This window comes from Mesorhizobium sp. (genome assembly GCF_965229135.1).
Taxonomy (GTDB): Bacteria; Pseudomonadota; Alphaproteobacteria; order Rhizobiales; family Rhizobiaceae; genus Mesorhizobium.
Genome location: NZ_OZ245860.1, coordinates 1,687,609 through 2,148,981, shown reverse-complemented (window position 1 = coordinate 2,148,981; position 461,373 = coordinate 1,687,609). Strand labels below are relative to the sequence as shown.

Annotated in this window: 420 protein-coding genes, 2 tRNA genes, 3 pseudogenes and 1 riboswitch (1 of these 426 only partly in view); of the genes and pseudogenes, 226 read left to right on the top strand and 199 right to left on the bottom strand. The window is 62.0% G+C overall.

The annotated features are described in order from the left end of the window. Positions 1–158: 158 nt before the first annotated feature. Complete coding sequence (locus tag ACO07C_RS10430; RefSeq protein ID WP_421914090.1) at positions 159–1,310, bottom strand: C45 family autoproteolytic acyltransferase/hydolase; 1,152 nt, start codon at positions 1,308–1,310, stop codon at positions 159–161. Positions 1,311–1,442: 132 nt separating this feature from the next. Here ACO07C_RS10430 and ACO07C_RS10425 point away from each other — a divergent pair, with 132 nt between their 5' ends. Together ACO07C_RS10425 and ftsZ are read left to right on the top strand one after the other, a co-directional pair. Continuing rightward, positions 1,443–2,375 carry an FCD domain-containing protein gene (locus ACO07C_RS10425; protein WP_421914089.1) on the top strand — a complete coding sequence of 311 codons (933 nt, stop codon included), beginning with the start codon at positions 1,443–1,445 and terminating at the stop codon, positions 2,373–2,375. A 231-nt stretch (positions 2,376–2,606) separates the two neighbouring features. Beyond that, positions 2,607–3,566 (top strand): annotated as a pseudogene (ftsZ, locus tag ACO07C_RS10420) (cell division protein FtsZ); the annotation flags it as partial. A 153-nt stretch (positions 3,567–3,719) separates the two neighbouring features. On the opposite strand, the gene fba reads toward ftsZ, so the two are convergent. Both fba and ACO07C_RS10410 read right to left on the bottom strand, forming a co-directional pair. Continuing rightward, complete coding sequence (gene fba / locus ACO07C_RS10415) at positions 3,720–4,784, bottom strand: class II fructose-bisphosphate aldolase (protein WP_421914088.1); 1,065 nt, start codon at positions 4,782–4,784, stop codon at positions 3,720–3,722. Between the two features lie 216 nt (positions 4,785–5,000). Further along, the gene (locus ACO07C_RS10410; protein ID WP_421914087.1) at positions 5,001–5,720 is read right to left on the bottom strand and encodes a FadR/GntR family transcriptional regulator; all 720 of its coding nucleotides are present in this window, start codon (positions 5,718–5,720) and stop codon (positions 5,001–5,003) included. Between the two features lie 258 nt (positions 5,721–5,978). On the opposite strand from ACO07C_RS10410, the gene ACO07C_RS10405 reads away from it, so the two are divergent. Beyond that, a complete protein-coding gene (locus ACO07C_RS10405; protein ID WP_421914086.1) occupies positions 5,979–7,898 on the top strand; it encodes an autotransporter outer membrane beta-barrel domain-containing protein in 1,920 nt (639 codons plus the stop codon). 45 nt (positions 7,899–7,943) lie between these two features. Here the strand turns inward: ACO07C_RS10405 and ACO07C_RS10400 are convergent, their stop codons facing one another. The 3 genes from ACO07C_RS10400 to mtnK form a co-directional block, all read right to left on the bottom strand. Beyond that, the gene (locus tag ACO07C_RS10400; protein WP_421914085.1) at positions 7,944–8,417 is read right to left on the bottom strand and encodes a 6,7-dimethyl-8-ribityllumazine synthase; all 474 of its coding nucleotides are present in this window, start codon (positions 8,415–8,417) and stop codon (positions 7,944–7,946) included. 76 nt (positions 8,418–8,493) lie between these two features. After that, a riboswitch (FMN riboswitch) is annotated at positions 8,494–8,639 on the bottom strand. A 211-nt stretch (positions 8,640–8,850) separates the two neighbouring features. Further along, a complete protein-coding gene (mtnA, locus tag ACO07C_RS10395; protein ID WP_421914084.1) occupies positions 8,851–9,945 on the bottom strand; it encodes an S-methyl-5-thioribose-1-phosphate isomerase in 1,095 nt (364 codons plus the stop codon). Continuing rightward, on the bottom strand, positions 9,942–11,213 hold the full coding sequence (gene mtnK, locus ACO07C_RS10390; RefSeq protein ID WP_421914083.1) for an S-methyl-5-thioribose kinase: 1,272 nt from the start codon (positions 11,211–11,213) through the stop codon (positions 9,942–9,944). The genes mtnA and mtnK overlap by 4 nt, the downstream gene beginning before the upstream one ends. Before the next feature lie 137 nt (positions 11,214–11,350). On the opposite strand from mtnK, the gene ACO07C_RS10385 reads away from it, so the two are divergent. The 3 genes from ACO07C_RS10385 (at position 11,351) to ACO07C_RS10375 (ending at position 15,039) form a co-directional block, all read left to right on the top strand. Beyond that, positions 11,351–12,862 carry a sugar ABC transporter ATP-binding protein gene (locus ACO07C_RS10385; RefSeq protein ID WP_421917489.1) on the top strand — a complete coding sequence of 504 codons (1,512 nt, stop codon included), beginning with the start codon at positions 11,351–11,353 and terminating at the stop codon, positions 12,860–12,862. An 80-nt stretch (positions 12,863–12,942) separates the two neighbouring features. Continuing rightward, the gene (locus ACO07C_RS10380; RefSeq protein WP_421914082.1) at positions 12,943–13,938 is read left to right on the top strand and encodes an ABC transporter permease; all 996 of its coding nucleotides are present in this window, start codon (positions 12,943–12,945) and stop codon (positions 13,936–13,938) included. 48 nt (positions 13,939–13,986) lie between these two features. Further along, the gene (locus ACO07C_RS10375; RefSeq protein ID WP_421914081.1) at positions 13,987–15,039 is read left to right on the top strand and encodes a substrate-binding domain-containing protein; all 1,053 of its coding nucleotides are present in this window, start codon (positions 13,987–13,989) and stop codon (positions 15,037–15,039) included. Between the two features lie 64 nt (positions 15,040–15,103). Here ACO07C_RS10375 and ACO07C_RS10370 read toward each other — a convergent pair whose 3' ends face one another. The 3 genes from ACO07C_RS10370 to ACO07C_RS10360 all read right to left on the bottom strand — a co-directional run bounded on the left by ACO07C_RS10370 (position 15,104) and on the right by ACO07C_RS10360 (position 18,695). Beyond that, positions 15,104–15,595, bottom strand: coding sequence for a GNAT family N-acetyltransferase (locus ACO07C_RS10370; RefSeq protein ID WP_421914080.1), 492 nt, complete (start codon positions 15,593–15,595; stop codon positions 15,104–15,106). Between the two features lie 2 nt (positions 15,596–15,597). Further along, a complete protein-coding gene (locus tag ACO07C_RS10365) occupies positions 15,598–17,652 on the bottom strand; it encodes a bifunctional aldolase/short-chain dehydrogenase (RefSeq protein ID WP_421917488.1) in 2,055 nt (684 codons plus the stop codon). A gap of 86 nt (positions 17,653–17,738) precedes the next feature. Then, positions 17,739–18,695 carry a sugar-binding transcriptional regulator gene (locus tag ACO07C_RS10360; protein ID WP_421914079.1) on the bottom strand — a complete coding sequence of 319 codons (957 nt, stop codon included), beginning with the start codon at positions 18,693–18,695 and terminating at the stop codon, positions 17,739–17,741. Between the two features lie 191 nt (positions 18,696–18,886). Between ACO07C_RS10360 and ACO07C_RS10355 the strand changes: the two genes are divergently transcribed. The 12 genes from ACO07C_RS10355 (at position 18,887) to ACO07C_RS10300 (ending at position 35,101) form a co-directional block, all read left to right on the top strand. After that, a complete protein-coding gene (locus ACO07C_RS10355) occupies positions 18,887–20,527 on the top strand; it encodes an acyl-CoA synthetase (RefSeq protein WP_421914078.1) in 1,641 nt (546 codons plus the stop codon). A gap of 187 nt (positions 20,528–20,714) precedes the next feature. After that, a complete protein-coding gene (locus ACO07C_RS10350; protein ID WP_421914077.1) occupies positions 20,715–21,320 on the top strand; it encodes a TetR family transcriptional regulator in 606 nt (201 codons plus the stop codon). 56 nt (positions 21,321–21,376) lie between these two features. Beyond that, positions 21,377–22,531, top strand: coding sequence for an efflux RND transporter periplasmic adaptor subunit (locus ACO07C_RS10345; RefSeq protein ID WP_421914076.1), 1,155 nt, complete (start codon positions 21,377–21,379; stop codon positions 22,529–22,531). A gap of 227 nt (positions 22,532–22,758) precedes the next feature. Next, positions 22,759–25,902, top strand: a complete 3,144-nt coding sequence (locus ACO07C_RS10340; RefSeq protein ID WP_421914075.1) for an efflux RND transporter permease subunit — start codon at positions 22,759–22,761, stop codon at positions 25,900–25,902. Between the two features lie 246 nt (positions 25,903–26,148). Next, complete coding sequence (gene msuE, locus ACO07C_RS10335; RefSeq protein ID WP_421914074.1) at positions 26,149–26,709, top strand: FMN reductase; 561 nt, start codon at positions 26,149–26,151, stop codon at positions 26,707–26,709. A 170-nt stretch (positions 26,710–26,879) separates the two neighbouring features. Further along, on the top strand, positions 26,880–28,889 hold the full coding sequence (locus tag ACO07C_RS10330) for a CocE/NonD family hydrolase (protein WP_421914073.1): 2,010 nt from the start codon (positions 26,880–26,882) through the stop codon (positions 28,887–28,889). 15 nt (positions 28,890–28,904) lie between these two features. Further along, positions 28,905–29,855 carry an ABC transporter permease gene (locus ACO07C_RS10325; protein WP_421914072.1) on the top strand — a complete coding sequence of 317 codons (951 nt, stop codon included), beginning with the start codon at positions 28,905–28,907 and terminating at the stop codon, positions 29,853–29,855. Continuing rightward, on the top strand, positions 29,839–30,726 hold the full coding sequence (locus ACO07C_RS10320) for an ABC transporter permease (protein ID WP_421914071.1): 888 nt from the start codon (positions 29,839–29,841) through the stop codon (positions 30,724–30,726). Before ACO07C_RS10325 ends, ACO07C_RS10320 begins: the two co-directional genes overlap by 17 nt. After that, positions 30,723–31,688, top strand: a complete 966-nt coding sequence (locus ACO07C_RS10315; RefSeq protein ID WP_421914070.1) for an ABC transporter ATP-binding protein — start codon at positions 30,723–30,725, stop codon at positions 31,686–31,688. Before ACO07C_RS10320 ends, ACO07C_RS10315 begins: the two co-directional genes overlap by 4 nt. Next, the gene (locus tag ACO07C_RS10310; RefSeq protein WP_421914069.1) at positions 31,685–32,713 is read left to right on the top strand and encodes an oligopeptide/dipeptide ABC transporter ATP-binding protein; all 1,029 of its coding nucleotides are present in this window, start codon (positions 31,685–31,687) and stop codon (positions 32,711–32,713) included. Before ACO07C_RS10315 ends, ACO07C_RS10310 begins: the two co-directional genes overlap by 4 nt. Position 32,714: 1 nt before the next feature. Next, complete coding sequence (locus ACO07C_RS10305) at positions 32,715–34,277, top strand: ABC transporter substrate-binding protein (protein ID WP_421914068.1); 1,563 nt, start codon at positions 32,715–32,717, stop codon at positions 34,275–34,277. Positions 34,278–34,420: 143 nt separating this feature from the next. Further along, complete coding sequence (locus ACO07C_RS10300) at positions 34,421–35,101, top strand: TetR/AcrR family transcriptional regulator (RefSeq protein ID WP_421914067.1); 681 nt, start codon at positions 34,421–34,423, stop codon at positions 35,099–35,101. Between the two features lie 40 nt (positions 35,102–35,141). Here the strand turns inward: ACO07C_RS10300 and ACO07C_RS10295 are convergent, their stop codons facing one another. The 18 genes from ACO07C_RS10295 to ACO07C_RS10210 form a co-directional block, all read right to left on the bottom strand. After that, positions 35,142–36,680, bottom strand: coding sequence for a trimethylamine methyltransferase family protein (locus ACO07C_RS10295; protein WP_421914066.1), 1,539 nt, complete (start codon positions 36,678–36,680; stop codon positions 35,142–35,144). 8 nt (positions 36,681–36,688) lie between these two features. Further along, positions 36,689–38,791 (bottom strand): FAD-dependent oxidoreductase, encoded by a 2,103-nt coding sequence (locus ACO07C_RS10290; RefSeq protein WP_421914065.1) that lies wholly within the window; start codon positions 38,789–38,791, stop codon positions 36,689–36,691. Between the two features lie 213 nt (positions 38,792–39,004). Then, a complete protein-coding gene (locus tag ACO07C_RS10285; protein ID WP_421914064.1) occupies positions 39,005–40,714 on the bottom strand; it encodes an APC family permease in 1,710 nt (569 codons plus the stop codon). Between the two features lie 254 nt (positions 40,715–40,968). Then, positions 40,969–43,338: a DUF1989 domain-containing protein gene (locus ACO07C_RS10280; protein WP_421914063.1), complete on the bottom strand. Its 2,370-nt coding sequence runs from the start codon at positions 43,336–43,338 to the stop codon at positions 40,969–40,971. Between the two features lie 354 nt (positions 43,339–43,692). Then, positions 43,693–44,316 carry a sarcosine oxidase subunit gamma gene (locus ACO07C_RS10275; protein WP_421914062.1) on the bottom strand — a complete coding sequence of 208 codons (624 nt, stop codon included), beginning with the start codon at positions 44,314–44,316 and terminating at the stop codon, positions 43,693–43,695. Then, positions 44,309–47,290 (bottom strand): sarcosine oxidase subunit alpha, encoded by a 2,982-nt coding sequence (locus ACO07C_RS10270; protein WP_421914061.1) that lies wholly within the window; start codon positions 47,288–47,290, stop codon positions 44,309–44,311. The genes ACO07C_RS10275 and ACO07C_RS10270 overlap by 8 nt, the downstream gene beginning before the upstream one ends. After that, a complete protein-coding gene (locus ACO07C_RS10265; protein ID WP_421914060.1) occupies positions 47,290–47,565 on the bottom strand; it encodes a sarcosine oxidase subunit delta in 276 nt (91 codons plus the stop codon). Before ACO07C_RS10265 ends, ACO07C_RS10270 begins: the two co-directional genes overlap by 1 nt. A gap of 15 nt (positions 47,566–47,580) precedes the next feature. Continuing rightward, positions 47,581–48,834 (bottom strand): sarcosine oxidase subunit beta family protein, encoded by a 1,254-nt coding sequence (locus ACO07C_RS10260; protein ID WP_421914059.1) that lies wholly within the window; start codon positions 48,832–48,834, stop codon positions 47,581–47,583. Positions 48,835–48,870: 36 nt separating this feature from the next. Next, positions 48,871–50,178 (bottom strand): type III glutamate--ammonia ligase, encoded by a 1,308-nt coding sequence (gene glnT / locus ACO07C_RS10255; RefSeq protein ID WP_421914058.1) that lies wholly within the window; start codon positions 50,176–50,178, stop codon positions 48,871–48,873. 40 nt (positions 50,179–50,218) lie between these two features. Further along, entirely contained in the window at positions 50,219–51,547 is a 1,329-nt protein-coding gene (locus tag ACO07C_RS10250; protein ID WP_027034102.1) for an FMN-binding glutamate synthase family protein, read from the bottom strand. Between the two features lie 6 nt (positions 51,548–51,553). Further along, positions 51,554–52,288, bottom strand: coding sequence for a protein GlxC (locus tag ACO07C_RS10245; protein ID WP_421914057.1), 735 nt, complete (start codon positions 52,286–52,288; stop codon positions 51,554–51,556). Between the two features lie 4 nt (positions 52,289–52,292). Continuing rightward, complete coding sequence (locus tag ACO07C_RS10240; RefSeq protein ID WP_421914056.1) at positions 52,293–53,189, bottom strand: class II glutamine amidotransferase; 897 nt, start codon at positions 53,187–53,189, stop codon at positions 52,293–52,295. An 82-nt stretch (positions 53,190–53,271) separates the two neighbouring features. Beyond that, positions 53,272–53,601, bottom strand: coding sequence for a hypothetical protein (locus ACO07C_RS10235; RefSeq protein ID WP_421914055.1), 330 nt, complete (start codon positions 53,599–53,601; stop codon positions 53,272–53,274). Further along, positions 53,598–54,287 (bottom strand): hypothetical protein, encoded by a 690-nt coding sequence (locus ACO07C_RS10230; protein WP_421914054.1) that lies wholly within the window; start codon positions 54,285–54,287, stop codon positions 53,598–53,600. Before ACO07C_RS10230 ends, ACO07C_RS10235 begins: the two co-directional genes overlap by 4 nt. Positions 54,288–54,332: 45 nt before the next feature. After that, positions 54,333–55,727: an APC family permease gene (locus tag ACO07C_RS10225; RefSeq protein WP_421914053.1), complete on the bottom strand. Its 1,395-nt coding sequence runs from the start codon at positions 55,725–55,727 to the stop codon at positions 54,333–54,335. Positions 55,728–55,741: 14 nt separating this feature from the next. After that, positions 55,742–55,903: a hypothetical protein gene (locus tag ACO07C_RS10220; RefSeq protein ID WP_421914052.1), complete on the bottom strand. Its 162-nt coding sequence runs from the start codon at positions 55,901–55,903 to the stop codon at positions 55,742–55,744. Positions 55,904–55,917: 14 nt separating this feature from the next. Next, on the bottom strand, positions 55,918–56,295 hold the full coding sequence (locus tag ACO07C_RS10215; protein WP_421914051.1) for a hypothetical protein: 378 nt from the start codon (positions 56,293–56,295) through the stop codon (positions 55,918–55,920). A gap of 12 nt (positions 56,296–56,307) precedes the next feature. Further along, complete coding sequence (locus tag ACO07C_RS10210) at positions 56,308–56,595, bottom strand: hypothetical protein (protein WP_421914050.1); 288 nt, start codon at positions 56,593–56,595, stop codon at positions 56,308–56,310. Between the two features lie 285 nt (positions 56,596–56,880). On the opposite strand from ACO07C_RS10210, the gene ACO07C_RS10205 reads away from it, so the two are divergent. From ACO07C_RS10205 to ACO07C_RS10190, 4 genes are read left to right on the top strand one after another with little or no spacing between them, the layout of a single operon-like run. Beyond that, positions 56,881–58,014, top strand: a complete 1,134-nt coding sequence (locus ACO07C_RS10205) for an aminomethyltransferase family protein (RefSeq protein ID WP_421914049.1) — start codon at positions 56,881–56,883, stop codon at positions 58,012–58,014. 41 nt (positions 58,015–58,055) lie between these two features. Then, positions 58,056–58,652 (top strand): dimethylamine monooxygenase subunit DmmA family protein, encoded by a 597-nt coding sequence (locus ACO07C_RS10200; protein WP_421914048.1) that lies wholly within the window; start codon positions 58,056–58,058, stop codon positions 58,650–58,652. Continuing rightward, on the top strand, positions 58,649–59,614 hold the full coding sequence (locus tag ACO07C_RS10195) for a PDR/VanB family oxidoreductase (protein WP_421914047.1): 966 nt from the start codon (positions 58,649–58,651) through the stop codon (positions 59,612–59,614). The genes ACO07C_RS10200 and ACO07C_RS10195 overlap by 4 nt, the downstream gene beginning before the upstream one ends. 9 nt (positions 59,615–59,623) lie before the next feature. Continuing rightward, entirely contained in the window at positions 59,624–60,664 is a 1,041-nt protein-coding gene (locus ACO07C_RS10190; RefSeq protein ID WP_421914046.1) for a heme-dependent oxidative N-demethylase family protein, read from the top strand. 54 nt (positions 60,665–60,718) lie between these two features. On the opposite strand, the gene ACO07C_RS10185 is transcribed toward ACO07C_RS10190, so the two are convergent. After that, a complete protein-coding gene (locus ACO07C_RS10185; RefSeq protein WP_421914045.1) occupies positions 60,719–61,444 on the bottom strand; it encodes a helix-turn-helix domain-containing protein in 726 nt (241 codons plus the stop codon). A gap of 263 nt (positions 61,445–61,707) precedes the next feature. On the opposite strand from ACO07C_RS10185, the gene ACO07C_RS10180 reads away from it, so the two are divergent. Next, positions 61,708–63,066, top strand: a complete 1,359-nt coding sequence (locus ACO07C_RS10180; RefSeq protein ID WP_421914044.1) for an NAD(P)-binding domain-containing protein — start codon at positions 61,708–61,710, stop codon at positions 63,064–63,066. Here ACO07C_RS10180 and ACO07C_RS10175 read toward each other — a convergent pair. Continuing rightward, positions 63,044–63,973 (bottom strand): LysR substrate-binding domain-containing protein, encoded by a 930-nt coding sequence (locus ACO07C_RS10175; protein WP_421914043.1) that lies wholly within the window; start codon positions 63,971–63,973, stop codon positions 63,044–63,046. The two genes, ACO07C_RS10180 and ACO07C_RS10175, sit on opposite strands and share 23 nt — an antisense overlap. A gap of 106 nt (positions 63,974–64,079) precedes the next feature. Between ACO07C_RS10175 and ACO07C_RS10170 the strand changes: the two genes are divergently transcribed. Further along, positions 64,080–64,760 (top strand): peroxiredoxin-like family protein, encoded by a 681-nt coding sequence (locus ACO07C_RS10170; RefSeq protein WP_421914042.1) that lies wholly within the window; start codon positions 64,080–64,082, stop codon positions 64,758–64,760. Positions 64,761–64,896: 136 nt separating this feature from the next. On the opposite strand, the pseudogene ACO07C_RS10165 reads toward ACO07C_RS10170, so the two are convergent. From ACO07C_RS10165 to ACO07C_RS10125, 9 genes and pseudogenes are all read right to left on the bottom strand, one after another. Beyond that, a pseudogene (locus tag ACO07C_RS10165) lies at positions 64,897–65,274 on the bottom strand (DUF427 domain-containing protein); the annotation flags it as partial. Between the two features lie 123 nt (positions 65,275–65,397). Beyond that, positions 65,398–67,440: a dipeptide ABC transporter ATP-binding protein gene (locus tag ACO07C_RS10160; RefSeq protein ID WP_421914041.1), complete on the bottom strand. Its 2,043-nt coding sequence runs from the start codon at positions 67,438–67,440 to the stop codon at positions 65,398–65,400. After that, positions 67,433–68,311, bottom strand: coding sequence for an ABC transporter permease (locus ACO07C_RS10155; RefSeq protein WP_421914040.1), 879 nt, complete (start codon positions 68,309–68,311; stop codon positions 67,433–67,435). The genes ACO07C_RS10160 and ACO07C_RS10155 overlap by 8 nt, the downstream gene beginning before the upstream one ends. Continuing rightward, the gene (locus ACO07C_RS10150; RefSeq protein ID WP_421917487.1) at positions 68,308–69,261 is read right to left on the bottom strand and encodes an ABC transporter permease; all 954 of its coding nucleotides are present in this window, start codon (positions 69,259–69,261) and stop codon (positions 68,308–68,310) included. Before ACO07C_RS10150 ends, ACO07C_RS10155 begins: the two co-directional genes overlap by 4 nt. Positions 69,262–69,333: 72 nt before the next feature. Continuing rightward, positions 69,334–70,998, bottom strand: a complete 1,665-nt coding sequence (locus ACO07C_RS10145) for an ABC transporter substrate-binding protein (RefSeq protein WP_421914039.1) — start codon at positions 70,996–70,998, stop codon at positions 69,334–69,336. A gap of 236 nt (positions 70,999–71,234) precedes the next feature. Beyond that, positions 71,235–72,419, bottom strand: a complete 1,185-nt coding sequence (locus tag ACO07C_RS10140) for a mandelate racemase/muconate lactonizing enzyme family protein (RefSeq protein ID WP_421914038.1) — start codon at positions 72,417–72,419, stop codon at positions 71,235–71,237. 1 nt (position 72,420) lies between these two features. Beyond that, the gene (locus ACO07C_RS10135; RefSeq protein WP_421914037.1) at positions 72,421–73,527 is read right to left on the bottom strand and encodes a mandelate racemase/muconate lactonizing enzyme family protein; all 1,107 of its coding nucleotides are present in this window, start codon (positions 73,525–73,527) and stop codon (positions 72,421–72,423) included. Positions 73,528–73,586: 59 nt separating this feature from the next. Continuing rightward, entirely contained in the window at positions 73,587–74,324 is a 738-nt protein-coding gene (locus ACO07C_RS10130; protein WP_421914036.1) for a GntR family transcriptional regulator, read from the bottom strand. 130 nt (positions 74,325–74,454) lie between these two features. After that, positions 74,455–75,243, bottom strand: a complete 789-nt coding sequence (locus tag ACO07C_RS10125; RefSeq protein WP_421914035.1) for a HalD/BesD family halogenase — start codon at positions 75,241–75,243, stop codon at positions 74,455–74,457. A 106-nt stretch (positions 75,244–75,349) separates the two neighbouring features. On the opposite strand from ACO07C_RS10125, the gene ACO07C_RS10120 reads away from it, so the two are divergent. Further along, complete coding sequence (locus ACO07C_RS10120) at positions 75,350–76,258, top strand: LysR substrate-binding domain-containing protein (RefSeq protein ID WP_421914034.1); 909 nt, start codon at positions 75,350–75,352, stop codon at positions 76,256–76,258. 43 nt (positions 76,259–76,301) lie between these two features. Here ACO07C_RS10120 and ACO07C_RS10115 read toward each other — a convergent pair whose 3' ends face one another. Genes ACO07C_RS10115 through ACO07C_RS10105 form a run of 3 tightly spaced genes read right to left on the bottom strand, consistent with a single transcriptional unit; the run spans position 76,302 to position 81,049 of the window. Next, the gene (locus tag ACO07C_RS10115; RefSeq protein WP_421914033.1) at positions 76,302–77,453 is read right to left on the bottom strand and encodes an efflux RND transporter periplasmic adaptor subunit; all 1,152 of its coding nucleotides are present in this window, start codon (positions 77,451–77,453) and stop codon (positions 76,302–76,304) included. A 15-nt stretch (positions 77,454–77,468) separates the two neighbouring features. After that, positions 77,469–80,654, bottom strand: a complete 3,186-nt coding sequence (locus ACO07C_RS10110; protein ID WP_421914032.1) for an efflux RND transporter permease subunit — start codon at positions 80,652–80,654, stop codon at positions 77,469–77,471. Next, complete coding sequence (locus ACO07C_RS10105; protein ID WP_421914031.1) at positions 80,639–81,049, bottom strand: hypothetical protein; 411 nt, start codon at positions 81,047–81,049, stop codon at positions 80,639–80,641. Before ACO07C_RS10105 ends, ACO07C_RS10110 begins: the two co-directional genes overlap by 16 nt. Positions 81,050–81,146: 97 nt before the next feature. Here ACO07C_RS10105 and ACO07C_RS10100 point away from each other — a divergent pair, with 97 nt between their 5' ends. Further along, positions 81,147–81,737 (top strand): TetR/AcrR family transcriptional regulator, encoded by a 591-nt coding sequence (locus ACO07C_RS10100; protein WP_421914030.1) that lies wholly within the window; start codon positions 81,147–81,149, stop codon positions 81,735–81,737. 355 nt (positions 81,738–82,092) lie between these two features. Here the strand turns inward: ACO07C_RS10100 and ACO07C_RS10095 are convergent, their stop codons facing one another. The 4 genes from ACO07C_RS10095 to ACO07C_RS10080 form a co-directional block, all read right to left on the bottom strand. After that, positions 82,093–83,115 (bottom strand): LacI family DNA-binding transcriptional regulator, encoded by a 1,023-nt coding sequence (locus tag ACO07C_RS10095; RefSeq protein WP_421914029.1) that lies wholly within the window; start codon positions 83,113–83,115, stop codon positions 82,093–82,095. Between the two features lie 4 nt (positions 83,116–83,119). After that, a complete protein-coding gene (locus ACO07C_RS10090) occupies positions 83,120–83,914 on the bottom strand; it encodes an ATP-binding cassette domain-containing protein (RefSeq protein WP_421914028.1) in 795 nt (264 codons plus the stop codon). Between the two features lie 3 nt (positions 83,915–83,917). Next, complete coding sequence (locus tag ACO07C_RS10085) at positions 83,918–84,904, bottom strand: ABC transporter permease (RefSeq protein ID WP_421914027.1); 987 nt, start codon at positions 84,902–84,904, stop codon at positions 83,918–83,920. Between the two features lie 116 nt (positions 84,905–85,020). Further along, entirely contained in the window at positions 85,021–85,953 is a 933-nt protein-coding gene (locus tag ACO07C_RS10080; RefSeq protein ID WP_421914026.1) for a substrate-binding domain-containing protein, read from the bottom strand. Positions 85,954–86,229: 276 nt separating this feature from the next. Here ACO07C_RS10080 and ACO07C_RS10075 point away from each other — a divergent pair, with 276 nt between their 5' ends. Then, a complete protein-coding gene (locus ACO07C_RS10075) occupies positions 86,230–87,312 on the top strand; it encodes a Gfo/Idh/MocA family protein (RefSeq protein WP_421914025.1) in 1,083 nt (360 codons plus the stop codon). After that, the gene (locus ACO07C_RS10070) at positions 87,309–88,415 is read left to right on the top strand and encodes a Gfo/Idh/MocA family protein (protein ID WP_421914024.1); all 1,107 of its coding nucleotides are present in this window, start codon (positions 87,309–87,311) and stop codon (positions 88,413–88,415) included. Before ACO07C_RS10075 ends, ACO07C_RS10070 begins: the two co-directional genes overlap by 4 nt. 26 nt (positions 88,416–88,441) lie before the next feature. Here ACO07C_RS10070 and ACO07C_RS10065 read toward each other — a convergent pair whose 3' ends face one another. From ACO07C_RS10065 to ACO07C_RS10025, 9 genes are all read right to left on the bottom strand, one after another. Continuing rightward, on the bottom strand, positions 88,442–89,428 hold the full coding sequence (locus ACO07C_RS10065) for an ABC transporter permease (protein ID WP_421914023.1): 987 nt from the start codon (positions 89,426–89,428) through the stop codon (positions 88,442–88,444). Then, entirely contained in the window at positions 89,425–90,399 is a 975-nt protein-coding gene (locus tag ACO07C_RS10060) for an ABC transporter permease (protein WP_421914022.1), read from the bottom strand. Before ACO07C_RS10060 ends, ACO07C_RS10065 begins: the two co-directional genes overlap by 4 nt. Next, complete coding sequence (locus tag ACO07C_RS10055; protein ID WP_421914021.1) at positions 90,396–91,928, bottom strand: sugar ABC transporter ATP-binding protein; 1,533 nt, start codon at positions 91,926–91,928, stop codon at positions 90,396–90,398. The genes ACO07C_RS10060 and ACO07C_RS10055 overlap by 4 nt, the downstream gene beginning before the upstream one ends. Before the next feature lie 76 nt (positions 91,929–92,004). Beyond that, complete coding sequence (locus ACO07C_RS10050) at positions 92,005–93,036, bottom strand: ABC transporter substrate-binding protein (RefSeq protein WP_421914020.1); 1,032 nt, start codon at positions 93,034–93,036, stop codon at positions 92,005–92,007. A gap of 67 nt (positions 93,037–93,103) precedes the next feature. Beyond that, the gene (locus ACO07C_RS10045) at positions 93,104–94,285 is read right to left on the bottom strand and encodes a Gfo/Idh/MocA family protein (RefSeq protein WP_421914019.1); all 1,182 of its coding nucleotides are present in this window, start codon (positions 94,283–94,285) and stop codon (positions 93,104–93,106) included. Between the two features lie 134 nt (positions 94,286–94,419). Beyond that, a complete protein-coding gene (locus ACO07C_RS10040; protein WP_421914018.1) occupies positions 94,420–95,949 on the bottom strand; it encodes a mannitol dehydrogenase family protein in 1,530 nt (509 codons plus the stop codon). After that, positions 95,949–96,743 (bottom strand): SDR family oxidoreductase, encoded by a 795-nt coding sequence (locus ACO07C_RS10035; RefSeq protein ID WP_421914017.1) that lies wholly within the window; start codon positions 96,741–96,743, stop codon positions 95,949–95,951. The genes ACO07C_RS10040 and ACO07C_RS10035 overlap by 1 nt, the downstream gene beginning before the upstream one ends. A 105-nt stretch (positions 96,744–96,848) precedes the next feature. Then, positions 96,849–97,700, bottom strand: coding sequence for a MurR/RpiR family transcriptional regulator (locus ACO07C_RS10030; protein WP_421914016.1), 852 nt, complete (start codon positions 97,698–97,700; stop codon positions 96,849–96,851). A gap of 91 nt (positions 97,701–97,791) precedes the next feature. Next, the gene (locus tag ACO07C_RS10025) at positions 97,792–98,265 is read right to left on the bottom strand and encodes an Lrp/AsnC family transcriptional regulator (protein ID WP_421914015.1); all 474 of its coding nucleotides are present in this window, start codon (positions 98,263–98,265) and stop codon (positions 97,792–97,794) included. A 194-nt stretch (positions 98,266–98,459) separates the two neighbouring features. Here ACO07C_RS10025 and ACO07C_RS10020 point away from each other — a divergent pair, with 194 nt between their 5' ends. Next, on the top strand, positions 98,460–100,784 hold the full coding sequence (locus tag ACO07C_RS10020; protein ID WP_421917486.1) for a transketolase-like TK C-terminal-containing protein: 2,325 nt from the start codon (positions 98,460–98,462) through the stop codon (positions 100,782–100,784). Positions 100,785–101,053: 269 nt separating this feature from the next. Here the strand turns inward: ACO07C_RS10020 and ACO07C_RS10015 are convergent, their stop codons facing one another. Then, positions 101,054–102,211, bottom strand: coding sequence for a fumarylacetoacetate hydrolase family protein (locus ACO07C_RS10015; protein WP_421914014.1), 1,158 nt, complete (start codon positions 102,209–102,211; stop codon positions 101,054–101,056). Between the two features lie 240 nt (positions 102,212–102,451). Here ACO07C_RS10015 and ACO07C_RS10010 point away from each other — a divergent pair, with 240 nt between their 5' ends. The 3 genes from ACO07C_RS10010 to ACO07C_RS10000 all read left to right on the top strand — a co-directional run bounded on the left by ACO07C_RS10010 (position 102,452) and on the right by ACO07C_RS10000 (position 106,145). After that, on the top strand, positions 102,452–103,735 hold the full coding sequence (locus ACO07C_RS10010; RefSeq protein ID WP_421914013.1) for an NAD(P)/FAD-dependent oxidoreductase: 1,284 nt from the start codon (positions 102,452–102,454) through the stop codon (positions 103,733–103,735). Between the two features lie 116 nt (positions 103,736–103,851). Continuing rightward, positions 103,852–104,460 (top strand): cupin domain-containing protein, encoded by a 609-nt coding sequence (locus ACO07C_RS10005; RefSeq protein ID WP_421914012.1) that lies wholly within the window; start codon positions 103,852–103,854, stop codon positions 104,458–104,460. A 257-nt stretch (positions 104,461–104,717) separates the two neighbouring features. Beyond that, entirely contained in the window at positions 104,718–106,145 is a 1,428-nt protein-coding gene (locus ACO07C_RS10000; RefSeq protein WP_421914011.1) for an aldehyde dehydrogenase family protein, read from the top strand. Between the two features lie 115 nt (positions 106,146–106,260). Here ACO07C_RS10000 and ACO07C_RS09995 read toward each other — a convergent pair whose 3' ends face one another. Both ACO07C_RS09995 and ACO07C_RS09990 read right to left on the bottom strand, forming a co-directional pair. Beyond that, a complete protein-coding gene (locus ACO07C_RS09995; protein WP_421914010.1) occupies positions 106,261–106,437 on the bottom strand; it encodes a hypothetical protein in 177 nt (58 codons plus the stop codon). 170 nt (positions 106,438–106,607) lie between these two features. Then, on the bottom strand, positions 106,608–107,312 hold the full coding sequence (locus ACO07C_RS09990) for an SOS response-associated peptidase (RefSeq protein WP_421917485.1): 705 nt from the start codon (positions 107,310–107,312) through the stop codon (positions 106,608–106,610). Between the two features lie 182 nt (positions 107,313–107,494). Between ACO07C_RS09990 and ACO07C_RS09985 the strand changes: the two genes are divergently transcribed. Both ACO07C_RS09985 and ACO07C_RS09980 read left to right on the top strand, forming a co-directional pair. Beyond that, positions 107,495–107,848 (top strand): SnoaL-like domain-containing protein, encoded by a 354-nt coding sequence (locus ACO07C_RS09985; RefSeq protein WP_421914009.1) that lies wholly within the window; start codon positions 107,495–107,497, stop codon positions 107,846–107,848. Between the two features lie 187 nt (positions 107,849–108,035). Continuing rightward, positions 108,036–108,386, top strand: coding sequence for an ArsC family reductase (locus ACO07C_RS09980; RefSeq protein ID WP_421914008.1), 351 nt, complete (start codon positions 108,036–108,038; stop codon positions 108,384–108,386). 26 nt (positions 108,387–108,412) lie between these two features. On the opposite strand, the pseudogene ACO07C_RS09975 reads toward ACO07C_RS09980, so the two are convergent. The 3 genes and pseudogenes from ACO07C_RS09975 to ACO07C_RS09965 form a co-directional block, all read right to left on the bottom strand. Next, positions 108,413–108,786: pseudogene (locus tag ACO07C_RS09975) on the bottom strand (DUF488 domain-containing protein). 27 nt (positions 108,787–108,813) lie between these two features. Continuing rightward, positions 108,814–110,070 carry an aminopeptidase gene (locus tag ACO07C_RS09970; protein ID WP_421914007.1) on the bottom strand — a complete coding sequence of 419 codons (1,257 nt, stop codon included), beginning with the start codon at positions 110,068–110,070 and terminating at the stop codon, positions 108,814–108,816. Positions 110,071–110,151: 81 nt separating this feature from the next. Then, positions 110,152–111,066 carry a LysR substrate-binding domain-containing protein gene (locus tag ACO07C_RS09965; RefSeq protein ID WP_421914006.1) on the bottom strand — a complete coding sequence of 305 codons (915 nt, stop codon included), beginning with the start codon at positions 111,064–111,066 and terminating at the stop codon, positions 110,152–110,154. 86 nt (positions 111,067–111,152) lie between these two features. On the opposite strand from ACO07C_RS09965, the gene ACO07C_RS09960 reads away from it, so the two are divergent. From ACO07C_RS09960 to sbmA, 3 genes are all read left to right on the top strand, one after another. Beyond that, entirely contained in the window at positions 111,153–111,362 is a 210-nt protein-coding gene (locus tag ACO07C_RS09960) for a hypothetical protein (RefSeq protein ID WP_421914005.1), read from the top strand. A gap of 121 nt (positions 111,363–111,483) precedes the next feature. After that, positions 111,484–112,644: a YbfB/YjiJ family MFS transporter gene (locus tag ACO07C_RS09955; protein ID WP_421914004.1), complete on the top strand. Its 1,161-nt coding sequence runs from the start codon at positions 111,484–111,486 to the stop codon at positions 112,642–112,644. A gap of 114 nt (positions 112,645–112,758) precedes the next feature. Continuing rightward, a complete protein-coding gene (gene sbmA / locus ACO07C_RS09950) occupies positions 112,759–114,018 on the top strand; it encodes a peptide antibiotic transporter SbmA (RefSeq protein ID WP_421914003.1) in 1,260 nt (419 codons plus the stop codon). Positions 114,019–114,041: 23 nt separating this feature from the next. On the opposite strand, the gene ACO07C_RS09945 is transcribed toward sbmA, so the two are convergent. Continuing rightward, positions 114,042–115,043, bottom strand: coding sequence for a polysaccharide deacetylase family protein (locus ACO07C_RS09945; protein WP_421914002.1), 1,002 nt, complete (start codon positions 115,041–115,043; stop codon positions 114,042–114,044). 189 nt (positions 115,044–115,232) lie between these two features. On the opposite strand from ACO07C_RS09945, the gene ACO07C_RS09940 reads away from it, so the two are divergent. Together ACO07C_RS09940 and der are read left to right on the top strand one after the other, a co-directional pair. After that, complete coding sequence (locus ACO07C_RS09940) at positions 115,233–115,898, top strand: tetratricopeptide repeat protein (protein ID WP_421914001.1); 666 nt, start codon at positions 115,233–115,235, stop codon at positions 115,896–115,898. Further along, positions 115,895–117,334, top strand: coding sequence for a ribosome biogenesis GTPase Der (der, locus tag ACO07C_RS09935; RefSeq protein ID WP_421914000.1), 1,440 nt, complete (start codon positions 115,895–115,897; stop codon positions 117,332–117,334). Before ACO07C_RS09940 ends, der begins: the two co-directional genes overlap by 4 nt. A gap of 26 nt (positions 117,335–117,360) precedes the next feature. On the opposite strand, the gene ACO07C_RS09930 is transcribed toward der, so the two are convergent. After that, positions 117,361–118,290 (bottom strand): LysR substrate-binding domain-containing protein, encoded by a 930-nt coding sequence (locus ACO07C_RS09930; protein ID WP_421913999.1) that lies wholly within the window; start codon positions 118,288–118,290, stop codon positions 117,361–117,363. Positions 118,291–118,414: 124 nt separating this feature from the next. On the opposite strand from ACO07C_RS09930, the gene ACO07C_RS09925 reads away from it, so the two are divergent. The 7 genes from ACO07C_RS09925 (at position 118,415) to ACO07C_RS09895 (ending at position 123,961) form a co-directional block, all read left to right on the top strand. Continuing rightward, on the top strand, positions 118,415–119,740 hold the full coding sequence (locus tag ACO07C_RS09925) for an MFS transporter (protein WP_421913998.1): 1,326 nt from the start codon (positions 118,415–118,417) through the stop codon (positions 119,738–119,740). A 116-nt stretch (positions 119,741–119,856) separates the two neighbouring features. Next, positions 119,857–121,041, top strand: a complete 1,185-nt coding sequence (locus ACO07C_RS09920) for a cell wall hydrolase (RefSeq protein ID WP_421913997.1) — start codon at positions 119,857–119,859, stop codon at positions 121,039–121,041. Between the two features lie 255 nt (positions 121,042–121,296). Next, positions 121,297–121,716, top strand: a complete 420-nt coding sequence (locus ACO07C_RS09915) for an AtpZ/AtpI family protein (protein WP_421913996.1) — start codon at positions 121,297–121,299, stop codon at positions 121,714–121,716. Positions 121,717–121,762: 46 nt separating this feature from the next. Then, a complete protein-coding gene (locus tag ACO07C_RS09910) occupies positions 121,763–122,521 on the top strand; it encodes a F0F1 ATP synthase subunit A (RefSeq protein ID WP_354459941.1) in 759 nt (252 codons plus the stop codon). Between the two features lie 66 nt (positions 122,522–122,587). Further along, a complete protein-coding gene (locus ACO07C_RS09905; RefSeq protein ID WP_227348563.1) occupies positions 122,588–122,812 on the top strand; it encodes a F0F1 ATP synthase subunit C in 225 nt (74 codons plus the stop codon). A gap of 62 nt (positions 122,813–122,874) precedes the next feature. Beyond that, positions 122,875–123,459, top strand: coding sequence for a F0F1 ATP synthase subunit B (locus tag ACO07C_RS09900; RefSeq protein WP_421913994.1), 585 nt, complete (start codon positions 122,875–122,877; stop codon positions 123,457–123,459). Between the two features lie 10 nt (positions 123,460–123,469). After that, positions 123,470–123,961: a F0F1 ATP synthase subunit B gene (locus ACO07C_RS09895; RefSeq protein ID WP_421913993.1), complete on the top strand. Its 492-nt coding sequence runs from the start codon at positions 123,470–123,472 to the stop codon at positions 123,959–123,961. A 211-nt stretch (positions 123,962–124,172) separates the two neighbouring features. On the opposite strand, the gene ACO07C_RS09890 is transcribed toward ACO07C_RS09895, so the two are convergent. Both ACO07C_RS09890 and ACO07C_RS09885 read right to left on the bottom strand, forming a co-directional pair. After that, the gene (locus ACO07C_RS09890; protein ID WP_421913992.1) at positions 124,173–124,868 is read right to left on the bottom strand and encodes a ribonuclease HII; all 696 of its coding nucleotides are present in this window, start codon (positions 124,866–124,868) and stop codon (positions 124,173–124,175) included. A gap of 153 nt (positions 124,869–125,021) precedes the next feature. After that, positions 125,022–126,176 carry a PA0069 family radical SAM protein gene (locus ACO07C_RS09885; RefSeq protein ID WP_421917484.1) on the bottom strand — a complete coding sequence of 385 codons (1,155 nt, stop codon included), beginning with the start codon at positions 126,174–126,176 and terminating at the stop codon, positions 125,022–125,024. Between the two features lie 150 nt (positions 126,177–126,326). Between ACO07C_RS09885 and ACO07C_RS09880 the strand changes: the two genes are divergently transcribed. Beyond that, positions 126,327–126,842: a glycosyltransferase gene (locus ACO07C_RS09880; RefSeq protein WP_421913991.1), complete on the top strand. Its 516-nt coding sequence runs from the start codon at positions 126,327–126,329 to the stop codon at positions 126,840–126,842. Between the two features lie 201 nt (positions 126,843–127,043). Next, positions 127,044–128,018, top strand: a complete 975-nt coding sequence (locus ACO07C_RS09875; RefSeq protein ID WP_421913990.1) for a hypothetical protein — start codon at positions 127,044–127,046, stop codon at positions 128,016–128,018. A 22-nt stretch (positions 128,019–128,040) separates the two neighbouring features. Here the strand turns inward: ACO07C_RS09875 and moaB are convergent, their stop codons facing one another. The 7 genes from moaB to ACO07C_RS09840 all read right to left on the bottom strand — a co-directional run bounded on the left by moaB (position 128,041) and on the right by ACO07C_RS09840 (position 133,481). Next, the gene (gene moaB, locus ACO07C_RS09870; protein ID WP_421913989.1) at positions 128,041–128,595 is read right to left on the bottom strand and encodes a molybdenum cofactor biosynthesis protein B; all 555 of its coding nucleotides are present in this window, start codon (positions 128,593–128,595) and stop codon (positions 128,041–128,043) included. Then, complete coding sequence (locus tag ACO07C_RS09865; RefSeq protein ID WP_421913987.1) at positions 128,582–129,478, bottom strand: 4-(cytidine 5'-diphospho)-2-C-methyl-D-erythritol kinase; 897 nt, start codon at positions 129,476–129,478, stop codon at positions 128,582–128,584. Before ACO07C_RS09865 ends, moaB begins: the two co-directional genes overlap by 14 nt. Before the next feature lie 26 nt (positions 129,479–129,504). Then, positions 129,505–129,690: a hypothetical protein gene (locus ACO07C_RS09860; protein ID WP_421913986.1), complete on the bottom strand. Its 186-nt coding sequence runs from the start codon at positions 129,688–129,690 to the stop codon at positions 129,505–129,507. An 84-nt stretch (positions 129,691–129,774) separates the two neighbouring features. Then, a complete protein-coding gene (locus ACO07C_RS09855; protein WP_421913985.1) occupies positions 129,775–130,635 on the bottom strand; it encodes a S49 family peptidase in 861 nt (286 codons plus the stop codon). Between the two features lie 105 nt (positions 130,636–130,740). After that, positions 130,741–131,541 (bottom strand): tRNA1(Val) (adenine(37)-N6)-methyltransferase, encoded by an 801-nt coding sequence (locus tag ACO07C_RS09850; RefSeq protein ID WP_421913984.1) that lies wholly within the window; start codon positions 131,539–131,541, stop codon positions 130,741–130,743. After that, entirely contained in the window at positions 131,541–131,765 is a 225-nt protein-coding gene (locus ACO07C_RS09845; protein WP_227348552.1) for a DUF2007 domain-containing protein, read from the bottom strand. Before ACO07C_RS09845 ends, ACO07C_RS09850 begins: the two co-directional genes overlap by 1 nt. 69 nt (positions 131,766–131,834) lie before the next feature. Continuing rightward, positions 131,835–133,481, bottom strand: a complete 1,647-nt coding sequence (locus ACO07C_RS09840; RefSeq protein WP_421913983.1) for an alpha/beta hydrolase — start codon at positions 133,479–133,481, stop codon at positions 131,835–131,837. 154 nt (positions 133,482–133,635) lie between these two features. Here ACO07C_RS09840 and ACO07C_RS09835 point away from each other — a divergent pair, with 154 nt between their 5' ends. From ACO07C_RS09835 to ACO07C_RS09815, 5 genes are all read left to right on the top strand, one after another. Beyond that, on the top strand, positions 133,636–134,652 hold the full coding sequence (locus ACO07C_RS09835) for a polyprenyl synthetase family protein (protein ID WP_421913982.1): 1,017 nt from the start codon (positions 133,636–133,638) through the stop codon (positions 134,650–134,652). A 130-nt stretch (positions 134,653–134,782) separates the two neighbouring features. After that, positions 134,783–135,451 (top strand): GntR family transcriptional regulator, encoded by a 669-nt coding sequence (locus tag ACO07C_RS09830; RefSeq protein ID WP_421913981.1) that lies wholly within the window; start codon positions 134,783–134,785, stop codon positions 135,449–135,451. 184 nt (positions 135,452–135,635) lie between these two features. Continuing rightward, the gene (locus ACO07C_RS09825; protein ID WP_421913979.1) at positions 135,636–136,229 is read left to right on the top strand and encodes a biotin transporter BioY; all 594 of its coding nucleotides are present in this window, start codon (positions 135,636–135,638) and stop codon (positions 136,227–136,229) included. 9 nt (positions 136,230–136,238) lie between these two features. Then, entirely contained in the window at positions 136,239–136,679 is a 441-nt protein-coding gene (locus ACO07C_RS09820; protein ID WP_421913978.1) for a DUF1284 domain-containing protein, read from the top strand. 221 nt (positions 136,680–136,900) lie between these two features. Further along, positions 136,901–138,676 carry a tetratricopeptide repeat protein gene (locus ACO07C_RS09815; protein WP_421913977.1) on the top strand — a complete coding sequence of 592 codons (1,776 nt, stop codon included), beginning with the start codon at positions 136,901–136,903 and terminating at the stop codon, positions 138,674–138,676. 53 nt (positions 138,677–138,729) lie between these two features. On the opposite strand, the gene ACO07C_RS09810 is transcribed toward ACO07C_RS09815, so the two are convergent. Further along, the gene (locus ACO07C_RS09810) at positions 138,730–139,191 is read right to left on the bottom strand and encodes a GNAT family N-acetyltransferase (protein ID WP_421913976.1); all 462 of its coding nucleotides are present in this window, start codon (positions 139,189–139,191) and stop codon (positions 138,730–138,732) included. 240 nt (positions 139,192–139,431) lie between these two features. On the opposite strand from ACO07C_RS09810, the gene ACO07C_RS09805 reads away from it, so the two are divergent. Then, positions 139,432–140,376: a glycine--tRNA ligase subunit alpha gene (locus ACO07C_RS09805; RefSeq protein WP_421913975.1), complete on the top strand. Its 945-nt coding sequence runs from the start codon at positions 139,432–139,434 to the stop codon at positions 140,374–140,376. On the opposite strand, the gene ACO07C_RS09800 is transcribed toward ACO07C_RS09805, so the two are convergent. Then, positions 140,373–140,516: a hypothetical protein gene (locus ACO07C_RS09800; protein ID WP_421913974.1), complete on the bottom strand. Its 144-nt coding sequence runs from the start codon at positions 140,514–140,516 to the stop codon at positions 140,373–140,375. The two genes, ACO07C_RS09805 and ACO07C_RS09800, sit on opposite strands and share 4 nt — an antisense overlap. Positions 140,517–140,739: 223 nt before the next feature. On the opposite strand from ACO07C_RS09800, the gene glyS reads away from it, so the two are divergent. Together glyS and ACO07C_RS09790 are read left to right on the top strand one after the other, a co-directional pair. Continuing rightward, a complete protein-coding gene (gene glyS / locus ACO07C_RS09795) occupies positions 140,740–142,896 on the top strand; it encodes a glycine--tRNA ligase subunit beta (protein WP_421913973.1) in 2,157 nt (718 codons plus the stop codon). A 182-nt stretch (positions 142,897–143,078) separates the two neighbouring features. After that, complete coding sequence (locus ACO07C_RS09790; protein WP_421913972.1) at positions 143,079–143,441, top strand: hypothetical protein; 363 nt, start codon at positions 143,079–143,081, stop codon at positions 143,439–143,441. 104 nt (positions 143,442–143,545) lie between these two features. On the opposite strand, the gene ACO07C_RS09785 is transcribed toward ACO07C_RS09790, so the two are convergent. Further along, the gene (locus ACO07C_RS09785) at positions 143,546–144,025 is read right to left on the bottom strand and encodes a hypothetical protein (RefSeq protein WP_421913971.1); all 480 of its coding nucleotides are present in this window, start codon (positions 144,023–144,025) and stop codon (positions 143,546–143,548) included. 162 nt (positions 144,026–144,187) lie between these two features. On the opposite strand from ACO07C_RS09785, the gene ACO07C_RS09780 reads away from it, so the two are divergent. The 3 genes from ACO07C_RS09780 (at position 144,188) to ACO07C_RS09770 (ending at position 147,356) form a co-directional block, all read left to right on the top strand. After that, complete coding sequence (locus tag ACO07C_RS09780) at positions 144,188–145,162, top strand: L-threonylcarbamoyladenylate synthase (RefSeq protein WP_421913970.1); 975 nt, start codon at positions 144,188–144,190, stop codon at positions 145,160–145,162. A gap of 9 nt (positions 145,163–145,171) precedes the next feature. Next, entirely contained in the window at positions 145,172–146,602 is a 1,431-nt protein-coding gene (locus tag ACO07C_RS09775) for an FAD-binding oxidoreductase (RefSeq protein ID WP_421913969.1), read from the top strand. A 184-nt stretch (positions 146,603–146,786) separates the two neighbouring features. Further along, a complete protein-coding gene (locus tag ACO07C_RS09770) occupies positions 146,787–147,356 on the top strand; it encodes a DUF6101 family protein (protein ID WP_421913968.1) in 570 nt (189 codons plus the stop codon). Positions 147,357–147,362: 6 nt separating this feature from the next. Here ACO07C_RS09770 and ubiA read toward each other — a convergent pair whose 3' ends face one another. Further along, a complete protein-coding gene (ubiA, locus tag ACO07C_RS09765) occupies positions 147,363–148,346 on the bottom strand; it encodes a 4-hydroxybenzoate octaprenyltransferase (protein WP_421913967.1) in 984 nt (327 codons plus the stop codon). 163 nt (positions 148,347–148,509) lie between these two features. Continuing rightward, positions 148,510–149,421, bottom strand: a complete 912-nt coding sequence (locus tag ACO07C_RS09760) for a LysR family transcriptional regulator (protein ID WP_421913966.1) — start codon at positions 149,419–149,421, stop codon at positions 148,510–148,512. A gap of 89 nt (positions 149,422–149,510) precedes the next feature. Here ACO07C_RS09760 and ACO07C_RS09755 point away from each other — a divergent pair, with 89 nt between their 5' ends. Further along, positions 149,511–150,305, top strand: coding sequence for a phytanoyl-CoA dioxygenase family protein (locus tag ACO07C_RS09755; RefSeq protein ID WP_421913965.1), 795 nt, complete (start codon positions 149,511–149,513; stop codon positions 150,303–150,305). 155 nt (positions 150,306–150,460) lie between these two features. Beyond that, entirely contained in the window at positions 150,461–151,738 is a 1,278-nt protein-coding gene (purD, locus tag ACO07C_RS09750) for a phosphoribosylamine--glycine ligase (protein ID WP_421913964.1), read from the top strand. A 36-nt stretch (positions 151,739–151,774) separates the two neighbouring features. On the opposite strand, the gene ACO07C_RS09745 is transcribed toward purD, so the two are convergent. Beyond that, positions 151,775–152,935 (bottom strand): glycoside hydrolase family 25 protein, encoded by a 1,161-nt coding sequence (locus tag ACO07C_RS09745; protein WP_421913963.1) that lies wholly within the window; start codon positions 152,933–152,935, stop codon positions 151,775–151,777. A 242-nt stretch (positions 152,936–153,177) separates the two neighbouring features. Here ACO07C_RS09745 and ACO07C_RS09740 point away from each other — a divergent pair, with 242 nt between their 5' ends. Next, positions 153,178–154,947, top strand: a complete 1,770-nt coding sequence (locus ACO07C_RS09740) for an acyl-CoA dehydrogenase (protein ID WP_421913962.1) — start codon at positions 153,178–153,180, stop codon at positions 154,945–154,947. A 22-nt stretch (positions 154,948–154,969) separates the two neighbouring features. Then, positions 154,970–155,722 carry a crotonase/enoyl-CoA hydratase family protein gene (locus tag ACO07C_RS09735; protein WP_421913961.1) on the top strand — a complete coding sequence of 251 codons (753 nt, stop codon included), beginning with the start codon at positions 154,970–154,972 and terminating at the stop codon, positions 155,720–155,722. A gap of 9 nt (positions 155,723–155,731) precedes the next feature. Here the strand turns inward: ACO07C_RS09735 and pdxH are convergent, their stop codons facing one another. After that, entirely contained in the window at positions 155,732–156,349 is a 618-nt protein-coding gene (gene pdxH / locus ACO07C_RS09730; RefSeq protein ID WP_421913960.1) for a pyridoxamine 5'-phosphate oxidase, read from the bottom strand. Positions 156,350–156,393: 44 nt separating this feature from the next. On the opposite strand from pdxH, the gene ACO07C_RS09725 reads away from it, so the two are divergent. The 4 genes from ACO07C_RS09725 (at position 156,394) to ACO07C_RS09710 (ending at position 159,438) form a co-directional block, all read left to right on the top strand. Then, on the top strand, positions 156,394–156,855 hold the full coding sequence (locus ACO07C_RS09725; protein ID WP_421913959.1) for an RT0821/Lpp0805 family surface protein: 462 nt from the start codon (positions 156,394–156,396) through the stop codon (positions 156,853–156,855). A 98-nt stretch (positions 156,856–156,953) separates the two neighbouring features. Next, positions 156,954–157,883 carry a DnaJ C-terminal domain-containing protein gene (locus ACO07C_RS09720; RefSeq protein ID WP_421913958.1) on the top strand — a complete coding sequence of 310 codons (930 nt, stop codon included), beginning with the start codon at positions 156,954–156,956 and terminating at the stop codon, positions 157,881–157,883. Positions 157,884–158,001: 118 nt separating this feature from the next. Further along, positions 158,002–158,820, top strand: a complete 819-nt coding sequence (gene fabI / locus ACO07C_RS09715) for an enoyl-ACP reductase FabI (RefSeq protein ID WP_421913957.1) — start codon at positions 158,002–158,004, stop codon at positions 158,818–158,820. Between the two features lie 30 nt (positions 158,821–158,850). Then, positions 158,851–159,438 carry a histidine phosphatase family protein gene (locus tag ACO07C_RS09710; protein ID WP_421913956.1) on the top strand — a complete coding sequence of 196 codons (588 nt, stop codon included), beginning with the start codon at positions 158,851–158,853 and terminating at the stop codon, positions 159,436–159,438. 78 nt (positions 159,439–159,516) lie between these two features. Here the strand turns inward: ACO07C_RS09710 and ACO07C_RS09705 are convergent, their stop codons facing one another. Next, positions 159,517–159,777: a DUF1344 domain-containing protein gene (locus ACO07C_RS09705; protein WP_227348523.1), complete on the bottom strand. Its 261-nt coding sequence runs from the start codon at positions 159,775–159,777 to the stop codon at positions 159,517–159,519. Between the two features lie 183 nt (positions 159,778–159,960). Between ACO07C_RS09705 and aroC the strand changes: the two genes are divergently transcribed. From aroC to ACO07C_RS09690, 3 genes are all read left to right on the top strand, one after another. Then, positions 159,961–161,061, top strand: coding sequence for a chorismate synthase (gene aroC / locus ACO07C_RS09700; RefSeq protein ID WP_421913955.1), 1,101 nt, complete (start codon positions 159,961–159,963; stop codon positions 161,059–161,061). 116 nt (positions 161,062–161,177) lie between these two features. Continuing rightward, a complete protein-coding gene (gene ribB, locus ACO07C_RS09695) occupies positions 161,178–162,278 on the top strand; it encodes a 3,4-dihydroxy-2-butanone-4-phosphate synthase (protein ID WP_421913954.1) in 1,101 nt (366 codons plus the stop codon). 32 nt (positions 162,279–162,310) lie between these two features. Beyond that, on the top strand, positions 162,311–162,844 hold the full coding sequence (locus tag ACO07C_RS09690; protein ID WP_421913953.1) for a GNAT family N-acetyltransferase: 534 nt from the start codon (positions 162,311–162,313) through the stop codon (positions 162,842–162,844). A 54-nt stretch (positions 162,845–162,898) separates the two neighbouring features. Here the strand turns inward: ACO07C_RS09690 and ACO07C_RS09685 are convergent, their stop codons facing one another. Further along, positions 162,899–164,122, bottom strand: a complete 1,224-nt coding sequence (locus ACO07C_RS09685) for an MFS transporter (protein ID WP_421913952.1) — start codon at positions 164,120–164,122, stop codon at positions 162,899–162,901. A 121-nt stretch (positions 164,123–164,243) separates the two neighbouring features. Here ACO07C_RS09685 and ACO07C_RS09680 point away from each other — a divergent pair, with 121 nt between their 5' ends. The 8 genes from ACO07C_RS09680 (at position 164,244) to ACO07C_RS09645 (ending at position 170,984) form a co-directional block, all read left to right on the top strand. Continuing rightward, entirely contained in the window at positions 164,244–164,843 is a 600-nt protein-coding gene (locus ACO07C_RS09680) for a TetR/AcrR family transcriptional regulator (protein ID WP_421913951.1), read from the top strand. A gap of 91 nt (positions 164,844–164,934) precedes the next feature. Beyond that, positions 164,935–165,918: a hypothetical protein gene (locus ACO07C_RS09675; protein WP_421913950.1), complete on the top strand. Its 984-nt coding sequence runs from the start codon at positions 164,935–164,937 to the stop codon at positions 165,916–165,918. Between the two features lie 110 nt (positions 165,919–166,028). After that, positions 166,029–166,955, top strand: a complete 927-nt coding sequence (locus tag ACO07C_RS09670) for a histone deacetylase family protein (protein ID WP_421913949.1) — start codon at positions 166,029–166,031, stop codon at positions 166,953–166,955. A gap of 4 nt (positions 166,956–166,959) precedes the next feature. After that, positions 166,960–167,211 carry an exodeoxyribonuclease VII small subunit gene (locus tag ACO07C_RS09665; RefSeq protein ID WP_354459897.1) on the top strand — a complete coding sequence of 84 codons (252 nt, stop codon included), beginning with the start codon at positions 166,960–166,962 and terminating at the stop codon, positions 167,209–167,211. A gap of 98 nt (positions 167,212–167,309) precedes the next feature. Then, entirely contained in the window at positions 167,310–167,576 is a 267-nt protein-coding gene (locus ACO07C_RS09660; protein ID WP_421913948.1) for a DUF2277 domain-containing protein, read from the top strand. 39 nt (positions 167,577–167,615) lie between these two features. Next, entirely contained in the window at positions 167,616–168,536 is a 921-nt protein-coding gene (locus ACO07C_RS09655) for a pirin family protein (protein ID WP_421913947.1), read from the top strand. An 88-nt stretch (positions 168,537–168,624) separates the two neighbouring features. Then, on the top strand, positions 168,625–170,538 hold the full coding sequence (gene dxs, locus ACO07C_RS09650; RefSeq protein ID WP_421913946.1) for a 1-deoxy-D-xylulose-5-phosphate synthase: 1,914 nt from the start codon (positions 168,625–168,627) through the stop codon (positions 170,536–170,538). A 149-nt stretch (positions 170,539–170,687) separates the two neighbouring features. Continuing rightward, positions 170,688–170,984, top strand: coding sequence for a hypothetical protein (locus tag ACO07C_RS09645; protein ID WP_421913945.1), 297 nt, complete (start codon positions 170,688–170,690; stop codon positions 170,982–170,984). Positions 170,985–171,077: 93 nt separating this feature from the next. Here the strand turns inward: ACO07C_RS09645 and ACO07C_RS09640 are convergent, their stop codons facing one another. Then, complete coding sequence (locus ACO07C_RS09640) at positions 171,078–171,479, bottom strand: GFA family protein (protein WP_421913944.1); 402 nt, start codon at positions 171,477–171,479, stop codon at positions 171,078–171,080. 171 nt (positions 171,480–171,650) lie between these two features. On the opposite strand from ACO07C_RS09640, the gene ACO07C_RS09635 reads away from it, so the two are divergent. Next, complete coding sequence (locus tag ACO07C_RS09635) at positions 171,651–172,415, top strand: TlyA family RNA methyltransferase (protein ID WP_421913943.1); 765 nt, start codon at positions 171,651–171,653, stop codon at positions 172,413–172,415. Next, positions 172,412–173,647, top strand: coding sequence for a class I SAM-dependent RNA methyltransferase (locus tag ACO07C_RS09630; protein ID WP_421913942.1), 1,236 nt, complete (start codon positions 172,412–172,414; stop codon positions 173,645–173,647). Before ACO07C_RS09635 ends, ACO07C_RS09630 begins: the two co-directional genes overlap by 4 nt. A 43-nt stretch (positions 173,648–173,690) precedes the next feature. On the opposite strand, the gene ACO07C_RS09625 is transcribed toward ACO07C_RS09630, so the two are convergent. From ACO07C_RS09625 to ACO07C_RS09610, 4 genes are all read right to left on the bottom strand, one after another. Continuing rightward, complete coding sequence (locus ACO07C_RS09625) at positions 173,691–174,080, bottom strand: type II toxin-antitoxin system VapC family toxin (RefSeq protein ID WP_421913941.1); 390 nt, start codon at positions 174,078–174,080, stop codon at positions 173,691–173,693. Then, positions 174,067–174,342, bottom strand: a complete 276-nt coding sequence (locus tag ACO07C_RS09620; RefSeq protein ID WP_421913940.1) for an AbrB/MazE/SpoVT family DNA-binding domain-containing protein — start codon at positions 174,340–174,342, stop codon at positions 174,067–174,069. The genes ACO07C_RS09625 and ACO07C_RS09620 overlap by 14 nt, the downstream gene beginning before the upstream one ends. Before the next feature lie 245 nt (positions 174,343–174,587). Further along, positions 174,588–176,000, bottom strand: coding sequence for a metalloprotease TldD (tldD, locus tag ACO07C_RS09615; RefSeq protein WP_421913939.1), 1,413 nt, complete (start codon positions 175,998–176,000; stop codon positions 174,588–174,590). A gap of 163 nt (positions 176,001–176,163) precedes the next feature. Then, positions 176,164–176,694 (bottom strand): invasion associated locus B family protein, encoded by a 531-nt coding sequence (locus ACO07C_RS09610; protein WP_421913938.1) that lies wholly within the window; start codon positions 176,692–176,694, stop codon positions 176,164–176,166. A 384-nt stretch (positions 176,695–177,078) separates the two neighbouring features. Here ACO07C_RS09610 and coxB point away from each other — a divergent pair, with 384 nt between their 5' ends. The 12 genes from coxB to rnhA all read left to right on the top strand — a co-directional run bounded on the left by coxB (position 177,079) and on the right by rnhA (position 186,674). Then, positions 177,079–177,963: a cytochrome c oxidase subunit II gene (gene coxB, locus ACO07C_RS09605; protein WP_421913937.1), complete on the top strand. Its 885-nt coding sequence runs from the start codon at positions 177,079–177,081 to the stop codon at positions 177,961–177,963. 37 nt (positions 177,964–178,000) lie between these two features. Next, positions 178,001–179,653, top strand: a complete 1,653-nt coding sequence (gene ctaD / locus ACO07C_RS09600; RefSeq protein ID WP_421913936.1) for a cytochrome c oxidase subunit I — start codon at positions 178,001–178,003, stop codon at positions 179,651–179,653. 75 nt (positions 179,654–179,728) lie between these two features. Further along, positions 179,729–180,673 (top strand): heme o synthase, encoded by a 945-nt coding sequence (locus tag ACO07C_RS09595; RefSeq protein WP_421913935.1) that lies wholly within the window; start codon positions 179,729–179,731, stop codon positions 180,671–180,673. A gap of 2 nt (positions 180,674–180,675) precedes the next feature. Next, on the top strand, positions 180,676–180,837 hold the full coding sequence (locus ACO07C_RS09590) for a hypothetical protein (RefSeq protein ID WP_421917621.1): 162 nt from the start codon (positions 180,676–180,678) through the stop codon (positions 180,835–180,837). Next, complete coding sequence (locus tag ACO07C_RS09585) at positions 180,837–181,469, top strand: cytochrome c oxidase assembly protein (protein ID WP_421913934.1); 633 nt, start codon at positions 180,837–180,839, stop codon at positions 181,467–181,469. Before ACO07C_RS09590 ends, ACO07C_RS09585 begins: the two co-directional genes overlap by 1 nt. A 1-nt stretch (position 181,470) precedes the next feature. Beyond that, entirely contained in the window at positions 181,471–182,349 is an 879-nt protein-coding gene (locus ACO07C_RS09580) for a cytochrome c oxidase subunit 3 (RefSeq protein WP_421913933.1), read from the top strand. An 85-nt stretch (positions 182,350–182,434) separates the two neighbouring features. After that, entirely contained in the window at positions 182,435–182,926 is a 492-nt protein-coding gene (locus ACO07C_RS09575) for a L,D-transpeptidase family protein (RefSeq protein WP_421917483.1), read from the top strand. 3 nt (positions 182,927–182,929) lie between these two features. Further along, positions 182,930–183,316, top strand: coding sequence for a DUF983 domain-containing protein (locus ACO07C_RS09570; RefSeq protein ID WP_421913932.1), 387 nt, complete (start codon positions 182,930–182,932; stop codon positions 183,314–183,316). After that, complete coding sequence (locus tag ACO07C_RS09565) at positions 183,313–184,068, top strand: SURF1 family protein (RefSeq protein ID WP_421913931.1); 756 nt, start codon at positions 183,313–183,315, stop codon at positions 184,066–184,068. Before ACO07C_RS09570 ends, ACO07C_RS09565 begins: the two co-directional genes overlap by 4 nt. Positions 184,069–184,150: 82 nt before the next feature. Beyond that, positions 184,151–185,161 (top strand): 4-hydroxy-3-methylbut-2-enyl diphosphate reductase, encoded by a 1,011-nt coding sequence (gene ispH / locus ACO07C_RS09560; protein WP_421913930.1) that lies wholly within the window; start codon positions 184,151–184,153, stop codon positions 185,159–185,161. 5 nt (positions 185,162–185,166) lie between these two features. Continuing rightward, complete coding sequence (locus ACO07C_RS09555; RefSeq protein ID WP_421913929.1) at positions 185,167–186,129, top strand: homoserine kinase; 963 nt, start codon at positions 185,167–185,169, stop codon at positions 186,127–186,129. Positions 186,130–186,134: 5 nt separating this feature from the next. Continuing rightward, on the top strand, positions 186,135–186,674 hold the full coding sequence (rnhA, locus tag ACO07C_RS09550; RefSeq protein ID WP_421913928.1) for a ribonuclease HI: 540 nt from the start codon (positions 186,135–186,137) through the stop codon (positions 186,672–186,674). A 12-nt stretch (positions 186,675–186,686) separates the two neighbouring features. Here the strand turns inward: rnhA and ACO07C_RS09545 are convergent, their stop codons facing one another. The 3 genes from ACO07C_RS09545 to ACO07C_RS09535 all read right to left on the bottom strand — a co-directional run bounded on the left by ACO07C_RS09545 (position 186,687) and on the right by ACO07C_RS09535 (position 188,564). Continuing rightward, the gene (locus tag ACO07C_RS09545) at positions 186,687–187,166 is read right to left on the bottom strand and encodes a DUF2938 domain-containing protein (protein ID WP_421913927.1); all 480 of its coding nucleotides are present in this window, start codon (positions 187,164–187,166) and stop codon (positions 186,687–186,689) included. A gap of 5 nt (positions 187,167–187,171) precedes the next feature. Continuing rightward, on the bottom strand, positions 187,172–187,657 hold the full coding sequence (locus tag ACO07C_RS09540; RefSeq protein WP_421913926.1) for a peroxiredoxin: 486 nt from the start codon (positions 187,655–187,657) through the stop codon (positions 187,172–187,174). Positions 187,658–187,754: 97 nt separating this feature from the next. Continuing rightward, a complete protein-coding gene (locus ACO07C_RS09535; RefSeq protein WP_421913925.1) occupies positions 187,755–188,564 on the bottom strand; it encodes a protein-disulfide reductase DsbD domain-containing protein in 810 nt (269 codons plus the stop codon). Positions 188,565–188,775: 211 nt separating this feature from the next. Between ACO07C_RS09535 and ACO07C_RS09530 the strand changes: the two genes are divergently transcribed. Continuing rightward, entirely contained in the window at positions 188,776–189,384 is a 609-nt protein-coding gene (locus tag ACO07C_RS09530; RefSeq protein ID WP_421917482.1) for a YqgE/AlgH family protein, read from the top strand. 34 nt (positions 189,385–189,418) lie between these two features. Here the strand turns inward: ACO07C_RS09530 and ACO07C_RS09525 are convergent, their stop codons facing one another. Genes ACO07C_RS09525 through thrC form a run of 4 tightly spaced genes read right to left on the bottom strand, consistent with a single transcriptional unit; the run spans position 189,419 to position 195,627 of the window. After that, entirely contained in the window at positions 189,419–192,307 is a 2,889-nt protein-coding gene (locus tag ACO07C_RS09525) for an EAL domain-containing protein (RefSeq protein WP_421913924.1), read from the bottom strand. Between the two features lie 3 nt (positions 192,308–192,310). Further along, a complete protein-coding gene (locus ACO07C_RS09520) occupies positions 192,311–192,907 on the bottom strand; it encodes a GNAT family N-acetyltransferase (protein WP_421913923.1) in 597 nt (198 codons plus the stop codon). A gap of 15 nt (positions 192,908–192,922) precedes the next feature. Continuing rightward, complete coding sequence (locus ACO07C_RS09515; RefSeq protein WP_421913922.1) at positions 192,923–194,215, bottom strand: M16 family metallopeptidase; 1,293 nt, start codon at positions 194,213–194,215, stop codon at positions 192,923–192,925. A gap of 14 nt (positions 194,216–194,229) precedes the next feature. Further along, on the bottom strand, positions 194,230–195,627 hold the full coding sequence (thrC, locus tag ACO07C_RS09510) for a threonine synthase (protein ID WP_421917481.1): 1,398 nt from the start codon (positions 195,625–195,627) through the stop codon (positions 194,230–194,232). 127 nt (positions 195,628–195,754) lie between these two features. Between thrC and ACO07C_RS09505 the strand changes: the two genes are divergently transcribed. Further along, a complete protein-coding gene (locus tag ACO07C_RS09505) occupies positions 195,755–196,465 on the top strand; it encodes a hypothetical protein (protein WP_421913921.1) in 711 nt (236 codons plus the stop codon). Positions 196,466–196,507: 42 nt separating this feature from the next. Here the strand turns inward: ACO07C_RS09505 and ACO07C_RS09500 are convergent, their stop codons facing one another. Further along, positions 196,508–197,197, bottom strand: a complete 690-nt coding sequence (locus ACO07C_RS09500; RefSeq protein WP_421913920.1) for an HAD family hydrolase — start codon at positions 197,195–197,197, stop codon at positions 196,508–196,510. A 176-nt stretch (positions 197,198–197,373) separates the two neighbouring features. On the opposite strand from ACO07C_RS09500, the gene ACO07C_RS09495 reads away from it, so the two are divergent. Beyond that, positions 197,374–198,507, top strand: coding sequence for a site-specific DNA-methyltransferase (locus tag ACO07C_RS09495; protein WP_421913919.1), 1,134 nt, complete (start codon positions 197,374–197,376; stop codon positions 198,505–198,507). Between the two features lie 67 nt (positions 198,508–198,574). Here ACO07C_RS09495 and ACO07C_RS09490 read toward each other — a convergent pair whose 3' ends face one another. Next, positions 198,575–199,186 carry an HAD family hydrolase gene (locus ACO07C_RS09490; RefSeq protein WP_421913918.1) on the bottom strand — a complete coding sequence of 204 codons (612 nt, stop codon included), beginning with the start codon at positions 199,184–199,186 and terminating at the stop codon, positions 198,575–198,577. A gap of 11 nt (positions 199,187–199,197) precedes the next feature. Next, entirely contained in the window at positions 199,198–200,310 is a 1,113-nt protein-coding gene (gene mutY / locus ACO07C_RS09485) for an A/G-specific adenine glycosylase (RefSeq protein ID WP_421913917.1), read from the bottom strand. A 59-nt stretch (positions 200,311–200,369) separates the two neighbouring features. On the opposite strand from mutY, the gene ACO07C_RS09480 reads away from it, so the two are divergent. From ACO07C_RS09480 to ACO07C_RS09465, 4 genes are all read left to right on the top strand, one after another. Beyond that, positions 200,370–200,870 carry a DUF721 domain-containing protein gene (locus tag ACO07C_RS09480; RefSeq protein WP_421913916.1) on the top strand — a complete coding sequence of 167 codons (501 nt, stop codon included), beginning with the start codon at positions 200,370–200,372 and terminating at the stop codon, positions 200,868–200,870. A 142-nt stretch (positions 200,871–201,012) separates the two neighbouring features. Next, on the top strand, positions 201,013–201,741 hold the full coding sequence (locus ACO07C_RS09475; RefSeq protein ID WP_421913915.1) for a DsbA family protein: 729 nt from the start codon (positions 201,013–201,015) through the stop codon (positions 201,739–201,741). Positions 201,742–201,858: 117 nt separating this feature from the next. Then, positions 201,859–205,317: a chromosome segregation protein SMC gene (smc, locus tag ACO07C_RS09470; protein ID WP_421913914.1), complete on the top strand. Its 3,459-nt coding sequence runs from the start codon at positions 201,859–201,861 to the stop codon at positions 205,315–205,317. 127 nt (positions 205,318–205,444) lie between these two features. After that, positions 205,445–206,428, top strand: a complete 984-nt coding sequence (locus ACO07C_RS09465; protein ID WP_421913913.1) for an NAD-dependent epimerase/dehydratase family protein — start codon at positions 205,445–205,447, stop codon at positions 206,426–206,428. Between the two features lie 513 nt (positions 206,429–206,941). Here the strand turns inward: ACO07C_RS09465 and ACO07C_RS09460 are convergent. Further along, a complete protein-coding gene (locus ACO07C_RS09460) occupies positions 206,942–208,579 on the bottom strand; it encodes an ABC transporter substrate-binding protein (protein WP_421913912.1) in 1,638 nt (545 codons plus the stop codon). Positions 208,580–208,707: 128 nt separating this feature from the next. On the opposite strand from ACO07C_RS09460, the gene ACO07C_RS09455 reads away from it, so the two are divergent. Continuing rightward, the gene (locus ACO07C_RS09455; RefSeq protein WP_421913910.1) at positions 208,708–209,610 is read left to right on the top strand and encodes a LysR family transcriptional regulator; all 903 of its coding nucleotides are present in this window, start codon (positions 208,708–208,710) and stop codon (positions 209,608–209,610) included. An 89-nt stretch (positions 209,611–209,699) separates the two neighbouring features. Here the strand turns inward: ACO07C_RS09455 and ACO07C_RS09450 are convergent, their stop codons facing one another. The 4 genes from ACO07C_RS09450 to ACO07C_RS09435 all read right to left on the bottom strand — a co-directional run bounded on the left by ACO07C_RS09450 (position 209,700) and on the right by ACO07C_RS09435 (position 213,645). Next, on the bottom strand, positions 209,700–210,572 hold the full coding sequence (locus ACO07C_RS09450; protein WP_421913909.1) for a phytanoyl-CoA dioxygenase family protein: 873 nt from the start codon (positions 210,570–210,572) through the stop codon (positions 209,700–209,702). A gap of 311 nt (positions 210,573–210,883) precedes the next feature. Further along, complete coding sequence (locus tag ACO07C_RS09445) at positions 210,884–212,974, bottom strand: glycosyltransferase family 25 protein (RefSeq protein WP_421913908.1); 2,091 nt, start codon at positions 212,972–212,974, stop codon at positions 210,884–210,886. A gap of 112 nt (positions 212,975–213,086) precedes the next feature. Continuing rightward, positions 213,087–213,161 (bottom strand) — tRNA-Gln (locus ACO07C_RS09440). A 139-nt stretch (positions 213,162–213,300) separates the two neighbouring features. Then, positions 213,301–213,645: a VOC family protein gene (locus ACO07C_RS09435; RefSeq protein WP_421913907.1), complete on the bottom strand. Its 345-nt coding sequence runs from the start codon at positions 213,643–213,645 to the stop codon at positions 213,301–213,303. A gap of 211 nt (positions 213,646–213,856) precedes the next feature. Here ACO07C_RS09435 and ppdK point away from each other — a divergent pair, with 211 nt between their 5' ends. After that, entirely contained in the window at positions 213,857–216,535 is a 2,679-nt protein-coding gene (gene ppdK / locus ACO07C_RS09430; RefSeq protein ID WP_421913905.1) for a pyruvate, phosphate dikinase, read from the top strand. Between the two features lie 159 nt (positions 216,536–216,694). After that, the gene (locus tag ACO07C_RS09425) at positions 216,695–217,435 is read left to right on the top strand and encodes a polysaccharide deacetylase family protein (RefSeq protein WP_421913904.1); all 741 of its coding nucleotides are present in this window, start codon (positions 216,695–216,697) and stop codon (positions 217,433–217,435) included. A gap of 29 nt (positions 217,436–217,464) precedes the next feature. Here the strand turns inward: ACO07C_RS09425 and ACO07C_RS09420 are convergent, their stop codons facing one another. Together ACO07C_RS09420 and ACO07C_RS09415 are read right to left on the bottom strand one after the other, a co-directional pair. Beyond that, positions 217,465–217,851: a DUF427 domain-containing protein gene (locus ACO07C_RS09420; RefSeq protein WP_421913903.1), complete on the bottom strand. Its 387-nt coding sequence runs from the start codon at positions 217,849–217,851 to the stop codon at positions 217,465–217,467. Positions 217,852–217,972: 121 nt separating this feature from the next. Continuing rightward, complete coding sequence (locus tag ACO07C_RS09415) at positions 217,973–218,329, bottom strand: hypothetical protein (protein WP_421913902.1); 357 nt, start codon at positions 218,327–218,329, stop codon at positions 217,973–217,975. Between the two features lie 189 nt (positions 218,330–218,518). On the opposite strand from ACO07C_RS09415, the gene ACO07C_RS09410 reads away from it, so the two are divergent. Continuing rightward, the gene (locus ACO07C_RS09410) at positions 218,519–220,147 is read left to right on the top strand and encodes a fatty-acid--CoA ligase (RefSeq protein ID WP_421913901.1); all 1,629 of its coding nucleotides are present in this window, start codon (positions 218,519–218,521) and stop codon (positions 220,145–220,147) included. Between the two features lie 120 nt (positions 220,148–220,267). Next, a complete protein-coding gene (locus ACO07C_RS09405) occupies positions 220,268–221,053 on the top strand; it encodes a DUF1499 domain-containing protein (RefSeq protein WP_421913900.1) in 786 nt (261 codons plus the stop codon). A gap of 2 nt (positions 221,054–221,055) precedes the next feature. Here ACO07C_RS09405 and ACO07C_RS09400 read toward each other — a convergent pair whose 3' ends face one another. Then, positions 221,056–221,964 carry an MBL fold metallo-hydrolase gene (locus ACO07C_RS09400; protein ID WP_421913899.1) on the bottom strand — a complete coding sequence of 303 codons (909 nt, stop codon included), beginning with the start codon at positions 221,962–221,964 and terminating at the stop codon, positions 221,056–221,058. A 115-nt stretch (positions 221,965–222,079) separates the two neighbouring features. Between ACO07C_RS09400 and ACO07C_RS09395 the strand changes: the two genes are divergently transcribed. The 8 genes from ACO07C_RS09395 (at position 222,080) to ACO07C_RS09360 (ending at position 230,017) form a co-directional block, all read left to right on the top strand. Further along, positions 222,080–222,673: a biotin transporter BioY gene (locus ACO07C_RS09395; RefSeq protein WP_421913898.1), complete on the top strand. Its 594-nt coding sequence runs from the start codon at positions 222,080–222,082 to the stop codon at positions 222,671–222,673. Positions 222,674–223,245: 572 nt separating this feature from the next. Next, positions 223,246–224,127 (top strand): glucose-1-phosphate thymidylyltransferase RfbA, encoded by an 882-nt coding sequence (gene rfbA, locus ACO07C_RS09390; protein ID WP_421913896.1) that lies wholly within the window; start codon positions 223,246–223,248, stop codon positions 224,125–224,127. Further along, a complete protein-coding gene (gene rfbC, locus ACO07C_RS09385; protein ID WP_421913895.1) occupies positions 224,128–224,682 on the top strand; it encodes a dTDP-4-dehydrorhamnose 3,5-epimerase in 555 nt (184 codons plus the stop codon). Between the two features lie 10 nt (positions 224,683–224,692). After that, positions 224,693–225,763 carry a dTDP-glucose 4,6-dehydratase gene (rfbB, locus tag ACO07C_RS09380; RefSeq protein ID WP_421913894.1) on the top strand — a complete coding sequence of 357 codons (1,071 nt, stop codon included), beginning with the start codon at positions 224,693–224,695 and terminating at the stop codon, positions 225,761–225,763. Continuing rightward, a complete protein-coding gene (gene rfbD, locus ACO07C_RS09375) occupies positions 225,760–226,641 on the top strand; it encodes a dTDP-4-dehydrorhamnose reductase (protein ID WP_421913893.1) in 882 nt (293 codons plus the stop codon). Before rfbB ends, rfbD begins: the two co-directional genes overlap by 4 nt. 365 nt (positions 226,642–227,006) lie before the next feature. Then, entirely contained in the window at positions 227,007–227,798 is a 792-nt protein-coding gene (locus ACO07C_RS09370; protein ID WP_421913892.1) for a class I SAM-dependent methyltransferase, read from the top strand. Between the two features lie 101 nt (positions 227,799–227,899). After that, positions 227,900–228,769, top strand: coding sequence for a class I SAM-dependent methyltransferase (locus tag ACO07C_RS09365; RefSeq protein ID WP_421913891.1), 870 nt, complete (start codon positions 227,900–227,902; stop codon positions 228,767–228,769). After that, positions 228,770–230,017 carry a glycoside hydrolase family 99-like domain-containing protein gene (locus tag ACO07C_RS09360; protein WP_421913890.1) on the top strand — a complete coding sequence of 416 codons (1,248 nt, stop codon included), beginning with the start codon at positions 228,770–228,772 and terminating at the stop codon, positions 230,015–230,017. A gap of 26 nt (positions 230,018–230,043) precedes the next feature. On the opposite strand, the gene ACO07C_RS09355 is transcribed toward ACO07C_RS09360, so the two are convergent. From ACO07C_RS09355 to ACO07C_RS09345, 3 genes are all read right to left on the bottom strand, one after another. Then, the gene (locus tag ACO07C_RS09355; protein ID WP_421913889.1) at positions 230,044–230,769 is read right to left on the bottom strand and encodes a sulfotransferase family 2 domain-containing protein; all 726 of its coding nucleotides are present in this window, start codon (positions 230,767–230,769) and stop codon (positions 230,044–230,046) included. A gap of 130 nt (positions 230,770–230,899) precedes the next feature. Continuing rightward, positions 230,900–231,706, bottom strand: coding sequence for an ABC transporter ATP-binding protein (locus ACO07C_RS09350; RefSeq protein ID WP_421913888.1), 807 nt, complete (start codon positions 231,704–231,706; stop codon positions 230,900–230,902). Next, positions 231,646–232,437: an ABC transporter permease gene (locus ACO07C_RS09345; RefSeq protein ID WP_421913887.1), complete on the bottom strand. Its 792-nt coding sequence runs from the start codon at positions 232,435–232,437 to the stop codon at positions 231,646–231,648. Before ACO07C_RS09345 ends, ACO07C_RS09350 begins: the two co-directional genes overlap by 61 nt. 424 nt (positions 232,438–232,861) lie before the next feature. Here ACO07C_RS09345 and ACO07C_RS09340 point away from each other — a divergent pair, with 424 nt between their 5' ends. From ACO07C_RS09340 to ACO07C_RS09330, 3 genes are all read left to right on the top strand, one after another. Beyond that, the gene (locus tag ACO07C_RS09340; RefSeq protein WP_421913886.1) at positions 232,862–234,808 is read left to right on the top strand and encodes an SDR family NAD(P)-dependent oxidoreductase; all 1,947 of its coding nucleotides are present in this window, start codon (positions 232,862–232,864) and stop codon (positions 234,806–234,808) included. Between the two features lie 212 nt (positions 234,809–235,020). Next, positions 235,021–235,953: a glycosyltransferase family 2 protein gene (locus ACO07C_RS09335; RefSeq protein ID WP_421913885.1), complete on the top strand. Its 933-nt coding sequence runs from the start codon at positions 235,021–235,023 to the stop codon at positions 235,951–235,953. Between the two features lie 3 nt (positions 235,954–235,956). Further along, positions 235,957–236,517 carry a sugar transferase gene (locus tag ACO07C_RS09330; RefSeq protein ID WP_421913884.1) on the top strand — a complete coding sequence of 187 codons (561 nt, stop codon included), beginning with the start codon at positions 235,957–235,959 and terminating at the stop codon, positions 236,515–236,517. Here the strand turns inward: ACO07C_RS09330 and ACO07C_RS09325 are convergent. Then, positions 236,505–237,458, bottom strand: a complete 954-nt coding sequence (locus ACO07C_RS09325; protein ID WP_421913883.1) for an NAD-dependent epimerase/dehydratase family protein — start codon at positions 237,456–237,458, stop codon at positions 236,505–236,507. The two genes, ACO07C_RS09330 and ACO07C_RS09325, sit on opposite strands and share 13 nt — an antisense overlap. 16 nt (positions 237,459–237,474) lie before the next feature. Beyond that, positions 237,475–238,851: an O-antigen ligase family protein gene (locus ACO07C_RS09320; RefSeq protein ID WP_421913882.1), complete on the bottom strand. Its 1,377-nt coding sequence runs from the start codon at positions 238,849–238,851 to the stop codon at positions 237,475–237,477. A gap of 402 nt (positions 238,852–239,253) precedes the next feature. On the opposite strand from ACO07C_RS09320, the gene cysD reads away from it, so the two are divergent. From cysD to cysQ, 3 genes are read left to right on the top strand one after another with little or no spacing between them, the layout of a single operon-like run. Continuing rightward, positions 239,254–240,159: a sulfate adenylyltransferase subunit CysD gene (gene cysD / locus ACO07C_RS09315; RefSeq protein ID WP_421913881.1), complete on the top strand. Its 906-nt coding sequence runs from the start codon at positions 239,254–239,256 to the stop codon at positions 240,157–240,159. A gap of 2 nt (positions 240,160–240,161) precedes the next feature. Beyond that, positions 240,162–242,099, top strand: coding sequence for a sulfate adenylyltransferase subunit CysN (gene cysN, locus ACO07C_RS09310; RefSeq protein WP_421913880.1), 1,938 nt, complete (start codon positions 240,162–240,164; stop codon positions 242,097–242,099). A 10-nt stretch (positions 242,100–242,109) separates the two neighbouring features. After that, on the top strand, positions 242,110–242,898 hold the full coding sequence (cysQ, locus tag ACO07C_RS09305) for a 3'(2'),5'-bisphosphate nucleotidase CysQ (protein ID WP_421917480.1): 789 nt from the start codon (positions 242,110–242,112) through the stop codon (positions 242,896–242,898). Between the two features lie 85 nt (positions 242,899–242,983). On the opposite strand, the gene ACO07C_RS09300 is transcribed toward cysQ, so the two are convergent. From ACO07C_RS09300 to ACO07C_RS09285, 4 genes are all read right to left on the bottom strand, one after another. Continuing rightward, positions 242,984–244,126, bottom strand: a complete 1,143-nt coding sequence (locus ACO07C_RS09300; protein ID WP_421913879.1) for a DegT/DnrJ/EryC1/StrS family aminotransferase — start codon at positions 244,124–244,126, stop codon at positions 242,984–242,986. A gap of 255 nt (positions 244,127–244,381) precedes the next feature. Beyond that, positions 244,382–245,305 (bottom strand): carbohydrate kinase family protein, encoded by a 924-nt coding sequence (locus ACO07C_RS09295; protein WP_421913878.1) that lies wholly within the window; start codon positions 245,303–245,305, stop codon positions 244,382–244,384. 2 nt (positions 245,306–245,307) lie between these two features. Next, on the bottom strand, positions 245,308–245,748 hold the full coding sequence (locus ACO07C_RS09290; protein ID WP_421913877.1) for an RbsD/FucU family protein: 441 nt from the start codon (positions 245,746–245,748) through the stop codon (positions 245,308–245,310). Then, entirely contained in the window at positions 245,749–246,975 is a 1,227-nt protein-coding gene (locus ACO07C_RS09285) for an ROK family transcriptional regulator (protein ID WP_421913876.1), read from the bottom strand. Positions 246,976–247,207: 232 nt separating this feature from the next. Between ACO07C_RS09285 and ACO07C_RS09280 the strand changes: the two genes are divergently transcribed. The 10 genes from ACO07C_RS09280 (at position 247,208) to ACO07C_RS09235 (ending at position 263,310) form a co-directional block, all read left to right on the top strand. Beyond that, entirely contained in the window at positions 247,208–248,224 is a 1,017-nt protein-coding gene (locus tag ACO07C_RS09280) for a sugar ABC transporter substrate-binding protein (RefSeq protein WP_421917479.1), read from the top strand. A 91-nt stretch (positions 248,225–248,315) separates the two neighbouring features. Then, positions 248,316–249,398, top strand: a complete 1,083-nt coding sequence (locus ACO07C_RS09275; RefSeq protein ID WP_421913875.1) for an ABC transporter permease — start codon at positions 248,316–248,318, stop codon at positions 249,396–249,398. Continuing rightward, entirely contained in the window at positions 249,395–250,177 is a 783-nt protein-coding gene (locus ACO07C_RS09270) for an ATP-binding cassette domain-containing protein (protein ID WP_421913874.1), read from the top strand. The genes ACO07C_RS09275 and ACO07C_RS09270 overlap by 4 nt, the downstream gene beginning before the upstream one ends. A 144-nt stretch (positions 250,178–250,321) precedes the next feature. Next, on the top strand, positions 250,322–252,790 hold the full coding sequence (locus ACO07C_RS09265; RefSeq protein WP_421913873.1) for a glycogen/starch/alpha-glucan phosphorylase: 2,469 nt from the start codon (positions 250,322–250,324) through the stop codon (positions 252,788–252,790). Positions 252,791–252,894: 104 nt separating this feature from the next. Continuing rightward, a complete protein-coding gene (glgB, locus tag ACO07C_RS09260; RefSeq protein ID WP_421913872.1) occupies positions 252,895–255,108 on the top strand; it encodes a 1,4-alpha-glucan branching protein GlgB in 2,214 nt (737 codons plus the stop codon). Between the two features lie 52 nt (positions 255,109–255,160). Next, positions 255,161–256,426 (top strand): glucose-1-phosphate adenylyltransferase, encoded by a 1,266-nt coding sequence (gene glgC, locus ACO07C_RS09255; protein WP_421913871.1) that lies wholly within the window; start codon positions 255,161–255,163, stop codon positions 256,424–256,426. A 3-nt stretch (positions 256,427–256,429) separates the two neighbouring features. Beyond that, a complete protein-coding gene (gene glgA / locus ACO07C_RS09250) occupies positions 256,430–257,875 on the top strand; it encodes a glycogen synthase GlgA (RefSeq protein ID WP_421913870.1) in 1,446 nt (481 codons plus the stop codon). Positions 257,876–257,878: 3 nt separating this feature from the next. Beyond that, the gene (locus ACO07C_RS09245; RefSeq protein ID WP_421913869.1) at positions 257,879–259,507 is read left to right on the top strand and encodes an alpha-D-glucose phosphate-specific phosphoglucomutase; all 1,629 of its coding nucleotides are present in this window, start codon (positions 257,879–257,881) and stop codon (positions 259,505–259,507) included. Positions 259,508–259,685: 178 nt separating this feature from the next. Next, positions 259,686–261,692, top strand: coding sequence for a glycogen debranching protein GlgX (gene glgX, locus ACO07C_RS09240; protein ID WP_421913868.1), 2,007 nt, complete (start codon positions 259,686–259,688; stop codon positions 261,690–261,692). Then, entirely contained in the window at positions 261,685–263,310 is a 1,626-nt protein-coding gene (locus tag ACO07C_RS09235) for an alpha-glucosidase family protein (RefSeq protein WP_421913867.1), read from the top strand. The genes glgX and ACO07C_RS09235 overlap by 8 nt, the downstream gene beginning before the upstream one ends. Positions 263,311–263,325: 15 nt before the next feature. Here the strand turns inward: ACO07C_RS09235 and ACO07C_RS09230 are convergent, their stop codons facing one another. Both ACO07C_RS09230 and ACO07C_RS09225 read right to left on the bottom strand, forming a co-directional pair. Further along, positions 263,326–265,098 (bottom strand): pilus assembly protein TadG-related protein, encoded by a 1,773-nt coding sequence (locus ACO07C_RS09230; RefSeq protein WP_421913866.1) that lies wholly within the window; start codon positions 265,096–265,098, stop codon positions 263,326–263,328. Further along, entirely contained in the window at positions 265,099–265,545 is a 447-nt protein-coding gene (locus ACO07C_RS09225) for a TadE/TadG family type IV pilus assembly protein (protein WP_421913865.1), read from the bottom strand. Between the two features lie 287 nt (positions 265,546–265,832). Here ACO07C_RS09225 and ACO07C_RS09220 point away from each other — a divergent pair, with 287 nt between their 5' ends. From ACO07C_RS09220 to ACO07C_RS09205, 4 genes are all read left to right on the top strand, one after another. After that, positions 265,833–267,425 carry a peptide ABC transporter substrate-binding protein gene (locus ACO07C_RS09220; protein ID WP_421913864.1) on the top strand — a complete coding sequence of 531 codons (1,593 nt, stop codon included), beginning with the start codon at positions 265,833–265,835 and terminating at the stop codon, positions 267,423–267,425. 203 nt (positions 267,426–267,628) lie between these two features. Then, entirely contained in the window at positions 267,629–268,552 is a 924-nt protein-coding gene (locus ACO07C_RS09215; protein WP_421913863.1) for an ABC transporter permease subunit, read from the top strand. Continuing rightward, positions 268,545–269,666: an ABC transporter permease gene (locus ACO07C_RS09210; RefSeq protein WP_421913862.1), complete on the top strand. Its 1,122-nt coding sequence runs from the start codon at positions 268,545–268,547 to the stop codon at positions 269,664–269,666. Before ACO07C_RS09215 ends, ACO07C_RS09210 begins: the two co-directional genes overlap by 8 nt. Before the next feature lie 17 nt (positions 269,667–269,683). After that, the gene (locus tag ACO07C_RS09205; RefSeq protein ID WP_421913861.1) at positions 269,684–271,303 is read left to right on the top strand and encodes an ABC transporter ATP-binding protein; all 1,620 of its coding nucleotides are present in this window, start codon (positions 269,684–269,686) and stop codon (positions 271,301–271,303) included. Between the two features lie 44 nt (positions 271,304–271,347). Here the strand turns inward: ACO07C_RS09205 and ACO07C_RS09200 are convergent, their stop codons facing one another. After that, a complete protein-coding gene (locus tag ACO07C_RS09200; RefSeq protein WP_421917478.1) occupies positions 271,348–271,692 on the bottom strand; it encodes a hypothetical protein in 345 nt (114 codons plus the stop codon). A gap of 237 nt (positions 271,693–271,929) precedes the next feature. Next, positions 271,930–272,006: transfer RNA gene (locus tag ACO07C_RS09195), tRNA-Pro, on the bottom strand. A gap of 210 nt (positions 272,007–272,216) precedes the next feature. On the opposite strand from ACO07C_RS09195, the gene ACO07C_RS09190 reads away from it, so the two are divergent. After that, positions 272,217–273,737, top strand: a complete 1,521-nt coding sequence (locus ACO07C_RS09190) for a phosphomannomutase/phosphoglucomutase (protein WP_421913860.1) — start codon at positions 272,217–272,219, stop codon at positions 273,735–273,737. An 11-nt stretch (positions 273,738–273,748) separates the two neighbouring features. Continuing rightward, positions 273,749–275,989, top strand: coding sequence for a mannose-1-phosphate guanylyltransferase/mannose-6-phosphate isomerase (locus ACO07C_RS09185; protein WP_421913859.1), 2,241 nt, complete (start codon positions 273,749–273,751; stop codon positions 275,987–275,989). Positions 275,990–275,996: 7 nt separating this feature from the next. Here the strand turns inward: ACO07C_RS09185 and betB are convergent, their stop codons facing one another. From betB to betI, 5 genes are read right to left on the bottom strand one after another with little or no spacing between them, the layout of a single operon-like run. Next, positions 275,997–277,460 (bottom strand): betaine-aldehyde dehydrogenase, encoded by a 1,464-nt coding sequence (gene betB, locus ACO07C_RS09180; protein ID WP_421913858.1) that lies wholly within the window; start codon positions 277,458–277,460, stop codon positions 275,997–275,999. A gap of 60 nt (positions 277,461–277,520) precedes the next feature. After that, the gene (betA, locus tag ACO07C_RS09175) at positions 277,521–279,173 is read right to left on the bottom strand and encodes a choline dehydrogenase (protein WP_421913857.1); all 1,653 of its coding nucleotides are present in this window, start codon (positions 279,171–279,173) and stop codon (positions 277,521–277,523) included. Beyond that, positions 279,166–280,167: a threonine/serine dehydratase gene (locus tag ACO07C_RS09170; protein WP_421913856.1), complete on the bottom strand. Its 1,002-nt coding sequence runs from the start codon at positions 280,165–280,167 to the stop codon at positions 279,166–279,168. The genes betA and ACO07C_RS09170 overlap by 8 nt, the downstream gene beginning before the upstream one ends. Further along, on the bottom strand, positions 280,168–281,697 hold the full coding sequence (betC, locus tag ACO07C_RS09165; protein ID WP_421913855.1) for a choline-sulfatase: 1,530 nt from the start codon (positions 281,695–281,697) through the stop codon (positions 280,168–280,170). Then, positions 281,694–282,284, bottom strand: a complete 591-nt coding sequence (betI, locus tag ACO07C_RS09160; protein WP_421913854.1) for a choline-responsive transcriptional repressor BetI — start codon at positions 282,282–282,284, stop codon at positions 281,694–281,696. The genes betC and betI overlap by 4 nt, the downstream gene beginning before the upstream one ends. Positions 282,285–282,482: 198 nt before the next feature. Between betI and ACO07C_RS09155 the strand changes: the two genes are divergently transcribed. Further along, positions 282,483–283,649, top strand: a complete 1,167-nt coding sequence (locus ACO07C_RS09155) for an acetyl-CoA acetyltransferase (protein ID WP_421913853.1) — start codon at positions 282,483–282,485, stop codon at positions 283,647–283,649. Positions 283,650–283,675: 26 nt separating this feature from the next. Next, entirely contained in the window at positions 283,676–284,680 is a 1,005-nt protein-coding gene (locus tag ACO07C_RS09150) for an asparaginase (protein WP_421913852.1), read from the top strand. Here the strand turns inward: ACO07C_RS09150 and ACO07C_RS09145 are convergent. Beyond that, complete coding sequence (locus ACO07C_RS09145) at positions 284,673–286,049, bottom strand: TIGR03808 family TAT-translocated repetitive protein (RefSeq protein ID WP_421913851.1); 1,377 nt, start codon at positions 286,047–286,049, stop codon at positions 284,673–284,675. The two genes, ACO07C_RS09150 and ACO07C_RS09145, sit on opposite strands and share 8 nt — an antisense overlap. Positions 286,050–286,169: 120 nt before the next feature. On the opposite strand from ACO07C_RS09145, the gene greA reads away from it, so the two are divergent. Next, positions 286,170–286,643, top strand: a complete 474-nt coding sequence (gene greA, locus ACO07C_RS09140; protein ID WP_421913850.1) for a transcription elongation factor GreA — start codon at positions 286,170–286,172, stop codon at positions 286,641–286,643. A 27-nt stretch (positions 286,644–286,670) separates the two neighbouring features. Here the strand turns inward: greA and scpA are convergent, their stop codons facing one another. After that, positions 286,671–288,794, bottom strand: coding sequence for a methylmalonyl-CoA mutase (gene scpA / locus ACO07C_RS09135; RefSeq protein ID WP_421913849.1), 2,124 nt, complete (start codon positions 288,792–288,794; stop codon positions 286,671–286,673). Further along, on the bottom strand, positions 288,791–290,233 hold the full coding sequence (locus tag ACO07C_RS09130; protein ID WP_421913848.1) for a methylmalonyl-CoA mutase subunit beta: 1,443 nt from the start codon (positions 290,231–290,233) through the stop codon (positions 288,791–288,793). The genes scpA and ACO07C_RS09130 overlap by 4 nt, the downstream gene beginning before the upstream one ends. Positions 290,234–290,491: 258 nt before the next feature. On the opposite strand from ACO07C_RS09130, the gene ACO07C_RS09125 reads away from it, so the two are divergent. Beyond that, positions 290,492–292,039, top strand: a complete 1,548-nt coding sequence (locus ACO07C_RS09125) for a helicase HerA-like C-terminal domain-containing protein (RefSeq protein WP_421913847.1) — start codon at positions 290,492–290,494, stop codon at positions 292,037–292,039. Positions 292,040–292,137: 98 nt separating this feature from the next. On the opposite strand, the gene ACO07C_RS09120 is transcribed toward ACO07C_RS09125, so the two are convergent. Both ACO07C_RS09120 and ACO07C_RS09115 read right to left on the bottom strand, forming a co-directional pair. Further along, positions 292,138–292,914, bottom strand: coding sequence for a L,D-transpeptidase (locus tag ACO07C_RS09120; protein ID WP_421913846.1), 777 nt, complete (start codon positions 292,912–292,914; stop codon positions 292,138–292,140). A gap of 175 nt (positions 292,915–293,089) precedes the next feature. Further along, on the bottom strand, positions 293,090–293,752 hold the full coding sequence (locus ACO07C_RS09115) for a haloacid dehalogenase type II (RefSeq protein WP_421913845.1): 663 nt from the start codon (positions 293,750–293,752) through the stop codon (positions 293,090–293,092). A gap of 179 nt (positions 293,753–293,931) precedes the next feature. Between ACO07C_RS09115 and ACO07C_RS09110 the strand changes: the two genes are divergently transcribed. The 4 genes from ACO07C_RS09110 (at position 293,932) to ACO07C_RS09095 (ending at position 297,145) form a co-directional block, all read left to right on the top strand. Continuing rightward, positions 293,932–294,810, top strand: coding sequence for a branched-chain amino acid aminotransferase (locus ACO07C_RS09110; protein ID WP_421913844.1), 879 nt, complete (start codon positions 293,932–293,934; stop codon positions 294,808–294,810). 175 nt (positions 294,811–294,985) lie between these two features. Then, on the top strand, positions 294,986–295,588 hold the full coding sequence (locus ACO07C_RS09105) for a superoxide dismutase (protein WP_227348373.1): 603 nt from the start codon (positions 294,986–294,988) through the stop codon (positions 295,586–295,588). A 163-nt stretch (positions 295,589–295,751) separates the two neighbouring features. Beyond that, entirely contained in the window at positions 295,752–296,189 is a 438-nt protein-coding gene (locus ACO07C_RS09100; RefSeq protein ID WP_421913843.1) for a c-type cytochrome, read from the top strand. An 8-nt stretch (positions 296,190–296,197) separates the two neighbouring features. Continuing rightward, positions 296,198–297,145, top strand: a complete 948-nt coding sequence (locus ACO07C_RS09095) for a c-type cytochrome (RefSeq protein WP_421913842.1) — start codon at positions 296,198–296,200, stop codon at positions 297,143–297,145. Positions 297,146–297,339: 194 nt separating this feature from the next. On the opposite strand, the gene ACO07C_RS09090 is transcribed toward ACO07C_RS09095, so the two are convergent. The 3 genes from ACO07C_RS09090 to ACO07C_RS09080 all read right to left on the bottom strand — a co-directional run bounded on the left by ACO07C_RS09090 (position 297,340) and on the right by ACO07C_RS09080 (position 300,627). Beyond that, positions 297,340–297,729, bottom strand: coding sequence for an SET domain-containing protein (locus tag ACO07C_RS09090; RefSeq protein WP_421913841.1), 390 nt, complete (start codon positions 297,727–297,729; stop codon positions 297,340–297,342). 154 nt (positions 297,730–297,883) lie between these two features. Continuing rightward, entirely contained in the window at positions 297,884–298,510 is a 627-nt protein-coding gene (locus ACO07C_RS09085; RefSeq protein ID WP_421913840.1) for a LysE family translocator, read from the bottom strand. Next, positions 298,507–300,627, bottom strand: a complete 2,121-nt coding sequence (locus tag ACO07C_RS09080) for a S9 family peptidase (protein ID WP_421913839.1) — start codon at positions 300,625–300,627, stop codon at positions 298,507–298,509. Before ACO07C_RS09080 ends, ACO07C_RS09085 begins: the two co-directional genes overlap by 4 nt. Before the next feature lie 588 nt (positions 300,628–301,215). Here ACO07C_RS09080 and ACO07C_RS09075 point away from each other — a divergent pair. Next, complete coding sequence (locus tag ACO07C_RS09075; protein ID WP_354459737.1) at positions 301,216–301,641, top strand: MucR family transcriptional regulator; 426 nt, start codon at positions 301,216–301,218, stop codon at positions 301,639–301,641. 91 nt (positions 301,642–301,732) lie between these two features. On the opposite strand, the gene ACO07C_RS09070 is transcribed toward ACO07C_RS09075, so the two are convergent. Continuing rightward, a complete protein-coding gene (locus ACO07C_RS09070; RefSeq protein WP_421913838.1) occupies positions 301,733–302,161 on the bottom strand; it encodes a SufE family protein in 429 nt (142 codons plus the stop codon). A 205-nt stretch (positions 302,162–302,366) separates the two neighbouring features. Continuing rightward, a complete protein-coding gene (locus ACO07C_RS09065; protein WP_421913837.1) occupies positions 302,367–302,735 on the bottom strand; it encodes a DUF5330 domain-containing protein in 369 nt (122 codons plus the stop codon). 533 nt (positions 302,736–303,268) lie between these two features. On the opposite strand from ACO07C_RS09065, the gene ACO07C_RS09060 reads away from it, so the two are divergent. From ACO07C_RS09060 to ACO07C_RS09050, 3 genes are all read left to right on the top strand, one after another. Next, positions 303,269–305,002 (top strand): PAS domain-containing sensor histidine kinase, encoded by a 1,734-nt coding sequence (locus ACO07C_RS09060; protein ID WP_421917477.1) that lies wholly within the window; start codon positions 303,269–303,271, stop codon positions 305,000–305,002. Further along, complete coding sequence (locus ACO07C_RS09055; protein WP_421913836.1) at positions 304,977–305,744, top strand: peptidoglycan-binding protein; 768 nt, start codon at positions 304,977–304,979, stop codon at positions 305,742–305,744. The genes ACO07C_RS09060 and ACO07C_RS09055 overlap by 26 nt, the downstream gene beginning before the upstream one ends. 69 nt (positions 305,745–305,813) lie before the next feature. After that, positions 305,814–306,158, top strand: a complete 345-nt coding sequence (locus ACO07C_RS09050; protein WP_421913835.1) for a DUF1491 family protein — start codon at positions 305,814–305,816, stop codon at positions 306,156–306,158. Here ACO07C_RS09050 and ACO07C_RS09045 read toward each other — a convergent pair. The 4 genes from ACO07C_RS09045 to ACO07C_RS09030 form a co-directional block, all read right to left on the bottom strand. After that, the gene (locus tag ACO07C_RS09045; protein WP_421913834.1) at positions 306,148–307,167 is read right to left on the bottom strand and encodes a hypothetical protein; all 1,020 of its coding nucleotides are present in this window, start codon (positions 307,165–307,167) and stop codon (positions 306,148–306,150) included. The two genes, ACO07C_RS09050 and ACO07C_RS09045, sit on opposite strands and share 11 nt — an antisense overlap. Positions 307,168–307,589: 422 nt before the next feature. Then, positions 307,590–308,138, bottom strand: a complete 549-nt coding sequence (locus ACO07C_RS09040; protein ID WP_421913833.1) for a DUF1254 domain-containing protein — start codon at positions 308,136–308,138, stop codon at positions 307,590–307,592. Continuing rightward, entirely contained in the window at positions 308,131–308,715 is a 585-nt protein-coding gene (locus ACO07C_RS09035; protein WP_421913832.1) for a DUF1214 domain-containing protein, read from the bottom strand. Before ACO07C_RS09035 ends, ACO07C_RS09040 begins: the two co-directional genes overlap by 8 nt. Before the next feature lie 100 nt (positions 308,716–308,815). After that, the gene (locus ACO07C_RS09030) at positions 308,816–310,972 is read right to left on the bottom strand and encodes a transglycosylase domain-containing protein (RefSeq protein WP_421913831.1); all 2,157 of its coding nucleotides are present in this window, start codon (positions 310,970–310,972) and stop codon (positions 308,816–308,818) included. 212 nt (positions 310,973–311,184) lie between these two features. Here ACO07C_RS09030 and ACO07C_RS09025 point away from each other — a divergent pair, with 212 nt between their 5' ends. From ACO07C_RS09025 to ACO07C_RS08960, 14 genes are all read left to right on the top strand, one after another. Then, positions 311,185–311,592, top strand: coding sequence for a DUF3168 domain-containing protein (locus ACO07C_RS09025; RefSeq protein WP_421913830.1), 408 nt, complete (start codon positions 311,185–311,187; stop codon positions 311,590–311,592). A gap of 170 nt (positions 311,593–311,762) precedes the next feature. Further along, on the top strand, positions 311,763–312,062 hold the full coding sequence (locus tag ACO07C_RS09020; RefSeq protein WP_421913829.1) for a hypothetical protein: 300 nt from the start codon (positions 311,763–311,765) through the stop codon (positions 312,060–312,062). Between the two features lie 94 nt (positions 312,063–312,156). Beyond that, positions 312,157–312,822: a response regulator transcription factor gene (locus ACO07C_RS09015; protein WP_214473276.1), complete on the top strand. Its 666-nt coding sequence runs from the start codon at positions 312,157–312,159 to the stop codon at positions 312,820–312,822. Further along, positions 312,806–314,245, top strand: a complete 1,440-nt coding sequence (locus tag ACO07C_RS09010; protein ID WP_421913828.1) for an ATP-binding protein — start codon at positions 312,806–312,808, stop codon at positions 314,243–314,245. The genes ACO07C_RS09015 and ACO07C_RS09010 overlap by 17 nt, the downstream gene beginning before the upstream one ends. A gap of 113 nt (positions 314,246–314,358) precedes the next feature. Continuing rightward, positions 314,359–314,808, top strand: a complete 450-nt coding sequence (locus ACO07C_RS09005) for a hypothetical protein (protein WP_421913827.1) — start codon at positions 314,359–314,361, stop codon at positions 314,806–314,808. A 129-nt stretch (positions 314,809–314,937) separates the two neighbouring features. Continuing rightward, the gene (gene ccmI / locus ACO07C_RS09000) at positions 314,938–316,077 is read left to right on the top strand and encodes a c-type cytochrome biogenesis protein CcmI (protein WP_421913826.1); all 1,140 of its coding nucleotides are present in this window, start codon (positions 314,938–314,940) and stop codon (positions 316,075–316,077) included. A 3-nt stretch (positions 316,078–316,080) separates the two neighbouring features. Beyond that, positions 316,081–316,524, top strand: a complete 444-nt coding sequence (gene ccmE / locus ACO07C_RS08995) for a cytochrome c maturation protein CcmE (RefSeq protein WP_421913825.1) — start codon at positions 316,081–316,083, stop codon at positions 316,522–316,524. 65 nt (positions 316,525–316,589) lie between these two features. Next, a complete protein-coding gene (locus ACO07C_RS08990; protein ID WP_421913824.1) occupies positions 316,590–318,578 on the top strand; it encodes a heme lyase CcmF/NrfE family subunit in 1,989 nt (662 codons plus the stop codon). Next, positions 318,575–319,054, top strand: coding sequence for a cytochrome c-type biogenesis protein (locus ACO07C_RS08985; RefSeq protein ID WP_421913823.1), 480 nt, complete (start codon positions 318,575–318,577; stop codon positions 319,052–319,054). Before ACO07C_RS08990 ends, ACO07C_RS08985 begins: the two co-directional genes overlap by 4 nt. A gap of 124 nt (positions 319,055–319,178) precedes the next feature. Next, on the top strand, positions 319,179–320,729 hold the full coding sequence (locus tag ACO07C_RS08980) for a Do family serine endopeptidase (protein WP_421913822.1): 1,551 nt from the start codon (positions 319,179–319,181) through the stop codon (positions 320,727–320,729). 357 nt (positions 320,730–321,086) lie between these two features. Further along, entirely contained in the window at positions 321,087–321,761 is a 675-nt protein-coding gene (locus ACO07C_RS08975) for a response regulator transcription factor (RefSeq protein WP_421913821.1), read from the top strand. 1 nt (position 321,762) lies between these two features. Then, the gene (locus ACO07C_RS08970; protein ID WP_421913820.1) at positions 321,763–323,238 is read left to right on the top strand and encodes an ATP-binding protein; all 1,476 of its coding nucleotides are present in this window, start codon (positions 321,763–321,765) and stop codon (positions 323,236–323,238) included. Then, positions 323,238–326,204, top strand: a complete 2,967-nt coding sequence (locus tag ACO07C_RS08965) for a bifunctional [glutamine synthetase] adenylyltransferase/[glutamine synthetase]-adenylyl-L-tyrosine phosphorylase (protein WP_421913819.1) — start codon at positions 323,238–323,240, stop codon at positions 326,202–326,204. Before ACO07C_RS08970 ends, ACO07C_RS08965 begins: the two co-directional genes overlap by 1 nt. A gap of 53 nt (positions 326,205–326,257) precedes the next feature. Next, a complete protein-coding gene (locus ACO07C_RS08960) occupies positions 326,258–326,737 on the top strand; it encodes a hypothetical protein (RefSeq protein WP_421913818.1) in 480 nt (159 codons plus the stop codon). Positions 326,738–326,796: 59 nt separating this feature from the next. Here the strand turns inward: ACO07C_RS08960 and ACO07C_RS08955 are convergent, their stop codons facing one another. Next, positions 326,797–329,118 carry a PAS domain-containing sensor histidine kinase gene (locus tag ACO07C_RS08955; RefSeq protein WP_421913817.1) on the bottom strand — a complete coding sequence of 774 codons (2,322 nt, stop codon included), beginning with the start codon at positions 329,116–329,118 and terminating at the stop codon, positions 326,797–326,799. 195 nt (positions 329,119–329,313) lie between these two features. Then, the gene (gene pepN, locus ACO07C_RS08950) at positions 329,314–331,959 is read right to left on the bottom strand and encodes an aminopeptidase N (RefSeq protein ID WP_421913816.1); all 2,646 of its coding nucleotides are present in this window, start codon (positions 331,957–331,959) and stop codon (positions 329,314–329,316) included. A 154-nt stretch (positions 331,960–332,113) separates the two neighbouring features. On the opposite strand from pepN, the gene ACO07C_RS08945 reads away from it, so the two are divergent. Together ACO07C_RS08945 and ACO07C_RS08940 are read left to right on the top strand one after the other, a co-directional pair. After that, on the top strand, positions 332,114–334,435 hold the full coding sequence (locus ACO07C_RS08945; protein WP_421913815.1) for a xanthine dehydrogenase family protein molybdopterin-binding subunit: 2,322 nt from the start codon (positions 332,114–332,116) through the stop codon (positions 334,433–334,435). Continuing rightward, complete coding sequence (locus ACO07C_RS08940; RefSeq protein ID WP_421913814.1) at positions 334,387–335,415, top strand: DMT family transporter; 1,029 nt, start codon at positions 334,387–334,389, stop codon at positions 335,413–335,415. Before ACO07C_RS08945 ends, ACO07C_RS08940 begins: the two co-directional genes overlap by 49 nt. Here ACO07C_RS08940 and ACO07C_RS08935 read toward each other — a convergent pair whose 3' ends face one another. From ACO07C_RS08935 to ACO07C_RS08925, 3 genes are all read right to left on the bottom strand, one after another. Beyond that, positions 335,416–336,228, bottom strand: coding sequence for a helix-turn-helix domain-containing protein (locus ACO07C_RS08935; RefSeq protein ID WP_421913813.1), 813 nt, complete (start codon positions 336,226–336,228; stop codon positions 335,416–335,418). 110 nt (positions 336,229–336,338) lie between these two features. Beyond that, positions 336,339–337,229 (bottom strand): uracil-DNA glycosylase, encoded by an 891-nt coding sequence (locus ACO07C_RS08930; RefSeq protein ID WP_421913812.1) that lies wholly within the window; start codon positions 337,227–337,229, stop codon positions 336,339–336,341. A 115-nt stretch (positions 337,230–337,344) separates the two neighbouring features. Beyond that, a complete protein-coding gene (locus tag ACO07C_RS08925) occupies positions 337,345–337,989 on the bottom strand; it encodes a hypothetical protein (protein ID WP_421913811.1) in 645 nt (214 codons plus the stop codon). A 197-nt stretch (positions 337,990–338,186) separates the two neighbouring features. On the opposite strand from ACO07C_RS08925, the gene ACO07C_RS08920 reads away from it, so the two are divergent. Further along, entirely contained in the window at positions 338,187–339,866 is a 1,680-nt protein-coding gene (locus ACO07C_RS08920) for an electron transfer flavoprotein-ubiquinone oxidoreductase (RefSeq protein ID WP_421913810.1), read from the top strand. Positions 339,867–339,971: 105 nt separating this feature from the next. Beyond that, the gene (locus ACO07C_RS08915; protein WP_421913809.1) at positions 339,972–340,571 is read left to right on the top strand and encodes a DUF922 domain-containing protein; all 600 of its coding nucleotides are present in this window, start codon (positions 339,972–339,974) and stop codon (positions 340,569–340,571) included. 7 nt (positions 340,572–340,578) lie between these two features. Here ACO07C_RS08915 and ACO07C_RS08910 read toward each other — a convergent pair whose 3' ends face one another. The 5 genes from ACO07C_RS08910 to ACO07C_RS08890 all read right to left on the bottom strand — a co-directional run bounded on the left by ACO07C_RS08910 (position 340,579) and on the right by ACO07C_RS08890 (position 344,224). After that, positions 340,579–341,592: an endonuclease/exonuclease/phosphatase family protein gene (locus ACO07C_RS08910; protein ID WP_421913808.1), complete on the bottom strand. Its 1,014-nt coding sequence runs from the start codon at positions 341,590–341,592 to the stop codon at positions 340,579–340,581. A 56-nt stretch (positions 341,593–341,648) separates the two neighbouring features. After that, the gene (locus tag ACO07C_RS08905) at positions 341,649–343,109 is read right to left on the bottom strand and encodes an AMP nucleosidase (RefSeq protein WP_421913807.1); all 1,461 of its coding nucleotides are present in this window, start codon (positions 343,107–343,109) and stop codon (positions 341,649–341,651) included. Between the two features lie 169 nt (positions 343,110–343,278). After that, the gene (locus ACO07C_RS08900; protein WP_421913806.1) at positions 343,279–343,473 is read right to left on the bottom strand and encodes a hypothetical protein; all 195 of its coding nucleotides are present in this window, start codon (positions 343,471–343,473) and stop codon (positions 343,279–343,281) included. Positions 343,474–343,509: 36 nt separating this feature from the next. Next, positions 343,510–343,668 (bottom strand): hypothetical protein, encoded by a 159-nt coding sequence (locus tag ACO07C_RS08895; protein ID WP_421913805.1) that lies wholly within the window; start codon positions 343,666–343,668, stop codon positions 343,510–343,512. Between the two features lie 214 nt (positions 343,669–343,882). Then, complete coding sequence (locus ACO07C_RS08890; RefSeq protein WP_421913804.1) at positions 343,883–344,224, bottom strand: DUF2147 domain-containing protein; 342 nt, start codon at positions 344,222–344,224, stop codon at positions 343,883–343,885. 447 nt (positions 344,225–344,671) lie between these two features. Between ACO07C_RS08890 and ACO07C_RS08885 the strand changes: the two genes are divergently transcribed. Both ACO07C_RS08885 and ACO07C_RS08880 read left to right on the top strand, forming a co-directional pair. Beyond that, positions 344,672–344,938 carry a sel1 repeat family protein gene (locus ACO07C_RS08885; protein ID WP_354459703.1) on the top strand — a complete coding sequence of 89 codons (267 nt, stop codon included), beginning with the start codon at positions 344,672–344,674 and terminating at the stop codon, positions 344,936–344,938. 392 nt (positions 344,939–345,330) lie between these two features. Further along, on the top strand, positions 345,331–346,452 hold the full coding sequence (locus tag ACO07C_RS08880) for a branched-chain amino acid ABC transporter substrate-binding protein (protein WP_421913803.1): 1,122 nt from the start codon (positions 345,331–345,333) through the stop codon (positions 346,450–346,452). Positions 346,453–346,552: 100 nt separating this feature from the next. Here ACO07C_RS08880 and ACO07C_RS08875 read toward each other — a convergent pair whose 3' ends face one another. The 8 genes from ACO07C_RS08875 to ACO07C_RS08840 form a co-directional block, all read right to left on the bottom strand. Beyond that, complete coding sequence (locus tag ACO07C_RS08875; protein ID WP_421913802.1) at positions 346,553–348,517, bottom strand: acetyl/propionyl/methylcrotonyl-CoA carboxylase subunit alpha; 1,965 nt, start codon at positions 348,515–348,517, stop codon at positions 346,553–346,555. 232 nt (positions 348,518–348,749) lie between these two features. Further along, entirely contained in the window at positions 348,750–349,124 is a 375-nt protein-coding gene (locus tag ACO07C_RS08870; RefSeq protein WP_421913801.1) for a hypothetical protein, read from the bottom strand. Between the two features lie 45 nt (positions 349,125–349,169). After that, positions 349,170–349,547 carry a hypothetical protein gene (locus tag ACO07C_RS08865; RefSeq protein ID WP_421913800.1) on the bottom strand — a complete coding sequence of 126 codons (378 nt, stop codon included), beginning with the start codon at positions 349,545–349,547 and terminating at the stop codon, positions 349,170–349,172. A 119-nt stretch (positions 349,548–349,666) separates the two neighbouring features. Further along, positions 349,667–350,194 carry an O-acetyl-ADP-ribose deacetylase gene (locus tag ACO07C_RS08860; RefSeq protein ID WP_421913799.1) on the bottom strand — a complete coding sequence of 176 codons (528 nt, stop codon included), beginning with the start codon at positions 350,192–350,194 and terminating at the stop codon, positions 349,667–349,669. 1 nt (position 350,195) lies between these two features. After that, a complete protein-coding gene (locus ACO07C_RS08855; RefSeq protein ID WP_421913798.1) occupies positions 350,196–351,803 on the bottom strand; it encodes a carboxyl transferase domain-containing protein in 1,608 nt (535 codons plus the stop codon). Between the two features lies 1 nt (position 351,804). Then, on the bottom strand, positions 351,805–352,968 hold the full coding sequence (locus ACO07C_RS08850; RefSeq protein ID WP_421913797.1) for an isovaleryl-CoA dehydrogenase: 1,164 nt from the start codon (positions 352,966–352,968) through the stop codon (positions 351,805–351,807). Positions 352,969–352,995: 27 nt separating this feature from the next. After that, positions 352,996–353,646, bottom strand: coding sequence for a TetR/AcrR family transcriptional regulator (locus tag ACO07C_RS08845; protein ID WP_421913796.1), 651 nt, complete (start codon positions 353,644–353,646; stop codon positions 352,996–352,998). Between the two features lie 64 nt (positions 353,647–353,710). Next, positions 353,711–353,995 carry an acylphosphatase gene (locus ACO07C_RS08840; RefSeq protein WP_421913795.1) on the bottom strand — a complete coding sequence of 95 codons (285 nt, stop codon included), beginning with the start codon at positions 353,993–353,995 and terminating at the stop codon, positions 353,711–353,713. A 161-nt stretch (positions 353,996–354,156) separates the two neighbouring features. On the opposite strand from ACO07C_RS08840, the gene ACO07C_RS08835 reads away from it, so the two are divergent. Next, the gene (locus ACO07C_RS08835) at positions 354,157–355,161 is read left to right on the top strand and encodes a bifunctional helix-turn-helix transcriptional regulator/GNAT family N-acetyltransferase (protein WP_421913794.1); all 1,005 of its coding nucleotides are present in this window, start codon (positions 354,157–354,159) and stop codon (positions 355,159–355,161) included. 28 nt (positions 355,162–355,189) lie between these two features. On the opposite strand, the gene ACO07C_RS08830 is transcribed toward ACO07C_RS08835, so the two are convergent. Beyond that, positions 355,190–356,302, bottom strand: coding sequence for a pyridoxal phosphate-dependent aminotransferase (locus ACO07C_RS08830; RefSeq protein WP_421913793.1), 1,113 nt, complete (start codon positions 356,300–356,302; stop codon positions 355,190–355,192). A 118-nt stretch (positions 356,303–356,420) separates the two neighbouring features. Here ACO07C_RS08830 and ACO07C_RS08825 point away from each other — a divergent pair, with 118 nt between their 5' ends. Continuing rightward, on the top strand, positions 356,421–358,085 hold the full coding sequence (locus ACO07C_RS08825) for a tetratricopeptide repeat-containing sulfotransferase family protein (RefSeq protein ID WP_421913792.1): 1,665 nt from the start codon (positions 356,421–356,423) through the stop codon (positions 358,083–358,085). A gap of 437 nt (positions 358,086–358,522) precedes the next feature. On the opposite strand, the gene ACO07C_RS08820 is transcribed toward ACO07C_RS08825, so the two are convergent. After that, positions 358,523–359,737: a porin gene (locus ACO07C_RS08820; protein ID WP_421917476.1), complete on the bottom strand. Its 1,215-nt coding sequence runs from the start codon at positions 359,735–359,737 to the stop codon at positions 358,523–358,525. On the opposite strand from ACO07C_RS08820, the gene ACO07C_RS08815 reads away from it, so the two are divergent. Together ACO07C_RS08815 and ACO07C_RS08810 are read left to right on the top strand one after the other, a co-directional pair. Continuing rightward, complete coding sequence (locus ACO07C_RS08815) at positions 359,666–360,670, top strand: porin (RefSeq protein ID WP_421917475.1); 1,005 nt, start codon at positions 359,666–359,668, stop codon at positions 360,668–360,670. The two genes, ACO07C_RS08820 and ACO07C_RS08815, sit on opposite strands and share 72 nt — an antisense overlap. Before the next feature lie 242 nt (positions 360,671–360,912). Continuing rightward, a complete protein-coding gene (locus tag ACO07C_RS08810) occupies positions 360,913–361,992 on the top strand; it encodes a tyrosine-type recombinase/integrase (protein WP_421913791.1) in 1,080 nt (359 codons plus the stop codon). Positions 361,993–362,022: 30 nt separating this feature from the next. Here the strand turns inward: ACO07C_RS08810 and ACO07C_RS08805 are convergent, their stop codons facing one another. Both ACO07C_RS08805 and ACO07C_RS08800 read right to left on the bottom strand, forming a co-directional pair. Then, positions 362,023–362,943, bottom strand: coding sequence for an alpha/beta fold hydrolase (locus ACO07C_RS08805; protein WP_421913790.1), 921 nt, complete (start codon positions 362,941–362,943; stop codon positions 362,023–362,025). 239 nt (positions 362,944–363,182) lie between these two features. Next, entirely contained in the window at positions 363,183–365,225 is a 2,043-nt protein-coding gene (locus tag ACO07C_RS08800; protein ID WP_421913789.1) for a lytic transglycosylase domain-containing protein, read from the bottom strand. Between the two features lie 277 nt (positions 365,226–365,502). Here ACO07C_RS08800 and dapA point away from each other — a divergent pair, with 277 nt between their 5' ends. Beyond that, the gene (gene dapA / locus ACO07C_RS08795; protein ID WP_421913788.1) at positions 365,503–366,384 is read left to right on the top strand and encodes a 4-hydroxy-tetrahydrodipicolinate synthase; all 882 of its coding nucleotides are present in this window, start codon (positions 365,503–365,505) and stop codon (positions 366,382–366,384) included. A 25-nt stretch (positions 366,385–366,409) separates the two neighbouring features. After that, entirely contained in the window at positions 366,410–366,889 is a 480-nt protein-coding gene (smpB, locus tag ACO07C_RS08790; protein WP_421913787.1) for an SsrA-binding protein SmpB, read from the top strand. Between the two features lie 125 nt (positions 366,890–367,014). Here smpB and ACO07C_RS08785 read toward each other — a convergent pair whose 3' ends face one another. Beyond that, positions 367,015–367,677, bottom strand: coding sequence for a uracil-DNA glycosylase (locus ACO07C_RS08785; RefSeq protein WP_421913786.1), 663 nt, complete (start codon positions 367,675–367,677; stop codon positions 367,015–367,017). A 10-nt stretch (positions 367,678–367,687) separates the two neighbouring features. Further along, on the bottom strand, positions 367,688–368,269 hold the full coding sequence (locus ACO07C_RS08780) for an NYN domain-containing protein (RefSeq protein WP_421913785.1): 582 nt from the start codon (positions 368,267–368,269) through the stop codon (positions 367,688–367,690). Between the two features lie 292 nt (positions 368,270–368,561). Here ACO07C_RS08780 and rpoZ point away from each other — a divergent pair, with 292 nt between their 5' ends. From rpoZ to era, 9 genes are all read left to right on the top strand, one after another. Further along, positions 368,562–368,963 (top strand): DNA-directed RNA polymerase subunit omega, encoded by a 402-nt coding sequence (rpoZ, locus tag ACO07C_RS08775; RefSeq protein WP_421913784.1) that lies wholly within the window; start codon positions 368,562–368,564, stop codon positions 368,961–368,963. 111 nt (positions 368,964–369,074) lie between these two features. Continuing rightward, a complete protein-coding gene (locus ACO07C_RS08770) occupies positions 369,075–371,303 on the top strand; it encodes a RelA/SpoT family protein (protein ID WP_421913783.1) in 2,229 nt (742 codons plus the stop codon). 12 nt (positions 371,304–371,315) lie between these two features. Next, positions 371,316–371,894 carry an orotate phosphoribosyltransferase gene (pyrE, locus tag ACO07C_RS08765; RefSeq protein ID WP_421913782.1) on the top strand — a complete coding sequence of 193 codons (579 nt, stop codon included), beginning with the start codon at positions 371,316–371,318 and terminating at the stop codon, positions 371,892–371,894. Then, positions 371,894–372,286 (top strand): VOC family protein, encoded by a 393-nt coding sequence (locus tag ACO07C_RS08760; protein ID WP_421913781.1) that lies wholly within the window; start codon positions 371,894–371,896, stop codon positions 372,284–372,286. Before pyrE ends, ACO07C_RS08760 begins: the two co-directional genes overlap by 1 nt. A 257-nt stretch (positions 372,287–372,543) precedes the next feature. Next, positions 372,544–373,143 (top strand): DUF2062 domain-containing protein, encoded by a 600-nt coding sequence (locus tag ACO07C_RS08755; protein WP_421913780.1) that lies wholly within the window; start codon positions 372,544–372,546, stop codon positions 373,141–373,143. Further along, a complete protein-coding gene (gene acpS / locus ACO07C_RS08750; protein ID WP_421913779.1) occupies positions 373,140–373,553 on the top strand; it encodes a holo-ACP synthase in 414 nt (137 codons plus the stop codon). The genes ACO07C_RS08755 and acpS overlap by 4 nt, the downstream gene beginning before the upstream one ends. A 78-nt stretch (positions 373,554–373,631) precedes the next feature. Next, a complete protein-coding gene (lepB, locus tag ACO07C_RS08745; protein ID WP_421913778.1) occupies positions 373,632–374,381 on the top strand; it encodes a signal peptidase I in 750 nt (249 codons plus the stop codon). Positions 374,382–374,383: 2 nt separating this feature from the next. Beyond that, positions 374,384–375,106 carry a ribonuclease III gene (rnc, locus tag ACO07C_RS08740; protein WP_421913777.1) on the top strand — a complete coding sequence of 241 codons (723 nt, stop codon included), beginning with the start codon at positions 374,384–374,386 and terminating at the stop codon, positions 375,104–375,106. Then, entirely contained in the window at positions 375,103–376,035 is a 933-nt protein-coding gene (gene era, locus ACO07C_RS08735) for a GTPase Era (RefSeq protein ID WP_421913776.1), read from the top strand. Before rnc ends, era begins: the two co-directional genes overlap by 4 nt. Before the next feature lie 21 nt (positions 376,036–376,056). Here the strand turns inward: era and ACO07C_RS08730 are convergent, their stop codons facing one another. Further along, positions 376,057–376,437 carry a DUF2147 domain-containing protein gene (locus tag ACO07C_RS08730; RefSeq protein WP_421913775.1) on the bottom strand — a complete coding sequence of 127 codons (381 nt, stop codon included), beginning with the start codon at positions 376,435–376,437 and terminating at the stop codon, positions 376,057–376,059. A gap of 186 nt (positions 376,438–376,623) precedes the next feature. Between ACO07C_RS08730 and ACO07C_RS08725 the strand changes: the two genes are divergently transcribed. Next, positions 376,624–377,034 (top strand): DUF2177 family protein, encoded by a 411-nt coding sequence (locus ACO07C_RS08725; protein ID WP_421917474.1) that lies wholly within the window; start codon positions 376,624–376,626, stop codon positions 377,032–377,034. 1 nt (position 377,035) lies between these two features. Here ACO07C_RS08725 and ACO07C_RS08720 read toward each other — a convergent pair whose 3' ends face one another. Genes ACO07C_RS08720 through ACO07C_RS08710 form a run of 3 tightly spaced genes read right to left on the bottom strand, consistent with a single transcriptional unit; the run spans position 377,036 to position 379,472 of the window. Continuing rightward, a complete protein-coding gene (locus ACO07C_RS08720; protein ID WP_421913774.1) occupies positions 377,036–377,599 on the bottom strand; it encodes a hypothetical protein in 564 nt (187 codons plus the stop codon). A gap of 5 nt (positions 377,600–377,604) precedes the next feature. Continuing rightward, a complete protein-coding gene (locus ACO07C_RS08715; protein ID WP_421913773.1) occupies positions 377,605–378,636 on the bottom strand; it encodes an SAM-dependent methyltransferase in 1,032 nt (343 codons plus the stop codon). Next, positions 378,633–379,472 (bottom strand): DUF1295 domain-containing protein, encoded by an 840-nt coding sequence (locus ACO07C_RS08710; RefSeq protein WP_421913772.1) that lies wholly within the window; start codon positions 379,470–379,472, stop codon positions 378,633–378,635. Before ACO07C_RS08710 ends, ACO07C_RS08715 begins: the two co-directional genes overlap by 4 nt. 602 nt (positions 379,473–380,074) lie before the next feature. Between ACO07C_RS08710 and ACO07C_RS08705 the strand changes: the two genes are divergently transcribed. The 9 genes from ACO07C_RS08705 to ACO07C_RS08665 all read left to right on the top strand — a co-directional run bounded on the left by ACO07C_RS08705 (position 380,075) and on the right by ACO07C_RS08665 (position 389,900). Beyond that, positions 380,075–381,226 carry a porin gene (locus tag ACO07C_RS08705; RefSeq protein WP_421913771.1) on the top strand — a complete coding sequence of 384 codons (1,152 nt, stop codon included), beginning with the start codon at positions 380,075–380,077 and terminating at the stop codon, positions 381,224–381,226. 126 nt (positions 381,227–381,352) lie between these two features. After that, a complete protein-coding gene (gene recO, locus ACO07C_RS08700; RefSeq protein WP_421913770.1) occupies positions 381,353–382,129 on the top strand; it encodes a DNA repair protein RecO in 777 nt (258 codons plus the stop codon). Further along, on the top strand, positions 382,126–382,545 hold the full coding sequence (locus tag ACO07C_RS08695) for a PaaI family thioesterase (RefSeq protein ID WP_421913769.1): 420 nt from the start codon (positions 382,126–382,128) through the stop codon (positions 382,543–382,545). Before recO ends, ACO07C_RS08695 begins: the two co-directional genes overlap by 4 nt. A gap of 38 nt (positions 382,546–382,583) precedes the next feature. Continuing rightward, complete coding sequence (locus tag ACO07C_RS08690; protein ID WP_421913768.1) at positions 382,584–385,325, top strand: DUF2339 domain-containing protein; 2,742 nt, start codon at positions 382,584–382,586, stop codon at positions 385,323–385,325. A 172-nt stretch (positions 385,326–385,497) separates the two neighbouring features. Then, positions 385,498–386,016: a sigma-70 family RNA polymerase sigma factor gene (locus ACO07C_RS08685; protein WP_421913767.1), complete on the top strand. Its 519-nt coding sequence runs from the start codon at positions 385,498–385,500 to the stop codon at positions 386,014–386,016. Then, entirely contained in the window at positions 386,013–386,804 is a 792-nt protein-coding gene (locus tag ACO07C_RS08680; RefSeq protein WP_421913766.1) for an anti-sigma factor family protein, read from the top strand. Before ACO07C_RS08685 ends, ACO07C_RS08680 begins: the two co-directional genes overlap by 4 nt. 239 nt (positions 386,805–387,043) lie before the next feature. Beyond that, positions 387,044–388,141, top strand: a complete 1,098-nt coding sequence (locus ACO07C_RS08675) for a peptidase C39 family protein (RefSeq protein ID WP_421913765.1) — start codon at positions 387,044–387,046, stop codon at positions 388,139–388,141. A gap of 5 nt (positions 388,142–388,146) precedes the next feature. Next, the gene (locus ACO07C_RS08670; protein WP_421913764.1) at positions 388,147–389,610 is read left to right on the top strand and encodes a RimK family protein; all 1,464 of its coding nucleotides are present in this window, start codon (positions 388,147–388,149) and stop codon (positions 389,608–389,610) included. 17 nt (positions 389,611–389,627) lie between these two features. Next, entirely contained in the window at positions 389,628–389,900 is a 273-nt protein-coding gene (locus tag ACO07C_RS08665; protein WP_421913763.1) for a DUF3303 domain-containing protein, read from the top strand. Positions 389,901–389,928: 28 nt separating this feature from the next. Here the strand turns inward: ACO07C_RS08665 and ACO07C_RS08660 are convergent, their stop codons facing one another. Then, a complete protein-coding gene (locus ACO07C_RS08660; protein ID WP_421913762.1) occupies positions 389,929–390,840 on the bottom strand; it encodes a LysR substrate-binding domain-containing protein in 912 nt (303 codons plus the stop codon). Between the two features lie 112 nt (positions 390,841–390,952). On the opposite strand from ACO07C_RS08660, the gene ACO07C_RS08655 reads away from it, so the two are divergent. Beyond that, a complete protein-coding gene (locus ACO07C_RS08655) occupies positions 390,953–391,843 on the top strand; it encodes a fatty acid desaturase family protein (RefSeq protein ID WP_421913761.1) in 891 nt (296 codons plus the stop codon). A 65-nt stretch (positions 391,844–391,908) separates the two neighbouring features. Here the strand turns inward: ACO07C_RS08655 and ACO07C_RS08650 are convergent, their stop codons facing one another. The 3 genes from ACO07C_RS08650 to ACO07C_RS08640 all read right to left on the bottom strand — a co-directional run bounded on the left by ACO07C_RS08650 (position 391,909) and on the right by ACO07C_RS08640 (position 395,612). Next, positions 391,909–394,050 carry a putative bifunctional diguanylate cyclase/phosphodiesterase gene (locus ACO07C_RS08650; RefSeq protein WP_421913760.1) on the bottom strand — a complete coding sequence of 714 codons (2,142 nt, stop codon included), beginning with the start codon at positions 394,048–394,050 and terminating at the stop codon, positions 391,909–391,911. A 63-nt stretch (positions 394,051–394,113) separates the two neighbouring features. Then, entirely contained in the window at positions 394,114–394,752 is a 639-nt protein-coding gene (locus ACO07C_RS08645; RefSeq protein ID WP_421913758.1) for a hydrolase, read from the bottom strand. Continuing rightward, positions 394,752–395,612 carry a YgfZ/GcvT domain-containing protein gene (locus tag ACO07C_RS08640; protein ID WP_421913757.1) on the bottom strand — a complete coding sequence of 287 codons (861 nt, stop codon included), beginning with the start codon at positions 395,610–395,612 and terminating at the stop codon, positions 394,752–394,754. The genes ACO07C_RS08645 and ACO07C_RS08640 overlap by 1 nt, the downstream gene beginning before the upstream one ends. A gap of 82 nt (positions 395,613–395,694) precedes the next feature. On the opposite strand from ACO07C_RS08640, the gene ACO07C_RS08635 reads away from it, so the two are divergent. Beyond that, the gene (locus ACO07C_RS08635; RefSeq protein ID WP_421913756.1) at positions 395,695–397,029 is read left to right on the top strand and encodes a dihydroorotase; all 1,335 of its coding nucleotides are present in this window, start codon (positions 395,695–395,697) and stop codon (positions 397,027–397,029) included. Between the two features lie 70 nt (positions 397,030–397,099). On the opposite strand, the gene ACO07C_RS08630 is transcribed toward ACO07C_RS08635, so the two are convergent. The 4 genes from ACO07C_RS08630 to ACO07C_RS08615 form a co-directional block, all read right to left on the bottom strand. Then, on the bottom strand, positions 397,100–397,879 hold the full coding sequence (locus ACO07C_RS08630) for a hypothetical protein (RefSeq protein WP_421913755.1): 780 nt from the start codon (positions 397,877–397,879) through the stop codon (positions 397,100–397,102). 78 nt (positions 397,880–397,957) lie between these two features. Continuing rightward, on the bottom strand, positions 397,958–398,215 hold the full coding sequence (locus tag ACO07C_RS08625; RefSeq protein ID WP_227349533.1) for a hypothetical protein: 258 nt from the start codon (positions 398,213–398,215) through the stop codon (positions 397,958–397,960). A gap of 339 nt (positions 398,216–398,554) precedes the next feature. Next, positions 398,555–398,932 (bottom strand): TIGR02301 family protein, encoded by a 378-nt coding sequence (locus ACO07C_RS08620; RefSeq protein ID WP_421913754.1) that lies wholly within the window; start codon positions 398,930–398,932, stop codon positions 398,555–398,557. After that, positions 398,929–399,384: an NUDIX hydrolase gene (locus ACO07C_RS08615; RefSeq protein WP_421913753.1), complete on the bottom strand. Its 456-nt coding sequence runs from the start codon at positions 399,382–399,384 to the stop codon at positions 398,929–398,931. Before ACO07C_RS08615 ends, ACO07C_RS08620 begins: the two co-directional genes overlap by 4 nt. A gap of 123 nt (positions 399,385–399,507) precedes the next feature. Here ACO07C_RS08615 and ACO07C_RS08610 point away from each other — a divergent pair, with 123 nt between their 5' ends. The 9 genes from ACO07C_RS08610 to ACO07C_RS08570 all read left to right on the top strand — a co-directional run bounded on the left by ACO07C_RS08610 (position 399,508) and on the right by ACO07C_RS08570 (position 407,995). Continuing rightward, positions 399,508–400,269: an SOS response-associated peptidase gene (locus ACO07C_RS08610; protein WP_421913752.1), complete on the top strand. Its 762-nt coding sequence runs from the start codon at positions 399,508–399,510 to the stop codon at positions 400,267–400,269. A gap of 658 nt (positions 400,270–400,927) precedes the next feature. Continuing rightward, complete coding sequence (gene cysS, locus ACO07C_RS08605) at positions 400,928–402,364, top strand: cysteine--tRNA ligase (RefSeq protein WP_421913751.1); 1,437 nt, start codon at positions 400,928–400,930, stop codon at positions 402,362–402,364. Then, complete coding sequence (locus ACO07C_RS08600) at positions 402,361–402,747, top strand: VOC family protein (protein WP_421913750.1); 387 nt, start codon at positions 402,361–402,363, stop codon at positions 402,745–402,747. The genes cysS and ACO07C_RS08600 overlap by 4 nt, the downstream gene beginning before the upstream one ends. 6 nt (positions 402,748–402,753) lie before the next feature. Further along, positions 402,754–403,245 (top strand): GFA family protein, encoded by a 492-nt coding sequence (locus ACO07C_RS08595; RefSeq protein WP_421913749.1) that lies wholly within the window; start codon positions 402,754–402,756, stop codon positions 403,243–403,245. Beyond that, positions 403,242–403,718, top strand: a complete 477-nt coding sequence (locus ACO07C_RS08590) for a GFA family protein (protein WP_421913748.1) — start codon at positions 403,242–403,244, stop codon at positions 403,716–403,718. The genes ACO07C_RS08595 and ACO07C_RS08590 overlap by 4 nt, the downstream gene beginning before the upstream one ends. Then, positions 403,715–404,671, top strand: a complete 957-nt coding sequence (pip, locus tag ACO07C_RS08585) for a prolyl aminopeptidase (protein ID WP_421913747.1) — start codon at positions 403,715–403,717, stop codon at positions 404,669–404,671. Before ACO07C_RS08590 ends, pip begins: the two co-directional genes overlap by 4 nt. Continuing rightward, complete coding sequence (gene cimA, locus ACO07C_RS08580) at positions 404,668–406,290, top strand: citramalate synthase (RefSeq protein WP_421913746.1); 1,623 nt, start codon at positions 404,668–404,670, stop codon at positions 406,288–406,290. The genes pip and cimA overlap by 4 nt, the downstream gene beginning before the upstream one ends. Positions 406,291–406,373: 83 nt before the next feature. Further along, positions 406,374–407,303, top strand: a complete 930-nt coding sequence (rarD, locus tag ACO07C_RS08575) for an EamA family transporter RarD (protein ID WP_421913745.1) — start codon at positions 406,374–406,376, stop codon at positions 407,301–407,303. A gap of 8 nt (positions 407,304–407,311) precedes the next feature. After that, complete coding sequence (locus ACO07C_RS08570; protein WP_421913744.1) at positions 407,312–407,995, top strand: glutathione S-transferase; 684 nt, start codon at positions 407,312–407,314, stop codon at positions 407,993–407,995. A 5-nt stretch (positions 407,996–408,000) separates the two neighbouring features. On the opposite strand, the gene ACO07C_RS08565 is transcribed toward ACO07C_RS08570, so the two are convergent. Continuing rightward, complete coding sequence (locus ACO07C_RS08565; protein ID WP_421913743.1) at positions 408,001–408,996, bottom strand: transporter; 996 nt, start codon at positions 408,994–408,996, stop codon at positions 408,001–408,003. A 163-nt stretch (positions 408,997–409,159) separates the two neighbouring features. Further along, on the bottom strand, positions 409,160–409,450 hold the full coding sequence (locus ACO07C_RS08560) for a muconolactone Delta-isomerase family protein (RefSeq protein WP_421913742.1): 291 nt from the start codon (positions 409,448–409,450) through the stop codon (positions 409,160–409,162). A gap of 109 nt (positions 409,451–409,559) precedes the next feature. On the opposite strand from ACO07C_RS08560, the gene ACO07C_RS08555 reads away from it, so the two are divergent. Continuing rightward, complete coding sequence (locus ACO07C_RS08555) at positions 409,560–410,456, top strand: LysR family transcriptional regulator (RefSeq protein WP_421913741.1); 897 nt, start codon at positions 409,560–409,562, stop codon at positions 410,454–410,456. Between the two features lie 124 nt (positions 410,457–410,580). On the opposite strand, the gene ACO07C_RS08550 is transcribed toward ACO07C_RS08555, so the two are convergent. Further along, positions 410,581–411,192, bottom strand: coding sequence for a TIGR00730 family Rossman fold protein (locus ACO07C_RS08550; protein ID WP_421913740.1), 612 nt, complete (start codon positions 411,190–411,192; stop codon positions 410,581–410,583). 114 nt (positions 411,193–411,306) lie between these two features. Here ACO07C_RS08550 and ACO07C_RS08545 point away from each other — a divergent pair, with 114 nt between their 5' ends. From ACO07C_RS08545 to pssA, 6 genes are all read left to right on the top strand, one after another. After that, entirely contained in the window at positions 411,307–412,947 is a 1,641-nt protein-coding gene (locus ACO07C_RS08545; protein WP_421913739.1) for a LysM peptidoglycan-binding domain-containing protein, read from the top strand. A gap of 61 nt (positions 412,948–413,008) precedes the next feature. After that, on the top strand, positions 413,009–413,347 hold the full coding sequence (locus tag ACO07C_RS08540) for an ArsR/SmtB family transcription factor (RefSeq protein ID WP_421913738.1): 339 nt from the start codon (positions 413,009–413,011) through the stop codon (positions 413,345–413,347). 5 nt (positions 413,348–413,352) lie between these two features. After that, entirely contained in the window at positions 413,353–415,239 is a 1,887-nt protein-coding gene (locus ACO07C_RS08535) for an ABCB family ABC transporter ATP-binding protein/permease (RefSeq protein ID WP_421913737.1), read from the top strand. A gap of 106 nt (positions 415,240–415,345) precedes the next feature. Then, positions 415,346–415,693 (top strand): antibiotic biosynthesis monooxygenase, encoded by a 348-nt coding sequence (locus tag ACO07C_RS08530; RefSeq protein ID WP_421913736.1) that lies wholly within the window; start codon positions 415,346–415,348, stop codon positions 415,691–415,693. 148 nt (positions 415,694–415,841) lie between these two features. After that, positions 415,842–416,540, top strand: a complete 699-nt coding sequence (locus ACO07C_RS08525) for a phosphatidylserine decarboxylase (protein ID WP_421913735.1) — start codon at positions 415,842–415,844, stop codon at positions 416,538–416,540. Positions 416,541–416,542: 2 nt separating this feature from the next. Beyond that, complete coding sequence (gene pssA / locus ACO07C_RS08520) at positions 416,543–417,358, top strand: CDP-diacylglycerol--serine O-phosphatidyltransferase (RefSeq protein WP_421913734.1); 816 nt, start codon at positions 416,543–416,545, stop codon at positions 417,356–417,358. A gap of 3 nt (positions 417,359–417,361) precedes the next feature. Here the strand turns inward: pssA and ACO07C_RS08515 are convergent, their stop codons facing one another. After that, entirely contained in the window at positions 417,362–419,578 is a 2,217-nt protein-coding gene (locus tag ACO07C_RS08515; protein ID WP_421913733.1) for an AMP-binding protein, read from the bottom strand. Between the two features lie 127 nt (positions 419,579–419,705). Then, on the bottom strand, positions 419,706–420,113 hold the full coding sequence (locus ACO07C_RS08510; protein WP_421913732.1) for a tautomerase family protein: 408 nt from the start codon (positions 420,111–420,113) through the stop codon (positions 419,706–419,708). Positions 420,114–420,225: 112 nt separating this feature from the next. Between ACO07C_RS08510 and ACO07C_RS08505 the strand changes: the two genes are divergently transcribed. After that, the gene (locus tag ACO07C_RS08505; protein ID WP_421913731.1) at positions 420,226–421,089 is read left to right on the top strand and encodes a LysR substrate-binding domain-containing protein; all 864 of its coding nucleotides are present in this window, start codon (positions 420,226–420,228) and stop codon (positions 421,087–421,089) included. A 127-nt stretch (positions 421,090–421,216) separates the two neighbouring features. On the opposite strand, the gene ACO07C_RS08500 is transcribed toward ACO07C_RS08505, so the two are convergent. Beyond that, entirely contained in the window at positions 421,217–422,110 is an 894-nt protein-coding gene (locus tag ACO07C_RS08500; protein WP_421913729.1) for a DMT family transporter, read from the bottom strand. Positions 422,111–422,205: 95 nt separating this feature from the next. Next, positions 422,206–423,093, bottom strand: a complete 888-nt coding sequence (locus tag ACO07C_RS08495; RefSeq protein ID WP_421913728.1) for a DMT family transporter — start codon at positions 423,091–423,093, stop codon at positions 422,206–422,208. A gap of 237 nt (positions 423,094–423,330) precedes the next feature. Here ACO07C_RS08495 and ACO07C_RS08490 point away from each other — a divergent pair, with 237 nt between their 5' ends. After that, positions 423,331–423,837, top strand: coding sequence for an OsmC family protein (locus ACO07C_RS08490; RefSeq protein ID WP_421913727.1), 507 nt, complete (start codon positions 423,331–423,333; stop codon positions 423,835–423,837). A gap of 82 nt (positions 423,838–423,919) precedes the next feature. Here the strand turns inward: ACO07C_RS08490 and ACO07C_RS08485 are convergent, their stop codons facing one another. The 12 genes from ACO07C_RS08485 to rpsF all read right to left on the bottom strand — a co-directional run bounded on the left by ACO07C_RS08485 (position 423,920) and on the right by rpsF (position 435,119). Next, positions 423,920–424,141, bottom strand: a complete 222-nt coding sequence (locus ACO07C_RS08485; protein WP_227348258.1) for a hypothetical protein — start codon at positions 424,139–424,141, stop codon at positions 423,920–423,922. A gap of 166 nt (positions 424,142–424,307) precedes the next feature. Then, the gene (locus tag ACO07C_RS08480; RefSeq protein ID WP_421913726.1) at positions 424,308–425,048 is read right to left on the bottom strand and encodes an SDR family NAD(P)-dependent oxidoreductase; all 741 of its coding nucleotides are present in this window, start codon (positions 425,046–425,048) and stop codon (positions 424,308–424,310) included. Positions 425,049–425,139: 91 nt separating this feature from the next. Then, entirely contained in the window at positions 425,140–426,609 is a 1,470-nt protein-coding gene (gene purF / locus ACO07C_RS08475) for an amidophosphoribosyltransferase (protein ID WP_421913725.1), read from the bottom strand. A 93-nt stretch (positions 426,610–426,702) separates the two neighbouring features. Then, positions 426,703–427,362, bottom strand: a complete 660-nt coding sequence (locus ACO07C_RS08470) for a CvpA family protein (RefSeq protein ID WP_421913724.1) — start codon at positions 427,360–427,362, stop codon at positions 426,703–426,705. A gap of 27 nt (positions 427,363–427,389) precedes the next feature. Further along, positions 427,390–428,793, bottom strand: coding sequence for a DNA repair protein RadA (radA, locus tag ACO07C_RS08465; RefSeq protein ID WP_421913723.1), 1,404 nt, complete (start codon positions 428,791–428,793; stop codon positions 427,390–427,392). An 83-nt stretch (positions 428,794–428,876) separates the two neighbouring features. Beyond that, a complete protein-coding gene (locus ACO07C_RS08460; protein ID WP_421913722.1) occupies positions 428,877–430,367 on the bottom strand; it encodes a replicative DNA helicase in 1,491 nt (496 codons plus the stop codon). Positions 430,368–430,672: 305 nt separating this feature from the next. After that, positions 430,673–431,641 carry a small ribosomal subunit Rsm22 family protein gene (locus ACO07C_RS08455; protein WP_421913721.1) on the bottom strand — a complete coding sequence of 323 codons (969 nt, stop codon included), beginning with the start codon at positions 431,639–431,641 and terminating at the stop codon, positions 430,673–430,675. Positions 431,642–431,644: 3 nt separating this feature from the next. Then, on the bottom strand, positions 431,645–431,968 hold the full coding sequence (locus ACO07C_RS08450) for a YnfA family protein (protein WP_421913720.1): 324 nt from the start codon (positions 431,966–431,968) through the stop codon (positions 431,645–431,647). A gap of 84 nt (positions 431,969–432,052) precedes the next feature. Further along, positions 432,053–433,342 (bottom strand): class I SAM-dependent methyltransferase, encoded by a 1,290-nt coding sequence (locus ACO07C_RS08445; RefSeq protein ID WP_421913719.1) that lies wholly within the window; start codon positions 433,340–433,342, stop codon positions 432,053–432,055. Between the two features lie 190 nt (positions 433,343–433,532). Next, complete coding sequence (gene rplI, locus ACO07C_RS08440; RefSeq protein WP_421913718.1) at positions 433,533–434,117, bottom strand: 50S ribosomal protein L9; 585 nt, start codon at positions 434,115–434,117, stop codon at positions 433,533–433,535. 253 nt (positions 434,118–434,370) lie between these two features. Further along, entirely contained in the window at positions 434,371–434,619 is a 249-nt protein-coding gene (rpsR, locus tag ACO07C_RS08435) for a 30S ribosomal protein S18 (protein WP_006203718.1), read from the bottom strand. Next, positions 434,619–435,119: a 30S ribosomal protein S6 gene (gene rpsF / locus ACO07C_RS08430; protein WP_192181295.1), complete on the bottom strand. Its 501-nt coding sequence runs from the start codon at positions 435,117–435,119 to the stop codon at positions 434,619–434,621. Before rpsF ends, rpsR begins: the two co-directional genes overlap by 1 nt. Positions 435,120–435,573: 454 nt before the next feature. On the opposite strand from rpsF, the gene ACO07C_RS08425 reads away from it, so the two are divergent. Then, positions 435,574–437,226 (top strand): pilus assembly protein TadG-related protein, encoded by a 1,653-nt coding sequence (locus tag ACO07C_RS08425; protein ID WP_421913717.1) that lies wholly within the window; start codon positions 435,574–435,576, stop codon positions 437,224–437,226. A gap of 40 nt (positions 437,227–437,266) precedes the next feature. Here ACO07C_RS08425 and ACO07C_RS08420 read toward each other — a convergent pair whose 3' ends face one another. Beyond that, positions 437,267–439,183 carry an LTA synthase family protein gene (locus ACO07C_RS08420; RefSeq protein WP_421913716.1) on the bottom strand — a complete coding sequence of 639 codons (1,917 nt, stop codon included), beginning with the start codon at positions 439,181–439,183 and terminating at the stop codon, positions 437,267–437,269. Positions 439,184–439,461: 278 nt separating this feature from the next. Between ACO07C_RS08420 and fabD the strand changes: the two genes are divergently transcribed. The 7 genes from fabD (at position 439,462) to gmk (ending at position 446,038) form a co-directional block, all read left to right on the top strand. After that, complete coding sequence (gene fabD, locus ACO07C_RS08415; RefSeq protein WP_421913715.1) at positions 439,462–440,403, top strand: ACP S-malonyltransferase; 942 nt, start codon at positions 439,462–439,464, stop codon at positions 440,401–440,403. A 56-nt stretch (positions 440,404–440,459) separates the two neighbouring features. After that, positions 440,460–441,197, top strand: coding sequence for a 3-oxoacyl-[acyl-carrier-protein] reductase (fabG, locus tag ACO07C_RS08410; protein WP_421913714.1), 738 nt, complete (start codon positions 440,460–440,462; stop codon positions 441,195–441,197). A 200-nt stretch (positions 441,198–441,397) separates the two neighbouring features. Continuing rightward, a complete protein-coding gene (locus ACO07C_RS08405) occupies positions 441,398–441,634 on the top strand; it encodes an acyl carrier protein (RefSeq protein WP_006203723.1) in 237 nt (78 codons plus the stop codon). A gap of 34 nt (positions 441,635–441,668) precedes the next feature. Beyond that, entirely contained in the window at positions 441,669–442,931 is a 1,263-nt protein-coding gene (gene fabF / locus ACO07C_RS08400; RefSeq protein ID WP_421913711.1) for a beta-ketoacyl-ACP synthase II, read from the top strand. 102 nt (positions 442,932–443,033) lie between these two features. After that, complete coding sequence (gene mltG, locus ACO07C_RS08395) at positions 443,034–444,296, top strand: endolytic transglycosylase MltG (RefSeq protein ID WP_421913710.1); 1,263 nt, start codon at positions 443,034–443,036, stop codon at positions 444,294–444,296. Positions 444,297–444,468: 172 nt separating this feature from the next. Continuing rightward, a complete protein-coding gene (locus ACO07C_RS08390; protein WP_421913709.1) occupies positions 444,469–445,359 on the top strand; it encodes a YicC/YloC family endoribonuclease in 891 nt (296 codons plus the stop codon). Between the two features lie 4 nt (positions 445,360–445,363). Next, a complete protein-coding gene (gene gmk / locus ACO07C_RS08385) occupies positions 445,364–446,038 on the top strand; it encodes a guanylate kinase (protein ID WP_421913708.1) in 675 nt (224 codons plus the stop codon). Positions 446,039–446,073: 35 nt separating this feature from the next. On the opposite strand, the gene rsmA is transcribed toward gmk, so the two are convergent. The 6 genes from rsmA to lptF form a co-directional block, all read right to left on the bottom strand. Beyond that, positions 446,074–446,898, bottom strand: coding sequence for a 16S rRNA (adenine(1518)-N(6)/adenine(1519)-N(6))-dimethyltransferase RsmA (gene rsmA / locus ACO07C_RS08380; RefSeq protein ID WP_421913707.1), 825 nt, complete (start codon positions 446,896–446,898; stop codon positions 446,074–446,076). Between the two features lie 25 nt (positions 446,899–446,923). After that, positions 446,924–447,958 carry a 4-hydroxythreonine-4-phosphate dehydrogenase PdxA gene (pdxA, locus tag ACO07C_RS08375; protein ID WP_421913706.1) on the bottom strand — a complete coding sequence of 345 codons (1,035 nt, stop codon included), beginning with the start codon at positions 447,956–447,958 and terminating at the stop codon, positions 446,924–446,926. 8 nt (positions 447,959–447,966) lie between these two features. Continuing rightward, positions 447,967–448,899, bottom strand: a complete 933-nt coding sequence (locus tag ACO07C_RS08370; protein WP_421913705.1) for a SurA N-terminal domain-containing protein — start codon at positions 448,897–448,899, stop codon at positions 447,967–447,969. A gap of 120 nt (positions 448,900–449,019) precedes the next feature. Continuing rightward, the gene (locus ACO07C_RS08365; RefSeq protein ID WP_421913704.1) at positions 449,020–451,458 is read right to left on the bottom strand and encodes an LPS-assembly protein LptD; all 2,439 of its coding nucleotides are present in this window, start codon (positions 451,456–451,458) and stop codon (positions 449,020–449,022) included. Beyond that, complete coding sequence (lptG, locus tag ACO07C_RS08360) at positions 451,458–452,543, bottom strand: LPS export ABC transporter permease LptG (protein WP_421917473.1); 1,086 nt, start codon at positions 452,541–452,543, stop codon at positions 451,458–451,460. Before lptG ends, ACO07C_RS08365 begins: the two co-directional genes overlap by 1 nt. Further along, positions 452,540–453,742 carry an LPS export ABC transporter permease LptF gene (lptF, locus tag ACO07C_RS08355; RefSeq protein ID WP_421913703.1) on the bottom strand — a complete coding sequence of 401 codons (1,203 nt, stop codon included), beginning with the start codon at positions 453,740–453,742 and terminating at the stop codon, positions 452,540–452,542. The genes lptG and lptF overlap by 4 nt, the downstream gene beginning before the upstream one ends. 343 nt (positions 453,743–454,085) lie before the next feature. On the opposite strand from lptF, the gene ACO07C_RS08350 reads away from it, so the two are divergent. Genes ACO07C_RS08350 through ACO07C_RS08330 form a run of 5 tightly spaced genes read left to right on the top strand, consistent with a single transcriptional unit; the run spans position 454,086 to position 458,082 of the window. Continuing rightward, positions 454,086–455,582 (top strand): leucyl aminopeptidase, encoded by a 1,497-nt coding sequence (locus ACO07C_RS08350; RefSeq protein ID WP_421917472.1) that lies wholly within the window; start codon positions 454,086–454,088, stop codon positions 455,580–455,582. A 40-nt stretch (positions 455,583–455,622) separates the two neighbouring features. Further along, positions 455,623–456,072 (top strand): DNA polymerase III subunit chi, encoded by a 450-nt coding sequence (locus ACO07C_RS08345; protein WP_421913702.1) that lies wholly within the window; start codon positions 455,623–455,625, stop codon positions 456,070–456,072. A 40-nt stretch (positions 456,073–456,112) separates the two neighbouring features. Continuing rightward, positions 456,113–456,724 (top strand): hypothetical protein, encoded by a 612-nt coding sequence (locus tag ACO07C_RS08340; RefSeq protein ID WP_421913701.1) that lies wholly within the window; start codon positions 456,113–456,115, stop codon positions 456,722–456,724. After that, a complete protein-coding gene (locus ACO07C_RS08335; RefSeq protein WP_421913700.1) occupies positions 456,721–457,575 on the top strand; it encodes a 23S rRNA (adenine(2030)-N(6))-methyltransferase RlmJ in 855 nt (284 codons plus the stop codon). The genes ACO07C_RS08340 and ACO07C_RS08335 overlap by 4 nt, the downstream gene beginning before the upstream one ends. 51 nt (positions 457,576–457,626) lie before the next feature. Continuing rightward, a complete protein-coding gene (locus ACO07C_RS08330; RefSeq protein ID WP_421913699.1) occupies positions 457,627–458,082 on the top strand; it encodes a hypothetical protein in 456 nt (151 codons plus the stop codon). Positions 458,083–458,253: 171 nt separating this feature from the next. Here the strand turns inward: ACO07C_RS08330 and ACO07C_RS08325 are convergent, their stop codons facing one another. Further along, positions 458,254–458,754 (bottom strand): hypothetical protein, encoded by a 501-nt coding sequence (locus ACO07C_RS08325; RefSeq protein ID WP_421913697.1) that lies wholly within the window; start codon positions 458,752–458,754, stop codon positions 458,254–458,256. 333 nt (positions 458,755–459,087) lie between these two features. Between ACO07C_RS08325 and ACO07C_RS08320 the strand changes: the two genes are divergently transcribed. Then, positions 459,088–459,684 (top strand): glutathione S-transferase family protein, encoded by a 597-nt coding sequence (locus ACO07C_RS08320; protein ID WP_421913696.1) that lies wholly within the window; start codon positions 459,088–459,090, stop codon positions 459,682–459,684. A gap of 64 nt (positions 459,685–459,748) precedes the next feature. Here the strand turns inward: ACO07C_RS08320 and ACO07C_RS08315 are convergent, their stop codons facing one another. Continuing rightward, positions 459,749–460,402, bottom strand: a complete 654-nt coding sequence (locus ACO07C_RS08315) for an outer membrane protein (protein WP_421913695.1) — start codon at positions 460,400–460,402, stop codon at positions 459,749–459,751. A 410-nt stretch (positions 460,403–460,812) separates the two neighbouring features. On the opposite strand from ACO07C_RS08315, the gene ACO07C_RS08310 reads away from it, so the two are divergent. Beyond that, positions 460,813–461,373 carry the 5' portion of an SDR family oxidoreductase gene (locus tag ACO07C_RS08310; RefSeq protein WP_421913694.1) on the top strand. It continues 204 nt past the right edge of the window, so only the first 561 of its 765 coding nucleotides appear in the window; its start codon is at positions 460,813–460,815; its stop codon lies off the right edge, out of view.

Genomic DNA, 461,373 nt, shown 5'->3' with positions numbered 1-461,373 from the left:
ACATCCGCCGCTAGTACATTGTATGATGGCTGAACGCGGTGTGAGCCGTTGTCAGCTATTTTCCATGCGACATGATAGACGCATCGATCGCGGCGCCGCAAGCCGGTGTCGGCAATGCGCCCAACCCGCGATTTCCTTGTCGCAATGATGAGGGGTCTCTAGCGCGCGGGCAGGGCCCTCCCAGCCTTCTCGACGACCGTCTCGTCCATCGTCAGTTCGTAGCGCGTGAAATCGCGGTTCTCGGCCGGCAGCGGTGCGATTTCCATGAACCCGCTGGCAGGCTCGAAGATGATCATCGCCACCGTCGCCGAGAGGTTGCCGCCTTCCTTGCGGTTCGCGGGACGGCAGACGCTGAGCGGTGCGGCGAAGTCGTCGAACAGGGCCTCCTTGAGGTCATCGACGGTGATCTCGCCGTGCCGCGCGTCGAGATGGCGGCGAACGCGATAGTCGCGGTAGAGGCTGTCCGGCACATCGCCGAGGCCGGTTTCGCGCAATTTGGACAGGGCGACCGGGCTTTGCCAGTGATTGGCATGCACGATCATCTCCTTGTCCGGATAGATCGGGAAGGCTTCGTCGGGCGCGCATTCGAAGTCTACCGCGAAACCCTCCGCCGTGCTCAGGATCATGTTGTTCGAGCAGGATTTCGGCGTCGTTGCCACCACCTTGATGGCATGGGCGAAATGCCGGGCTTCCAGCGCACGGCGGCGGATGAAGGGCAGGGGGATGCCGATGTCGCGGTAGTCGCGATCCGATTCCAGATAGTTGGCCGTGATGCCGATGCCCGTCGCGTTGAAGCCGCTGCGCGCCAGCCCGCCGGCCTCGGTGAAGGTGAGGAGGTCGGGGCCATCGGTGCGCCCAACGCGCAGGACAATCGAGGTCTCCGCGCATTCGGCGCGCCAGTCCCAGTTCTGGCCGTGGATCAACCGTCCGGCCTTCGTCGCCTCCGGCAGGATCACCGCGCCCGTGCAGCCGTCGGGCTCGTCGTCGGAAATGCCTTTCTCGCGCTTGGCCAGTTGCAGGATCTCGGTGCGGGCATTGACCAGCAGGATCGCGGCCAGGCCGACATTTGCGCCGAAGGCGATCCCTTCCATCTCCTCGACGAGATCGGGCGCCCATTGCCGAAGGCGGGGAAGGAACATGCCGCCAAAGCGCTCGACATCATCCTGCCCGAAGCCGAACCGGGCAAGCTGTGAGGCATACAAGGCCACTGATGCATGGATGCGGTCTCGCGCTTGCTCGCCATAGGCCTTGCCGCGCTCTGTCGGGGTGCCGCTGACATCGACAAGCGGAAATGGCGCGATTGCGTTCATGGAAATTTGCCTCGAATGGTTGTCGGAAAGGACAATATTGCATTATAATTAAATGAAAAGCATCAAAGTTAGAGAAATATCGCAGGAAGTTGCCGGGAGGATATCTATAATGCCGAATCCGACGGAGTACGCATGAGCGTGGATACCATCGCCCAGCCAATATCGGCGGGAGCCGCGAGCCCGCTGCAGATCGATCTGGCGCGCAGGATCCTCGAACGCATGCGCGATGCCGGCTGGACGGTCGGCACCCGCGTTTCCGTGCCGGATCTTGCCCGCGCATTCGGAGTCTCGCGCACCCCGATAAGCGCCGCGCTTGAGTTGCTCGTCGCGCAGGGCATCGTGGAGGGACGCGAGACGAGGGGCCTGCGGTTGGCGCTGGACGTTGCCGCGCTCGACCCGGAGGCAATCCTGCCGAATTCGCCCCTGGAGGATCTCTACCGGCGGATGATGAGGGACCGTGCTCTCGGAGAACTGCCTCAGGAGGTCTCGGAAGCCGAACTCATGCCGCGCTATCAGGTGCCGCGCGGCGTGGTCAGAAAGCTGTTGCTGCGCTTTGCCGCCGAGGGGCTGGCGCAGCGTCTGCCCGGGCATGGCTGGCGCTTTGCTGAATCGCTGGTCGGCGACGATGCTCAACGGGAAAGCTACGAATTCCGCATCGCCATCGAATGCGCGGCTATGCGCTCGCCGATGTTCCGTGCTGACGGGAAGCTGTTGGAACAGATCCGGCGTGCCCACGAGCGCATTCTGTCCACCATCCCGAATGGAAAGACACTGGCCGGTGGCGACGAGTGGTTCCGGGTCAACGCGTCGTTCCACGAGGGACTGGCGGCGTGCTCGGGCAATCGTTTCCTGGCGGACGCCGTGCGCCAGCAGAACAATCTGCGCCGGTTGCAGGAGTCAGCGGGATTCGCGCAATTGCCCACGGAGCGGCTCGAACGGTCCTGCCGCGAACATCTTGCCATTCTCGACGCGGTCGAAGCGGGAGAGATCGAGTGGGCCGAGGCACTGCTTCGCCAGCATCTCCGCCAGGCGTCGGAGTTCGCATCACCGCCGCTTTCATCGTGAAAAGGCGGGATTTTCCGGCTTGGCGATGGCGCGAGCCGGTGAGGGGCTGACCGATGCACTATCCGATTACAAATGTTGAATCGCCCGTACTTGCGCGGGCGGCCGCTCTCTGGCTTTTTGAGGCACCCATCCGGGCGGCCTGATTCGGGTCGCGCTGCTTTCCGTTCGGTTGCAGTTTCCGGACAGAATTTTGTGAGCGAGCCGCAGGCGATCGGCGAAGGAGAAGCAGGCATGGCCGAGTTCAAGAAGCCCGAAATCTCCGAGATGAGACCAAAGATCACCGTCATCGGGGTTGGCGGCGGGGGCGGCAATGCGGTCAACAATATGATCACGGAGCAGCTTCAGGGCACCGAGTTCATCGCCGCCAACACGGACGCCCAGGCGCTGGCGATGTCGAAGGCGACGAGGCTGATCCAGCTTGGCGCCCATATCACCGAAGGCTTGGGCGCCGGATCGCTGCCCGAGATCGGCCGCGCCGCCGCCGAGGAATCGCTGGACGAGATCATGGACCATCTCCAGGGCACGCATATGTGCTTCGTCACAGCCGGTATGGGTGGCGGCACCGGAACGGGTGCGGCTCCAATCATCGCGCATGCCGCGCGCAAGGCCGGCATCCTCACCGTGGGCGTCGTCACCAAGCCGTTCGCCTTCGAAGGCAAGCGCCGCATGCAGATGGCGGAGGAGGGCATAGCCCGGCTGCGCGAGAGCGCCGACACGGTGATCGTCATCCCCAACCAGAACCTGTTCAGGATCGCCGATGCCAAGACCACCTTCGCCGATGCCTTCGTCATCGCCGACCGGGTGCTCTATTCCGGCGTCGGCTGCATCACCGACCTGATCGTCAAGGAAGGCCTGATCAACCTCGACTTCGCCGACGTGAAATCGATCATGCGCGGCATGGGCCGCGCGATGATGGGGACGGGCGAGGCGTCCGGTGAAAGCCGCGCCATCAAGGCGGCGGAAGCGGCCATCGCCAACCCGCTTCTGGATGAAGCCTCGATGAAGGGCGCCAAGGGCGTGCTGGTCTCGATATCGGGCGGCCGCGACATGACGCTGTTCGAGGTCGACGAGGCCGCCACCCGAATCCGCGAGGAAGTCTACGAAGACGCCGACATCATCGTCGGCGCAATCTTCGACAAGAATCTGGAAGGCAAGTTCAGGGTATCCGTCGTGGCGACTGGTCTCGACACCCCGTTCGCCGAGGACGCCGACATACTGGCCGCGAATGCCGGCCAGCCGCGCCAGCGGATTCTCCAATAGTTCCAGGCAATGTGTGGAACGGTTTTTCGTCCAGCGTGAAGAAGGAGCCGCTCGGGCTCCTTCTTCAGTTGAAACGGCAAGGGTTCAGCCGAACTTCGGGTCGAGGCTGCCGGACTTGTAGCGCTTGGCCATTTCGGCGACAGGCAGCGGCTTAATCTTCTGCGCGTTGCCGGCCGTGCCGAACTGCTCGAAGCGTTCCTTGCAGAGCTTGCGCATGGCGGCCATGGCCGGCGTCAGGTACTTGCGCGGATCGAACTCGCTCGGGTTCTCGGCCAGCACCTTGCGGATCGCGCCGGTCAGCGCCATGCGGTTGTCGGTGTCGATGTTGATCTTGCGCACGCCGTGCTTGATGCCGCGCTGGATCTCTTCCACCGGAACGCCCCAGGTCGGCTTCATCTGGCCGCCATACTTGTTGATGATTTCCTGCAGGTCTTCCGGCACGGAGGACGAGCCGTGCATCACCAGATGCATGTTGGGCAGGCGGCGGTGGATTTCCTCGATGACGTTCATCGCCAGCACGGCGCCGTCCGGCTTGCGCGAGAACTTGTAGGCGCCATGGCTGGTGCCCATGGCCACCGCCAGGGCGTCGACATGGGTGTCCTTCACGAATTCCACCGCTTGCACCGGATCGGTGAGCAACTGGTCGTGGCTGATCTCGCCCTCGACGCCGTGTCCGTCTTCCTGCTCGCCGCCGCCGCTCTCCAGCGATCCCAGCACGCCGATCTCGCCTTCAACCGACACGCCGCCCCAGTGCGCCATGTCGACGACGCGCCGCGTGATGCCGGAATTGTAGGCGTAGTCGGCCGGCGTCTTGCCGTCTTCCTTGAGCGATCCGTCCATCATCACCGAAGTGAAGCCGTACTGGATCGCGGTGACGCAGGTGGCTTCGTTGTTGCCATGGTCGAGATGCATGCAGACCGGGATGTCGGGGTGGATTTCGACCAGCGCGTCGATCAGCTTGGCCAGCACCACGTCATTGGCGTAGGCGCGTGCGCCACGGCTTGCCTGCAGGATGACCGGCGACTTGGTCTCCTCCGCGGCCTCCATGATGGCGAGGCCTTGTTCCATATTGTTCATGTTGAAAGCGGGGACGCCATAGCCGTATTCGGCGGCGTGATCGAGCAATTGTCTCAGTGTTATGCGAGCCACCCAATAGTCTCCCGTATCTGGTTTCAGCGCAATGTCGCGGACTGCCGGTTGCCGGTCAGCCCATCGATGCTTCTGGCCGGATTTCGGTGCAACCGCAACAGCCCGGCACCCTGCCCGGAGCAATTCTTGTTACACAACGGCGGCTGATGGTAATGTGACATCAAAACGGCCGCCGGCGCGTTGGGGGTATTCTGTGAGCGCGCGGGGAAGGCGCCCTTATTTCTGCCGGCCAATCCTCGCCGCCAGGGAAAGCCGGACATCCTCTTCCGCTCCGTCCAGCAGGGCGACCAGCGCCTTGCTGGTGGCCGTTGGATTGCGCTTTTCGATGCTCTCGACAATCCGCTGGTGCAGTTTGAGCGAATGGCGCTGTCCGGCGGGACTGTCATCCGAAAGCCGGAAGCTGATCACCAGCGCGGTCTCGATCAGGGCGGCGAGCGACCCGATCAGTTCGTTTCCCGACATATGCAGGATGGCCTGGTGAAAGTGCAGGTCCGGTATGGCGAAGCGCTCGCCATCGTCGCCGGCCTGTTCCATTTCTTCGAGTATGGCGCGCAATTCAGCAATCTGTTCCGGCGTGGCGCGCTCCGCCGCCAGTGCGCCGGCCGTCGGCTCGATGGCGCGGCGCAACTCGAACAGGGAGCGCGCGTCCTCGGCGGTCGTCCTCGCGCCGAAGCGCCACATCAGCACGTCGGGGTCGAGGAAGTTCCAGTCCTTGCGCGGGCGCACCCGCGTGCCCGTCCGGGGACGCATCTCCACCATGCCCTTGCCCGCCAGCACCTTGACGACCTCGCGCAGGCCCGTGCGGCTCGCGCCAAGGGAAGCGCTCCAGTCATCGCCGTTCGGCAATTGGTCACCAGGAACGAATTCTCCGCGCACGATGCCTTGGCCGATTTCGTTGAGCAGTCTGGCATGAAGGCCGGAGGACGATCCCGTCATGCGCGATGTCATCCGGGGCACCCTCGGGCGGGCGGCTGAATTTTTCATATTGTTCCCATTATTCATATGATTGTCACGCGCTCCCCCTAGTGAGCACATCGTTGAACCAGCGGCCAGAGCGGCCAACCAATTACAGCGTAAATAACACCCGAAGAACCAAAAATCTCGGACCTGCCATCGCCGACGGCGCCGCCGTCGTTGGTCGATGTCGTGCGCGCCGAACAATCGATCACAGCCTGCCAACAGGAACACAACAGAATGTCTTCAATCATTGACCGCGCCAGCAAAGCCGCCCTGAAGGGCACGGCCATGGCTGGCCTTCCAAAAACCATAACGGCCTGCATCCTCGTGTCTGGCACCCTCGCCATGACCTCGATTCCGGCGCTTGCCGTCGAGCCCTGGATCATGGTCGAAAAGACGACCTTTACCGGCGACGCGATAACCTCCAAGCAGCAGGGCGTGACGACGGACGGAACGAACTGGTACTTTTCCGGCACCAATATCCTCGAGCGCACCGACAAGAACTACAACCCGTCATTGACCGTCTCGCCGGCCATCCCGCTCGCTCTCCAGCTTCCGTCTGAATTCTCCAGCCTGGGGCTGAACCATATCGGCGACATCGACTATGCCGATGGGCTTCTCTACATTTCGCTGGACACAAGCAAGCGCGACCCCGTCACCGGGGGCAAGTACGACCACCCGGTTTTCGCGGTCTATCGCGCCAGCGATATGAGCTTCACCGGACAGGCTTTTTCGCTCAATCCGCCCAATGGCACCCATGACATCGCCAGTTGGGTTGCCGTCGACGCAAAGAACGGCCTCGGCTACGGCATGGCCTATGAGAACGCGACCGAGATCGCCGTCTACAACCTGTCGGACTGGAGCTTCAAGGAATACATACCCCTGACGCAGACCATCGACCAGGCGCAGGGCGGCAAGCTTCTTGATGGCTGGATGTATTTCTCGACCGACAACGATGAGAAGACGATTTACCGGGCGAACCTCAAGACCGGCGAAGTCGAGATTCTCGGCAATCTGAAGATCAACGGCGAGCAGGAGGTCGAAGGGCTTTCCTTCAACCAGACCAAGGATGGCTGGTCGATGTACATCCTCAACCGCGAGGCGCTCGAGAGTGATCCCAACGTCGAGGCCGTCGGCTTCTACCGCTATCTGCGACCGTACGGAAACGCGCTTTCCGGCGAAGTCCATGCCGATGTCGTCGGCGCGCTCGTCGACGATAGCCGTTTCGCCCGGGATTCGGCAAACCGCCGGCTCCGCTCGGCTTTCGACGCCGCCGACGTCTCCCTGACCACCGCCGCCATCGATGCCACCGGCGTGCACGCCGCGCCAGCCAACGCCGGCGGAATCGTGATCTGGAGCGAGGCGCTGGCCATGACTGGAGACATCAAGGGCTCGGGCTACGCGGCCGATTTCAACCGCACGAGCGCGGGCTTCGTCGGAGGCGCGGACATTCCGGTCGGCGATTGGCGGGTCGGCGTGCTCGGCGGCTACAGCCGCACTAATTTCGACGTTTCCGACCGTGCTTCGTCAGGCACCAGCGACAATTACGATCTCGGTGTCTATGCCGGCACGCAAATAGGCGCGCTCGGCTTCAGGGCCGGCGCCATCTATGGCTGGCACGATATCGGCACCAAGCGCAACGTCGTGTTTCCTGCCTTCAGCGAACAGCTGTCTGCCGGCTACAGGGCCGACACGGCGCAGGCTTTCAGTGAACTGGCGTACCAGTTCGACACGAGCATTGGCGCCTTCGAGCCCTTTGCCAACCTTGCCTATGTGCATGCCAGCGCCGATGGCTTCGCCGAAACCGGCGGCACCAACTCGGCCCTGACCAGCCAGGGGGCGTTGAGCGAAAACACGTTCTCGACCCTGGGCCTGCGCGCATCCACCCGGTTGGGAACCGGCATGACCGCTGTGCATGGCATGCTGGGCTGGCAGCACGCCTATGGCGATGTTCAGCCGGCCACCACGCTTGCCTTCGGCAGCGGAGCCTCCTTCGCCAGCGCCGGGGTACCGATTGCCCGCGACGCGCTGGCGCTGGAAGCCGGTTTCGATGTCTCCCTGTCGCCTAGCGCAACCCTCGGCGCGGCCTATTCCGGCCAGATCGCCAGGGATACCCAGGCGCATGCCTTCAAGATCAATTTCGACTTGAAGCTGTAGGTGGAACGAAGCGCCGAGCGGGTTTGCCTGCCCGGCGCTTCCGGCTCAGGCCGCGATCATCTCACGCGCGGCGAGGATCTGGACGCAGGCATTGGCCGCTTCCTTGCCCTTGACGGCGAAGTGCTCGAAGAAGAAGCGGTGATGGTCGGCGCTGTCGTGATAGTTGAGTGGCGTAAGCACCGCCGACAGAACCGGCACGCCCGTCGACAACTGCACATTCATCATGCCGTCAATCACCGCGCTCGCCACGAATTCGTGCCGATAGATGCCGCCATTGACGACAAACGCCGTGCCGAGGATCGCCGCGTAGCGGCCGGTCTCCGCGAGGGTCTTGGCGTGCAGGGGAATCTCATAGGCGCCGGGCACGTCGAAGACGTCGACGGCAAAGCGGTTGTCCCCAAGCGCGGCCATTTCCGCTTCGAAGGATTTGACACACTGGTCGACGATATCGGCGTGCCACCGCGCGCGAATGACGGCAATGCGGGTCGTCTCGTAGTCTTTCTGGGAATACTGATTCATGGGTCCATCCTTCCGTTTCGAACCAGAATCAGGACGCACGATACGAAATGCGGCCCGCCGGGGCGGTCCGTCTTCCGTTCGTTCTCTTTCATCCGGACTCTAACCGTCGGCTCCGGAATCACACCGGATCTGCTGACCTTTCCGACGACCGGAAAGCGCTCGCGGGCTTGGGTCCAGACCCTTACCGCCGGTGGGGACTTTCACCCCGCCCTGAGAACATTAACGCGGTTTTTATGGAAGGGCAGGGCGGGGCTGTCAACTGCCGCCGGCGGCGGAGCGCCAATCTCCCCCTCGAGGGGGAGATGGCCGGCAGGCCAGAAGGGGCCGCCGCGCGTGAAGCGCTGGCCCGTGCGCAACGCGAGACGACGCCAGCGATCTATGCGCGCCGACCCCCTCTGTCGCCTTCGGCGACATCCCCCCTCGAGGGGGGAGATCACCCGCGCTCGGGGAACATCGCTTTCAACCCCTCGCGTGAGGCCTTCGCCACGCCGCGCTCGGTGATCAGACCGGTCACCAGCCGTGCCGGCGTGACGTCGAAGGCCGGATTCGCGGCGGGCGTCGCCTCGGGCGAAACACGCACCTGCGCGATCTTGCCATCGGCGGTCTTGCCCCAGACGAGCGAAACCTCATCGCCGGAGCGCTCCTCGATCGGGATTTCCGTCAACCCATCATGCACCGTCCAGTCGATGGTCGGGGACGGCAACGCCACATAGAACGGCACGTCATTGTCGGCGGCGGCCAGCGCCTTCAGGTAAGTACCGATCTTGTTGCAGACATCGCCATCGGCGGTGGTGCGGTCGGTGCCGACGATGACCATGTCGATCGCGCCGCGCTGCATCAGGTGTCCGCCGGCATTGTCGACGATCAGCGTGTGCGGCACGCCGTGGCCGGCCATCTCCCAGGCGGTCAACTGGGCGCCCTGGTTGCGCGGGCGGGTTTCGTCGACATAGACGTGCACGGGAATGCCGGCTTCGACAGCGAGGTAGATTGGCGACGTGGCCGTGCCGTAGTCGACCGTTGCCAGCCAGCCGGCATTGCAGTGGGTGAGGATGTTGACCGTCTCGCCCGGCTGCTTGCGCGCGGCGATGGCCTTGATGATGGCGAGACCATTCGCGCCGATGGCACGGTTGAGGCCGACGTCCTCATCGGCGATCTCGGCCGCACGCCGATAGGCGGCCTCGGCGCGTTTTTCGGCTGGCAGCGGCCGCAGGAAGCGCCGCATTTCGTCAAGCGCCCAGCGCAAATTGATCGCCGTCGGGCGCGTCTCGTGCAGTGTTTCCCACACGGCATCGAGTGCTTCGTCGGACGGATCGTCTGCCATCCGCATGGCGACGCCATAGGCGGCTGTGACGCCGATCAGCGGCGCGCCGCGCACCCACATGTCGCGGATGGCGGTGGCTATGCCGGCAACCGTGCCGATCGTCTCGATGCGGAAATCATGCGGCAGCCAGCGCTGGTCGATGATCTCGATCGAACGCCCGTCGTGGCTCAGCCAGATGGTACGATAATGGCGGTCGCCAACGTTCAAAGGGAGTTCTCCTGCTCGATCAGCGCCGCCAGGGCGTTGACCTCTTCAATGCTGTGAATCTGCCGCCGGTTGACGGCGATGTGACGGCCGAATTTGAGCGCTTTCGCCTCGCATGAGGCACGCAGGTCCTCGTCGGCGATGGTCTCGAAATCGGCATTGTGGGCGAGCCCCAGGATGCGCCTGTGGACCTCGATGCCGGCAAAGCCGAGCAGGTCGGTCCAGATCTGGTGCAGCACATGATCGAGCGCCTGCTCGGCGCCAAGCCTGTCGCCCTGGTCCTCGAACAGGCTCTTCTGGTAGAGCATGCCGGTGCGCTCGCTGCGCCACAACAGCGAGAACTCGGCGCGGAAAACCGCCCATGTCTCAGCGGTGACGCCGAGCAGATAGGCCCGCATGGCATCCCGCGCTCCGGTCTGCTCATGCCCGCTCTGCGAAAAGAACGACATCCAGAAATTGGCCAGCAGCATGCCGACGTCGAATGCCATCGGGCCATAGAAGGCGAACTCCGGATCGATCATCCGGGTTTCCTGGTCCGTGACCATGATGGAGCCGGAATGGAGGTCGCCATGCAGCAGCGTCTCGGCATTGGCGGCGAAGATGTGCTTCAGCCGCTGCGCCTCCACCTTGAGGTCGCGGTCGGCACGCAGTTCGGCGACCAGGCCATCGAGCTGCGGGCTCGTGTGCCGATTCAACTTGGCGTCGAAATAAGGGTCGGAGAACACCAGGTTCTCGGTGATGTCGCAGAGTTCGACATTGTCGGCGAACAGGGCCAGGTCGGCCTTTCGGTCCCTGGCCGCCATATGCAGGTCGGACCCGCGAAACAGCGTGCGGGCCATGAACAGGCCGATATCCCTTGCGATATTCGGAAGCTGCCGGCCCTCGATCAGCGCGCGCCGCAAAATCATGTGCGGCGACAGGTATTCCATGATGATCAGCGCCTGACCTTCGTCGAAATAGTAGATCGCCGGCACCGAACCCGGAGCGCGTGCTTCCTGGCGGGTCAGTGCGTGATATTCGAAGAAGGAGCGCTTCAACGGCAGGGGCCAGCTGTCGCCGACCAGCCGGACATAGGGCAGGGCCTGCTTGACCACGACGGCACCTTCTGTGCCCTCGACGATGAAGACCAGGTTCAAATTGCCATCGCCGACCTCGCGAACCTTCCACGCGCTGGTGTCCTGGCCAATTTTCGCGCACAGCGCCTCGTTCGTGCCGAGACGCGTTGAAAGCGTCTCCACCGACAGTGCTTCGAATGGCAATTTCCCGGTCATTCTGCTCCCTCCCGCCCATGCGCTCCGATCATAGGGGAGGCTTGGCGGCGAGGCCAAGCTAGGAAGCTGTCTGGCAATTGTCAATCGTGTTGACAATTGCCGACATTGACCATAGCGTCGTCGTCAGGGAGGAACGCATGGTCGGCAATGCCGTGTTCCGCGTAGAGGGACTGAGGAAATCCTTTGGCCGCAACGAGGTGCTTGGTGGCGTCTCGCTGAACCTCCATGCCGGTGAGGTGACCGTGCTGATGGGCGCCAACGGCGCCGGGAAATCCACCCTCGTCAAGATCATCTCCGGCGTCTACGAACGCGCCGGCGGCACAATGACCCTCGCCGGGCAGGATTTCACGCCGAACACGCCGGCGGAAGCGATCCGCGCTGGCGTGGTCACCGTGCATCAGAACATCAATGACGGCGTCGTCGCCGACCTCGACGTGGCGACAAACCTGACGCTGGACAGACTCAGCGGCAGCGGCGCACCGTTCCTGTTCAATCCGGCCCGTGTGCGCCGGGAGGCCAGGGCGGTTGCGGACCGCATGGGGTTGGCCATCGACCTGAAGGCCCGCGTCAGCGACCTTTCGCTGGCCGATCGCCAGATGGTGGCGATCGCCCGCGCTTTGGCGCATCAGCCGAAAGTGCTGATCCTCGACGAACCGACTTCGTCGCTCTCCAGTGCTGAAGCCGATCGACTGTTTGCGTTGGTCGACAGGCTGCGCGAGCAAGGCGTGGCGATCCTCTATATCTCGCACCGCATGTCGGATATCAGGCGGCTCGCCGACCGCATCGTCTCGATGCGCGACGGCGTCATCTCCGGCGTCTTCGACGCCAAGCCGCTGGATTATGAAGGCGCGGTCAACGCCATGCTCGGCCGCAAGATCCATCTCGACCGGATCGTCGTCAGGGATTCGGCCAGGGCGGTCCTGAAAATCGAGGGCCTTCGCATCGCACATGGTGCCCGGCCCATTTCCCTGACGCTCGGCGACGGAGAGGTCGTTGCCATCACCGGGCTCGTCGGTGTCGGCAAGACGGCGCTCGCCGAGACGCTGTTTGGCGTGCGCAGGCCACTCGCCGGCACCATGACGATGAATGGCAAGCCCTATGCGCCGCGATCGGCGGGCGATGCGATCGGCGCCGGCGTGTTCCTCGTCGCCAAGGATCGCGCCACCAGCGGCATCGTCGGCGGCTTCAACATCGAGCGCAATGTCAGCCTGCCGTTCCTCAGACGCATGTCGAATCTGACTGTTCTCAAGCGTCGGCTTGAACGCGCCACCGCACGCCGGCAGATCGAGGAACTCGGCATCGTCTGCCGCTCGGAGAAGGACGAACTGTCGGCGCTTTCCGGCGGCAACCAGCAGAAGGTGATGGTCGCCCGCTGGATGGCGCAGAATGCCGCGCTGTTCATTCTCGACGAGCCGTTTCAGGGCGTGGACATCTCGGCCCGGCGCGATATCGCCGCCAAGCTGCGGGCAAGCGCCAATGGCCGCGCGACGCTGCTGTTCGTCACCGAACTCGACGAGGCGCTGGAGACGGCCGACCGCATCCTGGTGATGTCGGAGCAGACGATCGTCGGCGAGCACCGCAATGCCGATGTCGATCTCGATCGCCTGCTGGCCGAGGTCGCCGGTGGGCCTCTGCATACCGCCGCCTGAGCGTGGCGCTCGATAGAATGGAATGGAGAGAGCATGGGTTCGAGTTGGATGAAGACGGCAGCAGTGCGCGGGAGCACTGAATGACGCTGCGCGACTACGCTATCCGCTACGGATTCCTCGTCCTTCTGTTCGGGCTCGTCGCCTATTTCGCGATCGCCGCCGACGGTTTCGTTTCGCCGCAAAGTGCCGTCTTCATCTTCCAGTCGGTCGCTATCACGGGCGTGCTCGCGCTCGGCGTCACCGCCACGCTTGTCGTTGGCGGCTTCGACCTGTCGATAGGCTCGGTCGCCACATCGGCCATGATGGCGGCGGCCTATGTCATGGTGGTGCTGGAGCAGAACGCTGTCGTCGCGCTGGTCGTTTGCCTCGTGATCGGCGCCATCGTCGGCCTGATCAACGGATGGCTGATCGTCTATATGCGCGTTCCCGATCTCCTGGCCACGCTCGGCATGATGTTCCTGCTGGTCGGCCTGCAACGCATCCCGACCGAGGGACGCTCGATCGCCACCGGCATGACCATGCCCGATGGTTCGGTCGCGAACGGTAAATTCTCCGACGCCTTCCTGGCACTTGGCCGCCACCGCTTCGACTTCTTCATCCCGAACCTCATTCCGGTATCGGTCGTCGTGTTGCTGGTGCTGGCCCTGCTGATCTGGTTCTTCCTCGAATACACCCGCTTCGGCCGGATGATGTACGCTGTCGGCAGCAACGAGCGCGCGGCCGAACTCGCTGGCGCGCCTGTCAAGGCATACAAGATCTGGGCTTACATTATTTCAGGTGTTTTTGCCTCGATCGGCGGCGTTTTGCTCGCCGCCCGACTTGGACGCGGCGACATCGCCTCGGGTAATAATCTGCTGCTCGACGCGGTTGCCGCGGCGCTTATCGGCTATGCGGTGCTCGGCGCCGCCAAGCCGAACGCCTTCGGCACAGCCGTTGGCGCGCTGTTCGTTGGCATCTTGCTGCAAGGCCTGACCATGATGAACGCGCCCTACTACACGCAGGATTTCGTCAAGGGTGTGGTTCTGGTCGTCGCCCTTGTCTTCACCTTCGCCCTTTCCGGCAGGGGCAAGAGATAGATTGCTGCCGATTTGATTTTTGAGTTCAACAGGAGTGGAGGAAACACAGTGAACATCACAAGAAGAGTTTTGGGGAAGGTCGCGCTCGGGCTGGCCGGCGCAACGATGCTGATGCAGTTCCCGGCGCTGGCGGCGGATCGTCCGGCACCATTCGACAAGCCCGGCGTCAAGATCGCGCTGGTGCGCTATCTGTCGACCGGCGACTTCTTCCAGGCGTATCTCTCGGGCGTCGAAGCACAGGCCAAGGCGCTCGGCGTTGACCTGCGCGTGCTCGACAGCCGCCAGGACGCCGCCCTTCAGTCCGACATGGTCGACCAGGCCATCGCGCTCGGCGTTCAGGGCATCATCATCCAGCACGGCCTGACGGAATCGATGAAGGACGCCGCGCAGCGAGCGGTCGACGCCGGCATCAAGGTGGTGGCTTTCGACGTCAATGTCGAAAACCCCAAGATCCCGCAGATCGAACAGTCCGACAAGGACCTTGCGCGTCTGGCGCTCGAGCAGGCGGTCAAGGACAATGGGGAGAGCTGGAATGCCGGCTATGTCTATGTCGCCGGCATTGCACCGCTCGACCGCCGCAATGAGACCTGGGTTGATGTGAAGAAGAAGTACTCGGGCATCAAGGAGGTGGCGATGTTCGGCACGCTGGACAACCCGATCGCCAATTCCGTCGCCAACCAGGCGCGTTCGGTGCTGTCGGCCCACCCCGACATCAAGGTGATGTTCGCCCCTTATGACGAGTTCGCCAAGGGCGTGAAGATCGCTGTCGACGAAGCAGGCCTGAACAAGGGCATCAAGATCTATTCGGCCGACATTTCGACCTCGGATATCGCCGCGATGCGCGAGCCCGACAGCGCCTGGGCCGCGACCGCGGCGACAAACCCGGCGGTCGTCGGCCAGGTCTCGGTGCGTGCGCTGGCGCAGTTGCTGGCCGGTGAGGATCCCGGCCACAACGTCGTCGTGCCGCCGACGCTGATCACCCAGAAGGAACTGATCGACAAGGACATCAAGAACATGGAGGAGCTCTCGGCGAAGCTGCCGCAGTTCGCCCATGCCGATGTCGCAATGCCGGCCTGGATGCCGAATCCGAACGCGAAGTAAGGCGCGCTGTTAGAGACAAAGGGCCTCGCCGTTGCGAGGCCCTTTTTGCGGGCTGGTGGCGATATCAGCCTTTGACGGGCAGCCGTCTGACCTGGAAGCCGGTCTTGTTCTGCTCGAAGCCGGCGCCTCTGTAAAAGGCAAGCGTTGCCGGTTCGGTCGAGCCGGTCAGCAGCATGGCCTTGTAGCAGTCGTGCTCCCAGGCAATCGACACCGCTCGTTCAAGCAGTAAGCGGCCGAAGCCGCGTTTGCGGTGGGTGGCGGCCGTCACCACATTCTCGATCAACGCATAGGGCATGCCGCCCCTGGTCAGGTTGGGAATGACGACAAGGGTGCATGACGACACGAGTTCCATATCATCCCAGCCGCCAAGCACGACGCTGCCGGGATAGGCCGCAAACCGCTCCAGTATCGCTTCCGCTTCGTCCTGCTGGACCATGGCGTCGCCGGGATTGAGATGGCGGTAGAGCGCGGCGAGCGCCGGCAGATCGGCCGCCTGAACAGCCCTGATTTCAAGGCTGTCCGACGCCTTCTCGTCGGGAACTCCCGTGCTCGTCACGACTAGCGCAGCGCCGCCGCGATGTTGCCGCCGTCGACCGTCGTCACGTCGGCGGTGGTGCGTTCGGCCAGCGCATGATGCAGGAAGGCCTGCGCCACGTCCTGCGCCGTCACTTCCTGGCCGAGCAGGTTGCCGGACATGTATTCCTTTTCCGTCACGCCGCGCGCGCCCGAGCGGCTGGCGATCATGGCGTCGGTCAAAAGACCCGAGCGGATGCGATCGGCATTGACCGCGTTCGAACGGATGCCGTGGGCGCCGTAGTCGAGCGCATACTGCCTGGAAAGGAACAGCGTCGCCGCTTTCGGCACGCCATAGGCGCCGAACTTCGGACCCGGATTGATCGCCTGCTTGGAGGTGTTGAACAAAAGCACGCCGCCCGTGCCCTGTTCGAGCATGATGCGCACGGCATTCTGCGCCACCGACTGGTGGGCGAAGAAATTGAGCTCGAAGCTCTTGCGCAGAAGCGCGTCGTCGAGTTCGCCGATCCGGCCTTCCCAGGCCGCCCCTGCGTTGGAAACCAGGATGTCGACGCCGCCGAACACCGCAACCGCCTTGTCGAAAGCGGCGCCAACTTGGGCCGGATCGGTAATATCGGCAGCGACGCCGATCGAGTTGTTGCCAGCCTTCTTGGCGGCATCGGCGGCCTTGTCGCCATCGAGATCGACGACGACCGCATGCGCGCCATTGTCGGCGAACAGCTTGGCGGTCGCGGCACCGATCGCGCCGGCGCCGCCGGTGATCAGCACGACCTGGCCGGTCAGCGGCTTGGGTTTGTTGGAGGCGAGCTTGGCCTGCTCCAGCGACCAGTATTCGAGCGGGAACAGGTCGGCCTTGGAGAGCGGGTGGAAACGGCCGACCGCTTCAGCACCGCGTACCGCTTCGATCCACATCTCGCCGACATCGGAAGCAATCCTGGCGTCCTTCAGCGTGCGGCCATGGCCGAACATGCCGAGCCCTGGCACCAGCGTCAGGCGCGGCATCGGGTCGAGCATGGTGCGCTTGACGTCGTCGAGCGCGTCATTGGTCTCGAAATAGGCGCGATAGTCGTTGGCGAAGGCGTCGACGTGGCTCTTGATCACGGCCTTGTAGTCGCCGGCCTTGTCCGCGTCGGGCGCCGGCACTGCCATCGGACCGGTCTTGATGCGGATCGACAGATCGGGTGTCGAGACCCCGCGTGCGGCAAAGTCGGCGATGTCAGCCGAGTTGATGAAATCGACGATCGCGTCGGAGGTGCGGAAGTCGCTGATCATGCGGTCGAAGCGCCCTTCGCCTCGCGCCACCGCGACGGCGCCGCGCAGCATCGGCGCGATGGACGCAGGTGTCGCGAGCCTTGCCGGCAACGCCGCCTTCGCCGCCTTCGACTTGCCGCTCGCGGCAATGAACGCCTCGGCGACATTCACATAGTGGATCATGCGGTCATAGGCCTGCCTGGCATCGTCGCCGAAGGTGAAGATGCCGTGCTTGTCGAGGATCAGGCCCTCGACAGACGGATCTGCGTCAAAAATGTCGGCGGCTGCCTTCGCCAGGTCGAAGCCGGGCATGATGTAGGGCACATAGCCCATCTTCTCGCCGAACACCGTCTTCACCAGCGCCTTGCTGTCTTCCTGGTCGACGATGGCGAGAATGGCCGTCGAGTGCGTGTGGTCGACGAATTTGTGCGGCAGGAACGCATGCAGCAGTGTCTCGACCGAGGGATTGGGCGAGGACGGATCGATGAGGTTGGCCCGCTGCAGGGCGACCATGTCCTCGTCGGCGAGCTTGTTCAGCGAACGGGCTTTCAGCAGCGCGCCGAGCTTGACCGCCGGCAGGCCTTGCGGCTCGATGACGCCCATGTCCCAGCCGCTGCCCTTGACGCAGAGCACGTCCCACTGGTCGCCGACGAGGTCGGTCGCCGTGGTCTTGCAGGAGGTATTGCCGCCGCCGTGCAGGACCAGCCGTGGTTCGCCGCCCAGCAGCCGGGTCGTGTAGACGCGCAGCGCCAGGTCTCGGCTGATGCCCTTCTTCGCATAGTCGGCAACCATCGTCTCCGCGTCGCCGTCATTCCACAGGTTCTTCATAGTCACTTGTCCAATTTCCGATTGTGATGGTGAAACAGCATTGCCGCGACGCCTTGATGACAGGGCGATGGCAGCGGGAATTGTGCCTATCCGGGTGTCTTTTCCGCCGAGCCGGCATGGTCCAGCAATCGTTGCGCCATGCGCCCTCCGATCACCAGATGCGTGCAGAGGCCGCCGGCGATCGCCGCCAGAAGCGGCTCGAACTTGTTGTCTTCCTGCACCACCATCAGCCGCTTGGCGATCGCCCGCAGTGAGGCGAGCTCGGCGGAGATGACCCGGCGGTTGTAGCTGCAGTCGAGCACATCGCCTTTGGCGTCGATGATCTGACCTGCAATGACGCCGGCCGCACCGATCTCGCGCAGTGCCGTCATCTCGTCAGCCGTCAGCGCACCGCATTTGACGACGTGGCTGTCGGCGTCGATGGTGCCGACCGAGTACAGCGCCAGGTCGCATTCGCTCACTCCCGCCAGTTGCTCGCGGATCACCGGTTCGGCACGCAGCGCACGCGCGAGCTCTTCCGTCGTGAGCACCAGCGGCGCATAGAAATTCAGCCCTTTGGCGTTGAGCCGGCGCGCGATTTCCATCGTGCACTGGTCGGGACGGTAGGAGTAGGGCGCTCCGAGATTGCCGCAGAGCTGCACCACCGTGACATCCTGGAGATCGGCATAGGACATGATATCGGCGATCGTATAGACGGTGCGACCCCAGGCGACGCCGATGCGGTCGCCCTTCTTGACCAGTTCGAGGAAGACGCTCGCCGCCAGCACGGCGATTTCCGTCGAAGGGTCGGCATTTTCCGGGGCGATCCAGACGGCATCGAGCCCAAGCGCGTCTTCCAGCTTGCGTGCCAGGACATCGTCCGTGAAGAGCTGGGTCGAGGTCGAGATGTTAACGATCCCGGTCTCGCGCGCCTTGCGCAGATACATGGCGACCGAGGCGCGGGAAATGTTAAGCTGGCTTGCCACCTGGTCCTGGCGCAGACCATGCGCATAGTAGAGCCAAGCGGCCTTGTGGATGAGTTGTTCTGCCGGTCGGATTGCCATGCCATCTCCTCGGCTGACATTATTCACGGCACTCGACAAAAGTCAAACCGTGTGGAGGGCACCACTTGGTTTGATCCAGATCATCACCGCGACTGGCGCGAACCATCATAGCATCGTCAAGCGCTTATGGATGGTGACGCGGTCGCTTGGCTGTGATTAGAAGTCGACAAGACTTCTTTGGGGAGGACGGGATGGGCAATCCTTACGAACAGGATCTCGACAAGAACGCGGCCAACCATCAGCCGCTGACGCCGCTCACCTATCTGGAGCGCGCGGCAAAAACGTACCCCGACCAGATCGCCATCATCCATGGCCGCCAGAGCATTGACTATCGCACGTTCTGGCAGCGGTCGCTGAAGCTCGCCTCGGCGCTGCGCAAGCGCGGCATCGGCAAGGGCGATACGGTCACCGTCATGCTGTCCAACACGCCGCCGATGCTGGAGGCGCATTTCGGCGTGCCGATGACCAAGGCGGTGCTGCATTCGCTCAACACAAGGCTCGATGCCGCTGTGATCGCGTTCCAGCTCGACCATGCCGAGACCAAGGTGCTCATCATCGACCGCGAATTCGCGGGCGTCGTCAAGCAGGCGCTGGCGCTTGCCAAGGTCAAGCCACTGGTCGTCGACTATGACGATCCAGAATACCCCGCCGACGCGCCCTATCCGAAGGGTGAGCGCATTGGCACCCTGGACTATGAGGACTTCGTCGCAAGTGGCGATGCGGATTTCGCCTGGTCGATGCCCGACGACGAGTGGGACGCCATCTCGCTCAACTATACATCCGGCACGACCGGCAACCCGAAGGGCGTCGTCTACCATCATCGCGGCGCCGCGCTGATGGCCTACACCAACACCATCCATGCCGGCATGGCCAAGCACGCTGTCTATCTCTGGACGCTGCCGATGTTCCATTGCAATGGCTGGTGCTTCCCCTGGACGCTGGCGGTCCAGGCCGGCACCCATGTCTGCCTGCGCTGGGTGCGGCCAAAGCCGATCTACGACGCCATCGCCGATCATGGCGTCACGCATCTTTGCGGCGCACCGGTAGTCATGTCGGTGCTGATCAACGCCAGGGATGAGGACAAGCGCACGTTTCCGCAGACCGTCACCTTCAACACCGCCGCCGCCCCGCCACCGGAAGCGGTGCTGTCCGGCATGGCCGATGCCGGCTTCGCCGTCACCCATCTCTACGGCCTGACCGAAACCTATGGCCCGGCGGTCGTCAATGAATGGCACGGCGCATGGGACGATCTCGAAAAGGGCGAGCGCAGCGCCAAGAAGGCAAGGCAGGGCGTGCGCTACGCAGCACTCGAAGGCCTGACCGTCATGGATCCCGAGACGATGCGCACGACGCCCGCCGATGGCGAGACCATCGGCGAGGTCATGTTCCGCGGCAACATCGTCATGAAGGGCTACCTGAAGAACCGCAAGGCCAGCGACGAAGCCTTTGCCGGCGGCTGGTTCCATTCCGGCGATCTCGGCGTCATGCATCCCGACGGCTACATCCAGCTCAAGGACCGCTCCAAGGACATCATCATCTCCGGCGGCGAGAACATCTCGTCGATCGAGGTCGAGGACGCGCTTTACAAGCATCCGTCCGTTGCCTCTTGTGGTGTTGTCGCACGGCCCGATGACAAATGGGGCGAGGTGCCCGTCGCCTATGTAGAACTGAAGCCCGGCAAGGCGGCGACCGAGGCCGAGATCATCGAACACTGCCGCGCGCTGCTTGCCCGCTTCAAGGTGCCGAAAGCGGTCATCTTCGCCGAAATCCCGAAGACCTCGACCGGTAAGATCCAGAAGTTCCGGCTGCGGGAAATGGCCAAGGTCGCCTGACGGCCTGCGACAACCTCCGTCAAAATATTTCAAGCGGCCCGCATCTCGGGCTGCTTTGCGACGTCTGTCAGATGTCACCATCTGTCACCAACTATACGCGTACGTCGAATTCGCATTGACACCTGGACCATTTCGATTTACGAGTGATGAAAATCGAAATTCGTCACTCGTAAGATGACAGAGGATCATGTCCGAAGCCGCCAACATAGTCGTCGACGCCGCCCGGCAGGAAAATGTGACGCGCATCCTCGACTGCGCCGAGCGCCTGTTCCGGCACTATGGCTACGGCAAGACCAATGTCGCCGACATCGCGCGCGAACTCGGCATGTCGCCGGCCAACATCTACCGCTTCTTCGCCTCGAAGGTGGAAATCCACCAGGCGGTCTGTGGCCGGATGCTCGGCGCAAGCTACAAGATGGCCTACGAGATCTCCCGGCTTCCCGTCAGCGCGGAAGAGCGGCTTCGGCGCTACGTGCAAGCCCAATACAAGATGACTCTGGAGGTCATGCTCGACGACCAGAAGGTCCATGAGATGGTCATCGTCGCGCTCGAACGCGACTGGGCCGTGATCGACAAGCACATCGACAGCATCCACGATCTGTTTGCCGAGGTGATCCGCGATGGGATCGAGGCCGGCGAGTTCCGGGAGCAGGATCCGGTTACGGCATCGCGATGCTTCGGCGCCGCGACGGTCATCCTGTGCCACCCGCAGATGGTGGCGCAGTGCCTCGCCAAGACCAACCGTGCGATGCCCGACGATCTTATCGACTACGCAATCAGAGCCTTGAAATAGCCGTCGCCCGCCGGGCGCCGGTATCGGCAGTTCATCTCCATTTCGGGAGTACGCGCGTGTCTTCGTTCAGTGAGATCATCAGCAGGTTTCCGGCGGTTGGTCCGCTGCTGCTTGTCGCCGGTAGCCTGGGGCTCGCCGGCTGCTCGCAGGAAAAAGCCGAAGTCAAGGACATCATCCGTCCGGTCAAGGTCGTCGAGATAGCCCAGGCCCACGACACCCGCACACTCTCCTATTCCGGCTCGGTGCGGGCCCGCACCGAAAGCGCCCTGGCGTTCCGGGTCAGCGGCAAGATCACCGAGCGTCTGGTCGACATCGGTCAGCATGTGGCGCCCGGCGACGTGCTTGCCCGCGTCGATCCCGCCGACTACGACCTGTCGGTCAAGAGTGCTCAGGCCGCGCTCGATGCCGCCCAACGGCAGGTCGAGACTGTCGAACTCGCCCGCAAGCGCGCCGAGCAGCTTTTTGCCAAGAACTTCGCGCCGAAGTCGCAGCTCGAACAGGCGACGCTGACCTACGACCAGGCGGTCGCAACCCGCGACTCCGCCCGCTCGTCGCTTGACCAGGCCAGGAACCAGGTAGGCTACACCGACCTCAAGGCCGACAGGGACGGGATCGTTACCGCGGTCAACGCCGATGTCGGTCAGGTTGTCGGCTCGGGCACGCCGGTGGTCACCGTCGCGGTCGACGGTGAAAAGGAAGTGCTGATCGCGGTTCCGGAAATGGAGATCGCCGAGTTCAAGCCGGGCAAGGCCGTCAAGGCGGCATTCTGGTCCGATAGCAAGCTGGCGCTTGACGGCAAGGTTCGCGAGGTCGCCGGCAGCGCCGATCAGCAGTCGCGCACCTTTTCGGTCCGCGTCAGCCTGCCCAACGATCCGCGCGTGCTGCTCGGCATGACCGCCAACATCGAGGCCTCGGCCGCCAATGAACGGCAGCTTGTCTCGATCCCGCTGAGCGCGCTGGCGCAGAAAGACAGCCAGCCGATCGTCTGGACCGTGGATCGTGGCGCCGACACGGTTCATGCCCGCCCGGTCAAGGTCGCGGAGTTCGCCGCCGATGGCGTGCGCGTTGCCGAAGGACTGAAACCCGGCGATGTCGTGGTTGCCGCCGGCACGCAATTCATGACCGAGAATCTGAAAGTGAAACTTGCCGGCGACACGCTGCTGCAATCCGCGTCGGCGGACGATGGCGGCAACGCCAAGCAGTTACGCTGAGGACAGGCAACCGGCCGCGCGTTCCCGCGGCCGCTGGTTTCCGGGCGGCAAACGCTCGAACCGAGGCGCTCGACTGATGTGATCCCCCCGCGCATCAGTTCCCGCGTCCCATCGCGATGAGTGCATCTCCGCTCGAGAGCCTTGCCGCCCGGAAGCCACTACTAACCTGAATTTCGCTTCGCGCCCGCGTAGGCGCGCCGACGATCCAAAGAAGTGGACAAGCGCCGATGACCAATTCCACTGACGAGAAGCGGCCCTTCAACCTGTCACGCTGGGCGATTGGCCATCCCTCGATCGCACGGTTCCTGTTCGGCTTGATCATCATCGCCGGCGCGCTCGGCCTGATGCGCATGGGCCAGAAGGAAGACCCCGACTTCACCTTCCGGGTGATGGTCGTCCAGGCGATCTGGCCGGGCTCCTCGATCCAGGAGATGGAGGACCAGGTCGTCAACAAGATCGAGCGCAAGCTGCAGGAGACGCCGCATCTCGATTTCGTACGCTCCTTCACTCGCGCCGGCAGCGCCATCATCACCGTTCAGATAAAGGGCGACACCAACGCCGCTGAAGTGGCCGACGCTTTTTATCAGGTGCGCAAGAAGGTCGGCGATATCGCCGGTGATCTGCCGCAAGGCCTGCTTGGCCCTTATTTCAACGATGAGTTCGGCGACACCTTCATCACGCTCCATTCGATCAGCGGCGACGGCTTCACCTATCCGGAGCTGAAGAAGTTCGCCATCCAGGCCCGCGACATGCTTTTGACGACGCCCGGCGTCGAAAAGGCCGTCATCATCGGCGACCAGCCGGAAAAGCTCTACATCGACGTCTCGTCCAAGGTGCTCGCCGAGCGCGGCCTGACGCTCACCGACCTGCAGAACGCCATCAAGGGCCAGAACAATGTCGACCCGGCTGGTTCGGTCGACACCGGCACCAACTCGGTGCGCATTTCCGTCGAAGGCGATGTCAGCAAGGTCGAGGACATCCGGAATCTGCGCCTGCGCGCCGGCGGTCAGGTGACGCGGCTCGGCGACATCGCCACGGTGACTTCCGGGCTGGAGGATCCCTACCAGCGCAAATACCGCTTCAACGGTCATGAAAGCGTGCAGATCGGCGTCGTCATGGCCAAGGGTTTCAAGGTCACCGATGTCGGCCGGGATGTCGAGGCGACCTACAAGCACTTCGAGGAGGCGTTGCCCTATGGCGTCGCCGTCGACCAGATTTCCGACCAGCCGGGCGTCGTCACGGACGCGGTGGCCGAATTCATGCATGCGCTGGGCGAAGCGCTGCTGATCGTGCTCGTCGTCTCGTTCCTGTCGATCGGCTGGCGTTCGGGCCTGGTGATCGCGATCGCCATCCCGCTGGTCCTGGCCGCCACTTTCGCCATCATGTACGAACTCGGCATCGACCTGCAGCGCATTTCGCTCGGCGCGTTGATCATCGCGCTCGGCCTGCTCGTCGACGACGCCATGATCGTCGTCGAGATGATGGAGCGAAAGCTCGAGGAAGGGTTGGTCAAGGTCGACGCGGCGAGCTTCGCCTACACTTCGACCGCCTTCCCGATGCTGACCGGCACACTGATCACCATAGCAGGTTTCATCCCCGTCGGCTTTGCCGCCTCGACGGCGGGCGAGTATGTGCGCACCCTCTTCTATGTCGTCGGCATCGCGCTGGTCGTGTCCTGGTTCGTGGCTGTCTATTTCACGCCTTGGCTTGGCAACATGATCCTGAAGCAACGCCAGCATGCCGGCAGCCATCACGACGTATTCGACACGCGCTTCTACCGCAGGCTTCGCTCGACGGTCGGCTGGGCCGTGCGCCATCGGATCATCGTCCTGGTGATGACGCTGGTGACCTTTGGCACCAGCCTGTGGGCCTTCCAGTTCATCCCGCAGAATTTCTTCCCGCAATCGTCACGCCCGGAAATCCTGGTCGACCTCTGGCTGCCCGAGGGCACCAGCATCAAGGAGGTCGAGACGCAGGCCAAGGCGCTTGAAGCCAGGATGATGGACGACAAGGACAAGCGCTTCATCGCCACCTATATCGGCGAGGGCGCGCCGCGCTTCTTCCTGCCGCTCGACCAGCAGCTCAGCAATCCCAACTTCGCCCAGCTTCTTGTGATGGCCAATGACGAGCCGGCGCGCGAACGGCTGATCGTCAAGCTGCGCACCGTCCTGGCCGAGGATTTCCCGTCGATCCGCGCCAAGGTCGATCGCCTGTTCCTGGGTCCGCCAACCGGCTGGCCCGTGCAGATGCGGGTCATGGGCCCGGATCGCCGGGAGGTGCGCCGCATCGCCGACGAGGTTAAGGCGAGGTTCCAGGCCAACCCGCAGCTCGGCGCCGTTCATGACGACTGGCTCGAACCTGTGCCGGCAATGAAGCTGGTGATCGACCAGGATCGCGCCCGGGCGCTGGGCGTCACCTCGCAGCGCATCCGCCAGATGCTCCAGGCGACGATGTCCGGCGCGCCGCTCGACAATTTCCGCGACGGCGAGGAGACGGTTTCCATCGTGGCCCGCGAACCCGAGGCAAGCCGCCGCCTGCTGTCGTCGGTCGACTCGGTCTACATCCCGACCGACTTCGGCGGTTTCGTGCCGCTCTCACAGGTGGCCAAGGTGGTGCCGGTGCTGGAGCAGGGTATCGAATGGCGCCGCAACCGGCTGCCGACCATCAGCGTCCGCGCAACACTGCCCGATGGCGTGCAGTCGAATGATGTCGTCACCAAGATGTACAACGACATGAAGGACCTGCGCGACGGCCTGGCGCCCGGCTACAGCATCGCAATCCAGGGGGGGGCGGAGGATTCCGCCGAAAGCCAGGCATCGATCGCCGCCAAGGCGCCGATCATGCTGGCCATCATCGTCGTGCTCCTGATGATCCAGCTGCAGAATTTCGGCAAGGCGATGCTGGTTCTGGCCACCGGGCCGCTCGGCATCATCGGTGCTGCGGCGGCATTGCTGATCAGTGGCGCGCCGTTCGGTTTCGTCGCCATCCTCGGCGTCATCGCGCTGCTCGGCATCATCATGCGCAACTCGATCATCCTGGTCGACCAGATCGACCAGGATATCGCTGCCGGCATGGACCGTTCCGAAGCGATCATCGGCTCGGCGGTTCGCCGCTTCCGGCCGATCACGCTGACGGCGCTAACGGCGGTGCTGGCGCTGATCCCGATCTCGCGCGCCGTCTTCTGGGGTCCGCTGGCCTACGCCATGATGGGTGGCATTCTCGTTGCCACGGTGCTGACCATTCTTGTTCTGCCGGCAGGTTATGCGCTCTTCTTTGGCCGTGAGCCTAAGAAGAGCAAGGTCACGGAGAAAGATGGAGCGAAACCGGTCGAAAAAGATCCCGTGCCTCAGCTGGCGCTGGCGGCCGAATAGGGCGTACTGGCGAATGTTGCTTGCAGGCTGGTGGATGACCAGCCAGCCTGCAAGGCTGTACATGTGAAACGCCTGGCGCAACGCCAAAGGCGGCGCCGCGTTTTCTCGACAGCCGGGCAAACGGAAAAATCATCCACGAATTCCCTTGGACATGAGCATCCATTCCTTTCGCCCGACGATAATGTCTATAAAAATTATGGACATTGAATCCAGGCCGTTGGTCTGAAACAGCGCGAGGCTTCCATCATGACCAATCCGGCCGTCGTCGGCTTTTCCGGCAATTTCACCCGGCCGTCCAAGACCCGTGGTTTCGTCGACCATATCGTGACCGAGGTTGCCGGACGGTACGGCCTCGCAGCCAGCACCTACGACGTCGTTGATCTCGGCCCCAGCCTTGGCAATGCGAAATGGGCGCGGGAACTGGACAGTCAGGCTCAAGGCATTCTTGAGAAGATCGTCGGCGCCGATGTGCTGGTCGTCGGTTCGCCGACCTACAAGGGCAGCTATACCGGTCTGTTCAAGCATTTCTTCGATCTCATCGATCCGGCGGCGCTGAGGGGCAAGCCGGTCTTGCTGGCCGCGACCGGTGGCGGCGAACGCCACGCGCTGATCGTCGAGCACCAGCTGCGGCCGCTGTTCGGCTTCTTCGAAGCCTTTGCGTTGCCGACGGCCGTCTACGCCTCGGAAAAGGATTTCGTCGATGGAGCACTCGCCTCCGAGGTGATCCGCGCCCGCGTTGGCCTTGCGGTGACCGATGTCGGCTCCGCGCTTTTCGGCCGGCAACGCCCCAGCATCGCCGCCGAATAGAGGCGATCACTCTCTTTTGATATCCGCGGACATCCGCGCTGCGGCGGCTTCGACGAGGAGGTGCCGCGGCGCCGCGACTCGTATTATCCGTCAAAATGCGAGAAGCGGGATTGCGCCGTAAATGCTCTTGTTATACGAACGTTCAACAAGAGCATTTACGGGTACCTGCCGTGGTACGAAGCGAATTTCCCTTTGCCGTTGAAACCGTCGATCCGCTCTGGATCACGCTGGCCGACGGCACCCGCATTGCCTCCACGCTGTGGCGTCCTCGAACCGAGGGCAGGGTGCCCGTGGTCGTCGAGATGGTGCCCTATCGCCGCCGTGACGGGACCGTGGCGCGTGACATCGATATCCACCCCTGGCTCGCCGGGCATGGCATTGCCTGCGCCCGCATAGATATTCGCGGCAGCGGCGATTCCGACGGCGACCTGGCCGATGAATATCTGCCGCGCGAACAGCTCGATGCCTGCGAGATCATCGCCCATCTCGCGGCACAGCCCTGGTGCAACGGCAATGTCGGCATGACCGGCATCTCCTGGGGCGGCTTCAACGCGCTGCAGGTCGCGGCACGCCGGCCGCCCGCCTTGAAGGCCATCATCGCCAACTGCGCCACCGACGACCGCTATGCCGACGACATTCACTATATGGGCGGCGCGCTGCTGACCGAGCAGGAGATGTGGTCGAACTTCATGCTGGTGAAGAAGGCGATGGCGCCCGATCCGCAGATCGTCGGCGACGCCTGGCGCGATATGTGGACGAGCCGCCTTGCGGCGACAAGCTCGCTGTCGGAGGTGTGGCTCGCCCATCAGCGTAGAGACGACTATTGGCGTCAGGGTTCGGTTTGCGAAGACCACTCCGCGATCGAATGCGCGGTCATGGCGGTCTGCGGCTGGGAGGACAGCTATTCGAATTTCGTGCCGCGCCTGCTCGAACATCTGTCCGGACCGAAGCTTGGCATCGTCGGTCCCTGGTCGCATGCCTATCCCTGCCGTGGCGCGCCGGGGCCACTGATCGGCTATCTGCAGGAGGCGCTGCGCTGGTGGCGTCATTGGCTCCGCGGCGAAGACACCGGCATAATGGACGAGCCCCTCTACCGCGTCTGGGTCACCGGCGAGGAGCGACCGCAATCTTTTTACCTGCCCGACCATGCCGGCTCATGGGCCGCCGAGGACCAATGGCCGTCGCCGCGCATCGAGCGTCGCGTGCTGCATCTGAATGCCGCCGGGTTGGGCAGCGAGCCCACGATTGGTTTGGTGCTTTCCGTCCGCTCCCCGGCCACCGCCGGGCGCGATTGCGGCCGCTGGGGAGGCTATGGCGGCTCCTGTCCCGACATGCCCATCGACCAGCGTCGCGAGGACGGCATGGCGCTGTGCTTCGACACGCCAGTACTCGACGACGACCTTACCTTGCTTGGCGCGGTCGAACTCGATCTTCTCGTCACGGTGGATCAGCCGCACGTCAATCTCGCTGCCCGGCTCTGCGATGTCTATCCCGACGGCACCTCGGCTTTGATGACCTATGGCGTTCTCAATCTCAGCCACCGCGACAGCCACGAGCATCCGACACCGTGTCCTGTTGGAACACCGTTCCGGGTAACGCTGAAGCTCAACGATTTCGCCCGCATCGTGCCCAAGGGCCATCGCATCCGGCTCGCGCTCGCCAACCAGCACTGGCCAATCCTCTGGCCGCAGCCGCGGCTATCGACGCTGTCGGTCCTGAGTCGCGACAGCACAGTGATGCTGCCGGTGCGCCCGCCGTCGGCGCGCGACCGCGACATCCGCTTCGCGCCAGCCGAAACGGCGCCGCCAGTTCCGACCACCACGCTGGACGAGGGCTTCGACCGTCGCATCGTCACCGAAGACGTCGGCAGCGGCATCCAAACCATTGCGCTGAGTTCGGACCATGGGCGCAGGCGCTATGATGACCGCGCCATCACCGTCTCGTCGGCCAACAGCGACACGATGAGCATCCATGCCGACGATCCGCTGTCGGCCAAACTCGTCACCGAATATCGCTGGGCCATTGCCAGCGGCAATGCCGACACCGAGGCGACGGCGATCACCGAACTGACGGCCGATGAAACGCATTTCAACCTGAGTTGGCGTCTCGAGGCGCGAGAACGGGGCAGGCTGGTTCACAGCGCCTCGGCAACCCGGCGCATCAGGCGCGATTTCGCCTGAGGAGACCTGAGAACGATGCTCACCTACGCGATCAAGCGCATCGGTCTCGGCCTTCTGATCCTCGTGCTCGTCATGGTCGCCATGTATGCGGCCGTCTTCCTGGTTCCTGGCGATCCAGCAACCGTGGCGCTTGGTCCGCGCGCCACGCCGGAACTCAAGAGGCTGCTGATCGAACGCATGGGCCTCGACCAGCCGGTCTGGTGGCAGATCGTCGAATTCTTCCGCAATGCGCTGACCGGCAACCTTGGCTTCGACGTCTGGTCGAACCGGCCGGTCTCCACTTTGGTCATGGAAGCGTTGCCGAACACGCTGATCCTCGGCCTGACCGCGCTGGCCGTCGCTCTTCTCATAGGTGTTCCGCTCGGCTGCCTGTCGGTGATGCGGCGCGGCACCTTGGCCGATGCGGTCATCGGCGTGCTCTCGGTCGGCGTCATCGCCGTGCCGTCCTTCGTCGTCGCCATCTATTCGCTGCTGCTCTTTGCCGTGACGCTGCGCTGGCTGCCGGCCATCGGCGCGGGTGAGGCCGGCGACATCGTCAGCCAGGCCAAGGCGCTGGTGATGCCGGCCGCGGCCATCGCGCTCGGCTGGATCGGCTACATCGCGCGCATGGTGCGCGCCTCCATGATGGAGGTAATGGGCGAACCACACATCCGCACCGCGCGCGCATTCGGCCTGCCGGAATGGAAGATCGTCTCCAAATACGCGCTGCGCATCGCCATAATCCCGACCATTTCGCTGGTCGCCGTCGGCCTCGGCAGCATCCTTTCCAGCGCCGTCTTCGTCGAGGCGGTTTTTGCGCGGCCCGGCATCGGCAAGCTGATCACCGACGCCGTCAACACCCGCAACTACCCCGTCGTCATGGGCACGGTGCTCATCATGACCGCCATCTATGTCTCCATCACCATCGCCGCCGATCTCCTGATCGCGCGGCTCGATCCGAGGGTTCGTGATGTCTTCCGTGGCTGATGCGTCGCTGTCCCTCCCAGGCCGACAACGTTTTCCGTTGCTGCGTGCGCTGCTCGCCGACCCGTTCACCTGTGTCGCCCTGCTCCTCGTCACCAGCTTCATCATCACGGCAGTCTTCGCGCCTTGGCTGGCGCCCTATTCGCCGGTCAAGATCGATGTGCTGCACAAGCTGCGGCCGCCATCAGCCGAACACTGGTTCGGCACAGATCATCTCGGGCGTGACCTGCTGTCCCGCATCATCTATGGCGCGCGCACCGCGCTGACGATCGCCATGGTGTCCGTGGCCATCGCCGGTGCGATCGGCCTGACCCTGGGCCTGATCGCCGGCTACGGGCCGCGCTGGCTCGACGCCATCCTGGTGCTGATGTTCGACAGCCTGAATTCGCTGCCGATGATCATGTTCGCGCTTGCTATCATCACCGTGCTGGGCGCTGGAACCGGAACGCTGATCGTCGTCATCGCCGCGACCTCGTTCCCGAGCTATGCGCGGCTGATCCGGGCGCAGACGCTGGCGTTGAAGAACAGCGACTACATCCTCGCCGAGCGCCTGCTCGACGCCAGTGCCGCGCGTATCATCTTCATCCACCTACTGCCCAACGTCGTCGGCCCGCTGATCATCCTCTTGTCGATGGACATCCCGGTCGTCATCATGGTCGAGGCAGGCCTGAGCTTCCTTGGCCTAGGCGTCCGCCCGCCGACCCCGTCCTGGGGCTCGATCCTTTATGACGGCTACACCTCGATCCGCTCCGCACCCTTCATGGTGATCTTCGGTGGGTTGCCGCTGGTGCTGGCGACGCTTGGCTTCACTTTCCTCGGCGAAGGCCTGCGCGACTATCTCGATCCGCGCCTGCAATTGCGGAGGCCGGCATGACCGGCTCGCTCTCCGCCAGTGATCTCAGCGTCCGCTACGAGACGCCGCATGGCAGTGTGCACGCACTGCGCCATGTCGACATCGAAGCGCGCCCGGGCGAAGTGATCGGCATCGTCGGCGAGAGCGGCTGCGGCAAGTCCACGCTGGTCACCGCGCTGGCGAACCTCTTGCCGGCCAATGCCCGCGTCGACGGGTCGATCCGCTACAACGGCGTCGACCTGGCAAAGCTCGACGCCCACCGCCAGCGCCTGCTGCGCGGCGACGAAATCGCCCTGGTCGGCCAGGATCCGATGACCGCCTTCAACCCGGTGTTGACCATCGGCGATCAACTCGTCGACTTCCAGCACCACCGCAAGGATCTCGGCCGAGCGCATAAGCGCGCGCGGATCGCGGCGATGCTCGGCCGCGTCGGCATAGCGGACGCCGAACGGCGCATGAACTGCTACCCGCACGAACTGTCCGGCGGTATGCGCCAGCGCGTCGCAATCGCCGCCGCCTTGCTGACCGATCCCGGCCTGCTGATCGCCGACGAACCGACGACGGCGCTCGATGTCACCATGGAGGCGCAGATCATCCATCTGCTGCGCGAACTCAGGCGCGAATATAACGGCATCATCATCGTCGTGTCGCACCATCTCGGCGTCATCGCCGAGCTCTGCGACAGGGTCTACGTCATGTATGCCGGCGAGGTGGTCGAGGGCGGCGAGGTCGACGCGATATTCCACGATGCAAGGCATCCCTACACGCAGGCGCTCCTCGCCTGCGATCCGGCGCGCTTCCACGAAAGGCTGGCAAGACTGCCGACCATTCCCGGCACGCTGCCCAGCCTGACCCGGCCACCGTCAGGATGCGTCTACGCACCGCGCTGTGATCGGGCCTTCGCGCCATGCGGCTCTGTCCAGCCTCCATTGGTCAAGCTGTCCACCTCGCATGTCGCGCGTTGCCATGCGGTGGCGCCATGAACCCGCTGCTCGCTGTTGACGATCTGTCGGTGTCCTTTGCCCGCAATGGCCTGCTCAGCCGCCTGATCAACCCGTTTCCGCTGCCGAGCTTCAACGTCATCGACGGCGTCACCCTGTCGCTGATGCCGGGCGAGACCCTGGGTCTGGTCGGAGAGTCCGGTTCGGGCAAGACCACGCTTGCCCGCACCATCCTTGGCCTTGTACGTGCCGCTGCCGGGCGGATCACCTTCGAGGGCAGGGACGTCGCGACGCCGGCCGATTTCCGCGCCATGCGCCGGCACTCGGCGATGATGTTCCAGGATCCGGTTGCCTCGCTCAGCCCGCGCCTGCGCATCGGCACGCTGCTGACCGAACCGCGGATCATTCAAGGGCTGCCGACACCGGATCGCCGCGCCGCGGCCAAGGCGCTGCTGGCGCTGGTCGGTCTGCCGGCATCGTTTGTCGACCGCTTCCCGCATGAGCTCTCCGGCGGGCAGGCGCGCCGCGTCGGCGTTGCCCGGGCGCTGGCGATGCGGCCGCATCTGCTGCTTGCCGACGAGCCGACCGCCGGCCTCGACGTGTCGGTGCAGGGCGACGTGCTCAACCTCATCAGCGAGCTGAAGCGCGAACTCGGCTTCGCCGCGATGATCGTCACCCATAACCTCGCCATGATCCGCCATGTCAGCGACCGGCTGGCCATCATGTATCTCGGCCGGCTGGTCGAGACCGGACCGACGCAGGATGTGTTTTCCGCTCCGATGCATCCCTACACCGCGACGCTGATCCGCTCCGAGCCGGTGCCGGATCCGCGCCGGCGCAGTCAAAATCCGGGCGTCACCGGCGAGATTCCCAGCGTGTTCCGGCGGCCCTCGGGCTGCGAGTTCCACACGCGCTGCCCGATCGCTCAGGCACGCTGCAAGGCCGAGGCACCGGCCTATCGAGAGCTTGGCGCAGGCCGGATGGTGCGCTGCCATTTCCCGCTGGAGACCGGCGGGCAAGAACGGGAAGCCTTCTCACGCGCTTCCGCAAACCAAAGGGGAAACTGACATGACACAATGGAACATGGACAGACGTGCATTCCTGAAAGCGGCCGGCGCGCTCGGCGCCGGCTTGACGATGAAGCCCGGCTTCGCCTGGTCGGCTGTTGGCGACACGTTGCGCATCCGCATGGAAGGCGATCTGCAGACGCTCGATCCGGCCTTCATGAATGGCGGCATCGAGGATGTCATCATGCGCGGCATCTACGTCACGCTGAACCATTTCGGCGATATCCAGAAAGGCTCGCCCTGGTCGCCCTGGGGCGCTGAGAAGCTCGAGCAGAAAGATCCGAAGACCATCGCCTTCACCTTGATCGAAGGGCTGAAGTGGTCGAACGGATTCGGTGCCGTCACAGCCGATGACGTGAAATTCTCGTTCGAGCGTATCGCCGACAAGACCCTGTCATCGCCCTGGGCCTACCAGTTCGAAAAGCTCGACCGCGTCGAAGTCGTCGATGCGAGATCGGGCATCATCCACCTGAAGGAACCATACCAGCCGATCTTCGTCACCAGCCTGCCTTACTATGGCGGGCACATCATCAGCCGCGCCGGCACGGAGAAGGCCGGAGGCAAATTCACCACCCAGCCACCAGCCAGCTGTGGTCCCTATGTCTTCAGTGACTGGCAGCAGAAGCAGAAGGTGACTCTATCAGCCAACCCGGACTGGCCGGGCCCGAAGCCGGATTTCGGCAAGGTCGAGATCTACGTCGTCGCCGACGACCAGGCAGCACAACTGGCCTACGAGGCCGAGGCCTTCGACTACACCAAGATCGCCATTTCGGCGACCAAGGCGGTCAAGGCGAGCCCGCCCGCCGACACCACCCTGATCGAGGCTCAGTCGACCCGCTACGTCTGGCTGACCATCAACATGCTGAGCCCGCGCCTCAAGGATCTCAAGGTCCGGCAGGCCGTGCAGTATGGCGTCGATGTCGGGCAGGTCCTGACCGGCGTCTATGACGATCTCACCAAGCGCTCGACCGGCGTCGTCCAGCCCGGTACGAAATTCGCGCGCGCCAGCAACCTGATTGCAGCACCTGACTATGAGAAGTCGGCCGCGCTGTTGGCGGAGGCCGGCGTCAGCGGCCTGTCGCTGACCTTGACCGTGATGAACGATTCCATCCGCACCGCCACCGCCCAGATCATCCAGGCCAGCCTGGAACAGGCCGGTATCAAGGTGGATATCCAGCCATATGACGAGGCGGCGTTCTGGGGCGTCGGCGACAAGACGCTGGGCGACGGCTACAAGAACATCGATCTCGCGTTGATGGATTTCGCCGGCGGTGTCGACCCTTCCGAAAATCTGGTCTGGTTCCGCCCCGACCAGATCGGCGCCTACAACTGGTCCGGCTTCGACAGTCCCGAGTTCGAGACGAGTTACCAGCAGTTGGTGGCGGAAAGCGACGAAGCCAAGCGCATCGCGCTATCCAACCGCATGGAGGACCTGATGGAGCAGTCCGGCGGCTTCGTCTTCATCTGCCACCAGCCGCTGGTCGTCATCCACAAGACGGATTTCGAGTCAGTCATCTATCCCGACGGCCACCCCAATCCGGTGCTGTTCAAGAAGAAGGCGTGAGCAGAACCATGATCCCGAAAAATGGGTGCCGATTTTCTCGGAAAACGGTTTCCGTTTGTCCGAGCTCATGTTCCATCCGGGTGTCATCGGGATGGAACGGGCTACATGTGGACACAGCGGGTGCAATCGATTAGCTGAGGTTTATGACAGAAGCGGGATCAGCCCCTGAAAAGCGTAAGCGCGGTGCCAGGAAATCGCCGCCGCGCTTCAGCCGCGAACAGGCGGATGTGCGCCGCGCCATGCTGATCGAGGCGGCCACGCGATGCCTCTCCGTCGGCGGTATCGGCGCCTTCACCGTCGACCGAATCTGCAAGGAAGCTGGTGTGTCCCGCGGCCTGATCAATCATCATTTCGAGGGTCGCGACGGGCTTCTGGTGGAAGTGTACAAATCGTCGCTCTATGCCAGCGTCAACAACCAGATCGCCGAAGCCAAGCGCCGCCGCGGCGAGGCTTACGATTGGCCGCCGGAGGCGTCGCTCGCAGCCCTTGTGCGGTCCAATTTCTCACCCGAATATTTTAGCCGCGATAACCTGCTGATCTGGTTGTCGCTGTGGGGCGAGATAGCGGTCAATCCGCGTCTCAAGACGGCGCATCGCGAACTCTATGACGCCTACCGGGCGGAACTGGCCGAGGATATCGCGGCCGTCGCGGTGCCGCGCGGAAGGGATGTCGATGCCCCGGCTCTTGCCCGCAATTTCATCGCCCTGGTCGACGGGCTCTGGCTCGAATGGTGCCTCGACGAAAGCGTGGTGACGCCGCAGGCCGCCGAAGCCGCCGGCTTCGAGATGCTGGAGGCGCAACTGGGCCCGCTGCGGGGCGGATAATTCAGGCCGGCCCTATTTGCCCTCAAACGAGCTCGCGCCCTCAATTCAACGGGCAGCCGCCCTCGCGCTTGCGACGTTCCATATAGTCGCGCAGCGCTTCGTCGATGCCGGGATCGATCGGCGGCTGCTCATATTCGGCGACCATGCGCTTCCAGATGACGTTGGCGCGCTCGCGCGCCGTCACCTGGCCGCGTTCCATCCAGGTGTCGTAATTGTCCCAGTTGGAAACAAGCGGCGAGTAGAAGGCGCGCTCGTAGCGCTGCATCGTGTGCGCCGCGCCGAAGAAGTGTCCGGCCGGGCCGACCTCGCGCACCGCCTCAAGCGCCAGCGTATCGATGTCGACCACCGGCGGGTCGAAATAGGCTGACATCATCTGCAGCATCTCGGCGTCGATGACCAGTTTCTCGAACGATGCGGTCAGCCCGCCGCCGAGCCAGCCGGCGGCATGCAGCACCAGGTTGGCGCCGCCCATCAGGCAGCCCCATAGCGACATGGCGCTCTCATAGGCGGCCTGCGCGTCGACGGAATTCGCGGCGGTGACGTTGCTGGAGCGGAATGGCACGCCGATCAGCCGACAGAGCTGCCCGGTGATCTGGGCTGCCTGTGTGTATTCGGGCGTGCCGAAGGCCGGCGCGCCGGTCCTCATGTCGACATTGGAGGTGAAGCCGCCATACATGACCGGCACGCCGGGGCGCACGATCTGGGTGAGCACGATGCCGGCCAGCGCTTCGGCATGCTGTTGCGACAGCGCGCCGGCCAGCGTCACCGGGCTCATCGCCCCTGCCAGCGTGAACGGCGTGATGACGTTGACCTGGCCGTGCTCGGCCAGCGCGATCAACCCCTCGGCCATCGGCTCGTCGAGCTGCAGAGGCGAATTGGTGTTGATGATGCCGGTAAAGACAGGCATTTCGTTGGCCAGGTTTTCGCGTGTCGTGCCCAGCGAAATCGCCACCATTTCCAGCGCATCGACGGCCCGTCCCCGGCCAAGCGCCTGCGGCTGCCAGTTCTTGTCGAGCAACTTGATCTCGGCATAGTAGAGGTCGAGATGGCGCGTGTTCTGATGCAGGTCGAGGGGCTCGAACGGGCCGCCGCCCTCCTGATGCAGCACGTTGAACGACTGAATGAGTTTGAGGTAGTCGCACATCTCGGCATAGGTGCCGGGCCGGCGGCCGCGATCATTGTCCATGACATAGGCGGGACCGCCGACCGATGACAGGATGCAGTGCCGCCCGCCGACCTTGACGTTCTTGGCCGGATTGCGAGCGCGCAATTCGAACGAGGACGGTGCCATGGCCACCCGCTCCATTACCATGGCCCGGTCGAAGCGCACGCGCATCTGCCCTTCGTCGACGTCGCAACCGGCCGACCGAAAGAATTGTCGCGCCCGCGGCTGCAGCACGCGCATGCCGATCTCCTCGAGGATGGTCAGGCCCATCTCGTGGATCGTTTGCACTTGATCGGCCGACAGGATTTCGATCGGTGCATAGGGCCGCGTCAACTGCTTCCAGGGCCGCTGCTCTATCCCGCCGATCTCGCGCTGCGGGCGGCCTGGCCTGCGGCGTGCCGTGATGCGTTCCATACGTCCTCCTATTCGGCTGCGGTGCGCATTTCGAAGTCTTCGACCGCATCGACGATGGGGGTGTCGCGTCGGTATGGCTGCCGATGCACAGTCGCGCCGATCTCCTGGGCCAGCTTGTGTCCGCTATGAACGGCATGGGCGATAGCGCCCGGGGCGAGTGTGTCGCCTATACGCTCGACGCCGCGAATGCCGGCTGCGGCAACGTTTTCGGCGCGCCCCGTCAGGGCGTCGAAGAGCTCGCCGCGCGGCATTCTCAGACCGACGATCAGCACCGAGCGGCATGCCACACGGGTCTCCTCGCCGCTGAACAGATGCGCCAGCGTCGCCGTCTCCCCGTCGAAGGACTTGAGCAGGTGCAATGTCGTCACCGCCACCTTGCGCCGCGCCAAGGCGCGGTGCACCAGCGGCAGCTCATTGGTCATGATCGTCCATGCCGACGCCTGGCCGGCAGGCGTCACATAGCTGACCGGGATGCCTTGCGCGGCCAGATGCTCGGTCAGGACGCCGCCCATGGTGTAGTTGTCGAAATCGAAGACGAGTGTCGGCCCTTCGGGAAGCCGGCCGGCGGCGATGTCATCGGGGGTAAACACATTCGGATGGTCGAGCCGGCCGACCGGAATCTCCTGCGAGGAATAGAGCATGTTTGTCCAGCGTGCGCCGGTCGCCAGAACAACGCGGTCCGGCGCCAGGTCGAGGATCTCATCCACGCCCAGCGAACTCTCGGGGTAGAGCGAGACATTGCTCATCTCGCCGAGGCGACCGAGGCGGTAGTCGACCACGCGGTTCCAGGCTGAAAGGCCTGGCAGCGTCTTCTCGAAGGTCAGCCGTCCGCCCAAGGTGCGGCTGCTGTCGGCGAGCATCACCTCATGGCCGCGACGGCCAAGGGTTACGGCGCATTCCAGCCCGGCCGGTCCGCCGCCGACAATCAGTATACGCTCCGGCTTGTCGGTGCGCTCGACACGCTCGGGATGCCAGCCGCGCCGCCATTCCTCGCCGGCGGTCGGGTTTTGCGTGCAGCGCACCGGCACGCCGTCATGCCAGCTCGAAATGCAGATGTTGCAGCCGATACATTCGCGGATCTCGGCCTCGCGGCCTTCGCGGATCTTGGCCGGCAGGAACGGGTCGGCGATCGAAGGGCGCGCGCCGCCGATGAAATCCAGCACGCCGCGCTTTATCTGCGAAACCATGGTGTCGGGCGAGGTGAAGCGCCCGACGCCGACCACCGGCTTCCTGGTCAGCGACTTGACGAAGTCGATCACCGGCTCATGGCTGCCTTCGCCGGTGAAGCGGGACGCCGAACAGTCGGTGGGGCTGGAATCCATCTTGACGTCGAACAGGTCGGGCAGGTCGGCCAGGAGCTCGATCAGTTCGTGCGCCTCGGAGGGGTGGTTGCGGCCCGGCCTGCCGCGCAGTTCCTCAAGGCTGACCCGCAGGGCAACGCCGCAATCCTTGCCGACCGCGTCCTTGGTGACCTCGATCATCTCGCGCACGAAGCGCACGCGGTTTTCGATCGATCCGCCATATTCGTCGACGCGATGGTTATATTCGGGCAGCAGGAATTCGTAGCCGAGATAGCCCATGCCCGCATAGACGTAGACGATGTCGAAGCCGGCCGTGCGCGCCTTGCGCGCCGCCTCGGCCTGGCATCGCAAGACCTCGCGTATGTCGGCCTTGTCCATCGTCTTCGGACGCAGATTACCCATGAAGCCGACATGCGTGGCCATCCATGGAATCCCCGAAGGTGAGAGCGGCGGCAGGCGGCTTGTCCTGTTCATTACCGACGCGCCGCCATGCCACAGTTCCACCCCCGCAAGCGATCCATGGCGGTGCACCGCTTCCGTCATCAGAGCATGCGCACGGATGTCGTTGTCGTCCCACATCGTGGCGAAAGGCAGCGGCGTATCGTCCGACGTGGGGTCGATCGAACAGGCACCGGTGCAGATCACCCCCCATCCGCCCTCGGCCTTGGCTTCGCGGAAGGCGGCGCGGACCCGTGGCAACGCATTTGTCATGCCGCTTGCATGGGGCACTTGATAGAAACGGTTCGGCGCCGTGACGGGCCCGATCCGCATCGGTTCGAACAGGATTTCGTAACGAGGATTGCAGGTCATCGGGGCTTCGCAAATGTTCTTGTTGAACGATCGTACAACAAGCATATTCAAGCCCGCGGCGGAACGCAATGGCCCATGCGTTGGTGCCGCCGATTGGCCCGAAAAAAGAGAACCCACCCTGATGATCATATCGGGGTGGGTTCAATTTCCCGGGAGGATTATGTGGTTCTAAGTCGGGCGAACCGAGGCGCGCTCGACCTTCTCGCTCTGGGTTCAGATGACAAACAGCCAGTTGGCGATCAGCATCACCGCGACGCCGGCGATCAGCGTCAGGTAGGGCAGGATGCCCGCCTTCTTCACCGCCAGATCCGACGAGGTCATGCCGAGGTCCGCCAGCATATGGGGCGGGAATCTGCCGCCATCCTGGACATAGTGCCGATAGCAGAACACCGGGATGATCAATGCGGCCGTGATCAGTCCGGCCCACAGCGCCATCGGGTTCCACACCTTGGCGCCCGCGCCCATGAAGATCGCATTGACATAGGCGAAGATCGCTCCGATCCCCAGCAGCCAGCTCGGCGCCTTCCACGGCCGCGCGATGTGGCCATTGTCGATGCGATGGATCCAGCCGGCATTGAGGTTGAGGAAGTTGAAGATGATGTAGCCGCAGTTCGACACGGCGAGGATGAAGAAGAAGCTCGTCGCGTCGGCCGAGGCGATGGCCAGCACGATCAGGTTGAAGCAGAGGTCGGTCCACATCGCGCGTGTCGGCGCGCCATGCTCGTTGACATGGCTGAGATAGCGCGGCAGCCAGCCGTCGACCGAACCCTGGTAGAGCGTGCGCGACGAGCCGGCCATCGCCGTCATGATGCATAGCACCAGCGCCAGGATCATCAGCATCACCAGCAGGCTGTGGATGAGATGTCCGCCGCCCACCATGCCGGCCAGCGCATCGGCGACGCCGGAGCCGTCGACGATCGGGGTGGCCAGCATGCCGTTCAGGCCGAGCACGCCCTGGAAGGTGAAAGGCACCAGAATGAACAGCAGCATGCACAGCAGGCCCGAATAGAAGATCGCCTTGAATGTGTCGGTGCCGGGGTTCTTGAATTCGGAGGTGTAGCAGACGGCGGTCTCGAAGCCGTAGGTCGACCATGCAGCGATGAACATGCCGCCCAGCACCAGCGTCCAGCCGGCGATATTCCACGAGCCGGCGTCGGGCGCATAAGCTGCTGCCAGAGGCACCAGCGGCGAGAAATTCGCCCAGTTGATCTGGCCGCTGAAGATCGGCACGACGCCGACGATCAGCATCGGGATGATGACAAGCAGGCCGATATATTTCTGCACATTGGCTGTGCCCAGGATGCCGCGATGCTGGATGGAAAAGATGATCAGCATCAGCACCGCGCCGATGAAGAAGGTGGCATTGAGCGTGAAGGAGACCGGACCCAGCGTGTGGCTGAACAGTGTCCAGTTGCGGATCGCCGGCGTGGCGGCCGCGGTTACCGCCGTGACAGCGTCGGCGGCGCTCGTTCCGGCGTGAGCCGCGATATAGGCAACCACGTCCGGCGAGGCGTCGGTGAAGAGTGGCACAGGCGCCAATGCGTTGAGAATATAGGCGGCGGCGATCGAGCAGCCGAGCGAGAGCACCGGCGACCAGGCGAACCAGTTGCACCATACCGACAGCGGCGCGATGAACTTCGAATAGCGCAGCCACGCAGTGGCGCCGTAGATCGAGGCGCCTCCGGACTTGTTGGGAAACAGGCCGGCGATTTCGGCGTAGGTGAAGGATTGCAGGAAGCCCATGATCATGGATGCCGTCCAGATCAGGAAAGCTAGGGTTCCCGTCGTGCCGGCAATGCCGCCGATCGAGAACAGGACCAGCGCTGGGACGCCGCTTGCCACCCAGAAGGCGCCGCGCCAGTCGATATTGCGATGCAGCTTGCTTTCCGCGGGCTGCTCCAAGGCAGTGCTTATCGAGCTCATGTGTCTGTGTTCCCCTTTTTGATGTTCCCCGCCGGCGACGCCTCGACTGCGCGAAGCTTGCTCCCCGGCCTATTTCCGTACGATTACGGTGTTTCCACTCAGTCGTATTTTTTTCTTAAGAGTGAAGATTGATCCGGCGCGCTTTCAGGTCAAGCGATTTTGTGGCCGTGCACATCACGCTTGTGAAACACATGGGCAAACAAGCCTGATTGCCGTCGGCAAGGTGCCCTTATCAGCCGTTTTGACCGGAGCCGTCAGGAGCGCGGTCGGGTCTTTTGCGGGTCGTAGTGGGCGAAAGCCACGACACGCGCCGGCAACCGTTTGGCATGGCCGTCCAGCTTGCCGATCTCGACCTCGGTACCGACAGCGGCATGGGTGACGTCGAGCCGCGCCAGCGCGATGTTCTTGTTCAGCACCGGCGAACGCATGGCCGAGGTGACGACGCCGATCTGGGCGCGGCCGACATGCACGCAGTCGCCGTGCCCGACCGCGACATTGGCGTCGACGTCGAGCCCGACCAGTTTGTTCCGCGGGTTCTCCTTGCGCCGGATAAGCGCTTCGCGGCCGATGAAATCGTCGGTCTTGGTCTTCAGCGGCACGGTGAAGCCTATGCCGGCCTCGAACGGATCGGTCTGGTCGGAAAATTCGTAGCCGGCAAAGATCAGCCCCGCCTCGATGCGCACCATGTCCAGCGCCTGCAGGCCCATCGGCTTCAGCCCATGCGGCTGACCGGCCTCCCAGATGGCGTCGAATACCTTTTCGGCGTCGCGCGGATGACACCAGATTTCGTAGCCGAGTTCTCCGGTATAGCCGGTTCGCGACACGACGATGGGAATGCCGTTGCCGCCACCGATGCGCGCGACCGCGAAGCGGAACCATTCAAGCTCGCCGATCGACGGCTGCAGCGGCGAGGTCCAGATGACGTCTCTGAGGATGTCACGGCTCTTCGGGCCCTGCACGGCGACATTGTGCATCTGGTCGGTTGACGAGCGCACCAGCACGTTGAGGCTGAGCCTGGTCGCCGTCTGGCGCAGCCATTCGCCTGAAAAATCGTCGCCGCCGACCCAGCGGAAATTGTCCTTGCCGAGCCGCAGCAGCGTGCCGTCGTCGATCATGCCGCCATGCTCGTAGCACATGGCCGAATAGACGACCTGGCCGACGCCGAGCTTCTTGACGTCGCGCGTCAGCGTGTATTGCAGCAGCGCTTCCGAATCCGGGCCGGTGACCTCGAATTTACGCAGCGGCGACAGATCCATGATCACCGCGTCCTGCCGGCATGCCCAGTATTCGTCGATGGCCCCTTCCTTGGCGAAGGAATTGGCCAGCCAGTAGCCCTTGTACTCGACGAAGTTGCGGGTGTGCTTGGCAAAGCTCGAATGAAAGGCGGTCTCGCGGGTCATCTTGGGTTCCGAATCGGGCGTCATGCGTCTGGCGATCGCTCGCGAGAATTTGTGCTGGCCGGAATAGGTCCGCACATGGATGTCGGTCGGGTTCCAGCCATTGGCCGGTGTCGTATCGTCGGGGCAGGCGGAGGACACACAGACGATGTCGGTCAGTGCGCGCAGCAGCACATAGTCGCCTGGGCGGGACCATGGCTCGTCGGATACCATGACGCCATGTGCGTCGATCGCGGTATTGAAGAAGAAGTTGATCGCCATCCAGCCGGCGCGCGGATTGACGCCCTTGTCGGCCAGTGCGCCGTTGAAGTTCTCCGAGCAATTGGTGTGGCCGGGATAGCCGATGTCGTCGTAGTATTTCGCCGCGCAGGCGAGCGCGAACGCATCGTGCCGGCCGCATGTGTCCTGGATCACCTCGACCAGCGGCTCCATGTCCTGGTCATAATATTTCGAATGCAGGCCGGGCATCGGGTAGCTTGAGCCCATCAGCGTGCGCGTGGTCGTCACGTCGAGCGGATGGTCGAGGCCCTTGTCCAGCTTTCGCGCCGAAAAGCACTGGAAGTCGGTGCACTGGCGCCCGTCGACATCGATGATCTGCAGATAGTCGCCGGCCTTGACGAAGTAGGCCTCCGCCGTCGCCGAGTGGACGCGCAGGTCGAGCACGGGATCGGCCAGCGGATCGCCTAATCGCGATTTCACCGCGGGACGGATCGTGGCGCGTCGGGCGAAGACGGTCAGCGGCGTCGCCGTGTCGTTGCCATCGACAAGCATCGGCCCACCGGGAGCCGCGATGACCATCGAGCCGTCGCGCACGATGGTGAAAGCCTGTTCAGTGCCGACCGGCGTGGCGGTGCCGAACACACGCACGGCCTTGGCATGATCGAGTTGCACCCGCCTGCGCTCAAGGCCGCGCCGCAAGGCAGTGAGACTGTCGTCACCCTCGACGAGCAGCGCCTTGATGCCGGCGGCATTGCTGTTTGATGTCTCGCCGAAAATGCCGGGATCGGTCACGCCTGTCTCGCCCCATGCCAGCAACTCGCACGCCTGGCCGCCCTCGACATTGCGCACAGTGACCGTATCGCCAGCCTCGACCTCGATCAGTACCGCGCCGTTGCCTTGGATTGTATAGCGCTCCACGCCCGGGGGCAGCACGATCTGGCCAGGCCTCAGGACAAGGCTCGGGCGAGGCGGACCGGCCGCGACGGCAGGGTAGGGCGACAGGTTCATCTCAGCCTTGCGGTTCGAGAAACAGGTTTGCCTGTGCGTGAAATTATTTTAGCAGGGAGAATAGCAGTGCGGGTGAGTTTGGCAAGGCGGGGATGGCATTCTCGACGCGGCTGTTTCAGGCTCGGGTTCGTTGCTCGAACGCATTCTCCGGCCGCCTGCGCTGACCCTCACCTGCCTGCAGGCATCCTCTCCCTGTCAACGGGGCGAGGGACGCTGTCGTCGCCGATTTCTCCAATCACCGGCTTTCCAAAGAAATGCGCCGACGTCGCGGCCAGCCTCTTTCCCCCGTCACTATACGGGGAGAAATGCCCGGCAGGGCAATGAGGGGCGGCGCCATCATCTGCAATTATCGAGCTAAAGTTCCTCGGAATACCCGATGTTTACGCCATACTCTGCGGCCGAATCCAGCATCGTGTGCCACAGGCTTTCGGCAAACGTCGCGAACACCAGAACATTGAACACCGCCAACCCATCTCGATCATTGCCGCGCCAGAGCGTGACGCTGGTGTGATCCATCGAGGTCGCGGCGGCTGCTCCGACCGGGAACACCCCTGGATGCAGATCGATCGACGACAGCTTGGCCAGCATCGTCCGCGCCTTGGCGCCCGAAATGCTGATCAGCACCCGCGCATGCGACTGATCCGACAGCGACGCCGAGGCCACGAAAGCTGGAACAAGCGCTTCCATCCCATGCTTGCCGCCTTTCGACAGCGCAAAAAACTGATCGGGTCCAGACCAGATCAGCGTGGCATCAGCCGCGCCGACCGACTTGGGCGTTTCGGGAGCCGCAACACCGAACCGCACTTTCGCGGCCTTGGCCATATCGGCCGCCTTGCCGCGTCGCGCCATCACCTGGACGAGGTCGAAATTGCGGATCTCGGTGAGCGCGACACCGGCGTCGATGCCGCGCGCGCCATGCGAACCCTGCACGAGTGCCTTATCGAGCGGACTGCGGGAAACCCAGGAAAACTCAACCACGCTGGCGCCCTCCATCCGGATCGTAGAAGACGGGATTGCACAGTTCGACATCATAGTCCTCGCCGCGCAACGGGTCATGCGCATGGACGATCTCGCCGATGCGCTCGCGTCCGCGCTCGACAAGCGCGAGCCCAATCCATTGGTCGAGTGTCGGCGAGAAACACACTGAGGTGACGTAGCCCTGGTCGTTGTCGGGTCCCGGCGTCTGTCCTTTCGGAATGATGTGTGCGCCGGAGCGCAGCCGCCGAGCCTTGTCGACTGGCTTGATGCCGACAACGACCTGACGGTCGCCAGCGACGAGCGCTTCGCGTCCGGCCATGACGCGGCCGATGAAATCCTTCTTGGTCGACATCATCTTGCCGAGGCCGAGATCGCCCGCCGTCGTCGTGCCGCTCAGTTCCGGTCCCGCGACATGGCCCTTCTCGATACGCATGACGCCAAGCGCCTCGGTGCCGTAAGGCGTCACGCCGAATTGCTCTCCGGCCAGCATCAGATTGCGAACCAGTGCGTCGCCGAAGCGGGCAGGCACCGAAATCTCGAATGCCATCTCGCCGGAGAAGGAGATGCGGAACAGCCGTGCCCTGATGCCGCCACGCAGCGCCACCTCGCGCGCCCCCATGAACGGAAAGCCCTCGTTGGAAAGGTCCTCGGCCGGGTCGACGATTTCCTGCAACAGGTCGCGCGTCTTCGGGCCCGCGATCGAGAACTGCGCCCATTGGTCGGAGACCGATGTCAACTGCACGTCCAGTTCGGGAAACAGCACCTGCCGGCAGAACTCGAGATGCTGCATCACCAGCCCGGCCTTGGCCGTGGTCGTGGTCAGGAAATAATGGTCTTCAGCCAGCCGCGATGTGGTGCCGTCATCATAGACGAAGCCGTCCTCGCGCAGCATCAGCCCGTAGCGCGCCTTGCCGACGGCGAGGTTGGAGAAGGTGTTGATGTAGACGCGGTCGAGGAAGGCGCCGGCATCCGGCCCATGTACGTCGATCTTGCCGAGCGTCGAGACATCGCAGAAGCCAACGCCGCCACGCACCGCCTTGACCTCGCGGGTCACCGATTCCAGCCAGTCTTTTTCGCCGGCGCGCGGATACCACTGCGCACGCTTCCACAGGCCGGTGTCGACGAAGATGGCGCCTTGTTCCGCCGCCCAGTGATGCGACGGCGTCAGCCTTGTGGCATGGAAAGTCTCGTCACGGTGATGACCGGCGAAAGCGCCGATGGCGACGGGCACATAGGGCGGACGATAGATTGTCGTGCCTGTCTCGGGAATGGACCGGCCGCTCACCGCCGCCATGATGGCGAGGCCTGTCACATTCGAGGTCTTGCCCTGGTCGGTGGCCATGCCGAGCGTGGTGTAGCGCTTCAGATGCTCGACCGATTCAAAGCCTTCGCGCTGCGCGAGTTCGATGTCTGAAGCGGTGACGTCGTGCTGCTGGTCGACAAAGGCCTTGCCCTTGCCGGCAACGTGCCAGAGCGGCGTCAGCGAGAACGCCTCATCGTCGGCGACAGGCGCCACGCCGGCCTTGCCGTTGTGTCCTGTGTCGACTGCCGCCGCCGCACCGGTGGCAAAGCCCTCACGCAGGCACGCGCCAAGTCCGAAGGCGCCGGTGGCGGCCCCAGCGGCGACCATGCCGGGAGGCGCCCCGTCGGGCACGAAGGCGGCGATATCATCGCGCCATTTCGGCCGGCCGCGATGGTAGGAAGTCAGCCCGACCGCCGGGTTCCAGCCGCCGGAGACGGCAAGCCCGTCGGCTTCGACTTCGGCGCGCGCGCCGCCAGTCAGTGTCACCGCGATCTTCCGTACACCGTCCTTGCCGCCATCGACGCCGCTGACGGAGCCGTGCAGCACCGGGAAGCCACCCTTGGAGGCGAGCGAGCGATGGGCGGCCGACACATCCGCGCGCGCGTCGATGACCGCCGCGATCTGCAAGCCGGCACCGAGCGCGGTCTCGACCGTGCGCCAGCCATCCTCATTGTTGGTGAACAGCGCGATGCGTTTTGCAGGCGCCGCCGCGTAGCGGGCGATGTAGGTCCGCATCGCCGAGGCCATCATCACGCCCGGCGTGTCGTTGCCGGCAAAGACGATGGGACGTTCGAGCGCGCCCGCCGCGACGATCGAGCGCTTTGCCACGATCCGCCACAGGCGCTGGCGCACCTGGTGTTCGGGCGGCGAGGGCAGGTGGTCGTTGACCCTCTCCAGCGCGCCATAGGTGCCGCCATCATAGACGCCGAACAGTGTCGTACGGTTCATGATGCGGACGTCGGGCATCGCCGCCAGTTCGGCCAAAGTCCGTGAGAGCCATTCGGCCGCCGGCAGTCCGTCAATCTCGCCGCCATCCGACAGCAGGCGGCCACCGAACGTAAAATCCTCCTCGCACAGGATGACGCGGGCGCCCGTGCGGCCGGCGGCAAGGGCCGCAGCCAGGCCTGCCGGGCCGGAGCCCGCAATCAGCACGTCGCAATAGGCCCAGGCCTTGTCATAATGATCGGGGTCGGCAATTCCGGCCCCCCTGCCAAGGCCCGCGGCGCGGCGGATCGCCGGCTCGTAGATGGCTTCCCAGAACTTGGCCGGCCACATGAAGGTCTTGTAGTAGAAACCGGCGACGAAGATCGGCGCGAAAAGCTGGTTCACCGACATCAAATCGTGGCGCAGCGACGGCCACCGATTCTGGCTGGCGGCCACCAACCCTTCATAAAGCTCTGCCGTCGTCGCCTTGGTGTTCGGCTCGCGCCTGGCGCCGGTGCGCAACTCGACCAGCGCATTGGGCTCTTCCGAACCGGCGGTCAGGATGCCGCGCGGGCGATGATATTTGAACGAGCGGCCGACCAGCTTCACGCCATTGGCGATCAGCCCTGAAGCCAGCGTGTCGCCCTGGAAGCCGGCAAAGCTCTTGCCGTCGAAACGGAAGTTCAGTGGCGCCGAGCGGTCGATGAGGCCGCCATTGTCCAGACGGTTTTTCTGCGCGCCGGCCATCACGCACCAACCTTCGCCGCACCGGCGCCTGCCGCTGGTTCGATATGCGAAATCTCATGCGTCATCGTGTTGCGGGTGATCTTCAGCCAGGCCCGGCAGCCACCGCCGTGATACCAGTTCTCGCTCATCACGCCAGCTATGTTGTCGCGCAGATAGACGTAGTCGAAGACCGCGTCCTCGGAGGCTCCGGCGGCCGGCCGCACCGGCTTGGCATCGCCGAGATAAGTGAATTCGCCGAGTTCGCGTTCACCGCAGAAGGGACAGACAATACGCATGGTTCCTGACCGTCCTCAGTGAAGGTTCGGTTGGGCGCCCTGGCCCTTTTCGTCGATCACGGCCCCAGTCCTGAACCGGTCGAGGCGGAACCGTGCCGCCTCCTTGTGTGACTCGTCGCGGGCTAGGAGATGAGCAAAGACAAAGCCGGAGCCCGGCGTTGCCTTGAAGCCGCCATAGCACCAGCCGGCATTGAGATAGAGGCCGTCCACCGGCGTCTTGTCGATGATCGGCGAGCCGTCCATCGACATGTCCATGACGCCGCCCCACTGGCGCAGCAGGCGCACGCGGCCGATCATCGGCATCAGCGCCATGCCGCCCTCGCAGACGTCTTCCATCACAGGCATGTTGCCGCGCTGGGCATAGGAATTGTAGCCGTCGATGTCGCCGCCGAAGACGAGCCCACCCTTGTCCGACTGGCTGACATAGAAATGGCCGGCGCCGAAGGTGATGACGTTGGGGATCAGAGGCTTGATCGCTTCCGAAACGAACGCCTGCAGCACATGGCTTTCGATGGGCAGCCGCAAGCCTGCCATCGAGGCAACCCGCGAAGTACTGCCGGCAACGGCCATGCCGACCTTGCCGGCGCCGATCCTGCCGCGCGAGGTTTCCACGCCGGTCACCTTGCCGTTGGCGTCGCGCGTAAAGCCGGTGACCTCGCAGTTCTGAATGATGTCGACGCCGAGCCCGCTCGCCGCGTGGGCATAGCCCCAGACGACGGCGTCGTGCCGCGCCGTGCCGCCTCGGCGTTGCAGGAGCCCGCCTTGCACCGGAAAGCGTGCGTTGTCGAAATTCAGGAACGGCATCATCTTCTTGACCGCCGCCAGGTCCAGCAGTTCGGAATCGATGCCGTTGATGCGCATGGTGTTGCCGCGCCTTGCATAGGCGTCGCGCTGGCCATCGGAATGGTAAAGGTTGATGACGCCGCGCTGGCTGACCATGGCGTTGTAGTTGAGGTCCTGCTCCATCCGCTCCCACAGCTTCATCGACAATTCGTAGAAGCCGGTGTTGCCGGGCAGCCCGTAATTGGAGCGGATGATGGTGGTGTTGCGGCCGGCATTGCCCGAGCCGATCCAGCCTTTTTCGAGCACGGCGACATTCTTGATGCCGTATTCGCTGGCGAGGAACCACGCGGTCGCCAGGCCATGGCCGCCACCACCGACGATCACCACGTCGTAGCGATCCTTCGGGGTGGCGTCGCGCCAGGTGCGCTGCCAGTTCTTGTGGCCGGAAAGGGCGGCACGGGCGAGCGAGAAGATCGAATATTTCATCAGTTCATTCCGAGGTCGCTCTCCTCACTCCGGACATCAGATGTCCAGCGTGTGGTCGCGCTCCCATTGCGTGAAGTGCGAAGCATAGGAATTCCATTCCTGGTGCTTCAGCTTTAGATAGGCCGACGAGAATTCCTCACCCAGCGCCGCCTTGAGAGATTTATCCTTGTCGAACTCCCTCAGCGCGTCGAGAAGGTTGAGCGGCAGCTTCGGCGCGCCCTTCACGGTATGGCCTTGCTGGTACATGTCGATGTCGTAGCGCTTGCCGGGATCCGCCTTGGAGCGGATGCCGTCGAGGCCGGCGGCGATGATGACGGCCTGCAGGAGATAAGGGTTTGCGGCGCCGTCGGGCAGGCGCAATTCGAAGCGGCCGGGGCCAGGCACGCGCACCATGTGGGTGCGGTTGTTGCCGGTCCAGGTCACCGTGTTAGGCGCCCATGTGGCGCCCGAGATCGTGCGCGGCGCGTTGATGCGCTTGTAGGAATTGACCGTCGGGTTGGTGATCGCGGCCAGCGCGGAGGCATGCTTCATGATGCCGCCGAGGAAATTCTTGCCCTTGGCCGACAGGCCGAGTTCCATCGAATTGTCGGCGAAGACATTGGTCTTGCCGGACTTGTCCCAGACCGAGATATGGGCATGGCAGCCATTGCCGGTCAGGCCCTGGAACGGCTTTGGCATGAAGGTCGCGCGCAGCCCATGCTTCTCGGCGATCGACTTGACCATGAACTTGAAGAAGGAGTGCTTGTCGGCGGTCGCCAGCACGTCGTCGAAGGCCCAGTTCATCTCGAACTGGCCGTTGGCGTCCTCATGGTCGTTCTGGTAGGCGCCCCAGCCGAGCGCCAGCATGTGGTCGCAGATCTCGGCGATGACATCGTAGCGGCGCATCACCGCTTGCTGGTCGTAGCAGGGCTTTGAGGCCGTGTCGTATTCGTCCGAGATTGTCTTGCCGTCAGGCGAGATCAGGAAGAATTCCGCCTCGACGCCGGTCTTGACGTGCATGCCGTCGCTGGCCGCCTCGGCGATCAGTCGTTTCAGCGTGTTGCGTGGCGCCTGCTCGACATCCTTGTCGTCCATGACGCAGTTGGCGGCGACCCATGCGACTTCCGGTTTCCAAGGCAGCTGGATCACCGAATCCGGATCGGGCACCGCCAGCATATCGGGATGAGCAGGCGTCAGGTCCAGCCATGTGGCGAAACCGGCAAAGCCGGCGCCGTCCTTTTGCATGTCGGCGATCGCCTGCGCCGGAACCAGCTTGGCACGCTGGCCACTGAACAGGTCAGTGTAGGAAATCATGAAATATTTGACGCCGTTCTTTTTGGCGAATGCGGCGAGATCGTTCCCCATTATAGTTCCTCGCTTATGATATTTTTGGTGTTCCGATGTCCTAGAAGCCGTTCTTCCCCGGTATCCAGTTGGTGCCGGCCAGCGGTACGCCGGCCATGGCGGCGGCCTCGATCGTCAGTGCGACGAGGTCCTCGGGTTCGAGATTGTGCAGGCTGTTCTTGCCGCAGGCCCGCGCGATCGTCTGGGCTTCCAGCGTCATCACCTTCAAATAGTTGGCCAGCCTGCGTCCGGCGGCCACCGGGTCGACCCGCTTCATCAATTCCGGGTCCTGGGTGGTGATGCCGGCAGGGTCGCGTCCCTCGTGCCAGTCGTCGTAAGCGCCGGCGGTGGTGCCGAGCTCGTTATACTCCGCCTCCCAGCGGGGATCGTTGTCGCCCAGCGCGACCAGGGCCGCCGTGCCGATCGACACCGCGTCGACGCCTAGCGCCAGCGCCTTGGCGACATCGGCGCCGTTGCGGATACCGCCGGAGATGATCAACTGCACCTTGCGGTGCATGCCCAGATCCTGCAGCGCCTGCACCGCCGGCCTGATGCAGGCGAGCGTCGGCTGGCCGACATTTTCGATGAACACTTCCTGTGTGGCGGCCGTGCCGCCCTGCATGCCGTCGACCACGACGACATCGGCGCCGGCCTTCACGGCAAGCGCGGTGTCGTAGTAGGGCCGGGCGCCGCCGACCTTGACGTAGATCGGCTTTTCCCAGTCGGTGATTTCGCGCAGTTCGAGGATCTTGATCTCGAGATCGTCCGGCCCGGTCCAGTCGGGATGGCGCGAGGCCGAGCGCTGGTCGATGCCCTTTGGCAGCGTTCGCATCTCGGCGACACGATCGGAAATCTTCTGCCCGAGCAGCATGCCGCCGCCGCCAGGCTTGGCGCCCTGGCCGACAACGACTTCGATGGCATCGGCGCGGCGAAGGTCGCGCAGGTTCATGCCATAGCGCGACGGCAGGTATTGGTAGACCAGCTGCTTGGAATGACCGCGCTCTTCCTCGGTCATGCCGCCATCGCCGGTCGTGGTCGAGGTGCCCGACAGCGTTGCTCCACGCCCCAGCGCTTCCTTGGCCGGACCGGACAGCGAGCCGAAGCTCATGCCGGCGATGGTGATCGGGATCTTCAGTTCGATAGGCTTCTTGGCATGGCGCGAGCCAAGAACCACTGATGTGTCGCAGCGCTCGCGATAGCCCTCGAGGGGATAGCGCGAGATCGAGGCGCCGAGGAACAGCAGGTCATCGAAATGCGGCAGCTTGCGTTTGGCGCCGGCACCGCGGATGTCGTAGATGCCGGTCGCCGCGGCACGGCGGATTTCTGAAAGCGTGTAGTCGTCGAAAGTCGCGGATTTTCGCGGCGTCGTCGGCGGGTTCCTGTAGGTCATGCTGCCTCAATACGCGTCGGCGTTGTCGATATTGAAATTGTAGAGGGTGCGCGCCGAGCCGTAGCGCTTGAACTCCGACGGCTTGACGTCGGTCACACCGGCACGGTCGAGCAGGCCTTGCAACAGTTCCAGATGTTCGGCCCGCATTTCCTTAGCGATGCAGTCGGCGCCGAGACTGTCCACCTTGCCGCGTACGAAAAGCCGCGCCTCGTAGATGGAATCGCCCAGCGCGTCGCCGGCATCGCCCAGAACCACCAGATTGCCGGACTGCGCCATGAAGGCCGACATGTGGCCGATATTGCCGCGCACGACGATGTCGATGCCCTTCATCGAAATACCGCACCGCGACGATGCATTGCCTTCGATGACCAGCAGACCGCCTTTGCCCGTGGCGCCGGCATATTGGCTGGCATCACCTTTGACGACGATCGAACCCGACATCATGTTCTCGCCGACGCCGGGTCCCGCGGAGCCATGCACGGTGATGGCGCTGCCCGAATTCATGCCGCCGCAGTAATAGCCGACACTGCCGCGCACATCGATGCTGACCGGCTGATCGACGCCGACGGCCACCGAATGGCTGCCCTTGGGGTTCAGCACTTCCCATGCTGTCTCGTTCGAGCCAGGCGTCAGATTGTGCAGCGCCTGGTTCAGTTCGCGCAGGGACAGCTGGTCGAGATCGAAGACTCTCGACGCCTGGTCGCCCGCCATTGTCGTCGTGGAAAGTTTGGTTGCCGGCATGAACTCAATGCTCCCAGAAATAGACTGTCGCGGGCTCGGGTTCCCAGACCCTGGCGCCATCTATGCCGGGAAGCTTGGTGAGCGCGCGATATTCCGAGCCGAAGGCGACGTACTGATCCGTTTCGGCCATCACGGCGGGCTTGCAGGCAATGGGATCACGCACCACGCCAAAGCCGTTCTTGGTGCCGACGACGAAGGTGAAGAAGCCGTCGAGATCGCTGAGCGTGCCCTCGAGCGCTTCGCCGAGATTCTTGCCATGCGCCATCTGCGACGACAGATAGGCGGCGGCGACCTCCGTGTCGTTCTCGGTCTCGAATTTCATGCCTTCGCGGATCAATTCGCGGCGGACATTGTTGTGGTTGGACAGCGAGCCATTGTGCACCAGGCACTGGTCGGCGCCGGTCGAGAACGGATGCGCGCCCATCGTCGTCACCGCCGATTCCGTCGCCATGCGGGTATGGCCGATTCCATGGGAGCCGGTCATCGAGCGCACGTCGAAACGATCGACCACTTCCTCGGGCAGGCCGACCTCCTTGTAGATCTCAACCACGTCGCCGGCGCCCATGATGCGGATGTCCGGCCGCAGCGTCTGGATGGCTTCGCGGGCCTCGTCGATCTTGCCGGGAGTGGTCCTGACGACCGCATGGGTCGATTTCACCGCGATCTTCACCGGCGTTCCGATGGTCTTGGCTAGTTCGGCTTCGAGGCCAGGGAAATCACGGGAAGGTTTTGCCGACTGGATGGTGATCTTGGCCTCATTGCCGGACGGTGCGCCGTAGATGGCGATGCCGGCGCTGTCCGGGCCGCGATCGCTGAGCGAGATCAGCATCTCCGACAGCATCGAGCCAAGCTTCGGCTCAAGCGATTTGTCTTTCAGAAATAGCCCGACGATTCCACACATGTCAGCCTCCGACCTTTGTTCTCTGGAGATGTATCGAATGCGCCCCAGGAATTCAATTGGTATGAAAAAAATTTTCCTCTAGTTATATATCTGCCTGTGCGCCGCTGGCGGCTGTATCGCGTCCGAGGCGTGCACTGTGAACCCATTTGGCCGTGCGCACACGCGCCATCTTGTAGGCGTCGAGGATCGACAGCGCGTAGATCAGGAAGCCGCCGGCATGACGGCCGACGAAGCTGGCGTCCGGCGGAGCGATCTTGGCGGTGACCCATGCCAGGATCACCATGAAGAAAAGAAATTGCAGGCCGCGCACCGGCACGCCGAGGATGACGTGTCCGCTAGCCGGCAGGACGATTGCCGCGCCGAGAACCAGATAGGGGTTCGGCGGCGCGGACGCGTTGGTTGAGCTCGTCATGCGGCCTGCCTTTCAGCGCGGTTTATGGCATCGCGAAGCGTCGATGCGGATGTCAGCAACGTTTCGATCAGCGCCGGATCGAGCGTCGCGCCGGCGAATTCGGCTTGTCGGAACACCCCGTAGCGGGCTCGTTCGGCCTCGGCCAGGAGCCAGACGATCCGAACACCCTTGGGCGTGATCAGCAACTCCTTGGCGCGGCCTTCGGAAAAGAGTTCGAGGTGGCCGACGATCAGGCCCTGCGGAAGGCGTGCGCCCCTTACGTCTGTCCGCAGCACGGCCTCGGCCGGAAATCCCGGAGCCTTGGGCAGCGTATGTTGCAGGTGGTCGAAATTGGAGAAGGTCGTTGGCGATCCCGGCCGCATCATCATGTCGAAGGTGGCGGGAATGGCGACGTTTTCGATGATCGAAACGCTAAGCCAGCGCACCGGGAGTTTTCGCGTCGCCAGCGTATCGACAATAGTCCGCACCTGGGCGCGCCGGCCGTTCCATGAGCCTTCCCAGGTGACGATGCCGGCGGTGCCGTCCGAGACATCGACTGCATCGGAAATGACAGTACGAATATTGGCCTCTTCGATGGCGAGTGCAGCCGACGCCCTGCCGCGGCTGGCGCGCGCAAGCCACGCCAGGTGGAGGACAAGAGCCAGGGCAATTGCCCCGGCGATCAGTACTGACGTCACTTCGGACACCTTGTCATTCCAGGTCCGTCCGGGATCCGGACGGACCTTCTTCCATCAATATCCCCGCGGTTTCGGCCACGGCATTGAGAACTGGTCGCCGCGCCGCACGAATTTGTAGCGGTAGAAATGGAACCACAGTGAAATCAGGAAGTAGAACGCGATCATGGCGATCAGCTGGGAACCGAAGCCGAGGAAGATGGCGAAGTAGGTGACCACGCACAGGCAGAACAGGACGATCGCCGGGATCGGGTGGAAGGGGTGCGTATAGCCACGGCGGATCGTGCCGAGCGGCCACTTCCTGCGGAACATCATGATGTTGATGCTCATGAACGTGTATTGCAGCACGCCTGACAGGATCGAGAAGGTGATCGCCTGGTTGAGGTCGGCGATGAAGGCGAAGGCCAGCGCGATCGGCAGCAGGAACAGGATCGACCGGTAGGGCGTACGATATCTCGGATGAACGGCCGAGAACCAGCTTGGCAGGTAACGGTCGCGGCCAAGCGAGAACCAGGCGCGTGCCGCGTCGTTGATGCAGCCATTGGCGGAGGCGATGGCGGCAAGCAGCGTCGCGATGAACAGCAGGTTTTCAAGCAGCGGGCTGCCGGTCAGCTTGCCGGCGTCCCAAAGCGGATAGGGCGTGATGCCAAGATATTCCCAAGGCATCAAGGACGCGCAGACATACCAGGTCATGGCGGCGGCGATCAGCAGCGTGATCATGCCGGCCATGGTGCCGTATGGCAGCGAGCGGGCGGGCGAACGAACTTCCTCGGCGGCCTGCGTGGTTCCCTCGATACCGAGATAGTACCAGATGCCGAACTGGAACGCGGCGATGACACCGATCCAGCCATAGGGCAGCGCGTTGCCAGGTGTCACCAGCTCGTTGAGCTTCAGCACGGCGCCCTGGGTCCATGGGCTGACCGAGAAGAACAGGATGACGATCGAGACATAGGCGATCGCGGTGATCACAAAGTTGACGTTGAGCGTCATCAGCACGCCGCGATAGTTGAGCCATGCCAGCACCACGATCGTGGCGGCGATGAAGGCATTGTGAGTGAGCCCATCGATCCCCGCCTTGGCGACGATCGTGTCGCCAAGCAGGATGGCGTCCGACACTTCGAGCATCGTGTAGGCAAAGACCAGGAACAGCGCGACGTTGAAGGCCATCAACGGTCCGACGATGTGCTTGGCCTGGGCGTATTGGCCGCCCGCGGCGGCAACCGTCGAAGTGACCTCGGAATCGATCATGGCGACGGATGTGTAGAGCAGACCCACCACCCAGCACACGATCAGGGCCGCCAGCGAACCGCCCTTGTCGGCGGAGAAATTCCAGCCGGTGAACTCACCGACCAGAACGATGCCGACGCCGAGCGCCCAGACATGGGCGGGGCCAAGCACCCTGAGCAGCGAAACCCTGTCACCGTGCACTGTCGGTTCAAGCGCGGTCGTCATTTTTCAATCCTCACTCAAATCCGGTGTTCTTCGGAAGCAGCTTCAAGTTCGCCTTCGCGCGAGGAGGTCAGAACCTGTTCGGAATAGGTCGTATCGACTTTGAACCAGTCGTAGAGCATCCACAGCGCGAGAATGATGGAGATGCCCCAGCAGGCGTAAGAGAGTGCTATCCACATGATGCGTCCCCGGATTATTTCTCGTCGAACTTCTCGTTGATGACGTCGCGATATTCACGGTCCGACGCGCGGAACAGGAACACGAAATAACCGATCAGCACGACTGCCATGACGATCAGCGTTGGCCAGTCGATCACGTAGTGGAAGTGGTTCTGGATGACGTCATGGGCTGTTTCGGGCGTGTAGCCGAGCTTCTCCCAGATAGAAGCCATGGTGGGATTCTGTCCCAGCGCTTCCCATGTCTTGGCGTCGAGGGCGTCGATGGATTTTGCAGCACCCGCAAGCCCCAGTTTCAGCGGCAGCCAAAGCGCCACGAAGATCGTGACCACGACAAAGACGATATCGAAAATCTGCCCGGCCTTGCTCTGTTCCGGCGGTGTATAGCGGGACATGCGTTGTACCCCTCAGGACTTGCGGTTGCGGAATGCGTCGGCGTTCTTGATGTCGAGCCCGTAGATGAAGTCCTTGTCTTCCTTGTAGTGCTTGACCATCGCCAGTATGGCGGCCGTGTTGAAGACCAGCACTGCGGTGGCCGCCGCCGCCACGACGGCCCTGATTCCCATGTTCGGGATGTACGGCCAGGTCATTACCAGCACGAAGAGGATCGTCGCCCAAAGGCAGACGATCAGGAGCAGACAGCCGCGCAAGTCGGAACGATACAGCGCTTCTATGCGCTGCTGCATGTCGGACATTGGTTTTCCCCATTCAAAGGCCGGTCTCAAGTCGATCGGCCGCTTCGCTCTTTCAAGAGAGTGAAATTTTTTTCATAAGTTCAGACCGAATTCCGGAATTGTCAAGCCGATTTTGCGTCAGGTAAACCATTTGTTCCGCGGGACCGATTTTGCCTGACAATGAAATTAATTGCTTATGGGTATTGCGGCGTCCCAACGTTTGCGTTCAATATTCGCCCAACGCTCCCGCCTCTGAGCAGGGAGCAGGGAACAGCAAAAAGATTTTCGAAAACGGAGGACGATTGGATGACGGCATCCTGGAGATTTTCGACCTTGGCGGACCGCCATCGCGCGCTTGGTTCGAAACTCGAAGACTGGAGCGGCATGGGCACCGCCTGGACCTACGACAAGGACGCCGATGAGGAATATACGGCCATCCGCACCAAGGCCGGGCTGATGGATGTGTCGGGCCTGAAGAAGGTCCACATCACCGGGCCGCACGCTTCGCATCTCATCGACCTCGCCACCACGCGCGATGTCGAGAAGATCTATCCCGGCAAGTCGGCTTATGCCTGCATGTTGAACGAGGCGGGAAAATTCACCGACGACTGTATCCTCTATCGTACCGGCCCGAATGCCTGGATGGTCGTGCACGGCTCAGGCACCGGCCATGAGGAATTGCAGCGCGCTTCCGTTGGCCGTGACGTCTCGTTGCGCTTCGACGACAATCTGCATGACCTTTCGCTGCAGGGGCCAACCGCCGTCGACTATCTGGCCAAGCACGTGCCGGGTATTCGCGACCTCAACTATTTCCACCATATGCAGACGCAGCTTTTCGGCTTCCCGGTGATGATCTCGCGCACCGGCTACACCGGCGAGCGCGGCTATGAGATCTTCTGCCGTGGCCAGGATGCAGGCGCGATCTGGGACAGGATACTCGAGGAGGGCAAGAGCGTCGGCATCATTCCATGCCGCTTCACCACGCTCGATATGCTGCGCGTCGAAAGCTACCTGCTGTTCTATCCTTACGATAATTCGCAGAAATACCCGTTTGAGAATGAAGGCCCTGGCGACACGCTGTGGGAACTTGGTCTCGACTTCACCGTCAGCCCGGGCAAAACCGGTTTTCGCGGTGCCGAGGAACACTACCGCCTCAAGGGCAAGGAGCGCTTCAAGATCTATGGCGTGCTGCTCGACGGCAAGGAGCCGGCGGACGAGGGCGCGCCGGTCTATCGGGACGGCAAGAAGGTGGGTGTGGTGACCTGTGCCATGTATTCGCCGCTGGTCAAGAAATCGATGGGCATTGCCCGGCTCGACGTCGATTGCGCCGTCAAGGACACCAAGCTCGAGATCCGCAACAAGAGCGGTGCCATCAATGCGACGGCGCAGCCGCTTCCCTTCGATGATCCCAAGAAGGCCAAGCGCACGGCGAAAGGTTGAGGCATAGTCGACAGCGAGGGGTTCGAGGCACGAAGACTTAAATGGCAGCCAAAAGCATCATCAGCCGGCCCGTTTACGGAACCTTGTCTCCGCAGCCCGGCAAGCACCATCTTTTCGTGGCCGATGCGGAGGGGGCACTGGCGATTTCGGACATGGCCGCCGGGACGCCCGCAGGCTTCTTCGGTGATGCGCATATCATCTTCATCCCCGGCCATGACGGCAGGCATGTCGCGACACTCCAAGCGCTCAAGCCGGCTCAGTTCTATCAAGGTCACACATTCGCGAGCGCCTTGCCGCGCCTGAAGCAGACGCTGGCCAACGCGCATATGGGTCTGCGCGTCTATCTCGCCGGCACCGAAGGGCTGATAGGCCAGGCCATGCAGGCGGCACTCGAAGCCGGCATTGACCACACCTCGATCCAGACCGAGCATCGCGGCTCGCTGGCGCGGCGCATGCAATGCGTGCACTGCAAGGGCATCACCGAAAACGTGACGACCCAGCCGGCCACCTGCGCGCATTGTGGTCTACTGCTTTTGGTGCGCGATCATTACTCCAGGCGCATTGCCGCGTTCCAGGGCGTCTGCGTCAATGCCGAGGATCGCTCGGAGATTCCTCTGATCGAGGAGGTCTTCCCATGAGCACCGGCACCACCAAGCTCGACGTCGTGGTCAGCGATGTCGTGCCGGTCAACGACCTCGTCACCCGCTTCCATTTCCGCCGGCGCGACGGCGGGCTGCTGCCGACCTTTTCCGGCGGCGCCCATGTCGTGGTCGAGATGCGCGATGGCGAACGCACCAGGCTCAATCCCTATTCGCTCATGGGCTCGCCTCTCGACACCAGCGAATACACGATCTCGGTGCGCCGCGACGATGTCGGGCGCGGCGGCTCGCTGTTCATGCACCGGAATGTCAGGCCCGGGCTGGAGATGGTGATCAGCTATCCGGTCAATCTGTTCTCGCTCGACTTGCGCGCAAGAAAGCACTTGATGCTGGCGGGCGGCATCGGCATCACCCCGTTCATGGCGCAGACCGCGCAACTGGCGGCCGAAGGCGGCAATTTCGAACTGCACTACACCTGCCGCACCGCCTCGCTCGGCACCTATGCCGATGTGCTGCGGGAACGCTATGACCGTCGTGTCCGTCTCTATCATGACGACCGGGAAGAGCGCATCGATCTCGACCGTTTGCTGTCGACGCAACCGCTCGGCACGCACCTCTATGTCTGCGGCCCGGCAGGCATGATCAATTGGGTGCGCGACCGCGCCGCCAGCCTTGGCTGGCCGGCGGAGACCGTGCATTTCGAGCATTTCGCGGCGCCCCAGCCAGGGCTGCCCTTCGATGTGACGCTTGCCGTCAGCGGCAAGACGATCCGCGTCGGCGAGCAGCAGAGCCTGCTCGAGGCGATCGAGGCGGCCGGCGTCGATCCACCCTATCTCTGCCGTGGCGGCGTCTGCGGCCAGTGCGAAACCAATGTCATCTCTAGCGACGGCAAGTTCATCCACAACGACCATTGGCTGAGCGAGGAAGAGCACCGTTCGGGCAGGAAGATCATGCCCTGCGTCTCGCGGTTCGAGGGCCCGTTACTGGTGCTGGAGCGGTAGGAGGAAATCATGGGCATCACCTTTCGCAAGGAAACGTTCCGCGACGACTTCACCTTCAGGAACAGCCCGGAGCACATCAGGCGGTTTCCGTTTCCGTTCCACGAAGACGCCTACATGTACGCGGTCAACATCGAGCCGCATGTCGTCGGGCCGAAGGGCAGCGTGCTGGAAAACCTGATCGACGTCGACGAGCACTATGTCGCCGAGATGCAGGACCGTGCGCTGGTGCTGGCCGAGGATCCGTTGCGCTGCCAGTCGCTGCCGCACATGACCCTGGCCGGCTGGGACCTGCTGGAACTCCTGATGGAGCAGCAGGCGCTCGGCTATCCCGAGCATTTCACCCTGACGCGCGAGGGCGACCGCTGGCGCTGGATCAACCGGCCGCTCGGCATCGACGACACCTTCACCTTCGGCGACACCTCGACGCTGCCTTACGGGCCGATGGAGTACATAACACGCCAGAGCCAGGGTGATTTCTGCATCCTTGACCAGCGCGACGGCAACCTTTGGATGGATGCCGGCATGGTTACCACGCAGGCCGACTGGTCGCTCGATTTCGACATCGGCATGAACTTCTTCGAGTGGCACGCCCCGGTGCCGCTGGCGCATGAGAAGGGCATTTTCACCCGCGCCCTGAAGTTCCTCACAAACATCCAGCAGGGCAAGCCGGCAAGGCGCCTGAACTGGACGATGACCATCAATCCGCGCCTCGACACCAGCCCGGAAAATTATCACAAATGGGGACCGGACCGGACGACGGTGACTCCCGAGAATGTCGGCGAAAAGGTTCATCTTCGCGTCGAACTGCAGAGCTTCTGGCGGCTGCCGCGATCCAACGGCATCGTCTTTCCGATCCGCTGCTACCTCATCAAGATGGAAGAACTGGTCACGCAGCCCAAATGGGCGCGGCGCCTGCATCGCGTCATCCGCGACCTGCCCGACGAACTCGCCAATTACAAGGGCCTGACGCGCTACCGGCCGACGCTGGTCGAGTGGCTGTCGAAGCTCGATGACGGCAGCCCGACGAGCCCGGGTTTTGGGCCGGATTGAAGCAACCGCCGGTAAAGCCGCCGACCTCCCGCATGACGGGTGAGATCGCCAAGCTCAGCCCGCGCTGTTTTGCGGATAGCAGATGATCGAGAGATAGCGCATCGGCAGTCGCGTCAGCACTTCCGGTCCGTGCGGTGCATCGGCGTCGAAGAACAGGCTGTCGCCGGGCTTCATCGGGTAGAGGTTGTTGCCGTGCCGGTAAACCACCTCGCCTTCAAGCATGTAGAGGAACTCCATCCCCTCATGCTGGAAGGTCGGGAACACATCCGAGTCTTCGGTCAGCGTGATCAGGTAGGGTTCGACGACGACCCCGCTGGTGTTGGAGCCGATATGGCCGAGCAGATTGTACTGGTGGCCGGCGCGCGTGCCGCGGCGCTCGACGTCCAGGCCTTCGCCGGCCTTGACGAAGACAGCACTTCGCTCCTCCTCGAAACGGCGGAAGAAGGCGGTCACCGGAACCCCGAGCGCGCGCGACAGCGCCTGCAAGGTGGTGAGCGACGGCGAGGTGATGCCGTTCTCGATCTTCGACAGCATGCCCAGAGAAATGTCGGTGGCGACCGCCAGATCGGCGACGGTAATGCCGAGCTTCTTGCGGAACGCCCGCACCTCGCGGCCGATCGCCACCTCCAGCACCTTTTCGCGGGTGTCGCGAATGGCGTGCGGGTTCTGCGTCAGCGGCGCGCGAATGGTTTTCCCGTCCGCGGAAACCTTGGGCAGGGGCTTTGCCTTTGCGCTCGCGGGTCGGGGAGCAGCCTTGGAGACTGTGCTTTTCTTTGCCATGTCGCCCCCTGAACCCCAAGGATTTATTTCACCCAAGGTGAACATATTCGGTGCCGATACAGCAGTGCAACCGTCACGGCAAGCCATCTTATGTCGCAGATGTGGGTCCCGCGATTGCAGCCATTGCAGGTTTTTCGCCGGAAATCCGCTGCGCGCAAAAGCCGTTCCCGCGTTTGTCTGTTGACAGCACCGAAGGGCCAATTAGTGTCACTGCCAGTGAAATTTGTTTCGCTGGGGAAATCAAAAAAAACAGGAGGTCCGGAATGAAAACTCGCGTTGCCGTCATCGGAGCTGGACCGTCCGGTCTGGCACAGCTCAGGGCCTTCAAATCGGCTGAAGACAAGGGCGCCGAGATTCCCGAAATCGTCTGTTTCGAAAAGCAGTCCGACTGGGGTGGCCTGTGGAATTACACCTGGCGCACCGGCCTCGACGAGCACGGAGATCCGGTACACGGCTCGATGTACCGCTATCTCTGGTCGAACGGACCCAAGGAATGCCTTGAATTCGCCGACTATACTTTCGAGGAGCATTTCGGCCGACCGATCGGCTCCTATCCGCCGCGCGCCGTGCTATGGGACTACATCAAGGGCCGCGTCGAAAAATCAGGCCTGCGCAAATGGGTGCGCTTCAACAGCCCGGTGCGCATGGTCACCTTCTCCGACGAGACGAAGAAGTTCACCGTCACCGCGCATGACCGCACCAACGACGTCACCTATTCGGAAGAGTTCGACAATGTCGTTGTCGCCTCCGGACATTTCTCGGTGCCCAACGTGCCCTATTTCGAAGGCTTTTCGACCTTCAATGGCCGCATCCTGCACAGCCATGATTTCCGCGATGCGATGGAGTTCAAGGGCAAGGATATCCTGATCATCGGCCGCTCCTATTCGGCCGAGGACATCGGATCGCAATGCTACAAATACGGCGCCAGATCCATCACCTCCAGCTACCGTTCCAAGCCGATGGGCTTCAAATGGCCTGATAATTGGAAGGAAGTGCCGCTGCTCCAGAAGGTTGTCGGCAAGACCGCGCATTTCAAGGACGGCACCACCAAGGATGTCGATGCCATCATCCTGTGCACCGGCTATCTGCATTCCTTCCCGTTCCTCACCGACGATCTGAAGCTCAAGACCGCCAACCGCATGTGGCCGCTGGACCTCTATGAAGGCGTCGTCTGGGAGAAGAACCCGCGGTTGTCCTATATCGGCATGCAGGACCAGTTCTACACCTTCAACATGTTCGACGCGCAGGCCTGGTTCGCCCGCGACGTCATCATGGGGCGCATCAAGCTTCCGTCGGCCGAGGCGATGGCCGAACATGGCGCAAAATGGCGCGCGCGTGAGGAGACGCTCGAGGATGCCGAGCAGATGATCTGGTTTCAGGGCGATTACACCAAGGAACTCATGGACCAGACCGATTATCCCGGTTTCGACGTCGAGGCGGTCAACCAGACTTTCATGGAGTGGGAGCACCACAAGGTGGAAGACATCATGAGCTTCCGCGACCACGCCTACCGCTCGCTGATGACCGGCACGATGGCCCCGCTGCATCATACGCCCTGGCTCCAGGCGCTCGACGATTCGATGGAGAGCTATCTGGAGGTCAAAGGCGTGGCGGCGGAATAGCCGAAGGGCTGCCAGCCCGGCCTTCCGATGCCAGGGCGACAGCCAGGTGGTCGACCAGGGCGCGCACTTTGGCGGAAGGGTGAGGCCCTCCCGGATAGACGGCGTTGACGATCGCCGGCGTCAGTTTGAAATCGTGCAGGACTTGAACGACCGACCCTGATGCCAGATCGTTTCCGCACATCCACTCCGAGGCGACGGCAATGCCGAGACCTGCCGTCACGCAGGCCATCATTCCTTCTCCCGATGTCGTGTTGATACGGCCCTCGATTTCGACGGACATGGCCGCTCCATCAAGCAGGAAACTCCAGCTCTGGCGAGCGGTGATCCCCGGTCCGAACACGCAGTCATGCGCGGCGAGGTCGGCAGGGGTTCGGGGAATGCCACGCAATGCGAGATAGGCTGGAGAGGCGATGACCAGCCGTGGTGACGTGGCCAGCCGCCGCGCGCCAAAACCGGACGAAGTCAGTTCGCCGAGCCTGATCGCCAGGTCCACGCCCTCGGCGACCAGGTCTTGCCGGTCGTCCGACATGATCAGGTCAAGCCGCAACAAGGGATGCGCGGCCAGAAAGGGCTGAAGCAGAGGGATCACCTTGCGTGTCCCGAACGTGACGGGCAGGGCGATGCGGATAAGGCCCCTCAGGCTGTCAATTCCGCGGGCGCTATCTTCCGCCTCTTCCAGGTTGTGAAGCAACTGCCTGGCACGCTCCAGGAAGGCAGCTCCTGCCTCGGTCACGGTCACCTTCCGGGTGGTCCTGAGAAGCAGCTTGACCCCAAGCCGCGCCTCCAGGTCGTTGACGATCCGCGATACCGAGGGCTGCGACAGGCCAAGTTCGCCGGCGGCACGCGAAAAACCGCCGCGTTCGGCGATGCGGACGAAAACAGCCAGTTCCTGCAGCCGGTCACTCATTCGCCAGATGTATAAATGTTGTTCGATATAGATGCATTATCAAAGCGGAGAAGATGGATCATTTTCAAGGCATCGGCTTTGGCCGCCCATTGAAGGAGATCATGCGATGCCGCTTCAAGACAAACTCGACGCATTCAAAGCCAATTTCGAAGCTGGTGGACCGCCATACAATGCTCCGGCCTGGATACACGAGCCGATGCATCGCGCCACGGACGAACTGATTGCCTCCGGTGCGGCGGAACGGGCGCTGAAAGCGGGCGACAGGGCGCCCGCCTTCACATTGCAGGATTCGGAAGGAGCGACCGTTTCCTCGAAGGACCTGCTGGCGCACGGACCATTGATCGTCACCTTCTATCGTGGGGTGTGGTGCCCCTACTGCAACATGGATCTGCAGGCGATCCAGGCGGCGCTGCCCGAGTTCGACAGCCGCTCCGTCAGGCTCGTCGCCATCTCGCCGCAGACGCAGGCCAACAGCCGCCGGTCGACACGCGACAACAAGTTGACCTTCCCGATCCTTTCGGACCCGGGCAATGAAGTCGCCGCCGCGTTCGGCCTGCGTTTCAAGCTGCCCGACTATCTGATCGACCTCTACAAGAATACGCTCAAGAACGACCTAGCCGTGGTCAATGGCGATCCAAGCTGGACGTTGCCGATGCCTGCGCGTTTTGTCATCGGTACCGACGGCGTCATCCTCCACGCGGAGGTCAATCCCGATTACACCCGCCGGCCAGATCCCGCCGAGTTGTTGCCGGTGCTCGAAAAGCTGCGCGCCGAAACCATGGTTTAGTCGGGGATGGCCGGACCGCTGGCCATTCCGCAAATGCCGCCGCGCCAATCGAAACGGTGCGGCGGCACTATCGCGAGTGCGGTGTGTCGTCGTTACGTTCTTGGTGGGGGGAAGCGCCTGACCGCGCTGGATATGCTCAGAAATAGCCGTCCGATGCGGCCGTGGCTTCCTTCGGTATCTCGACCCCATCGACGATGATCTTGTCGACCAGCTCGTGGTGGAAGCACACCAATCCCTTGATGCGCTCGGCTTCATGGACCGGCTCTGGGTAATACCAGACCAGGTTCTCGTGGCGCTTGGTGGCGGTCGTCATATGATAGTAGTTGGAGATGCCCTTGTAGGGGCAGCGCGAGATGTAGCGGCTGGGCGCGAACATATCGAGCCGCGTATCCGAGATCGGCAGGTAGTGGCGTACCGGATGGCCGGTTTCGAAGAGGAACACGCCGCGCCGTGAATCCGCCACCTGTTCACCATCGAGAATGACCTGCACGCGGCGCGAGGATGGCAGGCAGTCGAAGCTGGCGCGCGATGGGCGAAAGGTCAGGGCTTTTCGGAGGGCGACCGCCGCTCACTCAGCATGGCCTGCAGGCTGTAACCGGCCGGCCTATGCGATCCATCCCTGACAGTCCGCCTTTCGCTAGGCCGGTTCGCTCACGGCCGCCTTCTGCAGCGTTGCCAGTTCGGAGTAGGGGATATGGCAGCGGATGGAATGTCCTGGCTGTGCCTCGGCCAATGGAGGTTCCTGCTGTTCGCAGATAGGACCGATCTTGCGCGGGCAGCGTGTGTGGAACACGCAGCCTGACGGCGGGTTGGTGGCGCTGGGGATTTCGCCGTCAAGACGAATGCGCGCCGTCTCGGTCTGATCGAGCTTGGGCACGGCCGACAGCAGCGCCTCGGTATAGGGGTGATGCGGCCCGGAGAAGACGGATTCGGATGGCCCAAGCTCCATGATGCGGCCGAGATAGAGCACCGCGATCTTGTCGGACAGGTAACGCACCACGCCAAGGTCGTGCGAGATGAAGATGTAACTGACGTCCTCCTTCTGCTGCAGGTCGGCGAGCAGGTTGAGGATCGCCGCTTGAACGGAAACGTCGAGTGCCGAGGTCGGCTCGTCGCAGACGACGATGCGCGGATCGCCGGCGAAGGCGCGCGCGATGGCGACACGCTGCTTCAGCCCGCCGGAGAGCTGGCGTGGCTTCACGGCCAGATGCCTTTCCGTGAGGCGCACCGAGCGAACGAGGTCGTCGAGGCGCGCCTCCAGTGCCTTGCCGGAGAGACCGGCCAGCCGCCGCAATGCGCGGCCCAGGATATGGCGGATCGAATGCGAGCGGTTGAGCGCGGAGTCCGGGTTCTGGAAGACGATCTGCATCGCCTTGACCTGGTCGTCGCCACGGTTCTCCAGCCTCGGCGCCAGCGCCTTGCCCTCGAGCTCGATGATGCCGCCGTCATCGGGTGGCACCAGGCCAAGCAACAGCCGGGCGAATGTGGTCTTGCCGCTGCCGGACTCGCCGACAAGCCCCAGCGTTTCGCCGGGCCGCAGATCAACCGAGACATCCTTGACGGCGCGCAAGGGATGGCCATGGCTGGCATAGGTCTTGTTCAGCCCGGCAACACGCAGCACAGGCGCGGCTGTCGGCTTGGGTGCTGGCGCCACGTCGCTGGGCGTGGCGCGCGGCAGGGCCTGCGCCTTGTCGTGATAGTGGCAGCGCGACAAGCGTTTCCCGCGCTCGTCGCTCAGATCATAGAGCGGTGGCAATTCTGTACGGCAGCGGTCATCAGCGAGTGCGCAGCGGTCGGCGAAGGCGCAGCCCTTGATAGCCACGCCGATGCCCGGCAAGAACCCCGGAATGGTGTCGAGGCGGCCCTGGTCCTTGCGCTGGCCGCCGCGTGGCAGGCAGCGCAGCAGCGCCACGGTGTAGGGATGGCGGGGGTCGTTGAACACGACATCCGTCGGCCCTTCCTCCACCATCATGCCGGCATAGAGCACCCCGACGCGGTCGCACATGTTGGAGACGACGGCGAGGTTGTGGCTTATGAACAGGATCGACGCAGACAGTTCCTGCCGCAGTTGCGCGATGAGGTCGAGCACTTCGGCTTCCACCGTCGCATCGAGTCCCGTGGTTGGCTCGTCGAGGATCAGCATCGACGGATCATTAGCCAGCGCCATGGCGATCGCCACCCGCTGCTGCATGCCGCCGGACAGCTGGTGCGGATAGCGCTGCATGACGCTTGGCGGATCGGAGATGCGCACGCGGTTGAGCATGGCGATCGCCCGCGCCTCGGCAGCCTGTCCCGTTATGCCGGCAAGCTCGAAGATCTCGGTCAACTGGCGTCCGATACGGATCGACGGGTTCAGCGCCTTGCCCGGGTCCTGATAGACCATCGAGACGCTTTCGGCCCGCGCCCGCCTCAGCGCTTCGCCGTCCAGTTTCATGACATCCTGGCCGTCGAGCGAGATGTCGCCGCCGGTGATCGAGCCGTTTCTCGGCAGATAGCGCACGACGGTGAGCGCCACCGTGGACTTGCCGCAGCCGGATTCGCCGACCAGCCCATAGGCTTCGCCCTGGCCGATATTGAGGCTGAGGTTGCGCAGCACCGCCCTGTTGCGGCCGGCGACACGGTAGGCGACCGACAGATCGTGCAGTTCGAGCGCGTTTTGCGCCTTTGCGGGCTTAGTCATTGAGCGCTCCATGAACGCCGTCGGCAGCCAGATTGACGCCGATCACCAGCGAGGCGATGGCGAGCGCATCGAACAGCACCGTCCACCAGAAACCGCCACCGATCATGCCGTAATTGTTGGAGATCGAGAGCCCCCAGTCAGGCGAAGGCGGCTGGATGCCGAAACCCATGAAGGAGAGGGTGGCGACCGCGAAAATCGCATAGCCGAGCCGCACGGTGGTCTCGACCAGGATTGGCGGGATGACGTTTGGCAGGATTTCCACGAACATCGTGTGAAAGGCGCTCTCGTGCCGGAGCTGGGCTGCCGCGACATAGTCAAGTTCGCGCTCGGCCAGCACCGCCGAGCGCACGGTCCGCGCGATGATCGGCGCGAAGCTCAACCCTATGACGATGATGACGGTTGTCTTGGAGGTGCCGAGCGCCACGATGGCCAGCAACGCCACGATGACCACGGGAATGGCCATGAAGGCTTCAAGGATGCGGCTGACGACGTCGTCGACGATGCCGCGGAAGTAACCGGTAAGCAGGCCGAGCGCCGTGCCAGCGACCGTCGCCAGCAAGGTCGCCAGAGGAGCCACGGTCAGGATATCGCGCGAGCCGACAATGACGCGCGAGAAGACGTCGCGGCCGATCTGGTCGGTGCCGAACCAGTGTTCCGCCGAAGGCGGCGACAGCGCGTTGATGATGTCGTCGGCAAGCGGATCATAGGGCGCGAAGTGTTCGCCAAACAGCGCGCAGGCAACCCAGAACAGCACGATGGCGAAACCGACGAGGAAGGTGCCGGAGCGCATGAGAGAAAACAGCACTTCGGCCAGCGGCCCGCGCCGGCGCGTATCGTCTTGTGGCGCAGAGGTGGTTGGGACGGCGCTCATTGTTCTGCTCCCAGCCGGATGCGTGGATTGAGCACGGAATAGAGGAAGTCAGCGATCAGCGTTGCCACCGCATAGACGATGCCGATGGTCAGGATGCCGGACTCCAGCATCGGGAAATCCTTGCCGCGCGCGGCGGTGAAGATCAGCGAGCCGATGCCCTGGTAGCGAAACAGCGTCTCGATCACGACCAGGCCGCCGATGAGATAGCCGGTCTGCGTGGCAATGACGGTGATGGTGGGCAGCAGCGCATTGCGCAGCACGTGGCGCCAGATAACCGTGCGCCAGGGCAGGCCCTTCAGCACGGCTGTTCGCGTGTAATCGGAATCGAGCGCCTCAATCATGCCGGAGCGCGCCATGCGGGCGATGTAACCGAACAGAACCAGGAACAACGGCAGTGCAGGCAGGATCAGGTAATAGAGCTGGGTGAAGAAGCCGGCATCCTTGGGCCATGCGGCGGATATCGGCAGCCACCGCAGCCAGACGCCGAAGATCAGGATCAGGATGATGCCGGTGACGAATTCCGGAAGCACTGTTACCGACAGGCCGCCAAGGCTGATGATGCGGTCGAGCGGGCGGTTGAGATTGAGCGCGGCAATGACGCCGCCGAGAATGCCGATCGGCACCACCAGCACGAACGCTACAGCCGCCAGCTTCATCGAATTGCCGAGCGCATCGAGGACGAACGGCGCCACCGGCGAGCGGAAAATGTAGGACGTGCCCATGTCGCCCTGCACAAAATTGGAGATCCAGCCCCAGTATTGGGCAATCAGCGGACGATCGACGCCAAGCGTGTGATTGAGCGCGTCGACCGCGCGCTGATCGGCAAACGGTCCAAGGATTGCGCGCCCGACATTGCCGGGCAGCACCTGACCGCCCAGAAACACCATGATGCTGAGCAGGAACAACGTAACCAGCGACAGCGAGACGCGCCGTGCAAAGAAGGAGAGAATGGCTAAGACTCCTTGTGGAGCCAGCCCCCGTGAGGGAGCTGGCTGTTAGAGGATTGGCTTTCCCTTTTTTGTCTAGACCTTCGATGCCTTGTCGAGGAACAGCTGCGACATCGCGGTCGGCTGGATACCTGCGACACCTTTCGCCGCCGCCGTGAGGTAGTCGTAGAAATAACCGAAGATCACCGGTGTTTCCTCGAGCAGCAGGTTCTGGATCTTGCCCGCCGTCGCCTTCTGAGCCTCGAGATCGAGCGCGGCGATGTAGCTGGTCGCCAGCGTGTCGTAGTCCTTGTTCTTGAAATGCGCCGCGTTCCAGGTGCCATCGCTCTTCAGCGGCGCCGCCAGGTAGACGTTCGGCACGCCGCGATGACCGTAGTCGGTGATGCCCATCACCGAATCCAGCCAGTTCGATTTGCCGAACACAGCGTCGCCATAATAGGCGCTCTGGTCGAGGATGTTGAGATCGAGTTCGATGCCGATATCCTTGACCCAGTTCTGGATCAGCTGGGCATATTCGGGGATTTCCAGGTAGCGCTCGGTGGTCAGCGTCATCTTGAATCCCTTGCCCGCGCCGGCGGCCTCCATGAGCTGCTTGGCCTGTGCGACATCCCGCTTGCGCTGCGGCACACTCGTATCGGTGGAGGGATAGACCGCCGCGAACGGGCTGTCATTGCCCGGAGAGGCACGCCCCTTCATCAGGCCGGCGACCAGCTTGTCGCGGTCGAGGCTGAGCGCTATGGCGCGGCGTACGCGCGCATCCTTCAGCGGGCCGTCATCGCAGCGCAGATGCAGTTGCTGATGCGCCGAAGACTTCAGGCTGATGATGTTGACGTTCGGATCGTTGAGCAACGCCACGCCGGCAAGGACCGGCATCTGGTTGATGATGTCGACCTGGCCACCCTGCAGTGCCAGGATCTGCGGCTGCATGTCGGCGAAGAATGTGAATTCGGTACGCTCGGGCAGCGCCTTCGGTCCCCAATAGTCTTCGTTGCGCACGAAGGAGGCGCCAACCTTCGCCGTGTACTTCTCGATCTTGAACGGTCCGGTGCCGTCGAAGCTCTTCTCGTAGTCACCCTTGTAGCTCGCCGGGATGATGACGGCGTTGTAGTTGTCGGACGACAGCATGTAGGGGAAGTTGCCGTTCGGCGCGTCGAGGTGGAATTCCACCGTATAGTCGTCGACCTTCTTGCTGGCGCCCTTCGACAGGATTCCGGTGAACACCGACAGCGCATTGGACGAGTTCGCCGGGTCGGCGAGGCGGTCGATGCTGGCCACCACGTCATCGGCCTTCATTTCGCCGCCGCTGTGGAATTTCACGCCCTTGCGCAGCTTGAAGGTCCACACTGTGCCGTTGTCGTTCGGCTTCCAGCTCTCGGCCAGCGCCGGCTTGAGCACGAGGTCGGGGCCATCGACGCAGAGAAACTCGGCTACCTGCTGCATGACCACGAGGCCGCCGGCATCGGCGATGGTCACAGGGTCGATGGTGGCTGCTGGAACGCTGCTGGCAACCCGGATCGTGGCGCCAGGCGCGCCCTGGGCGCGCGCCAGCGAGGGCATGCCGCCGAAGCCCGCGGCCGTGGTGATGCCGCCCAGCAGCGGCAGGGAAAGGCCAAGCAGGCTGCCGTGGCGGATGAAGTCGCGGCGGCTGACACGGCCATCGACAAGGCCATCGATCAGGTGGTTTTCGTGCGGCGTGCGGCCGCGTCGGATGAAGTCGAGAATGCGGTAGTCTTTGCTCATGGGTCTAACCCTTTCCCCTGTGTTTTTGTGGTTGACGATTGCCGTGGATGTTCTCCGTATCCCGGTCGCCAATTCGGTTTGTCGACCGGACTGTAGCATGCAGTTTTGTCCGGTCCACCAGTCCTTGGCCTGGATATGTCGGATTCTTGGCTGCGCTGCCTTCACCTGTCAGCGTCCGACCTTCCCGACAGAAGTCGTGGTGGTCGGCTTCTCGTCTTTTGGCCGCCCTACATCATCTAGTTCAGCGGCAAACGGCGGTAAGTCCCGGGTTTCGCGGGGTCATGATACTTGTTGCAGGGTCCTTTCTCGGTAAAGTCTCTGTGACACGCCGCGAGATTTTCCCGCGACAACGTGACGCCGAGACCGGGGCCCTCCGGCACGCGCACTACATTGTTCTTTGGCGAGAACGGCCCTTCCTCGGTAACGTCCATCGGCAGCATGCGAAACAGCGACTGGTTCGGCTCCCTGATCCAGCCAAGCGCCGCGCACAGATGCAGGTAGGCGGCGCTGCCGATGCCGCTGTCGCCGCTGTAGCACCAGTAATCGATGCCGGCGTGTTCGCAGGCGCCGACGAAGCGCGACATCCGGCCGATGCCGCCATGCGCGGTCGGATTGCCGACGAACGCGTCTGGCACCCTGGTTTCCATGGCGCGGGCGATATCGATGTTGTGGGTCGAGAACGGGATCGAGCAATGGCGGCGCAATTCGCGCATCTCCTCGATCGTCGCCACCGGGTCTTCCCAGTTGCGCACGCCAAGCTCTTCCAGCGGCCGCGCCAACCGCCGCGCCGTCGCCAGCGAATAGGCCTGGTTGGAGTCGATGCGGATCATCGCATCGTCGCCAAGCTTCCCGCGTATCAGCTCGACCATTTTCAGCGACACCTTCGGATCCTGGGTCGAAAACTTGCCTTCGAAGAAGGTCGTTCCATGGGTCTCGCGCAACTCGACGCAATAGTCGGCGACTTCCTCCGGCGTCGTCTCGCCCCTTACGTTTGGGCCGTCACCGCGCAGCGAAAAATAATCGGTGAACGGGATGTCCTTGCGCACGGCGCCGCCGAGCAACTGGTAGAGCGGCTGGTTCCACGCCTTGCCGCGCAGGTCCCACAACGCCATCTCGATGGCGCCGAAGGCCATGATGCGGGTGCGGTCGTTGATCGACTGCACGCCGGTCCAGTAGGGCAGGCAGACATGCTCGGCGCCGGCAATGTCGAAGGCATCGCGGCCGATCAGGCGCTGGGCGAGGACATCGTTGATGATCGCGGCCGCCGCCGGGGTCGGCGCCTCGCCGAGCCCGATAAGCCCGTCCTCTGTCTCGACCTCGACGATGGTTGGAGAAAACCCGTCCAGTTCGCCAAACACCCAGGCATAGGGCGCTTCGAGGCGCAGGTTGATCGGCGTGGCCTTGATGCTGCGAATTTTCATGTTATCGGCCGATCTCGAAGAAGGGGGCGCCAAGCAGAGCGGGATCGACGTCGATGCCGAGGCCCGGACCGTCCGGAATGCCCATGCGGCTGCCGATCACTGGCGGCATGTTCGATGCGGTTCGCACGGTCACCCATTCATAGAAGGCAATGGCGTGCAGGCGACGCTCCTCCGGCGTCGACAGCGACAGATGCGCCATGGCGGCGGTATCGATTTCGGCGCCGCCTGTGTCCTCGACGGTGATCATGAAGCCGAGATCGACGGCGACGTCGCGGATCAGCCGCGTCTTCGTCACGCCGCCAAGCCGCGAGATCTTCAGCGTCAGCCCGTCGGCCGCGCCCTTGCGGTGGATCTCCAGCATATCGTCAAGCGACTGCACGGATTCGTCGAGCACCATCGGCTTGTCAAGCGAACGGCGCACCGACATGTTTTCGTCGATCGTCGTGCAGGGCTGCTCGAACGTGTAGTCGATGGCGCGGGTCGCATCGGCGAACTGGCGCGCCTGATAAGGCGTCCAGCCGGCATTGGCATCGCAGAAGATGACGGTGCCCTTCGGCACCGATGCGGCGACCGCAGTCACGCGTTCGATATCGTCGTGGACATTGCCGCCGACCTTGACCTGGAGCCGATGGAAGCCGTCCTTGACGATCCGCTTGGCCAACGCCGCCATGGCGTCGACGCTGCCATGCGTGACGACCTTGTAGAGCTCCGCCGTATCGCTCTCCTTGCCGCCAAGCATCGTCACCAGCGGCACATTGGCGGCGCGCGCCGAGAGATCCCAGCAGGCCATGTCGAGCGCCGACTTGATGTAGGGGTGGCCCTTGAACACCGTGTCCATAAGCCGGCCGATGCCGGCCAGCCCGCGTGGGTCTTGGCCGATGAGATGCGGTGCGATCTCCACCACGCCTGCGCGGACGCCCGCGGGAAAAGCCGCCGAGTAGAAATTGCCGAGCGGCGCCATTTCGCCCCAGCCGGTCACGCCGCTGTCCGAGGTCACGGCGACGATCACGGCGTCGAAACAGTCGGCGACTCGCCCCTTTGACATGCGGTAAGGGCCGTCCACGAAAGGCTGCACGACATGGTAGGCTTTTATGGTCTCGATCTGCACTTGGGTCTTCCGCTGTCTGGATTGGTTCGAAATTCAGGAGATGCCGCAGGCGCGGGAACTCAACTGTCCCTGGTCCCTTTGCGCATGGGTGCCGTGCGATCGGCCTTGCCGCCCTCGGTCGCCCGCTGCTCGAGGCCGCGCACGTAGGCGAGCAGTTCTTCGTAATCGAGTTCGATGTGAGCGCGTGCGTGACGCTGGGCGGCGCGCATGTCGTCGCCTTTCAACAGCCGCGCATACTCCTCGTGCACGTCTTCGGCCGGAACCGGTTCGTTGCGCGCCCTTTGATGCAGCGCGAAATACATCTGCAACCGGCTGGTCAGGCGCTGCCATGTCTCCAGCAGCACCGCATTGTCGGCCCATTCGTAGATCAGGCCGTGCAACTGCAGTGCCATTTCGATCTGACGGGTGGTGTCCACGTCGCGCGTCGCCTGCTTCACGGCTTCATGCCGCCGGTCGACCTCGTCGAGGAAACGCTGGTCGCGAAGCGGCCAAGTCAATTCGATCGCGAACTCGTCGAGCACCTGGTTGAGGGAATAGGCATCGGCGATATCCTTCGCCGTCACGCCGATGACGAATGTCCCCGCATAGGGGATGCTGGTCAGGATGCCTTCCTGCACCAGCTCGCGCATCGCCTCGCGCAGCGGGGCGCGGCTGACCCGCATCTGTTCCGAAATCCTGAGCTCGTTGAGCTTCTGGCCTGGCTCCAACTGCCCGGTCAGGATCGCGCGCCGCAGCAGGGCGACGATCTCGGCGCGCCGCGTCGTGTCGGCAATGGGACTGAAATCCGCCTTCGCCATCGGGTCACTCCAAAAGGATCCGAAGGAAGACAATCAGATTGTCGACAATCTAACAAGAGGTTTTTTCTGAAATTTCCTGCCTGTCGGCCCACCGACGCGTCGGTGGGCCGCGCGGCAATCATGCCAAGCCTCAGGCCGCCCGGCCGTAGAAACCGACCCTCTCCTCGGGGCTGAACATCACTCCGGGCCTCTCATAGTATGAGAACACCGCGATCATCCGTTCGCGATCGCCCTCGACCGTGGTGACGCGGTGCGCGGTGTTCTTGCCGCGGAAGACGTTCAGAGTGCCGGGTTTCATGCGCAGGATCTTGGCCTCGGGGTCGCGGCCTTCCAGCAACTTTGCAACGCCGTCATAGTTGGGATTGTCGTCCGACCTGAGATCGGTCCTGTACTCGAGATCGCCACCGCGCTCCGACTGTTGCAGCAGCAGGGTCGTGGTGAACTCCGAGCGGTCGAAATGCCAGTTCAGCGCCTCGCCGGCGCGGTAGGCCATGACGTTGGTGCGCGCGAGCGGGTCCTGCATGACATGCAGTCTGGTCTTGCCCATCGCCGCCGCCAGGAAGCGCAGCAACGGCTCGTATTCGTAGATGGCGAGAACGACACTGCCGGGAATCTGGTCGGCGCAAACCGTATGGCTGATGGTCTCTACCTTGCGCAGTGCCGGATGATCGGGCGCTAGCTCCGGAATATCCGGCTTGAAGTAGATATTGTGCATGCGCTTGTGCACATGCGACCGCGTGGCCATGACCGGCTGGATTTCCCGCACCGCCTTTTCCGCGATGCCGGGCCGCAGGAAACCCTCGAGATTGAACATGCCGTCGGCTTCAAGCGCGGCAACCGAGCGCTCGAGGAGGCTTTTCCATTCGGCGCTGCCCTCACGATCGAGCGGGTAGCGGTCTAGGTCGAGAATGTCTTTCATCGTCGTTTGCTCCAAGGTTGTGGACAGAGAAGACGACAAATTAATCTTTCCCTCAACGCTGAAAATTATTAGGATTGCGAAAGAAATTATTGCGGAGCCTTGTTCGATGGAGCGCCTGCCACCCTTGAACGCGATCAAGGCCTTCGAGGTGGCGGCCCGCGCCGGCAGCTTCACGCTCGCGGCCACCGAGCTTGGGGTTTCCTCGGCCGCGGTCAGCCAGCAGATACGCAACCTGGAGACCTGGTTCGACAAGCAGCTCTTCGTACGCAACGGCAATCGCATCACGCTGACGGATGCCGGCCACGCGATCTATCCGCAGGCCGCTCGGGCGCTGGGCGACATCGCGGCGATCGCGACGCGCATGCTGGAGGGCGGCCTCAGGACGCGTCTTGTCGTCAGCGTGCCGTTCTCGCTGGCTGAATTGTGGCTTGCGCCCAGGCTGGCGATTCTCATCGACACCTTCCCGCGCATGGCGATCGATGTCCGAGTCGAGGATGATCCTGTCGATCTGGCGCGTCAGGGCATCGACCTTCGCATCAGCTATGGCGACTACCACTATTCCGGCCTGCGGATGGTTCGGCTCGTCCACGATGATGTCTTGCCGGTCTGCGCGCCGGAATTCTGGCACAGGCACGGCAACGGTGCCTCGAGCCTTGCCGATGTGCACGAGAGCATGTTCATCCACACCAACTGGGGTCCGAACTATGCCTCGCATCCAACATGGGCGGACTGGTTCTCGGCATCGGGCGGCAGCCGCTCGCCTGATCCGTCGCATGGCAGGCGCGTGGGGCTGTCCAGCCTGGCTATCGCCTCGGCGCGGCTTGGTCTGGGCATCGCGCTCGGCCAGAGGGTCATGGCGCGCGCCGATCTTGAAGCAGGCCGCCTGATCGCGCTTTCATCGGTATCGGTGCGTCTCGGGCATCCCTATTGCGCCTTCATTCCCCCGGCCAAGGCTGATCGCGCCGATGTCGCGGGTCTGGTTGAACTGCTCGCGAAAACGGCGCCCCCGACCTGACCGGCCAGGGGCGCCGCCTCTCAAGCCAGCCCTGCGGCGGAGGTCAGGAGGCCGGCTTTTGGGGGAGTGGCGAGACCGGCATTCCGGGCCCGATCTTCTGCAGATTGCCTGTGATCACCTGGTCGCCTTCGGATACGCCGCTCAGGATGGCCACTTGATCGCCATTGGTCGGCCCGAGCGAAACGATGCGCTGGTCGACCGTGTTGCCCTTGCCAAGGACATAAAGATATTTGCCGAGCTGACTGGAGCCCAGCGCCGTCTGCGGCACCATCAAAGCATCAGGCTGCTGACGGATATGCAGGCGCACGCGCACATATTGTCCAGGCAGCAGCGTGAACTTCGCATTGCCGATCGTCGCCCGCGCCGTGATCGTGCCGGTCGAGTGGTCGACCGTATTGTCGATGAAGGTGAGCTGACCCTTCTGGGTCGGTTCCGTGTCACCGGGAAGAAGGACATCGACATCGACGGGCCCAGCCGCCTTGGCTTGTTCTATCTGCGCCAGATCCGTCTCGCTCGGATTGAAGGTGACGTAGATGGGATCAAGTTGCACCAGCGTATTGAGGACGGTGCCGGCGACACTGACCAGCGTTCCCACCGAGGCCTGGTTGCGGCCGATGCGCCCGGTGAAGGGCGCACGGATTTCGGCATAGCTCAAATTGAGCTCCGCGGTCTGCACGGCGGCCTGGTTGACCGCCAGCGACGCCTCGGCCTCGCGCAAGGTGCTGGTGCGTTGGTCGAACACATCCTTGGCGATGTACCCGCTCTTGGCCAGTTCGGTGCCGCGGCCAAGATTGGAGCGGGCATAGTCAAGCGTCGCCGTGTCGCGCTGGACCTGTGCCTTCGCCTGGTCGAGGGCGGCCTGATAGTCCTGCGGAGCGATCCTGTAGAGAAGGTCGCCCTGGCGGACATCGCTGCCGTCGTCGGCACTCTGCTCCTGCAGGTAGCCCGGCACACGCGCCTGCAGCGTGATGCTGCGGATCGGCTCGGTGCGCGCGGCATAGTCGAGATAGATCGGGATCGTCTTCTTGACGACATTCACCACCGGCACCGGCATGACGAAGGCCGCCGGAGCGGGTGCGGCACCTGCCGTGCCGGCATTGAGGCTTAGACTGCCCATGTCGAGCAGGTGGACGCTGGCCACCGAGATCGCACCCAGCGCGACAGCCGTTCCCAACGCGATTTTCCATTTACGCATGATTAGTCTCCAATCTTATTCAGCCGCTTCCGCCAGGGGAGGGAAGGCGGGTTCGGCAGTTGGTTCGGGGTGCCGCGAGGCGGGCTCTTCGCCGCCGCGGCGTTCACGCAGCTGTTCGATCACCGCGTAGAAGACGGGCACGAACACCAGCGACAGGATCGTCGCGGCGACCATGCCGCCAAACACCGTCGTGCCGATCGATTGCCGGCTTGCGGCACCGGCGCCGGTCGCGAACATCAGCGGCAGCACGCCGAGGATGAAGGCAAAGGCGGTCATCAGGATTGGCCGCAGCCGCAGTCGTGCCGCTTCCATCGCCGCATCGATGATGCTGAGGCCTTCCTCGCGTCGCCTTCTTGCGAACTCGACGATCAGGATGGCGTTCTTCGCCGCCAGGCCAATCAGCATGACAAAGCCGATCTGCGAATAGACGTCGATCTGCATGCCGCGCAGCCACAGCACCGCGAACGCGCCGAACAGGGCGAGCGGCACCGCCAGCAGCACCATGAACGGCATCGCCCAGCTTTCATACTGCGCCGCCAGGATCAGGAAGACGAAGACGATTGCGAGGCCGAAGACGACGGACGCGATCGATCCCGCCTTGAGCTCCTGATAGGTGATGCCGGTCCATTCGAAACCGAAATCCCTGGGCAGTGCCGTGGCCGCGGCCCGTTCCATGGCGGCAACCGCCTGGCCCGAGGAGAAGCCGGGTGCGGCGCCGCCATTGATCGTGGCCGAGGCGTTGTTGTTGTAGTGCGGCACGGTTTCCGGCCCGACGAAAGGCACGAGCTTGCCCAGTGTGCTGAGCGGCACCATGCCGCCCGAGGCGTTGCGTACGTAGAGCCGCGAAATGTCGGTAGCGCCCGCGCGTGCATCCTTGTCGGCCTGGATGGTCACCCGGAAGGTGCGGCCGAACAGGTTGAAGTCGTTCACATAGAGCGAGCCGAGATAGATCTGCAGCGTGTTGAATACGTCCGGCAGGTTCAGGCCGAGCAGTTTGGCCTTGCTGCGGTCAAGGTCGTAGTTGAACTGCGGCGTCGAGGTCGAAAATGGCGAGAACAGCTGCTGCGGATTGATCTCGGGTTGCTTGCGCGCCTCGGCGATCACGGCTTGCGTCGCGTCGTTGAGGGCTGAACTGCCCCGCCCCGTGAGATCCTCGACCACGAATTCGAAGCCGCCCGTGGTGCCGATACCCGGGATCGACGGCGGATCGAAGCTCAGCGCGAAGGCTTCCGGAATCTGCATCAGCTTGCCGCGGACGTCGGCGACGAGTTTCGATGCGCTCTGGTCGGGGCCGCGTTGTTCCCATGGCTTCAGGATGGCGAACTCGACCGCCGAGTTCGACTGCGCCGCGCTGGTCAGGAAGTTCAGGCCGCTGATCGAGCCGACAATGTCGACGCCGGGCGTCGCCTGCAGGATGTCGCGCGCCTTCTTCGCAACCGCGTCGGTGCGCTCCAGCGAAGCGCCGTCGGGCAACTGGATGACGACGAAGAAGTAGCCCTGGTCCTCGACCGGAAGGAAGGTCGAAGGCAGGCGCTGCCACACGAAGAAGGTGGCGACGAGACCGGCCGCGAACAGGCCGAGCATGATCCATCGCAAACGGATTAGGATGCGCACGCCATGGGCGTAGGCATGCGACATCCGGTCAAAGCCGGTGTTGAACCAGCGGAACAATACGAACTGCGTTGGCTGGCGGTGCCGCAGGAAGGCGGCGCTCAGCGCCGGGCTCAGCGTGAGCGAGTTGAAGGCGGAGATGCCGACGGAGATAGCGACCGTCAGCGCGAACTGGTTGTAGAGGCGCCCGGAAACACCGGGAATGAAGGCAACCGGTATGAACACCGCCATCAGCACGGCGGTCGTGGCGATGATCGGACCGGTGACCTCGGCCATGGCCGCCTTTGTCGCGGCCAATGGTTTGAGCCCGGCTTCCAATTGTCGCTCGACATTCTCGACCACGACGATGGCATCGTCGACGACGAGGCCGATCGCCAGCACCATGCCGAGCAGGGAGAGCATGTTCAGCGAGAAGCCGAGCATCTCCATGACGACAAGCGTCGCCACCAGCGACACCGGAATGGCGATGGTGGGGATGATCGTCGTGCGCCAGCTCTGCAGGAAGATGAAGACGACTGCGACGACCAGAACCAGGGCTTCGCCCAGCGTGATGAGCACATCATGCATCGACGCGGAGACGAAGCGCGTCGTGTCATAGTGCATCGCGTATGAAACACCCTTGGGGAACCGGCCCGACAGTTCCTGCATCTTGTCCTTGACGCGCTGCTGCAGATCGAGCGCGTTGGAACCTGGCATCTGGTAGACGGCGAGCACCACGGTTGGATCCTTGCCGAAGAAAGCGGATGAAGAATATTGCAGGGCGCCAAGCTCGATGCGGGCTACGTCGCGCAGCCGCACCAGCGAGCCAGATGAGGAGTTGGCGCGCAGGACGATGTCGCCGAATTCCTTGGGATCGCTCAGGCGGCCGACGGCATTGACCTGCATCTCGAAGGCGGTGCCGGCCGGCGCCGGCGACTGGCCGATCTTGCCGGCGGCCACCTGCACGTTCTGTTCGGCGATCGCGTTCTGGACGTCGACGGCGGTGATGCCAAGATTGGCGAGCTTGTCGGGGTCGAGCCAGACGCGCATCGAATAGCGCCGCTCGCCGAAGATCTGCACGTCGCCGACGCCGGGCAGGCGCTTTAGCGGATCGACGACCTGCAGATAGGCGAGGTTTGATAGCGCGACGGGGTCGACCGAGCCATCGGGCGATGTCAGGTTAACGATCAGGACGAAGTTCGGATTCTGTTTTTTGATCGTCACGCCGCCCTGGTTGACGATCGCGGGAAGCGAGGACGCTGCCTGCGAGACGCGGTTCTGTACGTCGACGGCGGCGGTGCTCAGCGGATAGCCGACATCGAAGGTGATGGTGATCGTCGAGGAGCCGTCATTGGAACTCGTCGACGACATGTAGGTCATGCCCTGGACGCCGTTGATCTGCTGTTCGAGCGGCGTCGTGACGGTGTCGGCCACCACTTGCGCGCTGGCGCCAGGATACTGGGCACTGACCACGACCTGGGGTGGGGTGATGTCCGGAAACTGCGAGACGGGCAGTAGGAAGTAACAAATCGTCCCGGCGAGCACCATGATGATGGCGATCGCCGAGGCGAAGATCGGACGGTGGATGAAGAAGTTTACCACGACACGCATGCCTCGCCGGCTGCCCTGGCCTTCCCGAATGCACTGGCAACCCAGGAGAGGCGTTGGCCCCTACCTTCATCGGCATTGCCTGGCGCACGGAACAGCGAAGCATCACTACTCGCGTCTTGCGCATCGGCAAGCGAACGCAACATCCTTTCGAGGGCGCGCGGGTCGACGCCATCGGCTTTCATGACCAGCCGGATCATTGGATCCCGGACGGCTTCATCTATGGTAAGATCGCGGCGCTGTGGCATCGGCCGGCTCCTTGTGTGTCGATTCGCAGCCCATGCTCGCGAACCGTTTTTCATCTCTTCACCGGCACGAGGCCGCATGATCTGCAATCTTTCGCCCAACTCTGTCTGGCAGGACCAGTTCACGGCCTTGTTATTGACGATGGACGACATAGGTGTTACCAGTAAGTAACATTCGTGACGTTACAGACCGGTAACACCCTAGTCAAGAGGCGTACCGAGGGATTTTTGGAAAGCCAAGGAGGTTTTGATGGAAGACGGCACTGTGGAACGCGCTCGGCCCCGGGACAGGATCCTGGAGACGGCGCAGGACATGTTTCACAAGCATGGCATCAAGGGCGTCGGCATCGACGCGATCACTGAGGCCGCCGGCACCAACAAGATGACGCTCTATCGTCATTTCGAATCCAAGGACGACCTCATCATCCAATGCCTGCGCGCCACGGCCTGCAAGGCTGGTGCGATGTGGGAAAAATTCGAAACCGAGCACCCTGGCGACAAGTTGGCTCAGCTGCATGCCTGGGTTCGTATCGCGGCCGATATGCTCAGGGCGGACGGCCGCGGCTGTGATATGGCCAATGCCGCCGTCGAACTCAGCGAGACCGATCATCCGGCCAGGCGTGTGATCAAGGAACTCAAGGAAGCCCAGCGCGATCGCCTCGTGACGCTGTGCAGGGATGCCGGCATCGGCCAGGCCGAACTGCTTGCCGATACGCTGTCGCTTCTGCTTGAAGGCGCCCGTGTCAGTGTCCAGAGCGTCGGCACGGAAGGCCCCAGCGCGCAGTTTGTCCGCATGGCGGAAGGCCTGATCGCTTCGTTCAGGGGCGCCGCGGCAAGTTAGCTCTCGGCATCAAGGTGCTGTTGGCGTGGCTCGCGGCCGCGCTTTGCCGCAGCCGGCATTCCAACATTTGCGATTTGTGGAATGAAAAAAGCCCGCTGCCGGGAGGAGGTGGCAGCGGGCTCGATTTCGAATGTGGCGCGGGAGGAGGTGCACCCCATTCAGCGCTGGCATCGCATCTGGGAGGAGTAGATGGCCAACACGGTCAAACTACCCATTGCCCAATGATTCGGCAACTACGGATGTTGCATAGCTGCTGTGCATATTTGCCGGATCACCTTTGGGAGCGCCATCGGCCAAAATTGAAAGCGTGTGCCCGTCCGGCTCGAAAATCGATCGTTGGTTGCGAGCCTCGATATCATTGCACCGGGACATTTTCCCTCAAGATCAGGCGTGGCTCAATGAACTTCCGCGTCAGGTACGGGGCCGAGGATGCGATCGATCCCAGCAGACGAATGACCGATTGCTCGGCGATCAGCCGCGCATTCTGGTCGATGACGACGTCGAGCAGGTCGTCGACCAGGTAGCCGCGCGTTTCCCTGGTCAGATCGTGACAGATGAAAATCGGCTTCCTTTGCGGCCTCGCTTCGCGAAGTGCTTTCGCCACGCCTGAGCGTCCCGCGCCGACGCAGTAGATGCCAAGCAGTTCGGGTTCGTTGTGCAGCGCCTTCATTGTCGCCGTGTAGCTGACTTCCGGCTCGTCGTTGATCTCGACGGCGCTGGTCACCGTCAGTTGCGGGAACTCCTCGGTGAGCACGGAGCGGAAACCCATTTCACGCTCCTCGTGGCCGCGATAGGAGCGTGAGCCGACGACCATCGCCAGATGGCCTGGACGACCACCAAGGAAACGTCCCATCAGCAGTGCCGCCGTGCGGCCCGCGACGCGATTGTCGATGCCGACATAGGCCGAGCGGGGCGCGGCCGGCACATCCGATATCATCGTCACCAGGCGGATGCCGGCTTCGACGATCTCGCGTAGGATGTTGCGGGTTCGGGGATGATCGATCGCGATGACGCCGACACCATTGGCTTTGAGCGACAGGTTCTCGACGGCGGCCTGCAGCGCGCTCGGCGAAATGCCCCCAAGATTGTGGATGCGGCAAGAGGCGACAAGTGGCAGGCGTGCCGCATAATCCTCGATATGGCCAGCCAGATCCATCATGAAGGCATTGCTGCCGATGGGCAGGAAGAATTCGAGGTGGGCGGGCCTCGATGGCAGCGTCACCTGATCGGCGACCGGAAGGTAACCGAGCTGCTTGGCCGCTTCCATCACGCGCTGCCGGTTGGCGGCGCTGGCGCCTGGCCGGTTGTTGAGCACACGGTCGACGGTGGCGGTCGAGAGACCGCAGGTCCTTGCTATGTCCGAGACGGTGGCTTTCATGGCGTCAGCCTGATGGCTGAGCGCCGTCGCCGACCGCGTCGTGGATTTCCTTGTCGGACATGCCGGTGATGATCCGTTCCACCTCGGCGACACTGGTCTTCTTCGGATCGATGTCGTCCGCTACCACCTTGCCCCGGCGCATGACGACGATGCGGTCGACCACCTGGAAAACATGGTGGATGTTGTGCGCGATGAAGATACAGGAATGGCCGGAATCGCGGGCATTGCGCACGAAGCTCAGCACCCCTTGCGTCTCGGCGACGCCGAGATTGTTGGTCGGCTCGTCGAGGATGATCAGGTCGCTGTCGAAATGCATGGCGCGCGCGATCGCCACGGCTTGGCGTTCGCCGCCCGAGAGCGAGCCTATCGGCGTCGTCGGCGGTATGTTCTTGGAGATGCCCACCTGCTTGAGCAGGTCGCGGGCGACCATGTTCATCGTCTCCTGGTCCATGCGGTTCAGGAAGCGCGGCGGTTTGATCGGTTCGCGCCCGAGGAACAGATTGCGGGCTATCGACAGTTGCGTAACCAGCGCCGAGTCTTGGTAGATCGTTTCGATGCCATGGGCGATGGCGTCGCTGGTGCTGCGCAAAGTCACTTTCTTGCCGCGAATGAAGATGTCGCCGCTGGTCAGCGGCACCGCACCCGACAAGACCTTGATCAGCGTCGACTTGCCGGCGCCGTTGTCGCCGAGAAGCCCGACGATCTCGCGTTCATTGACATGGAAATTGGCATCCACCAGCGCCTGCACGCGCCCGTAGGACTTGCGGATATTCGTCATGCGGATGAGCGGTTCAGCCATGGTTCAAGTCCCTGCCTGATGCCGGCGTTCCAGCCAAGAGTGAAGCGCCATCATGCCAAGGATGATGGCGCCGATGAAGATATTGTAGGCAAGGCCGGGCACGCCGATCAGCACGATGCCGTTGCGCATCAAGCGCAGGATCAGGATGCCGAGCACCGTGCCGATGATCGTGCCGCGTCCGCCGGTCAGCGCGGTGCCGCCGATCACCACCATGGCGATGACCTCGAGCTCATAACCGGTGCCGCTATTGGGGTTGGCCGCCGAGGTGCGCAGCGAGGAGATGACGCCGGCGAGCGAAGCCATGACCGACGACAGGATAAACAGCCCGATCTTGACGCCGTTAACGTTGACGCCCCGCGCTCGCGCCGCGTTGGGGTTGCCGCCGGCGGCCTGGATCCAGTTGCCTATGCGGCTCTGCGTCAGCACGTAGCCGAGCGCGATGGCCGCGGCGATGAACCAGAACAGCGACATGTAGATGCGGAAGGGCCCGACGTGGAAATCGCCGACCAGCATCGAGGCGAGCCAGGTGCCGTCGGCACTCCAGGTGCGCTGCGGAAAACCGTCGGTCACGAACAAGGCGGTGCCACGAACGACCAGCAGCATGCCGAGCGTCACTAGGAAGGACGGGATCTTCAACTGCGTCACGAACCAGCCATTGACCAGGCCGATGAAGGCGGCGACCAGCAGGGCGACGATGAAGCCGACCTCAAGCGAGGTGAGGCCGCTGTTGAACAATGTCCACATCAGCACCGGCGAGAAACCGAACAGGGAGCCGACCGACAGGTCGAATTCGCCCGACGTCATCAGCAGCGTCATGGCCAGCGCGATCAGGCCGAGCTCGACGGTGAAGGCCAGCGTGTTGGAGATGTTCTGTGGCGATAGGAAATCATGGTTGAACCCCCAGAAAATGGAGATTTCGACGACAAGCAGCACGAAGGGCCCGAATTCAGGCCGCGCGATCAGGCGTTGGACAAGCGAATGATTTTCCACGTGGACCCGCGACATGACTGGGATTGGCCGGGACCTCGAGACGCTAGGCGGCCGGAGGCGGCGAAAGGGCAATGTCCGCCGCGCGCCGACGAGACGCGCGGCGATTGTTTCACGGATTATTTCCCGGACAGGATCTTGTCGTAGATCCCGGCGGTGTCCTTTTCATAGAGCGCGCCGGTGATGACGTTGAAGCCCGGAGGAATGCCTGACGCGGCCATGTTGGCCAGCGACAGCGCCACATAGCTGGTCGCCTGCGGGTCCTGCCACTGGCCGGCGTTGACGTAGCCGTTCAGCACTTCCTGCGTGGTGTCGAGCGAGTTGCCCCAGCCGACGACGGGAATTTCGCCCGGCTTCACGCCGACCTGGTCGAACACCCGCTTGATCGAGCCGGTGACCAGATCGCCCAGACCGATGATCGCCTTGACCTTGCCCTTGTGGGCGGTGAGGTAGTCGACCATGCGGTTGATGACTTCCGCCTGATCGAGCGTCGCCTCGGTGACTTCATAGGTGATGCCGAGCGGGCCGAAGACGCTCTTGATGCCTTCCTCTTCCTGGACGCCATAGGTGGCGCCGGGAATCTCGACCGGCATCCAGACGAAATCGCCCTTCTTCACCAGGCCCTTGTCGACCAGATACTGCGCCCAGTGCTTGCCGAAGGTGACGTTGTCGCCGCCGACATAAGCGTTGAAGTTCGCCTTCGGATCGGGCGTGTTGAAGTTGATGATCGGAATGTTGGCGGCGCGGGCTTCCTTGACGATCTCGACCAGGCTGCCCGGATCAGGGCTGGTGGTGACGATGCCGTCGGCCTTGGCGGAGAGGGCGGCGCGAACCGCTTCCTGCTGCGAGGCCACGTCGCCATTGTGGAACGAGGTATTGACGGTGTTGCCGGTATCCTTCGCCCATTGCTTGGCGCCGGCCAGGAAGTAGGTCCACACCGGATCGGCCGGGCCGCCATGTGAAATCCAGTAGAAGGTCTTGGCTTGTGCCGCCGCCGGAATGGCCAGCGCCACAATCAGACCGATCGCAAGTAATCGTAGCCTCGTCAGCATTTGGTTTCCTCCCATTTTGAAAATGACTACCAAGTCCAACCTCTGTTCCGGCAAAGAAACCGGACCGCGTCTTTTTGCCAGCGCCAGTCAGATACGTCAGAGCATCCCCTTTTGCGGCGGATGGCAAGCCTCCATTTTCAAGTGGTAGACGGGGGCTGGTGAGGCGCCATCAGCATCTCAATCAGATTACATCAGTTTGGATGAGATTTTCCCGGCAGGCGACCCTTCCTCGGCAGGCAAATTTCCATACAGTGCGCCCGGCACAGGGAGGAAGCCATGACTGGAAAACGATGGCGCGTCGTCGGCGTGAACTTTGATCACATGCACATGGGTGACCTGCTGCGTGAAGTTCACGAGCATCCCGACGCCGAGATCGTCGGTATCTGCGATGCGAGCCCCGCGCGCATGAACGGCGCGGTTTCGGCTCTCGACATACCGGCGGACAGGATTTTCACCGACGTGCGGCAATGCCTTTCCGCCGCGCGGCCCGATCTGATCATCCTTTGCCCGGCGACCGCCGACCATGCATCAGCGGTCGAGCAGGTCGCCGGCTTCGGCGCCGACATACTCGTCGAGAAACCCTTTGCCGCCTCGCTCGCCGATGCCGACCGGATGATCGCGGCAACGCGGAAGTCGGGCGTTCGGCTCGCCATCAACTGGCCTTTGGCCTGGTATCCGCCGCACGTCACGACCAAGCGGCTGATCGACGAAGGTGTGATTGGCGAGGTCATCGAAGTCCATTTCTACGATGGCAATCGCGGTCCCCTCTACCACCTGGCGGACAAGGTCGAGGTTTCCGACGAGGAGGTGCGGCGGGGCAAGCCGACGTCATGGTGGTACAAGGCCGCGTCGGGCGGCGGCAGCCTGCTCGACTATATGGGCTACGGCGCCACGCTCGGCACCTGGTTCATGGGCGGCCGCGCGCCGCTGACGGTGACATCGGTGGTCGACCGTCCCGAAGGTCTCGAAGTCGACGAGCATTCCATCACCGTCTGCCGCTACGCCACCGGCCTGTCGAAATTCGAGACGCGTTGGGGCACGTTCACCGATCCGTGGACGTTGCAGCCGCAGCCCAAATGCGGTTTCGTCGTGGTTGGAACCGACGGCACCATTTCCAGCTACGACTATGAGGAGCATATCGGCGTGCAGACCCGGGCGCATCCTCAGGTGCGCAACATTCCCGTGGACGTGCTCAAGGCGCCATTCCGGCGGCCGGTGGAATATGTCCTCTACTGCCGGCAGGAACGCAAGCCGGTTGAAGGGCCACTCAATCCCGACCTGTGCAGGACCGCGCAGCGCATCATCGACACGGCGGTATTGTCGGCTCGCGAGGGACGGACGCTGGAGCTCCTGCCTTGACCCCCGGCAGCGATGCCGATCTCCCCGCGCCGGACTCCTACGCGCTCGTTGCCGCCGACGCCAAGCCTGTTGCCGCTCCGGTTGTCGACTACGCGCCGCCGATGCCAAGGGACAGATCGACGCCGATCGGTTTGATCGGCGCCGGCGGCATCAGCTTTGCCCATCTCGATGCCTACAGGAAATCCGGGCTGAACGTCGTGGCCATCGCGGACCGGCATCTCGACCGCGCGCAAGGCCGGCGCGACCGGTTTTTTCCGGACGCAATCGCCACCGACCTGGTTGAGGACCTGATCGGCAATCCCGGCATCAAGGTTCTGGACATCACCCTGCACCCGGCTGGCCGGGCGCCGCTGATGCGGCGGGCGCTGGAGGCCGGCCAGCACGTACTCTCGCAGAAGCCGTTCGTGCGCGATCTGGCACTGGGCCGCGAACTTGTGGACCTTGCCGAGGCCAAAGGACTCCAGCTTGCCGTCAACCAGAATGGCCGCTGGGCGCCGCATCTGTCCTATATCCGCGAAGCCGTGTCCGCGGGGCTGATCGGGGAGGTCACCGGCGTCCACGTCTCCATCCAGTGGGATCATTCCTGGATCGCTGGCACGCCCTTCGAAAAGATCGACCAGATCGTGCTCGACGACTTCGCCATCCACTGGTTCGATTTTCTGGCCAGCGTCATCGGCGACACCGCGCGGACCGTCTATGCGACGGGCACGCGGGCAGGGGATCAGCAAGTGGCCTCGCAGCTTTTGGCGCAGGCCATGGTTGCCTATCCGGGAGGGCAGGCTTCGCTTGTCTTCGACGGCCACACCCGCTTTGGCGCTCAGGATTCGACCGTCGTTATCGGCACCAGGGGAACGTTGCGCAGCACGGGCCCCGACCTTGGACGGCAAGCGGTCAGTCTTACCACCGCCGAAGGCGTGGCGCGGCCGGACCTCATGGGCCAATGGTTCAATGACGGCTTTGCCGGCGCCATGGGCGCATTGCTCGTCGCCATCGAAACCGGCAAGCCGCCGATCAATGCCGCGCGCGACAACCTCGTCTCATTGCGCCTTGTCGAGGCGGCGATGACCAGCGCGAAAACCGGGGCGCCGGTTACGCTGCGATAGGATCGCCGCGTCGGGCGAGGGCCCTTCTACCGGTCCTCGGTGATCCTGAGATAGGCGGCGGTGACCAGCAGGACGATCGCGCCAAACAGGATGCGGCGCGCGCCTTCCGGCATCTGCAGCACGCTGAGCAGCGTCGTCAGCACCGTCAGGATGAGCGCGCCGATGATCGTGCCGGTGTAGCCGCCGCGCCCGCCGAAGATCGACGTGCCACCGATGACCGCCGCCGCGACCGAGGGCAGCACCAGCGGTTCGACCAGCGACAGCGACGGCGCCTTGATGAGGCCGACATAGAGCAGACCCATGACACCCGCGAGCAGGCTCGAAATGATATAGAGAGCGACGATCACCTGCCAGTAGACGACGCCCGACAGGCGCGTCGCCCTCTCATTGTCGCCGACCGCGTAGAGCAGCCGGCCGAAGCCGGTGCGCCGCAGCGTGAAGATGATTGCCGCGGCCACCGGAATGAACAGCAGCAGCGCATTGGGAATGCCGTAGCTCAGGCCGGTGCCGAGCCAGGCCAGGAAGTCGGGAACCTTGGTGCCGGTGGCGATCACGGTGCGCTGGTAGACTTGCAGGCAGCCAATGCCGATCAGGCTGGTGCCAAGCGTCATGATCAGCGGATGCACTCTAAAAACGCCAACGCCTATGCCGTTCGCCAGGCCGATCAGCGCAGCCGGCATCATGGCGATCAGGATCGCGATCGAGGGGTCGAAATGGGTTGCCTGCGTGGCCATGATGAAGGCGGCCATGGTCGCGACCGTTCCCACGGAAAGGTCGATGCCGCCGGTCAGCATCGTCATGGTCTGGCAGCCGGCCAGCATCGCCAGCGGAATCGCGAACTTGACCGTGTTGGCGATCCAGCGCTCGTTGACGATGCCTGGCCGCAGGATCTGCAGGACAACGACCAGAAGGATCAGCAGGATGACCAGCGGCACCAGCGGCTGATCGCTCATGAACCGCTTGAGACGACGGCCGAAGGGAACAGGCTGGGTTGACGTCACACTCGCGCTCATGGTGTGCGGCCTCTCATCGCCAGATATGCGCCAAGCATCACGACGACCACCATGATCGTGCCTTCGACGATCGCGGTGACGTTTGGATCGATGGCCAGAAGCGTCAGGTCGGTTCGCACCAGGCGCAGCACGAAGACGGCGACGATCGGGCCGACCAGTCCGCCACGGCCACCGCCGAGCACCACACCGCCAAGGACCACGGCCGCGACGCTGGCCAGCAGGTAGGGTCCCGGAATGGGAGCGCCGATGCCGGTGCTCATCGTCAAGGTCAGCCCGCCCATGGCGCCGAACAGGCCTGAAAAGGCATAGGCGATGATCTTGGTGCGCGCGACCGGCACGCCGCTGCGGAAGGCGGCGAGCGGGTTGCTGCCGATCGCGTAGATGGAAAGGCCAAGCCAGGAACGCCTGAGCGGAATCCAGACGATGCCCAGACAGATGAGCAGCAGCAGAAGTCCCTTGGGAAGCCACGCATTGATCGCGTCGGGAATGCCTGGAATCTGGATCGTGCCGACGATCAGTTCCTTCAGCCATTCGGCGGCGCCACCGCCCGGTGAGTCAAGCACCAGCAGCGCCGCACCCTGCAGCACGAACAGCATCGACAGCGTCACCACGATGTCTGGGACGCGCGTGACGACGATCAGGACGCCGTTGAGCGCTCCAAGCCCGGCGCCCATCAGCAGCACCATCGGCACCACCAGCAGCGCGAACTCCTCGCTGGCGCCATTCATCATGTAGGCCGCCGTGACGCTGGTCAGCGCCATCATCGAAGCAACCGACAGGTCGATGCCTCCGGCGATGACGACGATCGTCTGCGCCGCGACGGCGAAAGCGAAAGGCAGGACGGCGCGCACCAGCGATCCGAAATCGCCAGCGCCGTAGCCGGGCTGGATGATCTTGGTGATGACGAAAAGCAGCGCCAACAGCACGAACAGGCCAGTGACCCAGCCATTTTTACGGAGGAAGCGGATCATTGTGCGCCTGCCGGAGTGTTCGAGGCGCCAGCCAGGATGCCGATATCCTCCTGCGCGTGGCGGGGAAGGCCATAGGAGGCGCGGGTGAGGGCGGCTTCGTCGGCAATGTCCGTCGGCAGCACGTCGACGACGCGCCCGCCGAAGATGACGATGGCGCGGTCGCAGACCCGCTGCACCTCTTCCAGTTCTGACGTATAGTAGAGCACCGATTTGCCCTGGGCGGCGAGTTCGCGCAGCAGCCTGTAGATCTCCTGCTTGGTGCGCACGTCGATGCCGCGCGTTGGGTCGAAGCAGAGGATGGTGCGGGCGTCCGCGGCGATCCAGCGGGCAATGGTGACCTTCTGCTGGTTGCCTCCGGACAGCCGCTGGACCTCGCGTTGCGCCCGGGTGTCGATCTGCAGCCGCTCGATGGCACCGGTGACGCTGGCACGCTCCCGCCGCATGTTGATCGGACCCCAGTTACGCATCCGGGCGCTGAAGGGCAGGGCGATGTTTTCGCGCACCGATTGCTGCATCAGCAGCACCTCGGTGCGGTCGCCGGGGACGTAGGCGATGCCGAGGTCGATCGCGTCAGTTGGGTGGCTGAATTGAACAGCCTTGCCGTCAACCTCTATCGTTCCCGCCGATGGGCGAATGGCGCCCGAAAGCGCGCCGAACAGCTCATCCTGTCCCTGGCCTTCCAGGGCGACCACGCCGGCGACTTCGCCATCCCTGAGGTCGAACGAAACGTCCTGGAGCTTGGTGCCGACGCGTAGACCGCGCACGCCGAGCCGTGGGCGGCTCGAACTTTCGGCCGCAGCGGCGCTTCTGCTCTTGGTGTAGGTCTTCTCGACGCGCGCGCCGAGCATCAGTTCGACGATCTTCTCCTCGATGCCGGGCACGATGTCGACGACGCCCACGGTCTCGCCGTCGCGCAGCACGGTGGCGCGGTCGCACATGGCTGATATCTCGATAAAGCGGTGCGAAATGAAGATGACGGAACGTCCGCTCTTGCTCTGCTTCCTGACGACGTCGATCACCCGTTCGGCAAGGTTTGCCGGCAGGGCCGCTGTCATTTCGTCGAGCAGGATCACATCGGGCTCGACGGCCAAGGCGCGGGCTAGGTCAAGCACCCTCAGGATCGCCAGCGGCACATCCCGTGCCATGTCGTTGACGTCGAGGTCGGGGGCGCCGAGTTCGCGCACCCAGGCGCGGAATGGCTCCAGGGGCGTGCCGGTCAGCCGGAGGTTGGAGACGATGTCGAGATCCGGGATCAGCGACGGTTCCTGGTAGACGGGAACCAGGCCGGCCCGGCGGGCATCCGCCGGCGAACGCACGTCGTGCGCCTGGCCTCTGATCTTGATGTCGCCCTTGTCGGCGCGGATGGCTCCGGTCAGGATCTTGACGAGAGTGGATTTGCCGGCTCCGTTCGCGCCCATGAGCGCATGCACTTCGCCCGGCAGGACCGAAAGCGACGCGTTGCGCAGCGCCGCCACGGCGCCATAGCTTTTCGCCACACCGGTGGCGTCGAGGATAGGATTCGTCGTCAAGGGTGCGATCCAGGTTTAAATGGCAGGGACGGCAGGCACCTTGCTTGCCGCCCCTGCTGTCGTTCGGCTTGGTCGATTATTCGCCCGGGCCCTTGCAGGCCACGATCTGGTCCTTGGTGTAGGTTGTCCAGTTCGGGATCGAGATCGAAACCGGCCATTCGGGCGAAAGCGACGGGTCGGCCGCCGACTTCAACTGAGCCTTGCCGGCGTCGGTGACATTCTCCCACAGCGACGGCTCGACCAGCACGGTCTGCTGAGCCGGCTTCTTGCCGTCCAGGATTTGCAGGGCAAGCGTGACGCCCGCGCCGCCGATCGAACCGGGGTTGGTGACCGCGGCGCCCTTGAGACCCTCGACCTTGTTGAGCTGACCGACGAAGCCCGCATTGTCGGCGCCGACGATCGGCACCAGAGCCGTCTGCGACTCCGTCAGCGCGTCGACGATCACATTGTCGATGCCCGACGTCCAGATGCCGTTGAACGGCGTTCCGGTGGCGATGAAGTCGAGGATCTGCTGCTTGGCCTGGTCCTGCTGCCAGCCGGTGAAGACCTCATGCACGACCTTCACATCCGGGAATTCCTTGAGCGCTTCCTTGAAGCCTTTGTCGCGGTCGCTGTCGGCCGAGGCGCCGGCGGCGCCGCGCATGTAGACGACGCCACCCTTGCCGCCCATCTGCTGGAACAGCCACTTGGCGCCGAGATAGGCGTATTTTTCCTGGTTGTTGGAGATGATGTAGGCCGAAGGTTCGGTGACCGCCTGGTCGACGGCGACGACGACGATGCCGGCCTTGGCGGCTTCGGCAAGTGCCGCCTTGATGCCCGCCGGATCGGCCGGGTTGACGACGATGGCGTCGACCTTGGCGCTGATCAGGTTGCGCAGATCTTCCAGCTGGCCAGCCGCGTCTGTGTTGCGGTGGGCGATGTTGAGCTTGGCGACCTCACCGGAAGCGAGTGCCTGCGCCTTGATCGCGCAGATCATCTCTTCACGCCAGCCATTGCCCTGCACGGTGTTGGAAACACCGATCGTGTAGGTCTTTCCCGCCGCCATCGCGGCGCTCGAGCACAGACCAGCCGCGAGCGCGGCAAGCCCGATCTTAACAAGCATTTTCATGTGTAACTCCTCCACTGTTCAGTTCTGTATTGCCGTACGGAAAACCTCTCCGTAGCGGATTGGGTGATCACGTAGCGATCGTGGTCCATGCGCCTCCATTCTCATGGGAATCCACGGCCGCCTCGATGAAACGCATGCCGGCGAGGCCATCATGAATGTTGGGCACGGCGGCGACAAGGGCTGGGTCGGGCGCCCTGCCGGCGCGGCGGGCCGCAATCAGCGCCGCCGCATCGCGATAGAGATTGGCAAAGCCCTCGACATAGCCTTCCGGGTGCTCGGCCGGCATGCGCGATACCGAGCCGGCTGCCTGGCCGACGCCGGGGCCGCCGCGTGTCAAAATACGTGCCGGCTCGCCAAAGGCCGCGAAATGCAGCACTTCGGGTTCATGCGCGAACCATTCCAGGCCTGCCTTATCGCCATACACTTTCAGCGAGAGGCGGTTGTAATTCCCAGGCGACACCTGGCTGGCGATGAGCACGCCGCGCGCGCCGCTGCCGTATCGCATCAGCACATGGGCGTTGTCGTCCAGCCGGCGGCCGGGAACGAACGTCGTCAGGTCGGCGGCAATGGCGTCCGGCATCTGGCCGGTGACGAACTGGGCGAGGCTGTAGGCGTGCACGCCGATGTCGGCGAGGCAGGCCGAGCGGCCGGCGCGTGCCGGGTCGGTGCGCCATTCCGCCTGCTTCTGGCCGTCGGCATCGATCGGCAGGGTCAGCCAGTCCTGGATGTATTCCGCGCGCACGATGCGGATCTTGCCGAGCGCGCCGGAGGTGACGATGGCGCGCGCCTCGCGCACCATGGCGTAGCCGGTGTTGTTCAGGGTGACGGCGAACACCAGTCCGCTTTTCGCGGCGCGGCGCGCCAGATCCTCCGCCTGCTCCAATGTCGCCGACAGCGGCTTGTCGCAGATGACATCGATGCCGGCATCGAGGAAGGCCGCGGCGACCGGCGCGTGCATATGGTTCGGAGTGACGATGACCACCGCCTCGATGCCATCTTCGCGCGCCGCTTCGGCCATCGCCATCTCCTGATAGCTGTAATAGGCGCGATCGGCGTCTATGCCGATATCTGCTGCGGACAAGCGGGCCCGCTCGGGGTCGGAGGACAGGGCTCCGGCGACGAGCTGTATGCGATCATCGAGCCGCATCGCCAGGCGATGCACGGCGCCGATGAAGGCGTCGCGTCCGCCGCCCACCATGCCGACCCTTAGCCTGCGTGTCTCGATCGCGTCATTGGTGGCATGAACCATGGTTCAGCCCCTCAAGCCGGGAAGCCGGCCAGCTTGCATCGTCTTCCTCCCAAGCCATGCGTTCTTTTTTCGATAAAGTACTGCATGTGAATTTCCAAAAGTCAAATTATGAAATTCCTGATTCCTGGCCATTTTCAGCCCCTTTCCGAGGCGAGAAAATCACGGATGACAAGAAGCGCCGGCTCCTTCTGCAACTTGGCCACATTGTCGGCGAGACGAGCCCTTATTGCAGCGTCGGCGCGCAGGTCGAAACCGAAGATCCCATCAATTTCCAGCATGCCGTCAACCAAAGTTGCTGCATCGCCGCCGCTGGCCGTGCCGATAGCTCGCGTGCGCTCGGCAAACGGGTCGTTGACCTCGATCCTTTGGCCGCCGCTATCGCGACCGCTTGCATATTGCATCCAGCCGGCAATGCCGAGCAGTAGGCCATCGCAAGGCGTTCCCGCACGAAGCCCGGCGCGCAGCGGCTCGAGCAGGCGTTGCTTGATCTTCTGCGAGCCATCCGTCGATATCTGCTGGGTCCGATGTTTGAGGGCCGGGTTCCTCAGTCGCCTGATCGTTTCCGCGACATAGGCGGCCACGTCGACACCTGCGACAGGCGGCAGGTTGGGCACCACCTCGCGCGTGATGGTCCGCTCGGCGAATTCGGCGAAACCCTCTTCGGCCATCACGTCCGACATGAATTCGAGGCCGGAGAGAACGCCGAGTTGGCAGAGGTTGGACTGGATGCCGTTGACCACCCGCATCTTCAGGATCTCGTAAGGTGCCACATCCCTGACGAAGAGCGCGCCGGCGCGATCCCAGGCCGGCAGCGGCCGGTCGAAACGGTCTTCCAACACCCACATGCGGAATGGCTCGCCGACGACGAGTCCCAGATCCTCGACGCCGGTCTGCGACGCGAAGGCGGCGATGTCCTCGGCGCGCGTTGCCGGCACGATGCGGTCGACCATCGTGTTCACGAAATGCGCCTCCCCGGCGACGCGGTCGTGCAGGGCGAGATCGATCCGTGCTGCGAGTCCTAGCACCGAGCGCCGCAAGGTCGAGCCGTTGTCGGGAACGTTGTCGCAGCTGATCAGGGCGGGCAGCGGTGTGCCGGCGTCAAGTCGAAGCGCCAGTAAGCGCAGGACGAAGCCCGGCACCGACACCGGCGCTTGCGGATTGGCGATGTCGTGCCGGATGTCGGGGTGATCGAGATCGAGTTCACCCGTCGCCGGGATATGGCAATAGCCCTTTTCCGTCACGGTCAGGGTCACCACGCCAATGGCGGCACTGCCTGCCGTGTCCAGCGCGCGTTTCAGCGTCGCATCATGCAAGGCCTGATCCCTGCCGGGCACCGAGATCGTGTCCACCATGGCGCCGATCAACCGACGGTCCGTCTGGCCGCGGTCACGCAGTTCGCGGCAATAGAGGCCGCCTTGCGCGCCGAGCGTAGGGTCGAGATCGGGCGCGCGCAGGTTGACGCCGACAATGCCCCATGGCCCGAAGGCGGCTTCCAGCGCGTCGTCGGTATATTCGGCCTGATGGCAGCGATGAAAGGCGCCGACCCCAAGATGGAGAATGCCCGGTTTGAGGCGTGTCCGGTCATAGTTGGGACGGCGGACCGAAGCGGGTAGGAGGTCCAGGCTCGACGGGCCAAGACGGACAGGTCGGGTGTCTGAACCCATCACGCAATTCCGCGTGGCGGTGCGCCAAGCACTGCCTGTTCCATGTCGATCAGCGTGCCGGTCATCAATCCAGACATGTCACTGAGCAGGAACAGAGCCAGTTGCGCGACTTCGTCCATGGTCAGCAGGCGGCCAAGCGGCATTCCGGCCGCCGCCGTCTTGACCCAGTCTTCGCCCTTGCCCAGCTTGCGTGCCTGCATCTCCTGTTCGGCGGGCGTCGCCACCCAGCCCATATTGATGCCGTTGACGCGGATGCGATCGGCAAGATGCGCGTTGGCGATGTTTCTCGTCAGCGTCGACAGCGCGCCCTTGGTGGCCGAATAGATGGCGAGATCGGCAGCGCCGCAATGGGCATTCACCGACAGGATGTTGACGATCGAACCGGGCGCCCGCCGCGCCTTCATGTCGGCCACGGCCGCCTGCATCAGGAAGAATGGCGCGCGTGCATTGACTGAAAACAGTCGCTCCCAGTCATCCATGGTGCCGGTTTCCAGTGAAGCGCGATCGGTGAGCGCGGCGGCGTTCACAAGGCAGTCGACGCGGCCAAGCTTCTGGATCGCTTCCGCCATGACGGCGGCCGGCGCGGATGGTTCCGCGAGATCCGCCTGGATGAAGACGACGGGCTGGTCGGGCCTTGTCAGTTCGCTGGCGACGCGCGCGCCGCGCTCAGCGTTGCGGCCGACAATGGCGATGGCCTCGACGCCTCCGGCCGAGGCCAGCCGTGCGATGTTCTCGCCAAGCCCTTGCGTCCCTCCGGTGACGACAAGCGTCTTGCTCTCAAGCGCTACGATCAACGGACCCTCCCGAATGCCGATGAGTAGAGAATTTCCAATTTTGTAATTCTAGAAATATGTTTCTGCGGATCGCGAGTCAAGCGCGGCGTAAGACGCGATCAGCCGTTAACGATCGATCAGGCTGCCCAGGCTGACGATGATCGATTGGCAGAGCACCATTGCCGGCACCTGCGAGCGGAAATGCCCAAGGCGGGCCTCTTTCACATAAAGCGTATGCGTGCCGAGTTTCGCCACCGGGCTCAGCTCATTGTCGGTGATGACAAGCAGCTTGCGGCCCTTCCTGTGGGCGGCCTTCGCCAGTTCGACCGTCTCCGGCGTGTAGTCGTCGAAGGTCAGCACGAAGAGCGCGTCGTCGGGCGCCATCGCCGCCAGCTGCTGCTCGCGCATGGCGCCCATATTGTCGATCAGATGCGCCCGTTTGCCGACCCGCGAAAAACCGTAATAGGAATAAGTGCCGACACCGAAGGCGCCTCGCGCCGCCGCGATGTGCACCGCGCCGCACTGCCGGAGCACTTCGACGAAGCCGCGCAGGGTTGCTGCGTCGATGTCCTCGCGCACCCTGAGCAACGCGTCCATCGCCGCCAGCACGAACGTGTCGAACACGACATGCGGATCGTCCAGTTCGAGATCCGCCGACAGCGGCTTGCCGGGACCTTCGGAAAGCGCCTTCATGCGGTCGGAATAGGTCATCTTCGGTCCGACAAGGCGCTGGCGAAACACGTTCTGCAGGCCGCTGAAACCGTCGAAGCCCATTTCCTTGGCAAAGCGCGAAATCGTCGAGGGATGCGTGCCGGCCTGCCTGGCGATCTCGACGATCGTGTAGATCGCCACGTCTTCGGGATTGTTGAGGAAGAACTGGGCGACCTGCTGCAGCCGCTTGCTCAGCTTTGACTTGCCTTCCGACAACGCCGCTACAAGGCTGCCGTAGTCGTCCGCGGCGCGTTGTTCGGACGCCATTGGCTCATCCTCCATCTGCCGGCGCGTTTTCGCGTCGAATTCCAGAAAGATAATTCCATATTCCTCATTGTGGAAAATTCAATGGTTGAAATCAAACCTCGAGCGGCAGCCGGTTCGACCGCTTGATCTGCGTCAGGGCAAAGCTCGATTCGATCGAGGCGACGCCTTCGAGCCGCGTCAGCTTTTCCTTCAGGAAGCGCTCATAGGCATGCAGGTCCCGCACGACGATGCGAAGCAGGTAATCGCGTTGGCCCGTCATCAGGTAGCAATCGACGACCTCCGGCCAGCGCGTGATCGCCGCGCTGAATCGTTCAAGCTCGTTCTCGCGCTGACGCTCCAGCTTGATCGATGCGAACACGGAAATCGGCAGGTCGACGAGATCCTGATCGATGACGGCTGTGTAGCCGGTGATCACGCCCATGTCTTCCATCAGCCGGACCCGGCGGGCGCAGGGTGAAGCCGAAAGACCGACCTTGTCGGCAAGCTGCTGCGCGGTCATCCGCCCGTCGACTTGCAGCGCATCGATGATCCTGCGGTCGATATCATCAAGGCGAGTTTTTGGCATGAAACACCATTCTTGATGCTAGAATTGAGGAGAAGCCCTAAACTAATGCCATGGAAGGCGCAAGTTTGGCGAAAACCGTCTGTTGGCCTGGCATATGCTGAACAGGTTCAAAAGCGGGAGGCAGGTGCTTGGACAAAGGGAAACTGAATGCGCTGTCGGAGCTGGAGAAAAAAGTCCTCTGGCTCGCGGCGTGGATGATCCACAACGCCAACCATCTGCGCGAAAACACCGATGGCCTGAAGGTTGGCGGCCATCAGGCGTCATCGGCGTCGATGGCCACGATCATGACCGCGCTCTATTTCTCCGCGCTCAGGCCGGAAGACCGCGTCGCGGTCAAGCCGCATGCGTCCCCAATATTCCACGCCATCCAGTATCTGCTGGGCAATCAGACACGCGAAAAGCTTGAGCAGTTCCGCGCCTTCGGCGGCGCGCAAAGCTACCCGTCGCGAACAAAGGATATCGACGACGTCGATTTCTCCACCGGCTCGGTCGGGCTCGGCGTTGCCCAGACGCTGTTCGCCTCGCTGGTCCAGGACTATCTGCGCGCCCGCGACGAGAATTTTGCCGAAGGCCGCATGGTGGCGCTGATCGGCGACGCCGAGATGGATGAGGGCAACATCTTCGAGGCGTTGCTGGAAGGCTGGAAGCACGGCCTGCGCAACTGCTGGTGGATCGTCGACTATAACCGCCAGAGCCTCGATGCCGTGGTGCGCGAGGGCCTGTGGGAGCGCTTCGAGAGCATCTTCCGCAATTTCGGCTGGGACGTCGTCATCCTGAAATACGGTTCGCTCCAGCAAACCGCCTTCGCCGAACCGGGCGGCGAGGCGTTGCGCGCCTGGATCGACGCCTGTCCCAACCAGCTCTATTCGGCGCTGACCTTCCAGGGCGGTGCTGCCTGGCGCAAGCGCCTGCTGGCCGATATTGGCGAGGAGCCAGGCATCGCGTCGCTACTGGAGCGTCGTTCGGATGCCGATCTGGCTGGAATGATGACCAATCTCGGCGGTCACGATCTGCCCTCCTTGCTCGATGCATTCGAGACGGCGCGCGGCAACGACCGGCCGACCTGCTTCATCGCCTACACCATCAAGGGTTTCGGCCTGCCGCTCGCCGGCCACAAGGACAACCATTCCGGCCTGATGACCAAGGACCAGATGGGGACGTTTCGCACGTCGATGTCGGTCGGCGAGGGGCGCGAGTGGGATCGCTTCGAGGGATTGGATGTCGGCGATCTGGAGTTGCAGCGGTTTCTTGACGCGGTTCCATTCGCGGCCAAGGGCCAGCGGCGCCGTCACGCGCAACGCATCATCGTGCCCGACCGTCTTGTCTCGGAAGCCAAGGGCAGCGTGTCCACGCAGGTCGGCTTCGGCCGAATCCTGGACGAGATCGCGCGCGCCGGCGGACCGCTCGCCGATGCCATCGTCACCACATCGCCGGATGTCACGGTTTCAACCAATCTCGGCCCATGGGTGAACCGGCGCGGGCTGTTCGCCAAGGAATCACTGGCGGATACGTTCCGTAATGAACGCATCGCCTCGGCGCAGAAATGGGAGTTCGGCACGTCCGGCCAGCATATCGAGCTTGGCATCGCCGAGAACAATCTGTTCATTCTGCTGTCGGCGCTCGGGCTGTCGCATTCGATCTTCGGCAAGCGGCTGCTGCCAATCGGCACGCTCTACGATCCGTTCATCCAGCGCGGCCTCGATGCGCTGAACTACGCCTGCTATCAGGATGCCCGCTTCCTGCTCGTCGCCACGCCGTCGGGCGTTACGCTGGCGCCCGAAGGCGGCGCGCACCAGTCGATCGCCACCCAACTGATCGGCATGGCGCAGGACGGTCTCGCCGCCTACGAGCCGGCCTTCGTCGACGAGCTGAGCGTCATCATGCGCTTTGCGCTGGATTACATGCAGCGCGACGGCGACGCCGTGCAATCCGAGCGCACATGGCTGCGCGACGAGACCGGCGGTTCGGTCTATCTGCGCCTGTCGACACGGCCGGTCGAGCAGATTGGCCGTACCATGACGCCGGAACTTGAACAGGACATTGTCGACGGTGGCTACTGGCTGCGCCGTCCAGGGCCGAATGCCGAACTGGTCGTCGCCTATACCGGCGCCGTCGCGCCCGAGGCCATCGAGGCCGTCGGCATGATGGCGGAAGATCGCCGCGATGTGGGTCTTTTGGCGGTGACTTCGGCCGATCGGCTGAACGCCGGCTGGACGGCGGCGAGCCGCGCGCGCGAACGCGGCCTCGTCCATGCCAGGAGCCATGTCGAAAGGCTGTTTGCCGATCTCCCGCCGCATTGCGCGATCGTCACGGTGACCGATGGCCACCCGGCGTCGCTCGGCTGGCTGGGTTCGGTTCACGGCCATCGCACGCGCAGTCTCGGCGTCGAGCATTTCGGCCAGTCGGGAACCATCGACGACCTCTACCGCCACTTCGGCATCGACGCGAATTCGATCGTCGCGGCCGGCAATGGCATCGCGGCTGGACGGCCTATGCGCTATCTGCGCGCGTTGGATTGACGCCTCTCGGCATGCAACCGCGCCGCCTGCCGGCACGATCTCATGCCATCGCATTAGACAAAAATAACATCGTTTCCAATATTGGTGTCAAGGCGACCGTCTGGGGTCGAGGTGGAAAGCCAGTGATCACATAATGATCTGAATATAATGGATTTATTGCACAAAATAGAAGGCGGACGGATTTATATCGTTTCCACGATAGTTTGAAATTCAGCCACAGGGGTTACGGTCGCCGCAGGCGGCGATCGCATGGGATCAAGGCGTTGCGACTAGATAAGGTCGGCCTTGGCCAGATCGCGCATGAGATGGCTGGCGCCGTAGGTCCAGTGCGGACAATCGGGCGAAAGCCGCACGCGGTTGACCAGCGCGCCGAATTTCTCCGACGATATGGTGACGATGTCGCCGACTTTGTGGGTGAAGCCCTTGCCTTTCTCACCACGATCCTTGGATGGCACGAACATGGTGCCGAGATAGAGCGCCAGCCCGTCCGGGTATTGGTGATGCGGGCCCATGGCGGCGGCAACCAGTTCTTCCGGCGAACGGCTGATCTCGGCCATCGAGCTCGCGCCCTCCAGCGAGAAACCGTCCTCGCCCTCGACCTTCAGGCGCACGACGGCGTTCTTCACGTCCTCGATGGAGAATGTGTCGTCGAACAGTCGGATGAATGGGCCAAGCGATGCCGAGGCATTGTTGTCCTTGGCCTTGCCGAGCAGCAGCGCCGAGCGTCCTTCGACGTCGCGCAGATTGACATCGTTGCCGATCGTGGCGCCGACGATCCTGCCGCTGCTGGCGGCGATCATGGCGATCTCCGGCTCCGGATTGTTCCATGTCGACACCGGGTGCAGGCCGACATCCGCGCCGAAGCCCACCGAAGCCATCGGCTGGCATTTTGTGAAGATCTCGGCGTCAGGCCCGATGCCAACTTCCAGATATTGCGACCAGGCGCCGCGTGCGATGAGCTTGGCCTTGATCTCCATAGCTTCCGGCGAGCCGGGCTTGAGCTTCGACAGATCATGGCCGATCAGTCCGGCAATGTCGGCGCGGATTGCGTCCGCCTTTTCCGCCGAACCGCGCGCCTGTTCCTCGATCACGCGCTCGAGCAGGCTGACGACGAAGGTGACGCCTGATGCCTTGACTGCCTGCAGGTCGACCGGGGACAGCAGGTAGGGTTTTTTCGGGTCGCGCTTGGCCTCAAAACTGTTGGACGCGATTTCATCGAGCGAGCCGATTGGTTTGCCCTTGGCTGAGCGGACATGGTCGGCAGGGTCCGGCATTTCGCAGATATCGCGAACGGTTGGCGCCGTGGCCGAGGTGATGTCGAATACAGCGCCTGCGCGCACCGTGACCACAAGGGGGTGCGATGCATCGCCCGTCCTGGCCCGGCCGACAAAGAGGCCGTCATCGGGCAAGTGCGTCACGTTCGTCATGGCTTGCGGTCCTCCCTGTCTTTGCCCCTGGTATTCCAGCCTGGCCGGCGGCGCGGCACTTTCAACAAAATCCGGCCAAAGGTCTACCCATCCTCGTGGCTGGGCAGTCGATGTTTCAAGCGCTGACCCTCGCAACGCCGCCGAACCATTGGGCCAGTTCTCGATACGGGGACGAACCGCCTTTCAAAATAGTGAAATGGCCAATAGGAGTTTCACTTTCTGGATATGCCGGAGGAAGTCATGTCCGCCCCGTTTTCCGATCCTATCTGGCAGAGGCCGAATGCCGCAATCGGTCTCAAGCCGCTGGCCGCGGCCGAGAAACATGTCGACGTTGTCGTCGTCGGAGCTGGCATCATGGGCCTTTCAACGGCTCTGCATGCCGCCAGGCTGGGACTCGCCGTGCAGGTGCTCGATGCGGGAGATATCGGACAGGGCGCATCAGGCTTGAACGGCGGGCAGGTCATACCCGGTCTGAAATATGATCCCGAATGGCTGCTGGAGCATTTTGGTGCCGAACGCGGCGAAACTCTGATCAATTTTGCCGCCTCGACAGCCGATAGCGTCTTCGATCTGATCCGCGACGATCAGCTGGCGGTGCCCTTTGTTCGCAATGGCTGGATCCAGGCGGCGCATACCGAGATGGCGCTGAAGGCGGCTGCGAACAGGGACCGGCAATGGCGGGCGCGCGGCGCCGATGTCAAGCTTCTGAGCAGGGCGGAAGTCGCCGCCATGACTGGCGCGCGAGGCTATCTCGGCGGTTGGCTAGACCGTCGTGCCGGCGTGATCGATCCGCTGGCCTATACGTCCGAATTGGCGCGGGTTGCGCTTGCGGCGGATGTTGAAATCGCTGCCCGCCAGAAAGTGGTGCGTCTTTCCAGGAATGCTGCAAATTGGCGGGTTGAGACGGAAAGCGGCGCGACGGTGCAGGCGAAATCCGTTGTGGTTGCGACGAACGCCTACACGGACGGTCTCATTCCAGGACTCGCCGAAACGATCGTTCCGCTGCATTCCTTTCAGGTCGCGACGGCACCGCTTTCGTCCAATCTCGCCGGCGCCATACTGCCGGAAGGGCAGGCTGTCTCGGACTCACGCCGCATCCTCGTCTATTACCGCAAAAGTGCGGATGGACGGCTGGTTCTAGGCGGCCGTGGGCGCATGGCCTTGCCGAAAACCGCCGCCGACTGGGCGCATCTCGAGCGGGCGTTGCTTCGCCTCTATCCGGCGCTGTCCGGCGTGGCCATCGAGGGGCGATGGTTCGGGCGGGTGGCGATGACGCCTGACCACCTGCCGCATATCCATGTGCCCGAGCCCGGCCTGCTGGCCGCGGTCGGCTGCCAGGGGCGCGGCGTCGGCTTGATGACCGCGCTTGGCAAGCGCATCGCGGGCTATCTGTCGAGCGGCGATGTCCAGCAATTGCCGTTCCCGGTCTCGCCGATCCGGCCGATCCCTTTTCACGCCTTCCGTCAGATTGGCGTCGCCGCCACGATCGCCTGGTACCGGACGCTGGATGCGCTTGAGCGCTGAGGGGGGCACGCATATGGTTCTGATGCAGCTTGACAGTTTCACAAATGTGAAAATGCCAATTCTGTTTTCAACCTCCCGCCCACGCCGATGTACGTAGTGAACGAGTTCGCGACTTGATGGGCATTCTTGAAGAGGCATCTGAACGGCCAAGGGACGACGCCGATGTGCGGGTCGGCCGGCGCGTCCGGGCGCTGAGGCTGGAGCGCAAGCTGTCGTTGGCCGACCTGGCCGCCAGGGCCGGCGTCTCGATCGGCGCGCTCAGCCAGATCGAGCGCGGCATGTCCTCCTTGCGTGTCAGGGTCATCTGGCCGCTCGCGGCGGCCCTCGGCATCGAGCCGTCGGCCTTGATCGCCTACGGCAACGATGCCGCCAACGATCTCTATTGCGTTCGCGCCAACAGCCGTCGCCCGATCCCGGTGACGTCGGAAGGCATTGCCAAGGCGCTGCTTTCGCCGCCAGGCGCCACGCTGACCGGCATACTGGTGACAGTGGAGGCCGGCGGCGGCACCGCCGAAGCCTATGCCCATGCCGGTCATGAATTCGGCTTCGTCCTTTCGGGCGAGGTCGAATTGGTGGTGGATTCCACAAAATACGTGCTGAAGACCGGCGACAGTTTTGCTTTCAGGAGCACCTTGCCGCACGCCTTCCGCAATCCGGGAGCGGAGCGCTGCCAGATTCTCTGGGTCAACACGACCAAGCCCTCCGAGGTTCGCGATGGCGCCTGATCCTTTCGTCCGACTGGGCGCGGTTTCGAGAGTTTTCCAGGCGAGCGTCAACCGCATCGTCTTTCGCGGCCTCGCATTGCCGTCTTCACGCCGAACCTGGGCAGCCCCCCTGTGGCCATCGACGCACCGCGCCAGGCGGAGGGTTTCAATTCAGCGCCGGCGAAGTGGCGCATATCAGCCCGCGCGGTCGCGCTTACTGCCCTATGCTCTACGCATGAACTGACCACCCATTTCCCGAAAAACCGGAGTGTTACCCTGTGAGCAATCATCTCAACTTCTTCATCGACGGCAAATGGGTGGCACCCGTGGCGCCGGCGACGCTCGACGTCATCGATCCGTCCACCGAAGAGGCCTACACCAAGATTTCCGTGGGCTCGAAGGCCGACGTCGACAAGGCTGTGGCGGCCGCCAAGGCTGCCTTCCCGTTCTTCTCGCAGACCAGCAAGGCCGAACGCCTGAAGCTGCTGAAGCGCATCCTCGAAGTCTACAACGAACGCTTCGAGGACATCGCCCAGGCTGTAAGTCAGGAGAATGGTTCACCCATCACCTGGGCGCGCGAGGCGCAGGCCTGGGCGGGCAGGGCGCATATGGAAGCCACCATCAAGGCGCTGGAGGATTATGAATTCCACGAGAAGCGTGGCGGCACGATGGTGGTCAAGGAGGCGATCGGCGTCTGCGCGCTGATCACGCCGTGGAACTGGCCGCTCAACCAGATCGTCTGCAAGGTGGCGCCGGCGATCGCCGCCGGCTGTACCGTGGTGCTCAAGCCATCCGAAATCGCGCCGATCAGCGGCATCGTCTTCTCCGAAGTGATGGAAGCCGCCGGCACACCGAAGGGAGTCTACAACATGATCAACGGCACCGGCCCGGATGTCGGCCAGATCATGGCCGGCCATCCCGATGTCGACATGGTCTCCTTCACCGGCTCGACCCGTGCTGGCATCATCGTCGCCAAGACTGCGGCCGAAACGGTCAAGCGCGTGGCGCAGGAACTCGGCGGCAAGTCGGCCAACATCGTGCTTGAAGACGCCGACTTCGAAACGGCTGTGAGGAAAGGCGTCGAAGGCTGCTTCGGCAACAGCGGCCAGTCCTGCGACGCGCCGACCCGCATGCTGGTGCCGGCCGCCCGCCACGACGAGGCACTCGCCATCGCCAAGAAGGCGGCCGAAGCACACAATGTCGGCGATCCGCGCAATGAACAGACCAAGCTTGGCCCGGTCGTCAGCGAGCTCCAGTTCAACAAGATCCAGCGTCTGATCGAGGCCGGCATCAAGGAAGGCGCCACGCTGGTCACAGGCGGCCCCGGCCGGCCGGAACACCTCAACCGCGGCTACTATGTGCGCCCGACCGTGTTCGGCCACGTCACGCCCGGCATGACCATCGAGAAGGAAGAAATCTTCGGGCCGGTGCTGTCGGTCATCTCCTACAATGACGATGATGACGCGGTGAAGATTGCCAACGACACCGTCTATGGCCTTGCCGCCTATGTGCAGTCGCAGGATATCGAACACGCCCGCAAGGTGGCCGGACAACTGCGCGCCGGACAGGTGTCGATCAATTATCCGGAATGGGACACGTTCGCGCCGTTCGGTGGCTACAAGCAGTCGGGCAACGGCCGCGAATACGCCGACTGGGCGATCCACGACTTCCTCGAGGTCAAGGGCATCATCGGCTACGGGGCGTAGCAGGTCTTCAGGCCGGCCGGCTGGTCCGCCTATGCGGACCTTCCGGCCGGTTGTGCACAAAGGACCGCGGAATTAAGTAGCAATTGACTCGGCAAGGAATGTATTCCTAGTCTGGTCAATGCCGGAACCCAGCAGCCGACCGCGCCGAAATGTGCAGACCTTGTGCCTTGCGCACGAAGTCGGGCAGCTCATTCGTGTCCGATGCCGGCACTGCAATATCACCCGTCATTATCTGCCCGGCGATCTCGCAAAGCTTGTGGGTGACATTCCCTTTTGGGACGTCGAGCGGCATATGCGCTGCGAGCGCTGCAAGCTTCGCGAGCTTGATGCCAGCATAATTTTGCCGAGCGCCGCGGAGCGCTTGAAAATTCGTGTCAGGCGCCTTGTCGAAATCCGCATGGTTCGTCGGGTGATCTGGCGAGACGACGACTGGGGAAGCGGTTGATATGGCGATCCTGCAGCCTAGAAAAGCGACCCTTGAGTTGGCACCTGCCGCGGAAGCTTGATCTGTGTGGCTGGCTTCTCGACAATCACCAACGCATCGTCCGGCGCGGTCCGCTGCAAATGCCGTGCTTCTGCCCACGGTGCTGTCAGCCAGGCCTCGGCCTCTTCCGACGTGGTCAGGATGACGGGCATGGCCTTCTCATGGATCGGCGCTATGACGGCGTTGGGTTTGGTCGTCATGAAGGCAAACAACTCGAAGTCGCCAGGACCATCCTTGACCTTTCGCAAGCCCTGCCAACGGGTCCAGAAGCCAGCGAAGAAGAACAGCGGCCGGCTCTCGTCACGCGCGAACCAGTAATTGCGCTGGATGCCTGTGTCCGGGTCCTTGTCGTTCGGTGTTGGGCTGGGTTCGGCAAAACTGGTAACCGGCACCACGCACCTATGCTCTACCCCGACAAACTGTTGCCAGTGCGAATATTGCGGGTTGCGAACGTTGGTCGTGCCGTAGTCGGCCTTGCCCTTCATGCGCTCAGGCGGTGTAGGCAAGCCCCAAAGCAGTTTCGCCAGCTCGCGCTCCCCGTCGGCCGCATTGCGAACGACCGGACCGGCCTGATTGGGATAGATGTCGACCGAAGGCTCAAGGTTGCCGCTGATATCGCGCAGTGCGCGCGTCCATTGTCGGACCGCCTCTTGCGTCGTCGTGATGTTGTAGAGATTGCACATGCACCCAGCATTGCGGAATTGACGTGTGACCGCAACCGAAGTCGCCGCTGCCATTCCTGCAAGTCGCCGTGGCGCGCTCCATCCATCGTCCTGACACACGTTGTCAGCTACCGCACGGCTCGACGATGGCGGGTCAGCAAGCTGTCCCCTATTTGCGGTGTGTCTGAACAGGAGGAACACACATGACCATCACGGAAATTGCCAGGGATTTCACCGAACTCCTCAAGCAGGGCGATCATCACGGTGCCGCTGAAAAGTACAATGCCGATGATATCGCGAGTTACGAAGCAATGGAGGGGCCGATGGCTGTCAGCCACGGCAAGGAAGCCCTCAGGCAGAAGGGCCAATGGTGGCGTGACAACAACGAATTTCATGGCGGCTCGGTCGAAGGCCCATACGTCAATGGCGACCAGTTCGCGGTATTTTTCCGGCTCGACGTGACCCCCAAGGCGAGTGGAAAACGTGTCACCATGGATGAGGTTGGCCTCTACACGGTCAAGAACGGCAAGATCACCGAAGAGCGGTTCTATTATTGAGGACGGAAAACGAACCGGCCCTTCCGAGTCTGTTCCTGCCGCTGAATGGTTTGAAAGTCAGAGCATGGCAGCCGGGATGGTTCCCGGGCCCCACGGGCCCGGGAACGAAGCTTGAGCGCTGGCAAAGCGGGAAGCGTGGTTTTAGGGTGTGGGGCGGATTTGACTTTCAGCCGGAAGGAAGCACGTTTTGACGAACACGATGTACGGCATCACCACCTGCGACACGATCAAGAAGGCACGCGTCTGGCTCGAGGGCCATGACGTCGCCTACCGGTTTCACGACTACCGGGCAGAGGGTTTGGACGCGAAGCGGATGGATGGCTGGATCGGCAAGGTCGGCTGGGAAAAGCTGCTCAACAAGGCGAGCACGACGTTTCGCGAGTTGCCGGACGAAGACAAGCAATCGCTTGATGAAAAGAAGGCAAAGGCGTTGATGCTGGCCAAGCCGACAATGATCAAGCGTCCGGTGTTGGAATTGGGGGACAGGATTCTGGTTGGCTTCAAGCCCGATGTCTATGAGCAGGCGGTGGGCAAGTAGGGCAGGGGGGCACTATCCCACTGTCCTCAAAATCTCCAGCCGCGTGAGTCCGTCCCGCGTAAATACCCCGCCAGCGCCACGGCATTGTTGTGCGCCTCGTCATGGGCACCGTAAACCAGCGTCATCCGCCCCTTGCCGAACAGACCGCGCAGCGGTGCCACGGCCTCCTCATTTCCATCCAACTCGGCCCAAAACCGCTTCTGAAACTCCGCCAGCGCTCGGGCTCATGCCCGAACCACTTTCGCAACGCGTCGCTCGGCGCGATCTTCTTCAGCCACAGCGTCAACGCAGCGTGCTCCTTGCCGACGCCGCGTGGCCAGATCCGGTCGACCAGAACCCGCTGACCGTCATCGGGCCCTGGTGGCTCGTGGATCCGCTTGACCGCCAGGTCGAAGGCCATCGGACTCTCCGCTAGTGGCGCGGACTGTCAGGCCCACTCACCCCTGCGCATGACCGGCACGCGCGTACCGTCCTTGCTGACGCCATCGATGTCGATCTTGTCCGAGCCGATCATCCAGTCGATATGGATGAAACTCTTGTTGCCGCCGCGCGCGGCGATCTCGTCCTGGCTGAGCGAGGCGCCGTCGACGAAGCATTTTGAATAACACTGTCCGAGTGCGATATGGCAGGCGGCGTTTTCATCGAACAGCGTGTTGAAGAACAAAAGGCCGCTCGCCGAGATCGGTGAGGAGTGCGGCACCAGCGCGACCTCCCCAAGGCGGCGCGAGCCCTCGTCGGTGTCGAGCACTTTCTTCAGCACATCCTCGCCCTTCGAAGCCTTCGCCTCGACGATACGGCCTTCCTCGAAGCGCACCCAGATGTCGTCGATCAGCGTGCCTTGGTAGGACAGCGGCTTGGTCGAGGAGACATGGCCTTCGACGCGCCTAGCATGGGGCGTGGTGAAGACCTCTTCGGTCGGGATGTTGGGGTTGCAGGTGATGCCGTTCTTGGCGGTCGAGGCGCCACCCATCCATTCATGGCCATCGGCCAGTCCAACGGTCAGGTCGGTTCCGGGGCCGGTGAAATGCAGCGCGTGGAAATTATGGCCGTTCAGCCATTCGGTCCGGCTGCGAAGTGCTGCGTTGTGCGCCGTCCAGTTGCCGATCGGGTCTTCGACATCCACCCGCGAGGCGGCAAAGATCGCATCGGCCAGTTTCACCACGGCGACATCCTCGGCGTCATCCGGGAATACCTGCTTGGCCCATGCCTTGTCGGGATAGGCGACGATGTTCCAGTTGATGTCGAAGCCAGTGATCTTCTCCAGGGCTGGCTGATAGGCGATCGAATTGGCCTTGTTGGCGCGCGCCACCTTCGCCGGATCCTGCGCCGACAGCAGCGACGGATCCTCGCCGCGCACGGCAAGCCGCGCAGCATTGTTGGCGAAGGCTTTCGCCATGCCCTCATATAGCCAGCCGGCGGCGTGGTCGAAGCCGGCATCGGCGCCAAAGCGATAGCGCGCCAGCGTCATCTCATCGTCGTTGAAGATCGGCGTCACCAGGCCGGCGCCGGCCTTGTAGGCGTGCTCGACGATCCGCCGCGTCAGCGGCAGTGCAGCGATGGACGATGTCACGACAAGGTCCTGCCCGGGCTGCAATTGCAGCCCGACCTTGATCGCGACCTCGGCCAATCTGTCGAGCTTTACCGGGTCGATCGTTGCGGAAACGCCGCGCGAATGTGTGGTCATGATCCCTGCCTGCCGTGATGTTGATCGATCATACATAGACCGGCAAAGGCGACCTTTCCACCGCGATCGCCGCCGGTATGTTCAACCCGCGGGCTCGGGCGAGCCGAACCGAGCCATGGTCGCCTCGATTTCTTCCCGGACCCAGGCCTTGAAGTCACGGACCTTGCGGCTTTCTGTTCTGGCCGGCGAGGTCACCAGCCAGTAGCCAAGGCCGCTCTGGGCGCGGATGCCGAAGGGCGCGACGAGGCGGCCATCCGCCAGGGCATCGGCGGTCAGCAATTGCCAGCCGAGCATGACGCCGTGGCCGGCAATCGCCGATTCAAGGCAAAGCATCGGATCGGTGAAGCGCGCGCCCTTCTGGAAGGTGACCGGTTCGACCCCGGCGGCCTCAAACCAGCTTTCCCAGTTGATCATCGAGCGTTCGTCGGTGATGGCGCAGGTCTGGGCGAGATCTTCGATCGATTTCAGCTTCCGGGCGATGACCGGCGCGCAGACGGGAAATACTTCCAGCGCCACGAGAAGTTCAGCACGGGCATTCGGCCATTTGCCGTCGCCGAGACGAATGGCGATGTCTATATCGGAACGGTCGAGATCGGCCACCCGAACCGAGGCGTCGAAGCGCAGCAACACATCGGGGTGCCGGTCGAAGTGACGTGAGAGGCGCGGCAGCAGCCATTTCGATGCGAAGGCCGGCGCAACCGAGACCACCAGCGTACATTGGGTCGCCTCGTCGGCGAGAGCCATCGCCTCGGCGAGTTCTCGGAAACCGACGCCGAGCCTGGCCGTGAAGACCGTGCCGAATTCGGTGGGGACGAGGCCACTTGCTGTCCGCTCGAACAGGGCTCGGCCGAGCTGCTTTTCCGTCCGGTTGATCTGCTGGCTGACCGCGCTGACGGAAACGTTGAGTTCGCCCGCCGCCGCCGAAAGCGAGCCGAGGCGGGCAACGGTTTCCACGGCGCGCAAGCCGTTGAGGTGGACGCGGTTCAGCATAGCCATACAGTTTTTCTAAACTGCTCGGTTTGAAATCTCAATTGAAAGAGTTGTTGAAACGGCGGACCTTACCGGAAACAGACGGACCGGGGATGCTGAAGATTTTATCATCGCTGAACATCTTCTTCGCCGGAAGCCAACGGCTGGCGCATGAGAGCGAAACCACCAGATGGGTGATCGATCCGCTGTCTCACCCGGCGCTTGACGCCATGTCGGAGCGCGAACTTGGCGACGTGCCATTCAGGCTGACAGCGCGGCGGACGGTTTACGAGACCACGACCTTGCGGGCCTGTGGCTGTTAACCGCCGGGCAGGCTGAAGCCCGACGGGAATAGTTCCAGTTGTCCGCGGCGGCCACGATCCCGCTGGCCTAACAAAAGGCGGATTGTTTCAAGGGCCGGCGCGCTCCTATTGTGCACTGCAAATGAACACGGTTCCCTCATCGCCGCTGCGCTTTGCCTTCGCCGGAATGATAGCCATGGCCGTCGCCATGGGCATCGGCCGTTTCGTCTATACCCCGATCCTGCCCGGCATGATGGAGGAACTGCATCTGTCGCCGGCCAATGCCGGCTGGATCGCCTCGGCCAACTATCTCGGTTATCTCATCGGCGCGCTGGCGGCCGCGGGCGGTTGGGCGCACGGGCGCGAGCGCCTTATGATGTTGGTGGCGCTCGGCGCCAGCACCGTCCTCACGGCCCTGATGGGGCTGTCGGACACGATGGTCGCCTTTCTCTTCATCCGCTTCCTGGCTGGCCTCGCCAGCGCCTTCGTCATGGTCTTCATGGCCAGCATCGTTTTCAGCCATATAAATGCCGCGGGCCGCGGCGACCTGCAGGCTTGGCATTTCGGCGGCGTTGGCCTTGGCATCGCGATTTCGGCGGCGATGATGGCGGTGCTGGTCACCGAACATGCCGGCTGGGCGGCGGGCTGGCTGTGGTCATCAGCGATTTCAGCTTGCGGCTTCCTGGTCGTGGCGCTGTTGGTGAACGAAGGCCCGCTCAGCAACGGAGAAGCGACCCGTGAGCCGGCCTTGCCGAAAGACTGGTCGCTGATGAAGATCATCATCGCCTACGGTTTGTTTGGTTTTGGCTATGTGGTGACGGCGACATTCCTGGTCGCCATCGTCCGGCAAGGCGGTGGCAGCCGCGTCTTCGAGGCCATGGTGTGGCTGGTCGCGGGCCTTGCCGCATTTCCCTCGACATGGGCGTGGCAGAAGATCGCCGCACGGATCGGGCTCCATGCCGCCTATGCGCTGGCATGCCTCGTCGAAGTCGTCGGCGTCACCGCCAGCGTCGCCCTCGGCGGTTATATGGGGCCGCTGCTCGGCGGTCTGCTGCTTGGCGGCACGTTCATGGCCATCACGGCACTTGGCCTGCAGGCCGCGCGGCGGCAGGCGCCAAAATCGGCACGGCGCATCTTCGGCCTTATGACCGCGTCATTCGGTCTTGGCCAGATCATCGGCCCGATCGTCGCCGGGCTTTTGGCTCAGGCGTCAGGCGATTTCTTCCTCGCCTCGATCGTCGCAGCGGCCATACTGGTCGCTTCCGGCGCCATCACGTGGACGGCTGCGCCAAAATCGCCATGATTGGCGGTCTTGCTCAGCGCCGGGCATCGGGCAGGCATTTTCTTTCCCACTAATGTGTGACTTTATGCCCGCTAAACTCCGCTGATTTGCGCATCGAGCAAGGAATTCGCCACAGTGTTCGTATCCTTTTTCCCGCAGCCGAAGCTGTTTTTCTCTTCGGCCGCCATCTGGAGCCTTGCAGCAATCCTGTTCTGGTTTTTCGGGGGTGAGCAACTGGGAGCGGTTTTTGGACTGCCTCCCGCCGCTGACGGTGCGCCGCCCATCATTGGTATCGCCGTTCTCGTCTCGAAGCCGTTCCTCTGGTTCTATCTCTATTTCGTGTTTTGCGTGGCCGTCTTCTATGCCTTCTGGAGCTGGTATTCTCCGCATCCGTGGCAGCGCTGGTCGATCCTGATGACGGCGGTCATCTTGTTCTTCATCTATTTCAATGTGCAGGTCAGCGTCGCCGTCAACGCCTGGTACGGCCCTTTCTTTGACTATGTGCAGGGGTTGATGTCGGGAACTGGAAAGTCGACCAACGGAGAATTTTATACCGGATTGGCTGACTTTTCGTGGCTCGCACTGGTCGGCATGAACGTGCAGGTGGTCAATGCCTTCATCGTCAGCCACTGGATTTTCCGCTGGCGCACGGCGATGAACAATTATTTCATCGAGAATTGGGCCAGGCTACGCCATATCGAGGGAGCCTCGCAGCGTATTCAGGAAGACACGATGCGGTTCTCGCAGATCATGGAGGATCTCGGCTCCAGCTTCGTGCAATCGATCATGACGCTGATCGCATTCCTGCCGGTGATGATCCAACTGCAGGCCCATATCAGCGAATTGCCGATCGTCGGCGCTATCCCCCAGCCTTTGGTCGTCGCAGCGCTAGCCTGGTGTCTGTTCGGAACAATCTCGGTCATGATTGCCGGCCTCAAACTTCCAGGGCTCCAGTTCCGCAACCAGCGCGTCGAGGCCGCCTACCGCAAGGAACTCGTCTATGGTGAGGATCATGCGGACAGGGCCCAGCCGGCCACCACTGCCGAGTTGTTCGCCAATGTCCGCCACAACTATTTCAGACTCTATTTTCACTACATTTATTTCAACGTGGTCCGTTACACGTACCTTCAGGCTGACAACATCTTCTCGCTGTTGATCCTGGGTCCTTCGCTTGTAGCGCACAAGATAACGTTCGGCGCGTTGAACCAGATTTCCAACGCTTTTGGTAAGGTAACAGGATCGCTGCAATTCCTGCTTACCTCTTGGTCGACCATCGTCGAGCTTCAGTCGGTTCACAAACGCCTGCGCGCTTTCGAGGCCACCCTGCAGGGCCAGCCGTTGCCGGACATCGATCAGCGCTATCTTGCGAGGCAGAGCACCGAGGATCCCGCCTGACGCTTTGGAAAGGCGTGGGCGGCTCAGCCGCCCACGTTCTTGCCGTTGGCTCCCAGCCGCGAAACATAGTCGCGAAAGCTGATGCACTCGACATCGGGCTTGACACAGACCTCGCCGGCAAAGCGCTCCAGCGCGTTCCAGTAGGCGCCGTTGTTCATCAGCGTGAAATGGAACCCGAGTTCCAGTGGCAACCGCTTGCCGTTGTATTGATTGTTGAACGCGGCGCGGAAAGCGTCGTAGGTCCGGTTCTCGAACTCGTTCGCCGCGCTCGGCCGCTCGAAGCCACCGGAATGTCTGACATAGAGATTGTAGTCCATGGCGATCACCGGCCGGGATTTGGGACCCTCCGGAATCTGCGGCAGCGAGAATCGCGTGATGCCGTCAAGGGTTGGCGGCTCAACCGGGCCGCGTGACACACCGCTCGCGTCGAACAGGTAGCCAGCTACGGGCAGCGCCTCGTAGAGTGCCTTGTTTGCCGACAGATACGGCGCCCTGAACCCGACCACCGCATGAGCAGCGAAATCGCGCCAGCCCTTGGGTTCGGGCGTGATGCCGTTGATCGCATAGGCGTTTTCGAAAATGCGCTCGAACGACCTGAACTCGCTCAGCCAGTCCGCCTTGCTCCAGTCCTTGCCGTCGAAATGACCGCAGGCATGGCTGCCGATGTCGTGGCCCTCGGATGCTGCCAGCCTGATCTGCTCAAGCCGGTCGGCAACCTCCTGTTTTGAAGCCGCAAAACCGATATTCGATTTGCCGGCGCTCTTGCCCGGCGCCGTATATTGCGTGCGCGTCTCCGGCGTCAGCAGGAAGACGCAGGACAGAAAATAGGTGAAGTGCGCGCCGGTGCGGGCGGCCAGCGCACGGCTACGCTTCCACTGTGAAATGTCGCGGGCGCTGTCGAACGAGATGATGACGGCCTGTTTCGGCCTTGCCCGCACCTGCGCCTTGGGCGGATCGGCAAGAGCAGCACTCGATGCTGCGAGCGAAACCAAGGAAAACGCAAGAACGCGGAATGGAAGACGCATCGACAATCTGATCTGGAGAGAAAGGGTTAGGGAGCCGGCTATCGGACAAATGTGGCGTCGGTACGATCAGCCGTCGCGGTTCCTCCGTGCGGCCAATAGCCGATTTTCCTGCCGAACCCCTTCCATGCCGACAAAATTCCGCTAAAACGCGGGCTCAAGAAGGGCCCTGCCGGGCAGGAATGGTTATATATGTCGGACGACACTTTTATCCGCGAAGTCAACGAGCAGATCCGCCACGAACAGGCGCAGGCGCTGTGGGATCGGTTTGGGCCCGCCCTGATCGGCCTGGCCGTTCTGATCGTGCTCGGCACCGCCGCCGTCGTCGGCTATCGCTACTGGGATGAAACCCGCGCCAACCGTTCGGGCGATGCCTTTTCGCAGGCGCTGAAACTCGCCAATGACGGCAAGAACGATGACGCGCTTGCCGCGTTGGGCGCCCTGGAGAAAGACGGCTATGGAGCCTATCCGTTGCTTGCCCGCATGCGGGCGGCGACCGTCAAGGCCGACAAGGGCGATGTCGCCGCGGCGGTCAAGGATTTCGACGACGTTGCCGCCGACACCGCCATTCCCGCCGGCATTCGCGACATGGCGCGCCTCAGGGCGGCACTGCTTCTGGTCGACCACGGCTCCTTCGCCGATGTTTCCAGCCGCGTCGAAGCGCTGACCTCCGACACCAATACGCTGCGCCACACCGCGCGTGAGGCGCTTGGCCTTGCCGCCTGGAAGGAGGGCAAGACCGCGGATGCCCTGAAACTGTTCGACCAGATCGCTTCGGATGACGGCGCTCCGCGCAACACGCGCGAGCGGGCAACGCTGATGTCCGAACTGATCCGCGGGTCAGGCAATGCATCGTGACGTTCAAGGTAGCCATAATCGGTCGGCCTAACGTCGGCAAATCAACGCTTTTCAATCGGCTGGTGGGAAAAAAGCTGGCGCTTGTCGACGATACGCCAGGCGTAACCCGAGATCGCCGCGTCCACGCGGCAAAGCTCTACGATCTGCATTTCGATGTTATCGACACCGCGGGCTTCGAGGACGCCGGCGCGAGCACCCTGCCGGGACGCATGCGCGCGCAGACCGAAATCGCCATCCACGAAGCCGACCTGATCTTCTTCACCGTCGATGCCAAGTCCGGCCTGATGCCGGATGACAAGACCTTTGCCGAGATTGTGCGGAAGTCCGGAAAGCCCGTTGTCCTGGTTGCCAACAAGGCAGAGGCGAAGGGCGCCCAGGGTGGCATGCTGGAGGCCTGGGAGCTTGGCCTTGGGGAACCAATCCCGGTTTCGGCCGAACACGGTCAAGGCATGCCCGATCTGCGCGACGCGGTGATCGAGGCGCTTGGCGAAGCGCGCGCCTTCGGCGAAGAAGAAGAGGACGGCGACGAGGAGATCGCGGCCAGTGAGGTTCTGATCGGCGAGGACATCACCGATCCGGACGCCGAAGACGTACATACCTATGACGACACCAAGCCGATGCGCATCGCCGTCGTCGGTCGGCCGAACGCCGGCAAGTCGACGCTGATCAACGCGCTGATCGGCGAGGAGCGTCTGTTGACCGGACCGGAAGCCGGCATCACACGGGATTCGATTTCCGTCGATTGGGACTGGCGCGGCCGCCGGATCAAATTGTTCGACACCGCCGGCATGCGTCGCAAGGCCCGGATTCATGAAAAGCTGGAAGTCATGTCTGTCCAGGATGGACTGCGCGCCATCCGCTTTGCCGAGATCGTCATCATCGTGCTTGACGCGACCATCCCCTTCGAGAAGCAGGATCTGCAGATTGCCGACCTGATCATCCGCGAGGGACGTGCGCCGGTGATCGCCTTCAACAAATGGGACCTGATCGACAACCCGCAGGAACTGCTGGCGGAACTGCGCGAGAAGACCGAGCGGCTTCTTCCCCAGGCGCGCGGCATGCAGGCGGTGACGGTGTCGGCCGAAACCGGCCGCGGCCTCGACAAGCTGATGGAAGCCGTCATCCGTACGCACAAGGTATGGAACAGCCGTGTTTCGACCGGAAAGCTCAACCGCTGGCTGGAAGGCATCCTGGCGCATCATCCGCCGCCCGCCGTCGCCGGCCGCCGGTTGAAGATCAAGTATGTCACGCAGGCCAAGACACGCCCGCCGGGCTTTGTCGTCCAATGCTCGCGGCCGGACGCGATGCCGCAGTCCTATGTCCGCTATCTGACCAACAGCCTGCGCGAGGCCTTCGACATGCCGGGCGTTCCGATCCGCATGGCATTGCGTACATCGGACAATCCGTTCGCCGGCAGGGCCAAGAAACGTCACTGAACGCCAGCGCCTTTGCGGCGGCGGTATCAGGCCACGCTTCGTAGGCCATCATGCGCGGATCGCGCCCGCGCACTTTCGGGCAGTGATTCCAGGGTCGCCTGCAGCAGGATGTCGGCAAGCCTCTGCGCCACCGGATCCAGTTCGGCGTCCTTGCGATGCAGGAACAGAGCCATGCCGGGCAATGCGGGCAATCCGGTGATTTCCGGCGTCATCGCCCGTACATTGGCCGGCAGGCCGACCTCGGTGCGGATTGTAACTCCCAACCCAGCGGCGACGGCGGCCCAGATGCCGCCAAGGCTCGGACTAGAGAAAGCCATCCGCCAGGGCAGGCCAGCCCGGTCGAGCGAATCCGTCGCCACGGTGCGCAGTAGGCATGGCGCCTCAAGCGCAACCAGCGGCAGTGCCTCGCCCTCGCGCAGGGCTGTTTCCACAAGTGCCGCCGGACCGATCCAGCGCATCTGAACATCAGCCACATGCTGGCTGTAGGGCAATTTTTCCTCATTGTGCCATGCCAGCGCAATGTCGAGGCTGCCCGACACGACCCGTTCGGCAAGCTCGTAACTGCGCCCGATCCTGGCCTCGATCTTGAGCTTGGGATGCGCGCGCGCGAACCGCCCGAGCACCTCCGGCAGAACCGCTTCGCCGAAATCTTCCTGGAGCCCAAGCCTTACCCAGCCCTCCAGTTCGACGTCATGGATGGCGGACACGGCCTCGTCATTGAGTTCGAGGAGCCTGCGCGCATAGCCGAGCATGGTTTCGCCGGCTTCCGTCAGTGCGAGGCCACGTCCCGACTTGCGGAAGATGGGGGTGGCTGCCTGATCCTCCAGTTTCTTTAGTTGCGCGCTGACCGCCGAGGTGGAGCGACCAAGCCGGTTGGCCGCCTTGGCAAAGCTGCCCAACTCCATTCCGGTGACGAAGCTCCTGAGAACGTCGAGGTCGAGCGTTATCCGTCGCATAAAATCATCCTGATTGGTGGGACTATAAGTTTAAAAATTCCCGATATTCAGGATGAAGCTACGGCGGTAGGACATGCCCGTCAAGGTCTGACAGTCGTTGTCGGATCGTCGAAGGAGCCGGCCGATGTCAGTCACCACCGCAAGCCGCAGCGAGGACACGCCTCGGCTGAGCGGCAGCATTGCCCCTCTGGCTCAGGCGCAGTTTGGTCCGAACCATCGTTGGAAGGTTCTTGGCATTGGCGTCGTCGCCAATGCCTGTTTTTCCGCCACCTTCTCGGGTGTTCCGAGCACGGCGGTTTTCCTGAGGTCGGGCTACCACCTGGGCAATGGCCAGCTTGGTCTGGTTCTGGGGCTTCTGGGATTGGGTGTCGCGCTCAGCGAATTGCCCTGGGGGCTGCTCACCGACCGGTGGGGCGACCGCCATGTGCTCCTGACCGGACTTGCCGCCACCACGGCATGGCTTGGCCTCATGGCATCGCTCGTGGTGCCATCGTCCACACATGTTCCCGGCGTTGCAGTCCTGGCCGTCGCCTTTCTGGTCACCGGCCTGCTGGGCGGCAGCGTCAACGGCTCCAGCGGCCGTGCCATCATGGCGTGGTTCCACGAAGGCGAACGCGGCTTCGCCATGAGTATCCGGCAGACGGCGGTGCCTCTCGGCGGCGGCTTTGGCGCGCTCGTTCTCCCGTCGCTCGCTTCGGCCCATGGTTTTGCCGCCGTCTTTGGACTTCTGGCCGTGGCCTCGGCGGTCTCAGCCTTCTTCACATGGCTCTGGCTGCATCAGCCGCCGGCACAAGACGATCCCAGTTCCTCAAGCGCCAACACGATCTCGTCAGCCGGCCCCGTGCCGCTACGCAATCTCGACATCTGGCGCATCGCAACGGCGATTGGCCTGCTCTGCTTTCCGCAGGTGGCGGTGCTCACCTTCGCCTCGGTCTTCCTGCATGACTTCGGCGGGATGGGTACGGCGGTGATCAGCGCGAGCTTGGCGGCTGTGCAGATCGGCGCCATGGTCATGCGGGTCTGGAGCGGCCGCTTCACCGATCGTCATCGCAATCGCCGGTCATTCCTGCGCCTCTGCAGCGCCCTGAGCGCCATTGCCTTCGCTGTCCTCGGCCTGCTCGTCATGCCTTCGGCCGGGATACCCGCGCCGGTGCTTGCGCCGGCATTGGTCGCCACGCTGGTTGTCGCCGGCATCTGCGTTTCGTCATGGCATGGCGTCGCCTATACCGAGCTTGCCACGCTTGCAGGCGCCAGCCATGCGGGAACCGCTCTTGGCCTCGCCAACAGCTTCGTCTTCGTAGCGTTCTTCCTGGTGCCAACAGCCATTCCGGGCCTGCTGATCCTCGTATCATGGCCGGGTGTATGGCTGGCCGCTGCCGCCTGTGCGCTTGTCGCCTGGCCGATCTTTCTTCGGCCGGCGTCGTTGGCTTCGGCTCGCCCAAGGCCGTAAAACCAAGGCGTTGCGGTCCAACGTGGAAAACTCGATCGACCCTGTTAACGTCCCATCAAGGTTAATGCACCATTGTTTCTCTCCAGTGGGGTTCAGTAGCGTTCCTGGAGAGTTCCGTGCATCGACGTGTTTTGAAGCGGCTTGTCGCCGCCGCCGGTGAGAGAAAACATTGCTTCCTCGCTCCATTTGTTATCGGTCTTGGCATCTGGATCGGCTTTCCGACCGTTGTCGCCTATCAGGACATGACGAGCCTCATTTCCGGCCTTGAGGCGCCGAACGCGCGCTGGAACGCCTATGTCGAGAGGTCCGTCGCGGGCTCGGTTCATGCGGCCGAAATGCCCTTCGTCGATTCCGACACCACCGGCTCGCTCTCCGGATCCGGCGTCAAGCTCGCCGGCATCGGCACGGTGTCTTTTCGCGGCAAGGGCGGGCGGGTCAGTGGATCGCCCGACGAGGAGCGCATTATGCGAGCGGACAAGAAGGGCCGTATCATCCAGGTCTCTCCTGTAGCGCCGCCGAAAAACTTCAACGCCGGCTCGATCTTCGAGCGCACGTCATCGCTGCTGCGCCCGAGCATGGACAGCGATCTGAAGATGGCCTTCGCCAAACCGCGGATCAAAGGCAAGGAAGTCCAGATCGCCGCCGCATTCCATGCCCGCGAGGACAAGAAGCCGGATCCCGGCGTCCCGACCATGCTTGCCGCACTGGTCAACAATGACAAGGCCGATGTGCTGGCGACCGCCTACGCATCCTCCGCGCCCGACTATGCGAAGGCGTCGCCGTTCGAGGTGCTGCTGCAGGACGAGAAGCCGGACAATGGCCGCTTCATTCCACCGATGGCCAAGGGCGACCACGCATGGATCCAGAACCCGCTTCCAGCGAGCGTCTTCAGCAAGCCCGAGCAGGCGTGCCTTGCCAACGGCATCTATTTCGAAGCCAGGAGCGAATCCGTACGTGGACAGGCAGCCGTCGCCCAGGTCATCCTCAACCGGGTCCGCAATCCAGCCTATCCGAACTCGATCTGCGGTGTCGTCTACCAGAACGACAACTGGTTCAACCGTTGCCAGTTCTCGTTCGCCTGCGATGGCCGAAAGAAGCGGATCGACAGCCCCGTCGCCTACAAGACCGCTCAGGACATCGCCATGGCTGTCACGGCTGGCAAGATATTCATTCCGGAAGTCGGATCGTCGACCCACTACTATGCCCAATATGTCCATCCGGGCTGGGCGCGCACGATGCAGAAGATGACCAAGATCGGCCTGCATATCTTCTACCGCACCTATGGCGGCGGCTGGAGTTGATTGCTCAATAATTGCCAGCGCCTTTCCTTCTGGCGGCGCCGATCGCGGACCTGCCGGAAGGGGGATTCGGGCCGCGCCTGCCCGCTGTCGCGCCGGGCACGATGTCGCACCTTTTTAAGTTATTGATTTTAATGAAGAAAATACATCACATTGAAGTTCCGCCCGTGGCTTGACGGGCGCAAACCCTCTAACTATGTTGCCGGCGACTTTAGAAGCGGACGGACGGTGACGGTCTGACCGGGCAGGGGGGTTGCGATGGCCGACAGGAATGGGCCAGACGGAACCGGAAAAACCGGCCCCGGCAAACAGCATGAAACCGAAATCCGCGACGACGATCTTGAGCGCCGTCGGCGTGAACTTGAAGCATCGCTTGCAACAAGGCTGCCGGAACGGCTCGAGGGGAAAGACGACGCGAAAGCGGGCAGTGCCGCCGGATATGGCCAGGCGCTCAAACTATCCAGCGAGTTCATCGCTGGAGTGGTTGTGGGCGCGGGCCTCGGCTGGATCATCGACCGTCAGGCGGGGACATCGCCATGGGGTCTGATCGTGTTTCTGTTGCTGGGTTTTGGCGCCGGCGTGCTCAATGTCCTGCGTTCAGCAGGGGCTGTGGCAGAATTCGGACAGGGCGCCAAACCGCGCCGTGACCGGGACGATGGAAATGGCCGCTCGTCATGAGCGGTAGTTGTAATAAGGCCGTGCGCGGCATTGATGGGGTTTGAACGTGGCAGCTGACAAGGTCGATCCGATCCACCAGTTCCATATCATCAAGCTGATTCCGATCAACATCGGCGGCTATGACCTGTCTTTCACCAACTCGGCGCTGTTCATGGTCGCGACCGTGGTTGTCGCCGCCGCCTTCCTCTACCTCACCACGTCGAGCCGCAGCCTCGTTCCCGGTCGGCTTCAGTCTGTTTCCGAGATGGCCTACGAATTCGTCGGAAACATGTTGAGGGACGCTGCCGGAACACAAGGGATGAAGTTTTTCCCACTCGTGTTCTCGCTCTTCATGTTCGTGCTCGTCGCTAACCTGCTTGGGCTTGTTCCTTACTTCTTCACCATCACCAGCCACATCATCGTCACCTTCGGTCTCGCCATCCTGGTGATCGGAACGGTGATCGTTTACGGCTTCATGAAGCACGGTCTGGGCTTTCTCAAGCTGTTCGTGCCGCATGGCGTGCCGATCTACCTGATGCCGCTCGTGGTCGCGATCGAGGTGATTTCCTTCGTTTCGCGCCCGGTCAGCCTCTCGGTTCGTTTATTCGCCAACATGCTGGCTGGCCACATTACGCTGAAAGTTTTCTCGGGATTTGTCGTGAGCCTCAGTGCGTTGGGCGCTGTCGGTATCGCGGGTTCGGTGTTGCCGCTGGCCATGGCAGTGGCGCTGACGGCGCTTGAATTGCTCGTCGCCTTCCTGCAGGCATACGTCTTTGCCGTCTTGACCTGCATGTATCTCAACGACGCTCTGCACCCCAGTCACTAATAAAGTTTCACCGGCGCATGACGCCAACTACAAACTGCAACGACAACGGAACGACAGGAGTTTAACATGGACGTATCTGCAGCAGCTGCGATTGGCGCGGGCATCGCTTGCGTGGGCATGGGCGGCGCGGGCATTGGCCTCGGCAACATCTTCGGCAGCTATCTCTCGGGCGCGCTGCGCAACCCGTCGGCTGCCGACGGCCAGTTCGGCCGCCTGATTTTCGGCTTCGCCGTGACCGAAGCTCTGGGCATCTTCTCGCTCCTGATCGCTCTCCTCCTGGTGTTCAAGTAAGAACAACGGGCTGACGAAGTGAGGCGCATGGTGCGGCCTTACCGTATGGACAGGGAAATGAGATGTTCGTGACATCTGCCTTTGCGGAAGAGACCGCGCCGGCTGCCGGCGCGGGAGGCGATACGCATTCGGGCACGGCTGTGCCCGCCGAGGCGCATGGCGCGTTCCCGCCGTTTGATCCTTCGACGTTTCCGTCGCAGCTTCTTTGGCTGGCGATTACCTTCGGGCTGTTCTACCTCTTCTTGAAGAAGGTGGCGATGCCGCGCGTTGGTGGCATCATTGATGTGCGCAACGCCCGGATCACGCAGGATCTCGACCAGGCCGCCAAGCTGAAGGGCGAAGCCGACGCCGCTGTTGCTGCCTATGAGCAGGAACTGGCCGAAGCCAAGACCAAGGCCAATACGATTGGCCAGCAGGCAAGCGATGCAGCCAAGGCGGAAGTCGAGGCGGCACGCAAGAAGGTCGAGGCTGAGCTTGACGAGAAGCTCGGTGCTGCCGAGGCGCGCATCGCTTCCATCAAGGCCAATGCCATGAAGGAAGTCGGTGGTATCGCCGAGGATACCGCTTCGGAAATCGTCGAGGCGCTTGTCGGTGACAAGGCCAGCAAGGCCGAGGTCGCGGCCGCCGTCAAATCCGTGGCCCGGTGAGGAGCGCATCATGGACGCTACAGCTCTAGCAACGCTCTGGGCCACGATTGCCCTGGTCATTTTCCTGGCTATCGCCATCTACATCAAGGTGCCCGGAATGGTGGCCAAGGCGCTAGACGCCCGCGCGGCCAAGATCAGCGGCGAGCTTGATGAAGCCCGGCGGCTGCGCGAGGAGGCCCAGCAACTGCTCGGCCAGTACCAGCGCAAGCGCAAGGAAGCCGAGCAGGAGGCCGCCGACATTGTCGCTGCCGCCAAGCGCGAGGCCGATATGCTTGCCGCCGACGCGCACAAGAAGACCGAGGACTATGTTGCCCGGCGCACGGCCCTTGCCGAGCAGAAGATCGGTCAGGCCGAGCGCGACGCGGTCGCCGAAGTGCGCGCGAGCGCCGTCGATATCGCCGTCGAAGCAGCGCGCGCGCTGCTTGCCGGCAAGGTCGATGCAAAAGCCGGCGCGGACCTGTTCAAGGCATCGCTTGCGGATGTGAAGGCGAAGCTCAACTGAGCCTAATCTCCTTAGACTTTAAAAGAGCCGCCTGGGAAACCTGGCGGCTTTTTTGTTGTGTGGGAGGTCTGCGAAGCGGCGCAGGGGATAGCCGCGCGTGAAGCGCAGACCCCATCTTTCTTCGCCAAAAGGAAGCGTCGGGCAAGTTGAGAGGACCCCCTCTGTCGCCTTTGGCGACATCTCCTGCTCGACGGGGGAGGGTATCCTCAACTCAATCGAGGCCTGCGAAACTCTTTTCTTCCGCCATTTCAGCTCCGCCAAGCCTGAACGGTGCGAACGACACGCGGTGCAGTCGGGCCACCGGCCCGTGCGCCTCGATCGCCGTGCGATGGCGGGCCGTGGCATAGCCCATATGGACCTCGAACCCGTAGCGGCCGTGGTGGCTGCCGCAGCCGCACATCATGCGGTCGCGCATGACCTTTGCGACGATCGAGGCGGCGGCGATCGATTGCGAGCGCTGGTCGCCCTTGATCAGCGCGCGTCCAGCGCAAGGCAGGCCCGGCGGGACGTCACGCCCGTCAGCGAGAGCGAGCTTCGGCTGCACCGGCAGGCCAACCAGGGCGCGGCGCATGGCCTCGAGGCTGGCCTTGAGGATGTTGCTGCCGTCGATGCCTTCGGCGCTGATGGAGGCCATCGATACGCCCAGCGCAGAGCCAAGAATGCGCAGGAACAAGGCCTCACGCTGCAAATGGCTGAGGCGTTTGGAATCATCCAGGCCCTCGGGGATATTTGCGGGATCGAGCACCACCGCGGCGGCGACAACCGGCCCGGCGAGCGGACCCCGCCCGGCCTCATCCATGCCGGCTACCGGCCACAGGCCTTCAGCCATCGCCTTCGTCTCGAAGGAGAAGTCGGGTCTCTCGATGATCTCGAAGAGAGGCGGAGAATCGGAACGCGCGCGAGCCATGTTGCGGCGAGGTTCGCATCGGCTCCGATTCTCCGCAAGTCCCTCCGGGTCGGGTGGGGCGCCGGACCGGGAGGGCACCGTCTGCAGGCCGGGGCGGGCCGGACGGGATTCTTGATGCCGCGACAGATCAAACCATCGCAGCGGACTGCGCTTTCAAAGCAGTGTCAGCTGCACCTGGTCTTTTCCAGCGGCGACAAACTGGTCGGTCCGAAGCGTACGCCGTTCGACATTGAGGCCCAACCGCTTGGCGGTAATCTCGAAGCGCCGGCCGATCTGCCAGGCGTAGGGACCCGCGCCTTTCATGCGTTTGCCCCATTCCGAATCGTAGTCCTTGCCGTCGCGCATCGAACGGATCAGCGACATGACATGGCGATAGCGGTCCGGATAGTGACGCAGCAGCCAATCCTTGAAGATCGGGCTGACCTCCAGCGGCAGGCGCAGGACGACATAACCAGCCTCGCGCGCACCCGCGGCATATGCCGAATCGAGAATCCGTTCCATTTCTTGGTCGGTTAGTCCTGGTATGATCGGCGCAACCATGACCGAGGCCGGAATGCCGGCATCCGAAAGCTGCCTGATCGCTTCGAGCCGCTTGGTCGGGGTCGACGCGCGCGGCTCCATCGTGCGTGCCAGCATGCGGTCCATCGTCGTGACCGACAGCGCCACCTTGGCGAGGCCGCGCTCGGCCATGCGCGACAGGATGTCGATGTCGCGCGTCACCAGGGCGGATTTGGTGACAATGCCGACCGGGTGGCCGCGTGCCTCCAGCACTTCGAGGATCTCGCGCATGATCCGGTACTGCTTCTCGATCGGCTGGTAGGGATCGGTGTTGGTGCCGATGGCGATCGTGCGCGGCTGGTAGCCGTCCTTCGACAACTCCTTGTCCAGCAGCCTGGCGGCATCCGGCTTGGCGAATAGCTTCGATTCGAAATCCAGACCCGGCGAAAGGCCCATGAAACTGTGTGTCGGCCGGGCAAAGCAGTAGACGCAGCCATGCTCGCAACCACGGTAAGGGTTGATCGAACGATCGAAGGAGATGTCCGGCGATTCATTGCGGGTGATGATGGTGCGCGGCTTCTCCACCTGCACTTCGGTCTTGAACGGCGGCAGTTCCTCCAGCGAGTTCCAGCCATCGTCGAAAACATGCCGGCTGACCGGCTCGAACCGGCCGGACGGATTGATGCCCGCCGACCGTCCACGGTTGCGGTCCGGACGAACACGTACACCGCTCTGCTCGATCATCGCATTTGCCATCTCGGCTCTTCCAGCCCCAAAGGCTGCAATGTCCGCGCGCACGATCTGTTCCATCTTTGCCCTCTCCCAGGGACTGTCAGCAATCTGTCGAATCGCTCTGTTCATGAAACTATTCCTATTTCCCGAATGAGAACAAATCAAGAACTTTTTATTGTGCGCCGCAAAAACTGGCGCAGTGCCCGGGTTTCCGCTATTCGGCTAAGCATGCTCAGTGTTCTCATCGAAACCCTGAATGACGAGGAGGGCCTCGCCCGCACGCTTGCGTCCCTGGTCGGCGGGGCTGTCGAGGGCGTGGTGCGCGAAGTCATCGTTTGCGATACCGGTTCGACCGACCAGACGCACCGGGTCGCCGAGCACGCTGGCTGTCTCTATGTGGCCGGCACAACGGCGTTAGGCATCGGACAGGCCAAGGGCGACTGGCTGCTGTTGCTCGAGCCTGGCGCGCGACTGGTGGAGGGATGGACCGACGAGGTCGTCGCCCACACAGCCAGGCAAACCATGGCGGCACGGTTTTCCCCGGCGCGGGGCAGCCGCACGTTCCTGTCACGGGTTTTCGCGGGAAACCGTGCTCTGGCGGAGGGCATGTTGATCAACAGGCGTCAGGCCAGCACGCTTTCGAAGAACGCCGGCAGCGGGGAGGCGATTGCGCGAGGCCTGGCGACGAGGAGGCTCGACGCCGAGATATGGGTCGCGCCGCCCAAGCCCAGGAAATCGCGCTGACTGAATGGCCGGCTGAACAGTCCAACCTCAAGCCAGCTTTGATCGGCGGATGAGTTTTGCACCGCACATTGCCAATTGTGCATTGCACAAGGCATGACGCGGGGGTACCCTGCCTTCAGGTGGGTTAATCGGGTTTGGGTTATGCCGGAGCGGTGAGCGGCCGATGCTTTGTCGGTGCCGCCCTCATATCCGAGGATCCCGATGAGCCTTTCAACTCCCGACAAGTCCGGCGCGGCAAGCCTCGAGGCCGTGGCCCGAAACGGCAGCCTGCTCCAGCGTATCGCCGCGCGCATACCAACCTACCTGTCCGACTTGCGTGAAAATCCGGCATGGCTGCCGATGTTCATGCTGGCGCGCACGATGCCGGGGCGGCGGCTGCATTGGCTTGCCGCAAAACCAGCACTGCCGGCACGGACCGTCCATGAGACGATGTTCGCGGGCGTGAACCGCGAGGCCGCCGTTGATGCGCTGAGGTCGGATGGTTTGTTTTCCGGGCTTGTGCTGCCGCCATCGATCCATGAAGAAATCGCGCGCTTTGCCGGGCGCACGCCGTGCTTCGGCAATTTCGATCGCCGGCTCGAATTCATGCCGGGCGAACATGCAGACGCCGAAAGACGTTTCGGCCGTCCGCTGCTCAGCGGGCACTATTTCGAGCGCATCCTCGACTGCGAAGCCGCGCTTGCCATACAGCGCGATCCGCTGCTTCTCGACATCGCCGCGCACTATCTCGGCGGTCAGGCCAAGCTCATCACGACGCGGGTCTGGTGGAGCTTCCCGACCGGCGCGGCCACCGACGCCGACAAGAACCTGGCTTCGCTTGGCAAGTACCATTTCGACCTCGATGACTGGCGCATGCTGAAGTTCTTCTTCTACCTGGTGCCGGTCGACGCGGACACCGGCCCGCACGTCTATGTGCGGGGCAGCCACAACCGCCGCATTCTCAAGCACCAGATGACGCTTCTCGTCGGGCATCCGGCCGAAGAGGTGCTCGGCGTGTACGGCGATCAAAGCCCGATCACGCTGACCGGGCAGGCAGGTCTAGGCTTTGTCGAAGATCCGTTCGGGTTTCACATGGGGACGGTGCCGGCGCGCACGCCGAGGCTGATGATGGAAGTCGGCTTCGGCGTGTCTGCGCCTTCGCGACGGCGATTCCACGGCGAGCCCGTCATCCGCTGAAGGGGGGAGGGCAAAGACGTGATTATGCGGTCCTGGTGCCGCGCTTGAGATGTTCATCCAGGCGCGGCATGATCTCGACGAAGTTGCAGGGCATGTGCCGATAGTCGAGTTGCGGCTTCAATATACCGTCCCAGGCGTCCTTGCAGGCGCCAGGTGAGCCCGGCAGCACGAAGACGAAGGTGGCATTGACGACGCCGCCGGTGGCGCGGCTCTGGATCGTCGAGGTGCCGATCTTGTCATAGGAAATGCGGTGGAACACTTCGGAAAAGCCGTCCATGCGCTTTTCGAAGATAGGCTCCAGCGCCTCCGGCGTCACGTCGCGGCCCGTGAAGCCGGTGCCGCCGGTGGTGATGACAACGTCGATCGCCGCATCCTTCGACCAGCCCAGCACCTTATCGCGGATCTTTTCTCGGTCGTCGGTGACGATATCGCGGGCGGCCAGTGTATGGCCGGCCTCTGCGATGCGGTCGGCCAGCGTCTGGCCGGATTTGTCATCGGCAAGGCCGCGCGTGTCCGAAACGGTTAGCACGGCGATGCGGACCGGAATGAAGGGGCGGCTCTCGTCAGTCCTGGCCAAGGGAATCAGCCTCCGATGTCAGGCTTCGCGTTGCCGCGACGAACCAGTCGGGTTGGCGGCCGCGAATCTCGGCCGCCGCGCGCTTCGCCACATTGCCGGTCTCAAACAGCCCGAAACATGTCGCGCCTGAGCCGGACATCCGCGCAAACCCCGCCCCCGCCCTGTTCAACTGAGACAGCGCCCTCCCGATGGCGGGCTGCATGGCGAGTGCCGCGGGCTCAAGATCGTTGCGCGTGATCTCCAGCCAGTTGCGCACGCCGTGGAAGTCGAGAACGCGCGGAAGCGGTGGCAGCCCCTCATGGTCGCGACGGGTCAGCGCCTTGAACACGTCGGCCGTGGCAACGGCGGTACCTGGATTGACCAGCACCAGTCCAAGCGACGAAAAATCGGGCGCCATCGACAATTCCTCGCCGATACCACGGGCGATCAGCGGCTTTGCGGCGAGGCACATCGGCACATCGGCCCCGAGCGCAAGACCGATCCGCGCGAGAGCGGCTTTGTCGATGTCGAGATTCCAAATCTGCACGAGACCACGCAGGACCGCTGCCGCATCGCTGGAGCCGCCGCCAATGCCGGCCGCGACCGGCAGGTTCTTCTCCAGCCTGATGGCGACAGGCGGGGTCTTTTGGAGACCGGCTTCTTTTCGCAGCGCGTCGCGCGCCTGCAGCACCAGATTGGCGCCATCTAGCGGCACCTCGGAAGCGTATCGGCCAGACACCGAAAACGTGTCGCCGTCCGCCAACTCCGTTTCGATCCTGTCGCCAAATCTGGTGAATACGGCCAGGCTTTCGATCCGATGATAGCCATCGTCACGCCTGCCGGTGACGTGCAGCGCGAGGTTGACCTTGGCATGCGCTGCCCACGTCCGAGCGCCGGAATTCACTGTCTCAGCCGCTATAGGGATGATGTTCAGTCCTTGGCCAGCCGGTATTCACCGGTCTTTGGATCCTTGACCAGCGTTCCCATCGTTCCGTTGGCGGCTTGCTTCTCGGCACGCCGCACCTTTGCCGTCACACGATCGGCTTCCTTTACGAAGGACCGGTACCCGAAATAGGCGGCCACGCCGACGACAGCTAGGAAAATGATCTGGGGCATGTCAAAAACTCCTCCCTCGCAAGGCCGGCGAAGGCGGCCGGTCGGGTGGGTCAAGTCTCTATGCTAGACGTGTTTGTGGCTTTTTCAAAGCCCGAAGCGAGCCCACAAAGCGCGCTCTTCCGCCGCATCGACCACACCGCTGGCGGCAGCGGCGGCGATGTCGGGCGCCGAAAAGCCCTTGGCGGAGCCGAACAGGCCGAACCGGCTGAGGAATCCGCGCGGCGGCGTCACTAGCCGGAGCTGGGTTTTGGGCCCGAAGCGGGTTTTCAACACGGAGCGCATGTCGCCCAGCGCATCGACAAGGCCGAGTTCCAGTCCCTTCTTGCCGGTCCAGAACAGGCCGGTGAACAGGTCCGGATCGTCCTTGAGTTTCCTGCCACGCCGGTCCTTCACCAAGTCGATGAACGTGTCGTGCACTTCAAGCTGCAGCGCCTTCAGCCGCTCGACGTCTTCCTTCTTCTCCGGCTTGAACGGGTCTAGAACCGCCTTGTTCTGGCCGGCGGTGTGGACGCGGCGCTCAACGCCGATCTTTTTCATCAGCTCGGGAAAGCCGAACGAAGCCGACACGACGCCGATCGACCCGACGATGGAGGACGGATCGGCAAAGATCTCGTCGCCGGCTACCGCGATCATATACCCGCCCGATGCCGCCACATCCTCGACGAAGACCAGCACCTTCTTGTTCTTCTCTGTCGCCAGGTCGCGTATGCGCTTGAAGATCAACCGTGACTGAACCGGCGAGCCGCCGGGCGAATTGATCGATATGGCGACTGCCGGCGCGTCGAAGGAGAATGCCTTTTCGATGAGCCCCGCGGTAGAGGCTAGCGACAGGTTCTGCCGAAACTGCCCCCCTGACATGATGGTGCCATGCAACCGGACGACCGGAACGGTGACCACGGTGGAGCGCCAGGATTTCGGCAGCAGGCGGTTGAAAAGGCGTTTCACGAGGTTGCTGTCTCCGGTCAATCGATTGAAGACATGTAGGAAGTCCCCCGCCAACGGCAATGCCTCCAGGGCGTGCAGCGGTTCTTGGGCACGCGGTCTCGGAAGTCAGTCACCGAACAGCGACGCAAGCCCGTTGTTGATCATCTCCGTCCGCTCCGCGGGGCCGTTGCCCGATTCCGCATGAAGCATCAATGGCGGCCGGATCGACAGTTTGCCGCGCGCGCCGAGTGCGGCCCTGACGACGATGCGGATGGCCGCTGCCTCCGGACGTGGATGGACCGACAGCATTTCTGTGTCGCCAAAGCGACCGGCCATCGCATCGAGGATGGCGCCAAGCTGCTCGGGCCGCGCAATGACCGAAAGGCCGCCACGCGGCTTCACCACGGCCGCGGCGCTACGGATCCAGCTCTCGAACAGCCCGTCCTCCATCACATGCGCTTCTCTTCTGAGCGCGTCGGGCGTGGCACGGTCCTGGGCCGCGTTGAACGGCGGGTTCATGATGACGAAGTCGAACGTGTTGTCTCTCAGGCCGGCAGCAGTGCGGGCTCGGCCCGACAGCGCGACATCGGCCGTCAGCACCGAGGCCCGGTCGCTGAGATGGGCATTGCCCGGATGGGCAAGCGTCGTCGCGGCAAAGGCTGCCATTTCCGGTGAGCGTTCGACGAGCACCGCTTCGGCCGAGGGGCAGCGCGACAGCACCGCCAGGGCCGCCGCGCCGGCGCCGGCGCCGAAATCGGCAAGACGCCCGGCAAAGGATGAGGGTACCGAGGCCGCCAGCATCATGGCGTCCATTCCGGCGCGGTGCCCGCCTTGCTTCGGCTGTACGAGCCAGAAGCGCCCGCGATGGAATGCGTCGACCGTATGGGCCGGCATATCCGGGGCGAGGGCGGCGGGTGCGGCGGGCATTATTTCTGGCGGATCTCGTTGGCTATGCCGGCGTCCGTCAGGATACGCCGCGCCGCATCGGCCTGGTCGGCGTCGACCATGACGCGTCGCGGCAGGATGCCGATCGATCCATCGAGCACGCTCATGTTCTGGTCGGCGACGAAGCAGCCAATGCCGGCGTCGCGCATCAGCGATTCGACAAAGGAAATGATGACGGCGTCGTTGGTGCGGATCAGTTCTATCATCCAACGAAACTCGCAGCTTGGCCGTCCGATGTAAACGGGCACGGGGATTCAAACACTTCCGGGACCTCGTCACTGCGTCGCGAAATGACGCTTCAACCGCGCGACATCATCCGCCGACCAGCCCTGTACGTCCGTTACGGCCATCCACGCGTCGATGTAGTGCGCCGGCGCGTAGACGTGGCCATGCCCCATCGGCATCGTTGCGGCTCCCGCCATGTCCACGGCGAGTTGGAGGAACGTCACGATCGGATACCACCGCAATTCGGGGGAAACGTCGGGCCCGCGCGGGCGGTTCATCCACGCTGGTGCCCGGTAGAATGATCGCGGTTCGAAGAACGTCACCGCGTCGCTGGCGTATTGCAGATAGACGACGCGCATCGGCCCCCAATGCGCGCCAGGGATATCGAGCGCGTTCGTCTGGTTGGTGAACCTCACATAGGAACCGTCGCGAAAGCGTGGCAACCATGCGGGTGAATCCGGATTGCGGTTGCTGGTGATCGAGCGCCATATGCGGCTCGAATAGGGCGGTCCGCTCCACAGCGCGCCTTGGTAAGGATCGCCGAGCACCTCGAACATTTCGTTGGATTGTTCGGAGTTCATGGCGCCGAGGCTGAGCCCGTGCAGATAGAGCCTTGGACGGTGGTCTTTCGGCAGCTTGGTCCAGTAGCCATAAACCTCTTTGAAAAGAGCCCGCGCGGCTTCGCCGCCGTAACCGGGCTCCACCATCAGCGACAACCAACTCGGCAGATAGGAATACTGGATGGCGACGCTGGCGACGTCGCCGCGCTGCAGATATTCGAGCGTGTTCATCGCGGCGGGATCGACCCAGCCCGTTCCGGTTGGGGTGATGATGACAAGAACGGAGCGGTCGAATGCGCCGACTCGCTCAAGCTCCGCCAGCGCCAGGCTGGCTCTCGCTTCCGGCGTGTCGGCGGAGCGCAATCCGGCATAGACGCGGATCGGCTCCAGCGCGGCGCTGCCCAGGAAGGACCGCAGGTCCTGTTTGCTCGGACCGGTCGATACGAATTCCCGTCCCGTCCGCCCAAGGTGTTCCCAGTCGAGCAGCGAGGCGGCACTGCCGGTCTTTTGAGGATCGGCCGGCTGCTTGATGTCGTCTTCCAGAAGCGCGTCGAGCTGCCTGTAAGAACTGTCGGCGACGTGTAGCGCATAGCGCAGGAGAACGCCATTGATGACACTTCCGAACAGCACGACCGCGACCGAAATCCCGATCATCATGGCGACGCGCCGTGGAATGAAGCCACGAAGCCTGCCGGCGATGAACCGGAAGGTGAGTTGGAACAGCCTCGCCAGCATCACGAGCACGACGAAAGCAATCAGCGCGATCAGGCCGACCTGGAATGGCCGGGCGCTGTCCACGGGCGGCAAGTCCATCAGGCTTCGTATCGAATTCTGCCAGTCCGAGGCGCGCCACAGAAAGACCAGGGCAATCCCGGCGCAAACAGCGGCCGAAAGCAGCTTGATGAACCGTGCCCGGTGTGCACCGGGCCTGGGAAGCTCCAGATATGTCCACAGCCAAAGGCTGAAAACGCCGACGCCATAGCCCGCGGCGAGGCAGAATCCGGAAAGAACGCCTTGCACCAGAAAGGTGCGGGGATTGAGCGATGGTGTGAGCGACGCCGCGAAGAAGAGCGTGCCGACAAGCAGGCCCACTGTCGAGAAGGAGTGCCACAGTCTGATGACGCAACCCTTTATCATTGGCCGACCGTAACGCACCGTGGTAGCGGGTCAACAAGCTGTTACGCTCACCGCGCCAATTCGCCACTTGCCGTGCCGGTGTCTGCCGCCATAGAGTCCAGATCGGGACTAAGGGTGCCGTCGCACGCGTTTATCCAGGACGGGAGTATCTGTGGTGGGTGTCGTTCTCAACATCGAAAACGGGAAGCGGGAACCCGCCTCCATCAAGGATCTGATCGACCTGACCGCCGCCGACATGGGGCGCGTCAACGAGTTGATTCTGTCCAAGGCCGGCTCGGACGTGGAGATGATCCCCGAAGTGGCCAACCATCTGATCTCGTCGGGTGGCAAGCGGCTGCGGCCGATGCTGACGCTCGCCGCCGCCCAGATGTTCGGCTATGCCGGCGAAGGCCACGTCAAGCTCGCCACATCGGTCGAGTTCATGCACACCGCAACCCTTCTTCACGATGATGTCGTCGACGAAAGCGGCATGCGGCGCGGCAAGAAGACCGCGCGCATGATCTGGGGCAACCAGGCGAGCGTGCTGGTCGGCGATTTCCTGCTCGGGCAGGCCTTTCGCATGATGGTGGATGTCGGATCGCTGGAGGCGCTCGACATCCTGTCCAGCGCGGCCTCGATCATCGCCGAGGGCGAGGTTATGCAGCTTGCCGCAGCCAAGAACCTCGAAACCACCGAGGATGAACATTTCGCGGTCATCAAGGCCAAGACGGCGGCGCTGTTTTCCGCCGCCGCGGAAGTTGGTCCCGTGATCGCCCAGGCGACCCGCAACGATCGGGCGGCACTTCGCTCCTATGGCATGAACCTCGGGCTTGCCTTCCAACTGATCGACGATGCACTGGACTATGGTGGTACCAGCAAGGACCTCGGCAAGAATGTCGGCGATGATTTCCGCGAGGGCAAGGTGACCCTGCCTGTGATTCTCGCCTATCGCCGCGGCACCAAGGCCGAGCGCACGTTCTGGAAACGCGCCATCGAGGAGAATGTCACCGATGACGCCGGCCTGGAAAGGGCGATCGGCCTGATGACCCGCCACGGCGCCATCGCCGACACGATCGTGCGCGCCCGCCACTTCGGCGAGATCGCCCGCGACGCGCTGGCGCCGCTGGAAGCGACGCCTCAGAAGTCGGCGCTGATCGACGTCATCGATTTCTGCATCAGCCGGGTGAACTGATCGGCTCCGCTCGCGGCTGCCAGAACGGCCGTGTCGAAAGTCTCAAGGATGCAAGTGCTCTGAACGTGATGGCGGCAAATTCCGGTTTGCCTGTCTCGACAATCTGTCGCGTAGCAAATTATCTATAAAAATGGCAAAGAGCACAGACGAGACCATCGCTGTCCGGATCAGCAAGGCGCTGGCGGACCGGATCATATCGGGGGCCATCGAACCTGGTGCCCGCCTGCGGCAGGATCACATCGCCGAGGAATTCGACACCAGCCATGTTCCGGTACGCGAGGCTTTCCGGCGCCTGGAGGCGCAGGGGCTGGCGATCAGCGAGCCACGTCGCGGGGTGCGTGTCGCGGCGTTTGACCTGGGCGAGGTCAAGGAAGTCGCTGAAATGCGGGCCTCACTCGAGGTGTTGGCGTTGCGCCACGCTGCTCCGCACCTGACATCAGCCATTCTCGACCTGGCGGAAGAGGCGACCAAGGCCGGCGATAAATCTCGCGATGTCCGGTCGTGGGAGGAGGCAAACCGCGCCTTTCATCGGCTGATTCTTGCACCTTGCAGTATGCCGCGCCTCCTCGCCACCATTGATGACCTGCACGCCGCAAGCGCACGCTTCCTGTTCGCCGCATGGCGCTCGGAGTGGGAGACCCGCACCGACCAGGACCATCGGGCCATCCTGACCGCGCTTCGGCAGGGCAACACCGAATCGGCGGCGGCAACGCTCGGACGGCATGTGCAGTGGATCGGCCGCAAGCCGGTCAGGACGGCGTCGGGGTCAACGCGTGAGGCCTTCGCCATCGTCGGCTAGGGTCTGTTGGCGCAAGCCTTCAGTCGTTGGATTTCCAAGCCTCCTTGCCTCGGACAAGCCCGGGATACGGCCTGGCTGAGTGCTTTTCTTGCACGAGGGGTTGCCTTCCATTTCGATTTGTGGATTCGATAATAGATCAAAGTATGAAATTATCTATAATTCTGATCGGCCACAAGGAAGCATCATGACCGACATCGCACTCGCCGTCCGCGGCCCCTCTTTCAGTCCGCTCCGGCTTCAGGATCGATCCCTTGGCTGGCAGGCCGGCGCCGTTGTTCTCGGGACACTGTTTCTGGCGCTGTCGTCCTACATAGAAGTACCGATGGTTCCGGTTCCCGTGACCATGCAGACCTTCGCCGTGACCCTTGTTGGAGCGCTCTATGGCTGGCGGCTTGGCGCACTCACGATCACGGCATGGCTGGTCGAAGGCGCGGCTGGCTTTCCGGTTCTGGCCGGCGGGGCGGCCGGTGTGCAGCACTTCGTCGGACCAACAGGTGGCTATCTCTTCGCCTTTCCAATCACTGGCGCGCTTGTCGGCTGCTTGGCCGAGCGTGGCTGGAACGGCAGCCGTGTCGTGCTTGCCTTTGTCGCCATGCTGCTTGGCAACCTTGCCTGTCTTGCTCTGGGTACAGCATGGCTCGCCGCGATGATCGGTGTGGAAAAGGCCGTCACGTTCGGCTTCTTGCCGTTCATCGTCGGTGGGCTGCTCAAGTCGGGGTTGGCCGCCGCGACGCTCAAGCTGTTTTCCTCCAACAGGGCGAAGCCAGCCAATCCCTGATTGCAAGAGATGACCATAAGGCTGCGTCCTCACCACTTGCTGTGCCTGTTGACTTACGTCGGCAAAGGATACGGCCCCGCGTTCACCGCCAACTACGATGGGATCGCGGAGCGCCTTTGTCTGGGCGAGGACATCCTTGTCGTTTCCGGTCCCGACGATATCTGCGCTCCGTTGCTTAGCGAGCCGGAGCCGCATTGCTGGGCCGAGAGCGTTGTCGAGCGGGATCGGCTTGCGGCCCGGGATGTCGCGGATCTGCTGGCTCGGCCCATAGGCTCCGGCATCCGCCTTGACCTCGACGCATCGACATTGGCGCGGATGCGGGAGGCCTTTTCCGCCGGCCTCACGCGCAATGCTTGCCTGGGCTGCGAATGGGCCGGACTGTGCAGTCAGGTTGCAGCCGGTGGGTATCCGGATACGCGCGTGCAAAGAATCAACGGCTCGAATCCCTGATGTCCGCCGCTGTTGAAAATGAATTTTTATGGCGCTCAGCCCCTATTTAAGGCTAGGTTGCCGCCCGACTCCATGTGGCCATGCTTTATTAATTGCATGACCCGATTGTGAATTCGGGCCGGATTGAAGCGTGACCCCAAAAAGGCCATGCTTTGCCCGGAAAGATCGAGTCTAAGGCGATCCCGCTGGTGCGGAGATGGCGCCCGGCTGAAAGGGATACGATGCGGCAAGGACGTGCGCGCTGGCTGACAGGGCTGGCAATTGTGACGGGCATGGCGATTTCGGGTCTGCCAGCCTATGCCAAGCAAACCACCGAACCGGTCAAGATCACGTCTTTCTCGGGAGCCTATCTCGCAGCTCGGATTGCCGAGGGCGATAATGATCTCGACAATGCCATTGCCTACTACAAGCAGGCGCTGGCCTTCAATCCAAGCGACACCGGCCTGCAGCAAAGCCTGATGCTGTCGCTGATCGCGCAAGGGCGCTTCGACGAATCCCTCGTCTATGCCGACAAGCTCAAGGACGTTCCCGATGTCGAACGGTTCTCGCGCCTGGCGCTGGCGGTCGACTCCTTCCACAAGAAGGATTTTTCCAAAGCCGAATTCTGGCTGAAGCTGTCGCTTGAATCCGATCTCGACCGGCTCATCGCCGGCGTCATGACCGGCTGGGCCAAGCAGGGCGCCGGCGACACCACGGATGCCATGGCCTCCATCGACAAGCTCCAGGGCCCGGACTGGTTCGGTCTCTTCAAATCCTTTCATCGCGCGCTGATCGCCGATGCGGCAGGTTTGCCCGACAGGGCCGAAGCACTCTACACCGCGACAATGCAGGACACCGCGGCCGGCAGCGCGGCGCCGGAAACATGGATGCGCAGCGCGCAGGCCTATGCTTCCTTCTTTGCCCGCAAGGGCGACAAGGCCAAGGCGCTTGCGGTGCTCGACCAGGCCGAGGCATTCTCGCCTGGCAAGCTCGAGATCGCTGCCCTCCGCGACAAGATCAACAAGGGTGAGAAGGTCCCGCCCTTTGTTGCCACTCCGTCGGAAGGTGCCTCGGAAATCCTGCTCGATCTTGCCACCGCGCTCAATCGCGGCGGCGGCGAGCCGTTCGTTCGTCTCTATCTGCAATATGCGCTGGCGCTGCGGCCAGACAGCGATGCGGCACTTGTCCAGCTCGCCGCCGTTTCCGAGCAGTTGAAGGACGGCGAGGGCGCCATTGCCCTTTACCGGCGGATCCCCGACTCTTCCCCGCTGAAGGAACTTTCGGACCTGCAGCTCGGGCTCAACCTGGCCGACCTCGGCCGCAATGACGAGGCGATCAGCCATCTGAAAAGTTTCGTCGACGCTCATCCCGATGACATGCGCGCCTATCTGGCGCTGGGCGGGGTCTATTCCTCGAAGGAAGACTTCCGGTCGGCGGCTGAGCTCTATGACAAGGCTGTCGCTACGATCAAGGCGCCCGTCGCCGCCAACTGGACCATCTTCTACCAGCGCGGCATCGCCTACGAGCGGCTGAAGGAATGGCCGAAGGCCGAGCCGAACTTTCGCAAGGCGCTGGAACTGTTCCCCGACCAGCCGCAGGTTCTGAACTATCTCGGCTATTCCTGGGTCGACATGAACATCAATCTCAAGGAAGGCCTTGCGATGATCCAGAAGGCCGTCGACCTGCGGCCGAGCGACGGCTATATCGTCGATTCGCTGGGTTGGGCCTATTTCCGCCTTGGCAGGTTTGATGACGCCGTTCGCGAAATGGAACGCGCCGTGTCGCTGAAGCCTGAGGATCCGGTTCTGAACGACCACCTGGGCGATGCCTATTGGCGCGTCGGCCGCAAGCTTGAAGCCACCTACCAGTGGAACCAGGCTCGCGATCTCAAGCCGGATCCCGACGTGCTCGCCGCCTTGCAGCAAAAGCTGTTGAAGGGCCTTCCGCCGATCGAATCCAACACGGCGCAGGAAACGCAGAAGGCGAAGCCTGAGCCGACGCCCGCGCCGAAGGGATAAGGATCGGCGATCTTGATTTGCAAACGGGGCTCCTTTGGGAGCCCCGTTTCGTTTCAGAACAGCTTTCGGTAGACCACAAACCCGGACCCTTCCCCGATCTTGTCGTAGAGCCTCATCGCCGTGTGGTTGGTTTCATGCGTAAGCCAATACACCCGGCCGGAGCCGGCGGCCCGCGCCCGCTCGTAGACGCCGTTGATGAGCGCCCCGCCGATGCCCTGGCCCCGCGACGCCACATTGGTGAACAGGTCCTGCAGATAACAGTTCGGCGCGATCGCCGTGGTGCTGCGGTGGAACAGGTAGTGCACCATGCCGAGAAGCCGCCCTTCGCTCTCGGCAACCAGCGCATGAACCGGCTCATAGGCATCGAAAAAGCGCGACCATGTCATCTGCGTGATCTCGTCGGGCAGGGCTGTCTCGCCAGAGCGCCCGTAAAACGCGTTGTAGCCATCCCAAAGCGGCAGCCATTGGTCGAAATCGCCTCGCGTGACAGGACGAATGGTGATCGGGTCGGGCATGGCTGGTTTGCTCTCGCTGGCCGTATGGAGCGCCGAAGAGACTGCGTCCGCTTGTCATCGGCAATGGGCCAGCGCGCGGCAAAGCATTCGACATTTCTTTGCTCGTCGGCAGCCGGGCTCGCGAGCCTTGCCTTGACGCCTGTGGGGCGGACATCTAGAGCGTGGTCCGAGAAGAGGCGGACGTTCCGGCCGCAATGGCTACCCGGAAAGTTTCGCATCCCACCGCTCCGCGAGGCCGCAGTGACAACCAACATCCCCGCCCACATGCATCCCAGCCGCTCCTTCCAGGGGCTGATCCTGACCTTGCACAACTACTGGGCCGAGTATGGTTGCGTCATCCTGCAGCCCTACGACATGGAAGTCGGCGCCGGCACGTTTCACCCGGCCACGACGTTGCGCGCGCTTGGGCCCAGGGGCTGGAACGCGGCCTATGTGCAGCCTTCGCGCCGGCCGAAGGACGGCCGCTACGGCGAGAACCCCAACCGGCTGCAGCATTATTATCAGTACCAGGTGATCCTGAAGCCGAACCCGCCCAATCTGCAGGAGCTCTATCTCGGTTCGCTCGCCGCGATTGGCGTCGATCCGCTGCTGCATGATATCCGCTTCGTCGAGGATGATTGGGAAAGCCCGACACTGGGGGCCTGGGGCCTTGGCTGGGAATGCTGGTGCGATGGCATGGAAGTGTCGCAGTTCACCTATTTCCAGCAGGTCTGCGGCATCGAATGCGCGCCGGTGGCCGGCGAACTGACCTACGGTCTGGAACGGTTGGCCATGTATGTGCAGGGCGTCGACAATATCTATGACCTCAATTTCAACGGCCGCGAGGGCGCTGAAAAGGTCACCTACGGCGACGTCTTCCTGCAGGCCGAGCAGGAATATTCGCGCCACAATTTCGAATACGCCAATACGGCGATGCTGCTGCGCCATTTCGAGGACGCCGAAGCTGAATGCAAGGCTTTGCTGGCTGCTGGCGCGCCCGCGTCGAACGACAACCTTCCGATGCACAAGATGGTGTTCCCGGCCTATGACCAGTGCATCAAGGCCAGCCATGTCTTCAATCTTCTCGACGCGCGCGGTGTGATTTCGGTCACCGAGCGGCAGAGCTACATCCTGCGTGTACGCAATCTGGCGAAGGCCTGCGGCGAGGCGTTTCTGCTGACGCAGGCGGGCGGGGTCGCGGCTTAGCTCTTCATCGACAGGACGGTGAAAGCTTCCATCGTCTGCAAGGCACGGCGGACGCCCGGCATTGCGAATGTGCCATGAACCTGTGCCGCGAAGCAGGCGCTGAGCGCCAGGATGTGCAGGAGTCTCGATGCCGTTTTCATGGTCGTTCAGCCAATGGTTCTCTGCCTGAGCGTGGGTCGCTTCAGCGCTGCTTTCGGTTCATGGAAATCGTTGACCGAGCGACGAGGAGGCTGGCGTCACCCCGACAGCGGTTCGAGAGCACCCCGAAAGCGGTCGAAGTCAGCGATCAGCGCGCGGAAAGGGTGACAGCGGCCAGCCGAGTTGCTATGCCCCGCGCGGAACATAGCTGCGTGAGCCTCATCCATGCCTGATCTGCTTCTAGAACTTCGCTCCGAGGAAATTCCCGCGCGCATGCAGCGCAAGGCGGCGGGCGACCTGAAGAAGATGCTGACCGATGGTCTGGTAGAGGCCGGCCTGACCTATGAGGCGGCGCGCGAGTACTGGACGCCGCGGCGCCTCACGCTCGATATCAGGGGCCTGAACGCGCGCTCCAAGGATATCCGCGAGGAAATCAAGGGGCCGTCGACGACGGCACCAGAACAGGCCGTCCAGGGCTTCCTGCGCAAGGCGGGCCTGTCCTCGATCGCAGAAGCGCATGTCCATTCCGACCCGAAGAAGGGTGATTTCTACGTCGCCCACATCTCGAAGCCAGGCAGGGCGGCTGAAGACATCATCGCCGAACTGGTGCCGGGCATCATCCGCGCTTTCCCCTGGCCGAAATCGATGCGCTGGGGGCCAGCCTCCGCGAAGCCGGGTTCGCTGCGCTGGGTACGGCCGCTGCAGACCATCTTGTGCACCTTCGGTCCGGAGACCGAGGAGCCGGTGATCGTCGACTTCGAGATCGACGGCATCCGATCCAGCAATGTCACCTACGGCCACCGCTTCCATGCGCCGGGCGCAATCACCGTGCGCCGCTTCGACGACTATGTCTCCAAGCTCGAGGCTGCCAAGGTCGTGCTCGATGCCGACCGCCGCAAGGAGATCATCCTTGCCGACGCCAGGAATCTGGCTTTCGCCAACGGGCTCGACCTGGTCGAGGATGAAGGCCTGCTGGAGGAAGTGTCCGGGCTCGTCGAATGGCCGGTGGTGCTGATGGGTGAATTCGAGCAGGATTTTCTGGCCATTCCGGCCGAGGTGATCCGCCTTACCATCCGCGCCAACCAGAAATGCTTCGTCACGCGACCGCAAGGCGCGGACGAGGGTCTTTCCAATCGCTTCATCCTGACCGCCAACATCGAAGCCAGCGACGGCGGCAATGAGATCGCGCGCGGCAACGGCAAGGTCGTGCGCGCCCGCCTGTCCGATGCGCTGTATTTCTGGAAGACCGACCAGGGTGATCTTCCTGATCTCGACCAGTTGCAGGTTTCGGCGGAAAAGTTCGGGCTCGACCTGACCAAGCCGCTGGACCAGCGCATGGCTCGGCTCGATCATCTTGGCGTGACCTTCCACGCCAAGCTTGGCACGCAAGGCGAGCGGGTGGGGCGCATCAAACGGCTGGCGGAGGAACTGGCGCCGACGGTGGGTGCCGATGCCGCGCTTGCGCGCCGCGCTGCTGTGCTGGCCAAGGCCGATCTCACCACCGAAGTGGTTGGCGAATTTCCCGAACTGCAGGGCGCCATGGGCCGCAAGTACGCGTTGCTGCAGGGCGAACATCCATCCGTGGCGGCGGCCATCGAGGAACACTACAAGCCGCAAGGCCCCTCCGATTATGTGCCGAGCGACCCGGTGTCGGTCGCCGTGGCGCTCGCCGACAAGCTCGATACGCTGGTCGGCTTCTGGGCCATCGATGAAAAACCGACGGGTTCGAAGGACCCCTATGCGCTGCGCCGTGCAGCGTTGGGCGTGGTGAGGATTCTGGTCGAAAACCGTATCCAGCTCAAACTGGCTTCCGTCTTCGCCTGCGCTGCCGCGCCCTACGCAGGGGATAGTGCGGACCAAGTCCGCGATCTCTTGGCCTTCTTCCACGACCGCCTGAAGGTCTACCTCCGCGACCAGGGAGCCCGCCACGATCTGATCGACGCTGTGATCACGCCGCGGTCCGACGACCTCTTGCAGATCGTGCGCCGCGTCGAAGCGCTCGGCAAATTCCTCGAGACCGAGGATGGCAGGAACCTGCTCGCCGGCACCAAGCGCGCGGCCAATATCCTGGCCGCCGAGGAGAAGAAGAAAACGCTGGTCGCCGAACATGTCGAGCCGGCGCTTCTTCGCGAAGATGCTGAGAAAACGCTGTTCGCGGCGGTGAATCAGGCTGAGAAGCAAGCCGGCGAAGCGATTCAAAACGAAGATTTTTCCGCCGCCATGCTGGCGCTTAGCGTTTTGCGTGAACCGGTTGATTCATTCTTCGAACGGGTTCTCGTGAATGATGAGGACCAGGCGGTGCGCGCCAATCGCCTGGCACTGCTCACCCGCATCCGCACGGCAACCGACCAGGTCGCGGATTTCTCCAAGATCGCCGGTTGAGAGTTCGAACCGAAGGTTCGCGTTAGCGAAACGTGGATTGCGTTTTGCTTCGCGGACCTGTGGTTCGTGCGGGATCATGCTCAGAAAAATCGGGCCCTGAGTCCGAGAAAATATTTGTTCCGGCCGGCTGTTCGAGCCGGCTTACAGTCATATGACGATGATCTCCCCGTGGCAAAAGGGACATGTTCCCCAACCCAACGGAGGCTTCCATGAATTCCGCTCACGAAATCGAAGTGACTGAAGAAACCTCGGGCTCCACCGAGGCGCTTGAATCCGCTTCCGAAACCACCGTCGAACATGCCGCCGCCGCGGTCGAAGCCGACGACCAGTCGCATGACCACGAGGTAGGCGACGACCACGAGGAGAGCGAAGGCGAAGAAGCCGCTACACTCTCGGGCGACGACGAGGACGAAGACGATGAAGACGGCGAACACGATGATGAAGACGATGAAGCCGAAGAGGGCGTGACGTCTGAAGGCAATCACGCCGACGACGAGGAAGAGGACGAAGAGTCCGACGACGCCGACGAACACGTCGCGGCCTGACATCTTCCAATTGCGATTTTCTGTCGACAGGACAGGGCGGCGTGCGAACGTCGCCCTGTTTTGTTGACGCCTCGGCTTCCGTCAGACTTCGAAAGTGCCGACGGTTACTTGAGCTTTCCGATACCGGGAATGGGGGTCGGCTGTGGCGTCGCGGCAGGCGTGCCCGCAGACGAAGCGACCTTCTTGTTAGCAGCCACGCCGTTCGGGGGCATTGCGCCAGCGGTTCCCGATGCTGGCATCGGTTTGGTTGCCGCCGGCGTCGGGGCGACGGCAGTGGCCGCTGGGGCGCTCGCAGCCGGTTGATCGAAGGCACCGCCAACGACGCCGCCACGAATGATCATCGGCGCTTGCATCGGCCCATTGCTGGCCGTTGGCTGGTCGGGAAGCGCGGCCACCTTCTCATAGGTGACATCCGGCCTCGGCTCGCCAAGCGCGACGACCGACGGCTTGGCGTCTGGCGCGGCGAGCCTGATCACGGATGGCGTCGAGCCTGGCAACCCAAGCAAGATCAGAGAGGAGGCTTGTGCCGTGCCGGCGATTGCCGCCAGCGACAGGACAACAGAACCGACGATGGGAATACGCACGATGATGAACCCCTTGCCCAGCTAGCCGGCACCATACCGTGCGGGGGATTGATGTCGGCTTGCGTGGAAACATACCATTTTAGGCATTTAGAATTTGCCAATGCCTGGACTTGCCCCGCCGGCACCGCCGTATTACGCACCAGCCTCCATGAGGTGATGAGAGTGGCTGAGATAATTTTCGTCGCGGAGGCGATGGAGCGGGCGCTGGCGCTGCTCGAAGGGGGCGATGTCGTCGCCATACCCACCGAAACCGTCTACGGGCTGGCAGGGGACGCGACCAACGGCATTGGGGTCGCGCGCATTTTCGAGGCCAAGGGCCGCCCGCGCTTCAATCCGCTGATCGCTCATGTCGCCGACATGGCGATGGCCGAGCGTATCGCGTTGTTTGATCCGCTGTCCAGAAAGCTGGCCGAGACATTCTGGCCGGGACCACTGACCTTGGTGCTGCCGCAGCGGCCGGGCAATGGCATTCATCCGCTGGTCACCGCCGGGCTGGATACGATCGCGCTGCGCATGCCCAGAGGCTTTGGCGGCGACCTGATCGCGAGGCTCGGCCGCCCGCTTGCCGCGCCAAGCGCCAATTCATCGGGCAGGATCAGCGCGACGACGGCGCAGGCCGTGTTCGGCGATCTCGGCGGCAGGATCAGGCTGGTGGTCGATGGCGGCGCGACGCCGGTGGGTCTGGAATCGACGATCGTCAAGATCGAAGGCTCGCGGGTTCGTCTGCTGAGACCCGGCGGCATCGCGGTCGGAGAGATCGAACTGGCCCTGGGCAAGACACTGCTGCGCGGCGCGGCCGCGGGGATCGAAGCGCCAGGCATGCTCGCCTCGCACTATGCGCCGGGTGCGGCGGTGCGGCTCAACGCCCATGCGGTGGACCTAGGTGAAGCCTTGCTGGCCTTTGGCAGCCGGCGCGCCGCCGGATGGGAACATGCCGTAGCCCTGTCCAATCTGTCCGAGAGCGGTGACCTGCGCGAGGCGGCGAGCAATCTCTTTGCCTATATGCAGGATCTTGACCGCAGCGGTGCGAGCACGATCGCCGTGGAGCCGATCCCGTTCGAAGGATTGGGCGAAGCGATCAATGACAGGCTTTCGCGCGCCGCCGCCCCCCGTGACAACATCGTTTCAGAGACATAGCTTGCTCTCATGGCCGACAATTCCAGAAACCTCGACCCAACCCTGATTGAACGCTTCGCGACAATCGTCGGTGAAAAATATGCGCTGCGCGACCAGCAGGACATCGCGCCCTACATCACCGAGCGGCGCGGCCTGTGGCATGGCAGCACCTCGCTGGTACTCAGGCCAGGCAGTGTCGAAGAGGTCAGCCAGATCATGCGCCTGGCAACCGAAACGGGAACGCCGGTCGTGCCGCAAAGCGGCAACACCGGCCTGGTCGGCGCCCAGGTGCCGGATGCATCCGGCCGCGAGATCGTGCTGTCGCTGTCGCGATTGAACCGCATCCGTGAAATCGATGTTCTGTCCAACACGGTCACGGTCGAGGCCGGCGTCATCCTGCAGACGGTCCAGGAAGCGGCAGATGCCGCCGACCGGCTGTTTCCATTATCGCTCGCGGCACAAGGGTCCTGCCAGATAGGCGGCAATCTTTCCTCGAATGCCGGCGGCACCGGCGTACTTGCCTATGGCAATGCGCGCGAACTGTGCCTGGGTGTCGAAGTCGTGTTGCCGACCGGAGAAGTGTTCGACGATTTGCGCAAGCTGAAAAAGGACAATACCGGCTACGATCTGAAGAATCTTTTCGTCGGCGCGGAAGGCACGCTCGGTGTCATCACTGCCGCCGTGCTCAAGCTTTTTCCAAGGCCGAAGGGTCGCGAAGTGGCCTTTGTCGGCCTCTCGTCGCCTGAAGCCGCACTGTCCTTGTTCGGTCTGGCAATGGACCGTGCCGGTGCCGCGCTCACCGCTTTCGAACTGATCGGCAAGCGGCCATATGATTTCACGCTTTCGCACGCCCAGGGCGTTGTGCCGCCTCTGGCCGAGGATTGGCCATGGTACGTACTGATGCAGATTTCTTCTGGCCGCTCGGCGGAGGACGCAAGGGGGTTGATCGAGGAGGTGCTGTCGGTTGGCCTCGAGCAGGAGATTGTCGGCGACGCCGTCATCGCCGCAAGCCTAGCCCAGGCCGAAGCCTTCTGGAATTTCCGCGAGGTATTGCCGGAAGCCCAAAAGCCCGAAGGCGCATCGATCAAGCACGACATTTCGGTTCCCATCGCGTCGATACCGCGGTTCATCGAGAAGGCGGCGGAGGCCGTGGCTTCGGTAAGCCCGGGCGCGCGCGTGGTCTGCTTTGGCCACATGGGTGACGGCAACCTCCACTACAACATCTCCCGGCCTGTCGACGGCAATGACGAGGCGTTCCTCGATCTCTACCACGCGATGAACAAGGCGGTGCATGATGTGGTGCGTAGCTTCCAAGGTTCTATCTCGGCCGAGCATGGCATCGGTCAGTTGAAGCGGGATGAACTGATCGCCACGGCGCCGCCGATGGCGATCGACCTGATGCGCAAGGTGAAAGCGGCGTTCGATCCGGCCGGGATCATGAATCCTGGTAAGGTTATCTGATCCTTTCAAGATGTTGTGTCTGGTTGCATTCCGATAACCATCCCTGAGATCAGCAAAATTTAACCGACTTTCTTAAGCGGGGCGGTAAGGACCCGGCGCTACTGTCTCCTCACAAACGAGGTCGGAAAAACCGGCCCGGAGAGAACCGGACACCGGCTCTCAGGAGAGAGACAGGAAGGCACTTATGAACACCGGACTGAAGCCAGTCTGGGCGGGACGCAACATGCGCCTCGACCCATTTCGCCTGCCGCAAGTGGTGAGCTATGCCACGCGCGACGACTACGGCGATGTTACTTTCACCATCGACCAGCGTGGCGCTGTCATTCGCCGCATGCTGGAGATGAGCGGCGTGCCGGCGATCATTGCTTTGCCCGCCAACGCGTTCCGCGGCGTCGCCGCCCGCGCGATGGAAGATCCCGACGGCAATGTCACGGTGACACTGGAACTGCTGCACAATGATCCGATGCTGTCGGTGCCGCTGCTCGTGGCCGACGATCTCGACGATGTCGCCGCCGACTGGCGCGCCTGGGCCGATGCCTACCGCCTGCCCATGCTGCTGATCGAATCCGACGGCGTTGCCCGCACTCTGGAAGAATCGCTTGGCGCCGCCATCAAGACGCTGCCGGCGCAGGATCGCCGCAAGGGCCGCATCTCCAACATGCGCCGCCCGCGCTTCCTCGCTCGCCGCAGGTCGGGCGACCTTGGCCTCAGGCTGGTTATCGGCGGCCAGGAGATCATTTCTCGCGAGGAATAGGGCGCACTACACCAGCGGCTTCAGCGCCACCCACAAGGCGCCGCCGATCAAGCCCAGGAAGATCAGCCATCCGACCTGGTTGTTCGACTTGAACAGCCGCAGGCACTGGTCGGCATCGTCGATGTCCAGCACGGAAATCTGCCTGATCATATGGGCGCCGGCGGCGATCAGTCCGGCAAGCGCCGGCACGGGCGCCTGCGCCGAAGCGAAGGCGATGGCGAAGCACACCAGCGCCCCGCCATAAAGACCGACAAGCCATGTCTTGGTGTCGTCACCGAACAGCCGTGCGGTCGAGCGCACGCCGACGATGGCGTCGTCCTCCTTGTCCTGATGCGCGTAGATCGTGTCATAACCGATCACCCACAGGATCGAGCCGATGTAGAGCATGATGGCCGGGCCATCGATGTCGCCGAACTCCACCGCCCATCCCATGAGCGCACCCCAGGAAAACGCAAGTCCGAGAACGAATTGCGGCCAGTTGGTGAATCGCTTCATGAACGGATAGACGGCGACGATGACGAGCGAACAGATGCCGAGCAGAATGGCGAAGCTGTTGAATTGCAGCAGAACCGCGAGGCCGAGCAGTGCCTGAATGACAAGGAACAGCCATGCCTTTCGGCGTGTGACCTTGCCGGCGGGCAGCGGCCGCGAACGCGTGCGCTCGACCTGATTGTCGATGTCTTCGTCGACGAGGTCATTGTAGGTGCAGCCGGCGCCGCGCATTGCGATGGCTCCAATCAGGAACAGCGCGAGATACCACGGCGCCGGCAGCAGGGAGAGCAGCGGGTCGCCGGGGCGCGGATAGGCACTTGCCGCAAGCGCTGCCGACCACCAGCAAGGCCACAAAAGCAGCTGCCAGCCGATTGGTCTGTCCCATCGCGCAAGCTGCGCGTAGGGCCAAAGCCAACGCGGGAGGATCCGGTAGACCCAATGGCCACTCGGCGCGTCGGCAACGCGACCCTGGGCTGCTTTCGACTGGACAGGTTCCATTGTGCTGGAGTGGCAGCGAAGGCAGAAGCCGTCAAGCGCCAAGCTGCGGCCAGACGCATGCCGCCCAAAAGTGGCTCCGGTTTGGGCGAACGACATGCATGGATGCAAAGACCGCAAGCGAATTGCATGAATCCGTTCAGACCCGATGCGCTATAGGCCAGTTTCAGCCGGTGAAGACATCGTGCGTGGAGAACCAACCCTTAGCCACTTCGATAAACGCCAGCGCGGCGTTCGACAGCCGCTGGCGCGTGTCATGCGTGAGGATGATCCTCTGCATGGGTAGCGGGTCCGACAGCGGTTTGCAGATCAGCGGCAGGCCGTCATAGCTGCGATCGCCATGCGGCCTCGTGTAGCTCACCGCGACGCCGAAGCCATTGGCGACCATGCTGCGCTGGAGCTCGAACGAACTTGTCATGATATCGGCCACGGGAGAGAGGCCACGGCTCAGGAACAGGTCGAGCATATGCTGCCAGCTCTGGGGCTGGTCCGTGGTGATCAACGGATAGGCAGCCAGGTCCGCAAGGCTCACCGCGGGGCGATCCGCCAGCGGGTGTCCGGCTGGCAAGAGCGCATGCGGCCGAAGCTCATGCAGCAGGATTCGGGCGAAGTGCGAGGGCAGGCCGAGATCGTAGGTAAGGCCCATATCCACGGCCGAATCGCGGATGCGTCGGCCCAGCGTCTCGAAGGTCTCGTCGCGTACGACGATCTCGACAGCCGGGCAGCGCTGCGAGAAGGACCGGATGAGCGCCGGTGCAAAATAGGGCGCTAGGTCCTCGAAACATCCCAGAACGAGCTCCCCGGCGATTGCGGCTTCGCGTGATCCAAGACCGCTCAACTCGTCGGCCTCGGCCAGGACCTGCTTCGCCTTGGCCACAGCGGCGCGACCGAACGAGGTCAGCGAAATGCCGCTTCCCCGTTGGCGGACGAAGAGTTTCTGGCCGAAAGCCTGCTCGACATTGTCGATCGCGACGGAAATCGATGGCTGCGAGACATTCAGCGTCCTTGCCGCGGCGGTAACGCTGCCATGGCGGGCGACAGCGACCAGATAACGCAATTGCACCAAGGTTAGATTCATAGGCTGTCACTATGTGATGTATGAGAAGTTATTATTTTACCCGATATGAAAGCGCTGCGATAGTCGGCCATCCAATGCAGGAGAAACCAATGGCTGCCCGACATATCGACACTCAGACAATTGCCGACTACCAGCGCGACGGTGCTGTCTGCATACGCGGCGCCTTCAAGGGCTGGGTCGACACGATCGCGGCCGGCATCGAGCGCAATATGCAGAACAGAAGTGCCACCGCGTCCGACATCGCCAATGGCAAAGGCAGTTTCTTCGACGATTACTGCAACTGGGAGCGCATCCCCGAATTCGTGAAAGTTGTCAGGGAATCGCCGGCAGCCGAACTGGCGGCCGCGGTGATGCAGTCACGTACGGCTCAATTCTTCCACGATCATGTACTGGTCAAGGAGCCGGGCACGCAGAAGCCGACGCCTTGGCATCAGGACATTCCCTATTACTTTGTCGATGGACAACAGACGGTCAGCTTCTGGATTCCCATCGACCCGGTGAAGGAGGCGACACTGCGGCTGATTGCCGGCTCGCACAAATGGGACAAGATGATCCTCCCGGTGCGTTGGCTCGACGACAGCAATTTCTATGCCGGCGACAGTGACTATCTGCCGGTGCCAGATCCCGACAACGATCCGACCCTGAAGGTCCTCGAATGGGAAATGGAACCTGGCGACGCGATCCTTTTTGACTTCAGGACCGCGCACGGCGCGCGCGGCAACATGACGGCGGCACGGCGCAGGGCGCTATCGCTACGGTGGGTCGGCGACGATGCGCGCTATATCGAGCGGCCCGGCCGTACGTCACCTCCCTATCCCGGCCACGGCATGAAGCCGGGCCAGAAACTGCGCGAAGACTGGTTCCCTGTCGTCTTCCAAGGCTGATGCGGATCGCCGATGATACCCTTCGGAGTCGCCCGCGGGCGACCCCGGCGCTGTCAATCTCGTGCGCAATCGCGGCTAATGTCGCCAAATGTCTTGACCCGTCGGCGAACGGGCAATAGCGCAGTCTCGTTGTCGAACGGCAAAGGGATATAGGCATGCGCGTTTTGTTGATCGGCTCCGGTGGCCGCGAACATGCCCTGGCCTGGAAGATCGCGGCGTCGCCGCTGCTGACCAAGCTTTACGCATCGCCGGGCAATCCGGGCATTGGCCGCGAAGCCGAACTGGTCAAGCTCGATATCGCCGATCATGCGGCGGTCGTGGCCTTTTGCAAGGATAAGGCGATCGATCTCGTCGTCGTCGGGCCGGAAGGTCCGCTGGTCGCCGGCATTGCCGATGACTTGCGCGCCCAGAATATTCGCGTTTTCGGCCCCTCCAAGGCCGCGGCCCGGCTGGAAGGCTCGAAGGGGTTCACCAAGGATCTCTGCGCCAGATACAACATTCCGACAGCCGCCTATGGACGTTTCGGCGATCTGGCCTCGGCCCAAGCCTATGTCGAGAAGATGGGCGCGCCGATCGTCATCAAGGCCGATGGCCTCGCCGCCGGCAAGGGCGTCACCGTGGCCATGACGATCGACGAAGCGCAGGAGGCACTCGCGGCCTGTTTCGACGGCTCCTTCGGGACCGCCGGCGCTGAAGTGGTGGTGGAGGAGTTCATGACCGGCGAGGAGGCGAGTTTCTTCTGCCTGTGCGACGGCACGACGGCACTGCCTTTCGGCACCGCGCAGGACCACAAGCGCGTTGCCGACGGCGACACGGGGCCGAACACCGGCGGCATGGGCGCCTATTCGCCGGCTCCGGTGATGACACCGGACATGATCGACCGCACCATGCGGGAAATCATCGAGCCGACCATGCGTGGCATGGCCGAGCTTGGAGCGCCGTTTTCCGGCGTACTCTTTGCCGGGCTGATGATCACCGCGAATGGACCGAAGCTGATCGAATACAACACCCGTTTCGGCGATCCCGAATGCCAGGTGCTGATGATGCGCCTGAAGGACGACATGCTGGTTCTGCTGAACGCTTCCGTGGACGGTCAGCTCGCGCATATGTCGTTGCGCTGGCGCGACGAAGCGGCGCTTACGGTCGTGCTGGCCGCAAGAGGCTACCCCGCCGCGCCCGAAAAAGGATCGGTCATCCGCGGTGTCGAGGCAGCGACCAGCGACGGCGTCCAGATCTTTCATGCCGGAACGGCGATCAACAGCGGAGCGCTTGTCGCCAATGGCGGTCGCGTGCTCAACGTCACGGCAACTGGCAAGACTGTCGGCGAAGCGCAGAAAAAGGCCTATGCCGCAATCGACAGGATCGACTGGCCACAGGGGTTTTGCCGCCGCGACATAGGCTGGCAGGCCGTGGCGCGGGAGAAGGCTGGCTGAGGCCGCCGCGATCGGTCTGGTTCGATTGTCTTGTTGCTAGCGCAGGCCGTGGTCGAACTGGATAGAGCCGGTGGCGACAGGGTCTATATCAGGCTTGGCCGCGACCTGTTCGTTGGAAACGAAGCGTTTTTCATTCCGCATCCATGCGACATAGTCGGCGATGCCCCCTTGTGGGCGCGGCATGGTCTTAACCACAGGCATATGGAACCCGTCCCGGAACGAGATCCAGCGAGTGCCGAGCGCGGCGACGAGTTCACTCAGGGTTGGGGGTGCCGCCACATTGGCATAGGTGATCGCGACATTTCCCGCGAGGCCTGCCTCGCGCGGAATAGGCAAGGGTATGCTGGCCAGGTAATCCATCGGAACGTCGATCAAGCCGCCGAACGGCCATAGTTCGCGCAGTTTTGGGGCATCCATCGCCGCGACATTGACGTCGATGTCATTGGGCGTGCCCGCCACCCTGTAGGGGCATTGACGCTTGCCGCAATTGGCCTGAGCCGAGAATTGCCACAATGCGTAGCGGTTCCAGTTGCCCATCGGAAATTGCGCGTCGATTGCCGGCTTGTAGCGGGCGTACCAGAGCGGCAGCCGCGACAGTAGCTGGTATCTGTAGCTGTTATCCGCGATATGCTGGGCGGTCCTGCCATTGACGTAGAGGATGGGAAAGCGGCCAAGCCGCCGATGCACTTGGCGGACGAACTCCTCGGCGTCTTCCAGCGACATCCATTGCGTGGGATCATTGTCCTCGATGTCGAGGGCCAGCAGATCGTCCGGCCCCGGTTCGGCGAAGTCGATGAAATTGTTGGCCTGCTCGACCGGATTGCCGGGTCGGGCAAGGTGATAGGCGCCCCATTTCAACCCGAGCGCCTTGGCCACGACCTTGCGCGTCTGGAACAGTTCGCGCGTGACCGCATAGCGCCGCCACAGCGCCTTGCAGAGCTGCACTTCGGTGTCCTTGCCGAAGCAGAAATAGGGCGGCGGCATGCCGTCGGACGCCTTGTTGATGAAGCCGACGATCCGCTTGTCGGTGGCAAGTTGCGCCCAGTCGATGGAATTGTATTCGTAGGCGTCGATGACCAGCGCGCGGTCGGCATCCTTCCATGGCTCGGAGAAATCCGAGGCCCTTGCCGTTGGCGTGAGTGCCATCGCGGCGGCGATGGCCAGGAGCGCCAGGCGATGAAGAGCGTGCGCCGGCATTTGGGAAAGACCGTCCTCGTTGGTCGAGGGTCAATCCTGAACCGTCATGGTTAACGAAATGCTTGCGACGCCGGTCGCTGTAACTGGCAGGCCGCAAGGCATGATGGGAGGCACGCAAAATCCGCGTGACAAAATTTGACGTTTACGTAAAAAGAAGGCGAAGAGGCAACCCAACGGGCGGATGGTCTTGTGCTGGCGCAGGCCCTAGGGTTGGCGGGCGATACCGAGGAGGAGCGAGCGGCATGTATAGGGCACCCATCGACGAGATCGCCTTCACGCTGAAGCATGTGGCTGGCCTTAAGACGGCGCTTGAAACCAGCGCTTTCGGCGATCTTGGCGAGGATCTGGTCGATGCGATTCTTGCCGAGGCCGGCCGTTTCGCGACTGACGAGGTGGCTCCGCTTTACAAGATAGGCGACAAACAGGGGGCGGTGCTGAACGGCGCCGCCGTTGCCACGCCGCCCGGCTGGAAAGAGCTTTATCGACGCTGGGTCGACGGTGGCTGGAACGCGCTGTCGGGACCCGAGGAGTTTGGCGGGCAGGCGCTGCCGACGATGCTGAGTGTCGCCGCACTCGAGATGTGGAACTCGGCCGCCATGGCCTTCGGCATTGGCCCGACGCTGACGATGGGCGCGGTCGAAGCGCTCGACAAGCATGCGTCCGATGCATTGAAGGCGAAGTATCTGGCCAAGCTGGTGTCCGGCGAGTGGATGGGCACGATGAACCTGACCGAGCCCCAGGCAGGCTCGGACCTCAACGCGCTGCGGGCTCGCGCCGAGCCCGCCGGTGATGGCAGCTATCGCATCTTCGGCCAGAAGATATTCATCACCTATGGCGAACACGACTTCACCGACAACATCATCCATCTGGTTCTGGCGCGGCTGCCCGATGCGCCGGCCGGTACGCGCGGCATCTCGCTGTTCCTGGTGCCGAAATTCCTGGTCGGCGACGATGGCTCGATCGGAGCACGCAACGACGTCTTTTGCTCCGGCCTCGAGCACAAACTGGGCATCCATGCCTCGCCGACCTGCACCATGATCTATGGCGATGGCTTCGAAGGCACCAATCCCGGTGCGATCGGTTGGCTGATCGGGGAGGAGAACAAGGGCCTCGCCTGCATGTTCACGATGATGAACAATGCGCGGCTCGCCGTCGGCATGCAGGGCGTGGCGGTGGCCGAGACTGCAACCCAGAAGGCGCTCGCCTACGCCAATGATCGCCGGCAGGGCAAGGCCGCGGGCTACGAGGGTACCGGCATGGCGCCCATCATCCATCACCCGGACGTGCAGCGCACGATCCTGACGATGAAGACGCTGACCCAGACGGCGCGCGCCATCAGCTATTCCTGCGCGCATGCCATCGATCGGGCGCGCGTGTCCACCGGTGACAATGCTGCCCATTGGCGCGATCGCGCCAATCTGCTGACGCCATTGGCCAAGGCCTTCTCCACGGATGTCGGCGTCGATGTCGCCTCGCTTGGCGTGCAGGTCCACGGTGGAATGGGCTTCATCGAGGAAACCGGGGCCGCGGCCCTCTACCGCGACGCGCGAATTGCCCCGATCTACGAAGGCACCAACGGTATCCAGGCGATCGATCTGGTAACCCGCAAGCTGCCGCTAGGCGGCGGCGAACACGTGCATGGCTATATCGCCGAGCTGGCGGAAATCGCCCGCGCGGTGCGGGCGTCGAACGTCGATGGCTTCGGGCGCACAGCCGATTGCCTCGATGAGGCGCTCGACGACCTGACGCAATCGACGCGCTTCCTGCAAGGCTTGGCCAAGGATGGCCGGCTGGATGAGGCGTTGGCCGGTGCCACTCCCTACCTGCGGCAGATCTCGCTTGCCGCCGGCAGCGCCTATCTGGCGCGCGGCGCGCTTGTCGACCAAGAACGCACGGCGCTTTGCCGCTTTTTCGCCGAGAACCTGCTGGGCGAGGCGCGTGCCCTGAAGGCACGTGTTATCGGCGGCGGCGAAAGCCTTGCCGCTGCCGGCAAGGCGCTGATTTTCGCCTGACGTTTTCACAAAGGATCGACCCGTGACTGATCATATCCTCGTCGAGCGCCAGGGCGCGATTCAGGTAATCCGGCTGAATCGCCCGGACAAGAAGAACGCGTTGACGCGCGCCATGTATGCAAAAATGTCCGCGGCCCTTGCTGAAGGCGATGCCGATCCAACTGTCCGTGTCCATGTCTTCCTTGGCGTGCCCGGCGCCTTCTCTTCCGGCAACGACCTCGCCGACTTCATGGTCGTGGCCACCGGCGGCGATGGCGGCACGGAGGTCTGGGATTTCCTTATAACGTTGGCCATGGTCGAAAAACCGATCGTCTCCGGTGTCGACGGCATCGCGGTCGGCATCGGCACAACCATCAATCTCCATTGCGACCTTACCTTCGCCACGCCGCGCACCGTGTTCAGGACGCCTTTCGTCGATCTCGGCCTGGTGCCCGAGGCGGGGTCGAGCCTGCTGGCGCCGCGCATTCTGGGGCAACAGGGCGCTTTCGCGCTGCTCGGCCTTGGCGAGGGATTTCCGGCCGAGCGCGCGAAGGCCGCGGGCCTGATCTACGAAGTGGTCGAGGAAGGAGCGTTGGAGGCCTCTGTCCTTGCGGCGGCCGGCCAGATCGCCGCCAAGCCCCCCGAGGCTCTGAAGATCGCGCGAGACCTGATGCGCGGCTCGCGCGACGATCTGGTCGCGCGCATCGGCGAGGAAAGCGAACATTTTCGTGAGCGGCTCAAGTCCAACGAGGCCCGCGCCGCACTCACGGCATTCATGACCAGAAAGAAAGCCTGAGCTTCGTTTCTACGGATAGAGCCTGGTCTTGTCCCAGCCACCCTTGCCGTCGCTGGAAAAGACCATGCGGTCATGCAGGCGGAAGGGGCGATCGTGCCAGAACTCGATCGTCTTCGGCACGATGCGAAAGCCCGACCAGTGTTTTGGCCGTGGAATCTCGCCGATGGCGTGGCGCGCGGTGTATTCGGCAACGGCTTTTTCCAGCGCGAAACGGCTTTCCAGCGGACGTGACTGTTTCGAGGCCCAGGCGCCGATGCGGCTGCCGCGTGGGCGTGTCGCGTAATAGGCGTCGGCCTCCGCGTCGCTGACGATCTCCACCGGCCCACGAATGCGCACCTGCCGCCGCAGCGACTTCCAGTGAAAACACATGGCCGCCTTCATGCTGCCAAGAATCTCCTGGCCCTTGGCGCTCTCGAAATTCGTGTAGAAGACAAATCCGCTTTCATCGAACCCCTTGAGCAGGACCATCCGCACATCCGGCATGCCATCGGCGTCGACGGTCGCCAGCGCCACACCATTGGCGTCGTTGATTTCGCTCTTCGTGGCATCGTCCAGCCATGCGGCAAAGAGGCGAAACGGCTCCGCAGCCTCGGTAAAGTCACCGCTTGTTAACTCTGCATCACTCATAGTTTTTCTCAAATTGTCACGAAGCCGGATTAGGAGGTTGCCGATTGTCGCGTATCGCGCAAGCTTTTGACAGCAGGCAATGGAGCGTAATTGCTTCGGCCAGCGCCAAAGTCGCGATCGTGATGGTTGCCATGCCGCTTGCCGGCTGTGGCGCGGGTGGCTTCAGCCTGCAGAAAGCCGAAGTCGACCGCTCGCTCGTCACCAGCAGCACATCGACCTCCGCCAAACCGATCGATTCCGACCGCGCTTCCGACCAGACCACAATCCGAAACGCGGTATCGTCGGCCGACATCCAGGAACTCGGCGGGCAGGCCGTGCCATGGGCGAATTCGGGCACGGGCTCACGCGGGTCCATCACGGAGCTGGCTGAATTCAAGGACAGAGGCCTGCTCTGCCGCCGCTTCACCGCGTCACGCGAGAGCTTTGACGGCGTCGCTCTGTTCAAGGGGGAAGCGTGCCTGGGCAGCGCCGGAGTCTGGCTCATGCAGGACTTCAAGGCGCTCTGATTTTCCCCTCCTCAATATGGTGCCGGCACTGGAATTTCTTCCTATGCGAGCGCATATAGGGGGCAACACCAGACTCACTCTTCTTGCAGGCAGGAATCATGCGCGACCCCTATGAGGTGCTGGGCGTTGCCAAGAACGCATCGGCCAAGGACATTAAATCGGCTTATCGCAAGCTCGCCAAGAAACATCATCCGGACCAGAATCCGAATGATCCCAAGGCGAAAGACCGCTTTGCCGCCGCCAACCAGGCCTATGAGATCGTTGGCGACGAGAAGAATCGGGCGGCTTTCGACCGTGGCGAGATCGACGCCGACGGCAAGCCGCGGTTCCAGGGCTTTGAAAATGCCGCGGGCGGTGGCGATCCTTTCGCAGGCTTTCGCAGGCAACAGGGAGCCGGGGGCTCGCGGTTCGAGTTTCGGTCCGGGCGCCCAGGCGGTGATCCGTTCGACGGCAACAGCGATATCTTCAGCCAAATTTTCGGTGACGCCTTTTCGGGCGCACGCGGTGCCGGCACGGGAGACCGGCGCCAGCAGGCCACCGCTGCCGATCTGAACGTCACGCTCGACGTGACGATCGAAGAGGCGGCGACCGCCGAGAAGGTGACGGCGATATTTCCGGATGGCCGGAAGATCGCGGTCAAGCTTCCGGCCTATGTGGAGGACGGGCAGACCATCCGTCTCAAGGGCCAGGGCGAGCAGGGCCCAGGTCAGCCCGGGGACGCGCTGGTCAAGATTCATTTCCGCCGCCATCCACGCTACCGCGTCGAGGGCCGCGACCTGCATGCGGATTTGCCAGTGACACTCGCCGACGCGGTGCTTGGCGCCAAGGTGGCGGTCGACACACCGACAGGCAGGCTCGCGGTCAACGTCCCCGCCTGGTCGAGCTCCGACAAGGTCCTGCGGCTGAAGGGCAGGGGCCTGCCGGAAAAAGCCGGTGGCCACGGCGATCTTTACGCACATGTGCGTTTGATGCTGCCGGAAGGTGGAGACGATGCGCTCGAAGCGCTGATGCGCGGCAGAAAAGGCTGACCAAAGCCTCTTCGGGCGCCTTTGTCCCCTGAACTGTCCGCGTTGAGCGCTTGAAGGGGCTGTGTGCCTGTGCGATAGGGCAGTCCACAAAGCAGAAAATCTTGCGGAGAGCGCTCACATGGCGGGTGGACAGGGCCTTATGGCCGGCAAGCGCGGCCTTATCCTCGGTGTCGCCAACAATCGATCGATCGCCTATGGCATTGCCAAGGCTTGCGTCGATCACGGCGCCGAGATCGCGCTGACCTATCAGGGCGAAGCCTTCAAGAAGCGCGTCGAACCCCTGGCGGCGGAACTGGGCGCCTTTGTCGCCGGCCATTGCGACGTCACTGATCCGGCGAGCCTTGACGACGTTTTCGCCAATGTCGCCAAGCATTGGGGCAAGCTCGATTTCCTCGTCCATGCCATCGCTTTCTCCGACAAGGATGAACTGACCGGCCGCTATGTCGAAACGACCCGCGACAATTTCCTCCGGACAATGGATATCTCGGTCTATTCCTTCACCACCATCGCCAAGCGCGCGGAGGCGCTGATGACCGACGGTGGCTCGCTGCTGACGCTGACCTACTATGGCGCGGAAAAAGTGATGCCGCACTATAACGTCATGGGTGTCGCCAAGGCGGCGCTCGAGGCCAGCGTGCGCTACCTGGCGGTTGACCTCGGTGCCAAGAAGATCCGCGTCAACGCGATCTCCGCCGGGCCGATCAAGACGCTGGCCGCATCCGGCATCGGTGACTTCCGCTACATCCTGAAGTGGAATGAATACAATTCGCCGCTGAAGCAGACGGTGACGCAGGAGGAGGTCGGTGATTCCGGCGTCTATTTCCTCTCCGATCTTTCCCGCGGCGTCACCGGCGAGATCCATCATGTCGATTCGGGCTATCATGTCGTCGGCATGAAGGCCGTCGACGCGCCGGACATTTCGACGGTGAAGGACTAGCCCCGCCTATCGTTCGTTCTGGAAGGCCTTATGTACCCGCTGGTTTATATCGCGCGCCACGGCCAGACCGCGTGGAACGCCGAATACCGGCTACAGGGGCAAGCCGACACCGATCTCAACGCGCGCGGCCGCCAGCAGGCGACCCGAAACGGTCTTCACCTGGCCGAGCTTGTTGGAGATCCCCGGGATTTCGACTTTGTCGCCAGCCCGATGAAACGGACGCGCGAGACCATGGAGCGCATGCGCGCTGCGATGGGGCTCGATCCCAGGGCTTATCGCACCGATCCGAGCCTCGTCGAAGTCAATTTCGGCGACTGGCAGGGTTTCACCTTTCCCGAGCTCGAGACGCGGTACCCTGGGGCGAGCGGGACACGGGCCTTGGACAAATGGAATTTCCAGCCGCCCGGCCAGGACGCCGAGAGCTACCAGATGCTGCTCGAGCGGGTGAAACCCTGGTTCGATTCGCTAACCCGCCAGACCGTTTGCGTCACGCATGGTGGTGTAATCCGGACCCTGTTCCGCTTTGTGGAAGGCGTGCCGGAGCAAGATGCGGCGAACCTCGAAGTGCCGCAGGATCGGATACTCCGCCTGCAAGGCAGGCATCTGGAGTGGTTATAGGGCCACTATGGATTTCGGCCCGAAAACTGGAGTGGCTTTCGGGCCGTTGCCATGTGCGCCTGGAGTGCCGACGACGCCCTAGTTGGCTGAGCTGTCCGGCAATTCCATGTCGGTGACGACGTTCTCGCCATTCGTCACGTCGTAGGCGATGACGATATCCATGCCCGGTTTCAAAGCATCGAGATCGGTTTCGGCATTCAGCTTGTAGGATTTGCCGTCGTCGAGCGTCAGCGTCAGCGCATCCTTGTCGACCTTCTTGATGAGGCCCTCGGTCTGGCCGGCGAACGCGGCGGTGGAGAGCAGCAGGGTGGCGGCAACAGCGCCAATCAGGGTACGCATATTCGTCCTCTTTGGTCATTGCGCCGGCACCGTGGCGGCGGATCCTTAACGGCGGATGGAAGAAAGCAGAAACCAGCCGAATGTGTCAAAACTTAAACGGCTGGGATGACAGTTTGACCACCGCAAAAAACGCCAATAGAAGGCACGCTTCACCCGGCTCCGCTGCCGGCAAGGCTGGTTTGCATGTCTCACAATACGTTCGGCCATCTTTTCAGAGTTACCACCTGGGGCGAAAGCCATGGCGCGGCATTGGGCTGCGTCGTCGATGGATGTCCGCCTGGCATCCGTTTCACGCGCCAGGAGATCCAGGCCGACCTCGACAAGCGCCGTCCCGGCCAGTCGCGTTTCGTCACCCAGCGCCGTGAGCCCGATGAAGTGAAGGTGCTGTCGGGCTTCGTGTTCGACGATGATGGCGAGACCATGATCACCACCGGCACGCCGGTATCGATGATGATCGAGAACGTCGACCAGCGCTCGAAGGACTATGGCGAGATCGCCCGCCAGTACCGCCCTGGTCACGCCGATTACGCCTATGACGTCAAATACGGCATACGCGACTATCGTGGCGGTGGGCGCTCCTCGGCGCGCGAGACCGCTGCACGCGTTGCCGCTGGAGCCTTGGCTCGCAAGGTTGTGCCGGGGATGGTCGTGCGCGGCGCACTGGTCTCGATGGGTGAAAAGTCCATCGATCGCGCCAACTGGAACTGGAATTTCGTCGATGACGCCGAAAATCCGTTCTTCACCCCTGACCCGGCTTCCGTTCCGGTCTTCACCAAATATCTCGACGGCATCCGCAAGGCAGGCTCGTCCGTCGGTGCGGTCATCGAGATCGTCGCCGACGGCGTTCCACCAGGTCTTGGCGCGCCGATCTATGCCAAGCTAGACCAGGACATTGCCTCCGGCCTGATGTCGATCAACGCCGTCAAGGGCGTCGAGATCGGCAACGGCTTCGAGGCAGCGCGTATAACCGGCGAACAGAATGCCGACGAGATGCGCATGGGAAATGACGGCAAACCTGTGTTCCTGTCCAACAACGCTGGGGGCATCCTTGGCGGCATTTCGACGGGCCAGGCCATCGTCGCGCGTTTTGCCGTCAAGCCGACCTCGTCGATTCTCACACCGCGAAAGTCCATAGACAAGGACGGACACGACGTCGACATCATGACCAAGGGCCGCCACGACCCCTGCGTCGGCATCCGCGCCGTACCGATCGGCGAGGCCATGGTCGCCTGCGCCATCGCCGATCACTATCTGCGTCATCGCGGCCAGACGGGGAGGGATTAGGGCAACAAGGCAATAGGGCAGTATGTTACGCTGCCCGCGGACGGCCTTTTTCCTTTTCCCGACTCCCGTACTGCCCTATTCCCTTACTGCCCTAATCCGTGAGCGAAGCGAGCGTCATGCCTTACGATCAGAAGAAAATCGTCGAAGCCCTGCGTGCCTTTGAACGCGGCGAAATCGTTGTTGTGATGGACGATGACGGGCGTGAGAACGAAGGTGACCTGATCGTTGCTGCGGTCCACTGCACGCCGGAAAAGATGGCATTCATCATCCGTCATACCTCCGGCATCGTCTGTACGCCGATGCCGCGCGAGGAGGCCAAGCGCCTCAACCTGTCGCCGATGGTCGCCGACAATGATTCGGCCCACACCACGGCCTTCACCGTCAGCGTCGATTTCAAGCACGGCACCACCACCGGCATTTCGGCGGAGGATCGCACGCTGACCGTCCGCAATCTCGCCAACGGCAATGTCGGCGGTTCGGATTTCGTCCGTCCCGGCCACATCTTTCCGCTGATCGCGCGTGAGGGCGGCGTGCTGATGCGCTCGGGCCATACCGAAGCGGCAGTCGATCTGTGCAAGCTCGCCGGCCTGCCGCCGGTCGGTGTCATTTCCGAACTGGTCAACGATGACGGCACCGTCAAGCGCGGACCTCAGGTCGCGGCCTTCGCCGAGGAACATGGTCTCAAGCAGGTTTCCGTCGCGGACCTCATCGCCTACCGCCAGCGCAAGGAAACGCTGGTCGAGCGCGTGGCTTGCTCGGAAATCGAGACGCTTGGCGGCAAGGCGCAGGTCTTCACCTACACGCTGCCCTGGGATTCGATGCATCATGTCGCCATCGTTTTCGGCGACATCCGCGATGGCGAGGATGTGCCGGTGCGCCTGCATTCCGAGGATGTCGTGACCGATGTCTTCGGTACCAGCCACCGACTGGATGGCATCATGAAATCCATGGGCGAGCGCAAGCGTGGCGTTATCGTCTATCTGCGGGAAGGTTCTGTTGGCGTCGCGCACCAGGAGCGCAAGCGCCCGCTTTCCGGCGACCGGGAAGATCACGAGGAAGCCCGTCGCCGCGAGAACGAATGGCGCGAGATCGGGCTCGGCGCCCAGATCCTTAAGGACCTCGGCATTTCATCAATCAATCTCATCGCATCGCGCGAGCGCCACTATATCGGTCTTGAAGGCTTTGGCATCCACATCGCCAAGACCGAGATTCTCTGAGCAGCCGTCGAGCCATTCATCGGAGGTGATGGATGAAAGTCTCATTGCCTGCCAAGCAGCGCACCGGCCGCCTTTTGCTACGCCGGCCGGCGGAGGCCGATCTTGATTTCCTGATCGATCTCTTCTCGCGCCAGGAACTTGTCGCCCATCGCCCCGATCCTGTTCCGGATACGCCCCAGCAAAGTGCCGAGAGGCTGGCTCGCGATATCGGCCATTGGGACAAGCATGGCTTTGGCCGCTGGGCGGTCGAGGCGGGCGGGGAACTGATCGGCTTCGGCGGCGTCACGCTATCGCGGGATTACGGCGGCCTGAATCTTTCCTACCATCTTCATCCTCGCGGTTGGGGGCATGGCTACGCAACGGAACTGGTCGCGGAAGCTCTGCGCACCGCCTTCGGTCCCTTGCGTGCCGAGCGGGTGGTTGGTCTTGTCCGCCCAGCCAATCCGGCATCGAGGCGCGTGCTGGAGAAATGTGGCTTCACCCTCGAAAAAGAGGTCATGTTGCATGGCGCGCCGACGATGCTTTTTGCCTTGGCGCGAGCGGCGAATTTCCAGGCCCGGTCTTGAAGAACGGCTAGAGCGGCGCGCCCTGTGTCCAACGGAGGCCGAACGCGCCTGATATCATTCCGCGGGAACCACGCGCGGCTCGGGCGTATCGCTACCCCGCTGCCGGGTGGCAAGGCTGCGATGGCCCAGCAGCACGGTAACCAGTGCGGTAGCTCCGGCCGCCACCGAGACCCAGAACCCGTTGCGCGCGCCGAACGCGTCAACCACCGCGCCGGCGGCGAAAGAGCCCAGCGCCATGCCGATCCCAATCCCGGTTGTCACCCAGGTGATGCCCTCCGTCAGCATCGCTTCCGGCACATGCCGCTCGATCAGGCCAAAGGCCGTGATGAAAGTCGGCGATATCGCGACGCCGCTGATGAAAACGGTCAACGCCAGCAGCGCGACGGTGCCGGCGGTCAGTGGCAACAGTGATGTGAGCGCAATGATGGAGACCGAGATGGCGAGTTGGCGTTGCAGCGGCGCCTTCAGGTTGAGCACGCCGACGATGATGCCGAGGACGAATGATCCCAGCGCATAGACAGCGATGACGAGGCTTGCGGCACCGGGTTGGCCAAGCTCCTTGGTGAGTGCCACGGTGCTCACTTCCGTCGTCGCGAAGGTCGCGCCGATGGAGATCAGGGCGAAGGTGATGATCTGCACCGGCCGCAGACGGATTGCAGAACCGCGCGAACGATGTTCCGCCGTCCGCACCCGCGGTTCGGTCGAGCGCTGCAGGATGAAGGCCGTCGAACCCAAGGCGAGGAACACCGTACTCGCCAGCATTCCTGCTTCAGGGAACAGCGCGGCGCTCATTCCCACCGACAGCGATGCCCCGGCGATGTAGACGAGTTCGTCCGCCGCCGACTCAAAGGCGAACGCGGTGTTCATCGCGGGCCGACCCCGGAAAATTTCGGTCCAGCGCGCGCGCACCATTGCGGGCATGCTGGGCATGGTCGCCGCCAGCAGCGCCGACACGAACAGCGTCCACACCGGCCACTTCTGATTGGCCGCCGCGATCAGAACCGCGAAAGCCAGCACGGAGACGATGGTCGTGGGTACGACAATCCGCGTCTGCCCAACACGATCCACCAGCCTTGATATCTGCGGCGCCGCGAAAGCGTTGGCCAGCGCGAATGTCGCGGAGACGGCGCCGGCCAACCAGTACTCGCCACGCGTTTGCGACAGCATCGCCACGATCCCGATAGGCGCCATGGCGATCGGCAAACGCGCGGTGAAGCCGGCAACGGCAAAGCCCTTGGCGCCGGGGGCGCGGAAGATTTCCGAGTAGGGATTTTGCATGGCCAGGTTCCTCGACAAAGGAAGGTTCGACAATTACATACGAAGCGTATGATAGTCAGATAATTCATACGCTACGTATGTCAATTGGCATACGCAGCGTATGTAAATAGGGCCAGACCCGATGCACAAGCCCCGCAAGGAGATGATCGCCGAGACGCGGGCCAAGCTGATAGCGGCAGCGCGCCATGCCTTCGGCACGATCGGCTATGCCGAGGCCTCCATGGATGATTTCACCGCGTCGGCCGGCCTGACGCGCGGCGCGCTGTATCATCATTTTGGCGACAAGAAGGGACTGCTGCAGGCGGTGATCGCCGAGATCGACGGCGAAATGGCGGTTCGGGTCAATGAGGTGGCGTCGAAAGCGCCGACCCGTTGGCAGCGTTTCGTCGACGAATGCACCACTTACATCGAGATGGCGCTGGAACCGGAAATCCAGCGCATCATGTTCCGGGATGGCCCGGCCGTGCTGGGGGATCCGGCACAGTGGTCGAATGCCAATGCATGCGTCGCTTCAATCGCCGATCATCTGGCCGCGCTGCAAGAAGAGGGAGTGGTCGTCGCCGGCGTCGACCCGGAGACGGCCGCACGGCTGATCAACGCGGCGAGCAGTCAGGCTTCGCAGCGGATCGCCAACGCGAAGGCCCCCGAAGCGACGTCGAAGAAGGTGGTGGCCGCGTTTAAGCAACTGCTCGAAGGCTTGCTCGATAAGCAGCCAGACTGACGCTCCCGCGCGGTCCGGTGCCCCTGGCCAGATTGACAATCGCCGGGTTGAGAGCATCCTCCTCAGCCATCTCTGAGGGGAGATTCGGGGCATGTGGGATTTCGAGATCGGCAGGTCTGTTTCCATCATGGTGCGGACATGGCCCTTCATCGTGTTTCGCATGATCGTCTATTTCGGCATAACCCTGGCCTACATCATGGCGACCGGCACCGGGGCCAGCGTGGGCTATGGCGTAGGCCATATCTCCACCGACCCCGACGGCCCGTTGTCGTTTGCCATGTGGGGCGGTGTCATCGGTTTCGGCCTCGTCTCCATCGCCGTCTACTGGATCCGCGAATACATCCTCTACATCGTCAAGGCCGGGCACATCGCTGTCATGGTGCATCTCATCGATGGACAGGATGTTCCCGATGGACAGGACCAGATTGCCTATGCCAGGGAGGTCGTCAGTCAGCGCTTTGCGGAAGCCAACGTCCTTTTCGTCGTCGATCAACTGGTCAAGGGCGCCATCCGTGCCATTACGGGCCTGATCGGCGGCATTGCCGCCTTTCTGCCCATTCCCGGCTTGAGTGGTGTTGTCAGCTTCATCAACACGGTGATCCGCCTGTCGCTGACCTATGTCGATGAAATCATCCTCGGCTATAACATCCGCATCAACTCTTCCTCGCCCTTCGAGACTGCGCGGCAGGGCGTCGTGCTTTATGCGCAGAACGGAACGACCATGGTCAAGAACGCGGTCTGGCTGTCCGTCATCATGTGGGGTGTGTCCTTCGTCGTCTTCCTGTTGATGCTGGCGCCGGCCGGCGCAATTTTGTTCCTCATGCCTGGGCAACTGGCCGGCTGGGCGTTTGTGCTCGCGATTGTCTTCGCCTGGGCCTTGAAGGCGGCCTTCATCGAGCCCTTTGCCATAGCCTGCCTGATGCAGGTCTATTTCCGGGCTATCGAAGGCCAGGCGCCCAATCCGGACTGGGACCGGAAACTTGCCGAGGTATCATCGAAATTCAGGGACCTCAAGGACAAGGCGCGGGCTTCCTTTGGCGGTTCGCGCTGGACCGAGCCGACGCCAAGCACATAGATCCGGCGCAGGCGGCCAAACGTCTTTGCCAATAGCTAAACCTTGTTGAAGGTCGCCGTTTCGATCGGCGAAAACATGGTCAAAGCGGCCGTGCGCGCCTATATCGGGACATGGTCACAAGGCTCTATACACACCCGATCTTCCTTGAGCATTTAACGCCCCCCGGCCACCCCGAGCGGCCCGACCGCCTGCGCGTCATCGAACGCGTGCTTGATGACGAGGCTTTTGCCTCGCTCGATCGGGCCAAGGCGCCGGAAGGCGACGAAGCCACCATTCTCTATGCGCACCCGGCGGATTTCGTCGCTCGCGTGCGCGCAGCCATACCTGACGAAGGGATCGCCCGCATCGATGCCGACACCACGGCCAGCCCCAAAAGCTGGCAGGCGGCGATAACGGCGATCGGTGCAGCCAACGCCGCTGTCGATGATGTCTTCGAAGGCCGTGCCGACAATGTCTTCGTCGCAGCGCGGCCACCCGGCCACCATGCCGAGAAGACGACGGCCATGGGCTTCTGTCTCTTCAACACGGCGGCGATCGCGGCGCGCTATGCGCAGAAGAGGCATGGCGTGGAACGGGTCGCCGTCGTTGATTGGGATGTGCACCACGGCAATGGCACGCAGGACATTTTCTGGGATGATCCCTCGGTGCTCTACTGTTCCACGCACCAGATGCCGCTTTATCCCGGCACCGGGGCGAAGAGCGAAACCGGCGCCGGCAACATCGTCAACGCGCCCCTGGCGCCGCGCACCGGCAGCGAGGTTTTTCGCGATGCCTTTCAGTCGCGCGTGCTGCCGGCACTCGACAGTTTCGCGCCGGACCTGATCATCATCTCCGCCGGCTTTGACGCGCACCATCGCGACCCCCTGGCCGAGATCAACCTGACCGAGGACGACTTCGATTGGGCGACCGGCCAGTTGCTCGAGCGCGCTGGGCGTCACAGCGGCAACCGGCTCGTCAGCCTGCTCGAGGGCGGCTACGATCTGCAGGGATTGGCATTTTCGGTCGCCGCCCATGTCGGGCGACTGATGAAAGGATAGAACTATGGCTGGTGAGACCAACGAAGACGTCAAGGCGATGAGCTTCGAGCAGGCGCTCGACGCTCTGGAGAAGATCGTGGATGATCTGGAGCGTGGCGACGTGCCGCTCGATCAGTCGATCAGGATTTACGAGCGCGGCGAGGCCCTGAAGCTGCATTGCGACCGCTTGCTGAAAGCAGCCGAGGACAAGGTCGAGAAGATCAGGCTTTCGCGAGACGGCAAGCCTGTTGGTGTTGAACCGCTCGATGCGGATTGAGGCGCCGGGGTCGTTACCGGTTTTTGGACATGATCATGATCGAGGATGGAACTCGACCCGATTGAAACGGCTCCGGGACAAGAGGAGATACGGAAGCGATGTGCAGAAACATCAAGACCCTGTTCAATTTTGATCCGCCGGCAACCAACGACGAAGTGCGCGACGCAGCGCTTCAATTTGTCCGCAAGCTGAGCGGAACGACGAGACCTTCGAAACAGAACCGGCACGCGTTTGACCACGCCGTAGAAGCCATTGCGGCCTCGGCGCGCGAACTTCTCGATTCGCTCGAAACCAATCAGCATCCGCGTAATCGCGAAGAAGTGGCGGCCAAACTTCGGGCGAAGGCGGCGATCCGTTTTGCCTGATATGCCAAGCCAGCCCCTGACCGCTGACAAGGAGAATTCATGAGCTTCTTCCCCGGGAAAGACCCTGAGGCGGGCGATGCCTTTGCCAGTGACCAGATCGAGCTGATGGTCATCCCGAACGCCAAGGATATTGGCGGCTTCCAGGTGCGCCGCGCCTTGCCGACGGCAAAAAGGCGTCTGGTCGGGCCCTTCATCTTCTTTGATCGCATGGGGCCGGCGATCCTGCGGGCCGGCAACGCGCTCGACGTGCGCCCCCATCCGCATATTGGCCTGTCGACGGTCACCTATCTGTTCGACGGCAAGATCAGGCATCGCGATTCGCTGGGCACGGAAATGGTCATCAAACCCGGCGACGTGAACCTGATGACCGCCGGGCGCGGCATTGTCCATTCCGAACGCACGCCGGAGGAACTGCGCGGCGCGCCGATGTCGATCTCAGGGCTGCAGACATGGCTGGCGCTGCCGGACGACAAGGAAGAAGTGGCGCCGGTTTTTGAGAATACTGCTGCAGCGCGACTTCCCGAAATCGGCGCGGAAGGCGTAGGCGGGCGCGTCGTCATTGGCGAGTTCGCCGGCCTGCGGTCGCCTGTCAAGACGGCCTCCGACACACTCTATGCAGACCTGCGGCTGGCGCCCGGGGCCAAGGTGCAAATCCCGGCCGATGCCGAGGAGCGGGCCATCTACACGCTGGAAGGCGATGTCTCGATTTCCGGCGACGTCTTTCCGGCTGAACGCCTGCTGGTGTTCCGGCCGGGGGACGAGATCATTGTTTCGTCCGGAAGCGGGGCGCATTTCATGCTGTTCGGCGGCGCTTCACTTGATTCGAAACGCTATATCTGGTGGAATTTTGTCTCGTCCTCGAAGGAGCGCATCGAGCAGGCCAAGGAAGAATGGAAGACGGGCCGCTTCGATATCGTTCCTGGAGACGAGAAGGAATTCATCCCGCTGCCGGAAGGCTAGGGTTGCAGCCTGATCCGCGTCACCGACACGCATTTACTTTCGCCAGCCGGCAGCCTATCCCGCCGACGAACAGAAAGCCGGAAGACACGTGAACGCAACGCCGCATACGCCGCTTCTCGACAAGGTCCGCATCCCCGCGGACTTGCGCACGCTTGCCGAGAGCGATCTGCCGCAACTGGCATCCGAGCTTCGCGCCGAACTGATCGACGCGGTTTCTCTTACCGGCGGGCACCTTGGCGCGGGGCTTGGCGTCGTCGAGCTGACGGTCGCGCTGCATTACGTCTTCAACACGCCGGACGACCGGCTGATCTGGGATGTCGGCCACCAGGCCTATCCGCACAAGATCCTGACCGGCCGCCGCGACCGCATCCGCACGCTGCGGCAGGAGGGGGGCCTGTCGGGCTTCACCCGGCGCGTCGAAAGCGAGTACGACCCATTCGGCGCCGCGCATTCTTCAACCTCGATCTCCGCCGGCCTGGGCATGGCCGTGGCGCGCGATCTCTCGGGCGGGCGCAACAATGTCATCGCGATCATCGGCGACGGCTCGATGTCGGCGGGTATGGCGTATGAGGCGTTGAACAATGCCGGCGCGCTCGATGCCCGGCTGATCGTGATCCTCAACGACAATGACATGTCGATCGCGCCGCCGACCGGAGCCATGAGCGCGTATCTGGCGCGCCTGGCATCGGGCAAGGCCTATGTCGGGCTGCGCGATTTCGGCAAGAAACTGACCTCCTATCTCGGCAAGCGCGCGGATCGTGCGATCACGCGCGCTGTCGAGCACGCGCGCGGCTACGTCACGGGCGGCACGCTCTTCGAGGAATTGGGTTTTTACCACATCGGGCCAATCGACGGTCACAATCTGGAGCACCTTATCCCGGTGCTGAAGAACGTCCGTGACAATGGCAAGGGTCCGGTGCTGATCCATGTTGTCACCCAGAAGGGCAAGGGTTACGCGCCGGCGGAAGCCGCCGCCGACAAGTATCACGGCGTCAACAAGTTCGACGTCATCACCGGCGCGCAGGCCAAGGCGCCCGCCAACGCGCCAGCCTACACAAAGGTCTTCGCCGAAAGCCTCATACAGGAGGCCCGCGAGGACGATCGCATCGTCGCCGTCACTGCCGCCATGCCAAGTGGCACTGGACTCGACCTGTTCGGTGAAGCGTTCCCGTCAAGAACCTTCGACGTCGGCATCGCGGAGCAGCATGCGGTGACATTCGCCGCGGGTCTCGCCACTGAAGGCTACAAGCCTTTCGCCGCGATCTATTCGACCTTCCTGCAGCGCGCCTACGACCAGGTCGTCCACGATGTTGCGATCCAGAAACTGCCGGTGCGGTTTCCCATCGATCGTGCTGGTTTCGTTGGCGCCGACGGTGCGACCCACTGCGGCGCCTTCGACACGACCTTCCTAGCGACTTTGCCTGGTTTTGTCGTCATGGCGGCCGCCGACGAGGCTGAGCTACGCCACATGGTGTGCACGGCGGCAAGTTACGATGAAGGCCCGATCGCCTTCCGCTATCCGCGTGGCGATGGCGTCGGCGTCGACATGCCGGAACGCGGCTCGGTTCTAGAGATTGGCAAGGGCCGCATTGTCAGGGAGGGCACCAAGGTTGCCCTGCTGTCCTTCGGCACGAGGCTGCAGGATTGCCTGATGGCTGCCGAAGAGCTTGGTGCTGCTGGGCTTTCGACCACGGTTGCCGACGCACGCTTCGCCAAGCCACTTGATGAGGATCTGATCCGCCGGCTGGCTCGCTCGCACGAGGTTCTGGTCACCGTCGAAGAGGGCGCGGTCGGCGGCTTCGCCAGCCACGTACTGCAGTTCCTCGCCCATGATGGACTGCTGGAAAGCGGCTTGAAGGTCCGTCCTCTGGTGCTGCCCGACGTTTTCACCGACCACGCCAAGCCCGAAAAGATGTATGCCGACGCCGGGCTGGACGCTGCCGGCATCGTGCGCACCGTGTTCACCGCGCTCGGGCACGCGGTGCGCGCGCAGCGCGCCTGATTCAAAACCTCAACGGCTTGAATCATTTTGGCTGCTTGGTTTGTTAACACGTTGTTAACGCTGCCCTTTGGCGCTTTGGTTACCCTGTCTCTTGGCCGTTTTTCAACGGCGCCTTGCTAGAAGCCTGCCCAGGCAGGGAGACAGCGAAAATGAAGACGTTTCTGGGCGCGATGGCTGTCTTGCTGGCCATTGGCGCGTCGGCGGGGGCCGAAACGCGATACGACCGCAACCTTGAAAAGGCGGTGAAGGATATCGTCGCCGGTAAGATTGGCGGCATCCGTGGCGGCTTCTCCTACAAGCAGGTTCCGCAACTGGTCGTTCTGCCGGATGCCGCGCCAGCACCGGTCGTGCCAATCGCGACCGAGCCGCACGAGGAAGCTTCCGGCAACGACAATGACGGTCTGATGCCAGCCGTCGAACGTCAGGTCTCGCGGACGATCTTCTAGGGCAATTCCAGGAAAAGCGTGAAGAGGCTTTCCGTCCGGAATTGCAAAAAAAGGGTAGAGCGGTTCGGCGTTTCCGTGAAACGATGCACCGTTCTAGAACCACATATCACGTACACAACGGCCGTCACCCGGCAGGTCCTCGAATGTCTCGAGGCCATCAAAATGGTCGATTGCGAGGTCGGCGACGGCCTCGGGCGGTGCAAGCCTGACATTGACCGCGATCCGGGTCCGGCCTGTGGTGCTTGAGCGCAGGCCACGCCAGGCCAGCACGCAGCCGCATGTCGGACAGAACAGGATCTCGAGCGAAGGAGCATCCTTTCCGGCGCGCCTGTAAGCGCGCATCGGTCCCGAAACGCGGATGCGTTCATCGACATAGTCGTAAGCCCAGAGCGCGCCATAGCGGCTGCAAAGCGTGCAATTGCAGGCAGTGATCGACCCGGGATCACCCTCCAGGGTCCAGTGAGCAGCACCACAGTGGCAACGTCCGGTCAGCATCCCGCTTCCTCACCAATAGCAAATGGCACCTCGTCGCTGGCATTGTGCCCGATCCTCCGAGCGATATTCAACACACTCGGCAGTGGCGTTTGCATTCGCTTGTCTTGCGTCGATATCCTCGTCACGCCTCAATGCGCTTGCCTTCGAGGCTCGCTTTCGCCAATGAAGGTCATGAACTCCCAGCAGCCAGCCAGCTCACGCCAGCGGCTCGACGAACTCCTCGTCGAGCGCGGCCTGTTTGTCAGCCGATCGCGCGCCCGTGACGCGGTCGAGCGCGGCACGGTGACGGTTGATGGCGTTGTTGCCCGCAAGCCCGGCCAAACCGTCCACGGGCAATGCACCATTGCCGTCGATGACCCAGCCCAGGGCTACGTCTCGCGCGCGGCGCTCAAGCTGATCGCCGGGCTCGACCATTTCGAGCTCGACCCTGCCGGGCGCGAAGCGCTCGACATCGGTGCCTCGACCGGAGGGTTCACCCAGGTCCTGCTCGAACGCGGCGCTTCCCATGTCACTGCTCTTGATGTTGGCCATGGGCAGATGCACCCCGATATCGGCTGCGATCCGCGCGTCACGGTGATCGAGGGGCTGAACGCCCGCGATCTCGTAGCCGCCGATCTTGGCGATCGCGTTCCGGATTTCATCGTGTCCGATGTCAGCTTCATCTCGCTGAAGCTGGCGCTGCCGCCGGCGCTCGGCATCGCCAGGCCCGGTGCGGGTGCCGTGTTCCTGGTCAAGCCGCAGTTCGAGGCTGGAAGGGAGGCGATCGGCAAGGGCGGCCTGTTGAAGGATCCCTACGATGCCGCCCGTGTCGCCGGCCTGCTGCAGGATTGGCTGGACGCTGTTCCCGGCTGGCGTTCGCTCGGCCTGCACCTGTCGCCCATCGAAGGCGGCGACGGCAATCGCGAATTCCTGCTGGGTGGGATCAAGGACCGATGAGCGCACGCTTCACCATCAGGAAACTCGGCGCCCAGGGCGACGGCATAGCCGAGACCGAAAGCGGTGATCTGTTCATCCCGTTCACGCTGCCCGGCGAGGTCGTCAACGCCGCGCGCGAACGGGACCGCGCCACGCTGATGGCTGTGCTTGAGGCCTCGCCGCTGCGTATCGATCCCGCCTGCCGCCATTTCACCGAATGCGGCGGTTGCGCTCTCCAGCATCTCGAGGCTGACGCCTATCGACAGTGGAAACGCGACAAGGTGGTGCACGCCCTGAAGGGTATCGATTGCGAAGTCGGCGATCTGGTCGCTTGCGCGCCGCACACACGCCGCCGTGTCGTGCTTGCCGCCAGACGTACCGAAACAGGCATGGCGCTCGGCTTCAATCGCCACCTGTCGCCACAGATCATCTCCATATCGGAATGCCCGATCTCACTGCCCGAGATCGTCGGCGCGCTGGGTCAGCTGAAAGCGCTCGCCGAGCTGGTATGCGCAACCACCAAATCGTTCCGGCTGGCCGTCACGGTGACCGGCTCGGGCCTTGATATCGCTGTGCATGAATCCGGCAAGCTTGGCGAGCACCAGCGGCGTATCGCGGCGAATTTCGTCATCGCGCAGGGCTTCGCCAGGTTGTCCATCGATGACGAGATCATCATCGAGCCAAGGAAGCCGGTGGTCATGTTCGGCAGTGTCGCAGTCGCGCTGCCGCCAGGCGCCTTCCTGCAGGCCACCGAGGCAGCCGAGCAGACCATGGCCGACATCGTCGGTGGGCACCTGAAGCGTGCCAAGAAGATCACCGACCTTTTCTCCGGTTGCGGAAGCTTTGCCCTCCGGCTTGCGGCGAAATCGGAAGTCCATGCCGTCGAAGGCGACGCGGCTGCGCTCTCGGCGCTTGATAGAGGATCACGCTTCGCGACCGGACTGAAGCGGGTGACGGGCGAGCGCCGCGACCTGTTCCGCCGGCCACTCACCTTCAAGGAGTTGAACGCCTTTGATGGTCTTGTCTTCGACCCGCCGCGTGCGGGCGCCGAGGACCAGTCGAAGCAGATCGCCCGCTCGGATGTTCCGCTGGTCGCGGCGGTGTCCTGCAATCCGGTAACGCTCGCCCGCGATCTGCGCATCCTGCTCGACGGCGGCTACACCATTAAAAGCGTGACGCCGATTGACCAGTTCCTGTGGTCGCCGCACATCGAAGCGGTGGCGCTGCTGGAGAAGCCGAGACGACGGCGCTGAGTGATCCCAATGTGTGTTGGGCCTAAAATGCGTACGATCGGCGCTATGCTTCTTGCACGCTCTCATATCCAGCCGCCTTCGCGGCCTTGACCAACTTGCGGTCAAAAGTGGCGAAGCTCGCGCAATGGACGGATTTTCCCAGATGCAGTGCATCAGCGAAGTCCATTCCCTTCTCCGCAAGGTCGAGTGCCGACGACACTATCGCAGGGTCCTCTATCTGCACCGTGCGGAGCCCACCGAATGCTCGTAGCGCGCGGATGATATCAGGCGGCGCATAACCATATGCGCTGCGCAAGACCCATTCGACCTCAAGGATTACCGTGACGGCAACGAAGACTACTTGACCGTCTATCAGTTGCCGAGCTCGGGGAGACTGTTCGGGATGGTCGCCTGTCAGATAACGAACGATCAGGTTGGTATCAATCGCGAGCATGGCGTCGCCGTGCCTCGGCCAGGACACCGGCATCCATTTCTTCGAGCGTCTTCGGCTTGCCAACATGGGGGAGGGAGGCAAAAACATCCTTTGGCCGCGTTTCGACGAAGGCCGGTGTCGCCTTCAGCAGCACGCCGTCCGGAGTATCCTCGACCAGAAGGCGCGTGCCGGCACCCCATTCCCTGCGCTTCCTGATCGAACTGGGCAGGATGACTTGTCCCTTGGTCGAGACAGTGGTTGTGAGCTTTTCTTGGGCAGTCATGATGTCGTCCCATGAATGTAAGACGATCGTAAGATAGACAGGAATCGCGCCGGCTTCAAGGCCGAGATGTGATGTCGGCCAATACCCGCAAGAATGCGCTCCACGAAAGCCGGCACAACTGCGGTGGCCGGCCCCTCAACCTGCTCTTCGAAGCGGAACCCCAGCCTACGCTGGAACCCGGCATGAGCGCGGTAGCGGCACTCAAATGATCGACGGGAAACGACAATGCCGGTTCGGCCCCTTGATCAAACCCGCGTGCCGCCCACCGTCATCTGGTTCATGCGCAAATGCGGCTGGCCGACACCAACCGGCACGCCCTGTCCGGCCTTGCCGCACATGCCGATGCCGTTGTCGAGCTTCATGTCGTTGCCGATCATCGAAACGCGGTGCATGGCATCGGGCCCGTTGCCGATCAGCATGGCGCCCTTGATCGGCTGCGTCACCTTGCCGTTCTCGATCATGTAGGCCTCGGTGCAGCCGAACACGAATTTACCCGAGGTGATGTCGACCTGGCCGCCGCCGAAGGAGACGGCATAGATGCCGTTCTTGACCGAGGCGATGATCTCGTCCGGCTCCATGTCGCCCGCTGTCATGTAGGTATTGGTCATGCGTGGCATCGGCTGGTGCGCATAGCCTTCGCGCCGGCCGTTGCCGGTTGCCTTCATGCCCATCAGCCGGGCGTTCTGGCGGTCCTGCATGTAGCCGACCAGCTTCCCGTCCTCGATCAACACGTTGCGGGCCGAAGGCGTGCCTTCGTCATCGACGGTCAGCGAGCCGCGCCGCTCTGGCATGGTGCCGTCATCGACGACTGTGACGCCTTTTGCGGCGACCTGCTGGCCGAGCAAGCCGGCGAAGGCCGAGGTCTTCTTGCGGTTGAAGTCGCCTTCCAGGCCATGGCCGACGGCCTCGTGCAGCATGACGCCCGGCCAACCGCTCGACAACACGATGTCGAAGGTGCCTGCGGGGGCGGGAATGGCCTCCAGGTTGACCAGCGCTTGCCGCAGCGCCTCCTTGGCGGCGTGCTTCCAACTGTCCTCGACCAGGAATTCGCCAAACGCCTTGCGCCCGCCCATGCCGTAGGAGCCGCTCTCCTGGCGGTCGCCGTCGCCGACGACGACCGAAACGCTGACCCTGACCAGCGGGCGTATATCGCGGACCACCTGGCCGTCGGCGCGCACGATCTCGACATGCTGCCAGGATGACGTCAGCGATGCCGAAACCTGGCGCACGCGCGGATCCTCGGCGCGCAGCCAGCCGTCGATTTCCTGCAGCAGCTTTGCCTTGGCTTCGAAGGAAGGCGAAGGGATCGGGTTCTCATCGCCGTAGAGATGGCGATTGGTGCGCGCGGGTGCCGCCGCAAGCGTGCCGGAATAGCCGCCCTTGACGGTTGAAACGGCGTCGGCCGCACGCAACAGAGAGGCTTCGGACAGGTCGCTGGAATGGGCGTAGCCGCTGGCTTCGCCGGCAACGGCACGCAGGCCGAAACCCTGGTCGGTGTTGAAGTTGGCGGTCTTCAACTTGCCATTGTCGAACATCAGCGCTTCGCTCTCGCTGTATTCGAGAAACAGCTCGCCGTCGTCGGCGCCGTTGATGGTCTCGGTGACGATCTGCTTGATGCGATCGTCTGAAATGTCGAATTGGCCGATCAGGCTGTTCATGGCAGGTCCGTCCGCACGAGGAATGGTTCTTTGCCACGATGTAGGCGCGAAGGCGCTCCGAGACAATCGTTCCGCCATATCTTCAAGACAAATGGGTGCGCCGACGGATGGTCGGCATCACGCCGGGTTCTATGAATCCTTGGCCTGCCGCGAGGCTCGGTTGTCAGGGCAGGGCGGCAAAGCCGTCGGCGAAGCCCTTGAGGTCGACAGGGATGCCGATGCCTTCTTCAGGCGTCTGAAACACGATGAAGGTGGCTGATGTGCCGGACTTCAGGGTATCGAGCAAAGGCTTCTCGAGAATGACCTCGGCATAGCAGCCGTCCTGGAAACAGCGCACGAAATAGGCGCGGCCGATGTCCTTGCCATCAACATTGAGGCCGAGGCCATTGGGTAGAAGCACGCCGAGTGGCGCCAACACGCGCAGGATCTCTGCCTTGTTGTCGGCGGTGCGCAGCACGACAACGGAAAGCCCCATCTCCGGTCTGTCTTCGGCAACGACATTCTGCATCATCACGCACTGTTCAGACGTGGCGCCGGCGGGCGTGTCACAGATGATGGACCAGGCGCCATGGGTTGAGCGAACCGTGCCGCTCGGCTGCACCGCGTTGGCCTGGCCAATGCCAGCCAGGCTGACGACGGACAGGGCGGCAAGAAAGATGACCTTCGCCAAGGTTCTCGAAAGCCAAGGGTTCATGACGGCTCCATTACGAATCACGGCACTTTAAGCCGCGCCAAAGCCAAGTAAAGGATGAGACCGCAAGCGGTCTGCCCCGAAAACGCCGATACAGCGCTTTTCCGTGCCAATTTTGCCCGAATTGCGACGGTTCGGCACCTCCGGCGCCGCGGCTGGTGAGAATATGCCTGCCGCTCGTCTACGCGATTCGCCAGCCTTACTGTTGCGTCTGAACCGTCATTCGCGCTTGCGCGCAAAAATGCCGCACGGTTTCGCCCGCTCCTTTCTTGCGGAGGGAAAAAGAGTATGGTTTGAACCAGCTTGAGACTGTCCGGGATTCCCGTCCCGGCATTGTTCGTTATTCTCGCGGGCGCAACCGCGAGGAACTGGGAGACGATGAGGGCGATGAGAACATTCCTAGCAAGCGCCAGGTATCTAGCAAGCGCTGGGGCCGCTGCCACGCTTTTCGCCGGCACATCCGCCCGTGCCGACCAGCCGGTGAATTGGGAGACCACCTTCCAGGCTCCGGCGACCGACATGATGCGGCAGATCGAGTGGTTCGGAAATTACACGATGTGGTTCATCGTGCCGATAACCATCCTTGTCATGGTGCTTCTCGCCTACTGCATGGTGAGGTTCCGCGCGAGTGCTAACCCGATCCCGTCGAAGACCAGCCACAACACGCTGATCGAGGTGATATGGACCGTCGGTCCGGTCGTCGTGCTGCTTTGCCTTGCCATTCCCTCGTTCCAGTTGCTGACAGCGCAGTATACGCCGCCGGAAGAAGCTAAGCTGACCGTGAAGGCGACGGGCAATCAGTGGAACTGGGATTACGAATATCAGGTGGCGAATACGCTCACCTTCAACTCCGCCATCCTTCAGGACGCAGACCGTGCGGCCGCTGGCAAGGAAGATCGCAAGGTCTATCCACGTCTGCTCGCCGTGGACAACGAACTGGTGGTGCCGGTCAACACGATGACCCGCGTCCTCGTCACGGCGACCGATGTCATCCACTCCTTCGCCATGCCGTCTTTCGGCATCAAGGTCGATGCCATACCGGGGCGTACCAACGAGACCTGGTTCAAGGCGGAAAAGGAAGGCCTCTATTACGGTCAGTGCTCGCAGCTCTGCGGCAAGGACCATGCTTTCATGCCGATCGCCATTCGCGTGGTCTCCGAGGCACAATTCAACAGCTGGCTGACGGCAGCCAAAGCCAATCTGCCCAGTGCCAACAAGGCGCTGATGGCTGAGGTTGACAGCCAGAACAAGGTAGCGGTCGCCGGCAACTGACGCCGCGGCCAGGAAAGATCAGGGAACGGAGCGGAACATGGCAGACGCTGCAGCTCACGACGGGCACGACCACAAGCCGTATCACGGCTGGGTCCGCTGGGTTTATTCGACCAACCACAAGGATATCGGCACGCTGTATCTGATCTTCGCGATCTTCGCGGGTATCGTCGGCGGCGCGCTGTCCGTGGCTATCCGCATGGAGCTGCAGGAGCCGGGCATCCAGATCTTCAGCGGTCTGGCGCAGATGGTCTACGGCATGAACGGTGATGCCGCGATCGACGGCGGCAAGAGCATGTACAATGCCTTCGCCACCGCGCACGCCCTGATCATGATCTTCTTCATGGTCATGCCGGCCCTGATCGGCGGTTTTGCCAACTGGATGGTGCCGATCATGATCGGCGCACCGGACATGGCTTTCCCGCGCATGAACAACATTTCATTCTGGTTGCTGCCGCCGGCCTTTATCCTGCTGCTCACCTCGATGTTCATGCCGAGCGCCCCGGGCGCCTATGGCGTCGGTGGCGGCTGGACGCTCTACCCGCCGCTATCGACCGCCGGCCAGCCCGGGCCGGCGATGGATTTGGCGATCCTGTCGATTCACATCGCCGGTGCCTCGTCGATCCTGGGCGCCATCAATTTCATCACAACCATCTTCAACATGCGCGCTCCCGGCATGACGCTGCACAAGATGCCGCTGTTTGCATGGTCGGTGCTTGTCACGGCCTTCCTGCTGCTGCTCTCGCTCCCGGTGCTCGCCGGCGCCATCACAATGCTGCTGACCGATCGCAATTTCGGCACGGCGTTCTTCGCGCCGGACAATGGCGGCGATCCGCTGCTCTTCCAGCACCTGTTCTGGTTCTTCGGTCACCCGGAAGTGTACATCCTGATCCTGCCGGGCTTCGGCATCATCAGCCACATCGTCTCGACCTTCTCGAAGAAGCCGGTGTTCGGCTATCTCGGCATGGCCTACGCCATGGTGGCGATCGGCGCGGTGGGCTTCATCGTCTGGGCGCACCACATGTATACGACGGGCCTGTCGCTCGACACGCAGCGCTACTTCGTCTTCGCCACGATGGTCATCGCGGTGCCGACAGGCGTGAAGATCTTCTCCTGGATCGCGACGATGTGGGGCGGGTCGATTTCGTTCAAGACGCCGATGCTCTGGGCGCTGGGCTTCATCTTCCTGTTCACGATCGGTGGCGTCACCGGCGTCCAGCTGGCCAATGCCGGCCTCGACCGCTCGCTGCATGACACCTATTTCGTCATAGCGCACTTCCACTACGTGCTCTCGCTGGGTGCGGTGTTCGCCATCTTCGCTGGCTGGTACTACTGGTTCCCGAAGATGACCGGCTACATGTATTCGCCGGTGATCGCCAACACCCACTTCTGGGTCACGTTCGTCGGCGTCAACCTGATCTTCTTCCCGCAGCACTTCCTCGGCCTCGCCGGTATGCCGCGCCGCACGATCGACTATCCCGATGCGTTCGCCGGCTGGAACTATGTGTCGTCGATCGGCTCCTATATCTCCGCCGTCGGCGTCCTGATCTTCCTCTACTGTGTCTTCGAAGCCTTCCAGAAGAAGCGGGTCGCGGGTGCCAATCCATGGGGTGAAGGCGCAACGACGCTCGAATGGCAGCTGCCTTCGCCGCCGCCGTTCCACCAGTGGGAACAGCTGCCGAAGATCAAGTAAGGCAGTGTCCTGCTCGAACACGAAACCGCCGGCGCGCCGGCGGTTTTGGCCAACGGAATGATGGACTGAGTACGCATGGCCCTTGTCGACGAAACCAGTATTGACGAAGCGGCCTTCCGCATGTCGGAAGCGACGGCGGGCGATTTCTTCGCCCTCCTGAAGCCGCGCGTCATGTCGCTCGTGGTATTCACGGCATTCGTGGGCATGGTTGCCGCACCCGTGGCCATCAATCCGCTGATGGCTGTCATCGCAATCCTGTCGATTGCCATCGGCGCCGGAGCGTCGGGCGCGCTCAACATGTGGTATGACGCCGACATCGATGCGGTGATGACGCGCACCGCCGGCCGTCCCGTGCCCGCTGGCCGCATCCGGCCCGGCGAGGCATTGGCCTTCGGGCTGGTGTTGTCCGTGTTGTCGGTTATGACGCTTGGCGTGCTCGGCAACTGGCTGGCGGCAACGTTGCTTGCCTTCACCATATTCTTCTACGCTGTCGTCTATACGATGTGGCTGAAGCGCTGGACGCCGCAGAACATCGTTATCGGCGGCGCTGCCGGGGCTTTTCCGCCCGTCATCGGCTGGGCCGCGGTGACCGGCTCGGTCAGTCTGGAAAGCGTCATCCTGTTCCTGATCATCTTCTTGTGGACGCCGCCGCATTTCTGGGCGCTGGCGCTGTTCAAGTCGGATGACTATGGGCGCGCCGGCATTCCGATGATGCCGAACGTTGCCGGCCAGGCTTCGACGCGCCGTCAGATCTTTGCCTATGCGCTCGTGCTGGCCCCGGTCGGCGTGGCGCCCTGGCTGCTTGGCTATACAACGCCAGTCTATGGCGTGGCCGCCGCGCTGCTTGGGGTCGGCTTTGTCTGGTATGCGTGGAAAGTGCTGGCAATGGCTGACGACGACCGCGTCATGAAACCGGCCAAGGCGCTGTTTGCGTATTCCTTGCTCTATCTCTTCGCGATTTTCGCGGCCTATCTGGCCGACAGCGTTGTCGAACGCGCGCTTGCAATGGGTGGAGCATGACCATGATCGAGGAAAAACTCGAGACGGTCACCTTGACCGAACGTCAGAAGAAGGCCCAGCGCAGCCGTTCCGTCGCCATCGGTCTGGCGCTGGCCGTGCTGGTTATCATCTTCTACATCGCGACGATCGTGAAGTTCGGCCACAACCTCTCGGGCAAGATGTAATGAGCACCGAGTCGGTCAGGAATCAGGCCAAGAAGAACAGCAACCGCGTTGTGGCGGCGGTCTGTCTTGCCTTTTTCACTGGCATGATCGGAATGGCCTATGCCGCGGTGCCGCTCTACAAGATGTTTTGCCAGGCGACTGGGTATGGCGGAACCACGCAACGTGCCGAGAAGCAGTATGCCGGCCGCGTGCTCGACCGTGAGATCACCGTTCGCTTCGACGCCAACACCGCCGGCGTGCCCTGGGAATTTCAGCCAGTCCAACGCTCGATCACGATGAAGATCGGCGAGACGGTGCAGGCGCACTACCAGGCGACCAACAAGTTCGATCGGCCCGTTACCGGCCGTGCCACCTTCAACGTGCAGCCGGAACTGGCGGGCCCCTACTTCAACAAGGTCGAGTGCTTCTGCTTCACCGACACGACGCTGAAGCCGGGCGAGACGCTGGACATGCCGGTGCTGTTCTATGTCGACCCGGACATCGTGAACGTGCCCGAACTGAAGGACGTGAAGACCATCACCCTGTCCTACACGATGTTCCCGATCGAGAAGACCAAGCCGGTCGCATCGTCGGAGCCGGTCAAGGGCAACAGCAAGACAATTTCCAATACCGAAGCAAATCTCGGGGGCTGATATGGCAGACGCGCACGCACAACATCACGACTATCATCTCGTTGACCCGAGCCCGTGGCCTTTCCTGGGGTCGGTAGGGGCACTTGTCACTGCCTTCGGCGGGGTCGCACTGATGGAGCACCTGAAGGGCGGCAACTTCCCGATCTTTGGCTACAACGTCGCCAACCCGTGGCTGTTCTTCATCGGCATGGCCATCATCCTCTACACCATGTTCGCCTGGTGGTCGGACACGATCAAGGAAGCGCATGAGGGCCATCATACGCGGGTCGTGTCGCTTCACCTGCGCTACGGCATGATCATGTTCATCGCCTCGGAGGTGATGTTCTTCGTTGCATGGTTCTGGGCCTTCTTCGACGCCAGCCTGTTCCCGAGCGAGGCTCAGCAATATGCCCGTACGGCGTTCACCGGCGGCGTCTGGCCGCCGAAGGGCATGGAGGTTCTCGATCCCTTCCACCTGCCGCTCTACAACACCATCATCCTGCTTCTGTCGGGAACCACTGTCACCTGGGCGCACCACGCGCTCCTTCATGGCGACCGCAAGGGCCTGATCAACGGCCTCGTGCTCACCGTCGGCCTGGGCATGCTGTTCACGATGGTGCAGGCCTACGAGTACATGCACGCCCCATTCGCGTTCAAGGACTCCATCTACGGCGCCACTTTCTTCATGGCTACCGGTTTCCATGGCTTCCATGTGATCATCGGCACGATCTTCCTGCTGGTCTGCCTGGTTCGCGCCATGAAGGGCGACTTCACGCCCAAGCAGCATTTCGGCTTCGAGGCGGCTGCCTGGTACTGGCATTTCGTCGACGTGGTCTGGCTGTTCCTGTTCGCATCGATCTACGTCTGGGCCTCGGCCGGCGCGGTCATCGAAGGCCACTGAAACCCTATTGAGTGAATTGAGAAGGCGGCTACGGGGACGTGGCCGCCTTCTTCTTTTCGGCGCAATGATCGCTGATCAGTGGCCGATGCGGACGACAATCTCCCTTGCCGTATGCGCGTGGATGATCGCGATACTTCCGGCCGTTGCCGAAGAGAACGTCGATCTGGTGCGCCTGGACAAATCCGATCGCAAACTTGATCTCATCGGGAACGGCAGGGTGCTCCGAAGCTATGCCGTCGCCCTTGGCGGCGATCCCATTGGGCACAAGCGTCAGGAGGGAGACGAACGCACGCCTGAGGGACGCTACGTCCTTGATTGGCGCAATGCGAAGAGTGCTGCCTACAAGTCGATCCACATCTCGTATCCCGATACCGATGATGTGGCGTCGGCCAGGGCGCACGCAGTTGATCCGGGAGGCATGATCATGATCCACGGCCAGCCAAATGGCTTTGGCTGGTTGGGATGGCTGCTTCAATTGGTCGACTGGACCGACGGCTGCATTGCGGTTACGGACTCCGATATGGACGAGATCTGGACAATGGTGCCAGATGGGACGCCGATCGAGATCGAGCGGTAGAGCATGAGCGACGACAAGGCGATCTGGCCTCCGATAGAGCCGATCTCGGCAGGGCTGCACGGCCGCTGCCCGCGCTGTGGAGAGGGCCATCTCTTCTCCGGCTTCCTGACTGTAGGCAAGCGCTGCTCGAATTGCGGACTCGACTATTCCTTTGCCGACGCAGGCGATGGACCGGCGGTGTTCGTCATCCTGATCATCGGCTTCATCATTGTCGGCCTCGCGCTTTGGGTCGAAGTGACGCTGAGCCCGCCGCTCTGGCTACATCTGCTGATCTGGATCCCGTTGGCCTTGGTGCTATGCCTGACGGCACTTCGACTGATCAAGGGCGTGCTGCTCACCTTGCAGTACGCCAATAAGGCAGCCGAGGGCCGATTGGATCGCAGCGAATGAGCGGGGCGTCGGCGACCATCAGGGGCGGTTCTCGCCCGAAGCAGGTCCTGGCGATCGGCCTTGGCCTCATCGTGTTTTTCATGCTGCTGGCGCTCGGCACCTGGCAGGTCCAGCGTCTGTACTGGAAGGAAGGACTTATCCAGACCATTGAACAACGGACGCACTCTGAGCCCGTGTCGCTGGCCGATGTCGAAAGAGAGTTCGCCTCCACCGGCGATGTCGACTACACGCCGGTAACCGTGACCGGCACTTTCCTGCATTCCGGCGAACGGCATTTCTACGCGACATGGGAGGAAGATGCCGGCTTCAACGTCTACACGCCCTTGGCGCTCGACGATGGGCGGTTCGTCCTGATAAATCGCGGCTTCGTGCCCTATGACCTCAAGAATGCGGCCAGGCGCCCTCAGGGGCAAGTGACCGGCAAGGTGACGATCACGGGGCTCGCCCGCAATCCGCTGCCGGGCAAGCCGTCGATGATGCTTCCCGACAATGACGTGGCGAAGAACATCTTTTTCTGGAAAGACCGAGACGTGATGGCGGCGAGCGCCGGGCTGCCGGCCGGCGCCAAGCTGGTGCCCTTCTTCATCGACGCGGACAAGACGCCAAATCCTGGCGGTTTGCCGGTCGGGGGCGTCACCATCATTGACCTGCCGAACAGCCATCTGCAGTATGCGGTGACCTGGTACGGGCTTGCTGCCGCGCTCGCAGGCGTGCTCATTCTGCGGCTTCGCCGCTCCGCCAAAGAGGAATGAAGACGGCCGACGCCCTTGACAGGGCAGGGGTAGGCACCTCATTTCGGCTCGAGTTCACGATCTGACCAACCGATATGGAATCATGCCTCAGCCGATCACAAAGCCACCTCTGACGATCCGGCTCTGCCAGCCGCGCGGCTTCTGTGCCGGTGTCGATCGCGCTATCCAGATCGTTGTTCTGGCGTTGAAGAAATACGGCGCGCCGGTCTATGTCCGCCACGAGATCGTGCACAACCGCTATGTCGTCGAGGGCCTGCAGAGCCTTGGCGCGGTGTTCATCGAGGAGTTGTCCGAGATACCCGCCGAGCATCGCCAGAGCCCGGTCGTCTTCTCCGCTCATGGCGTGCCGAAGTCGGTTCCGGCCGATGCGCAGGCGCGCAACCTCTTCTATCTCGACGCAACCTGTCCGCTGGTCTCGAAGGTTCACAAGCAGGCGATGCGCCACCAGCGCCTTGGCCGCCACGTGCTTCTGATCGGCCATGCCGGGCACCCGGAAGTGATCGGCACCATGGGGCAGCTGCCGGAGGGAACGGTCACGCTCGTCGAGACCGAAGCCGATGCCGCCCGGCTCACTCCCGCCGACCCTCACGCGCTGGGCTTCGTGACCCAGACGACGCTCTCGGTCGAAGATACTGCTGGCATCATACGCGCGTTGAAAGACCGCTTCCCGGACTTGCAGGCGGCTGCGGCCGAATCGATCTGCTACGCCACCACCAATCGGCAGGAAGCCGTCAAGGAGACGGCCCCGGGGGCCGACCTCTTCCTGATCGTCGGGGCGCCCAATTCCTCCAATTCCCGTCGTCTTGTCGAAGTGGCGGAGCGCGCCGGCGCTGCGATGTCGCTTCTCGTACAGCGCGCCTCCGAGATTCCGTGGAATGACATCGCCGGCATTTCGACGCTCGGCCTGTCGGCCGGCGCGTCGGCGCCCGAAATCATCGTTGATGAGATCATCGATGCCTTCAGGCAGCGCTTCGATGTGACCATCGACCTGGCGATTACCGCGACGGAGACGGAGGATTTTCCGGTGATGAGAGTACTGCGCGATGTCGAGCTGACGACGGCCGACATGGCCTTCGTCAATGGAGCCGCGTGACGCGCATGGCTGTCTATACCGACGTCACGGAAGGCGAGCTTGGCGTATTCCTGAAGAACTATCCGGTCGGCGATCTCCTGTCCTACAAGGGCATAGCCGAAGGCACCGAGAATTCAAATTTCCTGCTGCACACGACCAGCGGCTCCTACATCCTGACGCTTTATGAAAAGCGCGTCGAGAAGGCGGATCTGCCGTTCTTCCTCGGCCTGATGGGTCATCTCGCCAGGAAGGGGATTTCGTGCCCGCTTCCAGTGACCGCACATGATGGCGAGGTGATCGGGACGCTTGCCGGCCGCCCGGCCGTTATCATCACCTTCCTGGAAGGTCTCTCGCTGCGCCGGCCGACATCGGCGCATTGCGCGGAGGTCGGTAGGGCGCTGGCCGAACTGCATGTGGCTGGCGCGGACTTCTCTATGCGCCGGCCGAACGCGCTGGCCATCGACGGATGGCGCAAGCTGTGGGACGCGTCTCGCGATCGCGCCGACGAAGTCGAGCCTGGACTGGCGGCTGAGGTCGATGCGGATTTCGGCGATTTCGAACGGGATTGGCCCAAGGATCTTCCCGCCGGCATCATCCACGCCGATCTTTTCCCGGACAATGTCTTCTTCCTTGGCGAAAAGCTCTCCGGCCTGATCGATTTCTATTTCGCCTGCGACGATCTCTATGCGTATGACGTCGCCACCTGTCTCAACGCCTGGTGTTTCGAGAAGGATTTTTCCTTCAATCTGACCAAGGGTACGGCGCTTCTTGCCAGCTATCAGAGCGTGCGTCCCCTGAGCGGGGCGGAGAGGGCGGCGCTGCCGATGCTGGCTCGAGGCTCTGCTGTACGCTTCATGCTGACCCGGCTCTATGACTGGCTGACTGTTCCCGATGGCGGTCTGGTCATGAAACGCGACCCGACCGAGTATATCCGCAGGATGCGGTTCCACCGAGCCATCAAATCCCCATCCGAGTACGGACTGACATGACCGAGATGAACAAGCGCGTTGAGATCTTCACCGACGGTGCCTGTTCAGGCAACCCCGGCCCAGGTGGCTGGGGCGCGATCCTGCGTTTCAACGGCACCACCAAGGAGCTTTCCGGCGGCGAGGCGGAGACAACCAACAACCGCATGGAACTGCTGGCCGCCATTTCGGCATTGAACGCGCTGAAGGAGCCTTGCGCGGTCGACCTTCACACCGACAGCAAATACGTCATGGACGGCATTTCCAAATGGATCCACGGCTGGAAGAAAAACGGCTGGAAGACCGCCGACAAGAAGCCGGTCAAGAATGGTGAGCTCTGGCAGGCGCTGGACGAGGCAAACAGGCGTCACAAGGTGACCTGGAACTGGGTCAAGGGTCATGCCGGCCATACCGAGAACGAACGCGCCGACGAACTTGCTCGGGAGGGCATGGCGCCGTTCAAGAAGAAATCGCCGGGTTCCGCACCCTCGGTCGCACCGCTGAAGGACGCAACGCAGGTCAGGAAGCCGGCAACCAGGCCGGTGCGCCGCTCGACCCAAAGCTACTGAGCTATTGGCTCCTCAACGGATCAGCAACGCGGTTCCGTAAAGCCCAAGCGCGAACACGGTATGCGACACCAGATTGAGGGCCCGGATTTGCATGGGGTTCGGACGCTTTGACGCCGCCCAGCCGGCGCCCATGCCGGGAGCCAGCAGGAACCAACCGGCCCCGACGGTGACGATGCCGAGGACAAGGGCCGGCAGGAATGTCGGCGCGGCCAGCCAGCCCGATCCCGCCAGCACGACCAGGATGATGCCGTAGACGATGCCTACGAGATAATGAAAGGCCCACCCCAGGGCCAGTTCATGCCGACAGGGCGCGGCCTGGCCGATATCGTCGTGAAAGACTTTTCCTTCACGCAGATGCCAGACCCAGCGGCCTACCGGTGCCCAGTTGGGCCTGGCCTGTCCGAACGCCTTGTTCAGCAAGATGGCCCAGAGGTCCATGAGCACCGTAGCGCCGATGCCGATCGCCACGGCACGCCAGACGACATCAAGCATGATCTTCAGAGCTGTTCGAGGATTTTCGCGGCACCCGATTCCACCGCCTGGCCAGGGCTGCCCTCGACGTTCAGCGTCGTCACGTTGCCGTTGTCGACGATCATCGAAAACCGTTTCGAACGCAGCCCCAGGCTGCCTGCCGACAGGTCCATGTCGAGGCCGATCGCTTTGGCGAACTCGCCATTGCCGTCGGCGAGGAACAGGATCTTGCCTTCGCCGCCGGTGAAGCGCGCCCAGGCGCCCATGACATGAACGTCATTGACCGCGACGACGGCGATGGTGTCGACACCACGGGCCAGGATGGCGTCGTGGTTTTCAAGATAGCCGGGCAGGTGGTTGTTGCTGCAGGTCGGCGTGAAGGCGCCAGGGACAGCGAACAGCACGACCTTCTTTCCCGGAAAGATTTCCGCCGTCGTGATGGCCTTCGCACCATCGGCGGTCATCGTCTTGAAGGTCGCCTCAGGCAGTTTGTCGCCAACGGAAATGGTCATCGGAACCTCATCTGAGTGATTGGAAAACCCACCTCTGCGATAGCGGACTAACGCCCGCGCCGCAACCATTGAGAGAGCCAACGAGGCTGGTCTCAGATCAGGGAAAAGGCAGCAACCCTTCAACGGCGCCGGCAGCGCTCGTCAGCGTATAATGAAGTCCTCCACCCGTGGGCGTCGTCGACGGCCTGTCAAGGATCGGTACTGTGAAAATCAGCTTACCGTCCTTCTCACTGCGCGTCGGGGCGCCGAACATGTAATCCTGCTCACCGGCTATGAAGAAATCGGCGGCTTCCGGACTGCCCGGAAAACTTGCCTCGACATTCAGGGTCTCGTGGTCGCCCGGAAGTACATCTATGCCGAAACCAGGGCTTGCTGGCGCGGGAAGTGCCGTAACTGCCGCCTTCACCAGGGCCGCATCGTCGACATTGTCTGGATCAGCAGCGGGATCGACGGTCAGCCTTGTCTGTACAGGAATGCAGATCGTCTCGCAGATGCCGAGAAAGATATCCGCGTCGATCACGGCGGCATCCTTTGGCGCCGACAGCCTGAACGTCACCGGCAGGGAAACCGGATAGTCGTAGCCTGCCCATTTGCCGTAGCCGTCATCGTGCCGCTGCGGGGCGGGAAAGGAAAGCTGGGCTTCCGCAATGTTGGTGCTGGCGGAGATGTCGATCTGGGGTGGCACCCCGGCATCGCCGGGGTCGCGCCAGTAGGTCTTCCATCCGGGCTTGAGCGAAATGTCGAGGACACCCTGGATGCGGCCGGCCTCATCCGGTTTGCCGGTCGTGACGAGACGGACCTTGCCGCCCTCGCTGATGTACCAACTTGATGATGAAGCGATCGCGGGCAGGGCGCTCACTGCCCCAAGGACGGTGCTGAGCAGCAGGATCTTCAGGCTTTTTTGCATGGCGGTGATTTGATCGTGCGTTCATGTCGGCGCAATGGTTTCACTGGCATTGCTGTATCATATTTGCGTGACCTCGCACCCTGGACGCCAGGCCCACCCGTTCCGCCGAAGAGAATTGCAGGCCGAGTACCTTCATTCTGGACTACTGCCTTGGTCGAATCGGATGAAACGCATCTTTCCGGCGCTTTGGAAACGCGTTACCTTCCTTACCATGGAGTTGTTGCGCAACAAGAAGACGGCCGCATCGCGCGGCTTTCTCGATGATCAGTTCCTGATTGCCATGCCTGGCATGAAGGACGACCGGTTCACGCGCTCCGTCATCTACATTTGCGCCCACAGTGATGAAGGCGCCATGGGCCTGATCATCAATCAGACGCAGCAGATGCTTTTTCCCGATCTGCTTGTGCAACTCGGCATCATGAACGAGCAGGAAGCGATCCGCCTTCCTGCACAGGCGCGCGACTTCGTGGTGCGCAATGGCGGTCCAGTGGACCGAAGCCGTGGTTTCGTCCTGCATTCGGGCGACTACAGGGTGGAATCGTCGCTCACCGTCTCCGACGACATTTGCCTGACCGCCACCGTCGATATCCTGCGGGCCATATCGTCGGGCAGGGGACCCAGGCGTGCGTTGATGGCGCTCGGCTATTCAGGCTGGGGCGCCGGCCAACTGGAAAGCGAGATTGCCGAGAATGGCTGGCTGACCTGCCCCGCCAGCCCCGAGCTTCTTTTCGACGCTGACATCGAGCGCAAATACGACCGCATCCTCGCCTCGATAGGCATTGATCTGGCGCATCTCAGCCTGGCAGCCGGTCACGCCTAGGCTCGATCAGGTTCCAGCAAGATCGTGATGCTGATCACGCCTGCGTAAGCGGATACTGCTCTTTCAGCGTCTTGAGCACCTGATCGCTGGGCATCGGCGCGCCAAACATGAAACTCTGGACATATTCACAGCCCATCTGCCGCAATTCCAGGGCATCGCTTTCGTCCGAAATGCCTTCAGCCACGACGGAAAGCCCAAGCTCATGCGCCATGTTGACCATGGATTTGAGCAGCACCGCGCGTTTCGGTGTGTTGTCGTCGACAAAGCTCTTGTCGATCTTGATCGTGTCGAACGGGAAGCGGGTCAGATATGCGAGTGACGAATAGCCGGTGCCGAAATCGTCCAGCGACAGGCCGATGCCCAACTGCTTGAGCTTGGTCAGCACATGGGCGGTCTGCTCGGGATTGTCCATCACCAGCGATTCGGTGAGCTCGAGCCGGAAGCAACGCGGCTTCAGATTGGCCCGCGCGATCACTGAACGCACGTCGCTGACCAGGTCGCGGCGGATGAGCTGGCGGCTGGATAGGTTGACCGAGACCGACAATGGGGCATCGCCGATCTGCTTTTGCCATCCCGCCAGGTCCTCGGCGGCCTGCTGCATGGCGAACAGGCCAAGCTGGACAATCAGGCCGCAGCTTTCCGCTACCGGGATGAAATCCGCCGGCGGGATCATGCCGCGGCGCGGATGGTCCCAGCGCAGCAGCGCCTCGAAACCGGCAACACTGCCGTCCTCCAGCCGCACGATCGGCTGGTAGGCGAGCGTGAATTCGCGCCGCTCGATGGCGCGGCGCAGATCGGATTCGAACTGCAGCCGGTCGGTGCCGACGGTACGGAAGGCGGGCCGGAACGGCTCGATCCTGTCGCCGCCGAAACGCTTGGCCTGATGCATGGCAAGCTCCGCGTCCTTGACCATGTCCTCGGCGGACGTCTGCGCCGAGGTCCAGGTGATCAATCCGATCGACGCGGTGAGCACGATTTCGCGTTTGGCGAAGGTGATGGGGTTGTTGATCGCATGCTTGATCGCGTCCGCCATGCCAGCGATGCGGGCCGGATCCTGTTCGGAAAGCAGCATCAGCGCGAACTGGTCGCCAGCAAAGCGGGACAGGGAATCCTTCGGCTTGAGCAGGCGATGCAGGCGGCGCGCGATAGTCAAAAGGATCGTGTCGCCGGCGGAGATGCCCAGCCCGTCGTTGACCTGCTTGAACCGGTCGATGTCGATCACGAAGACCGTGGGCCGAACCTTTTCTTCCGTCCGCGCGATCGAAATAATGGCTTCCAACCGGTTCATGTACAATTCGCGATTGGGCAGGCCGGTCAGATTGTCATGCACGGCGTCGTGCAGCAGCCGTTCCTCGGACTTTTTCTGCTCGGTGACGTCGACCATGGTGCCGACGCAGCGGATGACCTCGCCGTCCGATCCTATCACCGGGCGGGCGCGCAGCGAAAACCAGTGATAGTGTCCATCCGCACCGCGCAGGCGGAAATTCTGCGACACCCGGCCGCGCCGGTGTTCCAGCACCACGTCGAGCGTCGTGCGGAAGGTGTCGCGGTCGTCGGCATGCAGCACCGGCAGCCAGTTGCGGGCAGCGCCGCCAAGGCTGTTGGGCGCAAGCCCCAACTGTATGCTGACGTCCGGCTTTGTGACGACGCGGTCGCGCAGTACATCCCAGTCCCACACCGTGTCGCCTGATCCGGCCACGGCCAGCGCCTGGCGTTCGAGGTCGGAGAACAGGCCCTGATGCAGGGCGCCGCCGGCAAAGGCGTGCTGCATGACCGTGAAGCCGATGAGCAGGATGATCAGGATCAGGCCGCCACCGAGCGCCGGCTGCGCGATGTCGTTGTCGAGCATGCCGGTGATCGCCATCCACGACCCGCACAGCCACAACAGCACCATCACCCAACTCGGCACCAGCATGATGGCGCGGTCGTAGCCGCGCAGGCCGAGAAAGATAATCAGCCCCAGCCCGGTCAGCGCCGTGGCGGCAAAGGACAATCTTGCGATGCCGGCCGCGACCGCCGGATCGACGATGGCGACGCCGGCGATCAGCACAAGCCCGAGGATCCAGACCAGCGCGCCGTAGCTGAAATGGCCATGCCATCGGTTGAGGTTGAGATAGGTGAACAGAAAGACGACGAAGGTCGCCGCAAGCGCCACCTCCGTTCCCGCTCGCCATATTTGTTCGTTTCCGGGCGATATCTCGATGATCTTGTTGAGGAAGCCGAAATCGACGCAGATATAGGCCAGAACCGCCCAGGAGAGTGCCGCCGTCGCCGGGAACATCGATGTACCCTTGACGACGAAAAGAATGGTCAGGAACAATGCCAGCAGGCCGGCGATACCGATGACGATGCCGCGAAACAACGTGTAGGAATTGACCGAGTCCTTGTAGGATTCAGGATCCCACAGATAGACCTGCGGCAGTTTGGGCGAGGCGAGTTCCGCGATGAAGGTGATGACCGTGCCGGGGTTCAGCGTGACGCGGAACACGTCGGCATCCGGACTGGTCTGACGGTCGAGCGCGAAGCCTTCGCTGGGCGTGATCGCCGCCAGTCGCGTCGATCCGAGGTCGGGCCAGAAGATGCCGGAATTCACCAGGCGAAAATGCGGCGCGACGATCAACCTGTCGAGTTGCTGGTCGGTGGTGTTGGCGAGCGCGAACACCGCCCAGTCGCCGGTCGAGCGCGCGTCCTTGGCCTCGACTTCGATGCGCCGCACGATGCCATCGGGGCCGGGCGCGGTCGAAACCTGGAAGTTGTCGCCCTGGTTTCGGTAGATTTCGACGGCGCCCGAAAGGTCGAGCGCCACGTCGTCGCGGGCAATCTTGATCGGTTCGACGGCGAAGGCCGAGGACGCCGCGCAGAGCGTGACGATTGCCGCCAGGATAAGGGCGAAGAGCGGCCCATTTCGCAGGAAATTCGTCAAAAATCAGCCCTTCGTTCCAGCGCCCGGCGGATCGTCGGCGATCCGGGCGTAGAGGTAGTGATCCTGCCAGATGCCGTTGATCCTGAGATAGGATCGCAGAAGTCCTTCGCGCCGGAATCCGGCTTTTTCAAGCACGCGGATCGATCGGGCGTTGTCGGGAATACAGGCAGCTTCGATCCGGTGCAACCTCAGCGTATCGAAGGCGAATCGCGACACGACCTTGACCGCGTCGGTCATCAGGCCACGGCCGCCGAAACGCTCGCCGATCCAGTAGCCGACATGGCCGCTCTGCGATACGCCATGACGGATGTTGCCCAGCGTGATGCCGCCCGCAAGTTTGCCGCTGCCGCGTTCGAAGATGAAGAAGGCTATCGCCGTTCCCTGTGCATAATCTTCGCGGTAGCGGCTGATGCGATGCCGCCAGGCCGCGCGGTCGAGCTCGTCCGGCGTCCATCGCGGTTCCCAAGGTTCAAGGAAGGCGCGGCTTTCGCCGCGCAGCGTCGACCATTCCCGGTAGTCGTTGGTGAACGGCACGCGCAGCGTGACGCGGTCGCCTTTCAGTGCCGGCAGGTCACGGCGAAAGAAAGGGAGCGCGAACACGACGCTTTGATGGTCTTAGACGGCGAGCTTGCGGGCCGTCGCGTGCGTGCCCGGAAGCGAATCGAGGATGGCTTCATAGGGTGCCAGCGTGCCTACCGGGCCAACAGCAGTGAGCGTCGGCTTGGTTGAGAACAGCCGCGATGAAAGGTCGGTCAGGCGCTCGACGGTAAGGGCCGAAAGCCGCTCCATCAGCTCTTCCTTGGCGATCGGCCGGCCGAACAAGAGCATCTGCCGCGCGATCTGCGAGGCGCGGCTTGCCGGGCTTTCAGCGGACATGATGAGCCCGGCGCGGTATTGCGCGCGCGCCCGGTCGAGTTCCTGCTGGAGTATGCTCTCGCCGGCTTTCTGCAATTCGTCGATGATCACCGGAACGAGCTCGGCGATATCGCTCTGGCCGGTCGCGGCGTGCACGCCGAATATGCCGGTGTCGGAAAAGCCCCAGTGGAAAGCATAGACGGAATAGCACAGCCCGCGTTTTTCGCGGACTTCCTGGAAGAGGCGGGACGACATGCCGCCGCCGAGGATCATCGACAGAACCTGGGAAGCATAGAAGTCGCGCACATGGTAGGCGCGGCCTTCAAAACCCAGCACGATCTGCGCGTCCATCAAGTCGCGGTCCTCACGGAAGTCACCGCCTACATACTGTGCGTATTGCGGGATTGTGCTGTCGGCCTTGGTGCGGAAGCCGCCGAGCTGCTTCTCGACCTCGCGCACGAAATTGTCGTGCTTGATGTCGCCTGCGGCGACAATCACCATGCGCTCGGCGCCATATTGGCGCTCGATGAAATCGTGCAGCTGTTTCGAGGTGAAGGATTTGACAGTTTCCGGCGTGCCGAGAATCGAGCGGCCGATGGTCTGGTGGCGGAACGCCGTTTCGGTGAACCGATCGAAGACGATATCGTCGGGCGTGTCGTGCGCGGCGCCGATTTCCTGCAGGATCACATGCTGCTCGCGTTCGAGCTCCTGCGGGTCGAACTCCGACTCCTGCAGGATGTCGGCGAGAATATCCACCGCCAGCGGCACGTCATCGCTGAGCACCCTGGCATAGTAGGATGTGGTCTCGACGCTGGTCGCCGCATTGATCTCGCCGCCGACATCCTCGATTTCCGAGGCGATCTCGAAGGCGGTACGCCGCTTGGTTCCCTTGAACGCCATGTGTTCAAGCAGGTGGGCCATTCCATGCTCTTCATCACGTTCGTTGCGGGCGCCTGACTTGACCCAGGCACCAAGTGCAACGGATTCGATGCTTGGAAGGGTTTCGGTGGCGACTGTCAGGCCGTTCGACAGACGGCTTACCTCAACACCCATATGGCAAGTACTCCCTAACGCGCCGCTCGCGCGCGGCGGCTGACATAATCTTCCACCATTTTCAGGTCAGATGGAAGTACCGAGTATTTTTCCTCCGCGGTCATCAATCCACCTAGCCATGCGGGCAGTGCGGGGGAGACGCCGCTTGCGGCCTCGACGGCTGCCGGGAACTTGGCCGGATGGGCCGTGCCCAGAACCACCATGGGAACGGGGCCGGCGGTCTTGCCCGCCGCCACATGCACTGCCGCGGCGGTGTGCGGGTCGAGCAGGTAGTTGCTACGGGCAAGCGTCGATCGGATCGTCGCCGCCACCTCGTCGACGGTCGCGCGGCCGGCGTCGAACTCGGAGCGGATGCTGGCGATTTCCGCTGCTTCGATGGTGAAGGCACCGGACTGCTTGAGACCGTTCATGTAGCGACGCACGGTCGCGGCGTTTCGGCCGGACGCTTCGAACAGCAATCGTTCGAAGTTCGACGAGACCTGGATATCCATCGATGGTGATGTGGTCGGGAATACGCCTTTGGTCCGGTATTCTCCTGTCGAGAGTGCGCGCGCCAGGATGTCGTTGTCATTGGTCGCGATGACCAACCGCTCGATCGGCAGGCCCATCTTCTTGGCGGCGTAGCCGGCGAATATGTCGCCGAAGTTGCCGGTGGGAACCGTGAACGACACCGGCCGGTCGGGCGCGCCCAGCGACAGCGCCGACGAGAAATAATAGACGATCTGGGCCATGATGCGGGCCCAGTTGATCGAATTGACACCCGACAGCGATACCCGGTCACGAAAGCCGTGGTCGTTGAACATGTCCTTCACGAGGCCCTGGCAATCGTCGAAATTACCTTCGACAGCCAGCGCGTGGACGTTGCCAGCCGTAGACGTCGTCATCTGCCGCTGTTGCACGGGCGAGACGCGGCCATGCGGGAACAGGATGAAGATGTCGGTCCGGTCGCGACCGGCAAAAGCGTCGATGGCAGCACCGCCGGTGTCGCCGGATGTCGCGCCGACGATCGTGGCATGCTGGCCGCGTTCCGCCAGCACGTGGTCCATCAAGCGGGCGAGAAGCTGCATCGCCACGTCCTTGAAGGCCAGCGTCGGACCGTGGAAGAGTTCCAGGACGAAGCTGTTGGCGCCGGTTTGCACCAGCGGGCAGACGGCATCGTGGCGGAAGGTTGCATAGGCTTCCCGCACCAAGCGCTCGAAAACCGGCGGCGCAATCTCGCCGCCCAGAAACGGTGAGAGCACGCGAATGGCGAGGTCAGGATAGGCAAGCCCGCGCATGGCGCGGATTTCGGAAGCTGAAAACCGCGGCCATTCGCGCGGCACATAAAGGCCGCCGTCCCGCGCCAGGCCTGCCATCACCGCGTCGGAAAATCCAAGCACGGGCGCTTCCCCGCGAGTACTCACATATTGCATCATCACAGGTCCATTGCTGCCGGGCTTTTCATCCGCGGCGAAGTGGTGAATTTCTGCGTTGGCTCAGTCGCATTTTTGCCGCGCGGTTGATATACGTCACCAGCTTTGCGAGAGGGAAGTGCAGTTTATGGGGTTTCGTTCATTCAACCGTCGCTTTGTCGCGGGTCTTGCGCTTACCGGCTTTATGCTTGCCGCCGCCGGCTGCCAATCAAGCGACAATGGCGTTCTCGGCCTTGGCTTTGGGAAGAAGGATCCGACGCCGCCGCCTCCGGCGGATCCCAAGGTGCTGGCCAGTCAATTGCAGGCCTACTGCCCGAAAGTGACGGTGCGGGACGGGACCGCCTTCTTCAACACCTATGCCAAGGCGGCGCCGGCACCCAAGAAGAAGAAGGGCCCCACTGCCTCGGATGCGCAGCCGGCACCTGATACGGCCGCCGCACCGGCGGACGACTCGCTCAACATCATCTACCAGGCATCGGTCACCGATGTGACGCGCGATTGCAGCCGCGCGAATGGCTCGTTGAGCATGAAGATCGCCGTTGCCGGCAAGATCGTCCCCGGACCGAAGTTCAGCCCGGGCACAATCACCATGCCTATCCGCATCGCGGTGATGCACGGCGCGGATGTCCTGTACTCGCAGCTTCATCAGTACCAGGTCCAGGTGACCGACCCTTCGGTTGCCACGCAGTTTGTCTTCACCGATTCGAATGTAGTGGTGCCCGAGCCCTCGGCCCAGGACTACCAGGCCTATGCCGGCTATGACGAAACGACGCCGAAAGCGGCGACGGACAAGTCGAAGAAGAAGACCCACAGGAAGAAAGTCACCGCGACGAATTGAGCGGCACGTTGCCGATGTGCGTCCGTCGGACGCACATCTTTCTCAGGCATCCGCCGACCATTCCGACAAGGCGGCGATCACGCTTTTCAGTTCCGCCCAGCGCCGGATGACCGTTTCCGCGCCTGCCTCGGTCAGCGCATCGGCATGACCTGGATAGCTGTGGCTGGCTCCTGTGAAGCCGATGACGCGCATGCCAGCCGCCCTGGCGCCGGAAACGCCGTGCACGGAATCCTCGATGACGAAGGTGTTGGCCGGGTCTGCGCCGAGCTTTTCGGCGGCAAAAAGGAAGACATCGGGAGCTGGCTTGGTTTTTCCGGTCGGAATTTCAAGCGCCGAAAATATCCGGCCGCCAAAGAAAGGCAGCAGGTTGACCTTTTCGAGCATGAACTCGATCCGCTCCGAGCGCGAATTCGAGCAGATGCAGCGCGGGGCGGTCACCCCGGCAACCGCCTCACGCACGCCGTCGATAGCGCGCACGTCGCTGCGCAATTTGCGATCGACGAGTTCTTCGGCCTTGTCGATCAGCGAGGCCTGGAACGGGATCAGGGATTTTTCCTCGACCCGCATCATGATGTCCTTGAAGGTCAACCCGGCATAGGTCTCGGCGAGTTCCTCGGCCGAGATCTCGTAACCGGCCATCGTCAGGAGTTCCGCTTCCACACGCGCGGCGATGATTTCGGAATCGACGAGCACGCCGTCGCAATCGAAGATGACAAGGTCTGGCTGGGGCATGGCGATCCGGAATGCGTGAGGAAGGGATAAGGCCGAGACGGCTCAGGCGGCGCGGCATACACCAACAGGCCAGCCTTCGCAAATTGCCGGCCCGGACTCTGTACCTTCACTGAATATTTACGCTGATCGGTAACCATAACGGCGAGTAAACAGTAACGCGTGCCCTGGGTGTAACAATGTCTGCCGTGCGTCTTCTTGCCGAGCTTTCCCATGCTCCTCAGCAGTCCGAGTGGCTGGATACGATCCTCAAGGGCGACTGCGTCGCCGCGCTCGACCGGCTGCCCGAAAAATCCATCGACGTGATTTTCGCCGACCCACCCTACAATCTGCAGCTCGACGGCGACCTGCATCGTCCGGACCAGTCCAAGGTCGACGCGGTTGACGACGACTGGGACCATTTCGAGAGTTTTGAGGCCTATGACGCCTTCACCCGAGCCTGGCTGCTGGCGGCGCGACGGGTGCTGAAGCCCAATGGTACGATCTGGGTCATCGGCTCCTACCACAATATCTTCCGGGTTGGCGCCAAGATGCAGGATCTGGGGTTCTGGATCCTCAACGATGTCGTCTGGCGCAAGACCAACCCGATGCCGAATTTCCGCGGACGCCGCTTCCAGAACGCCCATGAGACGATGATCTGGGCTTCGCGCGATCAGAAGAGCAAGGGCTACACCTTCAATTACGAAGCCATGAAGGCATCCAACGACGACATCCAGATGCGCTCCGACTGGCTGTTTCCCATCTGCACCGGCGGCGAGCGCCTCAAGAACGACAATGGCGACAAGTTGCATCCGACGCAGAAGCCGGAGGCGCTGCTCGCCCGCATCATGATGGCTTCGACGAAGCCTGGCGATATCGTGCTTGATCCGTTCTTCGGCTCGGGCACCACGGGCGCGGTGGCAAAGCGCCTCGGCCGCCACTTCGTCGGTATCGAGCGCGAGCAGGTCTATATCGACGCCGCCAATGAGCGCATCGACGCCGTGCGACCGCTCGAAGGCGCGGACCTGACCGTCCTGACCGGCAAGCGCGCCGAGCCGCGCGTTGCCTTCGTCAGCCTCATCGACACCGGGTTGGTGGTGCCCGGTGCCACGCTTTACGACGCCAAGAAGCGCTGGGCGGCCAAGGTGCGCGCCGACGGCACGGTGGCGATCGGCGACAGCGCGGGCTCGATCCACAAGATCGGCGCGGAAGTGCAGGGATTGGACGCCTGCAACGGCTGGACGTTCTGGCATTATGAACGCAGCGGCGGCCTGACCCCGATCGACGAGCTTCGCCGCATTGCGCGTCTCGGCATGGAACGGGCTGGGGCCTGAGCTCCAGCCCAGCTTCGGGATGTGTCGTTGATTCAAATCCTCAACGGAACAGCGGAAGCGATTCGGATCACACCTTGATTCCGAGGCGTTCAAGATCTGCTTGAAGTGTCCTGGCGTCGGTGAACAGCACCGCTTGCCAGCCGGCCTCCTTCGCGCCATCGACATTCTTCTGGCTGTCGTCGATGAACAGGGAAGCGGCCGGATCGAGGCCGAAAGAGGCGACGTGATGGTCGTAGATCCTGCGATCGGGCTTGATCAGGCCGATCTCGGCGGACACGGTTATGCCACGCGGGCGATTCAGGAACGGAAAGCGGCCTCGGGCCTCGACGAAGGTGTCGGCTGCCCAGTTGGTCAGCAGCGTTACGTCGTGGCCGGTCTCGATCAGTCTCTCCATGATGGCGACGCTGTCGTCATAGGCGTGTGGAGCCATTTCATGCCAATGGCGACGAAAATTGCGGATGTTTTCGGCGTGGACGGGATGGTCGGCGATGGCCAGCGCCTCGGCTTCTTCCCAGGTCCGGCCACGATCCTGCTCGATGTTCCAGTCATGCGTGCAGACATTGTCGAAGAACCACTTCCGCTCGTTCTCATCGGGGATCAGCCGGCTGAACGGAATGTTGGGGTCGTAGTGAACCAGCACTTTGCCGATGTCGAAAACGATGTGGCGGATTTCGGTCATGCTTGTCCTCTTCACTCCGGCCGCTGCCTCTTGGTCGCGCCCGGTATCGCTGCCTCGATTACCTTTTTCATGACAGTGGGTAGAGCTTCCCCTGAAATTTCAGCAGGCATCGACCAGAAATATCCAGCAGGCGTCGCGCCGCCCACATCAGCATGGAAGACGTCGAGCTCCAGCGCAAAATGGGTGAACACATGCGTGACGCTGCCGGCACGCCGCCATTTGCCGGGGAAGGGTGCCGCGTCAGCCGTGGTCGCGCCGTCGATCCGGGCCGTCCAGCCGGTTGTCGGCACTTCGGACATGCCGCCCAGAAGTCCCTTTTCCACACGCTTGCGCAAAAGGATGGCGCCGTCGCTCCTGACGGCGACGAACGCTGCTCCCCGCCGCGATGGTTTCTCGCTCTTCGGCAGGCGAACCGGAAAGCGTTCGGGATCGCCCGAAACGGTGGCGCTGCAATCCTCGCGTAGCGGGCAAAGCATGCAACGCGGCCGACGCGGCGTGCAGATCGTGGCGCCCAGATCCATCATCGCCTGGGCGAAGTCACCCGGTCTTGTGGACGGAACCATACGCTCGACATGGGCACGTATCTCGCTCTTGGCTTCGCTCAGGGGCGTGACGATCGAAAACAGCCGGGAGATGACCCGCTCGACATTACCGTCGACGACCGCGGCGGGACGGTCGAATGCGATGGCGGCAATCGCCGCCGCCGTATAGGCGCCGATGCCTGGCAGGTCCCTGAGGCCCGTCTCTGTGTCGGGGAACCCGTCGCCTCGCCGGGCAACGATATCAGCGCATGCCTTCAGATTGCGCGCGCGGGAGTAGTAGCCAAGCCCGGCCCAGGCCTTCATGACATCGTCGGCTTGCGCGGCAGCCAGGGCATCGATCGTCGGCCATTTTTCCAGGAACGCCCTGAAATAGGATTTTACCGCTTCGACCGTGGTTTGCTGCAACATGACTTCGGAAAGCCACACACGGTAGGGGTCGGGCCGCGTACCGCGCGCGAGCTCGCGCGGCGGAGTACGCCATGGCAAGTCACGGTGATGCTTGTCATACCAGCCGAGCAACCGGGATGCTATGTCGTCGCTATCTTGATGGACGGCCTTGCGGGTCTGGTCGTGCGGTGCCATTGATCGAGGAACTGGCCCTAGCCTGTGCGTCATGGTGAAGGTCTTGCTGGAGAATGTACATGGCAGGGAGACAGCCCTTCGGCAATCCCGTCCCGGTTGGCGATCTTTCAATGCTGATCCTGGATCCGGTGCTTCGCAAACGGGCCGGTATCTCGATCGGCCTTGTCCAGTCGTGGGAAGAGATAGCCGGGCCTCGGCTCGCCAGCCGCTCGCGCCCCGAGAAAATCCAGTGGCCGCGCCGCATGCACGAGGACGATCCGTTCGAGCCGGCGGTGCTGGTCATTGCCTGCGAAGGCATGGCGGCACTCCACCTGCAACACGAAACCGGCGAGATCATCAACCGGGTTAACGCTTTCCTTGGCTTCAACGCCATTGGCCGCATCAAGATCGTGCAGAAGCCGGTGACGGCGGACAAGGGCCGGCACAAGCCGACGCTCAGGCCATTGACCGCCGCCGAAAAGACAAAACTGTCCGCCACGGTTGAAAAGGTCGAGGATGATGCGTTGCGCGCCTCGCTGGAAAGGCTTGGCGCCACCCTTATCGGCGAAAGGAAGCAGTAGCCTTGGCCAACCTGTCGCGTATTCGTGATCAGCAGGGTAGAGCCTGTCGATTGGATTGGGGACAGCGATGCCTTAATTCGCGCCAAGTCTCGCCTTTTCTAGCCTTTGCATTGCAAAATCCAACCATTCTCAGGTGATTCGAATGACCCGTTCCTTGTCTCGCAGAAACGTCCTGTCCTCGCTGGCCGCCATCCCGGCGGTGGCTCTGCTCGCAGCATGCAGCGACTCCGCCGATGAGGCCAAGGCAGCGGAGGTCAAGCCGGACGCGCCGGCAGCTCCGGCCAAGCTTGCCACGCCGGCCGCCGCCGAGGCGCCCGAGGCCCAGGGCACGGTGGACATGGCTGAATTGCTGAAGCCAGGCGCGCTGCCCGACAAGCAGCTCGGAAAGGACGATGCGAAGGTCACGATTGTCGAATACGCCTCGATGACCTGCCCGCATTGCGCGCATTTCGCCGAGACGACGTTCCCGGCGCTCAAGACGAAATACATCGACACCGGCAAGGCACGCTACATTCTGCGCGAGTTCCCGTTCGACCCGAGCGCGGAAGCCGGTTTCATGCTGGCGCGCTGCTCCAAGGATAACTATTTCCCGATGGTCGATGTCCTGTTCAAGCAGCAGGCCAACTGGGTCGGTGTGTCAAACACCAAGGATGCCTTGCTGCAAATCTCGAAGCTTGCCGGTTTTACACAGGAGTCGTTCGAAGCCTGCTTGACGGACCAGAAACTTCTGGACGATGTGAGATCGGTTCAGAAGCGTGGCGCCAATGAATTCAAGGTCGACTCGACACCGACCTTCTTTATCAACGGAAAGACCTACAAAGGTGCGATGTCGATTGAGGAAATGTCGGCCATCATCGACCCTCTGCTCTGACGTTTCGTCAGCGCCGGCGCGGCGACGCTTCGGCGCGCGCGGCTTTCCGTTATCTCGCGGCATGTTGCCGCAAAACCGTGGGATATTGTCGCGGAACCCAGCCGAGGGACGGCGCGAATGAAATTTTCGCGCCTTCGCCTCCTCGGTTTCAAGTCCTTCGTCGAACCCGGCGAATTTGTCATCGAGCGTGGCCTGACGGGCATCGTCGGGCCCAATGGTTGTGGCAAGTCGAACCTGGTCGAGGCGCTGCGCTGGGTGATGGGCGAAAGCTCATACAAGAACATGCGTGCGTCGGGCATGGACGACGTGATCTTCTCCGGATCAGGGACACGCCCGGCCCGCAATACCGCCGAAGTCACACTTTTCCTCGACAACGCCGACCGTACCGCGCCCGCCGCCTTCAACGATGCGGATGAGCTGCAGGTGTCGCGCCGTATCGAGCGCGAGGCGGGATCGGTCTATCGCATCAACGGCAAGGAGGCACGCGCCAAGGATGTCCAGCTGCTGTTCGCCGATCAGTCGACGGGCGCGCGGTCGCCTTCGATGGTCGGACAGGGCCGCATCGGCGAACTCATCCAGGCAAAACCGCAGGCGCGCCGGGCACTGCTGGAAGAGGCAGCCGGCATTTCCGGCCTGCACACACGCCGCCACGAGGCCGAACTGCGGCTGAAGGCAGCCGAGCAGAACCTTGAACGGCTGGACGATGTGGTTGGCGAGCTGGAAAGCCAGATCGAAAGCCTGAAGCGCCAGGCGCGTCAGGCCTCGCGCTTCAAGAACTTGTCCGCCGATATCCGCAAGGCCGAGGCGACGCTGCTGCATCTGCGCTGGACACTGGCCAAGACGCAGGAAGGCGAGGCGCGTTCGGCGCTGGCGATCGCGACCGCGCTGGTCGGCGATAGGGCCGCGTCGCAGATGAATGCGGCGAGGGAGCAGGGCATCGGCGCGCACCGGCTGCCGGATCTGCGCGACGCGGAAGCCGCCGCCGCCGCCGCCTTCCAGCGCCTCTCGATCGCGAAGTCGCAAATCGAGGAGGAAGCGGGCCGCATCCGCGCCCGCCAGGCGGAAATCGACCGCCGGCTCCAGCAATTGGATGGCGATATCGCCCGTGAGGAGCGCATGGTCCGCGACAATGCGGACATTCTGGAACGGCTTCGTGCCGAGGAGGCTTCGCTCAATTCCGAAAACGCCGGCGCTGCCGAACGCGAGGCCACCACCAGGGCTGCCTTCGAACAGGCGGGTGCGACGCTTGCCGCGAGCGAAACAAAACTCTCGGCATTGACGGCGGAACGCGCGGAGGCGGCCGCATCGCGCAACCAGATCGAGCGTTCGTTGCGCGAAACCGCCGAGCGCCGCGACCGCTTCGCGCGTCAGCTTGCTGAACTGGATCGGGAACTGTCCGACATCGTTTCCAGGGTCGCGGGCCTGCCTGATCCCGCCGAGAAGCGGGTGCTGGTCGAACAGGCATTGGCCTTGCTCGAAGAATCCGAGGCAGCAGTCCTCGAGACCGAAGAGGCCGTGATCGAGGCACGCGCGGCGGAAGGTGCGGCGCGCCCGCCGGTGCAGGACGCCAAGGCGGAGCTGGCACGGATCGAAACCGAGGCGCGCACACTGGCCAAGATCCTGAATGCCGCCAGCGGGGAACTCTTTCCCTCTGTTCTGGAGCAGATCAGCGTCGAACGCGGCTTTGAGACGGCACTGGGTGCTGCCCTTGGCGAAGACCTTGACGTGCCGCTTGATCGCAGCGCGCCGGTGCATTGGGGGCAAAGCGAGATCCAGCCGGGTGACCCAGCCTTGCCCGAGGGCATCAAGAGCCTTGCGAGCGTGGTTCGAGCCCCGGCGCAGCTGGCTCGCAGATTGGCACAGATCGGCATCGTCGAAGCTGAGGATGGGCGCAGGCTTCAGTCACAGCTTTCTCCGGGGCAGCGGCTGGTCACCCTTGAGGGAGCACTCTGGCGTTGGGATGGATTCACCGCCAGCGCCGACGCGCCGACCGCTGCCGCGCAGCGGTTGGCACAGAAGAACCGGTTGGCCGAACTTGATGCCGAAGCGGTTCAGGCCACGCTTGTCCTGCGCGACGCCGAGGAAGCGCTTGCGCGGGCGGAACTAGCGCTTCGCCATGTCAGTGAAGCCGAACGCAACGCCCGGCAGGCCGCGCGCGACGCCCAGCATGGCCTGGATGCTGCCCGCACCGTGCTGGCTCAGGCCGAAAAAGCCGGCGGTGAATTGTCGAGCCGGCGTGCGGCGCTTGAAGAAGCGCGCGCGCGCATCGTCGATAGCCACGAAGAGACGTCGGCGGCTTTTGCCGAGGCGGAGATGCTGTTGCAAAGCGCCCCTGACCTCGGCGATCTGCAATTGCAGCTCGAACAGTCCGCCGCCCGTGTCTCCGGTGATCGCGCCGCGCTCGCCGATGCACGCGCCGTTCACGAAGGGCTGCGACGTGAGGCCGAGGCGCGCATGCGCCGGCTCGATGCCATTGGCGTGGAACGCCGCAACTGGCTGGAGCGCGCCGAAAACGCGTCGACGCAGATAGAGGCGCTGGGAGAGCGCAGGGCCGAGGCCGAGGCCGAACGCGAGCGGCTTGCCGACGCGCCCGATGAAATCGACGCCAAGCGGCGTGCGCTGCTGTCGCAACTCACCGAGGCCGAGTCGCTGCGCAAGGCGGCGGGAGATCGACTGCAAGAGGCGGAGAACAAGCAGTCCGAACTCGACAAGGCAGCGACCTCGGCGATCCAGTCGCTGGCCGAGGCGCGCGAGACCCGTGTCCGCGCCGAAGAGCGCCTGACCGCCGCCGACGAAAGGCGGCTGGAAGTCGAGGCGCGCATTCAGGAAACACTGAACACCCCGCCGCACCTCGTCATTCGCCATACTGGTCTCGAAGCCGACAGCCCGATGCCCGAAATGGGCGAGATCGAACGCCAGCTGGACCGGTTGAAGATCGAGCGCGAACGGCTGGGCGCCGTCAATCTGCGCGCCGAGGAGGAACAGAAGGAGCTTTCAGACCGGCTGGAGGCCATCGTCTCCGAGCGTGAGGATATCATCGAGGCCATCCGCAAGTTGCGGCAGGCGATCCAAAGCCTTAACCGCGAAGGGCGCGAAAGGCTGCTTGCTGCTTTCGACGTGGTCAACAGCCATTTCCAGCGGCTGTTCTCGCATCTGTTCGGCGGTGGCACGGCCGAACTTCAGCTCATCGAATCCGACGATCCGCTCGAAGCCGGCCTGGAAATCCTTGCCCGGCCGCCTGGCAAGAAGCCGCAGACGATGACGCTGCTGTCAGGCGGCGAGCAGGCGCTGACGGCGATGTCGCTGATCTTCGCCGTCTTCCTCACCAACCCCGCGCCAATCTGCGTGCTCGACGAAGTCGATGCGCCGCTCGACGATCACAATGTCGAGCGGTTCTGCAATCTCATGGACGAAATGGCCAGGACCACCGAGACGCGCTTCGTCATCATCACGCACAATCCGATCACAATGGCACGGATGAACCGGCTTTTCGGCGTGACCATGGCCGAGCAGGGCGTTAGCCAGCTTGTATCGGTCGATCTGCAGGCGGCCGAGGCCATGCGCGAGGCAAGCTGAGGCCGCCCTGCCGAACCTGGCAGCCAGCGCTCGCAGGGCCGATAGCCTCTCTTTCCGGATTCGATTATAGCGAGGACCGAAAGGGTCCGCTCCGCCGGCTGACCCCTGACATGTTTTGGAGAGCCCCTTGCCTGTACTGGTCACTGGAGCCGCGGGATTTATCGGAAGCCATGTCTGCCTGTATCTCCTGAACAGGGGGGAGGCGGTGGTTGGCGTCGACAATATGAACGACTACTACGACCCGGCGCTGAAGAACGGGCGCCTTGCCCGCCTTCGAGCTTACGAGGATTTTTCATTCCACCAGATCGATATCGCCGAACAGGGCGCGCTGAGCGCTACCCTCGCGGGGCTCGACATCAGAAGGATCGTTCATCTCGCCGCGCAGGCAGGTGTGCGTTATTCGCTCGACAATCCGCGGGCCTATGTCCGGTCCAATGTCGTCGGTCATCTTGAAGTGCTGGAGTTCTGCCGGGCGCAGCCTGCATGCGAGCATCTGGTCTATGCCTCGTCCAGTTCGGTCTATGGCGGCAACAGCAAAGTGCCGTTCAGCGAGACGGACCAGGTCGACAGACCAGTGTCGCTCTACGCCGCCACCAAGAAAGCCGATGAGTTGATGAGCCATACCTATGCCCACCTCTTTGGCCTGCCGCAGACCGGCTTGCGGTTCTTCACGGTCTATGGGCCCTGGGGCCGGCCCGACATGGCCTATTGGATGTTCACCAAGGCCATGCTCGACGGCAAGCCGATCCGGGTTTTCAACAATGGCGACATGTGGAGGGATTTCACCTATGTTGACGATGTTGTGGAGGCGGTCGTGGCGGTGCTCGACAGGCCGCCTCTGGGCGAAATTCCGCCGAGCCGGCTCTATAATGTCGGTAACAATCGACCGGCTCGGCTCGGTGATTTTATCGACATCCTGGAAGGGCTCCTCGGCGTGAAGGCCATCCGCGGTTTCGAGCCGATGCAGTCGAGCGATGTCGAAACGACCTTCGCCGATATGACCGCGCTGGAACGGGATTTCGGCTTCAGGCCGCGGACCTCCCTGGAAGCCGGTCTGGGCAAGTTCGTGGATTGGTATCGTTCGGAGTGGATGGGATCGAAGACACGGTGACGGAGCCTTGAGCGGCAATCCGCTTTGTCCGCGGTCTCGCATGAGCAAGCCGTTCCAACGCGTTCATGCTGCTAGCCGCATCCTTCAGCTTCGCGCTTCTGTTCCCGGCGCCGCCGTTCATGGCTCATCTTGAACTTCAAGGTGCCGCCTGATGAGGATGCAGGCTCAATTTCCCTTTTTTCGGGAAGGTCGTTCCCGCTCAAACCGGGTTCCGCGATGCATTGGCGCGAATAGGCTTCAGGTCGAACCTGGAGCTTGTGACAAATGACGGAAGCGCAGAGTGAGACACGACAGATCAGGGGCTTACCGCAAGCACCGATCTTGCGGCTTGCTGACGGCATGGACAGCTTGCGGCCGGGCGAGTGCGGGCGTCCGTGTTCGCTGTGCCCATTGCGGACGGCGGGCTGTTCAAACGGTCCTGTCGAGTGGCCGGCCCTTGCACAACCTTCGCGGTGAACCGCAGTCAAGGCGGCGCCTCCAGGCGCGCCGCCTTGACTGCGACTGCCCTGTGGGTCAGCCGGCGAGCCAGGCCTTGGTGAAATCCTGTTCATAGGCCTGATGCATCTGGTAACCCATCAGGCCGGGCTTCATATGGCAGAACAGCTTTCGCCAGTAGGGCTGGATGATGATGCCGGAGTCCTGCAGCATCGCCTGCAGTTCCTTCATCAGTATGCGGCGCTGACCGGCGTCAGCAATCGCATTGGCTTTCTGCACCTTCGCATCGAACTCCGGATCGGCGAACCCAGTCTCATTCCAGGCCGATCCGCTCTGATAGGCGAGGGCATAGGTCTGGATGCCGAGTGGGCGTGCGTTCCAGTTGGTCGTCGCGAAAGGGTATTTCGTCCAGTCGTTCCAGAAAGCGGACTCCGGAATGACGGTGCGCTTCACCTTGAAGCCGGCATCGCGCATCTGCTGGGCCACGACATCCGAGCTTTCCTTGCGATAGTCGGCTTCCACCGAAATCAAGTCGAACTCGAAGTCGAGATGCCCGGCTTCCTGGAGCAGCGCCCTGGCTTTGGCTGGGTCGCGTTTGATCGGCGGCAAGTCGGCATGCTCCGGGTGCATTGGCCCGACATGGTCATTCTGCGCGACAATGCCCATGCCGTTGGCGCCAAGCTGCAGGACCGCCTCATTATCCACCGCCAGCTGGATGGCATTGCGCACGCGCTTGTCGTCATAGGGCTTGGCGTTGACATTGCAGCGCGAAACGACGGTGGCGGCGGTGACGATCTCCGACTTCTTCAGCCCCATTTTGTCGAGCATGCCAACATCGTAGGATTGCGTCTGGCCGTTCAGGTCGATCTCGCCGGATTCGAAGGCGGAGACGGTGGCGGCCGAGTCAGTGCCGTAGTCGACCCAGTCGATACCGTCGAGGAACACGTTGCCGCCCCACCAGGAACCGTCGGGCCGTTTGCGCACCGAAGCCGCGACGCCGACATCGAGCTTCTTGAGTTCGAACGGACCGGTGCTGATGGGCTTGGCCGACAGGGTGGCTTCCTGCGGATTGAAAGAGCGGTGAACGATCAGTGCCGGATAGTCCGTCATCGCAGGGATGATGGTGATGTCCGGCCGCGACAGTTTCAGGACTATAGTGTGGTCGTCATTGATCTGAATGGCGCCAGCGCGCGCCATCTTCGTGTCTGGGTCGATCAGCGACGTCATGCGTCCGGCCATCGAATTGCCGGGTGTCTCCTTTTCACACCAGCGGGTGATGTTGAACGCCACGTCCTCTGCCGTGAGCTCGTCACCGTTCGACCATTTCACGCCCGCCCGCACCTTGAGCACGTATTCGGTGGCATCGGCATTGATCTTCCAGCTTTCGAGCAGCATCGGCTGGAAAGTGAAATCAGGTTTCCAGCGCACCAGCGGTTCAAGGAACTGCATGGCGATGTTGCCCATTTGCGAGACCTTGAAGGTGCGCGGGTCCTCAAGCTCCATGACCTGCATGGCAACCCGCACGACGCCACCTTTCCTGGGCTGGGCAGCCTCTTCGGCATGCGCCGGTACCGGCTGGCCGATCAGTCCGTAGGCGACGGCCGTGCTGGCGCCGAAGGCACTGGCAAGCGCCAGGAATTCGCGCCGGTCGACTGCGCCATTCTTGGCGCTGCGCACCAAAGCGCCGATCGCCGGATGAAGAGGCCTGGATGTCATATCGTTTCTCCCATTGTTGATTTTACGCCCATATTCGGTGGAATGCCCTTGCCGCGTGTTCGCTCGGCACGGTTTTCTGTCAGACGCTGCGGACGGTGGGGCAGGTGTGACGGCGAGGGGGTGCAAGGATGAATCTTCTGACCGCGATGCGGGTATTCGACCGGGTCTGCCTGCTGGGCAGCCTGTCCGCCGCGGCACGCGACCTCAACATGTCGACGACGGCAGTCAGCCGGATGGTCAAGGAACTGGAGGACGATCTCGGCGTCCGGTTGATCAACCGCACCACCCGCCGCCTCAGCCTCACCGAAGCAGGGCGCGACTATGCCCCTCGGGCGCGCGGTGTGCTGGACGATATTTCGGAACTTCAGGATTCGACGCGCGGCCTTCACAAGGAGACGCGCGGCCTGATCCGGGTTTCCTGTTCCAACGTGCTCGGCCACACGCGCATCACCAAGCTCGTGCCGAGGTTCCTTGACGAGAACCCGCTGACGACCATCGAATTCGATCTCACGGCGCGCTATGTCGTGGGCATCGTCGAGGAGGGTTATGACGTTGCCATCCGCTTTGGCGGTCAGGCGGATTCCGCGCTGATCGCGCGGCGGCTCGGCGAAGTCCGCAACTATGTCTGCGCCACGCCCGAATACTGGGACCGCCATGGCAGGCCCAACCATCCCGATGATCTGGCTGGTCATTCCTGCGTGCTCAGCAACTTCGCCAAGCGTCTCGGCACCTGGCCGTTCGTCGGTCCGGACGGAGCCGCGTTCGATGCCGCCGTGGGCGGGCGCATCTCGACCAACAGTGTCGAGGCCGCCTACCAGATGACGATCGCGGGCTTTGGCATCGGCAATCTGCCGAGCCTGCTGGTTGACACCGCTATCGGCGATGGCCGGCTGGAAGTGCAACTCGACGAGTTTCGCCCGGATTCCAGCCCGATCTACGCGCTCTATCCGCATCGAACCTATATCGCCGCCAAGGTGCGCGCTTTCGTCGATTTCCTGGTCCGCGAATTGTCCGCGGACTTCACCGCCTGACAGGCCGCACGGACGCGTCTGGCCAATGCCGGAAGGGGCCCGGCGCGAAAGCCAGGCCCCTCTTGCCCCCAAAGGCAATTCCGACGACGTCATTTCCACCAGGCGGTGGTGTCGTACATCGGTCCCGGCTCCTCGAAGAGCTTCTCGTATTTGCAAAGCGTCGGCGTCTCTCCGAGCGGCACGGAGAAGCCGTTGCGGAACGCCCATTCGCCGCGCTGCGTCGAGTCGGCCCGCACATAGCTGGACAGGGCGAAGGCGCGGTCGTGCCGCGACTTGTTGGGGGAAGAGCCGTGCACGGTAAGCAGTCCCCACATGGCGAGGTCACCGGGCTCCAGCACGAGAGGAACGATGGTCGCCGGGTCGATGCCCACCTTGCGCAGCTCTTCCTCGGCCGTCAGCCCCTTCATCAGCTCGCCGGTTCCTTCGTCGGAAAGACCGAGATAACCGAGTTTGTGGCTGCCGGGCACGACCTGAAGGCAACCATTGTCGAGCGTTGCCCTGTCGACCGCGAGGCCCGTGGTCACGGTCGCGTCGGCGACGTTGTCGAAGGCAGCTTGATTGCGGAAGCGGAGGTCCTGATGGAAACGATAGCCCGTGACATTGGCGCCCGGTGGCTTCCAGTGGAGCTGCTGCGCGATCTGCCGGATGTCGCGGCCGATCAGTCCTTCAAGCAGTTTCAGGTAATCCGCATTGCGCCGGAATTCTTCAAAATAGCTGTTGATCCATGAAAACCAGTAGGCCTGCAGCACATAGCGCTGACCAAAATCCGATTCAGGCAGAATCTGGAAGCTGAGATTGCCGTGACGGTAGGTGGCGTGATGCTTCAGACCCTCGGCATAGACGGCATCGGTTTCCTTCCTGAGCCGGGTCATCTCGTCGCCGTCGACGAACTGTCGAACGACCGCGTATCCCTCCTCGCGATACTGCTCCACCGCATCGCGCGCCTGTTTGTCCGTCAGCATCTTCAACCCCTGTCGTGTGATCCGACGTGACCGTAACAAAGGGTTCGCTGTCGATAAGTCGCGAATTCCGGCATCGACTTTCCCGATTATCGGGAAAGTGACGCAAGGATGATAATCGAGACACGTAGACGCTGGCGCTTGCCGCCAGGATTCGAAGCCGGGAGAAGATGCGAGCGGCGAATTGAGCGCCGGCCTTTCCGGGTTTCGGCCGGGGCTGACCGATCGAGCCCGATCGAATCATTCTCGAAAGCGCCGGGCCCTGTTGCCTGGACCTGTCATGGGCGTCCGCGATTGCGCGATATGGCGACCGTCTAGAAATAGGTTCTCGGCTCTACAAGATTCGTCTGTTGACGCAGATAGAAACAATAGAAGCCGAATGCGGCGGCGAACCACAAGAAGGCCTCTCCCATGGCCAGCCGGTTGTTCGAATTGCTGAGAATGGTTACGGCGAAGAAGACCAGCGTTGAAATGTAGCAGGGCCATGCGGCCGAAGCGATCAGCCTGGCCCGCGCGGCCAGCAGGACTTGCCTGGATGACCAGGCATAGAGAAATACAAAGAACGCGAGCCCAACCACGCCATACCGTACCGCTACTTCCAGATAGCCGTTGTGGAAGACGTTGTAGATGTCGGGGTGATATGTCCTGTTGTCCCATTCGGTGAGCCAACTGGAACTGGCTCCGAAGATCGGATGGCGTTTCCAGACCTCGATCGCATTCGCCCACAGCATCAGCCGCTCCTTGGCCTGGATCGGAACGGTATCGCTGGCGATGGCGTGGTCGAAGGCCGCCAGGACGCCGTGGCTCAAAACATCCGACACCAGCGCCTTGACGAACATTATGGTGTCGCCCGCGGTTGACCAGAAGATGTCGAATGTGGCGGCAATGCAGGCTGCCACGACCGCCAGCACGCCGCCCGCGACCATCAATTCCCGGCGATGGCCCCTCGCCAGGGTCATGACCGCGAGCAGGAGCAGCACGAGTGCAAGCGCAAGCCAGACGCCTTTTGACCGCAGCACAATGATGTTGGTGAGGGCGAACAGGAGGACGGCTGCCGCCAGCGCCCAGTGCAGGCTTCTGGTTGTGTTGTTCAGGTCCGTTCGTTGGGCCGTGTACGCCATGAACTGCAGCGCGCAAAGGAAGATGAAACCAGCCGCCACCGACGCATGGATGGGATTGTTGAAAAGCCATGGATCCGGCCTGATGCCATGAAGTATGTCAAAGTAACTGGTGTCCGTCGCCAGGAAGACCAAACTGAGGATCATGAACCAGAGCACGAGTTGCGCGGGCCGCCTGACAAACAGCAAAAGCGCGAAGCCGGTCGTCGCGTAAAACAGTGGAAACAGGTAGATGCCCTCGGCGCTGCCCAACTGGCCGGTGCTGAAATAGACGATCGCCAGCCGGATGAAGGCATAGAGCGACCACCCCAGGCACAGATAGCCGGCCCATCCGATCAGCGGCTTGCTGTAGGTCCACAGATCCAGCCTGAACCACCGGATCAGTGCGACCGTGGTCAGCGTCATCCCCGCGTAGCGATAAGTATGAGCCTCGTGCCACACCGCCGAAACCAAAGCGAGAATGGCGAAGGCGGCAACCATTAGAAGCGGCGTGTTGCGCGGCGCTTCATCTCTGGCGTAGTCAGGGATTTCACGCGGCAAGGGCGGTCGTAGCAGGACGTGGTGCAGGCGGCGCAGATGGTCTGCGGCCTGCAACGCCCCGGCGCTCCACCGGCTTGGCCAGGAAAGTCGCGCGGATTTATAGCTGCCCGAGGGGCCGGCTATACCCGAGGTTTCGCTGCAGGCAGAGAAGACGAGCACGTTCTTGCGGGCCGAATAGACCTTCAGACCGGTATCCCAAAATCGTTCGAGTGCCACGTCCCAGGGCATTTTCATAACCGCCAGTGCCGATATCAGCCCTTGCGCCCCTTCTCGCGTCACCAGATAGGCCGCGGCCGAGCCTTGCGGGCCATGCAGCGCGCGCCCGATCTCGTCGCCTTCGATCGTCTCGACGGCGCGCATGAACAGGCTCGTGCGATGGTTGGTCAGCTTGATGACGTCGAAATTGGGAACGGCGGCGATGATGGCCTCTATGCGCCGTGTCGTGTCTTCGCTGAAGACAACGTCATCCTCGATAATCAGGCCATGGGCGCTGCCCTCAGCCAGAAACGTTTCCAGTGCGTGAATATGGCTTTGGTAACAGGCATATTCGCCGGGCAGGATGTCACGCCCGTTCAGCTGGCGCGCGGCCGCAAGATCGATCTTTGTCCAGCTGCTTTTGTCGAGTGCCCGGCCGTCGATGGCGGCAATACGCTGCACGATCAGGCCGTTTGCCTGGGCGCTGGCGTGCAATGTGTCCCAGCGATCGGTTTCGCGATCAAGGTTGATGGCAAAGATAGGAAGGTTCATTAAAATCCCGTCTTGGACCGCCACCCCGCAGCACGATTATTAGCCAATCGCACCCAAGGGAAGCCCAAAGATGGTCCTGGGCCTCTGCGTGTCGGGAATGGACCTGTGGATATGGCTGGGGCGCCAGGATTCGAACCTGGGAATGTCGGTACCAAAAACCGATGCCTTACCGCTTGGCGACGCCCCAATAGCCGTCAGACTCGCTTGCGCGGCGCGTTATTAGCAGAGCAGCCGAAAAGCACAATCCTAAAGCACAGTGCGTATGAGCGAAGCTGGGAACGTCAATTGGCTACCCGACCGAGCACCGCCATATCATGCGCAAGGGGCTATTCGCCCCAGACGGCCAGTTCATTTCCTGCAGGGTCGACGAAATGGAATCGCCTGCCGCCGGGAAATGAAAAGATCGGTCTGATGATCGTGCCGCCGGCATTTTCGACAGCGCCCAGTGTGTCTTCAAGATCGTCGGAATAAAGGACTGGCAGCGGCTTGCCGGGCGCTTCGCCACTGTCAGCCTGGAACCCGCCGTCAAGACCTTCCGAGAAGGCGGAATAGGTCGGTCCGTAATCCGTGAACGACCACGAGAAGGCCGCGCTATAGAAAGCCTTCAGCCTGTCCAGTTTGCCGCCCGTCGCCGGCATTTCCAGATAATCGAGTTTTCCTGTGAGTTTCATGAGGCACCTCCTGTTCTTGTTTTGTTCTATTGCGGGTGCGGATTGTCCGCAAGTCATTTTGCCTTCGGTTTCTCTTAATCGATTGTAGAAGCCTGCCGACCTTTGCGACGCTTGCCTTTCGCAGTGCAGCATCATATCGCTCCGAAGTCGGACCCGGCGGAACCATTCGTTTCGTCAATCTTTCCAATCTCCTGCAACCGGAGAGCAAAGCATGACCAAGTGGGTTTACACCTTCGGCGATGGCGCGGCGGAAGGCCGTGCCGGCGACAAGAATCTGCTGGGAGGCAAAGGCGCCAACCTCGCTGAAATGTGCAGCCTGGGCCTGCCAGTGCCGCCGGGCTTCACAATCACGACCGAGGTCTGCAATGCCTACTACGCCAATGCCAGGACGTATCCCGCATCGCTGGAGTCGGATGTCACGATCGCGCTTGACCACATCGGCCGGCTGACCGGCCGACGTTTTGGCGATCCGTCGAAACTGCTTCTCGTTTCGGTCCGTTCAGGCGCCCGCGCATCGATGCCCGGCATGATGGATACCGTGCTCAATCTCGGTCTCAACGACGAGACGGTAGAGGCCCTGGCCGCGGATTCCGGCGATGCGCGCTTCGCCTATGACAGCTACCGCCGCTTCATCCAGATGTATTCCGATGTCGTCATGGGCCTTGATCACGAGGTCTTCGAGGAAATCCTGGAGGATCAGAAGGGTGGGCTCGGTCACGAACTCGACACCGAACTGACGGCCGCCGAATGGCAGGGCGTCATCGCGCTCTACAAGGCCAAGGTCGAGGAGGAACTCGGAAAACCCTTCCCGCAGGATCCGCATGAGCAGCTCTGGGGTGCGATATCGGCGGTGTTTTCGAGCTGGATGAACAACCGCGCCATCACCTATCGCCGACTTCACGACATTCCCGAAAGCTGGGGCACGGCGGTCAACGTCCAGGCCATGGTGTTCGGAAATATGGGCGATACCTCGGCGACAGGCGTTGCCTTCACCCGCAACCCGTCGACCGGCGAAAAGATGCTGTATGGCGAGTTCCTGGTGAATGCGCAGGGCGAGGATGTCGTCGCCGGCATCCGTACGCCGCAGAACATCACCGAGGCCGCGCGAATCGCCGCCGGTTCCGACAAGCCGTCGCTTGAGAAGCTGATGCCGGATGCCTTCCAGTCTTTCGTGACCATTTCCGATCGGCTGGAGCAGCACTATCGTGACATGCAGGACCTCGAATTCACCATCGAGCGCGGCAAATTGTGGATGCTGCAGACGCGCTCGGGCAAGCGCACGGCCAAGGCCGCGCTGAAAATCGCTGTCGAAATGGCCAGGGACAAGCTGATCACGAAAGAGGAAGCCGTTGCCCGCATCGACCCGGCTTCGCTTGATCAGTTGCTGCATCCGACAATCGATCCGAAGGCCGCGCGCGATGTGATTGCCATCGGCCTGCCGGCTTCGCCAGGTGCCGCCACCGGCGAAATCGTTTTTTCCTCCAGCGACGCGGAAGACCTGAAGACACAGGGACGCAAGGCTATCCTGGTGCGCATCGAAACCAGTCCCGAGGACATCCACGGCATGCACGCCTCGGAAGGCATCCTGACCACGCGCGGCGGCATGACCAGCCACGCCGCGGTGGTGGCGCGCGGCATGGGCAAGCCTTGCGTGTCGGGCGCCGGCTCGCTGCGCGTCGACTACAAGTCGGGCACGCTGGTGGCGATGGGGTCAACTTTCCGCAAGGGCGACATCATCACCATTGATGGCAGCAACGGCCAGGTGTTGAAAGGCGCCGTGTCGATGCTGCAGCCGGAGCTTTCCGGCGATTTCGCCGCCATCATGGAGTGGGCGGACGCGGTGCGCCGCATGAAAGTGCGCACCAACGCCGAAACGCCCCTCGATGCGCGCATGGCGCGTTCCTTCGGCGCCGAAGGCATCGGGCTATGCCGTACCGAGCATATGTTCTTCGATGGCGACCGTATCATTGCCATGCGCGAGATGATCCTGGCCGATACGGAGAAGGACCGGCGCACGGCGCTTGCCAAGCTGTTGCCCATGCAGCGCTCGGATTTCCTTGAACTGTTCGAGATCATGGCCGGCCTGCCGGTGACGATCCGTCTGCTCGATCCGCCGCTGCACGAGTTCCTGCCCAAGACCGAGGCGGAAGTCGCCGAGGTCGCTGCCGCGATGAACGTGTCGCCCGACAAACTCAGGCAACGCACCGAAGCGCTGCACGAATTCAACCCGATGCTTGGCCATCGTGGCTGCCGGTTGGCCGTCTCCTATCCGGAGATCGCTGAAATGCAGGCGCGCGCCATCTTCGAAGCCGCGGTCGAAGCCGGCAAGAAGGCCGGCGCATTGGTCGTTCCTGAGATCATGGTGCCGCTGGTCGGCCTTGTGAAGGAACTCGACTACGTAAAAGCGCGCATCGATGCGGTTGCCAAGAGCGTGATGGAGGAGACCGGCGTCAAGATCGACTATCTGACCGGCACGATGATCGAACTGCCGCGCGCGGCGATCCGCGCCCATGTCATTGCCGAGTCCGCCGAATTCTTCTCGTTCGGCACCAATGATCTCACCCAGACCACATTCGGCATCTCGCGCGACGACGCGGCCTCATTCCTCGAAACCTACCGCCAGAAGGGCATCATCGAGCAGGATCCCTTCGTCTCGCTCGATATCGAGGGTGTAGGCGAACTGGTACGCATGGCGGCGCAAAAGGGCAGGGCGACGCGGCCCGACATCAAGCTCGGCATTTGCGGCGAACATGGTGGCGATCCGGCCTCGATCCATTTCTGCGAGGAGGTTGGTCTCGACTACGTGTCTTGCTCGCCATACCGTGTGCCGATTGCCAGGTTGGCCGCGGCACAGGCCGCCGTGCGGGCCGCGAAGGAGGGCCGCGGGTAGGGGCGGGGACCGGGTAATGCTGCCCTCGACTCCTAGGGAGAAATCTGCTGCGCTGCCGCGGTCAAATTGTCGCGACGTCGGCAGTTGTATATGCATCGTCCTGATTTCCGCCTTGATGCGGGCAGTGGGTGAGTTGTATATCCGTCTGGAAACCAAAGCATGCGCCTGTTCCCAAAACATCTCTGCGCAATCGCGATCGCGATGTCGGCAGTCTCCGCGAGCCATGCCGCGCCACTGGTCGAGCCGACATTGCATCTCAAATCGCAAGCGGGTGGCGCGGGCCGCGTCGCGCTGACACTCGACGCGTGCGGCGGACAGACCGACAACCGGATCCTGTCGGCGCTTGTCGAAAACAAGATTCCAGCCACCATTTTCGTCACCGGAATCTGGCTGAAGCGCAATGCCGCCGCGGTCGAGATCATGCGGTCGCATCCGGACCTGTTCGAATTGGAGAATCACGGCGGCCATCATGTCCCGGCGGTCGACACGCCGCAGAAGATCTACGGCATTCGCAGCGCCGGCAGTCCGGAGGCGGTTCTGGCCGAGGTCGAGTCGGGTGCTGCCGCATTGGCCAAGACCGGCGAGCCGGCCCCAAAATGGTTTCGTGGCGCAACCGCCGAGTACAGCCCGTCGGCCATCGCCATGATCCGCAAGCTGGGCTTCAAGATTGCGGGCTTCTCGATCAACGGCGACGGTGGTTCCTTGCTGGGCGCAAAGGAGACCGCCCGACGCATCGCCGCTGCCAAGGATGGCGACGTCATCATCTCGCACATCAACCAGCCGACCCACGCGGCGGGCGAAGGCGTGGTTGAAGGCCTCCTGGCCCTGAAGGCCAAGGGGCTGACTTTCGTGCGGCTGGATGATGCCGATGGTATCGGCAGCCACGGCACCACCGACTGACCGTCACCGCAGGCGGCTTCCGCGCCTGTTCAAGCCTTGGTGGCTTCGATTGTGACCTTGTTTGGGTAGAACGCGCCGTGGTCGCGGATGCCCGCCATCTCATCGAAAGGCTGTTCGTAAGCCCACATCGCATCCTTGCCATCACTGGCCGGCAAGACGCTCCAGTAGCTGGCGTCACCCTTGTAGGGGCAGTGGGTCGAGAGTTCGGTCTTGCGCAACTTTTCGAAGTCGATGTCACCGAAAGGAATGTAGAAGGCCGCGGCATAGGGAGGCTCGGTGAGCACCTTGGCATTCCTGGATGATGCAACGATCGTGCCGCCGGCACGCACGGTGACGGTTCCGTGGTAGGGTTCGACGGTAATTACCTTGCCAGGATTGCGTTGAAATCCCGGGGAGGGGTTTGCGAGCTTGTCCATACGGGTTCTCCTTTGCCTCGGTCGAAGGGGCGAACCTAAAGTGTGTCGCGCAAACCTGTTCCGCAAGACTGGCGTCTGCCTTTGCTTGTTGAGCCAGCTCTTGACGTCGAAGCGGCAGGGATCAGGCAGCGGCCCGGAATGCGTCCATCAGTCCCGCATAGGCCGCGGCGATCCCGGCAACCGGATTCGTGCTTTTTGACGCGGTTTCGACCTTGAGAGCGCCACCGCCGGTCGGCAGCGTCAGGAGCAAGAACTGGCGATTGCCGCCGTCGCCGACTGAGGCCGCGGCCACATGCTGGCCCTCGCCGTCGTTTTGAACACACATCTTGAACAGCAATGTGCCGCCGACAGCCTCAAGCGCGCCACCGACGACCTCAACGAATTCGTCTTCGGAAACAGTCTTGGGGTCCGGCACCATATCGGCCAGACTTTCGGCAAGCGAATTTTCGAGAATCTCGTCGTCGAGTTGCGCGTCCATGCGAACCTCTTTCAGTCGCCAATCGCACCCCGCCCCGTTAACGAACCTTAACGCCGACGATGGCCGGATTATGGCGGTTTTCCGCGTCATTTCAGTCAAAGCACCGCTTCAGCCTGGCGGTGACTGGACAATCCGTCGGTTCGATCCACAATGGCGAAAAGCATGGCGCCTGGCGCGGGGAGGAACGGAATGCTCGGACTGATGCAGGAATGGCCGCTGCTTTGCCACAAGCTGATCGACAATGCGGGCCGACAACACGGCGAACGCGAAATCGTTTCGCGTTCGATCGAGGGCCCGGTTGTCCGCACCAGTTACGCCAAAATCCACGGCCGCGCTCTGAAGGTCGCCCAGCGGCTCGAGCGCGATGGCTATGGCGCCGGAGACCGCATCGCGACATTGGCCTGGAATACGGCGCGCCACATCGAAGCCTGGTACGGCATCATGGGCATCGGCGCGATCTACCATACGCTCAATCCGCGTCTCTTTCCCGAACAGATCACCTGGATCATGAACGACGCGCAGGACAAGGCTGTCTTCGTCGACCTGACATTCATGCCGCTTCTGGAGAAGATCGCCCGCGCCGTCCCGTCGTTGAAGCAGGTGATCGTGCTGACCGACAAGGCACATATGCCGCAAACGGCTCTGCCGAATGTCGTTGCCTACGAGGAATGGCTGGCTGAGGCCGATGGTGACTTCGCCTGGAAGATTTTCGATGAAAACACCGCCGCCGGCATGTGTTACACGTCAGGCACGACCGGAGACCCCAAGGGCGTTCTCTACAGCCACCGGTCCAACGTGCTTCACGCCATGATCGCCGCGATGCCCGACGCGATGGGCATCTCGTCGCGCGACACCATCCTGGCGGTAGTCCCCATGTTCCACGCCAATGCCTGGGGCCTTGGCCAGAGCGCTCCGATGATCGGCGCCAAGCTGGTCATGCCAGGCTGCAAGATGGATGGGGCTTCGATCTATGAACTGCTCGATACCGAGAAGGTGACATTCAGTGCCGCCGTCCCGACCGTATGGATGATGCTGCTTCAATATCTGGAGGAGACCGGCAAGAAGCTTCCCCATTTGAACAAGGTGGTCATTGGCGGCTCGTCCTGCCCGCGTGCGATCATGCAGAAATTCCAGGACAATTACGATGTCCAGGTCGTCCATGCGTGGGGCATGACCGAAATGTCTCCGCTCGGCACGCTCTGCACGTTGAAGCCGGAATATGCGGGCCTCCAGGGCGAGGCCCGGCTCGATGTCCAGCAGAAACAAGGTTATGCGCCTTTCGGCGTCGAGATGAAGGTGACCGATGACGCCAACAATGGATTGCCCTGGGACGGCAAGACGTTCGGACGCCTCAAGGTGCGCGGACCGGCTGTCGCCCGCGCCTATTATAATGGCGCCGGTTCCGAACAGTTCGACAAGGAGGGCTGGTTCGACACCGGCGATGTCGCGCATATCGACGCTGGCGGCTATATGCAGATCACCGATCGCGCCAAGGACGTCATCAAATCCGGCGGCGAATGGATCTCGACCATCGACCTGGAGAATCTGGCAGTCGGCCATCCGGATGTGGCCGAAGCGGCGGCCATCGGCGTCGCCCATTCGAAATGGGGCGAGCGGCCCTTGCTGGTCATCGTCCGCAAGCCGGGCAAGGACCCGACCAAGACGGATATTCTCGAATTCATGGAAGGCAAGGTGGCCAGATGGTGGATGCCCGATGATGTCGCCTTTGTCGGCGAAATCCCCCATACCGCCGCTGGGAAGATCCAGAAGACGACGTTGCGCCAGCAATTCAGGGATTACCGCCTGCCGACGGATTGAATTCGATGTTGCGCCTTCACCTCAAGCCGGGGCGAAAAGGCACGAGGCGTGGCGCAACGGCTTCAACCCGCGCGCTCTTTGCTCTAAGCCTCCGTTCGGGTTGGGACAGTGCAGAGAATAATGGCTACTATTCGTGAACGGCAGACGTCGAAGGCCGCCGGCTGGTCGCGGCGGACCGGGGCTTTTTCGGCGGTCCTGCTGCTGACCGCCTTCATAGGCCATCGATACGACTTCGTCGAAACGCCGGCTTTCCTGTGGGTACTCGGCATTGTAGCCCTGCTGGCGGCGCTTGCGCTTCTGTTTGCCGGATTGGCCTTTTCGAGGCTTTGGCATTTCGGCGACCGTGGCGGCCGCGACCTCACCGTCGGTGCATTGCTGGCGGTCCTGGTGCTGGTTCCCTTTGGCGTTGCCGCCTATTGGGCGGCAACCTATCCGCCGCTCCGGGACATCTCCACCGATGTCGATGATCCTCCCGTGCTCGATGTGTCCACGCGGACCAAGGACATGAACGAACTCGCGCCGGCAACGCCTGGCGAGCAGCGGCTTCAAACCGAAAGCTACCCGCTTGTCACCGGGCGCAGCTACAATCTGCCGTTCGACCGTATCGTTGATGCTGTCGAGACAGTGGTCGACAGGCATGATTGGCAACTCGCGGCGCCTTATCCCGACGCAGCCGGGCAAAGCCAGGTGACGATCAACGCGCTGGCAAAGAGTTTCGTGATCGATCTTCCTGTCGACGTGGCCATCCGTATAACCGACGATGGCGATACGGTTACCGTCGATATGCGTTCGGCCTCACGCTATGGCCGATATGACCTGGGCGACAATGCCACCCGGATCATGGATTTCCTGGCGGAGTTGGACCAGGAAGTCGCGGGTCAGGTGGGAGCAGCCCAGGCCGAATAGATCTATGCGGCAGGCGTGAAGGTGCCGTCGATTGCCGGGGCACCTTCCGTGTCGACCAGCCCGCGGGCCACCAGATCCTCGAGATGGGCGAGCACTGACAGCCCGGCCGCGCCATGCAGGCGCGGATCGGTATCACGGTAGATCGCCTTGACCATGTCCTTGATCGTCCGGTCGCCGCCCCTGATCCGCTCCAGGATTGCCCGTTCGCGCATCTTTCGATGGGTCTTCAATCCTCGCATGAAACTGCGCGGCGCCGTCACCGGTCCGCCATGGCCAGGCAGCAGCAGTCGGTCGTCGCGTTCGATCAGTCGATCCAGCGAGGCCATGTAGTCGGCCATGGCGCCATCCGGAGGCGCCACGATGCTGGTTGCCCACGCCATGACGTGGTCGGCCGAAAACAGGATGCCGGTTCCCTCCAGCGCAAACGCCGCGTGATTGGCTGTGTGGCCTGGGGTCAGCACCGTCCGCAGCGACCAACCGTCTCCATCGACAAGCGTTCCGTCAGGGAGCGCGATGTCGGGAACAAAATCGGTGTCGGCGCTGGCGTCGAGCGGATTGATCTCGCCGATTCGCAAGGGTCGTGCCGGACGATGTGAACCCTCGGCCAGGACCAGGGCGCCCGTATGCTCTTTCAAGCGGGCTGCCAGCGGAGAATGGTCGCGATGCGTGTGGCTGACCAAGATGTGGCTGACCGGCCTGCCGCCGATGGCGTCGAGCAATGTCCTAAAATGCGCGTCATCGTCCGGCCCCGGATCGATTACCGCCAGCGTGTCTTGGCCGACAATGTAGCTGTTGGTGCCGTGAAAGGTGAAGGGACTGGGATTGGGCGCGGTAATGCGAAGCACGCCGGGAGCAACGACTACACCGGCCCCGTAGGATGGATCGAAACGGGCATCGAACTCAAGGGCCATGGCATCGTGCTCTGTTGGCGGGGCGGCAAAAGCGATTGCCGCATAACACGGAAGCCAATATAGGAAAACGCGAGGCCGCGATCATCAGGAAGCGGCAACCGGAATGGGGAAGACCATGGCAATTGCAACAACGATGCGTCCGCTTGTTTCTCTGGCTCTGCCCGAAAAAGGTGTTAGCCGGCTGGCGACTCAGCTTTTCCTGGCCATCGCCGGAACGCTGCTGTTGACCGTGTCGGCCAAGACGAAGGTGGTGCTCGGCCCTGTCGACATCTCTATGCAGACGCTGGCGGTCTTCCTGATCGCCGCTGGATTCGGCCTGCGCCTGGGCGTCGCCACCCTGCTTCTCTACATGGCCGAGGGCGCCATGGGCTTCCCGGTGTTTCAAGGCACGCCGGAAAAGGGCCTTGGCATTGCCTACATGCTCGGCTCGACCGGCGGTTATCTCGCCGGCTTCGTGGTCATGGCAGCGATCGTCGGCTGGGCCGCGGATCGCGGCTGGGACCGCAACCCGGTCAAGCTGCTTGGCGCGATGCTGGTCGCCGAAGCGCTCATGATGGCGATGGGCTTTGCATGGCTGGCGCAGCTGATCGGCCCCGAGAAGTCGTGGCAGTTTGGCGTGATGCCCTTTATTGTCGGCGACCTGATCAAGGTTGCCCTGGCCGCATGCCTTGTGCCCGCCGCCTGGTCACTGCTGCCGAAGCGCGGCTGAAAACTGGAAACGTCGTCTTATGCCGCCAGGCGATCGCTGCCTGGCGGCATTTTTATTTTCAGAGACGCTTCGCTTGGCGGCTTCCCAGGCAATTCTCCACACCAGTCCCCAACGCATTGATGCCGGTTGGTGGGCAACCCCGGCGCCTGAATGCATCCGAGCCCAAGCACGTCGGCTAGAGGGCGCGCTGAGTACCGCATCGCCGAACCCCGCGAGCGCTTCCTGGGCCCGACAGGCGCCGTCCGAACATTGCGCCAATCGATGGGAAGTTGAAAGTCCTGCCGCATAGTCCTTCTGCAATCGATAATGTCATTATATTAGACTGTACTTTTTTATCACATTGAAGAATGGCGCCAGCGATCTCAATTCGACATTGAAAAGCTGGCGTTTTGCGTACATCCGCACCGTCGCGGCGCGGATTCTGATCGTGTTCGCCGTGAGAACGGTTGGCATGCTTGTCAACGTATTCCCGGTGTTTGTTCAGGGCCAAGATTGACAAGCCGTTGCGCGAAACCTAAGCAACGGGCGACTTGTGTCAGGGCTGGGGGGCTCGGCAGTCCAAGGAGAGCTTGTTGAAAGGGATTATCCTTGCCGGCGGCAGCGGGACCCGGCTCTATCCGTTAACATTAGCGATATCTAAGCAAATCCTCCCGATATACGACAAGCCGATGATCTACTATCCGCTGAGCGTATTGATGCTGGCGGGAATCCGCGAGATTCTGGTCATCTCGACGCCACGCGACCTGCCGGTTTTTCGCGACCTGCTTGGTGATGGTTCGGAGTTCGGGCTTGAGCTGTCCTACGCGGAGCAGCCCCATCCGAACGGCCTGGCCGAAGCCTTCATCATCGGGCGCGAATTCATCGGCAAGGACAGCGTATCGATGATCCTTGGCGACAATATCTATTTCGGCGAGGGCCTGTCGCGGCTCTGCCGCACCGCGGCATCGCGCGAAAGCGGCGCTTCCGTGTTCGCCTACCATGTCGACGATCCGCATCGGTATGGCGTGGTCTCGTTCGACAAGGCCACGGGCGCCGCATTGACGATCGAGGAAAAGCCGGAAAAACCAAAATCCAACTGGGCCATCACCGGCCTCTATTTCTACGACAATGATGTTGTAAACATTGCCCCCACGATCCGGCCGTCGGAACGTGGCGAGCTCGAGATCACCGCGATCAACAACGTCTACCTGGAGCGCGGGCAGTTGCAGGTTCACCAGCTGGGTCGTGGCTATGCCTGGCTCGATACCGGCACGCAAGACAGCCTTCATGAGGCCTCATCCTTCGTGAGAACGATCGAGCATCGTCAGGGTATCAAGGTTGCGTGCCCGGAAGAAATTGCCTTTGAACAGGGTTGGCTGACCGCGGACAAGGTTCTGCAACGCGCCGACCGCCTGGGAAAGAACGACTATGCCGCCTATCTGCGCCGGCGTGTCGTGGATCTGTCGGAGGGATAGATGCTGGAGGTCAGGTCCCTCGGTCTCGAAGGCGTGCTGGAGATCATCCCGAAGCGATTCGGCGATGCGCGCGGTTTCTTTGTCGAAACCTACAATGCCCAGCGGTTTTCGGAGGCAGGCATCGCCCTGCCTTTCGTCCAGGACAACCAGTCCTATTCCGCTGCCGCGGGCGTGCTGAGGGGGCTGCACTATCAACTTCCGCCGCGCGCGCAGGACAAGCTTCTCCGGGTCATCCGGGGCAGGATTCTCGATGTGGCGGTCGATATCCGCAAGGGCTCCGGCACCTTTGGAAAATGGGTCGCGCTTGAGGTCTCCGCCGAGAAAGGCAACCAGATCCTGGTGCCCAAGGGCTTCGCGCACGGTTTCGTGACGCTCGTCCCGGACACGGAGGTCCTGTATAAGGTCAGCGATACCTATTCGCCGCAGCATGACCGGTCGATCCGCTTCGACGACCCCACCATCGGCATCGACTGGCCTTCGGTGGCCGGAGGGTTTCAGCTTTCGGACAAGGACCTCAAGGCGCCAACGCTCGCCGCCGCCGAGGTGTTCGCATGAGGAGGGCGCCATGAATTTCCTCGTCACCGGAGGCGCCGGCTTCATCGGTTCGGCCGTGTGCAGGCATTTGTGCGCCAATCCGGCCTATCACGTCACCAATCTCGACAAGCTCACCTATGCGGGAAATCTCGCCTCGCTGCGGCCAATCGAGAACGCGCACAATTACCGTTTCGAGCATGCGGATATCTGCGACGACAGGACCGTCCTCGACATATTGCATCGCCACGAGATCGACATCGTGATGCATCTCGCGGCCGAGAGCCATGTCGATCGGTCCATCGATGGGCCGGGTGCGTTCATCGAAACCAACATCGTCGGGACATACCGGCTGCTCGATTCGGCGCTGCACTATTGGCGCGGACTGTCCGACGAGAAAAAAAGCCGCTTTCGCTTCCATCACGTCTCGACCGACGAGGTGTTTGGCGACCTGCCTTTCGACAGCGGCGTCTTCACCGAGGACACGCCCTATGCACCGTCCTCGCCCTATTCGGCGTCGAAGGCGGCGTCCGACCACCTGGTCCGCGCCTGGCACGACACCTACGGCCTGCCGGTCGTCCTGTCGAACTGCTCGAACAATTACGGCCCGTTCCATTTCCCTGAAAAACTGATCCCGCTGGTCATCCTGAACGCGCTCGATGAAAAGCCGCTGCCGGTCTACGGCGCCGGCGCCAATGTGCGCGACTGGCTTTACGTCGAGGACCATGCGCGCGCCCTGGCAATGGTCGCCACGCGCGGCGCGGTCGGAGAAAGCTACAATGTCGGCGGCGGCTCGGAGCGCACCAACCTGGCGGTGGTGGAGACCATCTGCGATCTTCTTGACCGCAAGCGCCCACGCCCGAGCGGCCGGCGCTACCGTGAGCTCATCTCCTTCGTGACCGACCGCCCTGGCCATGACCGCCGCTATGCGATCGATGCATCCAAGATCGGCCGGGATCTCGGCTGGGCGCCGCGGGAGACGTTCGACAGCGGCCTCGCCAGGACCGTCGACTGGTATCTCCAGAACGAATGGTGGTGGGGGCCGATACGGCGCGAGCGCTACGCCGGCGAGCGGCTGGGCGAAGCGCGAAAGGGCGCGGCGTGAGGATTGTCGTCACCGGACGCGAGGGACAGGTCGCCAGAAGCCTGCTGGAAGTCGCGCAGGGTCGCCCGGGCATGGAGGTCATCGCCATTGGCAGGCCGGAGCTCGACCTGCTGAGGCCCGACACCGTGGCCGAAGCGCTGGAGGCGTCACGGCCCGATCTTGTCGTTTCGGCTGCCGCCTACACCGCCGTGGACCAGGCCGAGGACGAGCCCGAGACCGCCTTTGCCGTCAATGCGGTCGGCGCCGGCAAGATAGCCGAGGCAACGGCGCGGCTTGGCATTCCCATCATTCACGTGTCGACCGACTATGTCTTCGACGGCAAGGCCGAGCGACCCTATGTGGAAACCGACCCTACCGCACCCTGCAGCGTCTATGGCGCTTCCAAGCTGGCGGGCGAACAGGCAGTGATAGCGGCCAACCCGCGCCATCTGATCTTGCGCACCGCATGGGTCTACAGCCCGTTCGGCAAGAATTTCGTGAAAACCATGCTGCGGCTGGCTGGCGACCGCGACGAGATAGCGGTCGTGGCCGACCAGTGGGGCAACCCGACCTCGGCGCTGGACATCGCCGACGCGATCTTGCGTGTGGCGTCAGTACTGGAGGGCAACAAGGACTTTGCTTCCTTCGGCGCTTACCATCTGGCCGGCACGGGCGAGACCAGCTGGAGTGGCTTCGCCCGTCATATCCTGGACACAAGCCGCGTGTCTGGTGGTCCTTGGGCGCGGGTACGAGACATTGCTACGATGGACTACCCGACCAAGGCGCGACGCCCCGCCAGTTCCCGGCTTTCAACCGCGAAATTCGCGGGGGTGTTCGGTGCGGCTGCGCCGGGCTGGCGGGATTCTATGGAGAGAGTAGTTCGATATATATTGTCGTAAATTTATGGCGCTTGGGTGAGTGCGGCACTGTGAACCGAGCTATTAGTCGTCTTATCATTTCTACCCATCTTTCAATTGGAGCTGCAAATCGAAATCGGGGCGTGCCTGCCAGGAAGGTAGGTTAGAGAGCCGCTCCAACTTCACCATTAACTATCACCTCGAGGAGCGCCGTCATCGAGATCGGGGCAAGCGGACTTTGGATGAGCCCGATACCGCGACTAGCACGCGGCGCTTGAATTCTGAGCCTTAGTTACTTCGGGCCGTGCGTTGGTTGTTGGGCATTGAAGCAGCACCCTCTTGGCGGGCGGACGGGAACGCTCCCGAAGAGCATTGATGGGTATTTCTAGATCGGGAAAAATCATCTCATGCATTGGAAATTTTGGAAAAAGAACCTCGCGCGACGGCTGGAACGGCGGTCGCTTGCAGAAGGTTCGTTTCAAACAAAAAACTTTACGTTTGCTTCATCGACAAGTGTTTTTACCCTTGAAACAAATGACGAAAGCATCGCATTGCTGAAGGATTCAGCAATGCTGGATCTGTATGAAGAGCACTTGCCTCCGAACGTCAAAAGAATATTCGAGATTGGCTTCTTCGAAGGAGGGATGCCGCTGCTGCTTGCCGACACCCTTTCGCCGGAGAAGATCGTCGCCATCGACTACAAGCTGCCATCTGCCGCGTTAATGCGTCACATCGAACGTGCTGGTTTTGAGAATCGAATTAGGCTTTTTGGTCGAACCATGCAGGATGATGGGGTAGCTTTACGAAAGATTCTGGACGATGAGTTTGGTGATTCGCCGCTGGACGTCATCACCGATGACTGCTCTCATGAATATGGGTATACCAAAGCGAGTTTCGAGGCATCTTTTGGCTACCTTCGTCCCGGAGGGAAGTTTTTCCTGGAGGATTGGGGCTGGGCCCATTGGCCAGATGACAAATGGCAAAGCGATGAATCTTACTTCCATGGACGGCCAGCGCTGACGAACCTCCTGTTTGAACTTCTCATGGTCCATGCATCCGACCCAAGCATAGTTGCCAAAATCGAAGCAGTATCGCCTGCGTTCGCCGTTATTACACGAGGCGACGGATTGAGGCATAAAGAGAAGCTGTCTTTGCCGGCGATCTACAAGACGTCGGGCAGAAGTTTTTCTACGCTCTAAGACCACAGGGCAAAGGTTTAGAGAAGTGTACAAATCTGAGCTCGAATCTGGCTCGCAGTTCAAGCGGATCTGGAACGCACGACCAATAAAAGAAGGCGGATATGATTGACTTGAAAAAGACTGCTGCTGATATCTATGTCTTTGATGTGGATACGGAATCTGACACTGCTGCGGCAAATGTCCTTAGATTGGTCGGCACGGATAAGGACGTTCTTGAAATCGGCGCCGGGCCAGGTTCAATCGCCCGACCTCTCGTGGAAAAAAATGGGTGCCGTGTGACGGCTCTCGAAGTCGATCCAAATTGCATACCGCTATTGAAGTCGTTCTGCACAGATGTGATACAGGGAGACCTAAATAGTGCGGATTGGGATAAAGCTCTTGGTGGTCGAACATTTGAGGTAATTGTAATCGCGGATGTGCTCGAGCATTTGATCGATCCGTGGCTGACCTTACGACTTGCAAAAAAGCTTCTCCGTCCAGGAGGTTGTGTCGTCTCGTCGATCCCAAATGCATCTCACGCCGCCATGATCGCTTCTATACTGGACGACGATGTCGATTATCGTGACTGGGGTTTGCTCGACCGCACACATATTCGATTCTTTGGGGCGAAAAATATTCAGGATCTTTTCCGCCAAGCTGATCTCAAGATCGTTGACGCGCGTTACGTTTTACGGACACCTGAGATGACGGAGTTCGTCGACACTTGGCGCCGCACTTCGCTCAAGCTACGGGAAGCTCTCGATTTTCCTGCTTTTTCACAGGTTTATCAGACAGTGGTCTTAGCCGTCGGAGCAGCGGCGGCTCTGCCCGAGTTCGAGCTGGTCCGCAATCCTCCACCTAAAATCGAGTCTTCCCTTTCCGTAAAAATAGTAGGAAATGTACCCGGTGGCGTGAAAATAAGAAAAGCAATAGGCCGCCTTTTAGGAAAGACTGGGCGAAAAATAGTAAAGAAATCGCTCGGAATACGTTAGATGTCAGTTAGATTTATCGCTTTCTATCTCCCGCAATTCTATCCATTTGCTGAGAATGATCGATGGTGGGGCAAAGGATTTACAGAATGGACGAATGTGACCAAGGCCAGGCCGCTGTTTGACGGCCATTACCAACCACATTTGCCGGCGGATCTTGGATTCTACGATCTGCGGCTCCGCGAGACACAGCACGAACAAATTGCGCTGGCCAAACAATACGGGATCGACGGATTTTGTTTCCACTACTATTGGTTTGATGGAAAGCGTCTTCTCGACAAGCCGGTCGATGCATTTTTAAGTGACCAAGAGGCAGATTTGCCATTTTGCCTTTGTTGGGCCAACGAGAATTGGACCCGCCGATGGGATGCTGCGGAGCAAGAAGTCTTAATTGCGCAGCGGTACCCGTCCGGGTGGGAGGAGCGATTCATAGACAGCGTCGTGCCTTTCTTCAGTGATAAGCGATATATTAGGACCGAGGGCAGACCGGTTCTGATAGTTTATCGTCCGCAGCATATTCCTGATGCACGAAAGGCAGGCGAACGATGGCGGGAACGTTGCCGCGAAGTTGGAATCGGGGAGATACATATCGTCTCCGCGCTCACACATGGGAATGATAGCTATGAGCAGTATGGATTCGACGCGGGGGTAGAGTTCCCTCCGCATAATATGCGGGTCACATCTGTGAATGATGTAATTCCATCCTATAGGCCATATAGCGGACATGCGGTGGAATATGCCGATGTGGCCAGGGAGTATCTTCAAAGAGATCACGGGGTTCGGAGGATTTATCGGACTGTCTTTCCAAGTTGGGACAACACGGCTCGCGTACAGGATCGCGCGCTAATCGTTTTAGGTGCTACAATCGACAACTACGAGCGCTGGTTGAAAGGTGCGACCGACCGAACCAAAAACGAGCGGCATGGCACTCAACAACTGGTATTTGTCAACGCTTGGAATGAATGGGCAGAAGGTTGTCATCTAGAACCGGATAGAGAGTTCGGTCGTGGATTCTTGGAGGCAACTTTGCGCGTCAAGCGAGGTGAATCAACTGTGGATGAGATCTACGATACCCATCCTTTGCTTAGGTCGTCGACTAAGAATCTTAAGCCTGCCGCGCTCTCTCTTAAATGGAAGGTTGCCGCTTACCTTCATAATCGCCCCTTGGCACTAAAGATTGCACGGCTGACCTATAGAGCATTCCGGAGAGTTAAGCGCCGCAGTTCGCGCTCAGGTCGCCCGACCACCTAACTAGGTCTTCGATTTCCTAGGCTAAGCTAGCGGCGAGCTTTGCTTTGCCAAAATGCCGTCATGCGACGCGGCCAGCGGTCAGCCTTGGCGTAGTGGTACAATTCCTGATCGAGTTCAGTCATCTCGCGAAGGAGGGCGAGGGTAGACCTAGGAAGATCGCCTGCTCTGGGGCGCTCGCCAGTCACGTTGGTTTCGGTTCGCGTAATCTTTGGGGATCCGCCCAATGCCCGGAAAATTCTGAGAGCGTCTGAATTCAACGTCTCGGTAAAGCCGACAAAATTTAGGTTGCCTAGATTTCGTTTCGCCCTAGCGAGAAGTATTTTCGGCTCGTGAGCATCGACATCAACATCAGACCCATAGCCATGAGCTAATTGATAGGTCTGGTTGTTCCAGATTTGTGGGCGTAGCGGGTGTGACGTTGCTCCCCGGCGGTCGCGCCCGAGCAGTAAGAACTCTTCGAAAGAAAGTTCCTTGGCGGTGCTGTAGAGGATGTTGTCGTCTGTTGCGGCACGGCTAAACCAGTAGAGGGAAATCAGCCTTTCGATAGGATCGCGCAGGATCGTGAATGCATATCTCCCCTCTAGTAATTGCTCGGCAAAATCGTACCCAAAGTGGCCAGAGATGAAGGGGTACGAATCACATCCTTCCCTGCCTAAGTGCATGAAATCGGCATGGCTGATCACGCCCCCCGTTCCATAGCGCTCGCGCGCCATCATCATTATCGAAGTTCCGGCAGTTTTCTGAATATGCAAAAAAACTGCCCGTTTCGGTCCTCGCAAAATGCTCCCCCATTACCCGTACCTCTAGTAGAGGAACAATTCCATAAATCAAACTCTAAGCCGCTCAACAAGCCCAGCGGCGGTTATCTCCTATCAGATTGAACTAATCGATTGAGATTTGGACGCGCTTCGCTGGCTCAGTCGTAATCGATTCTATCCGACCACTCTTCAGCGTCATTTTCTTCGTACATACGCTCTCGATAAGACTTTCATTGTGGCTCGCCAGAACGATTATGCCTGCCTTTTCCGCCAGTTCGTCCATGCGCCTTTTGGCCTTGTCCTGAAAGGAGGCGTCGCCGGCGCCAATCCACTCGTCCATCAACAGAATCTCGGGGTCAAGCGCGGTTGCCGCCGAGAAGGCCAATCTCGCGGCCATCCCTTGGCTGTAGGCCTTGAACGGCAGGTCGATGAAGTCTCCGAGCTCGCTGAAGGCAATGATGTCCTCCATTTTTTCTTCGATCTCGGCTTCGGTCCATCCGCTGATCAAACCGCGTAGAACGATGTTCCTGCGGCCGGTGGCCTCACGACGAAAGCCTATATTGATGTTGAACAGCGCATCGACCTTGCCATTGATCGCCACGGTCCCACCGGATGGCTCGTAAATTCCGTAGAGAACCTTCAGAAGGGTGGTCTTGCCTGCTCCGTTCGGGCCGACAAGGCCGAGACGGTCGCCGGCTTTCAATTCGAAGCTGATGCCGTCCAGCGCCTGAACGAACTGCTTGCCACGCGAGCTTTCGATCCTGCCGCCTGGTCCCGAGACGCGGCGATCCGGCGCGGATAGCGTCAGCTTCTCGTGCAGCCTGTAAACAAGGCTGACATTGTCCAGCTTAATAGAAACCATCGGAGAACTCAGATCAGGAAGACGACTTGCTTGCGGTACCGCCCAAGCAGCAGCAATGCAATCATCCATGTAAGCAGGGAGACCAGTGCCGTCACGGTGAAAGCGTATAGGGGCATTTCCCCGCTCATGATCGGCACGCGCACGATTTCCAGGAAATAAGTGAAAGGGTTCCAATGATAGGCGTATTTCTGGATACCATCTTGACCATTGTACACCCAAAAAACGGGCGTGAAAAACATGCCCACCCGCAACAGATTTCCAACTATGAACTGGCTGTCGGGGAAGAAGGCTCCCAGGAATGCGAAGACGGTTATCAGCGCAGGGGTCGCCAGCAAAATTAGCAGTAATCCCACCAGCGACCAGAGCCAGGGCGATGTCACCAACGAACCGCTCACGATCAGAATGGCAACACAACCCGCGATCGCATAACCGGCGCGAATCACTGACTGCAGCGCAAGCCGCATCACATAGACAAATAGCGGCAGCGTGGTGCCTTCTATGAAGCTCTCTTCTCGCTGGAACAGAGACACACTCATAGACATGACTTCCATCAGGTAGAACCACACCAGGAGCCCGATGGAGACATAGGCAGCGTAGCCGGCGGCATTCTTGCCGGCTGGCTGGAACACGAAAACGAACGTGCCCACGAACGCCACATAGTTGACCAGCAGCCAAAGCGGACCTAGCGTTGTGCGTCTATGTTGGTCGCCGATATCTTCGTGAGCCAGCGCAACCCAGACCCTGTACAGCCTCATCGCCTTGCCGATATCGTCGATGGCGCCTTTCAATGCAGCAATCATAGTTCCTGGTGTGCCAATCTGTTGTTACCAATATTGGGTGCACCAACTCCAATGGAGACACCAGTGCACTATCACGACCGCCAAACCCGACGCTTCATAACCATTGCGTCGACCATCTGGCAACAGACTGCGTCATGAAGGTGCGGAGAGAGTTGATATCATCACGTGTGCAAAGCCTATCGAGGCAATCTTTAGACAGGCAGCCAGGTGCCTCAACCGATTCCCGTTGGAAAAAAATATCTGGCGATGACCGCGTCTCCGCAGTATGCGATACAGACGGTGGGGGCCGGGGTATTGGTACGATAGATTGGCGTGGTCGAACGGGTTCGACTGCGAGCACACTAGCGGCCATATTCTCGAGCCTGGAGTCTAGTGCCGCCCAATGGATTCACACCTGAAAGTCATATTCGGACTTCGACCGGATATGCGGCGTTCCTTCATCATGGTTCAGGACGTCGCCATGGTCCTGGTCGCGGTGGCGCTCAGCCTTGTGCTGTCGAGATCGAACCTGTCGTTCGATATTTTGTCCTATGCCGGCCTGGTATGCTGGGCGAGCATCGCAATCATCAGCCATCTGCTCTTCAGATACTGCGGTCTCTACAACACCGTGTGGCGCTTTGCTTCGACGCCGGACTTCTTCAACATCCTGAAGAGCTGCGGCATTCTCACGCTTGTCCTTTATGTCGTCTCGCTGGTGGTGCGCTATTTCCATCCCGTCGCCGGCCTCAACGAGCGTCAGTTCATCGTCTTCTTTCTCGTCTCGTTCACCATCATCTCCGGCCCCCGTCTCTTCTACCGGTTCCTTCGCGACGGAGCGAGCTGGCGGGCGATGCGTCGCAGGGGCGACGAGACCCCGGCCAAGCAGGCGCTGTTCGTCGGCCGGCTTGGCGAGGCCGACCTGATCATCCGTTTCACGCGAACGGCGGAGCCCGGCGAGTATTCCATCGCCGGCATCATGGCGATCGATGAAGGGGCGCCCTTGGGCCACAGGATCCAGGGTGTTCCGGTCGTGGCGGCGCGGCCGCGCCTTATGGAAGTCCTGGAAGATTACGCCAGCGGCACCAAGAGCCTCGATATGCTGATTTTCGGCAATGGGGCGGAGCGCGAGATCGAGGAGTATTCGGAACTGGTGCGCGTGGCCCGCCACAGCGGCATAGCGGTCGTGCAGTTTGCCGGCTTTTCCGAGCTGGGGCAGGGCGGGAATCTGGTTCTTGACGCTGTCGAGATGGAAACCATCCTGCGCCGCCCGACGGTGCCGTCCGACATAGAGCGCATCGGCGCCTTTGTCGCGGGCAAGCGCGTGCTGGTGACCGGTGGCGCGGGATCCATCGGGCGCACGCTGGTCAAACGGTCGCTTGAACTGGGAGCCGAGGCCGTGCTGGTCGCCGACAATTCCGAATTCGGCATCTTCCAGTTGAGCCAGTATATCGACGAGAAGGACCATGCGCGCCTCAAGGTCCGCATTGTCGACGTGGCGAACCGGCAGCAGATGACACGCGTCATCGGCGAGTTCAAACCATGCATCGTCTTCCATGCCGCGGCGCTCAAGCACGTTCCCCTGCTCGAGGAAAACTGGGAATCGGCGATCGAGACAAATGTCTTCGGAACCCTGGTCTGCGCCGAGGTTGCCGCCAAATTCGGTGTTCCGCAGTTCGTGCTGATTTCAAGCGACAAGGCGGTGGACCCTTCCTCCGTGCTGGGCATGACCAAACGGGCCGCCGAACAGATCGTCAGTTCCCTGCATGAAACGAACGCCATCGGCGCAAACGGTCAGCGCTGCGGCACAAGGTTCTTTGCCGTGCGGTTCGGCAATGTCTTTGGCAGCAATGGCTCGGTCGCCACCATCTTCCAGTCGCAGATCGAGGCTGGCGGCCCCGTCACAATAACGGACCGGCGCATGACGCGTTATTTCATGACGCTGGTGGAAGCCGTCGATCTCGTCATCATGTCGGCGGCCGACGCGGCCTCGCGCGAGGGCAGGGAGGATTATGCCATCTATATGCTCGACATGGGCAAGCCGGTGCCGATCCTCGAAGTCGCCGAAACGATGATCCGCATGGCGGGCAAAAGCCCTTACACCGACATTCCGATCCGGTTCACCGGCATCCGGCCGGGTGAGAAACTTCACGAGACGCTTCAGGGCGAGAACGAGGAACTGGTCGAGCTCGAAATATCGAAGATTTTCGGCTTGAGAATGGATGTCGCCGAATGGCCAAGAGTGCAGTCCGCGCTCACCGCGCTGCAGACCGCCATGAAAACCCAGGACAAGGCCTTGTCGCTCGCTGTCATGGCGGGTCTTCATCGGCCGGCGCCATCTCTCGACGGCACGGTTCTGGGCTCATCCCCCAAAACAGTCGGACAGGCGGGCTAGAGCATGATCCCGAAGGGTGCAATCCGGCCTTCTCGGACAAACGGTTCTCGTTTGTCCAGAGGTCATGCTCAAGCAAACAGATAGAGCCCCATCCCGATTCCATCGGGATGGAACAGGCTCGAGACCGGTGCCTCAAAGGCTTGACCACCGCTCCTAGGCGATTCCAAATCATCCATGGTTGCTCTCAGGTATTTGAAGGATATTCGTAGCTCGTGAGCAAACAGGATCAGCGCATCGCCATTTTGATGGCCACGAAGGACGGCGCGGCTTTCATCGATGAGCAGTTCGCGTCCCTGCTTGCGCAGTCGCAGCCTTCCATCGATCTGTGGATTTCCGACGACGGCTCGACTGACGCCACGACCGCCATCGTCGAGGCATGGCGGCCGCGCTGGCCGAAGGGGCTGCTGACCCTTGTGGACGGCCCGCGGCAGGGTTTTGCCGCCAATTTCCGGTCGATGATCATCGATCCGCGAATCGAGGCCGACTACTATGCCTTTTGCGATCAGGACGACATCTGGGAGCCGGACAGGCTTGAAGCCGCCTTGCGTTGGATGCGGATGCAGGACGTCGACATACCGCTCATGTTCTGTTCGCGGACCGCGACCATGTCCAAGTCGGGAAGCCTCCTGGGATGTTCGCCGCTGTTCCAGCGCCCCCCTTCATTTCGCAATGCGCTGGTGCAGAGCATCGCCGGCGGCAACACCGTCATGCTCAACCGCACGGCGCGCCAATTGCTGGCCATGGCGTCGGTGCGAACGCAATTTGTCAGTCATGATTGGTGGGCCTATCTCATCGTGACGGCGGCCGGCGGCGTCGTTCACTACGATCCACGCCCCCTAGTGCGTTACCGGCAGCATGAGGCGAACCTGGTCGGGGCCAACGTTTCGTGGAAGGCACGCTTCTCCAGGCTCGGACGCCTGCTGAAGGGTCAGTTTGCCGACTGGACCGACAAGAATCTCAGCGGTCTTGCCGTCAACCGCGACCTTCTTGCCGCGGATTCGGCCGCGTGCCTCGATCTGTTCATCGAATCGCGAAGTGGTGGTGTTTTCCGCCGACTGAGCTATCTGCGCCGAAGCGGCGTTTATAGACAGACACTCTTTGGAACGCTTGGGCTCTACTTCGCAACCATCTGCGGGCGGGTCTAGATCATGCCGACGATGCCTCCCGCCTATGGTGGACCGAAGCGCGCATTCGATCTGGTCGCGGCGGCGTTCTTGTTGTTGGTGACGTCGCCTGTCCTGGTGATTGCCTTCATCCTGGTGCGGGCTTCCTCGCCGGGCCCGGCGCTCCTTTCGCAAATCCGGATCGGGCGCAACGGGGCGCTGTTTCGCTGCCACAAGCTCAGGACCATGTATATCGGCACACCGTCCCTGCCGACGCATGAGGCGCCGGCGAATTCGGTCACTGCGGTCGGAAGGGTCCTGCGAACCTACAAGCTCGATGAATTGCCACAGCTCTGGAACGTCTTGAAAGGCGAGATGAGCCTGGTCGGTCCTCGCCCATGTCTGCCCACGCAGACGGAGTTGATCGAACGTCGCGAGCGGCTGGGCGTCCTGTCGGCGCTTCCAGGCATGACCGGCCTGGCGCAGGTCCGGGGCATCGACATGTCGGACCCCAGGCTGCTCGCCAAAACCGATGCCGAATATCTGACGACCGCTTCTTTCGGGTCTGATCTGAGGATTCTGCTTCGCACGATCTACAAGGGCTGAGCGGGCCCGAATTTGGCCTGCCGCGCCATTTCTCTCAGCCGCCGGGCGGTATCGATCTCCGGCGTCCAGCCCTCCGATATCAGCAACGATGGATCGCATATCTGCGTCGCCGTCATCCTGTCCCACGCCTTGCCTTTGCCCAACAGGGATGCAACTGGCCGCATCAATGCGGATGGGATGGGAATAAGCCGCGCTTGGCGCCCGAAACCCTGCCGGAAGGCCTCGACCACGGCCGCCACGGGGAGGGCAGGCACATCGCTGGCGAAATAGACCGGGCGAAGCGGGGGCGGGCTGGTCAACAAGTGCAGCACCGCCCTGGCCACGGCCTCGCGCGCGATCAGCGAGCGGACGCCTGAAAAGGCGGCGGTCGGCAGGGGCAGGGCGGTATCGGCCAGGCGCATCAGCGCGGCTAGGTTCCCCTTCATGCCCGCTCCATGGACCGGCGGCAGGCGCAGCGCCGTGGCATCGGCGCGACCTGATGACGTGTAGGCCTCCAACACCCTGATCTCGCCGTCCCGCTTTGAACGGCCGTAGGCGCATCGCGGGGCAGGAACCGTGCGCTCGTCGATCGTTCCACTGAAATCGGCACCGATCACGGCCCGGATCGAGGACAGGTAGATGAAGCGCCCGCTCACCCGGGCGGCGGCGGCGCGCGCCAGCCGTTCGGTCAATTCCACATTGGCGGTCCGAAAATCGGCTTCGGTCGCATTGCCCTGGTCATTGTTCAGGCCGGCGCAATGAACGACCTCGGTCACATCCTGCATAAGCGCGACAAAGGTCTCGACCGGGGCGCCGGGCTCCGGCAACCGCACGGCATCGCTTCCGACACCCAGCCGTTCAGGGTGACGGGAAGCCGTGCGCACTTCGATCCCGGCTGCACGCAGTTGCCGAACCACAAGGCTGCCGATGAAGCCGGTTGCGCCTGTCACAAGAACTTTCATCGTCCGGCCCGGTACGCTAACGGGCCGCTGACGCGGTCGGATGGATGTGCGTTTCCGGCAGTGCCATTGTGCGCCCGGATGCGAGATACGTTCCCGTCACCAGGAAGATCATCAGCACGGAATCCAGAATGTCGTGGCCAACCAGAATGCCGGTCATTCCAGCGATGAGATAGGTGATCACCACAATGACGATCATGGTGGCGCCAAACCGCTCGGCTGGATCAATGCTGGTGCTCAGCACTTTGGCTGCATTCCGCGCGGCAACGACGAAGACCGCCGCCAGCGTCACCGCGCCGAGGACACCTGCCCCGACCAGCGCGGTCAGGAAGCCATTGTGGAAGTGGCTGAATCCCGCTGTCATCCCGTATTGCTCCTGGAAGCCCTTCATCATCAGCGGAGAGACCGCCCCCATCCCATGCCCGAACAGCGGCGCCTCGCGGAACGCCTTCAAGCCGATATCCCATAGCGCGACACGCAGCCCCAAGGCTGTGCCGTAGTCGCCATGGTTCGTGAGCGAATTCCAGTCGGCAAGGAGAAAATCCGCACGGTCGGCGATGACTCGGAACCCGAGGACCGCGCTGACGACACCTGTCGTTACCAGCAAAAGCAGCAGGCGAATGGCGTTCGTTCCCTTGAGCCCCCGCAGGTTGATCACAAGGACGGCAATGCCGGCAACCAACAACGCAAGCCAGAGGATGCGCGATCCAGAATAGATGATGGCGACCGTGCCGGCGAGCACCGCGGCGTCGGCAACGCCACCCTTGGCCTTCTCAATGCCTGATATAATGGCCGTCAGGCAGATCATGACGCTGAGGCAGGCGACTTCAGCGAACACGATTGCATTTCCCGCCCCGCCCTTGGCCCGTATTCCCAGCCAGTATTGCTGGATGATCGCCAGCAGCAATGCGCCAAGGCAAGCACAGATGCTGCTTGCGATGATGACACGGACAAGCGTGGTTTTCCGCGAAATGCTCCAGGTCGAATAGGATAAGGGAAAAATCAGAAAGGTAACGAGGGAAAGAAGATGCGAAGCGTCCCTGACGATCGAATTGTTGATGATGGACGCCAGGAGATTGGCTCCGCAATAGGCGTATATAGCGGCGGTCATGGCGAGCATGGGGCGATCGCTATTGAAGCGCCTTCTCTTCAGCGCGATCAGCACCAGCGACCACAGACCGCCGCCGTTGAAGACAAAGCTGACGGCTGACCCGACGACCGGAGAGAGAAAGCAAGCAATGGAGAAGTAGATATTCGCCAGTGGCGGTGTGAATTTTCTTTTATGGAGGAAAGCCGGCTCAATGATCCAGTTCACAATTTCGGAGATTTCCGCGGTTGCGCTTGCATTAGTTGAAGAGAATATGAGGCCCGTCGATTTTTGCGCATATAGCTTCATGCAGTCTGCCCATTTTCCGGTATAGCGGCTGGGCAAGGGTTTCGATAGTGCGGCAAGCCGGAGCGCCATCAAAAATCGGCATCAATGTCCACCCGATCGTGATCACGGGAGATAGTGCGTTCAACGCCCGTCCGCGCTACCTATCCAGGCAATATTTTTCCTGTCTTTTCCTGACCTTTGAGCTCCTGAGTAGAAATTTTCGAGTTCTGGGTCCGGAATGGAAAATTCATTCCCGAGTTGCGTGTCGGCGTGCGCGTCTTGCATTGTTCTGGATGGCTGCGATCTGCTAGAACGCCGGCACGGAAATACATGTCCAGACGTGAAGCTTGACCGGGCGAAACACAACTCGACGATTGAAGCGAGGTCCTTCCGCTGGATGGCACGAGAGAACGCTAACAGTCCATGACAGCAGCGCTTACGCATCTTCAGCGGCTTGAAGCTGAATCCATCCACATTTTCCGCGAGGTTGCCGCGGCCTTTTCCAAACCGGTGATGCTCTATTCGGTCGGCAAGGATTCCTCGGTGCTGATGCACCTGGCAATGAAGGCGTTTTACCCCGCAAAGCCACCTTTTCCCTTTCTCCATGTCGACACCACATGGAAATTCCGGGAGATGATCGCCTTTCGCGACCAGATGGCGCAGAAGCTCGGCTTCGATCTTCTGGTCCACGTCAACGAGGATGGCGTCCGCGACAACATCAATCCGTTCGACCATGGTTCGAACACCCACACCCATGTGATGAAGACCGTAGCGCTGCGGCAGGCACTCGACAAATACGGCTTTGACGCTGCGTTCGGTGGCGCCCGTCGCGATGAGGAAAAGTCACGCGCCAAGGAGCGCATCTTTTCCTTCCGCAACGCCCAGCATGTCTGGGACCCGAAAAACCAGCGTCCGGAGATGTGGAAGATATTCAACACGCGGATCGCGGCCGGTGAATCGATCCGCGTGTTTCCGTTGTCGAACTGGACCGAACTCGACATCTGGCAGTACATCCTGCAGGAGAACATCCCGATCGTGCCGCTCTATTTTGCCAAGGAGCGGCCTGTCGTGGAGCGTGACGGCATGCTTATCCTCAAGGACGACGATCGCATGCAGTTGCGTCCAGGCGAGGCGGTCGAGAACCGGCTGGTGCGGTTCCGCACTCTCGGCTGCTATCCTCTGACCGGCGCGATCGAGTCCGATGCCGATACGCTCGAAGCCATCGTCGGCGAGATGCTCACCGCGCGCACCTCGGAGCGGCAGGGTCGCCTGATCGACCGCGATGAAGCAGGCTCGATGGAAAAGAAGAAGCGCGAGGGATACTTCTGAGCATGCGCCACACCATGGCCAAGAGCCTCGCCCCAACCGACGGCGTCCGCGATTACCTGGCGGCGCAGGAAAAGAAATCGTTGCTGCGCTTCCTGACTTGCGGTTCCGTCGACGACGGCAAGTCTACATTGATCGGGCGCCTGCTGTCGGACACCAAGCAGATATTCGAGGATCAACTCGCCGCGCTCGAGCGCGATTCGCGCAAGCACGGCACCACCGGCGACGACATCGATTTCGCGCTTCTGGTCGACGGCCTGGAGGCCGAGCGCGAGCAAGGCATCACAATCGACGTGGCCTACCGCTTCTTTGCCACGCCAAAGCGCAAGTTCATCGTTGCCGATACGCCCGGTCACGAACAGTATACGCGCAACATGGCTACCGGCGCCTCGACGGCGGATCTTGCCATAGTGCTGATCGACGCCCGCCAGGGTGTGCTGCGCCAGACCCGGCGCCATTCGATCATAGCCTCGCTGCTCGGCATCCGGCACATCGTACTGGCAGTCAACAAGTTCGATCTCGTGGGTTTCGACAAGGCTGTCTTCGAACGGATCGTCGAGGACTACAGGCAGTTCTCGCATGAGCTCGGCTTCCAGACGATCATGCCGATACCGATGTCCGCCCGTTTCGGCGACAATGTTACCATCCGTTCCGCCCAGACGCAGTGGTATTCCGGCCCAACGCTGATCGAGCATCTCGAAACCGTCTCGGTGGATCAGGCCATGGTCGATCTGCCGTTCCGCTTTCCAGTCCAGTATGTGAACCGGCCCAATCTCGACTTTCGCGGCTTTGCTGGAACAATCGCCTCCGGTGCGATTTCGCAGGGCGACGAAATCGTCGTCGCCAAATCGGGAAAATCCTCCCGCGTCAAGCGCATCGTTTCTTATGGTGGAGATTTGAAGCAAGCGGTTGCCGGCCAGGCCATCACCCTGGTCCTGGACGACGAGGTCGAGGTGTCGCGGGGCAACATGCTGGTTTCACCGGCAGCCCGACCGCAGGTCGCCGACCAGTTCGCCGCCAACGTCGTCTGGTTTGACGAACATGCGCTGCTGCCGGGTCGATCCTATATTCTGCGGACCGAAACCGACCAGACCAGCGCTACCGTCACCGACTTGAAGTATCGGGTCAATGTCAACGATTTTGGCCATGAGGCGGTCAAGTCGCTTGAAATGAACGAAGTCGGCATCTGCAATATCTCGACGCGGGCGCCGATCGCGTTTGACAATTTTGCCGAGAATCGCACGACCGGTGCCTTCATCCTGATCGATCGCATCACCAACGCGACGGTCGGTGCCGGCATGATCCTGCACTCGCTGCGACGCGCAGAGAACATCCACTGGCAATCGCTCGATGTCGGCAAGCGCGTCCGAGCCGACATGAAGAACCAGCGGCCCGCGGTGTTCTGGTTCACCGGGCTTTCCGGATCCGGCAAGTCCACCATTGCCAACCTGTTGGAAAAGAAGCTCTTCGCCACCGGGCGCCATACCTACATTCTGGATGGCGACAATGTGCGTCACGGCCTTAACCGTGATCTCGGATTCACCGACGCCGATCGCGTCGAAAACATTCGCCGCGTCGCCGAGGTTGCGCGGCTGATGGCGGACGCCGGCTTGATCGTCATCGTTTCCTTCATTTCACCATTCAGCGCCGAGCGGCGCATGGCTCGGGAATTGATGGCCGAGGGCGAGTTCGTCGAGGTGTTCGTCGATACGCCGTTTGAAGAGTGTGCCAGACGCGATCCAAAGGGGCTCTACGCCCGCGCGCTGAATGGCGAGATCAAGAATTTCACCGGTGTGGATTCACCGTACGAGGCTCCGGAAAAACCCGAAATCCATCTGAAAACCCTCGGCAAGTCGGCCGAAGAGATGGTAGAGGCCTTGGAACTCTGGCTGAACGAGCGTGACATTGCCGAAGACCAATACGACAGCGGCGGCGGAATCTGACGACAGGCTGATGCTCGAAATCTTCGAAGGTCTGGCCCTGGCGGCCGGACGCGAGGTGATGCGCGTCTTCCATGCGGGCTGTGCGGTCGATCAGAAGACCGACAGTTCGCCGGTGACCGAGGCGGACCGCGAGAGTGAGAGGATCATCCTCGCCGGATTGCGCGCGGCCTATCCCGGGATTCCTTGCGTGGCCGAGGAGGAAGCGTCCGCCGGCATCGTGCCGCCCGACCTGGATGGGGCTTTCTTTCTGGTCGACCCGCTCGACGGCACCAAGGAATTCGTCAACCGCCGGACCGATTTTACCGTCAACATCGCCCTTGTCCGCCATGGCGTCCCGGAAGTCGGCGTCGTCTTTGCGCCGTGTACAGGCCGTTTCTTTTCCGGTCGGCCGGGCAAGGCGGAATCACTCGAAATCGATGGCGATTATCACATTGTCGAGCGTCGGCCGATTTCAGTACGGCAGGCCGTGACGCCGCTGGCCGTCGTTGCGAGCCGGTCGCACAACACTCCCGAGACGGATGCTTATATTCGTGGTCTCGGCGCAGCCGAGATCGTCTCTGTCGGCTCGTCGCTGAAATTCTGTCTCGTCGCCGGCGCCGAGGCAGACGTCTATCCACGCTTTGGCCGCACCATGGAATGGGACACCGCTGCCGGAGATGCCGTGCTTCGCGCCGCAGGTGGCATGACGCGCACTTTGGACGGCAAAGCTCTGCTCTATGGCAAGCGCAACCAGAACGATGACGCGGATTTTGCCAATCCGCACTTCATTGCCAGCGGCAATCTCACGCAGTCCGCGTGAGAGACACGACATCGCCTTTTGTCATCTCGAGCCTGATCCAGGAATCCAAGCCGCTTATCGATAGGGGAGCGCGGTGCAGTCGGTCCTATTCGGCCGCGGCCTGCGCCGAATTCGATCCGATATAGTTCCGGATCGTCTCGATGATCCGATCCTGATCGGCTTCGCTGAGATAGGGGTGCATGGGCAGGCACAGGATGCGCTTGGGCAGGTCTTCTGAAACGGCGAGGCCAGTCGGCGTCCGCAGATAGTCGCGGTAGGCGATCTGCTCATGCAACGGTTTCACATAGTAGATGACCGACGGGATGCCCTTTTCCTGAAGATGCGCCTTCAGCCCGTCGCGCTTCGGCGTCTCGATGGCGTATTGTGCCCAGGCCGAGCGGCCGCCGTCAAGGTTGCGGGCCGCCGTGACGATATCGCCGAGACCTTCAGCGTAACGGTTTGCGACGACCTGGCGGGCGCCCATCTCGTCCTCAAGGATAGCCAGCTTCTCGATCAGGATCGCGGCCTGCAGCGTGTCGAGCCGCGAATTGATGCCGACGCGGACATTGTCATATTGCGTTTCGCCCTTGCCGTGAAATGCGAATGACCGAAGCTGTTCCGCCAGCGCGTCGTCATTGGTGAACATCGCGCCGCCATCGCCATAGCAACCCAGCGGCTTTGCCGGGTAGAAGCTGGTCGAGCCGACCGCGCCGAACGACCCGCACATCCTGCCGTCTGCCGAACCGCCCATGGACTGGGCCGCGTCCTCGATGACCATCAGATTCTCGCGATTGGCGATCGCCATGATGGCATCGTAATCGGCTGCGAGGCCGAACAGGTCCACCGGGATGATCGCCCTCGGCCTCAGCCGGCCTTCCTTCTTTATCATGGCGATGGCCGCCTCAAGGCTGGCGATGTCGATGTTGTAGGTAACGGGATCGACATCGACGAAAACCGGCTCTGCCTTGGCCAGCGCCACCACTTCGGCGGTGGCGGCGAAGGTGAAGCTCGGTACGAATACCGCGTCGCCCGGGCCGATGCCGGCCGCGAACAGCGGCAAGAGCAACGCGTCGGTGCCGTTGGCGCAAGCGACGACATGCTTGGTGCCGATATAGGCAGCGAGCTTGTTTTCGAATTCAGTGACCTGGGGACCCAGGATGTAGCGGCCTTCGTCGACGACGCGGTCGATTGCGGCTTTCAGCCGGTCGCGGATTCGTTCGCGCTGTGCGCCAAGATCGATGAACTGCATGTCGGCCTCAAACGGGTTAGCCAGATAACCGGCCGCTGGTACCAGAGTTGCGGCGGTCGAGAAAGCCAAACGGGCAAACCGTGAATTGCTCAAGTGTCGCAGTCTGTTACCAGCATTCTCCGGTGTGCCTTCGCAAGATGCCGGAAATCCGGCTTCGTCGGGCTTGCCATCCAGGTCTTATAATCCGGGCGAACGGCACTTCGAAACATAAAGTGATCTACAAACTCAACTTATCTTGAGCACGTGATGGCTCCGTCAGCCGATCTCATGACGCCAGGGCGGGTTGGCGCCGGCCCGTGATACGGTCACTGCCGCGGCCTTTGCCCCAAGCGCCAGCGCCTTTTCGATCGCGTCTTTCGACAGGGTGGAAACTGCTGTCTTGGTGAGCAAGCCCTGCTCGTGAAGTGAGGCGAGGATGCCGGCATTGAAGGTGTCGCCGGCGCCGACCGTGTCGACCACGGTGACTTTCTCTGGCATGACCGTGACCTTGTGATCCCTGCTGTAGCCGACGGCGCCCTCGCTGCCGTGCGTGACGACAATCAGCTTCGGGCCGCGATCCAGCCAGTTGCGAATGACATCCTCATGCGAGCCGGCTTCAACGAACCAGAGCAGGTCTTCGTCGGACAGTTTCACGATGTCGGCCATCGCCATCATGCCGCGGATGCGCCGCAAGTGCTTGGCCTTGTCCGGGATGAAGTTCGGCCGGATGTTGGGGTCAAGCATCATGACGCGCTGGGCGTGCTGGCGCCTCATGAATTCCTCATAGGCGGCCCCCGCCGGATCGGAGATCAGGCTGATGGCGCCAAAAAGCATGGCCTCGATCTCGCCGCCAAGCTCGGGCAGGTCGTCGGTCGTCAGCATGCGCCCGGCCGTGTTCTCATCGTAGAAAGTATAGGTCGCCTGGCCGTTGTCGAGCCGTACAAAGGCAAGCGTGGTCGGGCGCGGCGAGGTATGCGCGTAGGTGGAACTGACTTTGCTCGCTCCCAGCGCGTCCCTGAACTGGCCGCCGAACAGGTCGGACGACAGGCCGGAGAAGAATCCAGCCGGAGCGCCCAGGCGGCCTAGCGCGATTGCCGTATTGAAAACCGCTCCGCCGACATAGGGTGCAAAGGCCGGCTCGCCCAGCGTGGTGGTGCGCGGCAACATGTCGATGAGGGCTTCGCCGCAGCAAAGGATCATGGCTAGTCGGTCTCCGGCGGATAGATCACGCCCTTGCGGATGATGATGTTGGCATAAAGCCGGGGTTCACTCGTGGCGACGATCGCGTGCGCGGCCTTGACTCGTGCATAAAAGTCGGCGCCGGCCAGTGCAACCACCTTGCGGCCCGGCGCGTGTTTTGCACAGATCGCCTCCATCTCGTGATGAACGGGATCGGCGAGCCTGGGGTCGCCCTTGACCGACGCGCGAAACAGCGCCTCCGGCACGGCGTCGTCCACGGGCAACACGCTCAAGATGGCATCGAGCACGGGCGCAAGATGGTGGCCGTCGGCGCGGATGAGCCGGTGTGCCTGCTCCTCGGCCGGATAGTTTCCATCGACGAGAGCGATTTCATCGCCATGGCCCATGGCGCGCAGGGTTGCCAGAAGCTCCGGACCAAGCAGCGCTGGGATTCCGATCAGCATTCAGGCGCTCCTGGAGATCGTGGTCGATCCGATGAGGAAGCGTTCGGAAAGCGGCAGACTGGCGCCACCCAACGCACGCGCATGAATGCCGACGGTCCCCTCGCGAACGGTGGGAAGCTTCAGACCTTCGCCGTCGATCTTGCCGATGGCTTCGATGACGGCATCGACCAGCCGTCGGCGCACGCTGAGCGGCATCCAGCCGTCGATGATCGCCGCCTCGAAATCGATGACCGAGGATGCGGCCACGATGGCATAGGCGAGAGCCTGCGCGGCGTCGGCGATCCAGTCGTCAAGCTCAACGCCGATTTCGCCCCAGTCCTCGGGCGATGTCCACAGATGCGAGGCTTCGACACCACGCGCGTTCAGGGCTTTTTCCAGCATGGCGATCGACGCCACGTCGATCAGCTGGGTGGGCTTTCCATCGGGCCCGGGTACCGGCATGGATCCCAGCGCACCGGCATTGCCGGTAGGACCTCCGTAGAGGCGCCCATTCAGCACAATCCCACCTCCGGCGAAGGCGCCGATGTAGAAATAAACGAAGTCGCGGGCGGCTCCGGCATGGCCGAAAACAAGCTCGGCGCCACACGCCGACGTGGCATCGTTCTGAAGATAGACCGGAAATTCGCACTGCAACTGGATATCGGCGCGAATGTCGCGATGGCGCCATTCATCCATCACGTCGCGAGGCGCGCCCGCGGTATCGGCCCAGTTCCACAACTCGAACGGCATGGCGATGCCGAGCCCGGCAATGCGCTTGTTTTGCGCGGGGGTGAGTTCTGCGCGCATCTTCGCCATTCCGGAGGTGACGAATTCGACTGTTTCTCGGGGCGCCGGGTAGCGGTAAGAGTGTTGCAGCATCGACCGGACATTGCCGAGGAAGTCGATCAGCACCAGTTCGGCGCTGCGGCGGCCAATCTTCAAGCCTATGAAATACGCACCCTCGGGATTCAGCGCCATCGGAATGGAGGGTTGGCCGATCTTGCCGCGCAACGGCGCCTGACGCACGAGCAGATTGTCGTCTTCGAGCTCACGCATGATGACGGATACGGTTTGGGCGGACAGTCCGGTCATGCGGGCGATGTCGGATTTGGCCAGGCTGCCATGCTGGCGAACCAGCGAAAGCACGAGCCGCTCATTGTGGTCCCGCATTCCGCTCTGGTTGGTGCCGCGGTGAAGCCGGCTATCGGCCGCCTCGGGCGAACCGTGCCTCGCAATGCCGGTTTCCACCCTGTTCCTCCCGTTGTTTCCCCTTGATGCTTTTGGGCCAGAATGAGCGGTGAAGGCAAGAGTGTCAATAATAAATAAGAGTGATTTAATTATTGACAGTACCATCGGTCTGGTGTCTTTTGGCGAAGGGCGTCCATGCTGGGAGATTTCGTTTGGGCGCTTGTGCGGCTGCCGGTTGGCCGGCGGCCGAAATGGTTCCACTGGGAGGATAAACGTGACCAAGACATCGCTATTGAAGTCCACCGTCTTTGCTGCGGCTGGACTGGGCCTGATGGCCTTTACGTCGGCGGCATCTGCCGCCAATGTCAGCGCCTGCCTCATCACCAAGACCGACACCAATCCCTTCTTCGTCAAGATGAAGGAAGGCGCCACGGCGAAGGCGAAGGAAATCGGCGTTGATCTCAAAGCCTACGCCGGCAAGGCGGAAGGCGACAATGAAGGCCAGGTCGCGGCGATTGAATCCTGCATCGCCGATGGCGCCAAGGGCATCCTCATCACCGCCACCGATACGGCGGCGATCGTGCCGGCAGTAAAGAAGGCGCGCGACGCCGGACTTCTGGTGATCGCCCTGGATACGCAGCTAGAGCCTGCCGATGCCGCGGATGCGACATTTGCGACCGACAATTTCAAGGCCGGCGAGCTTATCGGCTCCTGGGCCAAGGCAACCCTGGGCGACAAGGCCAAGGACGCACACATCGCTTACATGGATCTGATCGCCAGCCAGCCTTCGGTCGACGTGCAGCGCGACCAGGGCTTCATGAAGGGTTTCGGAATCGACCTCGGTGATCCCAAGAAGATCGGCGATGAGAAGGATCCGCGCAATGTTTGCCACGATCTCTCGGGTGGCAATGAAGATGGCGGCCACACCGCCATGGAGAATTGCCTGCAGAAGGATCCCAACATCAACGTCGTCTACACCATCAACGAGCCGGCTGCCGCTGGCGCCTATCAGGCGCTGAAAGCCGTCGGCAAGGAGAAGGACGTGTTGATCGTTTCCATCGACGGCGGCTGCCCAGGTGTCAAGAACGTTGCCGAAGGCATCATCGGCGCCACCGCGCAGCAATATCCGCTGCTGATGGCCTCGCTCGGCATCGAGGCGATCAAGGCCTTCGCGGATACCGGCAAGAAGCCGGAACCGTCGCCTGGCCTGAACTTCTACAACACCGGTGTCACGCTCATTACCGACAAGCCGGCTGCCGGTATCGACTCCATCGATACCAAGGCAGGCCTCGCCAAGTGCTGGGGTTGATTTGACCCCGCGATCGGCTCAATCTTGAGACAACGATAATAATAATGTGGAGCGGCCTCGACCGCTCCACATATAAGGCGGGGAGGCCGAGTTGAGCGTTGAAACAACCAAAGTCAGCGGACCGCAGGAATTCGAAAAGACATTGAACGCAAGCGACAAGAGTGTCGCGTCGTTCGATACCCATTCCCGTACAGCGTTGGAGAGCATCCAGCACCGGCTGCACAAAAGCCCTGCAATGGTGCCGCTGATCATCCTGCTGCTGTCGGTGATCCTCTTTGCCATCGTCGTCGGCGGGCGCTTCTTTTCGCCCTTCACCTTGACGCTGATCCTGCAGCAGGTGGCGATAACCGGCATGGTCGGCATCGCGCAGACGTTGGTGGTGCTGACCGCCGGCATCGACCTTTCCGTCGGCGCAATCATGGTGCTGAGTTCGGTCGTGATGGGCCAGTTCGCCATGCACTACGGCGTTCCTGCTCCGGTGGCGGTCGCGGTCGGCCTGCTCGTCGGCGCGATCTGTGGCCTGATAAACGGCTTTCTGATCGCCCGCGTAAAGTTGCCGCCTTTCATCGTGACGCTGGGCACATGGTCGATCTATGCGGCCATCAACTTCATCTATTCGGGCAACGAGACCATTCGAAGCCAGGATCTTGAGACGACTGCGCCCCTGCTGCAGTTCTTTGGTGGCTCGTTCAAGGTGGGCGGCGCCGTCTTCACCTATGGCGTGCTTCTCATGCTGGTCATGGCCGCCATCGCCTGGTACGTGCTCAACCACACCGCCTGGGGACGGCACGTCTATGCTGTGGGTGACGACCCGGAAGCGGCCGAACTCTCCGGTGTTCGCGTCGACCGGATGCTGCTCGCGGTCTATACGCTGACCGGCCTCATCTGCGCCATTGCAGGCTGGGCCCTGATCGGGCGCATCGGGTCGGTATCGCCGCAAGCCGGCCAATTCGAGAACATCAATTCCATCACTGCCGTCGTGATCGGCGGCACCTCGCTGTTTGGCGGGCGCGGCTCCATCCTCGGCACCATCTTCGGTGCACTTATCGTTGGCGTGTTCGCGTTGGGACTGCGCCTGTGGGGGACTGACCCGCAATGGACGCAGTTGTCCGTCGGCGCCCTTATCATCGTCGCGGTCGGCATCGACCAGTGGATCAGAAAGATTTCAGGATGACCCAGCAGCCCATCCTTACCGCGCGTGGCCTTGTCAAGCGCTATGGTCGCGTCACCGCCCTAGACAACGCCGACTTCGATCTCTATCCGGGCGAAATTCTCGCTGTCATCGGCGACAACGGCGCCGGCAAGTCATCCCTGATCAAGGCGATTTCCGGCGCGGTCACCCCCGACGAGGGGGAGATCCGGCTTGAAGGCAAGCCCATCGCTTTCAAATCGCCAATGGAGGCTCGCGAGGCTGGCATCGAAACCGTCTACCAGAACCTGGCACTGTCGCCTGCCTTGTCGATCGCCGACAACATGTTTCTTGGTCGCGAACTCCGCAAGCCGGGCTTCGTCGGACAATGGCTTCGCATGCTCGACCGTCCGGAGATGGAAAAGCGCGCTCGCGAAAAGCTCACCGAACTTGGCCTGATGACCATCCAGAACATCAGCCAGGCGGTGGAAACGCTATCGGGCGGCCAGCGCCAGGGCGTTGCGGTGGCGCGCGCCGCTGCATTCGGCTCCAAGATGGTGATCATGGATGAGCCAACCGCGGCGCTTGGCGTCAAGGAGAGCCGACGTGTGCTCGAACTGATCCTAGACGTGAAGAAACGCGGCCTGCCGATCGTGCTGATCTCGCACAACATGCCACATGTCTTCGAGGTTGCCGACCGCATCCACATTCATCGGTTGGGCCGTCGTCTGGCCGTCATCGATCCCAAGCAGTATTCGATGTCGGATGCCGTAGCCTTCATGACCGGAGCGAAAGTTCCGCCGGAAGCAGCGCTGGCGGCGTAGACCAGGGTGCCCATTTGCCAAATTGCCGCAGGGGAAGTTGGTCAAGCTTCTCTAAATCGATTGAATATATGAAGGGATGCATTAGCATGGGCTGGGAGGAACGGCGAAAGCCGGTATGATCGTGGCAACCGCACGAGAGGCAGCATGACGCGCGCGATGACATCCGAAGCCCCCCAGCCCGCACTCGAAAATCCCGATCCCAAGACGCTCGCCGAAGAAGTCTTGATGTCCCTCAAATACCGCGTCGGCAAGGACACGACTGTCGCCACGCAGTACGACTGGCTGACCGCCTCGATCAAGGTCGTGCGCGATCGCATCGTCGACCACTGGATGCAGGCGACGAAGGAAGCTTACGACCAGCAGGAAAAGCGGGTGTATTACCTGTCGCTGGAGTTCCTCATTGGCCGACTGATGCGGGATGCCTTTTCCAATCTCGGCTTGATGGAGAACATGCGTCAGGCGCTGTCGTCTCTTGGCGTCGATCTCGATGTCATCGCCGCGCTCGAACCCGATGCGGCCCTTGGCAATGGCGGTCTTGGCAGGCTCGCGGCATGCTTCATGGAAAGCATGGCGACGGTCGACATTCCCGCGCATGGCTATGGCATCCGCTATGCCAACGGCATGTTCAGGCAGGAAATCCATGACGGCTGGCAGGTGGAGTTGCCGGAGACCTGGCTCGATCATGGTAATCCCTGGGAATTCGAGCGGCGCGAACGCTCCTTCGATGTTGGTTTTGGCGGCTCGGTGGAGTCGATCACGTCGAGGGACGGCAGGCTGGAGCGTCACGTCTGGAAGCCGACCGAACATGTCCTGGCCGTCGCGTATGACACGCCGGTGGTCGGCTGGCGGGCTAATCGCGTCAATACGCTGCGCCTTTGGTCCGGCATGCCGGTGGATCCGATCCTGCTCGACAAGTTCAACGCCGGCGACCACATCGGCGCGCTTGCCGAAAGCAACAAGGCCGATGCCCTGTCACGCGTTCTCTATCCCGCGGATTCCCACAAGGCCGGCCAGGAACTGCGGCTGCGCCAGGAGTATTTCTTCTCCACCGCGTCGCTGCAGGATATCGTCCAGCGTCATCTCAGCCAGTATGGCGACCTGAAGTCGCTGCCCGACAAGGCAGCGATCCATCTCAACGACACCCACCCGGCGATCGCCGTGCCGGAACTGATGCGTCTGCTGATGGATGTCCACGGCATGGACTTCGATCTTGCCTGGAACATCACCATCCGCACCTTCGGCTATACCAACCACACGCTTTTGCCGGAGGCGCTGGAGAGCTGGCCGGTGCCGCTGTTCGAGCGGCTTTTGCCGCGCCACATGCAGATCGTCTATGCCATCAACGCGCAGGTGCTGCTGGAGGCACGTGCCACCAACCAGTTCTCGGATGAGCAGATCAGCCGCATCTCGCTCATACAGGAAAACGGTGACCGACGGGTGCGCATGGGCAATCTGGCTTTTGTCGGCTCGCATTCGATCAACGGCGTCTCAGCCTTGCACACCGACCTGATGAAGGAGACGGTGTTTGCCGATCTCCACAAGCTCTATCCCGAGCGCATCAACAACAAGACCAACGGTATCACGCCACGGCGCTGGCTGATCCAGTGCAACCCCGGTCTGACGTCGCTTGCCCGAGAGACGATCGGCGATCGCTTTCTCGATGACATCGAGGAGATCAAGGGGCTCGATGCCTTCGCTGGCGATCCCGCCTTCCGCGACAAGTTCGCCGCCGTCAAGCGGGCCAACAAGGCACGTCTGGCCAATCTCGTTGCCGACCGGCTCGGCATCAAGGTCGATCCCTCGGCGCTGTTCGACATCCAGATCAAGCGCATCCACGAATACAAGCGCCAGCTTCTGAACATCCTCGAGGCGATCGCGCTTTATGACCAGATACGCTCGCATCCCGAACGCGACTGGATGCCTCGCGTAAAATTCTTCGGCGGCAAGGCGGCCCCCAGCTACCACAATGCCAAGCTGATCATCAAACTCGCCAATGATGTCGCCAAGGTCATCAACCGCGATCCGGCCGTGCGCGGCCTTTTGAAGCTTGTGTTCGTGCCGAACTACAATGTCAGCCTAGCCGAGATCATGATGCCGGCCGCCGACCTCTCCGAACAGATCTCGACTGCCGGCATGGAAGCCTCGGGCACCGGGAACATGAAGTTCGCGCTGAACGGCGCGCTCACCATCGGCACGCTCGATGGCGCCAATGTCGAGATCAAGGAATGCGTTGGCGACGACAACATCTTCATCTTCGGCCTGACAACCGCCGAGGTCGCCGAGCGGCGCAACAATGGCTACAATCCGCGGTCGGTGATCGAGGGCTCACCTGAACTGGCGCAGGCAGTGGCCGCGGTCTCGTCGGGCGTTTTCTCGCCCGACGATCCTGAGCGTTATCGCGACCTTATCAATGGCCTGTATCAGAGCGACTGGTTCATGGTCGCCGCCGATTTCGACGCCTATGCGGCCGCACAGCGCGATGTCGATGCCGTCTGGCGCAACAGTCCGGACTGGTATGCCAAGGCGATCCACAATGTCGCGCGTGTCGGCTGGTTCTCTTCGGATCGCACGATCCGTCAATACGCGAAAGAAATCTGGAACGTACCTGTCTGATGTGATTGCATGAGGCCACGAACAATGTGGTCCCAGGTGTGGATTTGAATGTCGAATTCATACCCTAGAACAAACGCTGGGTGCCCGGGGAGGGTCACTGCCTGATGAGGAAACCGCGCGCGACCGCTGCGACAAGCGGGCCGGATGGACTGGCGTCAGCCGGTGATGTCGCGGCAATTGTCGCCGGCACGCACGGAGATCCTTTTGCCGTCCTGGGAGTCCAGGACGCGGGCAAGGGGCTTGTCGCGCGCTGCTTCGTGCCGCATGCCGAGTTCGTCACCGCCTATACGCTGACGGGCAAGAAGGCGGGTGAACTTTCCAGGCGTGACGATGGCGGCTTTTTCGAGGGCAAGCTGTCGATCAAGAAGCGTCAGCCGCTACGCTATCACGCGCGGAACGCTTCCGGCGACTGGTGGCTGACCGATCCCTATTCATTCGGCCCGGTGCTAGGCCCTATGGACGACTACTACATCGCCGAGGGATCGCATCTGCGACTGTTCGACAAGCTCGGCGCGCATGTCATCGAGCATGAGGGCGCGTCCGGCGTTCACTTCGCCGTCTGGGCGCCCAATGCAAGGCGCGTCTCGGTGGTCGGCGACTTCAACGATTGGGACGGCCGCAGGCATTCGATGCGCGACCGTCGCGACACCGGTATCTGGGAGGTGTTCATTCCCGACATCGGCGCCGGCCACCCCTATAAATACGAGATCATCGGACCGGACGGCGTCAGGCTGCCGCTGAAAGCCGATCCGTTCGCCTTCAAGTCCGAACTGCGCCCCGCCACCGCCTCGGTGGTCGCGGTGCCGCCGGCACATCCATGGGGCGATGAAGCGCATCGCAATTTCTGGCGCAATGCCGATCCACGACGCGAGGCCATATCGATCTACGAAGTCCACGCCGGCTCCTGGCAGCTTCGCGACGACGGCACCTTCCTGTCATGGGACGAACTCGCCGACCGGCTGATCCCCTATGTGGTCGAGACCGGATTTACTCACATCGAATTCATGCCGATTTCCGAGCATCCCTATGATCCGTCCTGGGGTTACCAGACGACCGGCCTCTACGCCCCAACGGCCCGCTTCGGCGATCCCGACGGTTTTGCCCGCTTCGTCGACGGCGCCCACCGCGCCGGCGTTGGCGTCATCCTGGATTGGGTTCCCGCGCACTTCCCGGTCGACGAGCACGGGCTGGCTCATTTCGATGGCACCGCGCTCTATGAGCATGCCGATCCGCGCAAGGGCTTTCATCCCGACTGGAACACCGCGATCTACAATTTCGGCCGGCGCGAGGTCGTGTCCTTCCTCGTCAACAACGCTTTGTTCTGGGCGGAGAAATACCATGTCGACGGTTTGCGCGTCGATGCGGTGGCCTCGATGCTGTACCTCGATTATTCGCGCAAAGCCGGTGAATGGATCCCCAACGAGAAGGGTGGTCGCGAAAACCTGGAGGCGGTCAGCTTTCTGCAGAAGATGAACAAGGAGGTTTACGGCCACCATCCCGGCGTCATGACGATTGCCGAGGAATCGACCTCATGGCCCAAGGTCTCGGCGCCAGTGCATGAAGGTGGTCTGGGCTTTGGCTTCAAGTGGAACATGGGCTTCATGCACGACACATTGGAGTATTTCTCCAAGGAGCCGATCTTCCGCAAGCACCACCACAACGACCTGACCTTTGGCCTGGTCTACGCTTTCTCGGAGAATTTCGTCCTGCCGCTCTCCCACGACGAGGTCGTGCACGGCAAGGGTACCCTGCTCAGCAAGATGGCAGGCGACGACTGGCAGAAATTCGCGACGCTGCGCGCCTATTACGGCTTCATGTGGGGTTACCCCGGCAAGAAACTGCTGTTCATGGGCCAGGAATTCGCCCAGCGCCGCGAATGGAGCGAGGCGCGCGCTCTGGACTGGAACCTGCTCGACTTCCGGCCGCATCGCGGTGTCCGCCAGGTGGTGCGCGATCTCAACTATCTTTACCGTTCACGCCCTGCGCTGCATGCGCGCGATTGCGAGCCGGAGGGCTTTTCCTGGCTGATCGTCGATGACAGCGCGAACTCGGTCTTCGCCTGGCTGCGTAGCGCGCCCGGCGGCAATCCAGTCGCGGTCATTTCCAATTTCACGCCGGTGCCGCGCGAGGATTACCGCGTGCCTTTGCCGAAGGCTGGAAAATGGCGCGAGATCATCAACACGGATGCCTCGGAATACGGCGGTTCCGGCAAGGGCAATGGCGGTGCCGTCGAGGCTCGGGCGGAAGGAGGAGGCACGTCGGCGACGATGCTGCTGCCGCCGCTGTCCACCATCATGCTCGAATACGTTCCGGATTGAGTGAATTGCAGGCTTGGTGTCGTTCCAGACTGAATAATCGGGGAGGCTGAAAATGGCAGAAACAAAACGAACCCAGCCGCTGGCGCGCGATGCCATGGCCTATGTGCTGGCCGGCGGACGCGGCAGTCGGCTGAGGGAGTTGACGGACCGCCGGGCCAAGCCCGCCGTCTATTTCGGCGGCAAGACGCGCATCATCGATTTCGCGCTCTCCAACGCGCTCAATTCCGGCATTCGTCGCCTCGGGGTCGCGACCCAATATAAGGCGCATTCTCTGATCCGCCATTTGCAGCGCGGCTGGAATTTCTTGCGGCCCGAGCGAAACGAGAGCTTCGACATCCTGCCGGCCAGCCAGCGCGTGTCGGAAACGCAGTGGTACGAAGGCACGGCCGACGCGGTCTACCAGAACATCGACATCATCGAGGCCTATGGGCCCGAATACATGGTCATCCTTGCCGGCGATCACATCTACAAGATGGACTACGAGATGATGCTCCGCCAGCATGTCGATGCGAATGCCGACGTCACCGTCGGCTGCCTTGAAGTGCCGCGCATGGAGGCCACCGGATTCGGCGTGATGCATGTCGATGCCAAGGACAACATCATCGCTTTCGTTGAAAAGCCGGCCGACCCGCCCGGCATTCCCGACAGGCCGGAATTTGCCTTGGCCTCGATGGGCATCTATGTCTTCAAGACCAAGTTCCTGATGGAGCAGTTGCGCCGCGATGCCGCAGAACCGGGCTCAAGCCGCGACTTCGGCAAGGACATCATCCCCTATATCGTCGAGCACGGTAAGGCGATCGCCCATCGTTTCGCCAAGTCCTGCGTGCGCTCGACCGCCGAGAACGAAGCTTACTGGCGCGACGTCGGCACGGTCGACGCTTATTGGGAAGCCAATATCGACCTGACCGACATCACGCCGGAGCTCGACCTTTACGACCGCGACTGGCCGATATGGACCTACGCCGAGCTGAAGCCGCCGGCAAAATTCGTGCATGACGAGGATGGCCGCCGTGGCTCGGCCGTGTCCTCGCTTGTCTCTGGTGACTGTATCGTCTCGGGGGCGTCCCTGAAGCGGAGCCTGATCTTCACCGGGGCGCGCATCAATTCCTATTCGACGCTGGAAGAAGTCGTCATGCTGCCCGATGTTCATGTCGGCCGGAACGCAAAGTTGAAGCGCGTGGTGATTGACCACGGCGTCAGGATACCGGAAGGGCTTGTGGTCGGAGAGGACCCTGTTCTCGACGCCAAGCGCTTCCGCGTTTCGGAAAAAGGCATCTGCCTTGTCACGCAGGATATGATCGACAAGCTGGGGCTCTAACGCATGCAGGTACTGTCGGTCACGCCCGAGATATTCCCACTGATCAAGACCGGCGGGCTCGCCGATGTGACCGGCGCACTGCCGATTGCTCTGGCCGACAAGGGCGTGACCATGCGCACGCTCATCCCAGGCTTTCCCTCTGTGATGACCGCTTTCAAGAAAAAGAAGGCCGTGCATCAATATGCCTTGCTGCAGGGCGGCAAGGCTTCCGTCCATGCCGTTCAGCTTGCCGGGCTCGATCTTTTGGTGCTCGACGCGCCGCATCTGTTCGATCGCCCCGGTGGTCCCTACGGCAATGCGGCGGGTGTCGATTGGCCTGACAATTGGCGGCGTTTCGCGGCGCTGAGCCAGGTCGGTGGCGACATCGCCGGTGGTGTCATTTCCGGCTACCAGCCCGACATCGTCCATGCCCATGACTGGCAGTCGGCGATGACGCTGGCCTATATGCGTTACGGCAAGGCGGTCGGCACGCCGTCGATGATGACCGTTCACAACCTCGCTTTCCAGGGCCAGTTCGGCGCCGGTATTTTTGGCGAGCTTGGCCTGCCGGCAGCGGCCATGGCGCTCGATGGCGTCGAATATTATGGCGGTGTCGGTTTCCTCAAGGCCGGTCTGCAAGCGGCATGGGCGATCACCACGGTCAGTCCGACCTATGCGCAGGAAATCCGCTCGGCGGAATTTGGCATGGGTCTTGATGGCCTCATCAACATGCGCGCCGTCGATCTCCATGGTATCGTCAACGGCATCGACACAGACATCTGGAATCCAGCCACCGACAAGCATCTGGTCTCGAGCTACTCCGCCAAGACGCTGAAGGCACGGGCCCCGAACAGGGCAGCCGTCGAGGAGCGTTTCAGCCTCGACCGCGACGACAGTCCGATCGTCTGCGTCATCAGCCGGCTGACCTGGCAGAAGGGAATGGACATACTGGCGGCGGTCGTCGACGGTATCATCGCGACAGGCGCGCGGCTGGCCATCCTCGGGTCAGGCGACGCCGGCCTTGAGGGTGCGCTGCTTGCCGCGGCGGCCCGCCATCGCGGCCGCATCGGCGTCGTGGTCGGCTATGACGAGGGCCTTTCCCACACCATGCAGGGCGGCTGTGACGCGATCGTCATCCCGTCACGCTTCGAGCCTTGCGGCCTGACGCAGCTCTACGGTTTGCGCTATGGCTGCGTGCCGGTCGTTGCCCGCACCGGCGGTCTGGCCGATACGGTCATCGATGCCAATGAGGCGGCCCTTTCCGCGGGCGTGGCGACCGGCTTTCAATTCGCGCCCGCCAATGCCGGCGCTCTCCTGCACGCCATCCGCCGCGTCGTCGACGCCCATGCCAATCCCACCGTCTGGGCATCGATGCAGCGGCAGGGCATGAAGGCCGACGTGTCGTGGGACAAGTCAGCCGAAAAATACATTGAGCTCTATCGCCTGCTGCTTTCAAAAAGGGCTGCCTGAAGCATGATACGCACCGTCGCCACCAAACCCTATCCCGACCAGAAGCCGGGCACCTCCGGCCTGCGCAAGAAGGTTCCGGTGTTCCAGCAGGAGCACTATGCCGAGAATTTTATCCAGTCGATCTTCGATGCGCTGGACGGGTTCAAGGGCAAGACCCTGGTGATCGGGGGCGATGGCCGCTTCTACAACCGCGAGGTCATCCAGAAGGCCATTGCCATGGCCGCCGCGAACGGTTTCGGCAAGGTGATGGTCGGCCAGGGAGGCATATTGTCGACGCCTGCCGCCTCGCATGTCATCCGCAAATACCAGACCTTCGGCGGCATCATCCTGTCGGCCAGCCACAATCCCGGCGGTCCACACGAGGATTTCGGCATCAAGTACAATGCCGGCAATGGCGGGCCGGCGCCGGAGAAGCTGACGGATGCCATCTTCGAAAAGACCAAGGTGATCTCAAGCTTCAAGATCGCCGACATCGACAAGATCGACATTGACACGATCGGCACGGTCAAGGCCGCCGGCATGACGGTCGAGATCATCGATCCGGTCGCCGATTATGCAGAGCTCATGGAAAGCCTGTTCGACTTCGATGTCCTGCGCAAACTGTTCAAATCAGGCTTCCGCATGCGCTTCGACGCCATGCACGCGGTGACTGGTCCCTACGCCAAGGAGATCCTGGAACACCGGCTTGGCGCGCCCAATGGCACCTGCCGCAACTTCAAGCCTTTGCCGGATTTCGGCGGCCACCACCCGGACCCGAATCTCGTCCACGCCAAGCATCTCTATGACGAGATGATGGGACCAGATGCACCGGATTTCGGCGCGGCTTCGGACGGCGACGGCGACCGCAACCTGATTATCGGAAAGGGCATCTTCGTCACCCCGTCGGACTCGGTCGCCATGCTTTCCGCCAATGCCAATCTGGCGCCTGGCTACAAGGATGGCCTCAAGGGCATCGCCCGCTCGATGCCGACCAGCGGTGCTGCTGACCGTGTCGCCCACAAGCTCGGCATCGGCATCTATGAAACCCCGACCGGCTGGAAATTCTTCGGCAACCTCCTCGATGCCGGCTTGGCGACGATCTGCGGCGAGGAGAGCGCCGGCACCGGTTCCAACCACGTCCGTGAAAAGGACGGCCTGTGGGCGGTGCTGCTGTGGCTCAACATCCTCGCGGTGCGCGGCGAGAGCTGCAAGCAGGTGGTCACCGAGCACTGGGCGACCTACGGACGCAACTACTATTCGCGCCACGACTATGAGGAAGTCGAGAGCGAGCGCGCCAACGCGCTGGTCGACGAATTGCGCGCCAAGCTCGGTTCGCTGCCCGGCACCAGCGTGCGCGGCATGAAGATCGCCAGCGCCGATGACTTCGCCTATCACGATCCGGTCGACGGCTCGACCAGCGAGCATCAAGGCATCAGGGTGCTGTTCGAAGGCGGATCACGCGTCGTCTTCCGCCTATCGGGCACCGGCACCACCGGGGCGACGCTGCGCGTCTACATCGAGCGCTATGAGCCCGACAAGTCCAGGCATGATCTCGACACGCAGGTCGCGCTTGCCGATCTGATTGCGGCAGCCGATGATATCGCAGGCATCATGAGCCATACCGGTCGCAACAAGCCGAGCGTGATTACTTGAGGGTGGCAGATTGCCGGCCGCGTGACTTCGGACTGCGTCGCAAGGCGCTTCCTTCTCCCCATGTGGGAGACGGTGGCCGAGCGAAGCTCGGTCGGATAAGGGGTCTTCCAGCTTCGCGCAGACTTGCGTTTAGCCGTCCGCGACCCTCCCCAAATGGGATAAGACGGAAATCGATCGTATGAGTTCGCTCGGCGCTACCATCACAAGCGAAGGGATCCGCTTCGCCGCCTGGTCGTCGACGGCCCGACGCCTGTGGGTCTCGATCTTCGACGACGCCGGCACGCGCGAGGTCGAACGGCTTGAGCTTCAGCCGCAAGGCGAGGGCGTGCACGCCTTGTTCGTTGCGGGCCCGGGCCCTGGCACCCGCTATGGCTTCCGCGCCGATGGCGACTACGCACCGGAGCGCGGGCTCTGGTTCGATCCCGACAAGCTGCTGACTGACCCCTATGCCGTCGAGATCGACCGGCCCTACGTCTATGACTGGCGGTTGACGCAGCGTCGGGGCGAGGGGGCCGACACCGCTCGTCTGGTGCCGAAGTCGCTTGCCCGCACTTTGCCGAAACCGTTGCCGACCTTTTCGCCGCTGTTCCGGCCAGGCGCCTTGGTCTACGAGGTGCCGGTGCGGGCCTTCACCATGCGCCATCCGGAAATCCCGGAGCAGCAACGCGGCACCATAGCGGCTCTTGCCCACCCGGCAATCATTGAGCATCTCAAGAAGCTCGGCGTGGGTGCCGTCGAATTGATGCCGGTGACGGCCTCGATCGACGAGCGGCATCTGCCGCCCCTGGGACTGCGCAACGCCTGGGGTTACAATCCTGTGACGTTCATGGCGCTCGATCCGCGCCTGGCGCCGGGCGGCCTTGCCGAATTGCGCGAAACAGTCGCCGCGCTGCGCCAGGCGGGCATTGGCGTCATCCTCGATCTCGTCTTCAATCATACAGGTGAAAGCGACAGGCTAGGCCCGACCCTGTCGCTGCGCGGGCTCGACAACCAGGCCTACTATCGGCACACGCCGGACGGCAGGCTGGCCAATGAAACGGGAACCGGCAACACCATCGCCTGCGACCACCCGGTCGTCGAGGAGATGGTCCTCGACACGCTTCGCCACTTTGTCGTTCATGCTTGCGTTGATGGTTTTCGCTTTGACCTTGCCCCCATTCTAGGCCGGGTCGAAGGCGTCTTCGATGCCAACGCGTCTCTGCTGCGGGCAATGCTCGAAGATCCGCTGCTGGCCGACCGCGTCATGATTGCCGAGCCATGGGACATAGGCCCGGGCGGCTATCAACTGGGCAATTTTCCGCCGCCCTTCCTCGAATGGAACGACAGATATCGCGACGACATGAGGCGTTTCTGGCGTGGCGACCGCGGCATGGTCGGTGCGCTTGCCACTCGGCTTGCCGGATCGTCAGATGTCTTCGCCAGGGCAGGGCAGCAAGCGAGCCGAAGCGTCAATTTCATCGCCGCGCATGACGGCATGACACTGGCCGATGTCGTCGCCTATGAGCGCAAGCACAACGAGGCCAATGGCGAGCAGAACCGTGACGGTCATGATGAGAACCTGTCGTGGAACAATGGCGTCGAGGGTGACACAGGCGACGACGGCGTCGCGATGGCCCGTTTGACCGATCGGCGCGCGCTGCTGGCCACCCTCTTCGCCTCGCGCGGTACCATCATGCTGACTGCTGGCGACGAGTTCGGCCGCACCCAGAAGGGCAACAACAATGCCTATGCGCAGGACAACGGGACCACATGGCTCGATTGGAAAACGCGCGATCAGTCGCTGGAGCGCTATGCGGCTCTGCTCTCGGCCATGCGTCGTGCAGTGCCGTCGCTTTGCGAAACACGCTTTCTGACCGGCCAGCCGTCCGGTCGCGCGGACGTGCCCGATGTTGCCTGGCTGGCCGAAACCGGCACACCGCTCGATGAGGCGGGTTGGAATGACCCGGAGCGGCATCGCCTTGTCATGATCCTGGGTGGCGAGCGCCCGGAAGACGGCCGTCTCGGCGTGATCTTTAATGGCGATCGCCGGGCATGCGTTTTCACGCTGCCATCGCGTGAGGGTTTTATCTGGGTGCCCACTGAGGCGAACGACACCACCGACATATCGAGACAAGTACCGGGACGGACGGTCATCTTCATGATCGAGCGCAAGGTCGCGGACGCAGGAGGATCTCCAAATGGCTGATCACGCCGAATGGTGGCGGGGCTGCGTCATCTACCAGATCTATCCGCGCTCCTTCCAGGACACGACCGGCGACGGCAGCGGCGACCTGCGCGGCATTACGGACCGTCTCGCCCACGTCGCCTCGCTTGGCGTCGACGCCGTATGGCTGTCGCCCTTCTTCAAGTCGCCCATGGCCGACATGGGTTACGACGTATCCGATTATTGCGCGGTAGATCCGACATTCGGCACCATCGAGGATTTCGATGCGGTTGTCGCGGAGGCGCATAGGCTCGGCATGAAGGTGATCATCGATCAGGTTTTGTCGCATTCCTCCGATCGCCATCCATGGTTTGTAGAAAGTCGCGAAAACCGCGACAATCCGAAGGCCGACTGGTACGTCTGGGCCGATGCGAAACCCGACGGCACGGCGCCCTCGAATTGGCTGTCCGTTTTCGGCGGACCTGCATGGGAATGGGATTCGACCCGCAGGCAGTACTACATGCACAATTTCCTCGCCTCGCAACCGGATCTGAACTTCCACAATCCGGAGGTGCAGGACGCGCTTCTGGAGACGGTCCGATTCTGGCTGGAGCGCGGCGTCGACGGTTTTCGGCTGGATACGGTCAACTACTATGTCCATGACCGCTGGCTGCGCGGCAATCCGCCCCTGGCGTCAAGCGTCGCCGGCACGAACACCGAGACCAATCCCTACCTTTATCAGGAGCATCTGTTCGACAAGACACAGCCGGAGAACCTGGCTTTCCTCCGGCGTTTTCGGGCGCTGCTCGATCAATATGACAACCGTGCCGTCGTGGGGGAGGTTGGCGATGAGGGCCGCTCGTTGCAGACGCTCGCCGCCTACACGTCCGGCGGTGACAAGCTCAACATGTGCTACACGTTCGACCTGCTTGGCCCGCGGTTCTCGGCGGCCCATGTGCGCGGCTGTGTCGAAGCATTCGAGTCTGCGGTTTCCGACGGCTGGGTCTGCTGGGCGTTTTCCAATCATGATGTCGTACGCCATGTGACGCGCTGGACGAGGCCGGGCGGCGATCCTGACGCCGTGGCGAGGTTCTCGATCGCGCTTTTGTCCTGCCTGCGCGGCTCGATCTGCCTCTACCAGGGCGAAGAGCTAGGATTGCAGGAAGCGGAACTCGCTTTCGAGGACCTGCGCGACCCCTACGGCATCCGCTTCTGGCCGGGGTTCAAGGGCAGGGACGGCTGCCGCACGCCAATGGTCTGGGAAGCCGCCATCGACAATGCAGGGTTTTCAACCGGCAAGCCGTGGCTCCCGGTTCCGGAAAGCCACCGCGCCCGCGCCGCCGATGTCCAGAACGGGGAAGCCTCGTCCATACTCGCCGCCTACAGGGCAATGTTGGCGGTGCGCAAGCAGCATCCGGCACTGGCGGGGGGGGCGATCCGCTTTCTCGATGCCGAAGGCGACGTCCTTGCCTTTCTTCGCGAAGGCTATGGCGAGAGATTGCTGTGCGTTTTCAATTTTGCCGACGAGCCGGCCATCTGGTCCGCGCCGCGGCATATCGGAGCTATCCAGCCGATCGAAGGCGGTGGCGCCGGACCGACCATGCACGAAGGTGGCCTGTCGCTGCCGCCGCTCGGTTGGCTGCTCTGCCGGGTCGGCTGACCCGGGACCTGCAGCCTACTGAACCAGAACCGAGCGTCCGCAGGTCGCGCCGGTAACCCGGACATCGGCCGAGCCGACGCTGACGCCGAGCGTCGAAAGCAAGTTGTAAAGCAGGTTGTCGACTGGCGCTGTAACGCCATTCAGCACCGCGACAACCGCTGGTGTCACCGTTCCGAGCAAACCGGTCAGGTCGATCCCGAGACCGAGCGCATTGACCGAAAGCGAGAGGTTGCTGATCAACGATGAGGTGAGGGACTGCGTTATGTTGCGCGTCGAGACGGTCTTTGTCGTCTTGTTGGCGATCTCAGTGGCGTTGAAGGTCAATGTCTGCGGACTGTTGTTGGTGATCGCGGTTGCCGCGGAGCCCATGATCTGCAGCAGCGGAAGGTTGATCAGCAGCAACTGAAGGCTCACATCCGCGATCTCGGCATTGCTGAAGGTCTGTGGCTGGCTGAAATTGGCGAAGTTGGTGCCGGTGGCGCTGGTATTGGCCAGGTGTAATGCGGCAATGCCTGGCTGCGCGGCGATCGAGACCTGGATGCTGGAAGGACCGTTCGGACATGTGATGCCGGTCAAGGTGGCCTGGGCATAGGCCACTTCCACATTGAGCGGCAGGTTGACGGCCAGCAGGCTGATGCCGCCACCCAGGCCAGAAGTGCCGACCGTGACGGATGACGTGAGTTTGATTCGCGTCTGGGCGGTTCGCACCGTGGTGCCGACCTGGTCGATCGCCAGCCAGGGCGAGGATTGCATGGGTTGGCCGATGGCGATGGTCAGCGTCGTGGCGGTAAGGCCGGGTATGGTCGCGCCGAGATTGAGCGAGACCTGGTTGGTGCCATTCGCCAGCACGGCGCCTGCCGTCAGCATTCCGATGGCGTTTGCGCTTACCCCAAGGCCAGGCGGTCTCTGCCCAATTGCCAGGCTGCCGACGCCGCCGAGATCGACGAGGGTGGCGAGCGGAATCTTGACCGTGCTGGTGGCCTTGGCGACGATCGCCTGCAGGGCGAGGGCACTGGTGCCGTCCAGTCCGGGAACACTTGCCATGGCGGAGGCGATCTGGCCGATGGTAGCCTTCGACGCCAGCACGTCCGAATACGTGCCCGCGGTCAGATTCAACTGCGTCGCCAGGGCACCCATGAAGGAAAGCACGTCGATGTCGGCCGAGGCCAACGCGTTGTAATCCATGACGCTGAGCGAGATGTTGCCGCCAATCAAGCCGCTGAGCAGCGAATTCAGGATGCCGCCGTTGAGGCTGAGTAGCCGGGAGCCTACCGAAAACGTCGCCATCGGCGTCATGCTGGCGATGGCTTGCGTGCTGATGACCGGGCTGGGGATCAACGCACTTGCGAAGAAGCGCGCGGGGATTTTCTTCAAGGTCACCTTGACGGCGTTGTAGGGTGTCACTCCTGCCTGGAAGCGTTGGCCGACGCCGACCCCCGATGCCGCCGAATATTGGCCGGGGGAGATTGATACAACGGTCTGGCCGGCGGCCGGTACGATGTTCTGGCCCGCACTCTGAACGATGATCCCGGGCATTCCATTGTCGTTGAGGGTCGTCACCACTGCATTTTGAATGTCTGTGATGTTCGATGCGCCGGTGATCGCGGCCAGATCGGTCATCGCCTGGGCGGTGCGGCGCTCCGTGTAGATCGAGCCTTCGTCGATGGCGAACGCAGCCAGCGCCAGTGCAACGGGCGCACTCAGCGCCGCCATCACGGTAAAGTTCGCTCTCCTGTCACGCAGCAACCGGGCGACCCGGCGAACCCCTTCCTGCAGCAGTCGCAGCATTCAGATGCCTCCGACCCTTATCGTTGACTGACGCGAGATGGTGGTTCCGGGCATCGTCAGTTTGGGGAACAGGTTCCAGATCGGCAGGTTGCGGGCGTCATACTGGACCGAAACCACGAACTCGCTTCCGTCGGCGACACTGTCATTGGCCGTGTAGCTTAGCTTGGTGACATCGACGAACGGATAGCCGCTGGCATTGTTGCTGAGAAAACTTGCCACCAGGGTCTGCCGTTCCGTCTGGTTCAATCCGGCAAGGGCCGTGCGCGCGGCGTCCGCCGCGATTTGCTGGATCGAGTTGCTGGCACCGAAATAGATGCCGTATGCAACCATTCCGAGCAGGAGGAGTATGAAAATCGGCGAAAGCAGTGCAAACTCAACCGCCGACGTTCCCGAAACATTTGTTCGGAAAGGGTGCCTTGAAAATCTGAGATCGTGCCTCTGGAACATGTACAGAGAATGCCAAACCCGCACTGCAGAAACAGAAAACACAAGGCGCAACCTGCGGGTGCGTCAAGTTGAATAGCTATTATAATTTTAGTTTACTCTGCTTTAGCATCAGGCCGCTGACTTAGCGTCAATCAAGACTCGGTTGAAATGGGATTACCTCCTGTCTAGTCTCCTGCCACCAGCTGCCTGAACGGGAAATGGGCGGCGCGTCAGGAGTGCCAAAATCGGCTCCCGGCGGAAACACTCAAGCGGTGTGGCTGAGGGGCCGCGCCGACAGGGAGAAATACATGCTCAAAAACATGCTCAAGGCGACGGTGTTCGCCTCCACCATGACGCTGGCCGTCGGCACATTCCATGCGCCGGCCTTTGCCGAGACCGTATACAACCGCGGCACCGCGGCTGAATCGGAATCGGTCGATCCGCACAAGACCTCGACGGTCTATGAAGCCAATGTCTTGCGCGACCTGTTCCAGGGCTTGGTCATGCAGGACCAGAAGGCCAACCTCATTCCTGGTGCCGCCGAAAGCTGGACCGTGTCCGATGACGGCACCGTCTATACATTCAAGCTTCGCAAGGACGGCCAGTGGTCGGACGGCAGCCCGGTGACGGCCGAGGACTTTGTCTATGCTTTCCACCGGTTGGAGGATCCGGCTACCGGCGCCGAATACGCGTCCATGCTCTACCCCATAAAAAACGCCGAGGAAGTCAACACCAAGAAAGGCAAGCCGGAGGATATGGGCGTCAAGGCGATTGACGCAAATACGCTGGAGGTGACGCTGAAGGCGCCGACGCCCTACTTCCTGGAGATGCTGACCCACCAGGCGACCTATCCGGTCAGCAAGGCATCCATCGAAAAGCTTGGCGCCGACTGGATCAAACCGGGTAAGCTCGTTTCGAACGGCGCCTATACGCTGGCCGAGTGGGTCCCCAACGACCATATGAAGCTGGTCAAGAATCCGAAATTCTGGGACGCCGCAAGCGTCAAGTTCGATGTGGTCAACTACATTCCGACCGAAGATCGTTCGTCGGCAATGAAGCGCTTCGAGGCCGGCGAACTCGACAGCTATGACGATCTCCCGACCGAACAGCTCGCCGATCTCAAGACCAAGTTCGGCGATCAGATCCATGTGGGTCCGTATCTCGGCACCTACTACTACGCGATCAAGACCGACAAGGCGCCGTGGAACAATCCTGAACTGCGCAATGCCATTTCGATGGCGATCGACCGCGATTTCATCGCCGAGAAAGTCTGGCAGAATTCGATGCTGCCTGGCTATTCGATGGTCCCTCCCGGCATCGAGGGCTACACCCCGGCAATGGCAAAATACGCCGACATGCCGCAGATCGACCGCGAAGACGCGGCCAAGAAGATCCTTGAGAAGCTAGGCTATACGCCCGAGCATCCGCTGAAGATGGAAATCCGCTACAACACTTCGGAAAACCACAAGAACACCGCGGTCGCCATCCAGGAACAGCTGAAGCCGCTCGGCGTCGACGTGACGCTGCTCAACACCGACACCAAGACCCACTACTCCTTCCTCGAGCAGAAGGGCGACTATGACGTGGCGCGCGCCGCCTGGATCGCCGACTACAAGGATCCCGAAACCTTCCTCGGCATCTCGCGCAAGGCAAGCGGCAACAACTATTCGAACTACAACAGCCCGCAATACGAAGCGGCCATGGACAAGGCTGCCGCCGCCGGCGGCAAGCCCGAAGAGCGCATGAAGGAACTCGCTGAAGCCGAGCGCGTGCTCGTCGACGACGTCGGCCAGATCCCGCTTCTCTACTACAGCTATCACGATATCGTGTCGTCGAAGCTTCATGGCTTCGTCGACAACGTGATGGACGTGCATCCGTCTCGCTTCATCAGCAAGGACTGATTTCCTTGGCCGGGCCGCTGCCCGTCCGCCGCGTCGCATATCCCGCGGGATTCGCGACGCTGTAGAAGGGCGGCGGTTCTGGTTGCCGTCGCATCGGCCCGAGAATCGGAATCGATTTTTGGAAAGCACGGTGTGAAGATTTGAAGCGCTGGAGTGCCATCGCCCAAGCGGACGGGCGTTGCTCCAGGTCAAGCGGGGCACCGATGCTGCGTTATGTATTTCGGCGGCTTCTGACCGCCATCCCGACGCTATTCGTCATCGTGACCATGGCGTTCTTCCTGATGCGTGTAGCGCCAGGCGGTCCATTCAACCAGGAGCGGGGGCTGAGCCCGGAGATCAAGGCCAATCTTGAAGCCCAGTTCGGTCTCAACGACCCGCTTTGGCTGCAGTATGTCCACTATCTCGGCAATCTGCTGCGCGGCAATTTCGGCCCTAGCTACAACATGCCGGATTTCACCGTTACCGAACTTTTTGCCAAGGGCCTGCCCATCTCGATCCAACTCGGCGCTTCGGCGCTGATCCTGGCGCTTCTGCTTGGGTCGCTGCTCGGCACCATCGCCGCGCTCAACCAGAACAGGCTTGGCGATTATGCGGTGATTGCACTGGCAACCGCCGGCAGCACCATTCCCACCTTCGTCATCGCGCCGGTGATCCAGCTTGTATTCGGATTGACCTGGAAGCTGTTGCCGATCGGTGGCTGGGGCGATGGTGCTTTCATCAACAAGGTCGGCCCGGTGCTGACGCTGGCATTGCCGCAGATCGCCATCGTCGCCCGCCTGATGCGCGGCTCGATGATCGAGTCACTGCGGTCCCACCACATCCGCACGGCGCGTGCGCTCGGCCTCTCCGATTGGTCGGTGGTGGTCAAGCACGCGCTGCGCGGCGCCATCCTCCCGATCGTCTCGTTCACGGGTCCCGCGGCGGCGGCATTGTTGACCGGCTCGGTCATCGTCGAGACGATCTTCTCCATTCCAGGCGTCGGCCGCTATTTCGTCGATGCCGCGCTCAACCGCGACTACACGCTGGTGATGGGAACCGTGGTGGTGATCGCCATCTTCACCATTGTCTTCAACCTGATCGTCGACGTCATGTACGCTGTCATCGATCCGAGGGTGCGCTATGACTGATATCGCAGCCACTGCTCCCGTCGTCGTTGGCCGCTCGCTCTGGGGTGATGCCTGGGCGCGCCTGAAGGCCAACCGCGCCGCCATGTTCAGCCTGTACTATCTCGTCCTGATCGGGGTCGTCAGCATATTCGGACCCTGGTTCGTGCCCCACCAGTACACGACCATCTACGCCGATTATGTTCGCACGCCGCCAAGCCTTACGGCCTATCCGAAGCCCGACATGATCGAATCCGCGCTCAACGATGCGATCAAGCGCATGCGCGTCGATATCAAGGAGTGGAGGCAGGACGGCGATCGCGTCACGGTCACCGTCACCTCGACCAAGCCGATCGACGACCGCAACATCCGCTACCTCGATCGCTCCGACGCTTTCGATGACACGAAGATCGACAGCAAGTCACCCGACGGGCTTGAGGTTAAGATGAGCACATCGGTCAAGCAGCAGTACTTCCTGTTCGGTACCGACAACACCGGCCGCGATCTCCTGTCGCGCACATTGATGGCGGGGCGCATATCATTGGCCATCGGCCTGCTCGCCGGCGTCGTGGCGGTGGTGATCGGCGTCGTCTATGGCGCCGCGGCAGGCTTCTCGGGTGGCAAGGTCGACGAGGTGATGATGCGCATCGTCGACGTGCTTTATTCGCTGCCGTTCATCTTTTTCGTCATCATGCTTGTGGTGTTCTTCGGCCGCAACTTCGTGCTGATGTTCCTGGCCGTCGGTGCGGTGCTGTGGCTGGACATGGCCCGCATCGTGCGCGGGCAGGCGCTGTCGATCCGGCGGCAGGAATATGTTCAGGCGGCGGAAGCCATGGGCGTCGGCAGGCGCGGCATTCTCTTGCGCCATGTCATCCCCAACCTGCTTGGCCCCGTGGTGATCTACATGACCCTGCTGGTGCCGCAGGTCATCATCCTGGAGAGCTTCCTGTCGTTTCTTGGGCTCGGGATTCAGGAGCCGATGACCAGCTGGGGGGTGCTGATCTCCGTCGGCGCCAAGAACATCGGCACCGCAAACTGGCTGTTGCTGTTCCCGGCATTCTTCCTCGTCTCGACACTGTTCGCCCTGAATTTCGTTGGCGATGGGCTGCGCGACGCACTCGACCCAAGAGACCGATAAAGATGGGGATCGTTAAGATGGCTGCTCCCGAAACGATCCTCAGCGTCAAGGACCTGCGCGTCCGCTTCCGCACCCTCGATGGCGCGGTCGATGCCGTGAAGGGCATCAACATCCACGTCAATGCCGGGGAGACGGTCGCCGTGGTTGGCGAATCCGGCTCCGGCAAGAGCCAGACCATGATGGCGGCGATGAGCTTGTTGGCGTCCAACGGCGAGGCGACCGGCAGTGTCGACTATCGCGGCCGCAACCTCCTGAAGCTGAGCAAATCCGAGCTGAACAAGGTCCGTGGCGCCAAGATCAGCATGATCTTCCAGGAGCCGATGACCTCGCTTGATCCGCTCTATTCGATCGGCAACCAACTGATCGAGCCGATCCGCCGGCACCGCGGCCTTGGCGCGGCGCAGGCGAGGGAGGAGGCGCTCAAGCTGTTGCGGCTGGTGCACATTCCCGATCCCGAGCGCAGGATGAAGTCCTACCCGCACGAAATGTCGGGCGGCCAGCGCCAGCGCGTGATGATCGCCATGGCCTTGGCCAACGATCCCGACATCCTGATCGCCGACGAGCCGACGACGGCGCTCGACGTAACCATCCAGGCGCAGATCCTGATGCTTCTGGCCGAACTGCAGCGCAAGCTCGGCATGGCAATTGTCTTCATCACCCACGACCTCGGCATTGTCCGCCGCTTCGCCGACCGGGTCTACGTCATGCGCCAGGGCGAGGTCGTCGAGGAGGGCGAGGCGGAAGCCATCTTCGTCAACCCGCAGCATGCCTACACGAAAATGCTGCTGGCCGCCGAGCCCACGGGCACCAAGGCGCCGCCGCCCGCCAATGCCCCGGTGCTGCTCGAAGCCAGGAATGTCGAAGTGACGTTCAGGATCGGCGGCGGATTTCTCGCCGGCGAGCCGCTGATGCTGCGTGCCGTCGATCACATCTCTATCCGGCTGCAACGCAACCAGACCATCGGTATTGTCGGCGAGTCGGGTTCAGGCAAGTCGACGCTCGGCCGCGCCTTGCTGCGGCTGTTGCCGAGCGACGGCCTAATCCGTTTCGGCGATCGCGACATCTCCCAGGCCGACCGCCAGGCGATGCGGCCGCTGCGGCGCCAGATGCAACTCGTCTTCCAGGATCCGTTCGGCTCGCTCTCGCCGCGCATGACCGTCGGACAGGTCGTCACCGAGGGGCTGCTGGTGCATGAGCCGAATCTTTCGGGCAAGCAGCGTGATCAGCGCGCCGTCGAGGCGTTGCGTGAAGTCGGTCTCGATCCCAATGCGCGCAACCGCTATCCGCACGAATTCTCCGGCGGTCAACGGCAGCGCATCGCCATCGCGCGCGCCATGATCCTGAAGCCCAAGCTGGTGGTGCTGGACGAGCCGACCTCTGCGCTCGACCGCTCGGTGCAAAAGCAGATCGTCGAACTGCTGCGCAAGCTGCAGGCCGACCATGAACTGTCCTACCTGTTCATCAGTCACGATCTCTCTGTCGTGCGTGCCATGGCCGACTACATCATCGTCATGAAACAGGGCAAGATCGTCGAGGAGGGGCCGACCGAGGCTATCTTCAGCAATCCGCAGGATCTCTATACGCAAACGCTGATGAATGCGGCCATCGATGTCACGCGGTTTCGCCTGAGCGCGTGAGACAGGCGCCCTCGGGTCAAAGGCGCCAAAACGCTACTGTTCGCTCAGTTGGCGGACCTCGGGCAATTGCGCGCCCTTGCCGCGACAATGGCATCTTGCTGCTGCTTCAGCCGCTCGATTCGGGCAGTCTCGCGATTGGCGACGGCAGCCGTGACGCGCGAGCCTCCCAGCAGCCATCGTGGAACGTTGGTCTTGGCGACCTTGCCTCGGGTGATTGCGGTCCGAGAGATTTCGCTGGCGGTTATTCCCAGCGCATTGTTCAGCTCTACGCACGTCATCCGATCGTATTTCGCGGGATTGACTGATCCTCCGATCGATGAACAGCCCGCGACAAGACACAGGGCAAGCACAGGTACGAATGCAGGGCGTGCCATCGAAATCAACTCCATGTCCGCAACCTCGCTCAGTGCTCTCATTTCGGCGGTGATCATACCGCCGAACCATAGCTTGCCGCCATCTCGTCAAAGGTTATGCCTCCGCCCAGCGCAATCGGCATGCGGATGGCAGCAAAAGCGTGGGGTCAAACAAGATGCCAGCGCACCCTCGGCAGGTTTTCTGGGAATGCTGTATCTAGATGGGGTTTCTGTCGGCGGCAGTTTTCGGGAACCGCTAAGTCTTTGTTTTTCTGGTCGGAGTGGCAGGATTTGAACCTGCGACCCCCTCGTCCCGAACGAGGTGCGCTACCAGGCTGCGCTACACTCCGTGACCAGACCGCGGGCTTATAGCTGCCGTCCTTCGTTCCTGCAAGCGGCAATGGCAGCACTTCTGTCGCATTTCCGGTGCTTTCGTCACGCATTGCCCACGGGGCGCGGGTTTCCCACAGGATAAACACGGCTTAAAGGCTTGTGTGGTAAGCAGTCGACCGTCGCTGCCTCGAAACACTTTGATTCCAGCCGCTTGGAGTTTTGCTGTCTTGCCCTTGACGATCGTTGGCGATGCCCGGCCCAACACCTTTGAATTCGAGACATCCGCGCTGGTCAAGCCGTCGGGATTTCGCGAATATGACGCGCGCTGGTGGTTCGGCCATCCCAACTCCGGGGTCCCGCCGGAACTTAACCTGATCGGCGTCCAGGCACTGGGCATGGGCCTCGGCACGCTTATCCGGCGCCTAGGCGCCGGGCCGGATATCGTCACGGGACATGATTTCCGCTCCTATTCGCTTTCCATCAAGCTGGCGCTGGTGTCCGGGCTGATGGCCGCCGGCGCGCGGGTCAAGGATATTGGCCTTGCCCTGTCGCCCATGGCCTATTTCGCACAGTTCGCGCTCGATACGCCATCGGTCGCCATGGTCACCGCCTCGCACAACGAGAACGGCTGGACCGGCGTCAAGATGGGAGCGGCGCGCCCGTTGACGTTTGGGCCGGAGGAAATGAGCGCGCTGAAGGAGATCGTCCTGTCCGGCGCCTTCGATCTCACCGGCGGCGGCTCTTACGATTTCGTCTCCGGTTTCCGCGAGACCTATCTGGACGACTTGGTTGGGGACAAGCGCATCGCGCGAAAGCTCAGGGTGGTCGCCGCGTGCGGCAACGGCACCGCCGGCGCCTTTGCTCCGGAAGCGCTGGAGCGGATCGGCTGTGAAGTGATTCCGCTGGATGTCGAGCTGGATCACACCTTCCCGCGCTACAATCCCAATCCCGAGGACATGCGGATGCTGCATGCGATCCGCGACAAGGTGCTGGAAACCGGCGCCGATGTCGGGCTTGGCTTTGACGGCGATGGCGACCGTTGCGGTGTCGTCGACAATGAAGGCAACGAGATCTTCGCCGACAAGGTCGGCGTCATGCTGGCGCGCGACATCTCGAGCCAGCATCCCGGCTCGACCTTCGTCGTCGACGTCAAATCGACCGGTCTCTTCAAGACCGATGCCGTATTGCAGGCCAATGGCGCGGCCACCGACTATTGGAAGACCGGGCATTCCTACATAAAACGTCGCGTGGCCGAGCTCGGCGCGGCCGCCGGCTTCGAGAAATCCGGCCACTTCTTCTTCAATCCGCCGATCGGGCGCGGCTACGATGATGGTCTGGTCACCGCCATCGCCATCTGCCAGATGCTGGACCGCAACCCGGGGCGGTCGATGGCCGATCTTTATCGCGCGCTGCCGCTGACCTTCGGCACGCCGACCATGTCGCCGCACTGCGACGATGCGCTGAAATATGGCGTTGTCGAGCGCGTTGTCTCCGACTTCCAGGCAATACAACAAGCCGGCGAGATCTTTGCTGGCCAGAAGATTGTCGAACTGGTCACCGTCAATGGCGTGCGTGTCGTTGCGGAGGACGGTACCTGGGGCCTGGTCCGCGCATCGTCGAACAAGCCGGAGCTTGTCGTCGTGGTGGAGAGCCCGGTATCGTCTGAACGTCGCCGCCAGATGTTCGACGGCGTCGATGCCCTGTTGCGCCGCAGCCCTGAAGTCGGCGCTTACAACCAGACATTTTGAACGGGAAGCTTATGACCGAACGTATCGTCAGTTTTGTCATGAGCGGTGGCGTCGGCTCGCGGCTATGGCCGCTGTCGCGTGAGGACAATCCCAAGCAGTTCCATGACCTGTCGGGTGACGGTTCGATGCTGGCCAAGACGCTGCGCCGGCTGAAGGCGCGGCCAAGCGGCGAAACGCCGATTTTCCTGATTGCCTCTGAGCGCCACGCGGATCGCGTTCATGCCGATCTTGCCGGGCTCGACCTCGCCGGCGGCGGGCCGCTGTTCGAGCCGACCGGCCGCAATACCGCGGCGGCCGTGGCGTTGGCGACGCTGCGCACCTTGTCGCAATACGGTGACAGCCTGGTTCTGGTCGTGCCGTCGGACCATGAGATCGCGACCGCGCAGCACTTCTGGCACAGCATCGAGGCAGGCTGTACGGCGGCGCGCGCGGGCAGGCTGGTGGTGTTCGGCATCAAGCCTAGCCAGCCCGAGACGGGTTACGGCTATATTGAAGTCGCCGCCGAAAAGGACGGCATCTGTGACGTGTCGCGTTTCGTGGAAAAGCCCGACCTTGCCACCGCGCAGAGCTATCTGGCGGCCGGAAACTTCTTCTGGAATACCGGCATCTTCCTGTTTCGCGCCAGCGCCATGCGCGACGCCTTCCTGGCGTTCCAGCCGGAAATATGGGATGCCACCGAGGCGGCCTATCGGGCTGCGACGACGGATCTTTCCGGCCTCTACATGCCGCTGGAACTCTATGCCGCCATTCCGTCGACCTCGATCGACTATGCGATCATGGAACACGCAAGGCACATTGCCATGGTGCCGGCCTCCTTCCGCTGGAACGATCTTGGCTCCTGGCAGTCGCTGCTCGATGTCGGCCCGTCCGACAACCAGGGCAATGTTATCGTCGGGGACGTCGTCGCCATCGATTGCGAGAACTCCTACATCCGCAGTGACGGCCGCCTGTTGTCAGCAATCGGACTGAAGGACGTTGCCATCGTTTCGACCGTCGACGCGACCTTCGTTGCTCCTGTCAGCCATAGCCAGCACGTCAAGAAGATCGTCGAGCAACTCGAAAAGAGTGGCCGGCTGGAAACAAGGTTCACGCCTGCCCACGATCGCGTCATCGAAAGTGGGGCGTGGCGCCGGCGCGTGCATCACTGGCTGTTCCAGGAGACATTGCCGCTCTGGTCCACGATCGGCGTCGACGAGCGTCACGGCGGTTTCCACGATACGCTGGGTTTTGACGGCCGGCCGCTGATGAAGCCGAAGCGCATGCGCACGCAGGCCAGGCAGGTCTACGCTTTCGCGGTCGCCAAGGCGCGCGGGTGGGACGGCCCGGCCGACCGGGTGATCAGCCATGGAATTCAGTTCATGGCCGGAAATGGTCGCACCGAAAAGGGCGGCTGGGTGCGCACGCTGAATGTTGACGGCTCGGTCGCCGACGCCGCCGAGGATGCCTACGATCATTCCTGTGTGCTTCTGGCGCTGGCGCATGCGCATATGTGCGGCAACCCAGATGCTCTGCGGCTGGGTGAAGAAACCTTCGTCTTCCTCGACGCCCATCTCGAGGATAGCCGCATGACCGGTTTTCTCGAGACATCGAGCGGGGAGGGCGAGCGGCGCTCCAATCCGCATATGCATATGCTCGAAGCGTTCCTGGCCTGGCACCAGGCGACCGGTGACCGCGCCTATCTGCGTCGCGCCGCGCGGATCATCGACCTGTTTCGCAGCCATTTCTTCGACAGCGAAAGCTGGACGCTCGGCGAGTACTTCAATGCCGAGTGGAAATCATCCGCTGGCGAGAAAGGGACCTGGACCGAGCCCGGCCACCACTTCGAATGGGCCTCGCTGCTGGTCGATTTCGCGGAACGCAGCGGCCAGACGGAACTGACGGGCTTTGCCAGAAAGCTCTACGCCTCGGCGATCGCCAACGGTCTCAACCGCGCCACCGGCCTGGCCTATGGCGCCGTCTCACGGCAGGGGCTGCCGCTCGATCTGATATCGAGAAGCTGGCCGCAGGCGGAAGCGATCAAGGCCGCTATAGCCTTGGACGGTTCAGGCGGTCCCGACCTGAAACCGGAGATCGAGGCTCGTGTCGGCCGGCTGTTCCGCTGGCATATCGATCCCGCGCCGCTCGGTCTGTGGATAGACCGGATCGATGAACGCGGGCGCTCGCTCGCAGCCGACGTCCCGGCCAGCATCTTCTATCATCTGGTCTGCGCGCTGACGCAGTATCTCGACAGCACGATGGACAAGTCGGCGTAGGCTGGGATCAATAGGGGCTGGCGACATCCCCGGTCTCGACATAGATCGATTTCAGCTGCGAATAGAGCGCAAGTGCCGCCAGCGAATTCTCGCGGCCTATGCCGGACTGCTTGAACCCGCCGAAGGGAAGCTCGACCGGAGTGAGGTTGTAGGCGTTGATCCAGCAGGTGCCGGCCTGAAGCTCGGCGATGACGCGGTGCGCGCGCGGCAGGTCGCGGGTGAACACGCCAGCGGCCAGGCCGAACTCGGTGTCATTTGCGCGGTCGATCACCTCGTCCTCGCCGTCGAACTTCAGCACGCTCATCACCGGTCCGAAAATCTCCTCGCGCGCGATTCGCATGGTGTCGGTAACGCCCGTAAAGACAGTCGGTTCGACGAAGAAACCTCGGTCAAACCCTTGCAGCGATGGCACATTGCCGCCACAGGCGAGCGTCGCGCCGTCCTGCTTGCCGATCTCTATATAGCCGATGACCTTTTCATGCTGCGCCTTGGAGACGAGCGGGCCCATCTGCGTCTCGGGGTCGAGCGGATCGCCAATGCGGATATTCTTCGTCCGCTCGATCAGGCGGCCGACGAAGCGGTCATGGATGCCGCTTTGAACGAAGACGCGCGTGCCGTTCGAGCAGATCTGGCCGGTCGAATAGAAATTGCCGAGCATGGCGCCGCCGATGGCGTTCTCGATGTCGGCATCGTCGAAGACGATCAGCGGCGACTTGCCGCCGAGTTCCATGGTGGCGTGCTTCATCTTGGAACCGGCAAGCGACAGAACCTTGCGGCCGGTTGGCACCGAGCCGGTCACCGAAACCTTGGCGACGACATCATGACCGACAAGGCCGGCGCCGACATCGCCATAGCCTTGCACGACGTTGAACAGGCCGTCGGGCAGGCCGGCCTCCGTGTAGATCTCGGCGAGTGCCAATGCCGACAGTGGCGTGTTTTCAGACGGCTTGAACACCATCGCGTTGCCCATGGCGAGTGCGGGCGCGGATTTCCAGCCAGCGATCTGGATCGGATAATTCCAGGCGCCGATGCCGACGCAGACGCCGAGTGCCTCGCGCCGCGTATAGGCGAAGGGTCCGCCAAGATCGACCGACTCGCCGTTATAGGCGGCGATCACACCGCCAAAGTATTCCAGGCAGTCGGCGGCCGAAGGTGCGTCCGCCACCAGCGTTTCCTGGATCGCCTTGCCGGTGTCGAGTGTTTCGATGCGGGCAAGGTCGGCATTGCGCGCCCGCAAGATGTCGGCTGCGCGGCGCAGGATGCGCCCGCGCTCGACCGGCTTCAACCGTGCCCAGGCGGGCTGTGCCGCACGCGCGGCCTCGACGGCCAGTTCCAGTACATTCGGTGTCGCCGAACGCAGCATCGCGATGGTCTCGCCCGTCGCCGGATAGATGACCGGCAGCGGCGCACCTTGCTCGTCGTCGATGTAGCGTCCATTGACATAGTGCGATGCCGTGGGCTGGGCGCGCATGCTTTCTCCAAATCGTCTATCGCCAGGCGGGGCGGCTCAATCTATCGGGTGGATCATGCTCTATCTGTCCGACGCCTGCCAGCGCGGATTGATCCATGGTTCCTGGTTGGAAGGCGCCAGCGGCGTGCGGCCCAGGATGTGGTCGGATGCCTTCTCGCCGGTCATGATCGACGGCGCATTGAGGTTGCCATTGGTGACGCGCGGGAAGATCGAGGAATCGGCGACTCTCAACCCTTCGACCCCGATGACCCGGCATTCCGGATCGACGACGCTCGTGACATCGTCGGCGCGGCCCATCTTGCAGGTGCCGCAAGGATGGTAGGCACTCTCGGCGTGGTCGCGGATGAAGGCATCGAGATCCTCGTCCGACTGGACGTGTGAGCCGGGCGATATCTCCTGGCCGCGATAGGCGTCGAATGCCGACTGGCCAAAGATGTCGCGCGTCAGCCGGATGCAGTGACGGAACTCTGTCCAGTCATCCGGATGCGACATGTAGTTGAATCGGATGACCGGCTTCGATTCCGGGTCCGGCGAGCGTAGCGTAACCGATCCCCGAGACTTGGATCGCATCGGCCCGACATGGGCCTGGAAGCCGTGCGACTTCGCTGCCGCCTTGCCGTCATAACGCACAGCCGCCGGTATGAAGTGGTACTGGATATCGGGGTAATCGACGCCGGCACGCGAGCGCACGAAGGCCGCCGCCTCGAAATGATTGGTCGCGCCGAGTCCCGATTTGAAGAACAGCCACTGCGCCCCGATCAATGCCTTGGAGAATGGGTTCAGCACCGAGTTGAGCGTGATCGGCTGGGTGGATTCCTGCTGGATGTAGAGTTCCAGATGGTCCTGCAGGTTGCGGCCGACGCCGGGCCTGTCGGCGACGACGGCTATGCCGTTTTCCCTGAGATGCTCGGCCGGGCCGATGCCGGAAAGCATGAGGATCTTGGGCGAATTGATCGACGAGGCGGCGACGATCACTTCGCGCCTCGCCTTGATGACCTGGATTTGTTTATGGGCCTCGATTTCGACGCCGACGGCGCGTTGATTCTCGACGATCACCCGCCGGGCGAAACCCTTGACCAGGCTCACATTCTTTCGCTTCAACGCCGGCTTGAGATAGGCCGATGCCGCCGACCAGCGGCGGCCACCGCGGATGGTCTGCTCCATCGGCCCAAAACCCTCCTGCTTGGAGCCGTTGTAGTCGTCGGTCAGCTCGAAGCCGGCCTGGCGGCCCGCCTCGACGAAGGCGCCGTAGAGCGGATTGCGTCGCGACCCGCGTTGCACATGCAGCGGGCCGCCGTGGCCGCGCCAGCCATCCTCGCCGCCATCCGAATCTTCCATGCGCTTGAAATAGGGGAGCACGTCGGCAAAGCCCCAGCCCGACGCACCGTCTTCGGCCCAATGATCGAAGTCGCGGGCATGGCCGCGCACATAGACCATGCCGTTGATCGAGGATGAGCCGCCTATGACCTTGCCGCGCGGCGTCGCCAGCACACGGCCGCCAAGATGCGGCTCCGGCTCGCTGGCAAAGCCCCAGTCGTAGAGGCTCATGTTGAGCGGGATCGACAGCGCCGACGGCATCTGGATCAGCGGCCCGATATCGGTGCCGCCGAATTCGATGACGATGACCGAATGCTTGCCGTCTTCCGACAGGCGATAGGCCATGGCCGAACCGGCCGAGCCGGAGCCGATGATGACGAAATCCGCTTCAAGCATGGTTCATATGCGCCATAAAATCGGCGAGCGAGACGTTGCCGCCAGTTGCCACCACGAGCACGGTCTTGCCCGTTACATCCACCTTGCCGCCGAGCAGCGCCGCCAGCGACGCCGCGCCCGAAGGCTCAAGCACCAGCTTCATCCGCTCGAAGGCAATGCGCATGGCGCGACGCACCGAAGCGTCATCGACGGTGATGCCGCTAACGCCGGCGGCCTTCACCGCCGCGAACGGCGCGTCGCCCGGCTTGCGCGCCATCAGGCCGTCACAGATCGACTGCGGCCCGATCGGCATGGTTTCGATGGCGCCATGCGCCAGCGAGGAGCCCATTCCGTTGAAGCCCTCCGGCTCGACGCCGATGATCTGTGTGCGAGGCGACAGATAGTGGAAGGCAAGCGAAACGCCGCCGATCAAGCCGCCGCCGCCGACCGAGCAGAACAGCAGGTCGGCGCTTGCGCCCTTGGCCTCAAGCTGGTCGAGAGCCTCAAGTCCGGCGCCGGCCTGGCCGGCAACGATTTCCGGGTCGTCGAATGGATGCAGCAGCGCCAGGCCTTCAGTTTCGGAAATTTCGCGTGCCTTCGCTGCCGCGACTTCCTCGCGTGCGCGGTCACCATGATCCGTCAGGACCACGCGTGCGCCGTAGCCGGCCGTGGCATCGCGCTTGGCGGCCGGAGCGTCGATCGGCATGACGATGGTTACGGGGATGCCGAGCGCCTGGCCGGCGGCGGCCAGCCCTTGCGCGAAATTGCCCGACGAATAGGCGACCACACCCTTCTTCGCTTCGCCAGCCGAAAGCCGCTTCAAACGCCAATAGGCGCCGCGTATCTTGAACGATCCCGCCCATTGCAGAGATTCCGGTTTGATGAAGACGCGGGCCGCGCCCGTCTCTCTGGCCAGGGCTGCTGATTCCAGCAGTGGCGTGATCTGCGTCGCTCGGGAGGTGACGGCGTAGGCCTGCTTGAGATGATCGAGGGAGGGGACAAGAACTTCGGCCATTTATTCGCCTCGCGGAAAACGCTTTTGCTCTTCGAGCACGTTGAGATCCATGTGGTTGCGCATGTAGCGTTCGGATGCTTTCTGCAGCGGCTGGAACTCCCAGGGATAGTGGGTGCCGTTGCGCAGCGCCGGATAGACAACCCATCGGCGGGCCTGGCTCGCGCGTACGGCGGCATCGAAAGCGGCCATGTCCCAGCGGGTCCGAACTTTGTCGATAAACGCCGCGACCAGCGCGGCATGCGCAGGGTCCTCGGCAAGATTGATGAGTTCCTTGGGATCGGATTCAAGATCAAACAGTTGCGGCGGGTCGATCTCGCAATGGATGAATTTGTAGCGGCCGTCGCGGATGGCCACCAGCGGGGCGTTGGACCCTTCGGCCGCGTACTCCATAAGCACTGGCGCGGTGCGTTTCTGGCCGTGCAGTCGCGGCAGCAGTGACTGGCCATCGGTCCATGGCATGATCGCGCTCATGTCGATGCCGGCCAGATCGCAAAGCGTCGGCGTCACGTCGAGATTTGACACCGGCGTATCGATCAGGCCGGCTGGAATGCCTTTCCCGGCGATCATCAGAGGAACGCGCGCCGAGCCCTCGAAGAAGCACATCTTGAACCATAGTCCGCGCTCGCCGAGCATGTCGCCATGGTCCGAGCAGAACAGGATGATGGTGTCGTCGAGCATCCGGGTGCGCTCCAGCACCGACACCAGTTCGCCGACCTTGTCGTCTACATAGGAGATGTTGGCGAAATAGCCGCGCCGCGAGCGGCGGACCTGCTCCGGCGTGATGTTGAAGCTGTCATAGTCGCTGGCGCGGTAGAGCCGCTGGGAATGCGGGTCTTGGCTGTCATAGGGGATGAAGCCGACTTCCGGATCGAGGGCCGGGCAGTCTTCGTACAAATCCCAGTATTGCCGGCGCGCGACATAGGGGTCGTGCGGATGGGTGAAGGAAACCGTCAGGCACCAGGGACGATGCGAGGCGTCGTCGGAGACGCGGGCGAAATCGTAGAGTTTCTGCACCGCATGGAAGGCGACCTCGTCGTCATATTCCATCTGGTTGGAAATCTCGGCAACACCGGCGCCGGTCACCGAACCCAGATTGTGATACCACCAATCGATGCGCTCGCCGGGCTTGCGATAGTCCGGTGTCCAGCCGAAATCGGCCGGGTAGATGTCGGTGGTCAACCGTTCCTCGAAGCCATGCAACTGGTCCGGCCCGACAAAATGCATCTTGCCAGACAGCACGGTGTGATATCCGTCCGAGCGTAGATGGTGGGCATAGGTCGGGATCGACGAGGCGAACTCGGCGGCATTGTCATAGACCTCGGTGCGCGAGGGCAACTGGCCACTCATGAACGAGGCGCGGCCGGGCGCGCAGAGCGGCGAAGCCGTGTAGTTGTTTGCAAAGCGCGCGGAGCGTGCGGCAAGCGCCCTTAGATGCGGTGCGTGCAGGAAGTCAGCCGGCCCGTCCGGAAACAACGTGCCGTTGAGCTGATCGACCATGATGATCAGGATGTTGGGTCGTTTGGTCGTCACTGTGCCTGCCGCCGGTTGAGTTTCGTTTCGAGATAGTCCTCGACCAGTGCGATCGCGGTCGCGGCATCGGGCACGCCGTCCTTCAGCGCGCGCCTGATATAGAGCCCGTCGATCAGGGCGGCTGTCGCCTCAGCGACGCGGTCGGCTTCGCTTCTGGGCAGGATGCCGGTCAGCCCGCTCATCAGGTTGGAATGCAGGCGCCGCGCATAGACCCTCAGCAGCCGGCGCAACGCAGACGATTTCTGCGCCTCGACATAGAAGGCGAGCCATGCGGCAATTGTTTCCGGCTGGAACTGGAGATCGGAGAAGTTCACCGCCACGACCGCCGAAACGCGCTCGCGCGGCGTACTGGCGCAACCAAGGGCGCGCAGCGTGTCGGCCGTCAGCTCGGCCAGGATGTGCCGCATCGTCGCCAGCAACAGTTCATCCTTGGCGCCGAAATAATGATGGGCCAGCGCCGAGGACACACCGGCACGTCCGGCGATTTCGGACATGGTCACGTCGAGCGAACCGCGCTCGCCGATCGCCGAGATCGTCGCATCGATCAGCGCCTTGCGGCGCAGTGGCTCCATTCCGACTTTCGGCATTGTTGTTCCCGCTCTAGCCGCAAGATTATTTTTTATTGACGGATCAATCAACAAAAATCCAGTCCGATTTTCCGCCGAGGCTCAACCGATTGTGTGCGGCTGCACCTTCACAAGCCTTGCAAATGGTTCAGTGTTGAACAACATTAACGGAGTGTACGCCGCAGCGTCTGCTAGGCTGTCGCGAGTATGGAGGTTGCCATGACTGCATGCATCGTCGGCTGGGCGCATTCGCGCTTCGGCAAGCTCGAAGGCGAGACGCTGGAGAGCCTGATCACCAAGGTTGCAATCGAGGCGCTCGACCATGCCGGCATAGGCCCGGACGATGTCGACGAGATCGTGCTTGGCCATTTCAACGCCGGCTTTTCCGCACAGGATTTTACCGCCAGCCTCGTCCTCCAGGCAGACGACCGCCTGCGCTTCAAGCCGGCCACACGCGTGGAGAATGCCTGCGCCACAGGATCGGCGGCGGTCAGGCAAGGCATCCGTGCCATCGATGCAAACGCGGCCCGTATCGTGCTGGTGGTCGGGGCGGAGCAGATGACGACGACGCCCGGGCCTGAGATCGGCAAGAACCTGCTGAAGGCGTCCTATCTGCCCGAGGATGGCGACACGCCGGCGGGCTTCGCTGGCGTCTTCGGCAAGATCGCGCAAGCGTATTTCCAGCGATATGGCGACCAGTCGGACGCACTGGCGATGATCGCCGCCAAGAACCACAAGAACGGTGTCGACAATCCCTATGCGCAGATGCGCAAGGATTTCGGCTATGAGTTCTGCCGCCAGGAGAGCGAGAAGAACCCATTCGTGGCCGGTCCCTTGAAGCGCACCGACTGCTCGCTGGTGTCGGACGGCGCCGCCGCACTCGTGCTTACCGACACCTCCACCGCGCTAAAGATGCGCCGTGCGGTGACTTTCCGCGCCAACGAACATGTGCAGGATTTCCTGCCGATGTCGAAGCGCGACATCCTGGCCTTCGAAGGTTGCGAGCAGGCCTGGAGCCGGGCGCTGAAGAATGCTGGCGTGACGCTTGATGATCTCTCCTTCGTCGAGACGCATGACTGCTTCACCATTGCCGAACTGATCGAATATGAGGCGATGGGTCTGGCCAGGCCTGGCGAGGGTGCAAAGCTGGCCATGAGCGGCGAGACGGCGAAGGACGGCCGGCTGCCGGTCAATCCGTCGGGCGGCCTGAAGTCAAAGGGCCACCCGATCGGCGCCACCGGTGTTTCGATGCATGTGCTGACCGCCATGCAGCTCGTCGGCGAGGCCGGCGGCATCCAGGTGCCTGGTGCCAAACTCGGCGGCATCTTCAACATGGGGGGCGCCGCGGTCGCCAATTACGTTTCAATCCTCGACCGGATCAGATAAAAGCGGCCCGCATTCGCGGGGTACTCATGACAAATCCGGTTCTGGTTGAAGTTCTGCGCGGCACGATCGTCGAGAGCGCGCATCGCGGTGCCATCGCGGTTTTCGATGCCGACGGCAAGCCCGTCTGGGAAATCGGTGACACCGCTCGGCCGGTGTTTCCACGCTCGGCCGTCAAGGCGATCCAGGCATTGCCGCTGGTCGAAAGCGGTGCGGCCGATGCCTATGGCTTCGGTAACCGCGAACTGGCGCTCGCCTGCGCCTCGCATTCAGGCGAGCCAGAGCATGTCGAACTGGCGCGGTCGATGCTCACACGGGCTGGGCTCGATGAAACCGCCCTGGAATGTGGCCTGCATTGGCCGTCCAGCCATGACGCGACGATCGCACTCGCGCGCGCTGGTGGCTCGCCGAACGCCCTTCACAACAACTGTTCCGGCAAACACTCAGGCTTTCTCTGCACCTGCGTCCACATGGGCGTCGCGCATAACGGCTACGTCAAGGCCGGCCATGCCGAGCAGGAGATGGTGCGGGACGCCATGCAGGCGGTGACCGGCGCGGCCCATGGTGCCGACGAGCGTGCGACCGACGGCTGTTCGATCCCAACCTACGCAGTGCCGCTGCGCAGTTTCGCGCTCGGCTTTGCCCGGATGACCACCGGGGCAGGTTTGGGTGCGCTGCGTGCCAAGGCCGCAAAGCGCCTGCTTTCCGCGTGCATGGCCGAGCCGTTCCTGGTCTCGGGTAGCGGCAGAGCCGATGTTGCACTGATGGGCGCGGCGCCGGGGCGGATTTTCGTCAAGACCGGAGCCGAGGGCGTCTACTGCGCGGCACTCCCCGAACTTGGTCTCGGCATTGCGCTCAAATGCGACGATGGCGCGGGCCGTGCGGCCGAAACCATGGTGGCCTCGGTCATTGCCAGGCTGCTGCGTTCGGACGAGGTGCTGGCGGCAAAGCTGGTCAAGCTGGCAAGCGCACCCATCGAAAGCCGCGTCGGTGCCAAGGTCGGCTCGCTTCGGCCAACCGCTGCCTTCAACTGACGCGATTGCGCTCGACCGTCAGATGCGCATAGCCGGCATTGCCTGACGCGGCGAGGTCGGCGGTTACGGCTTGTGCCCAGCGCTGGCCGATGACCGCGCCGTTCCGCGCGCTGTCGATGACGTTGTCGGAGATGACGGCCGTGCCCGCGCCTTCAACAACGGTCACGACGATGCCGGTGCCGACCTTGCGGATGATGTTTCCGGTCGCCACCACATTGCGCATGTAGGGGCCCCAGCCGATCTGCATGCCGTAGAGCGGTGCATTCTCGATGACATTGCCGGAAACCGAGGCGTCGGCCTCCACACTGATGCCGACGCCAAAACCAGGTGGATCAGCAGGGTAGGGGCCACTGCTTGAGAGGTTGCGCACGATGTTGCCGGCGCACACGCCCATGCGGCCGCCTTCGTTGAAATTGACAATGGAGATCCCGTTGGCTGCGCCATCGACGATGTTGTTGCCGATGATGGCGCCTTCGAACGCGAATTCGGAATAGACAGCCGTCTCGCCCGACCGAGAGCAGGTGTTGCCGGTAATCTGCAGGTTGCTGGAACTGTTGGCCCGGATCGCCGAAAAGGCGCAGTCAGAAACGACGTTGCCGGCGATGACGACGTTGCCGGCGCGAAAGGCATTGATGCCGTTGCCATTCTGGCCGGTTCCGCCACTGCGTGCCTGGATGCGCTCAACGCGGTTCCCCGTCACCATGGTGCCGTCTTCCGCCGCTTGCCAGCGATGCACGAGGATGCCGCCATTGGCACAGTCGGACACGTGATTGCCAGTGATCGTCAGCCCGCCGGCTTCGACCGAATAGATGCCGGCATCAGCGGCGCCGGAAATCTCGGAACGTTCGACGCGTCCCGAAGCGCGTTCGAGCGCAAGCCCGTTCTTGCTGCTGCCGGTGAGTTGGCAGTTGTCGATCACAAGGTGCCCGACCCGACGCAGATCGAGCAGGCCCTGCGCATAATCACCCATCCAGCGGTTTGTGCCGTCGAACACCAGTCCTGTGAGTTCGACATGGTCGGCCTGTTCGGCCATGAACAGGTGGCCATTGCCGCCATAGACGATGCGCGTTGCGCCCGGCACACCGGAAAGACGTACGCGGCTGGGCAACGACAGGTTGGACACGACATAGGTGCCGGGCGGCAGGAACACCGGCATGTCGCGATCACTTGCGTTTTGGAGCAACTTGGCGAAAGCCTTGCTCTGGTCGTCAAGAGCGCCAGGTTGAACTCCGAGATCGGTCGCGTTGATCGATCCGCGCATCGATGCTTTCTCGATGCCGGGCAGGCCGGCGGCCATTGCCTTGCCAAGCGATAGCCCGATGACGGCAAAGCCGGCGGTTCCCGCGAAAAATGTTCGTCTGTTCAACATCGGCACAGTTCCCTGGCTCCAGCCCGCCACGCCGCAGGATTCGTGCCAGGCGCGCCGCCTTGGGGACCGACATGTCGGCGATGGCTTGTCGACCAGCCTTTCCGCGCCTAAGTTCAGTGAATGAGCAGAGCTTTCACACGCGAAGAAGACAGCGAAAACGCCATTGCCGGCATCGGTGAGCGTCCGATCAGCCCGCACCGCAATCTCGTGACGGAGCGCGGCCTGGCGATGATCGAGGAGAATCTCGCCGACTTGCGCGACATCTTGGCGAAAGCGGAGAGGAAGGCGGATCGCGAACGCATCGCGGTTGTGTCGCGCGATCTGCGCTACTGGACCGCCCGCCGTGAGAACGCTGAACTGTCCGTGCCTGAGCCCGGCAGCGACCAGGTGCGCTTCGGCATGGGCGTTACCCTGCAGGGCGATGACGACAGGAAGGTGCACTGGAAGATCGTCGGCGAGGACGAGGCCGATCCGGCCAAGGGCACGATTTCGCATGTGTCGCCGATGGCGGTCGCCCTTTTCGGCAAGAAGGTCGGTGATGTCGCCGTGGTCAACGACAAGGAATGGGAAATCGTCAAGCTCTCCGAGAGCTAGTCCGTTCTCTTCAGTTACCCAGCATATTCACTCGGTCGACAGCAGCCGGTCCAGCAAACGATCCGCAGCCTCTGGAATGACCGTGCCGGGCGGGAAGATTTCCGCCGCACCCGCTTCCATCACCGCGTCATAGTCCTGCGGCGGGATGACGCCGCCGGCGACGATCACCACGTCGCTGCGTCCCAGCCTTTTCAGCGCATCGCGCAGTTCGGGAATGAGAGTCAGGTGGCCTGCCGCCAGCGACGAGGCGCCGACGACATGGACGTCGTGTTCGACCGCGAGCTTCGCGATCTCCTCCGGCGTCTGGAACATGGCGCCCACGGTGACGTCGAAGCCGAGATCGGCAAAGGCCGTGGCGATCACCTTCTGGCCACGGTCGTGCCCATCCTGTCCCATTTTGGCGACCAGGATGCGCGGCTTGCCGCCAAACTTCTTCTCGAAGGCTTCGAGCTTGGCCTGCAGCCCGTCTACCACGGCGTTGTCGCCAAGCGCCTTGCGATAGACGCCGGAAATGGTCTGGACGGTAGCGACGTGGCGGCCAAAGGTTCTTTCCAGCGCGAACGAGATTTCGCCCACGGTGGCATTGGCGCGCGCGGCGCGGATGGCGAACTCCAGCAGGTTTTCGTTGCCCTCCGCCGCGCGGGTGAGATCATCGAGCGCGCTCTCGACGGCGCCCACGTCACGCGTGCCCTTTAGTCGCTGCAGCTTGGACAATTGCCGGGCACGGACCTCGGCATTGTCGATCTTCAGCACATCGACCTCGATGTCCGTCTCCGGCCGGTGCGCGTTGACCCCGACCAGCATCTGCTCGCCGGAATCGATGCGCGCCTGGGTGCGCGCTGCCGCTTCCTCGATCCGCAGCTTCGGGATGCCCTTTTCCGTTGCCGCCGCCATGCCGCCGAGGGTTTCGACCTCTTCGATATGGCCAAGTGCGCGCGCCGCGAGGTCATGCGTCAGCCGTTCCAGATAGGCGGAGCCGCCCCACGGATCGATAATACGCGTGGTGCCGGATTCCTTCTGCAGGATGAGCTGCGTGTTGCGGGCGATGCGGGCGGAATGGTCGGTCGGCAAGGCCATGGCCTCGTCGAAGGAGTTGGTATGCAGCGACTGGGTATGGCCCTGCGTCGCCGCCATCGCCTCGATCATGGTGCGGATGATGTTGTTGTAGGGATCCTGCGCCGTCAGCGACCAGCCCGAGGTCTGGCTATGCGTGCGCAACGACAGCGAACGCTCGTCCTTGGGCGAAAAATTCTTCGTCATCAGGGTCGCCCACAACAGGCGCGCGGCCCTGAGCTTGGCGACTTCCATGAAGAAGTTCATGCCAACCGCCCAGAAAAAGGACAGGCGCGGCGCGAAGCGGTCGATATCGAGGCCGGCCGCGACGCCGGCGCGGGCGTATTCGATGCCGTCGGCGATCGTATAGGCAAGTTCCAGATCGGCCGTGGCACCGGCCTCCTGCATATGATAGCCGGAGATCGAAATCGAATTGAACTTCGGCATGTTCTTCGATGTGTAGGAGAAGATGTCCGACACAATCCGCATCGAGGGCTTGGGCGGATAGATGTATGTGTTGCGGACCATGAACTCCTTCAGAATGTCGTTCTGGATGGTACCCGCGAGGTCCTTTTGCGCAACGCCCTGTTCTTCTGCCGCTACGATGTAGAGCGCCATGATGGGCAGCACCGCGCCGTTCATGGTCATCGATACCGTCATTTCGTCGAGCGGAATGCCGTCGAAGAGTTGCCGCATGTCGAGTATGGAATCGATGGCGACGCCGGCCATGCCGACATCGCCGGCAACGCGTGGATGATCGCTGTCATAGCCGCGATGCGTGGCAAGATCGAAGGCGACTGACAGGCCTTTCTGGCCGGCGGCGAGATTGCGCCGGTAGAAGGCATTGGATTCTTCGGCGGTCGAAAAACCTGCATATTGCCGGATCGTCCATGGCTGCTGGACATACATGGTCGGATAAGGACCGCGCACGAATGGCGGCACGCCCGGATAGGTATCGAGATGCGGCACGCCCTTGAGGTCGGCCTGATTGTACAGATGCTTGACCACAAGGCCTTCCGGCGTCAACCGCTGGCCCTTGATCTCGACCGGCACGCGTCGCGGCGGCACCCATCCGATCTGGCTGAAATCCGGTATCAAGACGCGCCTCCGATCGATTGATCGATACGGGCCGCAAACAGGGGCTCGCAGACCGCCACGCCTTCGATGAATGGGGGGCGGCGCTCCGCTGCCAGCGTCTCGACCGGCCGCTCGTTTTTCAACGGGTAAAGTGTCGTGCCGACGATTGCCCGTTCGCCGGCTTGGTAGGCTGCATTGCGTCGCGCGGCCGCGGCGTGAACGCGTTTCTGGATATGTCCTTCCTGAAGGCTGGCAAGCACGCCGCCTTCCGCTTCGATCCGCTGCAATTCTGTCCACGCCGCCTGGCAGAGTTCCGCGGTTAGCGCTTCGACGGCACCGGAACCATAAGCCGGGTCGGCGACATGACCGATATGGCTTTCATTGGCCATGATCAGTTGGGCGTTGCGGGCGACGCGCCGGGCAAACCCCGCCGGAAGGCCGTGCACGATCGTGTGCGGCAGGATGGAGATTGAATCCGCGCCGCCGGCCGCGGCGGCAAAGCCGGCAATCGTAGTGCGCAGGATGTTCGTCTCCGGGTCTGCCGCCGTCATCATGCGAAACGACGTTTCGGCGTGGATACTGGCGGTGGAATGGGGGATCGAGCAGGCCTCCTGCGCGCGTGCCCAGAGCCGGCGCAAGGCACGGACCTTGGACATCGACAGGAACTGGTCCTGGTCGACGCTGAGCGCGAAGCCGATATGGGGTGCCGCATAGACAAGTGGCTGCCGCGCCTTCTCGAACATTCTGAGATAGGATACGGCCGAAGCCAACATGATGCCGAGCTCTTGCGCCTCCGTAGCGCCCGCATTGTGGAAGACGCGCCCGTCGGCTTCGAGCAGCACACCGGGGACGCCCATCGAGAAGAAATGCGCCAGCGATTGCGGCATCGATTCCTGCAGCGCTTCGATCGACATGCGGAGCCGCCCGGTCCCTGCGAGGATCGCCGCGGGATCAATGCCGAAGGACAGGTTGAGCTTTGCCGGATCAGACCGACGCTTGCTCAGGAACGCCACCAGCCAGTCGGCCATCGGACGGCTCCAGGGATGGGTGTCGATGCGGACCTGCACGCGATTGAGGGGTACGCCCTCGAGCACGGTCTCCAGTGCCTTTGCCGTTCTCGGCAGGCCGTAGCCGAACGCGTTGGGAGCGCCTTCGAAGACAAGCGACAATCCGGTGGCGCCCTGCGCCACGTCTTCCAGCGCCTGAGCCTTGGCGCGGCCGACGTCCGGATCGTCGATGCGCTGGCTGACGATCCAGGGCGATCTCGGGTTTGCACGCACGATCGGCTCGCCCGCGGTCGAACGGTCGTAGAGCGGCTCGATCCGGACGTTGTCGTCCGTATGAGAGACGAGCTTCTCCTCGAAGGATGCGCCGGCGAGCGCCTTTTCCGCGAGAGCCAGCCATCGCTGCCTGTCTGCGTTCGCAATCGCGTCATCGTGGATCAAGGCACCAGCGCCCATCCGCTTTCCTCGTTTTTTCGGCCGCACCAGCCTGGAGATGTCAGTCTACGGTTCCCAGCCCGATATCACAATGCAACATGGCGCGGCGATGTTCCACACCGCCCATGATCTGCATTGCAAACCGTCAACCGATTGCCAAACGTTGGGAAAATCCGCAAGCTCCAAAAGGCCATTTTCGAGTGTAGCCATTGTCGCTTCCGGACGGCGTCACTATACCTTCGGCGGTGACCAAATCAGGTTTTGCGGAGACGGGACAAAATGGCTGACGACACGAGTATTTTCATCGGCGCCAGCCGCAAGCCGGACGACAGCTACCAGCGCGCGGAACAATTGTTGCTGCAATATGGCAACCGCCATGGCCTCGTGACTGGCGCCACTGGCACGGGCAAGACCGTGACCTTGCAGATTCTGGCGGAAGGCTTTTCGAATGCCGGAGTGCCGGTCTTCTGCGCCGACATCAAGGGCGACCTGTCGGGAATCGCAATGATGGGCACCGCTCAGGATTTCCTGGTCAAGCGAGCCAAGCAGGTGAAACTCGAACCCTATGATTTCCAGGAGTTTCCGGTGATCTTCTGGGATCTCTTCGGCGAGCAGGGGCATCCGATCCGCGCCACCGTTTCGGAGATGGGGCCGCTGCTTCTGTCGCGCCTGATGAACCTGACGGATGCGCAGGAGGGCATCATGAATATCGCCTTCCGTATCGCCGACGAAGAAGGCCTGTTGCTGCTGGATATGAAGGATCTGCAGGCGCTTCTTGCCAACATCGCCGAGCGTTCAGATGAAATCAGCACCCGCTACGGCAATGTCACGAAGCCGTCGGTCGGGGCCATCCAGCGCACGTTGCTGGTTCTCGAGCAGCAGGGTGCGGTGCATTTCTTCGGCGAGCCGGCGCTGAGGATATCGGACATCATGCGGACAACCCGTGACGGGCGCGGCGCCATCAGCGTGCTCGCCGCCGACAAGCTGATGATGAACCCGCGGCTCTACGCCACCTTCCTGCTGTGGCTGATGTCGGAACTGTTCGAGGTGCTTCCGGAAGTCGGCGATCCCGACAGGCCGAAACTCGTCTTCTTCTTCGACGAGGCGCATCTGCTGTTCGATGAAGCGCCCAAGGTACTGGTCGATCGGGTTGAACAGGTGGTCCGCCTGATCCGCTCGAAGGGCGTCGGCGTCTATTTTGTCACCCAGAACCCCCTGGATATCCCTGAGAAAGTCCTGGCCCAGCTTGGCAATCGCGTACAGCACGCGTTGCGCGCCTATACGCCGCGTGAGCAGCAGGCGGTGAGGACGGCGGCTGAAACCTTCAGGCCAAACCCCGACTTCGACTGTGCCACGGCGATTACTCAACTCGCTACCGGTGAGGCGCTTGTCTCGACACTGGAGGCCAAGGGCATTCCGTCCATGGTTCAGCGAACGCTGATCCGGCCGCCGTCTTCGCGGATGGGACCGATCACGCCGGACGAGCGCCGCAAGCTGATTCAGGAAAGCCCGGTCGCGGGCCAATACGACGAGGTAATCGATCGAGAATCGGCCTTCGAGATGCTGCAAAAAAAGGCGCAAGATGCTCAGGACGCCGAAGAGCAGGCGCAGCAGCAAGGCAGTGGAGGCTCACGCTGGACCATTCCAGGTTTCGGCAATGACGATCCGGCTCCGCGGTCCACCGGGCGGCGGGCGCCAGCACCTCGCCCGTCCAATCGCCAGACGGTGACGGAGGCCGCGATCAAATCTGTGGTGCGTTCGGTCGGCTCGTCGGTTGGAAGGGCGATCGTTCGGGGCATCCTCGGCAGCCTCTCGCGAGGCCGCTAGATCGCAGCAAAAAGGCCTGTCCGGTTTCAGCCGGACAGGCCTCCTATTGTTACCGCTCATCGGATCAAAGGACTGATTTTACGGCGCAAAGGCAGCGCTCAGCCGGTCGGCACGCCACTATCGATCGCAATGCCCTTGTGGTTGGTCCCCGCCGTGGGGTCACTGACGTCGGCCGTGACGATGACCGGAGTCTTGCTCGGCACGCGGTCGTAGAGATCGATGATGTCCTGGTTCATCAGGCGCACGCAGCCGGACGAGACCGACTTGCCGATGGAGCGCCATTCCGGCGAGCCGTGCAAGCGGTAGAGCGTGTCCTGGTTGCCTTGGAAAAGGTAGAGCGCGCGCGCGCCAAGCGGGTTCTTCAGGCCACCGGGCATGCCGCCATTGCTGGCGCTGTATGGCTTCAGTTCCGGCTGACGGGCGATCATCTCGTCCGGCGGAGTCCATTTCGGCCATTTCTGCTTCCATTGCACGACGGCGTCGCCCGACCACGCGAAGCCGGCGCGGCCAAGGCCGACGCCATAGCGGATCGCTTCGCCGCCCGGGCGCACCAGATAGAGGAAGTGATTGGTCGTATCGACGACGATTGTTCCCGGCTTCTGACCGGTCGGATCCTGAACGATCTGACGCAGAAAGCGCGGGTCGATCTTGTCGACAGGGATGGCTGGGAGGTCGAAGCCGCCATCGCTGACAGCGGCATACATGGTCACATAGTCGGCCAGCGGAGGTTCGACATAGGCTGGCTGCGGAGGATTGACAGCCACCGGACTGGTGGTGGTGCAAGCGGAAACGGCGACCGAGGCGGCACCAAGGGCCGCGACATTGAGAAAGCCGCGGCGGCTGAGGCGAAAGGGGGGCGATTCAGGTATGGACATGGTTGCCTTTTTAAAGTCTCAAATCGCAACAAAGCGTGAATACGCCGTTGCGCGTGTAGTGCTCGACCTAACACTTGGCGCGATAGGCGGTTCCAAATCTGGCCTCAGGGTGGACAAAGAAAGGCAAAGCTGTGACCGCGCTACCACTGTTGCGTGATCGCAACATGTCGGGCGTTCAGCCGCTAGCCACCAGCGCTTCCAGCGACGGCAGGATCAGGGCAGGTGGGAAATCCCGATATTCCTCAGGCTGGTTGCTGCGATTGATCCAGACGGTCCGGAAGCCGAATTTTGTCGCGCCGGCTATATCCCAGCGATTGGACGACTGAAAGGATACCGCGCCAGGGTAGAGCCGCCAGCCGGTCGCAACCATGTCGTATACCGACGGATCGGTCTTGAACCGCCTGACGGTGTCGACGGAATAGATGTCGTCCAGCACCTGGTCGAGCGCGGCGGACTTGACGGCCGCTTCCAGCATTTCAGGCGAGCCGTTGGACAGGATTGCCAGTCTCGCCCCCGATGCCTTGAGTGCCTTGAGGACGGCCGGCACCTCGGGATAGCAGTCGAGCCGCCAGTAGGCGTCCAGCAGCTTGGCCTTGAGACCCGTATCGGCGGACGGAACCTTGCGCAACGCAAAATCAAGCGCCTGTTCGGTAAGTTGCCAGAAATCGGCATAGGCGCCCATAAGCGTCCGCACCCAGGAATACTCCAGCTGCTTGGCACGCCAGATTTCCGACAGTAACTGGCCATCGGGTCCGATCTGGTCGGCGTGACGACGGACGGCGGCATGGACGTCGAACAACGTGCCATAGGCGTCGAAAACATAGGCCGCGTAATGCATGAAGCCAGTTTTGGAACCGCTCGGCACCGCGTGCAAGCCCTGATTGGGCCTGGCACGGCGGATTTTGACGCCACGCGGCGTGGCGCTGGCCCCAACAAATCTCGGCCATGCCGGTTGACGGCACCCGCCAAAGCATCTTCCAATGGTTGCACAAGACAGTATCGCAACGGAACGAAGCAATGACATTGGCAGAAGCGGCGCAATCCGCGACATGGACTTTCGTGGATGGTGACTGGTACGAAGGCAACGTCGCCATCCTGGGGCCGCGCAGCCATGCCATGTGGCTTGGCACCAGCGTGTTCGACGGCGCTCGCTGGTTCGAGGGTGTGGCCCCGGATCTCGAACTCCATGCCGCCAGGGTCAATTCTTCCGCGATAGCGCTGGGCCTCAAGCCGTCAATGCGCGCGGAACAGATCGTCGGTCTGACTTGGGACGGGCTGAAGAAATTCGACGGCAAGACGGCGGTTTACATCAGGCCGATGTACTGGGCCGAGCACGGCGGTTACATGGGTGTTCCGGCAGACCCGGCATCGACGCGCTTTTGCCTTTGCCTCTATGAATCGCCGATGATTGCGCCGACCGGTTTCTCGGTGACGGTGTCGCCGTTCCGCCGGCCGACCATCGAGACAATGCCGACCAATGCCAAGGCGGGCTGCCTTTATCCCAACAACGGCCGCGCCATTCTCGAAGCCAAGATGCGCGGTTTCGACAATGCCCTGGTACTCGACATGCTGGGCAACGTCGCAGAGACCGGAAGCTCGAACATTTTCCTGGTCAAGGACGGCCATGTGCTGACGCCAGCGCCGAACGGCACATTCCTGTCAGGCATCACGCGCTCGCGCACCATGACGCTGCTTGGAGATTATGGGTTCAAGACCACCGAAAAGACGCTGTCGGTGCGGGATTTCCTCGAAGCGGACGAGATTTTCTCGACCGGCAACCACTCGAAGGTGGTTCCCGTCACCCGCATCGAGGATCGCAATCTGCAGCCCGGACCAGTGGCCAAGAAAGCGCGCGAGCTTTATTGGGATTGGGCACATTCGACGCCGGCTCGATGATGGGGTTCAAGCCCTCGTGTTTTGACGCAGGTTTCCATCGCAAAACCGTGTGACAGTTTTCCCGAACCTGCTTAGAAAGGGAACCGGCACTTCATTCTGGAGTTGTCCCAACTCAATCCAGACCTATCTTACTCCGGTATCCATACCGGATTTTTTCCACGAGGGAGTACTGTTCATGGCTTTCGAATTGCCCGCTCTGCCCTATGACTATGAGGCCCTGCAGCCTTACATGTCCAAGGAGACGCTGGAGTATCACCACGACAAGCACCACAAGGCCTATGTCGACAACGGCAACAAGCTCGCCGCCGAGGCAGGCTTGGGCGATCTGTCGGTCGAAGAGGTGGTCAAGCAGTCATTCGGCAAGAATGCCGGCCTCTTCAACAATGCGGCCCAGCACTACAATCACATCCATTTCTGGAAGTGGATGAAGAAGGGCGGCGGCGGCAACAAGCTGCCGGGTGCACTGCAGAAGGCGGTGGACAGCGATCTCGGCGGCTACGACAAGTTCAAGGCCGATTTCATCGCCGCCGGCACGACGCAGTTCGGCTCGGGCTGGGCCTGGGTTTCGGTCAAGGACGGCAAGCTGGCGATCTCGAAGACCCCGAACGGCGAGAACCCGCTCGTTCACGGCGCGTCGCCGATCCTCGGCGTCGACGTTTGGGAACACTCCTACTACATCGACTACCGCAACGCCCGGCCGAAATATCTCGAGGCCTTCGTGGACAGCCTGATCAATTGGGATCATGTCCTGGAACTCTACGAAAAGGCCAAGGCCTGATCGATATCGAAAGCCCCGGCACGCCGGGGCTTTTCTTTTTCAATGCCTGGCCCTCGTCGCAATCGCAAGGGATGGCCAAAATCGCCTGAGCAGAAGGGAATATTCCAGCCTGCGTATCCGTTAACGTCCTGTCCGAGATACCTTCATCCATGGAGCCAATTGAATGAGAAAGCTTGTCCTCGCCATCTCTATGCTCGCTCTCGCCGGATCGGCGGCCTTCGCGGACCCGATCCAGGATCGGCAGGCTCTGATGAAGGAGCGCGGAAAGATCGTCGGCGGCCTGTCGAAAGTGGCCAAGGGTGATCAGGCGTTTGATGCCGCGGCCGTGCTGACGCAGTTGCAGGCTCTGCAGGCGAATGCCGAGAAGCTCGATGTCGACGCGTTGTTCCCGAAAGGCAGCGACGCCGGTAACACGACGGCAAGCCCGAAGATCTGGGAAGACATGGCTGGCTTCAAGGCCGCCGAGGACAAATATCTCGCCGACGTCAAGGCGGCGGTCGCCGCGGCCCCCGCCGATGTCGACGCGCTGAAGGCGCAAGTCGGCACCATCGGGTCGGATTGCGGGACCTGCCATCAGGCCTACAGGGTCAAGAAAGGCTGATTTCAGCCATGGCATGGCTGAAGAAGCTCGTCGGCGCGGTCCTCGTTCTTGGTGGCGCCGGCGCTGCTGCCGGCTGGATCCTGTCGGCTCCAGTCAGGCTTGACACGACGACCCTGGCGCAACTCGGGCCGGGAGACCCAGCCAGGGGCAAGCGCATTTTCTACGCCGGCGGCTGCACGTCCTGCCACGCCAAGCCAGGTTCGCAGGGCGATGCGCGGCTTCAACTCGTGGGTGGCCTCGAACTCAAGACGCCGTTTGGAACCTTCGTTCCGCCCAACATTTCGCAAGATCCCAAGGATGGCATCGGTGCATGGTCGGTCGAGGATCTCGCCAATGCGATGCTGAAGGGCGTATCGCCTTCCGGCGAGCATTTTTACCCGGCGTTCCCCTATACCTCCTACGCGCGCATGAAGCCGGCGGATATTGCCGACCTCTATGCCTTCCTGAAGACACTGCCGGCGGTCGCCGGCAAGGCGCCCGCCAATTCACTGGCATTCCCGTTCAACATCCGTCGTGGCATTGGCTTGTGGAAGCTGCTCTATTTGAGCACCAAACCTGTCATTTCCTTCCCAAATAGTACCCCTGACCCTGTGATGGCCGGCCGCTACCTGGTCGAGGGACCGGGTCATTGCGGCGAGTGCCACACGCCGCGCGACCTGGCAGGGGGCACGAAAGAGAATGAGTGGCTGGCAGGTGCGGTGGCCGCTGAAGGCAACGGCATCGTGCCGAACATCACGAGCGAGGGGGGCGTCGGCAAATGGACGGAGGCCGACATCGCCAACTACCTCGAAACCGGCTTCACGCCCGATTTCGATTCTGTCGGCGGCGCAATGGTCGATGTGCAACGGAACATGGCACAATTGACCACACAGGATCGTGCGGCCATCGCGGCCTATCTCAAGGCGATACCGCCGCATCCAAATGGCTATCCGGCGCGCAAGCCTGTCACGAATTGATTCCGGGCTTACTCAGGACTTGGCACTCGACCATTGCAAAGCTCAGATCATCTTGGCCAGTGCATCGGACAACGCCAGATTGAATACCTGGCGTTGGAGACCACAGCGTTGGCTTGTGACTAGAATTTGGCGATGACCATCTCGTCCCGCGGATTGACATACAGCCATTGGCCGCGAATGCCGCCGTTTGCGGACTAAAGGTGGCGGTCGCCCAGGAAATCGAAGCCCGTCTCGAAGAAAAGATTGTAGTTGCAGGTCATCTCCTCTCCCGGTGCGATGTCGCGCAAGGCGTAGGTTTCCTCGGGCGAGGAGACATCGCAATTCGGCTGGTCGTCATGGTTCATGTAGCGGGCGTCGTCCGCTTCGAAGACGATGTAGGCGGGATCGCGCCGATCGGGGTAGGAATAGCGGTCGAGATAGTTCTTCACCGGCCCGGTCTCACCCTCATAGGTCTCGACATCGATGATCCGGTCGAACCGGGGATCGAGCTTCCACACCAGCGTCCCCTTGGGAATGTGGTTCTTGGCAAAGACGCCGATGCCCTGGATGGGCGATTTGTCGAGATAAACGTCGACGAGCAGCATGATGGACCCTTGCACGGTTGTGGATTGTCTGGCCTGTGACAAGCCGCGCTTTGGGTAGCGCGCGACCGCCGCGATTGCGAGTAAAAATGAGCGAGGCGGAATTCAAAAAATCATGACTGCCTGATCGGTCACTGGTCCGAGCCGCCGCCCGGCATCAGCGTTGTTGTAGGGCAAGACGAACACCCAAGGCGCAATAGATGCCGCCAACGAACTTGCCCTGCCATTTCACCACCGATGGATTGCGGCGCAGAAATTTGCCGACGCCGCCGGCACTAACCGCAAAGATGACTGTGCTGAAAAGGCCCAGCACAACAAAGATCACCCCGAGTATCATCAACTGGAGCATCACCGATCCATTTTCCGGATGTACGAACTGCGGAAGGAAGGCGAGAAAGAAAAGCGCGGTTTTGGGGTTGAGCACTTCGGTCAGGACTGCTTGTCGAAACGCCTTTCCGGCGGAGATTGCAAGCGTCCCGGCAGCCAGATTGGCCGGCGTTTTCTCGATGATCGCGCGGATGCCGAGATAAACGAGGTAGGCCGCGCCGACGTATTTCACGATGCTGAACAACGCCGCCGACGTGGCGACGATCGCCGAAATGCCGACCACGGCCATGAAGGTGTGAACGATATCGCCCGCCGCGATTCCGGCGCTGGTCGCGATGCCCGCCCTGGTTCCCGAGCTTGTCGCCCGTGTGATGGTAAAGAGCGTGGCTGGGCCGGGAATAAAGGCGAAGCCAAGCACAACCAGGACGTAGGTTACCAGTGTGGAGAGGCTGATCATTGCGTTCCTTCCGCGGGTTGCGCCGTGCCTGCAACCTTCAGCGCGAAAGAATAGGTGTAGGCAATCTCTTCCAGTCGTGAAAACCGGCCCGACGCGCCCGCATGCCCGGAATCCATGTTGATCTTGAACAGCACCGGATTGTCGCCGCTCTTTCGGTCGCGCAGTCGGGCCACCCATTTGGCCGGTTCCCAATATGTGACGCGCGGATCGGTGAGACCGGCCAGCGCCAGGATCGGTGGATAGTCTAGCGCGCCGACATTGTCGTAGGGCGAGTATGCGGCGATGATCCTGTAGTCGTCGGCGGACGCGATCGGATTGCCCCATTCCGGCCACTCCGGCGGCGTCAGCGGCAGGCTGGCGTCGAGCATGGTGGTCAGCACATCGACGAAGGGCACCTCGGCGACGATGCCGCCAAAGCAATCCGGCGCCATGTTGGCCACCGCGCCCATCAGCATGCCGCCGGCCGACCCACCCTGCGCGACGATACGTTCATGCGCGGTGTACCGCTCCGCGACCAGGTGGCGTGCGACCGCGATGAAATCCGTGAAGGTGTTCATCTTGTGCTCTCGCTTGCCGTCATCGTACCAGCCATAGCCCTTGTCCTTGCCGCCGCGGACATGAGCGATAGCGAAGACAAAGCCGCGGTCGACCAATGAAAACCAGTTGGTATTGAAGGCGGCGGGCACGGTGATTCCGTAGGAACCGTAGCCGTAGAGCAGGCAAGGCGCGGACCCATCCAGCGGTGTATCGCGGTGATGCAAAAGCGAGATCGGAACCAGTTCGCCGTCGGCGGCGGGCGCCATTAGCCGTCTGGTGACGTAATGGTCCGGTTGATGGCCGGATGGCACTTCCTGGGTCTTGAGCAGCGTTCGCTCGCGGGTGCGCATATTGTAGTCGAATACCTGCGCCGGCGTCGTCATTGACGAGTAGGAAAAGCGCATGATCTCGGTGTCGTACTCGTAGGAACCTGAGAGGCCGAGCGAGAAAGCCTCCTCGTCGAACGAAATCAGGTGCTCCTCGCCATTGGCGCGGTCGTGCACCACAATGCGGGGCAGCCCATCCTTGCGTTCAAGCCGCACCATGTGGCTCTTGAAGCCGATCATCGACAAGATCAGCCGGCCCGCCTCGTGCGGGACCAGTTCCTGCCAGTTGGCGCGCACCGGATCGCTGGCCGGCGCCGTCATGATCTTGAAATCCTTGGCGCCGTCGGCGTTGGTCAGGATGAAGAAGATGTCGCCACCTTCCTCCAGTTCATACTGCAATCCGATCTCGCGCGGCGAGACCAGTTTCGGCTCGGCGAATGGATCGCTGGCGCTCAACAGGCGGTATTCGGAGGTCTCATGGTCGTTGATACCGATCATGATCCATTCATTACTGCGTGTGCCGTCAACATCCATGAAGAAGCCGGGATCGGTTTCCTCATAGATCAGCCGGTCGCTTCCATGGCTTTGTCCAAGCGCGTGGAACAGCACTTTGGACGGCCGGTGGTTGGGGTCGAGGCGTGTGTAGAAAAAACCATCATTGCCGGCATTCCAGACGCCTGAACCGCCGGTGTCGGGAATCTGGTCCGCGAGTTCATTCCCATCGGCAAGGTCGCGCACCCGAAGGGTGTAGAATTCGGAGCCCTTGTCGTCGAACGCCCACAGCAGCTTGCGATGGTCGGCGGAGTGATCGACGCCGCCTAGGCGGAAATAGGCCTTGCCCGTGGCCTCCGTGTCGCCATCGAGCAGGATCTGCTCGGCGCCGCCATCGCGTGGCATGCGGAAGTAGCGCGGCTGCTCGCCGCCAAGCTTGTAGGATGAACCGTAGGCGTAGGGTCCATCCTTCATCGGGACGGAAGAATCATCTTCCTTGATGCGCCCTTTCATCTCGTTGAAAAGCCGCTTCTGCAGGTCGACCGTATCCGCCATCAGCTTTGACTGGTAGGCGTTCTCGGCCTCGAGCTCGGCGCGGATTCCCACGTCGAGCAATGACGGGTCCCTGAACATCTCCTGCCAGTTGTCGGCCCGCAGCCAGGCGTAGTCATCGGTTCGCGTTGTGCCATGATGCGTGTCGGAAATCGGCCGTTTTTCCGGCTTCGGCGGGCTGATGAACGGAAATGCTGTCGTTTTGGTCATTGCGTCTCGCTTTGGGATCATCCGAACCAGCGGCTGCCGATGTTTCAACGGCTCAGCCTTCAGTAACCAGTCTCATGCGATCCCCTTCATGGCTTGGCAAGTGGCCAATCTGTCTTCGGCGATACGTCTGGCACCGGCAAGACATTCTTCTGACACGATCCGGCTTTCTTTGGCGGACTGATGGTTGCACGCCGCCGCCAGCAATGGATGCCGCGATCCATGGTCCGGGCGAAAACCGATTGCGGCCAGATAAGCCGCGTGATGGTCAAGCAAGACCAAGCATTGAAATCTTTCCGCGATTTGCGGTTGATGTAAATGCCATCTGACCCGGCTTTAGCTGCCACTGGTTCGACCAGAAAAGCTGCCATGTGGTACATGGACACGCTAGATTGAAGCTGATCAACGAATATTTGATCAGTATCGTTGAATATAGCGTAAGAAATTAATTGACTTACTTGGTCTGTTGGCTCATGGGATATGCCGTGACGCGAATCGCGGAGTCCCTTTCCTGCACGAAATTCGCGCGATGCCCGCTTCGTAAAAACAGGGCGCAGATAGAAACAACTCTTGTTGGGGCCTGAAGAAACCATGGATATTGTTGAGACACCTTCCAGAAACAGCGATGCACTGATCGAGTTGACCGCCGATGTGGTGGCTGCCTATGTCAGCAACAATCCGGTCCCGGTCGGCGAATTGCCCAACCTGATCGCCGATGTCCATGCAGCGCTCGGGCGCGTGGGCGGAGTGAGCGAACAGCCTCCCGCGGACAAGCAGAAGCCGGCCGTGAACCCGAAGCGCTCGGTTCATGACGACTATATCGTCTGCCTTGAGGACGGCAAGAAGTTCAAGTCGCTCAAGCGCCACCTGATGACCCACTATGACCTGACCCCTGATCAGTATCGTGAAAAGTGGAACCTGGACCCGAGCTATCCTATGGTTGCTCCAAACTACGCTGCTGCGCGGTCCCAGTTGGCCAAGAAGATGGGCCTCGGCCGCAAGCGCAAGGCGCGGTAATCGCCGCGCGCCACCATTAAATCGACATCGACGGCGCCGTTTGGCGCCGTTTGATTTTGATGGGTTAAGTCGACCGGCTGCGCCGGTCTTATCAGGCGGTCTGTTTCAGCGCCGCCTCGGCATCGCGTTTGATGCGTTTGACCATGGAGCGCAGGCCATTGGCGCGCTGCGGCGATAGATGCTCGTCAAGCCCGAGTGCCTTCAGCGTCACTTCCGCGTCCGTCTCCAGAATCTGGCTGGCGGTCTGTCCTGAAAACAGCGCCAGCATGATCGCGACAAGGCCACGCACGATATGGGCGTCGGAATCTCCGGTGAAGGTGATGACGGGGTTGGCGCCGGTTCCGCGCTCGGTGGTCAGCCAGACCTGGCTGACACAGCCCGGCACCTTGTTGGCTGCGTTGCGTTGCTCGTCCGGAAACGGCGGCAGCGCCTCGCCAAGCTCGATCACGTAACGGTAGCGGTCCTCCCACTCGTCAAGAAGCGAAAAGTCGTCGCGGATCGTCTGGATCGTGGTCGTCATCATCATGCCGGATATAATCACGTGCCGCGGCCGCGTCACGGAAAAAGAAAGTACACCGCGGGCTGAGGCCGAGCCCGCGGTGTGCCGTCAGCACTGGGTCCTGAGATGGGAACCGGCTACGGAAAGAGTAAATGTCTTGACGAAAATCGTGGACGCTTGCTTCGCACGTTCAATCGGGACGCACGATACAGCAACTAAATCCGTCTCAGTTTCTCACCGGCAGATTTACTGTCGCGGGCAGCACGATGTCTTCGCTCACGCTGCCGGTCGTGGTCGAGGTGTCGGGCGCGGCCGCCGGCTTGTCGTCGGATGTCTTGTCGTCAAGCATCGCAGCCGCGATCTTGGCTGTCTCCTTGGCGCGGGCGGTAATGGTGTGCATCGCCGACTTGCCGGTCTCGCAGACATCAGGCTTACGCTCGCAAATGCCGGCGATGTCGCCAACCGCGTCCCGCGCCGCAAACAGCGCCTGGAGCGGGCCGACGCTCTCATGGCCGGTCTCATCGGGGCCGACGCTCAGCGGCAGTGCCAGAAGCACCAGCGAAAACCAGAAAGCCATCCTCATCAGAAAGAACATACTTTGCCTCTCGTCGTCACCGGATCATGCATCCATATGGCATGACCTCTTTTGTAGGCAGCATGTTGGCACACAGGCACAAAGGACGGCTTGCGGGGACAGCGAGAATTTTCCTCAAATTTTAGGCAGATTCGAAACGAACCGTTTTGCTGTCGATTTACCGCAAATCCGGTTGATTTCGTTCAATTCCTGGTAACCATCCAATTGGCTGTTTTTATTGGATTTTCTGCACGAGACGGCTCGGTAGCGGCGGTGGGTGTGATCCGGCTTTCGGGGCTGCCCGGCTAACGCTCCGTTTACTATGGCTGCATTTGCCCCCGCATTCGGCCGCCAGGATCCCAATATTTGCCGCAGCCCGGACGTTGGCAGGGCCTGCCTTATCCATTCCTTAAACGCTGGATGCGACTTTCAGAGCCAACCAGAACAATCTGCAGGGCAGAGTTGTCCACGACCAGTACGGGTGCGTAGAGTTGAGTTCGATCAAGGCCAGATACGTCGAATTGCCTGGCGCGATGGCTGCCGGCTGCGAACGTATGGTCCATCCGTCCGTAGTGGAGCGGAGCGACCACGAGCGCCACCGCCGATTCATTGGCCTCATGTTGGCCGCGCCATTCTTCGCTGCCGGCGCCGCGGTAACGATGGTTACGTCGGGCATGGGTGCGGCCGTGACCGTGGGCGCGATTTTCGCGGCTTTCGGCCTCTGCTGGTTCATCGCCTTGTTGGTTGCGGCGACGGGCAAGATGGCGTTGGCCGGCAAGGTTGCCTTGGCCATTGCGGGCATTGCTCTTGCCGCCTTGATCGCCGCTGCGGGAGGATTGAGCTCTCCAGTCGCGATGCTCGTCGTGGCCCTGCCATTCGAAGCCTGGTGGATTGGCGCCTCGCGGCGGGCCGCGGTGTGGGGCGCCGTGTCGGCCCTTGCCGCGATCCTTGCCCAGCCGCTGGTTGCTTCCGTTCTGCCGCTCGCGGCGGTGCATGTTCCTGCCTGGCACTGGCTGGTGCCGCTGGCCTGGGCGCTTACCCTCATTCCCCGCACCTCGGCATTTCACAATCCCGTGGGGGCGTCTCCAGACAAGGACACTGCCGACCGGCTTGAAGACATCATCGATGCGGTTGTCCTGCGCGCCGCCAGGCATGGCGAGGTGCTGGAGGCGTCGGCGAAGGCACGCACGATGCTGAAGCTGCCGCCCGAATTGCTTTTCGGCACTGGCTTCTTTGACCGCATCCATCTGTCCGACCGCGTCTGCTATCTCAGTGCGATGGCCGACATGCGCGACGGAGCCCTGTCGCGCCGGCTCGACATCCGTGTCCGGCTGCCGCAGAACGGCAGCGGCAGGACGGTGGACAATTACAGGCCGTTTTCTCTCGAACTGCTTCGCGCGCCCGAACAGAGCGAGATCTTCACCCTTGTTGTTCGCGAAAACGACGAAGTTTCAGCGCTGCGCGAAGAACTGGCCGCGGCGAACGAAGCCGCTGCTTGCGCCGAAGTCGCGAAAGGGCGGTTCCTCGCCGTTGTCAGCCACGAGCTTCGCACGCCGCTGAATGCCATCATCGGCTTCTCCGACATGTTGCTGCACGAAATGTTCGGCACATTCAAGGATCCTCGCCAGAAGGAATATGTCGGCCTTGTAAGGGATTCGGGCCAGCATCTGCTGGCGGTGGTGACATCGATACTCGATGTTTCAAAAATCGAATCGGGTGCCTACGCGACCGAGCCGGAGCCTTTCCGTTTTTCTGAAGCGGTCGACATGTGCCAGTCCATGATGCGACTGCAGGCACAGGCAAAGAGCATCGACCTGCAGGCGCAGATCGCGCCGGATGCCGGCGAGATCAATGCCGACCGTCGTGCGGTGCAACAGATACTCATCAACCTCGTATCCAATGCCATCAAGTTCACGCCCGACGGCGGCGACGTCGTTGTCGGCGCCAAGCGGATCGGCTCGCGGTTGCATTTCTGGGTCAGAGATACAGGCATAGGCATCGCGGAGGAGGATTTTGCCAATCTCGGCAAGCCGTTCATGCAGATCCAGAATGATTATACGCGCCGCTTCGAGGGAACGGGTCTTGGACTTTCGCTGGTGAAGGGGCTGGTGGAACTGCACGACGGCACGATGTCGATCGAGAGCATGCCGGGTGAGGGCACCACGGTGACGATCAGCCTTCCCGTGCGTGGCCCCAAGCGACGTTCCGCCGACAAGGCCGCCGTGCTGCCGATGCCCGTTGCCAAGGCGAAAGGAGACAGAAATGGCTCGCTCCGCAAGACAGGCTAAGGCGGTCAAGCGCCGCAACACCCCCTTTCAGGACGGTGCGGCGGCCGTTGGAAGCCTGATTTCGCAAAATCCCGTTCTCGTGGGCGGGTCGACAGCCTTTCTGGTGACGTTGTTCTACGTTTCGGCGAATGCCTTGTGGTACCAGCCTTTTCCGCATTCGGGCGCATTCTTCGCCACTCGAAGCATGGCGAGCTTTCCGCGCGCTGGCGTGGCGGAGCCGGAGACGACAATCAATATCGTGAGGCCGGCCACCGCGACGGCGCCGGTCAAGAGCGACCCGCGGGTGCAGCAGGTCCAGGGCATATTGAAGGACCTGAATTTCTATTCCGGGACCGTTGACGGCATTACCGGTCCGGCCACGCGCAAGGCCATCCAGGCTTATCAGCAGAAGGTCGGGCTCAACGCGTCCGGCGAAATCGATGCTGTCCTCCTGGATCAACTGGGGGCGACCCCCACGACAGCGTCCGTTCCGCATCCGCAGCCTCGCCCGGCTGAGACGGGTGTCGTTCCGGTCTCGCTGCAGACAAGCGCCGCCCCCTCGCAAGCGCCCGACGCCCGCATCGTCAAGATTCAGGCCGGGCTTAAGGCGTTCGGCAACGATGACATGCAACTGGATGGCGTGGTGGGCGCACGCACCAAGGCTGCGATCAAGGAATTCCAGTCGCTCTTCGGCCTGCCGCAAACTGGCGAGCCCGACGAGGTTGTCTACGTCAAGATGCGTGAGATCGGCCTGACCAACTGACGGGCGAAACGACCGCTCGCAAGCCAGCAAGAACCCCGCTAAACAGCGTCCTATGTCCGGATGCTTTTCATGCGCGTAACCAGCGACCTTTGGGTGTCGGCGCTTTTGCGCCGTGTTTTCGGCGCCGGTGGCTTCGCTGCGGTGGTCAAGCGCGGCGCGACCGAAGCCGGAGCGGTTTTCATCCTGGCGCGGGGGAGGATGGGCGAGGTCGCCCTGCTTGGGCCGGCGCCCCAGACAAGCTACGATTCGGCCAAGCCGGATGATCGCTTCTTCAGTTTGCTCGGTGCGGGCGACGATCCCGCCGTGCTGGATGCACGGCTGGAAAGGGAGAAGAAATTCGATCCGGATATTTGGGTGGTCGAGATCGAGGCTGGCGCCGTTCCGGTCGAGGAGCTGATTTCAATCAAGCCCTGAGGCTTGCGGGTAGCGGAGCCTCGTCGCTGTTCGAAGCTTTGCGCGTGTCCCCGTTTGCAGCGGCGTGCCCCGTGTTGCGGATAGCCTTGGATAGTGTTTCGGCCTTCCACCCCCGCACCTTGTCCAGGGCAACGTCGCGGTGAAGCAGGCGATACCGGTCGAGGAACAGGCGGATGGCCTGAGGATGCGGGAACTGGGTCGGATAGACAGCGACGGTTATCAGGAACGCCCTGTCCTCACTGAGGTCCAGCGAACGCAGCGCCGCAAGCAGCGATGAATAGTTCTGGTTCGCGGTGAGGGAGCGGGCCGTTTGAAAATCGATTTCGAGCGCATCGGCGAGCGCGGTCTGGAAAAACGCCGCATTACCTGTCAGCGCTGTCTCGCGCAGCTTGGCGTAGGTTTCCGAGCCGACGAAGGGGGTGACGGAGGTTCCCAGACTGTCTCCGACGGGGCGCATCATCGAGCGCAGCCGTCGACGCGCATTTTCGGCGGCAATCCCGGGGTCTGGTTGCGGGGTGGGAGCGACCTCGACGATTTCGGCGCTTTCCGCCGCCACTTTCGCGATCGGTTCCGGTTTGCGCTGTCGCACCAGTGTCGGCTTTTCGATCGCCCTGATCAGGTCGGCTATGGTCGGGTTCAAATCCTTGCGGCGCGCGATCGCGCGAGCATGAGGCAGGCCATGGCGCCCGATCAGCGCGATGAGATCGATATCGCTGACCGCGGGCGAACGGATGAGCAGGGGCGCGGCGATGTCGACCGGTTCTTCGCATAGCCGCCGAACCAGTCCAGCGGGCGCGTATTCGCATTCGGAAAGCGCGGCCGCAACATAACGGCGTGATTCGGTCGAGACATTGTCGAAGAGCGGAAGCGTAAGGTCCTCAAGCTGGGCGATCTCCCGGCGCGAGGGGCGGGTGAGCGAACAGAACGCCGAGACCGCTGCTCGGAAAAGCCTTTCAGCCTTGCCTGGTTCGGTTCGAACAGCGATTTGCCTGAAATCCGAAGATGACACGGAGGATACGCCTGACACTTTGACACAACCCGGACCGCGCGCGACCGACTGTGTCGGTTTCGCATTCGCCGGGAACAAAGATCAAGTTAGCGGTGATCCGTTAGCGCTCCGTTAACCCTCTACCGTCCTTAATCACATTTGGAGGCGTTGCGTTGTGCTCCGGGGAAACCGAGAGGAATGCGCGAACCATGGGTATGGTACTGTCTTTCGTGCCGCGGACGGCGGCAACCAGCAGGGCAAGTCAGAACACCGGCGCGCCGGCGGCGGTGATCATCTTTCCGGGCGTTCGCTACGAGCAGCGGCCGCTCATCGGCGAGGCAAGGCCAGCGGGGCCCGACAAGCCAGGATTAACCCGTCCGCCCACACCGCATCATTAGACGACATCGAGCGGGCGCCTGATTTACCGGTGACCGGTTGCGGCTCTAGAAGTCCTGCAATTCGCAGGAACTCTGATCGAGAAACCGCGATACGATCGGCTTCCAGCTGTCGTCAGGAACGAAGCTGCGGATAACGAACATGCCTTCGTCTATCGGCGCCTCGACAAATACGGCTCCCTGAAGCCCCTCGGGCAGGTCCTTGCGGACCTCGATCATCTGCGCCGGCGTCAGGACCACCGCATCCAGCGCCCCGCCATTGGCGGTATGGTCGTTGAAGGAATAGATGTTGTGCCCGTTGCGGTCGTAGACCGAGACGGACCAGAACGGGACGTTTCCCGGCGCCTTGACCCGTACCATCCCGTCGACCAGGTCGAACCGGCAGGCCGCCGCATAAAACATCGGGTCGACGGATTTGACCACCGGCGCGCCGCCGGCTTCCGCGTCGAGCCTTGTTATCTTGTACAGATCGGAAGCCATCGCCAGCCGGGACCAGGCATCACGTTCGGAAAACTCCGGAACCAGGAGCAGCACGGCGATATGGATGATGCCGGCGCCGACCAGACCAAGCAGGATGAGGTGCAGGAGCCTACGCATTGCAGCCGACCTTCAGGATCTGCGGCAATGTCACGTCCGACAGGCCCGTGCTGCTGGCGATCGGCGTGTCATAGAATGTAAGGACGAAGTACATCGTGCCGGAGCCGTTGGAGAGTAGCCAATTGCCCGGGGCGGGGCGGTCGCCGACGGAAATGACCACCGAATTGTCTGGCTCGCGCAGCACTTGATAGGATTGAAGGGCGGCGGGCCGCGACTTGCCGGTCTCGACCACGCCAAGCGAGCGGTCCGCCGCATAGAGGGTCCAGAAACGGGCTGTCGGATATGTGCCTTCGATCTTGTACGCGCATTCCCGCCTGAGCGGCTCGCCTCCTGAATCATGCTCCGCGACAAAGGACAATCCTTCGGCCTGACCCAGCGCAAGGACACCTTCCCGCGCCACGCGGGCCTTGGAGTACGGGTCGGCCGCCGGCGTTCCGATATAGGGGAAAGCGGTCCATTGGCCGATTCGGATCGCGCCAACGCCATCCTGCACCTTCAGCGCATACCAGACGCTGCCGCCGCCACCGCCGATGGCGATGACAAGTGCGACAAATGTCAGGAATGCGTTCTTGAGCATGAAGAACCGCGAGAGAGAGGATTATCGTTCCGGATATCGCGACGCAGGGCCCGATGGCAAGCGGGCCGCGGAATTTGCCTTCCGACCCAATGCCCTGGGGTCAAAGCGCCGACAAGGTCTGCGGCGCGGCGGGGGCCCTCAGGATGGGTGCCACCTCGAACACCTTGGACATGTCCCTGAGCGTCTGCGTGGTTCGGCTGGAGAGGACCGGCGGGCGCTCGGCGGCGGCTTCGGCCGCGGCCTGCTCGTCGCTCTTCTTTTGCGCTTCCTCTGCCTTGGCGGCGGCTGCGACATCGACAAACGGCTTGTCGATGCCCGGGATCGGCTTGAGATCGATATTCTGATGGGCGTAGACCATCAGGCGTTGCCATACCATCGCCGGCAGCGAGCCGCCCGTCATGTTCTTGGTCGGACTGAAGTCATCGTTGCCCAGCCAGACGGCTGCCGTGTAGTTGCCCGTAAACCCGACAAACCAGGCATCGCGATAGGACTGTGTCGTGCCGGTCTTTCCGGCCACGACTATGTTGGGAATCTGAGCGCGCCGCGCGGTACCCATGACCGGCACTGCTGCCAGCATGGTGTTCATGGACCTGAGCGCCTGTTCCGACAGCACGCGGTGCGGGGGCGGCGCATCCTTGGTGAAGTCATAGACCACCTGGCCGGTGCGGTTGACGAGTTGCGTGATGCCGTGACGCGAGCCGACAAAGCCGTTCTGCGCGAACACGCTATAGCCTGTCGCCTGATCCATCACGGTCATGCCGGAGGTGCCGAGCACCATTGTCTTGTGACCCTCCAGCGGTGACTCGACCCCGAATGATTCGGCAAGCGCCTTGATCGGGGCGATGCCAAGGTGATCCTTTGCCAACCGCACCGGCACGGTGTTGATGGACTTCGCCATCGCCATGAGAAGGGTGATATTCCCTGCCGATTCGCCGGCATAATTGTGCGGCGACCAGTTGCCCCAGCTGATCGGCCCGCCGGAAATGATCGAGTTGGGCGTGAAGCCGTGCTCCATGGCGGTCGCATAGACATAGGGCTTGAACGAAGAGCCGGTCTGCCGCAGCGCCTTGGTCGCGCGGTTGAACTGGCTCGCGCCATAGTCCCGGCCGCCGACGATTGCCCGGACCGCGCCGTTGGTTTCAATAACGACCACCGCGCCCTCGGTGACGTTGTACTCCTTGCCGAATTGCCGGAGGTGGAATTCCACCGATTCTTCGGCCGCCTTCTGGATATTCGCGTCGAAGGTCGTATGGGCGACCAGCGAGTGCTGGCCGCTCTTGGCCGCGATCTTCTTGACCTCGTCGAACGCCCAGTCGAGGAAGTAATCCGGGCTCTTCTGCTCGCCCCGGTCGACGACATCGGCTGGATGCAGCCGCGCCTGCAGCACCTGACCCTCGGTCATGAAACCGGCGTCGACAAGGTTGGACAGCACCACATTGGCCCGCGCGCGTGCGGCCGGCAGGTTGATATGCGGCGCGTATTTGGTCGGCGCCTTGAACAACCCCGCCAGCATCGCCGCCTCGGCGAGGTTCAGGTCCTTGACGCTCTTGCCGAAATAGAAATCGGCGGCCGCCTCGATGCCGAACGTGCCGCCGCCCATATAGGCGCGGTCGAGATAGAGCTGGAGGATTTCCTTCTTCGAAAGGTTGGCTTCGAGCCACAATGACAGGAAGGCTTCCTTGATCTTGCGCTCGAACGTACGCTCATTGGTGAGGAACAGGTTCTTCGCCAGTTGCTGGGTGATGCTTGAGCCGCCCTGGACCACCGAGTTGGCGCGGACGTTCTGGAAGATCGCTCGCGAAAGGCCGAGGACGTCGATGCCGTAGTGATCGAAGAATCGGCGATCCTCGGTGGCGAGCACGGCCTTGATGACATGATCGGGCATCTCGTCGACGGGCACGGAATCGCGCTGGATGATGCCACGCTGGCCGATCTCGTTGCCGTAGCGGTCGAGGAAGGTGACCGCGAAGTCGCCCTGTGCCCGCCAATCGCCGGCCGTGTCCTGGAATGCCGGCATGGCCAGCGCCAGCATGACGACTATGCCCCCGGCTCCGAGCGTGAACCCTTCGCTGAGCAATTCGATGATGCCCCGGCGCCAGCCGGTGAGGCGGAACCGTCGGGAAAAGATCGTCGCTGCTTCCCAGAACTGACGAGCCTTGAAGCCGATCTCATAGAGCGAGGAATCGAGCCACGCGTCCAAACCCAGCAACCAGGCGGCGATGGGGCCTCTTCTCTTGCGCGGTTCGGGACTGGCCATTAGGAAATCCGTCTTCGGCTGCGTCCCGGAACTGCATGCGCGCAGTTTCGGGACGGCGCATCGACAAGACTATTCGTCCATTTTTTCGGCGCTCACAAGGGCTAAGAGGAGGCAGCGCCGCAAGTCGTGATCTGGCGGAAGAATCCGAACGCGGTTAGGCTCGGCGCGAAACTGCCGTCGGCGCGAATACCCACTGGTGATGGAACAAGACGATGAGCGCGTCCGGCGATTTGCAGCAGGCATTATTCCAGCGACTAAGAAGCGATGCATCGCTGTCGGCGCTGCTTGGCGGCGCTGGGCTGCTTGAGCGGCCAGCCGAAAATGTTGCCTTTCCCTATGTTACGTGCGGCCAGACCAGTGCCTTCGACTGGGACACGGGCGCCCAGAATGACGCCGATCAGCTGGTCACGCTGCATATCTGGTCGAAGGCACACGGTGAGGCCGAAACGCGTGCCATCATGGACAGGATAAAGGCGCGCCTAGCCAAGGCGGTGCTGGCAATAGGTGCGCGCGGCCGCACACACCTTGTGCTCGAATTTTCCGAAATCCGTCATGACGAAGAGCTGCTGCTGTATCACGGGCTGCTGCGCTTCCGCGCCGCGATGCAGGAAAGCGCGTGACGTGCTTTCAATAGGGCCGGAACGCGGTCTAGACTGAAACCTTGTGATCTTCGCCCGGGCAACGAAAATCACTGTCTTGTTTTCTGATATCCAAGGGGGTTGGCAGGCATGTTTTTATCGGCGTTCACTGTTCATTTCACGTTCAGCACCGACGCGTTACAAAGCCGACCATGAAAACGCTTGGCCCCCACCTCCGAACCGCGATACTGGCGCTCTGCGCGGCCGGGTTGTTTGCGTCGCGGGCGACGGCATTGCCGACCGACATGCCGCAGCCGGCCGATCCGATCATATTGGCTTCGTCTGATTGCTACGCGATCGGCCAGCAGGTTGCCGAGCAGAACGGCGGAACCCTGGCCAAGGCATCGCAATCGACGCGCGGTGGACAGCCCGTCTGCGTCATTGTCGTGCTCGTGCCGGGCAAGGATGGCCAGCGTCCGCGCCGCTCCGAAATCGTGGTTCCCCAGAACTGAGCTTGACCCCATCGTTTCCACGGCCGCGGGAATCGGCCTATATCTCACACACCGGCCCTTCAACAGGCTCAACCCGCCACAGGCATTGACCCGCATGCGCGTACTCGTCGTCGAAGATGACAAGGATCTCAACCGGCAGATCGCCGATGCCCTGGTGGATGCCGGCTATGTGGTGGACAGGGCTTTCGATGGTGAGGAAGGCCACTTTCTCGGTGATACCGAACCCTACGATGCCGTGGTGCTCGATATCGGCCTGCCGCAGATGGATGGCATCAGCGTGGTCGAACGCTGGCGGCGGGGCGGCCGCAAGATGCCGGTCTTGATCCTGACGGCACGCGACCGCTGGAGCGACAAGGTGTCGGGCATCGACGCGGGGGCCGACGATTATGTCACCAAGCCGTTCCACATCGAGGAGGTGCTGGCGCGCGTTAGGGCGCTTATCCGCCGTGCGGCCGGCCACGCGTCCTCCGAACTGACTTGCGGGCCGTTGCGGCTCGACACAAAAGCCTCCAAGGCCGATGTCAATGGCGTACCGCTGAAACTGACGTCGCACGAATTCCGTCTGCTCGCCTATCTGATGCACCACATGGGTGAAGTTGTCTCGCGGACCGAACTGGTCGAGCATCTCTACGATCAGGATTTTGACCGCGATTCCAACACCATAGAGGTCTTTGTCGGGCGGCTGCGCAAGAAGATGGGCATCGACATGATCGAAACCGTGCGCGGAATGGGCTATCGTATGCGTGAGCCGGAGGCGTAACGCGGAACAGTTCCCTACAAAACCGGCTGCCCCAAAAACGCTGTCCCTGCGTTTCTGGCCGCGCTCGCTGGCGTTCCGGGTGGTCGCCTTTTCCACGGTCTGGGCGATCCTCACCCTCATTGTGATCTTCACCCTCATCACGACGCTTTATCGCCAGGCGAACGAGCGGGGTTTCGACAGCCTGCTTTCGGCGCATCTCTTCAACCTGATTGGTTCGGTCGGCATTTCCGATACCGGCGCGCTGACCGGTGCGCCCGATCTTGGCGACCTGCGGTTCTCCGAACCGAATTCGGGCTGGTACTGGTCGGTGGAGCCTGCGTCGGAAGGCGTGCATGGCGACCTCCATTCCTCGTCGATGACCCGGACAATTCCTTCGCCACCTGTCTCCGAAGTGCCGTTCAACTCCAGTTTCCAGCGCAGCTATTCAACGGAGGGGATAAGCGGTGAGAGACTGCAGGTGTTCGAAAGCGAATTCGTGCTGGACGCGAAGAACCGTGCCGCGCGTTTCCGTGTCATGGGCAACCAGACCGAACTGGAACAGGAAATCGGCAGTTTCCAGCGCCGCCTGCTCACTTATCTTTCGCTGTTCGGTGTCGGCATGATCGCCATCAACGCGGCCGCCATCCTGCTTGGCCTGCAGCCTCTGCGGCGCGTCCGAAATGCGCTTGCCATGGTGCGCGAAGGTACCGCACAGCGGCTCGATGGCCGGTTTCCCGCCGAGATCGAACCCCTCGCCAACGAAACCAACGCGCTCATCGAAAACAACAAGCGCATTGTCGAGAGATCGCGAACGCAGGTTGGCAATCTCGCGCATTCCTTGAAGACGCCGCTCGCGGTTCTCATCAACGAAGGACGGGCGCTTGGTGGCGCCAAGGGCCAGCTTATCGCCGAACAAGCCACGTCGATGCAAAAGCAGGTCGAGCATTATCTTCAGCGGGCTCGCGTCGCTGCGCAGCGCGACAGCGTTGTCTACCGCACGCCGGTGGCGCCGCTTGTGCAGCGCATGGTGCGGGTGCTGCAGAAGCTCAATCCGCGGACCAGCCTGTCGCTTTTGCTGCCACCCACCGAAATCGTCTTTGCCGGGGAACGGGAAGATCTGGAAGAATTGCTTGGCAATCTTCTTGAGAACGCTATGAAATGGGCGCGAAGCGCAGTCGCGGTATCTGTGACACCTCTCACCAACAGGGAAGATGTGGCCAGCCTTTTCGAGATCAACATCGAGGATGATGGCCCTGGCATCCCCGAAGACAAGGCGCGCGATGTGCTGAAACGAGGACGGCGCCTCGACGAGACGAAGCCTGGCACTGGTCTCGGGCTGTCCATTGTCGCGGACCTCGTCAACGAGTATGGAGGCACCCTGGCCCTGGAACGATCCGACATGGGTGGATTGAAGGTTGTGGTTCGATTGCGGAGCCTTCAGTGATGTTCGTTCAAATGGATCACGGCCAAATTTCCGACAAATATCAACACTATGGCCAGGCCGGTCTCGATGGCGCGGCCCCCAGCTCATCCTCTTCAAGATAACCGGTTGTTGGCATGAAGATTCGCGTCGCGCTCTTTTCCGCACTGCTCGCTGTATCCGGCTGCACCACCACGGGCAGCAAGGGTCCCGCCGTGGCAATGCTGCCGCCGGCTGCAGGCAAATCGCCTGCCGGCGGCAAACTGACTTCGACAATCATTTCCGCCATGGGTGGAGGCCTTGTCGGCGGGTCGATCGGCGCTGGCTTGAGCGATACCGAGAAGCGCAGCGCGCTTGAGGCCGAATACAAGGCCTTGGAGTACACCGCGAGTGGCCAGAAGGTGACATGGAAAGGCGATCAGCCGACCCGTTATGGCGAGGTTGTGCCGGCACAACCGTATCGCGTCGGTTCACAGGACTGCAGGCAGTACACGCAGACGGTCTTTACCGGCACCAGCACCACGGGTGTGACCGCGCGCGGAACCGCCTGCCGCAACGCCGACGGCAGCTGGACACCCCTCACTTGATACCCGCTTGGATCCTGCGGGATCGAGTTTGTTGATGTCGATCGGGAACTGAGAGACGGACGCCTGCCGTCAAAGCGTCGCAGGACGCCTGTGTTGGCAGAGCAGGGCTCTGCCGCTATTGGATAAAACATGCTGTTCTGGGTCATAGCCGCCGTTCTCACGCTGGGTGCAAGCCTGGCCGTGCTGCTGCCGCTGGCCGGCAGGTCGGATAGCGCGTCATCGAGCAGCGACCATGATCTTGAAGTCTATCGCGACCAACTGGCTGAACTCGACCGCGACGCCGCGCGTGGGCTGATCCAGCCGGCGGAGGCCGAAGAGGCGCGCGCCGAAATCGCGCGCCGGATTATTCGCCTCGGCGGGGGAGACGCAGCGCCAGGACCGGCGCCTCATCGGCCTTCGATGGCGACCCGGCTCGTTGCCGTGACGGCGGTCCTGATGGTCCCGCTCCTCAGCTGGGGCCTGTACGGCAAGATCGGGTCGCCCGATCTGCCATCGCAGCCACTCAGTGAGCGGCTGGCCAAAAATCCGGCGGACAGTTCCGTCGACGAACTGGTGGCGCGCGCCGAGGCCCACCTCGCCGCCAATCCATCCGATGGCCGCGGCTGGGATGTGCTGGCGCCCATCTATCTGCGTTTGCAGCGCTTTCCGGAAGCGGCAACGGCCTATCGCAACGCCATCCGCCTCGATGGCGACAGCGCCATTCGCCAGGCAAGTCTGGGCGAGGCGATTGCCAATGCCGCGGGCGGGATTGTGTCGGCCGACGCCCAGGATGCGTTCGAGGCGGCCCTGAAGCTTGATCCGGCAAATCCCAAGGCATCCTTCTACCTGGCGATGGCGCTGGCGCAGGAGGGCCGTTACGGCGAGGCGATGTCTGCCTGGCAACGCATGCTTGCGGCGCTGCCACCGGATTCGCCGTGGCGTGGCGCTGTCGAGCAGGCTCTGGCGGAATCAGGCAAGCGAAGCGTGGCGTCAGGCGATGCCACGAAAGGTCCGAGCGCCAGCGATGTCGATGCCGCATCGTCGATGTCGCCGCAGGACAGGGAGGCCATGATCAAGACCATGGTCGCCGGGCTCGACGAAAAACTTCGACAAAATCCACGCGACCCGGAAGGATGGATGCGGCTGGTTCGTTCCTATGTCGTGCTTGGCAAGGCTGACCAGGCGCGCGACGCGCTGGGTCGCGCAATTGCCGTCTTTGGAGCTGATAGCGATGAAGCGAGGAAATTCACCGCTTTTGCCGCCTCGCTTGGCCTGACGGCGACGGAGTAGGCCATGACGCGCAAGCAGAAACGACTTTCGGTAATCGCTGGTGGACTGGCCTTTCTCGGTGCCGCCACCGGGCTGACATTCTACGCGCTGGGCCAGAAGGCGTCCTATTTCTACATGCCGGCCGATCTGACCACCGCCAGCCTGCAGCCCGGCCAGCGCATCAGGCTTGGCGGTCTCGTCGAGAAGGGATCGCTGCAGCGCGGGCAAGGCACGACGGTCGCCTTTTCGGTGACCGACAAGCAGAAGGATGTCAAAGTGACCTACACCGGCATTCTTCCCGATCTTTTCCGAGAAGGCCAGGGCGTGATCACCGAAGGCTCGTTCGGCGCTGACGGCGTGTTCGTCGCCGACAGCGTGCTGGCCAAACACGATGAGAACTACATGCCCAAGGAAGTGGCCGACAGTCTCAAGGCCAAGGGCGTGTGGGAGGAAAGCAAGAGTGAGTAGGCGGCTCCAGCGCAGGTCCCAGTCGGTTTTGCCGGCATCAAGCCAAGAGTCGGGCGGACGTCACCATGGTTGAAACCGGACATTTCGCATTGGTCCTGGCGTTCGCACTGGCGCTTGTGCAGACGGTGGTGCCGATGTTCGGCGCGCGGACCAACAACCAGCGCATGATGGCCGTTGGCGGCCCGGTGGCGGTGACCGGATTTGCCTTGACCGCGCTGTCTTTCGCCGCACTGGCCACAGCCTATGCGCAATCCGATTTTTCGGTGCAAAGCGTCTGGGAGAATTCGCATTCGCTGCAGCCGATGATCTACAAGATCACCGGCACCTGGGGCAATCACGAAGGCTCAATGCTGCTGTGGGTGCTGATCCTGACCTTCTTCGGCGCGCTCGTGGCCGCTTTCGGAACCAACCTTCCCGCCACGCTTCGCGCCAATGTGCTGGCCGTTCAGGGCGCGATCGGCGCTGCCTTCTTCCTGTTCATCCTGGCGACATCCAATCCCTTTACCCGCCTGAACCCGGCGCCTATCGAGGGCAGGGACCTCAATCCGATCCTGCAGGATCTCGGACTCGCCATTCACCCGCCGCTGCTCTACCTCGGTTATGTCGGCTTCTCGATCTGTTTTTCGTTCTCTGTCGCGGCGCTCATCGAAGGTCGCATCGACGCATCCTGGGCACGCTGGGTCCGTCCTTGGACATTGGTCGCCTGGATGTTCCTGACCGGCGGCATCGCCATGGGCTCCTATTGGGCCTACTACGAGCTTGGCTGGGGCGGTTTCTGGTTCTGGGATCCGGTCGAGAACGCCTCGTTCATGCCGTGGCTGGCCGGCACCGCGCTGCTCCATTCGGCGATCGTCATGGAAAAGCGATCGGCTCTGAAGATCTGGACGCTGCTGCTGGCGATCCTGACGTTCTCACTGTCTCTGCTCGGAACCTTCCTGGTGCGCTCCGGCGTCCTGACATCGGTCCATGCCTTCGCCACCGACCCGACGCGCGGCGTCTTCATCCTCGGCATATTGACGCTCTTCATCGGCGGCTCGCTGGCGCTGTTCGCATTCCGCGCTTCCAGGCTAACCTCCGGCGGCCTCTTTCATCCGATCTCACGCGAAGGCGCGCTCGTCCTCAACAATCTGTTCCTCACGACCGCCACGGCGACCGTGCTCATCGGCACGCTGTACCCGCTGGCCGTCGAAGCCTTCTCGTCGGACAAGATTTCGGTCGGCGCGCCATTCTTCAACCTGACCTTCGGGCCGCTGATGGTGCCCCTGCTGGTGATGGTGCCGTTCGGGCCGCTGCTTGCCTGGAAACGCGGCGACATTTTTGGCGTCGCCCAGCGTCTGATGGCGGCATTCGCGGCCGCGCTTCTGGCAACGCTGGTGACGGCATTGTTCATCGATGGATCGTCGGTGTTCGCCGCACTTGGCGCGGGGCTGGCTTTCTGGCTGGTCTTTGGCGCGCTCACCGACCTCGCCGTCAAATCGGGGGTTGGAAATGTCGCGATGGGCATCGCGTTCAGGCGGTTCCTGGGCTTGCCGCGCTCGGTCTTTGGCACGGCACTCGCTCATCTCGGCCTCGGACTGACCACGCTGGGCATTGTCGGTACACTGTGCTTCGGCACTGAGAAGATATTGTCCATGCATCCCGGCGAAACCGTGCAACTGTCCGGTCATACGCTGCGCTTCGTCGGCCTTCATCCGGCCCAGGGTCCCAATTTCAGCGAGGATCGGGGCCAGTTCGAAATCATCGGTGTCGCAGGCACCGCGATTGGCGAAATCAGTTCGGCCAAGCGCTTCTATCCGGTCAGGCAAATGACGACGACTGAGTCCGGCATCAAGACAATGGGTCTCAGCCAGCTCTACATCTCCCTTGGCGACGAAGGAAATGACGGGGCCGTGGTCGTCCGCATCTGGTGGAAGCCGCTGGTCACGTTGATCTGGGGCGGAGGATTGGTGATGATGGCGGGTGCCGCCATGTCGCTGATGGACCGTCGCCTGCGCGTCGGTGCACCCGCTCGCCGCAAGCGGGCGCGTACCGCGCCTTCCGCGAGTCCGTCATGAGCCGCGCCACCGCGAGTTGGTTTTCGCTGGCGTCGCTCATCCTGCTTCTGACGCTCCTGTTTTCCGGCGCGGCGCAGGCGGTCAAGCCCGACGAGGTTCTCGCCGATCCCGGTTTGGAAGCCAGGGCGAGGGCGCTTTCGGAAGGCCTGCGCTGCATGGTCTGCCAGAACCAGTCGATCGACGAATCCGATGCCGACCTTGCCCGTGACCTGCGTGTTCTGGTGCGCCAGCGCATCATCGCCGGCGACACCGACCAGCAGGTGTTGGATTACATCGTCTCCCGCTACGGCGAATTCGTACTGCTCAAGCCGCGCTTCGAACCGCGCACTGTGCTTCTGTGGGGCACCCCCGTAATTCTTCTGCTGGCCGGAGGCATTTTTATCGTCCTGACGACCAGGTCCCGTCGCTCCATCGCGACGAAATCATTGACCGTGGAAGAACAGGCGGCGCTCGAAACTATATTGCGCCGGGACTGAAATCACTCCCAAACATTACGAAAGTTTCATGCGTCGGAAATGGCGCTGTAATGTGAGGCTCGCTAATTCTCTTGCCCATGAGGACGCCATTTAAGCGCGTCTCTTGAAAGAGGATACGAGACAAATGAATATTGCCCCCAATTCATATTCCCGCACCCGCAAACGTCTGATGACCGCCGCTGCGTCCCTGGCAATTGCCGGAGCGCTCGGCGTTGGTGCGTTGACCAGCGGAACCGTGCCGGTGCTGGCCGATGCCGTGCGTGTCGACGCGCCGCAGGTCCCGGGTTTCGCCGATATCGTGGAGCGCGTGTCTCCGGCCGTTGTCAGCGTCAAGGTCAAGGCCAAGGTCGATCAGACGGCGGATGACAGCTCCGACCAGTCCCAGGACCAGGACGGCTTCAACAATCTGCCCGACAATCCACAATTGCGGCGGTTCTTCAAGGAGTTCCGTGGCTTTGGTGATCAGGGTGGTCAAGGCGGCAACCGTCGCTTCGGACATCGCGATCACAGCAACGACCAGCCACGCCCGGTGGCTCAGGGCTCCGGCTTCTTCATCTCCGATGATGGCTACCTCGTCACCAACAACCATGTCGTCTCGGAAGGTTCGGCCTTCACGGTCGTCATGAATGACGGCAAGGAACTCGACGCCAAGCTCGTCGGCACCGATCCGCGCACCGATCTGGCCGTGCTGAAGGTCGACGGCAGCAGCAAGTTCACCTATGTCGATTTCGCCGATGATTCCAAGGTTCGCGTCGGCGACTGGGTCGTTGCTGTCGGCAATCCGTTTGGCCTCGGCGGCACGGTCACCGCCGGCATCGTTTCGGCCCGTGGCCGCGACATTGGCGCCGGTCCCTATGATGATTTCCTTCAGATAGACGCCTCCGTGAACCGCGGCAATTCGGGTGGCCCGACCTTCAACCTCAACGGCCAGGTCGTCGGTATCAACACCGCTATCTTCTCACCCTCGGGCGGCAGCGTCGGCATCGCCTTCGACATTCCTGCCTCCACGGCAAAGGAGGTCGTGCAGGACTTGATGAAGAACGGCTCGGTGCAGCGCGGCTGGCTTGGCGTTGAAATTCAGCCAGTCACCTCCGATATCGCCGAGTCGCTCGGGTTGAAGTCCCAGAAGGGCGCGCTCGTTTCGAGCGCCCAGGATGACGGTCCCGGCAAGAAGGGTGGCATCACCGCCGGTGACGTGATCACCCAGGTGGACGGCAAGGACGTTGCGTCGCCGAAGGAACTCGCCCGTATGATCGGTGCCTACCAGCCTGGCAAGTCGGTCGATGTCACGGTCTGGCGCGATGGCAAGGCCCAGTCGATCAAGATCGATCTCGGCAAGCTGCCCAATAGCGACAAGCAGGCATCGAACGATCAGCAGCAGCCGGCCGCTCCGGCGAAGCCCGACACGCTTGCCGATCTCGGCCTCACGGTCACCAAGTCCGACAATGGCAAGGGCCTTGTGGTGACCGATGTCGATCCCGACAGCGATGCCGCCGACCGCGGCATCCAGCCGGGTGATGTCATCACCGCGGTGAACTCCGCTGCCGTGACGACCACCGACGACGTTTCCAAGGCCATGGCCGATGCGGTGAAGTCAGGACGCAAGGCGGTGCTGATGCAGATCACCCGCGACGACAACAACCGCTTCGTAGCGCTGCCTGTCGGCAAGGGCTGACGGCAGCTTCCACTTTTCCGGTGCGGCGGTTTCAAACACCCCCGAGCCGCTGCACGGGAAAGCACGGGCGGAACACTTTAGTCAGTCATCGTGTTCCCTCGGCGGCAGCGGGCCCCCATCGCCCGCTGCCGCGTAATTTCAGGGCTGAACTGGCCGTTGCCGGCAAGTGAGAAACGGCAGTGCGATGTTCGGCACAAACACATCGCCCAGGATTGCCGGTGATTTTGAGTCAACGACGTTCAAAGAAAAGATTTAATGGCCATCGCCTGATCATTTTAGTCGCGATGCGTATTGGAGAAGGCCACAATGAATGTACCGGCCACTCAACCTTCCAGTGAAATCGCGTATAACGGTTCCATGAAGATTCTCGTCATAGAAGATGACCGCGAGGCCGCGGATTATCTCCAGAAAGCCTTCACCGAGGCTGGCCATACCGCGCATGTTGCCGGTGATGGCGAAACCGGCTTCGCGCTCGCCGATGCCGGCGATTACGACGTGATGGTCATCGATCGGATGATGCCGCGACGCGACGGTCTGTCCGTCATCGCCGGCCTTAGATCCCGAGGCAATACCACCCCCGTGCTGATCCTGTCCGCGCTTGGCGAAGTCGATGACAGGGTCACCGGCCTGCGCGCCGGCGGCGACGATTATCTGACCAAGCCCTATGCCTTTTCCGAACTCTTGGCCCGTGTCGAGGTGCTTAACCGGCGGGCCAGCGCCAAGGAGTCCGAAACCGTCTATCGTGTCGGTGATCTCGAGCTCGACAGGCTTTCCCATTCGGTACGGCGTGCCTCGCGTGAAATCACGCTGCAGCCGCGCGAATTCCGCCTGCTCGAATATCTCATGCGCCATGCCGGCCAGGTGGTGACGCGCACGATGCTGCTCGAAAATGTCTGGGACTATCATTTCGATCCGCAGACCAACGTCATCGACGTGCATGTCTCGAGGTTGCGGGGCAAGATAGAAAAGGGCTTCGACAAGGCCATCCTGCACACGGTTCGCGGCGCCGGCTATATGCTCAAGAGCGGCTAGCATGGCCCTTTCCGTGCCGGCTATCATGAAGACGACGGCGGCGCGGCTTTCGGCGCTCTATCTGTTGCTCTTCGCGATCTGCGCGGTGCTGCTGGTCTTCTACATGACTTCACTGTCGGCGCGCATGCTCACCGCGCAGACGCAGGACACAATCAACGACGAGGTTCTTGGCCTTGCGCGGGCCTACCAGCGTGGCGGCCTGCCCATTCTTGTGCGTGTGGTGGAACAGCGATCGCGCCAGCCCGGCGCCAATCTCTATCTTATCGCCGACGCAAACGGCCAGATACTGACCGGGAACGTGCAGAGTCTGGAGCCGGGTGTCATCGACACCGAAGGCTGGACGACCGAACCATTCTCCTATCGCCGTTTCGGCGAAGGTGAGCTCGACAGGCAGCGCTCCGCGGCATCCGATCCGGCCACGCCCCAGTCTGGCGACGCGGTTACCCAGCCCGAAGGCGAGAAAGGTCACAACGCCATCGCGCTCGTGTTGCGGCTGCCAAACCAGATGATCATGCTGGTCGGACGTGACCTCGGCGAGCCCGAGCGTTTCCGGGCGGTCATCAAACGCTCGCTGATGCTGGCTCTCGGCATGATGGGGCTGGGCGGGCTGTTGATCTGGTTCTTTGTCGGGCACGCGGCCCTGAAGCGCATCGACAGCGTCTCGGATGCGAGCCGCCGTATAATGGGCGGTGACCTTTCGGGCCGACTGCCCATCTCCGGCGCTGGCGATGAGTTCGACAGGCTCTCCGAGAACCTCAATTCAATGCTGGCCAGGATTGCCACCCTCAACGAGGGGCTGAAGCAGGTTTCCGACAACATCGCGCATGATCTGAAGACCCCGCTCACGCGCCTGCGCAATCGCGCCGAGGCGACGCTTGCGGGAAAGCACAACACCACGGACTATCGTCAGGCGCTGGAAGGCACCATTACTGAATCCGACCAACTGATCAAAACCTTCAACGCCATCCTGATGATTTCTCGGCTGGAGGCAGGCTATTCTTCCGAAAGCACAAGCAAGGTCGATCTCGTTGAAGCCGTGCGCGATGTCGTCGAACTCTACGAACCGGTAGCCGAGGAAGCCGGCGTGTCGCTCGAAACGGCTGTCCAGGGCAAGTTCATCATCGACGGTAACCGGGAACTGGTTGGTCAGGCCCTGTCCAACATCGTCGACAACGCGATCAAATACTCGACCGGCGCGACGGACAAGCCAAGGGTTGTCGTCACGCTTGGGCACGCCGACCACCAGATCAGGCTCTCGGTCGCCGACAATGGCCATGGAATTCCAGACGACGCGGACCGCGCCCGGGCGACCGAGCGTTTCGTGCGGCTGGAAAAAAGCCGCTCTCAACCAGGCTCGGGCCTTGGCTTGAGCCTGGCCAAGGCGATCATGAGGTTCCACAACGGTCAGCTTGATCTCCAGCCTGGCAATCCCGGGCTATCCGTGGTGATGAGTTTTCCCGAACGGGGAGATCACTGATGGCGGCGGGAACTGTTGCGGACCGGATCGAAACAGGCTGGCTGTTGACGCCGATGACAAAGCTGGCGCCGCTTGATGCAAGTCACGCCGCAAGGGAACTGTCGGAGATCGCTTTGGCCGCGCGGGAAGAGGGGCTTTCCCGGCTGGCGAAATTCCTGGCGGGCAAGGGCGCCAACCAGGATTTCCTCGCCGCCGTGTTCGACCTGTCGCCATTCCTGCGCGACACGGCGCGCCGCCGCCCGCAAATCCTTGACGTGCTTTTCGATCAGACGATTGAAGCCCGGCTGATCTCGATCGGCGCCGAGATCGACAAGGCGCCGCGCGCGGACGCGGCCTCGGAATCGGGCCTGATGATGCAATTGCGCCGGCTGAAATCCGAGGCGCACTTCCTGATTGCCCTGGACGATCTCGCCGGCGTGGCCGAAACCTCACTGACCGTACGGCGCCTCAGCGATCTCGCCGACGCAAGCACGCGCGCCGCCGTCGATTTCCTGCTTCGCGATGCGCACCAGCAGGGCAAGCTCAAGCTGCACGACCCGGAGAACCCGTCCCAGCATTCAGGCTGGATCCTGCTCGGCATGGGCAAGCTTGGCGCGCATGAGCTCAACTTCTCCTCCGATATCGACCTGGTGGTTTTTTTCGACCCGGACGTACCAGCGGTCATCGATCCCCTTGATGCCACTGAGCTCTTCTCGCGCCTGACACGCCGGCTGGTCCGTATCCTCCAGGACCGTACGGAGCACGGCTACGTTTTCCGTACCGATCTCAGGCTGCGCCCGGATCCCGGCTCGACCCCGCTGGCTATCCCGGTCGAGGCAGCGCTTCGTTACTACGAGGCGCGCGGCCAGAACTGGGAGCGCGCCGCCATGATCAAGGCGCGCCCGGTGGCCGGCGACCTCGCGGCGGGTGCTGCGTTCCTACGGGAACTCCAGCCCTATATCTGGCGAAAATACATGGACTATGCGGCGATTGCCGACGTTCATTCCATCAAGCGCCAGATCCATGCCCACAAGGGCCATGGCGAGATCGCTGTGAAGGGCCACAACGTCAAGCTCGGCCGAGGCGGCATCCGCGAGATCGAGTTCTTCGTCCAGACCCAGCAACTGATCGCCGGCGGTCGCTTCCCGGAACTGCGAGGACGTGAGACCGTGCCCATGCTGGGCCAGCTCGCCGCGCGCGGCTGGATCACCACGGAAGCGCGCGACGCGCTGGTCCGGCAATACTGGTTCCTGCGCCGCGTCGAACACGCCGTCCAGATGGTTGCAGACGAGCAGACGCACGCGCTGCCCGATGACGATGCAGGGATCGAGCGCATCGCGCGAATGCTCGGCTTTGTAAATGCGGGCACTTTCGCCGAGGCATTCCGTGGTTCGCTGCACCAGGTCGAACGCCATTATGCGGCGCTCTTTGAAACCGCGCCGGAGCTTTCGGCCGGCGTTGGCAATCTGGTCTTTACCGGCGATGTCGACGATCCCGACACGTTGAGGACCTTGCACGGTCTTGGTTTCCAGCGGCCAAGCGACATCTGTCGTGTCATCCGTGGCTGGCATTTCGGTCGCTACCGCGTCACCCAGTCGGCGGAAGCACGCGAACGGCTGACGGAACTGACCCCGGCGCTGCTGCAGTCCTTCGGCCAGACGCGCCGCGCCGACGAAGCGCTGCTGCGTTTCGACGAGTTCCTCGCCGGCCTGCCGGCGGGCATCCAACTGTTTTCGCTGCTTCAGTCCAATCCTGCCCTGCTGAAGCTGCTGGCCACGATCATGGGCGCGGCGCCACGGCTCGCGGCCATCATCACGCGGCGCCCGCACGTTTTCGACGGCCTGCTTGATCCGGCATTGCTGACCGAACTGCCGGATCGCGCCTATCTGTCGGCCCGGCTTTCCGCCCTTGTCGAAGGCGACAGGGCCTATGAGGATGTGCTCGACCGCCTGCGGATCTTCGCATCCGAGCAGAAATTCCTGATCGGCGTCAGGCTCTTGGCCGGGTCGATCGATCCGGCGCGGGCCGGCCGCGCTTTTTCCGATTTGGCCGACCTGACGATAGAGGCCGCCCTGCAGGCCGTCATGGCCGAGTTCGCGGTGCGCCATGGCCATATCGCCGGCGGCAGGGTTTCGCTGTTGGGAATGGGCAAGCTCGGCAGCCGCGAATTGACGGCAGGTTCCGATGTCGACCTCATTCTACTCTACGATCATGATGAGGATGCCGAAGAGTCCGATGGCGACAAGCCGCTGGCTCCGTCCCATTACTACACCCGCATGACGCAGCGGCTGATATCAGCCGTGTCCGCGCCGACCGCGGAAGGGGTGCTGTACGAACTTGATCTGCGCTTGCGGCCGTCCGGCAACAAGGGGCCGGTGGCCACGCACGTGGATTCCTTCAGGAAGTACCAGCGCCAGGAAGCCTGGACCTGGGAACACATGGCGCTGTCGCGGGCGCGCGCGATTGCCGGCGATCCTGTCCTATGCAGCGAAGTCGAAGCTGAGGTGGCGGCAGTGCTTGCTCTGCCGCGCGACACTGGCAAGGTAATGGCCGAAGCCTTCGAGATGCGCGCCATGATCGAGAAGGAGAAGCCGCCGCGCGACCTGTGGGACATCAAGCTGATTCCCGGCGGCCTGATCGATCTCGAATTCATTGCCCAGGTGGCGGTCATCACCGGGCAGGTCGAAGCCGTGCCTCGTGCCACCGGCACGGCCGAGATCCTGTCCCGTCTGGCGCCAGGCTTCGCCGATGCCGGGGCCCAGCAGGAACTTGGCGATGCCTATGCGCTCTATCTGGCGCTGACCCAGATGACGAGGCTGTGCCTCACCGGCGTGTTCGATCGGGACGATGTTCCGCCGGGCCTTGCGGATCTGCTTCTGGCGGTGACCGACCTGCCGGATTTCAGTGTGCTTGAAGCGCACCTCAAGGAGACGTCGCTGAAGGTCAGGAAGGATTTCGACCTTTTGCTTCGTGCGAAACGACGGTGAAAACCGGCTGTTTCGGACTGCATCGGGGGTGAACGATGCACCAGGAGAACATCATGAGGAAGACAACCAAACTTGTATTCGCCTTCATCGCGCTGGCCGGAGCCATCGGCACCGCCGCCTATGCCGACGAGAGTTCCCGCCAGGACGGTCGCGACGGCATGACGATGCGTCTGGATAAAGTCATGAAGGACTCGAACGGCGCTATCACCTTCGATCAGTTCTCGGTTGCCATGGATAGCCGTCTGAAGAAGTTGGTCGCAGACAATGGCGGCAAGCTCACGGTGGAACAACTGGCTGCGGCGCTGGAAAAAGCCCGTTTCGAGCGGATGGCGAAGCGTATCGTCGCCCGCTACGACACCAAGGGAGATGGCACGCTGACAGCCGATGACATCACCACGCACGATAAGAAGGTGTTCGCCATGCTCGACCGCAACAATGATGGCAGGATAGAAAAGAGCGAATTGCCCGGTCGCGTTGGGCGCCATCGTCAAGGAGATGGTGGCGGTAACGACGACGGCGGCGGCATGCAGTAACGTGGTCTATAAACCTGGACCAGCGCAGGTTCCGGCGGTGCCATCCGCCGGAACTGTTTTCAGGCGGCCGCCTTTATCTGTGACGCCGCCTTCGTAACCGGAATACGAACCGAGACGATCGTGCCGACGCCTTGGGTCGATCGGATCTTCAGGGCGCCGCCCTGCAGCTCGGCCAGCGAACGCGAGATGGCGAGGCCAAGGCCCGATCCCGCATGGCTTTTGGAGAACTGGTTCTGCACTTGCTCGAACGGGCGTCCGAGCTTGCTGAGGGCTTCCTTGGGAATGCCGCAGCCATTGTCCTCGATCGTCAGGATCAGAGCCCCTGATGTGTTGCGGGCCCTGACCGATATGTGCCCGCCCTGACCGGTGAACTTCACGGCGTTGGACAGAAGGTTGATGACGATCTGCTTGATCGCCCGGCGATCGGCGAACAGCGTGATCGCATCGGCGATCCGGGTTTCGACGGTGATCGACTTTTCCTGGGCCTGCAGCGAGACGACGCGAACCGTTTCGCTGATCAGTGGCCCAAGGTCGATCTCCTCGCGGTCCATCGAGAACTGTCCGGCTTCTATCTTCGACATGTCGAGGATGTCGTTGATCACGCCCAGCAGGTATTTGCCGCTGCTGTTGATATCGGTGGCATATTCCTCGTATCGCTCCGAGCCCAGCGGTCCGAACAACCCTTGCTCCATCAGCTCGGAGAAGCCGATGATGGCGTTCAGCGGTGTGCGCAACTCATGCGACATGTTGGCGAGGAATTCGGATTTGGCCCGGTTCGCCGCCTCCGCGCGTTCGGTTTCCTTCATGTACTTGCGGTTGAGTTCGACCAGCTCGCGCGAGCGCTCTTCTTCCGCCCTGCGGGCAAGGCTTAGATCATGGATCGTCGCCATCAGCCGGCGTTCGCTGTCCACCAGTTTTTCCTGATGCAGCTTGATCTGGGTGATGTCTGAGCCGACCGAGACAGTGCCGCCGTCGCGGGTGCGCAATTCGTTGACCTGCAGCCAGCGTCCGTCAGCAAGTTGCCGTTCGAAGGTTGCGCCGCCTTGGGGGCCGTTGCTGTTGGCCAGGCGCCGCTCGGAGGCAAAGGCCAGCATGCGCTCTTCCAGCACGGCGCGCGAGGCGCCCGGCATAACGTCGCGATCCGACAGTCCGTTGTCCTTCTGATACTTCGAATTGCACATGATGAGGCTCTGGGCGGAATCCCAGAGCACGAAGGACTCGTTGATGTTCTCGATGGCCGTTCTCAGCCGAAGGTCCGCTGCTTCGGAACGCAGCGCCAGATGCCGCTGTTCGGTGACATCGACGGCGATGCCGATCAGCTGGATTTCCGGTGCCTCCGGATCGATGACCTGTGCCCTTGCGCGCATCCATACCCATTGCCCATCGGCATGCCGCATCCGGAACACCTGGTCTATATGGTCGATCTCGCGAGAGACGATTCTGTTGGCAAGCTGGAAAAGGTCGCCATCCTCGGGGTGAATGATCTCGTCGACCTCACCGAAGGACAGCATCGTGTCGCAAGGCTCGTAGCCGAGCATGTCGTACATCGAGCGCGACCAGTACATCTTGCCGCGCACCATATCCCAGTCCCACAGGCCGCAGCGCCCCCGAACCAGCGCCATGTCGATGCGCTGATGCGCCTCGAGATAGATGCGATCGGCGGCCTGGGCACGCGCCGCCTGGCCGAAATAGGCGTAGAGGACAACGATAAGTACGCCGGCTGTCAGCACGAACAGCGTGACGTTCAGCGAGACCGTCTTGCGCCAGGTATCGAAGACCGCTTCCTGCGGGACGAGCACTGCCGCGGCGCCCTTCTTGCCATTGGCAAGGCTGACCGCCGCATACCAGTCCTTTCCGCCGATGCTGACATCCATGACACCGGCGCGGTCGCCGAACATGAACAGCGGCTGGCCACCCTGGACCAGGCCGTCAAGCGTGCGTCCCTCCCATCGTGTCGATTGCGGAGTGACGGCAATGATCTTGAAGTTGCTGTCGGTGACGGCAAGCACATGGCTCCGGCCCATCGCCGCCTGACGGCTGATGCTCTCCAGCAGATCCTGCGTCATTCCCGGCGCCATGTTCGCATCGATGGCGATCGCGCCGGCGAGTTGCCCCGCCGCCAGTGCCAGGATTGCCTTGGCGTCGCGCTCCACGTCGTCACGTTCATTCATGAGCGACAGCAGCCGGAGCGCCGCGACAACGATCAGGAAGATGATGATGAGGGCAGGGATCGATCGGCGCAATAGCGGCTCCGCTGCAAGCAGCCGTTTGTAGGCAGGTTCAGCGATGAGCCGCGTGTTGCCGGCGAGACCGTCGCTTCGGGTCTCACGCCGCTCAAAAGCTGTCCCGCCGGGCGCGCCCCACGCGTCCGCCTTCGCCATAAATGGCTCTCCCCGATTTTCAGTATGTCCTGACTGCTACAGGCTGGACGATCCGGCAAACGCCGCACTTCCGAATCGCCATTAAAGAATCAAAGGTGATTCGCCTTGTCCAGAGGCGCGACGAAAAAACATTAAAAATAGACTAAAATAATGTCTTTCCGGGCCTCGACCTGAGTCGAGATGAGTCTGGACGAACTAGATCAGCGTTCGCTCGACGATATCGCGCAAATCAGCCGAAAGGTTTTCGGCATTGGCGATCGAAAGCAGCGCCTCCCGGGCCTTGGCTTGTCGGCCAGGTTCGAGCGAGCGCCATGACCTCAGTGCGGTTGCCAGCCTCGCGGCCACCTGCGGGTTGCGCTTCTCGACATCAAGCACCGTCTCGGTGAAGAACCTGTAGCCCTCGCCGTCAGGTCGGTGGAAGCCGGTCTGGTTGGCGCTGGAAAAGGTGCCGATCAGCGAGCGTACCCGGTTCGGGTTCGCCATCGAGAAGGCAGAATGCTGGGTGAGGGCGCGAACGGCGTCGACGGTTTGCGGACCCGGCACGCTGGCCTGGATCTGGAACCACTTGTCCATGACCAATGGATCGTCGGAATATTCAGCCTCGAAATCGGCCAGCGCCTTTATCGCCTCCGGCGAACCATGGTGGCGGTGTGCGAGTACCGCGAGTGACGCGGCACGATCCGTCATGTTGGTCGCCGAATGGAAATGATCAGCCGCAAGGCCTACGCCTCCGGGGAGCAGCGAGAGGTAGTCGAGCAGGATGTTGCGCAGCGCACGTCGTCCGGCGCTCGCGGCATCAGGGCTGAACGCGTCATCGTCGACGAGACGATCGTAGAGGTGGGTAAACGCCTCGCGGTTCGCCGTGGCAATCGCCAGTGCCAGGGCCTCACGGCTCCTGAAAACAGCGTCCGGATCAATGTTCTTGCCGATGTCACGGGCGATGTCGGCCTCGCTCGGCAGCGCCAGGGCCAGTGCCCGGTAGGCGGGTTCCAGAGTCTCATCTCCGGCGATCTTGCCGGAAAGGTCGGTGAGCCGGGACGCGAAAACGGGTGGCTTGCCGCCAAGAATCTGCCTGAAGGCGGCAATCAGCGCGTCGGTCAACAGCGTGTTGAAGGCCTGCCAGCGCGCGAAGGCGTCGCTGTCATGGCCGGCAAGGAAGAACTGGTCGTCGGCTTTCTGTTCGACCGAAAGCGTCACCGGAGCCGAAAAGCCGCGATTGAGCGACACGGCAGGGCGTTCCGCAACGCCGGAGAAGCGCACGACATGCCGGCGCTTGCGGACATGGATGACGCCATCCTCCACGGTGGCTCCCTCCACGCTGCTGTAGGCAACGGGTTCGCCACCGGCCCCGACCAGGCCGAAGGCGAGGGGAATGTGCATAAGCCGCTTGCGGCTTTCGGACGGCGTCGGCGGAACGGACTGCTCGATTTCGAGGATGAATTCCTGCGATGCGGAATTGTGCGTCGAACTGACGGTCAGATTAGGCGTGCCCGCCTGATGATACCAGAGCGCGAATTGGGACAGGTCGCGGCCGGAAGCGTCCTCGAACACCTTTATGAAATCCTCGATCGTCGCCGCCTGGCCATCGTGGCGCTCGAAATAGAGGTTCATGCCGGCACGAAAGGCGTCCGCGCCAAGGATGGTGCGGATCATGCGCACCACTTCCGAGCCCTTTTCGTAGACCGTCGCCGTGTAGAAATTGTTGATTTCGCGGTAGCGGCGCGGGCGCACCGGATGCGCCAGCGGCCCCTGATCTTCCGGAAACTGATGCGCTCTGAGCGTGCGCACTTCGGCGATGCGCTTGACCGCTCGCGAGCGCTGGTCGGCGGAGAATTCGTGATCTCGGAAAACCGTCAGCCCTTCCTTGAGGCAAAGCTGGAACCAGTCGCGGCAAGTGATTCTGTTGCCAGTCCAATTGTGGAAATATTCATGCGCGATGATCGCCTCGATATTGGCGAAATCGGCGTCGGTCGCGGTCTCCTGGTCGGCGAGCACATACTTGTCGTTGAAGATGTTGAGACCCTTGTTCTCCATCGCGCCCATGTTGAAGTCGGACACGGCGACGATGTTGAAGACATCGAGATCATATTCGCAGCCGAACGCCTCCTCGTCCCATCGCATCGACCGCTTCAGCGCATCCATGGCATAGCCGGCGAGCTTTTCCTTGCCGGGCTCGACATAGATGCCGAGTTCGACCTTTCGGCCAGACATGGTGACGAAACTGTCGGCGACCTTGCCGAGATCACCTGCCACCAGGGCGAAGAGATAGGACGGTTTGGGGAAGGGGTCATGCCAGACCGCATAGTGCCAACCGTCGGCGAGATCGCCGCTTTCGACCGGATTGCCGTTGGACAACAGCAGCGGCGCTTCATCGCGCCCGGCCTCTATGCGCACCGTGTAGACGGAGAGAATATCGGGGCGGTCGAGAAAATAGGTGATGCGGCGGAAGCCCTCGGCCTCGCATTGCGTGCAATAGACACTACTGGACCGATAGAGGCCCATCAGCGTTTCGTTGCCTGCGGGCGCGATCTGGGTTTCGATGATGAGCCGGAAGCGCTTCGTGGCTGGAACTCTTGTGATCGTCAGTTGATCTGGCGTCGCCTGATAGTCCGCCGGCTCCAGCTGTCGGCCGTCGATCTCAACGCGAAGCAGCGTCAGCCCGTCGCCGTCCAGCACCAGCGGCGCTGATACCGAGACGCCGTCGCGGCGTTCCACCGTCAGCACGGCTGTAACGTGGGTGGCGTGCGGCGAAAGGCGGAAGGTCAGGTTGGTTTCCGGAATGAGGTAGTCGTTGGGGCGATAGTCTTCGAGCTTGAAGACCTGGCCAGTGTCCGTGCGCATTCCGTGGGTTTTCCTGTCGATTCCAATGGCCGTGGATCGGGCCGTTCGTCCAAAATTTCGAAGTCCGCGCTCTTTACACGAAACGGCCCCTCGACAAAACTGGAGCAATGCCTATTTCAGGCGTTCGTTCTCCGATCATCCCTGCGAGGCATCCATGACCGTCATCACGCCGAAATTCGGGATGGGCGCTTCTGTACTGCGTCGTGAGGATGCGGCCTTCATCCAGGGGCAGGGCCGTTATACCGACGATATCCAGCCGGCAGGTGTATTGCATGGCTATGTGTTGCGCTCGCCCGTGGCCAAGGGACGTTTCAAGATCGGTTCGACCGACGCGGCCAGGGCCGCTGATGGCGTGCATCTGGTGCTGACGGGCAGGGATCTCGCCCATCTGGGTGATCTCAAATCCGGGGTCATGCAGAAGCAGCCGGATGGAACCAGGGCGCCGACCCGCGACATTCCGATCTTGTGCCGTGACCGCGTCAACTATGTCGGTGACGCCGTGGCTTTCGTCGTCGCCGATAGCCGCGCGCTTGCCCAAGATGCCGCCGAACTGATCGAGGTTGACTACGACAGCGAGGACGCCGCCTCCGGCACGGCCACCGCGCTCGCCGAAGGCACGCCGCTGGTGTGGCCTGAACTCGGCTCCAACCGCGCCTTCAGCTATCACATGGGCGACAAGGCTAAGACCGACGCTGCTTTCGCCCGAGCCGATCACGTGACCCGCGTTGAGTTTATCAACAACCGGTTGGTCTGCAACTACATGGAGCCGCGATCCGCGATCGGCGAATGGAACACCGCGGAAAACCGCTTCGTGCTTACCACGGGGTCGCAGGGTGTGCATTCCATGCAGTCCATCCTGGTGGGCCTGTTCAATATCAAGAAGGACCAGCTGCGCGTCATCACGCCGGATGTCGGCGGTGGCTTCGGGCCGAAGAGCTTCGTCTATCGCGAATACCCGCTGGTGCTCGAAGCTGCCCGGCGCCTTGGCCGCCCGGTAAAATGGGCGGGCGACCGCACGGAGCACTTCCTGACCGACGCGCAAGGCCGCGACAATGTCGTGACCGCCGAGATGGCGATGGACAAGGACGGCCGCTTCCTTGGCATGAAGGTGGACCTACTCGCCAACATCGGCGCTTATGTCTCGCAATACGGCCCCTATATTCCCTATATCGGCGTTACCATGTCGACCGGTGTCTACGACATCGTCGCGCTGGATGTCTCGGTGACCGGCCTCTACACCAACACCTGTCCGGTCGATGCCTATCGCGGCGCTGGCCGCCCCGAGGCGGCCTTCCTGCTGGAAAAGCTGGTCGATGCCTGCGCCCACGATCTGGACCTACCGGTCGAGGAAATCCGGCGGCGCAACTTCATTCGGCCCGAGCAGTTTCCCTACCGCACGCAGACGGGCCGCCTCTACGACAACGGCGAATTCGCTGGCCACATGGATCGCGCGATCGAACGGGCCGAATGGAAATCGTTTCCGGATCGGCTCGAGCAGTCCAAGGCGGCAGGAAAGATCCGCGGTGTCGGCATGGCGACCTATATCGAGGCCTGTGCCTTTCCTGGTTCCGAGCCAGCCTTCGTCGAGTTGAACGGCGATGGCACGGTGACGCTGAAGATCGGCACCCAGACCAACGGGCAGGGGCACGCCACCGCCTATGCGCAGTTCCTGTCGGAAAAGCTCAATCTCGACATCGACAAGATCCATGTCCGCCAGGGCGATACCGATGAGCTGAAGGCGGGCGGCGGCACCGGCGGCTCGCGGTCCATTCCGCTCGGCGGTGTTTCGGCGTCGCGAGCCGGCGAGGACCTGGCCAACAAGATCAAGCGCATCGCCGCTGACGAACTGGAAGCGTCCGCCGGCGACATCGAATTGTCCGATGGAGTTGCCCGCATTGTCGGCACCGACCGCAGCATCGATTTTTCGGCGATCGCCAAGGCCGCGAAAACCCCGGAGGATCTCAAGGGCTTCGGCGAGTTCGTTCAGGAGGAATGCACCTATCCAAATGGCACGCATATCTGCGAGGTCGAGATCGACCCTGATACCGGCGCGACGGATATTGTGCGCTACACCATCGTCGATGATTTCGGCGTCACGGTGAATCCTGTCCTGCTAGCCGGCCAGGTGCATGGCGGTGTCGTCCAGGGCATCGGCCAGGCGCTGAGCGAGGACACGATCTACGGCGAGGACGGACAGCTCCTGACGGCAAGCTTCATGGATTACGCCATGCCGCGCGCGGACAATTTTCCGTTCTTCCATTTCGAGACCCGCAACGTGCCGTCGACGACCAACGCGCTGGGCATCAAGGGCGCGGGAGAAGCCGGCACCATCGGCTCGACGCCGGCGGCGTTGAACGCTGTGACCGACGCGCTTTATCGTGCCTATGGCGTCAAGCATATCGACATGCCGGCAACGCCGGCTCGCATATGGGCGACAATCCAGGAAGCCGGGGCCCCGAAAGCCGCGGCGCGGTGACAGCCAAGTCGCGTGCCGATCCGGTTGAACCACGATCCGATGATCAGGCTGGCGAGCATCATGTGCTCACCGGCATTGTCCTCAAGATCATGTCGGTCGCGGTGTTCGTCGCCATGTCGACCTGCATCAAGGCGGCCGGCACGGTGCCGGCCGGGCAGATCGTTTTTTTCCGCTCTTTCTTCGCCATCTTTCCGATCATCGCCTTCCTGGCCTTCAAGGGAAACCTCGCCACCGCTTTCACGACCAGGCGGCCCCTGAACCACGTTGCCCGCGGTCTTGTTGGTGTCTGCGCCATGGGGCTGACTTTCTTCGCGCTGACACGCCTGCCGCTGCCGGAGGCCATCACCCTGAACTACGCGCAGCCGCTGCTTGTCGTCGTGTTCAGTTCGATCTTTCTCGGCGAAGCGATCCGCGTCTACCGATGGAGCGCGGTCGTGATCGGCCTGGTCGGCGTGCTTATCATCACTTGGCCGGAACTGACGCTGCTGAGTTCAGACGAGGCGCTCGACGACCAGGAAGTGCTCGGCGTCGCCGCCGCGCTGGTCGCGGCCGCCATTTCCGCCGTCGCCATGCTGCTGGTGCGCAATCTCGTGCAAAGCGAGCGCACCGCGACCATCGTGCTGTGGTTTTCGGTAACGGCCAGCGTCATGTCGCTCCTGTCGCTGCCGTTTGGCTGGCAGTCGCTGACGCCACTGCAGGCAGGCCTCCTGGTCACCGCCGGCTTTTGCGGTGGTCTTGGCCAGATCCTGATGACCGCGGCGTATCGCCATGCGGAGGCCTCGGTCGTGGCTCCCTTCGAATACACGTCGATGATCCTCGGCGTCGTCGTCGGCTACCTGGTCTTTGGCGATATCACCAGCATCAACACACTGGTCGGTGGCATGATCGTCGTCGCCGCCGGCCTTTTCATCATCTGGCGCGAACGCCAGCTTGGCCTGGAGCGTACCCGCACAAGGAAAGCCGCCCTGTCGGGAGGGTAATCAGGCCGCTTCTGACCGTTCTTTCGCCAGCCGCACCAGCACTGTTCGCGTCTGCTCGTCGGCCGGAAAGAAGGATTCGATCGCCAGTTCCGACAGCGTTACGTCGAGCGGTGTCCCGAACACGGTGATGGTGCTGATGAAGGACAGCACCTGATCGCCATGCGCCAGCCGCAGCGGATGCACGATGGCGTTCGGCTCGACTGGCGTCGGCCGGTTGCCTTTCAAGCCCGATGGATAGGTTCGCAGTTCCTGCTCGAGCTCGGCCATTACCGGGTCGCCGGAGGCATCGTTCTGGTGTTTCAGCCGTTCCAGGAGATGCGCCCGCCATTCCGCGAGGTTGACGATGCGCGGAGCGATGCCGCCAGGGTGCAGGCTGAGCCGAAGCACGTTGACCGGCGCCGTCAGCAAAGATGCGTCCGCGACGTCCGCCAGGAAGGGAGCGAGAGCAGTGTTGGCCGAAACCAGGTTCCAGTGCCGGTCGACGGCCAGTGCCGGGAAGGGCTCATGTCCCTTGAGCACGATCTCGACAGCAGACATCGCCGGCGCCAGCGAGATATCCGCAAGCGAACGCTCGCCGAAGCTCGGTGCGAAGCCCGCCGCCAGCAGCAACTGGTTGCGCTGGCGAAGCGGTATGGACAGTTGCTCCGCCAGATGCAGAACCATGTCGCGCGAAGGTGCCGCACGGCCGCTTTCGACGAAGCTTAGGTGCCGCTGCGAGATATCCGCTTCCATGGCGAGGTCGAGTTGGCTCATCCGCCGGCGCGTACGCCATTCGCGAATGAGGGTTCCAGCGGAGATTTGTGCTGTCGTCATGGCGGCATGCTTAGGACGGCGGCGACAGCGTTTCAATTACCTGGGAGGTTATGGCTCCGCGTTTCCATTTCCCTACAGGGGAAGGAACGAACAAGGGAAGGCATTTGCCTTCACCCCAGTTCGCGCAGCTTCGCCTTCACTTCGAGAAAATCCCTCCAAGCGAGTTTCTTGTGCGCCGGCGTTCTCAACAGATAGGCCGGATGCAATGTCGGCATCGCCGGGATGGATGTACCCGCACCTGTCGTGTGAACCCGCCAGTTGCCACGCAGCCTCAGTATGCCCTCGGTCGTATTGAGCAATGTCTTTGCGGAAGGTCCGCCCAGATTGACCAGCACCTTCGGATTGACCAGTTCGATCTGCCGCTCGATGAACGGCCTGCAGATCTCGGTCTCATGCGGCGTCGGCGTGCGGTTGCCCGGCGGCCGCCAGGGAATGACGTTGGCGATATAGGCCGACGTGCGGTCGAGTCCAATCGCGGCAAGCATGCGGTCGAGCAGGCGTCCGGAGCGGCCGACGAAAGGCAGGCCTTCAATGTCCTCGTCCCGACCTGGCGCCTCGCCCACCAGCATGATGCCCGCGTCGGGATTGCCGTCGGCGAACACCAGGTTCTTGGCGGTGAATTTGAGATTGCAGCCATCGAACTCAGCCATCCGCTGGCGAAGCTCGTCCAGCGTCGTTGCCGTCGAAGCCAACTGGCGCGCCAGCGCCGCTTGCGCTTCGTCGGGAACCGTTGCCGGTGCCGAGGGCTGGGAAACAGCCGGGGCCTTCGGCCGCTCATCGCTCGCGCCGCGCGTAAAGGTGGGAGGTTGCACTCTCGCCGCGCCTTCGACCGTCGTCTGCTGGGGCGTGGCTTCGCCTCTCGCCTGTGGTTGCGGTCTGGCCGCGGCCTCGGCAAACCTGTTTACAGGAGTATCTTCGAGCGCGTCGTCAACGCCCGCGCTGGCGTAAAACGCCAGCAGGTCGCGCAGGTCCGGCAGGTTGTTCTGGGAAGCGGCAGTCATGGTTTCACAATCGTCCGCATGGCGCCAATTTGCAAGTTGTGCATGCCGCCCAAACCGCACGGCGGCTTTGGGATGCATGCACCATTAAATTCATGTCGCCCAATGGCGCGAACCTTTACGTCGACGGTATGCGCGGTTCCTGCACGAGATAGAACCGCCATTTCGGCGCGTAGTCCGTGATCAGGAAGTCGAAGGTCGCGGTCTTCAGCGGGTCGATCTTGCCGTTGCGGAACAGCAGACGGTCATAAGGCTCCATCTCTCGGTCGTAGCTGGCGAAGCTGCTGGACCAGATGTTGGTGGGCGTCTTGTTGGCCTGGTCGAAGGACAGCCCGTCGCCAAACACACTGGGTTGGCCGAGGATCGCCTGCAATTCAAACTGGAACTCGATCCATCCCTGGCCGCCATTGTTAAGCACGTCTATGCGCATATAAAGCAGGCCTGTGGCAAACTCGCCGGGCGTGCCGAACGGCTGGATCGGATCGGCCGCACGGATCGTGAGCGTCACCGGCGTTGCCGAATTCAGCTCTTCGGTGACAACAAACGGATCATCCTTGGTTCCGCTGCCGGACACGCCGGTAATGTGGAAGCCGCCAAGTTCGTCTGAAAACGAGTAGGCCCCGGACGTCCAGATTGTCTGTGCGTCCGCGGATGCTGGAAGCCCAGCCAGCATCAAAGGAGCCAGAAATGCCACGCGGCAAATCCGGCCGGCAGAAAAGGGAAAGCGCGTCGATGAAAAGCCAAATGGCTCGGGAATGCGCATGAATTGAATATGACCGATATGCAAGCCGTCGAACAATTGAAAAACACCGGGCGTAGGGCTTGCCGTTCCTCGGGCGCGACTCTTTGTCGAAATCGGCATTGTCACGTATGCGCCGGTTTCCTGTCGCCAATTGATGCGCTATGCAGCGCGGGAGCCAGCAAGATACCCGAATGGGACAAGCCAGTGCGGAGGGGTTGATGAGCGATATCGAACGCGAAAGCATGGAATTCGACGTGGTCATCGTCGGTGCCGGTCCGGCTGGCCTCGCCGCCGCCATCCGCCTCAAGCAGGTCAACCCCGACCTTTCCGTCGTCGTCCTGGAAAAGGGCGGTGAGGTCGGTGCTCACATCCTGTCCGGCGCCGTCGTCGATCCGATTGGCATCGATCGCCTGTTGCCAGGCTGGCGCGAAGAGGAAGGGCATCCGTTCAAAACCCCTGTCACCGCCGATCATTTCCTGGTCCTTGGCCCGGCCGGCTCGTTCCGCCTACCCAACATCCTGATGCCGCCGCTGATGAACAATCACGGCAACTACATTGTCTCGCTCGGCAATGTCAGCCGCTGGCTGGCCGGCAAGGCCGAGGCGCTGGGCGTCGAAATCTACCCGGGCTTTGCCGCCGTGGGACTGCTCTACAATGAAGAAGGCGCCGTCACCGGCGTCGTCACCGGCGACATGGGTGTCGAGAAGGACGGGACGCACGGCCCAGGCTTCGCGCCGGGCATGGCCCTGATGGGCAAGTATGTGCTGATCGGCGAAGGCGCGCGCGGCTCGCTCGCAAAGCAGCTGATTGCAAAATACAAGCTTTCGGAGGGCCGGGAGCCCGGCAAGTACGGCATCGGCCTCAAGGAACTCTGGCAGGTCAAGCCGGAGAACCACAGACCGGGCCTCGTGCAGCATTCCTTCGGCTGGCCGCTCGATATGAAGACCGGCGGTGGTTCGTTCCTCTACCACCTGGAGGACAACCAGGTGGCGGTGGGCTTCGTCGTCCACCTCAACTACAAGAACCCTTATCTGTCGCCATTCGAGGAATTCCAGCGGTTCAAGACCCACCCGGCTATTTCAGGCACGTTCGAAGGCGCAAAGCGACTGGGGTATGGCGCTCGCGCGATCACCGAAGGCGGCTGGCAGTCGGTGCCGAAACTGTCGTTCCCCGGCGGCGTGCTGATGGGTTGCTCGGCGGGTTTCGTCAACGTGCCGCGCATCAAGGGATCGCACAATGCGGTGCTGTCGGGAATGCTGGCCGCGGATCATGTCGCCGAGGCAATCGCCGCCGGGCGCGCCAATGACGAACTCATCTCATATGAAGCAGCATGGCGTGCGACCGATATCGGCAAGGACCTGAAGAAGGTTCGCAACGTCAAGCCGTTATGGTCGCGCTTTGGCACCATCATCGGCGTCAGCCTCGGCGGGCTCGACATGTGGCTGAACACTCTTTTCGGCGTCTCGCCCTTCGGCACGCTGAAACATGGCAAGGCAGACTATGCCGCGCTGGAGCCTGCCGCCCAGCACAAGAAGATCACCTATCCAAAGCCTGATGGTGTGCTCACGTTCGACCGGTTGTCCTCGGTCTTCCTCTCCAACACGAATCACGAGGAAAACGAGCCGGTCCACCTGCTGGTCGGCGACATGGATCTGCAGAAGCGTTCCGAGCACGATGTCTTTGCCGGGCCTTCCACACGCTACTGCCCAGCCGGTGTCTACGAATGGGTAGACAAGGATGGCAACAGCGCCGCTGACCCTTCGGCCAAGGATGTGCGTTTCGTCATCAACGCGCAGAACTGCGTGCACTGCAAGACCTGCGACATCAAGGACCCGAACCAGAACATCAACTGGGTGCCGCCGCAGGGCGGCGAGGGGCCGGTGTATCAAAACATGTAAGGCTGGACGCCTGGCTGCCGTTCACACGACCGCGTGAAGTCGCCCAAGGCCGTTGAAGCGGCCGGAGACCTGTGCTCTGCTTGTTTCGTTGCAAGGGAAACCGGGATGCGCTTGACGACCGTGACATTGCTGGCGGCGGTTGGCGTAACCTTCTGCTTTTCTTCCACGGCCTTGGCCGGCGTCAAGGTCATCGTCGCGACGCGGACATACGATGTTGCCGGTATGTCGGGCGAAGCGCTGGTTGCCTCGATGGACCGTAACGGACCGAGGCACGGTTTCATGGCCCGGGCGATCGCGCAGACCAACTATACCAAGACCTGGGACTTCGAGTTCACCAAAGTCAGGGGCGCTTGTCGCATCAAGCAGGCCAACGGCACGCTTAACCTGAATTTCGTCTACCCGCGGATTGCGTCCCCCATCCCACCGGCGCTCCAAAAACACTGGAAGCGGTTCCTCGACGGCGTCACCGCGCATGAGGAGACGCACGGCCGCATCGCCAGGGAAATGATGGCGGCCACCGACAAATCGTTGACCGGCCTGACAGTCCCCGATGATCCGGAATGCTCGAAGACACGGCGCGAAGCCAACAGCCGCATCGACGCCATCTATGCCGAATACGAAGACAAGCAGAATGCCTTCGATGCCACGGAGCATCGTGAAGGCGGCCATGTCGAATACCTTCTAAACACGTTGGAGGCGCCTTAGCGCCAGGTCAGAGGGAGACTGTCGCCGTCTCGGGCTCGCCTGTCGGCTTCTCTTCCTGCGGCCGCAGCGAGAATTCCACCAATATCGGCAGGTGGTCGGAGCCAGTGTTCTCCAGCGTTACCGCCGAATGAAGCAGGACCGCGCCCTTGCTGAAGACTTGGTCGATCGGTAGTCCTGCAAAACGCAGGGTTTCCGGCAGCTTGCGATGGAGCCAGGTCGGCCCGACAGACGGCATCAGGCGCAATTCACCCATCTCTGCGACGCGGCGAACGGCAGCGCTCCATGGCACGGCGTTGCAGTCACCCGCCATGATCGCCGTCTCGGCAAGCGAGGCCAGGGGATCCGACAATTCGCCGATCTGCCGTGACTGCTCGAACGGCCACGGCCAGCCGAGGTGGAGGGCGGCCACATCGATGTCTATACCACCGAAATCGACCGTTGCGATCGCCATGGCGCCGCGGCCAAAGCAGCGTTGCTCTGTTCCAGCCGAGAAGGGGCGCCTCGATACGATGCCGACACCGAACACCCCGTTGGGGAACGGACAGAAGATCCGATAGCGATAGATGCTGGAGATGAGCGAGAATTTATCCTCCCACATCTCGGAAACCTCTTCGATCGTTATCACGTCTGGATTGGTCCGGCCGATCAGCGACAGCACTTTTTCCGGTGTCGGATTGTTGTAGCGCAGATTCATCTGCAGCAGCCGATAGACCGCCTGCTTGTCGCTCGTGGCCTCGAAGCCAGCCTGGACCGGCCACAGGCGCGGTAGCGGCAGTGCGTTCGAGGTGGTTGAAAATGCCGCCACGGCAAAGAGCAGGGCGGCGGCCGCCTGCAAGCGGAATGTCGTGGCAAGCAATGGCAGCGCGCAAAGCGCCATCAGCACGGCCAGATGAACACGAAAGTGGGAGAACGAATCGAGCGCCGGGTGCAGCGCCCCGAAAAATCCGGCAACAAGTGGCACGGACAGGGCGAACATGGCGACGAATGTCGCTGTCGCCGCCTTGTGTCGATTGAGTCCCATCGGCTTGCTTATCGGTACAATTACGGCCCAATCAAGATGGCGAAATGTCTGCCGGCCTACTGGAATGCCGTCTCCGAAAAACTTCTGAGCTTGCGCGAATGCAGCCGCTCCATCGGCATTTCCGACAGCTTCTCCAACGCCCTGATTCCGATGGTCAGATGCTGCGCCACTTGCCGCTTGTAGAATTCCGTCGCCATGCCCGGCAGTTTGAGCTCACCGTGCAGCGGCTTGTCGGAAACGCAAAGCAACGTCCCGTAGGGCACCCGGAAGCGGAAGCCGTTCGCCGCGATCGTCGCCGATTCCATGTCGAGCGCGATGGCCCGCGACTGCGACAGGCGTTGCACGGGCCCACGCTGGTCGCGCAGTTCCCAGTTGCGGTTGTCGATGGTGGCGACGGTGCCGGTGCGCATGATGCGCTTGAGATCGTAGCCGGACAGGCCGGTTACTTCGGCGACGGCCTCCTGCAAAGCCACCTGGATCTCCGCCAATGGCGGGATCGGAACCCAGACAGGAAGATCGTCGTCGAGAACGTGGTCTTCGCGCACATAGGCATGCGCAAGAACATAATCGCCCAGCGCCTGGGTGTTGCGCAGTCCGGCACAGTGACCGAGCATCACCCAGGCATGTGGCCTGAGCACCGCGATATGGTCGGTGATCGTCTTGGCGTTCGAGGGGCCGACGCCGATATTGACCATGGTGATGCCGCCATGGTTCGGCTTCTTCAGATGATAGGCGGGCATCTGTGGCAGGCGCGGAACTGCCACGCCTGAACTGGGCGCACCTTCGCCGGCCCTGGTTACGACATTGCCTGGCTCGACGAATTCGGTATAGCCACCGCCGCCTTCCGCCATCAGAGCGCGGGCGCGCGCGACGAATTCATCGATGTAGAACTGGTAGTTGGTGAACAGCACGAAGTTCTGGAAATGCTGCGGTGTGGTCGCCGTATAGTGCGACAGGCGATGCAGTGAATAATCGATGCGCTGTGCGGTGAAGGGCGCCAGCGGCCTTGGCTCGCCGAACGACACTTCGAATGTACCATTGGCGATCTGGTCGTCGGTTCCGTCGAGATCCGGCACGTCGAACAGGTCGCGGATTGGCCGCTTGATGCGCTCGGCCGCAGCGCCGTCGACATGGGTGCCTTCGAGGAAGGCGAAATGCAGCGGAATGGGCGTGGTCGATTCTGAAACGGTGACCTCGACGCCATGATTGCGCATGATCAGGCGAAGCTGTTCGGCGAGGTAGCTTTCAAACAGTCCGGGTTGGGTGATGGTCGTCGCGAAATTCCCCGGCGTCGGCATATGGCCATAGGCTTGGCGGGAGTCGACCTGGGTGAACGAATTGGTGGTGACGCTTATCTCGGGATAGAAAGCCCGATAGCGCTTGCTGTTGTCGCCGCCAGCGGCCAGCGCTGCAAACGAGTCACGCAGGAACTTGGTGTTACGGTCATAAAGGAGCTGAAGTGCGGCAACCGCCTTTTCGGGGTCGCTGAAGCTTTGCCGGCCAAAAGGCTCCGGCATGACGACCGATTCGATGGCTTGGGGATAGATTCGCTTTTCCATGGCTCAATATAGAGACTTGGAATGACCGTTGGGAGGGGGGCGGTGGCCGAAGGCGCCAAAAGCGCGGCTTTTTCTTTTGGCGCAAGGCCTTGAGTGCGTCTGATGATTCAATCTTGAAGCGTCGCGCTCAACCGCGCTGCAGGCTGACCAGAAGTACGAAGCCCACCCCTGATTTCCTCATCGCCGGCGCATCGATCGTCGAGCCGACATCGGCGCGCATGGCGGGCACGGCAAGGACAGGTGCCGCGAGCACCAGCAGGATGAGTGCCGCCCGCGGCAGCAGCCGAAGGACCTTGAGTGCGTTGGCGGCGATGGGGTTCATGGCTTGATACTTCTTTCGAGGTCTTGGCGCGGCGCTTCAGCGGCGCAGGTGATCGGGGCAGGTGAAGCCGCAGGTGCCGGATCCGGTCTCTGCCCAATAGCGGGTTGGGCGGCCGGCCTCGGCGACAAGGATGGCGAAGAACAGTCCGAAAAGGCTCATCAGCAGGCAGACGATGGTGAAACGGCGGGCGAGCATTGTCTGGTGTCTCCTTCAACACGCAGGAGAATGCCCGAGCGCGACTGAACCGGCTCTGATGCCGGCGTTCATCTGCCATTCAAATTCATTGACAGTTTTAGCAATCGCCGCCTGCCTCTGCCGGCGGTTCGTCACGGCGAGGCTGTCACAGCGCCGGTGATACGAAAACGGGGCCTCCTCGGGCCCCGTTGGTAATCCATGAGAGAGCGAACGATCAGAGTTTGTGCCAGGTCTGGCTCTTGCAGATCAGCCCGCCCAGTACGCAGCCGCTCATCTTCAATGATGCCCCCGACAGGGTCGCCTTGCCGGAATAGGTCTTGTCGTTTGCCGGGTCGGTGATGCTGCCGGCATACTTGTTGTCCCCGGCCGGCTTGAGCGAACCTATGGTCTTGCCGGCGTATTTGCCCGTCTTGAGCGTGATGGAGAATTCACCGGAGCCCGAGATGGCTGCTGTGTCGCCAGCCTGTGTCTTCCAGTTGCCTTCGATCGGATCGGCCCATGCCGCGCCGGCCATGATCAATGTAGCCGCGAGGGCCAGGCTCGTTTTTCGAAACATGTTTGTCCTCCCTGTGGGTTTCCCGGAACGGTGCTCCCCGCCGGTCTGCCGCTTACGCAAACGTAAGCTAATCCAGCTCCTGGCAAAACAAAAGCGGTGCCGCTACGGCAACAGCCAGGATTTTCGGATGCCGAAATCGCCCGCGCCAGCCCGAAAATGAAACGATCGATATCGTGTCTTTGTCGGCCGTGGTTAGCAGAGTCTTGATCTCGGCCTCGGAAATTTTCGTCAAATTTGGTCGAAACCGCCGCGATTGCTGACTTTGTATCCTTAACGAATTTCGACGTTTACCTATTGTTTTAGCTTTGTTTTCTTCAAATTAAGCACGCCATTTAACGACGGATTCAAGCCTGCGAGGCATTCTCGAAAGCATCGGAAGAGCGGCACGGAAGACAACACGCAAGCAGCTCTCGGGAGCCTGACAGGGGCCAGAAACAGGGGATTGAAATGGCACGTTTTGAAATGCTTGAAGCCGGTTTTGGCGCCATGGGCGCGACTGCACAGGCCGACATTCTTTTCGAATTGGGCATGATGTATGCGACCGGCCGCGACTGCGAGACCGATGTCGTCGCCGCCCACAAATGGTTCAACATCGCCGCGATCAAGGGCTCCGTCCGCGCCGCCGAATTGCGCTCGGAACTGTCGGCCGCCATGTCGAAGGCCGACATCGCCAAGGCGCTGCGCGAGGCTCGTGAATGGATGACCATGCACTGAGATCCGCCGGATCGTTGATATAGACCGCAGACAGGGAAGCTCCGGATCAAGGCCGCACAGATGGCCGGAACCGGCGGAATACAAAGGCCGCGCAAGACGGCCTAGCACATCAAGAACAAGAACGCGGCAGGCAAGGGCTGAGCTGCGCGGTTGCAGGGAAGGCGAGCGGGATTTAGGCGCGGGGGCGCTTGGGGATAGCTCGACGGGCGAAAAAAGCCGCGACCGGCCGGAACAAGGCCAGCGCGGCTTTTTTGCGTGGATGACGCTGTGCAGGCCCAATCGAGTGCCACCAATGCGCCTAGACAGGCCATGCGAAGGATGAAATTGTCCCGCCTCTCTGAAAGAAGCGCGGCCGGGGCGGCCGCGCGTGAAGTGGAGGAGTTGTTTCAACCATGAGAAAAACAAGTATTTTGAGCGCGGCCGTTTTTGGCCTCCTGATGAGCGCGCCAGTTGCCTTGGCGGACGACATCACCTTTGCGGTGGTCGGACCGATGACAGGACAACTCGCCACCATCGGCGACCAGTTCAAGCAGGGCGCACAGGCTGCCGCCGACGCCATCAATGCCGCGGGCGGCGTCAATGGCTCGATGATCAAGCTCGACATCGAAGACGACCAGTGCGATCCCAAGCAGGCTGTTTCAGTGGCCAACCGGATCGTCGCCAACGGCGTCAAGTTCATTGATGGCCACGCTTGCTCGGGCTCGAGCATTCCGGCGTCCGCCGTCTATGCCGAAGCTGGCGCCCTTATGATGAGCCCGGCCTCGTCCAACCCGGTGCTGACCGACGCTGCAGCGAAAGCAGGCTGGCCGACGATCATGCGCCTCTATACGCGAGACGATGCGCAGGGAGCTTTCATCGGCCCGTGGATCGCCAAGAAATACGCGGGCAAGAACGTCGTCATCCTGCACGACAAGAGCGCCTATGGTCAGGGCGTGGCGGATGCCGTCAAGGCGACGATGAACACCGGCGGCCTCAAGGAAGTGTACTATGACGCCATCAATCCCGGCGAGAAGGACTATTCGGCGCTCGTCACCAAGCTGAAGGATCTCAAGGCCGATGTCGTCTATTTTGGCGGCTACCATCCTGAAGCTGGCCTGATCCTGCGTCAGTCGGCCGAGCAGAACCTCAAGTTCCAGCTGATCATGCCCGACTCCATCGCTTCACCGGAATTCTGGCAGGTTGCCGGCCCGGCCGGCGAGGGCACCATGTTCGTGTTCCCGTCCGATCCTCAGGCAAAGCCGGAGGCAAAGGCTGCCGTCGAGAAGATCAAGGCCGGCGGCTTCGTTCCAGAAGGCTTCACGCTGTTCTCCTACGCCACGATCCAGGCTTTCGCCGAAGGCATCAAGCGCGCAGGCAGCGACGATCCGGCCAAGGTCGCCGAGGCGCTGAAGAACGGCACGCCGATCAGCACCGTTGTGGGCGATGTTACCTTCGACGAGAAGGGCGACCTCAAGAACGCCAGCTACGACATCAACCAGTGGCATGACGGCAAGTATGCGCCAATCGCGCAGTGATCGCTCCGGCGATCAAGTGAGTTGAAGAGATGGCCGGGCTTGTCCCGGCCATTTTCATTTCCGGTGGAGACCTCTGCTCCGAATGCCGGCGGCACGGGGATCAGGCGTGAACATCCTCGGCGAACCGCACCAGCACCGTGCCGTCGGTGACTTGTGCCCCTTCCGAGGCGATCTCGGCGACCACGCCATCGTGTGGGGCCGCGATGGTGTGTTCCATCTTCATCGCTTCGAGGATGAGCAACGGTTGGCCTTTGGTAACGGCTTCGCCGGCAGCCACGCGCACCAGCTTGACCAGGCCGGGCATCGGTGCGCGCAGACTGCCCGATGCCGCGGCCGATTCATCGGCCCTCGCCAAGGGGTCAGGCACGGCGAATGTGTAGCCGACGGCGCCTGAGAAGACCGTGACGTGACCGGGCCAGCGAGCGAGGCGAGGTGTGGTGCGAAGATCCTGCGCGTTGGCGCTGCCGGATGGTGCGTCCAGCGTCACCGCGAAGCGGCCATCCGGCCGCACCGATACCTTTGCCGTGATATCGTGCTCACCGTAGAGAAGCCGGGTTCGCCGCGACGTCGGATGAAAATGTTGGTAGCCAGCGAGCGACGACCAGGGATCGTCCGATGGCGACATTTCGCCAGCCCCCGATGCCGCCAGGGCCGCGGCGGCAACGGTTTCGCAGTCAGGCGGTGCAATTTCGGTCAGCGCCTGCTGATGCCGGCCGATCAGTCCGGTGTCGACATCGCCTTTCGAGAAGTCGGGATCGGCGGATAGGGCGGCAAGAAAGGCGGTGTTGACGGTCGATCCGGCAACTTCAGTCTGGCGAAGCGCTGCGGCGAGCGCTCCCAGCGCCGCGGGCCTGTCCTTGCCATGCACCACCAGTTTGGCGATCATCGGATCATAATAGGGCGAGATCGTATCGCCGGCTCGCACGCCGGTCTCGATGCGCATCGTGGCGCCTTCGGGTGCGGTATCAGGGAATTTCAAATGATGCAGCGTGCCTGTTGCCGGCAGAAAGCCCTTTGTCGCGTCCTCGGCATAGATGCGTGCCTCGAAAGCGTGGCCGGAAAGGCTGATCTCGGCTTGCTCCCTAGGCAGCCTTTCGCCGGATGCCACCTTCAGTTGCCACTCGACAAGATCGGTGGCGGTGACCATTTCGGTGACAGGATGCTCGACCTGCAGCCTAGTGTTCATTTCCATGAACCAGAAACGATCGGCCTTCAGCCCCTGCGAGGCATCGACAATGAACTCGATGGTGCCGGCGCCGGAATAGTTGATCGCCTTGGCCGCCTTCACCGCCGCATCGGTCATTGCCTTGCGCAGTTCCGGTGTCATGCCGGGGGCTGGCGCCTCTTCGATCACCTTCTGGTGGCGGCGCTGGGCCGAACAGTCCCGTTCATAGAGATGTACCGCATTGCCGAAATTGTCGCCGAATACCTGCACCTCGATGTGACGCGGCTTGTCGACATATTTTTCGACCAGCACGCGATCGTCGCCGAAGGCGGCCTTGGCCTCCCGGCGCGCGCCTGACAATGCCTCGGAAAAATCGTCGGGATGTTCGACCTTGCGCATCCCCTTGCCGCCACCGCCGGCACGCGCCTTGATCAGAACAGGATAGCCGATCTCACGCGCCTTGGAAGCGAGCAGCACGATCTCCTGCGCTTCGCCGTGATAGCCGGGCACCACGGGCACGCCTGCCTTCTCCATCAGCCGTTTGGCGGCGTCCTTCAGCCCCATTGCCCGGATCGAGGCCGCCGACGGGCCGATGAACGTAAGCCCGGCTGTGACCACCTGGTCAACGAAATCAGGGTTTTCCGACAGGAAGCCGTAACCGGGATGAATAGCCTCGGCGCCCGTTGCCAAGGCAGCGGCGATGATCTTGTCGCCGCGCAAATAACTTTCGCCTACGGGAGAGGGGCCGATGTGTACCGCCTCATCGGCCATCTCGACATGCAGGGCACGGGCATCGGCATCGGAATAGACGGCGACGGTCCGCACGCCGAGTTTGCGGGCGGTGCGCATGACGCGACAGGCGATCTCACCGCGATTGGCGATCAGGATCTTGGTGAACATGGGGCCTCCGCTGTACGAGCTTGCGTCGAGCTAAGGAGGTGTTTTCCCACGCCCCCCTCTGTCCTGCCGGACATTCGTCCTACCTGGCGGTAGATCGAACGTCGCCGCCGGTTTCGCCAATGGCCAACAGTGAAGGAGGACTGGCAATGCTGAAGCTGGCAATCTCCCGCAATATGGCGGAGATTGACCTCTCCCTTATTGAGGGAGTGCTCTATGGGAAGCTCGCTTGTGCCTATTTGGACGAGGCGATCTCGCAGGTGCCGCCTGTCGTCACCTTGTAGTGTGCGCGGGTGGCGAGACAGGACTTCATCGCCGCTCCTTCGGCCTCCTTCTGCGAGGGCGCATTCAGACTCGAGCCGCAAATGATATAAAGCGAAACTACCCTGGAGTACGGCGTCGTGGCATAGGCCGAATGGCCACCGGCAGCCACATAAGCCTTGTAGGCCTTGTTGCACGGGGATTTCGCATCTCTCGTCAATGCCGGCGGAAATCGCTTGTCGCCCTCCTGACCTGCCAGAGAAGCGGCCATGCCGATGCCGGGCGTCGTGGCCACAACCAATCCGGCCAGGATCGAGGGCAGGATCCGTTTTATGCCTGCAGATGTCATTTTGTCCTCCCCAAGTGAAGAAAATCGAGAGCGGTTGCTGTTCGTCTATTTGGAGGCCGCGATCTCGCAGCCGCCGCTTGCGGTCCGGACCTTCCACTTCTTCAGGCCGGCCTGACAGTTGCGTAGCGCAGCGTCCTCGGCGGCCTTCTGGCTCGGCGCGTTGAGCTTCGTGCCGCAGATAATGTAGAGATCGACGACGCGCGAGTAGAAGGTCGTGGCATAGGCCGAATGGCCGCTGGCCGCGACAAAGGCGTTGTAAGCTTTTGTGCAGGCTTCCTTCGGATCCAATGACAGATATGGAGAGAACCGTTTGTCGCCGACCTTCCCGGCAAGCGAGTCCGCTGCGCCTACTCCGGGAATGGTGAATATTAGAAATAATGCAAGTAGAAGCTTGGTTGAGTAACCGCAATATTTGAGATTCATCTTGATCCCGCTGAGATGCCCTAGTGCAGGATAAGACGTAGCGAAGATTATGGGCCGCCGCTAGCTCTCTGCTGATAATTCCTGCTCGGCTTCTCCGGGGAATCTTTTGTACCATAAGTTCAGCCTCCCCAGATGGCAGCAACGGCCTGTCGTTGTAGTCGTGCGGTCTGTTCATCGAAGCAGCAGAAAATCACGGTTCTCGGCAGCATTCCCTCTCGGAGGAAACGGCTCACGGTGCCGACAGCAATCGTCGCCGCCTCGTCCTCTGGATATCGATATATGCCGGTCGAGATCGCCGGAAATGCTATTGTCAGGCATTCATTGGTACGAGCGATTTCAAGCGATCGCTGGTAGCAGGACGCCAGCAATTCGGCTTCGCCCTTGCCGCCGCCTTGCCAGACCGGCCCGACCGTATGGATAATATGACGAGCCGGCGGTTTGTAGCCCTTGGTGACCTTGGCTTCGCCGACATTGCAGCCATTCAGCATGCCGCATTCGACCAGCAGTTCCGGCCCGGCGGCCCGGTGAATGGCGCCATCAACTCCTCCGCCGCCCACCAAGGAACTGTTGGCCGCATTCACGATGGCGTCGACAGCCAACCTGGTGATGTCGCCTGTCTGGATCTGGATGCGTGGATCTACGCCCATGTCACATCCTGAACACGCCGAAGCGCGTGTCCTCGATTTCGGCATTGAGTGCGGCCGAAAGGCTGAGCGCCAGCACCTCGCGTGTCTTGGCAGGATCGATGATGCCGTCGTCCCAGAGGCGGGCGGATGAGTAGAGCGGATGGCCCTCATGCTCGTATTTCATCAGGATGGGCTTCTTGAACTTCGCCTCCTCCTCCGCGCTCCATTCGCCGCCTTTGCGCACGATGCCTTCGCGCTTGACCATGGCAAGCACCGTTGCCGCCTGCTCACCGCCCATCACCGAAATGCGGGCATTCGGCCACATCCACAGGAAGCGCGGCGAGTAGGCGCGGCCGCACATGCCGTAATTGCCTGCGCCGAACGAGCCCCCGATGATCATCGTTATCTTCGGCACCTTGGCCGTCGCGACAGCCATCACCAGCTTGGCGCCGTCCTTGGCGATGCCGCCTGCCTCGTATTTCCGCCCCACCATGAAGCCGGTGATGTTCTGCAGGAAGACCAGCGGGACCTTGCGCTGGCAGCAGAGTTCGATGAAGTGCGCGCCCTTCAGCGCACTTTCGGAAAACAGCACGCCATTGTTGGCGATGATGCCGACCGGCATGCCGTGGAGGCGGGCAAAGCCGGTGATCAGCGTGGTGCCATAATTCTGCTTGAACTCATCGAACTCGGAACCGTCGATGACGCGGGCAATCACCTCGCGCACGTCATAGGGCTGGCGCAAATCCGTCGGCACGATGCCATACAGCTCATCAGCCGGATGAAGCGGCGGAATCGGTTTCTGTAGGTTCAGACTTACGGTCTTGTTTCGATTCAGGTTTTTGACGATGCGCCGGCAAATGGCGAGCGCATGGTCATCGTCCATTGCATAGTGGTCGGCGACTCCGGAAAGCCGCGTATGCACGTCCGCGCCGCCCAGTTCCTCGGCGGTGACATCCTCTCCGGTCGCGGCCTTCACCAGCGGAGGACCACCAAGGAAGATGGTCGCCTGGTTGCGCACCATGATCGTCTCGTCGGACATCGCCGGCACATAGGCGCCGCCCGCCGTGCATGATCCCATGACGCAGGCGATCTGCGGGATGCCGGCGGCCGACATGTTGGCCTGGTTGTAGAAGATGCGGCCGAAATGCTCACGGTCGGGGAACACCTCGTCCTGGTTGGGCAGGTTGGCGCCACCGCTGTCGACCAGGTAGACACAAGGCAGATTGTTCTGAAGCGCGATCTCCTGCGCACGCAGATGCTTCTTCACCGTCAGAGGATAGTAGGTGCCGCCCTTCACCGTGGCGTCGTTGACCACCACCATCACTTCCGTGCCTTCGACGCGGCCGATGCCGGCGATCAAGCCGGCCGACGAAATCTCCTCGCCATACATCGACCATGCGGCGAACTGGCCGATCTCGAGGAAGGGCGAGCCGACATCCAGCAACTGGGCAAGACGTTCGCGCGGCAGGAGCTTGCCACGCGAAACGTGGCGTTCGCGCGCCTCTTGCGAACCGCCGCGTTCGACGGTCGCTGCGATATCGGCGATATCGGCGACCAAGGCCCGCATGCGCTCGGCATTGGTGCGGAAAGTGTCGGAGGAAGGGGAAACCTGGCTCTGGAGCACGGCCATGCTACACCCCCTCAGCCATGATCTCGCGCCCGATCAGCCAGCGACGGATTTCGCTGGTGCCGGCGCCGATCTCGTAGAGCTTGGCGTCGCGCAAGAGGCGGCCTGTCGGATAGTCGTTGATGTAGCCATTGCCGCCCAGCAACTGCAGTGCGTCAAGCGCCATCCGCGTCGCCTTCTCAGCGGCGAACAGCACGCAACCGGCGGCATCCTTGCGGGTCGTCTGGCCACGGTCGCAAGCGGCGGCGACGGCATAGACATAGGCGCGCGCGGCATTCATCGTCGTATACATGTCGGCAAGCTTGCCTTGCACCAGCTGGAACTCGCCGATCGGCTGGCCGAACTGCTTGCGCTCATGCACGTACGGGATCGCCACATCGAGACATGCCGCCATCAATCCGATCGGGCCGCCGGCGAGCACCGTACGCTCGTAGTCTAGCCCAGACATCAGGACCTCGACGCCGCGCCCTTCTTCATGCAGAACGTTATCGAAGGGCACTTCGACGTTCTCGAACACCAGTTCACCGGTGTTGGAGCCGCGCATGCCGAGCTTGTCGAGTTTCTGCGCCACGGAAAAGCCCGCCATCGCCTTTTCGACGATGAAAGCGGTGATGCCACGCGATTTCAGTTCCGGATCGGTCTTGGCATAGACGACCAGCGTCTCGGCGTCCGGCCCGTTGGTGATCCACATCTTGGTGCCGTTGAGCACATAGTGGTCGTTGCGCTTTTCGGCGCGCAGCTTGAGGGACACGACATCGGAGCCGGAGCCGGACTCCGACATGGCCAACGCGCCGACGCGTTCGCCCGAGCAAAGCGGCGGCAGGAATTTCTCCTTCTGCGCCGGCGTTGCCCAGCGGTTGATCTGGTTCACGCAGAGATTGGAATGGGCGCCGTAGGAGAGGCCGACGGAGGCCGAGGCGCGGGAAATCTCCTCAACCGCGATGACATGGGCCAGATAGCCCATGCCGGTGCCGCCGAAATCCGCATCGGCGGTGATGCCGAGCAGTCCGAGCGCGCCGAGTTCGCGCCACAGATGCGCCGGAAACTCGTTGGAGCGATCGATGTCGGCGGCGATCGGGGCGATCCTGTCCTGCGCGAAGCGCCGCACGAGGTCGCGCAGCGCCTCTATGTCTTCGTCATGTCCGAAGCTGAGGGTGTTCGTGTACATGCCATTCCTCCCCGGTGCCGCATGAAATTAAAGCGCCAAAGCGTCCTTCGCGCGTCCTAAGGGACGCGCTGCGCTGTGGTTGTCGATCCGCGCGCCTACCAGGCGCATTGTCATCGAAAGATATGTCGCCGTGACTTCAGCGATCGACAGCCGCTCGCCCGGTCGGAACCACACGATGACCCCGGTCATCATCTGGATCAGCGCCATGGCGGTGAGGCCGGTGTCCTCGACCGTGAAAACGCCTGTATCAACGCCGTCGCGCAGGATGGCGCGCAGCTCCTTTTCGTAAGCCGCGCGCTGCTTGAGGATTTGTGTCAGCCTCTCGGGCGACAGGCTGCGAAGCTCCATGTTCGAGACGTGCGTGGCGTGCCGGCGCTCGATGTGGAAAGCGATGTGATTGCGGACGTAGGCCGAGAGCCGCGCAACGGGATCGGCAAGCGGAGGGCGTGCGGCGTCCCATGCCGCGAGCAGCCCCTCCATGTGCTCACGCATCAGCGTGAACAGAAGGTCTTCCTTGGTCGGGAAATAGCGGTAGAGCGCAGCCGCCTGCACGCCGACCTCGGCAGCGAGCTGGCGCATCGACATCGCTTCGTAGCCAAGGCGTGCGATCAGGTTGACCGCCGCCTCCCGGATAGCCGCCTCGGTCTTTTCGCCATCGGATCCTGTGGTGCGCGCCATGATCGTCCTCTTGCGCAATATTAAAACGAACGTTCAATTAATTCAAGAGGCCGGCGAAGCGCTATCATGAAACGATCTTGAACCCGACAAAAGAGCTTGCTGGTGCAAACTCCTCTACCTCGATCCCGGAAACCGAAGCGCCGGGCGGCCCTTTGCGAAGCCGCTCGATCATTCTCGAAACCGCTTGATAGGACCCTGCAATATGAGCCGTCACGGACCCGTCCGCCTCGTTGCGAACCCAGCCGGCAAGACCAAGGCTTGTCGCCTCGCGCCGAACCCAGTTTCTGAAGCCGACACCTTGCACCGTGCCGTCGACGCGCGCCCGCACTTCCATGAGATGACCAGCCATGAATCTCTCTCGGTCTGTGTCCTTGGAATCTGGCGCGCGGCCGATTGAATGCAACTTTAGAATTGTACGCCTGACACAACGGGTCGGCTTGTTCCTGAAATTTAATTGACTCAGTCCACTAATTTTCAGAAAACAGAGCGGCCTCGTTGGAGTTGGACGCGATGTTGGACGAACGCAACGCATTGGTGGCCGATATCAGGCACTTCAATCGCTTCTACACGCGCACTGTCGGTCTTCTCGACGAGACGCTCACGCAAAGCGCATTCACCTTGACCGAGGCGCGCGTGCTGTTCGAACTCGGCCGCCGCGATCGTCCCGCGGCGTCTGAAGCTGCAGGAGAGCACGGCTTTCTTGCCGAGGCCTTTCATATTGATATGGGGCCGACCGCCTCCGACATAGCCAAACAGTTGCGCGTCGATGCCGCCTATCTGACGCGCATTCTACGAAAATTCGCGGGCGAGGGCCTGACCGAGACCAGGGTCGACCCGGCTGACAAACGCCGGCGGATACTGTCACTGACGGCAAGAGGCGAGGCGGCGCTGTCAGGGCTTCAGACGGCGGCGGATCGCGACACGGCGCGGCTTATCGAGAATCTGCCCGATCACAGACTGCACGAACTGGGCGGCGCGTTGCGCAAGGCGGCGGAATTGCTGGGCGATCCCACGCAGGAGAACCTTGATGGAACGCCAGAGGTGACCCTGCGGCCGCACCGTGTCGGCGATGTCGGCTGGGTCGTGCAGCGGCAGGCCAAACTCTATGCCGAGGAATATGGCTGGAGCATCGAGTTCGAGGCACTTCTCGCCGAAATCGGATCGGATTTCATTCGCAATTTCCTGCCCGGACGAGACTTTTGCTGGATCGCCGAACGCGCTGGCCTGCCGGTTGGCGCGGTGTTCCTGGTCCATCTCGATGACGAGGTCGCGAAGTTGCGCATGCTGCATGTCGAGGCATCGGCGCGCGGCATGGGAATCGGCAAACGCCTGGTCGAGCAGTGCATCGACCAGGCGCGGACCTGCGGCTACCGGCGGCTTGTGCTGTGGACGAACGATATCCTTGTGGCGGCGCGCGCAATCTATGAGCGCGCCGGTTTCAGGCTGGTCGGCGAGGAACGCCACCGCAGTTTCGGCAAGGATCTGGTTGGCCAGACATGGGAACTGGATCTCTGATGAGAGGGCCTCGTTCCCAGGCCTGATTCTAGTTGCCTCGCGCGGCGGCGAGCGCGCCGGGCAACTCCTCCGCGAAGGTGTCGAGTTCATGATCCAGGCCAACACTGACGCGGATGCAGTGGTCGAGCCCCGGCGCCATCGGCTTGCGGATGAAGACGTCGCGCGACAACAGCGCCTGCAGCACCTTCATCGCGAAGGCGCCGTCGCTGCCGCAGTCGATGGTGACGAAATTGGTCGCCGATGGCAGAGGTTTCAGCCCGTTCGCCTCGGCTATGTCGGAAATGCGCCGGCGACCAGCTTCGACCCGGCCGACCACGCTTTTCAGCCAAGCTTGGTCGGCAAGCGCCTCGACGCCAGCGATCTGCGCCATGCGGCTGACACCGTAATGGTTGCGGATCTTCTCGAAATCGGCGATCACCTGAGCCTCCGCCACGGCGTAGCCGCAACGTATGCCGGCAAGTCCGTAGGCCTTTGAAAAGGTGCGCATGCGCACGACATTGGGCCGCGACACGTCTATCGGCGGCAGCGCCGATGCCGGCCCCAACTCGCCATAGGCCTCGTCCAGCACCAGCATGGTGGTCTCCGGCAGGGCTTCGATGAAGCGGATGATGTCGGCCGCCTCCCACCAGCTTCCCATCGGATTGTCCGGATTGGACAGATAGACCAGCGGCGCCTTTTCCTTGACGACGGCCTCGAGCAGACCGTCCAGATCCTCATGATGGTTCTTGTAGGGAACCGTAACCAGTCGCCCGCCAACGCCGGCGACATGGAAGTTGAAGGTCGGATAGGCGCCGAGCGAAGTCACAACCGCATCGCCAGGCGCGACATACATGCGCGCCACCAGGCTGAGCAGCCCGTCAATGCCCTCGCCGACAACCACGTTCTCGGCTTTCACCCCAAGATACGCCGCAACGGCGACCTTCAAATCGTGATTGTCCGGATCGCAGTACATCCACATATCCCCCGCGATCCCGGCCATGCGGGCGACGACCTTGGGCGAAGGGCCGAAACTGCTCTCATTGGCGCCGATACGGGCACGGAACGGTCGGCCGCGATCACGCTCCTGCGCCTCCGGGCCGACAAAAGGCACGGTCGACGGAAGCGCGGCGATAAGCGGCGTGAGGGGAGGGCGCTGGCGCATGACGGAAGCTCGCGTGGAAAGGGCCTTCTTGCTAGCGTGGCCGGCCGGTGGGTGCAAGCTCCAGCACTCCGCAACTGTAGTGCTGGATTCCTTCGAGTCTTTTTGCTAGCCAGATGGCATGAACAATCGTCTGCCCCCTGCCTTCTCCAAGCACCTCAAGTCCGGAGCGGCGCCGAAACCGAAGGTGCCGGCGTTTAATCCTCAGCAGGCAGATCCGCTGGCACGCGCCCAGGCTGACGACTTTTTGCTAAAGCAAGCCTATGAGCATCAACAGGCCAAGCGTTTGGCCGAAGCGCAGGATCTCTGCCTTCGCGTCCTGGCGCGCACGCCGAACCATCCGCTGGCGCTCTATATCATGGGAACGGTCTGTCTTGGCTACGACGACGAAGCGGCGCTTCGTTATTTCGCACGCGCGGTTGGTGAGGCGCCTAGAAACCCCTATTATCATCTTAGTCTCGGTGAGGCCTATGGCAAGCTGAGCGAGTTTTCCGCGGCTATCAAGCATATCCAATATGCTTTGGAACTGCAGCCAGATATTATAGCTGCCCTTTGTGCGTTGGGTCGCGTTTATACCGAGTTCGACAAACCCGACCTGGCCTTGCCGCTTTATGAGAAAGCGCTGAAAATTAACCGCGATCACCCAAAGGCGCGGATCGGAATGGCTGCCGCGCTCGCCGGCCTTGGGCGAATGGAGGAGGCAGGCGTCTATCTTAAAGAGGCGATCGAACACCGCGTTGACGTCGCGGCGGCTTATTACGACCTCGTGCAGACCCGAAAATTTACCGAAGAGCCTGCGGAACTCCAATCGATCCTTCAGGAACTAGACCGTCCACAACTTAAATCGGAGGCCGTCCAGAGCCTGCACTACGCTGCCGGCAAGGTGCTGAACGATCTCAAGCGCTACGCAGAGGCGTTTCACCATTTCAACGGAGCCAAACAGGCCGCCGGCTACACGTTCAACATCGATCAGTATCGTCGTTTCGTGGATCTGACCATTGAAACCTTTACGCCGGATCTGTTTGCCGCGAAGGCCAGCTACGGGAACCCTTCCGAAGCGCCTGTTTTCGTAGTTGGGATGCCGCGCTCGGGGACGACACTGACCGAACAAATTTGCGCCAGTCATCCCGACGTTCATGGCGCTGGGGAGCTTAGCAAACTGAGGCGGGTAGCGAACGCGATCGGTCTGCAGAGCTCGGCCTCTGATTTCAGCAAGCCGATGATGACGATCACCGAAGGCTTGTCCAAGACGTTGGCCGAAGAGCATCTTTCCTATCTGCGGGAGCGCGCTCCGACTGCGCAGCGGATCATCGACAAGATGCCGCACAATTTCGAATTGATCGGCCTCGCAAGCCTGCTCTTTCCCAACGCCCGCATCATTCACTGCCGCCGCGATGCCATCGACAATTGCGTGTCCTGCTTTGTCCTGCCTTTTAGTTCTGCGCACAGCTACAATACAGATCTGCGGACACTCGGCCTCTACTATCGAGAATATGACCGCTTGATGCGGCACTGGAACGAGGTTTTCCCGGGTCGCATCTTTGAAAATTGCTATGAGACGCTTGTGGAGCATCAAGAGACACAATCGCGCCGGCTCATAGAATATCTCGGGCTCCCCTGGGATGAAGCGTGCCTTCGTTTCTTCGATAGGGAGGGGGCGGTAACTACGCCAAGCCGCTGGCAGGTCCGTCAGCCGATCTATAAATCCTCCGTTAAGCGCTGGAAGAATTTCGAAGGGGAGATCAGTCCACTGATCGAAGCCTTGGGGGATCTGGCCGACACCTGATCTCCGGTGAACCCGGCGCAAGCTGACTGGGCTTGTGCCGCATCGATGGAAAAAACCTCAAGCGAAGGGCGCGTCCCTTCATGAGCAGGTCTGGGCGCCGCAATTCCGTCTAGTCGATTTCGGCCAATATGCGGCCAATAGCTCTCGGCAGCGTCCGACCTAAGCCGCATCGATCTTCGAAAAACACCGTGCTTCATTTTGAGTGCCGGAGCCACCTTTGCGTCACCCAATGATGCGCGCCGCCATGCTGCAGTTCCAAGATGTCCGACGTTTCAGCCTGGAGCGAGGTTAGAGTAAGCGGACATAGCACCGCAAGAGGTGCTCTGAAAAAGTGGAATAATCGGTATGGCGTGGCAGTAAGCTCGCGCCGTTGGCTTGTTGAATAAAAAAACCCGGCGGTTGCCCGCCGGGTTTCGGTTTCGACAAGGCGAAGTCTATTAGAAGTCGCGCTCGAAGCGGATGATGCCCGCGACGTTGTTCTTCTTCTGCGCGCCAGCCCAGACGTTACCTGCGTCGATGGCACCCGAGCCAACGCGCTGGAAGTCAACTTCAGGCGTGATCGTGAAGCCAGGAACCGGGGTGTATGCCACGTTGGCTGCGATGCCGTAATCCTTCCACTGATCACCGGACACCTGCAGGTTGAACGAGGTCTTCTCGTTGAACTTATACGTGCCACCAGCCCAGAATGCCCAGCTGCCGCCCCACGGCTTGTAGAAGCCGCGACCGTTCGCGTTCGCGAAGTAGCTGTTGTCGTCGAGGTGGTTCGTGCTGCCGTAGCCAACCATGCCGAACAGCGAGAATTCCTTGGTGACGTTGAAGTCCACGCGGACCTTGCCGGACACCGACTCATAGTTGCTGTCGTAAGCAACGACGCCGACGATATCACCCCAGCCCTGCGTGTACTTCACGCCGCCGACAACGTGCGGAACGTAGCTGTCGATCGTGCCGATACCATAGTTGCCGCTCGGGTTCGAAGCGCCGCCCGAACCTTCTTCCAGAGAGGCCACCGCCGAGAAGCCGTTACCAGCGTCGAAATAGTACTGGACGACGTTGGTGTCGAAGCCGCCGTAAGGAACGAGCGTATCGTTGATGACGTTGCCGGCGTAACCGACGAACGTGTCGAATGCCGATTCGTCAAGACCCACGCGCAGGCCGCCGAGCTGGATCCACGCGAATTCCATGTTGGCGTGGTTGCCGGCATTGTTATTGGCAGGGTAATTGCCAGCGCCCGTGTCGGAGGCCGAATTGCCGAAATTAAAGCGCAGTTCGGTGTAGGTCTTCAAAGTGCCGAGTTCGGTTTCCTGGCCAGTCCAGGTCTTCAGCGTGAAGCGGGTGTTCTTCCACCAGGTGCCCTGGTCCTTGCCGTCCTTGACGTCAAGGCTGCGAGCGCCGTCGAACGTACCGGTGTCACCGAAGCCGGCATCATAACGGACATAGCCGCCGATGCGCAGGCAGGTCTCGGTGCCGGGGATGTAGAAGTAGCCAGCGCCGTAGACGTCGCAGATCTTGACGTATTCAGCGGGTTCCGGCTCGGCGACGCCGTCGTCGTCGCCGAGCCGGAACCCGCTGAATACGTCAAGATCTGCGACGTCTACGGCGCTGGCTACTTCTACATCCCCGGCACCGAGACCTGCCTGCGCATCGGCGGCTATGTCCGTTACGACATCGGCGGCGGTGACGTCGCTTCGTTCGATGGCGCTCGCGCTACCGACCACATTAGTGGCGAAGACCAGGGTACTTGGCAGAAGAACGCCCGGTTCACCCTGAAGACCTGGACCGGCCAGGAAACCGAACTCGGTACGTTGAAGACCTATACCGAGACCCGTATCAACTTCGGCAATACGGCTTCCAGCGGTCTGGTTACCTACAACGCAGATCTCGATGGTTATGTCTTTGGCGGTGGCGCCCAGAACAAGGGTATCACGCTGAACTTCGCCTGGATCCAGCTCGGCGGTCTGCGCGTTGGTAAGGACGAATCGGCCTTCGATACGTTCGTCGGTTATGCCGGCAACGTCATCCAGGATACGCTGGTTCCCTACGGCGGCTTCGACACCAATGTCGTCCAGTACTACTTCGACGCCGGCAACGGTTTCTCGGCAGTGGTCTCGCTTGAAGAAGGCTATGGCGTCTACACGATCGACAGCTACGTCCCGCATGTCGTCGGTGGCGTGAAGTACACGCAGGGCTGGGGCTCGATTTCGGGTGTTGCAGCATATGACAGCGCAGCCGAAGAGTGGGCCGGCAAGGTTCGCCTAGATGTGAACGTTTCCAGCGCGTTGTCCTTGTTCGCGATGGGTGGCTATGGCACCGACAGGAACTTCGATCACAACATGTACAAGCTCTGGGATGGCAACTGGGCTATCTGGGGTGGTGGCACGTACAAGTTCAACGAGAAGACCTCCTTCAACGCTCAGCTGTCCTATGACGAAGGCAAGAAGTTTGGCCTTGCTGCCAACGTTGCGTATGACGTTGTCCCCGGCTTCACGATCACCGGCGAAGTTGACTACGTGAATGCTGGCGACAGCGCTTACCACGCCAGCTATGACGGCATCGGCGGTATCCTCCGCTTCCAGCGCTCGTTCTAATGGCTGAGCTCTAGATAATCAAAAGCAGCCCGGGCGCACAACGCCCGGGCTGTTTTGTCCTCGCTATATGACCAAGGCAAACACAAGGATCAGGGGGTAAACGGTAGCTGAGCAGGTCTGCGGGAATGATTTCGTGGGATCCGCCGTCAGGTGGATGAAATCACATTCGCGTGATCAAAACTCTTGAAAGGACGCCTCCAAGCGGTTAGGGCTGACCTGACCACTCAGGGGTGTGGCATTGAATGTCAAACGAAGCGATTCAAGAGGCGCAGTCCTCTGATCATTTTTCGATGTTTTCTTCTCAATCTGCGAAGATAAAATATAGTTATAACACTATAAGAGAAGTAAAGTCGTTCACGATCGGAGAGCTGTTCTTAGCATACCGAGACATATTGTGGGACGATGGGCGACATAAATATAATGTCAGCTCTTTTGTCGGTGAAATCGGCGAGATTCTTCTCGGCGAGCGCTTCAGCGCCTTTGACCAGAGTACCCTGGATAACCTTATCGGCACCTTGCGCCAGCGCGGCAACAGCAACGCAACCATCAACCGAAAGATGGCTGCCCTCAGCAAACTGCTGCGCAAGGCTTACAAGATGGGGGATATACACAGTCTGCCTGAGTTTCGCCGCCAGAAAGAGCGGGCGGGGCGGATTCGTTTTCTTGAGAAGGATGAGGAAGCCCGGCTTTTCGCGGCCATCAAGAGCCGCAGCGAAGACGCCTATCGTCTTTCTGTCTTCCTCGTCGACACCGGATGCCGCCTCGGCGAGGCGCTCGGTCTCATCTGGAATGATATCCAGGAGCACCGCGTCAGCTTCTGGATCACCAAATCCGGCCGCAGCCGTACAATCCCGATGACCGCCAGGGTCAAGGAAGTGATCAAGCTGCCGCCCTTCGAGGGTCGCCGGCCCAAGGGACCTTTCACAAAACTCAGCCAGGCGCAGTTTCGCGCCATCTGGAACGATGCGAAGGCCGAGGTCGGTCTGGGGGCTGACGATCAGGTCGTGCCGCACATCTTGCGCCATACCTGTGCGTCGCGGCTTGTGCAGGGCGGCATCGACATCAGGCGTGTGCAGATGTGGCTCGGCCACCAGACGCTGTCGATGACCATGCGTTATGCCCACCTTGCAACGAACGACCTCGACGGTTGCGTCGTCGTTCTGGAAACGCCTCGCGGCAAGGGTGAGGACAGCGACATGGAGCGCTCGCCGACTTCTGCTGCAACAACGCAGGAAGCGAGAAACGGGTCGGTAGAGGAGGAGCCTTCACTCGAAGAGAAGCCCTCGCGCAAGACGGCTCGGAAGAGTTCAAAGGCAAGGTAGATTTATCGATTATTCGCGAAAGGCCCAGGATCAGGACTGATCCTGGGCCTTTCGCGTCGAGCTATGCTGGTGTTCTGCCTGGTCAAGAAATGCCGCGATAGCGCTGGGCAGATCGCCAGTTTCGAGGAAGGGCGCGTGGCCTTGGCCCTCGACCGTGATCGTCTTCATGTTTGGGTGATGCTTGCTCATTTCCTCGAGCGTTTGGACAGACAGCAGTTTTGAATTGCCGCCTCGTAGGGCGAGCAAGGGGGTGGCCGCCAGCGCGTCGAACTGTGGCCAAAGCGTCGCCAGCGGTTGCGTGAGATCAAGGCCCGCCAATGTCTCGACCAGCTTTGGATCGAAGTCCGGCATCAGTCCCTGGGTCGTCTCACGGTTGAGCGCCCACACCATCCGCTCCCAATCGGCATCGACGAGAGCCGGAAAATCCCCGCCATGCACGCCGCGCTGGGTGTTCACTGCCTCGTCAAGGGTCCTCGGTTTCGGTGAAGGATCGAGATAGGAGCGGATATGGGCAAGCCCGTCAGCCTCGAGCACAGGGCCGATGTCGTTGAGAACGATGGCTTTCAGCGCTTCTGGCCGCATCGCCCCGAGCAAGTGGATGATCAGTCCGCCGCGTGACGTGCCGATGAAGGCGGCCTCCTCGATGCCAAGTGCGGCCAGCCCGGCAAGAATGTCGCTGGCCTCGACACCAACATTGTAGTTGGCGACGTCAGGGTCATAGGCCGATTGTCCGCGCCCGCGATAGTCGAAGGCGACCACCTTGCGTCGGACCACGGCGCGTGCGGAGAGATAGAGCGCCAGTTCATGGAAATCCCGGGCATTGCGCGTCAGGCCGGGCAGGCAAACGACGGGCCAGTGACCGACGTTGGCGTCGCCGTAAATCCGTGCATGGAGCTTCAGCCCATCGGGCGCGGCATAGAAGAAGTCGGAGAAATTTTCGCCGCTCGCCATCGGATTGCCGTCCTCGCTGGATTGATTTGGACAGCTAACGGGTCAGGGCAGGGGGCGTCAAATGGTGAGACCCGACCTTCTCTCCTGAGAGGTGGGTCGGCGATAGAGCGGGAACGGGTGCCAGTGCTGGACACTATGATGCGTCAGCGGCATCCAGCCTGTTGCCAGGCTGGAACTCTCCTCAGCCGACCTAGCTTCACTCGGCCACCTTCCCCTACATATGGACAAGGCAGGAAGCCTCAGCTACGACCGTTCACAAGGTCGCCGACAATGTCGTACTTGCCGGAAATGCGCATCTTGTAGACTTCGTAATTCTCCATGACGCGCTGCACGTAACTTCTTGTTTCCGTGTAGGGAATCCGCTCGATCCAGTCGACGATGGCATCCACGTCCTTGCCGCGCGGGTCACCGTATTTTGTCACCCATTGCGCGGCCCTGTTGGGTCCTGCATTGTAGCCGGCGAAGGTCAGCACATAGGAGCCGTTGAAACGGTCGAGTTGCTCGCCGAGGAAGGCCGCCCCCAGCGTCGCGTTGTAGCCGGCGTCGCTCGTCAGTCGTGTCTGAGAAAACTGTAATCCGGCCTTCTTCGCCAATTGCTTGGCGGTACCCGGCATCAGCTGCAACAGGCCGCGTGCCCCCGCACTTGAGACCGCGCCGACATTGAATTCGCTCTCCTGGCGGGCGATCGCATAGGCCAGTGCCTTGCCCGAACCGGAAATGTCAGCCGAATCAGGGATGACGCCCAACGGATGCGACAGGGCGCCGACGTCGATGCCGCGTGCACCGGCGATCTTGCCGACCTTCAGTGCCATGAAATGATTGCCCTGCTTTTCCGCCAATACGGCAAGCAGCGCCAGTTCCCCGGGGCTGGTCAACTGGCCGGCGAGGTCGCGATACAGCGTTTCGGCATAGCGATCATAGCCTGCCTCCTGCAGCCGCTTGATGGCGCTGACAGCTTCGCGGCTGGCGAAATTCTGCCGGTCGGTCGCATTTGGCTGCGGATAGACGATGTTGAGGGCCCGTCGGCCAACACGCTCGGCGGCGAGCTGGCCGTAGAATGTCGTCCCGTATGTCGCCGCGCGGCCGAAGTAATCAGCGGCATTGCCCGGGCCACCAACCTCGGCGGCACGGCCGAGCCAATAGTAGGCGCGCGACAGCGACATCGGCCCCTGCGCCAGATCGGCGACCCGAGCGAAATGCGTTGCGGCAAGCTTGGCATCGTTCAGCCCGCGCAACGCGTACCAGCCGGCATGAAATTCGGCGTCGACGGCATTGCTGGGGCTTTCGGCGGCATGTGCCGCGACTATCGCGTAGGCCGTCTTCATGTCGCCCTGGTCGACCAGCTCTCGCGACAGAACGCGACGCTCAACCCACCAGGCATCCGGGTCGACAAGTGCATCCCGGTCGGTCGGAGCCTTCATGACCACCGCCGCGGCATCGGCAAACTTCTCTTGCTTGCGCAGATATTCCGCCTGCGCGAAGAAATAACCGGCGGAACGTTGCGCCATCGGCACCGCGTTCAGCAATCTGGGTGCGTTCTTATCGCCTCTGTCCGCCGCCGCCCAGGCGTCGGCAAGTTGCTGGGCGCCTGCGAGCGCCGCGACCCGCTGCGCGGAGCCTGGTCTGTCAGCGTAGAACATGCGCTCCATGCGGAAGCGGTGATCGGCCGCGGGGATCAGCGGGCCGAACTCTCGAATGAGCGCTGCTTCGTCCTTGGCTTCCAGCATGGCGGTGCGCCAGAATGGCGACAAGACGGAGCGCGCTGCTTTGGTATTGCCGACCGACACATAGGCGCGGGCAAGCACCATCACGCCTTCGAATGTCTGCGGTTGGCTGCCGTTGAACGCTTGAAGCACGGCTTGCGGGGCGGGATTCTCGCGATAGAGCGCCCGTTCGCTGTTTTTGCGCAGGGCGATGGTGCCCGGCCAGTTCGGCAGCATCCGCGCCGCCGCGGCAATATCGCTGCTCGGTACCTTGTCGCCACCATAGAGCGCGATCGCCCAGGCGAGGACATGATGATCGAGCGAATTGGCCGGCAAGCCGTCGCGGATCGAGCGGGCTCCAGTAATGTCGTTTGCCGCCAAGGCGTCGAGGCCGCTTTTCAACACGGCCGCATTCGACGACGGCGAGGGGGCTTTGTCCGGCAGGGTGGTGTCCTGCAAGGCCGGCATCGGGATGGCCGATGTCACCTGCACGTCAACGCTGCCGCCCAATGCCACCGCCGGCGTCAGCGCGAGAAGAGCGCCAATCAACGCAGATGAATGGGGCCGACCGATCGGCATTGTCCTTCCTTACAAATCATAAGCAGGCGCAGGAGCCTCAGAGCCTAGATGTAGGTCATGAAGGGCCCGTAAACAAAAGGTTATCGAGGCCGTTCGAATTGCGCTTGCTGGCACCACGGCAATGCTTGCCGCGCAACAATGTCGAGACTATGGTGCGCCGCTTCGCTTTCCGCTAGAAGGCGCTCGACGAAACGCCGATGCGTGTCGCCCAAAAGTGAGTACCGTTTTTGGGACAACGACATGCACAAACCAAAGAAGTCCCAAGGAGTTGGACGACATGCTGAGAGGCTCGCTTACCGCGCTCGTGACACCGTTCGAAAAGAGCGGCCGTTTCGACGAGAAAGCCTTTCGCGCGTTCGTCGCCTGGCAGCTTGACGAGGGCACGAAGGGGCTGGTTCCCGTCGGCACCACCGGCGAGTCGCCGACGCTGTCGCATGACGAGCACCGGCATGTGGTCAAGGTGTGCGTTGAAGTAGCCAAGGGTCGCGCGCCGGTCGTTGCCGGTGCCGGTTCCAACAACACCGAAGAGGCGATCGGCCTGGTACAATACGCCGAGAAGGCGGGCGCCGATGCCGCGCTGGTGGTCACGCCCTATTACAACAGGCCGACGCAGCGCGGCCTCTACGCGCACTTCGCGGCTGTCGCCAAGGCGACCAGCCTGCCGATCATCATCTACAACATTCCGCCGCGCTCGGTGATCGACATGATGCCGGAGACGATGGGCCAACTGGTGCACGACTTCAAGAACATCATCGGCGTCAAGGATGCCACCGGCAAGGTCGAGCGGGTTTCCGAACAGCGGGCTACCTGCGGCAAGGGCTTCATCCAGCTTTCCGGCGAAGACGCTTCGGCGCTCGGCTTCAACGCGCATGGCGGTGTCGGCTGCATCTCGGTGACGTCGAATGTCGCGCCACGGCTTTGCGCCGAATTTCAGGAAGCAACGCTCTCCGGCGACAGCGCCAAGGCGCTGGAATTGCAGGACCGCTTGCTGCCGCTTCACAAGGCCATCTTCATCGAGCCTGGCGTTTCAGGTGCGAAATACGCGCTGTCGAAGCTCGGCAAGGTCGAGAACGTGTTGCGCTCGCCGCTGGTCACGATCGAAAAGTCAACCGCGGACAAGATCGATGCGGCGATGAAGCACGCCGGCTTGATAAACTAGGGATGAGGCGCCACCTCTCCACATCATGAATCAAGTCAGAAAAGCCGATCCCAACAACAAGACCGTTGCTGAGAACCGCAAGGCGCGGTTTTCCTATGAGGTGCTCGACACGATCGAGGCCGGCCTTGTGCTGACCGGCACCGAGGTGAAGTCGCTGCGGCAGGGGCAAGCCAACATCCAGGATTCCTACGCCTCGGTCGAAGGTGGCGAGATCTGGCTGATCAATTCCTATCTGCCGGAATATCTGCAGGCCAACCGGTTCAACCACGAACCACGGCGCCGCCGCAAACTCCTGCTCAACAAGCGCGAGATGTCGAAGCTCTCGCAAAGCGTCGATCGTGAAGGCATGACCTTGGTGCCGTTGAAGATCTACTTCAACGATCAAGGCCGCGCCAAGCTGCTGCTCGCTGTCGGGCGCGGCAAGAAACTGCACGACAAGCGCGAAACGGAGAAACAGCGCGATTGGTCGCGCGAGAAGGGGCGGCTGCTGAAGGAGCGGGGGTAGGTAGCGCCGTTCGGCTGAAGGCTGGCCTGCGGCGTTACAGCCTGCCTGAGTCCATTCCTCTGGAATTCAGGCGCAAGCTTCAGCGGCTTCGCCTCTTGCCGCCGACCCCTTGGCGCGGCCAGAATCTAATTCTGCAGAAATTCCTTTATCTTGCTGAAAACGCTAACGAACATCTCTTCGGTCAGCACGCCCGTATTGGTGTTGTAGCGCGAGCAATGGTAGCTTGAAAAAAGCGTCACGTCCCCTGCCTCGAGCTGTCCGCCATGTTTGAACGGATAGGCGGCGACACGCTGGCCAAGCGCCCGAACGGTTGACTGATGGGCGATCGAGCCCAATGCCAGAACGGCGCGCAGATTGGGGAAACGTGCGATCGTCGGCACCAGAAAGGTCCGGCAGGTGGAGATCTCCGCGCCGACCGGCTTGTTCTCGGGCGGCACGCAGCGCACCGCATTGGTGATCGCGGTGCGGACAAGCTCAAGTCCATCGTCCGGCCTTGCCTTGAACTCCCCGCGCGCAAAGCCATGTGAAATAAGAGTGCTGTAGAGCAGGTCACCGGCATAGTCGCCGGTGAACGGCCGACCCGTTCGGTTCGCCCCGCGTACCCCGGGCGCCAGCCCGACGATCAGCAACTGAACGGAATCGTCCCCCTCGGTCGGCAGGAAGGTCGGCACTGGCCCGTTGAACCACGATGGCTCACGTTGCCGCCACTCGGCAATGAAGGCGTTTAGGCGCGGGCAGAGCGGACAATCATGATTGGGTTCGGGCGAACCGGTCTGTGGAACTGGCAAAGCGTCGCCCTCAGTAGTCGTCCTCTTCGACTTCGGCGGGTTCGGGCCTGCGCACCGGACGCTCGGAAGGATCGCGACCCACTTCGTTCTTCAGCGTCATCAGATCAATGAAATGGTCGGCTTGCCGGCGCAGGTCGTCCGAGATCATCGGTGGCTGCGAGGCCATTGTGGATACGATCGAGACCTTGCGTCCGCGCCGCTGCAGCGCCTCGACGAGCGTGCGAAAATCGCCATCGCCGGAGAAGATGACATAGTGATCGACGACATCGGCGAGTTCCAGCGCGTCGACGGTGAGTTCGATGTCCATGTTGCCCTTGATCTTGCGGCGACCCGTCGAGTCCGTGAACTCCTTGGCCGGCTTGGTGACGACCTTGAAACCATTGTAGTCGAGCCAGTCGATGAGCGGGCGGATCGATGAGTATTCCTGGTCTTCGACCAGCGCGGTGTAATAGTAGGCGCGCAGGAGATATCCCCGCTTCTGGAAGCTCGACAGAAGCTTGCGATAGTCGATGTCGAAGCCCAGGGCGCGAGATGTGGCGTAAAGATTGGCGCCGTCGATGAAAAGAGCGATTTTTTCCCGCGGGTCGAACATGGAAATATCCCTTTTTTGGAAATAGGCTGACTTCTTAAATACGCCGCGACTACGGGCCGGATTCCGTAATAAATTGCCCAGCCGTCTATCATTCCGAAATAACGCCAGTTCAGCGGCATTCCAAGGGCGCGTGGCCCATTGCAAGTAATTGTGATCGGCGCGCGATCGGACGCGCGGGGTGCTGGCAGAGGGGCGATGGCCGCGGCGTTGCTTCATGCTTGTATTTTTGCGGCGTTCGGGTTATGGACCGCGCCTGTTTTCCATTAAATCCATCGCATGAAAGGGGCAGCTCATGGCCCGCGTAACCGTTGAAGATTGCATCGACAAGGTCGACAACCGCTTCGAACTGGTGCTTTTGGCGGGCCATCGCGCCCGTCAGATCAGCCAGGGCGCGCAAATTACCGTGCCGCGCGACAACGACAAGAACCCTGTCGTGGCGCTGCGTGAGATCGCTGACGAGACATTGTCGCCCGACGATCTCAAGGAAGACCTGATCCACTCGCTGCAGAAGCATGTCGAAGTCGACGAGCCGGAAGCAGATGGCGAGGCCATCGCGGACCAGACCGGCGGCGCCATTGTTGCAACCGATTCCGATGACGCTGAAGACAATGTCACCTTCGATCGTATGACCGAAGAAGACCTGCTGGCGGGCATCGAAGGCCTCGTTCCGCCGGAAAAAAGCGACGACTATTGATCTTCGGAAGAGCTGCCGACACTTTCGCGTCGGCAGTTTCGTGGCTATCTATGACATGCGTCGCACACACGTGCGGCGCATGATTCATTTTTGCCTTGTGAGATCGCGCCCATGATGCGTCAGTATGAGCTTGTCGAGCGCGTCCAGCGCTACAAGCCCGACGTCAACGAGGCGCTGCTCAACAAGGCCTATGTCTACGCCATGCAGAAGCACGGCCACCAGAAGCGCGCCTCCGGCGATCCCTACTTCTCCCACCCACTCGAAGTCGCGGCCATCCTCACCGAAATGCATATGGATGAAGCAACGATCGCCGTTGCCTTGCTGCACGACACGATCGAGGACACGACGGCGACCCGGGCCGAGATCGACGAACTGTTCGGTCCGGAAATGGGCAAGCTCGTCGAGGGGCTGACCAAGCTCAAGAAGCTCGACCTGGTTTCCAAGAAGGCCGAGCAGGCGGAAAATCTGCGCAAGCTTTTGCTGGCGATCTCGGAAGACGTCCGTGTCCTCCTGGTCAAACTCGCCGACCGGCTGCACAACATGCGCACCCTTGACCATATGCCGGAGGCCAAGCGCCTGCGCATCGCCGAGGAGACGATGGATATCTATGCGCCGCTCGCCGGGCGCATGGGCATGCAGGGTATGCGCGAGGAACTGGAGGAGATCGCCTTCCGGTTCATCAATCCCGAAGCCTATCGCGCCGTCACGGCCCGGCTTGCCGAAATCTTCGATCGCAACAAGGATGTGCTGTCCGATATCGAGAAGGCGCTGTCCGCGCTGTTCGAAAAGCATTCGATCAAGGCCAGCGTCAAAAGCCGCCAGAAGAAGCCTTGGTCGGTGTTTCGCAAGATGGAAGCCAAGGCGCTCTCCTTCGAACAGCTATCCGACATTTTCGGTTTTCGCGTCGTCGTCGAGTCGGTTGAGGACTGCTACCGGGCGCTGGGTGCAATCCACACCACCTGGTCGATGGTTCCAGGGCGCTTCAAGGACTACATCTCGACGCCGAAGCAGAACGACTACCGGTCGATCCACACCACGATCGTGGGCCCGTCTCGCCAGCGGGTCGAGCTGCAGATCCGCACCCGCGAGATGAACAAGATCGCCGAGTACGGCGTCGCCGCGCATTCGATCTACAAGGACACCGGCGGCAAGACGAATGGAGCCGCCCATGCGATCTCGAAGGAGACCAACGCCTACGCCTGGCTAAGGCGCACCATCGAGCAACTGGCCGAAGGCGACAGCCCAGAGGATTTTCTCGAAAACACCAAGCTGGAACTGTTCCAGGACCAGGTGTTCTGCTTCACGCCCAAGGGCATGCTGATCGCGTTGCCGCGAGGCGCGACGCCCATCGACTTCGCCTATGCGGTTCACACCGATGTTGGCGATACCTGTGTCGGCGCCAAGGTCAACGGTCGCATCATGCCGCTGATGACGGAACTGAAGAATGGAGACGAGGTCGAGATCATTCGTTCCAAGGCGCAGGTGCCGCCGGCGGCATGGGAATCGGTCGTCGTCACCGGCAAGGCGCGTGCCGCCATTCGCCGTGCCACGAAGAACGCTATCCGCAAGCAGTATTCCGGTCTCGGCGTCCGCATTCTGGAGCGCGCCTTCGAACGGGCCGGCAAGACCTTCTCAAAGGAAAGCCTCAAGCCTGTCCTGCATCGGCTCGCGCGCAAGGACATCGAGGATGTTCTGGCTTCCGTGGGCCGCGGCGAACTCGCCTCCACGGATGTGATGAAGGCCGTTTTCCCCGATTTCAAGGATGAACGCGTCACGCCTGCCGCGCCCAAGCAGCGCGAGGAGGGCTGGTCGAAGATCCGCAATGCCGCCGGCATGCTGTTCCAGATTCCCGGGCGCGCCGCGCGCAAGGACAAGGACCAGCCGCGCGACGGCGCCGTGCCGATCCGTGGCGTGCGCGGTGACCTGCCGGTGCGCTTCGCGCCGGAGGGGGCCGTTCCTGGAGACCGCATTGTCGGCATCGTCCAGCCGGGCACCGGCATTACGATCTACCCGATCCAGTCACCGGCGCTGCAGGCATTTGACGACCAGCCGGAGCGCTGGATCGACGTCCGCTGGGACATTGACGAGCGCACCAAGGAGCGGTTTCCGGCGCGCGTCTCGGTCACCGCGATCAATGCGCCGGGATCACTGGCTGACATCGCCCAGGTCGTTGCATCGAATGACGCCAACATCCATACGCTGTCGATGGTGCGAACCGCTCCCGATTTCACCGAGATGCTGATCGATCTCGAAGTCTGGGATCTGAAGCACTTGAACCGGCTGCTGTCGCAGCTCAAGGACAATTCGAGTGTCAGCGACGCGCGACGCGTCAATGGATGAGGGGAACGGGGTATGAAAACCGATGAGGTGCTGGACATCTTCCGCGAGGCTGGTGCTGTTCTCGAGGGCCATTTCATCCTGACGTCGGGTCTTAGAAGCCCAGTCTTCTTGCAGAAGGCGCGGGTGTTCATGCATGCCGACAAGACGGAGAAGCTCTGCAAGGCGTTGGCCGAAAAGATTCGCGCTGCCGTTCCGGGCAGGATCGACTATGTCGTCGGCCCGGCGATCGGCGGGCTGATACCGGCTTACGAGACTTCACGCCATCTCGGCGTGCCGGCGATCTGGGTCGAACGTGAAAACGGCGAGTTCCGCCTGCGCCGCTTCGAGGTCGCCAGCGGCGCGCGCATCGTCATCGTCGAGGACATCGTTACCACGGGCCTGTCAATACGCGAGACGATCGAGTGCCTGCGCGAACTGGGTGCCGAGGTCGTGGCCGCCGCATGCATCATCGACCGTTCTGCCGGTAAGACCCATGTCGGCGTACCGCTGATCGCGCTCGCCGAATACGAGGTCCCGGCCTATCCCGCCGATCGGCTTCCGCCTGAACTCGCGGCGATCCCGGCAATCAAGCCCGGCAGCCGCAACATCTGATGGAGGCGGCCGTGATCGCCGGCATTGATCATTTCGTGCTGACGGCTCGCTCTGTCGAGGCCACCTGCGATTTTTATCAACGTGTACTCGGCTTTGAGCGTGTCGACGCGCCCGGTCGGCCGACAGCGATGGCCTTCGGCAACCAGAAGATCAATGTGCACGCACTCGGACACACCTTCGAGCCCAAGGCGAATGCACCGACGCCGGGCTCGGGGGACTTCTGCCTCATCACCGACCGGCCGCTTGATGAACTCCAGGACCGGTTGGCGAACAACGGCATCGTGGTCGAGGTCGGGCCGGTCGAGCGTATCGGCGCGCGGGGGCTGATGATGTCTGTCTATTTTCGTGATCCGGACGGCAACCTTGTCGAAGTCAGCCGATACCTGACGTAATCTCCCGTGCTATTGCCTGCGACGACGAACCTGAACCCGATCTCAAATTCGCCGTGATCATCCGGTCTTGGATAGAAGAACCTTACAAAAAATGATCGCTACGCGCGGGCTGGACGGACATCGTTTAGTTGTTGTTGGGGTTGCGTATGGCTATATCAGGACTGCGGTTGCCTTCGGGTGGCTGGCAAGCGCAAGATCGGGTTCCGGTCGAAAGATGGCCGGTTCGCAAGCAGTAAACCGCCGGGAATAGGAACAGATTGCTTTTTCGACGCCGCACACCTGACGGGCTTCTCGAGCGGATCCGCACCTATCTGTGGCCGCGGCGCTCCTTCTCGCGCTCGCTCCAGTATTTCTCGAAGCGCATCCTGCGGCTGAAGGCCACTCCGCACGCCGTGGCGGCGGGCGTCGCCGCGGGCGTATTCGCCTCGTTCTTTCCCGTGGGATTCCATTTCGCAATTGCCGCCGTGCTGTGCTGGCTGGTTGCTGGAAACCTTGTGGCGGCAGCTCTCGGTGCGGTTTTCTTTGGCAATCCACTGACGTTTCCGCTCTTGTGGGGAGCCTCCTGGGAAACCGGCAAGCTCCTCCTGCACGATCGCCTTCCGCGTCATGGGCCGCCCGCGCATCTCGGTGAGATGATGCACAACCTTTCCTTTTCGCAGTTGTGGGACCCTGTTCTGAAGCCAATGCTGATCGGCGCGGTGCCGCTGGGGCTGGTCTTTGGTCTTTTGTTCTACGGCATAACGCGTTGGGGTATGACCGCATTCCGCGAACAAAGACGCAAGCGGTTGGCTGAAAAGGCCGTACGGATTGAGACGCCGTCTCATACGGCCGGAAGCGTCGGTTCCACCGCACGATGATCATCGGTATCGGCAGCGACCTGATCGATATCAGGCGTATCGAAAAATCGCTGGAGCGTCATGGTCAGCGCTTCATCCAGCGCATCTATACCGAGGTCGAGCAGGCCCGCTCCGAAGGGCGCAGGGCTCGGACCGCCTCCTATGCCAAGCGCTTCGCAGCCAAGGAAGCTTGCGCCAAGGCGTTGGGCACGGGGCTCGCGCAAGGCGTGTTCTGGCGAGACATGGGCGTCGTCAATTTGCCGGGGGGCAAGCCGACCATGGAACTGACGGGTGGCGCGGCGACGCGGCTGGAGACGATTCTGCCAAAGCGGCACAGAGCCGCGATTCATCTCACCATCACGGATGATTTCCCGCTCGCTCAAGCCTTTGTGATTATTGAAGCCCTGCCGGTCGAAGAAGCGCCACATTGATTGCATCTGACGGCCGGCATTGACGTTGCCCAGCGCGCGCCGAGACTCTATACCATCCAACGCACAATCGAGGACGACATGAGCGTGGCTGAAAAATCAGAGAAGAAATCCGGCGGACTTGGCGAGACAGTCAGCGTCATCATCCAAGCCCTGCTGCTTGCGCTGGTCATTCGCACGCTTCTGTTCCAACCGTTCTCCATCCCGTCCGGGTCGATGCGGCCGACACTTCTGGAAGGTGACTATCTGTTCGTCACCAAATGGTCGTATGGCTACTCTCGCTACTCGCTGCCCTTTGGACCCGACATTTTTTCGGGCCGTATCTGGGGTTCAGAACCGAAGCGCGGCGACGTAGTGGTGTTCAAGTTCCCGCCGGATCCGTCTGTCGACTACATCAAGCGCGTTGTCGGTTTGCCCGGTGACAAGATCCAGATGAAGGATGGCCAGCTCTTCATCAATGGCGTTGGTGTACCCCGCGTCAAAACCGGCCAGATCGACAATCCCGACATCACCGAGACGAACCGTCCGGTTGACGTCTACCACGAGACGCTGCCGAACGGCGTCAGCTACGATACGCTCGATTTGACGCCGAATTCGATTGGCGACAATACCCGCGAATTCGATGTGCCGCCCGGCCACTATTTCATGATGGGTGACAACCGCGACAATTCCAGCGACAGCCGCTTCAGTGTCGGTTTCGTTCCCGCGGAAAATCTGGTCGGCCGCGCCAATCTGATTTTCTTCTCGATTGCCGGCAAGGCGAGCCCGCTCGAAATCTGGAAATGGCCGACGCTGATGCGCGCTTCGCGCCTGTTCCATTTTGTAAACTAGGGATGGCCACGAAGCGGTTGTCGGCGGATGCGCTTGCCGATGAGCTCAAGAGGCGCATCGGTCACACATTTGCCGATAGCCAGCGGCTGCAGCGTGCGCTGACCCATGCCAGCGCGCGCAGCAGCCATGCAGGCGTCGACTACGAGCGTTTTGAATTCCTCGGCGATCGCGTTCTGGGTCTTGTTGTCGCGGACATGCTGCTGGCGGCGTTTCCGGACGCGGCCGAGGGGGAACTGTCGGTTCGGCTCAATGCCCTGGTCAATGCCGAAGCCTTGGCGGAAATCGCCGAGGATATCGGCCTGCCAGAACTGATCCGTGCCGGCTCCGATGTGCGTGGCCTGGATGGGCGCAAACGCGTCAATCTGCGCGCCGACGCATTGGAGTCTCTGATCGCCGTGCTCTACCTCGACGGTGGGTTGGAGGCGGCCCGTGCCTTCATACACAAATACTGGCAATCGCGCGCGCAAGCCACCGGGGCTGCCCGCCGCGATGCCAAGACCGAGTTGCAGGAATGGGCGCATCAGGCGGCAACCGCCGTGCCGGCCTACAAGATCGAAAGCCGCGAAGGACCAGACCACGACCCGCTGTTCACTGTCAGCGTCAAGGTCGGCGGTTTCCAACTGGCAACCGGGAGTGGACGCTCCAAGCGCGAGGCTGAACAGGCTGCTGCCGCAGCATTGCTTGTGCGCGAAGGCGTCTGGCTTAAACAAGGAAGCGCAGCATGACCGCAACTGAAGACGCTGCTCCGGTAACGGAAGCCGCCGCAACACGCTCCGGCTTCGTCGCGCTGATCGGCGCTCCCAATGCGGGAAAATCGACGCTGGTCAACCAGCTTGTCGGGGCCAAGGTGTCGATCGTCACGCATAAGGTGCAAACGACGCGCGCCATCGTGCGCGGCATTGCCATGCATGATAATGCGCAGATTGTCTTTGTCGACACGCCGGGCATCTTCAAGCCGAAACGCCGGCTGGATACTGCGATGGTGACCACCGCGTGGGGCGGAGCCAAGGACGCCGACATCGTGCTCCTGCTGATCGACGCCGAACGCGGCATCCGTGGCGATGCCGATGCGATCCTGGAGCGATTGAAGGACGTGCGCCAGCCAATGGTGCTGATCCTCAACAAGGTCGACCGGGTCAAGCACGAGGCACTGTTGGCCCTGGCGGCCGCAGCCAACGAAAAAGTGCCTTTCAAGCGCACCTTCATGGTCTCGGCCCTGACCGGTTCGGGTTGCAAGGACTTGCTCGACTATCTGGCTGAAACGCTGCCCGCCGGTCCCTGGTATTATCCCGAGGATCAGATTTCCGACTTGCCGATGCGCCAGCTTGCCGCCGAGATCACCCGCGAAAAGCTCTATCTAAGGCTGCATCAGGAGTTGCCCTATTCCTCGCATATCGAGACCGAGAAATGGGAAGAGAAGGCGGATGGCTCGGTGCGAATAGACCAGACCATCTATGTCGAGCGCGACAGTCAGAAGAAGATCGTGCTTGGCCACAAGGGCGAGACGATCCGCGCCATAGGCCAGGCCGCGCGTATGGAGATCGCAGGCATCCTCGAACAGAAGGTGCATCTGTTCCTGTTCGTCAAGGTGCGCGAAAACTGGGGAGACGACCCCGAGCGTTACCGCGAAATGGGGCTCGAATTCCCCCGCTGAGTGAAACTGATTCGCGACGCCTCAGTTGGCGCGCGCCCAGTTTACATTCTTACAGACAAGGCCGCCAACGATGCAGCCGCGTGTCACGAGGCTCGCTTTCTTGACCTTGACCTGGATCGAATAGGTCAGGTTTCGTTTGGGGTCGAAAGCCTGGCCAGCCAGCGTGTCCGCGGATTTCGGCTTTACCGTCATCACCAGTTTGTCGCCGACATGTTCGCCGCCGCTGGTATCCTTGATCCACACATTGGTGGCACAGATATCGGAGCCGCAAGGGGCAATGCGTACTTTCGCATTGCCGTCGCCACGCATCCAGATACCGCTGGGGTCAGGCTGGGATGCAGCCACGGCGGCACTTGCCAGCCACAGAACGCTCAATCCCATCACGATCTTCTTTGCTTTCATGCATGCCATCCTCGTCGCCGTGTCCGGGCAAATACGCGGTTGAGCCGCTTGGAGTTTCGGCGATGGATCGATTTTTTCGGTCTGTTGATGGCAATCGGCTGATGCGCGCCTGGATGGCGAAACTGTATGGACGCATTTGCCGTTCTTGCAGCGGATAGAAAAAGGCCAGCACAGGAGAGACGCTTGTTGGGAGTTTACGCAATAGCCTATGTCGCCACGGCGCTCGTGTTCCTCGGCATCGATTCGATCTGGCTGACGTTGACGGCAAGCCGGCTTTACAGGCCGCTGCTTGGTGACATGCTCGTCGATGGGTTCAACCCGACGCCAGCCGTTCTCTTCTACGCCATCTATGTCGGCGGTATCGTCTACTTTGCCGTTCGGCCGGCCTTGGCCACGGGAAGTGCGGCTACGGCAACTCTCAACGGCGCCGTGTTGGGCTTCGTTGCCTATGCCACATATGACCTGACCAATCAGGCGACTTTGAAGAACTGGCCGGTTCAGATAACCATTGCTGACCTGTGTTGGGGAACCATACTGTCGGGCGTGGCAGCGACGTTGGGGTTCCTAATCGCCCGGTACTTTGCCCGCGCGGCATAGTTCAGCGGTTGTTGCGCTCGCCGATCAAGCCTGAGGCCAGCAAGCCGACAAAGGCCGTCAGCGTCCCAACGCTTGTCGCGTTGAGCTTGACGAAGGCCGCGTATTCCAGTGGCGAATAGAGGTGTACCGGCGCTCCATAGCGTCCATGCAGGAATGTGAAAACGAGGAAAGCGGCGCCCGCGATCGCGAACCCGATCAGGCGTTCACTGGGCCTGAACACAACGAAGCCGATCAGCACGCAAGGAATGAGAAACATCTCGACGCCCGATGCAACGCCGAACACCTTGGCGCTCAGCATCGTGTTTGCAATACCTGCAACCGGCAGCAAGGCACGGCCAGCGGTTGGGTATAGCCGGGCCACGGCGGGCACTGCCGCGAAGAATGGCGTCGACAGGAACAACCAGAACGACGGTGCGATGTCCGGCCCGACGATCCAGTAGAGATAGAGCGGATAGAAGGGCTGGTTGGAGACGACAACCAGCGCAATCAGGTTGGCGGTCGCGACGAGAGGATCGTCATGCGCGGCGTAGGCACGAAGCGATTGCCAAAGTGATGAGAGGCTCAAGTCTGTCAGCTCTTTGCCGGGCGCAGGCGATAGTGGCTAACGCCCCACTCCTCGCCATTGGCATGACCGAACAGTCCCGCGGTTGCCAGGAAGAACAACCGCCAGCGCCGCCGCCACAGCGCGGCATCGGCACCATAGACGTCGCTCAGGATACGATCGATCTGTGCACGATTGGCGTCGAAATTGGCCAGCCAGTCCTCGGCCGTGCGCTGATAGTGAAGACCACTCCAGCGCCATTCCTGCTCGACCTCGAAGATCTCGGGAAAGCGCCGGATAAGCCCGTGGCTGGGCATGACGCCGCCGGTGAAGAAGTGGTTGGCTATCCAGTCGCTCTTGTCGGCATGATCGAAACGATAGCAACCTTGTTTATGGGTGAAGACGTGCAGGAACAGCTTGCCGTCATCAGCGATCCAGCCCTTGACCCGTTCCAGCAGCTTCTTCCAGTTCGACATGTGCTCGAACATCTCGACCGAGACCACGCGGTCGAAGAGCCCTTCCGGCGAGAAGTCGTTCATGTCGGCGGTGACGACGCGCACATTGTCGAGATTGCGTTCCTTCGCCTGCTCTTCAATATAGCGGCGTTGCGGCGCTGAATTGGAAACGGCGACAATCCGCGCAGCGGGAAAGCGTTGCGCCATGAACAGGGTCAGCGAGCCCCAGCCGCAGCCAAGCTCCAGGATGCGCTGTCCATCGACGATATCGGCATGGGCGATGGTTTCTTCAAGCGCATGGACTTCCGCCAGCGCCAGCGTTTCGGCGCCATTGCCATAGAGGCAACTGGAATACTTCCGACGTGGTCCAAGGGTCAGACCGAAGAAAGCCGGCGGCAGTTCGTAGTGCTGCTCGTTGGCTGCCTCGACATGGGTGGCGATCGGGTGCTCGGCCATGGCGCGAGCGAAATCGCCTTCGGTGGACATCGATACCGCCGAAAGGCGGCGTCTGGTTCGACCGACCAGGAATTGTATACCGTACCGGGTCAGCGGGTCCGGCAATGGCGTGCGCTCGACGGTGTTTATGGCGGAGGCAATCAGGTTCATGTGGAGCCACTCTTTGGCGTCTGGAGGGAGGATGGCGGCATTGACGGTCCGGGCCAGAAAGCGTTGACGCGTGCCTGATAGGCGCGAAAGCTGTCGCCGCGCGATCGCAGCATATGCGCCTCCAACGGTGGAATGCCGGAGACGTGGACCAGCAGCCAGTACATGAAGGCGGGACCGCACAGCGCAATCCATCCCCATGGATACGCTCCACTGAGGTCGATGGCGATGACGGCATAGGCAAGCCAGCCCAGCCATTCGAAGAAGTAGTTCGGATGGCGCGAAAGAGCCCACAAGCCAATGTCGCAGACGCGGCCCTTGTTGGCGGGATCGGCACGGAAGCGGGTCAGCTGGCGGTCGGCCACGGCTTCGCCGCCGATGGCGACGGCGAGGATGAGAACGCCCAGCCAGTCGCCGAAACCAAGAGCAGGCGCGGGATTGTGCGCGGCGGCGGCGATTGCGATCACCAGCAAAAGCGCGCAAGCGGCCTGGATCTGCAGGAACCAGAACAGACGGCCGCGAAAATTATCGCCCCACTCCTTGCGCAACTGCCGATAGCGCGGATCGTCGCCGCCCTTCCTTGTACGCGCGACAATATGCAGACCGAGTCTTAGCGACCAGATTCCCGCCAGGCCGGCGACGACAAGCTGTCGCTGTGTCGTGTGTGGCCAGTCGCCTAGAGAATAGAGCGATGCCATAACGCCGACGCCTCCGACCGCAAACGACCATATTGCATCGACCCATCCGGATTGTCCCGAGCGGACCGCGACTGCCCACGCTCCCGTCATGATAAGCGACAGAGAAATGGCGATGACGATGATTTCGGCGGCAAGCGTCACGGAATGATGTCCGGATTCGTTCGGGATGCGTTGTTCTCAGGCCAATAACGCGACAATGCCCGCGAGAGTTTCGTTCCGCCAGCAAAAGCCTTCACCAACGGATCGTCTGCACTGTTTTCCATATTCCGCTGCGTCAGGCGGCAAGTTCATTCACCGCTGCATGGTGGCCTGTTGCCCTCCACATCAAGGCTGTGCTCGCTTTGGGATTCTCATTTCCGATAGGACGGGGTCATTGAGACATGATTCCGAGAAAAATCGCTATGTAGGAATATAATTCTGAAAACCGTTGTAAGGTGAGGCTGTCATGCTTATTCATAATGATTAGCCGGAAAACATCTAAGTAATTATAAAACAAATACTGCAATGTTCCATTTGTGCCATTCGTATTGTTTGGAGTGATATTTGTACAACACGAGGATAATCTGTCTATTTTGGAGACATTATTTCGGAGTTTGTCATTGAAGGCTGAGGGTCGATGAGTATGTTCGCCGCCGAAAGAGGGGCGCGATGCGAGCCTTTTTCGACGTGGGGTAAGGCGGAGAATGCTGCTGTCAGCCACAAATTCCGAAGCCAATTGCAATTATGACTGGAGAGGTCAGAAAATGAACATCAAGAGCCTTCTTCTCGGCTCCGCTGCGGCAATGATCGCAGTCTCCGGCGCTCGTGCGGCCGATGCTGTCGTCGTCGCCGAGCCGGAACCCGCTCAATACGTCAAGGTCTGCGACGTCTACGGCGCCGGCTATTTCTATATCCCTGGCACCGAGACCTGCCTGCGCATCGGCGGCTATGTCCGCTATGACATTGGCGTTGGCGACGCCGGCACGTTCGATGGCGTCAACCACGTTCCCGACCACATGGGCGGTGACACCCACTCGACCTACTATAAGAACACCCGCTTCACGCTGAAGACCTGGACCGGCCAGGAAACCGAACTTGGCACCTTGAAGACCTATACCGAGACCCGATTCAACTTCGGCAACAGCAGCGGCGACTATCTCGGCGCAGGCAGCGACTGGCAGGGCCGTAACAAGTCTCTCTCACTGCGCTACGCCTGGATTCAGCTCGGCGGCCTGCGTGTCGGTAAGGACGATACCGCTTTCGATACGTTTGTCGGCTATGCCGGCAACGTCATCCAGGACACGATCGTGCCGTATGGTGGGCAGGAGAGCAACGTCGTTCAATACTACTTCGATGCCGGCAGCGGCTTCTCGGGCCTGGTCTCGCTCGAAGAAGGCGCCGGCAGCGTCGGCACCATCGACAGCTATGTCCCGCATGTGGTCGGCGGCTTGAAGTACAAGGGCGACTGGGGTGCGATCACCGGCGTCGCAGCCTATGACAGCAACTACGAGGAAGTGGCCGGCAAGGTTCGTGTGGACGTGATTGTCAGCAAGGAACTGTCGCTGTTCGTCATGGCCGGCTACGGTACGAACGACAACCTGACCGATCCGTCCAACTCTATCAATGCCAAGGGCCGCGGCTTCTACAAGCAGTGGGGCGGCAACTGGGCAATCTGGGGCGGTGGCACCTACAAGTTCAACAACAAGACGGCGTTCAACGCCCAGATCTCCTATGACGACTGGAAGAACCTCGGCATAGCCGCCAACATCGCCTATACCATCGTCCCCGGCTATACCATCACCGCTGAAGTCGACTACCAGAACGTCGGCAATGACACCCCGCTCAATTCCGTATGGGCGGGTGCGACCAAGAAGAGCAACATCGGCGGCATTCTCCGCTTCCAGCGCTCGTTCTAATTTGGCCTAACGGACCGCCCGCCGCGTGTCGCGGCGGGCGGTCGACCTGTTTGGTCGCGCCATTTCAAAATTGCCTGGACCACCCTCATCTTGATTTCGCGACCCAACGGGTGAAAAGCTCTCGTCATGGAATGGCGCGACGAGGGAATCATTCTCGGCACTCGCAAGCATGGCGAAACCAGCGCCATTCTCGAGGTGATGACGCGCGCGCATGGCAGGCATCTAGGCCTCGTGCGCGGCGGGCGTTCGCGCAAGCAACAACCCGTTTTACAGCCCGGCAACCGCGTCGATCTTCTGTGGCGGGCACGTCTTGACGAACATCTCGGCACCTTTCAGGTGGAGGCGATCGAGATGAACGCCGCGCGCCTGATGGACAGCGCCGTTGCCGTCTATGGTCTGCAGACCATGGCCTCGCATCTGCGTCTTCTGCCCGAACGCGATGCACATGGCGGGCTTTACGAGACGCTCGGCGTGATGATCGCCCATCTCGATGACGCCGACGCGGCCGGCGAACTGGTGGCCCGGTTCGAGCTCCTTGTCCTGGATGAACTCGGCTTTGGCCTTGATCTCAGCCAATGTGCCGCGACCGGCAGCCGGCACGATCTTGCCTACGTCTCGCCGAAGTCCGGTCGCGCCGTGTCGCGCGAAGCGGGGATGCCGTGGCGCGACAAGATGCTGGTGCTACCCGCCTTTCTGCAGCGCGGCTCCGGCCTGCGCGCCGATCCGTCGGCGGTCGAAGATGCGTTTCGGCTTACCGCGTTCTTCCTTGCCCGCCATGTCTACGAGCCACGCGCCATCGAGGAGCCGGGTGCGCGGGCCGGCTTCCTTGCCGCTTTGCGCAAGCACCATGCATCCCGCAAGAAAGTAGTCGCGGAAACCACGGCTGGAGAAAGCGCCGCATGAGCGAGGTGAAACTTCATTCCTGTCGTGTCGCTATGCTCTGTCCAGGCACCATTCCGCATGAGGACATTCTCAAGTACACCGGCATCGAGCTGCCCCAGCGCATCATCGACAACCGTTACCCGGCGCCGCCAATCTCCCTTCAGCTCAATTTCGTCATCAATGGAGTATCGGAAGGGCGTGCCGTGTTCCATGGCATGCCAAACGATAAGGGCGAGGCCTCCGCGACGGCGGAATTCAAGGTGAACCTGACGCGGCCGATCACGCCAGTGACGGGCGATGTGGTGTGCGAGTTCAAAGTGGTTCACAAGGGGCTGGCGGTCTCGGCGGCGGCGTTGAAGGATGCCTGCGGCAAGTTGCTGGCCTTTGGCACTGAAACATGCTCGATCTTTCCGGCCGCCAATCTGGCGGTGCGTTGACGTGACTGCAAGGATCGGTCCGGTTTGGGGGAACCGCAATGTTTGAAAGCCTGATCGGCCTTGTCGCCATTATCGCGCTGTTCGTCATCGTGTCCCGTCAGCAGAGCCGAATCGGCCTGATCGAGCGCGAGTTGGGTGCGTTGCGCAGTCTCGTGAATTCGGGGGTGCGCACGACGCTGCCGGAGGCCATCCCGGCCGCACAGGCCTCCGATGGCGACCGGCCCGAGAATGCGCTTGCGGCGGCTGCCTTGGATGCCGCATCGATACCCGATAGCGAAGTCCCGCCACAGGCGGCGGCGCTGGAGGCTGGAACCACCGCCGAGGCCGTGCCCGGACCCTGGACTGTCAAGGAGGCCGTGCCTGCGGCGTCCGGACCTGCCGAGCCCCCCGCGCCGGCGAAGGCCGCCCGGCGGTCCGATGTCGAAACGGCGCTCGGCACGCGATGGGCGGTCTGGGTCGGCGGTATCGCCCTGGCGCTTGGTGGCCTTTTCCTGATCCGTTACACGATCGAAGCAGGCATTTTTGGCCCTGGTGTCCGTCTGATCATGGCCGTGATATTCGGTCTGCTACTGGTGGCCGGCGGTGAATTCATTCGCCGCACCGGGTTAAAGGTGCCGGTGCAAGGCACCGCCGGGGCCTATATCCCGGCGATCCTGACGGCCGCCGGCGCTTTCATCCTGTTCGGCACCGTCTATGCCGCCTATGGCGTCTACGGCTTTATCGGACCTGCGTTCGCCTTCGTGTTGCTGGGCGCTATAGGCATTGCAACAATCGGGGCCGCCCTTGTTCACGGCCAATCCCTGGCCGGGATTGGCCTGCTGGGCGCCATCGTGACGCCCATGCTGGTTTCATCCCAGGCACCCAGCCCGTGGGCTCTGTTCGGCTATCTGGCGATCGTTCTGGCGGCAACCGGCGCCATTGCCCGGCTGCGTGGCTGGGCGCTGCTGATGGCGGCGGCCTTCGCCGGCACAGGCATCTGGACCATCCTCTACATGACCGATTCGCCGGGCGCGAACCTCTCGGCCATCCTGTTCATCGATACCGTCACGCTGGCGGTGCTAGCCTTCATCTGGCTTGGCCGCAATGCAGAAACCGAGCCGCTCGCTGGCTTTGACTGGCCATCCGTCGTGCCGGCAAGTTTCGTGTCACTTTCCGCTCTCGCGCTGTTCGTCGATCCCGAGTTCGCCACAGCCGGCGATGCCTTGCCGGGAGCCGTCTTGATCGTCTTTCTCGTGCTGGTGGCCCTCTACAGGACGCGCGCGATACCGCTTCTCTACGCTGCCGGGCTGGCCACGGTGATGATCTATCTCGGCATCATACCGCCGACGGCCGTTGCCTCGGACTTTCCCGGTGGCAGTTTGAACGTTAACGGCGTCGCGGTGGTCACTGCCGACACCCTGACGTTCAGGATCGGCATCGTGCTCGCGCTTTTCTTCATCGTTTCAGGCTTCCGGGCCGCCCGAAAGTCGGCCGCATCGGCGCCGGTCCGCGCCGCTTCGTGGGCCGCCTGGAGTGTGATCGTGCCGCTGGTGATCCTGTTTTCGCTCTGGTTCACCTTCGGCAATCTCGATCGCGACTTCGGCTACGCGTTTGGCGCAGCGCTGCTGGTGGTGGCATTCGCGGCCGGCGGCGAATGGATCGCAGGCCGGGAAACACCGCCGAGGAAGGGCGGTGCAGCCGTTTCATTCGCGCTCGGCGGCGCGGCTGTCGCGGCGCTTCTGATGCTGCATATGGCGTTCGGTTCCGGCATGACCACCATCATGATCGGAGCGTCGGCGATCGTGCCGGCGCTGGCCACCCGCTGGCGCGGCTACCCTGTGCTCGGCTGGATCTCCGTGGGCGCGGCCATCGCGGTGCTTTGCCGCGTCGTGTTCGATCCGACAATCGTGGGCGCTGAATTCCTGTCGACGACGCCGGTTTTCAACTGGCTCTTGCCGGGATACGGCGTCCCTGCGCTCGCCTTCGGCTTTGCCGCCTGGCAGCTTGCCCGCACCACCAATGGCCGGCCGCGCCTCGCGATGGAGGCAGCGGCGGCACTGTTCGCGCTGCTCACCATAGCCATGCTGGTGCGCCATGCCATGCATGGCGGCGTCATTGGCAGCGGTGCGCCATCACTGGCCGAGCAAGCTATCTACACGCTGATTGCACTGGGCGCCGGCGCCATTCTGATCGCAATCGATCGACGCCAACCCAGTTCCGTACTTCGCTATGGATCGATGGCGGCAGGGGCGGCCTCGGTGCTTTTCATTGTCGGGCAGCATTTCGCAACGTTGAATCCGCTCTTCACCGATGAATCCACGGGCCGGATCCCGGTATTCAACCTGCTGTTTCTCGCTTACCTGTTGCCGGCTATCGCTGCTGGCGGGCTGGCGCTGTACGCCCGCGACAAACGGCCGAGATGGTACGCCGCCATGCTAGCACTGGCGGCGGCATTGCTTGCCTTTGCCTATGCCACCCTATCGGTCAGGAGATTTTTGAAGGGCGAGTTCATCGGCTATTGGAGTGGCCTTGGTCAGGTTGAAACCTACACCTATTCGGCCCTGTGGCTGGTCATGGGGGTCGCGCTTCTCACTGCTGGAGTCTGGTTGAAGTCGCAGGTTCTGCGCATTGCCTCTGCCGCACTGATTTCAGTCGCCGTTCTCAAGGTCTTTCTATTCGACATGTCGGAGCTCGAAGGGGTGCTGCGGGCGTTGTCCTTCATCGGCCTCGGTGCGGTTCTCATCGGGATTGGACTGTTCTATCAGCGCCTGCTGACCCGTGCGGCGAAGGAAAATGCATAGTCGTAAGGAATCATGGGTTTCCGCTCGGCGCGGGAATAAAATGATCGTTGGCAGCGTTACACCATTGCTCGGGTGACCGAGGCGGCGGACCGCTTCGCTCTGGCCGCTTGCGCCGCGCCGAGAAGGCGCGTTCAATTGTTCCGGGCAAGAGGCGAGTTCAGAACCAGCGGTTATGGACGAGAAGAAGGCATCAATCCTTGGCGAAATACCGCGCCTGCGCCGTTACGCACGCTCGCTTGTGCGCGACCGTGATGCAGCCGACGACCTCGTTCAGGATTGTCTCGAGCGGGCACTCGTCCGGCTCGACAATTGGCAGACCGGAGAAAGCCCCCGGAGGTGGCTGTTTACGATCATGCATCATTTGTTCATCGACCAGATGCGCAAGGTAAACCGGCGTGGTGAGGCCGCGATACTGCCGTTGGAGGCGGGCGAGGCACTCGCCGCGCCGGCCGAGCAGTTGGAGAGCATCGCTTCGCGCGAAATCATCGACGCATTGCAGGCGATCAGCCCTGATCGCCGCGCTGCACTGGTGATGGTGGCCATCGAAGGATTTTCCTATGCCGAGGCCGCCAACATCCTAGGCGTGCCGGCCGGCACGCTGATGTCGCGGATCGCGCGTGGACGCGAGGAGTTGCGCGGATTGCTGGACGACACGGCCCGCCGGCGAACGATAAGGATCGTCGAAAAATGATCCGGCGCGATTTTTCCGAACGCGACATCCACATGGCACTCGACGGCGAGCTTCCGGCCGACGAACGCGTGGCCTACGAGACATGGCTGGAGTCCAATCCCGAGATGAAGGCGAAGAGCGTTCGCTATACAGCCGATCGCTCCGCACTGCGCGCCGCCTTCGCCGGCGTGATCGATGAACCGGTGCCGGCGCGACTGCGCAAGGCCTTGCTCGGCGAGACCCCCACCAAAGGGGCGGCGCCACGTTCGCGCTGGTGGCTTTCGGCTGCCGCTGCCGCAGTCCTCGCCGTTGGCGGTGTTGGCGGCTATCTTGCCGGCATCGATCACCTGGGTCTGGAAGACCCGGCGGAAGATCAGCTTGCCGAACAGGCGATCGCGGCTCATGTCATCTATGCCGCGGAACAACGGCACGCGGTTGAAGTGCCGGCAAGCGACAAGGATCATCTCCAGACCTGGCTGTCCAACCGTGTGGGGTTGAAGCTGGTGGCGCCGGATCTCACCGCCGACGGGTTCCAGTTGGTCGGTGGCCGGCTCTTGCCGGCAGGGCAGGGCAAAGCCGCGATGCTGCTTTACCAGGATGACAAGGGCGAGCGCATTTCTCTCTTCGTCACCGCGGAATCGTCGGAGAATGCCAAGGGCACCTACGCATCGGCGGAAGATGGCCCCCAGGCCGTCTATTGGCTGGACAGGGGCTATGGCTGCGCCGTTGTCGGTTCGCTGCCGCATGAGCGACTGTCGGCCGTGGCCAGGAGCGCCTACACCCAACTCGTGAATGGCCTGGACAGCTAAGGGGCTCGCCCTATGGACGACGGCGTTGCGTTTCCTCCTTGTGCGCGAGGATGACCTCGCACTGTGTTTGCTCGCCAGAATGCGTTCCGAATTTCGGGTGCGCCCGCTGGGCCGGAACTGTCACAATTCGGCCCTAATCCAGGTGCGATAGCGCTTGATGATCATCGGCAGTTCGGCTGATATCAGCAGTGTTTCGACAAGGGCCTTTCCACAACCCAATCGAGGTTTTCCGAGCCCGCATGCCTGCCGAGATCCGCACGGCCCGCGCGACCGACGTCGATGACCTCGCTGCCATCGAGAAGGCTGTTTTCGCGAGCGACCGCATTTCCCGTCGTTCCTTTCGCCAGCTGATCGAACGCGAGACAGCCGAGATGCTGGTCGCCGAGCATGATGGCCACGTTGCCGGTTATGCCGTCGTGCTGTTCCGAAAGGGCAGCGGAGTGGCGCGCCTTTATTCCATCGCTACAAGCCCCTTCTTTGGTGGGCGCGGCATCGGCCGGTTGCTGCTCGAGCGGGCGGAGGAGGCGGCTTTCGAACATGGCCGCATGATGCTTCGACTCGAAGTGCGCGAAGACAATGCCAGGGCCATCCGCATCTATGAGCAAAGCGGCTATCGCAAGATCGGCCGCGAGCCCGGCTACTATGGCGACGGCCAGACGGCGCTGCGCTATGAAAAGACCCTGCGCGGCGACATACCGATCGCGACCAGCGTTCCCTTCTATCAGCAGACCTGCGAATTCACCTGCGGCCCGTGCTGCCTGATGATGGCGATGTCCAATTTCGATCGCGGCTTCGTGCCGGATCCGGTCATGGAAATCCGGTTGTGGCGTGAGGCGACGACGATTTTCATGATGTCGGGTCCTGGCGGCTGCGAGCCGTTCGGACTGGCCGTCGCCGGTCACGAAAGCGGACTTTCCGCCGAGATCTATGTGTCCTTCTACGGTGCGTTATTTTTGCAGTCGGTGCGCAGCGAGGACAAGCGCCGGGTGATGGAACTGGCGCAGGTCGATTTTCGCCGCCGCGCGGAACAATACGGCATCCCGGTCAATTACCGTTCGTTCGTCATCGACGATATCCGCGCGGCGATCGCGAAGGGAAAGCTGGTTTTGGTGCTCATCAGCGGCTTCATCATGTTCGGCAAGAAGGTGCCCCACTGGGTGCTGGCAATCGGCGATGACGGCGACCATATTCTGATCCACGATCCCTGGGTCGAGGACGAGAAGCAGGAAACAATCCTTGATGCCGCCAACATTCCAGTGCCCTACGGCATCTTCATGAACATGGCCCAGTTCGGCCGCGACGGGTTGCGCGCGGCTATCATTCTCGGAAAGCGCTGAAGACAATGACCTGGGTCATCCTGACAGGCCGGCAGAGCGATCTCGACCAGGTGGCGACACCGCACAAGATCATCACCAACCGCGACTACCTCGCGCACCCCTCGCTGTTTCGTGGCCAGCGCCCGAAGGTTATCAACCTGTCGAACAGCTACGGCTACCAGAGCCGCGGCTATTATGCCTCGCTGCTGGCCAGTTCGCGCGGCCACAAGGTCATCCCGACGGTCGAGACCATGATCGACCTGTCCGAGCGCAAGCTCTATGAGCACGCGTTGCCGGAACTGGAACTCGCCCTCAACAAATGCCGCAAGGATCTGGGCGGCGCCTTTCCGCAAAAGGTGTGCATCTTCTTCGGCATCGGCCCCTCCAAGGTCTGGGACCGCTTCGCCAAACTTCTGTTCGACTGGTTCCGGGCGCCGGCGCTGGAGGTCCACATCAAGGACAGCGCCGAATGGGCCTCGATCCGCAAGATAGGCTTCCACCCGCTGGCGCGGATGACCGAGGAAGAGGAAGCGCACTTCATCCAGTGCCTGGAGACCTACACCAACCGCGAATGGCGCGACACAAAGGGCCGCACTCCGGCGCGCTACACTTTCGCCACGCTGGTCGATCCTCATGAGGAACTGGCGCCATCGCAGATTTCGTCACTTCGCTACTGGGCCAAGATTGCCGAAAAGATGGGCGTCGAAATCGAACCTATCACCAAGAAGGATCTGGCCAAGCTCGCCAATTACGACGCGCTGTTCATTCGCGAGACCACCTCGATCTCCAATCATACCTATCGCTTCGCGCGCCGCGCCCAGCAGGAAGGCATGCCCGTCATCGATGATCCGCTGTCGATGATCCGCTGCACCAACAAGGTCTATCTCAACGAGCTGATGACCTACAACAAGGTTCCCGTGCCGCCGACGGTGATGATTGCCGGCACATCGGACCTTGAGCTGGCTGCACAGACGCTCGGTTTTCCGCTGGTGCTGAAAATCCCTGATTCCTCGTTCTCGCGCGGCGTCAAGAAATGCGGCACCTTCGACGAATTGAAGACGCTCGCGACCGAATGGCTGGAAGATTCCGATCTTCTGATCGCGCAGAAATTCATTCCGACCGAATATGACTGGCGCGTCGGTGTGCTCGGTGGCCAGCCGCTGTTTGCCGTCCACTATCTGATGGCAAAGAAGCACTGGCAGATCGTCAACCACAAGGCCAACGGCAAGCCAGACCAGGGCGGCATCAAGACCTTCACGCTCAAGGAGACGCCGGCCCATGTCGTCGAGACAGCTGTGAAGGCGGCGCGCTGCATCGGCGACGGCCTTTACGGCGTCGATCTCAAGGAGACCAAGGACGGTGTCTTCGTCATTGAGGTCAACGACAATCCCAACCTCGACCACGGCTGGGAGGATTCCGGCGAAAAGGACGAAGTCTGGGTGCGGCTGACGCAGTGGTTCCTGGAGCGGCTGGACCGACCGGGACGGTAATTCCCCGGAGGGAAAAGATGCAGTTCATCGTGATCGAGGATTTTACCGGCTGCGACCGCAAGGAAATTTACCGCCGTTTCCGAGACCGCGGCCGCCTTAAGCCGGACGAGCTTCTCGTGCACCACAGCTGGATCGCGGCGGATATGAGCCGCTGCTTTCTGCTGGTTGAGGCCGATGACGTGACGCTGCTGCAGCGATGGGTCATCGAATGGGCGGATCTGGTGGAGTTCGAGATCGTTCCGGTGGCGACGAGCAAGGACATGGTCGGGGCTTTGAGCGGGCATCTCTGATCGGCCACGAGCCATCCGGCTGCTTCGCTCAACGCAACGCGGGTGAGCCGACCGCGCGCCGGCATTCCTCGGTCAGCCACTGGCGAAATGCCACCACCACATCGCGCCTTGCGCTGCGCTCCGGGATCGTCAGGCAATAGGGCTGGCGCAGTTCCAACGCTTGGGCGACAGGTCGGACCAGCCTGCCGTCTTCCAGCGCCTCGGCACAATAGATTCCTTGCGCCAGCACGACACCCAAACCTGAGATGGCCAGGTCAAGCGCTGCCCGCGATGAGTTGGCCGAGAGGCCGCGGTCCACTGCCCGGCCGGGCTCGATGCCGGCTGCTTCGAACCAGTTGCGCCAGGATGGAAAGGAAGCCCCCGTCGGTCCCCAGTCTGTGTGGATCAGCGGCAGGTTGGCGAGGGCCTGGGGGCTGATCGCTTCGGCGAGCCCTGCTGCGCAAACGGGATAGACGGCGTCCCGGACGATGTCTTCGGTCGGATGCTCGCGATAGTGCGGGCCGTAGGAGAGCCTGATGTCGATCAACTCACGATCGAACGCCACCGGGTCGTCGTCGCCTCTGAGCGATATGTCGACACTACCATGACCTGCCGCGAAGCCGGCGAGACGCTGTGAAAGCCAGCCCATGGCCATGGACGGCGGTACCGACACAACCAGGCGCGGGCGGAACGCGTCGCCTCCCAATTCGCGGGCGACGCTGCCGATCTCGTGGAAGGCCATGGTCAGCCTGGGCAGCACCTCGACACCGGCCTCTGTAAGGACGACACGCCGGTTGATGCGGTGGAACAGCCTGCGGCCCATCTGATCCTCGACAGTGCGGATGAGCTGGCTGACGGCAGCAGCCGAGACCGAAAGCTCCTCCGCTGCCGCAGCAAAGCTGCCGGTACGCGCCGCGGCTTCGAAGGCCTGTAGTCCCTTTAGCGATGGAAGTGCGACCATGACCGCCAGATAGGTAAGCTTAACTTATCCAAATCGCACGAAACGTCGTTTTTGAAAAGTTTTTTGATCGGCTAAGGTGGTCTCCAGCAATCCCGAACCAGGATCGAAGCAGATGGACCATCGCGACATCATTGCGTCACTGACCCCGGAAGAGCGCAGTCGTATCACCGCCAAGTCGGATGTCGCGGGTTTGGTTCAACTCGGCGCCCATTGGGGGGCGATCGTGGTCATCGGGTCGCTGATTGCCGCGAAGGTTCCGTTCTGGCCGCTGCTGATGCTGCCGCAAGGTATCCTGATCGTCTTCCTGTTCACGCTGCTGCATGAGACGGTGCATCGGACCGCTTTCGAGACACAATGGTTGAACGACGCCGTGGCGCGGGTTTGCAGCCTGGCGCTCGCATTGCCTGCCGACTGGTTCCGCTACTTTCACTTCGCCCACCACCGCTTCACCCAGGATCCCGAGAATGATCCGGAACTGGCTTTTCCCAAGCCGGAGACGCTGCGGCAGTACCTCGTGCATGTCTCCGGCATTCCCTTGTGGTGGGGCCACATCCAAACGCTCTACGGCAATGCCACGCGTGACTCTCACGATAGTTACGTGCCGCCGAAAGGCCGTCCCAAAGTGCGTGCTGAGGCGCGCGCCATGATCGCCTTTTATGTCCTGATGCTGGCGTTGGCTGTCTGGTTCAAGGCGACAGTACTACTCTATGTCTGGATCATTCCCGCTCTGCTCGGCCAGCCATTCCTGCGGCTTTACCTGCTGGCCGAGCACGGCCGTTGCCCGTTCGTTGCCAACATGCTGGAAAACACCAGGACGACACTGACCAACTGGGTGGTGCGTAAGCTGGCCTGGAACATGCCTTTTCACGCTGAGCATCACGCCTATCCTGGCGTGCCGTTTCATCAATTGCCGGAGTTCCATGCGCTGATTGAACGGCATCTCAAGGTGGTCGAGCCCGGCTATGTCAGCTTCCACGAAAAATACATAGAGACATTGCGTTGAGCGTGCTGGCCCGCCGGGCCAGCGTAAATTTCAATTCCGCCGAACCCCCGATGCTCCAACAGCGCTCACTTGGATTGGCGGCGCGGAGTGGCCGATCTGAGCAGGCGCTGCATTGTCGCTGCATTCGACGGTGCGCCGATCAGATAGCCTTGCGCCTCGACGCAACCTTCCTGGCGCAGGAAGTCAAGCTGCGCGTCTGTCTCCACACCTTCCGCCGTAACCGTGATGCCAAGCTGGGCGCCGAGCCCGATGATCGTGCGCACGATCGCGGCGGTGTCGCGTTTGTCGATATCGCGGATGAAGGAACGGTCGATCTTGATCTTGTCGACGGGAAACCGGCGCAGATAGCCGAGCGACGAGTAGCCGGTGCCAAAATCATCCAGGGCGATGCGGACGCCGAGATCGCGCAACTGCCGGAGCGCTTTGAGCACCGTATCGCTCTCGTCCATCAGCACGGTCTCGGTGATTTCGAGTTCGAGCCGGTCAGCCGCCACTCCGGAATGGGCCAGCGCCGAGATGACGCTTCGTGCGAAGGCGCCGCTCCTGATCTGCATGGCCGAAACGTTGACGGCGATGCGCAGTCCGGAGGGCCATCTGGCCGCGGTGGTGCAGGCCTTTCTCAACGCCCATTCGCCGAGCGGCACGACCAGCCCGGTTTCTTCCGCGACCCTGATGAATTCATCCGGCTGAACGAGCCCCCGCGTTGGCGAGTGCCATCGCATCAAGGCTTCGGCTCCAACGACTTCGCCGGAGGCGATATTCATGATCGGCTGAAAGTCGAGCTCGAACTCACGATGCGGCAGTGCTGCCTCAAGGTCTGCTTCAAGCGCGCGGCGCGCCAGCACCATCGCGTCCATGTCCGGCTCGAAGAAGCGGTACAGGTTGTGTCCCTCGCTCTTCGCTCGATAGAGCGCCATATCGGCGTTTTTCAGCAGCGTTTCGGCGTCCTTGCCATCTTCAGGGAAACGCGCGATGCCAAGGCTGATGCCGACATGCATGTCGCGGCTGTTGTCGTGAAACGGCTTTCCGATGGCCTCGACGATGCGCCTGGCGAGCCTCTCGGCGTCATCCTGGCCCTTGGCGTCGAACTGGATGATGACGAACTCGTCGCCGCCGAAACGGGCGACCATATCCGTTTCATCGTGTAGGCAGTTCTGCAAACGCTCGGCCACGCATTTCAGCAGCCAGTCGCCTGCCGGATGCCCCCAGGTGTCGTTGATGGCTTTGAAGCGGTCGAGGTCGAGCGAGAACACCGCAAGACGCGTGTCCTTGGTGTCGCTCAAAGCCTGGTCGAGCCGTTCGCGGAACATGGAACGGTTGGGCAGGTTGGTCAGCGTGTCATGATGAGCCAGGTGTGTCATGCGCTCTTCGACACGCCGGCGCTCGGTGACGTCGTCGAAAGTGGCGACCCAGCCGCCCCCGCTCATCGGCCGGCGCGAGATCATCACTGTCCTGCCGTCGGCAAGATGGCGGTGTGTCGCCCGTGTTTGCCCGGCACGCAGGCATACATCGGTCTTGGAAACCTCGTCCTCGATGTCTATGCCGGCATAAACGCCCTTGCTCACCAACAGATTGAGCAACTCGCGGTGCGTGAGGCCAAACGGGAAGTCGGCCTCATCCAGCCCATAGAGTTCCAGAAAACGCTGGTTTCGCACGATCAGCTTGCCGTCCGCATCATACATCAGCAAACCCTGGGACATGTTCGCGAGCGCGGCGTCGAAGCGGCGGTGCTGTTCCGTCAGGTTCTGTTCGGCATGTCGCTTTTCGGTGATGTCCTCGTAGATCGACACCCACCCACCCGAAGCCAGCGGCCGGTGGGAAATGTTGATGATGCGCCCATCCGCAAGGGTCTCCTCATAGGTCGAGGGTTTTGCCTGATCGATATAGGGTTTCCGGATGGCATAGAGTTCTTCGGCGCTCTGCGAGGCGACACCAATGTCGACGCTGTGCCGCAGGATATCGAAAAATCGAATGCCCGGCTGCATGACCTTGGCATCGAGACAGAATATGCGGATATAGTTCCCGTTGCAGATGATCATGCGCTCGTCGGCATCGAACATGCACAGGCCATGCGACATGTTTTCGACGGCCGCCGAAAAACGCTCGTTCTGTTCGCGCAACTCGTCTTCAATCTGTTTGATCGGACCAACGCCTTCGGCCTCCCGTGCCAGGGTGGGCGAACCAGCCTTGAAATCAGCGACGGGCATGGGCGCGCCTGCAGACCGTGATCCAGCACGGTACTGTTAACCCCGCCGGTTAATTTACCGTATTCAGTTGCTTGGATACGCGGCCACAACCGCTCGACGCTGGCTTTCGATCGCTGCAAACCGCTTCAGGAAGGCATTTTGCGCCCAAGTGACCGAGCGAGGCGTGAAATCGAAGCGATCCGCGTGGAAACCGCGCGGCCTGCCAAAGAACTCCGTTGCCTCGGCGATCGAGAAGCCGGCGAGCAGTGTCGCCTCGAAATAGGCGGCGATCTGGTCGGCCCGCTTGATCTCCTTGCGCAGGCCCGGGTTGAGCTCGTGCGGCAGCGAGAAGCGCAGATGAATGGCGCGCTGCAATCGGAACTCGCAATCCTTGTAGCTTCCGCCCATCACCGATTTGAACGGCGAGATCATATCGCCGATGACATACTCCGGCGCATCGTGGAGCAGGGCCGCCAGTCGCGCATCAGCCGATGCTTCGGGCGCGATGTCACAGAAGAGATCCTCGACCAGCAGCGAATGCTGGGCCACTGAAAAAGCGTGCTCGCCGCTGGTCTGGCCGTTCCAGCGGGCGACACGGGCGAGTCCATGGGCGATGTCGGTAATCTCGACATCAAGTGGCGACGGATCGAGCAGGTCGAGCCGCCTGCCGGAGAGCATGCGTTGCCAGGCGCGCGGCGGCGCGCCGGCGCGATCGGCCGCCATCAGGCACCCTCCGCGCCGACGGTTTCCTGTGGGAAGCCAAATTTCGCCCATGCGGGAATGGCCAGCGAAACGGGAACCTCGCCCGCCAGGATTTCCTGGCCGGCGTCGAGCGCCGATTTGACCCGGTCGATACGGGCGATGGCGAGGCCGGCGGTTCCGGCGGTCGAGCCAAGCGTGCCGAGCGGTCTGCCTTCCACGGTCAGTTCCGTACCCGAAGCGGGCAGGGGATGCCCAGCCGAGACGATCAGCACGCGCCGACGGGCCGTGCCGCGATGCTGCATCCGGGAGACAACCTCCTGGCCGACATAGCAGCCTTTCTTGAAACCCACGCCGCCGGTCTCGTCGAGCAGGACATCATGGGGAAAGGCATCGCCGAGCTGATAGTCGGTGCCGCTTTCGGCAATGCCATTGGCGATGCGAAAGGCGTTCCAGGGAGCGGGTTCGCCGACATTTGCTGTGTCATCATAGGTGCGTGTGACGGCCGCGTCCGTGAAGCGTTTGTCCAAAACCGAATTTGAATCAGCGTGTGAGGACGTTGAATCGTCTCCCCATGCGATGGCGACAACAGCCTGATCCGTCTTGGCAATCTCGGCCTTGGCGCGCAATTTGTAGAGCATCAGCCGGCGCACGAAATCGGCGGCGATGTCGGCGCGGCATTCCAGCCGGAAGGCGTTTTCACCGGCACGCGAGATCAGGAAATCAAACAGGATCTTGCCTTGCGGCGTCAGGAGGGCGCCTGGCCTTGCCTCACCAATATGAAGCGTATCGAGGTCGGTGGTGAGGATATTTTGCAGGAAGTGTTCTGCATCAGGACCTGACACGGAAATGAGGGCACGGTCTTTCAGCAGGGCAAAGGGCATGGGTGGAAATGAACCTGATCTTGCAAAAGTGCTGGCCTTTACGTAAGCCGCTGACACTCCCCCCGCAAGAGACCGGATCAGCATGGCCATGACCTACGACCTCATCCTGACAGGCGGCACGGTCGTCAATCACGACGGCCAGGGCGCACGGGACATCGGCATCACCAAAGGACGCATCGCCGCTATCGGCGACCTAAGCCAGGCATCGGCCGGCGACACGATCGATTGTCGGGGTCTGCACATTCTGCCGGGCGTCGTCGACAGCCAGGTGCATTTCCGCGAACCGGGGCTCGAGCACAAGGAAGACCTGGAAACAGGCTCGCGCGCGGCCGTGCTTGGTGGCGTCACCGCCGTGTTCGAGATGCCCAACACCAATCCGTTGACCACCAGCGAAGCAGCGCTCGCCGACAAGGTGCGGCGCGCCACCGGCCGCATGCATTGCGACTTCGCTTTCTGGGTCGGCGGTACGCGCGAGAATGCGAGGGACGTCGGTGAGTTGGAGCGTCTGCCGAGTGCCGCCGGCATCAAGGTGTTCATGGGCTCGTCGACCGGCGACCTTCTGGTCGAGGACGATGAGGGCGTCGCCTCCATCTTGCGCAACACACGCCGTCGCGCCGCCTTCCATTCCGAAGACGAGTTCCGACTGCGCGAGCGGCTTGGCGAGCGGATCGAGGGCGATCCGTCTTCGCATCCCGTGTGGCGCGACGAGATCGCGGCGCTCCGCTGCACCGAGCGGCTGGTCCGCATCGCGCGGCAGGTCCGCGCCCGCATTCATGTGCTGCACATCTCGACGGCCGAGGAAATACTGTTCCTCGAGCAGCAAAAGGATGTCGCGACCTGCGAGGCGACCCCGCATCACCTGACGTTGAGCGCCGACGACTATGCGCGTCTGGGCACGTTGATGCAGATGAACCCGCCGGTGCGTGCGGCCCGCCATCGCGACGGTGTATGGCATGGGATTTCGCAAGGCGTCGTCGATGTGCTTGGCTCTGACCATGCCCCCCACACACCGGCCGAGAAGGCAAAGTCCTATCCCGCGTCGCCGTCGGGCATGACGGGCGTGCAGACGCTGGTGCCGATCATGCTTGATCATGTGAATGCAGGCCGGTTGACGCTGGAGCGTTTCGTGGATCTTTCCAGCCATGGTCCGCAGCGCATCTTCGGCATGGCCAGGAAAGGCCGCATCGCGGCCGGCTACGATGCCGATTTCACCATCGTTGACCTCAAGCGTCGCGAAACCATCACCAACGCCCAGGCTGGCTCGAAAGCCGGCTGGACGCCTTACGACGGCAAGCAGGTGACCGGGTGGCCGGTCGGCACGATCGTGCGCGGCCAGCGCGTGATGTGGGAAGGCGAGATTGTCACCGCGGGACAGGGCAGGGCGGTAGAGTTCTCGGAGGCATTGCCTGTCGGGTGACCGTTACAGAGGGCCGAGTTTTCCCCTAGCTTTCGGCAGGCGATCAGGTGCCGATCCCGAGAAACCGCCCTCAATCTCCCGCTACGAAGAACGTCCACTGTCCCGCGGGCGTGATGCCGACACGATAGAAGATGTAAGCACCGAACTGCTTCATGTCGTCATAGTCGCCTGAGGTGACGATCTTGAACAACTCGACACGCTGCTTGGGGTCGAGCTTGTCGAGCGGCAAGGCAAAGAAGTACGGCCAGACATAGAGCTCCTGCTGCGTGCCGGCGTCGAGATGGACAAAGCCGGCGTCGAGCACCTCTTCCAGGATCGCCAGGATTTCCTGGCCATCCGCGTCGCCTGAAAGGCCTTTCAGGAAATTGACCGGGTCGCCGTCGATATCGGTCAACGACAATTGCGTGATGGAATCGCCCGTGCCGATCAGCGGCCGAAGTTTTTCGATGTCACCGCTCTTGCATGCCTCGACGATGAGGTCGTGCATGCGCTTGACGGGCTCGGGCAGCTTGTTGAGGTCGTATACAACCTCAGGCAGGGGGGCATTGGGGTCGACGCGTGGCGAGGCCATGCCACCGTCCTTCTTCGGCCGTGCCGGCTCGGCCTCGTCGGGGGATTTGGGTTGGCTGGGCGAAGGCGGCGTACCGATCGGATCCGGCGCCGGCACGGCGCTGCCGGGCGGCGACATGTCATCGTTAGCGGATGGAATGACCGGTGAGGGGAGTTCCTCGCGCTGTATCTCGCTCAAAGCGAATGCGGGCCTGCTCGCAAGAACCAGCGTCATGGGAGCGGCGACGCAAGAAGCTGCCAGCCAGATGCTGAGGACCAAGCCGCTTGGCTTGCCTGACATCGAAAAATCCACTGCCCGCTTCTCCATGCTCCGGGCAAGATGCCCAAACGGTGCGTTGTCGCCAAGGAACCCGCGGGTTCAGTGCCGCCACCGTTCAGGTTCGAAGGCCCCAGCGATCACCTTTTCCCGCATGCGATCAAGCAGGGCAAGTGCCGACGTCTCGCCATTGGCGCGCAACATTTCGCCGAATGCGGTCTCGAGTGCCGCCTCGGCGATGATTTCAGGCTCGATTCCGGCCGAAAGTCCTTCCGCCCAGGCTTCGCTGTGGCTTTCCACGGCGGTCAGGCGTTTCTCTTCCCTGACCAGCGCGTCGATGTCGTTGACGCCATGTTCCATCTGCGATGTCCACCCTTTCAAGCGGCGATCCGCCAGTCGCGAATCTGACTTGAGTTGTCTCTCTAGCGGGACGGCCTATCTAAGCCCTTGTAAATACGTCATTTCTTTGATCGCCTTTCAGATTACTCAAAGCACTCTGCAAAATGACGTTCGATCCACGGCAAACTTAGCCGATTAGATCGGCCAACGGGACGGAAACCTTCAGTTTGAGTTAATTTCACATCCGCGCGCTAACGTTTCGTTAACGTAGTTGCAGAACTGCAACAGCAGAGTGCATCATGGCGCCGCCACACACAAGAAGGGCATGGCCTGTTCTAACAGGAATTGGTCAGCCGGCTGTCAGTTGCCGTAGCGCGAGGCTATATCGCGCGACAGGGTTTCGCCTTCCTTCATATAGCGGCTGATGGCTTCCGTGGCGGAGGCTGTGCATTGTGTGTAGGTGCCGCCGAAGGAACGGTAGCCGCGATTGAAGCTGGCGATGAAACGGGCGCGCCGCTCCGGATCGGGATTTTCCGAATCGAGCAGCTTTTGCATTTCGCCGCGCCACTGGTCACCTTTTTCGCCACACAGATTGCGCAGGAAATGCAACGAGCCGAGAACCTCGGCCAGGCGCATCAGTCCGGGCTCGAATGGTGCCTCGGCGCTCAAGGCCGGCCTCGCCGTGACAGCCAGGCTGACAGCGACAAATACAGCGAGAAGCAGCGGAGCGCGGTTCATAAGTCTTTGTGACCAAGCAATTTGTCTCCTGCAAGGCGGTTTTTGGGGCCAAGCAGTTGGTCGGCGACGTCAAGGACCGACCCGGCGAGTGGCAGCACCGACATCTCAGCCAGCGTGTAGAAGGCCGCTGTCTCCGCATCGTCGCTGGCCACGGCCTCGCCGCCAGCATAGGCGGCGCCGAACACCGTCAGCCGGTAGTCGACCGGATGGTCGTCGCTTCTGCCGTCGATGTGGATTTCGCGTAGCGGCCGGTAGCCGTCGGCGCGGAGTCCGGTTTCCTCCAGCAGTTCGCGTGCCGCAGCCTGCTCCAGGGTTTCGCCGGCCTCGACCTTGCCGCCAGGAAAGGCGTAGAGCCCCTGCGATGGCTGCCGTGCCCGCTTGACCAGCAACACGGTGTCGTCGCGCACGACGGCGACCGAGACTGCAGGCAATGTCTTTCTGACGTCGTCCATGTGTTCCCATCGGCTCGATTGAACGCGGCCTTGTGGATTGGCCTTCTGAAAGCAGCTTTAGCGGTTGCGCACCCCCGGTTCCATCGCCACTTTCGCATCGTATCAATTCAAGGGTTCCAGTTTATGTGCGGACGTTTTGCCTTGACCGCCACGCCGGAACAGACGGCGGACTTTCTGGGCGTGGCGGGACTTGACGAATTTCCGGCGCGCTACAACATCGCGCCGACGCAGCCTATCCTGATGGCACTCGCCGGGGTCCCGCAAGCTCAAGGTTCGAACCTGCCGAATCGCCAGTCGATCCTGGTGCGCTGGGGCCTGATCCCAACCTGGGTCAAGGATACAAGGGAATTTCCGCTGCTGATCAATGCGCGTTCGGAAGGAGCCGCGGAGAAGGCCTCTTTCCGCGCCGCCATGCGTCACCGCCGTGCGCTGGTGCCGGCCTCCGGATTTTACGAATGGCAACAGGCTGGCGGCAAGAAGGGGCAGCCCTATTGGATCCGGCCGAAGCATGGCGGGCTCGTCGCCTTCGCCGGGCTGATCGAAACCTATGCTGAACCCGGTGGATCGGAAATGGATACGGGCGCCATCCTGACTGTCGGCGCCAATGCAGGCATAGCCCATATCCATGACCGCATGCCGGTGGTGATACATCCGCGGGATTTCACGCGCTGGCTGGACTGCCGCACGCTCGAACCGCGCGACGTCGCTGATCTGTTGCAACCAGCGCGACCCGATTTCTTCGAGGCGATTCCGGTTTCCGACCTTGTCAACAAGGTCGTCAACACTGGTCCGCGGATTCAGGAGAGGGGCATTGTCGGGCCATTGATCGAAAAGGCCAAGCGCCAGAAATCCGGCGCTGACGACAGTCAGATGACTTTGTTTTGAACCACGTTTCCGGGGCGTGAAGGGACGTCTTCCCGAAAGATAATGCCTGGATAAAACGGCGCTTCCAAGCGCGTTTTTTGCCGGCCGTCAGCGCCGGCTCCGCAACATCAGGCGGTGCGGGGAGATATGACTTTCTGCCCCGGCTTTTTCGTCTTCGCGGTGTGCAGAAGAGCCGCGACGATCGCTGCCGGACCGATAGCCCTATAATGGTTGGCGAGTGCCGGTTGCTTGGCGCGGTTGGGGTCTTGCTTGGTTCGAGGCATGGTTCTCTTCCCTGGTAACATTTTCGTGTCTACGTCTGATGGCCGAATCCGACCAAATCGTGACGCGTTGTCGTCTATTCGGCGAATGTTTCATGACTGTGCCGACATGTTTAATAAAATGTTTCAGCGCAAGTTAACCGGTGAGCCAACGACACTTTTGCCGAAAGTAGCGACTTGACGGCAACACCGGCCAAGGCGATAAAGCCGCCCATGAAAACGTCTTTCGCCATTTGTGGCATCTGCATTATTGGCTAGCCTCGCGCTGGTCCGGACGTTTTCGCCTCATCTTTCCCCAGATTGGACAAACGCCCCGGCCAGCAGGCTGGAATCCGATTTGCGTTTCGGCGCAAGGCTGGTTCCGGCACCACCAAACTGATTAACCGGAAAAGGCACGAATGTCCGACGCATCGAATGGCCTGCGCCTCTACAACACGCTGACGCGGTCGAAACAGGATTTCGTTCCGATCGATCCGGAAAATGTGCGCATGTATGTCTGCGGCCCGACGGTCTATGACTTCGCCCATATCGGCAATGCAAGGCCGGTGATCGTCTTCGACGTGCTGTTCCGTTTGCTGCGCCATATCTATGGCGAAACGCATGTCACGTATGTGCGTAACATCACAGACGTCGACGACAAGATTAACGCGCGCGCTCTGCGCGATTTCGGCCGCGAGATCGCATCGGGAAAGCTGTCGCTGAACGAGGCGATTCGACAGGTCACCGAGAAGACCGCGGATCAATTCCACAAGGATGTGGCCACACTCGGCTGCCTGGAGCCGACGGTCGAGCCGCGCGCAACGGAATTCGTCGAGCCTCGTGCTGATGGCAAAGCCGACATGATTACCTTGATTCGAAGCCTGATCGAACGCGGCCATGCCTATGTTGCGGCAGGCGAAGTCCTGTTCGACACCGCATCGATGCCGGACTACGGCCAACTGTCGAAGCGCAATCTGGATGAGCAGCAGGCCGGCGCCCGCGTCGCTGTCGACGCGCACAAGAAATCGCCAGGGGATTTCGTACTGTGGAAGCTGTCGTCGCCGGAGGAACCCGGCTGGAATTCGCCATGGGGCAGGGGCCGTCCAGGCTGGCATATCGAATGCTCGGCAATGTCGGCCGCCTATCTCGGCGAGGTCTTCGACATCCATGGCGGGGGCCTCGATCTGATCTTTCCCCACCATGAGAACGAGATCGCACAGTCGCGTTGCGCTCACGGCACCGACGTGATGGCCAATATCTGGATGCACAATGGCTTTCTGCAGGTCGAGGGACAGAAAATGTCCAAGAGCCTCGGCAATTTCTACTCGATCAACGAGTTGCTGGAGACGGAGACCTTTGGCGGTCGCACATGGCCGGGCGACGTTCTGCGGCTGGCGATGCTGATGACGCATTATCGCGAGCCGATCGACTTTTCCGTGCGCAAGCTGGAAGAGGCGGAGAACACGCTGCGCAAATGGAAGCGGGCGGCGGATCTTGCACTCGCACCGGCAAGCCAGTTGCCTGTGGACGTGGTGGACGCCCTGTCGGACGACCTCGCAACCTATGCGGCGTTCCAGGTGCTGACTCAACTCGCTGGCGAGGCGGCCGACGGCAATGATGCCGCCGCTTCGCTAAAGGCGTCCCTTTTGTTCCTCGGTTTCGATGTCGCATCGGCGGCTGTCGATAAGGCCGGCGTCGCTGCGGCGATCGCCGAGCGCCTCGCCCTCATTGCGGCCAAGAACTGGGCCGGAGCCGATCGCATCCGCGATGAACTGCTGGCGCAAGGCATACAGTTGAAGGATGGTAAGGACCCCGCTACCGGCGAACGCATAACCACCTGGGAGGTAAGAAGATGATCGACCATCTCGGCATCACCGTTTCCGATTTCGATGCGTCGAAGGCGTTCTACGACAAGGCGATGGCGCCGCTGGGTGCTTCGCTTCTTTACATGGTGCCGCGGGAATATACCGGCGGGGCCGAGGTTGGCGGCTATGGTCGCGACCGCCCGGTGTTCTGGCTGCATGGCGGCAAGGACAAGCCAAAGGACCACCAGCACGTCGCCTTTACCGCGCGCAATCGCGCCGAGGTCGACGCCTTCCACGCGGCGGCGCTTGCCGCCGGCGGCAAGGACAATGGCGGGCCGGGCCTGCGCCCGCATTATCACGCGAACTACTATGGCGCCTTTGTCTTCGATCCCGACGGCAACAATGTCGAGGCTGTCTGCCATGCCCCGGAGTGATGATCGATGAGCCTCGACAATCGGCCGATCTACACGGGCGGCTGCCAATGCGGCGCGGTGCGTTTTCGGATCGAGGGCGCGCTCGGCGATGCCTCCATCTGCCATTGCCGCATGTGCCAGAAGGCGAGCGGCAATTTCTATCTTCCGCTGGTGTCGGTGCATGGCGCCAGGCTCGACTGGACGCGCGGCGAACCCAAGCGCTACCGTTCATCCAGCGCTGCATGGCGCGGCTTCTGCGCCGAGTGCGGAACGCCGCTGACTTTCGAGGCGCCCGACGGAATGGCGCTTGCAATCGCGACCTTTGATGATCCGGCCGAAATCGCGCCGGCCATCCAATGGGGCACGGAAGCGAAACTTCCCTATATGGACACGATTGCTCAATTGCCGGGAGAGGACACGATGGCCGACATGTCGTCGGCTCCCTATCTCGCCGATCTCGTTTCCTACCAGCATCCCGACCACGATACAGACCAATGGCCGCCAGAGGAAAGATCATGACCGAAACCGTTCGAACCGGCGGTTGCCAATGCGGCGCCGTGCGTTTTCGCATCCACGGGGCGCTTGGACGCCCGTCCATCTGCCATTGCCGCATGTGCCAGAAACAGTTCGGTTCGTTCTTTGGCGCCTTGGTGACGGTGCCCAGGGACGGCGTCGAATGGACCCATGAAGAGCCGAGCTATTTCCAGTCGTCGATCAACATCGATCGCGGCTTCTGTGCCCGCTGCGGCACGCCGCTGACCTACAGACAGCCTGGTGGATTGGAGATCGCCATCGGTGCCTTCGACGACCGTTCCGATCTGGCACCGCAAATCCAGGTCAACTATGCCGTCCGGCTGCCTTGGGTGGAAAAGATCTTCGATGCGCCCGCTCACCAGGACCCTGATTATTACGCCCGGCAGGAATCGGTCATTTCCTTCCAGCATCCCGACCACGAAACGGCGGAATGGCCGACCAAAGGTTTGCAACTATGAGCAGTGAATTGCGTACCCTGTATCCCGAGATCGAGGCGTTTGATTCCGGCATGCTCGATGTCGGAGATGGCCACCAGGTCTACTGGGAGCGGTCAGGCACCAAAGGCGCCAAGCCGGCGGTATTCCTGCATGGCGGCCCAGGCGGCACCATCTCGCCAAAACACCGCCGGCTGTTCGATCCGAAGCTCTACGATGTCATCCTGTTCGATCAGCGCGGCTGCGGGAAATCGACCCCCAACGCCTCGATCGAGGCCAACACCACCTGGCATCTCGTTGCTGACATCGAACGATTGCGCGACATGGCCGGCTTCGACAAGTGGCTGGTGTTCGGCGGATCCTGGGGCTCGACGCTGGCGCTGGCCTATGCCGAGACTCACCCTGAACGCGTCAGCGAACTGGTGGTGCGCGGCATCTACACGCTGACGCGCCCGGAGCTCGAATGGTATTACCAGTTCGGCGTGTCGGAGATGTTTCCGGACAAATGGGAGCGCTTCCTGGCGCCGATCCCTGAGGCCGAGCGCGGCGACATGATGGCAGCCTACCGCAAGCGGCTGGTTGGCAACGACCGCAAGGCACAGATTGAGGCGGCCCGCGCCTGGAGCCTGTGGGAGGGCGAGACGATCACGCTGCTGCCAGAGCCCGAGACCAGCGGCCCGTTCGGCCAGGACGACTACGCCGTTGCGTTCGCCCGTATCGAGAACCATTATTTCGTCCATGCCGGCTGGCTTGAAGAGGGGCAGCTGCTTCGCGACGCACACAAGCTCAAGGACATCCCCGGCACCATCGTCCATGGCCGCTACGATATGCCATGTCCGGCGCGTTATGCCTGGGCACTGCACAAGGCCTGGCCGAAAGCCGATTTCCATCTGGTCGAGGGCGCCGGCCATGCCTATTCAGAGCCGGGAATTCTCGACCAGCTGATCCGCGCGACGGACAAATTCGCGGGCAAATGACGATGAGCCGCGAACGCCTCTATCTCTTCGACACGACTTTGCGCGATGGTCAGCAGACGCCGGGCATCGACTTTTCCGTCGAGGACAAGATCGCCATCGCGAAACTGCTTGACGAATTCGGCCTCGATTATGTCGAGGGCGGCTATCCCGGCGCCAATCCGACCGACAGCGCGTTCTTTGCCAAAAATCGAACCGCGCGCGCCAAGTTCGTCGCCTTCGGCATGACCAAGCGGGCGGGGGTGTCCGCGTCCAACGACCCCGGCCTCGCGGCGCTCATCCAGTCGCAATCGGACGCCATCTGCTTTGTCGCCAAGAGCTGGGATTACCATGTCCGCGTGGCACTTGGCTGCACAAATGAGGAGAATCTCGAAGCGATCAAGACTTCGGTTGAAGCGGCGCTTGCCGCCGGCAAGGAGGCGATGGTCGACTGCGAGCATTTCTTCGACGGCTTCAAGGCCAACCCCGATTATGCGCTGGCCTGTGCCAGGACGGCCTATGAAGCTGGTGCTCGCTGGGTGGTGCTGTGCGATACCAATGGCGGCACGCAGCCGTCGGAAATCCGTGCCATCGTTCAGAAGGCCGTTGCCGCGGGCATCCCGGGTACCAATGTCGGCATCCACGCGCATGACGACACCGGTCAGGCCGTGGCCAATTCGCTGGCGGCGGTCGAGGCCGGGGTGCGCCAGATTCAGGGTACGCTGAACGGTATCGGCGAGCGCTGCGGCAATGCCAATCTGATCACGCTGATCCCGACGTTGGCGCTGAAGCCGGCTTTTTCCGATCGCTTCGAAACCGGCATCTCGGCCGAGGCCCTGACCGGCGTATCTCGTCTTTCGCGGGCATTCGACGAGTTGTTGAACCGCGCGCCGGAAGCTCAGGCGCCGTATGTCGGCGCTTCCGCCTTCGCCACCAAAGCCGGCATCCACGCGTCTGCGCTGGCCAAGGAGCCGGCGACCTACGAACATGTGCCGCCGGAAGCCGTCGGCAACCGTCGCCGTGTCATGGTTTCCGATCAGGGCGGTAAGGCCAATTTTCTTGCCGAGCTCAAGCGGCGCGGCATCGAGGTGCCCAGGGATGATCACCGGCTCGATGCGTTGATTGCCGTGGTCAAGGAACGCGAAGCCGAAGGCTACGCCTATGAGGGGGCGGATGCCAGCTTCGAACTGTTGGCGCGCAAGATGCTGCACGGCCTGCCGGAATTCTTCCACGTCACATCGTTCCGCTGCATGATCGAGCGCCGCTTCGATGCCAATGGCCAGCTCAAGACAGTGTCGGAAGCGGTGGTCAAGGTGCTGGTCGAGGGCGAGGAGAAGATGTCGGTGGCCGAAGGCCACGGCCCGGTCAACGCGCTCGACATCGCGCTGCGCAAGGATCTCGGCAAATACCAGAACGAGATCGCCGACCTCGAACTCGCGGACTTCAAGGTGCGTATCCTCAATGGGGGCACGGAGGCCATCACGCGGGTGCTGATCGAATCGCATGACGGCACGGGTGCGCGCTGGTGGACGGTCGGCGTTTCGGAGAACATCATCGACGCATCGTTCCAGGCGCTGATGGATTCCATTATTTACAAGCTGATGAAGAACCGCGAAATGGCCGGGCTCGTTGCAGCGGAATAGTCTTGAACCATCAGCTGGAGCCTATTGATCCATCAGAATTTTGCGATGGTCTTGTAAAGGTGTCTGGGCCATAGCGTTGGCCCATGGCGACTGAAGCAATCACCCTGGACACGGATTCGAAGGCGAGGCGCGGCTTTATGCTGGCGCTGGGCGCTTATCTGCTTTGGGGTCTCTTGCCCTTCTACATGAAGGCGGTCGCTCATCTGCCGCTGGCTGAGGTTATCGCCAACCGCGTCGTCTGGTCGGTGCCCATCGCGGCGGCTGTTCTGATCTGGGCTGGCCGCACGGCTGATTTCAAGGCGGCGCTGCGTTCACCGCGCACCATCTCGATGGCGGCGCTGACGGCGGGATTGATATCGATCAACTGGGGCATCTATGTCTGGGCGATCTCGGTCGATCGCACGGTCGAGACGGCGCTCGGCTACTACATCAACCCGCTGGTCAGCGTTGTCGTTGGCGCGGTGGTGCTTGGTGAGCGGCTTGGCCGGCTGCAGATCGCGGCAGTGGCGCTGGCGGCGATAGCGGTCGCGGTTCTCACGGTCGAGGCAGGAAAGCTGCCTTGGGTGTCGCTGGCGCTGGCTTTCTCCTTCGCGGCCTACGGCTTCTTCCGCAAGACACTGCCGATCGGTCCGAGTCAGGGATTCCTGCTCGAGGTGATGCTGCTATCGGTGCCCGCTCTGGGCTACATTGCCTACTTGATCGCGACGGGCCAGGATCACATCGTATCGGGAAATGGCATTGATACCGCATTGCTGATCGGTTGCGGCCCCGTTACCTCGGTGCCTCTTTTGCTGTTCGCATTCGGCGCCAAGCTGCTGCGCCTGTCCACCATAGGCATCATGCAGTATATCGCGCCGACCATGGTCTTCCTGATCGCGGTGCTGGTCTTCGATGAGCCTTTCGGCGGCGTCGACGCTGCGGCCTTTGGACTTATCTGGGTGGCGCTTGCGATCTATTCCTGGTCGATGTTTCGCGGTCGCGAGACACGGCCGGCCGCGCCCGCGATACGGTAGGATTTCAGATGTACGTGCTGCATATCGCCAACAAGAATTATTCCTCCTGGTCGCTTCGGCCCTGGGTGTTGATGAGCATGCTCGACATCCCGTTCGAGGAGCGGCTGACGCCGTTTCCAAGCGGTCCAAGCTGGGATCTCTACCGTCCCTTTTCGCCCAATGGCCGGGTGCCTTGCCTTGTCGATGACGGCTGGGCGGTCTGGGATTCGCTGGCTATCGTCGAGTATCTGGCCGAGCGTCATCACGGCGTCTGGCCGGTTGAAGCCAAAGCCCGTGCCTGGGCGCGCTCGGCCGCGGCTGAAATGCATTCGAGCTTCACCGCGTTGCGCAATGATTGCGCGATGAGTTGCGGCGTGCGCGTGCAACCATTGCCGATGTCCGACGCGCTGAAGCATGATCTCTTTCGCCTGAGCGATCTCTGGAATGATGGCCTTGCACGCTTTGGCGGACCGTTCCTGGCCGGCAATGCCTTCACCGCCGTCGATGCCTTCTTCGCGCCCGTGGCGTTTCGGGCTCGGTCGTATGGACTGTCTTTCGAGGGCGCCGCGGCTGACTATCCCAAGCGATTGCTCGACCTGCCCGCGATGCGCGGGTGGTATGCCGCCGCCCTAGCCGAGACATGGCGCGAGCCGGGCCATGAGGCCGAAGTCCGTGCCGCCGGTACCATCATCGAGGACCTTCGCGCGGTTTGAAGGCGTTACATCCGCCCGAGTCGCCTGACGAACATATAGACGACCCCGGCGATCAGCAGCGATACCGCTGATACCACCCAGAAACCCATCGGTGTGTCGACGAGTGGCAGGCCACCGACATTCATGCCGAACAGGCCGGAAATGATGGTCATCGGCAGCAGCACCGCCGTCATGACAGAGAGCACGTAAAGCAACTGGTTCGACTGCATGGTCAGCTTGGCCATCAGTTCGTCCTGCAACAGCCTTGTGCGCGCCTGCAACTGCTCGCCATCGTTATAGAGCGTGAGCGCCCGGTGCGAGAGCCTTGCCGCCATGTCATTGATGGGGTCAGGCAGTTCGTCGCTATGCGAATGGTCGAGATGGCGAAAGAGGTTGGTGAGCGTCGCCATCTGCCGATGGATCACAACCAGTTGCCGGCGCGCCTCGACCAGTGCTTGCCGCTCATTGTGCCATGCATCGCGCACGACACGGTCCTCGATGCCGTCGAGCGTGTCGCCGAGCTTGCCGAGTTCGGCCGCCATGCCGTCGAGCGACTGGCCCATCACCGCCTCGATCAGTTCGGCCGGAGAACGGAATTTCCGCGATCCGTTCTCGACTGCCTTGCGCACCGCGTCGACCGACTCCAGCGGCTGCTTGCGGGCGCCGATCAGCATCGTGTCGTTTAAGGCGAAGCGGAAATGGACGAGCCCGCGCGCCTCTGAGAAATCGTGCCTGAGATCCGGCAGATCACCAAAGAGCCAGTCATCCTCGTAGTCGATATGGCAGCCATGGCTGGGGGCAAGAAAGGCCTCGCGCACCGGGGCCGGCAAAACCCTTTCGGCACCGATCTCCTGGCGTGCGTGCAGATCGGTGATCTGATAGCTGCGCCACGTCCAGCGCGCCTGCGACGGATCCTGGGTGCGCACGCCCTCCGGGGTGAAATGGTAGATAAAGAACAGCCCATGCTCGTCGGGCAGATAGGGTGAAAGGTCAGTGCCTTCCTGATTGAGAGCGATGTTCACGGTCGCTTCTCCAGCTACTGATCACGGCGCCGAACTCAAGGCGGATCGACGGCGACTTCCTAGCACGACCCAGCCCGCTTTCGTGTGACGGTTTGTTGACACTTGCTGGCTGGCGGCTCGTTCGCCGCCGGCCATCGCATCGCTTCGGGATGATGCTGTGACGTCAGCGCTTCGGCCCAAACCCCGGATAGGGGTTGAGCGGCACGACGGCGGCGATGTCCATCATGCCGGCCTTGACCAACGGCAATGTAGCCAGATGGCCGCGCACGTCGGCGTCACTGCCTGCTTCGAACATCATGCCGCTGCCGGGAATGTCACCACGATTCCATACCTGGCGCACCGCGCCTTCGGCGTAGAGCGTGCGGCGCTGCTCGGCCTCGCCGGGCAGCAGCGGCGCGAAATCGGCGTCGGTGAACTTTTGTGTGTTGCGGGTGAGAAGGGCAAAGAACTGCATGACGGTCTCCTATGCTTGCGATGGCCCAACTATCGCCGTCGCTAGTCAGACTGTCCAAGACTGATTAGGCTATAGTTCAGACCTAATGGGACTTGAGGCCAGAGAAAAAATGTTCGATCTGCGTCAGATTCGGTATTTCGTCGCTGTGGCGGAAACCGGCAACGTCGGCCGTGCCGCCGAGCTGCTGCATATCTCGCAATCGCCGCTCAGCCGGCAGATTATTCAGCTTGAGGAACAACTGGGCGTCCCTTTGTTCGAGCGGGCAAAGCAGCGGGTTCATCTCAACGCCGAAGGCAGCGCCTTTCTCGCCCAGGCGCGGGCGTTGCTGGCTAACGCAAGGCAGTTGGAGGATTTCGGCCGCAATCTTGCCACTGGCGCGGTCGGGCGCCTCGCCATCGGCTATGTAGAGGGCGCTGTTCACGCCGGTCTCGTCGCCGGCATGCTGCGCCAGTTTCGTCGCGACCGGCCCGACTTCCATCTTCGGTTGATGAACCAGCGTTCGGCCGCGCAATTGCAGGGGCTGCGCCAGCGCACGCTCGATCTGGGGCTGATCTACTCACCACCGGTCGTCGACGATCCCGATATTGACTGCACCCTCGTCAGGCGCGAGCCGCTGGTGCTGGCGATGCCGGAAAGCGACCCGCTTGCCGATGTCGGCGACATCCAGCCGCATCACCTCGATCGCCGCACATGGATCACCGTGGTGCGCCAGCCGGATGACACCAACCGCGGCCAGTTCCTGGCCGCGTGCGCCAAAGCCGGCTTCCAGCCCGACATAGCCTACGAGACCGCTGACCCGCTGACGTCGCTGGGCCTGGTCAGCGCCGGGCTTGGTTTGGCAACGGTGCAGGCCAGCTTGCGAGATGCCGCCCCGTCCCGGATCGAGTTTCGCGAATTGCCATGGTTCGAACGCACGGTCTCGATCCACCTCGCATGGCGGCGTCATGACCGGCGCGCTGTTATCGCTGCGTTGCGGCAGGCTGCAAAGGGGGCAGTAGGGCAGTAGGGCAGTAGGGCAGTAGGGCAGTAGGGCAGTAGGGCAGTAGGGCAGTAGGGCGAGCATCTCCCGAGCGCTGGTTTCACTGCCCAAACATACTGCCTTGTTGTCCTACTTCCTTATTCCCCTGACTTTACAGCTTGTCGATCACAGACTGTACGCCCTCGGTGGGCGCATCGACCGAGGTTCCGGCCACCATGATGGCGGCGACTATCGCTTCGGGATCGGTGACCACCAGCGGTTTCACTCTCTGTGCGGTGTGAATGAAACCCTCGGCGGACATGTGATCCAGCAGCGCCAGCATCGGATCCCAGAATCCCCCGACATTGCCGAAGACGATCGGCTTGCGGTGGTGTCCAAGCTGGCCCCATGTCATGATCTCGACGATTTCCTCGACAGTTCCGATGCCGCCCGGCAACGCCACAAAGGCGTCCGATTTCTCGAACATCCTGTGTTTGCGCTCGTGCATGTTTTCGGTGATCAAGAGCTCGTCGAGCCGGTCAAGCGCGGTTTCGGTCGCTTCCCTGTTGATCAGGAAGCGCGGAATGATGCCAGTAACCTTGCCGCCGGCCCGCAGCGCACCCTCGGCGACGGCCCCCATGATGCCCTTGGTGCCGCCGCCATAGACCAGCCGCAGGCCAGAACGGGCTATCGAGCGCCCAAGCAGGTGCCCGGCCTTCACATAGGTTTCGTCTCGGCCCGGAGACGAGCCGCAATAGACGCAGACGGATCGAATCGTGTTCATGAAACTGATTGGTGATTGGGTCCGTAACCATGGTCAAGCCCATGTCGGGCTTTTTCTTGTCGGCCTTTGCAAAACACGCTAGACCGGCATTAGGTGGCTAAGGGGCAGGGAAATATGGCAATTAATCCATTGAAGGCGTTTTTGTTCGCGGCGGGTGGGACCGTGGCCGCGGCCGGGACAGCCTATGTATCGGGCGCACTCGACCCGTATCTCAAACATACGCCGCCCGCGGAAGTCGCGGCATTGACGCCGCCGGCCGGTACCGAGGCAAAGCCGGCCGCATCTGGCACGGAAGGTCGGCTTCCCGCCGCACCGGCACCGTCGGCGCCTGCTTCGGGCGCAAATGCAATGGCGCCAGCGGCGCCCGCCAGCAACGCGATGGCGCCGGCAAAGCCATCGGAACCAGCCACCGCGCCCGCGATGGCTCCAGCTCCGACGGTAGCCGGGCCGGTCGTGCCGACCTTCGATGTCGTGCGGGTTGAAAGCAACGGCTCGATCGTCGTCGCCGGCAATGCTGCCGCCAATGGCAAGGTCGAGATACTCAACGGCTCGATGGTTCTCGGCTCGACGGTCGCCGGCTCCGATGGCGCGTTCGTCATTGTTCTGGATGACCCGCTGAAGCCCGGCGACTATACGATCACCCTGCGTTCGACTACACCAGACAAGGCCGTGATTGCTTCGGCGCAGACCGCGGTCGTCTCGGTTCCAGCCAACGCGTCTGGCCAAGTGCTGGCAATGGTCGAGGAACCAGGCAAGCCGTCGGAACTCATCACCGTCCCAACGGCCGAGAAAAAGCCGGAGACGCAGGCTGCCGCCGCACCGACTGCCGCCCAGCCGAGTGCGGAGGCTCCCGCCGCCGTGGCGCCGGCAGCATCTGCAGCCGCGGCGCCTGTCGCGGCGGATGCCGCTCCGGCAAAGCCAGCCGCAACGGCGTCAGCGACTGCCGCTGCGGCAGCAGCGGAACCCAAGATCGTCGTCGAAGCGGTCGAGATCGACGGCAACAAGATTTTCATCGCCGGTCTCGCCGATGCCGGCCGCAAGGTCCGCGCCTATGCCAACGACATCCTGCTTGGCGACGCGCAGACCTCGCCCGACGGTCATTTCCTGGTCGAGGCGACGCGCGACATTCCGGTCGGGAACTATACCATTCATGTCGATGGCCTCGATGCCGACGGGGTGAAGGTGATTGCCCGCGCGGCCGTGCCGTTCGAGCGCGAGCCCGGCGAGGCGGTCGCCGCGGTGGCGCCGGCTGAGACAAAGCCCGCCGATGCAAAGCCCGCCACGGTCGCCGCCGCTGAAGCGCCGTCCGCTCCTGCGACAGACGCTCCGGCCACCCAACCGGCCGCGCCCGCCGTTGCCGCCGCACCCGCGCCTGCCGCCGAAACACCCGCACCGGCTACGGCACCGGCACAGGCCGTTGGCGCGGCGCCAGCGCCCGCTGAGGCTCCGGCTCAAGTCGCGGCCGCGACGCCTGGGGCGGACGTACCCGAGATTGTCGCGCCAAAGCTTGAGCATGCCGATGGCGCCGTCATCATCCGCCGCAACGACACGCTGTGGCGTATTTCGCGGCGCGTCTACGGCCACGGCGTGCGCTACTCGACCATCTATCTGGCCAACCAGGACCAGATCCGCGATCCCGACCGCATCTGGCCGGGACAGGTGTTCAAGGTCCCTGAAAAGTCTAAGGAAGGCGAAGCCGCCAATCTGAAGGCGATGGGCGACCAGGCGACGACGGCTCCGACCAAGACAGAATAAACCGCTCTGCCCATCAGGGCAGGTTGCGATGGAACAGGTCATCGTTTATCGCCGATGAACGATGACCGAATCCCGCCTAGGACCTGACCGCAATTGCGGCGCGCCGGAAAGCCGCGCCGTAGCCGCCCGGCTTGCCGCCCTGTCGCATCCGGCGCGCATCGAGATACTGAAACATCTCTCGGCCAGCAATTCCTGCTGTTGCCGGGACGTGGTCGATCATCTCGACCTGGCGCAATCCACCGTGTCGCAGCATCTGAAGGTCCTGGTCGAGGCCGGGTTGGTCCGGTTCGCGCCGGACCGGCAACGCTCTCGCTATGAGCTTGACCATGACGCGCTGGCCGGTGTTTCCGCATCGCTGGCCGCGCTCGTCAATTCCTGCTGTGCCGACAATAAGAGATAAGAAAAATGGCCGAAAAAACCGTCTCCGCCGACTCAGGCTCGACCTTCAAGACGCTGCTCAATCTATGGCCCTATATGTGGCCGGCCGATCGCGCCGACCTCAGGGCGCGCGTCACCTGGGCGACGCTCTTGCTGGTTGTCGCCAAGCTGACGCTCGTCGCCGGCCCCTATTTCTTCAAATGGGCAACCGACGCCTTGGCCGGCGACGCCAAGTCGGTGCCGCCGCTGCCGTCGTTCCTGCTGGCGCCGGTCATGCTGGTGGTCGCCTACAATGTCGTGCGGCTGGTGCAACTCGGCTTCAACCAGTTGCGCGACGCGCTGTTTGCCCGCGTCGGGCAATACGCCGTGCGCCAGCTTGCTTTCCGCACCTTCGTGCACATGCACCAGCTATCGCTGCGTTTTCACCTGGAGCGGCGCACCGGCGGCCTGTCGCGTATCATCGAGCGCGGCACCAAGGGCATAGAGACGATCGTCCGTTTCATCATGCTCAACACCGCGCCGACCATCCTGGAGTTCGCGCTGACCACCGGCATCTTCGCCTACACCTATGGCTGGAAGTATGTGGTCGTCGTCGCGGTCACGGTCTGGCTCTATGTCTGGTTCACTGTCAGGGCGAGTGACTGGCGCATCGGTATCCGCCGGGACATGAACGACAGCGACACCGATGCGAACACTAAGGCGATCGACTCCCTGCTCAACTTCGAGACTGTCAAATATTTCAACAATGAGAGCATGGAGGCCGAGCGCTTCGACCGTTCGATGGCGCGCTACGAGATATCGGCCACCAAGATCTGGACGTCGCTTGGCTGGCTGAATTTCGGTCAGGGCATCATCTTTGGTATCGGCACCGTCGTTGTCATGTGCATGTCGGCATTGGAGGTCCAGCGCGGCACCCAGACGGTCGGCGATTTCGTCTTCATCAACGCCATGCTGGTGCAGCTTTCGGTACCGCTCAATTTCATCGGCTTCATCTACCGCGAAATCCGCCAGGGCCTGACCGATATCGAGCAGATGTTCGACCTGCTCGACGTACCTCAGGAGATCGTCGACAAGCCTGATGCCAAGCCGTTGGTCGTCGGCGCAGGCAAGGTCGAATTCCGCGACGTGCATTTCTCCTACGATCCCAACCGCAAGATCCTGAAGGGCGTAAGTTTCGAGGTGCCGGCCGGCAAGACCGTTGCCATTGTCGGGCCGTCGGGCGCTGGAAAGTCGACGATCTCGCGGCTCTTGTTCCGCTTCTACGACATCCAGAGCGGAGCGGTGCTGATCGACGGTCAGGATGTTCGCGACGTGACGCAGGAGAGCCTGCGTGCCTCCATCGGCATGGTGCCGCAGGACACGGTGCTGTTCAACGACACCATCGCCTACAATATCCGCTACGGCCGCACCAGCGCCAGCGAGGAGGATGTGCGCAAGGCGGCTGAACTGGCCCAGATCGGGCCGTTCATCGAGCGCTTGCCTGAGGGGTATCGCTCGATGGTTGGCGAGCGTGGACTGAAGCTCTCCGGCGGCGAGAAGCAGCGCGTGGCGATTGCCCGCACCATCCTGAAGGCGCCGCCCATCCTGATGCTCGACGAGGCAACCTCGGCGCTGGACAGCCATACCGAGCAGGAAATCCAGGCCGCGCTTGACTTGGTCAGTCGCGGTCGCACGACGATCGTGATCGCCCATCGGCTGTCGACGGTGATCACAGCCGACGAGATCATCGTTCTTCGGGACGGCCAGATCGCGGAACGTGGCACGCACGCGGAGCTGATGCGCAAGCGCGGCCTCTACGCCTCCATGTGGGATCGCCAGCGGGAAGCGACAGAAGCCGAAGAACGGCTGCGCATCGCGCGTGAGGGCGACGAGCTGGGTGTCATTGTTCGCCGTCGCACATCCGAGGTGAGCTGACTGCCAAGAAAGGTTCCGATTTCCGCTTGACCTCAACCTAAGTTGAGATTGTAGACCTCCGATTGAAGGTGCCGATTGTGCCCTTTAGTCATCGGAGGTATGCAAAATGGATCAACCAGATCAACAGTTTGGCGACAGCAGCGTGTTCAGGGTGGACAAGTTCGTCGTCCCGGCCGAGGCCCGCGAAGAGATACTCCGCAAGGTCAGCGCGACGCATGAATTGCTGCGCCTGCAAGACGGGTTCGTGCAGGATTTCCTGCTCGAGCAGTTCTCGGGCCCGGGCGAGTTCAATCTCGTCACAATTGTCGAGTGGGAGAACCAGGCGGCCATCGACAATGTCGTGCCAATCGTCAAGGCGGCGCAGGCGCTTGTCGGTTTCAATCCTCAGGAAACGCTCACCCGGCTGGGCGTCCGCGCGGACATCGCCAATTACCAGCGCATTCCCGGTTTCTAGTCAGGCTCGCGGATGACAGCTTTTCGCTACCACGCGGTGCATGCGCTGGCTGCATGGCTGCCGCCTTTGACAGTCTGATTGTCGCGTTGCGGCGGCCGGGGGTTTCCGATAGACAGGCCGGACCTGAAATGGAGCCTGTTTTCAACCGATGAGCCTCGTCGACACGATCAAGAATGCGTTCGTTCCGATCCATCGCGAAGGCTATCCGTTCATTGCCGCCTTTGGCGCGGCAACGCTTTTCCTTGGCTATTTCTCGTCGATCCTGTTCTGGATCGGTCTCATACTGACGGCATGGTGTATCTATTTCTTCCGTGACCCCGAGCGTGTCACGCCGGTTGACGACCGTTTGGTCGTGAGCCCCGCCGACGGCATCATATCGGCGGTTGGACCGGCCGTCCCGCCACGCGAACTTGGACTTGGCAATGGCGAAATGACCCGTATCTCGGTGTTCATGAATGTCTTTTCCTGCCATGTGAACCGCGCCCCGGTGCGCGGGCGCATTTCCAGGATCGAGCATCGGCCAGGAAAATTCCTCAATGCCGAACTCGACAAGGCAAGCACGGAGAACGAGCGCAATGGCCTGGTCATCGAAAGTCCGAACGGCGTTGTCGCCGCCGTGCAGATCGCCGGCCTGGTGGCGCGGCGCATCGTCTGTTGGGCCGAGTCCGGCGGCACGATCGCCGTTGGCGAGCGTTTTGGCTTGATCCGATTCGGTTCGCGCGTCGACGTGTTCCTCCCGTCGACCGCCACGCCGCGCGTGGCTGTCGGCCAGACGGCCGTTGGTGGCGAGACCGTGCTGGCCGAATTCGGTGGCGTAGCAGGAACACCTCTCGTACGGATTTCCTGACCGTGGGCGCGCCGTTCAAGAAATTCGAGGCGCATGGCAGCGGCGGCCCGCGCATTCGTGAAATACCGATGCGCATGGTGCTGCCGAATCTGGTCACCGTGCTTGCCATCTGTGCCGGCCTGTCCGGCATCCGCTTCGGTTTCGAAGGCCGTTTCGAGACCGCGGTGGTGATGGTGCTGCTCGCCGCCTTCCTCGACGGCATCGACGGGCGTCTGGCGCGGATGCTGAAGGCGACATCGAAATTCGGCGCGCAGATGGATTCCCTGGCCGACATCGTCAATTTCGGTGTGGCGCCCGCTTTGGTGCTTTATGCTTTCATGCTCGACCAGGCCGGCTCGCCGGGCTGGATCGCCGCGCTCCTGTTCGCGATTGCCTGCGGGTTGAGGCTCGCCCGCTTCAACGTGCTTGATGAGGAAATCGATCGCCCGTCATGGCAGAGCGAATATTTCGTCGGCGTGCCGGCGCCGGCGGGCGCCGTGCTGGTGATGCTGCCGCTCTATCTTTCATTCCTGCGGCTCGGAGTCGAACCAACCCGGCCGACAGCTTTTGTCGCAACCGGCTTCACGATACTGGTCGCCTTCCTGCTGGTCAGCCGGCTGCCGGTCTATTCCGGCAAAAGCTTCAAGATACCCGGCGACAAGGTGCTGCCGATCATCCTCGGCGTCGTCCTCTACATCCTGCTCCTGATGACCTATCCGTGGTATACGCTGACGGCGTCGGTCGCGGGCTACCTGGTCTTCCTGCCGTTCAGCGTGCGTGCCTATTCGAAGCGCGCCAGGATTGAAGGCGAGAAGGTGCCGCCCTCGGATATTGGCTGACCGCTACGCGGCGACTCCAAGCCTGTCGAGCGCCAGCTTGCGGGTTGAGACATAGTCGGTCTTGCCGGAGCCCAGCACAGGAATTTCCCTCACCTTTACGATGTCATTTGGCACCATCAACTCGGCCGCGCCTGCCTGTCTGCCGAACCTGCGCAATTCTTCCGGGTCGGCGTCCTCGGCGGTGGTGACCAGAACGATGCGCTCCCCCCGGCGCTTGTCGGGCACCGCGACCGCCGCGTGGCGCTGTTCGGGCCATAGCGACTGCACCAGCATCTCGACCGCACCCAGCGACACCATCTCGCCGGCGATCTTCGCGAAGCGCTTGGCTCGGCCACGGATTGTTATGAAGCCTTCGCGATCGACGGCGACGATATCGCCCGTGTCGTGCCAGCCGGTCAGCGGCTGCAATTCGCCGGGGCGATCGGCGGTCATGTAGCCCATCATCATGTTCGGGCCGTCAAGCCACAATTGCCCGGCATCGCTTATGCCTTCGACAGGCTCGAGTTTCATGCGCATGGCCGGCAAGAGCCGGCCGACCGTACCGTCGCGGCCATGGATCGCGGTGTTGACGGCCACAACGGGCGCGGCTTCGGTCAGGCCGAACCCCTCGATGATCTCGGCCTGGAAGCGCTCGCGATAGACACGCCGTGTTTCCGGCTTCACCGCCTCGGCGCCGGCGACAACGAAACGGAGGCTTGAGAAATCGCCTTCCTTGGCGGTGCGGGCATAGTTGGCGAGGAACGTGTCGGTGCCGAACATGATGGTCGGCCCGACCTTGCGGGCGATTTCGGGGATGATCTTGTAGTGAAGCGGCGAGGGGTAGAGGAACAGTTTCACCCCGGTCACCAATGGCAGGATGGTGCCGCCCGTCAGCCCGAACGAGTGGAAGACCGGCAATACGTTGAGCAGGATGTCGGCCGGCGAGATGGTGATCCGGGCCTCGGCCTGCATGGCGTTGGCAAGCAGGTTCTTGTGCGACAGCACCACGGCCTTGGGCGTGCCTTCCGATCCGGAGGTGAACAAGATCACTGCCGGCTTGTCCGCATTCTGTGGCTGCAACGGCCAGCGCCAGAGAACGGCGGCCGTCAGCTTGTCCAGCGTCGTCACGCTTTCGCGCAGATCCTCCAGCCAAAGCAACCTCGCGCCGCCTGTTTCGACGGCCGTGACAATGTCGGCGAGACCGGCCTTCTCGATGAAGGCGCGAGACGAGACCACCGTACGGATGACCGCCGTGCGGACGGCGGCGGTGACGCTCGCCGGGCCGGCTGTGTAGTTGATCATCGCCGACACCCGTCCGCCCGACAGCAAGCCGAGCAGCGTCAGCACGACGCCGTTTGCGTTGGGCAGGAGCACTCCAACCGCTTCGCCCGGCGCGGTGATGGCTTCGAACCGACGGCCCAGCACCCGGGCGCCGATGAACAGTTTTCTATAGCTCAGCGCGCCGCTGATGACGTCCTCGATGATCGAATGAGAGGCGCCGACGCGGTCGGCGGCGTCGCGCATGGCGAGAAAGAGCCCGCGGTCGAGATCGGTGGCGGCAAAGCGAGCCTCGGCGAAACGATCAAACAGGGCATTGGTGTTGGATGCCTGGTCGGGGTTTCGCGCCACCAGTTCGGCGATGCTCATCGGCTCAAGTGCGCTGATGGAGAGGCGCGGAAACCAACGACGCGGTACGGTTTCCGCGGGTGTCAGCGATACCGGGAGGTAACGCGCGCCGCTGACGAAGATCGGTACGATGCGCGCGTCGGCCTGCATGGCGATGCGGGTGACGGCGCGAAACAGCCGGAATGATTTCACATCCGGCTCGACCGCATCAGGCAGATAGACGGCAAGTCGGCCCTTGCCCTTCAGCACACGCACCAGACGGCGGCTGACGAAGACATGTTCGGTGTTGAAGGCAATGGTGCGGCCAAGCTCGCGCCACGGCTCCAGCCAGGGTGACCTCGCCGAGGCGTCGTCCAGGATATGCAGCGTGTCTTGCGGCAACAGCGACAGCATCAGTGCCGGTTCCATACGCGATTGATGCGAGATCACGTAAATGACCGGGGCTTGGGCTTTGCGAGCGACCTTGATACGATCGTCCGCGATCCGGTAGGCGAGCTTGAACGGCACATAGAGCAGGGCCTGGGCAAAGCGCAGCCCGAGCCGGAATCTTTCCACCACTGCGATCATCAGCCAGGCTGCAATCAGCCCGGCAAGCAGCGCCAGCGTCAGGATCATGCCGCATCCCTCCCGTTCTCGCTCCGCGGCTCTTGGCGGCCGCTTCGGCACGAACCTAGACGATGTGGGGTCAAGGTCAATGCGGAAGGGAGCGCTCCTGCTTGGCCCCTCAAGGAGGAAGAAGGCGCTATGCCGCTTTCAACCTCGAGCTGATGAAGCGGAATTCCTGCGTCTTGCCCCCATAGCCATAAGCGGCAGCCGGCACTTCATGCACGAAGGCATAACTTTCCTCATGCACTGAGCCGAGGATGCGGCCGAAAGCCGCGAAGATCGCCTCGAGATAGGCTTCCAGTTCAAGCTTTGTGTTGGTGCCGTCGACCACCTTGATGTCCAACCAGAAGGTGTTTGCGCCATGCTCAGCCAATGACTTGCCCCCGGCGAACCAGTGTTGCGGATCGACGTAGGATATGGCGACCGCGGTGATCGTGGGATCCTTGCGCAACTGCGTGGCGGTGATCCCGGTCACTTCGTTGGCGATTCTGGCGGACAGGGCGGCGTCAGGCTTGCCGGTGACGCTGATGTTGATGATAGGCATTTTCCTTCTCCTTGTTTGAGCGGCGTCTGATCGCCGTTGAAAGCACGATGTCACCATCCGCGAGTCAAAAAAATCGAATTGTTTTTAAGTGAAGATTCGATATTATCAAAGTATGCAATTGCTTGATCCTGACCTCCTCAAAACATTCCTCGCCTTCGTCGATGGCGGTAGTTTGGCGCAGGCTGCATCTATGGTCGGCCGCTCCCCTTCGGCGGTGACGGCACAGATGCAGAGGCTGGAGGAGATTGTTGGCGAAGCGCTGCTGATGCCGCAGGGGCGCGGACGTGGACTGACGCCGGCCGGCGAAGATCTTGTCGGTCATGCGAGGCATATCCTGTCCGTGCACAGCGAGGCGTGGCTTGCCCTCAAAGGGGTGCGAGCCGACGGCCGGGTCGCTATCGGCACGACACAGGATTTTGCCGACAGCGGTCTGCCTGATCTGCTGAGGGCGTTCGCAGTCAGCCATCCGCGCGTCAGGATCGAGCTGCGCGTTGGCCGCTCGGTAGAACTTGCGCAAGCGCTGCAGTCCGGCCTTCTTGATCTGGCGATCGCCATGCGCCAGTTCCCGACGCCGGACGAAGTCGGCATCCTCAGGGAGCCGATGGTCTGGCTGTGTTCGCAAAAGGGTCTGGCGTCGCGGCAGGACGATGTGCCGCTGGCACTGCTCGATCCGCATTGCGGTTTTCGCGATGCCGCAATCGCCACCCTTGACGCGGCAGGGCGGCGCTACCGCATCGCGGCGACCAGCGCCAGCCTCGCCGGCCTGCGCACGGCGGTGAGTGCCGGCATCGCGCTGACGCTGAGAACGGCGCGGTTTGCGCAATCCGGTATCGTCAGGGCGCCGCGCGAGTTGCGACTGCCCCAGGTGCCTGTTGCCGAATTCGCCATAAGACTGCGTGATGAAGCGCAATCTCCCGCCCGTGATCTGGCGGCGCTGATCAGCGATCGTCTTGCCTCATCTGGCGGCTTCGGCTGAGCGCAAGAAAAAGCCGACCTTGCGGTCGGCTGGAGGTAGGACGGGCAAGGGGTTTGGGGGGACTTGGGGTGCCCGTCGCGACAACAATGCCTCAAACACATGATGGTTCCGCGACACCGCGAAATTTTCAGATCGGGATCGCCGCGCGTTGTTGCCTTGTCGTCAGCCAGTCGCGTCCGGCATGGGCGATCACGGCGCATAGTACGATGGCGCCGCCGATCATGCTGGTGGCAGGAGGAACCTCCGACAGGAAAAGGAAGGCAAACAGGACGGCGAAAGGCACTTCGGCCGAGCCTAGCAGGCCGGCTTCGGGAGCCGGAATGAGCCGTGCCCCCTCAGTCCACAATATGGATGACAGCGCGAACGACGCCCCGAAGGTCACGAGCAGGACGATGTCTCTGGGTGAGACCGCCAGCGGTTTGGTGACGAACCAGCCCAGAACGAACAGAAGGAACGCAGACACGGCACCCGCCCACACCACCGGCGTCTGCCGGAAGGCGCGAACCATGATCATGTAGAGCGCGCTGCCGATCGTCATCAGCAAAGCAAGAAAATCGCCAAACAAGTTGCCGGTGCCGAAACCGGACCAGACCATGATCGCCACGCCACAGAGCGAGACCGTGGCCGCAATCATCGTCTGCGGGCGAAACCGCTCCCTGACCAGCACGAAGGCAAGCAGGGCGGTGACCAAGGGGGCGGTGGCGTAAATGATCGCCACATTGGCGACGAAGGTGAACTTGAAGGCGCAGATGAAGGCAATACTGGCCAGGGCCCCCTCGACCGCCAGCAGCCATCCGCGCCAGCCGAGGCGCAGGCTTTCACGGCCGCCGGAGCGTTGCCGGCGCCACAGCACATAGAGCGTGATCAGGATCGATCCGACAAAGCCGCGCCAGCAGATGATGGTCAGCGGATCGGCGTGGATGGATTTGGTCAGCACCCCGGTAAGGGCGAACACGGCCGCCGACGCCGATACCAGGACGATGCCCAGGGTTCGCTCGGTTGAGGTGCTGTTGCCGCGCATGCTCATGAATCCTTCGCCATGTCGGATACTAGTCCAGCCCGTACTGACACCCTGCTGTCAGCAAGGACCAATTGGGTGGGGTTGCCCGCGGAGTTTTACGCCCTCTTGCGAAAACGTTCGTTGCCGACGATCAGCAGGCCTGCCGAGACGATGATTGCCGCGCCGATGAACACTTCGGGGCGCGGCACATCTCCCCATATCGCAAAGCCCAGCGCGAAGGACCAGATCAGTGATGTGTATTCGAGCGGCGCCAGGATCGATACGGGCGCGCGCTTCATGCCTTCGAACAGAAGATATTGCGCGATGCCGCCTAGCCCGCCGACGGTAGCCAGCAGCAGCATCTGGTCCCACGTTATCGCCTGCCAGAAAAAGAAGGTCGGCACCGCCGAGAACGCCAGGAAAAAGGCATTGCTCAAGACGAGTTGGATCATCGTGCGCTCGGCAAGCGAGGTCTTGCGCATCAGAATGATGGCGATGGCCCACAGAACGGCGGCGGCCAGCACCAGCAGCACCGGCATCGACAGTCCGAGACGGGTTGGGTCGCAAGCGACGAAGACGCCGGCGAAGCCCAGGAACACCGCAAGCCAGCGCACGGCAGGGACCTTCTCGCCAAGCATCACCACGGAAAGCACCGTGATGATGATAGGGGCCGCGTAATAGATGGTGGTGAGTTCGGCCAGTTGCAGGCTTTTGGCGGCGTTGTAGAAACATATCCAGGCGGCAAGCGTAAGTACGCTGCGCAGGAACATGGGTAAGAGGACGGACGACCGCACAGTGTCCTCGAACAGGCGACGCCCGCCGATTGCCGCGCATCCCACCAGGATCGTGATGCTGCGAAAGAACATCACCTGCCAAACGGTCATGCCGGCAACCAGAAGCTTTATCGAAGCATCCTGCGTGGAAAAAAGGAAATACGCCGCGCCCGTGAACAGGATGCCGGCCAGCACCCTTTCGCGTGTTTCAAGAATGGCAATGTCGGCCATGCGGCGCGGGCCTGCTCAGGGGAAATGAGTGCGAAGAGGCAAAGCGAAGACTTTGATAATCAGGCTTCTTATCGATACGCTATACGGGCGAAAAACGAGCTCGCGCTACGCCAGTCGTGGGCTTGCGTTGGGGCAGGAGTTGCATCGCCTTGGGGTGCAGGCAGATCTCCCTCTGTACCGCGCCGCTGGGCCAACCGCATCCGCGGTCACAGCAAGCAGTTGCCGAAAGGATTGGAAATGGACGCGACCGGATTGAAGGCCATGCAGGCACCGCTGAAGGAGATCTATCGCAACGATGCGGAGCGTGCGCTCATCACGCTCACGGCGAAGGGCTCGATCGATGACCAGTCGATTGCCTGCAAGGTCGAGACGGGCAGGGCGCTTGCGGTCGCGGGACTGCATCCGGCGACCGGTGGTTCTGGGCTTGAGCTGTGCTCGGGCGACATGCTGCTCGAGGCCCTGGTGGCCTGCGCCGGCGTGACGCTCAAGGCGGTGGCGACGGCGCTGGAATTCAAGCTCGGTGCCGCGACGGTCGAGGCTGAAGGCGACCTCGACTTTCGCGGTACCCTTGGCGTCGCCAGGGATGCGCCGGTCGGTTTCCGCGCCATCAGGCTCAAGTTCAGCCTCGACACCAATGAGCCGCAGGAGCGCATCGACACGCTGCTCAAGCTGACTGAACGCTATTGCGTGGTGTTCCAGACCATCAATCAGAAGCCGGAACTCACGGTGAGCGCGAAACGCTGAAAAGCGTTGCGGCATTCATTGAAATGCGTGCGCCCGCGGCTTTGTCGGTCACACGCAGCCCATCGATCTCGACGTCGTGTGTTTATTGCGCCGAGGGAACTTCGTTGTCGCCCTCGTCGGTAAACGGCGACGCGCTCGGCACACACTGCAGCGACCAGCCGGCCGGCGTCGGCTGCTTTTGATATTCGGCGACAGCGGCGGTGCATTGTTCGCGCTTGTCGAAGGTGCTGGGGAGAACGGCCATACCGCCCCCTGGGCCGGCGATTACCAGATACCAGACCAACGCTACGGTCGTCGAAGCCATGGGAGTTTCCTTCTTCTGCCCGGTTCGGGCGCTGTAGTTGGAGTCGAACCGAATCTATCAACTTCGTCGGGGTGGCGAAAGCGTGACCGGGTTCGCGGCTTCCCGCCACCATGTCACAGCCGCGTGAAGGAAGACCGCGGCGCTTCGAATCGTCGGCTGCCCGCTGCTATTCCGGTTGCCGGTAGGAAACGAAGCGATTGTACTTGGCCTGGAAGATCTGCCCGGTTTGTTGCAACTCAGGACTGGCGAGAGGCACGATGAGCCTCGCGATTTCGGACGGATGCGGCAGCGTCTCCGGGTCCTCGCCGGGCACGGCCTGCGCACGCATGGCGGTACGGGTGGCGCCAGGGTCGGCGGCATTGATCCGCAGCGGCAGGCTTTGCGTCTCATGTGCCCAGGAGCGCACCATGGCCTCGATAGCCGCCTTCGATGCGGCATAGGGGGCCCAGAAAGCCCGCGCGGAATGGGCGAGGCTTGAACTCAGCACGATGGCGCGGCCGGCATCGGAAAGACGCAGCAGCGGATCGACGGAACGGATCAGGCGCCAGGTCGCCGTGACGTTTATGTTCATGACCTTTTCGAAGGTCTTCGCCTCGATATGGCCGATCGGCGAGATCACGCCGAGCACTGCCGCATTGGCAACCAGGATGTCGAGCTTGCCCCATCGCTCGTGGATGGCACCGCCCAGCCGGTCGATGCCGGCCATGTCAGCGAGGTCGAGCGGCACCAGCGTCGCCTGGCCACCGGCGGCCTTGATCTGGTCGTCGAGTTCTTCCAGTCCGCCGACCGTGCGGGCAACCGCTATGACATGGGCGCCCGCGGCGGCAAGTTCCCTGGCGATGAAGTAGCCGATGCCACGCGAGGCGCCGGTGACAACCGCGACGCGGCCGGAAAGGTCGAGAGTCATGGGCAGGAATCCGACTGGCAAAAAGTAAACACTCCCATGCCCGACGGGGCAGGGAAGTGCAAAGAGGAAGGCGAGTAGTGGTGCGGCAACCCTACGATCCGCTCGTCGCCAGCAGCGACAGCGTGCGCACATTGTCGTGGCCTTCGAAGTCGAGCAGGCGGGTCGGGTATTGGCCGGTGAAGCAGGCGTCGCAGAATTGTGGCTGGTCGTTGTCGCGGCTTGCCTCGCCGACGGCGCGGTAGAGACCGTCGATGGTGAGGAAGCCGAGCGAATCGACGCGGATGAACTCGGCCATTTCCTCGATCGACATGCGAGACGCGAGCAGCTTCGACTTTTCAGGCGTGTCGACGCCATAGAAGCAGGATGCGCGTGTCGGCGGCGAGGCGATGCGCATGTGCACTTCCTTGGCACCAGCGTCACGCACCATCTGCACGATCTTCTGGCTGGTGGTGCCGCGCACGATCGAATCGTCAACCAGCACGACGCGCTTGCCCTCGATCATGCGGCGGTTGGCATTGTGCTTGAGCTTGACGCCCATGTGGCGGATCGAATCGCCTGGCTGAATGAAGGTGCGGCCGACATAGTGGTTGCGGATGATGCCGAGCTCGAACGGAATGCCGGCGGCCTGGCTGAAACCGATGGCGGCAGGCGTTCCCGAATCGGGCACCGGCACGACGATATCGGCCTCGACCGGATTTTCCTGTGCCAGTTCGGCGCCGATGCGCTTGCGCACCTCATACACATTGCGACCCTCGACCGACGAATCGGGACGGGCGAAGTAGACATATTCGAATATGCAGAAGCGGGTTTTCTGCGGCTCGAACGGAAAGAGGCTCTCAATGCCCTTGGAGGTGACGACCACCATCTCGCCAGGCTTCAGGTCACGCACGAAGCGCGCGCCGATGATGTCGAGCGCACAGGTTTCGGAGGCCAGGATCCAGGCGCCGTCGAGGTCGCCCAGCACCAGCGGGCGGATGCCGAGCGGATCGCGGCAGCCGATCATCTTCTTGGCCGTCATCGCCACCAGTGAGAAGGCGCCTTCGACCTGACGTACCGCGTCGATGAAGCGCGAATTGAGGTCGCGTTCCTTGCTGGTCGCGACCAGATGCAGGAGCGTCTCGGTGTCGGAGGTGGAGGAGAATATCGCGCCCTGCTTTTGCAATGCGCGCTGAACGGTCATGGCATTGGTGAGGTTGCCATTGTGAGCGATCGCAAAGCCACCGTCGGCAAGTTCGGCGAAGAATGGCTGAATGTTGCGCATGCCGGCGCCGCCCGTGGTGGCGTAGCGCGTGTGGCCGATGGCGCGGTTGCCTTGCAGGCTGTCGATGACGCGCTGCTTGGTGAAGGTGTCGCCGATCAGGCCGACATGACGTTCGACATGGAATTGCGTGCCGTCATAAGAAACGATGCCGGCCGCTTCCTGGCCACGATGCTGCAGCGCGTGCAGTCCAAGTGTCACGATGGCCGCGGCGTCCTGCCGGCCAAAAATACCGAACACACCGCACTCGTCGTGAAAATGATCGTCGGCTTCGGCGGAAAGCACGTCGTCTGCGTCTGCCATCTTAAGCTCCGCTAAAATCGCCATATAGTGCGGGTTCGCGTCGAAAGCAACGCGCACCGATCAGCCATTCACACCATCATCGACTTTTTGTAGTCAGTTTGCCGGCGCGGTGTTGGCTGGTGCCTGATTTGCAGGCGCATTGTCGCCCGGCGCCGCGTCGTTGTCATCAGGCGCCGGGGTGTTGGCATCGTCGCCTGTGGCGGGAGCATCGGCAGCCGGGGCTGCCGGCGCTCCGGCGCCAGCCTTCGAGCTGAGCTTCTTGAGGATTGCATTTTCCGTATCGGCGGGCATCAGGCTTTCAAGCTTGGTGCCAATCGATTCGAGCAATGGCCGCGACTTGGCGTCGGCGACCCAGGCCGGGGCCTTGGCGCCGGCAAGCCAATTGAAGAACATCAGGGCGACGGCGACAACCAGGATGCCGCGCGCCGCGCCGTAGAGGAAGCCGAGTGTGCGGTCGAGCGCGCCGATCCTGGAATCGATGATCCAGTCGGCGAGCTTCATGGTGATGACGCTGACGACGATGAGCGCGACGATGAAGACGATGCCGGCGGAAGCCGCCATGGCGATCTTGTCATTGTCGATATGCGGCTGAATGTAGGGCAGAAGCGGCTTGTAGAAGAAGAAAGCGGCAGCAGCTGCTGCTGCCCAGGAAACCACCGAAAGGACTTCGCGCGAGAAACCGCGAACCATGGCGAGCATCGCCGACACCAGGGTGAAGCCGACGAGAATTCCGTCAAGCAGCGTAATCGGCATGTCTTTCGCCCCACTCCATGAGCCGCATCACTCTTCCTCGTCCACGCGGCTGCGGCGTGTGCCGGCTATGCGTGCGACGAGATCGGCAAGCTCGGTGGGCTGGAAGGAACCGGCCCCTATCCCCCCGGCAAGTTCCCCGCTGCCCGATGGCAGAACCGCGCTTCCGAAACCCAGCTTTTCGGCCTCCTTGAGGCGCGATTGCGCATGCGCAACCGGCCTCACGGCGCCCGAAAGGCTGATTTCGCCGAAATAGACGCAATCGGCCGGAAGGGCAAGGCCGGTGAGCGAGGAAACCAGTGCAGCCGCGACTGCCAGGTCGGCCGCGGGTTCCGAAATGCGATAGCCGCCCGCGACGTTCAGATAGACGTCATGCTGGCCAAAACGGACACCGCAATGCGCTTCGAGAACCGCAAGGATCATCGATAGCCGCGAGCCATCCCAGCCGACCACCGCTCGGCGCGGCGTGCCGAGCGACGATTGCGCGACCAGCGCCTGAATCTCGACCAGCACCGGCCTCGTCCCTTCCATGCCGGCGAAAACAGCCGCTCCGGGTGATTTGGCATGGCGCTCGCCCAGGAAAAGCTCGGACGGGTTGGCGACTTCGCGCAGGCCTTTGTCGGACATTTCGAACACGCCGATCTCGTCGGTGGGGCCGAAGCGGTTCTTCACGGTGCGCAGGATGCGGTAATGGTGGCCGCCTTCGCCTTCGAAATAGAGCACGGCGTCCACCATATGCTCGACGACGCGCGGACCGGCGATCTGGCCTTCCTTGGTGACATGGCCGACCAGCACGATGGCGGCGCCCGTGGATTTCGCATAGCGGATCATCGCCTGCGCGGCGGCGCGAACCTGGGTGACGGTGCCCGGCGCCGAATCGGCGAGGTCGGTCCACAGCGTCTGGATCGAATCGAGGATGACGAGGTCCGGGCGCTTACCATCGGCGATGGTTGCCAGGATGTCCTCGACATTGGTCTCGGCCGCCAGTTCGACAGGTGACGACGCAACCCCGAGCCGCTGCGCCCGAAGCCTGATTTGTGCCACCGCCTCTTCGCCTGACACATAGACGATGCGGTGGCCTTTTGACGCGAGTGCCGCGGCGGCCTGGGTAAGCAGCGTGGACTTGCCGATGCCGGGATCGCCACCGACCAGGAGTGCGGAGCCGCGCACGAAACCGCCTCCGGTGGCGCGATCAAGCTCGCCGATGCCAGAGATGATGCGCGGTGCATCCTCGATGTCCCCAGACAGCGTGGTCAGCACCACGGCGCGACCCTTGCGCGCGTTGCGCGTGTTGGCCGGTCCGGAGCCGATGCCGCCAGAGGTACCTTCCTCGACGAGGGTGTTCCATTCCCCGCAGGCATCGCATTTGCCGGCCCAGCGCTGGTGCACGGAGCCGCAATTCTGACAGATGAACTGAACGCGCGATTTGGCCATCAGGCGCGGCCTGCGCGAAACACACGGCGTTCCGTCAGCCTGGGCGTCACTATGGTGAGGCGAAATGAAAGGCAGGCCAAAGGCTACTCGAACCTCTCCGGAATATGATGCTCTTCGGCCAAGTCGGAGAAGCGGGTGAACTCGCCCTGGAACGCCAGGCTGACAGTACCCGTGGGCCCGTGGCGCTGCTTTGCGACGATCACTTCGGCCTTGCCCTGGCACTCGTTCATTTTTGCTTCCCAGGCGAGGTGTTCGGGCGTGTCCTTCTCCGGTTCCTTGTTCTTGATGTAATATTCTTCTCGGTACACGAACAGCACCACGTCGGCGTCCTGCTCGATCGAGCCCGATTCACGAAGGTCGGACAACTGCGGATGTTTGTCGTCGCGGTTTTCGACCTGACGAGAGAGCTGGGAAAGGGCAATGATCGGAACGTTCAGTTCCTTGCCAAGCGCCTTCAATCCAGTGGTGATCTCGGTAATCTCCTGCACGCGGTTCTGCGAGGATTTCGAGGATGAGCCCTGCATCAGCTGAATATAGTCGATGACGATCACATCAAGTCCGCGCTGACGCTTCAGGCGCCGTGCGCGGGCGGACAGCTGGGCGATCGAGATACCGCCGGTCTGGTCGATGAACAGCGGCCGCTTGTGGTTTTCCTGGGTATAGGCAACGAGCTTCGCGAAATCGGTTTCGGTGAGATCGCCGCGTCGGATTTTCGAAGACGGTATCTCAGTCTGCTCGGAGATGATGCGGGTTGCCAGCTGTTCCGACGACATTTCCAGCGAGAAGAAGCCGACGACGCCGCCATTGGCGGCCTTGAACGAACCGTCCGCCTGTGGCGCCGGCTCATAGGCGGCGGCGATGTTGTAGGCGATGTTGGTGGCAAGCGAGGTCTTGCCCATGCCAGGGCGGCCGGCGATGATGATCAAGTCGGACGGCTGCAGACCGCCCATGCGATGGTCGAGATCGCGCAGGCCCGTGGAAACACCGGACAGATGGCCGTCGCGCATATAGGCGGCGCCAGCCATGTCGACGGCGGTTTTCAAGGCATCGGAAAAGCTTTCGAAACCCCCATCGTAGCGGCCGGTTTCGGCCAGTTCGAACAGGCGGCGTTCAGCGTCCTCGATTTGCTCGGCCGGCGACATGTCCACCGGTGCGTCATAGGCGATGTTGACCATGTCCTCGCCGACGGTGATCAGCGCGCGCCGCGTGGCAAGGTCATAGATGGCGCGGCCATAGTCGGTCGCGTTCACGACGGTGACGGCCTCGACCGCCAGCCGCACGATGTATTGAGCGACCGTCATGTCGCCGACCTTCTCGTCGGCTGGCAGGAAGGTCTTCAGCGTGATCGGCGTCGCCACCTTGCCCATGCGAATGAACTCGGCCGCGATCTCGAAGATCTTGCGATGCAGCGGCTCATAGAAATGGCTGGGTTTCAGGAAGTCGGAGACCCGGTAGAAGGCGTCATTGTTGACGAGGATCGCGCCCAGCAGCGCCTGCTCGGCCTCGATGTTGTTCGGTGCCTCGCGATAGAGCGGTGTTTCCGCCACGCCGAATTTTCGCGCCGCTTCTGCCATGATACCCCCGATCTTGATCCCGACCCGTCGCTAGCAGAGACGATTGGCGGGGCATAAACAAACTTCGACTTATCCCGCTTGTGCCCGCGATTCACAGCATCGAAAAAATTACTCTGCAATGCACGCGAAATTCGATTGACGAATCGAGTGGCAACGATATCGCCGCGTTTGGAACAAAACAAGAAAATTGAACGCTCTCCTGATAAAGCGGAAAAGCTGTGACGTCGGTGTGGAGCTCAGCTGGACTAGCTTCCAGGAACCGGCGCTCGGCCGGCCGGCATGTCGGATCGAGAAGAGATCGAACACTAATCCGATAGCGTGTCGCCCCAGTCCAGGCGTCGGGCGCGCTTGAACATGTCACCGTCGCGCTTGGTGAACAGCGTCTCGGTGGCGGTGCCATCTTCTTTGCAAAGCTTGAGCTGAATTTTGCCGGAACCGGACTTGGATGGCGCTATCACCCTTGCGTGACGAGAAGCAGCGGGCTGACGAGAGGCGGCGACAAAGATGTATTTCTCGTCTTCCCATGGCACCTCGGCATCCTTCGCAAGCCTGTGCAAGCGCGAACGGGCAACGCGGCGGGCAAAGTGGCACCAGTCTGGCGGCGCGAGCGGGCAGGGCGCGTCATGCGGGCAAGGGGCAAGCACATGCGCGCCCGCCTCGATCAGTTGCCGGCGCACCGCAAGAATGCGCTGCCAGCCTGCGGGAGTGCCCGGCTCGACGATCAGAAGCGTGTCGGCGGTCAATTGCCAGAGCCGCTCGGTGAGCTTCGGCAGCGATGCCGGCGCGATTTCGTCCAGCACATAGGCCGCGGTGACGAGGTCGGCCGGTTTGACGTCGGACAGGTCAATGGTGATGTCCCCGGCAAGCCAGGTGATCTCGGAAGTGATCGCTCCCGCGGCCATCCTCTCGCCAACCTTGCGCGCCGGGTTGCTGGCTTCCACCAGCGTCGCCTGTTGCAGGTCGGGCCACAGATCGGTCGTGGCCCAAAGCACAGTGCCAGGCCCGGCGCCGACATCAAGTAATGTCCTGGGCGTGAACGCTGGTCTTGATTCTTCGAGGGCGTCCAGGCTGGCACGAACAGCGGCGTAGGTCGCCGGCAGCCGCGTCGCCAGATATGCCTTTACGGCCATGTCCTGCGCCATGTGCAGACGGCCATCCCGCAATTCGGCGCGATAGCGGTCCGAAAGCAACCTGGCGGCTTGTTTGAGCGCGGACAGGGGAACGTTTTCTAGCATGATGTCGACGGCCTGCCGGAGCCGGGCGGGAAGTTCCATGGTCTATGCCCCCCGCGGAGCGAGCAAGATGATAGACGCGCCGATCAGGCAAAACGCCGCACCGGCAAGGTCCCAACGGTTGGGGCGCACGCCCTCCACGAGCCACAGCCATGTCAGCGAGGCCGCGATGTAGATCCCACCATACGCGGCATAGGCGCGGCCAGCGGCCGCCGTGTCGACCAGCGCCAGCAGCCATGCGAACAGGATGAGCGACACGAGGCCGGGCGGCAGCCATAGCGCCGATTTTTCCAGCCGCCACCATGCCCAAACCGAAAAACAGCCGGCAATCTCGGCAAGGGCAGCGGCGATATAGAGGATGTAATTCATCAAAAAGGTCTCGCGGCGTTGGCGAGACCTTTTTCAGGGCAGTGGCCGGCAATGGCAAGCGGCAATAGCTGCCGCCGCGGCCCGTTACTTGTCTGCCATCTTGCGACGGCGTGCGGGCTTGGCGGCCGCCGGTGCCTTTTCGCGGTGGCCCATGTCGCGCATCTCCAGGGCTTTTTCGCATTTGCCGATATAGTCGCGCGACATCGGCAGCGTGTCGTTCTTCTTGGCGATCTGGATCTGGAAGATCACCAGATCCTGCCAGCGGAAGGCGGCTTCCGATGCTGCCAGATAAAACTCCCACATACGGCAGAAACGCTCGTCATAGATCGCCTTGGCCTTGTCGCGGTTGGCGGCAAAGCGTTGGCTCCAGTGTTTCAGGGTGTCGGCGTAATGGAGGCGCAGGATCTCGATATCGGTAACGACGAGACCCGACTTCTCGATCGCCGGCATCACCTCGGAGAGCGAGGGAATATAGCCGCCCGGGAAGATGTATTTGCGGATGAAGGCGCTGGTCGCCCACGGCACGCCGGAGCGGCCGATCGTATGCAAGAGCATGACGCCATCCGGTTTGAGCAGCGTCGCCGACTTGTCGAAGAAGGTTCGGAAATGGTTGACTCCGACATGCTCGAACATGCCGACCGAAACGATGCGATCGAAGCGTTCGTTGAGCTCTCGATAGTCTTTGAGTTCGAAATGCACGTGGCTTTCGAGCCCTTGCGCATGGGCGCGGTCGGTTGCGACACCATGCTGCTCGGTGGATAGCGTCACGCCCTGCACATCGACATCGAAAGCCTTGGCGAGATAAAGGCCTAGACCCCCCCAGCCCGAGCCGATGTCGAGCACGGTCTGGCCGGGCTTTAGCCTGAGCTTTGCCGCGATGTGGCGCTTCTTGGCGGCCTGCGCCTCGTCGAGCGTCATGTCCGGCTGCTCGAAATAGGCGCAGGAATACTGCATGTCCTCGTCGAGAAAGAGCCTGTATAGGTCGCCGGACAGGTCATAGTGCCGTTGCACATTGCGGCGCGAACGCGACGTCGTGTTGATCTGTTGAAGGCGGCGGAAAGCATGGCGCAGGCCCTCGATCGCCTTGGACCACGTCGCATCGATGCCGCCGCTGCCCATGTTCTGGAAAGCGATGCGCATCACGCCCAGCACACCGCCATCGAGAATGTCGAGTTCGCCGTCCATGTAGGCTTCCGGAACCGCCAGCATCGGATCGAAGGTGATGGCGCGCTCGGCATGCGCTGTCTTGATGTGCATGTGCACCGGTTCGCCGCTGCCGTCGCCGAAAACAACTGTCGAGCCGTTGGGACCGGTTACCTTGAGATTGCCGGTGCGCACCAGGCGGTCGAGAACGCGCTTCAACAGAATATTCATGACCAAATGTCCCCTCTCGGTCAGACAGGCTGTCCTACTCTGCATCAATATATAGGGGTTCGAAAAGTTCCATTTGGCACAAAAATGCCCGGGCGAGGAACCCGGGCATTGGTCCAGAATGACTGGTACCGGTCGGATGCAAATGACAGCAGAGCGCATCCTTCCGGATGCGCTCTGTCTCGTTACATCGTTATGCGTTGTCTTCGTCGCCTTCGAATTCGGAATTCGGGTCGAAGAAGTTCTCCGGCCGGGCGTTGTCGTTGATGTCGTCGCCGTAGATCGCTTCGGCGGTGGTCAGTGTCTCGCCCTTGGCCTGGCGTTCGGCTTCGTCGGCCGTGCGGGCAATGTTGAGCGTGATCGTGACTTCGACTTCCGGATGCAGCGCGATCGCAACATTGGTGAGGCCGATTGTCTTGATCGGGTGGTTCAGCAGAACCTGGCTGCGAGCGACCGAGAAGCCTTCCGCCGTCAGCAGGTCGGCGATGTCGCGCGTCGACACCGAACCGTACAGCTGGCCGGTTTCACCCGCCGAGCGGACGGTGATGAAGCTCTTGCCGTCGAGCTTTTCAGCAACCTGCGTCGCCTCGGACTTGCGCTCGAGATTGCGTGCCTCGAGCTGGGCGCGCTGGCCTTCGAACTTCTTCTTGTTGGCTTCGTTGGCGCGCAGCGCCTTGCCCTGCGGGAGCAGGAAGTTACGGGCGAAACCGTCCTTTACCTTGACGGTATCGCCCATCTGGCCGAGGCGGGAAACGCGTTCGAGAAGAATGACTTCCATGGTTTGTTCCTTTCAGTTGGGCGCGCGAGCGCCGAATTCGATGGAACAGGTCAGGAAGCAAAAGGGGCGTCGCCGCCGGTGTCGCTGTCCTGCCTGTCGCGGCAGTTAGAGGTTGCCCTCAACTCGGGATTTCAATGCATGTCGCCCAAAACTGGTCTCCCGGCTTTGGACCGACGACATGCGTCGTCAAGTAACCTCGCGGCGCCCGTCGCCGTGAGGCGACACGGGCGGCAAGCCGCCCGTGTCGGAGAAATTAGCGAACCACGTAGGGCAGCAAACCGAGGAAGCGGGCGCGCTTGATCGCCTTGGCGAGCTCACGCTGCTTCTTCTGGCTGACGGCGGTGATGCGCGAAGGCACGATCTTGCCACGCTCGGAAATGTAGCGCTGCAGCAGACGCACGTCCTTGTAGTCGATCTTAGGCGCATTGGCGCCTGAGAACGGGCAGGTCTTGCGGCGGCGATGGAACGGACGCCGGGTCGGGATCTGATTGATGTCGACCATTATTCTGCACCCCCTTCAAAGCCTTCGCGCGGACGGCGCGGACCGCGATCGCCACCGGCATCGCCGAAGCTGCGCGGCGGACGATCGCCGCGGTCGCCACGGTCACGGTCGCCGAACGAGCGAGGGCCGCGATCGCCGCGGTCACGGTCGCCGAAGCCGCCACGCTCGGAGCGCTCTTCGCGCTTCTGCATCATGGCCGACGGACCTTCCTCATGCGCCTCGACCTTGACGGTCAGGAAACGCAGCACGTCCTCGGACAGGCCCATCTGGCGCTCCATCTCGTTGAGCGCTGCCGGTGGGCAGTTAAGGTCCATAAGCGTGTAGTAAGCCTTCCGGTTCTTGTTGACCCGGTAGGTGAGGGACTTCAGTCCCCAGTTCTCGACCCGGCCGACGGACCCGCCATTCGCGGAGATGACGCCCTTGTACTGTTCGACAAGCGCATCGACCTGCTGCTGCGAGAGGTCCTGCCGAGCAAGAAACACATGTTCGTAAAGAGCCATATTGTATCTCTAGCCTTTCTTCGTTTCTCTCCCGGTCCCGGCGGCAAAAGCCTCTGCAACTTCTCTGACCCACTGGTCCCGATGAGGGAAAGGGGAAGAAAGGAGCATGACGAGACGGTCGAGAGCGGAGACACGGGAGGCGGAAACGCTTCTGGTTCCACACGAAGGTTTGGAAAACCTCCGGCCCTCCGTTCAGCCCCCAGCAAGGACCGGCAGATTGCGGGCGTCTATACAGCAATCCTCGGGGAAGGCAAGGGCGACCACGTTTCAGATGGCGTCCCTTTTGTCGCGGAGCGGGGCAGGTTTCAAGGGTTTGCCGGAAACCTGCCCTTAACCACTACGTCAGGTTGTGTGCGATTGCACGCTTTTATCAACGATCAATTCACCAGGATGAGCGCAGGAGATCAGGACAACCGCGCATGATGCGGAAGACTGGGCACGTCCGGGGGTAAGGATGCTCAAGAATTTCTGTCGCTCCAAGAGCGGCAATTTCAGTTTGCTGCTGGCTCTTGGACTGCCGGCGATCCTGACGGCCGTGGCCTTCGCCTCGGACGTCTCGACCCTGATGAGAGCCAAGAGCAATCTGCAGAACGCACTCGATGCCGCCAACCTTGCGTCCTCGCACCTCGGTGACCTCGACGTCACGCGCCCGGATGCCTTCAACCGCTACTTTCAGGCCAATATCGCTGGCCATGCCGAATTGGGCAACGCGGTGGCGACGCTGAACGTCGACAAGGGCGTCAACTTCGTCAAGACCAAGGCGGTCGCGTCGGCGGACGTCAATCTGAACTTCGCGTTTCTGTTCGGAAGCGAAAAACACATCACCGCCGATGCTTCGGCGGTCGAATCCAACAATCAGCTCGAAGTCGTGCTGGTCCTGGATAATACCGGCTCCATGGCCGGCGCGCGCATGACCGCGTTGCGGCAGGCGACAAAATCATTGCTGGACTACCTCGAAGCGGTCAAATCGCCGACACGCAAGGTGCGTGTGTCATTGGTCCCCTTTGTCACCGCGGTCAATGTCAATGGCGAGGGCTTCGATCCGTCATGGATCGACATGGATGGAAAATCGTCCACCAACGGCGTCAATTTTCCAGTCATTGACGGCAAGCGACCCAACCATATGGCGTTGTTCAAGCAGCTGCAGCAGGACGTGCCGGCCGCCAAGAGGACCGGCTGGAACGGCACAGGCTGGAAGGGCTGCGTGGAAGCGCGGCCGGGCGCCTACAACATCTCCGATACGCCGCCCGATCCGTCCCGGCCCGACACGCTGTTCGTGCCATACTTCGCGCCTGATGATCCCGATGTTGCCAAGAAGCCATCCGGCTCCTACGGCAACTCGGCGACGGCTTACAACAATTCCTATCTGGATGACGTCAGCGACAAGACAAAACTTGCGCAGTCGGGCGGCAACATCCTCGGCATCGATCTGGGTGGCCTCGTCGGCGGTATCGTCGACATGCTCCTGGGCGCCAATATGGAGAAGGTCGCGAAATATGTCGCGCCTGCCAACAAGATCATCACGGAGGCAAACACGGCTGTCACGGTCGGCCCGAACCGTGCTTGCCCGACGCCGATTGTCCCGTTGACCGATAACTTCGACAAGCTGCGCAAGGCCGCCAGCGACATGACCGAATGGAACGGCTCGGGCACCAACGTGTCGGAGGGTCTGTCCTGGGGGATGCGAGTGCTCTCGCCTGATCCGCCCTATACGGACGGCACGCCGTGGAAGACGCCCGGTGTCAGCAAGGTCGTGATGTTGCTGACGGACGGTGAGAACGTTGTCTATGGCGCCAGCAACCAGCCGACCAAGTCCGACTATACATCCTATGGTTACCTGGCGGGCGGGCGCTTCGGATCGGACAACCAGACGACGGCCGCGCGCAATGTCGACGGCTGGACCAAAAGCGTTTGTACCCAGCTCAAAAGCCAGGGGGCGCAGATCTATACGATGGTGCTGCAATCGGACACCGCCGCCAACCGCACCCTCTATAGCGCCTGCGCGTCAAACCCGACCGACTATTATGCCGTCAACGATCCGAGCAATCTGCCGAACGTATTCCAGCAGATTGCCAACAAGTTCTCCAAGCTGCAATTGACCAACTGATTTGGGCGACCGTCCGTGAAAACAGAATTCGTCACCTTGGTCAGCTGGTATGGGCAACGAGCTTGTCCACCGTCTCGGGGAAGAAGTCAGGCGCGGCGTGGCGCTTGCCGAACATCATATCGTATTGCAGCAACCGAAAATCGCGGATGGCTGGGTCCACGTCCTTCTGCCGTGCCCAGTCCTGCGTTGCCTCTCCCGCGGGGGTCAGCAGCAGGTTGCGGTCGACGACGCTGAAACGCTCTCGCATCTGCCCCAGGAAGCCGGTGTAGTAGGGATGGCTTATGCCTGCCGTCTTCATGACGTGGTAGGGCAGGAAGGCAGGGCTGACCGCGCCCAGATCCTTGGCCGCCCCGGTGCGGTTGGACCAGACGACCAGGGGAGTCTGGTGGTGCTGCAAGGCGGCGTCAACCGAGGCCTCCCTGCGTGGCGCGACGTTGTTGGTCATGAAGCCGGTTTCCACATAGACCGGGCCGAGCGGAGGCAGATGGTCTCCAAAAAAAGCGATGACCGTCGGCCGCTCGCGTTGCCTTGCCCACTCGATCAACCGTTGCAGGCCACGGTCGGCATCGGCTGCGCCTTCGGCATAGGACAATAGCGAGTCGCGTGCCCACTGGCTGGTTGGCGCCTGGACCGTATGGGTCGGATTGACATAGCGGTTGGGCTCATAAGGCCCATGGTTTTGCAGGCTGACGGCAAAGAAGAAGAACGGCTCGTCGGTATCGTCAGCCTCGCGGATGATCTCGTCGGTCATGGCGGCATCGGAGGCCAGCGGGCCGCGTCTTTCCATCGGCGGCAGGTTTTCCTCCGACTTGAAGTCTTCGAAGCCGAAATCGGCATAGACGGGCGTCCGGTTCCAGAACCAACTGGTGCCCGGATGGATGGCCCGCGTTTCGTAGCCCTCGCTTTTCAGGAATGTCGCCATCGACGGAACCGGCGCGCGAACATATTGCTGATAGGGGATGCTTCCGGCCGGCAGGAAAGCATTGGAGAAGCCTGTCAGCGCCTCGAACTCGACATTGGCGGTCATGCCGCCGAATTCGGGCGAGAACACATGACCCGATCCCAGCGATCGTACGGTGGGAATAGGGTCGGGCGTGATCGTGACGCCAGGCAGAATGGCCGGATCCCAAAAGGATTCGCTCATGACTATGATGATATCGGGCTTTTCGTCTGGCACCGAGGCCGTTACATCGGGCCTTCGGATCGCAGCGATCGCCTTGTCGGAATAGCCTGCCGGTGCAGTGACATGGGCCATCGGCACGTTGAGCGCGAAAGCGAGCGCGAACCCGTTGGACGCGTAATTTTCCTTCTGGTCCCACATCATCGGAATGATCTGCAGACGGTCGCGCGTCCACGAGAAGGTTGCGTAGTCCATGATCGAGACGAAGAATGCGAGCAGCGGCACCGCCAGTGTCAGGCGCGCAAGACGGCCCTTGTGGCTCAACGCCGGAACGCGGCGGCGCCACTGGCGCCATGCGAAAACAAGCAATGCCAGGCCGGCGACAATGCCGAGGGCCATCGCCATCGCCGCCATCGGGCGATCGCGCACGAGCAACGGCAACAGCGCGACGATCTGACGGGCATAGAGGAAGTCGGTCGGATAAAGCGGATCGCCGAGATAGAGCGATTTCTGATGCCCGACAAAAGCCAGCGAAAGCGTGAGCGGCGCAATGATCATCAGGCTCTGATGCGTGCGGCCGAGCACGGCATCGAGGCCGATCATGATCAGGGCGAACACAACGATCGTGGTCCAGCCTGGCTTGAAAGGCTGGAAGAAGAAGGAAACGGTGCCGGCAAGATCGCCGCGCACGATCAGTTCGATCGCGAAGACCAGGATGGCCGAGGCTAGCAGGCTGGTCAGGCCGTAACGAATGATCGGCCAGGCTCTGCCCGGCAGATATCCGGTCGACGGATCGCCTTCCAGAAATTGCGGCGCGTTTTTGACTGCGCCTCTCAAACCTTTTGCCAATCTATAATTCCCCGGGCCTGCAATAAATGCGTCACTGAATTGTCATTGAATTGTCACGCAAAACTAGCGCCTGTGGCGAAAATGAGAAGAGCCAGCAAACGAATCGTGAGTGGTTTTCATCACGAGTGATCGTCAAAAAACATTTGGAACGGGCCCTTGGCCGGTATTTCCGTGCCAATGTCCGCGAACAAGCAGCCAGGCCGTGGGCTTGACTTGGCCGCCCGCCTTGCGTCACAGGCAGGCAAAATCAGTTGCTGGAGCACGATATGGCAATCGCATTCACGTTTCCGGGGCAAGGTAGCCAGGCGGTCGGTATGGGCAGGGATCTGGCCGATGCCTTCCCGGAAGCGCGGCGTATCTTCGAGGAAGTCGACGACGCGCTCGGCGAAAATCTGTCGAAGCTTATCTGGGAAGGACCCGAGGAGACGCTGACGCTGACCGCTAACGCGCAGCCGGCGCTGATGGCTGTGTCGCTGGCCGCGATCCGGGCGCTCGAAGCGCGCGGCTTTTCATTGAAGGACAAGATCGCCTATGTCGCCGGGCATTCGCTTGGTGAATATTCGGCATTGGCCGCTGCCGGGTTCGTTTCGGTTGGCGACGCCGCCAGGCTTTTGCGCATACGCGGCAATGCCATGCAGGCCGCAGTACCGGCCGGCGAGGGGGCGATGGCGGCAATCATCGGGCTGGAGCAGGCCGATGTCGAGGCAGCTTGCGCCGAGGCCGCCACGGGTTCCGTCTGCCAGATCGCCAACGATAATGGCGGCGGCCAGCTGGTGATCTCCGGCGCCAGGGCGGCGGTCGAACTGGCCGCGAAGCTTTGCACCGATAAGGGCGCCAAGCGGGCGTTGATGCTGCAGGTCTCGGCGCCTTTCCATTCGGCGTTGATGGCGCCGGCCGCGGATGTGATGCGCGAAGCGCTGGCCGGCGTGACGACACATGCGCCGGCCGTTCCCGTGGTCTCCAACGTGTCTGTGTCGCCAACAAGCGATCCCGACGAAATCGCTCGCCGATTGGTCCTGCAGGTAACCGGCAGGGTGCGCTGGCGCGAAACCGTGGAATGGTTTGGCCAGAACGGCGTGACGACGCTCTATGAAATCGGCGCCGGGAAGGTCCTGTCTGGCCTTGCGCGGCGTATCAACCGCGACATCGCCACCTGTGCCGTCGGCACATCCGCTGACGTTGATGCGGCATTGGCATTGCTTGCATAATCAGGCTCGATTTTGATCTCACCCGTGCAAAGGGTGTTCTCTTGAAAGGGAAGAAAATGTTCGATCTGACTGGCCGCAAGGCGCTCGTTACCGGCGCATCCGGTGGCATTGGCGAGGCGATCGCCCGCGTTCTGCATGCGCAGGGCGCCATCGTCGGCCTGCATGGTACGCGCATCGAGAAGCTCGAGACGTTGGCCGCCGAACTCGGCGACCGGGTCAAGCTCTTTCCCGCCAACCTGGCGAATCGCGATGAGGTCAAGGCGCTCGGCCAGAAGGCCGAAGCCGATCTCGAAGGCGTCGACATTCTCGTCAACAATGCCGGCATCACCAAGGACGGGCTTTTCGTGCGCATGTCGGATGCCGACTGGGACACTGTGCTCGAGGTCAATCTGACCGCGGTGTTCCGGCTGACGCGCGAACTTACCCATCCGATGATGCGGCGCCGGCATGGCCGCATCATCAACATCACTTCGGTTGTCGGCGTCACCGGAAATCCCGGTCAGGCCAATTACTGCGCATCCAAGGCCGGCATGATAGGCCTCTCGAAATCGCTGGCGCAGGAGATTGCGACCCGCAACATAACCGTCAACTGCGTCGCCCCGGGCTTCATCGAATCAGCGATGACCGACAAGCTCAATGACAAGCAGAAAGAGGCGATCATGGCGGCGATCCCCACGCGGCGCATGGGTACAAGCGCCGAAGTCGCTTCCGCCGTCGCCTACCTCGCTTCGAACGAAGCCGGCTATGTCACCGGACAGACCATTCATGTGAACGGCGGCATGGCGATGATCTGAACAAGGTCGCCAAGGGTTGTGAAAACTAACCATTTCGCCTTGGACCCGGGCGGATTTTCGTGTAATGCGGCCCGCAACCCGGCGGTTCGGGCAAGAACCGGTCCTGTGCTGTTGTGTTTCCGACAGGGCCATCTTTCAGCTTGATTAGCGGCATTCTGCCCGCTAACGAAGACAGACAAACAAAAGACGAGGATGCCCACATGAGTGACACCGCAGAGCGCGTCAAGAAGATCGTCATCGAGCATCTTGGCGTCGATGCCGACAAGGTGACGGAGCAGGCTAGCTTCATCGATGATCTGGGCGCTGACAGCCTCGACACGGTTGAACTTGTCATGGCGTTCGAAGAAGAGTTCGGCGTCGAAATCCCCGACGATGCGGCCGAAACCATTCTGACCGTCGGCGACGCCGTGAAGTACATCGACAAGGCTTCGGCCTGACGCTTTCGCAGTCATTACCTGGGGAGGACCTGCGATGAGGCGTGTCGTCGTCACGGGCCTTGGGTTGCTGTCGCCATTCGGCATGGGCTTTGAGCACAGCTGGAAGGAACTTCTGACCGGCCGAAGCGCTGCCAGACGAGTCACTGAATTCGAGGTGGACGATCTTGCCTGCAAGATCGCCCACGTCATTCCTCGCGGTGACGGCAGCAATGGCACGCTCAATCCAGAGGCTATTCTTGAGCCGAAGGAACTGCGCAAGATCGGCGACTTCATCCTTTACGGGATCGCGGCCGCCGACGAAGCGCTGAAGGATTCCGGCTGGGCGCCCCGGACCGAGCAGGAGCGCTGCGCCACGGGCGTCATGATCGGTTCCGGCATTGGCGGCCTTGAGGGCATCGCCGAGAACGCGCTCATCCTCCACGAGCGAGGCCCGCGCCGCATCAGCCCGTTCTTCATTCCGGGTAACATCATCAATCTGGTCTCCGGGCAGGTGTCGATCCGGCACGGCCTGAAAGGCCCTAACCACGCTGTCGTCACGGCTTGCTCGACCGGCGCGCACGCCATCGGCGACGCCGCGCGGCTGATCATCTTTGGCGATGCCGACGTGATGCTGGCCGGCGGCGCAGAAGCGCCGGTAACCCGGCTTTCGCTCGCTGGTTTCGCCGCATGCCGCGCGCTGTCCACCGAGCGTAACGACACGCCGCAAAAGGCCTCGCGTCCCTATGACCGCGACCGCGACGGTTTTGTCATGGGCGAGGGTGCCGGCGTCGTCGTGCTTGAAGAACTCGAGCATGCCAAGGCACGCGGCGCAAAGATCTATGCCGAGGTAACCGGCTATGGTCTTACTGGCGATGCCTATCACATCACCGCTCCGGCCGAAGATGGCGATGGCGCCTTCCGTTGCATGACGGCGGCGCTGAACCGGGCCAAGCTTACGCCCGCGGATATCGACTATATCAATGCCCACGGCACCTCGACCATGGCGGACACGATCGAACTCGGTGCCGTGGAAAGGCTTGTTGGCAACGCCGCCTCGAAGATATCGATGTCGTCGACCAAGTCGTCGATTGGCCATCTCCTGGGCGCCGCGGGAGCGGCCGAGGCAATCTTCTCGATTCTGGCGATACGTGACAACGTCGCGCCGGCGACCATCAATCTCGACCACCCCGAGCGTGAAACGGCTATCGATCTGGTGCCGAACACGCCGCGGGCGCGCCAGATCGACGTTGCGCTTTCCAATTCCTTCGGCTTTGGCGGCACCAACGCCTCGCTGGTTTTCCAGCGCTACGATGGCTGACCGGTTCGCCGGTCGGCATCGCCTCGCCGTGTCGTCAATTTCGCCATATTCGCCTCTACTCTTCCGCAGGGGATTCGTCGCAAGATCAAACGGTAGGGCGCTATGAACACAAATCCGGCGAACAATGGGGAATTCGGCCAGAAACCTGCGTCGGGCCCGATCGTGCCGAAGACTGCCAGTGAGGCGTTGCGTCCTGAAGCCGGCACGCCTCCACCGAAGCGCTCGCGCGCTTCGCGCAGCCAGATCATCGTGTTCATGAATTTCTTCTTCTCGCTGGTCGTTCTGGTGATCCTGGCAGCTGGCCTGGCGCTTTACTTCGGCAGGCAGGCGTTCAACGAGCCTGGCCCGTCGGCCAACGGCGACACGTTCATGGTCAAGGCGAACTCCGGTGTCCAGGACATTGCGGATCAGCTGGAGCGGCGCGGACTGATCAGCGACGCCCGTATATTCCGTCTTGGCGTGCGAGCCTACGGAAACGATTCCGCGCTGAAGGCTGGCGAATATGCGATCAAGCCCGGCGCCTCGATGCGCGACATCATGGAATTGCTCAAGAGTGGCAAGTCGGTGATGTATTCGCTGACCATTCCCGAAGGGCTGACCGTTGAACAGGCGCTTCAGCGGATCGCCGAACAGGATGCGTTGAGCGGCGACATGCCGAAGACCGAGCCACCTGAGGGCAGCCTTGCGACCGATACGTTGCGCTTTACCCGCGGTGCGACACGCCAGCAGATGGTCGACAAGTTGTTGGCCGACCAGAAGAAGCTGGTCGAGGATGTCTGGCAGCGTCGCGCACCCGACCTGCCGCTGGCCAGTATCGATGACTTCGTCACATTGGCCTCGATCGTCGAGAAGGAGACGGGCAGGGGCGATGAACGCTCTCGTGTCGCCGCGGTCTTCCTGAACCGGCTGGCCAAGGGCATGCGGCTGCAGTCGGATCCGACCATCATTTATGGTCTGTTCGGCGGCAAGGGTAAGCCGGCCGATCGCCCGATCTATCAGTCGGACATCCAGAAGCCGACGCCTTACAACACCTATCTGATCAATGGTCTTCCGCCGACACCAATCGCCAACCCTGGCCGGGCCGCGCTTGAGGCGGTCGCCAATCCTTCGAAGACTGATGACCTCTATTTCGTCGCCGACGGTACGGGCGGCCACGTCTTTGCCTCGACGCTGGAAGAGCACAACCAGAATGTCGCCCGCTATCGGGCGCTGCAGAAGAAGCAGGCCGACGACGCTGCCAAGGCGGATGCAGCCAAAGGTGCCGATCAGACGGGCAATGACAGCTCCGGCAGTGACAACAATGCCAAAAAGCCGGCGGACAATGGCGGCGATGATCTCGGCGGCGACGCTGGCGCGGCACAGTAGGCCGCACTGCGTCGGAAATCCTTTGCGTTGTCGATATTTGTGCGTAAAGGGCGGACGATTTTGAAGGAGCTCCGCGCGGCCCGATGGAAGCGCCTGCGATGCTCATGAATTTGAAGCTGCGCATGATCGCTTTCGATCTTCGAGATCATGCGCCAGGGGGCGTACGAATAACATGAATTTGCAGAGCATGACCGGTTTTGCACGCGCGGCGGGCGAGTACGCCGGCACCGCGATCGCCTGGGAAGTCAAATCCGTCAACGGCAAGAGTGTCGAAGTCAGGCTGCGGCTTCCGCAGGGGTTCGAACGGCTTGAGCCAACCGTCAGGCAGACGATCCAGAAGCGGTTTTCGCGCGGCAATTTCCAGGCGACGCTGACGATCGGCCGCGCCGCGGGCACGCAGGCGCAGCCTGTGGTCAACGAAGCATTCCTGAAGGATGTGGCCGGCCTGGCCAAGCGGTTGCAGGAGCAGTTCGGCGTGGCGCCGGCGACCGCCGATGGACTGCTGTCGCTTCGCGGTGTGCTCGACATCCCCGAAACCGTCGAAACCGAGGACGAGCGGTCTGCTCTCGACGTGGCGATCATGGCCGCGCTCGAGGAGGCGTTAAACGGGCTGGAAAAGGCGCGGCAAGGCGAGGGTGAAGCGCTGCGCTCGCTTCTTTCAGGCCATATCGACGCCATCGAGGCGCTGACGCTGCAGGCGGAAGCTGATCCGTCCCGCGAGCCGGCCGCTATCCGTGAAAGGATCGCTGAACAGGTTCGGCTGTTGATGGATGCCTCAGCCAATCTCGACGCGAGCCGGTTGCACATGGAAGCCGCATTCCTTGCCACCAAGGCCGACATTCGCGAGGAGATCGACCGCCTGAAGACGCATGTCGCATCCGGTCGGACGCTGCTCAACGGCGGTGGCGCGATTGGCCGCAAGCTTGATTTTCTGGCACAGGAATTTAACCGCGAATCGAATACGCTCTGCTCGAAGTCTAACGCTGCCGCCGTCACCGCCATCGGCCTGGAGCTGAAGGCGGTCGTCGATCAGTTCCGCGAGCAGGTCCAGAATCTGGAGTAACCCGATGGTTGCCAAAGACCCGATGGTTGCAAGAGACCTGGGCTCACGCATTCGCCGCAGGGGGCTGATGCTTGTTCTGTCATCGCCGTCCGGCGCCGGCAAATCCACGATCGCGCGCAATCTGCTTGAGAGCGATTCCAGCCTGGAACTATCGGTCTCGGTCACCACCAGGCCCAGGCGGGGCAGCGAAATCGAGGGTGTCCACTATCACTTCCGCACGATGCGCGATTTCGAGCGTCTGCGCGATTCCGATGCCCTGCTGGAATGGGCGGAGGTGCACGGCAATTGTTACGCGACGCCGCGCGAGCCTGCCGAACTGGCGCTGGCGCAAGGCCGCGACATGCTGTTCGACATCGACTGGCAAGGAGCCCAGCAGCTGAAGGAGAAGATGCGCGCCGATATCGTCTCGATCTTCATCCTGCCGCCGTCGATGAAGGAGTTGAAGGCAAGGCTCAAGCGCCGCGCCGAGGACCAGGAGTCGGTGATCGATATGCGGCTGAAAAACGCTCGCAACGAAATCGAGCACTGGAAGGAATATGATTTCGTCATCGTCAACGATGACCTCGATCGTGCCTTCGCCGAGGTACGCGGCATTGTCGTTGCCGAACGTCTGAGACGCGATCGCCGGCCCGGCCTTTTCGATTTCGTTTCCGGGCTTCTCGACGAGAAGACGGGCTGACCTCCCGCCTTTGTCTCGGGTAACGGGATAGCGAACTACACGGCGTTGGTCAGCCGCACGAATTCCTCGACGCTCAGTGTCTCGGCGCGCCGGGTCGGGTCGATACCGGCGCGTTCAAGCAGTGCCTCGCCGCCCAGGCTTTTCACGCTTTGCCGCAACATCTTTCGGCGCTGGCCAAAGGCAGCCTCGGTGACACGGCCGAGTTTCTTGACGTCGACAGGCAATGGGCTCTGGCGCGGCAGCAGATGCACCACCGACGAGGTAACCTTCGGTGGCGGCGTGAATGCCTGCGGCGGTACGTCGAAGGCGATCCTGGCCTCCGTGCGCCATCCGGCTAGCACGCCGAGCCGACCATAATGATCGCTGCCGGGAGCGGCAACGATGCGCTCGGCCACCTCGCGCTGGAACATCAGCGTCATCGACGCGTAGAAAGGCGGCCAGTCGGTGACGGTCAGCCAGCGCACCAGAAGTTCGGTGCCGATATTGTAAGGGAGGTTGGCGACGATTTTCGTTGGCCCGTCCCCCGCGAGCGTTGCGAAATCCGTCTTCAGCGCATCGCCCGCGATGACCTCCAGCCGGCCTGGATAGTGATTGGACACTTCCGCCAATGCAGCCAGGCAACGCTCGTCGCGCTCGATGGCGATGACGCGGCTGGCGCCATGCAGCAGCAGCGCGCGCGTCAGTCCACCAGGACCTGGCCCAACCTCGATCACAGTGGTGGCCGTCAGGTCGCCGGCGGTGCGCGCGATCTTGCCGGTCAGGTTCAGGTCGAGCAGAAAATTCTGGCCGAGCGCCTTCTTTGCCTGCAGGCCATGGCGCTCGATCACATCGCGCAAAGGCGGCAGGCCGTCGATGCTCATGCGCGCAGGCTCAGGCGGGAAGCACTCATGCGGCAGCAGCCTTGGTTCCGGTGTCGGCGAGCCTTCTGGCAAGCTTCAGGGCAGCGATCAGGCTGTCGGCGCGCGCGACGCCCTTGCCTGCGATGTCGAAGGCGGTGCCGTGATCCGGCGATGTCCGGATGAAGGGCAAACCAAGTGTGACATTGACGGCCTCGTCGAAGGCCAGTGCCTTTGCCGGGATGAGCGCCTGGTCGTGGTACATGCAGATGGCGGCGTCGTAACCGGCGCGGGCCCGTGCATGAAACATCGTGTCAGCTGGAAGCGGGCCGAAGGCGTCTATACCCTCCCGGCGCAAGATGTCGATCGCCGGACGAATGACCAGCTCGTCCTCGGTACCGATCGCCCCGCCTTCGCCGGCATGCGGGTTGAGGCCGGCAATGGCAAGCCTCGGCTTCGATATGCCGAAGCGGCTCGCGAGGTCGGAGGCGGTTATACGCGCGGTTGCGACGATAAGCTCTGTTGTCAGCGCCTTCGGCACCGCGGCCAGAGGAATATGGATTGTGACGGGGACCGTGGACAGATCCGGTCCCGTCAGCATCATCACCGGCATCACCTCGGCTCCGGTGTGGAGTGATGCCAGATGTGCCAGATACTCGGTATGGCCGGGAAAGCGAAAACCGGCATCGTAGAGCGGCTTCTTCGCGATAGGGCAGGTGACGACCGCCGCCGCCCGACCCGCGAGGCAGTCCGCAACCGCGCGATCGATGGCTTCGATAGTGCCGGCCGCGTTGGCTGGATCAGGCTTTCCTGGACTGTCGACGAAGCGGGCGGAGAGCGGCACGACCGGCAATGCGCGCGAAAATATCCGCGAGGCCTGAGCTGGCGTCGTCTCGACGATTTCCAGCTTGGCGCCCACCCGACGCGCCCGCGCTTCGATCAATTGCGGATCGCCGAGCAGGTAAAAGGCAGGGATCGCGAAGGCGTCCCGGGCCCGCCATCCGGCAATCGCGACTTCCGGTCCGATTCCTGACGGGTCGCCAACGCTCAATGCCAGCGGGATTTCGGCGCCATGCACGATCATGCCGGAATTCAGCGTTTGATGATTCGGGCTTTCGCCTTCAGCTCCTCGACATATTTCTTGCTGAGGTCGTCGGCGGTCTTGTCGCTGGTATCCTCGCTCTGGAATACCATCTGCGCGACCTTGTCGTCGGACACTTCGCGCGAGGAGCAGATGCCGATGAACTCGATGCCGCGCTCGGTTTCACGCACAGGAGTGGCTCCGCCGACCTTCGTGGCCTTGACCTGGTCTGCCCAGTCCGGCGGCAATTGCGGCGCCAGTATTCGGCCGAGGTCGCGAACGGTGACATCCACGAGGCCCTTGGCGAATTCGCGCGTGGTGTTGCAGCCATTGAAGCGGGCGCGCATGGCGTCGGCTTCGCGTTTGCGCTTGGCCAGCGTCGCGCTGCGCTCTGCGGGCGGTACGACGAAGATCACCTGCTGAAGCATGTACTCCATGGCCGTCGGCTTGGTGCCGCCATTGCTGAGCATGCGCTTCACAGCGTCCTGCTCGCTGGTTCCGCCGCCGTCGCCGGAACGATAGCGCGCGCTCAACGCCTGGTTCCAGGCCATCTGGGCACGGATGAACTCCTTGAAATGCTCCTTGGTTACACCAGACTTCTCCATGATGCCGTCGAGCTGGCTGATCTGCATCTTGTTGGTCGTGGCGAAGCGCTGGTAAGCGGCATCAACCTGGGCATCGCTGATGCGAATGCCAAGCCGTTTGACCTCTGCCATCCGCAATGTCTGTTCGATCATGTCGTTGGCGGCGTCGCCCTTCTTGTGCTGGAGACGCAGGAAAGCCGCCCGGTGCGCGATGTCACCGCTGGTCAACGGTATGTCATTGACGATGTATTTGATCTCGCTGGCGAATGCCGGCGGCGTCATCACTGTTATCGAGACAGAGGTAGCGGCCACGAGCAACGCAAAGCCTGCCGAAAAGAGGTATTTCCTCATAGAAAGCATCCCAATTCCATCCCGGTTCCCGCCCGTTTCGATCCCTGCCCCAGGGTGCGTGGAATCGGTGCCAGACCTATGCGGCAAAACGATGTCGTCAGCCGACTTCCCGCTCTTGGGCGCTATCCACTACTGGATCGTGTCGACGGAGCTTTGTGATGAGCCGAAATCGCCGAGCGTGCGGAACGAAAGGTTGAAGCCTATGTTCTGCGAGACTTCCCGCGTGGTCAGGTCGCGCGTCTGCGAAAAGGTCATCAGATAGGTGAAGCATGAATCGTTGTAGGCGAAGCCCACGCCATCCTTGACCAGCAGGTTGCTCTGGAGGTCATAGGTGCCGGTCCCAAAGACGCGCCATGCCTCGGCAACATGCGTGGAGGCACCAAGCGTGACCTCGTGGCGATCCGTTGTGAAGCCATAGAGCGGCTGGGCTTGGATGAACGCGTATTTGGCGCTCAGCGAAATCGGCAGGCCCGAATAGGCCGCCTTCAACTCCGCGCGGCGGACTTCAAAGGTTTGCTCGTCGAAACGACCGCTGACCGAGCCGGAGAACCCGTTGGGGCTGTTGAGGCCGATCAGCCCGACATAATCTGACGAGGACGTCTGCAGGCCTGAATAGGCGCCGACGTTTACGAGGTCCGGTGCGTCGAACGAGTTGCGCCCGGCGAGTTGGTAGGACTGGCCGAACAGGCCGTTGGTGCTCCAGCCATTGTCATACGAGCCCGTATAGCGGAAGCCGACATTGGCGCGCGTACCACCTTCGATTCGATCGTAGCCGGAGAACTTGTCTTCCTCGAACAGCGTTGTCGCGTCGAAGACCAGGCTCTGGGCGTCTTCATTTGGTATGGCTAGGCCACCGACATACTGTTCGCTCGGACGCACGAAAACCTGCGCCATGGGTTCCAGGACATGGCTGGAATTGGCGGCCGAGAACAACAACGGCCAGCGCACTTCGAGACCGGCGGTCGCCATATAGCGTGCCAGCGACGAACGCATATCGTCGGACACGTTCAAAGTCGTCGCCATGTTGTTGATGGCGGCAAGCGATGCCGAGGATGCGTTCAGATAGCTCGCATCGCCGCGTAGTGCGAGCAGGGGCGTTAACACGAGCCCATCCTCGGTCGTGAACGTGCGCTTCCACTCAGCTTCCGCCGTCAACCGTCCGGAATCGCCCTGAATGCCGGGAACACGCACGGTCGGAGTGGTGCTGTCGTATGGAGTTTCGTAGCCTTGATCGACGCTATCGCGGCGGATGGCCCGCGCGTTCACATTGATGGACAATTGGCCGCCGGCCACCGCCACGTCAGGAATATACGCGTAGTCCAGCGATGGCAGGACCCATGGCTGCTGGCCGGAGCGTGCCGATGGATCATCGCTCAACGGATTTTCCTGAACATCGAAATGGATGGCGCGCACGTCGAAATAGTTACGGTCGTTGAGGCCGGTCAGATAAACCTCTGAGCGATGGATGACATCGCCGTAATCCTGGATGCTGTACGTGCGCGAAAAATTCTTGTCGGTCTGCAACAGGATGTTCCAGCCGAAATCCCAGCGCGGATTGATGGCGAACTGTCCCTGGGTCCCCATCATGCCACGGAACTTGTTGGGATCTCCCTGTGCGCCCGAGTTGACGTTATGGCCATTGGTGGCGGGGAAACCGGCGGTATCAATGAACGCACCCGGGTCCTGCTGGTTTATGCCCGCGACCTTTATGCTGTATTGCCCATTGTTGAAACGTTGCCGCCATTCGGCCTCGCCCAGGAAACCCTGCTTGCTGTAGCCGGTGCCCGTGGCGGTAAGGTCATATGTTGGCGACAACGCGAAATAGTATGGAACTTTAACGTTGTAGCCCAGATCGCTGTTGTAGCCGATGCTGGGGATCAGGAAGCCGCTCTTGCGCTTGACCGTCGGATCCGCGATCTCGAACGCAGGCAGATAGGCGAGCGGAAAGCCGAAGAATTCGAAATTCGCGTTCTCGAAGCGAACCGTCTTCTTTTCACCGTTCCAGATGATCTTTCGCGCCTTGACGCGCCAGGTCGGCGCTTTGTCCGGCTTGTCTTCGCAAGGTTCGCAAGCCGTATAGACACCATTGTGGAACGTGGTCAGCACGCCGCCCATGCGCTCGGCGCTTTCCGCCGCGAAATAGGCCTTGTCGACCGTTTCGACACGCAGTGCGTTGGCGAAGCCATCGGCGAAATCGTCGGTCAGGTCGACATGGTCCGAATAGACCTTGGTGCCATCGGCATTGACGACCTGCACATTGCCGCTGGCAACGAGGCGCTTGGTCTTGCGGTTGTATTCGACGCGCTGCGCGACAAGGCGATTGCCACCATAGTCGATCTGCACGCCGCCGACCGCCGTTACCGTCTGGTTGTCATTGTCATAGACAAGCGTATCCGCGGCTAGCAGCATCTGCGAGCCGGAAGGCACTTTGGGCGCCAAATCGGTTACCTGCTGGGCGACAGCCGGCACGACGGTGACCCCGAAGGCGACGAGGCATGCCAAGGCGCTCGCCGCATAAAGGCGCGCCAAACCGGCCTGCCTATAGCTGCGCAAAACCGCCTCCCTCACTAGCCGTCTTCCTTGTATAGCAGGAATGTCACCCCAAAGAACATAGCTACAACAACCGGAACCCACGCAGCCACAGCGGTGGGCACGAATCCCGCAACGCCGAATGCTTTGACCAACACCGAAACGACATAAAGCAGAAACCCGGCGAGGACGCCACCCAGAATCATCGTTGCTGACTGCCCCATCCTCGCAAATCGCATTGATACTGTTGCAGCAATCAGCGTCATCGCGACGAGAAGGAATGGCAGCGCCACCAGCGAATCAAACTGCATGGCGAAGGCATTTGCCTTGAGGCCGAAGGAGCGGGCAACCTCGATCTTGCCCGGAAGATCGTAGAAAGGGATCGTTTCCGGGCGTGCCAGCCGTTCCTGGACGAATTCCGGCTTCAGATTGGTCGGTACCCGATCGCTCTCCACCGATCGGATGGTGCCATCCTTGAAGATCTTGACGTCCTGCAGGTCCCAGTAGCCGTCTCGCAAATAGACACGTGCCGCGTCCTTGCGCTCGACGATATCGCCTTGCGGGCTAAGGATGAAGAAGACGGCGTCTGCCATCTCCAGGCCCTGATTGAGGATGGCGCGGGCGCCGATGATGGTGTCGCCCGAACTGGTTTTTTGCCGGATCCAGGGAGCGGAATCGGCGGAGACGGCGTTCGATTTTCCGGAGCGGAGCTCCGTCTCCATTTGCTCGGACCAGGAAAAAGCATGCGCGGCGAGAGGGTTGATGATCCCGACGGAAAAGGCGCCGAACAGGAGCGCGCCGATGCAGCATGGCAAAAGGAACTGCCATGCTGAAACGCCAGCGGAGCGTGCGATGACCAACTCGTACTTGCGGTTGAGCGAGACCAGTGTCGCCATCGCCGAGAACAGGCCGACAAATGGCACGGTCTGCAGCATGATCATCGGCATTCTAAGCCCCGAAATGGCGAGCGCCGTTCCGTAGGTGAAACCCGGCAAGCCGGTGGTGCGGCCGGAAAGCTCGGTGAAATCGATCAGGAACACCAGTGCCAGCAGGCCGATGAAGAACCAGATGGTGATCGACACATAGCGGAAGAAAAAATACCGGCCCAGCGTCCAACCCATCAGTTGATCCTCTGTCCGGACGCGTTGCCCCTGGAGAAGCGCAGCTTGATGGCGTTCCAGCCGTCCGTGATGCGGTCGGCGGCGTTCGTCATCCAGTCAGCCCAGGCGACCGGCAGTTCCATGGTCCGGTTGGTGACGATGAACCAGATTGCGACCGCGGATGCAACAATCGGTACGCCGTAGACCATGTAGGCATATTGCGGCACCGAGTCGGCCTTGCCGTCGGCGAAGAATCCCAGCCAGCGAACAAACAGGGAGATGCCGATGGCCGTGATCAGCGGATTGACGCGTGCTTCGCGATGCGAGCGTGCATCGCCGGCCACCGCAAGCGCGATCAGGGCAAAGACCAACGAATACATCCATTCCGTGAAACGCTGGTTGATCTCGGCCCGGTAGGTGTTCGGCTCTCGCTGGAAAACCTTGTCGTTCGGGTCCGGATTGAGCAGATATTGCGTCGTCTGGTCCTTCGCCATCAGGGTTACCGCTGAAGCCGCCGACATGAAGGCGGACAGGTCGAACGCATAGGATGTGAACCGGATGACCGAAAGGTCGCCGGTCAGCGTTTTGCGGTGGATGACGCCGTCGTTCATCATCAGCACCTTTTCGGCGCCGCGTTCGATGATGGAGCCGCTTTTGGCATAGTAGACGAGATTGACGCCTTCCTCTCGCGAATCGGCAACGAAGATGCCGCCGAGACGATTGTCCGGAAGCCGTTCGCCGATCTGCAGGAACAGTCCGTCGTCGATCTTTCGGAACGTGCCTTCCTGGATGACCAGGGTCAACAGATCCGCCCGCGACGACGCGACCAGCTCGCGATTCTTCTGGCGTGCATAGGGATCGATGCCGTTGTCGACGGCGAATGAAAAGAGCGCGGCGCCGAGCGCGAGCAGCATGATCGGCCTGGCGATTGTCCAGCGCGAGGCGCCGGCCGCATTGATGACGGCCAGTTCCGAATCCGCATTCATCGTGCTGAGCGTCTGCGCCACCGCCACCACCAGCGCAAAAGGCACGACGATGGGGATGATTGACGGCAAAATGAGAGCGGCGACTTCGAAGAAGGTAAGGGCCGACTGGCCACTGTCGGTGACGAGATCGATACGGGCCAGAACCTGCGTGGTCCACACGATCGCCAGCGTCCAGACCAGCGCCGCCATGAAGACCACGAAAGCGCGGCGCATGATGTAGCGTTCAACGACCTTCATGAAGGCTTTTCTCGATTTTTTCGAACGGCATCATGCCGCTGAACAAGGTAGCCGTCCGCCGCTGCCCGCACAACCGGTTCGATCTGGTTCCTGTCCCACATCACCATTGCCGGCTGGGCGGAGTGTCGGCGGGATTGGATAAGAAAGGGCAAACATGCTTGGTTAACAACAGGTTGCGGCAAAAAGAAGCAGAGCCGTGCCACGCCGAATCGGCATCGATTCCACCAGCCATATGGGGTGCGATTTCGGCAAAGTCTTGCCAAATGCAGCAAAACGACCAAATGTCGCGCACTCAACGCTACGTCCCCGAAAGTGTGCAGCACCTCCCCGAAAGCAGGACATGATGAATTCGAGACCTTCAATTGCCTTTGCCAAGCTAGCCGCGCCCAAAAAGGGAAGCGTCTTCGTGCTGGCGGCGGAAGGCAGCAGGCTGAGCGATGAGGCGAAGGCTTGCGATCCAGCCAAAACCCTTGACCGGGCGTTTCCGGTCGCGGACTTCACGGCCAAGTTCGCAAGCGTTGTGGAAGTGCTGGCGCCAGAGGGAACGTCGTTGGACAGACTGGTCGCCATCGGTGTCGGCAAGGTCTCGGCGCTTGATGACTATGCGTGGCTGAAGCTTGGCGGAACCATTGCCACATCGTTGCGCAAAGCGGCCGACATTGCGGTCGTTCTCGACCTCGCCGACGCTTCGGTTGGCGCCAAGGAGGCGGCGAACCTTGCCTCGGGCATCCTTTTGCGCACCTACTCCTTCGACAAGTACAAGACCAAGAAAGACAACACCAACGGCAAGGACGATACGAAGAAGCCGGCCAAGATAACCATCCACACCACTGATCCAGCGGGCGCGAAAAAGGCCTTTGCGGATGAGGTGGCGGTGATTGATGGCGTCCTTCTCGCGCGCGACCTGGTCAATGAGCCGGCGAATACGCTCGGACCGGTGGAATTTGCAGCCCGTGCCAAGGAACTGGAATCGCTGGGCGTCAAGGTCGAAATCCTCGCCGAGAAGGAGATGAAGAAGCTTGGAATGGGCTCGCTGCTCGGCGTTGCGCAGGGGTCCCCGCGCGGTGCCCGCTTGGCGGTGATGCAGTGGAGCGGCGGCAAGGCCAAGGACAGCCCGGTCGCCTTCGTCGGCAAGGGCGTCACCTTCGATACCGGCGGCAATTCGATGAAGCCCGCATCCGGCATGGAGGACATGAAGGGCGATATGGGCGGTGCGGCCGCGGTGACCGGGCTTATGCACGCACTTGCGTCGCGCAAGGCCAAGGCCAATGTCGTTGGCATCATCGGCCTGGTTGAAAATGCGGTCGACGGCCATGCCCAGCGTCCGGGCGACATCGTTACCTCGATGTCTGGGCAGACCATCGAAGTGCTCAACACCGACGCCGAAGGCCGCCTCGTGTTGGCCGATGCGCTTTGGTATTGCAACGACCGTTTCCAGCCGAAGTTCATGGTCAATCTGGCGACGCTGACCGGCGCGATCATGGTGGCGCTCGGCCAGCATTATGCCGGCCTGTTTTCCAACAATGATGAACTATCGGAAAAGCTGACGGCTGCCGGCCAGGCGACGCAGGAAAGACTTTGGCGCATGCCGCTTGGCGCCGAATACGACAAGCTCATCGATTCCAAGAACGCCGATATGAAGAATATCGGCGGCCGCTATGGCGGAGCCATCATCGCAGCGCAGTTCCTGCAGCGCTTCGTCAAGGACACGCCATGGGCGCATCTCGACATTGCCGGCACCGCGATGGGCGCGCCATCGAGCGAGATCAACCAGTCATGGGGCTCCGGTTTCGGCGTCAGGCTGCTCGACCGACTGGTTCGGGACAATTATGAGCAATAGGCGGCTGGAAACGATACGGCCGTCGACGCTATAGAGGGCGATGGCCGATGTCCTGTTTTACCACCTGACCGAATCGACACTGGAGGATGCGCTTCCCGGCCTTCTCGAGCGAAGTGTCGATCGTGGCTGGCGCGCCGTGGTGCAAACCGGCACGGAGGAGCGGCGCGATGCGCTCGACATGCATCTGTGGACCTTTCGCGATGATTCGTTCCTGGCTCACGCCACCGATCGAGAAGCCTACCTCGCCGAACAGCCGGTGCTTTTGACCACCGGCGACAGCAATCCGAACGAGGCAAAAATCCGCTTCCTGGTCGATGGCGCAACGCCGCCCGACCTTGGCGGCTACGAACGGGCCGTCTTCCTGTTCGATGGTCATGACGCAGCCCAGGTCGAGGCGGCGAGGGCGCACTGGAAAACGATGAAGGATGCCGGTCACGCCGTAACCTACTGGCAGCAGACACCCGACCGCCGTTGGGAACGCAAGGCGTGATACGTGCCAAGGCCACGCGCCATATCCATTGGAATGAATAATGCGCTTTCTGTTTGCCCTCATCCTGCTCGCCGGCATTGGCATCGGCGCCATCTATCCCTGGGCGATGAGCAATTTTTCGGGCCGTGAGATCGGTGTCTGGCGGGTTTACGAGCTAGGCCGTTTCAGGCCCGCGACGGTGTCGTTGAGCAGCCGCGACGAACCGGTTCGCGTGCTGGTGGACCTGACCGCCAAGGCCGAGAGGATCGTCTCGCCGCAGCATACCGTATTGACGCTGACCGCGGCCACCAACGGCCGCACGGTTCTGGCCTCGACCCTGCAGTTCAATCATTCCGATCCTCGCGAGGCCAGCCCGCAATTGCCCGACAAGATCTTTCGTGACGAAGCCGGCCTGATCACGAATGTCAGCCCCGGTTCTTACGTCTTCACGGTCGGCCCTGGCGACGCCGAGGACATACCGATACGGGCGGTGGATCTCATATTGCGATCAGGCGTTGGTGAGGTCGACCGACGGGCGCAACCTGTCGGGTTCTCGCTGATGGCTGTCGGCGCGATTGGCCTTATGCTGGGGCTGCGGCGCCGTGGTGGCGGCTCGCCCGAAAATCCGAACTCACAGCCGCCGCCTCCGCGCTGGGGCAGGGGTGCCAAGTGAACTACCGCCACGCCTACCACGCCGGAAATTTCGCTGATGTCGTCAAGCATGTGGTGCTGACGCGGCTGCTTGAATATTTGAAGCAGAAGGACAAGGCGTTTCGTGTCATCGACACCCACGCCGGAATCGGTCGTTACGATCTCTCGTCGGTCGAAGCGCAGAAGACCGGTGAATGGCTGGGTGGCATAGGTCGGCTGATCGATGCTTCGTTCGACGTCAAGGCGGAGGCCCTGCTTGCGCCATATCTGGAGGTGGTGCGAGCACTCAATCCTGATGGCGGCGTGAAGAAATATCCCGGTTCTCCGTTGATCGCGCGTCACCTACTGCGCAAGCAGGATCGGCTGTCGGCAATCGAGTTGCACCCGAAGGATGCGGCGAAGCTGAAGGCAGAATTCGCAGGCGATTTCCAGACAAGGGTCTTGGAGCTGGACGGCTGGCTGGCGCCTGGCGCCCATCTGCCGCCGAAGGAAAAGCGCGGCCTTGTGCTCATCGATCCACCCTTTGAGGAACCGGGCGAGTTCGACCGCCTCGTTGACGGATTGTTGAAGGCGCACAGGCGATGGCCGGGCGGCATCTATGCGTTGTGGTATCCGATCAAGGACCGCAAGGCGGTCATTGCCTTCAGGAAGGCGCTGAAGCAATCCGCCGTTCCAAAAATCCTCGACATAGAATTCGAAATCCGCCCCGCGTCCTCGGAACCCAGCCTGGACGGCAGCGGCATGGTGGTGGTCAACCCGCCGTTCACGCTTGAGGGCGAAATGCGTACGCTGCTGCCGGCCCTGCACAGGTTGCTCGCGGTGGGAAAGCCGGCGCACTGGTCTTTGGAATGGCTGGCCGGCGAGACGGCTTGACCGCAACCCGCCGAATCCGCACAGTGTGCTCCTGAGATCAAAGAGGCTGCCATGACTCGCTTCGCCAAATCCGTTCTTGCCGCCCTGATAAGCCTTTGCACGCCGCTCGCCGCGCCGCTTGGCGTCATGCAGGCCGCGCATGCGGCAGACCTTCCAGCCAGCTACTCCGACGATGATGGTGGGGTTTGCGGTCAACCATGGGTGCTGAGCAAGATCAGCAGCCGGTTCAGCTACCAGGTCAAACACGTGCCGCATCTGCCCGATGTGCAGATCACCGATTTCCACCGCATCCACCAGCACCGTTATCTTCCCGCCAATGACACCTGGCCGATTGGTCGCCGTTACTGCGGCGCCACCGTCAACCTGTCCGACGGCCGCGCCCGCGCCATCTGGTATCTGATCGAGGAAGGCCAGGGTTTCGCCTCGATTGGCGACAACGTCGAATTCTGCGTATCGGGTTTCGACCGTTGGATGGTCTACAACGGCAGCTGCCGCGTCCTGCGCTGACGCGGCCATTGATCCGACCATGGCTGGCTGACGGCCAACCGTTGCATTCGTGCGGGCGATAGGATTCGCTGCTGCCGAAAGCCGGGCGGACGGGCCCCCGGTTGCCGGAATTTCGTGCAAATCGCTTCGCTGGCTAGAGAAGAGCGAGTCAGATATGCATGACCCGCCGGGTCATTCACGGCCGTCGGCACAACGGAAGGGGCATCGCATGGCTAAGCAGTCATCCAAAGCGCCGGCATCCAAGACTCCGGCAGCAAAAGCGGCACCGAAGGCCGCCGCGAAACCAGCAGTCAAGAAGGCAACGCCCGCGGCAAAGCCGAAGGCAGCAGCACCGAAAGCTCCGCCAAAGAAAGCTGCTGCAGCGGCGGCAAAACCCGCTGTTAAGAGGGCCGCACCTGCGGCCAAGGCTGCAGCGCCCAAGGCGAAGGCAGCGCCCGCGAAGGCAGTGCCTGCAAAGGCCAAGGCGCCGGCAGCGAAGGCTCCAGCCAAGGCCGTGGCGACAGCCGCAAAACCAGCCGCGAAGAAAGCAGCACCTGCGCCTAAGGCTGCGGCGCCCAAGGCGAAGGCCGCGGCACCAAAGGCGAAAGCGGCTCCGGCGAAGGCCCCTGCAACCAAGGCGGCGGCCGCGGCCGTGGCAAAGCCGGCGGTGAAGAAGGCCGCGCCGGCGGCCAAGCCGAAGGCCGCGCCCGCCAAGGCGAAATCCGCGAAGAAGTAAAGCGGTTCTTCAAGCCAAAGCAGAATGCAAGGCTGCAGAGCAGGCATCAGGCTGGATGCCTTGCTCGCTGGTTTGGTGGCCGGGACAGGCCTCTAAAATCGGTGGCCATATCTTTGATGTGGCTGTGGCCGTCCAGAGGTTCACAAGTCCGCGGCGACGATGCTCGTCGCTTGGAAGCCAATTGAAATTTGGCTGCATCCCGGCGTGGCGGCCGGTTTTTCCCTTTCTGGCTGTTGCCTGCCAGGGCGTGCATGATGAACAGTGCCTGTCTCAAAAACAGGATACGGATCATGACCACACTGCTTTATGCATCCTCTTCGCCCTACAGTTCCAAGGTGCGTATGGCCGCAGCCTATGCCGGCATCGCCGTGGATACGGTGCCGGTCAAGACCGAGGAACGGCCGGCCGAGCTGATCGGCGCCAACCCGCTTGGCAAGATTCCGGTCCTGGTGCTCGATGATGGACGTTCGGTCCATGACAGCCGCGCCATCACCCAGCATCTCAACCGGGTTTCGAAGAATGTGCTGTTTCCACGCAATCCCGACAAGCGCCTTGAAGCCGAAGTGCTGGAAGCGCTGGCTGACGGAATTTGCGATTGCGCGCTGTCGATGGTCTATGAACGCCGGACTCGTCCCGAGGATATGGTGTATCAGCCGTGGCTGGATCGCCAGTGGGCAAAGATCACGGCGGCGCTAGACATGCTCAACGCCAACCCGCCAAAGCTGCCGAAGAAGATCACTGCCGGTCACATGGCTGTTCGTGCCTGTCTAGGCTATCTGGCGCTGCGTTTTGCCGGAAAGTGGGAGAAGGGGCGCGGAAGGTTGACGCGCTGGGCCGCGCGCTTCGACGAGAAGTTCCCACAGCTGAAGGCTTGCGTGCCCATTTGAATGGCAGCCTCATAAAAAAAGCCGGGCGCGAGGCCCGGCTTTTTCGTGTCGTGGCTTGGACGACTTAGAACTTCATACCGACGCCGAAGGTGACGCGGTTGTCGGTCGACTTGACGTTGCCGATACCGCCGCCAAAGTCCTTGCTGCCGAAGTCCGTATAGCGGTACTCGACACGGCCGAACACGTTTTCGGTGATCTTGATGTCCGTACCGACACCAGCGGTCCAGCCCAGCATCGTCTTGCTGTCGCTAGCGACGCCGTCATCGACCTTCTGGTCCTTCAGCGCTCCGCCGGCGGTGCCGTAGAGCAGGATGTCCGGGGTCACGGCATAGCCGAGACGGGCACGCAGCGAGCCTTCCACACCACCCTTGGCGTCTGCACCAAAGTTGGAGCCCTTGACGCCGTTGTAGCCGATATCGGCTTCAGCACCGTACACGAAGTTCTCCTGCTGCCACTGATAACCACCAAACACGCCACCAACGAAACCCTTGGTGCCAACGTTGTTGTCTTGATCCCGCAGGTTGGCGTGGCCAGCGAATCCGTAGCCGACGCTCAGACCGGCATAGGGGCCGGCCCAGGATGCGACTGGAAGCTGGGCAATCGGCGCGGGTGCCGGCGGCTCTTCCTGAACCACGTCGGCGGCATAGGCGGTACCGCCGAGGGCGAAGAGCCCGAGAGCCACGACCAAGGGCCGGGCAAATTTAAGATTGGCTTGCATTGTTCTTTACTCCTTAAGCCACAGGACACAGGCTTGTTTTTTCCATGAGCGCCCTCAACCCGTCCGGGGGGTAAACGGATCTGGCGTTCAACGGTTCCAAATGTCGTGTCAAAATGCGGCTGAAGCGAACCTGAACTTGGGTCATTCCCTGGCACGAATGAGGCTGAAACTTGACGTTGCATCTTCGCAACAGCGAATGTCAGCAGGCTTGTCATGCTGCACTGCAACCGGCTTGGTGCAAGGGGTTCAGCGCTCTATATTCCGAAGGGCGGCCCGAGTCTTGTCTGTATCCAGGATGCCGATCGGTCCGTATTGCCACAATCCTGCCCAAGGTGCGAACGGCATTTAACCTATCGCGGGCCATATTTGGCCGGCGCAGCTTTTTGTGGCGTGGAATCGAGGATTGACAGATGGACAAAGCCAACGGTGTGGCGCTGGTCACGGGCGGCGCGAAACGAATTGGCAAAGCGATCGTCGAGGACCTTGCAGCGCATGGCTTTGCCGTCGCTATCCATTGCAACCGTTCGCGTGCGGAAGCGGATGCGCTGGCCGCGGGAATCGAGCGCGCCGGGGGCCGCGCCACGGTGATCGTTGCCGACTTGGCCGACATGGCCGAGGCCGCAGGCCTCGTCGCCCGTGCCGAGGCCGCACTTGGTTCTGTCGGCCTGTTGGTCAACAATGCTTCCCTGTTCGAGGACGATTCAGTTCTGGATTTCAACTGGCAGGCCTGGGACCGCCATTTCGCCGTTCACGTGAAGGCGCCGGCCCTGCTGGCGCAACAGTTTGCGCATGGCTTGCCGGCGGACCGGGAGGGGCTGATCGTCAACATCATCGACCAGCGTGTCTGGCGCCCGACGCCGCGTTATTTTTCCTACGCATTGTCGAAATCGTCCCTCTGGACGGCAACCCAGATGATGGCGCAGGCGCTCGGACCCCGCATTCGTGTCAATGCCATCGGTCCCGGACCAACC

Coding starts and splice junctions, on each gene's coding strand:
- ACO07C_RS10430 (WP_421914090.1), bottom strand. CDS start 1,310: ATGAACGCAATCGCGCCATTTCCGCTTGTCGATGTCAGCGGCACCCCG.
- ACO07C_RS10425 (WP_421914089.1), top strand. CDS start 1,443: ATGAGCGTGGATACCATCGCCCAGCCAATATCGGCGGGAGCCGCGAGC.
- ACO07C_RS10410 (WP_421914087.1), bottom strand. CDS start 5,720: ATGACGGGATCGTCCTCCGGCCTTCATGCCAGACTGCTCAACGAAATC.
- ACO07C_RS10405 (WP_421914086.1), top strand. CDS start 5,979: ATGTCTTCAATCATTGACCGCGCCAGCAAAGCCGCCCTGAAGGGCACG.
- ACO07C_RS10400 (WP_421914085.1), bottom strand. CDS start 8,417: ATGAATCAGTATTCCCAGAAAGACTACGAGACGACCCGCATTGCCGTC.
- mtnK (WP_421914083.1), bottom strand. CDS start 11,213: ATGACCGGGAAATTGCCATTCGAAGCACTGTCGGTGGAGACGCTTTCA.
- ACO07C_RS10385 (WP_421917489.1), top strand. CDS start 11,351: ATGGTCGGCAATGCCGTGTTCCGCGTAGAGGGACTGAGGAAATCCTTT.
- ACO07C_RS10380 (WP_421914082.1), top strand. CDS start 12,943: ATGACGCTGCGCGACTACGCTATCCGCTACGGATTCCTCGTCCTTCTG.
- ACO07C_RS10365 (WP_421917488.1), bottom strand. CDS start 17,652: ATGAAGAACCTGTGGAATGACGGCGACGCGGAGACGATGGTTGCCGAC.
- ACO07C_RS10360 (WP_421914079.1), bottom strand. CDS start 18,695: ATGGCAATCCGACCGGCAGAACAACTCATCCACAAGGCCGCTTGGCTC.
- ACO07C_RS10355 (WP_421914078.1), top strand. CDS start 18,887: ATGGGCAATCCTTACGAACAGGATCTCGACAAGAACGCGGCCAACCAT.
- ACO07C_RS10350 (WP_421914077.1), top strand. CDS start 20,715: ATGTCCGAAGCCGCCAACATAGTCGTCGACGCCGCCCGGCAGGAAAAT.
- ACO07C_RS10340 (WP_421914075.1), top strand. CDS start 22,759: ATGACCAATTCCACTGACGAGAAGCGGCCCTTCAACCTGTCACGCTGG.
- msuE (WP_421914074.1), top strand. CDS start 26,149: ATGACCAATCCGGCCGTCGTCGGCTTTTCCGGCAATTTCACCCGGCCG.
- ACO07C_RS10325 (WP_421914072.1), top strand. CDS start 28,905: ATGCTCACCTACGCGATCAAGCGCATCGGTCTCGGCCTTCTGATCCTC.
- ACO07C_RS10320 (WP_421914071.1), top strand. CDS start 29,839: ATGTCTTCCGTGGCTGATGCGTCGCTGTCCCTCCCAGGCCGACAACGT.
- ACO07C_RS10315 (WP_421914070.1), top strand. CDS start 30,723: ATGACCGGCTCGCTCTCCGCCAGTGATCTCAGCGTCCGCTACGAGACG.
- ACO07C_RS10310 (WP_421914069.1), top strand. CDS start 31,685: ATGAACCCGCTGCTCGCTGTTGACGATCTGTCGGTGTCCTTTGCCCGC.
- ACO07C_RS10305 (WP_421914068.1), top strand. CDS start 32,715: ATGACACAATGGAACATGGACAGACGTGCATTCCTGAAAGCGGCCGGC.
- ACO07C_RS10300 (WP_421914067.1), top strand. CDS start 34,421: ATGACAGAAGCGGGATCAGCCCCTGAAAAGCGTAAGCGCGGTGCCAGG.
- ACO07C_RS10295 (WP_421914066.1), bottom strand. CDS start 36,680: ATGGAACGCATCACGGCACGCCGCAGGCCAGGCCGCCCGCAGCGCGAG.
- ACO07C_RS10290 (WP_421914065.1), bottom strand. CDS start 38,791: ATGACCTGCAATCCTCGTTACGAAATCCTGTTCGAACCGATGCGGATC.
- ACO07C_RS10285 (WP_421914064.1), bottom strand. CDS start 40,714: ATGAGCTCGATAAGCACTGCCTTGGAGCAGCCCGCGGAAAGCAAGCTG.
- ACO07C_RS10280 (WP_421914063.1), bottom strand. CDS start 43,338: ATGAACCTGTCGCCCTACCCTGCCGTCGCGGCCGGTCCGCCTCGCCCG.
- ACO07C_RS10270 (WP_421914061.1), bottom strand. CDS start 47,290: ATGGCCGGCGCGCAGAAAAACCGTCTGGACAATGGCGGCCTCATCGAC.
- ACO07C_RS10265 (WP_421914060.1), bottom strand. CDS start 47,565: ATGCGTATTGTCTGTCCCTTCTGCGGTGAACGCGAACTCGGCGAATTC.
- ACO07C_RS10260 (WP_421914059.1), bottom strand. CDS start 48,834: ATGAAATATTCGATCTTCTCGCTCGCCCGTGCCGCCCTTTCCGGCCAC.
- glnT (WP_421914058.1), bottom strand. CDS start 50,178: ATGGGGAACGATCTCGCCGCATTCGCCAAAAAGAACGGCGTCAAATAT.
- ACO07C_RS10250 (WP_027034102.1), bottom strand. CDS start 51,547: ATGACCTACAGGAACCCGCCGACGACGCCGCGAAAATCCGCGACTTTC.
- ACO07C_RS10245 (WP_421914057.1), bottom strand. CDS start 52,288: ATGCCGGCAACCAAACTTTCCACGACGACAATGGCGGGCGACCAGGCG.
- ACO07C_RS10240 (WP_421914056.1), bottom strand. CDS start 53,189: ATGTGTGGAATCGTCGGGCTATTTCTGAAAGACAAATCGCTTGAGCCG.
- ACO07C_RS10235 (WP_421914055.1), bottom strand. CDS start 53,601: ATGACGAGCTCAACCAACGCGTCCGCGCCGCCGAACCCCTATCTGGTT.
- ACO07C_RS10225 (WP_421914053.1), bottom strand. CDS start 55,727: ATGACGACCGCGCTTGAACCGACAGTGCACGGTGACAGGGTTTCGCTG.
- ACO07C_RS10220 (WP_421914052.1), bottom strand. CDS start 55,903: ATGTGGATAGCACTCTCTTACGCCTGCTGGGGCATCTCCATCATTCTC.
- ACO07C_RS10215 (WP_421914051.1), bottom strand. CDS start 56,295: ATGTCCCGCTATACACCGCCGGAACAGAGCAAGGCCGGGCAGATTTTC.
- ACO07C_RS10210 (WP_421914050.1), bottom strand. CDS start 56,595: ATGTCCGACATGCAGCAGCGCATAGAAGCGCTGTATCGTTCCGACTTG.
- ACO07C_RS10205 (WP_421914049.1), top strand. CDS start 56,881: ATGACGGCATCCTGGAGATTTTCGACCTTGGCGGACCGCCATCGCGCG.
- ACO07C_RS10200 (WP_421914048.1), top strand. CDS start 58,056: ATGGCAGCCAAAAGCATCATCAGCCGGCCCGTTTACGGAACCTTGTCT.
- ACO07C_RS10195 (WP_421914047.1), top strand. CDS start 58,649: ATGAGCACCGGCACCACCAAGCTCGACGTCGTGGTCAGCGATGTCGTG.
- ACO07C_RS10190 (WP_421914046.1), top strand. CDS start 59,624: ATGGGCATCACCTTTCGCAAGGAAACGTTCCGCGACGACTTCACCTTC.
- ACO07C_RS10185 (WP_421914045.1), bottom strand. CDS start 61,444: ATGGCAAAGAAAAGCACAGTCTCCAAGGCTGCTCCCCGACCCGCGAGC.
- ACO07C_RS10180 (WP_421914044.1), top strand. CDS start 61,708: ATGAAAACTCGCGTTGCCGTCATCGGAGCTGGACCGTCCGGTCTGGCA.
- ACO07C_RS10175 (WP_421914043.1), bottom strand. CDS start 63,973: ATGAGTGACCGGCTGCAGGAACTGGCTGTTTTCGTCCGCATCGCCGAA.
- ACO07C_RS10170 (WP_421914042.1), top strand. CDS start 64,080: ATGCCGCTTCAAGACAAACTCGACGCATTCAAAGCCAATTTCGAAGCT.
- ACO07C_RS10160 (WP_421914041.1), bottom strand. CDS start 67,440: ATGACTAAGCCCGCAAAGGCGCAAAACGCGCTCGAACTGCACGATCTG.
- ACO07C_RS10155 (WP_421914040.1), bottom strand. CDS start 68,311: ATGAGCGCCGTCCCAACCACCTCTGCGCCACAAGACGATACGCGCCGG.
- ACO07C_RS10145 (WP_421914039.1), bottom strand. CDS start 70,998: ATGAGCAAAGACTACCGCATTCTCGACTTCATCCGACGCGGCCGCACG.
- ACO07C_RS10140 (WP_421914038.1), bottom strand. CDS start 72,419: ATGAAAATTCGCAGCATCAAGGCCACGCCGATCAACCTGCGCCTCGAA.
- ACO07C_RS10130 (WP_421914036.1), bottom strand. CDS start 74,324: ATGGCGAAGGCGGATTTCAGTCCCATTGCCGACACGACGCGGCGCGCC.
- ACO07C_RS10125 (WP_421914035.1), bottom strand. CDS start 75,243: ATGAAAGACATTCTCGACCTAGACCGCTACCCGCTCGATCGTGAGGGC.
- ACO07C_RS10120 (WP_421914034.1), top strand. CDS start 75,350: ATGGAGCGCCTGCCACCCTTGAACGCGATCAAGGCCTTCGAGGTGGCG.
- ACO07C_RS10115 (WP_421914033.1), bottom strand. CDS start 77,453: ATGCGTAAATGGAAAATCGCGTTGGGAACGGCTGTCGCGCTGGGTGCG.
- ACO07C_RS10110 (WP_421914032.1), bottom strand. CDS start 80,654: ATGCGTGTCGTGGTAAACTTCTTCATCCACCGTCCGATCTTCGCCTCG.
- ACO07C_RS10105 (WP_421914031.1), bottom strand. CDS start 81,049: ATGTCGTCCATCGTCAATAACAAGGCCGTGAACTGGTCCTGCCAGACA.
- ACO07C_RS10100 (WP_421914030.1), top strand. CDS start 81,147: ATGGAAGACGGCACTGTGGAACGCGCTCGGCCCCGGGACAGGATCCTG.
- ACO07C_RS10095 (WP_421914029.1), bottom strand. CDS start 83,115: ATGAAAGCCACCGTCTCGGACATAGCAAGGACCTGCGGTCTCTCGACC.
- ACO07C_RS10090 (WP_421914028.1), bottom strand. CDS start 83,914: ATGGCTGAACCGCTCATCCGCATGACGAATATCCGCAAGTCCTACGGG.
- ACO07C_RS10080 (WP_421914026.1), bottom strand. CDS start 85,953: ATGCTGACGAGGCTACGATTACTTGCGATCGGTCTGATTGTGGCGCTG.
- ACO07C_RS10075 (WP_421914025.1), top strand. CDS start 86,230: ATGACTGGAAAACGATGGCGCGTCGTCGGCGTGAACTTTGATCACATG.
- ACO07C_RS10065 (WP_421914023.1), bottom strand. CDS start 89,428: ATGAGCGCGAGTGTGACGTCAACCCAGCCTGTTCCCTTCGGCCGTCGT.
- ACO07C_RS10060 (WP_421914022.1), bottom strand. CDS start 90,399: ATGATCCGCTTCCTCCGTAAAAATGGCTGGGTCACTGGCCTGTTCGTG.
- ACO07C_RS10050 (WP_421914020.1), bottom strand. CDS start 93,036: ATGAAAATGCTTGTTAAGATCGGGCTTGCCGCGCTCGCGGCTGGTCTG.
- ACO07C_RS10045 (WP_421914019.1), bottom strand. CDS start 94,285: ATGGTTCATGCCACCAATGACGCGATCGAGACACGCAGGCTAAGGGTC.
- ACO07C_RS10040 (WP_421914018.1), bottom strand. CDS start 95,949: ATGGGTTCAGACACCCGACCTGTCCGTCTTGGCCCGTCGAGCCTGGAC.
- ACO07C_RS10030 (WP_421914016.1), bottom strand. CDS start 97,700: ATGGCGTCCGAACAACGCGCCGCGGACGACTACGGCAGCCTTGTAGCG.
- ACO07C_RS10025 (WP_421914015.1), bottom strand. CDS start 98,265: ATGCCAAAAACTCGCCTTGATGATATCGACCGCAGGATCATCGATGCG.
- ACO07C_RS10020 (WP_421917486.1), top strand. CDS start 98,460: ATGATCCACAACGCCAACCATCTGCGCGAAAACACCGATGGCCTGAAG.
- ACO07C_RS10015 (WP_421914014.1), bottom strand. CDS start 102,211: ATGACGAACGTGACGCACTTGCCCGATGACGGCCTCTTTGTCGGCCGG.
- ACO07C_RS10010 (WP_421914013.1), top strand. CDS start 102,452: ATGTCCGCCCCGTTTTCCGATCCTATCTGGCAGAGGCCGAATGCCGCA.
- ACO07C_RS10005 (WP_421914012.1), top strand. CDS start 103,852: ATGGGCATTCTTGAAGAGGCATCTGAACGGCCAAGGGACGACGCCGAT.
- ACO07C_RS09995 (WP_421914010.1), bottom strand. CDS start 106,437: ATGCCGCTCGACGTCCCAAAAGGGAATGTCACCCACAAGCTTTGCGAG.
- ACO07C_RS09990 (WP_421917485.1), bottom strand. CDS start 107,312: ATGTGCAATCTCTACAACATCACGACGACGCAAGAGGCGGTCCGACAA.
- ACO07C_RS09985 (WP_421914009.1), top strand. CDS start 107,495: ATGACCATCACGGAAATTGCCAGGGATTTCACCGAACTCCTCAAGCAG.
- ACO07C_RS09970 (WP_421914007.1), bottom strand. CDS start 110,070: ATGACCACACATTCGCGCGGCGTTTCCGCAACGATCGACCCGGTAAAG.
- ACO07C_RS09965 (WP_421914006.1), bottom strand. CDS start 111,066: ATGGCTATGCTGAACCGCGTCCACCTCAACGGCTTGCGCGCCGTGGAA.
- ACO07C_RS09960 (WP_421914005.1), top strand. CDS start 111,153: ATGCTGAAGATTTTATCATCGCTGAACATCTTCTTCGCCGGAAGCCAA.
- ACO07C_RS09955 (WP_421914004.1), top strand. CDS start 111,484: ATGAACACGGTTCCCTCATCGCCGCTGCGCTTTGCCTTCGCCGGAATG.
- ACO07C_RS09945 (WP_421914002.1), bottom strand. CDS start 115,043: ATGCGTCTTCCATTCCGCGTTCTTGCGTTTTCCTTGGTTTCGCTCGCA.
- ACO07C_RS09940 (WP_421914001.1), top strand. CDS start 115,233: ATGTCGGACGACACTTTTATCCGCGAAGTCAACGAGCAGATCCGCCAC.
- ACO07C_RS09930 (WP_421913999.1), bottom strand. CDS start 118,290: ATGCGACGGATAACGCTCGACCTCGACGTTCTCAGGAGCTTCGTCACC.
- ACO07C_RS09925 (WP_421913998.1), top strand. CDS start 118,415: ATGTCAGTCACCACCGCAAGCCGCAGCGAGGACACGCCTCGGCTGAGC.
- ACO07C_RS09915 (WP_421913996.1), top strand. CDS start 121,297: ATGGCCGACAGGAATGGGCCAGACGGAACCGGAAAAACCGGCCCCGGC.
- ACO07C_RS09905 (WP_227348563.1), top strand. CDS start 122,588: ATGGACGTATCTGCAGCAGCTGCGATTGGCGCGGGCATCGCTTGCGTG.
- ACO07C_RS09900 (WP_421913994.1), top strand. CDS start 122,875: ATGTTCGTGACATCTGCCTTTGCGGAAGAGACCGCGCCGGCTGCCGGC.
- ACO07C_RS09895 (WP_421913993.1), top strand. CDS start 123,470: ATGGACGCTACAGCTCTAGCAACGCTCTGGGCCACGATTGCCCTGGTC.
- ACO07C_RS09890 (WP_421913992.1), bottom strand. CDS start 124,868: ATGGCTCGCGCGCGTTCCGATTCTCCGCCTCTCTTCGAGATCATCGAG.
- ACO07C_RS09885 (WP_421917484.1), bottom strand. CDS start 126,176: ATGGAACAGATCGTGCGCGCGGACATTGCAGCCTTTGGGGCTGGAAGA.
- ACO07C_RS09880 (WP_421913991.1), top strand. CDS start 126,327: ATGCTCAGTGTTCTCATCGAAACCCTGAATGACGAGGAGGGCCTCGCC.
- ACO07C_RS09875 (WP_421913990.1), top strand. CDS start 127,044: ATGAGCCTTTCAACTCCCGACAAGTCCGGCGCGGCAAGCCTCGAGGCC.
- ACO07C_RS09860 (WP_421913986.1), bottom strand. CDS start 129,690: ATGCCCCAGATCATTTTCCTAGCTGTCGTCGGCGTGGCCGCCTATTTC.
- ACO07C_RS09850 (WP_421913984.1), bottom strand. CDS start 131,541: ATGCCCGCCGCACCCGCCGCCCTCGCCCCGGATATGCCGGCCCATACG.
- ACO07C_RS09845 (WP_227348552.1), bottom strand. CDS start 131,765: ATGATAGAACTGATCCGCACCAACGACGCCGTCATCATTTCCTTTGTC.
- ACO07C_RS09840 (WP_421913983.1), bottom strand. CDS start 133,481: ATGATAAAGGGTTGCGTCATCAGACTGTGGCACTCCTTCTCGACAGTG.
- ACO07C_RS09830 (WP_421913981.1), top strand. CDS start 134,783: ATGGCAAAGAGCACAGACGAGACCATCGCTGTCCGGATCAGCAAGGCG.
- ACO07C_RS09825 (WP_421913979.1), top strand. CDS start 135,636: ATGACCGACATCGCACTCGCCGTCCGCGGCCCCTCTTTCAGTCCGCTC.
- ACO07C_RS09820 (WP_421913978.1), top strand. CDS start 136,239: ATGACCATAAGGCTGCGTCCTCACCACTTGCTGTGCCTGTTGACTTAC.
- ACO07C_RS09815 (WP_421913977.1), top strand. CDS start 136,901: ATGCGGCAAGGACGTGCGCGCTGGCTGACAGGGCTGGCAATTGTGACG.
- ACO07C_RS09810 (WP_421913976.1), bottom strand. CDS start 139,191: ATGCCCGACCCGATCACCATTCGTCCTGTCACGCGAGGCGATTTCGAC.
- ACO07C_RS09800 (WP_421913974.1), bottom strand. CDS start 140,516: ATGAAAACGGCATCGAGACTCCTGCACATCCTGGCGCTCAGCGCCTGC.
- glyS (WP_421913973.1), top strand. CDS start 140,740: ATGCCTGATCTGCTTCTAGAACTTCGCTCCGAGGAAATTCCCGCGCGC.
- ACO07C_RS09790 (WP_421913972.1), top strand. CDS start 143,079: ATGTTCCCCAACCCAACGGAGGCTTCCATGAATTCCGCTCACGAAATC.
- ACO07C_RS09775 (WP_421913969.1), top strand. CDS start 145,172: ATGGCCGACAATTCCAGAAACCTCGACCCAACCCTGATTGAACGCTTC.
- ACO07C_RS09770 (WP_421913968.1), top strand. CDS start 146,787: ATGAACACCGGACTGAAGCCAGTCTGGGCGGGACGCAACATGCGCCTC.
- ubiA (WP_421913967.1), bottom strand. CDS start 148,346: ATGGAACCTGTCCAGTCGAAAGCAGCCCAGGGTCGCGTTGCCGACGCG.
- ACO07C_RS09760 (WP_421913966.1), bottom strand. CDS start 149,421: ATGAATCTAACCTTGGTGCAATTGCGTTATCTGGTCGCTGTCGCCCGC.
- ACO07C_RS09755 (WP_421913965.1), top strand. CDS start 149,511: ATGGCTGCCCGACATATCGACACTCAGACAATTGCCGACTACCAGCGC.
- purD (WP_421913964.1), top strand. CDS start 150,461: ATGCGCGTTTTGTTGATCGGCTCCGGTGGCCGCGAACATGCCCTGGCC.
- ACO07C_RS09745 (WP_421913963.1), bottom strand. CDS start 152,935: ATGCCGGCGCACGCTCTTCATCGCCTGGCGCTCCTGGCCATCGCCGCC.
- ACO07C_RS09740 (WP_421913962.1), top strand. CDS start 153,178: ATGTATAGGGCACCCATCGACGAGATCGCCTTCACGCTGAAGCATGTG.
- pdxH (WP_421913960.1), bottom strand. CDS start 156,349: ATGAGTGATGCAGAGTTAACAAGCGGTGACTTTACCGAGGCTGCGGAG.
- ACO07C_RS09720 (WP_421913958.1), top strand. CDS start 156,954: ATGCGCGACCCCTATGAGGTGCTGGGCGTTGCCAAGAACGCATCGGCC.
- fabI (WP_421913957.1), top strand. CDS start 158,002: ATGGCGGGTGGACAGGGCCTTATGGCCGGCAAGCGCGGCCTTATCCTC.
- ACO07C_RS09710 (WP_421913956.1), top strand. CDS start 158,851: ATGTACCCGCTGGTTTATATCGCGCGCCACGGCCAGACCGCGTGGAAC.
- ACO07C_RS09705 (WP_227348523.1), bottom strand. CDS start 159,777: ATGCGTACCCTGATTGGCGCTGTTGCCGCCACCCTGCTGCTCTCCACC.
- aroC (WP_421913955.1), top strand. CDS start 159,961: ATGTCTCACAATACGTTCGGCCATCTTTTCAGAGTTACCACCTGGGGC.
- ribB (WP_421913954.1), top strand. CDS start 161,178: ATGCCTTACGATCAGAAGAAAATCGTCGAAGCCCTGCGTGCCTTTGAA.
- ACO07C_RS09690 (WP_421913953.1), top strand. CDS start 162,311: ATGAAAGTCTCATTGCCTGCCAAGCAGCGCACCGGCCGCCTTTTGCTA.
- ACO07C_RS09685 (WP_421913952.1), bottom strand. CDS start 164,122: ATGCAAAATCCCTACTCGGAAATCTTCCGCGCCCCCGGCGCCAAGGGC.
- ACO07C_RS09680 (WP_421913951.1), top strand. CDS start 164,244: ATGCACAAGCCCCGCAAGGAGATGATCGCCGAGACGCGGGCCAAGCTG.
- ACO07C_RS09675 (WP_421913950.1), top strand. CDS start 164,935: ATGTGGGATTTCGAGATCGGCAGGTCTGTTTCCATCATGGTGCGGACA.
- ACO07C_RS09670 (WP_421913949.1), top strand. CDS start 166,029: ATGGTCACAAGGCTCTATACACACCCGATCTTCCTTGAGCATTTAACG.
- ACO07C_RS09665 (WP_354459897.1), top strand. CDS start 166,960: ATGGCTGGTGAGACCAACGAAGACGTCAAGGCGATGAGCTTCGAGCAG.
- ACO07C_RS09660 (WP_421913948.1), top strand. CDS start 167,310: ATGTGCAGAAACATCAAGACCCTGTTCAATTTTGATCCGCCGGCAACC.
- ACO07C_RS09655 (WP_421913947.1), top strand. CDS start 167,616: ATGAGCTTCTTCCCCGGGAAAGACCCTGAGGCGGGCGATGCCTTTGCC.
- ACO07C_RS09645 (WP_421913945.1), top strand. CDS start 170,688: ATGAAGACGTTTCTGGGCGCGATGGCTGTCTTGCTGGCCATTGGCGCG.
- ACO07C_RS09640 (WP_421913944.1), bottom strand. CDS start 171,479: ATGCTGACCGGACGTTGCCACTGTGGTGCTGCTCACTGGACCCTGGAG.
- ACO07C_RS09635 (WP_421913943.1), top strand. CDS start 171,651: ATGAACTCCCAGCAGCCAGCCAGCTCACGCCAGCGGCTCGACGAACTC.
- ACO07C_RS09630 (WP_421913942.1), top strand. CDS start 172,412: ATGAGCGCACGCTTCACCATCAGGAAACTCGGCGCCCAGGGCGACGGC.
- ACO07C_RS09625 (WP_421913941.1), bottom strand. CDS start 174,080: ATGCTCGCGATTGATACCAACCTGATCGTTCGTTATCTGACAGGCGAC.
- ACO07C_RS09620 (WP_421913940.1), bottom strand. CDS start 174,342: ATGACTGCCCAAGAAAAGCTCACAACCACTGTCTCGACCAAGGGACAA.
- tldD (WP_421913939.1), bottom strand. CDS start 176,000: ATGAACAGCCTGATCGGCCAATTCGACATTTCAGACGATCGCATCAAG.
- ACO07C_RS09610 (WP_421913938.1), bottom strand. CDS start 176,694: ATGAACCCTTGGCTTTCGAGAACCTTGGCGAAGGTCATCTTTCTTGCC.
- coxB (WP_421913937.1), top strand. CDS start 177,079: ATGAGAACATTCCTAGCAAGCGCCAGGTATCTAGCAAGCGCTGGGGCC.
- ctaD (WP_421913936.1), top strand. CDS start 178,001: ATGGCAGACGCTGCAGCTCACGACGGGCACGACCACAAGCCGTATCAC.
- ACO07C_RS09595 (WP_421913935.1), top strand. CDS start 179,729: ATGGCCCTTGTCGACGAAACCAGTATTGACGAAGCGGCCTTCCGCATG.
- ACO07C_RS09590 (WP_421917621.1), top strand. CDS start 180,676: ATGATCGAGGAAAAACTCGAGACGGTCACCTTGACCGAACGTCAGAAG.
- ACO07C_RS09585 (WP_421913934.1), top strand. CDS start 180,837: ATGAGCACCGAGTCGGTCAGGAATCAGGCCAAGAAGAACAGCAACCGC.
- ACO07C_RS09580 (WP_421913933.1), top strand. CDS start 181,471: ATGGCAGACGCGCACGCACAACATCACGACTATCATCTCGTTGACCCG.
- ACO07C_RS09575 (WP_421917483.1), top strand. CDS start 182,435: ATGCGGACGACAATCTCCCTTGCCGTATGCGCGTGGATGATCGCGATA.
- ACO07C_RS09570 (WP_421913932.1), top strand. CDS start 182,930: ATGAGCGACGACAAGGCGATCTGGCCTCCGATAGAGCCGATCTCGGCA.
- ACO07C_RS09565 (WP_421913931.1), top strand. CDS start 183,313: ATGAGCGGGGCGTCGGCGACCATCAGGGGCGGTTCTCGCCCGAAGCAG.
- ispH (WP_421913930.1), top strand. CDS start 184,151: ATGCCTCAGCCGATCACAAAGCCACCTCTGACGATCCGGCTCTGCCAG.
- ACO07C_RS09555 (WP_421913929.1), top strand. CDS start 185,167: ATGGCTGTCTATACCGACGTCACGGAAGGCGAGCTTGGCGTATTCCTG.
- rnhA (WP_421913928.1), top strand. CDS start 186,135: ATGAACAAGCGCGTTGAGATCTTCACCGACGGTGCCTGTTCAGGCAAC.
- ACO07C_RS09545 (WP_421913927.1), bottom strand. CDS start 187,166: ATGCTTGATGTCGTCTGGCGTGCCGTGGCGATCGGCATCGGCGCTACG.
- ACO07C_RS09540 (WP_421913926.1), bottom strand. CDS start 187,657: ATGACCATTTCCGTTGGCGACAAACTGCCTGAGGCGACCTTCAAGACG.
- ACO07C_RS09535 (WP_421913925.1), bottom strand. CDS start 188,564: ATGCAAAAAAGCCTGAAGATCCTGCTGCTCAGCACCGTCCTTGGGGCA.
- ACO07C_RS09530 (WP_421917482.1), top strand. CDS start 188,776: ATGGAGTTGTTGCGCAACAAGAAGACGGCCGCATCGCGCGGCTTTCTC.
- ACO07C_RS09515 (WP_421913922.1), bottom strand. CDS start 194,215: ATGGGTGTTGAGGTAAGCCGTCTGTCGAACGGCCTGACAGTCGCCACC.
- thrC (WP_421917481.1), bottom strand. CDS start 195,627: ATGCAATATGTGAGTACTCGCGGGGAAGCGCCCGTGCTTGGATTTTCC.
- ACO07C_RS09505 (WP_421913921.1), top strand. CDS start 195,755: ATGGGGTTTCGTTCATTCAACCGTCGCTTTGTCGCGGGTCTTGCGCTT.
- ACO07C_RS09500 (WP_421913920.1), bottom strand. CDS start 197,197: ATGCCCCAGCCAGACCTTGTCATCTTCGATTGCGACGGCGTGCTCGTC.
- ACO07C_RS09495 (WP_421913919.1), top strand. CDS start 197,374: ATGTCTGCCGTGCGTCTTCTTGCCGAGCTTTCCCATGCTCCTCAGCAG.
- ACO07C_RS09490 (WP_421913918.1), bottom strand. CDS start 199,186: ATGACCGAAATCCGCCACATCGTTTTCGACATCGGCAAAGTGCTGGTT.
- mutY (WP_421913917.1), bottom strand. CDS start 200,310: ATGGCACCGCACGACCAGACCCGCAAGGCCGTCCATCAAGATAGCGAC.
- ACO07C_RS09480 (WP_421913916.1), top strand. CDS start 200,370: ATGGCAGGGAGACAGCCCTTCGGCAATCCCGTCCCGGTTGGCGATCTT.
- ACO07C_RS09475 (WP_421913915.1), top strand. CDS start 201,013: ATGACCCGTTCCTTGTCTCGCAGAAACGTCCTGTCCTCGCTGGCCGCC.
- smc (WP_421913914.1), top strand. CDS start 201,859: ATGAAATTTTCGCGCCTTCGCCTCCTCGGTTTCAAGTCCTTCGTCGAA.
- ACO07C_RS09460 (WP_421913912.1), bottom strand. CDS start 208,579: ATGACATCCAGGCCTCTTCATCCGGCGATCGGCGCTTTGGTGCGCAGC.
- ACO07C_RS09455 (WP_421913910.1), top strand. CDS start 208,708: ATGAATCTTCTGACCGCGATGCGGGTATTCGACCGGGTCTGCCTGCTG.
- ACO07C_RS09450 (WP_421913909.1), bottom strand. CDS start 210,572: ATGCTGACGGACAAACAGGCGCGCGATGCGGTGGAGCAGTATCGCGAG.
- ACO07C_RS09445 (WP_421913908.1), bottom strand. CDS start 212,974: ATGAACCTTCCTATCTTTGCCATCAACCTTGATCGCGAAACCGATCGC.
- ACO07C_RS09435 (WP_421913907.1), bottom strand. CDS start 213,645: ATGAAACTCACAGGAAAACTCGATTATCTGGAAATGCCGGCGACGGGC.
- ppdK (WP_421913905.1), top strand. CDS start 213,857: ATGACCAAGTGGGTTTACACCTTCGGCGATGGCGCGGCGGAAGGCCGT.
- ACO07C_RS09425 (WP_421913904.1), top strand. CDS start 216,695: ATGCGCCTGTTCCCAAAACATCTCTGCGCAATCGCGATCGCGATGTCG.
- ACO07C_RS09420 (WP_421913903.1), bottom strand. CDS start 217,851: ATGGACAAGCTCGCAAACCCCTCCCCGGGATTTCAACGCAATCCTGGC.
- ACO07C_RS09415 (WP_421913902.1), bottom strand. CDS start 218,329: ATGGACGCGCAACTCGACGACGAGATTCTCGAAAATTCGCTTGCCGAA.
- ACO07C_RS09410 (WP_421913901.1), top strand. CDS start 218,519: ATGCTCGGACTGATGCAGGAATGGCCGCTGCTTTGCCACAAGCTGATC.
- ACO07C_RS09405 (WP_421913900.1), top strand. CDS start 220,268: ATGGCTACTATTCGTGAACGGCAGACGTCGAAGGCCGCCGGCTGGTCG.
- ACO07C_RS09400 (WP_421913899.1), bottom strand. CDS start 221,964: ATGGCCCTTGAGTTCGATGCCCGTTTCGATCCATCCTACGGGGCCGGT.
- ACO07C_RS09395 (WP_421913898.1), top strand. CDS start 222,080: ATGGCAATTGCAACAACGATGCGTCCGCTTGTTTCTCTGGCTCTGCCC.
- rfbC (WP_421913895.1), top strand. CDS start 224,128: ATGCTGGAGGTCAGGTCCCTCGGTCTCGAAGGCGTGCTGGAGATCATC.
- rfbB (WP_421913894.1), top strand. CDS start 224,693: ATGAATTTCCTCGTCACCGGAGGCGCCGGCTTCATCGGTTCGGCCGTG.
- ACO07C_RS09370 (WP_421913892.1), top strand. CDS start 227,007: ATGCATTGGAAATTTTGGAAAAAGAACCTCGCGCGACGGCTGGAACGG.
- ACO07C_RS09365 (WP_421913891.1), top strand. CDS start 227,900: ATGATTGACTTGAAAAAGACTGCTGCTGATATCTATGTCTTTGATGTG.
- ACO07C_RS09360 (WP_421913890.1), top strand. CDS start 228,770: ATGTCAGTTAGATTTATCGCTTTCTATCTCCCGCAATTCTATCCATTT.
- ACO07C_RS09350 (WP_421913888.1), bottom strand. CDS start 231,706: ATGGATGATTGCATTGCTGCTGCTTGGGCGGTACCGCAAGCAAGTCGT.
- ACO07C_RS09345 (WP_421913887.1), bottom strand. CDS start 232,437: ATGATTGCTGCATTGAAAGGCGCCATCGACGATATCGGCAAGGCGATG.
- ACO07C_RS09340 (WP_421913886.1), top strand. CDS start 232,862: ATGCGGCGTTCCTTCATCATGGTTCAGGACGTCGCCATGGTCCTGGTC.
- ACO07C_RS09330 (WP_421913884.1), top strand. CDS start 235,957: ATGCCGACGATGCCTCCCGCCTATGGTGGACCGAAGCGCGCATTCGAT.
- ACO07C_RS09325 (WP_421913883.1), bottom strand. CDS start 237,458: ATGAAAGTTCTTGTGACAGGCGCAACCGGCTTCATCGGCAGCCTTGTG.
- ACO07C_RS09320 (WP_421913882.1), bottom strand. CDS start 238,851: ATGAAGCTATATGCGCAAAAATCGACGGGCCTCATATTCTCTTCAACT.
- cysD (WP_421913881.1), top strand. CDS start 239,254: ATGACAGCAGCGCTTACGCATCTTCAGCGGCTTGAAGCTGAATCCATC.
- cysN (WP_421913880.1), top strand. CDS start 240,162: ATGCGCCACACCATGGCCAAGAGCCTCGCCCCAACCGACGGCGTCCGC.
- cysQ (WP_421917480.1), top strand. CDS start 242,110: ATGCTCGAAATCTTCGAAGGTCTGGCCCTGGCGGCCGGACGCGAGGTG.
- ACO07C_RS09300 (WP_421913879.1), bottom strand. CDS start 244,126: ATGCAGTTCATCGATCTTGGCGCACAGCGCGAACGAATCCGCGACCGG.
- ACO07C_RS09295 (WP_421913878.1), bottom strand. CDS start 245,305: ATGATCCTTTGCTGCGGCGAAGCCCTCATCGACATGTTGCCGCGCACC.
- ACO07C_RS09290 (WP_421913877.1), bottom strand. CDS start 245,748: ATGCTGATCGGAATCCCAGCGCTGCTTGGTCCGGAGCTTCTGGCAACC.
- ACO07C_RS09270 (WP_421913874.1), top strand. CDS start 249,395: ATGACCCAGCAGCCCATCCTTACCGCGCGTGGCCTTGTCAAGCGCTAT.
- ACO07C_RS09265 (WP_421913873.1), top strand. CDS start 250,322: ATGACGCGCGCGATGACATCCGAAGCCCCCCAGCCCGCACTCGAAAAT.
- glgB (WP_421913872.1), top strand. CDS start 252,895: ATGAGGAAACCGCGCGCGACCGCTGCGACAAGCGGGCCGGATGGACTG.
- glgC (WP_421913871.1), top strand. CDS start 255,161: ATGGCAGAAACAAAACGAACCCAGCCGCTGGCGCGCGATGCCATGGCC.
- glgA (WP_421913870.1), top strand. CDS start 256,430: ATGCAGGTACTGTCGGTCACGCCCGAGATATTCCCACTGATCAAGACC.
- ACO07C_RS09245 (WP_421913869.1), top strand. CDS start 257,879: ATGATACGCACCGTCGCCACCAAACCCTATCCCGACCAGAAGCCGGGC.
- glgX (WP_421913868.1), top strand. CDS start 259,686: ATGAGTTCGCTCGGCGCTACCATCACAAGCGAAGGGATCCGCTTCGCC.
- ACO07C_RS09235 (WP_421913867.1), top strand. CDS start 261,685: ATGGCTGATCACGCCGAATGGTGGCGGGGCTGCGTCATCTACCAGATC.
- ACO07C_RS09230 (WP_421913866.1), bottom strand. CDS start 265,098: ATGCTGCGACTGCTGCAGGAAGGGGTTCGCCGGGTCGCCCGGTTGCTG.
- ACO07C_RS09225 (WP_421913865.1), bottom strand. CDS start 265,545: ATGTTCCAGAGGCACGATCTCAGATTTTCAAGGCACCCTTTCCGAACA.
- ACO07C_RS09220 (WP_421913864.1), top strand. CDS start 265,833: ATGCTCAAAAACATGCTCAAGGCGACGGTGTTCGCCTCCACCATGACG.
- ACO07C_RS09215 (WP_421913863.1), top strand. CDS start 267,629: ATGCTGCGTTATGTATTTCGGCGGCTTCTGACCGCCATCCCGACGCTA.
- ACO07C_RS09210 (WP_421913862.1), top strand. CDS start 268,545: ATGACTGATATCGCAGCCACTGCTCCCGTCGTCGTTGGCCGCTCGCTC.
- ACO07C_RS09205 (WP_421913861.1), top strand. CDS start 269,684: ATGGCTGCTCCCGAAACGATCCTCAGCGTCAAGGACCTGCGCGTCCGC.
- ACO07C_RS09200 (WP_421917478.1), bottom strand. CDS start 271,692: ATGGAGTTGATTTCGATGGCACGCCCTGCATTCGTACCTGTGCTTGCC.
- ACO07C_RS09185 (WP_421913859.1), top strand. CDS start 273,749: ATGACCGAACGTATCGTCAGTTTTGTCATGAGCGGTGGCGTCGGCTCG.
- betB (WP_421913858.1), bottom strand. CDS start 277,460: ATGCGCGCCCAGCCCACGGCATCGCACTATGTCAATGGACGCTACATC.
- betA (WP_421913857.1), bottom strand. CDS start 279,173: ATGCTTGAAGCGGATTTCGTCATCATCGGCTCCGGCTCGGCCGGTTCG.
- ACO07C_RS09170 (WP_421913856.1), bottom strand. CDS start 280,167: ATGGCCGAAGTTCTTGTCCCCTCCCTCGATCATCTCAAGCAGGCCTAC.
- betI (WP_421913854.1), bottom strand. CDS start 282,284: ATGCCGAAAGTCGGAATGGAGCCACTGCGCCGCAAGGCGCTGATCGAT.
- ACO07C_RS09155 (WP_421913853.1), top strand. CDS start 282,483: ATGACTGCATGCATCGTCGGCTGGGCGCATTCGCGCTTCGGCAAGCTC.
- ACO07C_RS09150 (WP_421913852.1), top strand. CDS start 283,676: ATGACAAATCCGGTTCTGGTTGAAGTTCTGCGCGGCACGATCGTCGAG.
- ACO07C_RS09145 (WP_421913851.1), bottom strand. CDS start 286,049: ATGTTGAACAGACGAACATTTTTCGCGGGAACCGCCGGCTTTGCCGTC.
- greA (WP_421913850.1), top strand. CDS start 286,170: ATGAGCAGAGCTTTCACACGCGAAGAAGACAGCGAAAACGCCATTGCC.
- ACO07C_RS09130 (WP_421913848.1), bottom strand. CDS start 290,233: ATGGGCGCTGGTGCCTTGATCCACGATGACGCGATTGCGAACGCAGAC.
- ACO07C_RS09125 (WP_421913847.1), top strand. CDS start 290,492: ATGGCTGACGACACGAGTATTTTCATCGGCGCCAGCCGCAAGCCGGAC.
- ACO07C_RS09120 (WP_421913846.1), bottom strand. CDS start 292,914: ATGTCCATACCTGAATCGCCCCCCTTTCGCCTCAGCCGCCGCGGCTTT.
- ACO07C_RS09115 (WP_421913845.1), bottom strand. CDS start 293,752: ATGCATTACGCGGCCTATGTTTTCGACGCCTATGGCACGTTGTTCGAC.
- ACO07C_RS09110 (WP_421913844.1), top strand. CDS start 293,932: ATGACATTGGCAGAAGCGGCGCAATCCGCGACATGGACTTTCGTGGAT.
- ACO07C_RS09105 (WP_227348373.1), top strand. CDS start 294,986: ATGGCTTTCGAATTGCCCGCTCTGCCCTATGACTATGAGGCCCTGCAG.
- ACO07C_RS09100 (WP_421913843.1), top strand. CDS start 295,752: ATGAGAAAGCTTGTCCTCGCCATCTCTATGCTCGCTCTCGCCGGATCG.
- ACO07C_RS09095 (WP_421913842.1), top strand. CDS start 296,198: ATGGCATGGCTGAAGAAGCTCGTCGGCGCGGTCCTCGTTCTTGGTGGC.
- ACO07C_RS09090 (WP_421913841.1), bottom strand. CDS start 297,729: ATGCTGCTCGTCGACGTTTATCTCGACAAATCGCCCATCCAGGGCATC.
- ACO07C_RS09085 (WP_421913840.1), bottom strand. CDS start 298,510: ATGATCAGCCTCTCCACACTGGTAACCTACGTCCTGGTTGTGCTTGGC.
- ACO07C_RS09080 (WP_421913839.1), bottom strand. CDS start 300,627: ATGACCAAAACGACAGCATTTCCGTTCATCAGCCCGCCGAAGCCGGAA.
- ACO07C_RS09075 (WP_354459737.1), top strand. CDS start 301,216: ATGGATATTGTTGAGACACCTTCCAGAAACAGCGATGCACTGATCGAG.
- ACO07C_RS09070 (WP_421913838.1), bottom strand. CDS start 302,161: ATGACGACCACGATCCAGACGATCCGCGACGACTTTTCGCTTCTTGAC.
- ACO07C_RS09065 (WP_421913837.1), bottom strand. CDS start 302,735: ATGTTCTTTCTGATGAGGATGGCTTTCTGGTTTTCGCTGGTGCTTCTG.
- ACO07C_RS09060 (WP_421917477.1), top strand. CDS start 303,269: ATGGTCCATCCGTCCGTAGTGGAGCGGAGCGACCACGAGCGCCACCGC.
- ACO07C_RS09055 (WP_421913836.1), top strand. CDS start 304,977: ATGGCTCGCTCCGCAAGACAGGCTAAGGCGGTCAAGCGCCGCAACACC.
- ACO07C_RS09050 (WP_421913835.1), top strand. CDS start 305,814: ATGCGCGTAACCAGCGACCTTTGGGTGTCGGCGCTTTTGCGCCGTGTT.
- ACO07C_RS09040 (WP_421913833.1), bottom strand. CDS start 308,138: ATGCGTAGGCTCCTGCACCTCATCCTGCTTGGTCTGGTCGGCGCCGGC.
- ACO07C_RS09035 (WP_421913832.1), bottom strand. CDS start 308,715: ATGCTCAAGAACGCATTCCTGACATTTGTCGCACTTGTCATCGCCATC.
- ACO07C_RS09030 (WP_421913831.1), bottom strand. CDS start 310,972: ATGGCCAGTCCCGAACCGCGCAAGAGAAGAGGCCCCATCGCCGCCTGG.
- ACO07C_RS09025 (WP_421913830.1), top strand. CDS start 311,185: ATGAGCGCGTCCGGCGATTTGCAGCAGGCATTATTCCAGCGACTAAGA.
- ACO07C_RS09020 (WP_421913829.1), top strand. CDS start 311,763: ATGAAAACGCTTGGCCCCCACCTCCGAACCGCGATACTGGCGCTCTGC.
- ACO07C_RS09015 (WP_214473276.1), top strand. CDS start 312,157: ATGCGCGTACTCGTCGTCGAAGATGACAAGGATCTCAACCGGCAGATC.
- ACO07C_RS09005 (WP_421913827.1), top strand. CDS start 314,359: ATGAAGATTCGCGTCGCGCTCTTTTCCGCACTGCTCGCTGTATCCGGC.
- ccmI (WP_421913826.1), top strand. CDS start 314,938: ATGCTGTTCTGGGTCATAGCCGCCGTTCTCACGCTGGGTGCAAGCCTG.
- ccmE (WP_421913825.1), top strand. CDS start 316,081: ATGACGCGCAAGCAGAAACGACTTTCGGTAATCGCTGGTGGACTGGCC.
- ACO07C_RS08990 (WP_421913824.1), top strand. CDS start 316,590: ATGGTTGAAACCGGACATTTCGCATTGGTCCTGGCGTTCGCACTGGCG.
- ACO07C_RS08985 (WP_421913823.1), top strand. CDS start 318,575: ATGAGCCGCGCCACCGCGAGTTGGTTTTCGCTGGCGTCGCTCATCCTG.
- ACO07C_RS08980 (WP_421913822.1), top strand. CDS start 319,179: ATGAATATTGCCCCCAATTCATATTCCCGCACCCGCAAACGTCTGATG.
- ACO07C_RS08975 (WP_421913821.1), top strand. CDS start 321,087: ATGAAGATTCTCGTCATAGAAGATGACCGCGAGGCCGCGGATTATCTC.
- ACO07C_RS08970 (WP_421913820.1), top strand. CDS start 321,763: ATGGCCCTTTCCGTGCCGGCTATCATGAAGACGACGGCGGCGCGGCTT.
- ACO07C_RS08965 (WP_421913819.1), top strand. CDS start 323,238: ATGGCGGCGGGAACTGTTGCGGACCGGATCGAAACAGGCTGGCTGTTG.
- ACO07C_RS08960 (WP_421913818.1), top strand. CDS start 326,258: ATGAGGAAGACAACCAAACTTGTATTCGCCTTCATCGCGCTGGCCGGA.
- ACO07C_RS08955 (WP_421913817.1), bottom strand. CDS start 329,118: ATGGCGAAGGCGGACGCGTGGGGCGCGCCCGGCGGGACAGCTTTTGAG.
- pepN (WP_421913816.1), bottom strand. CDS start 331,959: ATGCGCACGGACACTGGCCAGGTCTTCAAGCTCGAAGACTATCGCCCC.
- ACO07C_RS08945 (WP_421913815.1), top strand. CDS start 332,114: ATGACCGTCATCACGCCGAAATTCGGGATGGGCGCTTCTGTACTGCGT.
- ACO07C_RS08940 (WP_421913814.1), top strand. CDS start 334,387: ATGGGCGACAATCCAGGAAGCCGGGGCCCCGAAAGCCGCGGCGCGGTG.
- ACO07C_RS08935 (WP_421913813.1), bottom strand. CDS start 336,228: ATGACGACAGCACAAATCTCCGCTGGAACCCTCATTCGCGAATGGCGT.
- ACO07C_RS08930 (WP_421913812.1), bottom strand. CDS start 337,229: ATGACTGCCGCTTCCCAGAACAACCTGCCGGACCTGCGCGACCTGCTG.
- ACO07C_RS08925 (WP_421913811.1), bottom strand. CDS start 337,989: ATGCGCATTCCCGAGCCATTTGGCTTTTCATCGACGCGCTTTCCCTTT.
- ACO07C_RS08920 (WP_421913810.1), top strand. CDS start 338,187: ATGAGCGATATCGAACGCGAAAGCATGGAATTCGACGTGGTCATCGTC.
- ACO07C_RS08915 (WP_421913809.1), top strand. CDS start 339,972: ATGCGCTTGACGACCGTGACATTGCTGGCGGCGGTTGGCGTAACCTTC.
- ACO07C_RS08910 (WP_421913808.1), bottom strand. CDS start 341,592: ATGGGACTCAATCGACACAAGGCGGCGACAGCGACATTCGTCGCCATG.
- ACO07C_RS08905 (WP_421913807.1), bottom strand. CDS start 343,109: ATGCCGGAGCCTTTTGGCCGGCAAAGCTTCAGCGACCCCGAAAAGGCG.
- ACO07C_RS08900 (WP_421913806.1), bottom strand. CDS start 343,473: ATGAACCCCATCGCCGCCAACGCACTCAAGGTCCTTCGGCTGCTGCCG.
- ACO07C_RS08895 (WP_421913805.1), bottom strand. CDS start 343,668: ATGCTCGCCCGCCGTTTCACCATCGTCTGCCTGCTGATGAGCCTTTTC.
- ACO07C_RS08890 (WP_421913804.1), bottom strand. CDS start 344,224: ATGTTTCGAAAAACGAGCCTGGCCCTCGCGGCTACATTGATCATGGCC.
- ACO07C_RS08885 (WP_354459703.1), top strand. CDS start 344,672: ATGGCACGTTTTGAAATGCTTGAAGCCGGTTTTGGCGCCATGGGCGCG.
- ACO07C_RS08880 (WP_421913803.1), top strand. CDS start 345,331: ATGAGAAAAACAAGTATTTTGAGCGCGGCCGTTTTTGGCCTCCTGATG.
- ACO07C_RS08875 (WP_421913802.1), bottom strand. CDS start 348,517: ATGTTCACCAAGATCCTGATCGCCAATCGCGGTGAGATCGCCTGTCGC.
- ACO07C_RS08870 (WP_421913801.1), bottom strand. CDS start 349,124: ATGACATCTGCAGGCATAAAACGGATCCTGCCCTCGATCCTGGCCGGA.
- ACO07C_RS08865 (WP_421913800.1), bottom strand. CDS start 349,547: ATGAATCTCAAATATTGCGGTTACTCAACCAAGCTTCTACTTGCATTA.
- ACO07C_RS08860 (WP_421913799.1), bottom strand. CDS start 350,194: ATGGGCGTAGATCCACGCATCCAGATCCAGACAGGCGACATCACCAGG.
- ACO07C_RS08855 (WP_421913798.1), bottom strand. CDS start 351,803: ATGGCCGTGCTCCAGAGCCAGGTTTCCCCTTCCTCCGACACTTTCCGC.
- ACO07C_RS08850 (WP_421913797.1), bottom strand. CDS start 352,968: ATGTACACGAACACCCTCAGCTTCGGACATGACGAAGACATAGAGGCG.
- ACO07C_RS08845 (WP_421913796.1), bottom strand. CDS start 353,646: ATGGCGCGCACCACAGGATCCGATGGCGAAAAGACCGAGGCGGCTATC.
- ACO07C_RS08840 (WP_421913795.1), bottom strand. CDS start 353,995: ATGGCTGGTCATCTCATGGAAGTGCGGGCGCGCGTCGACGGCACGGTG.
- ACO07C_RS08835 (WP_421913794.1), top strand. CDS start 354,157: ATGTTGGACGAACGCAACGCATTGGTGGCCGATATCAGGCACTTCAAT.
- ACO07C_RS08830 (WP_421913793.1), bottom strand. CDS start 356,302: ATGCGCCAGCGCCCTCCCCTCACGCCGCTTATCGCCGCGCTTCCGTCG.
- ACO07C_RS08825 (WP_421913792.1), top strand. CDS start 356,421: ATGAACAATCGTCTGCCCCCTGCCTTCTCCAAGCACCTCAAGTCCGGA.
- ACO07C_RS08810 (WP_421913791.1), top strand. CDS start 360,913: ATGTCAAACGAAGCGATTCAAGAGGCGCAGTCCTCTGATCATTTTTCG.
- ACO07C_RS08805 (WP_421913790.1), bottom strand. CDS start 362,943: ATGGCGAGCGGCGAAAATTTCTCCGACTTCTTCTATGCCGCGCCCGAT.
- ACO07C_RS08800 (WP_421913789.1), bottom strand. CDS start 365,225: ATGCCGATCGGTCGGCCCCATTCATCTGCGTTGATTGGCGCTCTTCTC.
- dapA (WP_421913788.1), top strand. CDS start 365,503: ATGCTGAGAGGCTCGCTTACCGCGCTCGTGACACCGTTCGAAAAGAGC.
- smpB (WP_421913787.1), top strand. CDS start 366,410: ATGAATCAAGTCAGAAAAGCCGATCCCAACAACAAGACCGTTGCTGAG.
- ACO07C_RS08780 (WP_421913785.1), bottom strand. CDS start 368,269: ATGTTCGACCCGCGGGAAAAAATCGCTCTTTTCATCGACGGCGCCAAT.
- rpoZ (WP_421913784.1), top strand. CDS start 368,562: ATGGCCCGCGTAACCGTTGAAGATTGCATCGACAAGGTCGACAACCGC.
- ACO07C_RS08770 (WP_421913783.1), top strand. CDS start 369,075: ATGATGCGTCAGTATGAGCTTGTCGAGCGCGTCCAGCGCTACAAGCCC.
- pyrE (WP_421913782.1), top strand. CDS start 371,316: ATGAAAACCGATGAGGTGCTGGACATCTTCCGCGAGGCTGGTGCTGTT.
- ACO07C_RS08760 (WP_421913781.1), top strand. CDS start 371,894: ATGGAGGCGGCCGTGATCGCCGGCATTGATCATTTCGTGCTGACGGCT.
- acpS (WP_421913779.1), top strand. CDS start 373,140: ATGATCATCGGTATCGGCAGCGACCTGATCGATATCAGGCGTATCGAA.
- lepB (WP_421913778.1), top strand. CDS start 373,632: ATGAGCGTGGCTGAAAAATCAGAGAAGAAATCCGGCGGACTTGGCGAG.
- rnc (WP_421913777.1), top strand. CDS start 374,384: ATGGCCACGAAGCGGTTGTCGGCGGATGCGCTTGCCGATGAGCTCAAG.
- era (WP_421913776.1), top strand. CDS start 375,103: ATGACCGCAACTGAAGACGCTGCTCCGGTAACGGAAGCCGCCGCAACA.
- ACO07C_RS08730 (WP_421913775.1), bottom strand. CDS start 376,437: ATGAAAGCAAAGAAGATCGTGATGGGATTGAGCGTTCTGTGGCTGGCA.
- ACO07C_RS08715 (WP_421913773.1), bottom strand. CDS start 378,636: ATGAACCTGATTGCCTCCGCCATAAACACCGTCGAGCGCACGCCATTG.
- ACO07C_RS08705 (WP_421913771.1), top strand. CDS start 380,075: ATGAACATCAAGAGCCTTCTTCTCGGCTCCGCTGCGGCAATGATCGCA.
- recO (WP_421913770.1), top strand. CDS start 381,353: ATGGAATGGCGCGACGAGGGAATCATTCTCGGCACTCGCAAGCATGGC.
- ACO07C_RS08695 (WP_421913769.1), top strand. CDS start 382,126: ATGAGCGAGGTGAAACTTCATTCCTGTCGTGTCGCTATGCTCTGTCCA.
- ACO07C_RS08690 (WP_421913768.1), top strand. CDS start 382,584: ATGTTTGAAAGCCTGATCGGCCTTGTCGCCATTATCGCGCTGTTCGTC.
- ACO07C_RS08685 (WP_421913767.1), top strand. CDS start 385,498: ATGGACGAGAAGAAGGCATCAATCCTTGGCGAAATACCGCGCCTGCGC.
- ACO07C_RS08680 (WP_421913766.1), top strand. CDS start 386,013: ATGATCCGGCGCGATTTTTCCGAACGCGACATCCACATGGCACTCGAC.
- ACO07C_RS08675 (WP_421913765.1), top strand. CDS start 387,044: ATGCCTGCCGAGATCCGCACGGCCCGCGCGACCGACGTCGATGACCTC.
- ACO07C_RS08670 (WP_421913764.1), top strand. CDS start 388,147: ATGACCTGGGTCATCCTGACAGGCCGGCAGAGCGATCTCGACCAGGTG.
- ACO07C_RS08665 (WP_421913763.1), top strand. CDS start 389,628: ATGCAGTTCATCGTGATCGAGGATTTTACCGGCTGCGACCGCAAGGAA.
- ACO07C_RS08660 (WP_421913762.1), bottom strand. CDS start 390,840: ATGGTCGCACTTCCATCGCTAAAGGGACTACAGGCCTTCGAAGCCGCG.
- ACO07C_RS08655 (WP_421913761.1), top strand. CDS start 390,953: ATGGACCATCGCGACATCATTGCGTCACTGACCCCGGAAGAGCGCAGT.
- ACO07C_RS08650 (WP_421913760.1), bottom strand. CDS start 394,050: ATGCCCGTCGCTGATTTCAAGGCTGGTTCGCCCACCCTGGCACGGGAG.
- ACO07C_RS08645 (WP_421913758.1), bottom strand. CDS start 394,752: ATGGCGGCCGATCGCGCCGGCGCGCCGCCGCGCGCCTGGCAACGCATG.
- ACO07C_RS08640 (WP_421913757.1), bottom strand. CDS start 395,612: ATGCCCTTTGCCCTGCTGAAAGACCGTGCCCTCATTTCCGTGTCAGGT.
- ACO07C_RS08635 (WP_421913756.1), top strand. CDS start 395,695: ATGGCCATGACCTACGACCTCATCCTGACAGGCGGCACGGTCGTCAAT.
- ACO07C_RS08630 (WP_421913755.1), bottom strand. CDS start 397,879: ATGTCAGGCAAGCCAAGCGGCTTGGTCCTCAGCATCTGGCTGGCAGCT.
- ACO07C_RS08625 (WP_227349533.1), bottom strand. CDS start 398,215: ATGGAACATGGCGTCAACGACATCGACGCGCTGGTCAGGGAAGAGAAA.
- ACO07C_RS08620 (WP_421913754.1), bottom strand. CDS start 398,932: ATGAACCGCGCTCCGCTGCTTCTCGCTGTATTTGTCGCTGTCAGCCTG.
- ACO07C_RS08615 (WP_421913753.1), bottom strand. CDS start 399,384: ATGGACGACGTCAGAAAGACATTGCCTGCAGTCTCGGTCGCCGTCGTG.
- ACO07C_RS08610 (WP_421913752.1), top strand. CDS start 399,508: ATGTGCGGACGTTTTGCCTTGACCGCCACGCCGGAACAGACGGCGGAC.
- cysS (WP_421913751.1), top strand. CDS start 400,928: ATGTCCGACGCATCGAATGGCCTGCGCCTCTACAACACGCTGACGCGG.
- ACO07C_RS08600 (WP_421913750.1), top strand. CDS start 402,361: ATGATCGACCATCTCGGCATCACCGTTTCCGATTTCGATGCGTCGAAG.
- ACO07C_RS08595 (WP_421913749.1), top strand. CDS start 402,754: ATGAGCCTCGACAATCGGCCGATCTACACGGGCGGCTGCCAATGCGGC.
- ACO07C_RS08590 (WP_421913748.1), top strand. CDS start 403,242: ATGACCGAAACCGTTCGAACCGGCGGTTGCCAATGCGGCGCCGTGCGT.
- pip (WP_421913747.1), top strand. CDS start 403,715: ATGAGCAGTGAATTGCGTACCCTGTATCCCGAGATCGAGGCGTTTGAT.
- cimA (WP_421913746.1), top strand. CDS start 404,668: ATGACGATGAGCCGCGAACGCCTCTATCTCTTCGACACGACTTTGCGC.
- rarD (WP_421913745.1), top strand. CDS start 406,374: ATGGCGACTGAAGCAATCACCCTGGACACGGATTCGAAGGCGAGGCGC.
- ACO07C_RS08570 (WP_421913744.1), top strand. CDS start 407,312: ATGTACGTGCTGCATATCGCCAACAAGAATTATTCCTCCTGGTCGCTT.
- ACO07C_RS08560 (WP_421913742.1), bottom strand. CDS start 409,450: ATGCAGTTCTTTGCCCTTCTCACCCGCAACACACAAAAGTTCACCGAC.
- ACO07C_RS08555 (WP_421913741.1), top strand. CDS start 409,560: ATGTTCGATCTGCGTCAGATTCGGTATTTCGTCGCTGTGGCGGAAACC.
- ACO07C_RS08550 (WP_421913740.1), bottom strand. CDS start 411,192: ATGAACACGATTCGATCCGTCTGCGTCTATTGCGGCTCGTCTCCGGGC.
- ACO07C_RS08545 (WP_421913739.1), top strand. CDS start 411,307: ATGGCAATTAATCCATTGAAGGCGTTTTTGTTCGCGGCGGGTGGGACC.
- ACO07C_RS08540 (WP_421913738.1), top strand. CDS start 413,009: ATGACCGAATCCCGCCTAGGACCTGACCGCAATTGCGGCGCGCCGGAA.
- ACO07C_RS08535 (WP_421913737.1), top strand. CDS start 413,353: ATGGCCGAAAAAACCGTCTCCGCCGACTCAGGCTCGACCTTCAAGACG.
- ACO07C_RS08530 (WP_421913736.1), top strand. CDS start 415,346: ATGGATCAACCAGATCAACAGTTTGGCGACAGCAGCGTGTTCAGGGTG.
- ACO07C_RS08525 (WP_421913735.1), top strand. CDS start 415,842: ATGAGCCTCGTCGACACGATCAAGAATGCGTTCGTTCCGATCCATCGC.
- ACO07C_RS08515 (WP_421913733.1), bottom strand. CDS start 419,578: ATGATCCTGACGCTGGCGCTGCTTGCCGGGCTGATTGCAGCCTGGCTG.
- ACO07C_RS08510 (WP_421913732.1), bottom strand. CDS start 420,113: ATGCCTATCATCAACATCAGCGTCACCGGCAAGCCTGACGCCGCCCTG.
- ACO07C_RS08505 (WP_421913731.1), top strand. CDS start 420,226: ATGCAATTGCTTGATCCTGACCTCCTCAAAACATTCCTCGCCTTCGTC.
- ACO07C_RS08500 (WP_421913729.1), bottom strand. CDS start 422,110: ATGCGCGGCAACAGCACCTCAACCGAGCGAACCCTGGGCATCGTCCTG.
- ACO07C_RS08495 (WP_421913728.1), bottom strand. CDS start 423,093: ATGGCCGACATTGCCATTCTTGAAACACGCGAAAGGGTGCTGGCCGGC.
- ACO07C_RS08490 (WP_421913727.1), top strand. CDS start 423,331: ATGGACGCGACCGGATTGAAGGCCATGCAGGCACCGCTGAAGGAGATC.
- ACO07C_RS08485 (WP_227348258.1), bottom strand. CDS start 424,141: ATGGCTTCGACGACCGTAGCGTTGGTCTGGTATCTGGTAATCGCCGGC.
- ACO07C_RS08480 (WP_421913726.1), bottom strand. CDS start 425,048: ATGACTCTCGACCTTTCCGGCCGCGTCGCGGTTGTCACCGGCGCCTCG.
- purF (WP_421913725.1), bottom strand. CDS start 426,609: ATGGCAGACGCAGACGACGTGCTTTCCGCCGAAGCCGACGATCATTTT.
- ACO07C_RS08470 (WP_421913724.1), bottom strand. CDS start 427,362: ATGCCGATTACGCTGCTTGACGGAATTCTCGTCGGCTTCACCCTGGTG.
- radA (WP_421913723.1), bottom strand. CDS start 428,793: ATGGCCAAATCGCGCGTTCAGTTCATCTGTCAGAATTGCGGCTCCGTG.
- ACO07C_RS08460 (WP_421913722.1), bottom strand. CDS start 430,367: ATGGCAGAAGCGGCGCGAAAATTCGGCGTGGCGGAAACACCGCTCTAT.
- ACO07C_RS08455 (WP_421913721.1), bottom strand. CDS start 431,641: ATGGAACTTCCCGCCCGGCTCCGGCAGGCCGTCGACATCATGCTAGAA.
- ACO07C_RS08450 (WP_421913720.1), bottom strand. CDS start 431,968: ATGAATTACATCCTCTATATCGCCGCTGCCCTTGCCGAGATTGCCGGC.
- ACO07C_RS08445 (WP_421913719.1), bottom strand. CDS start 433,342: ATGAATATTCTGTTGAAGCGCGTTCTCGACCGCCTGGTGCGCACCGGC.
- rplI (WP_421913718.1), bottom strand. CDS start 434,117: ATGGAAGTCATTCTTCTCGAACGCGTTTCCCGCCTCGGCCAGATGGGC.
- rpsR (WP_006203718.1), bottom strand. CDS start 434,619: ATGGTCGACATCAATCAGATCCCGACCCGGCGTCCGTTCCATCGCCGC.
- rpsF (WP_192181295.1), bottom strand. CDS start 435,119: ATGGCTCTTTACGAACATGTGTTTCTTGCTCGGCAGGACCTCTCGCAG.
- ACO07C_RS08425 (WP_421913717.1), top strand. CDS start 435,574: ATGCTCAAGAATTTCTGTCGCTCCAAGAGCGGCAATTTCAGTTTGCTG.
- fabD (WP_421913715.1), top strand. CDS start 439,462: ATGGCAATCGCATTCACGTTTCCGGGGCAAGGTAGCCAGGCGGTCGGT.
- fabG (WP_421913714.1), top strand. CDS start 440,460: ATGTTCGATCTGACTGGCCGCAAGGCGCTCGTTACCGGCGCATCCGGT.
- ACO07C_RS08405 (WP_006203723.1), top strand. CDS start 441,398: ATGAGTGACACCGCAGAGCGCGTCAAGAAGATCGTCATCGAGCATCTT.
- fabF (WP_421913711.1), top strand. CDS start 441,669: ATGAGGCGTGTCGTCGTCACGGGCCTTGGGTTGCTGTCGCCATTCGGC.
- mltG (WP_421913710.1), top strand. CDS start 443,034: ATGAACACAAATCCGGCGAACAATGGGGAATTCGGCCAGAAACCTGCG.
- ACO07C_RS08390 (WP_421913709.1), top strand. CDS start 444,469: ATGAATTTGCAGAGCATGACCGGTTTTGCACGCGCGGCGGGCGAGTAC.
- gmk (WP_421913708.1), top strand. CDS start 445,364: ATGGTTGCCAAAGACCCGATGGTTGCAAGAGACCTGGGCTCACGCATT.
- rsmA (WP_421913707.1), bottom strand. CDS start 446,898: ATGAGCATCGACGGCCTGCCGCCTTTGCGCGATGTGATCGAGCGCCAT.
- pdxA (WP_421913706.1), bottom strand. CDS start 447,958: ATGATCGTGCATGGCGCCGAAATCCCGCTGGCATTGAGCGTTGGCGAC.
- ACO07C_RS08370 (WP_421913705.1), bottom strand. CDS start 448,899: ATGCTTTCTATGAGGAAATACCTCTTTTCGGCAGGCTTTGCGTTGCTC.
- lptF (WP_421913703.1), bottom strand. CDS start 453,742: ATGAAGGTCGTTGAACGCTACATCATGCGCCGCGCTTTCGTGGTCTTC.
- ACO07C_RS08350 (WP_421917472.1), top strand. CDS start 454,086: ATGAATTCGAGACCTTCAATTGCCTTTGCCAAGCTAGCCGCGCCCAAA.
- ACO07C_RS08345 (WP_421913702.1), top strand. CDS start 455,623: ATGGCCGATGTCCTGTTTTACCACCTGACCGAATCGACACTGGAGGAT.
- ACO07C_RS08340 (WP_421913701.1), top strand. CDS start 456,113: ATGCGCTTTCTGTTTGCCCTCATCCTGCTCGCCGGCATTGGCATCGGC.
- ACO07C_RS08330 (WP_421913699.1), top strand. CDS start 457,627: ATGACTCGCTTCGCCAAATCCGTTCTTGCCGCCCTGATAAGCCTTTGC.
- ACO07C_RS08320 (WP_421913696.1), top strand. CDS start 459,088: ATGACCACACTGCTTTATGCATCCTCTTCGCCCTACAGTTCCAAGGTG.
- ACO07C_RS08315 (WP_421913695.1), bottom strand. CDS start 460,402: ATGCAAGCCAATCTTAAATTTGCCCGGCCCTTGGTCGTGGCTCTCGGG.